352 protein-coding genes, 13 tRNA genes, 10 pseudogenes and 1 riboswitch (1 of these 376 only partly in view) are annotated in these 461,373 nt (G+C 71.2%); of the genes and pseudogenes, 208 read left to right on the forward strand and 167 right to left on the reverse strand.

Translation table 11 applies throughout. The features are described 5' to 3' along the window. Positions 1 to 832 (reverse strand): non-reducing end alpha-L-arabinofuranosidase family hydrolase (locus FM051_RS19780; protein ID WP_158845415.1); only part of this gene is annotated, 832 nt, incomplete at its 3' end. 326 nt (positions 833 to 1,158) lie between these two features. Here FM051_RS19780 and FM051_RS50570 point away from each other — a divergent pair. The 4 genes from FM051_RS50570 to FM051_RS19795 are packed head-to-tail and all read left to right on the forward strand — an operon-like array spanning position 1,159 to position 4,803. Further along, a complete protein-coding gene (locus tag FM051_RS50570; protein ID WP_202918926.1) occupies positions 1,159 to 1,971 on the forward strand; it encodes a flavin-containing monooxygenase in 813 nt (270 codons plus the stop codon). Then, complete coding sequence (locus FM051_RS50575) at positions 1,965 to 2,504, forward strand: NAD(P)/FAD-dependent oxidoreductase (protein ID WP_202918927.1); 540 nt, start codon at positions 1,965 to 1,967, stop codon at positions 2,502 to 2,504. The genes FM051_RS50570 and FM051_RS50575 overlap by 7 nt, the downstream gene beginning before the upstream one ends. Further along, complete coding sequence (locus tag FM051_RS19790; RefSeq protein ID WP_202918928.1) at positions 2,501 to 3,379, forward strand: SDR family NAD(P)-dependent oxidoreductase; 879 nt, start codon at positions 2,501 to 2,503, stop codon at positions 3,377 to 3,379. Before FM051_RS50575 ends, FM051_RS19790 begins: the two co-directional genes overlap by 4 nt. After that, on the forward strand, positions 3,376 to 4,803 hold the full coding sequence (locus FM051_RS19795; RefSeq protein WP_158845417.1) for an aldehyde dehydrogenase family protein: 1,428 nt from the start codon (positions 3,376 to 3,378) through the stop codon (positions 4,801 to 4,803). The genes FM051_RS19790 and FM051_RS19795 overlap by 4 nt, the downstream gene beginning before the upstream one ends. Before the next feature lie 8 nt (positions 4,804 to 4,811). Here FM051_RS19795 and FM051_RS19800 read toward each other — a convergent pair whose 3' ends face one another. Then, the gene (locus FM051_RS19800) at positions 4,812 to 5,888 is read right to left on the reverse strand and encodes an AraC family transcriptional regulator (protein WP_158845420.1); all 1,077 of its coding nucleotides are present in this window, start codon (positions 5,886 to 5,888) and stop codon (positions 4,812 to 4,814) included. Between the two features lie 154 nt (positions 5,889 to 6,042). Between FM051_RS19800 and FM051_RS19805 the strand changes: the two genes are divergently transcribed. Continuing rightward, positions 6,043 to 6,804, forward strand: a complete 762-nt coding sequence (locus FM051_RS19805) for an SDR family NAD(P)-dependent oxidoreductase (RefSeq protein WP_158845423.1) — start codon at positions 6,043 to 6,045, stop codon at positions 6,802 to 6,804. Positions 6,805 to 6,909: 105 nt separating this feature from the next. Here FM051_RS19805 and FM051_RS19810 read toward each other — a convergent pair whose 3' ends face one another. Genes FM051_RS19810 through FM051_RS19825 form a run of 4 tightly spaced genes read right to left on the reverse strand, consistent with a single transcriptional unit; the run spans position 6,910 to position 11,304 of the window. Next, a complete protein-coding gene (locus FM051_RS19810; protein ID WP_158845426.1) occupies positions 6,910 to 7,785 on the reverse strand; it encodes a carbohydrate ABC transporter permease in 876 nt (291 codons plus the stop codon). After that, a complete protein-coding gene (locus FM051_RS19815) occupies positions 7,782 to 8,645 on the reverse strand; it encodes a carbohydrate ABC transporter permease (protein WP_202918929.1) in 864 nt (287 codons plus the stop codon). Before FM051_RS19815 ends, FM051_RS19810 begins: the two co-directional genes overlap by 4 nt. Further along, positions 8,642 to 9,949, reverse strand: a complete 1,308-nt coding sequence (locus tag FM051_RS19820; RefSeq protein WP_158845429.1) for a sugar ABC transporter substrate-binding protein — start codon at positions 9,947 to 9,949, stop codon at positions 8,642 to 8,644. Before FM051_RS19820 ends, FM051_RS19815 begins: the two co-directional genes overlap by 4 nt. Next, complete coding sequence (locus FM051_RS19825) at positions 9,946 to 11,304, reverse strand: polysaccharide lyase 6 family protein (protein WP_158845432.1); 1,359 nt, start codon at positions 11,302 to 11,304, stop codon at positions 9,946 to 9,948. Before FM051_RS19825 ends, FM051_RS19820 begins: the two co-directional genes overlap by 4 nt. A gap of 271 nt (positions 11,305 to 11,575) precedes the next feature. On the opposite strand from FM051_RS19825, the gene FM051_RS50580 reads away from it, so the two are divergent. From FM051_RS50580 to FM051_RS19845, 4 genes are all read left to right on the forward strand, one after another. Then, entirely contained in the window at positions 11,576 to 12,028 is a 453-nt protein-coding gene (locus FM051_RS50580) for a glycoside hydrolase family 27 protein (RefSeq protein ID WP_202918930.1), read from the forward strand. Further along, the gene (locus FM051_RS19835; protein ID WP_158845435.1) at positions 12,028 to 12,870 is read left to right on the forward strand and encodes an NPCBM/NEW2 domain-containing protein; all 843 of its coding nucleotides are present in this window, start codon (positions 12,028 to 12,030) and stop codon (positions 12,868 to 12,870) included. The genes FM051_RS50580 and FM051_RS19835 overlap by 1 nt, the downstream gene beginning before the upstream one ends. Positions 12,871 to 13,369: 499 nt before the next feature. Further along, a complete protein-coding gene (locus tag FM051_RS19840) occupies positions 13,370 to 17,209 on the forward strand; it encodes a CHAT domain-containing protein (protein ID WP_158845438.1) in 3,840 nt (1,279 codons plus the stop codon). Positions 17,210 to 17,694: 485 nt separating this feature from the next. Next, a complete protein-coding gene (locus tag FM051_RS19845) occupies positions 17,695 to 19,407 on the forward strand; it encodes an HAL/PAL/TAL family ammonia-lyase (RefSeq protein WP_158845441.1) in 1,713 nt (570 codons plus the stop codon). A gap of 1,136 nt (positions 19,408 to 20,543) precedes the next feature. On the opposite strand, the gene FM051_RS19850 is transcribed toward FM051_RS19845, so the two are convergent. Then, positions 20,544 to 21,893, reverse strand: coding sequence for a caspase family protein (locus FM051_RS19850; protein ID WP_158845444.1), 1,350 nt, complete (start codon positions 21,891 to 21,893; stop codon positions 20,544 to 20,546). A gap of 3 nt (positions 21,894 to 21,896) precedes the next feature. Continuing rightward, positions 21,897 to 22,271: an effector-associated constant component EACC1 gene (locus FM051_RS19855; RefSeq protein WP_158845447.1), complete on the reverse strand. Its 375-nt coding sequence runs from the start codon at positions 22,269 to 22,271 to the stop codon at positions 21,897 to 21,899. Positions 22,272 to 22,763: 492 nt separating this feature from the next. On the opposite strand from FM051_RS19855, the gene FM051_RS19860 reads away from it, so the two are divergent. Beyond that, entirely contained in the window at positions 22,764 to 23,426 is a 663-nt protein-coding gene (locus FM051_RS19860) for a lytic polysaccharide monooxygenase auxiliary activity family 9 protein (protein ID WP_158845451.1), read from the forward strand. Between the two features lie 129 nt (positions 23,427 to 23,555). Here FM051_RS19860 and FM051_RS51840 read toward each other — a convergent pair. The 3 genes and pseudogenes from FM051_RS51840 to FM051_RS19870 form a co-directional block, all read right to left on the reverse strand. Continuing rightward, a pseudogene (locus tag FM051_RS51840) lies at positions 23,556 to 23,660 on the reverse strand (VOC family protein); the annotation flags it as partial. Positions 23,661 to 23,730: 70 nt separating this feature from the next. Beyond that, positions 23,731 to 26,331: a rifamycin-inactivating phosphotransferase gene (gene rph, locus FM051_RS19865; protein WP_158845454.1), complete on the reverse strand. Its 2,601-nt coding sequence runs from the start codon at positions 26,329 to 26,331 to the stop codon at positions 23,731 to 23,733. Between the two features lie 597 nt (positions 26,332 to 26,928). Then, positions 26,929 to 27,492 carry an HAD domain-containing protein gene (locus FM051_RS19870; RefSeq protein ID WP_158845457.1) on the reverse strand — a complete coding sequence of 188 codons (564 nt, stop codon included), beginning with the start codon at positions 27,490 to 27,492 and terminating at the stop codon, positions 26,929 to 26,931. A 225-nt stretch (positions 27,493 to 27,717) separates the two neighbouring features. Between FM051_RS19870 and FM051_RS51845 the strand changes: the two genes are divergently transcribed. Further along, a complete protein-coding gene (locus tag FM051_RS51845; RefSeq protein WP_238412505.1) occupies positions 27,718 to 27,888 on the forward strand; it encodes a dihydrofolate reductase family protein in 171 nt (56 codons plus the stop codon). 95 nt (positions 27,889 to 27,983) lie between these two features. Here FM051_RS51845 and argJ read toward each other — a convergent pair whose 3' ends face one another. The 3 genes from argJ to FM051_RS19890 form a co-directional block, all read right to left on the reverse strand. Next, positions 27,984 to 29,141: a bifunctional glutamate N-acetyltransferase/amino-acid acetyltransferase ArgJ gene (argJ, locus tag FM051_RS19880; protein ID WP_158845459.1), complete on the reverse strand. Its 1,158-nt coding sequence runs from the start codon at positions 29,139 to 29,141 to the stop codon at positions 27,984 to 27,986. A gap of 180 nt (positions 29,142 to 29,321) precedes the next feature. Then, a complete protein-coding gene (locus FM051_RS19885; RefSeq protein WP_158845462.1) occupies positions 29,322 to 29,738 on the reverse strand; it encodes a VOC family protein in 417 nt (138 codons plus the stop codon). Between the two features lie 20 nt (positions 29,739 to 29,758). Further along, positions 29,759 to 29,935: a hypothetical protein gene (locus tag FM051_RS19890; protein ID WP_158845465.1), complete on the reverse strand. Its 177-nt coding sequence runs from the start codon at positions 29,933 to 29,935 to the stop codon at positions 29,759 to 29,761. A gap of 49 nt (positions 29,936 to 29,984) precedes the next feature. Here FM051_RS19890 and FM051_RS19895 point away from each other — a divergent pair, with 49 nt between their 5' ends. From FM051_RS19895 to FM051_RS19905, 3 genes are all read left to right on the forward strand, one after another. Then, on the forward strand, positions 29,985 to 30,809 hold the full coding sequence (locus tag FM051_RS19895; protein WP_158845468.1) for an endonuclease/exonuclease/phosphatase family protein: 825 nt from the start codon (positions 29,985 to 29,987) through the stop codon (positions 30,807 to 30,809). A 79-nt stretch (positions 30,810 to 30,888) separates the two neighbouring features. After that, the gene (locus FM051_RS19900; RefSeq protein ID WP_158845471.1) at positions 30,889 to 31,746 is read left to right on the forward strand and encodes a TIGR03619 family F420-dependent LLM class oxidoreductase; all 858 of its coding nucleotides are present in this window, start codon (positions 30,889 to 30,891) and stop codon (positions 31,744 to 31,746) included. A gap of 90 nt (positions 31,747 to 31,836) precedes the next feature. After that, complete coding sequence (locus FM051_RS19905; protein ID WP_158845474.1) at positions 31,837 to 32,610, forward strand: TerC family protein; 774 nt, start codon at positions 31,837 to 31,839, stop codon at positions 32,608 to 32,610. A 67-nt stretch (positions 32,611 to 32,677) separates the two neighbouring features. Here the strand turns inward: FM051_RS19905 and FM051_RS19910 are convergent, their stop codons facing one another. From FM051_RS19910 to FM051_RS53200, 3 genes are read right to left on the reverse strand one after another with little or no spacing between them, the layout of a single operon-like run. Further along, complete coding sequence (locus tag FM051_RS19910) at positions 32,678 to 33,541, reverse strand: dioxygenase family protein (RefSeq protein ID WP_158845477.1); 864 nt, start codon at positions 33,539 to 33,541, stop codon at positions 32,678 to 32,680. A gap of 46 nt (positions 33,542 to 33,587) precedes the next feature. Beyond that, positions 33,588 to 35,063, reverse strand: a complete 1,476-nt coding sequence (locus FM051_RS19915) for an amidohydrolase family protein (RefSeq protein WP_158845480.1) — start codon at positions 35,061 to 35,063, stop codon at positions 33,588 to 33,590. Then, a complete protein-coding gene (locus FM051_RS53200; protein ID WP_274383641.1) occupies positions 35,060 to 35,191 on the reverse strand; it encodes a DoxX family membrane protein in 132 nt (43 codons plus the stop codon). The genes FM051_RS19915 and FM051_RS53200 overlap by 4 nt, the downstream gene beginning before the upstream one ends. Before the next feature lie 160 nt (positions 35,192 to 35,351). Here FM051_RS53200 and FM051_RS19925 point away from each other — a divergent pair, with 160 nt between their 5' ends. The 11 genes from FM051_RS19925 (at position 35,352) to FM051_RS20020 (ending at position 89,294) form a co-directional block, all read left to right on the forward strand. Next, complete coding sequence (locus FM051_RS19925) at positions 35,352 to 36,158, forward strand: IclR family transcriptional regulator domain-containing protein (RefSeq protein WP_158845482.1); 807 nt, start codon at positions 35,352 to 35,354, stop codon at positions 36,156 to 36,158. 108 nt (positions 36,159 to 36,266) lie between these two features. Beyond that, the gene (locus FM051_RS19930; RefSeq protein WP_158845485.1) at positions 36,267 to 37,439 is read left to right on the forward strand and encodes a CaiB/BaiF CoA transferase family protein; all 1,173 of its coding nucleotides are present in this window, start codon (positions 36,267 to 36,269) and stop codon (positions 37,437 to 37,439) included. A gap of 31 nt (positions 37,440 to 37,470) precedes the next feature. Then, positions 37,471 to 38,283 carry a citryl-CoA lyase gene (locus FM051_RS19935; RefSeq protein ID WP_158845488.1) on the forward strand — a complete coding sequence of 271 codons (813 nt, stop codon included), beginning with the start codon at positions 37,471 to 37,473 and terminating at the stop codon, positions 38,281 to 38,283. A 214-nt stretch (positions 38,284 to 38,497) separates the two neighbouring features. After that, complete coding sequence (locus FM051_RS19940) at positions 38,498 to 38,860, forward strand: hypothetical protein (protein WP_158845492.1); 363 nt, start codon at positions 38,498 to 38,500, stop codon at positions 38,858 to 38,860. A 222-nt stretch (positions 38,861 to 39,082) separates the two neighbouring features. Continuing rightward, positions 39,083 to 42,607, forward strand: a complete 3,525-nt coding sequence (locus FM051_RS19945) for a right-handed parallel beta-helix repeat-containing protein (protein ID WP_238412506.1) — start codon at positions 39,083 to 39,085, stop codon at positions 42,605 to 42,607. 180 nt (positions 42,608 to 42,787) lie between these two features. Beyond that, a complete protein-coding gene (locus FM051_RS19950) occupies positions 42,788 to 43,168 on the forward strand; it encodes a VOC family protein (RefSeq protein ID WP_158845495.1) in 381 nt (126 codons plus the stop codon). A gap of 165 nt (positions 43,169 to 43,333) precedes the next feature. Beyond that, on the forward strand, positions 43,334 to 45,661 hold the full coding sequence (locus FM051_RS19955; protein ID WP_158845498.1) for an Orn/Lys/Arg family decarboxylase: 2,328 nt from the start codon (positions 43,334 to 43,336) through the stop codon (positions 45,659 to 45,661). Positions 45,662 to 46,123: 462 nt separating this feature from the next. Next, the gene (locus FM051_RS51850; RefSeq protein WP_158845501.1) at positions 46,124 to 68,614 is read left to right on the forward strand and encodes a type I polyketide synthase; all 22,491 of its coding nucleotides are present in this window, start codon (positions 46,124 to 46,126) and stop codon (positions 68,612 to 68,614) included. 5 nt (positions 68,615 to 68,619) lie between these two features. Then, the gene (locus FM051_RS50675) at positions 68,620 to 85,884 is read left to right on the forward strand and encodes a type I polyketide synthase (protein WP_202918931.1); all 17,265 of its coding nucleotides are present in this window, start codon (positions 68,620 to 68,622) and stop codon (positions 85,882 to 85,884) included. Further along, positions 85,871 to 88,129, forward strand: coding sequence for a cytochrome P450 (locus tag FM051_RS53700; protein WP_158845505.1), 2,259 nt, complete (start codon positions 85,871 to 85,873; stop codon positions 88,127 to 88,129). The genes FM051_RS50675 and FM051_RS53700 overlap by 14 nt, the downstream gene beginning before the upstream one ends. 1 nt (position 88,130) lies before the next feature. Then, positions 88,131 to 89,294, forward strand: a complete 1,164-nt coding sequence (locus tag FM051_RS20020) for a macrolide family glycosyltransferase (RefSeq protein ID WP_158845508.1) — start codon at positions 88,131 to 88,133, stop codon at positions 89,292 to 89,294. Positions 89,295 to 89,334: 40 nt separating this feature from the next. Here the strand turns inward: FM051_RS20020 and FM051_RS20025 are convergent, their stop codons facing one another. Further along, the gene (locus FM051_RS20025; RefSeq protein WP_158845511.1) at positions 89,335 to 91,311 is read right to left on the reverse strand and encodes a carbamoyltransferase family protein; all 1,977 of its coding nucleotides are present in this window, start codon (positions 91,309 to 91,311) and stop codon (positions 89,335 to 89,337) included. Between the two features lie 375 nt (positions 91,312 to 91,686). Here FM051_RS20025 and FM051_RS20030 point away from each other — a divergent pair, with 375 nt between their 5' ends. After that, positions 91,687 to 93,009: a hypothetical protein gene (locus tag FM051_RS20030; protein ID WP_238412507.1), complete on the forward strand. Its 1,323-nt coding sequence runs from the start codon at positions 91,687 to 91,689 to the stop codon at positions 93,007 to 93,009. Between the two features lie 96 nt (positions 93,010 to 93,105). On the opposite strand, the gene FM051_RS20035 is transcribed toward FM051_RS20030, so the two are convergent. Beyond that, the gene (locus FM051_RS20035; RefSeq protein WP_202918932.1) at positions 93,106 to 94,005 is read right to left on the reverse strand and encodes a lytic polysaccharide monooxygenase auxiliary activity family 9 protein; all 900 of its coding nucleotides are present in this window, start codon (positions 94,003 to 94,005) and stop codon (positions 93,106 to 93,108) included. A gap of 259 nt (positions 94,006 to 94,264) precedes the next feature. On the opposite strand from FM051_RS20035, the gene FM051_RS20040 reads away from it, so the two are divergent. The 5 genes from FM051_RS20040 (at position 94,265) to FM051_RS20060 (ending at position 97,765) form a co-directional block, all read left to right on the forward strand. Next, on the forward strand, positions 94,265 to 94,915 hold the full coding sequence (locus FM051_RS20040) for a response regulator transcription factor (RefSeq protein ID WP_158845514.1): 651 nt from the start codon (positions 94,265 to 94,267) through the stop codon (positions 94,913 to 94,915). Positions 94,916 to 94,986: 71 nt separating this feature from the next. Next, positions 94,987 to 95,391 (forward strand): ATP-binding protein, encoded by a 405-nt coding sequence (locus FM051_RS20045; protein ID WP_158845517.1) that lies wholly within the window; start codon positions 94,987 to 94,989, stop codon positions 95,389 to 95,391. A 52-nt stretch (positions 95,392 to 95,443) separates the two neighbouring features. Then, a complete protein-coding gene (locus FM051_RS20050; protein ID WP_158845520.1) occupies positions 95,444 to 96,913 on the forward strand; it encodes a PAS domain-containing sensor histidine kinase in 1,470 nt (489 codons plus the stop codon). After that, positions 96,910 to 97,296: a response regulator gene (locus FM051_RS20055; protein ID WP_274383642.1), complete on the forward strand. Its 387-nt coding sequence runs from the start codon at positions 96,910 to 96,912 to the stop codon at positions 97,294 to 97,296. The genes FM051_RS20050 and FM051_RS20055 overlap by 4 nt, the downstream gene beginning before the upstream one ends. 85 nt (positions 97,297 to 97,381) lie before the next feature. Further along, positions 97,382 to 97,765: an anti-sigma factor antagonist gene (locus FM051_RS20060; RefSeq protein ID WP_274383643.1), complete on the forward strand. Its 384-nt coding sequence runs from the start codon at positions 97,382 to 97,384 to the stop codon at positions 97,763 to 97,765. 30 nt (positions 97,766 to 97,795) lie between these two features. Here FM051_RS20060 and FM051_RS20065 read toward each other — a convergent pair whose 3' ends face one another. Next, positions 97,796 to 98,884 (reverse strand): hypothetical protein, encoded by a 1,089-nt coding sequence (locus FM051_RS20065; protein ID WP_158845526.1) that lies wholly within the window; start codon positions 98,882 to 98,884, stop codon positions 97,796 to 97,798. 259 nt (positions 98,885 to 99,143) lie between these two features. Here FM051_RS20065 and FM051_RS20070 point away from each other — a divergent pair, with 259 nt between their 5' ends. Continuing rightward, positions 99,144 to 99,818 carry an expansin EXLX1 family cellulose-binding protein gene (locus FM051_RS20070; protein ID WP_158845528.1) on the forward strand — a complete coding sequence of 225 codons (675 nt, stop codon included), beginning with the start codon at positions 99,144 to 99,146 and terminating at the stop codon, positions 99,816 to 99,818. A gap of 22 nt (positions 99,819 to 99,840) precedes the next feature. Here the strand turns inward: FM051_RS20070 and FM051_RS20075 are convergent, their stop codons facing one another. After that, positions 99,841 to 100,872: a LacI family DNA-binding transcriptional regulator gene (locus tag FM051_RS20075; protein WP_238412508.1), complete on the reverse strand. Its 1,032-nt coding sequence runs from the start codon at positions 100,870 to 100,872 to the stop codon at positions 99,841 to 99,843. A 181-nt stretch (positions 100,873 to 101,053) separates the two neighbouring features. Between FM051_RS20075 and FM051_RS20080 the strand changes: the two genes are divergently transcribed. The 4 genes from FM051_RS20080 to FM051_RS20095 all read left to right on the forward strand — a co-directional run bounded on the left by FM051_RS20080 (position 101,054) and on the right by FM051_RS20095 (position 109,873). Next, the gene (locus FM051_RS20080; RefSeq protein WP_158845533.1) at positions 101,054 to 101,881 is read left to right on the forward strand and encodes an MBL fold metallo-hydrolase; all 828 of its coding nucleotides are present in this window, start codon (positions 101,054 to 101,056) and stop codon (positions 101,879 to 101,881) included. A gap of 426 nt (positions 101,882 to 102,307) precedes the next feature. Continuing rightward, positions 102,308 to 108,418 (forward strand): polymorphic toxin-type HINT domain-containing protein, encoded by a 6,111-nt coding sequence (locus FM051_RS20085; protein ID WP_202918933.1) that lies wholly within the window; start codon positions 102,308 to 102,310, stop codon positions 108,416 to 108,418. Positions 108,419 to 108,429: 11 nt separating this feature from the next. Then, positions 108,430 to 109,230, forward strand: a complete 801-nt coding sequence (locus FM051_RS20090; protein ID WP_158845536.1) for a hypothetical protein — start codon at positions 108,430 to 108,432, stop codon at positions 109,228 to 109,230. Between the two features lie 46 nt (positions 109,231 to 109,276). Next, a complete protein-coding gene (locus FM051_RS20095; RefSeq protein WP_158845539.1) occupies positions 109,277 to 109,873 on the forward strand; it encodes a hypothetical protein in 597 nt (198 codons plus the stop codon). Positions 109,874 to 109,927: 54 nt separating this feature from the next. Here the strand turns inward: FM051_RS20095 and FM051_RS20100 are convergent, their stop codons facing one another. Together FM051_RS20100 and FM051_RS20105 are read right to left on the reverse strand one after the other, a co-directional pair. Further along, entirely contained in the window at positions 109,928 to 110,785 is an 858-nt protein-coding gene (locus FM051_RS20100; protein ID WP_158845541.1) for an alpha/beta fold hydrolase, read from the reverse strand. A gap of 171 nt (positions 110,786 to 110,956) precedes the next feature. Beyond that, positions 110,957 to 111,370 carry a TrmH family RNA methyltransferase gene (locus FM051_RS20105; RefSeq protein WP_238412509.1) on the reverse strand — a complete coding sequence of 138 codons (414 nt, stop codon included), beginning with the start codon at positions 111,368 to 111,370 and terminating at the stop codon, positions 110,957 to 110,959. Positions 111,371 to 111,739: 369 nt separating this feature from the next. Between FM051_RS20105 and FM051_RS20110 the strand changes: the two genes are divergently transcribed. Beyond that, positions 111,740 to 112,423: a glycoside hydrolase family 11 protein gene (locus FM051_RS20110; protein WP_158845547.1), complete on the forward strand. Its 684-nt coding sequence runs from the start codon at positions 111,740 to 111,742 to the stop codon at positions 112,421 to 112,423. Between the two features lie 51 nt (positions 112,424 to 112,474). Here the strand turns inward: FM051_RS20110 and FM051_RS20115 are convergent, their stop codons facing one another. The 8 genes from FM051_RS20115 to FM051_RS20155 form a co-directional block, all read right to left on the reverse strand. Continuing rightward, on the reverse strand, positions 112,475 to 113,233 hold the full coding sequence (locus tag FM051_RS20115; protein WP_158845550.1) for a hypothetical protein: 759 nt from the start codon (positions 113,231 to 113,233) through the stop codon (positions 112,475 to 112,477). Between the two features lie 180 nt (positions 113,234 to 113,413). Continuing rightward, a complete protein-coding gene (locus FM051_RS20120) occupies positions 113,414 to 114,376 on the reverse strand; it encodes a cation diffusion facilitator family transporter (RefSeq protein WP_158845553.1) in 963 nt (320 codons plus the stop codon). Between the two features lie 55 nt (positions 114,377 to 114,431). Next, positions 114,432 to 115,142, reverse strand: a complete 711-nt coding sequence (locus FM051_RS20125; protein WP_158845556.1) for a substrate-binding periplasmic protein — start codon at positions 115,140 to 115,142, stop codon at positions 114,432 to 114,434. Positions 115,143 to 115,412: 270 nt separating this feature from the next. Beyond that, positions 115,413 to 116,057 carry an EF-hand domain-containing protein gene (locus tag FM051_RS20130; protein WP_158845560.1) on the reverse strand — a complete coding sequence of 215 codons (645 nt, stop codon included), beginning with the start codon at positions 116,055 to 116,057 and terminating at the stop codon, positions 115,413 to 115,415. Positions 116,058 to 116,161: 104 nt separating this feature from the next. Next, complete coding sequence (locus FM051_RS20140) at positions 116,162 to 117,412, reverse strand: cation:proton antiporter (protein ID WP_158845563.1); 1,251 nt, start codon at positions 117,410 to 117,412, stop codon at positions 116,162 to 116,164. Positions 117,413 to 117,426: 14 nt separating this feature from the next. Further along, positions 117,427 to 118,818 (reverse strand): cytochrome P450, encoded by a 1,392-nt coding sequence (locus FM051_RS20145; RefSeq protein ID WP_158845565.1) that lies wholly within the window; start codon positions 118,816 to 118,818, stop codon positions 117,427 to 117,429. Next, positions 118,815 to 119,891 (reverse strand): alpha-hydroxy acid oxidase, encoded by a 1,077-nt coding sequence (locus tag FM051_RS20150; RefSeq protein ID WP_158845568.1) that lies wholly within the window; start codon positions 119,889 to 119,891, stop codon positions 118,815 to 118,817. Before FM051_RS20150 ends, FM051_RS20145 begins: the two co-directional genes overlap by 4 nt. Then, positions 119,888 to 121,471 carry an NAD(P)-binding domain-containing protein gene (locus FM051_RS20155; RefSeq protein WP_158845571.1) on the reverse strand — a complete coding sequence of 528 codons (1,584 nt, stop codon included), beginning with the start codon at positions 121,469 to 121,471 and terminating at the stop codon, positions 119,888 to 119,890. The genes FM051_RS20150 and FM051_RS20155 overlap by 4 nt, the downstream gene beginning before the upstream one ends. 228 nt (positions 121,472 to 121,699) lie before the next feature. Here FM051_RS20155 and FM051_RS20160 point away from each other — a divergent pair, with 228 nt between their 5' ends. Beyond that, positions 121,700 to 123,190, forward strand: a complete 1,491-nt coding sequence (locus FM051_RS20160; protein ID WP_158845574.1) for a class I adenylate-forming enzyme family protein — start codon at positions 121,700 to 121,702, stop codon at positions 123,188 to 123,190. Between the two features lie 386 nt (positions 123,191 to 123,576). Continuing rightward, positions 123,577 to 125,187 (forward strand): FAD-binding oxidoreductase, encoded by a 1,611-nt coding sequence (locus tag FM051_RS20165; RefSeq protein ID WP_158845577.1) that lies wholly within the window; start codon positions 123,577 to 123,579, stop codon positions 125,185 to 125,187. A 50-nt stretch (positions 125,188 to 125,237) separates the two neighbouring features. Here FM051_RS20165 and FM051_RS20170 read toward each other — a convergent pair whose 3' ends face one another. Then, the gene (locus tag FM051_RS20170) at positions 125,238 to 126,617 is read right to left on the reverse strand and encodes a class-II fumarase/aspartase family protein (RefSeq protein ID WP_158845581.1); all 1,380 of its coding nucleotides are present in this window, start codon (positions 126,615 to 126,617) and stop codon (positions 125,238 to 125,240) included. Further along, complete coding sequence (locus FM051_RS20175) at positions 126,614 to 128,620, reverse strand: FAD/NAD(P)-binding protein (protein ID WP_158845584.1); 2,007 nt, start codon at positions 128,618 to 128,620, stop codon at positions 126,614 to 126,616. Before FM051_RS20175 ends, FM051_RS20170 begins: the two co-directional genes overlap by 4 nt. A gap of 244 nt (positions 128,621 to 128,864) precedes the next feature. Between FM051_RS20175 and FM051_RS20180 the strand changes: the two genes are divergently transcribed. The 3 genes from FM051_RS20180 to FM051_RS20190 are packed head-to-tail and all read left to right on the forward strand — an operon-like array spanning position 128,865 to position 132,076. Continuing rightward, entirely contained in the window at positions 128,865 to 130,109 is a 1,245-nt protein-coding gene (locus tag FM051_RS20180; protein WP_158845587.1) for an aspartate kinase, read from the forward strand. Positions 130,110 to 130,131: 22 nt separating this feature from the next. Beyond that, complete coding sequence (locus tag FM051_RS20185; protein WP_202918935.1) at positions 130,132 to 130,947, forward strand: 2-amino-3,7-dideoxy-D-threo-hept-6-ulosonate synthase; 816 nt, start codon at positions 130,132 to 130,134, stop codon at positions 130,945 to 130,947. A gap of 22 nt (positions 130,948 to 130,969) precedes the next feature. Further along, on the forward strand, positions 130,970 to 132,076 hold the full coding sequence (locus tag FM051_RS20190; protein WP_158845593.1) for a 3-dehydroquinate synthase II: 1,107 nt from the start codon (positions 130,970 to 130,972) through the stop codon (positions 132,074 to 132,076). Positions 132,077 to 132,199: 123 nt separating this feature from the next. On the opposite strand, the gene FM051_RS20195 is transcribed toward FM051_RS20190, so the two are convergent. The 6 genes from FM051_RS20195 to FM051_RS20220 form a co-directional block, all read right to left on the reverse strand. Then, entirely contained in the window at positions 132,200 to 133,264 is a 1,065-nt protein-coding gene (locus FM051_RS20195; protein WP_158845596.1) for a methyltransferase, read from the reverse strand. A gap of 47 nt (positions 133,265 to 133,311) precedes the next feature. Continuing rightward, positions 133,312 to 135,012, reverse strand: coding sequence for an AMP-binding protein (locus FM051_RS20200; protein WP_158845599.1), 1,701 nt, complete (start codon positions 135,010 to 135,012; stop codon positions 133,312 to 133,314). A gap of 102 nt (positions 135,013 to 135,114) precedes the next feature. Further along, entirely contained in the window at positions 135,115 to 135,483 is a 369-nt protein-coding gene (locus FM051_RS20205) for a VOC family protein (protein ID WP_158845602.1), read from the reverse strand. Positions 135,484 to 135,629: 146 nt separating this feature from the next. Then, positions 135,630 to 138,395, reverse strand: coding sequence for a helix-turn-helix transcriptional regulator (locus tag FM051_RS53205; protein ID WP_158845605.1), 2,766 nt, complete (start codon positions 138,393 to 138,395; stop codon positions 135,630 to 135,632). Positions 138,396 to 138,638: 243 nt separating this feature from the next. Next, complete coding sequence (locus FM051_RS20215; RefSeq protein ID WP_158845608.1) at positions 138,639 to 138,956, reverse strand: DMT family transporter; 318 nt, start codon at positions 138,954 to 138,956, stop codon at positions 138,639 to 138,641. 132 nt (positions 138,957 to 139,088) lie between these two features. Beyond that, positions 139,089 to 139,829 (reverse strand): SDR family NAD(P)-dependent oxidoreductase, encoded by a 741-nt coding sequence (locus FM051_RS20220; protein WP_158845610.1) that lies wholly within the window; start codon positions 139,827 to 139,829, stop codon positions 139,089 to 139,091. Between the two features lie 104 nt (positions 139,830 to 139,933). On the opposite strand from FM051_RS20220, the gene FM051_RS20225 reads away from it, so the two are divergent. Beyond that, positions 139,934 to 140,542, forward strand: a complete 609-nt coding sequence (locus tag FM051_RS20225; RefSeq protein WP_158845613.1) for a TetR/AcrR family transcriptional regulator — start codon at positions 139,934 to 139,936, stop codon at positions 140,540 to 140,542. A 98-nt stretch (positions 140,543 to 140,640) separates the two neighbouring features. Here FM051_RS20225 and FM051_RS20230 read toward each other — a convergent pair whose 3' ends face one another. The 5 genes from FM051_RS20230 to FM051_RS20250 all read right to left on the reverse strand — a co-directional run bounded on the left by FM051_RS20230 (position 140,641) and on the right by FM051_RS20250 (position 145,274). Continuing rightward, a complete protein-coding gene (locus FM051_RS20230; RefSeq protein WP_158845616.1) occupies positions 140,641 to 141,165 on the reverse strand; it encodes a quercetin 2,3-dioxygenase in 525 nt (174 codons plus the stop codon). A 60-nt stretch (positions 141,166 to 141,225) separates the two neighbouring features. Further along, on the reverse strand, positions 141,226 to 142,113 hold the full coding sequence (locus tag FM051_RS20235) for an NAD-dependent epimerase/dehydratase family protein (protein WP_158845618.1): 888 nt from the start codon (positions 142,111 to 142,113) through the stop codon (positions 141,226 to 141,228). A gap of 35 nt (positions 142,114 to 142,148) precedes the next feature. Next, entirely contained in the window at positions 142,149 to 142,988 is an 840-nt protein-coding gene (locus tag FM051_RS20240) for an NmrA family NAD(P)-binding protein (protein WP_158845621.1), read from the reverse strand. Between the two features lie 26 nt (positions 142,989 to 143,014). Next, entirely contained in the window at positions 143,015 to 144,133 is a 1,119-nt protein-coding gene (locus tag FM051_RS20245) for an NAD(P)/FAD-dependent oxidoreductase (RefSeq protein ID WP_158845623.1), read from the reverse strand. A gap of 187 nt (positions 144,134 to 144,320) precedes the next feature. Beyond that, positions 144,321 to 145,274: a GlxA family transcriptional regulator gene (locus FM051_RS20250; RefSeq protein ID WP_158845625.1), complete on the reverse strand. Its 954-nt coding sequence runs from the start codon at positions 145,272 to 145,274 to the stop codon at positions 144,321 to 144,323. Between the two features lie 147 nt (positions 145,275 to 145,421). Here FM051_RS20250 and FM051_RS20255 point away from each other — a divergent pair, with 147 nt between their 5' ends. Next, positions 145,422 to 145,985: a DUF305 domain-containing protein gene (locus FM051_RS20255; protein ID WP_158845627.1), complete on the forward strand. Its 564-nt coding sequence runs from the start codon at positions 145,422 to 145,424 to the stop codon at positions 145,983 to 145,985. A 51-nt stretch (positions 145,986 to 146,036) separates the two neighbouring features. Here FM051_RS20255 and FM051_RS20260 read toward each other — a convergent pair whose 3' ends face one another. Continuing rightward, positions 146,037 to 147,671: a LuxR C-terminal-related transcriptional regulator gene (locus FM051_RS20260; protein WP_158845629.1), complete on the reverse strand. Its 1,635-nt coding sequence runs from the start codon at positions 147,669 to 147,671 to the stop codon at positions 146,037 to 146,039. Between the two features lie 111 nt (positions 147,672 to 147,782). On the opposite strand from FM051_RS20260, the gene FM051_RS20265 reads away from it, so the two are divergent. Further along, positions 147,783 to 148,577, forward strand: a complete 795-nt coding sequence (locus FM051_RS20265; protein WP_158845631.1) for a class I SAM-dependent methyltransferase — start codon at positions 147,783 to 147,785, stop codon at positions 148,575 to 148,577. A 92-nt stretch (positions 148,578 to 148,669) separates the two neighbouring features. On the opposite strand, the gene FM051_RS53705 is transcribed toward FM051_RS20265, so the two are convergent. Continuing rightward, positions 148,670 to 149,026 carry a zinc-binding dehydrogenase gene (locus FM051_RS53705; protein WP_338019482.1) on the reverse strand — a complete coding sequence of 119 codons (357 nt, stop codon included), beginning with the start codon at positions 149,024 to 149,026 and terminating at the stop codon, positions 148,670 to 148,672. Beyond that, on the reverse strand, positions 149,001 to 149,702 hold the full coding sequence (locus FM051_RS20270) for an alcohol dehydrogenase catalytic domain-containing protein (RefSeq protein ID WP_338019483.1): 702 nt from the start codon (positions 149,700 to 149,702) through the stop codon (positions 149,001 to 149,003). The genes FM051_RS53705 and FM051_RS20270 overlap by 26 nt, the downstream gene beginning before the upstream one ends. Positions 149,703 to 149,763: 61 nt before the next feature. Here FM051_RS20270 and FM051_RS20275 point away from each other — a divergent pair, with 61 nt between their 5' ends. From FM051_RS20275 to FM051_RS20335, 15 genes and pseudogenes are all read left to right on the forward strand, one after another. Continuing rightward, the gene (locus tag FM051_RS20275) at positions 149,764 to 150,285 is read left to right on the forward strand and encodes an SDR family NAD(P)-dependent oxidoreductase (RefSeq protein WP_238412510.1); all 522 of its coding nucleotides are present in this window, start codon (positions 149,764 to 149,766) and stop codon (positions 150,283 to 150,285) included. Positions 150,286 to 150,335: 50 nt separating this feature from the next. Then, on the forward strand, positions 150,336 to 151,205 hold the full coding sequence (locus tag FM051_RS20280; protein WP_158845634.1) for a branched-chain amino acid ABC transporter permease: 870 nt from the start codon (positions 150,336 to 150,338) through the stop codon (positions 151,203 to 151,205). 24 nt (positions 151,206 to 151,229) lie between these two features. Further along, positions 151,230 to 152,111, forward strand: coding sequence for a branched-chain amino acid ABC transporter permease (locus FM051_RS51875; protein WP_238412511.1), 882 nt, complete (start codon positions 151,230 to 151,232; stop codon positions 152,109 to 152,111). 188 nt (positions 152,112 to 152,299) lie between these two features. After that, a pseudogene (locus FM051_RS51880) lies at positions 152,300 to 153,028 on the forward strand (ATP-binding cassette domain-containing protein); the annotation flags it as partial. Positions 153,029 to 153,033: 5 nt separating this feature from the next. After that, positions 153,034 to 153,729 carry an ABC transporter ATP-binding protein gene (locus FM051_RS51885; RefSeq protein ID WP_238412513.1) on the forward strand — a complete coding sequence of 232 codons (696 nt, stop codon included), beginning with the start codon at positions 153,034 to 153,036 and terminating at the stop codon, positions 153,727 to 153,729. Position 153,730: 1 nt separating this feature from the next. Continuing rightward, positions 153,731 to 154,783 (forward strand): acyl-CoA dehydrogenase family protein, encoded by a 1,053-nt coding sequence (locus FM051_RS20290; protein WP_238412514.1) that lies wholly within the window; start codon positions 153,731 to 153,733, stop codon positions 154,781 to 154,783. Between the two features lie 87 nt (positions 154,784 to 154,870). Beyond that, positions 154,871 to 155,659 carry an enoyl-CoA hydratase/isomerase family protein gene (locus FM051_RS20295; protein WP_158845639.1) on the forward strand — a complete coding sequence of 263 codons (789 nt, stop codon included), beginning with the start codon at positions 154,871 to 154,873 and terminating at the stop codon, positions 155,657 to 155,659. Between the two features lie 38 nt (positions 155,660 to 155,697). Continuing rightward, positions 155,698 to 156,000 carry a Zn-ribbon domain-containing OB-fold protein gene (locus tag FM051_RS20300; protein ID WP_238412515.1) on the forward strand — a complete coding sequence of 101 codons (303 nt, stop codon included), beginning with the start codon at positions 155,698 to 155,700 and terminating at the stop codon, positions 155,998 to 156,000. Then, complete coding sequence (locus FM051_RS20305) at positions 155,993 to 157,123, forward strand: thiolase family protein (RefSeq protein ID WP_158845645.1); 1,131 nt, start codon at positions 155,993 to 155,995, stop codon at positions 157,121 to 157,123. The genes FM051_RS20300 and FM051_RS20305 overlap by 8 nt, the downstream gene beginning before the upstream one ends. Positions 157,124 to 157,132: 9 nt before the next feature. Next, the gene (locus tag FM051_RS20310; RefSeq protein WP_158845648.1) at positions 157,133 to 158,326 is read left to right on the forward strand and encodes an acyl-CoA dehydrogenase family protein; all 1,194 of its coding nucleotides are present in this window, start codon (positions 157,133 to 157,135) and stop codon (positions 158,324 to 158,326) included. Further along, entirely contained in the window at positions 158,323 to 159,258 is a 936-nt protein-coding gene (locus FM051_RS20315) for a phosphotransferase family protein (RefSeq protein ID WP_158845650.1), read from the forward strand. Before FM051_RS20310 ends, FM051_RS20315 begins: the two co-directional genes overlap by 4 nt. Positions 159,259 to 159,298: 40 nt before the next feature. Further along, positions 159,299 to 160,510 (forward strand): acyl-CoA dehydrogenase family protein, encoded by a 1,212-nt coding sequence (locus FM051_RS20320; RefSeq protein ID WP_158845653.1) that lies wholly within the window; start codon positions 159,299 to 159,301, stop codon positions 160,508 to 160,510. Further along, on the forward strand, positions 160,507 to 161,265 hold the full coding sequence (locus tag FM051_RS20325; protein ID WP_158845655.1) for an SDR family NAD(P)-dependent oxidoreductase: 759 nt from the start codon (positions 160,507 to 160,509) through the stop codon (positions 161,263 to 161,265). Before FM051_RS20320 ends, FM051_RS20325 begins: the two co-directional genes overlap by 4 nt. A gap of 227 nt (positions 161,266 to 161,492) precedes the next feature. Beyond that, a pseudogene (locus FM051_RS20330) lies at positions 161,493 to 162,067 on the forward strand (thiolase family protein); the annotation flags it as partial. Positions 162,068 to 162,230: 163 nt separating this feature from the next. Continuing rightward, positions 162,231 to 162,857, forward strand: coding sequence for a TetR/AcrR family transcriptional regulator (locus FM051_RS20335; RefSeq protein ID WP_158845658.1), 627 nt, complete (start codon positions 162,231 to 162,233; stop codon positions 162,855 to 162,857). A gap of 89 nt (positions 162,858 to 162,946) precedes the next feature. Here FM051_RS20335 and FM051_RS20340 read toward each other — a convergent pair. Continuing rightward, positions 162,947 to 163,777 (reverse strand): annotated as a pseudogene (locus FM051_RS20340) (carbohydrate kinase family protein); the annotation flags it as partial. A 127-nt stretch (positions 163,778 to 163,904) separates the two neighbouring features. On the opposite strand from FM051_RS20340, the pseudogene FM051_RS51890 reads away from it, so the two are divergent. The 6 genes and pseudogenes from FM051_RS51890 to FM051_RS20370 form a co-directional block, all read left to right on the forward strand. After that, positions 163,905 to 164,196, forward strand: a pseudogene (locus FM051_RS51890) (FAD-binding protein); the annotation flags it as partial. A gap of 63 nt (positions 164,197 to 164,259) precedes the next feature. Then, positions 164,260 to 164,799 carry an FAD-binding protein gene (locus FM051_RS20350; protein WP_158845661.1) on the forward strand — a complete coding sequence of 180 codons (540 nt, stop codon included), beginning with the start codon at positions 164,260 to 164,262 and terminating at the stop codon, positions 164,797 to 164,799. Further along, complete coding sequence (locus FM051_RS20355; protein ID WP_158846151.1) at positions 164,796 to 165,209, forward strand: hypothetical protein; 414 nt, start codon at positions 164,796 to 164,798, stop codon at positions 165,207 to 165,209. Before FM051_RS20350 ends, FM051_RS20355 begins: the two co-directional genes overlap by 4 nt. Beyond that, positions 165,206 to 165,547: an EthD family reductase gene (locus FM051_RS20360; RefSeq protein WP_158845664.1), complete on the forward strand. Its 342-nt coding sequence runs from the start codon at positions 165,206 to 165,208 to the stop codon at positions 165,545 to 165,547. Before FM051_RS20355 ends, FM051_RS20360 begins: the two co-directional genes overlap by 4 nt. 14 nt (positions 165,548 to 165,561) lie before the next feature. Next, positions 165,562 to 167,043 carry a class I adenylate-forming enzyme family protein gene (locus tag FM051_RS20365; RefSeq protein WP_158845667.1) on the forward strand — a complete coding sequence of 494 codons (1,482 nt, stop codon included), beginning with the start codon at positions 165,562 to 165,564 and terminating at the stop codon, positions 167,041 to 167,043. Then, positions 167,040 to 168,083 (forward strand): MBL fold metallo-hydrolase, encoded by a 1,044-nt coding sequence (locus tag FM051_RS20370; protein WP_158845670.1) that lies wholly within the window; start codon positions 167,040 to 167,042, stop codon positions 168,081 to 168,083. The genes FM051_RS20365 and FM051_RS20370 overlap by 4 nt, the downstream gene beginning before the upstream one ends. Positions 168,084 to 168,088: 5 nt before the next feature. Here the strand turns inward: FM051_RS20370 and FM051_RS50120 are convergent. Together FM051_RS50120 and FM051_RS20380 are read right to left on the reverse strand one after the other, a co-directional pair. Further along, positions 168,089 to 168,403: pseudogene (locus FM051_RS50120) on the reverse strand (phosphotransferase); the annotation flags it as partial. Further along, a complete protein-coding gene (locus tag FM051_RS20380; protein WP_238412516.1) occupies positions 168,400 to 169,416 on the reverse strand; it encodes an acyl-CoA dehydrogenase family protein in 1,017 nt (338 codons plus the stop codon). The pseudogene FM051_RS50120 and the gene FM051_RS20380, both read right to left, overlap by 4 nt. Before the next feature lie 393 nt (positions 169,417 to 169,809). On the opposite strand from FM051_RS20380, the gene FM051_RS20385 reads away from it, so the two are divergent. Together FM051_RS20385 and FM051_RS20390 are read left to right on the forward strand one after the other, a co-directional pair. Next, complete coding sequence (locus FM051_RS20385) at positions 169,810 to 170,250, forward strand: Lrp/AsnC family transcriptional regulator (protein WP_158845677.1); 441 nt, start codon at positions 169,810 to 169,812, stop codon at positions 170,248 to 170,250. 127 nt (positions 170,251 to 170,377) lie between these two features. Continuing rightward, positions 170,378 to 170,536: a hypothetical protein gene (locus FM051_RS20390; RefSeq protein WP_158845680.1), complete on the forward strand. Its 159-nt coding sequence runs from the start codon at positions 170,378 to 170,380 to the stop codon at positions 170,534 to 170,536. 90 nt (positions 170,537 to 170,626) lie between these two features. Here the strand turns inward: FM051_RS20390 and FM051_RS20395 are convergent, their stop codons facing one another. Further along, entirely contained in the window at positions 170,627 to 170,785 is a 159-nt protein-coding gene (locus tag FM051_RS20395) for a DUF1059 domain-containing protein (RefSeq protein WP_158845683.1), read from the reverse strand. A 41-nt stretch (positions 170,786 to 170,826) separates the two neighbouring features. Between FM051_RS20395 and FM051_RS20400 the strand changes: the two genes are divergently transcribed. The 3 genes from FM051_RS20400 to FM051_RS20410 all read left to right on the forward strand — a co-directional run bounded on the left by FM051_RS20400 (position 170,827) and on the right by FM051_RS20410 (position 175,655). Further along, on the forward strand, positions 170,827 to 171,576 hold the full coding sequence (locus FM051_RS20400) for an AfsR/SARP family transcriptional regulator (protein ID WP_158845686.1): 750 nt from the start codon (positions 170,827 to 170,829) through the stop codon (positions 171,574 to 171,576). A gap of 376 nt (positions 171,577 to 171,952) precedes the next feature. Beyond that, entirely contained in the window at positions 171,953 to 174,010 is a 2,058-nt protein-coding gene (fusA, locus tag FM051_RS20405) for an elongation factor G (RefSeq protein WP_158845689.1), read from the forward strand. Positions 174,011 to 174,239: 229 nt separating this feature from the next. After that, a complete protein-coding gene (locus tag FM051_RS20410) occupies positions 174,240 to 175,655 on the forward strand; it encodes a hypothetical protein (RefSeq protein ID WP_202918936.1) in 1,416 nt (471 codons plus the stop codon). A 175-nt stretch (positions 175,656 to 175,830) separates the two neighbouring features. On the opposite strand, the gene FM051_RS20415 is transcribed toward FM051_RS20410, so the two are convergent. Together FM051_RS20415 and FM051_RS20420 are read right to left on the reverse strand one after the other, a co-directional pair. Further along, a complete protein-coding gene (locus FM051_RS20415) occupies positions 175,831 to 176,037 on the reverse strand; it encodes an NAD(P)-dependent oxidoreductase (protein ID WP_238412517.1) in 207 nt (68 codons plus the stop codon). Positions 176,038 to 176,068: 31 nt separating this feature from the next. Next, the gene (locus tag FM051_RS20420) at positions 176,069 to 176,440 is read right to left on the reverse strand and encodes a DoxX family protein (protein ID WP_158845692.1); all 372 of its coding nucleotides are present in this window, start codon (positions 176,438 to 176,440) and stop codon (positions 176,069 to 176,071) included. A gap of 621 nt (positions 176,441 to 177,061) precedes the next feature. Here FM051_RS20420 and FM051_RS20425 point away from each other — a divergent pair. The 4 genes from FM051_RS20425 (at position 177,062) to FM051_RS20440 (ending at position 178,906) form a co-directional block, all read left to right on the forward strand. Further along, a complete protein-coding gene (locus tag FM051_RS20425; RefSeq protein WP_158845696.1) occupies positions 177,062 to 177,490 on the forward strand; it encodes a DUF6292 family protein in 429 nt (142 codons plus the stop codon). 40 nt (positions 177,491 to 177,530) lie between these two features. After that, positions 177,531 to 177,713 (forward strand): helix-turn-helix domain-containing protein, encoded by a 183-nt coding sequence (locus FM051_RS54000; RefSeq protein ID WP_202918937.1) that lies wholly within the window; start codon positions 177,531 to 177,533, stop codon positions 177,711 to 177,713. Between the two features lie 116 nt (positions 177,714 to 177,829). Then, positions 177,830 to 178,120 carry a pentapeptide repeat-containing protein gene (locus tag FM051_RS53210; protein ID WP_274383656.1) on the forward strand — a complete coding sequence of 97 codons (291 nt, stop codon included), beginning with the start codon at positions 177,830 to 177,832 and terminating at the stop codon, positions 178,118 to 178,120. A gap of 198 nt (positions 178,121 to 178,318) precedes the next feature. Next, on the forward strand, positions 178,319 to 178,906 hold the full coding sequence (locus FM051_RS20440) for a TetR/AcrR family transcriptional regulator (RefSeq protein WP_158845702.1): 588 nt from the start codon (positions 178,319 to 178,321) through the stop codon (positions 178,904 to 178,906). Between the two features lie 158 nt (positions 178,907 to 179,064). Here the strand turns inward: FM051_RS20440 and FM051_RS20445 are convergent, their stop codons facing one another. From FM051_RS20445 to FM051_RS20455, 3 genes are read right to left on the reverse strand one after another with little or no spacing between them, the layout of a single operon-like run. After that, positions 179,065 to 179,439: an MmcQ/YjbR family DNA-binding protein gene (locus FM051_RS20445; protein WP_158845705.1), complete on the reverse strand. Its 375-nt coding sequence runs from the start codon at positions 179,437 to 179,439 to the stop codon at positions 179,065 to 179,067. Positions 179,440 to 179,457: 18 nt separating this feature from the next. Then, entirely contained in the window at positions 179,458 to 180,675 is a 1,218-nt protein-coding gene (locus tag FM051_RS20450) for an MFS transporter (RefSeq protein ID WP_202918938.1), read from the reverse strand. Beyond that, entirely contained in the window at positions 180,662 to 181,978 is a 1,317-nt protein-coding gene (locus FM051_RS20455) for an FAD-dependent oxidoreductase (RefSeq protein WP_158845708.1), read from the reverse strand. Before FM051_RS20455 ends, FM051_RS20450 begins: the two co-directional genes overlap by 14 nt. Positions 181,979 to 182,080: 102 nt before the next feature. Between FM051_RS20455 and FM051_RS20460 the strand changes: the two genes are divergently transcribed. After that, the gene (locus tag FM051_RS20460) at positions 182,081 to 182,932 is read left to right on the forward strand and encodes a helix-turn-helix domain-containing GNAT family N-acetyltransferase (protein ID WP_158845711.1); all 852 of its coding nucleotides are present in this window, start codon (positions 182,081 to 182,083) and stop codon (positions 182,930 to 182,932) included. A gap of 159 nt (positions 182,933 to 183,091) precedes the next feature. Here FM051_RS20460 and FM051_RS20465 read toward each other — a convergent pair whose 3' ends face one another. Beyond that, on the reverse strand, positions 183,092 to 184,327 hold the full coding sequence (locus FM051_RS20465) for a GNAT family N-acetyltransferase (RefSeq protein ID WP_158845714.1): 1,236 nt from the start codon (positions 184,325 to 184,327) through the stop codon (positions 183,092 to 183,094). 539 nt (positions 184,328 to 184,866) lie between these two features. Between FM051_RS20465 and FM051_RS20470 the strand changes: the two genes are divergently transcribed. Then, positions 184,867 to 185,349: a DinB family protein gene (locus FM051_RS20470; RefSeq protein WP_202918939.1), complete on the forward strand. Its 483-nt coding sequence runs from the start codon at positions 184,867 to 184,869 to the stop codon at positions 185,347 to 185,349. 12 nt (positions 185,350 to 185,361) lie between these two features. Here the strand turns inward: FM051_RS20470 and FM051_RS20475 are convergent, their stop codons facing one another. The 4 genes from FM051_RS20475 to FM051_RS20490 form a co-directional block, all read right to left on the reverse strand. Further along, positions 185,362 to 185,814 carry a hypothetical protein gene (locus tag FM051_RS20475; protein ID WP_158845716.1) on the reverse strand — a complete coding sequence of 151 codons (453 nt, stop codon included), beginning with the start codon at positions 185,812 to 185,814 and terminating at the stop codon, positions 185,362 to 185,364. Between the two features lie 73 nt (positions 185,815 to 185,887). Further along, entirely contained in the window at positions 185,888 to 186,631 is a 744-nt protein-coding gene (locus FM051_RS20480) for an AAA family ATPase (RefSeq protein ID WP_158845719.1), read from the reverse strand. A 158-nt stretch (positions 186,632 to 186,789) separates the two neighbouring features. Continuing rightward, on the reverse strand, positions 186,790 to 187,449 hold the full coding sequence (locus tag FM051_RS20485) for a hypothetical protein (protein WP_158845722.1): 660 nt from the start codon (positions 187,447 to 187,449) through the stop codon (positions 186,790 to 186,792). Further along, positions 187,446 to 188,300, reverse strand: coding sequence for a hypothetical protein (locus FM051_RS20490; RefSeq protein ID WP_158845725.1), 855 nt, complete (start codon positions 188,298 to 188,300; stop codon positions 187,446 to 187,448). The genes FM051_RS20485 and FM051_RS20490 overlap by 4 nt, the downstream gene beginning before the upstream one ends. A 247-nt stretch (positions 188,301 to 188,547) precedes the next feature. Then, positions 188,548 to 188,634, forward strand: a riboswitch (ZMP/ZTP riboswitch). Between the two features lie 28 nt (positions 188,635 to 188,662). On the opposite strand from FM051_RS20490, the gene FM051_RS20495 reads away from it, so the two are divergent. Beyond that, positions 188,663 to 189,919, forward strand: a complete 1,257-nt coding sequence (locus tag FM051_RS20495; RefSeq protein ID WP_158845728.1) for a serine hydroxymethyltransferase — start codon at positions 188,663 to 188,665, stop codon at positions 189,917 to 189,919. Here FM051_RS20495 and FM051_RS20500 read toward each other — a convergent pair. Genes FM051_RS20500 through FM051_RS20515 form a run of 4 tightly spaced genes read right to left on the reverse strand, consistent with a single transcriptional unit; the run spans position 189,895 to position 192,514 of the window. Further along, positions 189,895 to 190,710 carry a Clp protease N-terminal domain-containing protein gene (locus FM051_RS20500; protein ID WP_158845731.1) on the reverse strand — a complete coding sequence of 272 codons (816 nt, stop codon included), beginning with the start codon at positions 190,708 to 190,710 and terminating at the stop codon, positions 189,895 to 189,897. The two genes, FM051_RS20495 and FM051_RS20500, sit on opposite strands and share 25 nt — an antisense overlap. Beyond that, a complete protein-coding gene (locus tag FM051_RS20505) occupies positions 190,710 to 190,874 on the reverse strand; it encodes a hypothetical protein (RefSeq protein WP_158845734.1) in 165 nt (54 codons plus the stop codon). The genes FM051_RS20500 and FM051_RS20505 overlap by 1 nt, the downstream gene beginning before the upstream one ends. Positions 190,875 to 190,933: 59 nt before the next feature. Then, positions 190,934 to 191,857 (reverse strand): prolyl aminopeptidase, encoded by a 924-nt coding sequence (gene pip, locus FM051_RS20510; RefSeq protein ID WP_202918940.1) that lies wholly within the window; start codon positions 191,855 to 191,857, stop codon positions 190,934 to 190,936. A 45-nt stretch (positions 191,858 to 191,902) separates the two neighbouring features. After that, positions 191,903 to 192,514: an NADPH-dependent F420 reductase gene (locus FM051_RS20515; RefSeq protein WP_338019484.1), complete on the reverse strand. Its 612-nt coding sequence runs from the start codon at positions 192,512 to 192,514 to the stop codon at positions 191,903 to 191,905. Between the two features lie 86 nt (positions 192,515 to 192,600). Between FM051_RS20515 and FM051_RS20520 the strand changes: the two genes are divergently transcribed. Continuing rightward, on the forward strand, positions 192,601 to 192,912 hold the full coding sequence (locus FM051_RS20520; RefSeq protein ID WP_158845737.1) for a winged helix-turn-helix transcriptional regulator: 312 nt from the start codon (positions 192,601 to 192,603) through the stop codon (positions 192,910 to 192,912). A 523-nt stretch (positions 192,913 to 193,435) separates the two neighbouring features. Here the strand turns inward: FM051_RS20520 and FM051_RS20530 are convergent. Then, positions 193,436 to 193,717, reverse strand: coding sequence for an early set domain-containing protein (locus tag FM051_RS20530; RefSeq protein WP_158845740.1), 282 nt, complete (start codon positions 193,715 to 193,717; stop codon positions 193,436 to 193,438). Positions 193,718 to 193,824: 107 nt separating this feature from the next. On the opposite strand from FM051_RS20530, the gene FM051_RS20535 reads away from it, so the two are divergent. From FM051_RS20535 to FM051_RS20565, 7 genes are all read left to right on the forward strand, one after another. Then, positions 193,825 to 194,676, forward strand: coding sequence for an ankyrin repeat domain-containing protein (locus FM051_RS20535; protein WP_238412519.1), 852 nt, complete (start codon positions 193,825 to 193,827; stop codon positions 194,674 to 194,676). A 724-nt stretch (positions 194,677 to 195,400) separates the two neighbouring features. Further along, positions 195,401 to 196,204, forward strand: coding sequence for a helix-turn-helix domain-containing GNAT family N-acetyltransferase (locus FM051_RS20540; protein WP_158845747.1), 804 nt, complete (start codon positions 195,401 to 195,403; stop codon positions 196,202 to 196,204). Between the two features lie 241 nt (positions 196,205 to 196,445). After that, positions 196,446 to 197,108, forward strand: a complete 663-nt coding sequence (locus FM051_RS20545; protein WP_202918942.1) for a TetR/AcrR family transcriptional regulator — start codon at positions 196,446 to 196,448, stop codon at positions 197,106 to 197,108. Positions 197,109 to 197,134: 26 nt separating this feature from the next. Continuing rightward, positions 197,135 to 198,670, forward strand: a complete 1,536-nt coding sequence (locus tag FM051_RS20550) for an MDR family MFS transporter (RefSeq protein WP_158845753.1) — start codon at positions 197,135 to 197,137, stop codon at positions 198,668 to 198,670. 600 nt (positions 198,671 to 199,270) lie between these two features. After that, positions 199,271 to 200,161, forward strand: a complete 891-nt coding sequence (locus FM051_RS50685; RefSeq protein ID WP_202918943.1) for a hypothetical protein — start codon at positions 199,271 to 199,273, stop codon at positions 200,159 to 200,161. Between the two features lie 66 nt (positions 200,162 to 200,227). Next, positions 200,228 to 201,538, forward strand: a complete 1,311-nt coding sequence (locus FM051_RS20560; protein ID WP_158845755.1) for a caspase family protein — start codon at positions 200,228 to 200,230, stop codon at positions 201,536 to 201,538. A gap of 158 nt (positions 201,539 to 201,696) precedes the next feature. Beyond that, entirely contained in the window at positions 201,697 to 202,302 is a 606-nt protein-coding gene (locus FM051_RS20565; RefSeq protein WP_238412520.1) for a TetR/AcrR family transcriptional regulator, read from the forward strand. 16 nt (positions 202,303 to 202,318) lie between these two features. Here the strand turns inward: FM051_RS20565 and FM051_RS20570 are convergent, their stop codons facing one another. Beyond that, positions 202,319 to 203,578, reverse strand: coding sequence for a cytochrome P450 (locus FM051_RS20570; protein WP_158845761.1), 1,260 nt, complete (start codon positions 203,576 to 203,578; stop codon positions 202,319 to 202,321). 179 nt (positions 203,579 to 203,757) lie between these two features. On the opposite strand from FM051_RS20570, the gene FM051_RS20575 reads away from it, so the two are divergent. The 3 genes from FM051_RS20575 (at position 203,758) to FM051_RS20585 (ending at position 205,811) form a co-directional block, all read left to right on the forward strand. Next, positions 203,758 to 204,216, forward strand: coding sequence for a MarR family winged helix-turn-helix transcriptional regulator (locus tag FM051_RS20575; protein WP_158845764.1), 459 nt, complete (start codon positions 203,758 to 203,760; stop codon positions 204,214 to 204,216). Next, entirely contained in the window at positions 204,213 to 205,244 is a 1,032-nt protein-coding gene (locus FM051_RS20580; RefSeq protein WP_158845767.1) for an MFS transporter, read from the forward strand. The genes FM051_RS20575 and FM051_RS20580 overlap by 4 nt, the downstream gene beginning before the upstream one ends. Positions 205,245 to 205,364: 120 nt before the next feature. Then, positions 205,365 to 205,811: a DUF6010 family protein gene (locus tag FM051_RS20585; protein ID WP_158845769.1), complete on the forward strand. Its 447-nt coding sequence runs from the start codon at positions 205,365 to 205,367 to the stop codon at positions 205,809 to 205,811. Here FM051_RS20585 and FM051_RS20590 read toward each other — a convergent pair. Together FM051_RS20590 and FM051_RS20595 are read right to left on the reverse strand one after the other, a co-directional pair. Then, positions 205,731 to 206,285 (reverse strand): hypothetical protein, encoded by a 555-nt coding sequence (locus tag FM051_RS20590; RefSeq protein WP_158845772.1) that lies wholly within the window; start codon positions 206,283 to 206,285, stop codon positions 205,731 to 205,733. The two genes, FM051_RS20585 and FM051_RS20590, sit on opposite strands and share 81 nt — an antisense overlap. Beyond that, the gene (locus FM051_RS20595; protein WP_158845775.1) at positions 206,285 to 207,979 is read right to left on the reverse strand and encodes a PHP domain-containing protein; all 1,695 of its coding nucleotides are present in this window, start codon (positions 207,977 to 207,979) and stop codon (positions 206,285 to 206,287) included. Before FM051_RS20595 ends, FM051_RS20590 begins: the two co-directional genes overlap by 1 nt. A 168-nt stretch (positions 207,980 to 208,147) precedes the next feature. Here FM051_RS20595 and FM051_RS20600 point away from each other — a divergent pair, with 168 nt between their 5' ends. Then, positions 208,148 to 210,709 (forward strand): DUF4118 domain-containing protein, encoded by a 2,562-nt coding sequence (locus FM051_RS20600; protein ID WP_338019485.1) that lies wholly within the window; start codon positions 208,148 to 208,150, stop codon positions 210,707 to 210,709. Further along, positions 210,706 to 211,398 (forward strand): response regulator, encoded by a 693-nt coding sequence (locus FM051_RS20605; RefSeq protein WP_158845778.1) that lies wholly within the window; start codon positions 210,706 to 210,708, stop codon positions 211,396 to 211,398. The genes FM051_RS20600 and FM051_RS20605 overlap by 4 nt, the downstream gene beginning before the upstream one ends. Before the next feature lie 4 nt (positions 211,399 to 211,402). Here the strand turns inward: FM051_RS20605 and FM051_RS20610 are convergent, their stop codons facing one another. After that, positions 211,403 to 212,539, reverse strand: coding sequence for a hypothetical protein (locus tag FM051_RS20610; RefSeq protein WP_158845781.1), 1,137 nt, complete (start codon positions 212,537 to 212,539; stop codon positions 211,403 to 211,405). 433 nt (positions 212,540 to 212,972) lie between these two features. Here FM051_RS20610 and FM051_RS20615 point away from each other — a divergent pair, with 433 nt between their 5' ends. Continuing rightward, positions 212,973 to 216,179 (forward strand): S8 family peptidase, encoded by a 3,207-nt coding sequence (locus tag FM051_RS20615; RefSeq protein ID WP_158845784.1) that lies wholly within the window; start codon positions 212,973 to 212,975, stop codon positions 216,177 to 216,179. 21 nt (positions 216,180 to 216,200) lie between these two features. Here FM051_RS20615 and FM051_RS20620 read toward each other — a convergent pair whose 3' ends face one another. The 4 genes from FM051_RS20620 to FM051_RS20635 all read right to left on the reverse strand — a co-directional run bounded on the left by FM051_RS20620 (position 216,201) and on the right by FM051_RS20635 (position 219,913). After that, positions 216,201 to 216,488: a hypothetical protein gene (locus FM051_RS20620; RefSeq protein ID WP_158845787.1), complete on the reverse strand. Its 288-nt coding sequence runs from the start codon at positions 216,486 to 216,488 to the stop codon at positions 216,201 to 216,203. An 18-nt stretch (positions 216,489 to 216,506) separates the two neighbouring features. Then, positions 216,507 to 218,522 carry an oxidoreductase gene (locus FM051_RS20625; RefSeq protein ID WP_158845790.1) on the reverse strand — a complete coding sequence of 672 codons (2,016 nt, stop codon included), beginning with the start codon at positions 218,520 to 218,522 and terminating at the stop codon, positions 216,507 to 216,509. After that, entirely contained in the window at positions 218,519 to 219,064 is a 546-nt protein-coding gene (locus tag FM051_RS20630; RefSeq protein WP_158845792.1) for a PadR family transcriptional regulator, read from the reverse strand. Before FM051_RS20630 ends, FM051_RS20625 begins: the two co-directional genes overlap by 4 nt. A 138-nt stretch (positions 219,065 to 219,202) precedes the next feature. Then, positions 219,203 to 219,913: a TetR/AcrR family transcriptional regulator gene (locus FM051_RS20635; RefSeq protein WP_158845795.1), complete on the reverse strand. Its 711-nt coding sequence runs from the start codon at positions 219,911 to 219,913 to the stop codon at positions 219,203 to 219,205. Between the two features lie 132 nt (positions 219,914 to 220,045). On the opposite strand from FM051_RS20635, the gene FM051_RS20640 reads away from it, so the two are divergent. Both FM051_RS20640 and FM051_RS20645 read left to right on the forward strand, forming a co-directional pair. Beyond that, positions 220,046 to 220,450, forward strand: coding sequence for a VOC family protein (locus tag FM051_RS20640; protein WP_158845797.1), 405 nt, complete (start codon positions 220,046 to 220,048; stop codon positions 220,448 to 220,450). Between the two features lie 38 nt (positions 220,451 to 220,488). Continuing rightward, positions 220,489 to 221,994: a carboxylesterase/lipase family protein gene (locus FM051_RS20645; protein ID WP_238412521.1), complete on the forward strand. Its 1,506-nt coding sequence runs from the start codon at positions 220,489 to 220,491 to the stop codon at positions 221,992 to 221,994. Positions 221,995 to 222,131: 137 nt separating this feature from the next. Here the strand turns inward: FM051_RS20645 and FM051_RS53215 are convergent, their stop codons facing one another. Both FM051_RS53215 and FM051_RS20655 read right to left on the reverse strand, forming a co-directional pair. Continuing rightward, complete coding sequence (locus FM051_RS53215) at positions 222,132 to 223,169, reverse strand: M28 family peptidase (RefSeq protein WP_274383648.1); 1,038 nt, start codon at positions 223,167 to 223,169, stop codon at positions 222,132 to 222,134. A 373-nt stretch (positions 223,170 to 223,542) separates the two neighbouring features. Further along, positions 223,543 to 224,487 carry a DNA polymerase domain-containing protein gene (locus tag FM051_RS20655; RefSeq protein WP_158845800.1) on the reverse strand — a complete coding sequence of 315 codons (945 nt, stop codon included), beginning with the start codon at positions 224,485 to 224,487 and terminating at the stop codon, positions 223,543 to 223,545. Between the two features lie 664 nt (positions 224,488 to 225,151). Between FM051_RS20655 and FM051_RS20660 the strand changes: the two genes are divergently transcribed. The 4 genes from FM051_RS20660 to pgfA all read left to right on the forward strand — a co-directional run bounded on the left by FM051_RS20660 (position 225,152) and on the right by pgfA (position 229,732). Further along, on the forward strand, positions 225,152 to 226,333 hold the full coding sequence (locus tag FM051_RS20660; RefSeq protein ID WP_158845802.1) for a PucR family transcriptional regulator: 1,182 nt from the start codon (positions 225,152 to 225,154) through the stop codon (positions 226,331 to 226,333). Between the two features lie 211 nt (positions 226,334 to 226,544). Beyond that, the gene (locus tag FM051_RS20665) at positions 226,545 to 227,294 is read left to right on the forward strand and encodes a dolichyl-phosphate beta-glucosyltransferase (RefSeq protein WP_158845805.1); all 750 of its coding nucleotides are present in this window, start codon (positions 226,545 to 226,547) and stop codon (positions 227,292 to 227,294) included. Beyond that, positions 227,295 to 228,689, forward strand: coding sequence for a glycosyltransferase family 4 protein (locus FM051_RS20670; protein WP_158845807.1), 1,395 nt, complete (start codon positions 227,295 to 227,297; stop codon positions 228,687 to 228,689). It begins immediately after the preceding gene. 17 nt (positions 228,690 to 228,706) lie between these two features. Then, positions 228,707 to 229,732 (forward strand): cell envelope lipid trafficking protein PgfA, encoded by a 1,026-nt coding sequence (gene pgfA, locus FM051_RS20675; protein ID WP_158845810.1) that lies wholly within the window; start codon positions 228,707 to 228,709, stop codon positions 229,730 to 229,732. A gap of 24 nt (positions 229,733 to 229,756) precedes the next feature. Here pgfA and FM051_RS20680 read toward each other — a convergent pair whose 3' ends face one another. The 3 genes from FM051_RS20680 to FM051_RS20690 are packed head-to-tail and all read right to left on the reverse strand — an operon-like array spanning position 229,757 to position 232,318. Further along, the gene (locus FM051_RS20680) at positions 229,757 to 230,461 is read right to left on the reverse strand and encodes a class I SAM-dependent methyltransferase (protein WP_158846169.1); all 705 of its coding nucleotides are present in this window, start codon (positions 230,459 to 230,461) and stop codon (positions 229,757 to 229,759) included. 36 nt (positions 230,462 to 230,497) lie between these two features. Then, complete coding sequence (locus FM051_RS20685) at positions 230,498 to 230,671, reverse strand: DUF2613 family protein (protein ID WP_158845812.1); 174 nt, start codon at positions 230,669 to 230,671, stop codon at positions 230,498 to 230,500. Positions 230,672 to 230,674: 3 nt separating this feature from the next. After that, positions 230,675 to 232,318: an MmpA family trehalose lipid delivery protein gene (locus FM051_RS20690; protein WP_238412522.1), complete on the reverse strand. Its 1,644-nt coding sequence runs from the start codon at positions 232,316 to 232,318 to the stop codon at positions 230,675 to 230,677. 68 nt (positions 232,319 to 232,386) lie between these two features. Between FM051_RS20690 and FM051_RS20695 the strand changes: the two genes are divergently transcribed. Further along, entirely contained in the window at positions 232,387 to 233,622 is a 1,236-nt protein-coding gene (locus FM051_RS20695; protein WP_202918945.1) for a polysaccharide biosynthesis protein, read from the forward strand. Between the two features lie 4 nt (positions 233,623 to 233,626). Here the strand turns inward: FM051_RS20695 and FM051_RS20700 are convergent, their stop codons facing one another. Together FM051_RS20700 and FM051_RS20705 are read right to left on the reverse strand one after the other, a co-directional pair. Next, positions 233,627 to 237,649 (reverse strand): alpha-(1->3)-arabinofuranosyltransferase domain-containing protein, encoded by a 4,023-nt coding sequence (locus tag FM051_RS20700; protein WP_238412523.1) that lies wholly within the window; start codon positions 237,647 to 237,649, stop codon positions 233,627 to 233,629. Between the two features lie 125 nt (positions 237,650 to 237,774). Continuing rightward, the gene (locus tag FM051_RS20705) at positions 237,775 to 238,656 is read right to left on the reverse strand and encodes a class I SAM-dependent methyltransferase (RefSeq protein WP_158845817.1); all 882 of its coding nucleotides are present in this window, start codon (positions 238,654 to 238,656) and stop codon (positions 237,775 to 237,777) included. 140 nt (positions 238,657 to 238,796) lie between these two features. On the opposite strand from FM051_RS20705, the gene FM051_RS20710 reads away from it, so the two are divergent. The 3 genes from FM051_RS20710 (at position 238,797) to FM051_RS20720 (ending at position 241,804) form a co-directional block, all read left to right on the forward strand. After that, a complete protein-coding gene (locus tag FM051_RS20710; protein WP_238412524.1) occupies positions 238,797 to 240,359 on the forward strand; it encodes a substrate-binding and VWA domain-containing protein in 1,563 nt (520 codons plus the stop codon). A gap of 137 nt (positions 240,360 to 240,496) precedes the next feature. Next, the gene (locus FM051_RS20715) at positions 240,497 to 240,796 is read left to right on the forward strand and encodes a DUF1540 domain-containing protein (RefSeq protein WP_158845819.1); all 300 of its coding nucleotides are present in this window, start codon (positions 240,497 to 240,499) and stop codon (positions 240,794 to 240,796) included. Positions 240,797 to 240,835: 39 nt separating this feature from the next. Next, positions 240,836 to 241,804, forward strand: coding sequence for an aldo/keto reductase (locus tag FM051_RS20720; protein WP_158845822.1), 969 nt, complete (start codon positions 240,836 to 240,838; stop codon positions 241,802 to 241,804). A 174-nt stretch (positions 241,805 to 241,978) separates the two neighbouring features. On the opposite strand, the gene FM051_RS20725 is transcribed toward FM051_RS20720, so the two are convergent. From FM051_RS20725 to FM051_RS20740, 4 genes are read right to left on the reverse strand one after another with little or no spacing between them, the layout of a single operon-like run. Beyond that, positions 241,979 to 242,470: a DoxX family protein gene (locus FM051_RS20725; protein WP_158845824.1), complete on the reverse strand. Its 492-nt coding sequence runs from the start codon at positions 242,468 to 242,470 to the stop codon at positions 241,979 to 241,981. Between the two features lie 12 nt (positions 242,471 to 242,482). Next, positions 242,483 to 244,102, reverse strand: coding sequence for an MDR/zinc-dependent alcohol dehydrogenase-like family protein (locus FM051_RS20730; RefSeq protein WP_158845826.1), 1,620 nt, complete (start codon positions 244,100 to 244,102; stop codon positions 242,483 to 242,485). A 53-nt stretch (positions 244,103 to 244,155) separates the two neighbouring features. Next, the gene (locus FM051_RS20735) at positions 244,156 to 245,160 is read right to left on the reverse strand and encodes an FkbO/Hyg5 family chorismatase (RefSeq protein ID WP_158845828.1); all 1,005 of its coding nucleotides are present in this window, start codon (positions 245,158 to 245,160) and stop codon (positions 244,156 to 244,158) included. A 13-nt stretch (positions 245,161 to 245,173) separates the two neighbouring features. Continuing rightward, positions 245,174 to 246,352, reverse strand: a complete 1,179-nt coding sequence (locus FM051_RS20740) for a 3-deoxy-7-phosphoheptulonate synthase (RefSeq protein WP_158845830.1) — start codon at positions 246,350 to 246,352, stop codon at positions 245,174 to 245,176. 289 nt (positions 246,353 to 246,641) lie between these two features. Between FM051_RS20740 and FM051_RS20745 the strand changes: the two genes are divergently transcribed. The 9 genes from FM051_RS20745 to FM051_RS20785 all read left to right on the forward strand — a co-directional run bounded on the left by FM051_RS20745 (position 246,642) and on the right by FM051_RS20785 (position 253,773). Continuing rightward, entirely contained in the window at positions 246,642 to 247,175 is a 534-nt protein-coding gene (locus tag FM051_RS20745; protein WP_158845832.1) for a hypothetical protein, read from the forward strand. Next, on the forward strand, positions 247,154 to 248,392 hold the full coding sequence (locus tag FM051_RS20750) for a sensor histidine kinase (protein ID WP_158845834.1): 1,239 nt from the start codon (positions 247,154 to 247,156) through the stop codon (positions 248,390 to 248,392). The genes FM051_RS20745 and FM051_RS20750 overlap by 22 nt, the downstream gene beginning before the upstream one ends. Next, positions 248,389 to 249,090: a response regulator gene (locus FM051_RS20755; RefSeq protein WP_238412525.1), complete on the forward strand. Its 702-nt coding sequence runs from the start codon at positions 248,389 to 248,391 to the stop codon at positions 249,088 to 249,090. The genes FM051_RS20750 and FM051_RS20755 overlap by 4 nt, the downstream gene beginning before the upstream one ends. 113 nt (positions 249,091 to 249,203) lie before the next feature. Then, a complete protein-coding gene (locus FM051_RS20760; RefSeq protein WP_158845836.1) occupies positions 249,204 to 249,638 on the forward strand; it encodes a hypothetical protein in 435 nt (144 codons plus the stop codon). Between the two features lie 247 nt (positions 249,639 to 249,885). Next, positions 249,886 to 250,299: a hypothetical protein gene (locus FM051_RS20765; protein ID WP_158845839.1), complete on the forward strand. Its 414-nt coding sequence runs from the start codon at positions 249,886 to 249,888 to the stop codon at positions 250,297 to 250,299. Between the two features lie 68 nt (positions 250,300 to 250,367). After that, complete coding sequence (locus FM051_RS20770; RefSeq protein ID WP_158845842.1) at positions 250,368 to 251,087, forward strand: GntR family transcriptional regulator; 720 nt, start codon at positions 250,368 to 250,370, stop codon at positions 251,085 to 251,087. A gap of 91 nt (positions 251,088 to 251,178) precedes the next feature. Further along, the gene (locus tag FM051_RS20775; RefSeq protein ID WP_158845845.1) at positions 251,179 to 252,684 is read left to right on the forward strand and encodes an NCS1 family nucleobase:cation symporter-1; all 1,506 of its coding nucleotides are present in this window, start codon (positions 251,179 to 251,181) and stop codon (positions 252,682 to 252,684) included. Between the two features lie 7 nt (positions 252,685 to 252,691). Continuing rightward, the gene (locus tag FM051_RS20780) at positions 252,692 to 253,420 is read left to right on the forward strand and encodes an aspartate/glutamate racemase family protein (protein ID WP_158845848.1); all 729 of its coding nucleotides are present in this window, start codon (positions 252,692 to 252,694) and stop codon (positions 253,418 to 253,420) included. A 98-nt stretch (positions 253,421 to 253,518) separates the two neighbouring features. After that, complete coding sequence (locus FM051_RS20785) at positions 253,519 to 253,773, forward strand: hypothetical protein (protein ID WP_158845851.1); 255 nt, start codon at positions 253,519 to 253,521, stop codon at positions 253,771 to 253,773. On the opposite strand, the gene FM051_RS20790 is transcribed toward FM051_RS20785, so the two are convergent. From FM051_RS20790 to FM051_RS20810, 5 genes are all read right to left on the reverse strand, one after another. Next, positions 253,752 to 255,140: an FAD-binding oxidoreductase gene (locus FM051_RS20790; RefSeq protein ID WP_158845854.1), complete on the reverse strand. Its 1,389-nt coding sequence runs from the start codon at positions 255,138 to 255,140 to the stop codon at positions 253,752 to 253,754. The genes FM051_RS20785 and FM051_RS20790 overlap by 22 nt on opposite strands. Next, positions 255,133 to 257,007 carry an ABC transporter ATP-binding protein gene (locus tag FM051_RS20795; RefSeq protein WP_158845857.1) on the reverse strand — a complete coding sequence of 625 codons (1,875 nt, stop codon included), beginning with the start codon at positions 257,005 to 257,007 and terminating at the stop codon, positions 255,133 to 255,135. Before FM051_RS20795 ends, FM051_RS20790 begins: the two co-directional genes overlap by 8 nt. Positions 257,008 to 257,018: 11 nt before the next feature. After that, positions 257,019 to 259,841, reverse strand: coding sequence for a type 2 lanthipeptide synthetase LanM family protein (locus FM051_RS20800; RefSeq protein ID WP_158845860.1), 2,823 nt, complete (start codon positions 259,839 to 259,841; stop codon positions 257,019 to 257,021). 3 nt (positions 259,842 to 259,844) lie between these two features. Then, positions 259,845 to 260,036: a DUF6229 family protein gene (locus FM051_RS20805; RefSeq protein ID WP_158845863.1), complete on the reverse strand. Its 192-nt coding sequence runs from the start codon at positions 260,034 to 260,036 to the stop codon at positions 259,845 to 259,847. A gap of 83 nt (positions 260,037 to 260,119) precedes the next feature. Further along, the gene (locus tag FM051_RS20810) at positions 260,120 to 260,887 is read right to left on the reverse strand and encodes an AfsR/SARP family transcriptional regulator (protein WP_158845866.1); all 768 of its coding nucleotides are present in this window, start codon (positions 260,885 to 260,887) and stop codon (positions 260,120 to 260,122) included. Between the two features lie 180 nt (positions 260,888 to 261,067). On the opposite strand from FM051_RS20810, the gene FM051_RS20815 reads away from it, so the two are divergent. Further along, positions 261,068 to 262,747, forward strand: coding sequence for an NAD(P)/FAD-dependent oxidoreductase (locus FM051_RS20815; protein ID WP_158845869.1), 1,680 nt, complete (start codon positions 261,068 to 261,070; stop codon positions 262,745 to 262,747). A 5-nt stretch (positions 262,748 to 262,752) separates the two neighbouring features. Continuing rightward, a complete protein-coding gene (locus tag FM051_RS20820) occupies positions 262,753 to 264,207 on the forward strand; it encodes an ATP-binding protein (protein ID WP_420803610.1) in 1,455 nt (484 codons plus the stop codon). On the opposite strand, the gene FM051_RS20825 is transcribed toward FM051_RS20820, so the two are convergent. Together FM051_RS20825 and FM051_RS20830 are read right to left on the reverse strand one after the other, a co-directional pair. Then, complete coding sequence (locus FM051_RS20825) at positions 264,178 to 265,533, reverse strand: putative glycoside hydrolase family 15 protein (protein ID WP_158845872.1); 1,356 nt, start codon at positions 265,531 to 265,533, stop codon at positions 264,178 to 264,180. The genes FM051_RS20820 and FM051_RS20825 overlap by 30 nt on opposite strands. Positions 265,534 to 265,770: 237 nt before the next feature. Next, positions 265,771 to 265,932: a hypothetical protein gene (locus tag FM051_RS20830; protein WP_158845874.1), complete on the reverse strand. Its 162-nt coding sequence runs from the start codon at positions 265,930 to 265,932 to the stop codon at positions 265,771 to 265,773. A gap of 178 nt (positions 265,933 to 266,110) precedes the next feature. Between FM051_RS20830 and FM051_RS20835 the strand changes: the two genes are divergently transcribed. The 6 genes from FM051_RS20835 to FM051_RS20860 all read left to right on the forward strand — a co-directional run bounded on the left by FM051_RS20835 (position 266,111) and on the right by FM051_RS20860 (position 279,485). After that, complete coding sequence (locus FM051_RS20835) at positions 266,111 to 266,995, forward strand: DUF4132 domain-containing protein (RefSeq protein ID WP_158845877.1); 885 nt, start codon at positions 266,111 to 266,113, stop codon at positions 266,993 to 266,995. Further along, positions 266,992 to 271,794, forward strand: coding sequence for a hypothetical protein (locus FM051_RS20840; RefSeq protein ID WP_158845880.1), 4,803 nt, complete (start codon positions 266,992 to 266,994; stop codon positions 271,792 to 271,794). The genes FM051_RS20835 and FM051_RS20840 overlap by 4 nt, the downstream gene beginning before the upstream one ends. Continuing rightward, positions 271,791 to 272,951: an ATP-binding protein gene (locus tag FM051_RS20845; protein WP_158845883.1), complete on the forward strand. Its 1,161-nt coding sequence runs from the start codon at positions 271,791 to 271,793 to the stop codon at positions 272,949 to 272,951. The genes FM051_RS20840 and FM051_RS20845 overlap by 4 nt, the downstream gene beginning before the upstream one ends. After that, positions 272,932 to 276,348, forward strand: coding sequence for a DUF5682 family protein (locus tag FM051_RS20850; RefSeq protein ID WP_202918946.1), 3,417 nt, complete (start codon positions 272,932 to 272,934; stop codon positions 276,346 to 276,348). The genes FM051_RS20845 and FM051_RS20850 overlap by 20 nt, the downstream gene beginning before the upstream one ends. Continuing rightward, the gene (locus tag FM051_RS20855) at positions 276,345 to 278,075 is read left to right on the forward strand and encodes a hypothetical protein (protein ID WP_158845888.1); all 1,731 of its coding nucleotides are present in this window, start codon (positions 276,345 to 276,347) and stop codon (positions 278,073 to 278,075) included. The genes FM051_RS20850 and FM051_RS20855 overlap by 4 nt, the downstream gene beginning before the upstream one ends. 270 nt (positions 278,076 to 278,345) lie before the next feature. Further along, positions 278,346 to 279,485, forward strand: coding sequence for a Cmx/CmrA family chloramphenicol efflux MFS transporter (locus tag FM051_RS20860; protein ID WP_158845891.1), 1,140 nt, complete (start codon positions 278,346 to 278,348; stop codon positions 279,483 to 279,485). On the opposite strand, the gene FM051_RS20865 is transcribed toward FM051_RS20860, so the two are convergent. From FM051_RS20865 to trpB, 3 genes are read right to left on the reverse strand one after another with little or no spacing between them, the layout of a single operon-like run. Next, a complete protein-coding gene (locus FM051_RS20865; RefSeq protein ID WP_158845894.1) occupies positions 279,482 to 280,279 on the reverse strand; it encodes a GntR family transcriptional regulator in 798 nt (265 codons plus the stop codon). The genes FM051_RS20860 and FM051_RS20865 overlap by 4 nt on opposite strands. Positions 280,280 to 280,298: 19 nt before the next feature. Continuing rightward, a complete protein-coding gene (trpA, locus tag FM051_RS20870; protein ID WP_158845897.1) occupies positions 280,299 to 281,105 on the reverse strand; it encodes a tryptophan synthase subunit alpha in 807 nt (268 codons plus the stop codon). After that, positions 281,102 to 282,268 (reverse strand): tryptophan synthase subunit beta, encoded by a 1,167-nt coding sequence (gene trpB / locus FM051_RS20875; protein WP_158846191.1) that lies wholly within the window; start codon positions 282,266 to 282,268, stop codon positions 281,102 to 281,104. The genes trpA and trpB overlap by 4 nt, the downstream gene beginning before the upstream one ends. 152 nt (positions 282,269 to 282,420) lie before the next feature. Here trpB and FM051_RS20880 point away from each other — a divergent pair, with 152 nt between their 5' ends. After that, complete coding sequence (locus FM051_RS20880; protein ID WP_158845899.1) at positions 282,421 to 283,278, forward strand: NAD-dependent epimerase/dehydratase family protein; 858 nt, start codon at positions 282,421 to 282,423, stop codon at positions 283,276 to 283,278. A 7-nt stretch (positions 283,279 to 283,285) separates the two neighbouring features. On the opposite strand, the gene FM051_RS20885 is transcribed toward FM051_RS20880, so the two are convergent. Further along, positions 283,286 to 283,687: an MmcQ/YjbR family DNA-binding protein gene (locus FM051_RS20885; RefSeq protein WP_158845902.1), complete on the reverse strand. Its 402-nt coding sequence runs from the start codon at positions 283,685 to 283,687 to the stop codon at positions 283,286 to 283,288. Between the two features lie 98 nt (positions 283,688 to 283,785). Between FM051_RS20885 and FM051_RS20890 the strand changes: the two genes are divergently transcribed. After that, positions 283,786 to 284,301 (forward strand): GNAT family N-acetyltransferase, encoded by a 516-nt coding sequence (locus FM051_RS20890; RefSeq protein ID WP_238412526.1) that lies wholly within the window; start codon positions 283,786 to 283,788, stop codon positions 284,299 to 284,301. A gap of 168 nt (positions 284,302 to 284,469) precedes the next feature. Continuing rightward, the gene (locus tag FM051_RS20895; RefSeq protein WP_158845905.1) at positions 284,470 to 285,912 is read left to right on the forward strand and encodes a flavin monoamine oxidase family protein; all 1,443 of its coding nucleotides are present in this window, start codon (positions 284,470 to 284,472) and stop codon (positions 285,910 to 285,912) included. Positions 285,913 to 285,921: 9 nt separating this feature from the next. On the opposite strand, the gene FM051_RS20900 is transcribed toward FM051_RS20895, so the two are convergent. Beyond that, positions 285,922 to 286,743: a GbsR/MarR family transcriptional regulator gene (locus FM051_RS20900; RefSeq protein WP_158845908.1), complete on the reverse strand. Its 822-nt coding sequence runs from the start codon at positions 286,741 to 286,743 to the stop codon at positions 285,922 to 285,924. A gap of 225 nt (positions 286,744 to 286,968) precedes the next feature. Here FM051_RS20900 and FM051_RS20905 point away from each other — a divergent pair, with 225 nt between their 5' ends. From FM051_RS20905 to FM051_RS20915, 3 genes are all read left to right on the forward strand, one after another. Beyond that, entirely contained in the window at positions 286,969 to 287,865 is an 897-nt protein-coding gene (locus FM051_RS20905) for an ABC transporter ATP-binding protein (protein WP_158845911.1), read from the forward strand. Further along, on the forward strand, positions 287,862 to 288,710 hold the full coding sequence (locus tag FM051_RS20910) for an ABC transporter permease (RefSeq protein ID WP_158845914.1): 849 nt from the start codon (positions 287,862 to 287,864) through the stop codon (positions 288,708 to 288,710). Before FM051_RS20905 ends, FM051_RS20910 begins: the two co-directional genes overlap by 4 nt. A gap of 95 nt (positions 288,711 to 288,805) precedes the next feature. Next, positions 288,806 to 290,317, forward strand: a complete 1,512-nt coding sequence (locus tag FM051_RS20915) for a TIR domain-containing protein (RefSeq protein WP_158845918.1) — start codon at positions 288,806 to 288,808, stop codon at positions 290,315 to 290,317. On the opposite strand, the gene FM051_RS20920 is transcribed toward FM051_RS20915, so the two are convergent. From FM051_RS20920 to FM051_RS20950, 7 genes are all read right to left on the reverse strand, one after another. Continuing rightward, positions 290,314 to 291,582 carry a protein kinase family protein gene (locus FM051_RS20920; protein WP_158845921.1) on the reverse strand — a complete coding sequence of 423 codons (1,269 nt, stop codon included), beginning with the start codon at positions 291,580 to 291,582 and terminating at the stop codon, positions 290,314 to 290,316. The genes FM051_RS20915 and FM051_RS20920 overlap by 4 nt on opposite strands. Beyond that, complete coding sequence (locus FM051_RS20925) at positions 291,579 to 292,376, reverse strand: hypothetical protein (protein ID WP_158845923.1); 798 nt, start codon at positions 292,374 to 292,376, stop codon at positions 291,579 to 291,581. The genes FM051_RS20920 and FM051_RS20925 overlap by 4 nt, the downstream gene beginning before the upstream one ends. Before the next feature lie 8 nt (positions 292,377 to 292,384). Beyond that, positions 292,385 to 293,224 carry a vWA domain-containing protein gene (locus tag FM051_RS20930; RefSeq protein WP_202918947.1) on the reverse strand — a complete coding sequence of 280 codons (840 nt, stop codon included), beginning with the start codon at positions 293,222 to 293,224 and terminating at the stop codon, positions 292,385 to 292,387. A gap of 56 nt (positions 293,225 to 293,280) precedes the next feature. Continuing rightward, complete coding sequence (locus tag FM051_RS20935) at positions 293,281 to 293,895, reverse strand: hypothetical protein (RefSeq protein ID WP_158845927.1); 615 nt, start codon at positions 293,893 to 293,895, stop codon at positions 293,281 to 293,283. Further along, on the reverse strand, positions 293,892 to 294,335 hold the full coding sequence (locus tag FM051_RS20940; RefSeq protein ID WP_158845929.1) for a hypothetical protein: 444 nt from the start codon (positions 294,333 to 294,335) through the stop codon (positions 293,892 to 293,894). Before FM051_RS20940 ends, FM051_RS20935 begins: the two co-directional genes overlap by 4 nt. Before the next feature lie 152 nt (positions 294,336 to 294,487). After that, positions 294,488 to 295,282 (reverse strand): CPBP family intramembrane glutamic endopeptidase, encoded by a 795-nt coding sequence (locus FM051_RS20945; protein WP_238412527.1) that lies wholly within the window; start codon positions 295,280 to 295,282, stop codon positions 294,488 to 294,490. 198 nt (positions 295,283 to 295,480) lie between these two features. Then, complete coding sequence (locus FM051_RS20950) at positions 295,481 to 296,077, reverse strand: GNAT family N-acetyltransferase (protein WP_238412528.1); 597 nt, start codon at positions 296,075 to 296,077, stop codon at positions 295,481 to 295,483. Between the two features lie 286 nt (positions 296,078 to 296,363). Between FM051_RS20950 and FM051_RS20955 the strand changes: the two genes are divergently transcribed. The 9 genes from FM051_RS20955 (at position 296,364) to FM051_RS53220 (ending at position 304,872) form a co-directional block, all read left to right on the forward strand. Then, complete coding sequence (locus tag FM051_RS20955; RefSeq protein ID WP_238412529.1) at positions 296,364 to 297,698, forward strand: MSMEG_0569 family flavin-dependent oxidoreductase; 1,335 nt, start codon at positions 296,364 to 296,366, stop codon at positions 297,696 to 297,698. A gap of 16 nt (positions 297,699 to 297,714) precedes the next feature. Further along, a complete protein-coding gene (locus tag FM051_RS20960; protein WP_158845931.1) occupies positions 297,715 to 298,536 on the forward strand; it encodes an amidohydrolase family protein in 822 nt (273 codons plus the stop codon). Positions 298,537 to 298,569: 33 nt separating this feature from the next. Beyond that, complete coding sequence (locus FM051_RS20965) at positions 298,570 to 299,082, forward strand: MSMEG_0572/Sll0783 family nitrogen starvation response protein (protein WP_158845933.1); 513 nt, start codon at positions 298,570 to 298,572, stop codon at positions 299,080 to 299,082. 9 nt (positions 299,083 to 299,091) lie between these two features. Further along, positions 299,092 to 300,177, forward strand: a complete 1,086-nt coding sequence (locus tag FM051_RS20970; RefSeq protein WP_158845935.1) for an MSMEG_0568 family radical SAM protein — start codon at positions 299,092 to 299,094, stop codon at positions 300,175 to 300,177. Continuing rightward, on the forward strand, positions 300,129 to 301,865 hold the full coding sequence (locus FM051_RS20980; RefSeq protein ID WP_420803611.1) for an MSMEG_0567/sll0787 family protein: 1,737 nt from the start codon (positions 300,129 to 300,131) through the stop codon (positions 301,863 to 301,865). Before FM051_RS20970 ends, FM051_RS20980 begins: the two co-directional genes overlap by 49 nt. Further along, the gene (locus FM051_RS20985; RefSeq protein WP_158845937.1) at positions 301,862 to 302,707 is read left to right on the forward strand and encodes a carbon-nitrogen hydrolase family protein; all 846 of its coding nucleotides are present in this window, start codon (positions 301,862 to 301,864) and stop codon (positions 302,705 to 302,707) included. Before FM051_RS20980 ends, FM051_RS20985 begins: the two co-directional genes overlap by 4 nt. Before the next feature lie 7 nt (positions 302,708 to 302,714). Continuing rightward, positions 302,715 to 303,539, forward strand: a complete 825-nt coding sequence (locus FM051_RS20990) for a carbon-nitrogen hydrolase family protein (RefSeq protein ID WP_158845939.1) — start codon at positions 302,715 to 302,717, stop codon at positions 303,537 to 303,539. Then, positions 303,536 to 304,651 (forward strand): MSMEG_0565 family glycosyltransferase, encoded by a 1,116-nt coding sequence (locus FM051_RS20995; protein ID WP_158845941.1) that lies wholly within the window; start codon positions 303,536 to 303,538, stop codon positions 304,649 to 304,651. The genes FM051_RS20990 and FM051_RS20995 overlap by 4 nt, the downstream gene beginning before the upstream one ends. An 89-nt stretch (positions 304,652 to 304,740) precedes the next feature. Then, positions 304,741 to 304,872, forward strand: coding sequence for a hypothetical protein (locus FM051_RS53220; protein ID WP_274383651.1), 132 nt, complete (start codon positions 304,741 to 304,743; stop codon positions 304,870 to 304,872). On the opposite strand, the gene FM051_RS21000 is transcribed toward FM051_RS53220, so the two are convergent. From FM051_RS21000 to FM051_RS21020, 5 genes are all read right to left on the reverse strand, one after another. Beyond that, positions 304,854 to 305,753: an AAA family ATPase gene (locus FM051_RS21000; RefSeq protein WP_158845943.1), complete on the reverse strand. Its 900-nt coding sequence runs from the start codon at positions 305,751 to 305,753 to the stop codon at positions 304,854 to 304,856. The two genes, FM051_RS53220 and FM051_RS21000, sit on opposite strands and share 19 nt — an antisense overlap. Before the next feature lie 213 nt (positions 305,754 to 305,966). Continuing rightward, positions 305,967 to 308,414 (reverse strand): non-ribosomal peptide synthetase, encoded by a 2,448-nt coding sequence (locus FM051_RS21005; protein ID WP_158845945.1) that lies wholly within the window; start codon positions 308,412 to 308,414, stop codon positions 305,967 to 305,969. Then, positions 308,411 to 309,433, reverse strand: a complete 1,023-nt coding sequence (locus FM051_RS21010; protein WP_158845947.1) for an ABC transporter ATP-binding protein — start codon at positions 309,431 to 309,433, stop codon at positions 308,411 to 308,413. The genes FM051_RS21005 and FM051_RS21010 overlap by 4 nt, the downstream gene beginning before the upstream one ends. Beyond that, complete coding sequence (locus tag FM051_RS21015; protein ID WP_238412530.1) at positions 309,430 to 310,887, reverse strand: ABC transporter permease; 1,458 nt, start codon at positions 310,885 to 310,887, stop codon at positions 309,430 to 309,432. Before FM051_RS21015 ends, FM051_RS21010 begins: the two co-directional genes overlap by 4 nt. Positions 310,888 to 310,934: 47 nt before the next feature. Next, positions 310,935 to 311,954 (reverse strand): iron ABC transporter substrate-binding protein, encoded by a 1,020-nt coding sequence (locus FM051_RS21020; RefSeq protein WP_238412531.1) that lies wholly within the window; start codon positions 311,952 to 311,954, stop codon positions 310,935 to 310,937. Positions 311,955 to 312,208: 254 nt separating this feature from the next. On the opposite strand from FM051_RS21020, the gene FM051_RS21025 reads away from it, so the two are divergent. Beyond that, on the forward strand, positions 312,209 to 313,219 hold the full coding sequence (locus FM051_RS21025) for a hypothetical protein (RefSeq protein WP_158845949.1): 1,011 nt from the start codon (positions 312,209 to 312,211) through the stop codon (positions 313,217 to 313,219). Between the two features lie 5 nt (positions 313,220 to 313,224). Continuing rightward, the gene (locus FM051_RS21030) at positions 313,225 to 314,694 is read left to right on the forward strand and encodes a peptidase M16 family protein (protein WP_158845951.1); all 1,470 of its coding nucleotides are present in this window, start codon (positions 313,225 to 313,227) and stop codon (positions 314,692 to 314,694) included. A 70-nt stretch (positions 314,695 to 314,764) separates the two neighbouring features. Here FM051_RS21030 and FM051_RS21035 read toward each other — a convergent pair whose 3' ends face one another. From FM051_RS21035 to FM051_RS21045, 3 genes are read right to left on the reverse strand one after another with little or no spacing between them, the layout of a single operon-like run. Continuing rightward, complete coding sequence (locus FM051_RS21035; RefSeq protein WP_158845953.1) at positions 314,765 to 315,061, reverse strand: HPF/RaiA family ribosome-associated protein; 297 nt, start codon at positions 315,059 to 315,061, stop codon at positions 314,765 to 314,767. Positions 315,062 to 315,105: 44 nt separating this feature from the next. Continuing rightward, positions 315,106 to 316,401 carry a DJ-1/PfpI family protein gene (locus FM051_RS21040; RefSeq protein WP_158845955.1) on the reverse strand — a complete coding sequence of 432 codons (1,296 nt, stop codon included), beginning with the start codon at positions 316,399 to 316,401 and terminating at the stop codon, positions 315,106 to 315,108. Positions 316,402 to 316,407: 6 nt separating this feature from the next. After that, a complete protein-coding gene (locus FM051_RS21045; protein ID WP_238412532.1) occupies positions 316,408 to 316,563 on the reverse strand; it encodes a hypothetical protein in 156 nt (51 codons plus the stop codon). A gap of 262 nt (positions 316,564 to 316,825) precedes the next feature. On the opposite strand from FM051_RS21045, the gene FM051_RS21050 reads away from it, so the two are divergent. After that, the gene (locus tag FM051_RS21050; RefSeq protein ID WP_158845957.1) at positions 316,826 to 317,431 is read left to right on the forward strand and encodes an Rv1733c family protein; all 606 of its coding nucleotides are present in this window, start codon (positions 316,826 to 316,828) and stop codon (positions 317,429 to 317,431) included. Between the two features lie 132 nt (positions 317,432 to 317,563). On the opposite strand, the gene FM051_RS21055 is transcribed toward FM051_RS21050, so the two are convergent. The 6 genes from FM051_RS21055 to FM051_RS21080 all read right to left on the reverse strand — a co-directional run bounded on the left by FM051_RS21055 (position 317,564) and on the right by FM051_RS21080 (position 327,228). Further along, positions 317,564 to 320,383, reverse strand: a complete 2,820-nt coding sequence (locus FM051_RS21055; protein WP_158845959.1) for a beta-L-arabinofuranosidase domain-containing protein — start codon at positions 320,381 to 320,383, stop codon at positions 317,564 to 317,566. Positions 320,384 to 320,475: 92 nt separating this feature from the next. Continuing rightward, positions 320,476 to 322,185: a carbohydrate-binding protein gene (locus tag FM051_RS21060; RefSeq protein WP_202918948.1), complete on the reverse strand. Its 1,710-nt coding sequence runs from the start codon at positions 322,183 to 322,185 to the stop codon at positions 320,476 to 320,478. Between the two features lie 44 nt (positions 322,186 to 322,229). Next, the gene (locus FM051_RS21065; protein WP_158845961.1) at positions 322,230 to 324,137 is read right to left on the reverse strand and encodes a glycoside hydrolase family 127 protein; all 1,908 of its coding nucleotides are present in this window, start codon (positions 324,135 to 324,137) and stop codon (positions 322,230 to 322,232) included. Between the two features lie 12 nt (positions 324,138 to 324,149). Further along, complete coding sequence (locus tag FM051_RS21070) at positions 324,150 to 324,965, reverse strand: carbohydrate ABC transporter permease (RefSeq protein ID WP_158845963.1); 816 nt, start codon at positions 324,963 to 324,965, stop codon at positions 324,150 to 324,152. 29 nt (positions 324,966 to 324,994) lie between these two features. Next, on the reverse strand, positions 324,995 to 325,924 hold the full coding sequence (locus tag FM051_RS21075) for a carbohydrate ABC transporter permease (RefSeq protein WP_158845965.1): 930 nt from the start codon (positions 325,922 to 325,924) through the stop codon (positions 324,995 to 324,997). A gap of 2 nt (positions 325,925 to 325,926) precedes the next feature. Next, positions 325,927 to 327,228: an ABC transporter substrate-binding protein gene (locus FM051_RS21080; protein WP_158845967.1), complete on the reverse strand. Its 1,302-nt coding sequence runs from the start codon at positions 327,226 to 327,228 to the stop codon at positions 325,927 to 325,929. A 256-nt stretch (positions 327,229 to 327,484) separates the two neighbouring features. Here FM051_RS21080 and FM051_RS21085 point away from each other — a divergent pair, with 256 nt between their 5' ends. The 5 genes from FM051_RS21085 to FM051_RS21105 all read left to right on the forward strand — a co-directional run bounded on the left by FM051_RS21085 (position 327,485) and on the right by FM051_RS21105 (position 332,521). Beyond that, positions 327,485 to 328,492 (forward strand): LacI family DNA-binding transcriptional regulator, encoded by a 1,008-nt coding sequence (locus FM051_RS21085; protein WP_238412533.1) that lies wholly within the window; start codon positions 327,485 to 327,487, stop codon positions 328,490 to 328,492. A 126-nt stretch (positions 328,493 to 328,618) separates the two neighbouring features. Then, positions 328,619 to 329,797: an AGE family epimerase/isomerase gene (locus FM051_RS21090; RefSeq protein WP_158845971.1), complete on the forward strand. Its 1,179-nt coding sequence runs from the start codon at positions 328,619 to 328,621 to the stop codon at positions 329,795 to 329,797. A gap of 153 nt (positions 329,798 to 329,950) precedes the next feature. Next, positions 329,951 to 331,273, forward strand: coding sequence for an amidohydrolase (locus tag FM051_RS21095; protein ID WP_158845973.1), 1,323 nt, complete (start codon positions 329,951 to 329,953; stop codon positions 331,271 to 331,273). Between the two features lie 229 nt (positions 331,274 to 331,502). Next, positions 331,503 to 331,907, forward strand: a complete 405-nt coding sequence (locus tag FM051_RS21100; protein ID WP_158845975.1) for a DnaB-like helicase C-terminal domain-containing protein — start codon at positions 331,503 to 331,505, stop codon at positions 331,905 to 331,907. Continuing rightward, positions 331,826 to 332,521, forward strand: a complete 696-nt coding sequence (locus FM051_RS21105) for a hypothetical protein (protein ID WP_158845977.1) — start codon at positions 331,826 to 331,828, stop codon at positions 332,519 to 332,521. The genes FM051_RS21100 and FM051_RS21105 overlap by 82 nt, the downstream gene beginning before the upstream one ends. 142 nt (positions 332,522 to 332,663) lie before the next feature. Here the strand turns inward: FM051_RS21105 and FM051_RS21110 are convergent, their stop codons facing one another. Both FM051_RS21110 and FM051_RS21115 read right to left on the reverse strand, forming a co-directional pair. Beyond that, positions 332,664 to 333,389 carry a DUF4328 domain-containing protein gene (locus tag FM051_RS21110; RefSeq protein WP_158845979.1) on the reverse strand — a complete coding sequence of 242 codons (726 nt, stop codon included), beginning with the start codon at positions 333,387 to 333,389 and terminating at the stop codon, positions 332,664 to 332,666. Positions 333,390 to 333,456: 67 nt separating this feature from the next. Next, on the reverse strand, positions 333,457 to 333,993 hold the full coding sequence (locus FM051_RS21115) for a hypothetical protein (RefSeq protein ID WP_158845981.1): 537 nt from the start codon (positions 333,991 to 333,993) through the stop codon (positions 333,457 to 333,459). Positions 333,994 to 334,239: 246 nt separating this feature from the next. Here FM051_RS21115 and FM051_RS21120 point away from each other — a divergent pair, with 246 nt between their 5' ends. After that, on the forward strand, positions 334,240 to 335,436 hold the full coding sequence (locus FM051_RS21120; RefSeq protein WP_158845983.1) for an MFS transporter: 1,197 nt from the start codon (positions 334,240 to 334,242) through the stop codon (positions 335,434 to 335,436). 8 nt (positions 335,437 to 335,444) lie between these two features. On the opposite strand, the gene FM051_RS21125 is transcribed toward FM051_RS21120, so the two are convergent. Continuing rightward, positions 335,445 to 335,858 carry a hypothetical protein gene (locus FM051_RS21125; RefSeq protein WP_158845985.1) on the reverse strand — a complete coding sequence of 138 codons (414 nt, stop codon included), beginning with the start codon at positions 335,856 to 335,858 and terminating at the stop codon, positions 335,445 to 335,447. Positions 335,859 to 335,966: 108 nt separating this feature from the next. Next, positions 335,967 to 337,253 carry an erythromycin esterase family protein gene (locus FM051_RS21130; RefSeq protein WP_158845986.1) on the reverse strand — a complete coding sequence of 429 codons (1,287 nt, stop codon included), beginning with the start codon at positions 337,251 to 337,253 and terminating at the stop codon, positions 335,967 to 335,969. 119 nt (positions 337,254 to 337,372) lie between these two features. Between FM051_RS21130 and FM051_RS21135 the strand changes: the two genes are divergently transcribed. The 4 genes from FM051_RS21135 to FM051_RS21150 all read left to right on the forward strand — a co-directional run bounded on the left by FM051_RS21135 (position 337,373) and on the right by FM051_RS21150 (position 346,407). Next, positions 337,373 to 338,263: a hypothetical protein gene (locus FM051_RS21135; protein WP_158845988.1), complete on the forward strand. Its 891-nt coding sequence runs from the start codon at positions 337,373 to 337,375 to the stop codon at positions 338,261 to 338,263. A gap of 62 nt (positions 338,264 to 338,325) precedes the next feature. Beyond that, positions 338,326 to 342,693, forward strand: a complete 4,368-nt coding sequence (locus tag FM051_RS21140; RefSeq protein WP_158845990.1) for a cation-translocating P-type ATPase — start codon at positions 338,326 to 338,328, stop codon at positions 342,691 to 342,693. 294 nt (positions 342,694 to 342,987) lie between these two features. Beyond that, the gene (locus FM051_RS21145; RefSeq protein ID WP_158845992.1) at positions 342,988 to 344,214 is read left to right on the forward strand and encodes an SGNH/GDSL hydrolase family protein; all 1,227 of its coding nucleotides are present in this window, start codon (positions 342,988 to 342,990) and stop codon (positions 344,212 to 344,214) included. A 171-nt stretch (positions 344,215 to 344,385) separates the two neighbouring features. Beyond that, positions 344,386 to 346,407: an alpha-glucuronidase gene (locus tag FM051_RS21150; protein WP_238412534.1), complete on the forward strand. Its 2,022-nt coding sequence runs from the start codon at positions 344,386 to 344,388 to the stop codon at positions 346,405 to 346,407. Between the two features lie 47 nt (positions 346,408 to 346,454). Here the strand turns inward: FM051_RS21150 and FM051_RS21155 are convergent, their stop codons facing one another. The 7 genes from FM051_RS21155 to FM051_RS21185 all read right to left on the reverse strand — a co-directional run bounded on the left by FM051_RS21155 (position 346,455) and on the right by FM051_RS21185 (position 356,784). Next, positions 346,455 to 348,488: a beta-galactosidase gene (locus FM051_RS21155; RefSeq protein WP_158845997.1), complete on the reverse strand. Its 2,034-nt coding sequence runs from the start codon at positions 348,486 to 348,488 to the stop codon at positions 346,455 to 346,457. Next, complete coding sequence (locus FM051_RS21160) at positions 348,485 to 349,186, reverse strand: DUF624 domain-containing protein (protein WP_238412535.1); 702 nt, start codon at positions 349,184 to 349,186, stop codon at positions 348,485 to 348,487. Before FM051_RS21160 ends, FM051_RS21155 begins: the two co-directional genes overlap by 4 nt. Next, entirely contained in the window at positions 349,183 to 350,718 is a 1,536-nt protein-coding gene (locus FM051_RS21165; RefSeq protein ID WP_202918949.1) for a GH39 family glycosyl hydrolase, read from the reverse strand. Before FM051_RS21165 ends, FM051_RS21160 begins: the two co-directional genes overlap by 4 nt. Positions 350,719 to 350,795: 77 nt before the next feature. Then, positions 350,796 to 352,424: an ABC transporter substrate-binding protein gene (locus tag FM051_RS21170; RefSeq protein ID WP_158845999.1), complete on the reverse strand. Its 1,629-nt coding sequence runs from the start codon at positions 352,422 to 352,424 to the stop codon at positions 350,796 to 350,798. Positions 352,425 to 352,472: 48 nt separating this feature from the next. Further along, positions 352,473 to 353,408 carry a carbohydrate ABC transporter permease gene (locus tag FM051_RS21175; protein WP_238412536.1) on the reverse strand — a complete coding sequence of 312 codons (936 nt, stop codon included), beginning with the start codon at positions 353,406 to 353,408 and terminating at the stop codon, positions 352,473 to 352,475. Beyond that, the gene (locus FM051_RS21180; RefSeq protein WP_158846001.1) at positions 353,405 to 354,394 is read right to left on the reverse strand and encodes an ABC transporter permease; all 990 of its coding nucleotides are present in this window, start codon (positions 354,392 to 354,394) and stop codon (positions 353,405 to 353,407) included. Before FM051_RS21180 ends, FM051_RS21175 begins: the two co-directional genes overlap by 4 nt. Beyond that, complete coding sequence (locus FM051_RS21185) at positions 354,391 to 356,784, reverse strand: beta-xylosidase/alpha-l-arabinosidase (protein WP_158846003.1); 2,394 nt, start codon at positions 356,782 to 356,784, stop codon at positions 354,391 to 354,393. The genes FM051_RS21180 and FM051_RS21185 overlap by 4 nt, the downstream gene beginning before the upstream one ends. Before the next feature lie 307 nt (positions 356,785 to 357,091). On the opposite strand from FM051_RS21185, the gene FM051_RS21190 reads away from it, so the two are divergent. Next, a complete protein-coding gene (locus FM051_RS21190; protein WP_338019486.1) occupies positions 357,092 to 358,180 on the forward strand; it encodes a LacI family DNA-binding transcriptional regulator in 1,089 nt (362 codons plus the stop codon). Between the two features lie 3 nt (positions 358,181 to 358,183). Here the strand turns inward: FM051_RS21190 and FM051_RS21195 are convergent, their stop codons facing one another. Further along, complete coding sequence (locus FM051_RS21195) at positions 358,184 to 359,149, reverse strand: glutathione S-transferase family protein (protein ID WP_238412553.1); 966 nt, start codon at positions 359,147 to 359,149, stop codon at positions 358,184 to 358,186. A gap of 160 nt (positions 359,150 to 359,309) precedes the next feature. Beyond that, on the reverse strand, positions 359,310 to 359,708 hold the full coding sequence (locus FM051_RS51915) for a discoidin domain-containing protein (RefSeq protein ID WP_338019487.1): 399 nt from the start codon (positions 359,706 to 359,708) through the stop codon (positions 359,310 to 359,312). 311 nt (positions 359,709 to 360,019) lie between these two features. On the opposite strand from FM051_RS51915, the gene FM051_RS51920 reads away from it, so the two are divergent. The 3 genes from FM051_RS51920 to FM051_RS51930 all read left to right on the forward strand — a co-directional run bounded on the left by FM051_RS51920 (position 360,020) and on the right by FM051_RS51930 (position 361,324). Further along, positions 360,020 to 360,295, forward strand: coding sequence for a hypothetical protein (locus tag FM051_RS51920; protein ID WP_238412537.1), 276 nt, complete (start codon positions 360,020 to 360,022; stop codon positions 360,293 to 360,295). A gap of 264 nt (positions 360,296 to 360,559) precedes the next feature. Beyond that, positions 360,560 to 360,760 carry a hypothetical protein gene (locus FM051_RS51925; protein ID WP_238412538.1) on the forward strand — a complete coding sequence of 67 codons (201 nt, stop codon included), beginning with the start codon at positions 360,560 to 360,562 and terminating at the stop codon, positions 360,758 to 360,760. A 243-nt stretch (positions 360,761 to 361,003) separates the two neighbouring features. Next, the gene (locus tag FM051_RS51930; RefSeq protein ID WP_238412539.1) at positions 361,004 to 361,324 is read left to right on the forward strand and encodes a hypothetical protein; all 321 of its coding nucleotides are present in this window, start codon (positions 361,004 to 361,006) and stop codon (positions 361,322 to 361,324) included. A gap of 265 nt (positions 361,325 to 361,589) precedes the next feature. Here FM051_RS51930 and FM051_RS21205 read toward each other — a convergent pair whose 3' ends face one another. Next, the gene (locus tag FM051_RS21205; RefSeq protein WP_158846006.1) at positions 361,590 to 363,968 is read right to left on the reverse strand and encodes a glycoside hydrolase family 97 catalytic domain-containing protein; all 2,379 of its coding nucleotides are present in this window, start codon (positions 363,966 to 363,968) and stop codon (positions 361,590 to 361,592) included. Positions 363,969 to 364,237: 269 nt separating this feature from the next. Between FM051_RS21205 and FM051_RS21210 the strand changes: the two genes are divergently transcribed. Continuing rightward, positions 364,238 to 365,353 (forward strand): AI-2E family transporter, encoded by a 1,116-nt coding sequence (locus FM051_RS21210; protein ID WP_238412540.1) that lies wholly within the window; start codon positions 364,238 to 364,240, stop codon positions 365,351 to 365,353. 1 nt (position 365,354) lies between these two features. On the opposite strand, the gene FM051_RS21215 is transcribed toward FM051_RS21210, so the two are convergent. Next, positions 365,355 to 366,068, reverse strand: coding sequence for a hypothetical protein (locus FM051_RS21215; protein WP_158846010.1), 714 nt, complete (start codon positions 366,066 to 366,068; stop codon positions 365,355 to 365,357). A gap of 157 nt (positions 366,069 to 366,225) precedes the next feature. Here FM051_RS21215 and FM051_RS21220 point away from each other — a divergent pair, with 157 nt between their 5' ends. After that, positions 366,226 to 366,699, forward strand: coding sequence for a winged helix-turn-helix transcriptional regulator (locus FM051_RS21220; RefSeq protein WP_158846012.1), 474 nt, complete (start codon positions 366,226 to 366,228; stop codon positions 366,697 to 366,699). On the opposite strand, the gene FM051_RS21225 is transcribed toward FM051_RS21220, so the two are convergent. The 5 genes from FM051_RS21225 to FM051_RS21245 all read right to left on the reverse strand — a co-directional run bounded on the left by FM051_RS21225 (position 366,650) and on the right by FM051_RS21245 (position 370,649). Continuing rightward, complete coding sequence (locus FM051_RS21225; RefSeq protein WP_158846014.1) at positions 366,650 to 367,024, reverse strand: DUF4345 domain-containing protein; 375 nt, start codon at positions 367,022 to 367,024, stop codon at positions 366,650 to 366,652. The two genes, FM051_RS21220 and FM051_RS21225, sit on opposite strands and share 50 nt — an antisense overlap. Before the next feature lie 58 nt (positions 367,025 to 367,082). Beyond that, positions 367,083 to 367,634, reverse strand: coding sequence for a TetR/AcrR family transcriptional regulator (locus tag FM051_RS21230; protein WP_158846016.1), 552 nt, complete (start codon positions 367,632 to 367,634; stop codon positions 367,083 to 367,085). A gap of 50 nt (positions 367,635 to 367,684) precedes the next feature. Beyond that, complete coding sequence (locus tag FM051_RS21235; protein ID WP_158846018.1) at positions 367,685 to 368,338, reverse strand: response regulator transcription factor; 654 nt, start codon at positions 368,336 to 368,338, stop codon at positions 367,685 to 367,687. Between the two features lie 15 nt (positions 368,339 to 368,353). Beyond that, positions 368,354 to 369,808, reverse strand: coding sequence for a sensor histidine kinase (locus tag FM051_RS21240; protein WP_158846020.1), 1,455 nt, complete (start codon positions 369,806 to 369,808; stop codon positions 368,354 to 368,356). Between the two features lie 76 nt (positions 369,809 to 369,884). Next, on the reverse strand, positions 369,885 to 370,649 hold the full coding sequence (locus FM051_RS21245) for a phosphatase PAP2 family protein (protein ID WP_158846022.1): 765 nt from the start codon (positions 370,647 to 370,649) through the stop codon (positions 369,885 to 369,887). A 141-nt stretch (positions 370,650 to 370,790) separates the two neighbouring features. On the opposite strand from FM051_RS21245, the gene FM051_RS21250 reads away from it, so the two are divergent. Further along, complete coding sequence (locus FM051_RS21250) at positions 370,791 to 371,618, forward strand: ATP-grasp domain-containing protein (RefSeq protein WP_158846025.1); 828 nt, start codon at positions 370,791 to 370,793, stop codon at positions 371,616 to 371,618. Between the two features lie 66 nt (positions 371,619 to 371,684). Here FM051_RS21250 and FM051_RS21255 read toward each other — a convergent pair whose 3' ends face one another. The 3 genes from FM051_RS21255 to FM051_RS21265 form a co-directional block, all read right to left on the reverse strand. Further along, on the reverse strand, positions 371,685 to 373,268 hold the full coding sequence (locus FM051_RS21255) for a cellulase family glycosylhydrolase (RefSeq protein ID WP_158846027.1): 1,584 nt from the start codon (positions 373,266 to 373,268) through the stop codon (positions 371,685 to 371,687). Positions 373,269 to 373,416: 148 nt separating this feature from the next. After that, a complete protein-coding gene (locus FM051_RS21260) occupies positions 373,417 to 374,034 on the reverse strand; it encodes an alpha-ketoglutarate-dependent dioxygenase AlkB (protein ID WP_158846029.1) in 618 nt (205 codons plus the stop codon). A gap of 76 nt (positions 374,035 to 374,110) precedes the next feature. Beyond that, the gene (locus tag FM051_RS21265; RefSeq protein ID WP_158846031.1) at positions 374,111 to 374,284 is read right to left on the reverse strand and encodes a hypothetical protein; all 174 of its coding nucleotides are present in this window, start codon (positions 374,282 to 374,284) and stop codon (positions 374,111 to 374,113) included. 204 nt (positions 374,285 to 374,488) lie between these two features. Between FM051_RS21265 and icmF the strand changes: the two genes are divergently transcribed. Together icmF and FM051_RS21275 are read left to right on the forward strand one after the other, a co-directional pair. Next, positions 374,489 to 377,728: a fused isobutyryl-CoA mutase/GTPase IcmF gene (gene icmF / locus FM051_RS21270; RefSeq protein ID WP_158846033.1), complete on the forward strand. Its 3,240-nt coding sequence runs from the start codon at positions 374,489 to 374,491 to the stop codon at positions 377,726 to 377,728. Positions 377,729 to 377,823: 95 nt separating this feature from the next. Further along, positions 377,824 to 379,158: a WD40 repeat domain-containing protein gene (locus tag FM051_RS21275; RefSeq protein ID WP_158846035.1), complete on the forward strand. Its 1,335-nt coding sequence runs from the start codon at positions 377,824 to 377,826 to the stop codon at positions 379,156 to 379,158. Between the two features lie 25 nt (positions 379,159 to 379,183). Here FM051_RS21275 and FM051_RS21280 read toward each other — a convergent pair whose 3' ends face one another. Then, positions 379,184 to 380,218: a LacI family DNA-binding transcriptional regulator gene (locus FM051_RS21280; RefSeq protein ID WP_158846037.1), complete on the reverse strand. Its 1,035-nt coding sequence runs from the start codon at positions 380,216 to 380,218 to the stop codon at positions 379,184 to 379,186. A 269-nt stretch (positions 380,219 to 380,487) separates the two neighbouring features. On the opposite strand from FM051_RS21280, the gene FM051_RS21285 reads away from it, so the two are divergent. Genes FM051_RS21285 through FM051_RS21300 form a run of 4 tightly spaced genes read left to right on the forward strand, consistent with a single transcriptional unit; the run spans position 380,488 to position 384,885 of the window. Further along, a complete protein-coding gene (locus FM051_RS21285; protein WP_158846039.1) occupies positions 380,488 to 381,723 on the forward strand; it encodes an ABC transporter substrate-binding protein in 1,236 nt (411 codons plus the stop codon). After that, entirely contained in the window at positions 381,720 to 382,640 is a 921-nt protein-coding gene (locus FM051_RS21290) for a carbohydrate ABC transporter permease (protein ID WP_158846042.1), read from the forward strand. The genes FM051_RS21285 and FM051_RS21290 overlap by 4 nt, the downstream gene beginning before the upstream one ends. 14 nt (positions 382,641 to 382,654) lie before the next feature. Next, a complete protein-coding gene (locus FM051_RS21295) occupies positions 382,655 to 383,533 on the forward strand; it encodes a carbohydrate ABC transporter permease (RefSeq protein ID WP_158846044.1) in 879 nt (292 codons plus the stop codon). Further along, positions 383,530 to 384,885: a GH1 family beta-glucosidase gene (locus FM051_RS21300; protein ID WP_158846045.1), complete on the forward strand. Its 1,356-nt coding sequence runs from the start codon at positions 383,530 to 383,532 to the stop codon at positions 384,883 to 384,885. Before FM051_RS21295 ends, FM051_RS21300 begins: the two co-directional genes overlap by 4 nt. A gap of 81 nt (positions 384,886 to 384,966) precedes the next feature. Here the strand turns inward: FM051_RS21300 and FM051_RS21305 are convergent, their stop codons facing one another. Both FM051_RS21305 and FM051_RS21310 read right to left on the reverse strand, forming a co-directional pair. Next, positions 384,967 to 385,791: a DUF3152 domain-containing protein gene (locus FM051_RS21305; protein ID WP_158846046.1), complete on the reverse strand. Its 825-nt coding sequence runs from the start codon at positions 385,789 to 385,791 to the stop codon at positions 384,967 to 384,969. Then, complete coding sequence (locus FM051_RS21310; protein ID WP_158846047.1) at positions 385,788 to 387,344, reverse strand: putative glycoside hydrolase; 1,557 nt, start codon at positions 387,342 to 387,344, stop codon at positions 385,788 to 385,790. The genes FM051_RS21305 and FM051_RS21310 overlap by 4 nt, the downstream gene beginning before the upstream one ends. Before the next feature lie 187 nt (positions 387,345 to 387,531). Here FM051_RS21310 and FM051_RS21315 point away from each other — a divergent pair, with 187 nt between their 5' ends. Beyond that, complete coding sequence (locus FM051_RS21315) at positions 387,532 to 388,563, forward strand: polysaccharide deacetylase family protein (protein ID WP_158846048.1); 1,032 nt, start codon at positions 387,532 to 387,534, stop codon at positions 388,561 to 388,563. Positions 388,564 to 388,582: 19 nt separating this feature from the next. Here FM051_RS21315 and FM051_RS21320 read toward each other — a convergent pair whose 3' ends face one another. Next, a complete protein-coding gene (locus FM051_RS21320) occupies positions 388,583 to 390,595 on the reverse strand; it encodes a hypothetical protein (protein WP_238412541.1) in 2,013 nt (670 codons plus the stop codon). 844 nt (positions 390,596 to 391,439) lie between these two features. On the opposite strand from FM051_RS21320, the gene FM051_RS21325 reads away from it, so the two are divergent. From FM051_RS21325 to FM051_RS21335, 5 genes and pseudogenes are all read left to right on the forward strand, one after another. Continuing rightward, the gene (locus tag FM051_RS21325; protein WP_158846049.1) at positions 391,440 to 393,482 is read left to right on the forward strand and encodes a DNA gyrase/topoisomerase IV subunit B; all 2,043 of its coding nucleotides are present in this window, start codon (positions 391,440 to 391,442) and stop codon (positions 393,480 to 393,482) included. Positions 393,483 to 393,512: 30 nt separating this feature from the next. Further along, positions 393,513 to 395,093 (forward strand): annotated as a pseudogene (locus FM051_RS53710) (DNA gyrase subunit A); the annotation flags it as partial. A 456-nt stretch (positions 395,094 to 395,549) separates the two neighbouring features. After that, a pseudogene (locus tag FM051_RS54005) lies at positions 395,550 to 395,768 on the forward strand (LAGLIDADG family homing endonuclease); the annotation flags it as partial. A gap of 390 nt (positions 395,769 to 396,158) precedes the next feature. Beyond that, positions 396,159 to 398,234 (forward strand): annotated as a pseudogene (locus FM051_RS53720) (DNA gyrase subunit A); the annotation flags it as partial. A 26-nt stretch (positions 398,235 to 398,260) separates the two neighbouring features. After that, on the forward strand, positions 398,261 to 398,929 hold the full coding sequence (locus FM051_RS21335) for a class I SAM-dependent methyltransferase (protein WP_158846051.1): 669 nt from the start codon (positions 398,261 to 398,263) through the stop codon (positions 398,927 to 398,929). A 76-nt stretch (positions 398,930 to 399,005) separates the two neighbouring features. On the opposite strand, the gene FM051_RS21340 is transcribed toward FM051_RS21335, so the two are convergent. Then, positions 399,006 to 400,433: a glycosyltransferase family 39 protein gene (locus tag FM051_RS21340; RefSeq protein WP_158846053.1), complete on the reverse strand. Its 1,428-nt coding sequence runs from the start codon at positions 400,431 to 400,433 to the stop codon at positions 399,006 to 399,008. Next, positions 400,433 to 401,488 carry an acyl-CoA dehydrogenase family protein gene (locus FM051_RS21345; RefSeq protein WP_238412542.1) on the reverse strand — a complete coding sequence of 352 codons (1,056 nt, stop codon included), beginning with the start codon at positions 401,486 to 401,488 and terminating at the stop codon, positions 400,433 to 400,435. The genes FM051_RS21340 and FM051_RS21345 overlap by 1 nt, the downstream gene beginning before the upstream one ends. A 136-nt stretch (positions 401,489 to 401,624) precedes the next feature. On the opposite strand from FM051_RS21345, the gene FM051_RS21350 reads away from it, so the two are divergent. Then, positions 401,625 to 402,698, forward strand: coding sequence for an LLM class flavin-dependent oxidoreductase (locus FM051_RS21350; RefSeq protein WP_158846055.1), 1,074 nt, complete (start codon positions 401,625 to 401,627; stop codon positions 402,696 to 402,698). An 11-nt stretch (positions 402,699 to 402,709) separates the two neighbouring features. Then, positions 402,710 to 403,330 carry an FMN reductase gene (locus FM051_RS21355; RefSeq protein WP_158846214.1) on the forward strand — a complete coding sequence of 207 codons (621 nt, stop codon included), beginning with the start codon at positions 402,710 to 402,712 and terminating at the stop codon, positions 403,328 to 403,330. Positions 403,331 to 403,338: 8 nt separating this feature from the next. Here the strand turns inward: FM051_RS21355 and FM051_RS21360 are convergent, their stop codons facing one another. After that, on the reverse strand, positions 403,339 to 403,953 hold the full coding sequence (locus FM051_RS21360) for a dihydrofolate reductase family protein (RefSeq protein ID WP_158846057.1): 615 nt from the start codon (positions 403,951 to 403,953) through the stop codon (positions 403,339 to 403,341). A 153-nt stretch (positions 403,954 to 404,106) separates the two neighbouring features. Further along, complete coding sequence (locus FM051_RS21365; protein ID WP_158846059.1) at positions 404,107 to 404,697, reverse strand: TetR/AcrR family transcriptional regulator; 591 nt, start codon at positions 404,695 to 404,697, stop codon at positions 404,107 to 404,109. A 153-nt stretch (positions 404,698 to 404,850) separates the two neighbouring features. On the opposite strand from FM051_RS21365, the gene FM051_RS21370 reads away from it, so the two are divergent. From FM051_RS21370 to FM051_RS21395, 6 genes are all read left to right on the forward strand, one after another. After that, positions 404,851 to 405,789: an NmrA family NAD(P)-binding protein gene (locus FM051_RS21370; protein ID WP_158846061.1), complete on the forward strand. Its 939-nt coding sequence runs from the start codon at positions 404,851 to 404,853 to the stop codon at positions 405,787 to 405,789. A gap of 125 nt (positions 405,790 to 405,914) precedes the next feature. After that, on the forward strand, positions 405,915 to 407,042 hold the full coding sequence (locus FM051_RS21375; protein WP_158846063.1) for an acyltransferase family protein: 1,128 nt from the start codon (positions 405,915 to 405,917) through the stop codon (positions 407,040 to 407,042). Between the two features lie 317 nt (positions 407,043 to 407,359). After that, positions 407,360 to 408,223, forward strand: a complete 864-nt coding sequence (gene hisG, locus FM051_RS21380; protein ID WP_158846065.1) for an ATP phosphoribosyltransferase — start codon at positions 407,360 to 407,362, stop codon at positions 408,221 to 408,223. A 148-nt stretch (positions 408,224 to 408,371) separates the two neighbouring features. Continuing rightward, complete coding sequence (locus FM051_RS21385) at positions 408,372 to 408,920, forward strand: NADPH-dependent FMN reductase (RefSeq protein WP_158846067.1); 549 nt, start codon at positions 408,372 to 408,374, stop codon at positions 408,918 to 408,920. 27 nt (positions 408,921 to 408,947) lie between these two features. Continuing rightward, complete coding sequence (locus FM051_RS21390; RefSeq protein ID WP_158846068.1) at positions 408,948 to 409,922, forward strand: ATP-binding cassette domain-containing protein; 975 nt, start codon at positions 408,948 to 408,950, stop codon at positions 409,920 to 409,922. Next, positions 409,919 to 410,761 (forward strand): ABC transporter permease, encoded by an 843-nt coding sequence (locus FM051_RS21395; protein WP_158846069.1) that lies wholly within the window; start codon positions 409,919 to 409,921, stop codon positions 410,759 to 410,761. Before FM051_RS21390 ends, FM051_RS21395 begins: the two co-directional genes overlap by 4 nt. A gap of 15 nt (positions 410,762 to 410,776) precedes the next feature. On the opposite strand, the gene FM051_RS21400 is transcribed toward FM051_RS21395, so the two are convergent. Together FM051_RS21400 and FM051_RS21405 are read right to left on the reverse strand one after the other, a co-directional pair. Next, entirely contained in the window at positions 410,777 to 413,776 is a 3,000-nt protein-coding gene (locus FM051_RS21400) for an ATP-binding protein (RefSeq protein WP_158846070.1), read from the reverse strand. 44 nt (positions 413,777 to 413,820) lie between these two features. Beyond that, the gene (locus tag FM051_RS21405) at positions 413,821 to 414,417 is read right to left on the reverse strand and encodes a TetR/AcrR family transcriptional regulator (protein WP_158846071.1); all 597 of its coding nucleotides are present in this window, start codon (positions 414,415 to 414,417) and stop codon (positions 413,821 to 413,823) included. A gap of 84 nt (positions 414,418 to 414,501) precedes the next feature. On the opposite strand from FM051_RS21405, the gene FM051_RS21410 reads away from it, so the two are divergent. Next, positions 414,502 to 415,425, forward strand: a complete 924-nt coding sequence (locus FM051_RS21410) for an SDR family NAD(P)-dependent oxidoreductase (RefSeq protein ID WP_158846072.1) — start codon at positions 414,502 to 414,504, stop codon at positions 415,423 to 415,425. Here FM051_RS21410 and FM051_RS21415 read toward each other — a convergent pair. Next, positions 415,417 to 415,707 (reverse strand): hypothetical protein, encoded by a 291-nt coding sequence (locus tag FM051_RS21415; RefSeq protein WP_158846073.1) that lies wholly within the window; start codon positions 415,705 to 415,707, stop codon positions 415,417 to 415,419. The two genes, FM051_RS21410 and FM051_RS21415, sit on opposite strands and share 9 nt — an antisense overlap. Before the next feature lie 119 nt (positions 415,708 to 415,826). On the opposite strand from FM051_RS21415, the gene FM051_RS21420 reads away from it, so the two are divergent. Then, complete coding sequence (locus FM051_RS21420) at positions 415,827 to 417,527, forward strand: glycosyl hydrolase (protein ID WP_158846074.1); 1,701 nt, start codon at positions 415,827 to 415,829, stop codon at positions 417,525 to 417,527. Here the strand turns inward: FM051_RS21420 and FM051_RS21425 are convergent. Together FM051_RS21425 and FM051_RS21430 are read right to left on the reverse strand one after the other, a co-directional pair. Then, a complete protein-coding gene (locus tag FM051_RS21425) occupies positions 417,517 to 419,616 on the reverse strand; it encodes a putative bifunctional diguanylate cyclase/phosphodiesterase (protein WP_158846075.1) in 2,100 nt (699 codons plus the stop codon). The genes FM051_RS21420 and FM051_RS21425 overlap by 11 nt on opposite strands. A 1-nt stretch (position 419,617) precedes the next feature. Continuing rightward, on the reverse strand, positions 419,618 to 420,448 hold the full coding sequence (locus FM051_RS21430; protein WP_158846077.1) for an SAM-dependent methyltransferase: 831 nt from the start codon (positions 420,446 to 420,448) through the stop codon (positions 419,618 to 419,620). Positions 420,449 to 420,649: 201 nt separating this feature from the next. Between FM051_RS21430 and FM051_RS21435 the strand changes: the two genes are divergently transcribed. The 3 genes from FM051_RS21435 (at position 420,650) to FM051_RS21445 (ending at position 424,072) form a co-directional block, all read left to right on the forward strand. Next, positions 420,650 to 421,999, forward strand: coding sequence for a cytochrome P450 (locus tag FM051_RS21435; protein WP_158846078.1), 1,350 nt, complete (start codon positions 420,650 to 420,652; stop codon positions 421,997 to 421,999). A gap of 76 nt (positions 422,000 to 422,075) precedes the next feature. Then, positions 422,076 to 423,077 (forward strand): alpha/beta hydrolase, encoded by a 1,002-nt coding sequence (locus tag FM051_RS21440; RefSeq protein ID WP_158846080.1) that lies wholly within the window; start codon positions 422,076 to 422,078, stop codon positions 423,075 to 423,077. Between the two features lie 119 nt (positions 423,078 to 423,196). Further along, positions 423,197 to 424,072: a PD-(D/E)XK nuclease domain-containing protein gene (locus tag FM051_RS21445; RefSeq protein WP_158846082.1), complete on the forward strand. Its 876-nt coding sequence runs from the start codon at positions 423,197 to 423,199 to the stop codon at positions 424,070 to 424,072. A 10-nt stretch (positions 424,073 to 424,082) separates the two neighbouring features. Here FM051_RS21445 and FM051_RS21450 read toward each other — a convergent pair whose 3' ends face one another. After that, positions 424,083 to 424,475 (reverse strand): ATP-binding protein, encoded by a 393-nt coding sequence (locus FM051_RS21450; RefSeq protein WP_158846084.1) that lies wholly within the window; start codon positions 424,473 to 424,475, stop codon positions 424,083 to 424,085. Between the two features lie 184 nt (positions 424,476 to 424,659). On the opposite strand from FM051_RS21450, the gene FM051_RS21455 reads away from it, so the two are divergent. Continuing rightward, entirely contained in the window at positions 424,660 to 426,759 is a 2,100-nt protein-coding gene (locus FM051_RS21455; RefSeq protein WP_158846086.1) for an NB-ARC domain-containing protein, read from the forward strand. Here FM051_RS21455 and FM051_RS21460 read toward each other — a convergent pair. After that, on the reverse strand, positions 426,735 to 428,426 hold the full coding sequence (locus FM051_RS21460; protein ID WP_158846088.1) for a hypothetical protein: 1,692 nt from the start codon (positions 428,424 to 428,426) through the stop codon (positions 426,735 to 426,737). The genes FM051_RS21455 and FM051_RS21460 overlap by 25 nt on opposite strands. Before the next feature lie 95 nt (positions 428,427 to 428,521). Here FM051_RS21460 and FM051_RS21465 point away from each other — a divergent pair, with 95 nt between their 5' ends. From FM051_RS21465 to FM051_RS21490, 6 genes and pseudogenes are all read left to right on the forward strand, one after another. Next, positions 428,522 to 429,205, forward strand: a complete 684-nt coding sequence (locus FM051_RS21465; protein WP_158846090.1) for a hypothetical protein — start codon at positions 428,522 to 428,524, stop codon at positions 429,203 to 429,205. Between the two features lie 15 nt (positions 429,206 to 429,220). After that, positions 429,221 to 429,529 (forward strand): annotated as a pseudogene (locus tag FM051_RS21470) (NAD-dependent DNA ligase LigA); the annotation flags it as partial. A 238-nt stretch (positions 429,530 to 429,767) separates the two neighbouring features. Continuing rightward, complete coding sequence (locus tag FM051_RS21475) at positions 429,768 to 430,475, forward strand: response regulator transcription factor (RefSeq protein WP_158846092.1); 708 nt, start codon at positions 429,768 to 429,770, stop codon at positions 430,473 to 430,475. After that, a complete protein-coding gene (locus tag FM051_RS21480) occupies positions 430,468 to 431,643 on the forward strand; it encodes a sensor histidine kinase (RefSeq protein ID WP_158846216.1) in 1,176 nt (391 codons plus the stop codon). The genes FM051_RS21475 and FM051_RS21480 overlap by 8 nt, the downstream gene beginning before the upstream one ends. 168 nt (positions 431,644 to 431,811) lie before the next feature. Further along, on the forward strand, positions 431,812 to 433,803 hold the full coding sequence (gene ligA / locus FM051_RS21485; protein WP_158846094.1) for an NAD-dependent DNA ligase LigA: 1,992 nt from the start codon (positions 431,812 to 431,814) through the stop codon (positions 433,801 to 433,803). A gap of 325 nt (positions 433,804 to 434,128) precedes the next feature. After that, on the forward strand, positions 434,129 to 434,356 hold the full coding sequence (locus tag FM051_RS21490) for a hypothetical protein (protein WP_158846096.1): 228 nt from the start codon (positions 434,129 to 434,131) through the stop codon (positions 434,354 to 434,356). A gap of 665 nt (positions 434,357 to 435,021) precedes the next feature. Here FM051_RS21490 and FM051_RS21495 read toward each other — a convergent pair. The 4 genes from FM051_RS21495 to FM051_RS21510 form a co-directional block, all read right to left on the reverse strand. Further along, the gene (locus tag FM051_RS21495; RefSeq protein WP_158846098.1) at positions 435,022 to 435,867 is read right to left on the reverse strand and encodes a class I SAM-dependent methyltransferase; all 846 of its coding nucleotides are present in this window, start codon (positions 435,865 to 435,867) and stop codon (positions 435,022 to 435,024) included. 118 nt (positions 435,868 to 435,985) lie between these two features. Then, entirely contained in the window at positions 435,986 to 437,617 is a 1,632-nt protein-coding gene (locus FM051_RS21500; protein ID WP_158846100.1) for a helix-turn-helix transcriptional regulator, read from the reverse strand. Between the two features lie 55 nt (positions 437,618 to 437,672). Continuing rightward, positions 437,673 to 438,353 carry a hypothetical protein gene (locus tag FM051_RS21505; protein WP_158846102.1) on the reverse strand — a complete coding sequence of 227 codons (681 nt, stop codon included), beginning with the start codon at positions 438,351 to 438,353 and terminating at the stop codon, positions 437,673 to 437,675. Positions 438,354 to 438,434: 81 nt separating this feature from the next. Continuing rightward, the gene (locus FM051_RS21510) at positions 438,435 to 439,997 is read right to left on the reverse strand and encodes an HD domain-containing phosphohydrolase (protein WP_158846104.1); all 1,563 of its coding nucleotides are present in this window, start codon (positions 439,995 to 439,997) and stop codon (positions 438,435 to 438,437) included. Positions 439,998 to 440,430: 433 nt separating this feature from the next. Here FM051_RS21510 and FM051_RS21515 point away from each other — a divergent pair, with 433 nt between their 5' ends. Together FM051_RS21515 and FM051_RS21520 are read left to right on the forward strand one after the other, a co-directional pair. Continuing rightward, a complete protein-coding gene (locus tag FM051_RS21515) occupies positions 440,431 to 441,138 on the forward strand; it encodes a hypothetical protein (protein WP_158846106.1) in 708 nt (235 codons plus the stop codon). Then, complete coding sequence (locus FM051_RS21520) at positions 441,135 to 441,581, forward strand: helix-turn-helix domain-containing protein (protein ID WP_158846108.1); 447 nt, start codon at positions 441,135 to 441,137, stop codon at positions 441,579 to 441,581. Before FM051_RS21515 ends, FM051_RS21520 begins: the two co-directional genes overlap by 4 nt. 82 nt (positions 441,582 to 441,663) lie before the next feature. Here the strand turns inward: FM051_RS21520 and FM051_RS21525 are convergent, their stop codons facing one another. Beyond that, positions 441,664 to 442,422 (reverse strand): PucR family transcriptional regulator, encoded by a 759-nt coding sequence (locus FM051_RS21525; protein WP_158846110.1) that lies wholly within the window; start codon positions 442,420 to 442,422, stop codon positions 441,664 to 441,666. Between FM051_RS21525 and FM051_RS21530 the strand changes: the two genes are divergently transcribed. Then, on the forward strand, positions 442,354 to 442,566 hold the full coding sequence (locus FM051_RS21530; RefSeq protein WP_202918957.1) for a hypothetical protein: 213 nt from the start codon (positions 442,354 to 442,356) through the stop codon (positions 442,564 to 442,566). The genes FM051_RS21525 and FM051_RS21530 overlap by 69 nt on opposite strands. Positions 442,567 to 442,783: 217 nt before the next feature. Next, positions 442,784 to 444,172 (forward strand): protein kinase domain-containing protein, encoded by a 1,389-nt coding sequence (locus FM051_RS21535; protein WP_158846112.1) that lies wholly within the window; start codon positions 442,784 to 442,786, stop codon positions 444,170 to 444,172. Between the two features lie 60 nt (positions 444,173 to 444,232). Here FM051_RS21535 and FM051_RS21540 read toward each other — a convergent pair whose 3' ends face one another. Then, on the reverse strand, positions 444,233 to 446,101 hold the full coding sequence (locus tag FM051_RS21540) for an ABC transporter ATP-binding protein (protein WP_158846114.1): 1,869 nt from the start codon (positions 446,099 to 446,101) through the stop codon (positions 444,233 to 444,235). 129 nt (positions 446,102 to 446,230) lie between these two features. Next, positions 446,231 to 448,195 carry a hypothetical protein gene (locus FM051_RS21545; protein WP_202918950.1) on the reverse strand — a complete coding sequence of 655 codons (1,965 nt, stop codon included), beginning with the start codon at positions 448,193 to 448,195 and terminating at the stop codon, positions 446,231 to 446,233. A gap of 177 nt (positions 448,196 to 448,372) precedes the next feature. Between FM051_RS21545 and FM051_RS21550 the strand changes: the two genes are divergently transcribed. The 5 genes from FM051_RS21550 to FM051_RS21570 all read left to right on the forward strand — a co-directional run bounded on the left by FM051_RS21550 (position 448,373) and on the right by FM051_RS21570 (position 456,964). Further along, positions 448,373 to 449,488 (forward strand): ROK family transcriptional regulator, encoded by a 1,116-nt coding sequence (locus FM051_RS21550; protein WP_158846116.1) that lies wholly within the window; start codon positions 448,373 to 448,375, stop codon positions 449,486 to 449,488. A gap of 154 nt (positions 449,489 to 449,642) precedes the next feature. After that, the gene (locus FM051_RS21555) at positions 449,643 to 450,596 is read left to right on the forward strand and encodes a carbohydrate ABC transporter permease (protein ID WP_158846118.1); all 954 of its coding nucleotides are present in this window, start codon (positions 449,643 to 449,645) and stop codon (positions 450,594 to 450,596) included. A gap of 13 nt (positions 450,597 to 450,609) precedes the next feature. Continuing rightward, entirely contained in the window at positions 450,610 to 451,461 is an 852-nt protein-coding gene (locus tag FM051_RS21560) for a carbohydrate ABC transporter permease (protein ID WP_158846120.1), read from the forward strand. Positions 451,462 to 451,492: 31 nt separating this feature from the next. Beyond that, positions 451,493 to 452,803 carry an ABC transporter substrate-binding protein gene (locus FM051_RS21565; RefSeq protein ID WP_158846122.1) on the forward strand — a complete coding sequence of 437 codons (1,311 nt, stop codon included), beginning with the start codon at positions 451,493 to 451,495 and terminating at the stop codon, positions 452,801 to 452,803. Between the two features lie 3 nt (positions 452,804 to 452,806). Continuing rightward, positions 452,807 to 456,964, forward strand: a complete 4,158-nt coding sequence (locus tag FM051_RS21570; RefSeq protein ID WP_158846124.1) for a glycoside hydrolase family 38 N-terminal domain-containing protein — start codon at positions 452,807 to 452,809, stop codon at positions 456,962 to 456,964. An 80-nt stretch (positions 456,965 to 457,044) separates the two neighbouring features. Here the strand turns inward: FM051_RS21570 and FM051_RS21575 are convergent, their stop codons facing one another. Beyond that, positions 457,045 to 457,821 (reverse strand): nucleotidyltransferase domain-containing protein, encoded by a 777-nt coding sequence (locus FM051_RS21575; protein WP_158846126.1) that lies wholly within the window; start codon positions 457,819 to 457,821, stop codon positions 457,045 to 457,047. A 598-nt stretch (positions 457,822 to 458,419) separates the two neighbouring features. On the opposite strand from FM051_RS21575, the gene FM051_RS21580 reads away from it, so the two are divergent. The 13 genes from FM051_RS21580 (at position 458,420) to FM051_RS21640 (ending at position 459,954) form a co-directional block, all read left to right on the forward strand. Further along, positions 458,420 to 458,492 (forward strand) — tRNA-Gly (locus FM051_RS21580). 30 nt (positions 458,493 to 458,522) lie between these two features. After that, positions 458,523 to 458,594: transfer RNA gene (locus FM051_RS21585), tRNA-Glu, on the forward strand. A gap of 8 nt (positions 458,595 to 458,602) precedes the next feature. Next, a tRNA-Arg gene (locus FM051_RS21590) sits at positions 458,603 to 458,677 on the forward strand. Positions 458,678 to 458,714: 37 nt separating this feature from the next. Continuing rightward, positions 458,715 to 458,788, forward strand: a tRNA-Asp gene (locus tag FM051_RS21595). 168 nt (positions 458,789 to 458,956) lie between these two features. Then, a tRNA-Glu gene (locus FM051_RS21600) sits at positions 458,957 to 459,028 on the forward strand. Between the two features lie 64 nt (positions 459,029 to 459,092). Continuing rightward, positions 459,093 to 459,166, forward strand: a tRNA-Thr gene (locus FM051_RS21605). Between the two features lie 112 nt (positions 459,167 to 459,278). Beyond that, positions 459,279 to 459,368: transfer RNA gene (locus tag FM051_RS21610), tRNA-Ser, on the forward strand. A gap of 1 nt (position 459,369) precedes the next feature. Next, positions 459,370 to 459,445, forward strand: a tRNA-Lys gene (locus FM051_RS21615). A 33-nt stretch (positions 459,446 to 459,478) separates the two neighbouring features. Then, positions 459,479 to 459,553 (forward strand) — tRNA-Lys (locus tag FM051_RS21620). 6 nt (positions 459,554 to 459,559) lie between these two features. Continuing rightward, positions 459,560 to 459,632, forward strand: a tRNA-Arg gene (locus FM051_RS21625). A gap of 10 nt (positions 459,633 to 459,642) precedes the next feature. Further along, a tRNA-Asn gene (locus FM051_RS21630) sits at positions 459,643 to 459,714 on the forward strand. A 64-nt stretch (positions 459,715 to 459,778) separates the two neighbouring features. Further along, positions 459,779 to 459,851: transfer RNA gene (locus FM051_RS21635), tRNA-Val, on the forward strand. A 31-nt stretch (positions 459,852 to 459,882) separates the two neighbouring features. After that, positions 459,883 to 459,954, forward strand: a tRNA-Val gene (locus FM051_RS21640). Between the two features lie 142 nt (positions 459,955 to 460,096). On the opposite strand, the gene FM051_RS21645 is transcribed toward FM051_RS21640, so the two are convergent. The 3 genes in view from FM051_RS21645 to FM051_RS51940 are tightly spaced (at most 48 nt apart) and all read right to left on the reverse strand, a layout consistent with a single transcriptional unit that may run on beyond the window. Then, a complete protein-coding gene (locus FM051_RS21645; RefSeq protein ID WP_158846128.1) occupies positions 460,097 to 460,552 on the reverse strand; it encodes a hypothetical protein in 456 nt (151 codons plus the stop codon). 48 nt (positions 460,553 to 460,600) lie between these two features. Continuing rightward, positions 460,601 to 461,269, reverse strand: a complete 669-nt coding sequence (locus FM051_RS51935; protein ID WP_238412544.1) for a GNAT family N-acetyltransferase — start codon at positions 461,267 to 461,269, stop codon at positions 460,601 to 460,603. 25 nt (positions 461,270 to 461,294) lie between these two features. Beyond that, positions 461,295 to 461,373: the 3' end of a hypothetical protein gene (locus FM051_RS51940; protein WP_238412545.1), read on the reverse strand. The gene runs 98 nt beyond the window's last position; the window shows 79 of its 177 coding nt (coding positions 99-177); the start codon falls outside the window, past its right edge — the gene reads right to left on this strand; the stop codon is at positions 461,295 to 461,297.

Consider the following 461,373-nt stretch of genomic DNA (forward strand, 5'->3'; position numbering starts at 1 on the left):
TGTCCGACGTCGTCGAGTACGCCGCGTTGTCACCGGTCTGGAAGACCAGGTACCACAGGCGTTGCGGCGCGAAGTAGAACACGTGCGGCGCCGCCTTGTACCCGCCACCGATCGCCGTCTGGTCCAGGTAGTGGTGCTGCGCCGAGCCCGCCTGCGACCAGTCCGTGAAGTTCAGGTACACCATGCTGTAGGCGCCGTTGTTGTTGGTGGTGCTGGCGAACACGTGGTAGCGGCCGTTGTGGTGGACGACCGACGGGTCCTTCACGGCGCGGATGCTGTGCGTGGCGTCCGATTTCGGGCCGATGAGCACACCGCTGGACCGCCACTGGAAGCTGCTCGGCAGGCTCGCGCCCACCTCGACGTCGAGGTGGTCCACGTTGGGCAGACCGGCCGAGGTGGTCGGATCCAGCCGGATGGTGTTGCCGCCCGATCTCAGGGTGACGGTCACCGTCTTGGTGAGCCAGGTGCTCCACGCGCCCGTGCTCTCGAACGACGGCGACCCGACCGTGGAGCCGTTGACGACCAGGTTCGCCGGCCGTGCGGTCGTGCCACCGTTGGCGAACCGGATGCCGACGGCCGCGGTGCCCGCGCTGGGGGCGTTGACGGTGAACTGCGCGTACGCCCCGGCGGCGTTGTCGCCGTTGCAGAAGCCGGAACCGGTGTACCCGGACCAGTTGGCGTCGATGGTGCCGGTGCACGTCGCCGGCGAGGCCTCGGCTTCGTACCGGGTGGGCGCCGCGTGCACCGGACTTGCCGACAAGGCGACGAGCACGGCCGCGACCAGCACGGCGAGGACGGATTTGGGTAAATGGCCGCCACTGCGCGAACCCATGCACGCCTCCTTGCGGGCAAATAGGTCACCGACGCAACCGGTCCGCCGCTGTTCACGGCTCTGAACTGCGGAAACCCTTGCTGGGAACGCTCCCGGAGGGTCGACGCTAACGCACCTCCCCGGAGCACGCAATATGCCGTCGCAAGATTGCTGCGAGTTCACCATGGTGAACAAATGCGTTATCGAATGTTCATGGTGATGAACGCGGAAATAATCGGCCTGGCCGCTGAAGTCCGCTTCGTGGCCGGTCGGGTCAGTGTCCGGTGAACGCCGGGTGAATACCGTTCCCTCAACACCGCTGGACGGATGAGGAAGAAGGCGGGTTGGTGGACAAGACCCAGTACGACACGTGTGTGGTCGGCGCCGGACCTGCCGGGCTGGCGGTCGCGAGGGCTCTGGCGGAACGGAATCTCCCGTACACGCACATCGAGCGGCACACGGCGGCCGGCGGTATCTGGGACATCGACAACCCCGGCAGTCCGATGTACGAGTCCGCGCACTTCATCTCCAGCCGGACCCAGTCGGGTTTCGGCGGCTGGCCGATGCCCGACCACTTCCCGGACTACCCCTCGCGCCCGCAGGTCCTGTCCTACCTCAGGTCGTTCGCCGACGCCAACGGGCTGACCGACCGCATCGAGTTCGGTGTCGAGGTCCGCGACGTGAAGAAGAACGCCGACGGCTCGTGGACGGTCACCCGAGCCGACGGCCGGGAGAGCGTCCACGCGCAGGTGGTGGTGTGCACTGGTTCGCAGTGGCACCCGAACATTCCCGAACTGCCGGGGGACTTCACCGGGGAGGTCCGGCACACGGTCGACTACCGCGCCGGCGAGGAACTGCGCGGCAAGCGCGTGCTGGTCGTGGGGGCGGGCAACTCCGGTTGCGATATCGCGTGCGACGCCGCGCGCACGGCCGACCACGCGGTGATCAGCATGCGGCGCGGCTACTGGTTCGTGCCCAAGCACGTGTTCGGCCGGCCCGTGGACACGCTCTCCGGTGTCGGGCCGAAGATGCCCATGTGGCTGGAACAGAAGGTCTTCGGCACACTGCTGAAGATCCTCAGCGGCGATCCCACGCGCCTCGGTCTGCCGAAGCCCGACCACAAGCTGTTCGAGACGCACCCTCGATCAACTCGATGCTGATCCACCACTTGCAGCACGGCGACATCACGGCCAAGCCCGGCATCGCCCGCGCCGAGGGCACGACGGTGCACTTCACCGACGGTGCGAAGGACGATTTCGACCTGGTCCTGCTGGCCACCGGCTACCGGCACAAGGTGCCGGTCGCGCAGGAGTACTTCGGCGACGAGCAGCACCCCGACCTGTACCTGTCGGTGTTCTCCCGCGAGCACGAGGGACTGTTCGGCGTCGGTTACGTGGAGACCAACGCCGGCGCCTACCGCCTCTTCGACACCCAGGCGCAGATGATCGCCGGGTTCATCCACGACACCCGGCGCGGGCTGCCCACCGCGGAGCGGTTCGCGCGCATGATCCGCGACGACCGCCCGGACCTCACCTCTGGCCTGAAATTCGTCGCTTCGCCCCGCCACACCGGTTACGTCGACAGCGGCGCATACCGGAAGTACGTCACGAAGGTCGCCAAGGCGATGAACTGGCCCACCGAGGGCAGACCGCCCTCGCGGACGCCCGAGTGGCGAAGCGAGGTGGTGTCGTGAGGGGTTTCGACTTCGACGCCAAGGTGATGCTCGTGACCGGCGGCGCCGGCGGGATCGGCAGCGCCCTGTGCCACCGCTTCGCTTCGCGCGGCGCGCGTTGCGTCGTCGTCGACATCGACGCCGGCCGCGCCGAGAAGGTGGCCGACGAACTCCCCGGCACCGGCCACGCCGGCATCGGATGCGACCTGCTGGACCGCGCCGAGGTGGAGCAGCTCTTCGCCCAAATCGCTGCCGACTACGGTCGCTTGGACGTCCTGGTCAACAACGTCGGCATGACCAGCGCCGAACGCTTCGACGTGCGCAGCGTCGACAGCATCCGGCGGGAGCTCGACCTCAACCTGCTCTCCCCGTTGGTCACGACGCGTCTCGCGATACCGCTGCTGCTGGCATCCGGTGACGCCCGGGTGATCACCACCGTGTCCCTCGGCGGGATCTTCCCGCTGGGGGAGACCCCGATCTACACGGCGTCGAAGTTCGGGCTGCGCGGTGCGATGCTCGCCATCGGGCTCGACCTCGAGGCCAAGGGCATCCTCGTCGGGTCCGTGCTGCCGTCGGCGACCGACACCCGGATGCTGCGCCAAGGGGCCGTGGACGGCGGGAACGCCATGCAGTTCCAGGACAAGCCGCAGCAACCCGCCCACGTCGTCGCGGCCGTGACGAGCCTGCTCGACCGACCACGCTTGGAGGCCTACCCCCGCCCGGCGGAGTCGCGCCTGGTCCGCTTCGCGATGCTGGCGCCGAACCTGCTGCCCAAGCTCCTGCCCCTGTTCCGCAAGCGCGGTGAGCGCGGCATGGCCCGCTACCCGGAGGACCTGCGCCGCCGGAGGTTGGCCCGCCAGGTCGGCGGTCGCTGGGAGTTGGTGGAGGAGTCATGAGTCGAGCCGATGCGCCGGACGAGTCGACGTTGCGGGTGCGCAACCCCGCGACCGGCGAGCTGATCACCACCCTGTCCGCCACTACCGGACGTGAAGTCGCCGAGGCGGCCGAGCGGGCACGGCGGGTGTTCGAGCGTGGGACGTGGTCGGGGCTTCCGCCACGCGAGCGGGCCTCGGTGCTGCTGCGGCTCGCCGATCTGATGGAACGCGATGCCGAGACACTGGCCCGCCTGGACAGCGAGGACGCTGGCAAACCCATCTCGGAGTGCCGCACGGGTGACGTGCCCGGCGCGATCGAGTGCATCCGCTGGTTCGCCGAGGCCGCCGACAAGGTCTTCGGCCGCGTCGCACCGACCGGCCCGGACCACCTGGGGCTGATCAGCCGCGAGCCGGTCGGCGTGGTCGCGGCGATCCTGCCGTGGAACTACCCGCTGGCCATGACCGCGTGGAAGGTCGGACCCGCCCTCGCCGCTGGGAACTGCCTGCTGCTCAAGCCCGCGGAGGCGACACCGCGCTCGGCGCTGCACCTCGCCGGCCTCGCCGCCGAAGCGGGTCTGCCGGCCGGTGTGCTCGCCGTGCTGCCCGGTTACGGCGCCGTCGCGGGCACCGCCCTCGCCCGCGACCCCGTCGTCGGCGCGCTGTCGTTCACCGGCTCGACCGCCGTAGGACGCAGTGTCCTGACCGACGCGGCGCAGACCAACTTCAAGCGCGTCTCACTCGAAATGGGCGGCAAGAGCCCACAGGTCCTGATGGCCGACGCGCTCCGATTCGGTGCGGAGCTCATCGACAACATGATCGAGGCCGCGTTCCTCACGACCGGGCAGAACTGCACGGCAGGCTCCCGTGTACTGGTCCACCGGGACATCGCGGACGGGGTCGTCGCCCGGTTCGTCGCCGCCGCCAAGTCCCTGGTCATCGGTGACCCTGCTGACCCGGAGACCCGGATCGGGCCGTTGATCAGCCACGCGGCCAGGGACCGAGTCGCGGCGGCGGTCGACGAGGCCCGTGCGGCCGGCGCGCACGTCCACACCGCGGGCCTGCCCGACAGCCTGCACCCCGCCGGCGCCTACTACCCACCCACCGTCGTCACCGACGCACCCGACGGCAGCACGGTCCTGACCCGGGAGCTGTTCGGACCGGTCGTCACCTTCCAGACCTTCGCCACGGAGGCCGAAGCGATCAGCCTGGCCAACGCCACCGAGTACGGGCTCGCCGCCTCGGTGTGGACCAGGGACCTCGACACCGCTTGGCGCCTGGCGCGGGGCATCCAGGCCGGCGTGGTCTCCGTCAACTCCTACAGCGAAGGCGACATCACCACCCCCTTCGGCGGCTGGAAGCAGTCCGGGTTCGGCGGCGCGGAGAAGTCCACGACCGCCTTCGACCAGTGGACCAGGGAGAAAACGGTCTGGATCCGCACCCGTTGAGCCGGCACTCAGCCGACCGGCCCCTCCCGATCAAGGATGTCCCCACGCAGCTGCAAAGGCGCGACACCGTGCCACCGGCGCACGGCCCGCCGAAGGGCGCGTACGTCGGAGAAACCCACCCGGCGCGCGATGTCGCTCAGCGTCAGCTCGGGCCGGCGCAGCAACTGCTCGACCCGTTCACGCCGGACGCCGTCCACGATCGCCTCGTAGGTGGTGCCGCACTCGGCCGGCCGACGCCGCAGGGTGCGCTCGCCGGCCGCATGCCGGTGAGCCTGCTGCGCGAACGAGGGCACGGTCGGAAGGCTCTGCGCGATCGAGACCTCCACCACCTCCAGCAGGTCCTGCCGGCTGCGGCGGGACACCACTTGCGCGTCCAGCAGTTCCAGCACGGAGGCGAAGGTCACGGGGTCGCGGCCCGGCATCGCGGTGCCCGCCCACGAGTCGGGGAACACAAGGCGGTTGCCGGCGGCCCCGAACCGCACCGGACACCGGAACAGGTCGTCGAACAGGCCGGTGTCACGCGGGGTGGGAAAGGCGAATTCGACGACCTGCGGGGCGAAGGCAGGGCCCATGGTCAGGCGGGTGAGCGTGGTGACGCTGGAGAACGCCTCCTCGACCAGGAAGACCGCGACGGCGGGGTCCAGGGCGGGATCGGGCAGGTCGACCCGCAGCACGAAGCCGAGGTCCTCCTGCCGGGCCGACCACACCACCATCGCCCCCGACAGGTTCTGGAACCGCATCCCCGTCTCGACGGCGTCCCGGAGGGTGTCGGCGGCCATCAGGGCGAACCCGAGCAGTCCCCACGAGGTCAGGTGCTGCGCGGCGCCCACGCGCAGACCCAGGTGCGCGTCCGCGGTCAGTTCGATGGCGCGGCGGATGACGGCACTGCCCTGGCGGTAGGAGACGCGCAGCGCGGCGGACCGCATCACCGCCTCGTCCAGGCCGACGCGCGTCAGCGCGGGCCGGAGGTCGACACCGTCCTCGGCGGCGATCGGAGCGAGGTAGCGCAGGATGTTCGGCGGGATGGTCGCGGACGTGCTGCGGCTCGTTCCCTGCGAGGGCACCTGACCGGAGGCAGCGGGCATCGCACACCCCTTTCCTGACCGCTCCACTGTAGACAGCTTCGGCGTTCCGCCGGTTCGGCTTGACCGGGTTTGCGCGGCCATACAGGGGACGGCAGCGGCCGGCGACCGCGTCTGCCGGGGACAGGACGGGTAGCTCGGAGCTACTCTCCCACCCATGCCCACGGCCCTCGTCACCGGAGCCACCGCCGGAATCGGCGCGCGGTTCGCCCACCACCTCGCCGGCCGGGGCTACGACCTGGTCCTGGTCGCCCGTGACGAGGAACGACTCGGTCGGTCGGCCGCGATCCACCGCGCCGGGACCGGGGTGGCGGTCGAAGTGCTCCCGGCCGATCTCGCGACCGAGGACGGGATCGCCGCGGTCGAGCGGCGGGTGGCCCGGGGTGTGGACCTGGTCGTGAACAACGCCGGCTTCGGGCAACAGGGCGACTTCCTCGGTTCGGAGATCGACGAGGAGGTGGCCATGCTGAAGGTGCATTGCGAGGCGGTGCTGCGCATCACCCGCGCCGCGCTCCCTCCTATGCTCGAACGCCGCGCCGGCGGCGTCGTCAACGTCGCCTCGGTGGCCGCGTTCTTCTCCCGCGGCACCTACAGCGCGTCCAAAGCATGGGTCGTCACCTTCAGCGACAGCGTCCGGCAGCAGATCAGTGGCGGCGGAGTGCACGTGATGGCGCTGTGCCCCGGCTGGGTCCGCACCGAGTTCCACGAACGCTCGGGCATGGACACCTCGGGGATCCCCGCCTTCCTGTGGCTCGACCCGGACCGACTCGTGACGGCGGCACTGCGTGATCTCCGGCGGGGCGTCGCGGTCAGCGTGCCCGGCCTCCCGTACAAAGTCGTCATCGGACTCGCCAAGATCCTGCCCCGACGCCTCACCACCAGGCTGTCCGCCCGCACGGGCAGCCGGCACGACCACTGAACGGCACGACGACGTAACACTGCTCGGACCCAGCGGCGTCGGGCGCTGCGGCACACGGTCTACGACCTGCGCAACAGCGTGCACCTGCAGGTTGCCGATCCGGTGTCATCCCTTGATCGCTCCGGTGGTGATCCCGCGAAGGAAGGACTTCTGCAACCCCAGGTACACGAGCAGGCTCGGTACCAGCGCCAGCAGCGCTCCGGCCAGCACGATCCCCGGCCCGACCTGGTCGTCGGAACGCAACGACAGCAGGGCGACCGTCAACGTGTAGTCGGACGGGTCGTCGGCCACGATCAGCGGGAGCAGGTACTGCTCCCAGATCATGGTGAAACCGAACACGGCGACCACGCCGAGCGCGGGCTTGCACAGCGGGAGGATGATCCGGGCGAAGATCCGCAGCTCTCCCGCACCGTCAACAGTGGCCGCTTCCTCGATCTCCACCGGGATGTCCTTCATGAACTCGGTCATGACGAAGATGGAGAACCCCCAGGCACCCAGCGGGAGGATGACCCCCAGCAGCGTGCCCCTCAGGCTGACGTGCAGGACGGGAAGGTCGCCGATCACCAGTGACAGCGGGATGGCGATCACCTCCTCCGGCAGCATCATGGTGGTGAGGACGGCCAGCAGGACGACAGCCTGACCGCGGAATTTCTTGCGCGCCAACGCATAGGCGGCGAACACGCTGACGGCGAGTTGGAGCAACAAAGCGCCCCCGGCGATGACCAGGGAGTTGAGCAGGTAGTCCCAGATGTGGTTCCGGCCCGCCGCCGCGAAGTTCGCCAGCGACGGGTTGTCCGGCACGACGGACAACTTGGTGGGGTCGGGATTGTCGTCGAACGCCCCGGAGAAGATCGTCAGCAGCGGGCCGCAGAACACGAGCACGGCGCTCACGCACAACAGCACCCGCACAGCCTTCGAGAACCAGGCGGAGCGGTCGTTGGACCACCCGAGCGCGGTGTCGGACCTGCCGGAGACGCTCATACCTTCTCCTTGGCGCGCCGGTAGACCTGCACGATCACGGTCATCACAAAGGTGAGCAGGAACAGCAGCACGGAGCCCGCGGACGCGATCCCGATCTCGTTGCGCTCGAACGCCGTGGTGAACACGCGGGTCATCCACACGTCGGTCGATCCGGCGGGACCGCCGCCGGTGAGCACGTAGACCTCGGTGAACACCCGCATCCCGCGGATCGCGGCCAGCGTCAGCAGGATCGTGACCACGGGCCGCAGCGCGGGCAGCGTCACGTAGCGGACGCGTTGCCACGTCGAGGTCCCGTCGATGGCGGCGGCCTCGTACTGCTGCCGGTCGATGCCCGCGAGCCCCGCCAGGATCAGCACCATGTCGTACGGCGCGCCCTTCCACACGCCGACGGCCATCACCGACCACAGCGCGGTGTCCGGGTGGTCGAGGAAGGTCCAGGGGCCGAGGCCGAAGAAGTCCAGGGCGGTGTTGAGGAACCCCTCGGGCGCCGGGTAGTACAGCAGCCGCCAGATCTCGCCGATGACCGCCGTGGCCGCGACGACCGGCAGGAACACCGCCGACCGCACGAACCACAGCGAGCGGGCGTGGCCCTCCAGCAGCAGGGCGAGCCCGAACCCGATGATCATCGACCCGAACGTCTGCCCGGCCGCCAGCAGGACCGTGCGACCGATGGCGTCCTGGAAGCGCTCGTCGGTGACCAGGCGCGTGTAGTTGTCCAGGCCGACGAAGATGTCGCCGAGGAACGGCCGGACCTGGAACAGGCTCAGCCGGATCCCCTCGGCCATCGGCAGGTACTTGAAGACCGCGAACAACAGCAGCGCGGGGAGCAGGAACAGCCACGGGACGGCTCTCGCCCTCACCGGGCCACACCCTGCGACCGGAGCTCCTGCTCCAGGCTCTCCGCGAGCTCGCCCAGCTCGCCCTTCACGTCCGTGCCGCACGTGGCGAAGATCGAGTTCAGCGTCTCGGAGGTCTGCTGCCGGAACGGCTGGAAGTTCGGCACGTTCGGGAACGGCCGCGCGTCGTCCTGGTAGGCGTCGGCGACCGCGGTCCAACGCGGGTCGTCGTAGACCTTCTCCACGTCCACGTTCTTGTTGACGGGCAGGCGGACGACGGGTTGCGGATCGCCCTTCATACCGGCCTGCTGCGCGTCGGCACCGATCAGGAACTCCGCGAGCTTCGTCTGGTCGGCCACGCGCGGAGAGCCGGCCATCAGGTAGATGTTCTCGCCTTCACCGAGGACGGTGGCGCCCGCCGGTCCGCGCGGTGCCGCCACCACCTCGTACTTGTCCTTGCCCAGGCTCTTGTCGAAGCGGCCGAACATGTACGGGCCGGTGAGGTAGACACCGGCCTTGCCGGACTCGAAGAACGGGTGCGCGTCGTTGGTGCCGAGCGTCAGCGCGCCGGGCACGACGACCTTGCTGTCGCAGAACAGCCCACGCAGCCACTGGACGGATTCGACCGTCCGGTCGGAGTCGACCGCGACGGAGAACTTGTCGCCGTCCTGTTCGAGGATGTCGCCGCCGCCCTGCCACAGGTAGTTCGACGCCCACCACGCGAGGTAGCCGCGGTCGGTGGTGCCGGGGACGAGCATCCCGTAGGTGTCGGCCTGCCCGTTGCCGTCCGGGTCGTCGGTGGTGAACGCCGAGGCGAGGTCGGCCAGTTCCGCCCAGGTCCGCGGGACGGGTTTGCCCAGCCTCTCGCGCCAGTCCTTGCGGATGAGCGTGACCATGGCCTGGGTGGAGAACGGCACGGCGTAGTACTTGCCGTCCGCGGCCTTGGCGTTGTTCCAGGCCCGGTCGACGATGTCGGCGTTGCCCGCGACGGAGCCGCGGTCCAACTCGCCGACCAGGCCCTGCTGGGTGAACACGCCGAGCGAGCCGGTGTCGGTGATCACCACGTCCGGTAGGTCCTTCGTGGCGGCACGCTGCTGGATCTGCTTGTCGAAGTCGTTGAAGACCGGCTTGTAGTCGACCTTGACGCCCGTCTTCCGCTCGAAGTCGGCGAAGAGCTCGGTGTAGACCTCGGCTGTCGCCTCGGTGCTGCGCGTCCACACCTCGAACGGCGCGCTGGGGTCCTGTTGAACCTGCGCGGCACCCGAAGGGCCGGATCCGCACGCGGCGAGGACGAGCCCGGCGGCGGTCAGTGCCGCGAACTTCTTCATGCGCTCCCCGGCCCTACGTCAGTGCGGCTCAACGGCTTGCGCGAGCCCCCGGACACCAGTTCGTCCGCGCCCACGTCGAACGTGCCGACCCTGGTCTGGAGGTCGAAGTCCGTCCCGGCGTAGGAGTAGCCGCCGACGGCCGCGTCCACCGCCGGGCTGCCCGCCGACAGGCGCCACAGGCCGCCCCCGTCCTGGACGAGCTTCGGGTCGACGTCGCGGTAGCCGTTGGGGATCCCCGCGCTGCCACCCCGCGCGATGTTGCCCTCGTACCGCACGACCGAGCCGCTCGCCATCGAGATCAGCGGGCCGGAGGTGCCGCGCACGATGTTGTTCGCGACGACGCAGTCCTTGGGCTTGTAGGTGCCGCCATCGCTGTCGATCACCGCGGAGGACCCGATCAGCGTGTTGAACGCGACCGTCACCCGGTCCGGTCGGTCGTGCAACGTGCTGGTCGGCCCGCTGTCGGCCTCGCTGCCGGACCCGAACACGATCGCCCGCCCGCCGCTGTTGGCGACGTGGTTGTTCACCACCCGGTGGTCGTTGCCGTGGAACCTGATGCCGGAGCCGAACAGCACGTTGCCCTCGACGAGGCTGCGGTGGCCGTGCCGCAACACGATGTACCCGCGGCTGTCGCGGATCGTGTTGTACCGCACCGTGTTGTCCGACGACTTGACCGAGATCGCCTCGGAGTCGCCGTCGGCCTTCTCGAACAGGTTGTACTCCACCACCGCGTTCGCCGAGTACGACTGCTTGTGGCTGTAGCCCAGGCGGATCGACTCGCCGCCGTTCGAACCGGCGAAAGTGTGGTTGTAGAAGAAGTTGCGGTGGATGCGCGACCGCTTGGCGACGTTGTCGGACGGTCCCGAGATCTGCAGGAACACACCCTCGGAGCTGCGGTTGCGGAACGTGTTGCGGTCCACCTCGACGTCGTCGCCGTTGACCACGACCCAGTTGCCGGCGCCGGTGAGCTGCACGGTGTTGCGCGTGAGTCGGATGTGGTGCGCGGACTCCGGCACCGACAGCGAGCCGCCGTGCGCCAGGGAGAACCCCCGCAGCACCACGTCGTGCACGCCGCCCGCGAACGAGAAGCCCGTCGTGCCGCGGATCTCGGCCTTGCCGACGTTCTGCGCCGTCACGGTCACCGGCGCGCCGGACGTGCCCGAACGGCGGATGGTGATCGGGCCGCTGGTCGAGTAGGACCCGTCGGCCAGCTCGATCCGGTCACCCGGCGCGGCCGAGTCCAGCGCCTTCTGCAACGCGGCCAGCCCGGTGACCCGCGTCACCGCCGCGTGTGCGGGCACCGCGGTGCCGAGGCAGACCACAGCTGTGGCCACCAACAGGGGAACAAGCCTCATCCTCGGACTCCAGACCAACGGGAGTCCACAGTGGACGGCAAGGTCATCGCACACCGCCTCCAGGCAACACTTTCGGGGCGGCGGTGGTCTCACGCTACGAGCAGGCGGGGTGGGCGGTCAAGCACGGAACTGGTCTGGACCGATTCGACCGGCGCAAATAGTAAAGAAGTATTCCTCGGATGCTTCGACGTGCTTGACGCGGTAGTGCGCCCGTGAATACCCTCCGAGCCCAGGTAGACATCGGATCTCTTCGACGGCGAAGGGACGTGTCATGGCAGTGACCGGAAGGCTCCTGGCTGCGGCGACGTTGCTGGCCGGCTTGGTCGTGGCCGTTCCGGCGGTTCCGGTCGTCGCGGCCGAACCGGTACTCGCCCTCACGCCGCCGATGGGGTTCAACAACTGGAACGCCACCGGCTGCGACGTGGACGAGAAGCTCATCCGCGACACGGCGGACATCTTCGTGTCCTCTGGCCTGAAGGACGCGGGCTACGAGTACGTGAACGTGGACGACTGCTGGGCGGACGCCACCCGTGATCCGGAGACCGGCAGGCTGCGACACCACCCGACGAGGTTTCCCAGCGGCATCAAGGCGCTCGCGGACTACGTGCACGGCAAGGGCCTGAAGTTCGGCATCTACACCAGCGCCGGCACCCAGACCTGCGCCACAAGGACTTCCAGACCGCCGGCGCGGTCTCCGCCTCGGTGCCGCAGCACGGCTCGGTGATGTACCGGGTCCGCCCGGGTGGGCCGTGGATCGGCCGGGAGCCGTTGCTCGACCTCGGTCTGGACGTCCCGCCCGCGATCGCGGGCGTGCCGGGCACGATCGTCCCGCCCGGTGTTCCGCTCGAGGCGACGATGACGGCGGTCAACCACGCCCGCGTGCCGGTGCTCGACGCCCGGCTCCGGCTCGCCGTCCCACCGGACTGGCAGGTCCAACCCCTGGCGCCGGGGCGGAAAGCCGTTCTGGGCACCGGGGACTCGGTGACCGGGCGCTGGCGGGTCACCCCGCCCGCGTCGGCGGCTCCGGGCGGCTACCGGCTGTCCGGTGAACTCGGGGCGAGGTGGCTCAGGCCCGTGAACCGCGTCGCCCAGGCGGAGCTGTCGGCTCCGTCGGCCCCACCCGGCGGGACGGTCGACATCGGTGACGTGGCGTTCGCCCTGGAACGCGGCGGCTACGGCCCGGTCGAGCGCGACAAGTCCAACGGGAGCTGGAAACCCGGCGACGGCAAACCGTTGTCCATCAACGGGGTCAAGTACGCCAAGGGCCTGGGTGGGCACGCGCCGACCGAACTGGTCGTGTACCTGGGCGGCGCCTGCACCTCGTTCACCAGTGACGTCGGCATCGACGACGAACGCGACGAGCGGATGCAGGGCTCGGCCGGCTTCGAGGTGTGGGCGGACGGCGCCAAGGCCGCCGACAGCGGCGTCCGCACCTGGCAGGACGACCCCGTCACCATCACGGCGGCACTGCCCGGAGCCCGCTTCCTCCGCCTGGTGATCAACGACGGCGGTGACGGCAACTCCTACGACCGGGGCGACTTCGCCGGCGCGAAGCTCACCTGTTGACCGGTGCGGCGGCCCCCTCGGATGACGGGCCGCCGCACCCCCGTTACCTTCTTCGCAGCTCCTGATCAGGAAGTCGTGGTCACAGGGCCGACTCGCGACACAGAGGACCACAACGTCGCTGTCTGCGGATGAGTGTGTCCGTACTTCTGCGTATGCCGTCGGTCGTGGCTGGACGAGGATCTCTGCACGCCTCGTCCACCTGCGGTGGGTACCGCAGGGCGCGGGTTAGCCGGGAGGCCGAGCGTGGTGGTGGCCGGGCCGCGAAACGGGGACGTGGTGATGAACATGCGCGGCGACACACCCGCCGTGCGGCCAGGAGTGCCGCTCGGGCTCCAGAGCCGCCTGCAGGCGGGTGCGCGGCAAGTGCTCGCGGACTCGGTCGACGTCGGAGGTGAGCCCGCCGCCCGGAATCATCGCCGCCTCCTACGGCTGCCTGCACGACTCCGCGGGTGCCGACGCCGTTCGACTCGTGCAGGGCAGCGACAGGAGTTCGAGGACGATGCGTGACGAGTTGTCGGCCGAATTGCTCGCCCGGCTCCAGGACCCGGGCGTCGACGTCCTCGACGCCGGCGTCCTGGAGCTGGCCCGCCGGCTGGAGCGGGCCACCGCGGATGTCGACCACGACCCCGAAGTGCTCTTGCTGTTGTTGACGGTGCACTGGCAGCGCTACCGGTTGCTGCCCGTCGGCCAGGACCTGCACGACATGTCACGGCTGCTCGACCTCACCGGGCGCCTCGCCGCGCTCGACGAGCAGCTGGTGCCGCCGGTACTGCGCGACCTGGTCGGGAACCCCACCGCCGCCCACGAGGCGAACGTCCTCGACGCCCTCCAGAACAGCGGCGCCGACGAAGAAGCGTTCGCCCGGTTGATCGACACCCAGCGGCACGTCGTCGACGACCTCCCGGTGGGATCGCCAGACCGGGGACGAGCGATGTTGCTGCTGGTCGAGCTGCTCAGGAACGCGGCCGAGCGCTTCGGTGACGCGGACCGCGCACGGGACGCGGTCGCGGTCGCCAGGTCGGCGGCGCTTGAGCCCTGGGATGCCGAGTCGCTGCCGTTCATGGTGATGACGCTCATGACGGCGCTCCTCGGGCAGTACCAGCACACCGGCGAACTGCCGGTGCTGGACGAGGCGATCGAGGCGGCCAGGCAAGGCGTCGCCGTGTCCGCCGCCGAGGACGTGTGGGCGCACCAGGCGAATCTGGGGCACGCGTTGAGCCTGGCGTTCCGCGCCACCTCGGACACCTCGCTGCTCGACGAGTCCATCGCACTGTTGCGGCACGCCTGGGCGGCTCGCCCGAAGGAGAACCCGCTCGCGGCCATCGTGCCCATGTACCTCGCCATGGCGTTGCAGCTGCGGTTCGACGCGACCGATGACATGTCGGTGCTCGACGAGATCACGAGGATGATCCGCGAGGCCACGGTGGGGCTCGATCCGGGTTCACCCTTCGCGGGTGCCATCTGGGGCAGCCTGTGCACTGTCACGCGCCTGCGGTTCGAACGGGTCGACGACGCGCGGTTCCTCACCGAGTCCGTCGAGGCCGGGCGAGTGGCCGTGCGCCTGGTCCCCCCTGGGCACAACGACCGGGCGGAGGTCCTCTCCGCGTTGGGGGTGGCACTGCTCCGCCGCTACGAACTGGACCGCGATTCCGCCGCAGGGGACGAGGCGTGCGCGCTGTTGCGCGAGGCGTGCTCGACATCGAGGGCGGACCACCCGAAGCGCGTCGCGTGGCTCACGAACCTGGCGACCGCACTGCGGGCCCTTTACGACCGGACACGGGAACCCGCCGTTGTGGACGAAGCACTGGACGCGGCGAGGACCGCAGCGCGGCTGCCCGTGGCGAGCGGCCCCGAAAAGCCCGGGATCCTGCAGGCCCTGGCCGCGGTCCTGCTGAACCTGCACCGGCAGCTCGGTGATCAACCCGCCCTGGACGAAGCCGTGCGGCTGCTGCGCGAAGCCGTGCGACTGGTCGACGGCGATGCCCGCGCACCGCTGTACCTCGGCACCCTGGCCAGTGCCCTCGGCACCGCGCACACCGTCTCGGGAGATCGGCGCTTCCTGCTGGAGGCCATCGAGACCGCATACCGCGCTGTCGTCGCCAACCCCCTCGGCCACGTCGACCGACCCGCGCACCTGAGCCGCATGGGAGCGATCCTCACGTCGGGATACCACCTCACCGGCGACCTGTCCCTGCTGCGCAGGGCGGTCGCAGTCGGTAGACAGGCCGTGGCGGAGTCCGCCGAGACCCGCCTGGAGTGGCCCGTGCTGGTGTCGCGCCTGAGTTCGGCGCTGCGCGATCTCGCCGACCGCACACCGGAAACCGGACTGCTCGACGAGGCGGTCGCCATGGCGCGGAGCGCCGTGGCGGCGTTACCACCGAACGACCCGGTGCGGCCCGCCCACCTCGGTTCACTCGCCGCGACCCTGGAAGAACTCTACGACAGGACGGGGGATCCCCAGGCCGATCGCGAATCGGTCGCGCTCCTCCGCACGGCCGTCGCGGAAGCCGATCGCCTGTCGCCCGACACGCGGGCGTCACTGCGTTCCTCCCTCAGCGCCCGACTGCTCGGCAACGGAACGCGCGCCGCGGACCGCGCGGTGCTCGTCGAGGCGGAGGAACTGGCCGCGGAGGCGGTGAGCCTCACCGCCGACCGGCCGGTCAGCCACGCTTTCGCGGTCTACAGACTCGCCCGGGTACGGCTCGCGCGCTACCGGAACAGCCCCGACAGCACCGTGATCGCCTCGGCGAGCCGGTTGTTCCACCAGGTCGCCGACACGGTGGGCGTCCCGGTCGGCCTCACGCTGAGGGCGCTGCGGTGGTCCGCGTCGACCGCGCTCGTCGTCGGTGACACCGAGCGCGCGGTCGCCGATGTCGAACGGGCGGTCGCGCTGCTCCCCGAGCTGGCGCCGGAAACGCTCGACACGACCGACCGGCGGCGCCTGATCGTCTCGACCGAAGGCCTGGCCTCGACCGCGCTCGCCGCGCTCGCCCGCGCCGGTCGGCCGGAGCGGGCCGTGGAGTTGCTGGAGCAGACCCGCGGGATCCTGGTGGCCGATGCGATCACCGGTCGGACGGGTCTGGACGCACTGCGCGAAGTCCGGGCCGACCTCGCCGACGAGGTGGCCCGTCTCCGCATCGCGCGAGCGGGGCTGAACAGACCGGACGACGACGACCCGCTCGCGGCGGTCCGGCGGCGTGACAGCTGGACCGCCGCCTGGAAGGGGGTGCTCGACCGGATTCACGCCCTGACGGACTTCTCGCACTTCCTGATGCCACCCGAATACGACGACCTGCGGGCCGAGTCCGCCGAAGGTCCGATCGTCTACGTGGCGGCCGAGGAACGCGGCGGGGTCGCCGTGGTTGTCACGCCGGAGGGCCCGGTGGTGGTGGAGTTGCCCGACGCCGACGCGAACGGTGCCGCCCGCCAGGTGCGCAAGCTGCGTGAGGCACACGCCCTGGCCGACGGTCCGACATCGGGGGAGTGGCACGAGGCCCAGGTGGTCGTCGGTCAGGTCTTGGAGCGGTGTTGGAGTGCGATCGCCGAACCCGTGCTCGATCGCCTGGTGAACGTCGACCGGCTCTGGTGGTGCCCGGTGGGCGTGCTCGGTGCCCTGCCGCTGCACGCCGCCGGCCGGCACACGGCGCGTGACGGCAGCACGGTGTTCGACCGGGTGGTGTCGTCTTACACGCCGAGTGTCCGGGCACTCGCGTGGTCACGTGCCGCAGCGGCGGCCGCCACGCCGTCGTTGCTGGTCGTCGCGGCGCCTGACGTGGAAGGCGGTGCTCTTCCCTCCGTGGGGGAGGAAGTGCGCCACCTCGTGGGAGCGGTGCCGTCTGCCACCGTCCTGTCGGGTGGGACGACCCGCGACGACGTGCTGTCCGAACTGCCCCGGCACACCGCCGTCCACTTCGCCTGCCACGGGGTGGCCGACGTGGAACGCCCCGAGGAGAGCATGCTCGTGCTCCACGACCACCTGATCAGCCCGCTCACGGTGTCGGCCATCGCGCGGCTGCGGCTGGAGCGGGCGGACCTGGCCTACCTCTCCGCCTGCTCCACCGCGGAAACAGCCCGAGGTCACCACGACGAGTCCACCCACGTGGCCGGTGCGCTCCAGCTCGCCGGGTTCAGGGAGGTCGTGGGCACGCTGTGGCCGATCCGCGACCGGTTCGCGGCCCGGGTCGCCGCGAAGATCTACGATCGCATCGTGGTCGACGGCGTCGTCCGGACCGCACCCGGTGCCGCGGCGCGCGCGGTGCACGAGGTCATCCGGAACCAGCGGGACCGGAAGCCGGACCGCCCGCTGGACTGGGCTGCTCACGTCCACTTCGGACGGTGAGGGTGCGTCCCCTGCGAAGCGACACCCGTCACGGGCAGGCCCCGCCACCGGGGTAACTGCTCATCCACCAATGCGCGCACCGTCTCCAGTGACAGGAAAGTCCTGGTCACCGGCTACCGGGCACGCCTCACCGAACTCCCCGACATCATCCGCACCGTCACCACCCTCAAGTACTACCGACTCGGCTGGTGACCCTTCTGAATAGCGCTCGTAGTCTGCTCGACTTCCCACGACAAGGTGACGGGCGACCGGACCGGTGACGTGCGGTCGATGGTTCGACCCGTTCGTGGCGGCCGCGTCCGGCGGGGCTCACCCGATGGTTCGGTTCGGGCGCGCATGTTCGGCTCCGGCACGGTCGGCGGTGCCAGGATCGAGGCGGTCGCACGGTGGCATGAGCCTGGCGACGCGCGCGCCACCAGTCCCCGGATGGTGCCGAACGACTTCCCGGCCGACGGTTCGGTCCGCGGAACGAGGTAGGAGAGCGAATGGTGTTCCCGTGGCGGTTCCTGGTCGTGATCGCTGTCGGCGCCGCGACGGTGTCGAGCACTGCCGCCGCACCGGCCGCCGTCGCGGTCCGACAGCAGGCCGGGCACGCGCTCGGGGCTCCCGTGGTCGAGTTGGACGGCAACTCGTTGAACTGGGACCAGTTGGTGCGAGTGCTGGAAGCCGACACCGTGACGGTCCGGCTGGGCATGAGGTCCCGCCAGGAGATGGTCAAGACCCGGCAGGGCGCCGAGGCGGCCTTGGCGGAGGGACAGCGGGTGTACGGGTGGAACCAGGCGTTGGGTCCGTTGAAGGACGAGCCGTTGGCCGACGACGACCGGGTGGAGTTCCAGCGCCGGGTGCTGCGCTCGCACGCCGCGGGTGTCGGTCCCGCGCTGTCCGATCGGGTGGCCAGGCTGGCGTTGGTGCTGCGGGCGAACACGATGGCACGGGGTGCGATGGGTGTGCGCCCGGAGTTCGTCGACCGGATCCTGGACCTGGTCAACGCCGGGGTGACGCCGCGGATGCCGGAGATCGGGTCGTTGGGCACCGGGGACCTCCAGCCGATGGCGGCCGCGGGTCTGGTGCTCACGGGGGAACCCGCACCCGCCCGGTTCGACGGCCGGGAAGGGCCCGCGCCGGACGTCCTCGCCGCGGCTGGGCTCGCCCCGACCTTCCAGCTGGAGCAGGGCGAGGCGCTTCCGCTGATCAGCGGGAGCAGCGTGTTGACCGCGCGGTACGTCGATGCCGTGGTGCGCGCCGAACGGCTGCTCGACACGTACGACGCGGCGTTCGCGTTGTTCCTGGAGGCCACCAGGGCTGAACAGGGCGCCTTCGACGCCCGCACCCACGACGAGCGGCGCATCCCCGCCGAGGTCGAGGCGGCCCGGGTGACCAGGGCGTTGGTCTGCGGCACCGGCTGGATGACCGACGAGGGCCGCAAGGCGATCGGCGACGACGGCCCGCGCATCCAGGACGCGGTGTCGGTGCGCGCCACCCCGCACATCGTGGGAGCGCTGCGACAGCGGCTCGCGGACGCCCGCGGCCACGTCGAGCGCGAGGCGAACGCGTCGACGTCCAACCCGCTGCTGTTCCCCAAGGCGGGCGGTGGTTACGAGTTCGTCATGGGCGGCAACTGGGACGCCGCGCTGCTCGGCCACGAGATCGACTCGCTCAACGCGCAGATCGCCGATCTGGGCGTGCTGTCGCAGGAGTTGTCCGCGCGGCTGCTGGCCGACAAGTGGAGTTACCACCTGCCGGCCAACCTCGCCGGCGGGGAAGTCGGCCTGAACTCGGGCATGGTGCAGGTGCAGACCGTCGCGGTGGCGCTGGTGCCGGAGATGCAGCAACTGGCGACGCCCGCCGGGACTCTGTCCCGCCCGGCGAAGTTCGGGCAGGAGGACCACAACACGATGGCGATGGCCTCGGTGCGCGCCGTGCACGCCAACCTGGACCGCCTGGAGACCGTGCTGGCCGTGCACGTCATGATGGCTGCCCAGGGCATCGACCTGATCAAGGACAGGATGGCGGCCTTTCCGCTGGGCGCGGGTACTGAACGACTGCACAACGCGGTCCGCCGGCACATCGACCCCCTGGCCGACGACCGGTACATGACCCCCGACCTGGAGAAGGCGACCGACCTCGTCCGCAGCGGCGAACTCAGCCGGGAAGTGCGCGCGGCCCTCGCCCCGGAGCACAACAAATGCGCGGCCTGACCCTGTTGCCACAGGTCCACGGCGGCAAGCCTCCGGCCCTCGGCGTCGAAAGCCTTGGTCTCCCGCGTCCGGGTTCACCGTCGAGCACGACGCCGGCACCTGCGGAAGTGGGCGTCGTGACGGCCTACTCCGCCGACTGAGCGCTCCGTCGCAGCCACCGGCGCCCGTACGGGTTCTCGGCCCGCCGCATCGAACGGATCAACATCAGGACCGGCGTGTCGTTGGGATACGCCTGGATCAGGTGCGCTCCACGGGTAACAGTGCTGTCCGCGTGCCCGACAAGCCCGCCGACCTGCTGGCACCGGTGTGCCGGGGTCGCAGTGAACTTCGAGGTGGCGGCGACGCGGTGCCACGCCCCAGTCCAGACGAGGGTGAGGAGTTCGTCGGTGGTCGGCGGTTCGAGCGTGTGGACGAGGGCGGCCGGGAACGGTGCGCGTCAACTTCGAGTGCGGCAGCGAAGTGCGCTCAGAATTCAGACGGGCCACACGGATGTACCGCGTAGATCGGGAGGATCGATGGCGATGACCGCCTTCGCGGCGAGTGCGCGGGCGGAATCGGTTCGGCGGGCCCGGAGGTACGAACGGAGCACGTGCTGTGGGTCATCTTGTGGACCGGCATCGAGGGAGCGGCCGATCAGGTCCACCCGTCGCCCGGCGAACCCGGCATCGTCGGGATGGCGCCCGAGTTCGGACCGGCCGAAGTCCGCCGTGCACCGCCACCGTGCGGGGAAGTCACCCTCAGGGTGTCTGGCGTAGAAAGTCCAGACATCTAGATCTTTCACGCCGGTGCGTCCGTCGAGGAAGTGCAACGCGGCACCCTGACAGAGCGCGACGAGCAGTACTCGGTCCCGGTACACCGACCACCGCGGTCGCCGTGCGAACCTCTCCTCACGGTCACGACGCGCAATCTCGGCAAGCCGGGTGAGATGATCAGCGGTAAGGGGAGCGAACGATCGTCCGGTTGCCTCTGTGATTCCCATCTGCCTCCGTCGCTGTTCGTCGGTGAGCGATCTCTGCTTCGTGTGCGCCGGAGCGATCAGCGATGTTCTTGGTCGACCCGCCCACTCAGTTGGCCACCACGATCCGCGCCCCGACTGGCGCAGGTCCTGCGCGTCGTGGTGGAGGTCCCGGCCCGGCTCAGCGGCGTCGGAGCACGCGGGGGAGGCAGGCGAGGACGGCCGCTGTCATCATCCAGCCGTACACGCTCAAGGCGCTTGCGATCCATATGCTGGCCGGTTCGAAGTGCCACACGCCGACCTGGCCCAGGTCGATGATCGGCAGCAGCAGGTCGACCGTGATCAGGGAAGGGTTCCAGGCCTGGGGGTCGTCGGCGTTGATCGGGCTGGCGATGTGGGAGTCGAACCAGGTCGTTCCGGCGACCGTCGGCAGTATCAGCCAGACGAGCAGGCGGGTGGGGCGGTAGCCGTAGCCGACGGTGGTGCGCTGGATCCAGCTCCACAACCGCAGAGCGATCGCGCCCAGGGGTCGGTGTGCCGCGCGCGCCTCGTACCGCCTGCGCTCCTTCGCCATGAGCACGGTCTCCGCGTCCGCCTCGTACCCTTCGTCGGAGTACGCGGCGGCGAGACGGTCGTAGTGGCGAGGCACGAACTGGGGACTGCGGTCGCGCAGCTCGCGCAGGCTGTCCGCGGCGGGCACGTAGTCGGCGGGCGGCACGATGGTGTCGGTGCGCACGGGCTCGTGGGTGCCGGGCAGCCGCAGGTCGGGCGCCGTGCCGTGGACGAACGCGGCGTTGCGCACCAATGCCAGTTGCCCTGCCATGTCCTTGGTCTGCTGGTGCGGTTTGGGCAGACCCGCCCGCGCCAGCGCCTGCGACAGGCGGGGGAACAGGTAGCTGCTGGTGAGCAGTTCCGGGCCACCGTTGACGCCACCCCGCAGGAGCTGGACCAGCACGTCGGTGAACGCGGTGAACTCCTGGCCGTCGAGCGCGCGGGCGGCCTGACTGGGGCCGGAGGCGGTCAGCACGTAGGTGCCCTCGATGTCGACCTGGTGCAGCACCGCCGACACCCCGCCGCCCAGCCTGCCCAGGCGCACCATCGCCTGGCCGCTGTGACAGCAGTCCAGGATCAGCACCCTGGTGCGGGCCGGGCTGTCGAGGATGGCCCGCTTGATCCACGCGAACGGCACGCCCGTCCGGTGGATGTGGTCGATGTCCGAGCCGCCGACGGTGAAGTACAGCTCCTCGTCGTCGCCGATGAGGCCGTGGCCGGAGTAGTAGACGAGCAGCAGGTCGCCGCTGCTACGGGCGATGCCCTCCAACCACTCGTCCACCTCGGCGGGAACCTGCGCGTCCAGCAGCGTCGGCACGTGTTCCCCCGGCATGGCACCCAGTTCGGGGTCGGTGAAGATCTCGCGCAGCGCACGCAGGTTGTTGGCGACCGCCGGCACGTCCGGCAGTCCACCCGATCTGGCGTAGGTCGCCGTGCCGATCAGCGCGATGCGCGAAGCCGACGGATCCCCTAACCGCACGGCCTACTCCTCGTCGAGGAAGTCCTTGATCTGGTCCATGATCCTGGCCGCGTCCCGAGGGCTGCCGGCTTCGAGCTCCAGTTCCTTGCCGCGGCGCTTGACGCGCAACCGGATCGCGCGTCGGCGGGTGGTCAGCCACGTCGTCAGCGCACCCGCGAGCGCTGCCCCGACCTCGGGGTTGACGGTCATCCGGATGACCTCGTCGACGATGCCCAGGTTCTCGGGATCGAGGTCCCCGCGCTGGAGCGTCGGCGTGAGGCCACGCAGGTCGTCGTCGTGCAAAGCGGTCAGGAGCGACCTGGAGTCGAGCACGTGATCATCGCTGACGACCGCTACGTGAACCTCGTTCTGCGCCAACAGCCACACCTTTCCGATCACCGTTCCATGAACGATAACGCAAGGCATCCGTCAGACCGCGGTCGTCCTCACCACGGCCGTGCCGCGCGGTTCGGAGGCGAATCCGCGCCACGCGATCGCCAGGCCGACGACCGCACTGGTGATCTGTTCCATCCCGACACGGACGCGGACCGCCGCGCCCGGCGTCCGAAGGCCATCGCGCGCTGAGCGGACGCCGATCGACCGTTGGCAGCGAACATCCCCACCGTGGCGTGGGGTGGACCTGGCGTCGGCTGTGCTCCCGGCCAAGCCGGTCATGCCGGACGCGATTGCCGTCGTGCGCCGACGTCGCCGCGTAAGGGCAGGTCAGCGTCGGGGTGTGGGGAGATCGTTTTCTGAGGTGCGGAATAGGCCGCAAGCATTACTCAATGTTGCGTTGAAGTTTCGGAGGGTGACGTATAAGCTGATGACGCTTCTGGGAGCGCTCCCATATCGATCACTGTTGCTCGATCATCGGAGAATGGAGGCTCATCCATGCGTATGCGCAGTACCTCCGGGTCCGTCACCAGACGGCGGGGCGTCATCGCACTGATCATCAGCATGCTGGCCTGCACGTTCGTCTGGACCCCGACGGCGTCGGCGCACGGCACCATCGTCGGTCCCGCTACCCGTGCCTACCAGTGCTGGCAAACCTGGGGCAGCCAACACACGAACCCCGCCATGCAGCAGCAAGACCCCATGTGCTGGCAGGCTTTCCAGGCCAACGCCGACACCATGTGGAACTGGATGAGCGCGCTGCGGGACGGACTTGGCGGAAACTTCCAGGGGGCGACCCCCAACGGGCAGCTCTGCAGCAACGCCCTCTCACGCAACAACTCCCTGAACACCCCGGGCCGGTGGAAGACCACCAACGTCGGCAGCAGCTTCTCGATGCACCTGTACGACCAGGCCAGCCACGGTGCTGACTACTTCCGGGTCTACATCAGCAAGAACGGGTTCGACCCGACCACCCAGAGCCTCGGTTGGGGCAACCTCGACTTCATCATGCAGACCGGCAGGTACGCTCCGGCCAAGGACATCACGTTCAACGTCCAGACCTCTGGCGCCTACAGGGGACACCACGTCGTGTTCACGATCTGGCAGGCTTCGCACCTGGACCAGACCTACATGTGGTGCAGCGACGTGAACTTCGGCTAGAAATCCGGCCAACCAACCGGAATTCGGAAGTGCCCGGCCCGGCGTCGGCAGTGCTGGCGCCGGGTCGGCCTTTCGACGGGATGGACGAGAGCTGCTTGTATGAGGCCATGACGTTGGTGACGCCGGCACCAGGTCGAGCAGGCGACGGACCTCTTCGTCCTGCTCCCCGTCGGTTGGGTTGACGTCGAGGTGGAGCCTGTTCTTGACGGTCTTGCCCTCGGGCACGTGCGCGAAGTTCCAGGGCCGATCTCAGTTCGGCGACGACGGGCATCTCATCGCCCGGTGCGCGACGAGGCTCAGTTCGTCACGTCGCGGGGAGGATCTCGATGTACCCGTCGGTTCCGTTCACACGGATCCGCTGCCCGTCCTGGATCAAGTGCGTGGCGCGTTCTACCCCGACGACGGCCGGCAGGCCGTATTCCCGTGCGATCACCGCGCCATGGGTCATCAGGCCCCCGACCTCCGTCACCAGGCCCGTGATCGCGACGAACAGGGGCGACCAACTGGGGTCCGTGTGAGCCGTGACCAGGATGTCGCCCGGTTCGAGATCGGCCTCTGCCATGTCCAGGATGACTCGGGCTCGCCCTTCGACGGTCCCGGCGGAAACCGGCAGGCCGACCAGCGCACCGGTTGGCAGGTCGTCGCGTCGGTACGCTCCGGCGACGGCCTCGCCGTCCGACGTGAGCACCCGGGGTGCCGTGAGCGCTTGGTATGACCTGAACGCCTCCTTGCGCCGACGGATGAGCTCGTCATCAACCTGGTTCGTACGCACGACGTCGTGGAGTTCCTGGAACCTCAGGAAGAAGATGTCTTCCTTTTCACCAAGCACGTCGGCCCGCACGAGGCGCTCGGCCTCGTCCAGCAAGGCCTGCTTGTACACGAAGTAGCGACTGACCATGAAGTACTTCGGGTACTCCCGGTACCCGATGAACGTCCGGACGCGATCGATCATCCGTTTGGTTTCTTCGGCCTTCCGCTCCCCGTCTGGCAGGGCCCGCAAGCGCTCCAGCAGTTCCTGTTCCTTCTTCCACGCCTCCTGCCGCCCTTGCTCGAAGCGGCGCTCACCGGCGCCCGGCTCGAAGTTCTTGATGTTGGTGAGGAGCATGGGCAGGAGCGTGGTGGGCCGTTCGCTCCAACGCGGCCTCGTGATGTCGATCTCGCCGACGCAGCGCATGCCGTACCTGTCGAGGTAGGCCCGGATGGCGTCTCGTGCTTCCTGCCCGCCCGCAAGCTCGGCCGGCTCGTCCAGGAAGCCCTCGTCCCCGACATCGTGCAGAAAGGCGACGACTTCCGGATGCGGGCGGATCACGTCCGCGACGTCGAGGAGCGCCAGCCCCATCTCCGACGTGACGTTGTGGGGGACGGACTGTGTGAGCGTGTCGGCCGCGTTCTTCTCGCCCAGCCACTCCTGCAGTTGCTCGTTGAGCCACCACGTCGTTTGCATCGCCGCCATGATCACCTGATGGCTTTGCGGATCGAACAGGATCCGTTTCAGCTCCTGGATGTCCGCCAGGATGAAGTCGAACAGCTCCGATCCGGACTTCGTCCGGATGTCGCGTTTCAAGGCGGCAACGGAAGCCTCGCCGCGCCCGATCAGCTCGGTGACGAGGGCCGGATCGGTCTCGATCGTGGCCGGCGCGACACCAGGGACCGGCTCGCCGGGACCCTCGTCCGGGAGCGACGGGATGAAGCCGTCGCGTTCGACGATGGTCTGCAGCGCGTCCCCGATCAGCGGATCGGACTTCCCCGCGACCTCCAGGAGGCCGGCGCGGTTCGTGGGCGAGGCCAGCTGCCGGGTGACGTCGACGAACAGCCTCCCACCGGCCTCGGCCATGGGTCGGGGGGTCGTCAGCTGCCACAGGGAGAGCCCCAGGGGCTTCATGGGGTCGGTCATCATCTGCTGATGGCCGACGGAGACGTAGACGTGGTTCTCTCGGTCGTCGGTCTCGGGGATGGGGAACAGCGTGGTGATCGGCCGGCTCTGGACGACCTGGAAGCCGTCATCGACCAGGCACCATTCGATGTCCTGGGGGCGGCCGAAGTGCGCTTCGATCCGTCGGCCGAGCTGCGCGAGCCGCACGACCTGCGCGTCCGTCAGCGCCGGCTGCTCCTGCTGTGCCGGCTCGATCGGCTGTTCCTGTGTTCCTCCTCCCGGCGAGGCGTGGATGGCAAGCTTCTTGGTGGCGACCGCCTTGGCGACGACCTCGCCGTCTCGCACCTTGTAGGCGTCCGCGTTCACCAGGCCGGAGACCAGGGCCTCGCCGAGGCCGAAGCCGGCCTCCACGGAGGCGACCTTCCGGTTGGACGTGACGGGGTCGGCCGTGAACAGGACGCCGGCCGCGTGCGGGAAGACCATCTGCTGCACGACCACGGCCATGTGGACCTTGCGGTGGTCGAAGCCGTTCCGCAGCCGGTAGGTCACGGCCCGCTCGGTGAACAGCGAGGCCCAGCACCGGCTGACGTGCTGGAGGATCGCCGCCGGCCCCACGACGTTCAGGTACGTGTCCTGCTGGCCCGCGAAGGAGGCCGCCGGCAAGTCCTCCGCCGTCGCGCTCGACCGGACGGCGTAGGCGGCTCGCTCGCCGAGCCGGGCGAGTGCGCCGGTGATCGCCGCCGCCACATCGTCGGGGATGACGATCCCTTCGAGGGTCCGTCGGATCTCCGCGCTACGCGTGCGAATCGCCTCCCGGTCGTCCGGGTTCAGGCGCGACAGCCGATCCAGCCGATCGCCAATCGACGGCGCGTCCTCGATGATTCGCCGGAAGGCGTCCGTCGTCACGCAAAAGCCGGCCGGCACGCGGATGCCTTCGATCCGCGAAAGCTCTCCCAGGTGCGCGCCCTTGCCGCCGACGACAGCGACCTGCGTCTGGTCGATCTCCTGGAGACCGAGCACATAGCTGCCCATCCGTTCACCTTCCCCGTCCGCCCCGTCGGGCCTCTCGCTACTCGTTCGCACCGCTGACCCCTGGGCCTGGGCTCGTTTGCCTGTGGTGACAGCGTTCTTACCGACACCCCATTTCCGCAGGTTCTGGCTTCGGCTGGAGATTCTGCGGCACGACCCGGGTCTTGCCGCAAGGCCCCCCTTGTGCTATATGTTGAAAGTGGCAAGGAGTGGGTAACCTCCTTGCCTTTGTCTTTTGTCGTCCGTATTCCTCGACTCCCTTATCCGCGAGCCACACCGGCGCCGGTTCAAGGCCATCATGGTCGCCGATCACGGCCCTTTCGGCGGGGCGCCGACGCGGTGGCGGGCCAGTGCTGCGTCACGCAACCTTGGTCGGGTAATTGGGTCCAGGTGCGGACGGGTGAGTCGGTGGGGCGACGGTGCACCCCACCGCCGGACATGGCCCGAGCACGACGAACCGGGCGACTGCGTGAGCCGCTGGCGTGTCGTTGGCCCGGACATGGCGAGGTCTCCGGTAGATGGGTCAACGACCAAGAAAACCTGTCCGACCGGATCCCCGTCGAAGCGGTGCCGGGACGCTGACCCCCGGCCGCACCCCGCTCAACGTGGGATCGTGGCGGCCCACGCCCGGATGCCGTCCAGGTGCTCCGGCCACAGGCCGTGACGTGGGTCGACGTGGCACAGGTTGGTCGGGACGTCCGCCCGGTCCCGGTCGAACCACGCGCGCGCCTCGTGGTGTCCGTCGTCGTGCTCGTCGTCCAGCCACGCCAGCGGCCGTCCGGCGGCGAACGCGGCAACGGCCCGCCACTTCCAGCTTCCGTCAGGCAGCCACCCGGTGTCGCGGTCGAAGTCGGTCTCCGGGAACTCGATCACGGGCAGCTCGGGCAGGCCGATGGACGGCGCGACGAGCGTGTTGGCCAGGTGCATCCACGTCGTGGCCCACACCAGCTCCAGACCGGTGTCGTCGGCCAGTGCCCGGAGCTGGGCGCCGTGGTCGGGGTTGAGCCACACCCGCAGACCCTTGTAGCGGCGGGCGTCCCGGCCGGAGTGCCAGGTACCGCGCCGGGTGTACCTGAACGTGCGATAGCCCTCGGGGCGACGGTGCGTCTTCGCCGCGTACGGGTTCAACGGCCCGTCCACATCCAGCAGCAGCAGTCCGCGCATCGACAGGTCACCTCCGTCGCCCCATCGTCGGATGCCGACCCAGCGGCGGTCCACTCGTTTATGCCCGATTGGGCTGCTCTGGGGAGTCCGCACGGGACATGACGGCCGGCGCGTGGTCCGACCCGGATTCGTGGAAGAGTGAGAAGCGCGCCGAGCGTGGTTCTACCGGTTTTATCGGGTTGCGATTCGCAAGCAGATCGCAGGAGGCGATACACGAGGCGATATGTGAGCGACATCGAGCCGCAGACCGCGGGCGGCAAGGTGCTCTGGCACTTCACGATGTCACTGGACGGATTCGTGGCGGGGCCGAACCACGGGGTGGACTGGGAGGACGCGGCGCCCGCCGACAGGGGCACGTTCCTCAGCTGTGCCCGGCCGAGGCGGTGCCGCTCGTGACCTCGACCCGGAGCGGCTGTTCTCGGCGCGCGTGACCGTGATCCACCTGGAGTTGGAGGTCACGCGCGCCTCGGCGTTGTCGTGAACCGGCCGTGTCAGGTCGTGTAGTCGGCGTTGATCCGGACGTAGCCCTCGGTGAGGTCACAGCCGTACACGGTGAACGCGCCGTCGGCGATGCCCAGGTCGATGTTGATGACGACCTCGTCGCCGCCGAGGTACTCGGCCGCACGCTCCAGCAGGGCGTCGCTCGGCTCCTCGGGGTGCATCGGCAGGTCGTCGAAGAGGATGCGGACGTTCTCGGGGACGATGTCGGTCTCGTCCTCCAGCTTGCCGATCGCCATGGCGATGCGGCCCCAGTTCGGGTCGCAACCGTGCACGGCGGTCTTGACCAGCGGGGAGTTGACCACGCTCTTGCCGACCAGCTTGGCCTGCGCGTCGTCGCGGGCGCCGGTGACGCGCACCTCGATCAGCTTGCTCGCGCCCTCGCCGTCCGAGGCGATGTCCCGCACCAGGTGCAGCGCGCAGTCGTAGAGGGCCTGCTCGAACGCGGCCGGGTCGACGGGACCGGCCAGGCCGTTGGCGAAGATCGCCGCCGTGTCGCTGGTCGAGGTGTCGGTGTCGATGCTCAGCGCGTTGAACGTGCGGTCGACCACGCGGCGGAACGCGGCGTCCAGCTCGTCGCCGGGGATGTCGGCGTCGGTGAAGAAGAACGCCAGCATGGTGGCCATGTTCGGCTCGATCATGCCGACGCCCTTGGCGATGCCGACGAGCACGGCGTCGCCGACCCGGATGTGGCAGGACTTCGGGCGGGTGTCGGTGGTCATGATCGCCGCGGCGGCCCGTTCGTAGTCAGCCTCCGGGAACGGCCACGTCAGCACGTCGAGGTTGGCCCGGATGCTCTCCATCGGGTACGGGCGGCCGATCACGCCGGTCGAGCCGATGACGACCTCCTCCGGCGCCACACCGGCGATCTCGGCCACGCGGCGGCGCACCTCGACGGCGTGCTCGACACCCGCGCGCCCGGTGGCGACGTTGGCGTTGCGCGACAGCACCACCATGCCCCGGCAGTGGCCCGACGCCGCGGACTCGCGGCTCAGCACCACGCTGGGACCGGCGAACCGCGACTTGGTGAACACCGCGGCCGACCGTGCCGGCACCTCCGAGACCACGGCGGCGAAGTCGTCCTCGACGTCCTTCAGCCCCATGTTCTTCGTGATCCCGCGAAAGCCCCGCGGTACCGCCGTCTCCGTCATCGACACCTCGGATCTCCTCGTGTGCGGCCACCCCGGACGATGGATGGACATACCCTACCCTGCATAGTCAACATGTCCGGTGTTCGAACTTGCGCGCAGTCGAGTGGTCTGCGATGCATAACTATCCATCACTGCGACGCGGAAGGCAGCCGGTGTTGGAGCCGTTTTCGGGGTGAAGCTTCAGCAGACGTCGAACTCGTTGCCCTCGGGATCGGCCATCGTCACGTGGTGGCCGTCGTCCACCCACACCACGGTCGCACCGGCCGAGGTCAGCCGGTCGACGTGGTCGGCGATCCGGGCCCAACGCTGCTCCGGACCGCCCTGGCCGGATACCCGGATGTCGATGTGCATCCGGTTCTTGACCACCTTGGGCTCCGGCACGTCGATCAGGGACAGCCGCGGGCCCACCCCGTCCGGATCGCACAGCCAGGCCCCGTTCCCGTCGTCCTCAGGGAGGTCGAACTGCGCCAGCCACTCCTCCCTGGTCGCGTACGGGGGTGGTGGGGGCTCGTCGACGTAGCCCAGTGCCAGCTTCCAGAACTCCGCGAGCCTTGGCGCATCCGCGGTGTCCAGCGTGAGATCGAACCGGTAGGCCATGCCCAAAAATTACGCGATATCTACGTCCATGGCCGCAACGTGCGGAGCGCCGTGGATCGCAGCTGCGGATCGTCGGCGAGCCGGGTCGGCAGCGCGACCGTGCGCTCGTCGGCACCTGCTTCCTCGACCGAGCCTGCGACGTCGTCGGTCCCGGCAGTGGACCGGAACGACTCGACCAACCGCGCTGCAACATCCATGATTCCATCATCTCGCGCTGTCACTGACCGAGCGCCGGCCGGAGGATCGATGGCGACGCTGGATGTGGTGTCGTTCAACGTCTTCGTCGGTGTGCGCTCCCGCGGTGCCCCGGCCCGGGAGCGGGCGGTCGAGTTCTGCCGCCGCCTGACTGACCTGGACGTGGACGTGGTGTTGCTGCAGGAGGTGTGGTCCCGTTCGCTGCTGCGGTTCATCGGCGCCCGTCTGCCGTCGCTGCCCCACGCCGCCTGGCGGTCGGGGCCGGCAGGTCAACCCGCCGGTGGACTGGCCGTGTTCGCCCGCCGCCCGCTGTGCGCGCCCACGTTCACCGCCTTCACCACGGCACGTCCCCGCAGCGGGAACCCGCTCTTCCGTGGGACGTCCGCGCTGAGTTGCCTGCTGCAGGGCGTCCTCGCGGTGCGGACGGCCGACGGCACACTCCTGCTGGGCAACACCCAACTCACCGCCAATCGCGACGGCGACTGGTCGTCGGCCAATCGCCACCACCAGCTACACCACCAACAACTGCGAATCGTCCACCGCGCGCTGCGCACCGCCGGCGCCCACGCCGCGCCGACGTCGATCCTCGGCGGCGATTTCAACGTCGCCAGCACCAGCCCGCTCTACCCGCTCATCGTCGACCACGGCGCCTGGCACGACCCGTTCGCGCCCACCGACCACCCGACCTGCCGAGCCGAATACCTGCCCGCCGGACGTCCGGCCCACCGCATCGACTACCTGCTCGTGTCCGGCCACCCGGTGACGAGCGCCGACCTGGTACTCACCGAACCCGCACACCTGGACGGCGGCAACGGCTTCCTGTCCGACCACCTCGCGCCGAGGATCCGGCTCGGGGGCACGTCGCGGCAGGCCTGACGGAAGTCGTTTGCCTTGACGTCGACGTCAAGACCTAGTGTGACCGCGACGGTGGCCTAGTCGTTGGGAGCACATCACAGTGAAGTTCGCGGTCAGCTACAGCACGCCCCACTTCGGCGTCGACCCCGACAGGATCACGGCCTACGCGCAGGACGCCGAGGACTGTGGTTTCGAGGCGTTGTACCTGCCGGAGCACATCGCGCTGTACCCGGGCGCGAAGATCGGGTCCATGGAGTTGCCGCCATCGCTGCCGTACGGCGATCCGCTCGACTGCCTGACCTTCGTCGCCGCCGCCACGCAACGCATCCTGCTCGGAACCGCTGTGTTGCTCCTGCCCTACCACCACCCGGTGGTGCTGGCGAAGCGCCTGGCGACCATCGACGTGCTGTCCAAGGGGCGCATGCGGTTGCTGACGGTCGGAGTCGGCGCTCTGCCCGGTGAGGCTCAGGCGGTAGGGGTCGACTTCAGCACGCGCGGCCGTCGAGCGGACGAGGCGATCGACGTGATGCGGCTGCTCTGGGCCGGTGGCGAAGAAGGCGTCAGCTTCGACGGCGAGTTCTTCAAGTTCGACGGCCTGTGCAGCTTCCCGAAGCCCTCGGGGATCGCACACCTGCCGATTCACGTCGGTGGGTCGAGCCGGGCGGCCGCGCGCCGTGCCGGGCTGCGGGGCGACGGCTACTTCCCCGGCGGTGTGCTCACTCCGGACGAACGCCGCATCCAGATCGAACTCGCCCACGCGACCGCGATCGAGGCCGGCCGCAGCGCGGAAACGCTGGAGTACACCCGATGGGGATCCCTCGACATGTCCACCGACCATGTCGAGGCACTCGCCGCGCAGGGCGTGACACGCGTCGTCGTGAGCCCCACCACCACCGAACGCGACCGGCAACGCGACGAGATGTCGGCGTTCGCCGAGCGGTTCGCCCTGACTCGATGACGCCGGGATCAGTACCTCGCACCCCTGACGATTCAGCGAAATGAGACGCGCTGTAGTGCGTTCGGTCTAGCCGTGGGGTAGATCGGACGCATGGAGTGGATGCTCAGCCCCGAGTTGTGGATCGCGTTCGGCACGTTGTTGCTGCTGGAGATCGTGCTGGGGATCGACAACGTCATCTTCATCTCGATCCTCGCCGGCCGGTTGCCCGAGCACGAGCAGAAGCGCGCACGGGTGATCGGCCTGGCGCTGGCGCTGGTCACCCGGCTGCTGCTGCTCGCGTCACTCTCCTGGGTGATCGGGTTGACCGCGCCGCTGTTCACCGCGTTCGGGGAGGAGATCTCCGGGCGGGACCTGATCCTGTTGCTCGGCGGTCTCTTCCTGCTCGGCAAGGCGACGTACGAGATCCACGAGCAGCTCGAGGGCGCCGAGCACCGCACCGACCGGAAGGTGGCGTCGTTCGCGTCGGTGGTCGCCCAGATCCTCGTGCTCGACGTCGTGTTCTCGCTCGACTCGGTGATCACGGCCGTGGGCATGGTGGACGAGCTGGGCGTCATGGTCGCCGCCGTGCTCGTGGCGATGGTGATCATGCTGCTGTCGGCGGGCCCGATCAGCGAGTTCGTCAACCGGCACCCGACGGTGAAGATGCTCGCCCTGTCGTTCCTGCTGCTCATCGGCGGCAGCCTGGTCGCGGAAGGTTTCGACCACCACATCCCGAAGGGGTACGTCTACGGGCCGATCGCGTTCTCGATCTTCGTGGAGTTCCTCAACCTGCGCGTGCGCGCCAAGCGGGTCAAGGAACCGGTGCACCTGCACCCGACGTACGTCAAGAACGACGAGTCGGACGAGGAGCCGTCGCAGGCGTGAGCGCGACCGGACACCGTGCCGACGCTCGCAGCAGCATCGGCACGGTGTCCGGTCGGGTGGCGCGAACCTAGCCGTGAGGCTGCAGCACGAAGTCGTACTCCGCGTGGAAGTGAGGCGTTTCCAGGTCGGTGCCGTCCGGCCCCGGCCCGGGGTCGCGGAGTTCGAACCGCGTGATGAGGGCGTCTTTCGTGCCGAACACCACGTCGGTGTCGAGGTAGTCGCCGCCTTCCTGGAACAGGTGCGTGATGAGCCTGGCGTGTCCGGGGTGGTCGATCAGGAAGTGGATGTGGGCGGGCCGGAACGGGCTGATCCCGGTCTGGCCGATCAACTGCCCGACCGGGCCGTCCAGGGGGATCGAGTAGCCCAGCGGGGCGATGGTGCGCAGGCAGTACGTCCCGTCCGCGCGGGTCCGGTACTTCGCGCGCAGCCGTGCTTCGTCGACTTCGGCCAGTTGCGCTTCGTAGGCGCCGTCGGCGTCGGCCTGCCACACGTCGAGGATCACGTCCGGCAGCGGGTTGCCGGACGTGTCGACGACCTTGCCGGTGATGAACAGCGGCGTTCCCGCGATGCCGTCCGACATGTCGTGGCCGTACTCCGCGGGCGGGGAGCCGTCGATGTGGAACGGGCCCAGCACGGTGGCGGGCGTGGCGTTCGCGGCGAAGCGGTTGTTGAGCTGGACGAGCAGCGTGCTGAGCCCCAGCACGTCGGAGGCGAGGATGAACTCCTGCCGCTTCTCGTCGCTGATCCGGCCGGTCGCGGCGAGCCACTCCATCGCGGCCAGCCACTCCTCCTCGGTGAGCCGGACCTCGCGGGCGAACGCGTGGAGGTGGCGCACGAGGGCGGTCATGAGCTCGGCGAGGCGTGGTGGACGGGCGGTGGCCCACCGGTCGACCGCGAGGTCGGTGATGTTGTCGTCGTTGACGAATGCCATGGTGATCGTCTCGCTTCGGTGCGGTGGCCGGCGGTCGGCGGCCGGGTCAGCCCTCGTGCCGGACGGTCACGCCGTCCCCTTGGAACTCGGTGTAGGTGTACGGGTTGTGGATGGTCTTCGTCTCAGGGTGCTCCGGCGAGAGGCTCGCCGCCCAGGCGTCCTCGCCCATGGTCGAGCGGGCGTGTTCCACGGTCGCGGTCACGCCGTCGCGCGCTGCCTTGAGGTCTACACCCAGCAGGCGGTGGTCGTACTTCACGACCCGTCCGTTGACCAGCACGGTGTGCACGTCGCCGCGCTGTGCCTGGAAGACGACGTGGCCGTACGGGTTGAGGATCGGGAACATGGCCGGCGACTCGTCGTTCTTGATGAGCACGAGGTCGGCCTTCTTGCCGGCGGTGATGCTGCCGAGGGTCGAGTCGAGCCCGAGTGCGCGTGCACCTCCGATGGTGGCCCAGTGGACGACGTCCTCGGCGCGCAGGTGGTTGTGCACGACGGTTTCGTCGAAGCGGTGGGCGTCGAGGTGCTCGCGGGCGCGGTCGGCGGAGATCACCGAGCGCATGGCGGAGAAGAGGTCGCCGCTGAACCAGACGCTGGTGTCCATGGACAGCGAGACGGGGATGTCGTGCCGCCGCAGCCGCCCGGTCGGCGGGTAGCCCTGGCCCGCGTTCTGCTCGCTTTCCGATGAAACGGAGACGTGGCCGCCGGTGGCCGCGATGCGCTGGTAGGAGTCCTCGCTGAGGGTGCTCGCGTGGACGTAGGTGACCGACGGGTCCATGAACCCGTGTTCCCACATCAACCGGATGCTGTTGTCGGTGGTCGCGCCCCACACGCCGGCGTGGGTGGTGACCCGGAGACCGAGCTCGCGGGCGGCTCCGAAGGCGGTCTTCTCCGGGAAGGCGGGGTCGCCGGTGACGTCGAAGGCCAGCTGGAGGCCGAGCATGTCGTCGGTCGTGCCGAAGCGCCGCTCGACGAAATCGCGGAACTCGGGGCTGTTGGTCCACTCCCACGGCGATGCGAACAGGTTGCCGTAGGCCAGGACGAACCGGCCGGGCACGGACCGGAGGGCGTCCACGGCGGCGTCGCCGTGCTGCGTCGTGCGCAGCCCGTGCGACCAGTCGACCGTGGTGGTGACCCCGGCGTCCAGCGACTCGATGGCCGACAGCACGTTGCCCGCGTGGACGTCCTCGGGCCGGAAGATCTTGCCCCAGTTCAGGTAGTAGAAGACGAAGTACTGGGACAACGTCCAGTCGGCGCCGAAGCCGCGCAGCGCGGTCTGCCACATGTGCCGGTGGGTGTCGATCATGCCGGGCATGAGGATGCCGCCCGTGGCGTCGATCTCCACGGCCGACCCGGGTGCGGCGATCGACGTCCCCACCTCGGCGATCTCCTGGTCGACGACCAGCACGTCGCCGCCTTCGATCACTCCGGCCCGGTCCATGGTGAGCACGGTGGCGTTGCGGAAGACGACTGGCCGCCCGACGGAGAACTCGTCGGGCCGTGGCCGGTGCGCCTGAGCGGTCATGGGGGTGTCTCCCTCGCGAAGCGGGTGGGTGCGGCACCGCCGAACCAGCCGAACAGTTTCTGCGCGGCGTGCCCGAAGAGCAGCGCCGCCAGCAGCGATCGCAGCAGCAGCAGCAAGCCGAGGGCCATGCCGACTCCCTGGTTCGGACATCTGTCCGCTGAACGGACAGCGTGCTCGTGGCCGGTGTCATTGTCAATCCTGATGGGTCGCACTTCCGGAATTTGCGGACCGGAGAGCGTCCAGGGTGGACACTGTGCGGACTCCCGTCCGACCGACTAGCCTGTGGCGGTGCGGCGAGACAACAACCCCGAGTTCATCGAAGCGCTGGCGCGCGGCCTCGACGTGCTGCGGTGCTTCGAAGCCGGACGCCCCGCCATGACCCTGTCCGAGATCGCGGCGGCGACCGACCTCGCCCGGCCCACGGTCCGGCGCATCCTCATCACGCTGGAACAGCTGGGCTACGTCCGGGCCGTCGACTCGACGTTCATGCTGACGCCGCGGGTGCTCGAACTCGGGATGGCCTACATCGGCGCGACGAACCTGTGGGACCTGTGCCGGCCGCACCTCAAGTGGCTGGTCGACCAGACCAACGAGTCCTGCTCGCTGGCCCAGCTCGACGGCTCCGACATCGTCTACGTGGCCAGGGTCGCGGTGCCCAAACTGGTCACCCTCGGCGTCACCATCGGCACCCGGTTCCCGGCGCTGCAGACGTCGCTGGGCAAGGTGCTGCTGGCCGCCCTGTCACCGGCCGAGTTGGACGAGGTGCTGGCCGAGCCCAGCCGGTCCGGGATCACGCCGCGCTGGACGCCGGACCGCGAGGAGATCGACGCGACGCTGCGCGACGTGCGGGCCAAGGGCTGGGCGGCCACGGACGAGCAGCTCGCACCGGGCATCCGCTCGATCGCGGCGCCCGTCCGGGACGGTGACGGGTGCGTGGTGGCGGCGGTGAACGTGAACGCGCACGCCGCCGAGACCTCGATGGACACCCTCCTCGACGCGCACCTCCCCCTGCTGCTGCGGGCCGCCAGTGCCATCAGCGCTGACTGGAGCGCGTGGCACGCGCGTCCGATGGAGACGGCGCTCGCCCGCGACTGAACGGTCGCGACCTCGAACAGCGCACCGGTTGACAGGGGGCACCCTCCTGTTCAGACTTCAACGGACATATGTCCGTATCGCGGTCAAACTGTGGAGGGTAGGAACTCGATGGCTACCAGCGGCACCGCCGCGAGCACGGTCGGGGGCCCGCTCGCCGGTCTGCTCGTCGCCGACTTCTCCCGCATCCTCGCGGGCCCGTACGCGACCATGCTGCTGGCCGACATGGGCGCCGAGGTGATCAAGGTCGAGTCGCCGGGTGGGGACGACACCCGGACCTGGATGCCGCCGGTGCGCGACGGGGTGTCCACCTACTACCTCGGGATCAACCGCAACAAGCGGTCGATCGCTCTCGACTTCGCCGACCCCGCCGACCTCGACGCCGCGCGCGAACTCGCCGACCGCGCCGACATCGTGATCGAGAACTTCAAACCGGGCGGGCTGCGCCGGTTCGGACTCGACTACGACTCCGTCCACAGCCGCAATCCCGGCGTGGTCTACGCGTCCATCACCGGTTTCGGCACCGCGGGCGGCGCGTCCCTACCCGGTTACGACCTGCTGGTGCAGGCGGCCTCCGGGCTGATGAGCCTCACCGGTGACCCGGACGGGTCCGCCTACCGCGCGGGCATCTCCGTGTTCGACGTGATGACCGGGATGCACGCCACCATCGGCATCCTCGCCGCACTCCACGACCGGGCCGGCACCGGTGTGGGCCAGCACGTCGAGGTGAACCTGCTGTCGTCGGCGCTGTCCGGACTCGTCAACCACACGTCCGCGTTCGTGGCCGGGGGAGTGGTGCCCACCAGGATGGGCAACGCCCACCCCAGCCTGTTCCCCTACGAGCCGCTGCCGACGGCTGACAAGGAGCTGATCGTCATCGCGGGCAACGACGGTCAGTTCCGCAAGCTCTGCGTCGAACTCGGCCTGGAAGAGCTGCTCGACGACGAGCGGTTCGCGCACAACGAAGACCGCACGCGCAACCGCGAACAACTGCGGCCGTTGCTGGTGGACAAGCTCAGCCGGAAGCCGGCCGACGAGTGGTTCCGCCAGCTGTCCGCGGCGGGAATCCCGTGCGGTCCGATCAACCACGTCGACGGCGGTGTAGCGCTGGCCACCGAACTCGGCCTGGACCCCGTCGTCACGGTCGGCGAGGGCGACGCCGCGGTGCCCACCATCCGCAACCCGATCACGTTCAGCGCCACGCCGGTGCGGCACGAGCTGCCGCCCCCCGGACTGGACGCGCACGGCGCGGAGATCCGCGCCTGGCTCGCAGGTGACAGGTGACAGGCGACAGGTATTGAGGAGACCCACGACCGTGGCCACCGAACCCGACATCTACCCGACGTCCCTCGGCACGTCCGACGAGACCACGATCAGGCTCCTCGGCCAGGACCTCGCGGGCGACCTGCTCGGCCGGGTCGGCTTCGGCGAACTGGCGTTCTGGCTGGTCACCCTGCGCCGCCCGAACGCGGGCGAGGTGCGGCTGTTCGAATCCGTCCTCGTCGCCCTAGCCGACCACGGCTTCACCCCGACCGCCATCGCCGCCCGCATGACCCTGCTCTCCGCGCCCGAATCCCTCCAGGGCGCCATCGCCGCGGGCCTGCTCGGCGGCGGATCGCGATTCCTCGGCGTCACCGAGGACACCGGCCGGTTCCTCGCCGAGACGCTCGCCGCACACAGCGGCCCGCAGCCCACCACCGAACGGCAGTGGGACGACCTCGCCGCAGCGGCCATCCGGCAGCGCCGCGCGGACGGCAAACTCGTCCCCGGCCTCGGCCACCCCGTCCACAAGCAACAGGACCCGCGAACGCCGGTCATCATCGGCATCGCCAAGGAGACAGGGCTCCACGGGCCCCACCTCGCCCTGTTCGAAGCCGTCGGCCGGGTCGCGCCCGAGGTGCTCGGGCGTGCCCTGCCGCTCAACGGCGCGGGCGTGTGCGGCGCCGCGCTGGCCGACCTCGGGCTGCCCGTGGAGCTGCTGCGCGGGTTCGCCCTGCTCGCCCGTGCCGCCGGGCTGCTCGGCCACCTGGCGGAGGAGCTGCGCAACCCGATCGCGGGCGACATCTACCGGGCCGTCGACCGCAACGCCCGCTACGTCGAGCCGACCGAGGACCGCGGGAACGCCTGACGCCGCTCATACCGGGCTCATGCCGCCGGGCTCATACCGCTCATGTCGCTCATACCGGGCTCGTGCCGGGGGACCCGCGACCTCGACGGTGGTTGGTCGCGGGCCTCGTTGTTTCAACCGACGTTTGAACCGGCCGATAACACCGTTTTTCATAGGTGTCGGGTCCAAGATCACCCGATCGTGTTGCCTGTGATCAACGCAGCCGAAGCCTCCGGTGATCTTACCGCGGGCCAGGTCGGTCCAGGGCGTCTTCGGGCTTCACGCTTGTTCGAGCATCTGGAAGCCCGCGTCGAACAGCGAGTTCGCGGCCGAGTCGAGCACGGCGGAGAGCGGGCCGTCCGGCGTCGTGCGGAGCGCGCGGTCGAACTGCGCGCCGGGCCACCAGGACGTCCGTCGCGGTGAGGTCGGTCGTCTGCTTGGGCCACCAGGGCGGGGTGCGGTGGCGGCGTCGGGCACGATCCGTTACGCGCTCGACCGGCACGACCTGGCCCAGGCCGCGGAGTCCGCCCGGGGCTACGAACTGGGTCGGGACGCGATCGCCAGGGCAGCGCGCCAGGCGGAATCGGCTGGGGGTTGAGCGCCACCGCGTCGTACCCGAGGATCACCGGCCCGAAAGGACCGAACGGACCCGCGTCGTCGGGAGCGGGTCGGTTCGGCGTCCGTCGCCCCCTCGGCCGAGTGAGGGATATCCCCGGGTTGAGCCCGGCAGGCACCGCGTGTGCCCCGTGGCGACCGTTCGGACTGATACCGATGGTGCGCCGGAGTAGGACCACGCAGTCGCTGAACAGGAGTGTGCACAGTGGCAGCACCAGCGGTCGGCACGCCACAACCACCTGTTCCCGGGGGTGACGACCTCGTCGTCGACTGGTACGGCCCGCACGCCGTCATCCGGCGTCGGAGCGAGGCTGCGGTGGACGCCGGTGTGCTGGGCACGGCACCGAGGGGGAACGTCCTGGTCCTCGTGTCGAACGCCGCACAGCACCACCTCGCGCTGCTCGACGTGGTGCCGGCCTGCCTGGGTGCGATCCGCGCCCGGTCCGGCGCGGTGGTGGTCTGGGTGGCCGCGTCCGGCCTCGGCGTGACCGCCGTGGAGCGGCTGCCCGGCCTCGCCGCGCAGTTCGGCATCGAGCTCCGCGCGCCGCTGGGGGAGCTGACCGCCGGGCTGTTCACGGCACGCGGGTGGCGGCGTTTCGCGCCGGGTGTGGCCGGGGAGATCGTCTGCCGCCGGTTCCCGGCGTCGTTCTGGGAACACGACGTGCCCAACGGTCCGCTGGAGGCGGCCGGGGTGGTCACCGAGCACATCCCCGCCGGGCTCGCGGTTCGGGCGGCGGACGCGGCGCCGCACGACCTGTTTCTCGCCGTGCCGATGAGCCCGCGGATCCCCAAGCTGGTCATGGGCGCGGACCTGCCGGTCGCCGCCGTGGCCGAGATCATCCGTCAGCTGCCGTCCCGCATGCAGGCCGAGCTGCTGGTCCTGCTCGGGGGAACCGTCTCGCGGGACTGGACGCGCGAGTTCGCGCGGCTGATGGGGCGCGACGTCGTGGTGGCACCCGGCCTGCACGTCATGACCGCTGAGGGCGTGCTGCGCACGGTCGTGCTGGACGCGAATGGTGCCGAGATGTTCGCGCCGTTCGCCACACTGCTGAGGCAGGGGCCGGGTGGTGAGCCGGCCGAGGTGATCGACATCGCGCCTCCGCCACCGGACTGGGTGCAGAACACCGCCCGGTCGTACCAGTCGGTGCACGATCGCGGCGTGATCGCTGAGGTCGTGCCGGGTGGTCTGCACGTGCGGTCCGCAGCCGGTGCCGCCGTCGTCACGCCGTTCGACCCGCTCGGCTGGACGCTGGCGGTCGGCAGGCCGGGTGAAGAAGTCACTGAGGGCGAGCTGGCTGCCGTGCGGGGTCTGCTGAAGGTGCTCACGCCGGGGCGGCTGCGGACGGCACGTGTCCGGGTGCTGGGCATGGCGTCGCCTGCCGTGGTGGAACGGCTGGGTGCGGATGTTGGCGCTGCGGGTGCGGTGTTCGAAGCACCCGCGTTCGAAGCACCTGTGTTCGAAACACCCGCGCCGCCGCCCCGCCCGGTGAATCCGCCGGTCGCGGTGACGGCGACCCCGGTGGTCACGGTGTCCGGTCCGGCGGTGGTGCTCGCCGCCGACTCGGCGGCGCTCTCCGGGCTGACGGTGCAGTCGCGGGACGACGAGAGCCCCGCCGTCATCGTCACCTCGGGGCAGCTCGGCCTCACCGAGTGCCGGATCTCCGCGGCCGGGTGGACCGCCGTCTACGCCACCGAACGCGGCTCGGTGCTGACGCGCGGCTGCGAGGTCGACAACCCGTCCGGCGCCGGGGTCGTGGTCACCTCGTCCGGCAACCTGCTGGACTCCTGCCAGGTGCACGACCTGGGCACATCGGGTGTCGTGGTCGCCGAGCACGGCGAGCTGGTCATGCGCTCCAGCCGCGTGCGCGACGCGGGCGGCAACGGCATCTGCCTCAACGGCCACGGTCGCATCACGGTCACCGACACCACCGTCACCGCGACCGCCAAGCCCGCCGTCGCGATCGAACAGCACGCGGGCGCGGTGGCCACCCGCCTGGCCGTCACCGACGCCGCGGGCATCGGCTTCTACCTCGCCACATCGGGCAGCGTCCTGCTGGAGGACAGCTCCGTGACCGGGGCGGGCGCGCAAGGCGTGCTGACCGCCGAGGCGTGCGCGCCGGTGTTGCGCCGCGTGCGGGTCGACCGCGCACGCGAGTTCGGGTTCCTGTTCACCGACGGCGCGGGCGGCAGCGCGGACACGTGCACGGCCGCCGACGTCGCCGGCGCCGGGATCGGCGTGTCCGAACGCGCCACCACCGAGTTCACCGGGGCGACGGTGTCGTCCTGCACGTCGGCGGGGGTGAGGGTGGAGGGCTCCGCCGACCCGTTCTTCCGGCGGCTTCGGGTCGTCGGCTGCGACGGCGCCGCGATCGAGGTGACCGACGGCTCGCGCGGCCGGTTCGAGAACGTCGAGGTCGAGCGCTGCGGCAAGAGCGGCGTCGTCGTCACCGGGGGTGCTCGGACCTCGCTGACGGGGCTGAGCGTGCGCGGCGCGGCGGAGAGCAGCGTGCTCGTCGACCGGGCGTCGGTGACGCTCACCGACTGCGAGATCGCCGACTCGGGCGCGCACGGCGTGCACCTCGACACCGGCGCCGAGGCCGTGGTGACCCGCTGCCGCGTGCGGGACGGCAAGGCGGGCGGCGTCCACTTCGGACCCGGCTCGTCCGGCGCGGTCGAGGAGTCGGAGTTCGTGGCCAACGCGGGCAACGGCATCGGTGTGGACAGCGAGGACCAGATCCGGCTCACCGCGTGCCTGGTGCGGGACAACCGCGGCTCGGGCCTGCGCCAGACCCGGTCGAGCCCCGGCCTGACCGTGACCGACCTGCGCAGCTCCGGCAACGGTGTGCAGGACGCCTACGGGTCCGCCCAGTCGGTGGCCGCCGTCGCCGAGGCCACACCCGCGCCGGCCGCGCATCCGGCGGGCGACCCGTTGAGCGAGCTGAACTCGCTCGTCGGGCTGGAGGGCGTCAAGCGCGAGGTCAACTCGCTGGTCAACCTGAACCTGATGGCCAAGCGCAGGCAGGAGGCGGGGTTGTCGGCCCCGCCGATGGCCCGGCACCTGGTGTTCGCGGGCGCTCCCGGCACCGGCAAGACCACGGTCGCCCGGCTGTACGGCGCGATCCTGGCCGACCTCGGCGTGCTGCGTTCCGGCCACCTCGTCGAGGTGGCGCGGGCCGACCTCGTCGCGCAGATCATCGGCGGCACCGCGATCAAGACCACCGAGGCGTTCACCACCGCGATGGGCGGCGTGCTGTTCATCGACGAGGCCTACACGTTGAGCGCCGGGCAGGGCGGCAGCGGCCCCGACTTCGGCCGCGAGGCGATCGACACGCTGATGAAGCTGATGGAGGACCACCGGGAGGACGTGGTGGTGATCGCGGCGGGCTACTCCGCCGAGATGCGCAGCTTCCTGCAGGCCAACCCCGGTATGGAGTCGCGGTTCAGCCGCACCATCGAGTTCGAGAACTACTCGCCCGAAGAGCTGGTGACGATCGTCCGCCTGCACCGCCGCAAGCACGACTACCGGCTCGACGACGCGGCCGTCGACGTGCTGACCGACTACTTCGAGCGGATCCCCAAGGACGGCACGTTCGGCAACGGGCGCACCTCGCGCAAGGTGTTCGAGGTGATGGCCGACCGGCAGGCCTCCCGGCTCGCGCTCAGCGACTCGATGGCCACCGCGGAGCTGACGCTGTTGTGCGCCGAGGACTTCGACGAGTCGATGATCTAACCCGGCTGCCCTGCCTGGCCCTGGGGCCTCAGTTCGCCCAGGGCACTGGTCGCGTAGCCGACACCCGTCGCCGCGTACATCACCGAGTACGCCGCCGCGTGTGCCCTGGGCGGCAGTGCTCGTGTCCGGTGCTGTCTTCGATCTCACCGCGGATGAGCGTCCGGCGTTAGGGTCCGGGACGTGGCCCGTGTTCACGACATCGTCTTCGACAGCAGGCACCCGGCGTCGCTGGCCCGCTTCTGGGCCGCCGTCCTGGACGGGTACCGGGTGGCGCCGTACGACGAGGAGGAACTGCGCCGCCTGAAGGAGAACGGCGTCGACGATCCCGAGGACGACCCCGCGGTGCTGGTGGAGGCCGGTCCCGGCCTGCCGCGCTACTTCTTCGTCCTGGTGCCCGAGGGCAAGGTGGCCAAGAACCGCGTCCACCTGGACTTGAGCGCCGACGACCCGGCCGCCGAGGTCACCCGTCTGGTGGACCTCGGCGCGGTGGCCGTGGAGGAGTACGACGGCTGGGTGCGGATGGCCGACCCCGAGGGCAACGAGTTCTGCGTCCTGCGTTGACCGGCCGAATCTCCCCGAACGCGTCGTCGAGTCGGTCGAACGGTTGTTCTGAGTACGCGGCTTTGTGCCACACGTACCGGTGTACTTTGCCGCCGCGCATCTCCCGGACATCTACGCTAATCCTGTATTGCGGGCAAAAACCGGCCGGACGCGGGGGATGTTCCCATGACGAAATCGACCATTCTGATCGCGATGGAGAAAACGGCGGTCGACAGCACCGTGCCCGCGGCCAAGGTCGAACAGGTGTGCGCGGAACTCCTCGAGTGCGGGCACGAGGTGATGCTGGTGCACTCCGCCTCCGACGCGGCCTCGGCGATCACGTCGCAAGCCGATCTCGCCGCCGCCGTGGTCAGCTGGGAACTGGTCCGCCACACGCTCCAGCCCTCCGACGCAGGTAGGACCGTCGCCGGTGGTGTGCTGCGGATGCTGCTGGACAGGTTCTCCGCGCGGCTGCCCGTGTTCCTGCTGACCGACGGCGACTACAGCGACGAGACACCGCTGTGGGTGTCGGAGGTGATCAACGGTTGGATCTGGCTCCTGGAGGACACCCCGGACTTCATCGCGGGCCGGGTCGACTTCGCCGCGCGCCAGTACCTCGACCACATCCTGCCGCCGTTCTTCCGCGAATTGCGCCGGTTCGACGACACCCACCCGTATTCCTGGCACACCCCCGCCCACGCGGGCGGGATCGCGTTCCTCAAATCGCCGGTCGGTCGGGCGTTCTACGATTATTACGGTGAGCGCCTGTTCCGCACCGACATCTCCGTCTCCGTCGGTGAACTCGGTTCGCTGTTCGAGCACACCGGTCCCGTAGGCGACGCCGAGCGCAATGCCGCGCGGGTGTTCGGCGCCGACGAGACCTACTTCGTCCTGCACGGCACGTCGACGTCGAACCGGATGATCATCCACAGCGCGGTGGCCAAGGACGAGATCACCCTGCTCGACCGCAACTGCCACAAGGCGATCAACCACGGCGTCATCATCGCCGGGGCGCGGCCGGTCTACCTGGTGCCCAGCCGCAACGGCTACGGCATCACCGGCCCCATCCCGCCGGCGCGGCTGACGGCGGACGCGGTGCGCGCGCAGGTCGAGCGGACTCCGCTCGCCGCACGGGCGGTGAGCCCGGACCCGGCGTACGCCGTCATCACGAACTCGACCTACGACGGGCTGTGCTACGACACCGTCCGGGTCAAGGAACTGCTCGGCGGGTCGACCCGGATCCTGCACTTCGACGAGGCGTGGTTCGCCTACGGCCACTTCAACCGGCTCTACGCACGGCGTTACGGGATGGCGGCCGACGGCTCCGCGCTACCCGACGCGCAGAGCCCGACCGTGTTCTCCACCCAGTCCTCGCACAAGCTGCTGGCCGCGCTGTCCCAGGCGGCGATGATCCACGTGAAGTCGGGCGGCAAGGCGCCGTTCGACCGCGCCCGGTTCAACGAGACGTACATGATGCACGGCACCACGTCCCCGCTGTACCCGATGATCGCGTCGTGCGACGTCGCGGCGGGCATGATGGACGGACCCGCCGGGCACTGGCTGACCACCGAGGCGATCACCGAGGCGATCAGGTTCCGCCAGGCCATGATCCGGCTCGGCAGGCGACTGGCCGACGCGGGGGACCGGCCGCCGTGGTTCTTCGGTGTCTGGCAGCCGACCGAGGTGACCGACCCGGAAACCGGTCAGCAGACCGCTTTCCACGAGGCGCCGCTGGACCTGCTGCGCACCGAGCCGGGTTGCTGGACGCTGGAGCCGGACGCCGGGTGGCACGGCTTCACCGACCTGGAACCGGGCTTCTGCATGCTCGACCCGGTCAAGGTGACGATCACCTGCCCCGGCGTCGACGCGCGGGGCGACGTGTCCGGGTTCGGCATCCCGGCCCGCATCGTCACCGCGTACCTGGAGACCCGGCGGATCGTCGTCGAGAAGACCGACGTCTACACGTTCCTCGTGCTGTTCTCCATGGGCATCACCAAGGGCAAGTGGGGCACGCTGCTCGACGCCCTCACCGACTTCAAGAGCTTCTACGACAACGGTGCCGCGCTCGGCGACGTGCTCCCGGAGCTGGTGCGCGCGCACCCGGAGCGGTACGGCCGCCTGACGTTGCCCCAACTGTGCGCCGAGGTGCACGACTACCTGGCCGAGAGCAAGATCATCCAACTGCTGAACGAGGCGTTCACCAGCCCGACGCCACCGCCGGCGGTGATGACGCCCGGTGAGGCGTACCAACACTTCATCCGCGGCGAGACGGAACTCGTCGGGCTGGACAACCTGACCGATCGCGTGGTGGCCACCCAGGTCACCACCACCCCGCCCGGCATCCCCGTGTTGATGCCGGGCGAGCGCGTCGGCTCGCCGGAAAGCCCGCTGCTGCAATACCTCCGGGTGCTGGAGACGTTCGACCAGCGCTTCCCGGGATTCGCCAGCGAGACGCACGGCGTGCACCACGAGGGCGGCAAGTACTGGATCACCTGCGTCGTCGAGCAGCGCTGACGACGAGCGCGCCCCACGACGGTCGGGACCGCTGCGGCCCGACCGTCGTCCTGCGCGCCCCGGTCCTGCGCGCCCCGGTCCTGCGCGCCCCGGTCCTGCGCGCCCCGGTCCTGCGCGCCCCGGTCCTGCCCGGCAACGCCGGACCGATGTGATTCAACGCACTGCGGTGCGGTTGTCCTGCGGGCGTGCACGGCGGATCGTGCGCCCTCGTGTGCGAGCGTCGCCACATTGAAGCCGAACCACGCCCGACGTGCCAGTGGCACGATCGGAATCCCGATGCGTGATTCCGGGAAACCTGAAACGCCCGTAGCCGGCTGTGCGAACCCGAGGTACGTTCAGCTCGCCCTTTCTGTGTTCGGGGAACAACTGCTCGACGGCGCGGTGATCATGGGCCGCATTGCTTTCGTCCGGTAACGACTCGAATCCTCGTGAGCGGAAGAGGGTGGCCCGATGGGGTTGGAAATGTTTCCGGAAGATGACCGGATCGCGGTCATCGGAATGTCCTGCCGGTTGCCGCAGGCGCCGGATCCGGCCGCGTTCTGGCGGCTGTTGCGCGAAGGCCGTGACGCGATCACCGCGCCACCGGAGGGCCGTGCGGGCGATCTCCCCGCGGGCTTCCTCGACCGGGTCGACACCTTCGACGCGGCGTTCTTCGGCATCTCGCCCCGCGAGGCCGCCGCGATGGACCCGCAGCAGCGCCTGGTGCTGGAGCTGACGTGGGAGGCCTTGGAGGACGCGCGGATCGTCCCCGGCACGCTCACCGGTGGCCGCACCGGTGTGTTCATCGGCGCGACCTGGGACGACTACACGACCCTGAGCTACCCCGCGCACGTCACCCCGCACACCATGACCGGCACGAACCGGGGCGTCATCGCCAACCGCGTGTCGCACTTCCTCGGCGTTCGCGGCCCCAGCCTGACCGTCGACGCGGCGCAGTCGTCCGCGCTGGTCGCGGTGCACCTGGCGGTCGAGAGCCTGCGGCGTGGCGAGAGCGAGTTAGCCATGGCCGGCGGGGTGAACCTCAACCTCACCGCCGGCCGCGAGACCAGCACGATCGAGTTCGGCGGCCTGTCCCCGGACGGCCGCAGCCGCACGTTCGACGCCCACGCCAACGGGTTCGCGCGCGGTGAAGGCGGCGGCGTGGTCGTGCTCAAGCCGCTGGCACGGGCGCTCGCCGACGGCGACCCGGTGCACGCCGTGATCCTCGGCAGCGCGGTGAACAACGACGGCCCGACCCGCAGCCTCACCGTGCCCAGCCCCGATGCGCAGGCCCAGGTCATCCGTGATGCCCTGACCAGCGCGGACGTCCGCCCGGACCAGGTGCAGTACGTCGAGTTGCACGGCACCGGAACCCCGGTGGGCGACCCGGTCGAAGCCGCGGGCCTCGGCGCCGCGCACGCGGAACGCGCCACCGAGCTGCTGGTCGGCTCGGCGAAGACCAACGTCGGCCACCTGGAAGGCGCGGCGGGCATCGTCGGCCTGCTCAAGACCGTGCTGAGCATCCGCCACCGCGCCCTGCCGGCCAGCCTCAACCACGCCACGCCCAACCCCGACATCCCGTTCGACGCGCTGAAGCTGCGGGTGCAGACCGAGCTGACCCCCTGGCCACGCGCAGACCAGCCGTTGATCGCCGGTGTGTCGGCCTTCGGCATGGGCGGCACGAACGCCCACGTGATCGTGGCGCAGGCCCCGGAAGCGCAGGTCGCAGAGTCTCAGGTCCTGGACGCGCAGGTCGCGGACGCGCAGGTCCTGGACGTGCAGGCCGTGGATGCGCAGGCCCCGGACGTGGAGCCCGGTGCGGTCGAGTCCGGTGGTGCGGTCGAGTTGGGGGCGGTGCCGTGGGTGCTGTCGGGTAAGACCGAGCAGGCGTTGCACGCGCAGGCCGGGCGGTTGCGCGACCACCTCGTCGCCCACCCGGAGCTGACGCCCGCCGAGGTCGGCCACGCGCTGGCGACCACACGCACGCACTTCGCGCACCGCGCCGTGCTCACCGGCGACTCGCTCACCGCGCTCGCCGAGGGCCGCCCGGCGTCCGACCTGGTCACCGGACGCGCCGCTGACCTGGGGCGGACGGTGTTCGTGTTCCCCGGTCAGGGCGCGCAGTGGATCGGCATGGGCCGCGAGCTCTACGCGACCGAGCCGGTGTTCCGGGACAGCATCGACGCGTGCGCCGAGGCTCTCGCACCCCACACGGGCTGGTCGCTGGTCGACGTCCTGCACGGCGACGCGCTGGACCGGGTCGACGTGGTGCAGCCCGCGCTGTTCGCGATGATGGTGTCGCTGGCGGCATTGTGGCGGTCCTACGGCGTCGAACCGGACGCGGTGGTCGGCCATTCCCAGGGTGAAATCGCCGCCGCGCACGTGGCAGGCGCATTGTCGTTGGCCGACGCGGCCCGTGTGGTGGCATTGCGCAGCCGCGCCCTTATCTCATTGGCCGGACGCGGTGGAATGACTTCCGTCACACTGCCGATAGGTGGAGTCGAGCAACTCATAGCACCTTGGAATGACCGCTTGACGGTCGCCGTCGTTAATGCACCGGACTCCGTCGTCGTGTCCGGTTCTCCGGATGCGCTGGCCGAGTTATCGACGGCTTGCGCGGCGGCGGGCATTCGGGCGCGCGCCATTCCGGTGGATTACGCCGCCCATTCGGCGCAGGTGTCGGCCATTCGGCAACGACTGCTCGCCGACCTCGCGGACGTGCGCCCGAGAGCCGGCGACGTGCCGTTCTACTCGGCGGTGACCGGCGGGCTGCTCGACACGGCCGGCCTCGACGCCGCCTACTGGTACCGCAACCTGCGCGACCCGGTCCGCTTCGACCTGGCCACCTCCGCGCTGCTCACCGACGGCCACGACGTGCTCATCGAGGTGAGCCCGCACCCGGTGCTGGTGCCCGCGGTGGAGCGGGGGAGCGTCGTCACCGGGACGCTGCGCCGCGATCGCGGTGGCCGGGAGGAGGTCCTGGCCGCGTTGGGCCGGGTGTTCGTGGCGGGCGGGCACGTCGACTTCACCCCCGCGTTCCCGACGACGACCAGGCCGGTGGACCTGCCCACCTACGCGTTCCAACGGCAGTCGCACTGGCTGGGCGGCGTGGCGCCCGAGGCACTGCCGGTCGAGCCGACCGCCGATCCCGGCGAGCACATCACCGCCGCCATCGCGGCCGTGCTCGGGCACGCCGACGCCACCGACATCGACCCCACGCTCACCTTCAAGGACCTGGGCTTCGACTCGGTCATGGGTGTCGCGCTGCGCGACCGCATCAACAGCGCGCTCGGCCTGCGGCTGTCGTCCGGGCTCATCTACGACCACCCGACGCCGGCCGAACTGGTGGCGCACCTGCGTCACGGTGCGGTCGACCAACCGGAACGCGTCACGGCCGTGGACGACGACCCGATCGTCATCGTGGGGATGGGCTGCCGGTTCCCCGGTGGAGTGGCGTCACCGGACGACCTGTGGCGGCTGGTCGTCGGTGAGGTGGACGCGATCGGTGACTTCCCGGCCGACCGGGGCTGGGACCTGGGCCGGCTGTACGACCCTGAGTTGCGCAGTGGGGGCACCAGTGCCGTGGGTAAGGGAGGGTTCCTCAACGAGCCGGCCGGTTTCGACGCGGCGTTCTTCGGGATCTCGCCGCGCGAGGCGGTGGCGATGGATCCACAGCAACGCCTGGTGCTGGAGACGGCCTGGGAGACGTTCGAGCACGCGGGCATCGATCCGACGTCGTTGCACGGCAGTCAGACCGGGGTGTTCACCGGCATCTGGTCGTCGGGGTACGCGGTCGGCATGCCGGTGCCGCAGGACGTGGAGGGCTATCTGGTCACCGGCACGGCGACCAGCGTGACCTCCGGCCGGGTCGCCTACCACCTGGGGTTACGTGGGCCGGCGCTATCGGTCGACACGGCGTGTTCGTCGTCGTTGGTGGCGATGCACCTGGCGGCGCAGGCGTTGCGGTCGGGTGAGTGCGATCTGGCGTTGGCCGGCGGCGTCACCGTGATGGCGACGCCGGTGATCTTCACCGAGTTCTCCCGCCAGCGCGGGCTCGCGCCGGACGGCCGCAGCAAGCCGTTCTCCGCTTCCGCCGACGGCACCAGCTGGTCGGAGGGTGCGGGTCTGGTGCTGTTGGAGCGGCTGTCGGACGCTCGGCGGCGTGGGCATCGGGTGCTGGCGGTGGTGGCGGGTTCGGCGGTGAACCAGGACGGCGCGTCGAACGGGTTGTCGGCGCCGAATGGTCCGTCGCAGGAGCGGGTGATCCGGCAGGCCTTGGCGAACGCGGGTCTGTCGCCGTCCGATGTGGACGCTGTGGAGGCGCACGGTACGGGCACGACTTTGGGTGATCCGATCGAGGCGCAGGCGTTGTTGGCGACGTATGGTTCGGAGCGTTCGGAGCCGTTGTGGTTGGGTTCGGTGAAGTCGAACATCGGCCACACCCAGGCGGCGGCGGGTGTGGCGGGCGTGATCAAGGTGGTGATGGCGCTTCGGCACGGCCGGCTGCCGAAGACCTTGCACGTGGACGAGCCGACGCCGCACGTGGACTGGACGACCGGGAACATCCGGCTGCTCACCGAACCCGCCGCCTGGCCCGCCACCGACCGCCCCCGCCGGGCGGCCGTGTCCGCGTTCGGCATCAGCGGCACCAACGCACACCTCGTTCTCCAGCAGGCCCCAGACGACATCGGACCCGACGCCACCGCACCGGACGAGACCGGCCGGACCGTGCCGTGGCTGGTGACCGCGAAGACCGAGGCGGCACTGCACGCCCAGGTCGAACGGCTGCACGAGTACGCGCTCACCCACCCGGACGTGCCGGTCGCCGCGATCGCGCGTGAACTGGCCACCCGTGCCCGATTCCGCCACCGGGCGGTGCTCGTCGGCGCGGATCGGGCCGAACTGCTCGCCACTCCGCCACCAGCCGCCCCACCGACCTCGATCGGCAACCTGGTGTTCGTGTTCCCGGGTCAGGGTGCGCAGTGGGTGGGGATGGGTCGTGAGTTGTATGCGGTGGAGCCGGTGTTTCGGGATGTGATCGATGCGTGTGCCGTAGCGCTTGCCCCGTATGTGGATTGGTCGTTGGTCGAGGTTTTGAACGGTGGTGTGCTGGATCGGGTTGATGTGGTTCAGCCGGCGTTGTTCGCGATGATGGTGGGTTTGGCGGCGTTGTGGCGTTCGCGTGGTGTGGAGCCGGATGCGGTGGTGGGGCATTCGCAGGGTGAGATCGCTGCGGCGTATGTGGCGGGTGCGTTGTCGCTGGAGGACGCCGCTCGTGTGGTGGCGTTGCGCAGCAGGGCTTTGGTGGGGATTTCGGGCCGGGGTGGCATGGTGTCGGTGTCGTTGCCTGCCGACTCGGGGTTGTTGGGTCGCTGGGGTGATCGGCTTACCGTCGCGGTGGTGAATTCGGCGTCCACGGTGGTGGTGTCGGGTGAGCCGGCCGCGTTGGACGAGTTGGTGGAGGTGTGTGGGCGGGAGGGTGTGCACGCTCGGCGGATCCCGGTGGACTACGCCGCGCATTCGGCCCAGGTGGAGGCGGTTCGGGAGCGACTGCTCACCGATCTGGCGGACATCGCTCCGATGCCGGCGCGGGTTCCGTTCTACTCGACGGTGACCGGCGGGTTGGTGGAGAGCGTCGATGCCGCGTACTGGTATCGGAATCTGCGTGAGCCGGTGCGGTTCGACTGGGCGAGCGAGGCGCTGTTGGCGGCCGGGCATGACGTGTTCGTGGAGGTCAGCCCGCATCCGGTGCTCGTGCCGACGTTGGAGGGCGCGACGGTCGCCACCGGCACCCTGCGCCGCGACCAGGGCGGGACCGGCGAATTCCTCACGGCCGCCGGACGACTGTTCGTAGCCGGTGTGGACGTCGACTGGACGCCCGCCCTGGCGCCGGCCCGTCGGGTGGACCTGCCCACCTACGCCTTCCAGCACGAGCACTACTGGCTCACGCCCGCCGCACCGGCAGTGGACCCGTGGCGGTACGAGGTCGCGTGGGCGCCGGTGACGCCCACCTCCGCTCCGGCCGGTCGGTGGCTGGTGCTGCGGCCCGACGGCGAGCACCCCTGGGTGGACGCGGCGGTGGAAGCGTTGCGGGACAGCGGTGTCGAGGTGGTCGACACGGCGGAGCGGGTCGACGGCGTGCTGTCGTTCCTGGCCTTCGACGAGTCGCCGCACCCGGACCACCCGGCCGTGCCCATGGGTGTGGCCCGGACGTTGGAGGCGGTGCGGGAACCGGCCGCCCCGCTGTGGTGCGTGACCCGTGGCGCGTTCGGCGACAACCCACGGCAGGCGCTGGTGTGGGGGCTGGGTGCCTCGGCGGCCCTGGAGTTCCCCGACCGGTGGGGTGGGCTCGTCGACGTCCCGGCCACGCCGGACCCGCTGAGCGTGCGACGGCTGCTCGCCGCGATCGGCGGCCGGGAAGACCAGGTCTCGATCCGCGCCGACGGCGTCTTCGCCCGCAGGTTGCGCCGGTCTCGACCGACACCGTCGGTGCGGACCTGGCGGCCGGAGGGCACCACCCTGATCACCGGCGGCACGGGTGCGCTCGGCGCGCGGGTGGCCCGATGGCTTGCCGGGCAGGGGGCCGAGCACTTGGTGCTGGTCAGCCGTAGCGGGCCGGATGCGCCCGGCGCGGCCGAGTTGCGTGCCGAACTGGCCGCGTCCGGTGCGCGGGTCACGGTGGCCGCGTGCGATGTGGCGGACCGTGCCGGACTGGCGGCTCTGCTGGACGAGATCGGCGAAGTCAGGTCGGTGTTCCACACCGCAGGCGTGATCAGGTCGAGCCGGCTGGCCGATGACGACGTGACCGGGTTCGCCGACGTGATCACCGCCAAGGTGGCCGGTGCGACGAACGTCGCAGACTTGCTACCCGACCTCGACGCGCTGGTGCTGTTCTCGTCGACGGCCGGTGTCTGGGGCGACGGCCACGGCGCGGCCTACGCGGCGGGCAACACGTTCCTCGACGCCCTCGCCGCTCGGCACCGTGCGCAGGGCAGGGCGACCACGTCGGTGGCGTGGGGCATCTGGGCCGAAGGTGGCATGGCCGCGCTGGAGTCCGTGCAGCGGCAACGGCGGCTGCTCGGGCTGGGCGAGATGGCGTCCGGACGCGCGCTCGCCGTGCTGCGGGACGTGCTCGACCAGGACATGCCGCACGCGGTGGTCACCCCGGTGGACTGGGCGGAGTTCGCGCCCGCCTACACCCGCCTCCGGCCCGGCAGGCTGCTCGCCGAACTGCCCGAAGCACAGGTCCGCGAGGAACGGCCGGAGCCGGCTGCCGTGGCGCCCGGTACCGACGTGCTCGACGGACTCGACGTGATCGACGTGATCACCACACACACGGCGGCCGTGCTGGGGCACGCCTCGCCGGACGCCATCGACAGCCGCCAGGCGTTCAAGGACCTCGGGTTCGACTCGCTGACCTCCGTCGAACTGCGCAACCGCCTCACCACGGCGTTCGGTCGGCGGCTGCCCTCGACGCTCGTCTTCGACCACCCCACGCCCGAACGGCTCGCCGCGTACCTGCGCGGGGAGAGCACCGCGACCGTGGCCACGTCCACCGTGTCGACCGACGAACCCATCGCGATCGTCGGCATGGGGTGCCGGTTCCCCGGCGGGGTCGAGTCGCCGGACGACCTGTGGCGGTTGGTGTCCGAGGGCGTGGACGCCATCAGCGGGTTTCCCGACGACCGGGGCTGGGACCTGGACCGGCTCTACGACCCCACGTCCGCCCGCCCGCGCACCTCGTCCACCCGGCACGGCGGGTTCCTGTCCGACGCTGCCGGGTTCGACGCGGCGTTCTTCGGGATTTCGCCGCGTGAGGCGTTGGCGATGGATCCGCAGCAGCGGGTGTTGTTGGAGACGGCGTGGGAGACCTTCGAGCACGCGGGGATCGATCCGACGTCGTTGCAGGGCAGCCGGACCGGCGTGTTCACGGGTATCTGGTCCACCGGGTACGCCGCCGGTCCGGTCCCGGACGACCTGGAGGGCTACCAGGTCACCGGCACGGCCACCAGCATCGGCTCCGGCCGGCTCGCCTACCTGCTCGGCCTGGTCGGACCGGCGCTGTCGCTGGACACCGGCTGCTCGTCGTCACTGGTCGCCCTGCACCTGGCCGCGCAGGCGCTGCGGTCCGGCGAGTGCGATCTGGCGCTGGCCGGCGGCGCCACGGTCAACGCCACCCCGTCGTTGTTCACCGAGATGTCCCGGCAGGGCGCGAGCGCGCCGGACGGCCGCAGCAAGTCCTTCGCCGCTGCCGCCGACGGTGCGGGGTGGGCCGAGGGCTCGGGTCTGCTGTTGCTGGAGCGGTTGTCTGATGCGCGTCGCAATGGTCATCAGGTGTTGGCTGTGGTGCGGGGGACGGCGGTGAACCAGGATGGTGCGTCGAACGGGTTGACCGCGCCGAACGGTCCGTCGCAGGAGCGGGTGATCCGGCAGGCTCTCGTGAACGCAGGTCTGGCACCGTCCGATGTGGACGCTGTTGAGGCGCACGGTACGGGTACTACTTTGGGTGATCCGATCGAGGCGCAGGCGTTGTTGGCGACGTACGGTGCGGATCGTCCGGAGCCGTTGTGGTTGGGTTCGGTCAAGTCCAACATCGGCCACACGCAGGCCGCCGCCGGTGCCGCCGGTCTGATCAAGATGGTGATGGCGCTTCGCCATGGCCGGCTGCCCAAGACGTTGCACGTGGACGAGCCCACGCCGCACGTGGACTGGACGGCCGGGAACGTTCGGCTGCTGACCGACTCCATCCCGTGGCCGGACACCGATCGTCCACGGCGTGCCGCCGTCTCCGCGTTCGGTATCAGCGGCACCAACGCCCACACGATCATCGAGCAGGCACCCCAGGAACAACCGGAGCCGGTGGGGGAGGTCGATCAGCTCTGGCTGCTGTCGGCCAAGACTCCTGAGGCGTTGCGGGACCAGGCCCGGCGGCTGCGCGACTTCATCACCGAAAAGTCCGGCGAGCATGTCGAGATCGGCCGTGTTTTGGCTGGTCGGGCGCGTTTCGATCATCGTGCTGTGGTGTTGGGTCCGGCGGGTTTGGGTGCGTTGGTCGAGGGACGTGAGCATCCGGGTTTGGTGACGGGGACGGCTTCGGTGTTGGGGAAGTCGGTGTTCGTGTTCCCGGGTCAGGGTGCGCAGTGGGTGGGGATGGGTCGTGAGTTGTATGCGGTGGAGCCGGTGTTTCGGGATGTGATCGATGCGTGTGCCGTAGCGCTTGCCCCGTATGTGGATTGGTCGTTGGTCGAGGTTTTGAACGGTGGTGTGCTGGATCGGGTTGATGTGGTTCAGCCGGCGTTGTTCGCGATGATGGTGGGTTTGGCGGCGTTGTGGCGTTCGCGTGGTGTGGAGCCGGATGCGGTGGTGGGGCATTCGCAGGGTGAGATCGCGGCGGCGTATGTGGCGGGTGCGTTGTCGCTGGAGGACGCCGCGCGTGTGGTGGCGTTGCGCAGCAGGGCTTTGGTGGGGATTTCGGGCCGGGGTGGCATGGTGTCGGTGTCGTTGCCTGCCGACTCGGAGATGTTGTCCCGTTGGGGTGACCGGTTGACGGTGGCGGTGGTGAATTCGGCGTCCACGGTGGTGGTGTCGGGTGAGCCGGCCGCGTTGGACGAGTTGGTGGAGGTGTGTGGGCGGGAGGGTGTGCACGCTCGGCGGATCCCGGTGGACTACGCGGCCCATTCGGCCCAGGTGGAGGCGGTTCGCGGGCGTCTGATGGCCGATCTGGCCGGTATCACGCCGATGCCGGCGCGGGTTCCGTTCTACTCGACGGTGACCGGCGGGTTGGTGGAGAGCGTCGATGCCGCGTACTGGTATCGGAATCTGCGTGAGCCGGTGCGGTTCGACTGGGCGAGCGAGGCGCTGTTGGCCACCGGGCATGACGTGTTCGTGGAGGTCAGCCCACATCCGGTGCTCGTGCCGACGTTGGAGGGCGCGACCGTCGCCACCGGCACCCTGCGCCGTGACGAAAGCGACTTCCGCGTCGCCTTGGCGAAACTGGTCGTCAACGGTTACCCGCTGCCGAAGCCCGCACCGGGCCGTGTCGCCCTGCCGACCTACCCGTTTCAGCGCACGCGCTACTGGCTCACGTCGAACGCGACGGAATCCGCGCTGGGCCACCCGCTACTGGACGAGTCCGTGGAACTGCCCGACGACCAGGGCGCTGTGTTGACCGGACGGCTGTCCACCCGCACACACCCGTGGCTGGCCGACCACGCGGTCGACGGAACGGTGCTGTTGCCCGGCACGGCGTTCGTGGAGCTGGTCACCGAGGCGGGACGCCTGCTCGGCTGCCCGGTCGTGGCGGACCTCGTGCTGCACGTGCCGCTGAACGTGACCGAACGCCCCGCACACGTCCAGGTGTTCGCGGGCGCGCCGGACCACGCGGATCGCCGGCCGGTCACCGTGCACTCCCGTGTCGACGGCGAGTGGGTTCGCCACGCGTCCGGGTCGCTCGCGCCCGACCACGCCGCAACCACGTCGGCGTGGACGCCCGGAGGCGAACCCGTCGACCCGGACGGCTTCTACGACTACCTCACCGGTCTCGGCTACGAATACGGCCCGGCGTTCCGTGGTGTGCGAACGCTCCGGCGCGGCGAGGACGAGGTGTTCGCCGAGGTGCAGGTTCCCGACGGCGGCGCGTTCGGCCTGCACCCGGCGCTGTTGGACGCGGCGCTGCAACCGGTGATCCTGCTCCACCCGGACGACCGGCTCCGGCTGCCGTTCTCCTTCACCGGCATCGCCGTGCACGCCACGGGCGTCTCGACGGCCCGGGTCCACTTGTCCCGCAAGGGGCCGGACGCCTTCACCGTCACGTTGACCGACCTGGCGGGCGCGCCGGTGGCGACGATCGACACGCTCACCGTTCGGCCGGCCGTCGAGACCAGGACGACGCTGCTGCGCACGGAGTGGGTCCCGTTGGCCGAGTCCGCGCCCGTGCCGGTGCGGCTCGGGCCGGTGCTCGCCGGATCGGCGGAGGCCGAGTCCGTGCACGCCCTCACGCGGCAGGCCCTGCGCCTGGTGCAGGACTTCCTGCACTCGGACGAGCCAGGTCGCCTGGTGGTGCCGACCCGCGCGGACGACCCGGCGGGTGCGGCGGTGCGTGGCTTGGTCCGCAGTGCCGCCGCCGAGCACCCCGGCCGATTCGTGCTGGTGGAGTTGGACGGGCACGCGACGCTCGCACAGGCGCTGGACGCCGGGGCGGTCGCGGGCGACGAACCGGAGTTGGCCATCCGGGGCGACGCGGTCCTCGTGCCCCGGCAGGTCTCGTTCATCCCGGAGCCGTCGTCGCCGGACGGTCCGTGGCGGCTGGTCGAGTCGGGCACCGGCAGCCTGGACGACCTGGCGTTCGCCGAGGTCGCCGAGGCTCCGCTGGAGCCGGGTCAGGTGCGGCTCGGGGTGCGCGCGGCAGGGCTGAACTTCCGTGACGTGCTCATCGCGCTGGGGATGTACCCGGATTCGGCGCTGCTGGGCGGCGAGGCGGCCGGGACGGTTCTCGAAGTCGGTCCCGGCGTTACGCGGTGGCAGGTTGGGGACCGGGTGCTCGGTCTCGCGTCGGGTGCGTTCGGACCCCGCGCGGTCGCTGATCACCGGTTGCTCGCGCCGATGCCGGACGGCTGGTCGTTCGCGCAGGCGGCGGCGGTGCCGGTGGCGTTCCTGACCGCGTGGCACGGCCTGGTGGACTTGGGTCTTACGCGACCGGGGGACCGGGTGTTGATCCACGCGGGCACCGGTGGTGTCGGTACGGCCGCGATCCAGCTGGCCCGCCACTTGGGTGCGGAGGTGTTCGCGACGGCGAGCCCTGGCAAGTGGGACGTGTTGCGGGGCTTGGGGTTGGACGACGATCACATCGCGTCGTCGCGGACGCTGGAGTTCGAGCAGCGCTTCCCGCGCGTGGACGTGGTGCTGAACTCGCTGGCGGGCGAGTTCACCGACGCGTCGCTCGGACTGCTCGCGCCCGGTGGCCGGTTCGTGGAGATGGGCAAGACCGACGTCCGTGCACCCGAAGGGGTGAGTTACCGGGCCTTCGACCTCAACGACGCCGACCCCGCGCACTTGGGTGACGTGCTGGCCGACGTGCTGCGGCTGTTCGCCGACGGCGAGTTCCGGCTGCCGCCGATCACGACGAGTGACATCGGGCGGGCGGTGGACGCGTTCCGGCTGATGAGCCAGGCCGGGCACGTCGGCAAGCTGGTGCTCACCGTCCCCCGACTGTCCGACGGCACGGTGTTGATCACCGGCGGCACGGGGACGCTCGGTCGGGCGTTGGCCGGGCACCTGGTCGCCAGGCACGGGGTGCGGCGGCTGGTGTTGGTGAGCCGTGGTGGCGGTGAGGCTCCGGACCTGGACGCGGACGTGCGGGTCGTGGCGTGTGACGTGTCGGACCGTGAGCAGGTGGCCGAGCTGGTGGCGTCGATCCCGGACTTGACCGCCGTCGTGCACGCGGCCGGTGTGCTGGACGACGCCGTGGTGCAGGGGCTCACCACCGGGCAGTTGGACCGCGTGCTGCGGCCCAAGGTGGACGGCGCCTGGCACCTGCACGAACTGACCACCGACCTCGACGCGTTCGTGCTGTTCTCCGCTGCCGCGGGCGTGCTGGGCAACGCCGGACAGGCCAACTACGCGGCGGCCAACTCCTACCTCGACGCGCTGGCGCGTCACCGGCACGCGAACGGCCTGCCCGCCGTGTCGATGGCGTGGGGCTATTGGGTGGAGGAGAGCGGGATGACCGCGCACCTCACCGAGACCGACAAGGAGCGCTTCGCCCGCGCCGGTATCGCGCCGATGACGACCGAACGAGCGTTGGCGCTGTTCGACGCGGCCCTGGCCAGTGGACAGCCCGCCGTGACGACCGCGCACCTGACCGCTGTGCCCGTGACCGCTGTTTCCGTGACAACTGGGACACCTCGCGCGCTCCCGCCGCCCGCCGCTCCCGAAGCCGACCTGCTGTCCCTCGTCATCACGCACGCCACGGCCGTGCTCGGTCACACCGACGCGTCGGCGGTCAAGCCCCGGTTGGCCTTCCGCGACCTCGGGTTCGACTCGCTCACCGCCGTGGAGCTGCGCAACCGGCTCACCACCGCGACGGGACTCCGGCTGCCCGCGACCCTCGTCTTCGACCACCCGACGCCCGACGAGTTGGCCGAGCACCTGCGGCTGGAACTGCTGGGCACGCGGAAGGAGATCGCTGCCCCGGTGGTGGAGGTGGTGGACGACGACCCGATCGTGATCGTGGGTATGGGGTGTCGTTTGCCTGGTGGTGTGGGGTCGCCGGAGGATCTGTGGCGTTTGGTGTCGGATGGTGTGGATGCGATCACGGGGTTCCCGGCGGATCGTGGTTGGGATCTTGAGCGTCTTTATCACCCGGATCCTGATCATCCGGGGACCAGTTACACGCGTTCGGGTGGGTTTTTGTCGGATGTGGCTGGGTTCGACGCGGATTTCTTCGGGATTTCGCCGCGTGAGGCGTTGGCGATGGACCCGCAGCAACGGGTGTTGCTGGAGACTTCGTGGGAGACGTTCGAGCACGCGGGCATCGATCCGACGTCGTTGCGGGGCAGCCAGACCGGCGTGTTCACCGGCCTGTGGTCCTCGGGGTACGGGGGCATCACCGACCAGGCGCCGCGCGACGCCGAGGGCTACCTGGCGACCGGTATCTCACCGAGCGTCACGTCCGGTCGCGTCGCCTACCTGCTCGGGTTACGTGGTCCGGCACTGTCGGTGGACTCCGCCTGCTCGTCGTCGTTGGTTGCGATGCACTTGGCGGCGCAGGCGCTGAGGTCGGGTGAGTGCGACCTGGCGTTGGCCGGCGGCGTCACGGTGATCGTGAACCCGTTGGGGTTCACGGAGTTCTCCCGTCAGCGCGGCTTGGCCGCCGACGGTCGGTGCAAGCCGTTCTCCGCTGCCGCCGACGGCACCAGCTGGGGTGAAGGTGCCGGTCTGGTGCTGTTGGAGCGGCTGTCGGACGCTCGGCGGCGTGGGCATCGGGTGCTGGCGGTGTTCGCCGGTTCGGCGGTGAACCAGGACGGCGCGTCGAATGGGTTGACGGCGCCGAATGGTCCGTCGCAGGAGCGGGTGATCCGGCAGGCTCTGGCGAACGCGGGTCTGGCACCGTCCGATGTGGACGCTGTAGAGGCGCACGGTACGGGCACGACTTTGGGTGATCCGATCGAGGCGCAGGCGTTGTTGGCGACGTATGGTTCGGAGCGTTCGGAGCCGTTGTGGTTGGGGTCGGTCAAGTCGAACATCGGCCACACTCAGGCGGCGGCCGGTGTTGCTGGTGTGATCAAGATGGTGATGGCGCTGCAGCACGGCCGGCTGCCCAAGACGTTGCACGTGGACGAGCCGACGCCACACGTGGACTGGACGGCCGGGGACGTGCGGCTGCTCGCCGACACCGTGCCGTGGCCGGAGACCGGCCGTCCACGTCGTTCGGGTGTGTCGTCGTTCGGGGTCAGCGGCACGAACGCGCACGTCATCATCGAACAGGCGCCGCAGCCCCAGTTGGTGACACGACCGGAGTCCGTCGACACCCGACGCGTGCCGTGGGTGATCACCGGCAAGACCGAGCGGGCGGTCCGCGAGCAGGCCCGCAGGTTAGCCGCGTTCACCGAGTCGGCTGATGCGTCCGCCGTCGCCCGTGTTTTGGCTGGTCGGGCGCGTTTCGATCACCGTGCGGTGGTGGTGGATCCGGCGGGTTTGGGTGCGTTGGCCGAGGGGCGTGAGCATCCGGGGCTTGTGGTGGGCACGGCCTCGGCGTTGGGGAAGTCGGTGTTCGTGTTCCCGGGTCAGGGTGCGCAGTGGGTGGGGATGGGTCGTGAGTTGTATGCGGTGGAGCCGGTGTTTCGGGATGTGATCGATGCGTGTGCCGTAGCGCTTGCCCCGTATGTGGATTGGTCGTTGGTCGAGGTTTTGAACGGTGGTGTGCTGGATCGGGTTGATGTGGTTCAGCCGGCGTTGTTCGCGATGATGGTGGGTTTGGCGGCGTTGTGGCGTTCGCGTGGTGTGGAGCCGGATGCGGTGGTGGGGCATTCGCAGGGTGAGATCGCGGCGGCGTATGTGGCGGGTGCGTTGTCGCTGGAGGACGCCGCGCGTGTGGTGGCGTTGCGCAGCAGGGCTTTGGTGGGGATCTCGGGCCGGGGTGGCATGGTGTCGGTGTCGTTGCCTGCCGACTCGGAGTTGTTGGGTCGCTGGGGTGATCGGCTTACCGTCGCGGTGGTCAACTCGGCGGACGCCGTGGTGGTGTCAGGGGAACCGGCCGCGCTGGCCGAACTGGTGGCGGCATGTGACGCCGAGGGCATCAGGGCCCGTGTCCTCCCGGTGGACTACGCCGCGCATTCGGCACAGGTGGAGGCCGTTCGGGAGCGACTGCTCACCGAGTTGGCGGACATCACTCCGCTGCCCGCGCGCGTTCCGTTCTACTCGACGGTGACCGATGGGTTGGTGGAGAGCGTCGATGCCGCGTACTGGTATCGCAACCTGCGGGAGCCGGTGCGGTTCGACCGGGCTGTCGAAGCGTTGACGGCTGCCGGGCACGACGTGTTCGTGGAGGTCAGCCCGCATCCGGTGCTGGTGCCCACGTTGGAAGACGTCACCGTCGCCACCGGCACCCTGCGCCGCGACCAGAGCGACTTCACCGCCGCCGCGGCCCGGCTGTTCGTCGCCGGGGTGGACGTCGCCTGGCCGGTGCCCGCCGCCGGCCACGTGGACCTGCCCACCTACGCCTTCCAGCACGAGCGCTACTGGCTGGCCGCCGTGCCGGGCTCCGCCGACGTCACCGCGGCCGGTCTGGACTCGACCGACCACCCGCTCCTCGGCGCCGCCGTGGAACTCGCCGCGGGCCAGGGCGTGGTGCTCACCGGACGGCTGTCGACGGCCACCCACCCGTGGCTGGCCGACCACGCGATCCACGGTTCGGTGTTGCTGCCGGGCACCGGGTTCGTGGAACTGGCCCTGCGGGCAGGCGGCCAGGTCGGGCGGCGCGTGCTGGACGAGCTGCTGCTGGAAGCCCCGATGGTGCTGCCCGCGCAGGGGTCGGTGCTGGTCCAGGTCGTGGTCGACGCCGCGAACGCGGTCACCATCCACTCCCGCGTCGATGACGTCTGGGTGCGGCACGCAACCGGCACGCTCGGCGTCGAGGCACCCGTGACCGAGGTCCTGGAGTGGCCGTCGGACGCGGAACCCGTCGACCTCACCGGCTTCTACGACGACCTCGCCGATCGCGGCTACGAGTACGGTCCGGCGTTCGAGGGCGTGCGGGCCGTGTGGCGGCGCGGCGACGACCTCTACGCCGAGGTCGCCCTCGACGTCCGTGACGGGTTCGACCTGCATCCCGCGCTGCTCGACGCCGCGTTGCAACCGCTCACGCTCGTCGCGCCGGACAGGCTGCCGTTCTCGTTCGCCGGGGTCACCGTGCTGAAGGCCGGGGTGTCGGCGGCACGCGCCCGATTGACGCCGACCGGGCCCGACACCTACCGCGCGCTGCTCGCCACCGACACCGGTGAGCCGGTGGCCGTGGTGGACGCGCTGACCGTGCGGCCGATGACGGCGGACTTCCACACCCGCGACAACCGCTTGTTCCGCCTCGACTGGGTTCCCGTCACACCGACCTCACCGGTGGACGCTCTGGAGCCGATGGTCCACCACGTGGTCAGCGCGCCGGGAGCCGATCCGGTCGAGGCCGCGCACACCCTGGCCGCCGAGACCCTGGCCGTCATCCAGGACTTCCTGCGCGACTCGGATGACCGGAAGCTCGCGATCGTCACGCACGGCGCTGTGTCCGCTGGTCCGGGGTCCGGCTTGACCGACCTCGCCGCGTCCACTGCCTGGGGACTGGTTCGGGCGGCGGAGGCCGAGCACCCCGGCCGGTTCGCGTTGGTCGACGTGGACCACGACGGCGAGGTCCGGGTGCCTGCCGACGAGTTCCAGGTGGCGGTCCGCGGTGACGCGGTGCTCGCGGCCCGGCTGAACCGCGTGACGGGCGAAGCCGGTGCGCTCGACCTGGACGGCACCGTGCTCATCACCGGAGGCACCGGCACCCTGGGCGTCCTGCTGGCCCGGCACCTGGTGGCCCGGCACGGCGTCCGGCGACTCGTACTGCTCAGCCGCCGAGGCGGCGAGGTGGAGATCGAGGGCGCGGACGTGTCGGTCGTGGCGTGTGACGTCACCGACCGGGCGGTGCTCGCCGACGTGCTCGCGTCGATCCCCGACCTGTGCGCCGTCGTGCACGCGGCGGGTGTGCTGGACGACGGCGTGGTGGCGTCGCTGACCCCGGAACGCCTGCACGACGTGCTGCGGCCGAAGGTGGACGCCGCGTGGCACCTGCACGAGCTGACCCGACACCTCGACCTGAAGGCGTTCGTGCTGTTCTCGTCGGCGGCCGGGGTGCTCGGCGGTGCGGGCCAGGGCAATTACGCCGCGGCCAACGCCTTCCTGGACGCTCTGGCGGCGCATCGGCACGCCCTCGGCCTCCCCGCCGTGTCGCTGGCGTGGGGTCAGTGGGCGCAGGCCAGCGGCCTGACCGGCGGCCTGACCGAGGCCGACCAACGCCGCCTGGAGCGATCCGGGGTCGTGCCGATGTCGACCGAGCACGCGCTGGCGCTGTTCGACGCGGCCCTGGCCGACGGCGGTCCCGCGTTGGTGCCAACTCGACTCGACCTCACCGCGCCGTCGCTGCGCGGGCTGACGCGGCGGGCGCGGCGGATCGTGGAGACCGGCTTGGCGTATCGGCTCGCGTCGCTGTCCGAGGGCGAACAGCACGCCGTCCTGCTCGATCTGGTCAGCACGCACACCGCCGTGGTGCTGGGACGGTCCGACGGGGTTGCCGCGCGACGGGCGTTCAAGGATCTCGGGTTCGACTCGTTGACGGCGGTGGAGCTGCGCAACCGGCTGGCCACGGCACTCGACGTGAAGCTGCCCGCCACACTGACGTTCGACTACCCGACGCCGACCGCCCTCGCCGCCCACCTGCGGGACGTCCTGCTCGGTCGGGAACGCCGGGAACCTCGTGCTGTCGCGCCGGTCGCGGTGGCGGATGACCCGGTCGTGGTGGTCGGTATGGGGTGTCGGTTCCCCGGTGGCGTGGCGTCGGCGGCCGACCTGTGGCGGTTGGTGTCCGACGGAGTGGACGCGATCGGCGACTTCCCCGGTGACCGGGGCTGGGACCTCGACAAGCTCTACGACCCGGCGGGTGGGCCGGGCACCAGCTACACGCGTTCGGGTGGTTTCCTCCGTGAGGCGGCCGGGTTCGACGCGGCGTTCTTCGGGATCTCGCCGCGTGAGGCGTTGGCGATGGATCCGCAGCAGCGGGTGTTGTTGGAGACGGCGTGGGAGACCTTCGAGCACGCGGGGATCGATCCGACGTCGTTGGAGGGCAGCCGGACGGGGGTGTTCACCGGCATCTGGTCGTCCGGCTACGGCGGCGGCGTTCAGCCACCCGACCTGGAGGGCTACCTGGCCACCGGGGTCGCGACGAGCGTGACGTCCGGCCGGGTCTCCTACCTGCTGGGGCTGGTGGGGCCGGCGGTGTCGGTGGACACGGCGTGTTCGTCGTCGCTGGTGGCGATCCACCTGGCGGCGCAGGCGCTGCGGTCCGGTGAGTGCGATCTGGCGTTGGCCGGCGGTGTGACGATCATGGCGACGCCGTCCGGGTTCGTGGAGTTCTCCCGGCAGCGCGGCCTGGCGGCGGACGGGCGGATCAAGTCGTTCGCGGACGCCGCCGACGGCACCAGTTGGTCTGAGGGCTCGGGCCTGGTGCTGCTGGAGCGGTTGTCTGATGCGCGTCGCAATGGTCATCAGGTGTTGGCTGTGGTGCGGGGGACGGCGGTCAACCAGGATGGTGCGTCGAACGGGTTGACGGCGCCGAACGGCCCGTCGCAGGAGCGGGTGATCCGGCAGGCTTTGGCGAACGCGGGTCTGGAACCGTCCGATGTGGACGCTGTTGAGGCGCACGGTACGGGTACTACTTTGGGTGATCCGATCGAGGCGCAGGCGTTGTTGGCGACGTACGGTTCGGAGCGTTCGGAGCCGTTGTGGTTGGGTTCGGTCAAGTCCAATATCGGTCACACCCAGGCCGCTGCCGGCATCGCGGGCGTGATCAAGATGATCGAGGCGATGCGGCACGGTGCCCTTCCTCGCACCCTCCACGTCGACCAACCCACCACGCACGTGGACTGGCAGACCGGCGAAGTCCGGCTCTTGACCGAGGCCACGCCCTGGCCGGCCGTCGACCACCCGCGCCGCGCGGGCGTGTCGTCCTTCGGTATCAGCGGCACGAATGCCCACGTGATCCTCGAACAGGCGCCCGAGGCCGAACCGGTCGAGGTGGTCGGGCCGGTGCCGTGGTTGTTGTCGGCGAAGTCGGCGGAGGCGTTGCGGGCGCAGGCCCGGAGTCTGCGCGAGTTCGCGGACGACCCGGCGTCGGTCGGTGCGGCTCTGGCCCGCCGGGCGCGGTTTGCGTACCGTGCCGCGCTCACCGATCCGACCACGCTCGTGGCCGACCTCGACGCGCTGGCCCGTGGCGACGCGCCCATCGGTGAAGCCCGAACCGGCAAGACCGCGTTCGTGTTCTCCGGCCAGGGTTCGCAGTGGACCGGTATGGGCCGACGCCTCTACGACGCCCACCCGGTGTTCGCGCAGGCCTTGGACGAGGTGTGCGGGCAGCTCGGCTTGGCGTTGTGGGAGGTCGACCTCGATCAGACGCGCCATACGCAGCCGGCGTTGTTCGCGATCGAGGTGGCGCTGTACCGGTTGGTCGAGTCGTTGGGGATGAAGCCGGATTACCTGGTCGGGCATTCGATCGGGGAGATTGCCGCTGCGCACGTGGCCAGCGTGTTGAGCCTTGAGGACGCGTGCACGTTGGTGTCGGCGCGTGGCCGGTTGATGCAGGAGTTGCCGCCTGGTGGGGCGATGGTGTCGATTCGGGCTGCCGAGGAGGAGGTCGCGGAGACGTTGCCCGAGGGGGTGACCATCGCGGCGGTCAACGGGCCTGAGGCGGTGGTGATCTCCGGTGACGAGGACGCGGTGCTGGAGGTCGCGGACCTGTGGGAGACGTTGGGGCACGAGACGCGGCGGCTGACGGTGAGCCATGCGTTCCACTCGTCGCGGATGGATCCGATGTTGGGGGAGTTCGCGCGGGTCGCGGAAGGCCTGAGCTACCACCGGCCGTCGGTTCCGATCGTCTCCACGGTGACGGGTGAGCCGGCCGACTTGGACACGCCGTCCTATTGGGTGCGGCAGGCGCGGGAAGTGGTGCGGTTCGCGGACAGCATGGGGTGGTTGCGTGCCAGTGGTGTGACGGCGTTCCTGGAGATCGGGCCGCATCCGACGTTGGTCCCGACCGGTGTGATGCGCCGTGACCACGACGAACCCGAACGCCTCCTCGCCGCCCTCGGCAGGATATGGGAGCAAGGCGCGGAGTGGACCCTGCCCACCGCGCACGCGGAGCTGCCCACCTACGCGTTCCAACGCGAGCGGTTCTGGCTGATGCCCACCACTCCGACGGACGTCACGGGGGCCGGGCTCGGCACGGTCGACCACCCCCTGTTGGGCGCGGTGGTGGAGTTGCCGGACGACCAGGGCGTGGTGTTGACCGGGCAGATGTCCCCGGCCGCCCAGCCGTGGCTCGCCGAGCACACCGTCCTCGGTTCCGTGCTGCTGCCGGGCACCGCGTTCGTGGAACTGGCCCTGCGAGCGGGCGGGCAGGTGGACTGCCCGGTGGTCGAGGAGTTGGCGCTGGAAGCACCTCTGGTGCTCACCGGCGCGGTCGACGTCCGCGTCGCGGTCGGTCCGCCGGATCAGGCCGGGCGGCGCAGCGTCGCGGTGCACTCCAAGGCCGGCGGCGACTGGGTGCGGCACGCCACCGGCACGTTGGGAGCAGGCGTCGCGCCTCCGGCCCCGTGGAGCGAGCCGGCCACCGAGCCGGTCGACCTCGGCGGCTTCTACGACTCCTTGGCCGATGCCGGGTTCGAGTACGGTCCGACGTTCCAAGGCCTGCGGGCGGTCCGGCGGGCGGGCAGCGACATCTACGCCGATGTCGAACTGCCCGCCGACGGTGACCGGTTCGCGGTGCACCCGGCTCTGCTGGACGCCGCGCTCCAGGCCGTCACGATCGCGGACGACCGCGCCAAGATGCCGTTCTCGTTCGCAGGGGTCGCGGTGTGGGCGACCGGCCGCACGACGGCGCGAGTCCGGCTGTCCGCCACCGGCACCGAGACCTACCGCGTCAGCCTGATCGGCCTCGACGGTGAGCCGATCGCGGCCATCGAATCGCTGACGTTGCGCGCACCTTCGGCCACACCCCGACCACAAGCTCTCTACCGCGTCGCCTGGCCCGAGCTGGAGATGATTCCAGCCTCGACCCCGGAGTTTGACCGGATCCACCACGCCACCGACCCGGTCGAGACGCTGCGAGTGGTGCAGGACTTCCTGACCGAAACGGAGTCCGGGATCGAGTCCGGGACCGAGTCCGACGGCAGGGCGGCACGACTGGTCGTGGTGACCCGTGGCGCGGTGTCGGTGCGGGGCGAGGACGTCACGGACCTGCGGGCCGCCGCAGTCTGGGGCCTGGTCCGCTCCGCCGCCACGGAGAACCCCGGACGGTTCGTCCTGGTCGACACCGACACCGACGGCCCTCCGCCAACCGCGGGCGACGAGCCGCAACTGGCGATCCGCGCCGGACGGGTCCACGTGCCTCGCCTGGAACACGCCGAGTTCGCACCACTGCCCTCGACCCTCAGCCCCGACGGCACCGTGCTCATCACCGGCGGCACGGGCGTGCTGGGCGCCGCGATCGCCCGCCACCTGGTCGCCGACCACGGCGTCACCCGCCTGGTCCTGGTCAGCCGACGCGGCCCGGACGCGCCCGGCGCAGCCGAACTGGTGGCAGAGCTGGGTACCGCGGTCACGGTCGTCGCCTGCGACGTGGCCGACCGCGACGCCGTGGCCCGACTCCTGGCCGAGCACCCGGTCACCTCGGTCGTGCACGCGGCCGGCGTGCTGGACGACGCCGTTGTCCAGTCGTTGGACACCGAGCGGTTCGCCAAGGTCTGGCGTCCCAAGGCCGATGCCGCACGGCACCTGCACGAGCTGACCGGCGACTTGGAAGCGTTCGTGCTGTTCTCCTCCGCCGCGGGCGTGCTGGGCGGACCGGGGCAAGCCAACTACGCCGCCGCGAATGCCTTCCTCGACGCCTTGGCCGCGCACCGGCACGCCAACGGCCTGCCCGCCGTGTCGCTGGCCTGGGGACACTGGGCGCAGGCCAGCGGTATGACGAGCGGCCTCACCGATGCCGACCGGCAGCGGATGGCCAACGCGGGCGTGCTGCCGATGGACACCGAAGAGGCCTTGGCCCTGTTCGACGCCGCCCTCACCGCGGGCGAACCCGCACTGGCGCCGGTCCGGCTCGACCTGCCCGCCCTGCGCAGGGCAGGCGACCCGCCCGCGTTGCTGCGCGCCATGGTGCGCTCACGCCGCCAACGCGTCGTGGACCCGACGACCGACGTGCTGGACCTGGTCCTGCGGACGGTCGCCCACGTGCTCGGCCACGCCTCCACCACGGCCATCGGCCCGAACCAGGCGTTCAAGGACCTCGGGTTCGACTCGCTGACCGCCGTCGAGCTGCGCAACCAGCTCGACGCGGAAACCGGGCTGCGGCTGCCCGCCACGCTCACCTTCGACCACCCGACACCCGGCCGGCTCGCCGACCACCTGCACGGCAGGCTCACCGCCGGCGCGCCGGACCCCGTGCTGGCCGAGCTCGACAAGCTGAAGTCCACTCTGGACGCGACAACGGCGGACACCGACCACGGCGAGATCGCCGTCCGCCTGGAAGCGCTGCTCGCCTCGTGGACCGCCAAGCGCGGCAAGGTCGAGGACGACCTGGACGACGCCACGGACAGCGAGCTGTTCAGCATCCTCGACGACGAACACCGCAGGACCCAGGTCATCCGATCGGGCGAGTACCGCGACGCGGGGGAGTAGCTGCCATGGCTGACGAAGACAAGCTCCGCAGTTACCTCAAGCGCGCCACCGCGGACCTGCGGGTGATGGGCAAGCGCCTGGCCGAGGTGGAGGAGGCCGCCCGCGAACCGATCGCCATCGTCGGCATCGGCTGCCGCTACCCCGGCGGCGTCGAGTCGCCGGACGACCTGTGGCGGCTGGTCGTCGACGGTGTGGACGCGATCGGTGATTTCCCGACCGACCGGGGCTGGGAGATCACCTACGACCCGGACCCGGACGAGCCCGGCGCCACCTACGTCCGTTCGGGCGGTTTCCTCGCCGACGGCGCGGGTTTCGACGCCGGCTTCTTCGGGATCTCGCCGCGTGAGGCGTTGGCGATGGACCCGCAACAACGCGTCCTGCTGGAAACGGCGTGGGAGACCTTCGACCACGCGGGCATCGACCCGACCTCGTTGCGCGGCAGCCGGACCGCCGTGTTCACCGGCGTGTGGTCGTCGGGCTACGCCGCCCAGCCGCCGTCCGAGCTGGAGGGCTTCCTGGCCACCGGTATCGCCACCAGCGCCACCTCGGGCCGGGTGTCCTACCTGCTCGGCCTGGAAGGCGCGGCGGTGTCGGTCGACACGGCGTGCTCGTCGTCGTTGGTGGCGATCCACCTGGCGGCGCAGGCGCTGCGCGCGGGTGAGTGCTCGCTCGCGCTGGCCGGCGGTGTGACCGTCATGGCGACCCCGGCGGGGTTCGTGGAGTTCTCCCGGCAGCGCGGGCTGGCACCGGACGGGCGGATCAAGTCGTTCGCCGACGCGGCCGACGGCACGAGCTGGAGCGAAGGCGCGGGTCTGGTGCTGCTGGAACGCCTGTCCGACGCCCGCCGCAACGGCCACCGCGTCCTCGCCGTGGTGCGCGGCAGCGCGGTGAACCAGGACGGCGCGTCCAACGGCCTGGCCGCGCCCAACGGTCCGTCCCAGGAACGCGTCATCCGGCAGGCCCTGACGAGCGCACGCCTCGAACCCTCCGACGTGGACGTGGTCGAGGCACACGGCACCGGCACGACGCTCGGTGACCCGATCGAGGCCCAAGCCCTGCTCGCCACCTACGGCCAGGACCGGGCGGAGCCGCTGCGGCTGGGCTCGATCAAGTCGAACATCGGCCACACCCAGGCCGCCGCCGGCATCGCGGGCGTGATCAAGATGGTCATGGCGATGCGCCACGGCACCCTTCCGCGCACGCTGCACGTGGACCGGCCTACCGCTCACGTGGACTGGACCGCCGGGCAGGTCGCACTCCTGACCGAGCCGACCCCGTGGCCGGGAACGGACCGCCCTCGTCGCGCCGGCGTGTCGTCGTTCGGCATCAGCGGCACCAACGCCCACGTCATCCTCGAAGAGGTGCCCGAGGAGTTGCAGTCCACTGTGGACAGTGATGTGCCGTGGCTGGTGTCGGCTCGAACCCCACAAGCCCTCAAAGCCCAGGCTGAACGCCTCAAAACGGTCGACGCCCGCGACGTGAACGTGGGCTGCGCGCTGAGCAAACGCACCCACTTCGAGCACCGCGCGGTCATCCTGGACGACCACCGCGCCGGCCTGGACGCGCTGGCCGACGGCCGTGGTGCTCCCGGCCTGATCACCGGCGAGGTCGGCGTCCCCGGCAAGACCGTGTTCGTGTTCCCGGGCCAAGGCGCGCAGTGGCAGGGCATGGGCCGTGAGCTGTACGCCACGTCGGAGGTGTTCCGCGCCCACCTCGACGCCTGCGCCGAGGCACTGGCGCCGCACGTGGACTGGTCGCCGGTCGACGTCCTGCGGGACGGCGCGCTCGACCGCGTGGACGTGGTCCAACCGACCCTGTTCGCGATGATGGTGGCCCTGGCCGGGCTCTGGCGCTCGCACGGGGTGGTCCCGGACGCGGTCGTCGGTCACTCCCAGGGCGAGATCGCCGCCGCGCACGTCGCCGGCATCCTGTCGCTGGAGGACGCCGCGAAGATCGTCGCCCTGCGCGCCAAAGCCCTGGTGTCACTGGCCGGGCACGGCGGCATGGTGTCGGTGGCGCTGTCCCCGGAGCGCGCCGCCGCATACCTGGAACGCTGGGCCGGCCGGGTCACCGTCGCCGTGGTCAACGCGCCCGGCACGGTCGTCGTCTCCGGCAACACCGCCGACCTCACCGAACTGCTGAACGCCTGCGCGGCCGACGACATCCGCGCCCGCGCGCTCCCGGTCGACTACGCGGCCCACTCCGCCTCGGTCGAAGCCGTCCGCGACCGGCTCCAACGGGATCTGGCCGGTGTCACACCGCGACCCGCCGCCATTCCGCTGTACTCGACGGTCACCGGCGAGCCGGCCGCCGAGCTGGACGCCGCCTACTGGTACCGGAACCTGCGCGAGCCGGTGCTGTTCGACCGGGCCACGCGCACCCTGCTCGACCACGGCCACGGCGTGTTCGTCGAGGTCAGCCCGCATCCGGTGCTGGTGTCGGCGGTCGAGGAGACCGCCGACCGAGCCGACGTCCTGGTCACCGGGACGCTGCGCCGCGACCAGCCGCACGAGTTCCGGACCGCCCTCGCCCGCCTGCACGTCCGGGGCGTCGAGGTCGACTGGCGTCCGCTGTTCCCGGCCGGCGTCACGCCCGCGCCCCTGCCCGGCTACCCGTTCCAGCGGCAACCGTTCTGGCTGCGCCCGACCACCACCGCGACCGGCGACCACCCGCTGTTGACCACGGTCGTGGAACTGCCCGACGGCGGCGCGGCGCTCACCGGCACGGTGTCGTTGTCCACGCACCCGTGGCTGGCCGACCACGCCGTGCGCGGCTCCGTCCTGCTGCCTGGCACGGTGTTCCTGGAACTCGTCGGCTACGCCGCCACCACGGTCGGCGCGGCTGCTGTCCACGAACTGGTCCTGGAAACCCCGCTCACCCTCGACCAGGACGCGGTGCGGCTCCAGGTGGTGGTCGGCCCGCCGGACGACACCGGCCGCCGACCCGTCACGGTGCACTCCCACGTCGACGAGTGGGTCCGGCACGCCACCGGCACGCTGGGCGAGGCCCCCGAAGCTCCCGGTGTCAGCGCAGCCTGGGCGACCCCGTGGCCACCGCCGAACGCCGAACCGCTCGACGTGACCGACCTCTACGACACCTTCGCCGGCCTCGGCTACGACTACGGCCCCGCGTTCCAGGGCGTCACGGCGGCCTGGCGCGTGGGCGACGGCGTGCTCGCGGAGGTCGAGGTGCCCGCCGGGGAGCGCTTCACCGTGCACCCGGCGCTGCTCGACGCGGCCCTGCACCCGATGGCGTTGCTGACCCCGAACGGCCCGGCCCGGCTGCCGTTCGCCTTCTCCGGGGTGGTGCTGCGCCCCACGGACGCCACCGTGCTGCGGGTACGGCTGTCCGGCGGCCCCGACAGCTACTCGGTTGCGCTCACCGACCCCGACGGCTCGCTGGTCGCGTCGGTGGAGTCGCTGTCGGTGCGGGCGTTCACCGACACCCCGGACGACCTCTTCCAGCTCAAGTGGGTGCCGGTGACCGGGGACGCCGGCACCGAGAACACGGTCGTGCACCACGTGTCGGATCGCATCGGCGCCAACGCCGTCGACGCGGCGTTGGCGAGTGCCCAGGAAGCCTTGGCCGCGATCCAAGGGCACCAGGGCGACGCCCGACTCGTGATCGTCACCCGCAAGGCGGTCGCGGCCGTGCCCGGCGACGTGGTCGACCTCGCCCACTCCGCCGTGTGGGGCCTGGTGCGCGCGGCGCAGGCTGAGCACCCCGGCCGGTTCGTGCTGGTCGACGCCGACGAGTCGTGGGACGGCGCCCTGGCCGACGAGTCGGAGCTGGTGGTCCGCAGGGGAGTCCTGCTCGCGCCCCGCCTCGTGCGGGTGGACCGGGCACTCGCCGCGCCGGACGGCCCGTGGCGGCTGGAGGACGTCGGCACGGGCAGCATCGACGACCTGGCGCTCGTGTCGCGACCGGCGTTGGCCGGGCCGTTGGGACCGGGACAGGTCCGGATCGCCCTGCGCGCCGCCGGGCTGAACTTCCGCGACGTGCTCATCGCGCTGGACGTCTACCCCGGCGAGGCGCTGATGGGCGGCGAGGGCGCGGGCGTGGTGCTCGACGTCGGGCCGGACGTCGACCGGTTCCGGCCGGGTGATCGGGTGTTCGGCCTGGTGCCCGGCGCGTTCGGCCCGATCGCCGTCGCCGACCACAGGTTGCTGGCCCCGATCCCGGACGACTGGTCGTCCGCGCGGGCGGCCTCGGTGCCGGTGGTGTTCCTGACCGCCTGGTACGGCCTGGTGGACCTGGGGCGCACGCAACCCGGCGACCGGGTGCTCATCCACGCGGGCACCGGCGGTGTCGGCATGGCCGCGATCCAGCTGGCCCGCCACCTCGGCGCGGAGGTGTTCGCGACGGCGAGCCCCGGCAAGTGGGACGTGTTGCGGGGCTTGGGGTTGGACGATGACCACATCGCGTCGTCGCGGACCCTGGAGTTCGAACAGCACTTCCCGCGCATGGACGTGGTGCTGAACTCGCTGGCCGACGAGTTCGTGGACGCCTCGCTCGGACTGCTCGTGCCCGGTGGCCGGTTCGTGGAGATGGGCAAGACCGACATCCGCGACGCCGACGACCACCCCGGCGTCTCCTACACGGCGTTCGACATCGCCGACGCGGGTCCGAGGCGGCTCGGCGAGATCCTGACCGAGACCCTGGAAGCCGTCGCCGACGGCGTGCTGACCCCGTTGCCGATCGACGTTCGGGGTGTCCGCGACGCGGTGGACGTGTTCCGTCACATGAGCCAGGCCCAGCACATCGGCAAGATCGTCCTCACCCCGCCCGCCGCCCTGGACGGCACGGTGTTGATCACCGGCGGCACGGGGACGCTCGGTCGGTCGTTGGCCGGGCACCTCGCCACCAGGCACGGCGTGCGGCGGCTGGTGCTGGTGAGCCGTCGAGGCGGCGAGGCCCCAGAACTGGACGTCTCCGAGCTGGACGCGGACGTGCGGGTCGTCGCCTGCGACGTGTCGGACCGTGAGCAGGTGGCCGAGCTGGTGGCGTCGATCCCGGACCTGACCGCCGTCGTGCACGCGGCCGGCGTGCTGGACGACGCCGTGGTCGGCTCGCTGACACCGAGCCAGGTGGCCGAGGTGTTCGACCCCAAGGCGCGGGCGGCCTGGCACCTGCACGAGCTGACCCGACACCTCGACCTGACGGCGTTCGTGCTGTTCTCCTCCGCCGCCGGCGTGCTGGGCAGTCCCGGTCAGGCCAACTACGCCGCCGCGAACGCCTTCCTCGACGCCCTGGCCGTGCACCGGCGCGCGCTCGGCCTGCCCGCCGTCTCGCTGGCCTGGGGTTATTGGGCCGAGAGCAGCGGTATGACCGGGCACCTCTCCCACACCGACCGGGAACGCCTGACGCGTTCCGGCGTCGTGCCGTTGAGCACCGAGCACGCGCTGGAGCTGTTCGACGCGGCACTGGCCGCCGACCGGGCCGCCGTCGCGCCCGTCGCGCTCAACCTGCCCGTCCTGGCCCGCACGCCCGTGCTGCCGTCGGCCCTGCGCGGGTTGGTGGGCGGTCGCAAGCAGGCCAAGCGCCCGGTCCGCCGGGGTGCGCTGGCCGATCGGCTGCGGTCGCTGTCGGAGGCCGAGCAGTTGGCCGTGGTGCTGGACGTGGTCACGGCCAACACCACGACGGTGCTCGGCCACGCCTCACCGGACGCCATCGACACCCGGCAGCCGTTCAAGGACCTCGGGTTCGACTCGCTCACCGCCGTGGAGCTGCGCAACCGCCTCGGTTCGGCCACCGGCCTGCGCCTGCCCGCGACGGTGACGTTCGACTACCCGACCCCGGCGCGCTTGGCGGACCACCTGCGCGGCGAGATCGTCGGTGCGCGCAGGGAGATCGCTGCCCCGGTGGTGGAGGTGGTGGACGACGACCCGATCGTGATCGTGGGTATGGGGTGTCGTTTGCCCGGTGGTGTGGGGTCGCCGGAGGATCTGTGGCGTTTGGTGTCGGATGGTGTGGATGCGATCACGGGGTTCCCGGCGGATCGTGGTTGGGATCTTGAGCGTCTTTATCACCCGGATCCTGATCATCCGGGGACCAGTTACACGCGTTCGGGTGGGTTTTTGTCGGATGTGGCTGGGTTCGACGCGGATTTCTTCGGGATTTCGCCGCGTGAGGCGCTCGCCATGGACCCGCAGCAACGTGTGCTGTTGGAGACCGCGTGGGAGACCTTCGAACACGGCGGGATCGACCCGACGTCGTTGCAGGGCAGCCGGACCGGGGTGTTCACCGGCATCTGGGCGTCCGGGTACGCCGCCGGCACGCCCGCCGACGTCGAGGGGTACTTCGGCACCGGTGCGGCGACCAGCGTGGTGTCCGGCCGGATCGCCTACCTGCTCGGCCTGGAAGGCGTAGCGGTATCCATCGACACGGCGTGCTCGTCGTCGTTGGTTGCGATGCACTTGGCGGCGCAGGCGTTGAGGTCGGGTGAGTGCGACCTGGCGTTGGCCGGCGGCGTCACGGTGATCGCGACGCCGGTGGGGTTCACCGAGTTCTCCCGTCAGCGCGGCTTGGCCGCCGACGGTCGGTGCAAGCCGTTCTCCGCGTCCGCCGACGGCACCAGTTGGGGCGAGGGCGCGGGTCTGGTGCTGTTGGAGCGCCTGTCCGACGCACGACGGCGTGGGCACCAGGTGCTCGCAGTGCTGGCCGGGACGGCGGTGAACCAGGACGGCGCGTCGAACGGCCTCACCGCGCCGAACGGCCCGTCGCAGGAGCGGGTCATCCGGCAGGCCCTGGCGAACGCCGGTCTGACGCCGTCCGATGTGGACGCCGTGGAAGCGCACGGCACCGGTACATCCCTGGGCGATCCGATCGAGGCCCAGGCCTTGCTGGCCACGTACGGCTCGCAGCGTTCCGAGCCGTTGTGGTTGGGTTCGGTCAAGTCGAACATCGGTCACACCCAGGCAGCGGCGGGTGTGGCCGGTGTGATCAAGATGGTGATGGCGCTCCGGCACGGTCGACTGCCGAAAACGCTGCACGTGGACGAACCCACCCCGGACGTGGCGTGGGACAGCGGCAACGTCCGGCTGCTCACCGAGCCGGTCGCGTGGCCCGAGACCGGACGACCCCGCCGGGCCGCGGTGTCGTCGTTCGGGATCAGCGGCACCAACGCGCACGTCGTGCTGGAGCAGGCGCCGGACGCGGCCGAGGCCGCCGTGGACGTGGAGCTGCCCTGGGTGGTGTCGGCGAAGACCGAACCCGCGTTGCGGGACCAGATCCGGCGGTTACGGGAGTTCGCGGCGACCCACCCCGACGCGGCGGGCATCGGGCGGGCGCTGGCCGGTCGGGCCCGGTTCCCGCACCGCGCGGCGGTCCTCGGCGCGGACGTGGTGTCCGGGGTGGCGGGCGCACCGGACCGGACGGTGTTCGTGTTCCCCGGTCAGGGTGCGCAGTGGGTCGGCATGGGACGTGACCTCTACGTCGGGTCGCCCGTGTTCCGGGACGCGATCGACGCGTGCGCCGGGGCACTGGCCCCGCACACGGACTGGTCGTTGGTCGAGGTGCTGCACGGCGGGTCGCTGGACCGGGTCGACGTGGTGCAGCCCGCGTTGTTCGCGGTGATGGTGGCGTTGGCGCGGATGTGGCAGTCGGTCGGCGTCGAGCCGGACGTGGTCGTCGGCCACTCGCAGGGTGAGATCGCCGCCGCCCACGTCGCAGGCGCGTTGTCGCTGGACGACGCCGCACGGGTGGTCGCGTTGCGGAGCAGGGCCCTGGTCGCGATCTCGGGCCTGGGCGGGATGGTGTCGCTCGGCCTGTCCGTCGACCGGGCCGCGACCTACCTGGCCCGGTGGGGCGAGCGGCTGACCGTCGCGGTGGTCAACGCGCCCGGCTCGGTGGTCGTGTCCGGTGACACCGACGCGTTGGCGGAGCTGCTGGCCTCGGCCGAGTCCGACGGGATCCGCGCCCGCGAGCTGCCGGTGGACTACGCCGCCCACTCCGCCCAGGTCGAGGCCATCCGCGAGCGGTTGACCGCCGACCTCGCGGACATCACGCCGTCGTCGGGGCGGATCCCCTTCCACTCCACGGTGACGGGCGAGGTGATCGACACCGCCGTGCTCGACGCCGACTACTGGTACCGGAACCTGCGCGAGCCGGTGCTGTTCGAGTCGGCGGCCCGCGCGCTGCTGGCCCACGGCGCCCCGGCGTTCGTGGAGATCAGCCCGCACCCGGTGCTGGTGCCCGCTTTGGAGGAGCAGGACGCCGTCACGACCGGCACGCTGCGCCGTGACCGGGGTGGGCACGCCGATTTCCTCGCTGCCGCTGCACGGCTGTTCGTGCTCGGCGTGGACGTCGACTGGGGCGTCCCGCCGACCGGCCTGCCGATCGGCCTGCCGACGTACCCGTTCCAGCGGGAGCGCTTCTGGCTGGCGTCCGGCGGGCACGGGGACGTGTCCGGCGCGGGCCTGGACCCGGTCGACCACCCGTTGCTCGGCGCGGTCGTCGAACTGCCCGGTGATCAGGGTGTGGTGCTGACCGGTGCACTGTCCACCTCCGCGCACCCGTGGCTGGCCGACCACGCGGTGCTGGGCGCGGTGCTGCTGCCCGCGACCGGGTTCGTGGAACTGGTGGTGCACGCGGCCGGCGTGGTCGGCTGCGCGGCGGTCGAGGAACTCGTCCTCGAAGCGCCCCTGGTGCTGCCCTCCGATGGTGCCGTGCGGGTGCAGGTGGTGGTCGGCGCTCCGGACGGCACGGACCGCCGCCCGGTGGAGGTCCGTTCCCGTGCGCAGGACAGCGACGGCTGGGTGCGGCACGCCGTCGGCACGCTCGCCGCCGAGCCCGTCGCCGCGCCGGCGTTCCCCCCGGCGTGGCCGCCCGCCGGGGCGCGGCCCGTCGACGTTCGCGATCTCTACGACGCGCTGGCCGGTGCGGGCTACGAGCACGGCCCCGCGTTCCAGGGTGTGCGTGCGGTGTGGCGGTCGGGCGGTGAGGTGTTCGCCGAGGTCGCGGTGGAGGACCCCGCCAGGTTCGGTGCGCACCCCGCGCTGCTGGACGCGGCCCTGCAACCGCTGGCGCTGCTGGCCGACGGCGCCGACGAAGTGCGGTTGCCGTTCTCCCTCACCGGGATCACGGTCCACCGTTCAGGCGCGGCCACCGCCCGGGTCAGGCTGTCGGGCACGGCCGCCGACGGTTACGCCATCGCGCTCGCCGACGACTCCGGTGCGCCGATCGCCACCATCGGCGCGGTCACCACCCGCCCGATGGCGCGGCAGGCCGACGACGCCCTGTTCAAGCTCGACTGGATCCGCCGGGACAGCGGCACGACACCACTGTCGGCGGGATCCGGGCGGATCGTGTCGCCGGGTTCGGTGGAAGAGGCGTTGGAGCTGCTCCAGGCCTTCCTCGCCGACGGTGGTGTCGCCGACGACAGCCTCGCGGACGGCGGCGAGGACCGCCTGGTTGTGCGCACCCGCGACGCGGTGGCCGCCGTACCCGGTGATCACGTGGACGACCTCGAAGGCGCGGCGGTGTGGGGCCTGGTCCGCGCCGCGCAGGCCGAACACCCCGGCCGGCTCGTGCTGGTGGACACCGACGACTCCGACCCCGTGGTCCTCGACGACGAAGACCAACTCGCCGTTCGCAGTGGTGTGGTCCACGTGCCCCGGCTCGTGCGGACCGCCACGCACCCGATCACCACGGGCGCGCTGGTCGGGTCCGCCGGCGGGAACCTGGACGACCTGGTGTTCGCCGAGGCCGCCGATGTCGCGGAGGTTCCGTTGGAGCCGCACGAGGTGCGGGTCGCGGTGCGCGCGGCGGGGATCAACTTCCGCGACGTCCTGATCGCCCTCGGCATCTACCCGGTCGCGGCGCCCCTGGGCAGCGAGGGCGCAGGTGTGGTGACCGAGGTGGGCTCGGCGGTTACCGGGCTGCGTCCCGGCGACCGGGTGATGGGGTTGCTGCCCGGCGCGTTCGGGCCGGTTGCGGTGGCTGATCAGCGGGTGTTGACGGCTGTGCCTGCGGACTGGGGGTTCAGCCGGGCCGCTGCCGTCCCGGTGGCGTTCCTGACCGCCTGGTACGGCCTGTTCGACCTCGGTCGGCTTCGGGCGGGTGACCGGGTGTTGATCCACTCCGGCGCGGGCGGTGTCGGGATGGCTGCGGTCCAGCTCGCGCTGTGGGCGGGCGCGGAGGTCTTCGCCACGGCGAGTCCCGGCAAGTGGGACGCGTTGCGCGACTTGGGTTTGGCCGACGACCACATCGCCTCCTCCCGGACGGTGGAGTTCGAGGAGCGCTTCCCCAGCGTCGACGTGGTGCTGCACTCGTTGACCGGCGAGTTCACCGACGCCTCGCTGCGCCTGCTGGCCGAGGGCGGCCGGTTCGTCGACATGGGCAAGGCGGACCCCCGCGACGTGCCCGGCTACCGGGCGTTCGACCTCGCCGAGGCTGGCCCCGCGCGGCTGGGCGAGGTGCTGGCCGAGGTCGTCGAGCTGCTCGTGGCGGGTGAGCTGCGCGTGCCACCGATCACCGCCTGGGACCTCCGGCGGGCGGCGCAGGCGTTCCGGCACATGAGCCAGGCCGGGCACACCGGCAAGGTCGTGCTGACCGTCCCGGCCCCGCTCGACCCGGACGGCACGGTCCTCGTCACCGGCGGCACCGGCACGCTCGGCGGCCACGTCGCCAGGCACCTCGTCACCGCGCACGGCGTGCGGAAGCTCGTGCTGGCGAGCCGGGGTGACGCGCCCGAGCTCCAGGCCGAACTCGCGGGACTGGGCGCGCAGGTCACCGTAACCCCGTGCGACGTGGGGGACCGCGGAGCGGTGGCGGGGCTCCTGGCCGGCATCCCCGACCTCACCGCCGTGGTGCACGCGGCGGGCGTGCTGGACGACGGCGTGGTCGGGGCGTTGACCCCGGAACGGCTGGCCGGCGTGCGCGCCCCGAAGGCCGACGCCGCCCGGCACCTGCACGAGCTGACCCGACACCTCGACCTGCGGGCGTTCGTGCTGTTCTCCTCGGCAGCCGGGGTGCTCGGCGCCGCGGGCCAGGGCAACTACGCCGCCGCCAACGCCTACCTCGACGGCCTGGCCGAACACCGCCACCGGCAAGGCCTGCCCGCAGTGTCCGTGGCGTGGGGACAGTGGGCCGAGACCAGCGGCCTGACCGGTCGGCTCGCCGAGGCAGACCTGCGACGCCTCGCCCGCGCCGGGGTCGTGCCGCTGTCCACCGAGCGGGCGCTGGCGCTGTTCGACGCCGCCCTCACCTCCGCCGAACCGACGCTGGTGGCCGCCGGGCTCAGGGTGTCCGCGCTGGGCGGGCAGCCGGTGTTGCGCGCCCTGGCCCGCCGCCGGCCAACCCGCACGTCGGGCGTGGCCCGCGAACTCGGCGCACTGCCCGAGGCCGAGCAGCGCGCCGCCCTGCTGGACCTGATCACCACGCACAGCGCGGCGGTCCTCGGGCGCACCGACGCGGTCGACGCCGACCGGGCGTTCAAGGACCTCGGGTTCGACTCGTTGACGGCGGTGGAGCTGCGCAACCGGCTGTCCACGGCCGTCGGCGTCCGGCTGTCCGCGACCATGACGTTCGACCACCCCACCCCCGCCAGGCTGGCCGAGCACCTCCGCGAGGTCCTGCTCGGCGCGGCACGCCGAGCCGTCGCACCGGTCGCGGTGGCCGCCACCGACGACCCGGTCGTGGTGGTCGGCATCGGATGCCGGTTCCCCGGCGGGGTGGCGTCGGCGGCGGACCTGTGGCGGTTGGTGTCCGACGGCGTGGACGCGATCGGCGACTTCCCGTCAGACCGGGGTTGGGACGTGGCCGGGCTGTACGACCCGGACGGCGGCCCCGGCACCAGCTACACCCGCTCCGGCGGGTTCCTGTCGGACGTGGCCGGGTTCGACGCCGCGTTCTTCGGGATCTCGCCGCGCGAGGCGGTGGCGATGGACCCGCAGCAACGGCTGGTGCTGGAGGCCGCGTGGGAGACCTTCGAGCACGCCGGGATCGACCCGACCTCGTTGCGGGGCAGCCGGACCGGCGTCTACACCGGCATCTGGGCCTCCGGGTACGCGGGCGGTGTGGACCAGGTCTCCCGTGACGTCGAGGGCTACCTGGCCACCGGCACGGCCACCAGCGTCACGTCCGGCCGCGTCTCCTACCTGCTTGGACTGGAGGGACCGGCGGTATCGATTGACACGGCGTGCTCGTCGTCGCTGGTGACGATCCACCTGGCGGCCCAGGCAGTCAGGTCCGGTGAGTGCGATCTGGCGTTGGCCGGCGGTGTGACGGTCATGGCCACACCCGCGAGCTTCGTGGAGTTCTCCCGGCAGCACGGGCTGTCCGCCGACGGTCGGTCGAAGTCCTTCGCCGCCGCCGCCGACGGCACGAGCTGGGGCGAGGGCGCGGGTCTGGTGCTGCTGGAGCGGTTGTCGGACGCGCGCCGCAACGGCCACCGCGTGTTGGCGGTGGTCCGCGGCAGCGCGGTGAACCAGGACGGCGCGTCGAACGGCTTGACCGCACCGAACGGCCCGTCGCAGGAACGGGTGATCCGGCAGGCCTTGGCGAACGCGGGTCTGGAACCGTCCGATGTGGACGCTGTGGAGGCGCACGGCACGGGTACGACGCTGGGCGATCCGATCGAGGCCCAAGCGTTGTTGGCGACTTACGGTTCCGAGCGTTCCGAACCGCTCTGGTTGGGTTCGGTCAAGTCGAACATCGGCCACACCCAGGCCGCAGCCGGCATCGCGGGCGTGATCAAGATGATCGAGGCGCTGCGGCACGGCCTGCTGCCCAAGACCCTCCACGTGGACGAGCCGACGCCGCACGTCGAGTGGCAGACCGGCGACGTCCGCCTCCTCACCGAGGCCACGCCGTGGCCGACCACGAACCACCCGCGCCGCGCAGGCGTCTCCGCGTTCGGGATCAGCGGCACGAATGCCCACGTGATCCTCGAACAGGCGCCCGAGACCGAACCGGTCCACGTCAACGGGCCGGTGCCGTGGTTGTTGTCGGCGAAGTCGCCGGAGGCGTTGCGGGCGCAGGCCCGGCGTCTGCGCGAGTTCGCGGACGACCCGGCGCCGGTCGGCGCGGCTCTGGCCACCCGCGCCCGGTTCCCCTACCGCGCCGCACTCACCGACCCGAACCGGCTCCTGGCCGACCTCGACGCCCTGGCCGAAGCCCCGATCGAGAAGGCCGGCACCGGCAAGACCGCCTTCGTGTTCTCCGGCCAGGGCTCGCAGTGGCGTGGCATGGGGGAGCGGCTGGCAGCGGCGTACCCGGTGTTCGCGCAGACCCTGGACGACGTGTGCGGCCGACTCGGGATGTCCCTGCGGGAGGTCGACCTCGACCAGACCCGGTACACGCAGGCCGCGTTGTTCGCGATCGAGGTGGCGCTGTACCGGTTGGTCGAGTCGCTGGGCATGAAACCGGACTACCTCGTCGGCCACTCCGTGGGTGAGTTGGCCGCCGCGCACGTCGCCGGTGTGCTCAGCCTTGAGGACGCGTGCACGTTGGTGTCGGCGCGTGGCCGGTTGATGCAGGAGTTGCCGCCCGGTGGGGCGATGGTGTCGATCCGGGCCGGCGAAGCGGAAGTCGTCGCCACCCTCGACGGCGACGGCGACGGTGGCGTCGACATCGCGGCGGTCAACGGTCCCGACGCGGTGGTGATCTCCGGCGACGAGCACGCGGTGTCGCGGATCGCCGAACTGTGGCGGGAACGGGGCCGCGAGACGCGGCGGCTGGCGGTGAGCCATGCGTTCCACTCGTCGCGGATGGATCCGATGTTGGGGGAGTTCGCGCGGGTCGCGGAAGGCCTGAGCTACCACCGGCCGTCGGTTCCGATCGTCTCCACGGTGACGGGTGAGCCGGCCGACTTGGACACGCCGTCCTATTGGGTGCGGCAGGCGCGGGAGGCGGTGCGGTTCGCGGACAGCATGGGGTGGTTGCGTGCCAGTGGTGTGACGGCGTTCCTGGAGATCGGGCCGCATCCGACGTTGGTCCCGACCGGTGTGATGCGCCGCGATCACGACGAACCCGAACGACTCCTCGCCGCCCTCGGCAGGATGTGGGAGCAAGGCGCGGACTGGCGTCCGCCGGCTCCACGCGTCCACCTCGACCTGCCCGCCTACGCGTTCCAGCGGGAGCGGTTCTGGCTGGTCCCGAGCAGGTCGGCGGACGTGGCGGGCGCGGGCATGGACGCGGTGGACCACCCGCTGCTGCGGGCTTCGGTGAAGCTCCCCGACGGCCAGGGCGTGGTGCTGACCGGCGTGCTGTCCCGCGCCGCGCACCCGTGGTTGGCCGAGCACACCGTCCTCGACACGGCCCTGCTGCCCGCCACCGGGTTCGTGGAACTGGCACTGCAGGCCGGCGGGCACGTCGGCTGCCCCGTGCTGGCCGAACTCGTCCTCGAAGCACCGCTGCCGCTGCCCGAGCACGACACCGTGCACGTCCAGGTCACCGTCGGCGCACCGACCGAGACCGGGCAACGCCGGGTCACCCTCCACTCCCGCACCGCCGCCGAACCGGACGACTGGACCCGCCACGCCACCGGCGTCCTGCTCCCGGAACCCGCCACCCCACCGGCGGGACCCACGACCTGGCCACCCGCCGGAGCGACGCCGGTGGACATCTCGACCCTGTACGACACGCTCGCCGACGCGGGCTACGACTACGGCCCGACCTTCCAGGGCCTGCGCGCCATCTGGCGGCACGGCGACGACCTGCACGCCGAGGTCACGTTCCCCGCCGACACCGCGGGGCTGACCGGCTACGGCATCCACCCGGCCCTGCTGGACGCGGCGATCCAGCCGCTCACCCTGCTCACCGGCATCACCGCCGAGGTCGACGGCCCCGGCCAGAGCCTGGCCAGGCTGCCGTTCTCGTTCGCCGGCGTGTCGATCACCGGTGCCGCCGCCACCCTGCGGGTCGCGCTGTCGCCCACCGCGCCGGACACCTACGCGGTGCGGATCACCGACACCGGCGGCACCCCGGTGGCCACTGTCGACTCGCTCGTGCTGCGTCCCGTCGAACTGGCCGACCTCGCCGCCACCCGGCACGCCAACACCCTGTTCACCCTCGACTGGACCCCGTTGCCGATCGCCGACGCCCCGGACGTGACGGCGGTGTTCCGCGAGCTCGCGGCCGGTGGGGGAGACCCGGTCGAGGAGACGCACGCGATCACCCGGCAGGTGCTGCACGAAGTCCAGCAGTCCCTGGCCGACGACACCCGCCTGGTGCTCGTCACCCGGGGCGCGACCGGTGACGACCTGCCGCTGGCGGCGGCCTGGGGTCTGGTGCGCAGTGCGCAGACCGAGCACCCCGGACGGTTCCTGCTGGTCGACCACGACGACACCGAGGCGTCCCGACAAGCGCTCCCGGCGGCCGTGCGCACCGCGTTCGCCCAAACCGAACCACAACTGCTGCTCCGCGACGGCGAACTCCTCGTGCCGAGGCTCACCAAGTCCGCAAAGGACGCGAGACCACGTCCGCTGCGCGGCACCGCGCTGATCACCGGCGGCTTCGGGGTGCTCGGCGGCCTCACCGCCCGCCACCTCGTCACCGAGCACGGCGTGCGGCACGTGGTCCTGGCCGGCCGCCGTGGCGTCACGACCCCCGGCGCGGCGGAACTCCAGGTCGAGCTGGCCGGACTCGGTGCGACCGTCACCGTGGCCGCGTGCGATGTCGCCGATCGGGACGCCCTCGCCCGACTCCTGGGCACCATCGAGAACCTGCGCGTCGTCGTGCACACCGCCGGGATCGTGGACGACGCCGTCGTCCAGACCCTGACCCCGGCGCAACTGGACGCCGTGCTGCGCCCCAAGGTGGACGCGGCCTGGCACCTGCACGAGTTGACCGACAACCTGGACGCGTTCGTGTTGTTCTCCTCTGCCGCGGGCGTGCTGGGCAGCCCCGGCCAGGCCAACTACGCGGCGGCCAACTCGTTCCTCGACGCCCTGGCGCGTCACCGGCACGTGCTCGGCCTGCCCGCCGTGTCGCTGGCGTGGGGCTACTGGGCGCAGGAAAGCGGCATCACCGGCAACCTCACCGAGGCCGACCGCCTCCGCCTGACCCGCGCGGGCCTGACGCCGTTGCCGACCGACCGGGCGCTGGCCCTGTTCGACACCGGTCTGGCGGCGGGTGCGCCGGTGCTGGTGCCCGCCCACCTCGACCCGACCACGGCGAGGACCCCGTTGCTGCGCGACCACGGGCGGTCCCGGCGCGGGCAGGTGCCGGTGGTCGCGCCGTCCGACCTGATGGGGAGGCTCAAGCCGCTGGCCGAACCCGAGCAGCGGGCCCTGCTGCTGGAGGTGATCAACGCGCACAGCGCGGCCGTCCTCGGGCACACCACACCGATCACCGCCGACCCTCAGCAGGCGTTCCGCGACCACGGCGTCGACTCGCTGACCGCGATCGAGCTGCGCAACCGGCTCAACGCGGCCACCGGCCTCCAACTGTCCGCGACCGTCGTCTTCGACTTCCCGACGCCCGCCCAGTTGGCCAACCACCTCTACGGGCAGCTGCGCGGCACCGCCAACCGCGTCGCCGGACCCGTGGAAGCGCTGCTGCGCAAGGCGATCGACATCGGCCGCGCCCAGGACGGCGTCGACCTGCTGGCCACCGCGGCACGGCTCGGCCCGGTCACCGGCCGGCTCGACGTGACGCCGGTCAAGCTCACCACCGGGTTCGTGCCACCGGCGTTGATCTGCCTGCCGTCCGCGCTGGCGTTCACCGGCGTGGAGGAGTACGCGAGGTTCGCCGCCGCGCTGGAGGCGATGCGGGACGTGACCGCCGTGCCGTTGCCCGGCTTCACCGGCGGCCCGCTGCCCGCCACCGCCGAAGCCCTGGTCGACGCGCTGACCGACGCGGTCGCCGACGTCGCCGCCGGTGAGTTCGCGCTGGTCGGGCGGTCGGTCGGGGCGTGGCTCGCACGGGCCGTCGCCGGCCGTCTGGAGACCAGGGGCCGCACACCGGCCGCGGTCGTGCTGATCACCCCCGCCGCGGACCCGCACGCCGTGCTCACCGGCGTGCTCGACCCCGAGCACCAGCTCCACCCCGTCGACGACGACCGGCTGGTCGCGATGGGCCGCTACCTCGACCTGGCCGGGCAGCACGAGCCGGGACCCACCACCGCGCCGGTGCTGCACGTCGGCACCGCCCACGAGCGCCCGCCGTCCGGGCAGGAGTCGGCGGTGGTCGCCGGCGACCACTTCTCCGTGCTGGAACAGCACTCCGCATCCACCGCACTGGCGATCAGCAGCTGGCTCACGGACTTCCGCGGGTACGGCGCAGGGTTGTCCGAACTCAGGGAAAGGGACGTCCATGATCTGGGATGACGTGTTCATCGGCGGCACCGGTCACTACCTGCCACCGCGCACGCTCGCGACGGACGCCGTGCCGGACACCGACACCATGCGGCGGCTGCTCGCGCTGTCGGACTTCACCTCGTTCACCCACTCCGACGACGTCACCGAGCAGGCCATGGCGGTGCGTGCGGCGATCGGCGCGCTGCGGCAGTCCGGGCTCACCGGCGCCGACATCGCGATGGCCGCCTACGCCCAGATGGACTCCCAGGACCACATGGCGCCCTCGTGCCACCTCCAACGCGTGCTCGGCCTCGGCCACGCCCTCGTCTACGAGGTGGAGGCGACCAGCAACGGGGGCTCGGCCGCACTGCAGGCCGCCGCCGCCCACCTGGTGGCCGACCGGTCCGCCACCGCCACCCTGGTCACCGCGACCTCCCGGTTCCTGCCGCCGCGCTGGGAGCGCTGGCAGCCCACCATCGGCATCTTCCTGGCCGACGGCGCGGTGTCGGCGGTGCTCACCCGCGAGGGCGGCCGGGCCCGCCTGGTGGCCACAGCCAACAGCTCCGCCACCCAGATGGAAGTCCTCGCCACCCCGTCGATCCCGGACCCGCTGGGCCACCGCAACCGCACGCCCATCGAGGTCACCGGCCTCGCGCCGTACCTGACGCTGATGAGCGAGGCCCTGGTCAGCGCGGTCGAGCAGGCCGCCAAGGAGGCCAACACCGCGGTCGGCGACATCACCCGGTTCGTGATCACCGGCCTCGGGCTCGCGCAGTTGCAGGTGGTGGTGCTGGAACCGCTCGGCATCGACCTGAACCGCACCACCTGGCCGTTCCTGCGCGAACTCGGGCACGTCGGCCCGTGCGACCAGCTGCTCGGCGTGGACCACCTGCTCAACGACCCCACGATGAAGCCGGGCGACACGATCATGGTCGTCGGGCTGGGCATGGGCTCCCGGTTCACCGCCGCCCTGCTGGAAGTCACCGAGCCGCCCACGCGCGGCACCACCTTCGTGGAGGAATCCGTGGAGATCCCACCGGTCGAGCGGTACACCATCGACCCGTCCGGCAGCGACATCTTCGGCGAGGCCGCCCGACTGCGCGAACGCGGCCCCGCCACACCCGTCGAGCTGCCCGGCGGCATCGGGGCGTGGTCGGTGACCAGCCACGAGACGGTCAAGAAGGTCCTGCTCGACCCGAAGGTGTCCAAGGACGCCAACCGGCACTGGCCCGCGTGGCGCAACGGCGAGATCCCGCCCGACTGGCCGCTGATCATGTGGGTGGCGATGAAGAACATGTTCACCGCCTACGGCGAGGACCACTCCCGGCTGCGCAAGCTCGTGGCCAAGGCGTTCACCGCGCGTCGCATCGAGGCCATGCGCCCGCGCGTCGAGCGGATCACCACCGAGCTGATCGACGGCCTGACCGCCTTACCCCGCGGCCAGGCCGTCGACCTGCGCGCGGAGTTCGCGTTCCAGCTGCCGATCCGGGTGATCAGCGGCCTGTTCGGGCTGTCCGAGCAGACCGGCGCCGACCTGCGCGGGCTCGTCGAGGCGGTGTTCAGCCTGGACGCCGACCCCGAAGGGGTGCAGGCGGCGTCCGCCGAGCTGTACATGCTGCTGAAGGGCCTGGTCGCGGACAAGCGCGAACACCCGGGCGACGACATGACCACCGACCTGATCACCGCCCGCGAGGAGGACGGCAGCCGGCTCGGCGAGCAGGAGCTGCTGGACACGTTGCTGCTGACCATCAGCGCGGGCTTCGAGACCACGGTCAACCTGCTCGACAGCGCCATCCACGCGCTGGCCGCGCACCCGTCCCAGCTCGGTCTCGTCACCTCCGGGGTGAGCACCTGGGACGACGTGGTGGACGAGACGCTGCGCTGGCAGGCGCCGGTGCCGAACCTGCCGCTGCGGTACGCGGTGGACGACATCGAGGTGGACGGCGTCGCGATCGCCAAGGGAGACGCGATCCTCGTGTCCTTCGGCGCGGCCGGCCGCGACCCGGCGCGGCACGGTGCGAACGCCGAGGAGTTCGACGTCACCCGGCCGTCCCGCCGCGACCACCTCACGTTCGGCCACGGCGTGCACTTCTGCCTCGGTTCGCCGCTGGCCAGGATGGAGGCCGTGGTGGCGCTGCGCGCGCTGTTCGAACGGTTCCCGGACCTCCGCCTGGCCGTGCCGTCGTCGGAGCTGGAGCCGTTGGGGTCGTTCTTCACCAACGGCCACAAGACCCTGCCCGTCGTGCTGGAGCCCGTCGTGGCGGAGGAGGACTGAGATGGCGCACTTCGCATTCGTCAGCGCGCCCGCCGCCGGGCACGTCAACCCGACCCTGCCGCTGGTGGAGGAGTTGGTCAGGCGCGGCCACCGGGTCGACTACGCCACCGGTCCGTCCACAATGGATGGAGCGGTCACGGCGGGCGCCTCGCCGGTCGTGCTGCCGTCGGAGCTGCCGCCGGACATGGACGCGCGGGGCGAGTTCACCGCCGAGCAGCTGGCGGTGACCTTGGAGTACTTCCTGGCCGACGCCGAGGTCTCGTTCCCGGTGCTGGCCGAGCACTTCGAGGCCGACCGGCCGGACGTGGTCTGCTACGACTCGGTGACCTTCACCGGGCGGATGCTGGCCAACCTGCTGGGCGTGCACGAAGTGGCTCTGGTGCCGACGTTCGCGGAGAACGAGCGGTTCTCCGCGACGCAGGTGTACCTGCCGCCGTCGTTCGACCACCGGTACCCGAGGCTGGTCGCGGCGATCGGGCGGATGGCCGAGTTCGCCTCGGGGTTCACCTTCCTGGAGAACCCGAACCTGATGTTCGGGCACGTCGCGCCGTTGAGCGTGGTGTTCGTCCCGCGCTCGTTCCAGTTGTCCGCCGAGACGTTCGACGACCGCTTCCACTTCGTGGGGCCGTCGCTGGGCAGTTGGCAGGTGGCCGAGGAGTGGTCGCCCGCGTCCGAGGCGCCGGTGCTGTTGATCTCGTTGGGCACGGTGTTCAACTCACGGCCCGAGTTCTACCGGGCCTGCGTCGAGGCGTTCGCCGATTCGCAGTGGGAAGTCGTGATGTCCGTCGGCTCACTGGATCCCGCGGTCCTCGGTCCTTTGCCGGCGAACTTCTCGGTGCACGCCCGAGTCCCGCAGGTGGCCGTGCTCCGGCACACGTCGGTGTTCCTCACCCACGCGGGGATGAACTCCGTCATGGAATCGCTGTACCACGGCGTCCCCTTCGTGGCAGTGCCGCAGATCCCGGAACAACAGGCCATCGCCGCGCGGGCATCCGAGCTGGGCCTGGGCATCACCCTGGAAGACCAGACCCCGGAAGGTCTGCGCAAAGCCGTGTCGGCGGCGTCTGCCAACCGCCCCGCCGTCGAGGCGATGCGCGAGGCGGTCCGTTCCGGCGGCGGCGCGTCCGCCGCTGCCGACGCGCTGGAGAAGCTGCTGAACCGATGACACCGATCCGGTGGTCCCGCCGGCCGGCGGGACCACCGGATCACGCCTTGGGAGCGAGGACGAAGAACCGCCGCTGCCACAACGCCACGAGTTCGTCGCGCACCTCGTCGGTCAGCCGCCCGGCCAACGTGGCGACGGTGGCGGTGCCGTCCGCCGCCGCCAACAGGTCGAACACGGCGGGGGAGACCGTCGCGGAAGGGCCGAACGAGTAGTCCAGGTAGATCTCGCCGCTCACCTCGTCGCCGGGCCGCCAGTCCTTCCGGAGCCGGGTGACCGGGCGGAACGTCAGCACCAGGTCGTCCAGCGCCCGCGCCACCGGTTCCCGCCGCCGGACCAGGAAGTCCTCGACCACCAGCACGTCGATCTCCGTGGTCAGGTAACCGGTCAGCACGTCGTGCACGGACTGCACGATCGGCTCGGCGTTGTTGTTGAACGACGTGTTGAGCAACACGGGTGTGCCGGTGAGCTCACCGAACCGGGTGATCAACCGGTGGAAGCGCGCGTTGGCCTCCGGGGAGACCACCTGTACCCGTGCGGTGCCGTCGATGTGCGTGACGGCGCCCAACTCGGCCCGCCGGTCCTCGTGGACGCGCACCACGAACGACATGAACCCGTGGTCCGCCTTGGTGTCGGTGAGGTCGAAGTAGATGGCCGCCGCTTCCGGCGTGACGGCGGGCGCGAACGGCCGGAAACCCTCCCGCTTCTTGACCATGGCGTTGATCCGGTCCCGGTTCTCCGCCGGGCGGGCGTCGGCGAGGATGCTCCGGTTGCCCAACGCGCGGGGGCCGAACTCGGAACGCCCGTGCGCCCAGCCGACCACCGCGCCGCCGGCGAGCAGTTCCGCCGTCGCGCCGACGATGTCCGCGGGCCGCTCGACGTCCACGATGCCGCTCCACGCGCGCAACTCCCGCTCGACCTCGTCCGGCGCGCCCAGGTCGGGGCCGAGGCTCGCGCCGGCCAGTCGTGCGACGCGGGTGTGCGGCTCGCCCAGCCGTTGTGCGGCGACGATGGCCGCGCCCTCCGCCGCACCCGCGTCGTGCGACGAAGGGTGCACGAAGACCTCTTCGAACAGTCCGGACCGCAGGATCAGCCCGTTGAGGCTGCTGTTGTGCGCGACGCCGCCGGTGAAGCACAGCCTGGTCGTACCGGTCTGCCGCGCCCAGTGCGCGAGCACGTGCATGGCGAGGATTTCCAGCGTTTCCTGGAGCCCGGCCGCGAAGTCCTTGTGCTCCTGCGTCACCGGTTCGCCGGCCCGCCGCGCGGCGAACCCGTTCGCGTAGAACGGTGCCACGGTCGGGTTGATGTCCGGCAACGAGGGAATCATTTCGTAATCGCCGTCGGGGAGCAGCGTGTAGAGGCTTCGGAACTGCTCGCGGTAGGTCGCCGGATCGCCGTACGGTGCCAGTCCCATGACCTTGTACTCGTCGCCGAAACCGTAGCCGACGTGCCCGATCGCGTCCTGGTAGAGCAGGCCGAGTGATTGTGGGACCGAGTACGACTTGAGTGCGCGCATTTCGCCGGACCCGGCCAGGAAGATCGTGGTGGAGGTGTTTTCACCGCGGCCGTCCATGACGACGACCAGCGCGTCCGACATGCCAGATCGGGCGAACGACGACCAGGCGTGCGCGACGTGGTGCCGGGTGAACATCACCTGATCAGAGGCGATGTCCCAGTCGAACTCCGTGCGCAGTCGGTCCAGGAGGAGTTCGCGGCCGAAGCGCACGGGCTGGGCGGGCGTCGCGACCTGGAAGTTCCTCAGGCCGAGGTCGACGAGGTCCTGGTCGAAGTAATAGCCGACGGCGTCGATGTCCCGGGGCTCGGCGCCGGCCAGTTCGAGACAGGCGCGAATGGCGCCGGCCGGGAACTTGTTCGTCTTCTTGATCCGGTTGAACCGCTCCTCTTCGACGGCCGCGACCAGTTCACCATCGGCCACCAGGCAGGCGGCGGCGTCGTGCATGTAGGTCCGGTACAAAGCCGGCAGCAGATCGAAATGTCCGCTTATGCCCAACGTCAGCATTCCGCTCCACTCCAATCGGACTCGCGACGGGTGGTTCTGCTTTGACGAAACCACGACCGAACGCGTCGACATACCGCTGTTCGGCGGGTTTCGAGAATAGCTATTCCGGTGGTGTTGGGATGGCTATTTGTCAAGAGTGGTTACCGCACTGTGAAAGGGGTCACCTCAAAGAACGGAGTATTAAATGATCTGTCTCATCGGGATCCCCTCGGCGTTGACGTGTCTTTTGTGGACTGTCCGCGCGGTACTGGTGGGCGGCTCGCAGCGACCTTGAGTGGTTCATGGTGGTGTGCCATAGTCGCCGGGCCGTTGATGTCCACAGAGAACTCGGAAGAACGCATACGCAGCCTCTCCCGCCTCCCACCGAGGAGTTTCATGACCCGGCGCCGCAGGATCCTGAACCCGCTGACCGCACTGTCCCTCGTGGCGTTCGGGATGGTCGTCACGTCGCCGTCCGCGAACGCGGACTCGCTGGACTTCGCCAACTTCCAGTTGCGCCCCAACGCCTACGGCACCGCGCTGCGCGACCGGGCCGACAACCTGCCGCTGGTGAAGGCCACGGTCACGGACATCATGAACGACCTGAACCGGGTCGACGACGACGATCCGACCGACACCGGGGAGGCCTGTGAACCCAATTCCGTGGTGAACAACTTCGAGCCGGTGCTCTCCCAGAGCATGTGCTTCAACGACGGCGACAACGCGACCACGGAGTGGTACCCGCAGGGCGTGACCACGGCCGCCGACATGCAGAGCGACCAGATCTGGGGCGACGGCTACCAACCGGTCCTGGTGAGCTGGTACGACCACAACAACAACGCCGACGGCATGCTCAAGGGTGTCCGCATCAGCTTCATGAACCGCGACACCGGCCGCTACCGGCACGTTCTGCTGGTGTACCCCCGCGAGATCAACGGCCGCACCGACTACGACACCATCCGCGTGTCACAGGACCCGGCCAGCGGCGACTACAACAAGCCCCTGCACGCGGGCGGCCTGGTCTGGTACGGCAACTACCTGTTCGTCGCCGACACCGCGCGCGGCTTCCGCGTGTTCGACATGCGTCGCATCTACGACCTCGGCGCCTCGTCGAACGGCACGACGACCGGAGACATGGTCGGTTACCGCGGGAGCACCTACTACGGCTACGGCTACCGCTACATCATGCCCCAGGTCGGTTCCTGGACCCGCACATCGGCGACCGGCACCACCTGCACGGCGGCGGACTTGTCGCCGAACTTCTCCTACGTCTCGCTCGACCGCAGCGGCACCGACCACCTCGTGGCGGGCGAGTACTGCAACTGGGACAAGGAGACCAACGGCAGGGTGGCGGCCTGGCCCATGGCCGGTGCGTTCGTCGACAACGAACTCCGCATGGATCCGAACTACGTGTGGAACGCCGACGATGCGCACAACCTCCCGTCCAGCAACGTGCAGGGTGTGGCCCGCTTCGAGGGCAGGTGGTACCTCAGCGTGAGCGACGGGCCCAACGCCGGGAAGTTCTACACCACCGCGAAGGTGGTCACGTCGTTCAGCAACCTGGAAATCGTGGGCACCCAGTACCTGCCCGTCGGTCCCGAGGACCTCTCGCACTGGCCCGGCACAGCCGGCACGAACCCCGCGCGAGGCGTCTTCTGGACCGTGAGCGAACACCCCGGCCAGCGCATGGTGTACTCGGTCATCCCCCAAACCGGCTGACCGGCGCCACGACGTAGGACACCGAACCCGGCAGGGGCGCAGTCAGGACCGCGCCCCTGCCGGGTCGGTCTTCGGTGTCCTCGCCGGTGCCCGTGGCTAGGCCTGTCGGCGTCGGCGGAGCACGAGGACGACCACGAGTGCCGCCGCGACACCTCCTCCGATCAGGGCGGCCAAGGGGATGCCGCCCTGATCGGAGGAGGAAGCCGTCCGCGATACGGCGACCGCTTGACCGGTGGACGTCGGCACCACCGGGCTGGGCGATGGGGAAGAGGCAGTCGCACGAGTGGTCGTGGTGGTCGTGGTGGTCGTGGTGGTCGGTCGAGCAGGTGGGGCAGGTGGGGCAGCCGCCACCGCGGCGGCGCCGAAGTCCACGTCTGCGCACGAGTAGTAGGTGTCCGGCGTGTCGGTGTTCTGCCAGATCGTGTAGATCAGGTGCCGACCGCTCTTCCCGGCGGGCAGCCGTCCCTGGAACGCGTACGAGCCGTTGCCGAACGCGGGGTCGGTGGCGGTGGCGAACGGCTCGGCCTCCAGCGCCGACCACGTCAACGGCTTGGTCGGCTCGAAGCCGTCCTTCGTGACGTACAGCCGGAACGTGCCCTTGTGCGGGATGGTGCCCCGATAGGTGAACGTCATGGCGGCACCCGGCTTCAGCTGGGTGGAAGGCCAGTCGGCGCGGGGGAGGTCCAGGCCCGCGAACTTCGCCTGTCCCGCGCTGCACAGCTTCCCGTCGGGGATCACCTGACGATCCCTGCCGCGCACGTCGGCGACCCGGATGTTGTCCCACTCGGCGGAGACCGAGCGCCCCTGCCCCGACGCGAGGGCGGCCCGGCAGGCGGGTCCTGTCGCGTGCCGGCCTTCGGGTCCGCAGGCGGCGGAACGGCTCAGCGGGTTGGTCGGAGCGCCGTGGGCCTCCGCGGGCAGGGCGGGGAGCACCACGAACAGGAACAGGGCCACGGCCGCCACGGCAACCCGCGCCACCATCCGCCACACCAACATCCCGCAGCCTCCCTCGTGCTCGCACCCCACTCGGGAAGTACGTGGACGGTCGTGGATGCGTTCACCGGCGGGCCGAGCGGACCCGCGACGACGCTGACATCAGGCGCTGACATCAGGGGGGCGACGCACTCCCAGCCGTAGATCCCGCCCGGGAGTTCCCGGCGGTTGGAAACCGGAGTGTCGTCCGACCGCCCGGCGGAACGGACGGCCGGGAACCACTAGGCTGGGTGGCCGGACCAGCGACGAGGATCTGCAGAGCATGGTGCACCCACCCCACCCGTCCCGACCTGTTCGCGCGGTACTGGTGGAAGACCACCACTTGGTGGCGGAGGCGATCCGGCTGGCGTGGGCGGATTCGAGTGAGGTCGAGGTCGTGGCCACGGTCGGCTCGGTGGCCGCCGCGTTGGTGCAGGTCCGGCTGCACCGGCCCGACGTGGTGCTGCTGGACCGCCGGTTGCCCGACGGTGACGGCCTGGACGCGATCGCGGGCTTCGAGGAGTGCGGCGCACGGGTGCTGGTGCTGACCGGCGAGGCGAGCGTGTCCGTCGCCGCGCGGGCGGCCGAGTCGGGTGCGGCGGGGCTGGTGCTCAAGTCGGCCCGGCTGGAGGAGTTGACCGACGCCGTGCTGCGGGTGGCGGCGGGTGAGGTCGTGTTCGACGGCGGGCTGCTCGCGGGCGTGCTGGACAAGCTCACCGGGCGTGCCAGGGACGGCGTGGTGCCGTTGACGGTCCGGGAGCGGGAGACGTTGCTGCTCATGGCCGAGGGTGCGAGCACGGAGGAGATCGGCGAGCGCATGGGCGTGGCCCGCAACACCGTGCGCAACCACGTGCAGCGGGTGCTGGAGAAGCTGGGCGCCAGGTCGAAGCTGGAGGCGGTGGCGATCGCCCGCCGCGACGGCCTGCTCGACTAGTGCAGGTGCACTAGTCGAGTCGGTGTCGGTGCGTCTGGGCACCGGCCGTCCGATGCAGCACAGTGCGATCCGTGGACGTCTCGCTGTCTGGCCCGGTCGCTGAGTTCAGCGCGCCGGCCGTGCGGGGAGCGGCGGGCCTGGCCCGCGATTTCGCCCGCAAGACGCTGACCGATCTTGGCTACCTGGGCGACCACGGCGACGTCGTGCTCGTCGTCTCCGAACTGGTGTCCAACGCCCTGCGGCACACGTCCAGCGTTCCGGTGATCCGACTGGCGGGTGACCGGCACCGGCTCCGGATCGAGGTCGAGGACGGCAGTCCGGTGATGCCGCGCCCGCGGCTGTCGGCGACCGTCGGCGGGTGGGGGCTCCAACTCGTCCAGGGGTTGAGCGCGGCCTGGGGTGCGCGCGCCGAACGCGGCGGCAAGGTCGTGTGGTGCGAGATGGCCGCCGCCGACGCCGTCCCCGGCACGTCCTGACGTCGAGCGCCCGACCGTGGCACTGCGACAGCCCATGGTGCACAGTGACGCCATGGCCGCCGACCAATCCGCCGACCAGTCCGTCGACACCGATTTCGAACGGCCGCCCGAGGACTCGTACCGCCTGCTCGTGGACAGCGTCGTGGACTACGCCATCTTCATGTTGGACGCGACCGGTCGGGTGGTCAGCTGGAACCCCGGCGCGGAGCGGATCAAGGGTTATTCGGCCGAAGAGGTGCTGGGCAGGCACTTCTCGGTCTTCTACCCGGCCGACGACCTGGCGGCGCGCAAGCCGTGGCACGAGCTGGAGGTCGCCGCGGAGGTGGGGCGCTTCGAGGACGAGGGCTGGCGGCTGCGCAAGGACGGCACCCGGTTCTGGGCGAACGTCATCATCACCGCGTTGTTCGAGAAGTCCGGCAGCCTGCGGGGATTCGCCAAGGTCACCAGGGACATGACCGAACGCAGGCGGGCCGAGGAGGCGCTGAAGTCGAGCGAGGAGCGGTTCCGGCTGCTCGTGCAGGGCGTGCTGGACTACGCCATCTTCATGTTGGACCCGGCCGGTCGGGTGGTCAGCTGGAACGCGGGCGCGGAGCGGATCAAGGGCTATTCGGCCGAGGACATGCTGGGTGAGCACTTCTCGGTGTTCTACCCGCCCGAGGACCTGGTGGCGCGCAAGCCGTGGCGTGAGCTGGAAGTGGCCGTCGACGTGGGCCGGTTCGAGGACGAGGGTTGGCGGCTGCGCAAGGACGGCTCGCGGTTCTGGGCGAACGTGGTGATCACGGCGCTGTTCGACGAGTCGGGCCGGCTGCGGGGTTTCGCGAAGGTCACCAGGGACATGACCGACCGCCGACGGGTCGAGCTGACGTTGAGCGAACAGCGCAGGCTCGTCGGCCACCTCGTGGAAGCGCAGGAACTGGAACGGCGCCGCATCGCCTGGGACGTGCACGACGACTCGATCCAGTCCATGGTCGCCGTCGGCATGCGGCTGCAACTGCTGGCCAACCGCCTGCCCGACGAGGACGCCGCCACCGTGCGCCGGCTGGACGAGGCGGTGCGGGCGTCCATCGGACGGCTGCGCAACCTGGTGTTCCGGCTGCGCCCGCCGGAGCTCGACCGGCACAGCCTGGTGCAGGCCCTGGACCACTACCTCACCGACGTCACCGGCCCGTTGGGGATCACCTACCGGCTGCGGCACTCGCTGGACCACGAGCCGCCCGTCGAGTCCGCGATCACGATCTTCCGCATCTGCCAGGAAGCGCTCACCAACGTGCGCAAGCACGCGCAGGCGTCCGAGCTGGAGGTCTCCTTGTCCTCTGTGGACGGCGGCACGCTGGTGGAGATCACCGACGACGGTGTCGGCGTCGGCACGCCGTCCGGCGGACGGGCGTTCGAGCACTTCGGGATGATCGAGATGCGCGAGCGCGCGGAGACCGCCGGCGGCTGGTGGTCCCTCGAAGGGGGCGCCCGAGGGGGCACGGCGGTGCGGTTCTGGGTCCCGACGCCGAACGGCGGTGGTCCGTGACGACCCCCAAGCTCAGCGTGGTGATCTCGGACGACGATCCGATGGTCCGCGACGCCCTGCGCGACGTGCTCGACGCCGAGCCGGACCTCGAGGTCGTCGCGGTCGCGCGTGACGCGGACGAGGCGATCGAGTTGGCCGAACGCCACGCGCCCGCGGTCGTCGTGCTCGACATCCGCATGCCCGGTGGCGGCGGCGGTCGCGCGGCCCGCGAGATCAGGCTCCGCTCGCCGAACACCGGCATCCTGGCGCTGTCGGCCTTCTCCGACCGGGAGGCCTTCGGCGAGATCCAGGCGGCGGGTGTCACGGAGCACATCGTCAAGGGCGCGTCGAACAGCGATATCATCGCGGCCGTCCGCCGGTTGGGACGACCGGGCAGCGGCTGACCGCACTCGTGTGTCGCCGGACGCCGGACCGCGGCGTCACCTGGTAGAACTGTGGGCCGACAACGCATCGCACCGGGGAGTCGACGTGGCCGAGCCGATCAGGCAACCATCACCCGTCCTCGGTATTCGTCTCACCCGAGTGGGGGATGTTCTCGTCGTCGGCGTGTCGGGTGAGCTGGACATGGACACCGTTCCCGAAGTCCGCGCCACCGTGCTCTCCGGCCTGTCCGAGACACCGTCGGCCCTGGTCCTCGACCTGTCCGACGTGGTGTTCTTCAGCTCCTCCGGCTTGTCGCTGCTCCTGGACGCACGTGGCCGCGTCGACACCTTCGCCGTCGTGGCGACCCGCCGCGCCGTGCTGAGGCCCATCGAGTTGACCACCGTCGCGTCGCTGCTGGCCGTGTTCCCCACGGTCGACGAGGCGCTGGCGTGGGTCTCGTCGAGCGAGAGCGTTCACCAGTCCGAGTAGTTTTCCGCGCCCCGATGGCGCGGATCGGCGTCAGTGGATGCCGAGGAAGTTCTGCACGGTCCGCCGAACCATGAACGACATCACGTTGTGGCGGTCGTTGAGGTTCGGCAGGTTCTGCCAGACGACGATGAACCGCTGACTGGTGCCGTCGTGGGTGAGGATGGTCGCCTCGGAGGCCACCTCGCCGCCCGTGTTGAGGCCACCCGACCCGATCTTGCAGTGGGTGATCGTGAAACCCGGGCCGAGACCGTCGATGCCGGGGCGCGCGCCTGTCGTCATGAACGAGCTGTCGCCGACGGACTGGGCGTCGGCCAGGAGAACGCGCATGTCGGACGCGATGCCGTCGATGCCGCGCGAGTCCAGCGTGTTGCCTTCGACGAGCAGGGCGAAGAGGCGGGTCATGTCGATGGTCGTGGTGGCCTGTGCGGAGGGGCCGTCGTTGACCGACGGCACGCGCACGGCGGGGAACGCGCCCGTGAACGTGCCCGCCAGCCAGATGCCGTGGTCGGTGTTCCGGTCGAACAGGCCGGTCTTCGCGAGCAGCCCGTTGATCCAGCTGTACCCGAGTGCCTGGATGGTCGCCGACGCCCGGTCGTTGTCGCTGGGCACGATCATGCCCCGGAGGTTCGCCGCGAAGGTCGGGTCGAACGACATCAGGCACCCGCCGCTGCCGAGTTGTTGAGGCGGCCCGAAGATCGCCGGGTACTTCGGCACGCGCATCGGCTTCGTGATGCGGGGCTCGGTGAGGAACCGGGGCGCGGATGCTTCGATGTCGTTGTCGAACGCGGCCTTCAGCCGGTCGAAGACGATGTCGGGTGTGCAGTCCCCTTCCCTGACCGCGAAGTCGGATGCGCTCTGCCGCAGTTCGAACGCCGCGAACATGGCGGCCACCTTCAGGAGGCTGCCCGAGAAGTGCATCTCCCTGTCGCGGAAGCCCGCGTAGGCGAAGGACGGCGACGTGCTCGTCGGGTTGATCACCGCGGCCACCGAGATGGCGACGATCAGGTGCACGCCCGCGGCCGGAAACCTGAGCGCCGTCTCCGCCTGCGCCGCCGTCAGCGCCGCGGCCATCCTCGGATCCGGGGTGAGCAGGTCCGGGAACGGATCGGGGAAGAGCATCGGAGCCTCCTTCCCCAACGCTACGACGCCCTGACGCGGCGCGGCTCGAAAGCCCTCTCCATCTCGCCGGATCAGGTGAACCCATGTCGCCCGGAACGGTGAAGGCACCGTCTGATCACGGCGTCATGCTGCCGAGCCTGGTAGCCGCCGTCCTCTTCGCCCGGCACCTGTATGTCCAATGAGGACGGTGTCCGGGGCGGTGCGCGTTGCGCTGTTCGGTGGCTGTGTTCCGCGTCGGGCGGCTGTCACGATCGATTCCATGCGAAGACCACCGGTGGTGATGGCATTCCTGGTGATCTGCTGTCTGGTGTTCACCGCGACGCCGGCGAGTGCGGCCGTCGTTCCCGGTGTCACGTACCGCGGTGAAGGAACGTTCTACGGCGCGACCGGCGTCGGCAACTGCTCGTACGACGCGACCGGTGACACGGCCATCGCCGCGCTGAACCACACCGACTACGACAACTCCGCGATGTGCGGCGCGTACCTCCGCGCCACCGGTCCGCTCGGCGAGGTCACGGTGAAGATCGTCGACCGGTGCCCCGAGTGCGCACCGGGGGACGTCGATTTCAGCGAGGCCGCGTTCGCCCGGATCGCGAACCCGACGGCGGGGCGGGTGCCGATCTCGTGGAGGCTCGTCAGCCCGGACATCAGCGGGCCCGTGAGCTACCGCTACAAAGAGGGGTCGTCGCAGTGGTGGTGCGGGATCCAGGTGCGCAACCACCGCAACCCGGTCGCGAAGCTGGAAGTCCGCGTCGGGTCGGGCTGGGTGTCGCTGCCCAGGTACCAGTACAACTACTTCATCTCCGAATCGGGCACCGGCTGCGGCTCGGACATCCGGATCACCGACATCTACGGCCAGACCCTCACCGACACGGGCATCGCCATCAGGGAGCGAGTGGACCAGCCCGGTAGGGCGCAGTTCACCAAGCGCTGAAGCGGAACGCGCGCTCGGACGATCACCGGCTGCCGGGTGGGGCGGTGCTCTTCCGGACGGTGAGGGTGGTGGCGAGTTCGAGTCGGAGCTGTGGTGGTTTTTCGCCGCGGCCGAGGGCGAGGGCGAGTTCGGTGGCGGCCGTGGCCATCTCGGTGAGGGGTTGGTGGACGGTGGTGAGCGGGGGGTCGAGCAGGGCTGTGACGGGCAGGTCGTCGAAGCCGACGACGCTGAGGTCGGTCGGGATGCGCAGGCCGGCGTCGCGGGCGGCCTGGTAGACGCCGAGGGCCTGCAGGTCGTTGCCGGTGAAGATGGCGGTGGGGCGGTCCGGGCGGTCGAGCAGGGCGCGGGCGGCGGTGTGGCCGGCTTCCTGGGTGGGGTCGGTGCGCACCATGAGGTCGGGGTGGACGGGCAGGTTCGCGGCGTCCATGGCGGAGCGGTAGCCGTCGAGTCGGGCGCGGCTGCACAGGATGTGGTCGGGGCCGCTGATCATGGCGATGTGGCGGTGGCCCAGGTCGGTGAGGTGGCGGGTGGCGGCGCGGCCGCCGGCCCAGTTGGTGGCGCCGACGAACGGGACGTCGTCGGGCAGTTCGACGGTGGGGTCGAACACGACCAACGGGATGCCCCTGGCGCGGAGTCGGTCGCGTTGTTCCCGGGACAGTTGGGCGACGGTGACGACGCAGGCGGGTCGGCGGTCGAGTGCGTCGTCGATCCAGTAGCGGATCGCGTTGCCCTGCGGGCCGAATTCCGACAGCACGACGCCCACGCGGTGTTTGCGGGCCGCGCGCTGCACGCCGCGGATGATCTCGACGCCCCACATGTCCACGAGTTCGTCGAACACGAGGTCCATCATGTTGCTGCGGTTCGGCGTGCCGGACTTCCGGTAGCCGTACTCGGTGACGAGCGCCTCGACCCGGGCGCGGGTGTCGGCGGACACCCCGGACCGGCCGTTGATCACCTTGGACACGGTCGGGACCGAAACCCCGGCCGTCTCCGCGATGTAGGAGATGGTGACCGGCTTGGACGAACCGCCGCCGCCGGGATGATCCTGGTCCACGCCGCAAGGATAGGCCGTCTCGGCACGGACTGTGCCGTTCCCCCGACATGGGGTGTTCGCCGAGTTCCGAGCGGCGTCGGCGTGCGGTGATCCGGCGCCGGCCCACCCGCCCACCCGGCGCTGTGTGCGACCGCGACATACGCTCGACAACCCACCAAAACCCCCGGGATTGGACCACCCGATGAACATCAACAGAGTCCGACGCGATATCAGCGTCATCGCAGATCAGCTCGAGGTGCCCGGAATCGGGTTCCTCCCCGTCAACGCCTTCGTCCTGCACGCGAGCCAACCGGTCGTCGTCGACACGGGCCTGAGCCTGCCCGACCGCCGCTTCGTGGAGACGATCAGCGCCGTCATCGATCCCGCCGACGTCGAGTGGATCTGGCTCACCCACCCCGACCGCGACCACACGGGCGGCCTGTTCGACCTGCTCACCGCCGCACCCAAGGCGCGGGTGATCACGACCTTCATCGGTGCGGGCATCATGTCCACCGAACGGCCGCTGCCGCTCAACCGCGTGCACCTGCTCAACCCGGGGCAGTCCATCGACGTGGGCGACCGGCGGCTCACCGCCCTGCGCCCGCCGCTGTTCGACAACCCCGCGACCGTCGGGTTCTACGACCACAGCAACGGCGCGCTCTTCAGCTCCGACTGCTTCGGTTCCCCCATGCCCACCGCCGAGGCGGCCACTGCCGACAACGTCGGCGCCGTGCCGTCCGCCGACCTGCGCAGCGGGCAGCTGCTGTGGGCCTCGGTGGACAGCCCGTGGGTGCACGCGGTCGACCGGAACCTCTTCCACGACTCGCTCGCGCCGCTGCACGCCATGAACCCGGAGTTCATCCTCAGCAACCACCTGCCGGCGGCGGTGAACCGCACGGAGGAACTCCTGCGGACGCTCTCCGAGGCGCCCTCGGCGGACGCCTTCGTCGGCCCCGACCAGGCCGCGCTGGAGCAGATGCTCGCCTCCTTCGAACCGAGCCCGGTCTCGGTCCCCCCGACCGCGAGTTGAGGTGGACCGGCGGGAGGTGTGAGAACTCTCCGCTGATCACCGCTTCGGGCGGCGCGGCGTACTGATCGGGTCAGTCGGCCGCTGCGGCGCCTCGGTGGCGTGCGTCCCCTTCTTTATCGATCTGCCGTGCGGTGAGCGGCTATTCTTTGTCGGGGCGACGAACGCGACTTCTCGTGCTTGTCGGGTATTCCTCGCCGTTGTGAATTCCGATAGTCGGGTCACTCGTTCGGTCGCGTTTGCTTGCGGGGTTTCCGCATCACTGGCAAAGTGCTCTCACGGTAGATGACCGTGCGCGGTCGGCTTTGTGGTGTGCGAGCCGGTTTTCTTTATCGGACTCGGCGGTGCCCGGTGCTGCTTCCGATTCCGGTGATGCCGCAGCTTTGTTCTGCGTTTTTCCGGTAGATCGGAATTGTTGTGGGGGGAACGGTGGCAAGCCGAGGCGTGGACTGGATCGGCCGGGTTCGGTGGCCGGCGTCGGTGTGCGTGTTGTTGGTGGCTGCGAGCTTGTTGCAGCCCGTCACGTGGGCACGTGCGGCGGGCGAGGTGCCGGGCGTGACGGCGGGAGCGGGGCCGGTGGACAGACCGGCGCCCGCGTCGGCTCGGCCGGACGAGGCGGTGCCGCCGGAGAAGTGGCCTCCCGCCGTGCCGGCGGGTGTGCGCGCCGGCGGCGAGCCGGTGCGGCTGTCCGCCCAGGACTGGGAACGGGTGCGCAAGCCCGGCCAGGGCGCGGCGGAGGCCGAGGAGGTGTTCGCCGGCGTCCTGACCAGGCCGGGGTTCGTCGTGGGGGACACCTCGCTGGTGGCCTACTTCGACGTGCGCGAGGACGACCGGGCGTGGTCGTCGTGGCGGGCGCGGGTGTTCGAGGCGTCCACGGGCACCGAGCAGGCCTCGACGGTGTTGCCGCGTTCGGAGTTACAGGTCCCCTGTGGCGCGGTGCGGCAGTTCTGCCGTTCGTTCGGCGGCCGTGAGGGCTGGGTGCTCGACCCGGCCAAGGAGTACTTCGTCACGCTGGCGGCGATCCTCGACGAGGGCGGCGAGCTCGCGTCCGCGCCGGGGCCGAACACGCGTCCGCGCACGACGGTCGAGCCGCCGGCGATCCCGACCGAGCAGACCTCCGGCTGCGGCTGCGGGACGGCGTTGAGCACGACCGGGGCGCGGCAGGCGTTCCGCGGTGACAGGGTGAACACGGCGACCGGCGCGTTCACCCGGATCGAGCCCGATCTGACGATGGCGTCGTTCGGGATGCCGTTCACCTCGACGCGGGTGTACTCCTCGACGCTGAACCAGGGCGGGTTGTTCGGGCCTGGCTGGGCGTGGTCGTACGGGATGCGCGTGACGCCCACCGACGACGGCGCGATGGTGCTGGCCGACGACGGCGCCCAGGTGCGGTACCGCCTGGTCGACGGCTCCTACCGGCGGCCCGCCGGTGTCCGGTCCACGCTGCGCAAGACCGACGGCGGCTGGGAACTGGTCACCCTGGGCAAGGTGGTGTACGGCTTCGACGGTCAGGGTCGCCTGGTGTCGGTCCGCACCCCGCGCGGGATGGGCGTGTCGCTGGCGTACACCGATACCGGGATCACCGTCACCGACGCGTCGGGGCGGGTGGCGCGTGCGCGTGTCGTGGACGGCCTGATCCGCTCGATCACGCTGCCCGACCACCGCAAGGTGCAGTACGAGTACGACGAGGCCGGGCGGCTGGCGGTCTACAAGGACGCCCGCGGCGGCCAGTGGCGCTACGGCTACTCGGCCGAGGGCCGGTTGACCGAGGTGCAGGACCCGCAGCCGCACCGGACCACGTTGGTGCGCAACGAGTACGACGCCTCCGGGCGGATGACGCGCCAGCTCGACGCCGTCGGCAACGCCACCACGTTCGCCTGGAACGCCGACGAGCAGGAGGCGACGACGACCGACGCGGACGGCGTCGTGATCCGCGACGGCTACCGCGGCAACGTGCTGCTCCACACCAGGCGCGGCGCGGGCGACACCGACAACCACCGCTACGACGGCTCGCTCAACCGCAGCCTGCTGGTCAACGGCAACCACAACCAGCACGAGTCGCAGCACGACGCCAACGGCAACCCGATCAGACGCGCCGCGCCGCAGGGCTTCGACGAGAAGACCAAGTACGACGAGCGCGACAACCCGATCGAGTTCACCGACGCCAAGGGCAACGTCTGGAAGAACACCTACAACGAGTTCAACGAACTCGTCCGCAGCACCGACGCCGAGAACCACTCGATCAGCTACACCTACGACGAGCGCGGCCTGCGGACCACGATGACCGACCAGCGCGGCAAGGTCACCCGCTACGAGCACATCCCGGCCGGGCGGCCGAACTCCGGGCTGCTCGCGGCCGTGGCCTCACCGGAAGGGCGGCGCTCGGAGGTCGAGTACGACGCCACCGGCCGCCGCGTCGCCTCGGTCGACCCGCGCGGGACGGTGCCGGGAGCCGACCGCCGGGCGTTCACCACCGAGTACCGCTTCGACGAGCAGGACCGCGTGGTGGAGGTGTCCGAGCCGGGCAAGCGGCACTCGTGGCGCACGAACCACGACGAGGTCGGCCGGGTCACCAGCACCGTCAACCCCGAGTCGGTGAAGGTCGAGTACCACTACCTCGAGAACGGCCGGCTGGCCTCGGTCACCGATCCGCGCAAGACCACCTCGATCACCTACACCAACGCCGGTCGCCGCGCCTCGGTGCGGATCGAGATGGGCCGCGGTGAGCAGGACATCGTCACCGCCTACCGCTACAACGCCAAGGGCCTGCTGCACCAGGTGATCTCGCCGCGCGGGAACGTGCCGGGCGCGGTGGAAGCGGACTTCACGACCACCTACCGCTACGACGCCAACGACAACCTCGTGCGCATCTCGCGCCCGTACCCGGGCGGTCAGGTCGTTCACAAGGACATCAAGGTCGACGAGCTCGACCGCACGACGTCCACCGTGGACGAGTTCGACAAGCCGTCCACGTTCCAGCGGGACAACACCGGCCAGGTCACCGGGACGACCGACACCCTGGGCCGCAGCCTGTCCGTGGACTACGACCGCAACGGCCGCCAGACCTCCACCACCGACGCCGGCCGCAACACCACGAAGTCGACCTACGACGAGGCCGGCAACAAGATCCGCCAGGAGAACGCCACCGGCGGCGTCACCACGTGGGAGTACAGCGACGACGGTCTGCTGCGCAGCACCACCGAACCGCGCGGCAACGTCGAGGGCGCCGACAAGGAGCGGTTCACCACGCACTTCGAGTACGACCTGGCCGGCAACCGCACCAAGGTCATCGACCCGCTGGACCACACCACGGTCTCGGCCTACGACGCGAACAACCGGCTCACGTCGGTCACCGACGCCAACAACCACACCACCCGCTACCGGTACCGGGAGGACAACCAGATCGAGAGCGTCCACGCTCCCGACGCCCGGTTCCACCCGCTCGTGCCGCACATCGAGGCCACCGTCTACAGCTACCACGTCGACGGTCTGCTCGCGGCCATCCGCGACCCCAACCACCACGTCAGGCGCATCGACTACGACCGGGCCGGACGCCCCACCAGCACCACCGACCCGCTCGGCCGCCGCGTCGAGGCGACCTACGACGTGGAGAACAACCTCGTCGCCGCCCTCACCCGGGGCGAGCACGAGTGGATCGGCGACGCCGAACGCGCCAAGCGGACCATCGTCGACACCTACGACATCGTCGGCCGCCGCGTGACCCGCGCCCTGGGCGACAGCGGGCCGAAGTACTCGTGGGCCTACGACGCCAAGGACCGCATCACCGGCTACGGCGACCCGCTCGGCGTGCGGAAGGTCTCCTACGACGACGAGGACCAGATCACCCGCGTCACCCGCGAGGAGGCGGCGGGGCGCAGCGAGACGTTCGACTACGACTACGACGTGCGCGGCAACGTCACCGGCCGCGCCTACCCCGACGGCACCCGCGTGACCAGCGGCTACGACGCCGACAGCCGCTTGTCCGAGCTGACCGTGAGCGGCGGCGGCGCGGGCGCCGAGGCGGCCACGTGGCGGTTCGGCTACGACATCGCGGGCCGTCGCACCAGCACCGCCCTGCCGTCGGCCACGGGTCTGGTGGAGCGGCGCACCTACGACGACGCGGGCCGCCTGACCGCCATCGGCACCGACCGCACCCCGGGAGCCGGTCCGCCGCCGGACGTGCAGGACCCGATCTCGGCCTACCAGCTCGACCTGGACCCGGTCGGCAACCCGACCAAGGTCACCACGACCAGGGGCGGCGTGTCCGAGGCCGTCGTCTACGCCTACGACCCGGCGGACCGCGTCACCTCGGCCTGCTACGCCGCCACCAGCTGCGACCGGCACGCCGAGGCCGCCGGGCGCATCGACTACAGCTACGACCTGGTGGGCAACCGCCTGACCCAGAAGCGCACCGGCACCGCCGGCAGCGACACCACGACCTACAAGTACGACGCCGCCGACCAGCTCACCAAGCGCATCGTCACCCAGCACCGCGCCGGCACCGCACCCGAGGGCGAGGGCATCGGGCTGAGCAGCGTCACCGATTACGACTACGACGTCAACGACAACCAGACCAGGGCGGGCCGGGACACCTTCGCCTACAACCTCGACAACACCCTGGCCAGTGCCACCACGGGCGGGCGCACGACCGCGTTCGCCTACGACGCCACCGGCCTGCGCCTGAGCGCCACGTCCGGTGCGGGTCAGGCCGCCACCACCCAGCGCTGGACCTGGGACGTCAACGGCACCCTGCCGCAGATCGCCCTGGACACCACCGTCAACGCCGCCGGCACCACCACCGGACGCCGGGGTTTCACCCACGGCCCCGACGACGAGCCGTTGGCCCTGCTCGACCCCGCCACCGGCGCCCACCCGTACACGCACGACTGGCTGGGCGGCGTGGCGAACATGCTCAGCCCCGCAGGCGTGCCGGAGGCGGGCTACGACTACGACCCGTTCGGCAACCCGCGCCAGGGCGACACCCTCAAGCCGGGTGGTCCTTCGGGTCCCGCGAACCCGCTGAAGTACACCGGCGCGTACCAGGACTCGACGTCGGGCGAGGGCAACTACTACCTGCGCGCCCGCAACTACAACCCCGACACCGGCCGCTTCACCGGCACCGACCCCATGCCCCAACCGGGGCCCGCCATCTCCGCGTACGCCTACGCCGAGAACAACCCGCTGTCCTACACCGACCCCACGGGCGCCGTCGTCGACAACGGAGGCGGCAGCGGCTCGCCGTCCGAGACGGGTGCGACGCAGCCGACCGGCCCGAGCCCCGAGGACGTGGCCAAGGCGCAGCAGATCCAGAGCAAGAGCCTGCTCGACGTCATCCTGGAGGCGGGCGGCCAGATCCTCATGGAGTTCCTGGGGATCAACGACATCGTCAACTGCCTCAAGGGCGACATCGGCGCCTGCGTCTCCATGGTCATCGGCGCCCTGCCGTGGGGCAAGATCTTCAAGGCGAAGAAGATCGCCGAGGCCATCTTCCGCGCCGGCAAGGCCGTCGTCACGTTCTTCCAGGAACTGAAGTGGGCCCGAGCCGTCGTCCAGGGCGCGGAAAAGGCCGCCGAAGCCGCCAAGGCAGCCGCGGCCGCAGCCGCGAAGGCCGCGGCGGAGAAAGCCGCGAAGGCGCGTGCGCTGGCCGAGGAAGCCGCCAAGAAAGCGGCCGCGAAGGCGGCCGAACGTGCCAAGGCCGTCGCGGCCAAGGCGAAAGCGGCGACCAAGAAGAAGAAGGAACCCGAGTCCTGTCCGATACCGCGCAAGCACAGCTTCGCGGCCGGCACACGCGTCCTCATGGCGGACAACACGACCAAGGCCATCGAGTCGGTCAAGCCGGGTGACGCCGTCCGCGCCACTGATCCCGTCACCGGCCGCACCGAAAACCGCCAGGCGACCCACGTGATCAGGACCGACAACGACGAGAACTACGTCGACATCACCATTCGCGACGACAAGGGCGAGCGGCACACCATCACGACGACGGACAACCACCCGTTCTGGTCGGTGACCGCGAACCGGTGGGTCGATGCCGCGCACCTGCGCCCGGGTGTCCTGCTGCGCACATCGGCGGGGACCTACGTCCAGGTCGACGCGGTCCGGTCCCACCACACCCGGCAGCGCACGTTCGACTTGACTGTCGACGACATCCACACCTACTACGTCGTGGCGGGGTCGGCTACCGTCCTCGTCCACAACCAAGGTTGTCGGACATTCGGGAAGCAGTCGCCCAGTGGTCGGTTGGACATCCCGGAAACCCAGGGTGTCTACATCATCACGATGTCCGATGACATGGTCTACGTCGGGTCGGCGACCAAATCGAACACAATCCACCGCAGGATCCACCGGGCGTTCAGCGACGATGACCACGCCGTCGCGAGCGCGGGGTACAAGCGGACGGACGTTCGGCAGTTGGACTGGATCGAGTTGCCGGGTGGTTCGGACAAGGACATCCACGATCTCGAGCAGAACTTGATCGATTACTATGGCGGAATCGGTGGTGGAACGCTCCTCAACCGGATCAACGCAGTGGGACCGTAGATCATCACGATGTGAGGCGACGAATGGCACGCGGCGACTACCGGATTCTGCGTTGGTACGCCGATATGGACGGTCCCTGGTCTGCGGTGGCGTGGCAGCGGTACCGCGACCAGGGGTGCGACGGACTCGTCCTCGTGCCGGGCCCGGAGTGGTCGCCGCCCGATCTGGCGTTCATCCGGGACCTGCCCGACCTGCGCTACTTCAGCCTCGAACGCAGGTTCGACCCTGACACCGAGGCGTTCCTGGTCGACACGCTCGAGGAGTTGTCCCTGGTCACCGGGTCACGTCGGCCGGTGCCGGAGATCGTTCAGCCGAACATGGTCCGCCTGTGCCTCACCGACCGGCCGGGGATCGACTTGGCGACACGCTGGCCGGGTCTCGAGGAGTTCCGGCTGGGCGGGTGGCGCGGGTCCGACCTCCGGATGCTGGAGGGCGCTGGAAGGCTCCGACTCCTGCACGTCGAAGGGAGGAACCACCGGTCGTCCCTCGACGGGGTGGAGAACTGCGACCTGGAGGTCGTCGAGGTGCTGAGCACGAGCTTCGCCGACCTGCGGCCACTGTCGGGAATGTCCTCCCTGCGCGAGTTGAAGCTCATGGGATCGGTGAAGAACGGCCACGGCGTGCTGGACCTGTCCGCGCTCGCGTCATCGTCTTTGGAGAAGGTGTGGATATCCAACGCGGCCGAGGTCGCCGGCTTGGCCCACATCGCGGAAAGCTCGACCCTGCGCGACGTGCGGTTGATCAAGTGTGGCGTCATGGAGTCGGAGGTGCGGCAGCTCTTCCCCCGACGAGTCCGCGTGGACGTGCGCTGAGCCGTTCTCGTAGAGACAACCCAAGCCACCCGTTACGGTTCGCGGTGTGCTTGCCAGATTGCGCTCGGCGCCCCGGTGGTTGGTGATCATCCTCGTGGTTGTGGTGGTCGGCGTCGGGGCCTGGTGGTTGTTCCGCACGCCGTTGCCCACGCGCGCGGAGGCGGAGGAGCGGGTTGCCGCTCGGGTCGGCACGGCGGCCGGTAGCACGGTGACCGCGGTGTGCGAGGAACCTCGGCGTTCCGGCTTTCGCTGCCTGCTCCGCGACGACGAGGGCCGCTACGGGTACGCGCTCATCGGCTACGACGAACGGCCGGACGGGGAGATCGACGGCGGTACCGACGAGGTGGAGACGACGACCTGGGACTTCCCCATCGACAGTGACGGACGTCTGGTGGAGGAGTTCGACGCGGACTCGCAGCGCGACGTCGACCTCAAGGTGTTCGGCCTGCTCAGGCTGGCCGCCGGTGCGGTCAGCCCGGATCCCGCGACGCACTCCGGGTCCGGCGACGCTTCCTGTCCGCTGCCCCAGGTCGGCGCGACGGCCGAGTGCGCGGGCGAGGGCCTGGTCAGCGGCGCCACGTTGCGCCGCACGACCGACACCCACTACGAACTGCGGGCCTCGTTCACCCTGCCGACCACCTGAGTGCGTCACTCGACCGGGGATCCGGGCCGGAACGCGTGCGCGGAAGCCCTGCGATCAGGGGTGGCGGCTGATGTGCCGGAGGATCGCGTCGGCCACGGTCTGGTGCACGGCGGCCGGTAGGGCGTGCCCGAGGCCTGGGATCTCCAGCAGTTGCGCGTTCGGCAGCAGGCCGGCCAGGTGGCGGCCGAAGCCGGGCGGGTAGAACGGGTCCTCGGTGCCCTGGACGACGAGGGTCGGGGTGGTCGCCTCGCGCAGCTCGTCCGCGCCGTGCGGAAGCGGCACGGATGCCAGCCGCACGTGCCCGGTGGGCGGGGTGAACGTGCCGGCGTGCGCGATCACACGCTCCTCCAACCGCCGGTACTCCGCCGGGTCGAAGGGCAGCACGTCGCCGTGCAGTTCCCGCCACAGCGCGACGCGGCGGTCCAGTTCGGACTCCTCGTCGTCGCGGGGCTCGGCCAGGGCGATCGTCCTTTCCAGGCGGTCGCCGTCGGTGGGCCGCGCCTGGTCGGTCGTGCCCATGTCGAGCGCGCCGGTCAGGGCGAGGGTGAGGGAGCGGAGGCGGTCGGCGTGGTCGATCGCCAGCAGTTGGCCGATGAGGCCGCCCATCGACAGGCCGACCACGTGCGCCCGGTCGACGCCGTGGGCGTCCAGCACCGCCACCGCGTCGCGGGCGAGGTCGCCCATGTCGTAGTCGGCTTCCACCGCGGGTACCGCCGTGGACCTGCCGGTGTCGCGGTGGTCGTACCAGATGACCCGGTACCCGCCGCGCGCCAGCAGTGCGACGAACTCGTCGGGCCACCCCATCGCCGAGGCGTTGGCGCCCATGACCAGCAGCACGGGCGGGGCCGCCGGATCGCCCAGCTCCTCGCTCCAGAGCCGGATGTCGGCCACCTGGACGACGCGTTCCGCCACCGCACCTCCCCGTTCTTGATCAACGACAGGGGAACCTACCCGACACCGCCGGCGGTGCCCAACCCGTTTGCGCCGGGGGTCGGTCCAGCTCAGCCCGAGGCACCCTGAGCGCACGTGACAATTTCGTCTGCAGGCACGAGGAGGCGGGCGATGTCGTTGGCGCGGCCGTTGTCACAGCAGGCCGGCGAGCTTGTACAGCACCAAGGAACCGGCGACGGCGACGTTGAGCGTGGTGCCGTGGCCGACCATCGGGATCTCCACCACCTGGTGCAACAGGTCCACGGCTTCAGACGGAATCCTGTGCCTCTCATGCCCGAGCACGGCCACGGTGGGGACGCGCGCTGTCGGCAGGTCGGCGAGGCGGATCGACTCCTCGGCCAGTTCGACACCGACGATCCGCGCGCCCTGTTCGCGTTGGCGGGTCAGCCAGCGGGTCGGCTCACCGGTGAAGTGCACGCAGGTGCGGTGGCGCAAGGTGTTGCCCCGGGCGAGAGCTTCCGGGACCCACGGCAGCCGCGGCACCGCGAGGCACGCGCCGACGGCGTCGCAGGTGCGCAGCAACGTGCCCAGGTTCTCGCCGTGCATCGGCCACAGCGGCGCGGCGACGAGATGGCCCCAGCAGGAATGGGATCGACGGCGACGGGTGGCCCGCAAGTCAGCGCGCGTGCGCACGCGGACCGCGGTCATGACGTGCGGGAGCAACCCTCCCGCGGGGCAACAGACTGGGGCATCGGTAGCGGATGCTTCGCGGCGCATCCGAAGCCATCGAAGGCAGAGCGGTCGACCACAGCATAGCCGTTCTCAATGGCCCGCTCACTGTTTCTGAAAGCGCTTACCGACAGACTTTCGCAACGTTACGAGAATCGTTGACAACTCGCCGGAGTCGGTCGAACACTGTCTGCACCGAAAGGTCTCGACCCTATCCGCCCCCGCTGCCCTCAACGAGGAGGAAGCATGGACAAGGACGACGTCCCCGCCCACCGGATCAGCCGCAGAACGTTCATCGGTGGCGCCGGCACCTTGGCGCTGGCCACGTCCGGGCTGCTGCTGCCCGGCACCGCCCACGCCCAGACCATCACCCAGAACCAGACCGGCACCCACAACGGCTACTACTTCTCGTTCTGGACCGATGCCGCCGGGACGGTCTCCATGACCCTGGGTTCCGGTGGCAACTACAGCACCTCGTGGCGCAACACCGGGAATTTCGTCTGCGGCAAGGGCTGGAGCACCGGCGGACGCAGGACCGTGAGGTACTCGGGCAGCTTCAACCCGTCCGGCAACGGGTATTTGTGCCTCTACGGGTGGACGTCAAACCCGCTCGTGGAGTACTACATCGTCGACAACTGGGGCACGTACAGGCCGACGGGAACTCACAGGGGCACGGTCACCAGCGACGGCGGCACGTACGACATCTACCAGACGATGCGGTACAACGCCCCCTCCGTCGAAGGCAACAAGACTTTCCCCCAGTTCTGGAGCGTCCGGCAGCAGAAGAAGACCGGGGGAACCGTGACCACCGGCAACCACTTCGACGCGTGGGCCCGTGCCGGGATGAACCTGGGCAGCTTCCGCTACTACATGATCATGGCGACAGAGGGCTACCAGAGCAGCGGGAACTCCAACATCACGGTGAGCTGATCGGGTGCGCGCGTGCGGCGCGGCGGCCAGTGGCCGCCGCGCCGGTCAACGTCAGCGGGAGCGTTCTTGCTGGTATTGGCCCTTGGGGTAGTACTCGATGGTGAGGCGCGGCTCGTCCATGCCGTTGGTGTCGGTGGCGTAGCGCCACTTCGCGTCGATGGCGCCGTCGAACTCCTGCTGACGCCGCAGGATCCCGGTCACGACGTCATCGCCGGCGACGGCGATCCAGGTACCGCCCCCGGAGACGTGGATGGCGGCACGGTCGACACCGAACCGGCTGGTGAGGGTTTCCACAACCGCAAGGGTTTCCGCCGCGGTCACCTGCGGGAGAACCTCTTTGTAAGCACCGTGGTCAGGGCCTTCGTACGGGTCGTCTTCGTCTTCTTCGTCGCGTTGTTCTTCCCACACGTGCTTGTCGAGGCTGTAGAGGCCGCTCGTCAGGTCGGAGGCCTGGCGGTCCACGATGGTCACGCCGATCTCGCGACCGTCGTCGAGGGTGAAGTCGAGTTCTGCTTCCAGGAAGTCACCGGGGTCGACCTTGATGCCGCCGATCACGTTTCCGCTCACGGGAAGTGGGGCCGCGACGGTGTCGGCGACCAGGTTCGCGGCGATCCAGAACGAGGACGCGTCGCGGAAGGCGTCGATGCCGGCGGCGCAACGGGTGCGGAAGTCGTCCACGGCGATCGTCCCGAGCGAGGCGATCGGGTCCCATTCGGCGACGACTTTCACCAGCCCGAACTCCTTGGTGTAGGTCTCCTTGCCGTCCTTGTCGGTGGTGGCGGTCCAGCCCGCGGGTTCGAAGGTGCTCATCGGTTGTTCTCCCGGTCGATGACGCGCCGTTTCCCGTGCGGTCATCACAAATAGCGGCCCCGACCACGCGGGGCTGAAGTTGACCTTGCCAGGCTAGAGCAGCCCACCGACGAAAACCGGCCTTTCGGAGGCATCCGAGGGGCCGACAGGCCGATTGCGCGACATCGACGAGCGCTCGTGTCAGCGATCCGCCGGGGCCGGGTCGATGTGGCTCACCGGGGCCACCACGAGGTCGTGGATGCGCCAGTCGAAATCGCGCGCCCACACGCCCAGCGCCTCCAAGCGCTCCACCAGGCCGTCATCACGGCTGGGCACGACGAGCAGCTCGCCGACGAAGACGTGGCCCTCCTCGCGCACGCGCAGCCACGCGTCGGCGACCCAGTCCTGGTCCAGGACGGCGGCGAGCAGCCGGGCGGGCAGGGGGTGCTCGGCAGTGCCGTCCACCACCTGCGGTCGGCTGTCCATCAGGTTCGCCACCGCCGCACGGGTGGTGCGGACACCGTCACGCACGATGTCCGCGCCGATGACCAGGGCGGCGACGGCGTCCGCCCACCACAGGCCAAGGCCGATGCCGAGCACGCCCGCGACCGCCGCCCCGGCGGTGAGCCAGTCGGCGCGGTTCATCTCGGCGTCGGCGTAGAGGACCTTGTCGTGCAGCTCGCGGGCAATCTTGATCTTCGCGCGGCCGAGGAGGATCGCGGGCACCATCGTGGCCACCAGGACTGCGATCATCAACCACCCGAGCCAGAGTTGGACACCGAGCAGTTCGACCAGGCCGATCGGCGCCCGCTCACCGGAGAGCAGGCGGACCAGCGAGTCGTAGACGACGTACGCGCCGAGCCCCAGCAGGGCGATCGAGCCCGCGAGGAACGCCACGTTGACCGTGCGGTGGTAGCCGTAGGGGAGGCGCCGGTCCGGTGCGCGGTTGCGGTACCGGTCCGCGATGAGGAACGCGATGGGCGGCACCAACCCGAGCATGTCCTCGATCCACGCGGCCTTCATGGCCTGGGACTGGCCCAGGGTGACGGCCAGCAGCGCCACCGCGCACACGAAGAACACGATCGTCCACCACTCCAGGCGCACGGCGCGGCGGTGCAGATCGGCCTTGTCGGGTGGCAGTTCGTAGCGGTCGTAGACGTTCACGCCCCACCTCGTCCCGGCGCCGTTCGGTGGTTCCGGGTTGTCGACGGGGTCCTGTTCACCGGCTGCTCCTCTGCGCCTCGTCCAGCAACCGGACGACCTCGTCCGCCGACAGGTCCGCCAGGAACCTCTCGACCTCGACCTGCCACGCGTTCTCCCCGAGCGGCACCGCCCAGACGTGCTTCTCCTCGTGCAGGACGTGCCGTGTGCTGCGCAGTCCGAGCGGTACGACCCGCCAGTCGTCCACGGCGACCGGCATGTCGTGCACGTCCGCCACGTCGTCGACGCGGACGACCGCCGCGTCCTTGTCGGCCAGTTCGGCGGATTCGGTGCTGCCGGCGGGCGCGGCCACGCGCACACCGGCGAGGTCATCCGGCGCCGCGACGTCTTCAGGGGTCGCGACCACGACTCTTGTGGTGGTGTACGGGCGGGTCAGCGATGCCTGTTCGGTCCACGGCGCGTCGTCGAGCAGACCTCCGACGACCAGGTCGAGTTCCCCTTCGGTCAAGGCCGCCATGAGCGTCGACTCGGAGCCCCGACGCCACTCCACCCGTGCGTCCAGCCGCACGGCGAGGTCCCGCACCAGAGCGGCCTCCGCTCCGGACACCTCGGCTCCGGGCACGTCGGCGCCGACCACCGTCCAGGGCGCGTTCTCCGCCACACCGACCCGGACCGCGTCACCGCGCACCCGATCCAGCGTCCCGTCGACATCGCGCGGCAACCCGCACCCGGCAGCCACGACCACGACGAGCACCAGTGCGTGCCACATACGACCTCCTCGCCGCACCCACGCAGGTCTGCCCGCCTGGTACCCGGTCCACCCCCAAGATCAACCGACGATTGGCGCGTGGCGGCCCGGAATCGTCCGGTGAACCCGCGGAGCCGAACCTGGCTCAACGCCGATGAGCAGCGCGGATGGCGTACGACAGCGCCGGCCGCCAGGGACATGGCACCTGTCGAGGCGGCCGGCGCTGCCGGGTGTGGGTTTGGCGGATCAACGTGAGTCGTTCGAGGAGCTGTCAGGGACGGCTTGGCGCGTTCAGTTGCCGCTGAGCATGCGGGCGCCCTTGGTCGACTCGTCCGTCGCGGTGAACAGGCCCCGTACGTTGGCGAGGAATTCGTCCCGGTCGAGGTGGCCGTCGCTGTCCACGTCCATGGCCCCGAAAGCGATGGCGGCCACCTGCGGATCGGTGACTCCCGCTCCCCGGTAGATGCCGGCGAACTCGTCTTCGTCGAGGTAACCGTCACCGTCCTGATCGGCCAGGTCGAAAGCGCAACGCGAGACGACCTGCCACTTTTCCAGCAGTTCCGACGTCGACAGCCGTCCCGTCTCATGGGCCTGTCGGAATTCGGCTTTGGTCACCACGTCGTCCACGTCGACATCCGCACCGCGGATGTAGTCCCACACGTCCTGGTACGCCTCCAGCAGGCGTTGGACCTCGGGTGATCCGGCTTCGAGCTCGAATTCCCGGCCCACCCCGCGGGCCATCGCCCCGAAGTCGTCCAAGCTGATTTCGCCGTTGCCGTCGAGGTCGATAACCGTGAAAATCCGGTCGATGTTGTCGACCTGCATGTGCTCCGACATGACGAGTGCCTTTCTTCCGTGAATGTCCCGTTGTACTTCAGGGAATCGTACTGAGGGGACACTCCGGCCGGCAGCGGGAATTCGGGGTTCGCCGCTCACTCGAAGTGGTTGCGGTCGAGGTCGTGATGACGACTGTGAGTGTCCATTGCCGCCGAAATCGGACCCGGAAGTGTAAACCTGTGCTCCATGCCGGTGGACCTACGTCAAGGGGTGGTGGCCACCGGTTCGGATGTGGTCACGCGATCGCGGCGGTCGAAAGCGGAAAGCAGTGGCGTGGCCATCGCGGTGGTCACGAGTGCCACCACGACCAACGCGCTGAACAACGCCGGGGTGACGATGCCCGCCGCCAGTCCCACGTTGATCGCGATGAGCTGCATGAGGCCGCGGGCGTTCATCAGCGCACCGACGCGCAGTGCCACCGGCTGCGGCTCGCCCACGGCCCGTGCGGTCAGCCAGCAGGCGCCGAACTTGCCCGCGATCGCCACCACGACGCATGCCACGGTGAACAGCAACAGCGTCCCGCTGCCCAACAGGGCGAAATCGGTGTTGAGGCCGGAATAGGTGAAGAACAAGGGCAGGAACAGCGCGCCCACCGGGTGCAACGCGGCCACCGCGCGGTCCAGCCGTTCGGAACGCGGGAACACCATGCCGAGGCTGAACGCCCCGAACACCGCGTACAGGCCGATGGTGTCGGTGTACCAGGCGGCGAGGAACAGCACCGCCACCACGGCCAGCAGCACGTTCTCCGGTGCGATCCGGTCGGCCAGCACGGCGGCCCGCCCGCGCGAGCGCATCAGCACCGCGAGCAGCCCGACCAGCAGCACCGAACCGCCAACGGCGATGGCGACCGGTCCGGCGTTGCCGCTGGCCATGCCGAGCACCCCGGCCAGCAGCACCCACGCGACCGCGTCGTCCAACGCGCCCGCGCCCAGCGCGATCGAGCCGAAGCGGCTGCCCGCGAGACCGCGCTCGGTGATGATGCGGGCGAGCATCGGGAACGCGGTGATGGCCAAGGCGACCCCGACGAACAGCGCGGACACCGCCAGCGGGACGTCGTGCGGGAACACGTCGACCCGGCCCGCGGCGAACCAGGTCAGCGCACCGCCGAGCAGCAGCGGCACCACGATGCCCGCCGCGGAGATCAGCACGGCCGAGCGCGCCACGCCGCGCATCCGGTCGACGCGGAACTCCCAGCCCGCGCGGAACATGAACGCCACGAGACCGATCTGGCCCACGACGTAGAGCACCGGGCGCAGCTCGGTGGGGAACAGTCCGGCTTCGACACCGGGCAGCAGCGCGCCGAGCACCGACGGTCCGAGCACGACACCGGCGACCATCTCGCCGACGACGGGCGGCTGGCCGAGGGCGCGCAGCAGTCGCCCGACGAGACGACAGGCGAGCAGGACGACCACGACCGCGAGGAAGAACGCCGGGGCCAGTTCGGTGGGGGTCAACGCGCCCTCCTGGATCAGCGGTGGGCCACCGGGCAGCGCCCGGCGGGTGGAGCGGCGGAGTCCGAGGTCTCGAAGTAGCGCGTGGCGAGCCGCAGGCGACGGGCGTCGAGCACCATCACCGTGCCGAGGACGAGCTGCACCACGCTGCGCGCCACGTCCTCCCACCGGTCGCGCAGCCGCACGAACAGCCGCAGCGCCCGCAGTGATCCCGGTCGCGGCGTCGCCCGGGACGGCACGAGCAGACAAGGTGCGCGGTGCGGGATGGACCGGGTGTGCGACGCCGTCGACTCCAGTCGGAAGCGGCGCAGCACCTCGCGGGTCGAGGCGCGCATCACCAGCGGCGCCAGCCGCCACGCCGGGCACGGCCGGTTGGCGGCCACCCCGAACGGGATGTGGTGCGCCCGGCGGACCGAGGTGCGCTCCCAGCGGTCCGGGTCGAACTCGTGGGGCCGGTCGTAGCCGGTGACGTGGTAGTCGGGGTAGCTGAAGCACACCACCGATCCCGGCGGCAGCACGGTGTCGTCGTCGACGCGCACCGCGTCGGTGGTGATGCGGTGGGCGATGCCGAACAGCGGGTACAGGCGCGTCGTCTCGTCCATGACGTGGTCGAGGTAGCGGTCGTCGTCGGGCTCGGCGACCAGCCGCCGCTGCACGTCCGGGTGCTGGGCGATGGCCAGCAGCAGGTGGGCGGTCGCCTCGGACATCTGCACCACGGCCGTGTTGAAGAACGTGCCCTGCAGGTAGTGGACCTGTTCCGACACGGTCAGCGACGCGGGCAGCTCGTGCGGCACCTCGCCTGCCTCGACGCGGGCGCGCAGGTAGCGGGTGAGGCGGGCGCGGCGGCGTGGATGGCGCAGGCCGGTGCACTTCAGCGAGGTGACCACGTCGTCGGCGTGGCCCACGATCAGGTCGCGGGCGTGGGGCGGGCACGGTGCGCGGAAAACCAGTTCGTAGAAGAACTCGGCCCACACCGGCATCATCAGGTCCCGCAGGCGCACCAGGCTGACGCGGTCGGCGGGTAACGCGTCCAGCGCGGCGGCCGTGGCGCGGGTGGCGGCCTCGGCCAACGGTCCGGATCCGCCCGCGATGATCCGGCGGGTGGTGCGGGCGACGTCGTCGTAACGGGGGCCGGGCTCCAGGTGCTCCTGGTGCACCTCGGGACCGGGGGACAGCCAGTACCAGAACAGGTCGGACAGGCCCGCGCCCCGGCTGCGGCCGTTCGCGGCGGGATCGGCGTAGACGCGCTCGAACACCTCGGGCCCGTGCCGGTCGTTGGGCAGGACCACCGCGCGGTCGCCGTTGACCAGTTCGAACACCCGGCCGCGCAGCGCCACGACCCGGTCCGGCAGCCAACGCGGCGCGGTGAGCACCGCGGCGGCGGCAGCCAGCAGCGGCAGGGCCTTCACGGCGCACCTCCTCGCCTGACGACGAGGTCCGCCGTGAGGTCGGCGTTGCCGCGTGCGCCGCACAGCGCGAGTGCGTGGTCGTACTCGTCGAGCAACGTTTCCAGCACCCGCCGCACGCCCGCTTCACCGTCGGCGGCGAGCCCCCACAGGACGGGGCGGCCGATGCCGACGGCGGTCGCGCCCGAGGCCAGCGCGATGGCCACGTCGGTGCCGCGCCGCACCCCGCCGTCGAGCAGCACGGGAACCCGCCCCGCGACGGCCGCGGCGACACCGGGCAGGGCGTCCACGGCGGCGGGCACGGCGTCGCACTGCCGCCCGCCGTGGTTGGACACCACCACGCCGTCCACACCGAGTTCCACGGCCAAGCGCGCGTCCGCGGGGTGCAGCACGCCCTTGAGCAGCACCGGCAACGTCGTCATCTCCCGCAGCCGCGCGAGGTCTTCCCACGACAGCTCCGGCGACATGGCGATGTCGCGGGTGCCGCCGGGTGGTCCGCCGGGCAGGTCGCGCATGTTCTCCGCGGCGTAGCCGGGCGGCAGGTCGGTGAAGCCGTTGCGCAGGTCCCGTTCACGCCGCCCGAACACCGGCGAGTCGACGGTGACCACCAGCGCGGTGCACCCGGCGTACTCGGCCCGGCGCACCAGGCACTCGGTGACCTCCGGCTCGGGATGCAGGTAGAGCTGGAACCACACGGCGGCATCCGGGTCCTCGGCGCGGGCGGCGGCGGTCACCTCGGCGACGGCCGTGGTGGCGGCCATGCCGGTGACCAGCACGACACCCGCCGCCGCGGCGGCACGTGCGGTGGCCGTCTCGCCTTCGGGGTGGGCGAGGCGGTGGAACGCGGTCGGCGCGACCACCACCGGGGCCGTGGCGCGGGCGCCGGGCAGGTCCACCGCGGTGTCGCGGACGCTGCTGCCGCGCAGCACCCGCGGCAGCAGCGCGAGCCGGTCGAAGGCGCGCTCGTTCTCGGCCACCACCCGTTCCCGCCCGGCGCCGCCCGCCACGTAGTCGTAGAACGCCGGGTCGAGCACCTCGCGCGCCCGGTCGTGCAGAGCGGCGAGCACGCCGGTCATGCCCGGACCGTGAGCGGAGTGGCGAGATGGGCGCGCAGGAACGCGTGCAGCGGGGCGCGGTGCACGGCCTCGCTGTCCCACTCGTTCTCCAGGTTCTCGGTCATGTGGTGCTCGGCGACGAACTCCTCGCCCCGGTACAGCCGCACGACGGGGTGCAGGTAGCGACCGTCGAGGCCCTGCACGTCGTCCTGGGACTTGCGCCCGGCCGTGACGTCGAACGGGTCCACCGCGTCGTGGTCGGCGCCGTACTCCAGGGTGATCACCGCGTGGGTGGCGGCCTCGCCGAAGTCGCCGCGCGGCACGGCGACCCGCGCGTGGTCGACCGGCACCTCTTCCGCGTAGCGCATCCGCCCGTCGGGCCCGACCAGCAGCAGGTCACCGAGGAAGGCGAACTGCTGCCACAGCGCCGAACTGGTGTTGACCCGCCGGATCACTTCCTCCACGGCCGCCTCGACCTCTTCGCCGAGGTCGGCTACGGGCCAGTCGACGCCGTGGTGGCGCTGCTCCAGGATGCGGTGCAGGGCGCGCACGCCGTAGCGGAAACCGTGGATGAAACCGCTGGTCGACTTCTTGAAGTCACGGACCTGGGTGATGGTGCCGGCGAAGTGGACATCGGGGACGTTAACCGACTCCCAGGTCTCGGTCTGCGCCGGGAACCGGTCGTTGATGGTGAGCTGTGGTCGGCATTCCGGGGCGAAAACGGAGGCGTCGAAGCGGAATCCGGTGGCGAGCACGACCCGGTCGTAGCGGATTTCCTTGACCACCTCGTTCACACGTTCGAATGCGACCTTCACGTAGTAGCCGTCGGCGTCCCGGCGAATGCCCACCACCCGGCCGTCGAGCACCGCGTTCTGTGATTTCAGCTGGTAGGTGTCGAGGAAGTTGTTGTTCACCGCGCGCAGGTGGCCGACGAAGTGGGTGCGCCACGCCATGCGCAGCGAGCCCGCGCCGAGGACGTGGATGACGGCGGCGGTCTCGATGAGGTTGTCGGCGGTCTCGAAGGCGGAGTTGCCGCGGCCGACGATGAGCACCCGCTGACCGGTGAAATCGGCCGGGTCGGTGGTGACGGTGCCGTAGCGCTCGGCCAGCTCCGCGCCCTCGAAGTCGGGCAGGTTGGGCAGCGACACACCGGTGGCGACGATCAGCCGCTTCGCCCGGAAGGTGTTCCCATGCTGGTCAAGGGCCACGAAGTCGTCCGGGCGGGTGATCTTGACCAGACGCGTGCCGTACCGGACGGCGATGCCGTGGGCGGCGGCGAAGTCGGACAGGTAGCCCACCATCTCGTCGGCGTCCGGGAAGTAGCGCGGGGTGCGGGCGGTGAACAGCGGGGCCCGCTCGTCGGACAGCAGTGAGTTCCAGTCGGTGCGCAACCGCAGCTCCGGGTCGTCCCACCCGGTGTGCACCTTGTTGATCGAGATGAGCTTGCGGTGCCGGGGGAAGCGGGTGAAGAACGTTCCGGGCGATTCGCCCGATTCCACCACCAGGTAGCTGCGTCCGGCTCGGGCGAGGAAATACCCCGCCTGCAGGCCCGCCGGGCCGGCGCCGATCACCAGGTAGTCGACCGCTTCGTCGCTGGACACCTGAATGCTCCCCTCGTCTGACGGATCTTTTCGAAGCTAGTTGAGGCTTAAACAACACCGCTAGCAATGTTCAATGTGATCTACATCACATGCAATTGGGTGTAGTGGATACGATTATTCCGACATGTCCGGTGCTCCGAATGGTCGCAATTTCTGTCGGTGCGCTGTCGATGTTTGATCGGGCAGCCGGGTGGTGGTAGGGAATCTTGACGAGAGATCGGAGACGTCGTGTCGCACGAGCCCGTTTTCCCCCAGGCGCTGCTCGACGAACTGGCCCGTGACCCGGCCGCTCCCGCGTTCGAGCGCGGCGCTCGCGTCACCACCCGAGGCGAGGTGCTCGACCTCGTCCGCCGCACCATCCGTGCGCTGCGCGAGGCGGGTGCCGGGCCGGGGCGTGGCGTGGCGGTCGCCACCGGCGTGACCGCGGACGGTTTCGCCGCCCTGATCGCCGCGCAGGTGCTGGGCTGTCGTGTCGTGGGGGTGCGGCCGGGGCTGCCCGCCGCGCACCTGCCGCACGTGGTGGGCGACGTGGACGTGCTGGTGGTGGACGCCACGACCGACGCGCCGTCGCTGCGCGAGGCGGCGTCGGCGGCGCGGGTCGTCGTGTTGGAGCACGACCTGCCGGCCGAGGGGGAGGAACCGGCACCGGCGGGCAGGTCGGACGACGTGGCCGTGGTGACGTTCACCAGCGGCAGCACCGGCGTGCCGAAGGGTGCCGCCTTCACCTACGCCGCGATGACCGCGAACTGGGCGTGGCAGCCCGCGCGGTGGACCGGGCGGACGAGGGCGCTGGCCGCGGGCTACGGCCGGTTCCTGCTGTTCGGCACCCTCGCCAGCGCCGTGATGTTCGAACACCTGGCGCTGTGCCTGCTCACCGGCGGCACGGCCGTGATCCCGGAAGGTGCGCCGGACCTGCCGCGGGATTTCGGGCGGCTGCGCGCCACCGCGTGCCTGCTGACCGTGCCTCGGCTGCACCACGTCCTCGACGTGCTGCGCACCGAAGAGGTGGACGTCTCCACGCTTCGGGTGCTGCTCGTGGCCGGCTCGCCGCTGGCGCCGCACCGGTTCGCCGAGGCGGTCGGGGTGTTGGGCGACGTGGTGCACCAGGCCTACGGCCAGACCGAGGCGGGGATGCTGTCGCTGCTGACCGCCGAGGACGTGAGGAAGCACCCCGGCGCCGTGGAGTCGGTGGGCAGGCCGTGGGTCGGTGTGGAAGTGCGGGTGGTCGACGAGGACGGCGCCGAGTTGCCCGTGGGCGTGACCGGGGAGGTCGTGGTGCGCACCGCCAACGCCCTGCTGGGCTACTGGCACGAGCCGGAGCGCACGGCGGAGATCATGCGGGACGGGTGGATCCGCACGCGCGACCTGGGCCACCTCGACGAGGACGGCTTCCTGCACCTGACCGGACGGGCGCGCGACGTGGTGATCGTGAACGCGGTCGTGCACTACGTGGGGCCGATCGAGAAGGCCCTCGCCTCGCACCCCGACGTCGACCAGGCCTACGTCGTGGGGGCGCCCGACGAACGCACCGGTGAGGCCGCGCACGCGTTCGTCGTCGCCCGCGCCGGGGCGTCGCCCGATGAGGAGGAGCTGCGTGCCTTGGTCGCCGCCGAACTCGGCCCCGACGCCGTGCCCGCGACGGTGACGACCGTGGCCGCGGTGCCGATCGCGCCCAGCGGCAAGCCGGACAAGAAGGCGCTGCTGGCCCTGCGCCCGTAGCGACTCCAGGGGTGCCGGCGGCTCGGCTGCGCCCGCGTGCCCATCGTCATTGTCCGGTCAGGCACAGGAGCAGATCGCGGCTCGTCGTCGCGATCGCGGGTTCGATGCCGAGTTCGGTGAGCATCTCGACCGCGGCGGACAAGCCGCATGACCGGAAGGGACACGGCGGGTCTCACTGTCCGTGATAGGTCGATCGCCGCTGGTCACAGTGCTGGACGGCGGATCGAACATCACGTGAATACGGGATGCCCGCCCGACGAGTAATCAAGATCCTTGACGCGTTCTCGGAGGGGGGCGCGCCAGGCGCACGGCCACACGGCCGGAGGATCCCGGGAACGCGGGTGCCGCACTGGGGTCGGCGTCCGCCTACTTCGTGGAGGAACTTGATGGGGAAGCTGTCCCGACGCTCGCTGTTAGCCGGCACCTCGGCGCTCGGCGGCGCCGCGCTCGTGCTGCCGGGGTTCTCGGGGGCGGTCGCCGTGGCCCAGCCGGGGGTGGCCGAGGAGCCGCTCACGGTGTTGCGCGACGACCCGCGGCACCCGGCGCTGTCCCGCGGCCAGAACCAGCGGTTCGTGAGCAACCCGGAGTGCGTGTACCTGCCGACCACGACCGAGCAGGTCGTGCGGGCGGTGCAGGACGCGGTGTCCAGTGGCCGCCGGATCGCCGTGCGGTCCGGCGGCCACTGCTACGAGGATTTCGTCGACAGCGCGGACACCCAGGTCATCGTGGACATGTCCCGGATGTCCGGTGTGGACTTCGACGGCAAGCGCAACGCCGTGGTGGTCGAAGCAGGCGGGACGCTGGGCAGCGTGTACGCCACGCTGTTCAAGCGCTGGGGCGTGACCCTGCCCGGCGGCTCCTGCTACTCGGTCGGCGTCGGCGGGCACGTGCCCGGCGGCGGGTACGGCCAGCTCAGCCGGGCGCACGGGCTGATCGTGGACCACCTCCACGCGGTCGAGGTGGTGGTGGTCGACGCCGGCGGCACCGCCCGCGCGGTCGTGGCCACCAACGCGCCCGACGACCCCAACCGCGACCTGTGGTGGGCGCACACCGGCGGGGGCGGCGGCAGCTTCGGCATCGCCACCCGGTTCTGGTTCCGCACCCCTGGCGCCACCGGCTCCGACCCGTCCAGGCTGCTGCCCGCGCCGCCGTCGGAGGTGTGGATCCACCGCGTGGAGTGGAACTGGGACGAGATGACCAAGGCGCGGTTCACCCGGCTGCTGCGCAACTACGGCACCTGGCACGAGCGCAACAGCGCCGCCGACTCGCCGTACGCGGGTCTGTTCGCGCGGCTGGAGCTGAGCACCAAGGTCAGCGCGCCGGTGCACATGATCGTGCAGGTGGACGCCACCCGTCCCGACGCCCGCGCGCTGCTGGACTCCTTCCTCGCCGAGGTCGACGCGGGGGTGGGCGTGCGGAAGCTGGTCACCGACGACCGCAAGCTGCCGTGGCTGCACTCGACCGGCTGGCAGGGCCTGTGGGTGAGCAGCCCGACGGACCGGTACAAGTACAAGTCCAGCTACCACCGCCGCGGGTTCACCACCGCGCAGATCGACGCCTTCTACCGCGCGTTGACCGAGACCGACTACGCGCACCTCGGCTTCGCGGTGTCGATCGCCTCCTACGGCGGCCGGGTCAACTCGACCGCGCCGGACGCCACCGCCGAGCCGCACCGCGACTCGGTGCTCAAGCTGCTGTGGGGCACGGCCTGGTCGGAGGCCGCCGAGGACGGCGTGCACCTGGGTTGGCACCAGCGGTTCTACCGCTCGGTGTACGCCGACACCGGCGGCGTCCCGGTGGTCAACGCCGACACCGACGGCTGCTTCATCAACTACGCCGACGTCGACCTCGGCGACCCGCGCCTCAACACCTCCGGCGTGCCGTGGCACCAGCTGTACTTCAAGGGTGGCTACGCCCGTCTTCAACGGACCAAGGCCCGCTTCGACCCCAGGGACGTCTTCCACCACGCCCAGTCGATCCGGCTGCCCGGACGCTGACCGGAGGACCCGGCCCCACCTGCCCCCGAGGTGGGTGGGGCGCGAGGGGTTCAACTCTGCTTGCGGTAGCGGTCGAGGGCCCGGTCCACCAGCAGCCTCGCCGCGCCCAGGTACTCGGCGGGGTCGAGGAGCGCGGCGGCGTTCACGGGCAGGTCCGCGAGTTCGGGCGCTTCCCGCAGCAGGACCTCGAAGCGGCCCTTGCCCGCGGCGGCGGCCAGCGAGATCCGGGCCAGCACGCGCTTCGCGGTGGCCTTGCCGAGCTGCGGGGCCAGCACCGCGTTGAGCCGTTCGGCGACGATCGCCCCGCCGGTCAGGTCGAGGTTGGCGCGCATCCGGGCGGGGAAGACCTCCAGGCCGCGCACCAGCTCCGCGGCCGTGTGCGCCGCGCCCGCGGTCAGCCGCAGGCACTCGCGCAGCGGCTGCCACTCGGCGTGCCACGCGCCGGCGGCGCGTTCGTCCTCGGACACCAGCGCCTGGGTCAGCGCCAAGGCGTGCGTCGGCACCTGCCGGGCGGCGGAGACCAGCAGGGTGGACAGCACCGGGTTGCGCTTCTGCGGCATCGCCGAGGACGCGCCGCGGCCGTCGGCGGCGGGCTCGGCCACCTCGCCGACCTCGGTCCGCGACATCACCTGGACGTCCACCGCGATCTTCCCCAGCGCGCCCGTCACGAACGACGACACCGCCGCGATGTCGGCCAACGGGGTGCGCAGCGAGTGCCACGGCACGGCCGGTTCGACCAGGCCCAACTGCGCCGCGAAGACCGGCAGCACCGCCATCGCACGCCCGGGATCGCGACCGGCGTACTCGGTGTAGGCCGACAGCGTCCCGGCCGCGCCTCCGAGCTGGGCGGGCAACCCGGTCTCCGTGAGCACCCGCACCCGGGCGACCGAGTCCACCAGCAGCGTCAGCCAGCCCGCCGCCTTGAGCCCGAACGTGGTGGGCACGGCGTGCTGGGTCAGCGTGCGGCCCGCCATCGGGGTGTCGCGGTGCTCCTCGGCCAGCGTCTCCGCCGCGGCGGCGGCGCGGCGGAGGTCCGCCAGCACGCGGTCGGCCATCCGCGCGGTCAGCACCATCGCGGCCGAGTCCAGGATGTCCTGACTGGTGCCGCCGCGGTGGACGTACTCGGCGGCGGACGGGGCGCGCGCGGCCACCGCCGCGGTGAGCAGCCCCACCAGGGCGACGACCGGGTTGGCCGCCTCGCGCGCCGCCACGGCCAGCGCGGCGATGTCGAAGCAGTCGGCGCGGGCGGCCTCCGCGATCGCGGTGGCCGCCTCGGCCGGGATGATCCCCAATCGGGCCTGGGCCCTGGCCAGGGCCACCTCCACGTCCAGCATCGCCTGCACCCAGGCGCGGTCACCCACCTCTCGGTCGGCTCCGGTGCCCGCCCAGACGGGCGAGAGCAGACCGGTGTCGGTGTCCGGGAACGTCATCGTGTCCTCCGCGCGGTCGGGACGGGGGCGCAGCTGGTCGGCAGCCAGGCCAACGGGATGTGCCGGGTGAGGTAGAGCCGCCGGTAGGGCACGGCGGGCCGGCCCAGCGCCAGGCAGGCGCGGGCGATGGCATCGGCGTCGGCGAGGATCACCGAGTTCACCCCCGGTCGCACGCCGGCCGCGGTCACCCAGTGCACCGCCTCGGTGGGCACGCCGAAGGCGAACCGGCGCGGGTGCGGCCTGCGGTCGGCGTCGAGCACGTGGTACGGCCGACGGGTCACCGCCAGACCGCCGGTCTCGTAGTCGCCGTCCATCCGGTCCGGGATGCGGTAGGGGGCGCACCGGCCACCCCGGCGCAGGCCGCGGATCACCGGGTCGGTCGTGCGCCGCACGTCCACCTCGGGCAGCCGGGCCTCGATCAGCGTGCCCACGCGCACCACCGACCCCGGCACACCGGTGGCCAGCGCGACGAACCCCGTGCCCAGCGGGTCCGGCTCGATCCGGGTACCGGGGCCGAGCACGGTCAGCACACCGTGCCTGATCAGCGCGATCATTTCCCGGGCGCGGCTCACCGGCGGCCCGATCGACAGGAAGGCGTTGAGCGGGGTGTACCACTCCTGCAGCTCCGCCCGGTACGAGCGACCGCTGATCCCGCTGTGGTCGACGACCAGCCGCACCTCGTTGCGCAGGTCCCGCAGCACGTCCAGCGCCGCCTTGAGCGGTCCGCGCACGTTGCCGAGCACGGCCTGGGCGACGTCGTCGCGCAGGTGCTCCACCAGCCAGTCGCGGAAGTCGTCCGGCCCGGTGAACACCCGGGAGCCGTACGGGCGGGCGATGGTCTCCCAGTCCCAGCGCAGCGCCGGCGGGATGCCGAAGCGGTCGAGCAGGTCGTCCTCGGCGGCCGGGGACAGGTCGGCGGTGAACTTCCGCAGGAACCGGGCCGCCGAGGCGGTGCGGCCCCGTTCGGCGAGCAGCGTGCAGTAGTAGACCGCGCGCACTTCGCGGGAGACCAGTGGCCAGACGTCGCGGCGGAACTCCGGAGCGCGGCCGTCGTCGGCGTGGGCGCGCAGCTCGGCGATCACGGCCGGGGTGAGGAACAGCGGCTCGTGCCTGCCCGACGCGCCCTTCTGGTTCTCCCCGCGGGAGTGGTAGGGCACGCCTCGCCGCGACCCGGCGTACAGGCGCGGCTCACGACCGGACGGGTGGTAGACGAGCTCCCCGTCGGGCCCCTCGGTGAACCGGCCGTCCCGTCCTCTGGTCAGCAGGGCCATGTAGTCGAAGAAGTTCAGGCCCATTCCGCGCAACGCCACCGCCTCGCCGGGCGGGATGGTGTCGAGGTCGGCGTCGGCGGGGTTGCCGGGCGCGAAGTAGCGCAGGCCGTGCGTGGCGGCGAATTCCCGCAACCGGTGCACGCCGGACTCGGCCGGCATGTCGACGTGTCCCTGGGCCAGCACCACCGACACCAGTCCGGAGAGCACTTGGCCGTTGTCCAGGACGACGACCTGGGTGCCGTCCTCGTCGTCCTCCACCGAGATCGCGGTGGCCCGGTGGCGCACGATGCCCACGCCGATCGGGGCGTTGACCTCCAGGTGGCGCAGCACCCACTTCAGGTAGTGGCCGTAGAAGGCGCGCGAGGGATAGGAGTCCGGGGTGAGTTCGCGGGCCTCACGGCGCACGTTCTCCGGGTAGTCGTCGAATTCCCCGACCAGCCGCAGGCCCGTCGCCCAGTCGTACAGGCTCGGGCCGGGCACGATCGGCCCGACGCACTCCACGCTGTCGTCGGTGAACAGGGTGACCTGCGAGGCGATGGTGTTCATCAGCAGTTCACCGGGTTGGTCGGTGCGCCAGACGCGACCTCCGGAATCGACGTAGGGGTCGATCAGGTGCACCACAACCCGGCCGCGTGTGACGTCGGCGTTGGCGCACAGGCGCTCGACAACCGAGAGTCCGCGCGGTCCGGCGCCGATCACGCAGATCGCCGATCTCACGTCAATGGAAGACATTCCGCCCCCGTACCGGCCTGGTCCGCTGACTGGGTCTTGACGCACGTCCGCACGTCGAGCTTCACCGGCCGCGGACGGACCGGGCATCACGTCTTCGCGTGATTCAGCGCGCACAACGGTTTCGCGGCACGCATTCCGGTGATGGCGGGCCAACATCCCGCGTTCCCGTGATCCTCACGAGGAAAGCCCTGTGTAGAACAGGTTTTGACCGCCTGCCCGATTCCGGTGCGAGGGTGCGATGAGCATGATCATCCAGAAGTACGGCGGCAGTTCGGTCGCCACGGTGGACAAGATCCGCGCGGTGGCGACCGCCGTGGGCGCCGTGCACACCGCCAGAACACCGGTCGTCGTGATCGTCTCGGCGCGCGGGGACACCACCGACCGACTGCTGGACGCCGCGGCGGAGGTGGCCACCGCGCCGTCCCCGCGCGAGACCGACCAACTGCTGGCCGTGGGCGAGAACGCCTCGGCCGCGCAGCTGGCCATGGCGCTGCACGAGCTGGGCGTGCCCGCCGTGTCCCTCACCGGGGCGCAGGCGGGCATCACCGCCGTGGGGCGGCACGGCGCCGGCGTGATCGAGGCCATCGACACCACGCGCATCCGCGCCCACGCCGCGAACGGGGACGTCGTGGTGGTCGCGGGCTTCCAGGGCGTCAACGGGCGCGGTGACGTCGTGACGCTGGGGCGCGGCGGGTCGGACACCACCGCCGTGGCCGTGGCCGCCGCGCTGGGCGCCTCCTCGTGCGAGATCTGCACCGACGTGGACGGCGTGTTCACCGCCGACCCGCGCATCGTCGCGGGGGCACGGGTGCTGCCCACCATCGACGCGGACGTGATGGCCGAGATGGCGTTCGCCGGCGCGCAGGTGCTGCACTCGCGCGCGGTGGAACTGGCCGCGGTCGGTGGGGTCCGCATCGTGGTCCGAAGTTCGTTCGGCCGATCACCCGGCACCACCATCCTGGGACGGAGCAGCCAGCAGATGATCGAGACCACCGGGTTCGTCACCGCCATCGCACACGACCACGAGGTGGCCCTGGTCCGGGTCAGGCAGACCAGCCGCCCGCAGCCCGACCTGGCCGTGGCACTGCTCGCCGAGCTGGCCGGGCGCCGCGTGTCGGTGGACATGGTGGCCTGGACCGGCCACGCCGACCCGGGCCTGGTGATGGGCGTGGCCGTGCACCGCGGGCAGTTGCGCGCCGCCCAGGAGGCGCTGGCCGAGCTGGTCGGCCGGTTCGACTGCGAGATCCGCCTCGACGAACCGGTCGGCAAGCTGTCGGTCGTCGGGACCGGGCTGCTCAACCGGCCCGAGCACACCGCGCGCATGCTCTCCGCGCTCGGCTCGATCGGGGTGGCGCCGATCTGGGTGTCCACCACCCAGCAGCGCACTTCGGTGCTGATCGCGGCGGACCGGCTGGTCGAGGCGGTCGGTGTGCTGCACCGGGCGTTCGACCTCGATCGCGACGGCTTCGAATCCATGACCCCGGCGTGACGACGGAAAGGACACGGTGGTGATGACCAACAGATCGTTCGGCAGCCACGTCCGGCTGCGGAGGCTGTTCCGGCACGTCCAGGACCGGCTCCTGGTGGTCCCCCTGGACCACTCGGTGACCGACGGGCCGATCGCCTCCAGGCACGGCCTGTCCGAACTGGTCTCGCAGCTGGCCGCCAGCCGGGTGGACGCGGTGGTGCTGCACAAGGGCAGCCTGCGGCACCTGGACGCCCGGTCGTTCACCGACACCGCGCTGATCGTGCACCTCAGCGCCAGCACCATGCACGCGCCCGACCCGGACGCCAAGTACCTGGTGTCCACTGTGGAGGAAGCACTGCGGATGGGTGCGGACGCGGTGAGCGTGCACGTCAACATCGGCTCCGACAGCGAGCGGCGGCAGATCGCCGACCTCGCCGCGGTGGCCGACGCGTGCGACCGCTGGAACGTGCCGCTGCTGGCGATGATGTACCCGAGGGGGCCGCGGATCACCGACCCCAGGGATCCGGCGCTCATCGCGCACGCCGCGGTGCTGGCCGCCGACCTCGGCGCCGACATCGTCAAGTCGGTGTACGCGGGTTCACCGCTCGCGATGGCCGACGTGGTGGCGGCCTGCCCCGTGCCGCTGATCGTGGCGGGCGGCCCGCAGCGCGGCGACACGCCCAGCGTCATGTCCTATGTGGAGGACGTCCTGTCGTCCGGCGCGATCGGCGTGGCGATGGGCCGCAACATCTTCCAGGCGCCGGACCCCGGTTCACGGGCCCGAGCCGTGGCGGGCGTCGTGCACCGGTCCAAGGCCACCGCGCCCGAGCCCCGGCTCGCCGCGGGCATCCCCGAATAACCCACCTGTCGAGGAGACCACGATGAAGCTGTGCTGGCTGGATGTCCGCGCCGTACCGGAGCAGACCCGGGCGGCGGTCCTGGAGGAGGCGGTGCACCAGCGGATCGACGGCGTGGTGGCCGCCGACCCGGCCGACCTGGTCGGGCTGCCGCCGACCGTGCGCAAGGTCCTCTTCCCGCACGACCTCCCGCTGCCGGAGGACTTCGGCCCGGCGGACGTGGTGATCGTGGACCCGGATCGGCACGGGCACCCCGCGGAGCTGCGGACCCGGTTCCCGGGGGTGGAGTTCGGGCGGTTCGTGGAGATCGTCGACGCGCCCACGCTGGAACTGGCCTGCCAGTCCGCGCGCACCGAGCCGTGGAGCCTGCTGCTGTTCCGCGACCCCACGAAGATCCCGCTGGAGATCGTCATCGCGGCGGCGGCCGGCGCCACCGGCAACATCGTCACGGTGGCGGCGGACGTCGAGGAGGCCGGGATCATCTTCGGCGTGCTCGAACTCGGCTCCGACGGGGTGATGATGGCGCCGGCCGAGGTCGGCGACGCCACCGCGCTCAAGGCTTCGGCCAACACGACGACCCCGGACCTGGAGCTGGTGGAGCTGAGGGTGACGGCCACCGAGCACATCGGCATGGGGGAGCGGGCGTGCGTGGACACCTGCACGTACTTCCGCGAGGACGAGGGCATCCTGGTCGGCTCGCACTCCAAGGGCATGATCCTGTGCGTCAGCGAGACCCACCCGCTGCCGTACATGCCGACCCGGCCGTTCCGGGTCAACGCCGGTGCGATCCACTCCTACACCCTGTCCAAGGACTCGCGGACGAACTACCTCAGCGAGCTGAGGGCGGGCAGCAAGGTGCTCGCGGTGGACATCAAGGGGCAGACCAGGTTGGTCACCGTGGGCCGGGTGAAGATCGAGACGCGCCCGCTGATCTCGGTGGACGCGGTGTCCTCCGACGGCCGCGCGGTGAACCTGATCCTCCAGGACGACTGGCACGTGCGCGTCCTCGGTCCGGGCGGGGTGGTCCTCAACAGCACGGAGCTGCGGCCGGGCGACGTCGTGCTGGGCTACCTGCCCGCCGAGGACCGGCACGTCGGCTACCCGATCGACGAGTTCTGCCTGGAGCAGTGACGGAATGAGGGAACGGCCCGTGCCTCCCCACAGGGCACGGGCCGTTCCGCTGTCCGGCCGACCGCGCGCCGGAACGCCGAAGCCCCGGGCCGGCCGACCGGACCCGGGGCTCGGGAGGGACTGTCAGTCGCGGACCGCGACGATGACGCTGGTCGGCGACGAGGTGGGCCGGGTCTCCACGTGGCGCAGGCCGGCCCGTTCGAACAGGGTGATGAACTCCGCCTCGGTGCGCACCTGGCCGGTCAGCAGGGTGAGCATCACGATGTCCTCGAACTTGCCGAAGTGCGGCACGTCGCCCTCCGGCAGGACCTCGTCGATGATGATCAGGCGGCCGTCCGGGGGCAGGACGTCGCGGATGTTGCGCAGGATCGTGACGGAGTCCTCGTCGTCCCAGTCGTGGATGGTCCAGGACAGCACGTAGGTGTCGCCACCGGCGGGCACCGATTCCAGGAAGTTGCCGCCCACGCACCGGACCCGGCCGCTCACGCCGGCGGCGTCCAGGTGCGCGGCCGCCTCGGGCACCACGCGCGGCAGGTCGAACACCACCGCGTGCATCTCCTGGTAGCGCTCCAGCAGGGTCGCGACCAGGGTGCCCTTGCCGCCGCCCACGTCCACCAGGGTCCGCACGTCGGACAGGTCGTAGGACTCCAGGGTGGCGCCGTTGACCATCCTGGCCATGCTGGACATCGCGCTGTTGAACATGCTCGCCAGCTCCGGGTGCGCGGCGAAGTAGCTCCACCAGTCCTGGCCGTGCACGTGGTCGAACGAGGGCTTGCCGGTGCGCAGGCTGTGCGCCAGCGCGCCGAAGGACCGCTGCCGCTCGGGCAGGCCGACGTAGCGGGCCAGGCTCCGCATCGAGCCGGGCACGTCCGAGCGCAGCGTCCGCGCCAGCGGGGTCAGCGCGAAGTGCCGGGGGACGACCTCGGTGAACACCCCCACGCTGGCCAGCGCGCGCAGCGCCCGGTACAGCGCGTGCGGGTCGCTGTCGGTGGCCTTGGCGAGGTCGTCGACGTGCGTGGGCGCCTCGCCGACCGCGTCGGCCACGCCGAGCTCGGCCACCGCGATGAGCAGCTGGCTCACCAGGGAGCTGTAGAGCATCTCGTACATGCGGACCGCGGGCGGCACGTCGCCGCGGCCTCCCGCGCCGGTCACGCCGGAGACGTCGAGGGGCTGGATGGTGTCGGTCATGGTTCTCCTATGGCAGTGCGTCCGGCAGTGCGTCTCGCAGTGCGCCGTCAGACGGCAGCGCGGTCCCGGTCCTGGCGGTCGAGCACGTCGGCGAACCGCTCCCGCAGCTGCCGCTTGAGCACCTTGCCGGTGGCGCCGGTGGGGAAGTCGGCGGGTTCGGCGGCGACGACGGCGCCCCTCAACCGGGCCAGGCCCTTGCGGTCGAGCGCGGCGTTGAGCACGCCCAGCAGGTCGTCGGGCGCGGGCTCGTCCGGGCGCAGCTTGACCGTGGCGAACGGGACGTGCCCGGTCTCCGGCGCGGGCGCCCGCACCGCGACCACCGCGCAGTCGGTGACCTGGGGGCAGCTCGCCAGGATCGCCTCCTCCAGGGGCAGGCTGTGCACCGGCCCGTCCGCGCCGTGGATCACGTCGGGCACCCGGTCGAGGTGGAAGAAGCGGCCCTTGCGGTCGCGGTAGACCACGTCGCCGGTCAGCCAGTAGCCCGACGTGGAGGACTTGGTGGTCAGCTCGGAGTTGTTCCAGTAGCCCGGTGTGCGGGTCGGCGTGCGGACGCCGAGCCTGCCCACCTGGCCGGGGCCCAGCTCGCGGCCGTCGTCGTCGAGGACGGTTGCTCGCCGGACCACGCCGACCGGGGTGCCGACGCAGCGGTCGTAGTCGTCCCGCTCGGGCTCGCTGACCTTGCGGAACAGCGCCATCCCCATCTCCGAGGACCCCAGGCCGTCGATGAAGCGGGAACCGGCCCTGCCACCGCCGCGGCCGGGCCGGTGGCCGTGCCTGATGAGGGCCTTGATGTGCGCCTCGTGAGCCGAGTCGCCGGTGTTGATCCAGCTGTGCACGGCCGCGGTGCCCGCGCGGTCGAGGTCCATCGCGGCCAGCTCGGCGTAGGTCTGCGGGAAGGCCACCACGATCATCGGCCGGAACCAGCGCATCGCGGCGTGCACGGCCTTCCCGGACGAGTCGGCCATCACCAGCGTGGGCAACCCGAGCAGGGTGGCCGTCATCAGGTAGCTGATCCCCGCCGAGTGCGACTGGGGCAGCGCGGAGAGCATCCGGTTGCCGCGTGCGGACGGGAACGTCCACAACCGGTGCCGCTTGCCGAGGAAGAACTGGCGGTGCGCGAAGATCGCCGACTTCGGCGGGCCGGTGGTGCCGGAGGTGTGGCAGAGCATGACGGGGTCCTCGTCGCCCGGCGGGTACGGGTAGAGCGCGGGCAGGTCGCGCGGGTCGGCGTCCCGGTCGGGCATCCGCTCGGCCACGCTCCGGAAGCGCACCGACTCCGGCAGCGCGCCGCTGTCCTGCAACGCGCCGAGCCTGCGCGCGTCGGCGACCACGCCCACCGCGCCGACGCGGGTCAGGTACGCCGCCGCGATGTCCGGGTCCATCCGGCCGTTGACCAGGGTGGCGATCGCGCCCAGCGAGCTGAGCGCGAGGAAGTGGAGGAAGGACTCGACGCCCTCGCCGAGGTACACGCCGACGGGATCGCCCTTGCGCACCCCCGCCGCGTGGTAGTGGGCGGCGTAGGCGGTGCGGATCTCGACGAGCCGGTCGAGGCTCAGCGGCTCGACCGTCCCGTCGGGCCGTTGGGCGAACAGGAACGGTTCGTCCCGGGTGGGGCTGACCCGGTGGGCGCGGTCGAGGAAGTTGCCCACGCCGAGGTCCCGGTCGCCCAGCAGGCGGAGCCGGGCGACCAGCGGCATGGCCGCGGTGGGTCGGATGCGGAGAGGGGACGGGTGGGTGCTCTGGCTCATGTGCCTGCCTCCGAGGAACGCGGTGTGGCGACGAAGGGGGTGAGACACCGCCCCGTTCCGCCCGGCACCCGGTCGAGGGCCGGGCGGAACGGTGGCGCCAGGTCAGCCGGTGTAGATGGTCAGCTCGTAGCCGTCGGGGTCCTTGAACTGGAACTCGCGGCCGCAGAACCCGTCGCACGGCGGCTTGGTGATGGTCACGTCGTGCTCGGCCAGGTGCGCGGCGAGCTTGTCCGGGTCCTCGGCGTGGATCCAGATCACCACTCCGTGGCCCAGCTGGGACACCGCGTCCAGGTCGATGACCGACTTGCGCAGGGCCAGCTTGATCGGCTTGGTGTCGAGCACGGCGGCGTTGGGGTTCTTCGAGGACTCCGTGGGCTCGAAGCCCATCAGCTCGGTGTAGAACCGCAGCGACCGCTCGACGTCGCGGACCTGGAGGGTGAGGAAGTTGGGCCCGATCGCGTTAGTGGGCATGGAATCTCCCTGCTCGCCCCGGTGTGCCCACCGGGTAGGGTGGCTGTCCTCCCAGCCTGCCGCCGCGGCGCCGTCCGCCCATCCCGTGTTCGCGCGATAGTCGCGGGATCACGTCCCCCCGAGCCCTTCGAGTCCTTTGTGGATCGTTACGAGACGGCGCTCTCCGGGCCGATGTCGTGCACCAGGACGAGCCGGGTCAGCTCCACGCGGCTGGTGATGCCGAGCTTGACGAAGCTGTGCCGCAGGTGGCTGTCCACGGTGTGCGGCGACAGGAAGAGCTTCAGGGCCACCTCGCGGTTGGTCAGCCCTTGCGCCACCAGCCGCACCACCCGCAGCTCGGACTGGGTGAGGCTGGACCAGCCCGCGCCGTTGTCCTGGCGGATGCGCTTGCGCACGCCCAGTTCGCGCAGCAGCTGCTGGGCCCGGTTCGCGCTGCGCTTGGCGCCGCACTCGCCGAAGAGGCCGACGGCCTCGTCCAGGGCCTCCACCGCGGCGACCCGCCTGCCCGCGAACTCCTCGGCCACCCCCAGGTCGGTCAGGGCGTCGGCCAGGTCCAGCGGGCGCGGACCGGTCCGGTACCGGGCGACCGCCTCGCGCAGCACGCCGGCGTCCCGCCGCAGGAGTCCCTTGGCGTGCAGGGACGCCGCGCCCAGCGAGACCGCGCCCCGGTTGCGCTCACCGAACGCGCGGATCGACTCGACCACCAGCTCCGCGGTCTCCGACGCGCCGGTGATCAACGCCAGGCGCACCAGCCGCGGCGCGGCGGCGGGCTCGCGGCTGAACAGCATGACCCGGTCGGGCAGCCGGTCGAGCAGCGGTTCCAGCCGGGACAGGGCGACGGCGTGCTGGCCGGTGGCCTCGTCCAGCGCCGCCCACGCCCACGGCAGGTACTCCGGCGTGGGCGAGCTGTCGGCGCACACCTCCTCGGCGCGGCGCAGGTAGTTGCGGGTCAGCACCAGGTCGTCGCGGCGGATGGCGATCCGTGCCAGCAGGGCCAGCAGGGGCAGGCCGAGCGGGTGGGCGTTGAGCTGCTCGGAGACCAGCACACCGGTCTCCGCCTCGGCCGCGGCGGCGTCCAGCCTGCCCTCGGCGAAGCGCAGTTCGGCGCGCTCGCGGTGCCACAGCGGACGCGCCCACCAGGCGCCGTGGCCGTCCACGGAGATCTGCGCGTGCGCCAGTTCGGCCTCGGTGGCGGCGAAATCGTCGAGGGCGGCGTGCGCGGCGGCCAGCCACAGCCGGGGGAGGTGCACGCGCGGACCGTCGGCGCGCGCGGCGACCGCGACCGCCTCGGTGGCGTGCGCCAGCGCCCCGGTGAGGTCGCCACGCATCCGGGCGGCACCGCTGCGGGCCGCGGCGGCACCCGCGACCGCGGCGTGGTCGCTCTCCCTGCTGCCGATCAGCACGGCGTCCGCGGCGGCCGCGTCGGCGCTCACCGCGTCGCCGACACCCAGCAGGGCGTGCGCGTGGGTGGCGAGCAGTTCGGCACGGGCGGGGCTGTTGCCGCTGACGCGGGCCAGCGCCTGGGCGGTGTAGCCACCGGTGCGCCCGGTGCGGCCGGTGATCTCCAACGCCATCGCCAACCGCAGCAGCACGTCCACTTCGGACTCCGGGTCCAGCCCCGTGGCCAGCGCGCGTTCACCGAGTTCGATGGCCTCGGTCGCGCGCCCGGCCAACGTGAGCAGCCAGACCCCGTCGGCGATCAACCGGGGCCTGCCGGGGTCGCCGCTGTCGAGCAGGTCGAGCATCCGCAGCACCAGGTCGGCCTCGGTGTTGGGCGCCATCTCGTGCACCGACTGGCGCACCAGGGTGATGGTCTCCAGGTCGGTGCGGCAGCCGCTCCGCATCACGTGCTCCAGGACCTCGCCGGACGAGCCGCCCTCCGTCCGCACGACCTGCACCGCCTCGCGGTGCAGGGCCAGCCGGACCGGCCCGGAAAGCCTGCCGTACAGGGCTTCCCGGATCAGGTCGTGCCGGAAGGACAGGGTGCGCCCGCCGTCGACCAGGATCGCCGCGTCGATCGCCTCGCCGATGGCGGGTAACAGCTCCACCGGCGCACGGCCGACCAGTCCGGCGACCTCGTGCACGGTGAACGGCCTGCCCAGCACCGCGCCCGCGTCGAGCACCCGCTTCGTCGTGTCGGACAGGTCGCGCAGCCGGTGCGCCACCGCGCTGAGGAAGCCGCCGTTGAGCTGCTTGCCCAGCAGGCGGACCCCGCCGTGGTCGACGACCAGTTGCCCGGAGTCGCGCAGGGTGGTGAGCAGGTGGTCGAGCAGGAACGGGTTGCCGTTGCAGCGCTCGGCGAGTTCGAGCACGGTCTGGTCCGGTGGCACGCCCAGCACCTGCTCGCACAGGGTGCGGACCGCGTCGAGGTCCAACGGCCCCAGCGGCAGCCGGTGCGCGCCCTCGTCGAGCAACCACTCGACGGTGTCCTGCGCGTAACCGCGCGCCGGGGCCGGTCGTCTGGCCAGTAACCACATCACCGGTGCGGAGGCCATGGCGGGGATCAACATGCGCAGCGCGAGCGCGGACAGCTCGTCGGACCACTGGGCGTCGTCCAGCACGATCAGCAGCGGCCGTTGCGCGGCGCTCGCCTCGATCAGGTCGCCGACCCGGTCGACCAGCCGCAGCGCGTTGCGCTCGCTCTCCACGTCCGCGAAAGCCTGTGACAGCAAGGGGCGCAGCACGCTGCGCAAGCTCGCCAGCGGCACCCGGTGGTCCAGTTCGGTGGCTCGGCCCGCCAGCACGCCGATCCCGGTGGCGCGGGCCTGGGCGGTCGTCGCCTCCAGTACTCCCGACTTGCCGATGCCCGCCGGTCCTTCCGCGACGAAGCAGGATCCCTTGCCCACCGCCGTCATCCGCAGTCCGGTGTCCAGTCGGGCGAGCACGGGCTCCCGTCCAATGAGCGGACGCATCAGCTTCTCCATGAGAATTCGTCCTCTCATCCAGCCACGATTACAGAGGGAGTGCGATCTGCGACGCACGGTCACGATCATCCAAGGTAGGCGGTGGCCCCGGAAAACCGCTGATCGAGTGACATACCGGACAATCATCCTGTTTTTTCCGCACCATTGTCCTGTGTGGACATAGGGGGACGGGCGCACGTCAGCCTTCGTCCGCGTCGGGCGCGTGCGGACGAAGGCTGTGGACCGATTCGGCTAGCCCTCGACCAGACGCAGCCCCACGATGCCCAGGACGATCATCGACATGAAGACGACCCGTCCCGCGGAGAACGTCTCGCCGAAGGCGATGATGCCCGCGATGGCCACGCCCACGGCGCCGATGCCGACCCAGACGGCGTACCCGGTGCCCGCGGGGAGGTGCTTCATGGCGAGGGAGAGCAGGACGAAGCTCACCAGGGCGCCGGTGATGCCGACGACGCTGGGCCAGAACCTGCTGAACCCCTCGGACTGCTTGAGCGCGGTGGCCCAGACGATCTCCAGGAGACCCGCGAAGACGAGAATGGTCCAGGCCATCGTTGTGCCCTTCACTGTTGCCTTGGTCGTGAGCCGCTCGGTCGTCACGCCCCGCCTGCCTTTCCGATTCCGCCGTGCGCACGGTGGGGCGGGCCGCGCCGGTGTGGAGTCCGCCGCGGCCCGCTACCGTGCTCAGGCGTTCGAGCCGCCGTCGACGGTGATGGACGTGCCGGTGATGTGCCGGCCACCCGGTCCGGCGAGGAAGGCCACCGTGTTGGCGATGTCGGCGGTCTGGCCGTAGCGGCCCAACGGGATCAGGCTGACCTCGTCCTCGGCGGTCTCGCCGTCGGCCGGGTTCATCTCGGTGTCCGTGGAGCCGGGGTGCACGAGGTTGGCCGTGATGCCGCGCTCGCCCAGGTCGCGCGCCAGGCCCTTGGTGAAGCCGATGAGCGCCGACTTGCTCATCGAGTACAGCGCCACGCCGGGGTAGGGCACCCGCTCGGCCAGGCTGCTGCCGATCGAGACGATCCGGCCGCCCTCGGTCATGTGCCGCACGGCCGCCTGGCTGGCCAGGTAGACCGCGCGGGTGTGGATGGCCAGGGTGCGGTCGACCTCTTCGAGCGACACGTCGTCGATGAGGCCGTAGGGGAAGATCCCGGCGTTGTTGACCAGGACGTCCAGCCGTCCGAACTCGGCGGCCGTCTGGTCGACCGCGGCGACGACCGCGGCGGCGTCGGTGTTGTCCGCCGCGATGGCGATCCCGCGTCCGCCCAGGGCCTTGATCTGCTCGACCACCTCGTCGGCGCGTTCCTTCGCGCTGGTGTAGGTGATCGCCACGTCAGCTCCGGACTCGCCGAGGCGCAGGGCGATGGCGGCCCCGATCCCCCGGCTCCCGCCGGTCACGAGCGCCGCCTTGCCAGCCAGTTCGGACATGCGTCCTCTTTTCTGTGTCGAGTGATACATAAATACTATGGCCGGCGTGTCGTACCCTTGTCAAGGAATTACGTGTTGGTCGGTACAGATATGGGGTGGTGACCGTGCCCGGACGCGGTAGGCCGCGCGCCTTCGACCGGACGACGGCGCTGAGTCGCGCCATGATGGTGTTCTGGCAGAACGGTTACGAGTCCACCTCGATGACCGACCTCACCGGTGCGATGGGCATCAACTCCCCGAGCCTGTACGCCGCGTTCGGTTCCAAGGAGCGGCTCTTCCGCGAGGCCGTGTCCCACTACGACGAGACCGAGGGCGCCGCGGCGGCCAGGGCGCTGCGCGAGCAGCCCACCGCACGTGACGCCATAGCCGAGGTGCTGCGGATCAACGCCGTGGCGTACACCGACCAGGAGAAGCCGCGCGGCTGCATGATCGTGCTCTCCGCCACCCTGCACGCCGACTGCGGGGAGGATCTGCACGACCACCTCGCCGAGCTGCGCAGGAGCACCGAACGGGCGTTCCGCGAACGGGTCGAGCGCGGCATCGCCGACGGGGACGTGCCCGCGGGCGTCGACGCCGCGACCATCGCGGGCTTCTACAACGCCCTCCTGGAGGGCATGTCGGTGCAGGCGCGGGACGGGGCCTCGCGCGCCGCCCTCAGCGCCATCGCCGAGAGCGCCATCGCCGCGTGGGACGTGCTCACCGGCGTGCGCTGACCAGGGTGCCGACCCGGGGGCGCCGACCCGCGGCGGGCGGGCGTCCACGACGGGACCCGCCGACCGCGCGCGGGCGGCGGACCACCCGTGCCGGGTGGCTAGTGGCTCACGATCCCGTACTTGCTCTCGGCGATCGCCATCGCCTCGCCAACCCGTGCCTCGAAGGTGTCCGCGGTCGGCGCCTGCTGCCCCTCGACGACCGGGGTTCCGACCTCCAGGAAGAACTCCTCGAACCCGCTGGGCAGGAACAGCAGCAGCATCCTGGCCGCGTCGTCGCCGACGTTCTTGAACCGGTGCGGCGCCCCACGCGGGATGTAGATGAACGAGCCGGGCTCGGCGACCACGGCGCGGTCGTCGGCGACGACCTCGATCCGCCCGCCGAGGATGTAGAACGCCTCGTCCTCGTTGTCGTGGGAGTGCATCGGCGGACCGCTCAGCGGCGGGATCTCGGCCTCCATCAGGCCCAGCGCGCCACCGGTGGAGGCCACCCCGGCCTTGACGGTGTACTTGTCGCCGCTGAAGGCCCACACACTGCGGCCCGCGCCCGGCGGCAGGTAGATCGCCTGCGGGCGCTCCCCGTCGCCGACCGGGGTGATCTCGAACTGCTCCACGTCGAAGCTCATCGGTCCTCGCTCTCTCGCGCCGTTCCCACCGACACTGCTGTGCGCCGCGTGCCGCGCGCATCACGTCTTCTCGGGATCGAGGTCGCGCAACGGCCAGATCCCGTGCGCGGGCCACCACCCCAGTTCCACCCGCGCCGCGGTGCTGCTCACCCGGTGCGACACGACGTCCAGCGGTGCCTCGGCGGTCGCGGGCGGAGGCGGGCAGCCGTCGAAGGCGGCCAGGCCGGACAGGTAGTGCGCGATCCGCAGCGGCTCGTCGGCGATGTTGAACACCGCGCCCGGCCGGGGGTTCTCCACCACGGCGACGACCGCCGCGGCGAAATCGGCCACGTGCACCATGGACACGAACTCCCGCCCGCCGCACGGCCCGCGCAGCGTGCCCTCGCGCAGTTGGCGGCGCAGTTGGTCCTGGCCGGTGCCCGGCCCGACGAACCGCGCGCCGCGCAGGATCGTCCAGGCCACCCGGTCGGTGGGCAGCGCCCGCACGGTGGCCTCCATCGCCGCGACCGGTGCGGCCACCACCGCCCGCGTCGGGCAGGTGTCCAGCTCCTCGTCCTCGTCCAGCCACCGGTCGCCGCCGTCCGGGTAGGCCATCGTGACGCTCATCTGCACCAGCGCGGGCGTGCCCGCGGCCAGCACCGCCTCGGCGACCACCAGCGTGCCCTCGCGGCGCAGCCGGGTGTTCTCCTGCCACGCGCCGCGGGCGGCGAAGTCCCGGGGGATCGCGGTGGCGGTGTTGACCACCACGTCCGCGTCGTCCAGCAGCGCGCGCAGCCGTTCGGGGGTGTCCGGGTCGAGCAGGCCGGCCCGGACCCGGCGGACGCCGTCGGGCAGGGTGTCCAGCCGCCCTCCCGGCGACATGACGGTGACCTCGTGGCCGCCGCGAAGCAGCAGGGGTATGAGGTACCGGCCGAGCACCCCGGTGGCCCCGATGGCGAAGACACGCATCTGTTGGTTCCCTTTTCGCTGTGCGGAATCGGCGGTCAGACCAGCCGCAGGTCGCCCACGTAGTCGGCGAAGCGACGCGCGGGCCGCCCCGTCCACCGCTCGACCGTGTCGGTCACCGTCGCGGCCAGCCCCGCCCGGTAGGTCGCGTACAGCTCCAGGCGCGCTTCCACCGCCCACGGCGGCATACCCGCGGCGGTGAGCGCGGCCTTGGCGGTGTCCGGGTCGACGTCGACGTGCCGGACGTCGAGCCCCAGCGCTTTGCCGACCAGGTCGGCGGCGGTGGGGTAGTCCAGCGCCTGCGGGCCGGTCAGCTCCAGCACGGCGTCGGTCCGCGGTGGTGTGGTGAGCGCGACGGCGGCGACCGCGGCCACGTCCCGGGCGTCGACCATGCTGACCTTCGCGTCACCCACCGGCAGCACGAGTTCGCCGCGGGCGGCGATGCTGGGCAGCCACTGCCGGGCGTTCTGCATGAACGCGTTGGGCCGCAGCATGGTGTAGCGGATGCCGGACTCGGCGACGGCCTGCTCGGCGATGCCGTGCTGGCGGTGGACCCGGCACGCGGAGGTCGGGTCGGCGCCCAGCGCGGACACCTTGACCACGTGCCGCACACCCGCCCGCCGGGCGGCGTCGACGATGCCCTGCTGGAGCATGTCCTGGGCGGGGTGCAGCGGGGTGAGCAGGAACAGCGACCCGGTGCCCGCCAGCGCCGTCGTCAGCGTGCCCGGTCGGGTCAGGTCGCCCTCCACCGGTTCGGCGACGCCCGCGGGCAGCACCGACCCGGGCCGCACCAGGGCACGGACCCGCACGCCGCGCCCGACCAGTTCGGTCAGCAGCGCGCGGCCGATCGTGCCGGTGCTGCCCAGCAGCGTGATCACGTCCCCTCCGGACCGGGGCGGCACGGTCACGCCGCCCGCAGCGCGGTGGCGCCCGCCAGCCGCAGCCGCGCGGGCAGCACGTCGTCCACAGCGGACTCGGCCAGCAGTTCGCCGAGCACCGGGGCCAGCTTGAACAGGTTGTGCCCGGCGATGGCGGTCACGCCGCCGGTGTGCCAGACCCGGAACGCGTCGCTGCCCGCCGGGAGCTTGGTCATCACGCACACCCGGATGCCCACCGGCTCGGAGTCGAGGCCGGGCAGGGCGCGCCGCACGTAGGACTGGAGTCGGCGCACGTGCTCGTCCATCGTGGAGCCCGGAGGCAGGGCGCCCGCGGCGTCGAACGGCACGTCCACGTCGGGACCGATCAGGCCCAACACGTACCGGCCGGTGCTGCCGATCGGCGAGCCGTAGACCTTCTCGCCGAACTCGCCGGTGATGTCCACCCAGCAGGGCAGCGGTTCGCCGCGGTACCCGTCGCGGAGCCGGAAGTGCGGGCGCGCGTGCAGCGCCGACCGCACCGGCATGTCGAAACCGACCCCGGCGCCCAGCCGGGGCGCGGCGGTGCCGGCGCAGATCACGACGTGCCGGGCCCGGTAGATGGACTCGGTGGTCTGGATCTCCACGCCGTCGCCGTCCGGCGGAACCGTGACACTGTGGATGTCGGCCTGCACGATCCGGTCGCCCACCCAGCCCGCCAGCGCGTCGATGGTGCGCTTGGCCCGGATGGCGCCCCCGTCGGGATCGACCAACAGCGGCCCGGACACCGGGGCCAGCGGCCCGAACAGCGACCGGTGTTCCGCGGGATCGGCGAAGCGGTGCTCGACGCCGTGTGCGCGCATGCCCGCCGCGTGGTCGGGGGTCATGCCCGCGTAGACGACGCCCTCGTCACCGATCAGCCTGCGGCCCAACCGCTTGGCCCACCGGTCGAAGCCCTCCTTGCCCGCCACCGCGAGCCCCACCACCTGCTCGCTGTCGTGGCGGTGCCGGAACGTCCGGGTGAGACCGCCGGAGAGCCCGCGTCCGGGTGGACGTCCGTCGAAGCACGTCACGTCCACTCCCAGGCGCACCAGCGCCTCGGTGGTGGCCAGACCGAGGATCCCGGCGCCGATCACCGCGATGTCGAGCTGCCGCCGGTGCTCAGCCATGGGCCCGGCCTTGTCGGATCAGACCGCGAATCATGAACGCCTCCTGCTCCGTGGGGTGGTAGCCAGCCACGGCGATCTTGCTGCCGAGCCGCCGGACCGGTCATCCCGCGTCCTCGTGATAGGCGTGCGCCATCCCGGTGGAACCGGACGGTTCGGGACTGTTCGGGACGGTTCGGGGACCACCGGGTCAGTTGGTGCCGGTTCCCCGGAAGGCGGTGCGGTAGGCGTTGGGGCTGGTGCCGACGACGCGTTTGAAGCGGTCGCGGAAGGCGGTGGGTGAGCCGAACCCGACCTGGCCGGCGATCCGGTCGATCGGGTGGTCGGTGGCTTCCAACAGGTGCTGCGCCTGGCGGATTCGGGCGCGGTGCAGCCATTGCAGGGGAGTGGTGCCGGTTTGTTCGCGGAAGCGCCGGTTGAGGGTGCGGGTGCTCATCCCGGCGTGGGCGGCGATGTCGTCAAGGGCCAGGTCGTGCGCGGTGTTGTCCTCCAGCCAGCGCAACAGGGGCTCCAGGACCGAACCCCGCGGCAGGGGTGGCTGGTCGTGGACGATGAACTGCGCCTGCCCGCCTTCGCGTTCCAGGGGCATGACCGACAGGCGGGCGGCGTCGGCGGCGACCGCGGAGCCGTGGTCGCGGCGGATCAGGTGCAGGCACAGGTCGAGTCCGGCGGCGGCGCCGGCGGAGGTCAGGAACTGGCCGTTGTCGACGTAGAGCACGTCCGGGTCCACCTTGATCTCCGGGTGGAGTCGGGCCAGCGCGGGTGCGGCGAGCCAGTGGGTCGTCGCGGGCAGGCCGTCGAGCAGTCCGGCGGCGGCGAGGATGAACGCGCCGGCGCAGATCGAGGCGATCCGGGTGCCGTTGTCGGCGGCCTGCCGCAGCGCGTCGAGAACCTCGGCCGGGATCGGGGCGGTCGGGTCGGCGCAGCCGGGCAGGATGATCGTGTCCGCCTCGGTCAGGGCCTCCAGCCCGTACGGCGGCTGGAGGGTGAACGCTCCGGTGTCGACGGTCGGGGTGGCGCCGCAGACGCGGAGGCGATAGGCGGGGCGGCCGTCGGGCAGTCGGGTGCGGGTGAACACCTCGATGGGGGTGGACAGGTCGAACGGGATGACCTTGTCCAAGGCGAGCACGGCCACGGTGTGCATGGCGACACGATAGGGACCAGTCGCCGACACCCTGGGCACCACGCGGACCGCCGCGATGTCCGCGGAACTCGGCGCGACCGGCTTGAACCGTCTGCGGTGCGCGGCCGTAACCCCCTATGTCAGGACGACATCTACAGCGGAGGACTCATGCGCCGACAGGCGGCGGCGGCACTGATGGGGTTGCTGGTCTGGACACTGACCGCGTGTTCCATGGCGAGCGGGGGGACTGCTCCCGCGGCGCCGAACGCGGCCGGGGCCAACGAGACCGACATACGCTTCTCCCAGCTGATGATCCCGCACCACCAGCAGTCGATCCAGCTCGCCACGCTGGCCGCGCAGCGCAGCACCTCGGAGTTCGTGAAGAACACGGCGACGGAGATCACCACCGCGGAGACCGAGGAGATCGAGCTGATGTCCGGCTGGCTCCGGTCGTGGAACGTCGAGGTTCCCGCGGGCGGGCAGGCCGCGCACAGCATGCCGGGAATGCTCTCGGCTGCGGAGATCTCCGTGCTGGAGAACTCTTCCGGGCAGGACTTCGATCGACAGTGGCTGGTCACGTTGGCCAAGCACCTGCGCAGCGGCGTCCAGATGGCGAAGACAGCGCTGGCGACCGGGCAGGACGCGGCGACCAAGACCCTCGCCCAGGAGATCATCACCGGACAGGAGGCTCGGATCTCCGCGCTCGACAGCCGGATTTCCCAATTGAAGTAGCGCTGCCGGCCTGTGCGGAGCGGGCGGCCCGACCTGGAAGACGCGCGTCGGTCAGGGATGGGGCAGTTCGGCGGTGCGGGCGAGGGCCGCCGCTTGGGCGCGGTTGCGCAGGCCGAGCTTGGTCAGGACGTTGCTGACGTGGTGGGCCGCGGTCTTGCGGCTGATGAACAGTCGGGTGGCGATCTCCGGGTTGGACAGGCCAAGTCCGAGCAGGTGCAGCACCTCGCGTTCGCGGGTGGAGAGCAGGCCGACGTTCTTGGCGCCGGTGCGGCCGTGGACGCCGAGGGAGCGCAGCAGCGCCGCGGCGGCATCGGCCTCGCGGGCAGCACCCAGCCGGTCGAAGACGGCCAGCGCCGCTCGTGCCTCGGCGACGCCGACCTCAGGGGAGGTGGCCGCGAGCAGGCGGGCCAGCTCCAGCCGGGTGCGGGCCTCCTCCAACGGGAGGGCGGCGGTCTGGAACCCGGCGAGCGCCCGTTCGAGGTGGCCGATGGCGGTGTGGTCGTCGGTGGCGGAGATGCCCGCGGCGTAGGCCGCGAAGGCGGCGAGCAGGGGTGTCGGGGTGCGTTGAGCGAGGGCGGCCAGCCGGGCTGCGATATCGGCAGCCTCCGTCCCGTGCCCGGCGGCGACCTCCACTTCGGTGAGCAGCGCCAGCACCGGGACGGCGTGCACGTCCTCGCCGGAGTTGCCCAGGTGGCGGCGCAGGACCGTGGCGGCCAGCTCCAGTTCGCCGCGGGCCAGGTGCAGCCGCGCCAGCGGACGGACGGCGTAGGCGTCGTGCTCGTGCCCGGCCAGGAGCTGCTCGGCCTCCTCCAGCCGGCCCTGGCGGACGCGCAGGTCGGTGAGGCGGACGATCGCCGCCGAGCGCAGGGCCCGGTAGCTGCGGCCGTACAACCGCAGTGAGCCGGTCAGCTCCGCATCGGCGTCGGCCCAGCGGCCGGCCGCGGTGAGGATGCCCCCGTAGTGGGTGCGGCAGATGGCCGACGCCCAGGCCAGGTTGGCGCGGTGGGACAGCGTGTCGGCCGCCTCCGTCCACTGCTGCGCGCGCCGCACGTCGAGCGTCATCTCGCAGGCGACGAGCATCTTGCACAGGATCTCCCCGGCGGCGACGGGGCTGCGCACCTCGCCGCCCTGGGTCGCGGCGGCCGCCTCGTCCAGGTGTCGCATGCCCTCGGCGATGTGCCCGCGTTCGACGAGTGCCGCGCCGGCGTAGGCGAGCGCGTCGAACTCCAGGTCGGAGTCCCCGAACCGGCGCGCGATGTCCAGGGCGGCGGCCACGTGCCGGTCCTTCTCGTCGAGGTCGTCGGTGGCCGGGACGCACGCCAGCTCGACCCAGCCGTGTTCGGGGCAGTCGCCGCTCGCCCGCGCCAGCCGTCGTCCGCGCTCCAGCCACCCGTTCGCGGCGGCGAAGTTGCCGTGCACGGCGGCGTAGTCGAAGGCCAGGTGGTAGGCGGCCAGCCGGGCGGGACGGCGGGTCTCACCCCGAGCCCGGTACCCGGCGTAGGCACGTTCCCGGAGGTCGATGGCGGCGGCGTAGTCGCCCTGCCAGTAGCGGACCTCCCCGAGCCCGTCGAGTGCCTCCGGGGAGGCGTCGCGTGCCACCGCCGCCTCCAACGCCACCCGGGCGTCGGCCCAGCGGCCGTCCTGGAGCGCGGTGGTCCCGGTCGCCACGAGCTCGTCGGCGTCCACCTGGCCATTATGGGCGCCGAACGCGTCGCCGGATGGGTCGGCTGACCCATCCTCGCCAGTACCGCAGGAGCCACGCTCGTCCTGGTCACAACCAGGAAGGGTTGGTCGGAGATGACTACCGAGACGTTCCGGATCTCCGCTGAGCAGGCCGAGGTCTACGAGGAGAAGTTCGTGCCCGCGCTGTTCACGCAGTGGACGGAGCCGCTGCTGGACCTGGCCGGGGTCCGGCCCGGCGAGCGGGTGCTCGACGTCGCCTGCGGCACCGGCGTCCTCACCCGGCGTGCCGCCGACCGCGTCGGCCCGACCGGGCGGGTGGTCGGGCTCGACCTCGGCGACGGCATGCTCACCGTCGCCCGGCGGCTGCGGCCGGACCTCGACTGGCGTCAGGGGGACGCCGCCGCGATGCCGTTCGCCGACGGCGCCTTCGACCGCGTGCTCTGCCAGTCCGGGCTGATGTTCTTCCCGGACACCACCCGAGCCCTGCACGAGATGGGTCGGGTGTGCGCGGCGGACGGCGTGGTCGGGCTGCAGGTCTACAGCAGCCTGGACCGGCAGCCCGCCTACGGGCCGTGGGTGGAGACGGTCGCGCGGCACACCGGACCGGAGGCGGTCAGCCTGTTGAGCACCTACTGGTCGCAGGGTGACCTGGACGAACTGGCCGCGCACTGCGCACGTGCCGGCTTGGAGGTCGCCGACAGCCACTCGCTGCTGGGAACGGCCCGGTGGGACTCGATCGACCAGATGGTGCGGACCGAGGTGAACGGCACCCCGCTGGCCGACCGGATCGACAGCGGGGTGTTCGAACGGGTCCTGGCCGAGTCCCGTGAGCTGCTGGCCCCCTACGCCACGCGTGCCGGCGCAGCGGTGCCCATCCGCGCCGAGTTCGTCGTCGCGCGGAAACGCTGACCGTGATGACCGTTCAGCACAGCGGCGGCGCCGATGCCACGCGCGGCGCCGGTCACGATCGCGGTACGGGACGGGGACACGCGAACCTCCGGTCAGTCGGGGATCAGTACGGCGCGTCCGCGCACTTCGCCGAAACGCAGTGCGGCCAGCGCCTCGTGCGCGCGGGACAGCGGGAACGACTCCGTGGCGACCGGCAGCTCTCCCGCGCGGGCCAGGTCGACCACGTCGTCGAGTTCGATCCGGGAGCCCCAGAACGGCAGCGACACGCGGCATCCCGGTGGCAGCGCGCCGGGCTTGCGCACCTCCAGCACGCCGCCCCCGCTGCCGACGACGACCAGTTCACCGTGCGCGCGGACGGAACCTGCGGCGAGCGCCAGCGTGGTGTCCGATCCGACGAAGTCGAGCACGACGTCCGCCCGCACGTCACCCCGGCAACCGAGCCGCGCCATCCGGTGTGGACAGCACGGTCACGTGCGCGCCGCACGACCGGGCGAGAGCGAGCGCTTCCGGCCGCACGTCCACCGCGACCACGCGGCTCGGTGTCAGGGCGCGCAGCAGGCGCACCGCGAGATGACCGAGCCCGCCACCCGCGCCGATCACGACGACGGTGGACTCCGCGTCGAGCACCGGGATGTGCGGGGCGAGCGCGTGGTAGGGCGTCAGCCCGGCGTCCGACAGCGGCGCGGCGCTCTCGGCCGCGAGATCCCCGATGGGCACGAGGTGGCGACCCGACGGCACCAGGACGTAGTCGGCCATCCCGCCGTCACGACCCAGTCCCATCCCAGCCCAGCCCAGGTCGGCGCGGCGGTCGCAGTAGTTCTCCAGGCCGGCCGCACAGCGCCCGCACCGCCCGCAGCCCCACGGTCCGTACACCAGCACGCGTTCACCGACGGCCACATCGGCGAGCGGACCCGCCTGTTCGACGCGCCCCGCCACCTCGTGCCCCAGCGTGAACGGCAGCCGGAACGGCAGGTCGCCCGGCCCGGCGTCGAGCACGTGCAGGTCCGAGTGGCACAGGCCGGCGGCCTCCACCGCCACCAGCACCTGCCCGTCGCGCGGCACCGGCCGGTCGACCTCGCGCAGTTCCGGCGCCTGCCCCCACCCGGACAGGCGCAACGCCCTCATGGTTGACACCACCGGGTCAACATAGCAAACTGAATTCAGTTCAGGAAGCCGGGGGTGTCGCGTGGGGCGGTTCGACGGCAAGGTCGCGCTGGTGACCGGCGCGGGTTCGGGCATCGGTGCGGCGGTCGCGCGCGGTCTCGCCACCGAGGGTGCGACAGCGGTGGTTCCGGCGGACGTCAGCGGCGAGCCCCCCGTCGACGTCTCGGACCCCGCGCAGGTGGACGAGCTCGTGGACCGGATCGTGCGCGACCACGGCCGGCTCGACGTGGTCGTGCACGCCGCCGGTGTGGACGACCCGTGGGCCAAGGGGCTCATCGCGGACTCGGTGGTCGACGGCGTGCCGCTCGACGTCGCGTCGCGGCTCGGCGACGAGTCGTGGCGGCGGGTCATGGCGGTCAACCTCGTCGCGCCGGGACCGACCGAGACGGGCATGGCCGACCGCACCCCGCGGGCCCTGCGACAGCGCGCCCGCTACGCGACGGCCGACCAGATCGCCGACGTCGTGCTGTACCTGGCGGGGGAGGAGTCGGCGAACCTCGTCGGCGCGGTCCTGCTCGCGAACGGTGGACGTTTCACCGCGTGACACCTGCAGTCCTTTGAACTGAGTTCAATTAGTGCCTGGAGGTGATCATCGTGGATCAGTTCCTGCTCGTGCTGGTGAGCGGTGTGGCCAGTGGTGCGATCTACGGGCTCATGGGGTTGGGCCTGGTGATCATCTACCGGGCGACCGACGTGGTGAACTTCGCGATCGCGAGCCTGGCCACCCTGGGGCTGTACCTCGCGATCACGTTCCACGACATGGGCGTGGCCCTCGTCGTCGGCGTCCTGCTGGCGATCCTGGCGACGGCCGTGTCCGGGGTCGTGGTGCGCGAGGTCGTGATCAGGCCGCTCGGCCAGGGGCAGCTGTTCTCCGCACTGGTGATCACCATGGGCGTGACGCTCATCGTCGAGAGCGTGATCAGCTCGGTGTGGGGCACCCAGTCCAGGTCGTTCCCCAACCTCGTGGAAGGCACGGTCCGCTGGGGCGACGCGGCCATTCCCGCGCAGAGCCTGCTCACCATCGCCGTGGCGGGTGTCGCGATGGCCGCGGTCGCCTTCCTGTTCGGCCGGACGACCCTCGGCTCCGCCATGCGCGCGGTCGCGGAGTCCGCGGACACGGCCAAGGTGATCGGCATCAGCGCCCACCGGATCGCGCGCATCGCGTGGGCGCTGGGGCTCGGCCTGGCCGCCCTCGCGGCCTGCCTGTACGCGCCGCGTGGCGGCATCGGCCCGGTCGTGCTGGCCGCGCCGCTGTTCCGCGCTTTCGCCGGGATCTTCCTCGGCGGGCTCACCAGCATGTACGGCGCCGTGATCGGCGGCCTGGCAGTGGGCGTGCTGGAGAACCTCGCCGCCGCATACGTGTTCGCGAGCTTCCGCGACACGTTCGTCTTCTCGTTCACGGTCCTCGTGTTGCTGATCAGGCCCCAGGGCCTGTTCGGCACCCGCACGTTCCAACGGGTCTAGTTCCCACGGGTCTAGGAGCAGCACATGGCGCTCGGCCGTTCCACCCTCGTGAAAGCCGCGCTGGGACCGCTGTCCGCCCTCGCCGTCATCGGCGTGGTGGCCAGCGGCGCGGTCCCGGCCTACCAGGCGTACTCGGTCGCCCTGGCCGCGGTCTACACCGTGCTCGCGATCTCGGTCGGCCTGCTCGCCGGGTGGTCGGGCGTGTGGTCCGTCGGGCACCCCGCGTTCTTCGCCACGGGCGCCTACTTCGCGGCCTACGGCAGCGCGCACGGCTGGGCGTTCGAGGTCATCGTGGTCGCCGCCGTCGCCTGCTGCGCGGCGATGGGCGCGTTCCTCGGGTACGCGGGCGCGCGCTTCTCGGTGCTCTACATCGCGCTGCTCACGCTGGCGTTCGGCCTGGTGTCGCTGGAGGTGATCAACCGGTGGACCGATGTCACCGGTGGCGACCAGGGCGTTCCGGTCGGCGCGATGGACAGCGTGCTGGGGCTGGGCACGTTCGCCGGCGGCAGTGAGACCCAGTACCTGGCGATCGGGGTGGCCGGCGTGGTGCTCGCTGCTGCGGTGCTGGCCAGGACGACGGCGTTGCGGATGCGCCTGGTCGCCGCCAAGTCCCACCCGCTGGTCGCGCGCTCGGTCGGGATCGCGCCCGAAGCGCAGACGGCGCTGTCGTTCGCGGTCAGCGCCGGTGTCGCGGGTCTGTCCGGCGTGCTGCCGGCGGGCATCACCGGGTTCGTCAGCCCGGACCCCTTCTCGCTGAACCTCGGTGTCGCGGTGATCGCGGCGTGCGTGTTGGGCGGTGTCGGCTCGGTCGCGGGCGCCGTGGTCGGCGGCGTCTACCTCGCGTGGGCGCCCGCGCTCGCCGGGGCCGTCTCGCTGCCGCAGCCGGTCCTCCAGGCGTGCTGCTGATCGTGGCGCTGATCTTCCTGCCCGGCGGCGCGGTGCCGTTCCTGGGCACAGTGCTGCGCCGGCTCACCCGCCGGTCGGCGCCGACAACGGTCGCTCACCACGTCGGCGACGAGCCACACGCTGTTGAGGCACCGGCACGGCGAACCGTGCCGGACGGGCCTGTTGTTTTGAGGTTGGACGGCGTCACTGTCCGGTTCGGCGGCCTCAAGGCGTTGGAACAGGCGTCGCTCACCGTGCGGCAGGGCGAGGTCGTCGCGATCATCGGGCCCAACGGCGCCGGGAAGACCACTCTGCTGAACGTCCTTTCCGGACTGATCGGCGGCGGCCGGGTCGACGGCGAGGTCGACTACGGGGGCAAGGCGCTGCTCGGCGCGCGGGCGACCACCCGCCGCCGCTACGGCATCGGCCGGACGTTCCAGCACGCCGAGGCGTTCCCCGAACTCACCGTCGCGGAGAACGTGCTGTGCACCAACCGCCGGATCACCGCGGAGCACCGCCGCCGTGCCGCCGAACTGATCACGGGCATGGGTCTCGGCGACGTCGCCGACCGGCGTCCGACGGAACTGCCGTTCGGTCTCCAGAAGCGGCTGGACCTGGCGCGTGCGGTCGCGGAACGGCCCGCGCTGCTCCTGCTCGACGAGCCCTTCGGCGGACTGGACGCGGGCGAGCGGCGACTCGCCGCGAACCAGATCCGCAAGCTCCGCGACGAGGGCAGCGCCGTCGTGATCATCGACCACGTGCTGGACGACCTGTTCGCGGTGGCCGACCGCGTCGTGGCGTTCGACTTCGGCGTGCGATCGCGGAAGGCGAGCCCGACACGATCCTGCTGGACGCCCGCGTCCGCGCCTCCTACCTCGGCACCACGAGCACCCGCGCCGAGCTGCCCGAACCGAGCGACCGGCCGGCGATCAGGCTGAGCGGGGTGAGCCACCACTACGGCGGTGTCGCGGCGCTGCACGACGTGGACCTGACCGTGCCGAGGGGTGCCGTGCTCGGCGTGGTCGGGGCCAACGGCGCGGGCAAGAGCACGCTCGGACGCGTGCTGCACGGCTCACTCGTCCCGTCGGCGGGCGTGCGAGAGGCGCCGGCGGACATCCGCGGCAGTCTGGTCCCGGAAGGCCGTGCGTTGTTCAAGACGTTGTCGCTGCGGGAGAACCTGGAGGTCGCCGGGTACGCGGTCGGGCTGAAGGGCGCGGCCCTCCGGTCGCGGCTGGACGAGACGGCCGAATGGCTGCCGCCGCGGCTGCGCGAGCGGCTCGGGGTGCCGGCGGCGGGACTGAGTGGCGGCGAGCAGCAGATCCTCGCGGTCGCCAGGGCGCTGATGGCCAAGCCCGACGTGCTGATCGTCGACGAACCCGCGCTCGGGCTGGCGCCTTCGCTGGTGGACGAGGTGTACTCGCGCATCAACCGGCTGGCGCACGACGGGGTGACGGTCGTGCTGCTCGAACAGTCGCTGAGTCGGGCGCTCACGTGCTGCCACCAGGTCGTGGTGCTGCACGAGGGCCGGATCGCCGCGTACGGCGAGTCCGCGGACCCTGGGTTCGCGGAACGCGCCGAGGCGGCCTACTTCGGCGGTGGCACACCCGTGCTCCCCGATGCCGAACTGTCGGAGGCGTGACGTGCTGACGATCGATCCCGCGCTGCTCGCCGAGACCGACGAACAGGCGCAACTGCGGTCGGTGCTGCGAGAGTTCTTCGCCGACCCGGGCGCGGACTGGCACACGCTGGCCGGACAGATCGGCGTGCCGGGACTCGCCGTGCCGGAGCGGTACGGCGGCGCGGGGTACGGGTTCCGCGAGTTGGCCGTGGCGCTGGGTGAGGCGGGCCGGGCGCTGTCACCACTGCCGCTGCTGTCGTCGGCCGTGCTCGCGACGAGCGCGCTCCTGGCCTCCAACGACGACGAGGCCTGTGCCCGCCACCTCCCCGCGCTCGCCGCCGGAACGTCCACCGCGACCCTCGGCTTCGGCACGGTGGACGCCGAAGCCGGGCGGCTGCGCGGAGCGGTCGACATGGTGCTCGACGGAGCGGACGCGTCCCTGGTGCTGATCCCCGGCCGCACCCCGGCCGGACTCACCCTGTTCGCCTGCGCCGACGGTTTCACGCGCCGGCCCCGGCGCGTGCTCGACCCGAGCCGACCACAGGCGCTGCTGGAGTTCCACGACGCCCCGGCCACACCGGTCGGACCGCCGGGCGGTGCGGAGGCGATCCTCGCCGCCGCCCGCGACGCCGGGTTGGCCGGACTCGCGGCCGAGCAGGTGGGCGGTTGCGAGCACGCGCTGGAGGCCACCGTGGCGCACGTGCGGCAGCGCAACCAGTTCGGCCGTCCGATCGGGTCCTTCCAGGCGGTCAAACACCGGCTCGCGGACCTGCTCGTGGAGATCGAGGCGGCGAAGTCGGCGGCCGGTTACGCCGCCGCCTGCGTCGACGCCGCGCCGGATGAGCTCCCGGTCGCGGCGAGCGCGGCGAAAGTCGTCTGCTCGGCGGCTTCCGTCCGGGCCGCGGCCGAGTACGTGCAGCTGCACGGCGGGATCGGCTTCACCTGGGAGCACCCCGCGCACCGCTACGTGCGGCGGGCCCGCACGTCGGAGGTGTTCCTGGGGTTGCCGCACGAGCACCGCGCCCGGATCGCCGCACTGCTCGGCCTCGACGATGGCGGCGCGAACGTGGCGTAGCACGCGTCCGACCAGTCTTGACACGGCGTCGTGCGACCTCTACACATGGATTGAATTCAGTTCAGTTTCGAACCCTGGGAGACCACCGTGAGCGTCAACGACGAGATCCAGTTCGAGCGGGACGGCAACGTGGCCAGGGTCTGGCTCAACCGCCCGTGGAAGAAGAACTGCGTCACGCTGCCCATCCTCAAGCGGCTCGACGAGATCATCACCGAGGTCGACGCCGACCCGGAGCTGCGGGTGCTGGTGCTGCGCGGGCGCGGCGGCACGTTCTGCTCGGGCTTCGACCTCGACGAGCTGCAGTCCGACTACATCGGCAGCAGCACCGCGATGGACGTCGCCGTCGTCTCGGCGAAGGTCTGCGACCGGCTGTACTCGATGGCGACGCCGTCCGTGGCGGTGCTGGAGGGTCACGTCACGGCGGGCGGCTTCGAGCTGATGATCTCCTGCGACTTCGCGATCGCCGCCGACGACGCCAAGATCGGCGACTTCCACATCCGCCGCGCGCTGTTCGGCGGCGCGGGCCCGATCTACCGGGTGCCCAGGATGATCGGCATCCGCAAGACCAAGGAGCTGATGCTCACCGGGAAGCTGCTGTCCGGCACCGAGGCCGTCGCCTTCGGCCTGATCAACTCTTCCGCGCCCGCCGAGGAGCTGGACGACACGGTGGCCGAGTTCATCAGCCACCTCACCGACAAGAGCCCGTTCCAGATGCGCATCACCAAGATGACCATCGACCGCAGCCTCGAAGCGGACATCCAGTCGTTGATGGTGATGGAACACCTCGCTGTCGGCGTCACGCTCAACTCCCAGGACGCCGCCGAGGGCGTGGCCGCGTTCCTGGAGAAGCGCGAGCCCAAGTGGACGGGGCGCTGATGCCCTCGCTTCGAGGGGCGCGGTGCGGCGCCTGCGCGGTGACACTGTACCCGGCTGGTGACGCCTGCCCGCGTTGTGGGCAGGCCACCGGGCCGGTGACGCTGTCCGCCGTCGGCGAGCTGTGGACGTGGACCGTGCAGCGGTTCGAGCCCAAGTCGCCGCCGTACGTGCCGCCGCCGGGTGGGTTCGCCCCGTCCGCGGTCGGCTACGTCGAACTGCCGGAGGGCGTGCGGGTCGCCGCCGTCCTCGACACCGACGACCTGGCCTCGATCCGGATCGGCATGCCGGTGCGGATCGAGGCGGGCGTCGGGGTTCCCAGAGCCAGGAGTGCCGATGACTGAAGTGCTGATCGCGGGAGCGGGCATCACGCGGTTCGGCCGCACCGAAGACGTCAGCGGGCGGCAGCACGCCGTCCGGGCGGTCACCGCGGCGCTGGCGGACGCCGGGATCGAGTGGTCGCGGGTCGGGGCGGCCTTCGGTGGCAGTGACGCCGCCGGGAACGCGGACACCCTGGTCGCCGAACTCGGGCTCACCGGTGTGCCGTTCGTCAACGTGAAGAACGGCTGCGCGACCGGCGGGAGCGCGCTGGTGTCCGCGGCGAACGCGATCCGGTCGGGCATGGCGGACGTCGTGGTCGCGGTGGGCTTCGACAAGCACCCGCGCGGTGCGTTCGACCCCCGGCCCGCGGACTGGGGGCTCGACGAGGCGTACGGGCGCGACGGCCTGATGGTCACCACCCAGTTCTTCGGCATGAAGATCCAGCGGTACATGCACGACCACGGCATCTCGGCCAGGACGCTCGGACTCGTCGCGGAGAAGGCCTACCGCAACGGGGCGCTCAACCCGAACGCCTGGCGGCGCAAGGCGATCAGCGCGGACGAGGTGCTCGCCTCCGGCATGGTGAACGACCCGTTGACCCGCTTCATGTTCTGCTCGCCCGGTGAGGGTGCGGCGGCGCTGGTGCTGTGCGCGCCGCACGAGGGCGTGCCGGTGACGCTGCGCGCCGCCGAGGTGCGGACCCGGACGTTCGGCACCTTCGAGGTGTTCAGCCCGTGGGTGCCGGGCGGGGAGCTGACCAGCGTGAGCCGGGCCGCGGCGACGGCGGTGTTCGAACGGGCCGGACTCGGTCCCGGTGACGTGGACGTGGTGCAGGTGCAGGACACCGAGAGCGGCGCGGAGGTCATGCACCTGGCCGAGTGCGGCTTCTGCGCGGACGGCGAGCAGGAGAAGCTGATCGCCGAGGGCGCCACGGAGATCTCCGGGACGCTTCCGGTCAACACCGACGGCGGCTGCATCGCCAACGGTGAACCGATCGGCGCGTCCGGGTTGCGCCAGGTCTACGAGGTGGTGCTCCAGCTGCGCGGGCGTGCGGGCGTGCGTCAGGTGCCCGGTGGTCCCAGGGTCGGTTTCACCCACGTGTACGGCGCGCCGGGCGTGAGCGCGTGCACCGTCCTGTCCGGGTGAGGTGAGGTCATGACCGGAATTCCGGACCCCGCGTCGTTCCGGGCGCAGGCCCGTGCGTGGTTGGGTACCGCTGCCGCACGGCGCGGGGAAACGCGGGCGTGGGGCAGTGGTGACGACTCCGTCGCGGTCTTCGAGAACTGGACCGAGGACGAGGAGCGTGCGCACACCGAGCGCATCAGGGACTGGGAGCGGACCCGGTACGACCAGGGCTGGGGCGCGCTGAGCTGGCCCGTCGAGCTGGGCGGCCAAGGGTTGCCCCCGCACTACGAAGGTCTCTACCGGGCCGAGGAAGCCGCGTTCGACGTCCCACAGCGGACCGAGATCTTCCCGGTGACCAGGCACCTGGTCGCGCCTGCGATCGGGATCTGGGGCACCGAGGAGCAGAAACAGCGGTGGCTGCGGCCCATGTTGCGCGCCGACGAACTCGCCTGCCAGCTGTTCTCCGAGACCGAGGCGGGGGCGGACCTGGCCGCCGTGCGAACCCGAGCGGTACGCCACGACGACGGCTGGGTCCTCGACGGGCACAAGGTGTGGACATCGGGCGCGCGCGTGGCGACGTGGGGGGTTGCGGTCTGCCGCACCGATCCAGAGGTGCCCAAGCACGCGGGCATCACCGTGTTCCTGGTCCGGATGGACGCCCCCGGCGTCACGATCCGCCCGATCCGGCAGATGACCGGCGGGGAGAGCTTCAACGAGGTGTACCTGGACGGGGTCGTCGTGCCGGACGCCGATCGCCTCGGGCCGGTCGGCCAGGGGTGGAAGGTCACCCTGTCCGTCCTCGCCGCCGAACGGCTCGACTCCGGGACGCTCGGCCTGGACAACGCCGACCGCGCGATCGAGCTGGCCCGGCGGTGCCCGGCGGGCGAGGTGCAGCGCGACCTGGCCGCGGACCTCTACATCCGCACCCTCGTGCAGCGGGTCATCGGCCTGCGGATCACCGCGGCACTCGAAGCGGGCACCGCACCGGGCGCGGAAGCCTCGGTGGGCAAGCTGTACGCCACCGAGACGATGCGCCGCACCACCGACCTCGTGCTGCGACTGCTGGGGCCGCGGCTGGTGGCCGACACGGGTGAGTGGGGCACGTTCGCGTGGACCGAGCACCTGCTCGGCGCGCCGGGGTACGCCATCGCCGGCGGCACCGACGAGATCCAGCGCAACATCCTGTCCGAGCGCGTGCTCGGCCTGCCCCGGGAGCCCCGATGACCACCGCACTGTCCACGTTGGCCGGTCGGGTGCGGGACCGACTGGGCGGCGAACCGGTCCCGCTGCCGGGTGGCCACTCCGGGCTCACCTACTCGGTCACGTCGTCGACCGGCCGTTACGTCGTCAAGGCGGTACCGCCGGGCCGGCGGCCGATCGGGCGCGACGACGTGCTGCGCCAAGCGCGCGTTCTCACCGCCCTGCGCGGCGAGAACGTCCCGGTGCCGGAGGTGGTGGCCGTGGACAAGCGGAAACCAGCCTGGTTCGCCATGGAGTTCGCCACCGGTGACGCGGTCGAGCCGGTGACAGACGAGCACGACCTCGACCCGGCAACGGCCCGAGCGCGGATGCTGGCGCTGGTCGCCGTGCTGCGCCGGTTGCACGAGGTCGACCTGTCGGGTCTGCCGACCGACCTGCCCGCACCGACCGACGCGCGCGCCGAACTGGACCGCTGGAGCCGCACGTTGCACGCGGTCCCGGCCGAGTTGCGCCCCGGCTCGGACGAACTGCTGCGGCGGCTCGCCGCGACCGTGCCCGGTGACCTGCCGCCGGTGTTGCTGCACGGCGATTTCCGACTCGGCAACGCGCTCTGCGTCGGTGACCGGGTGACGGCGGTGATCGACTGGGAGATCTGGAGCGTCGGGGACCCGCGCACCGATCTGGCCTGGTTGCTGCTGTTCCGCGACGACACCAACTTCCCCGGTGTGGGGCGCCCAGTCGAGGACCTGCCCACCGAGGCCGAACTGCTGGCCGGCTACGGCCCGGCACTGCCCGACATGGACTGGTTCCGCGCGCTGGGGCGGATGAAGATGGCCGCGATCATGGGCCACAACCTGCGCAGGCACCGCGAGGGCCGGCACCACGACCCGCACCAGGAACTACTGCCGCCGACGATCGCGGCGATGATCCGCACGGCCACCGAGATCCTCGGCTGAGGCCGCGAACCTACTCGCGAACCAACTACGGAGGACAGTCGTGGACTTCGGCTTCTCCCCGCGTGTGCAGGAGCTGCGCGAGCGGATGCGGTCCTTCATGGATCAGCACGTGTACCCCAACGAGGCGGTGTACGACCGGCAGCTCGCGGAGTCCGGCAAACCGCACGACCTGCCGCCGATCATGGTGGAGCTGAAGGAGAAGGCCCGCGCCGAAGGGCTGTGGAACCTCTTCCTCGCGCACGGCGACAGGGGTGCCGGGCTGACCAACCTGGAGTACGCGCCCCTGGCCGAGATCGCCGGGCGGTCGATCATCGGCCCCGAGGTGTTCAACTGCTCCGCTCCGGACACCGGCAACATGGAGCTGCTGTCGCTGTTCGGCACGCCAGAGCAGCAGGAGCGGTGGCTGACGCCGTTGCTGGACGCGCGCATCCGGTCCTGCTTCGCGATGACCGAGCCCGACGTGGCGGGCTCCGACCCGCGCAACATCCGGACGACGATCGTCCGGGACGGCGACAGCTACGTCGTCAACGGCCGCAAGTGGTACACCTCGGGCATCCTCGACCCGGACTGCGCACTCGTCATCGTCATGGGCGTCACGAACCCGGACGCGCCCGCGTACCGCCGGCAGAGCATGCTGCTCGTGCCCAGGGACACGCCCGGCATCACCGTGCTGCGGGACCTGCCCATGTTCGGCTACACCGACCGGCTCGGCCACGGCGACGTGCTCTTCGAGGACGTCCGGGTGCCGGCGGAGAACCTGCTCGGCGGCGAGGGCGACGGGTTCGCCCTGGCCCAGGGGCGGCTGGGCCCCGGCCGGATGCACTACGCCATGCGCGCGGTCGGGTTCGCCGAACGCGCGCTCGACCTGATGTGCCGGAGGGTGTTGCGCCGCACCGCTTTTGGCGGCCCGCTCGCCGACCAGGGCGTGGTGCGCGAGTGGATCGCGCGCAGCCGCATCGAGATCGACCAGGTGCGCCTGCTCGTGCTCAAGTCGGCCTGGCTCATGGACACCGTGGGCAACCGGGCCGCGCGCACCGAGGTCGCCGCGATCAAGGTGGCGGCGTTGGAGGTGGCGCACCGCGTGGTGAGCCGGGCCGTGCAGGCGCACGGCGCCGCCGGGGTCAGCGACGACACGGTGCTCGCGCGGCTGTTCGCCATCACCAGGGCGTTGCAGATCGCGGACGGCCCCGACGAAGTCCACCTGCGCACCATCGCGAAGCTCGAACTGGCGCGGCACGAGGAGAGCGAGTGACCACTTTGGAGGGCAGGGTCGCCGTCGTCACCGGCGGTTCGCGCGGCATCGGGCTGGCGATCGCCAAGGCGTTCCGGGCCGCGGGCGCGCACGTCGTCATCGCGGCCCGCAAGCCGGAAGGGCTCGCGGCGGCCCGCACCGAACTATTGGCGGACGACGGCGGGGGAGAGGTGCTCGACGTCGTGGCCAACGCCGGCGAGCCCGACCAGGCGCGGGCGTGCGTCGATGCCACCATGGCGCGCTTCGGCCGCGTCGACGTGCTGGTGAACAACGCCGCGTTGTCCGGCTCTCCAGACGCGTCGGAGGAGAGCGCGGAAGACATGGCCGACGTGTTGTCGGTCAACCTGGTCGCCCCGTTCCACCTGGCGAAACTCGTCGCCGAGACCGGCGGGGCGGGTACGAGCATCGTCAACGTGGCGTCGATCCTCGGCCTCGTGTCCGGCGCGCCGCTGGGTGGCGCGGGCTACAGCGCGTCCAAAGCGGGCCTGATCGGGCTGACCAGGGAACTCGCCGGCCAGTGGGGACCGAGTGGAGTGCGGGTCAACGCGCTGGCGCCCGGCTGGTTCCGCACCGAGATGACCGCCGGGCTGTTCGCCGACGAGCGGTCGGCGCGGTGGGTGGACCGCAACACGATGCTGCGCCGGCCGGGCGGGGAACGGGAGCTGGACGGCGCCCTGGTGTTCCTCGCCTCCGGCGCCTCGTCCTACTGCACCGGTCAGGTCCTGGTCGTCGACGGCGGCTGGACGGCACGATGAGCCCGGTCACCGTCGTTGTCCACGACGGCGTCGCACACGTGGTGCTGAACCGCCCAGAGGCGGCCAACGCCATCGACCTCGCCATGGCGCAAGGACTGCTGGATGCGGCACGCGCCTGCCGGTGTTCGGCGACAAGGGCCCACCCGCGTTCGGCGATGAACGCCCGCCCGCGTTTCGCGATGAGGGCCCGCCGCTCACGTTCGGCGGCATCACCCCAGGAGGAGATCATGGCTGAGGCTTTCATCGTCGCGGCGGTCCGCACGCCGGTCGGACGCCGCAACGGCGCGTTGAGCGGCGTGCACCCCGCCGATCTCGGGGCGCACGTGCTGCGCGCGCTCATCGAACGCTCGGCCGTCGATCCGGCCAGATCGGCGCGCAGACGGGCAACATCGCCCGCACCGCGTGGCTGTCCGCCGGCCTGCCGCAGCACGTGCCGGGCACCACCCTCGACCGGCAGTGCGGCTCCTCGCAGCAGGCCGTGCACTTCGCCGCGCAGGCGGTGCTCTCCGGCACGGCGGACCTCGTCGTGGCCGGCGGGGTCGAGGTGATGAGCCTGGTGCCGATCGCCAGTCCCATGATCGTCGGTGAGCGCGAGGGGATGGGCGCACCCTTCGACGGTGAAGGCTGGCGGCAGGTGTTCGGCGATCAGGAGGTGTCCCAGTTCCGGGGCGCGGAGCTGATCGCGGAGAAGTGGGACGTGTCCAGGGAAGACATGGAGCGGTTCGCGCTGCGCAGCCACCAACGGGCGGTGGCCGCGACCGCGTCGGGCGTGTTCGACGACGAGATCGTGCCGTCGTTCGGCGGCCGGTACGGGCTGCAGACCATGTGCGAGGGCGGTGGGATGGCGAACGCGACGGTCCTGGAGCGGGTGTAGCCGCGCTCCGGCTCCCCGAAGTGGAACTGAGTTCAAATCAGGTCTAGACTGGCCCGTCGTTCACCGGACGGACCACAAGCGGGGGTATGTCGTGACTGCGGCCAAGATTGTCGAGCCGGACGAGGGACCGCGGTCGAAGCGTGCGGCCATCCTGTCGATCGCCATCAAGTACTTCGGCCGGGAAGGGTACGACGCGACCAAGTGGTCGAAGGTGGCGGAGAAGGTCGGCATCGGGCAGACCGCGCTCTACCACTACTTCGAGTCGAAGGCGCACTGCCTGCTCACCATCATGCGGCTGGAGTTGCAGCGGTCGCACGAGATGTTCCTCCAGGCGACCGCGGACCAGCCGGACGCGGCCGAGGCCCTGCGCGCGGCGATCCGCGCGGCCTACGCCGTGTCGGCGCACGAGGTGCTGCAGATGCGCATCCTGCAGAACAACCTCGACCTGCTCGCCGTGCCACGTCGGTCCAAACGGGAGGAAGCCGAACGGCTGGCCGCGCGCGACCTCGTGCACCAGATCGAGACCAGTTGGACCGAACTGCTCGAACGCGGCATGGCCGAGGGGCTGTTCATCGAACGGGACGCGCAGCTGCTGGCGCAGAACCTGCTGGGCATGATCGTGAGCGTCTGGCGCTGGTACCGGCCGACCGGGACGAAGAAGCTCGCCGACGTCGGCGCACTGGTCGAGGAAACCGGCCTCCGGATGCTCGCCCGGTAACCCGCCGAACACGTCGGTGGCGGCCTCGTCCCGATCCGGCGGCCGATCGGCCGCTCACGCTCGCAGGAGTGCCGCGCCGGCGTGGCGGATCAGTCCACCTCCAGGGTCGGGGTGCCGGCGGCGAGCGAGTCGGCGGTGGCCAGGTCGAACTCGCCGTGGTCACCGCCGAGCCCTTGAGCCACCAGTGCCGCGGCCGCGCAGCCCAGCACGGCGGCATCCCGCAGCGGACGACCGAGGCCGACGCCGCGGAGGAACCCGGCGGAGAACGCGTCGCCGCAGCCCGTGCTGTCGACCACCTCGACGGCGAACGCGGGCACCGTGATCACCTCGTCCGCCGTCATCACGAGCGCACCCCGCGCCCCGCGGGTGACCGCGACACACCCGACGCCCCGCTCGAGCAACGCGCGAGCCCCTTCCTCCAGCGTGGCGGCACCGGTGAGTCCGAGGACCTGCTCGTCGTTGGGCAGCAGGTAGTCGAGAGAGGGCAGAGCGGGTGCGATCCAGGGCAGCACGCCGGGATCGCCGGGGGCGAGCAGGTCGGCCGAGGTCACCACGCCGGCTGCCCGCGCCGGGGCGAGGATCTTCGCCGCGTTCTCGCCGCCCATCAGCTCGGGCGCGCCCAGGTGGAGGTGGGTCGCCCGCGCGATGTCGGTGTATGGGGCGTCGTCGGGCCCGTAGGCGAGGTTCGCGCCGGGAACGTGGAACGCCGGCCTGCTGCCGTCCCGGCGGATCGGTAGCACCGACGCCGAGGTCTGCACGCCGTCGCGGCGCACCACCAGCGAGGTGTCGACCCCGTACCCGGCCAGCATCGACAGCAGCAGATCGCCGATCGGGTCCGCACCGACGGCACCCGCGGTGCGGACCGTCGCGCCGAGTTTGGCCAGCGTGACCGCGGTGCCCGCCGCCGTTCCCGCGGGGCCGAACCGTGTCGCCGAACGGGAAGCTCGCCGCGTACCAGGTCTACTTCACCACGACGTTCCAGGTGGTCGGGTCGTGAGCGCCCCGGCCTCGGTAGACGTCGTCGTGTTCGGGGCCGGGCTGGCCGGGATGTCCGCGGCGGTCACGGCGGCGTCGGCGGGCGCGAAAGTGGTCGTGGTCGAGTCCGCGCCGACGATCGGCGGCTCGGCCGCCATCTCGGGCGGCTACGTCTGGGCCATCGAGGACGAGGAGCGGATGCGCGCCGAGGACCCCGGCGAGTTCCAGCGCCACGGGAACCTCGTCGTGCGCGGCTACCAGGACGCGATCGACTGGCTGCGGTCCTACGTGCCCCCGCTGACCGGCGAGCAGGCGGCGCTCGCCGGTCGGGGCTTCAAGTTCGACATGCCGTCTCTACGCCGCCGGCGTCGAGGCGGTCAGCCCGCTCGACTTCATCACCTTCGCGCTCTACCACAGCAGCCTCGGTGTGCTGCTCGATCCCGCGGGCAGGCGGTTCGCCGACGAGACCCGCCGGGACCACAACAACGCGATGGCGTTGGCCGCGCACGGCGGACGCGGCCTGCTGCTGTGGTCGGAGGAAGTCCAGCGGGGTGCCGCGCAGGCCCCGTTCGTGCCCGGCAGTCCCCGGCTCGACCGCTGGGCGTTCACCAGGGACCGGGGCGGGCGCGCCACCGTCGCCGACGACCTGGCCGCGCTCGCCCCCGTGCTCGACCGGTGGGGCTACCGCCTGCCGCTGGAACTGGACGACGAGGCACGTGCCCGGCTCGGGGCCGGTCCGGTCTACGCGGCCGACGTGGTGCCCGCGATCACCTTCACCTTCGGTGGCGTGGTCGTGGACGACGACGGCGTCGCGGTGGACGAGGCGGGCCGCGCCATCCCCGGCCTGTACGCGGCGGGCGCGGACATGTCGGACGTGTACCACCAGGGCTACGGCGGCGGGTTGTGCCTCGCCGTGGTCTCCGGCCGCCGCGCGGGCGTGGCCGCGGCTCGAGAGGACTCCAAATGACCGGCGAGACCGACGACACCGCACCGGCGCCGTTCCTGACGGCGTGGTTCGAACTCATGGACAGCGACCACCCGGAACGCGTGCTCGACCTGATCAGCGCGGACTTCGCCTTCTCCGTGCTGTTCTCGACGGGGGCGGAGGCGGCCACCGATTTCGCCGGCGGACGTGCGGCGATGGAGCACTACCTGGCACAGCGGGAGAAGGGTGCGTTCACCCATCACCTGATCACGGCCTCCACCAACGGCCCGGACGAGCTGTTCCTCGGCGAGACGCGGCGCGACGGGCAAGTGGTCTCGACGTTCGTCGCGGCGGCGCGGATCAACGCCGACGGCCTCGCCGAGCGCATGCTCATGGCCCGTTCGCCCGCCGTGCGGTTCGGGGAGCAGCGGTCCGGGGAGCAGCCGTCATGAGCGGGACGCCGGACGGCCTCTACAACCTCGTGCTGCTGGCCGCCCGGCCGCCGGACTGGACGCACGAGCGGTTCATCGCGTGGTGGCGCGGCGAGCACGCCGAGCTGACCCTCCGCTTGCCGGGACTGCGGGCGTGGCGGCACACCGAGATCGAGGCCGCGTTCGAGCCGCGTTCGGAGGGCTGGGACGGCTTGTCGGTGCTGAGCTTCGACAGCGCCGAAGACCTGCGCAAGGCACTGGCGAGCCCCGAGTGGGCGGCCGCGGTCGCCCAGGTCGGTGACATGCGTGGCCGCCGGATCGCGGTGATGGGAACCGAGCGGGAGATGTTCCGCGGCTGAGGGTGGAGGAACCGGTGCGACAGGTGGTGCGGGATTTCGTGCGGCGGGCCGAGGAGGGCGACTTCCTGGCCGTGGTGGACGACGAGGGCGAGCACACCGCACGCGAGTTGCTGCGGCGGGCCCACGAGCTGGCGGCCGTGCTCGACGAGAACGCGACCGTGCTGGCGCAGGCCGACAACTCGTGGCGCACGGTCGCCGCGACGCTCGCCGTCGGCCTGCGCGGCTGCGTGCTCGCCCTGGTCAACCGCCACACCACGGCGGCGGAGTTCGCGTCGGCGTTCGACGACATCCGGCCGGACGCGGTGCCGGCCGAGCCGTCCGCGCTGGACGAGTGGTCTGTCGCGCCCCTGGTCGACGGGACGTCCCACGCGGTGTTCGACGGCTGGGTCGTGTGCACCTCGACGGCGGTCCGGGACGCCTCCCGGTGGGCGGGTGGCACCCTGATCGGCCTCACCTCAGGGGCGACGGGCCGGGCCAAGGGCGTCGTGCAGACCGAAGACGCGCTGCGTTACGCCTGCACGAGCACTGCCGAGATCAACGGACTGCGCGAGGGGGACGCGATCGCCGCGATCGTGCCGCTCTCCTCGGCCGCCGCCTACACCTTCGGCGTCTACCTGGGACTGCTGCTGCGTGGTGCCCTCGTGCTGCGCGGGAAGTGGGAACCGCCGGCCGTGCTCGACCGGCTGGCGCGCAACCACGTGCGCTGGACCATGTGCGTCCCCACGATGGCGCTGCAACTCGCCGCCGCGGCCGGCGGATCGCGTCCGCTCTCGGGTGTCCGCTCGATCACCGTGGGCGGCGGCCCGATGGACGCGGCGGCACTCGCCCGCGCGGAGAACGCGCTCGGCACGCGCGTCCTGCGGGTGTTCGGCATGTCCGAATGCCTGGGGCACACCTCCCCGAGGCCCGACGAGCCGGCGGAGATCCGCCTGGGGTGCGACGGCAGGCCGTTCGCCGACACCGTGGTCCGGGCGGTCGACGCCGACGGCGCCGTGCTGGCCACGGGCGAGGTGGGCCGCGCCCAGGTGCGCGGACCGTCCCTGTTCCTCGGCTACGCCCGGTCCGGGGCGGTCGAACCCGCCGAGGTCACCCCAGACGGGTTCTTCCCCACCGGAGACCTGGTGGTCGTGCACGGGAACGGCACGATCACGATCATGGGCCGGGAGAAGGACGTGATCATCAGGGGTGGCCGCAACATCGACATCACCGAGGTCGAGCGGGCGGTCGCGAGCTGCCCTCGGGTCGACCTCGCCTGCGTGGTCCCGGTGCCCGACGAACTGCTCGGTGAACGGGTGGCCGCCCTGGTGGTGACGGCCGACGACCGGCCGATGGCGCTCGACGAGCTCGTCGGGCACCTGCGGTCCGCCGGCCTGGCCAAGACGAAGTGGCCCGAGTTCGTCTTCGCCGTGCCGGACGTGCCGAAGACGAAGGTCGGCAAGGTGTCCCGAGCCGCCGCCCGTGACATGGCCCGCGAGCTGCACGCGGGCATGGAGTGAGCGACTGGGCCGAGCCCGGCGCCCATCCCGTGGCGCCCGGGGTCCACCGCGTCCCGTTGCCCCTGCCCGGTGACGGGCTGCGTGCGGTCAACGTCTACCTGCTCGACACCGCCGACGGGATCGTCATGGTGGACGGCGGTTGGGCGTTGCCCGCCGCACGCCTGCGGCTGGAGCGCGCGATGGCCTCGATCAGGCACGACCTCGGGGAGATCCGGCGGATCCTGGTGACCCACGTGCACCGCGACCACTACACCCAGGCCGTCGAGCTGCGCAGGCTGTTCGGCGCGCGGGTGGCGCTCGGGGCGGGGGAGCGGCACGGCCTGGAGATGCTGAACCGCATCCGCAGCAACATCCCGGTCAGCTCGCTGGATGCGTTGCGCCGCAACGGGGCGGACGACCTGGCCGAGCGGGTGGCCCGCACGCTGGACGACTTCGACGCCACGATCTGGGGAGCGCCGGACGAGTGGCTGTCCGCGGGCGAACTGGCCGTCGGTGACCGCACCCTGCGGGTGATCCCCACCCCCGGACACACCGAGGGACACGTCGTCTTCCTGGACGAGAGCGAGAGGTTGCTGTTCGCCGGCGATCACGTGCTGCCCCACATCACGCCGTCGATCGGGTTCGAACTCGGGGAGCCGGGCTCGCCCCTCGCGGACTACCTGCGGTCGCTGCGGCTCATGACGACCTTCGCCGACGCACGCCTGCTCCCCGCGCACGGGCCGGTCGCCGACAGCACCCACGCACGGGTCGCGGACCTGCTGGCACACCACGACACCCGGCTCGCGGAGGCAGCCGAGGCGCTGGGTGAACAGGTGCTGGACGCGCACGCCGTGGCGCGCAGGCTCACCTGGACCCGCAGGCGGATCGGGTTCGCGGACCTCGACGACTTCAACCGGATGCTCGCGGTCAACGAGACCGCGGCCCACCTCCGGGTGCTCGTCGGCACCGGGCGGGCCACGGTCGTCACGGCGGACGGCGCGTCCACGTGCGTGAGGAGGGCCGCGTCGTCCCCGTCCCGCAGCACCGTGCCGTCCACGTAGGACGTGATGGTGAAGGGCACGCCGAGCACACCGGCGTCCGAACACGACACGACGGCCTGTGGCACGGGCACGCCCGCCCGTCCGAGGGCCTCCACCACCCGGTACTCGCGGACGACGTCGTGTGCCGATGGTGTGAGCGTGCCGAGCGGAGGCCGCCGCAGCACCCACCTGTGCACGCCGTCGCTGACCGCGTAGGTGAGGTTCGACCGACCGCCGTGCAGCACGCGTGCCTCGACCGTGCCGGCGTACTGCGGCACCGTGCGTTCCAGGAACCGGTGCAGTGCGTCGACGTCCAGGCCCACCGCCGTGCCCCGGCTCATCGGCGCGCCTTCACCGCGCGCTTCGCGATCGCCCACCGGTGGGTCTCGGACGGGCCGTCGTAGATGCGGAACGGCCGGACCTCCCGGTACAGGCGGGACAGCGCGACGTCACCGGAGACGCCGAGCGCCCCGCACACCTGCACCGACCGGTCGACCACGCGGTTCACCGCCTCGGACACGAACGTCTTGGCGATCGACGTGTGCTGCGCGCCCGGCCTGCCCTGGTCGAGTTCCCAGCAGGCACGCCACAGCAGCGCGCGGCTCGCCTCGATGTCGATCTCCGAGTCGGCCAGGAGTTGTTGCACCATGCCGAGTTCGGCGAGCGGCCGGCCGAAGGCGGACCGGGAGGCCGCGCGGTCGAGTGCGATGTCCCGCGCCCGCCGGGCCACGCCCAGCCACCGCATGCAGTGCGTCAGGCGGGCGGGCCCGAGGCGGACCTGGGCGTAGGCGAAACCCTGGTCGACCTCGCCGAGCACCTGGTCGTCGGACACCTCGCAGCCGTCGAACAACACCTCGCTGTGGCCCGCGAACAGCCCTTCGTCGAGCGTGTCGATGTTCCGCACGATCTTCATGCCGGGGTTGTCCGCGTCGACCAGGAACATGGTCGCCCCACCGGCTGAACCCGGCTCGCCGCTCGTGCGCGCCATGCAGATCGCGAACGCCGCGCCGTCGGCCCCGCTGATGAACCACTTCCGGCCGTCGATGCGCCAACCGCCGGCGACGCGGGTCGCGGTGGTGGCGAGAGCGCGCGGATCGGACCCGGCGCCGGGCGAGGGTTCCGTCATCGCGAAGCACGAGCGGACGGCACCGGCCGCGAGCGGCCCGAGATACCGCTCCCGCTGCCGGTCGTCCGCGACCACGTGCAGCAGGTGCGTGTTGCCCTCGTCGGGCGCCGCGCAGTTGAGCGCGAGCGGCCCGAACAGCGAGTACCCCGCTTCCTCGAACACGACCGCCTGACCGCGCAGATCGAGCCCGAGACCACCCCACTGCCGGGCCACGTGCGGCGCGAACACCCCGGCCTCCCCTCGCCGCCTCCTGGAGCCGTGTGCGCAGTGCCTCGGGACCGTCGTGCAGCACACCGCCGTGCGCTCGTTCCTCGGGGATGACCACGTCGCGGACGAACCGCGCCGTGCGGTCGGCCAACTCCGCGACCTCGTCGTCGATCTCGAACCCGATGGCCACTACCGCTCCCTCGATACCCGCTCGCGAGTGTGCCGCGACCCTAACTGAATTCAACTTAGTCGTCCACCGGCGTGGTCACGTCGACGGCGACCCTTCGCCGGTGCTCCAGGGGCCGAGCCGAGCGTGGCGAGAGCGCGCTTCCAATCCGAAGCGGTCTCGCGGAAGCCGCGACATGTGGTTGCGAAGATTGCTCGGCAGACGACCGTGTGTGCAACTATCTGGTCGTGGATGCCACCGACTGGGCAATCATCGCCGAGTTGGAGCGTGATGGGCGGCTGACGAACGTCGAGTTGGCCCATCGGGTCGGGCTCACCACCGGGCCGTGCCTGCGGCGCGTTCAGCGGCTGGAAGCCGACGGCGTCATCCGCGGCTACCGGGCCGTCATCGACCCCGCCGCCGTGGGGCGGTCGTTCGAGGTGCTGCTCGACCTCACCCTCGAAGCCCAGGACGCGGACACGGTCGGGCACTTCGAGCAGACCATGGCGCAGGCGTCGGAGGTCGTCGAGTTGCGCAGGCTGTTCGGCAGCCCGGACTACTTCGTGCGCGTGGCCGTCGCCGATCTGGCCGCCTACGAGACGTTCCTCAGCCGGCACGTGATGACCATTCCCCGCGTCGAGCGCGTCATCTCCCGTTTCACGATGAAGACCATCAAGCCCGCCCGGTAGCGGCCTCGACCGGGTCGTGGTCGGGCGCCAAGGGTTCGCCAAGGTTCGGGCAACGTGCCGCCAAAGGGTGCGAGCAACCCTCTGCCGCACAGGCGCGAGAAGCGCCCGGAGCCCAGGAGGGATACCGATGGCGAAGATCATCCGCTGCGACGACGGCGTCGTCCTTCGCGGCGAGACCGACGAGGAACTGCTGGCCGCCGCGTTCGCGCACATCCGCGACGCGCACCCGGAGCTGGACGGGTCCCTGACCCGCGAACAGCTGCTCGCGATGGCCGTCCAGGAGTGAACCACCACGGCGCGGGCCGGGCCGCGCTGAAGCACGCGATGACCGTGGCCGCCCCCCTGATGCGGGGGTGGCCAGGGCGCGTGCGCGTCGTCAGTCGACGGTCTCCGCCATCGAGAGCAGCTGTTCGCCCGAGATGGTGCCGACGAGCTGTGGGTGTGCGGTGCGGATGTGGTCGTTGGCGGCGGCGAGCAGTTCCTCGTCCGTCCCGCCCCGGACCACGTACCCGCACTCGCAGGTGATGATCTTCATCGAACGGGCCTCCGCCTCCCATAATGGACGCGGAGGCTGCCATGGACCAGAGCCCTTCGCCCCGGATCCAGCTGTGCGGACGGTTCGCCGTCGAGGTGGGCGGCAGGCCGGTCGAGGGCCTGCGCGGGAGGCAGTGCAGGCCGCTGCTGGGCTACCTGGTGCTGCACCGGCCCCGGCCGGTGCAGCGGTCCGAGCTGGTCGACGCCCTGTGGGGCGAGCAGCCGCCGCCGGCGGCGGACTCGGCGCTCTCGGCCCTGCTGTCCAACCTGCGGCACGTCCTGGGGTGGGAGCTGAGCGCGCGGAGCGAGGTCCGGCTCCGCGTTCCGGACGGCACGTTCGTCGACGCGGAGGCGGCCGTCGAGAACGTGCACTCGGCCGAGGCCGCACTGCACACGGGCGACATGACCACCGCCTACGCGACGGCTCTCATCGCGAACTACATCACCCGCCGGACGTTCCTCCCGGGTTTCGACGCACCGTGGATCGAGCGGTGGCGCAGACTGCTCGCCGACGTCCGGCTGCGCGCGGTGGAGGCCTTCGCGACCGCCGCGCTGGCCATCGGCGGCTCGGAGCTCGCCGGCGCCGACCGGGCCACCCGTGAGCTGGTCGAGCTGGCCCCCTACCGGGAAAGCGCGCAGGAGCTGCGGATGCGCGTGCTGTCCGCGCTCGGCAACACGGCCGAGGCCCTGCTGGGCTACGAGGCGTTCCGGCACCGGTTGCGCGACGACCTGGGGGTGGACCCCGGCACGCGGCTGCAGGCGGCGCACCGGGAGCTGCTGACCGGCTCCTGAGCACGCACCCTTGATCGCGTCCATCGGAAAATCGGTTCCAAGTCCACATCGGAGCCCCTACACTTCGGCCGGACAACGCGCGCTGACTCGATTTGCGCAGCGCGCCCGTGACGGATGAGGGGAGCCGGCCGTGCGCTACCGCACCGCTGTCGTCGTTCCCCCGTCGCGTTACGAGGTGATCCTGGTGTCTCCCGGAGTCCGGTGCCGGCCGCGCGGCCCGCTCCGGAGCGTCGTGACGAACGCCTGACCTTCCCCCTGCACGGCCGTGATTCGGCCGGTCGGTCCCCCTTGCGCCGCAACGGGTTCCGCAGGGCACGGGTGTGTTCGTCCGGAATCGCGCCGACCTGATCCGGATCACCTCGAAAGGCGCTGTGCCGTGCGCACCGACCTGCACCTCCACCACACGCTCCCGCTGACCGGCGTCCGCAACCTCGGCATCCTGGCCCACGTCGACGCCGGCAAGACCACCCTCACCGAACGAGTCCTGTACGTCACCGGCACGACCTACAAACGCGGCGAGGTCCACGACGGCACCACCGTCACCGACTTCGACTCCCAGGAACGCGACCGCGGCATCACCATCTTCGCCGCGGCCGTGAGCTGCACGTGGGACGACCACCGGATCAACCTGATCGACACACCCGGCCACGTCGACTTCTCCGGCGAGGTCGAACGCTCGCTCCGGGTGCTCGACGGCGCGGTCGTGGTGTTCGACGGTGTCGCGGGCGTCGAGCCGCAGAGCGAGTCGGTCTGGCGACAGGCCGACCTGCGAGGCGTGCCGCGGATCGCGTTCGTCAACAAGCTGGACCGGGCCGGCGCCGACCTCGACACGGTCGTGGCGTCGATCCGCGAGCGGCTGCACCCGGTTCCGCTGGTGGTCCAACTCCCGATCGGCAAGGAGGACGGGTTCGTCGGCGTCGTCGATCTCGTGCAGATGCGGTCGTTGGTGTGGACCGAGGGTGGCGACGAGTTCGGGGAAGGGCCTGTGCCGGAGGCGTTGCGGGACGAGGCGCACCGACGGCGACGACTGCTGGAGGAAGCGGTGGCGGAACTCCACCCGGCCGCGCTGGAGGAGTTCTGCGCGGAGTCCGCGGTCTCGGCGCGGACGTTGACGTCCGCGTTGCGCGACCTGACCCGCACCGGCGACGGCGTGGTCGTGCTGTGCGGATCGGCTTACCGCAACCGCGGGGTCGAACCGCTGCTGGACGCGGTCGTGGCCTACCTGCCTTCACCCTTGGACGTGCCGCCGGTGCGCGGTGTCCGGGGCGACGCTACGCACGAGCGGGCCGCGGACCCGACCGGGCCGTTCGCGGCGCTGGTGTTCAAGGTGAACTCGACCACGACGGGCCGGTTGACGTACCTCCGCGTGTACTCGGGGACGCTCCACAAAGGAGAGGCGGTGTTGGACGCCGGAGCCGGGCGCGTCGAGCGGATCGGCAGGATCCTGCGGGTCCAGGCGGATCGGCACGCGTCGGTGCCCCTGGCGGTGGCCGGGGACATCGTCGCGGTGGTCGGGCTGAAGTCGGCGCGCGCCGGGGCGACCCTCTGCGCGCCCACGGCTCCTCTGGTGCTGGAACCACTGACGGCGGCGGCTCCGGTCGTCTCCGTCGCGGTCGAGCCGCGCACGGGTGCGGAGACCGACCGGTTGATGTCGGCCCTGGCGCAGTTGGTGGAGGAAGACCCGACGCTGGCGGTCAGGACGGACGGCGAGACCGGTCAGACCGTGCTGTCCGGAATGGGTGAGCTGCACCTGGAGGTGGCGGTGGAGAAGGTGCGCCTCGACCACCGGCTCGACCTCGCCGTCGGGCGGACGAGGGTGGCCTACCGCGAGACGGTTGCCCGCGGTGTCTCCGGATTCGTCTACCGGCACGTCAAACAGGAAGGAGGTGCGGGACAGTTCGCCCACGTCGTCCTCGACACGGAGCCGATGGAGATCGCCCCTGGTGCGGTCGAGTTCGATTTCCGGTCGACCGTCACCGGTGGTCGGGTTCCGCGGGAGTACGTGCGAGCGGTGGAGGCGGGCTGTCGGGACGCGCTGGCCGAAGGACCTCTCGGCGGCCATCCCGTGACCGGACTGCGGGTCACGCTGACCGATGGGGCGACCCACCCCAAGGACTCCTCGGAGATGGCGTTCCGCACCGCGGGCAGGCTCGCGCTCCGGGACGCCCTGCGCGCCGGCACGATGGCGCTGCTGGAGCCGGTCGCCGAAGTCACGGTCACCGTGCCCGACGGCAACGTGGGCAGCGTGCTCGGTGACCTCGCGGCTCGACGCGGCCGGATCCTCGGGTCCGCCGCACGTGCCGGCACGACGGTGATCACGGCGAGCGTGCCGCTGGCCGAACTGTTCGGCTACGCGACCCGACTGCGCAGCCGGACCCAGGGCCGGGGAACGTTCACCACCCGCCTGACCGGCTACGCCCCGGCGCCGATGTAACCGGCGACGACGGCCCGCCCATCCACCGATGGGCGGGCCTCGCCGTTCAGCGATGCCCGCTTTTCGTCGGTCTCCCGCCAAGGAAATCGCCAAACCCGCGAGGACAACCCCTTATGGACACGCGGGTCTGTGCATGCCACTCTTCTCGCTGCCCGACGGGACACCGCCCGTGACCGGCCGACAGGTCGTCGCGAACCCCGCCCCTGTGACCTTCGTGGAGAGACTCGCCGTGTCGAGACGCTGGCTCTTCCTGTCCGTCGTCGCCGTGGTCATCGCCTCCGCTGTGGGGGTCGCAGTGTGGACAGCGTCCGCCGACGAGACCGCCGCACCGGTTCCCGACAACACGGCGGTCGCGCACAGCGGCGAGTGCCCCACCGGCCCCGAGTCGGCCAAGTGTGCGTCGACCACCAGCGCGCCGGCCTCGCCATCGCCGACGACCACCACCGCGCCCCCGACCACCACGGTGACCTCGGTCCCGCCGGCGGCGGCGGACTGCGGGAGGCCGGCCGGCGCATCGCCGGTGGTGAACGTGACCGACGTGAACGTGGGGGTTCCCGTTACCGGCTACGGGCGGGAAGGGGACACCGAACCGCTGCCCATGGCGATCGCGGCCACGCCTCTCGGTGATTCCTGGGTCGCGTGGTTGGGCACCGACAGCCGGGTCTACCTGGGCAAGCTCGACTGCGCCGACCGGCTGGTCGGGACGCCCACCAGTTTCGAGGGCATCGACCTCCAGGACGTCCAAGCCGACCGCGACGGCGGTGTCGTGCTGCTCACCCGCCGGGGCGAGTGCCACGACGGACCGTTGTGCGGCGGCGCGTCCAGCCCGTGCAACACCATGTGGATGATCCGCTTCGACAACTCGGGTCAGCAGGTCTGGGCACGCCAGGTCACGAACCTCGACGAGCGCCGCGGCGGCTACGACGACGGCGCCCGGTTCATCTGGTGGTACCAGCACCACGGCCGCCTGGCCTTCGACGGCACGAACTACGCGGCGTACTTCGGCGTCGCCATCACCGTCCGGAACGGCAACTGCGTCGACATCCACGAGGGCGACCGGATGCAGGTGGTCGACGCGAACGGGTCCCTGGTCCCCGGACACCCCGACGGCTTCGAAGTGGGTTGCAGCCACAGCTGGACGGCACGCGTGGTGTGGGACCCGCGCACCGGTCACTACGTGAGGGTCTGTGCCACGGACAACGGGTGCCGCATCGCGCAGCCGAACCCCTACCGCACGGTGGCCGCCGGCACCTGCGACGGCACCTTGTTCGGTGGTGACCTCGTCCTGGCGAGCACCCCCGGCTACTGGACCGCGTGGAGCCAGGGCGGCCAGGCGCGTCTCTCGCACTTCACCAACGGCCAAGCCGACAACACCATCACCACCGCCGCCCGATCGAGTCACCCGCACCTGGTGGGCTACGGGACCGGTCGGATGCTGCTGGCCTGGGAAACGGGCACCTCGATGGCCGCGCAGGTGTACGACGCGGGCAGCGGCAAGACCGTGGGCAGTCAGTTCACCATCAACGCGCGGGACCACGACTACCAGGCGTTCAAGGCCTACGCCGACGGCAGCGTCGCCTACCCGGCCGCCGGCGGCAACACCACGTCGATCCGGATCGCGCGCGTGATGCCGCTCGGCAGCTGATCCGGCTCGGCAACTGATCCGGCACGGCACCGAACCGGCACGGCACCGAACGCGTCGGACCGCGACGGATCCGCCGCACCGTCCCGGACAAGGCCGACCACGTCCGCAACCGTGAGAAGGCGGCTTCGGTGGCGGTCGGCCGCCGAAGTCCGCCCCCCGGGTGACTACCGGTGGTTCAGTTGCTGATGGCGGGCATGGTTCGGCGGTAACGGGTGTCGGTGAGTTGGGGGACGAGGAAGGCGGCGATGTCCGGGCGGGTCATCGCGGAGCCGATCTTGTCGTGGCCCAGGAAGCCGGACTTGATCCGACCGGTGGCGGGTTTGGTGACCGGGTTCGTGATCCGGCCGATGGCACCGGTCGCACCGAAGACGGTGACGCGCATGAGGGTCCTTGTGTGGGTCAGAGGTCGGGGGCTAGATGGCGTAGGGGCCGAAGCGACCCCAGGCGACCACGGCCGCCAGGACCAGCAGGACGGCGTTGAAGGCGATCGCGGAGAGTTCCTCGCGGCGGACGTGGATAAGCGCGGCGAGGATCATCGTGATCACCAGCCCGGAGGCGGCCAGCGGGGTGAGGACGGGGGCGATACCGGTGGCCGCGGGCAGGATCAGCCCCAGAGCGGCGGCGAACTCCACGATGCCGATGAGGCGGACGGTGGTGGGGGAGAAGTCGGCGACCCACGGCATCTTTTCGACGAGCTTGTCCTTGGGCTGGGTGGACTTCATGACACCGGCCATCGCGAACATGGCGGCGAGCACGGCCTGGACGATCCACAGGAAGACGTTCACGGGGAGCGGGGATCCTTCGGGTCGGAACGGGGAGGGGAGTGCTCGGGGTCAGCCGCGGCTGCCGAAGACCTTGGCGGTGGACAGCCCCATGCCGGGGCCGGCCCCGACGATGGCGAGCGTGGGCACGATCGGTTCTTTCTTCCGGTAGTGCGGGTGTTCCGGGAGCGGGTCGGTAAATGGAACGCCCCTTCCCGTTTCCGCGTCAGCCTAACAACAGAAGTGGTCCCGTTGTTCCACTTAGCTGCAGTGGGGGCATGACACAGTCCGTCACTTCACCTGAAAGCCCAGGTCAACAGGCCGTTGGTCGAGGCCCCGACCCCCGCCGCGCTCTACCGCGCCATGACCCGGCTGGCGCGCGCCGCGTCGCAGACCTCCTGAAGCCCTGGATTCGGGGGCGACCCGCGCGGACCGCATCCGTGGATGCAGCTCGTCTGCGTCGTCCGAGTCCGCCGTGCTGTGACTCGGATGCACGTCGGGGGCGTTGATCGGGCGGCGCGTTGCGGCAACGCGACTCACCTGAATGGCCTAATGCGGTGTGGGTCGAGCGGATGCAGACTGACCAATTGAGATGGGCGGTTGGGTGGGGGCGGGCGTTCGGCCGGTGCGCAGGTGGAGGTCGTCATGGTCGAGATCGAGGTGGAAGGCCCGGAGGATCGGGGCCTGCGGCAGTACCTGCGGCTGATCGCCAGGCGGCTGGGGATCGATCTGGAGTCGTGCTGGTACGAGTGCGCGCCGGCCGCCACCGCCTACATCGCGTTGGACGAGCGGCTGCCGCTGCATCCGGACAACGACCTGGCGTTGGTCTGGGACGAGTACACCGGGTGGTGCGCCGGGATCGAGGTCGGCAGGGGAGCGGAACTCGTGGCGCTGACGTACCTGGGGCCGCCGGTGCTGCCATCTCCGGAAGCGGTGACGGTGTTCGTCTCCGACCTGATCGCCGGCAGGCGCCCCGACCACCCCGAACCGCCCGACATGCCGACGCAGGGCGGAGACGACCTCGCCGACCTGCTCGCGCACTACGCCGTCGGAGAGCTCGCCGGTATCCTTTGACGCGGATCGCAGGGTTCGGGTGAGAGCTGCTCCGCATGTCGTGGAAGTCGGTCCGTCGTGTTCAGCCGGGGACCTCGCCCGCCACTTTCCTGCGATGAGTCGCCCGGCGGTGTCCCGGCACCTGCGGGTTCTTGTCGGAGCCGGTCTCATCGCTGCTCGCCGTGACGGCAATCGCCGGCTCTACCGACCAGTGAGACCACCGACGGTTGGGTTCACTTCCTGAAGCGCCTTGCCGACGAACTCCACGGTCACCGGGCTGACGATGAGATCATCGAGACCGACCGCTCCCGGGTGTCCGCGCACCCACCGAAGACATGCCCTGCTTGAAGGCGCGATCTGATCCGGCCCGTAACGTTCGCGGGCACCGCGCGGTTCACCGGGGCGAGGTTCGCGGGCGAAGCCCGGTTCGCCGGCGCCGATTTCCGCAGCACGGCCCGGTTCACCGACGCGACCTTCGAGGGCGACGTGCTGTTCGCCGACGCCGGTCGCAGCGAGGCCTGGTGGTTTCTCGGCGCGAAGGTGACGAACCTCAACGCCGTGCTGGAGGTGCCGGGTTTCCACGTGGCCGCGGACGGCTCCATCGTCGCCGACTCCCGGATCGGGCCCGACGAACTACGGTCGGACCGGTGAGACGCGTCCGACGAGGTGGTCGACGTGCGCGACCAGTCGGTCCGCATCAGCTCGCGCAGCTCCGCCACCTGTCGGTGTCCGTGAGGCTCGTTCTCGGCGGGACGCGCTCGTTCCGGCGGTAAAGTGGGCATGTGCCCACCATAGTGGGCAAGCGCCCACTCATCAACGGTGGAGCCGACGAGGGAAAGAGGTGTGCACGTGCCGACAGGTGTGGCCATCCGTGACGCGCGCCGGCAGTTGTTCGACGCCGCCGAGCGCGTCCTGCTCCGGGACGGGCCGAACGCGCTGACCAGCCGTGCGGTCACCACGGAGGCAGGCTGCGCCAAGGGCGTGCTGCACCGGCACTTCACCGACTTCGACGGCTTCCTCGCCGAACTCGTGCACGATCGCATCGGCCGGATCGAGCACCGGGCCGCCGCCCTGCGCGAGTCCGCCGGGACGGGCACCGTCGCCGACAACCTCACCGGCGCGCTGACGGACCTGTTCGAGTCGATCGCGGTGGCGATCGTCGGTCTCGTCATCTCCCGCGACGAACTGCGCGCCCGACTGCGCCAGGCCTCACCGACCGGCGTCCCGCTCCTGGCGGAAGCCGCGGCCATGATCGCGTCCTACCTCACCGCCGAGCGCGAACTGGGCCGCATCGCCGCGGATGCCGACGTCGACACCCTCGCGCCCACGCTGATCGGGACCGGGCACATGCTGTTCGCCGACCGGACCGGCGCCCCGCCGGAGCCCGGAGCCCTCCACAAGGTCGTGACCGCGGTGATCGCCGGCGTCGTGCGATGACCGCAGTCGTCCATCGCGGAAGACGGAGACGTGGGTCATGAGGTGGCCGGCGACGGCAACATCGACGTCTGCACCACCCTCACCGCGGAACGCGGCTGGGCGCCCGATCGGATCGAACAGTGGTGGACCGAGGTGCCGGCACGAGAACTGCTGAGTGCTCAACCACCGCGAGTGGTGGCCGAAGAGCTGTCGGCGGGGTCGGGCACTTGGGCGACCAGGTCCTCGGGAGCGGACAGCCGCCAGGCCTCGAAGACCAGCTCGGACAACTCGTCGGCCTCGATGCCCGCCAGGTAGACCACGACCCAGCCGAAGCCGCCGGCCGTGAACTGCTCCTCGAAGACGTCCGGCCGCTCGGCGACCAGCGCCAGCTGCTCGGACAGCGTCTGTTTCAAGCCGACCGTCTGCGTGCGCGGCCAGTAGTAGCCGAACCGCTTGCCGCGCACGCTGAACGAGCTGTACTGCCCGCCTTCCGAGCGTTCGACGTCGACGAGCGCGTTCACCATCCGGAAGAACTCGTCACTACCCACAACCACCGCAGCCCCCAAGAAGTCCTACTTCGAAGTGTAGGTCTCACCTCCTCGTGGCACGGACTTGAGGGAGATGCCCGCCGCGACGACACCCAAAGCGGCCAGGACGGTGAACACCGCCGGGTATCCGCCGAGAGTCCCGGCGAGCGCGGTCGCCGCCCACGGGGCCACCGCGGCGGTGACGGTCAGCGGGAAGTGGAGGAGGCCGCTGAGTCGCCCGTAGTGGGCGTTGCCCCAGCGGTCGGAGACGGCGGTCGCGTGGACGAGGGTGAAGATGCCCCGAACGGCGCCCGACAGGACGGCGACGGCGATCAACACGACCGCGGGGCCGGGGATCAGTCCTAAGAGGAGGGTGCTGGCGGAGGCGGTCAGCAGAATGCCCGCTGTCCTGGCCCGCACGCCGGTTCTGGCCACCAACCGGCCGTAACCGATGCGTCCGACGACTTGGCCGACGCCTCCCAGGCCCAGCGCCCAAGCGGCGGTGGTCGTGGACAAGCCGCGCTCGGCGAACAGCGGCACGAGGGCGACGACGATCGCGTAGATGGCCAGTGCGCCGAGGCTCATCGAGACGGTCAGCAGCACGAACGGTCGGCTGCGGGCGATCGTGGTCGGATGGCGGGCGTCCGTCGCGGCCGGGTGGGCGGGCCACGGCAGCCGCAGGCCGAACAGGTGCGCGGGCACCGTGAGCACGGCCAGCATCGCGGCGAGCACCAGGTACGTCTCCCGCCAGCTGAGGTGGGCGGCCAACGCGGCGGTGAGCGGGGCGAACACCGTGCTCGCCAACCCGCCCGCCAGCGTCACGGCGGTCATCGCCGCGACCCGGCGTTCCTCGCCGTGCCAGCGGGTGAGGGCGGCGAACGCCGGCTGGTACAGCACCCCGGCCATGGCCACGCCGACCAGCACCCACCCCGCGTAGAACAACGGCAACGACCGCGCCGCCGCGACCACCGCCAACGCCGCCACCGCGAGCAGCGACCCGACCGTCATCACCACCCGCGGCCCGTGCCGGTCGAGCAGCCTGCCGACCGGCACCCCGACCACCGCGCTGACCAGCTGCGCGACCGAGAACGCGCCGATCACCGCCGTGCCGGACCAGCCCGTGTCGGCCACGATGGTCGGCGCGAGCACCGGGAAGCCGTAGAACAGCACGCCCCAGCCGGTGATCTGGGTGAGGCACAAGACGGCGAGGACCCGGCGTCCCCCGATGACGCCGGGCTCCCGCGCGAGCTCAGACCCGCGCACTCGGCGCGGACAGCGTCAGGTCCGCCACCGCCAGGCCACCGCAGCACCCGCCCGAAGCCGCCGGCTCGGCGACGTCGAACACCCCGGACCCGCCGCACACGCCGGTCTCCGGCAACGTCAGCTCGACCTTCGCCGCCGCGTCGTGGTCGCCCGCGATCTCGGCGACGACACTGCGCGCCTGCTCATAGCCGGTCAAGGCGAGGAACGTCGGCGCGCGCCCGTAGCTCTTCATACCCACCAGGTACACGCCGGACTCCGGGTGCCGCAACTCGTTTGCGCCGTGCGGGTAGACGGTGCCGCACGAGTGCGCGTTCGGGTCGATGAGCGGGGCGAGCCTGGTCGGTGCCTGGAGCACCGGGTCCAAGTCCAGCCGCACCTCGGACAGCCAGGAGTGGTCCGGCCGGAACCCGGTCAGCGACACGACCTCGTCCACCGGGTCGAGCCGGTGCCCGTCCTGCGAGACCAGCACCAGCCGGTCGCCGTCGCGTTCGACGGACGCGGTGCGGAAGCCGGTGACCACCTCGACGTGCCCGGCCTTCGCCGCCGCCTGCGCCCTGAGGCCCAACGCGCCGCGCGCCGGCAACTGGTCGGCCTCGCCCCCACCGAACACGGCTCCGACCGTGCCGCGGCGCAGCAGCCACGTCACGTGCGTGCCGGGGTGCCGTTCGGCCAGGTCCGCCAGCGCGACCAGGGCGGTGAGCGCGGAGTGCCCGCTGCCCGCCACCGCGATCCGCTTGCCCGCGTACCGCGCGATTTCGCTCTCCAGGTCGGGCACGCGGTAGCCGATCCGGTCCGCCGCCTCCCGCTCACCGGCCGCCGGCAGCCCGTCGCCGCCCAGCGGGTTCGGTGAACCCCACGTTCCCGACGCGTCGACCACGGCCCGTGCGGTGATCCGCTCGCCGCCCTCGACGTGCACGGTCAGCGGCTCGCTGTCCCGGCCCGCGTCCACGACCCGGTCCCGTCCCCGGCGGGCGACCCCGACCACGCGGGCGTTCACCCGGACGTGGTCGCCGAGCGCCTGTGCCAGCGGCACCAGGTACTGCGCGGCCCACTCCTCACCGGTGGGGTAGCCGTCGGGGGTGGGTGCGCGCCACCCGGTGCCCTCCAGCAGTCGGCGTGCGGCCGGGTCGATCAGCTCCGACCACTGCGAGAACAGCCGGACGTGCCGCCACTGCGCCACCGCCGCACCCGCTTGCGGGCCCGCTTCCAGCACCAACGGCCGCAGTCCGCGCTCCAGCAGGCGAGCCGCCGCCGCCAACCCGACCGGCCCCGCCCCGACCACGACCACGGAGAGCTCGTCCACCAGGCACCTCTTTCATCGGTGTTTCTCGATCGAACGAGGAGCAATGTATCGAGGAACATAGATTGATGCAACCATCGGTGTTCGTCGATTAGTCTGGGGGTCATGACAACGACGCTGCCCGCGCCGGGCCTCGCGGCCGAGGACGCCACCACGTACGCCGAGTGGTTCGCCTGCCTGGCCGACCCGACCCGGGTGCGCCTGCTGCACACCGTCGCCACCCACCCCGGCGAGATCACCGTCGGCGCGCTCACCGAGGCCGTCGGCGTCAGCCAGTCCACCTGCTCGCACCACCTGCGCAAGCTCGCCGACGTGGGTTTCGTCCGGCTGCGCAAGGAGGGCACCGCCACGCTGGTGTCGGTGAACCCGGCGTGCTGCACCGGCCTGCCGCACGCCGCGGACGCCGTCATGGGCACCATCGTCACCCGGCCGTGCTGCCCGGCTGACCTGCCCACCGACGTCACCGTCAGGGCCCTGACCGACGACGACTGGCCCGACGTCCGCCGCATCTACGGCGAGGGCATCGCCACCCGCAACGCCACGTTCGAGACCGAGACCCCCAGCCGCCGCACGCTGGAGTCGAAGTGGCTGCCCGAGCACCGCTGGGTCGCGGTCGTCGACGGCCAGGTCGCCGGCTGGGCCGCCGCCACCCCCGTCTCGGCCCGCGAGTGCTACTCCGGCGTCGCCGAGACCTCGGTGTACGTGGGCGAAGGCTTCCGCGGTCGCGGCGTCGGCAAGTCGTTGCTGCACAAGCAGGTCACGGCGGCCGACGAAGCCGGCCTGTGGACCCTCCAGACCGCGATCTTCCCGGAGAACCGCGCCAGCATCGCCCTGCACCACTCGGCCGGCTTCCGCACCGTCGGCGTCCGCGAACGCATCGCCCAGCACCACGGCGTGTGGCGCGACACCGTCATGCTCGAACGCCGAGCCGACTCACCCTCCACCCCGACCTGCTGACCACCACCCGAGCGCAGAACTCGGCCGTCCCGAACGTTCGACTCGCGCGAGAGTCGAACACTCAACCCGCGAGAGTCCTACATTCAGACCACGTGTGTCCTACGTTCAGACCGCGAGAGTCCTACTGACGAGACTCGTGCGGGGTCGGCGAGCGCGCGGTCAGAACCAGTGCAGGCAGTGCGGGGAGCGCTCGGCGCGGAAGAGGGCGTCAGCGAGGGTGGCCGCGCCCGGGCGGTGGGCCCGGATGTGTCCGGCACGCACGAGCGTGCTCGGGGCGGTGCCGCCGAGGTAGACCGAGCCCAGGTCGCTCACGTCCAGGGACAGGTCGGCCTCCCGGTCCGTCGGGACGCAGTCGGCCTTGCCGTCCCGGACGGTCAGCAGGTAGCGGCCGTGCTCGCCGAGGAACGGGTCGTCGACGTCGAGGACGAGCTCGCCGTCCGTGAACCAGCCGCGCGCGGTCAGCGCACGCGGAACGTCCAGCAGCCGCACCCAGAGCCAGTCGGTGTCGTCGCTCACCTGGCCGGCGCGGAAGTCCGCGAGCTGCCAGCGCAGCGGGTGCTCGGGCGGGCAGTGCTTGAACACGACCCGAGTGACCAGGTCGTGTCCGAGCACGAACCGGGCCAGGGCCGTGGAGACGGCGTCGTCGGTGGCGATGGTCTCGTCGACCGTCAAGGTGCCGGACTCGCCGACCGAGTAGCTGGCGTACCCGTCCGGGACGCCGTCGGCGTCACGGTGGACGGCGACGTAGCGCGGCGCCGGAGAGACCGGGGGCTGCCCCGCGCCCAAGGCCCACCAGCGGCGCGGCCGGGACAGCGCGCCGGGCTGTGCGCGGCGGTACCGGTCGTAGACCTCTTCCAGGATCTCACCGCACTCGGCACGACGCAGCAGCTCGACCGAGCCGGTCGTCGGGGCGTCGGCCGTTCCGCGCGCCCTGGGGAGGGCGAGGGCGGCCTGGTGGCGCTGCACCGTCAGCCGAGAAGTGTAGGTCGCCGGTCCGTAGCCGAACCTGCCGTAGATCGGGGCCTCGGTGGCCAGCAGTGCGGAGAGGAACTCCCCTCGGGCCCGCAGCTCGGTGAGCTGATGCCGCATCATCGCGCTGAGCACGCCCTGGCGTCGGTGCGAGGGCAGGACGCCGACGGCGGTCACCCCGGCGGCCGGGACGAGGATCTCACCGGGCAGGGTGAGCTCGAAGGAGTACGCGGCGGCGGTGCCGACGGGCCGCCCGTCCGCCGTCATGGCGAGCAGGTTGCGGTCCATTTCGAGCGCCGACCACCAGACCCCGCCGCCCTCGGTCGGGCCCAGCGGTTCAGGTACTGGCGGGAAGCGCCCGAACGCGGCATGGAGTGTGTCGACGAAGACGTCGAGGTCCTGGTCGGTCGTGGAACGGATCTCCATTGCTGCCGCTGCCTCTCCGGGATACCGGCACCACGACTCGTGGTGTCCGGCCGCAGTCCAGCGTTGACCCGTGGCCAGATCAAGCGAATTACGGCCGGGCCCGCGGCAGGTCATCGCACAGCCCGGTCACAGCCCCGCGCCGGGGTGAGTTGCGGTGGTCGGGCTCGGCGGCGGTGATCCCCGCCGCCGGCACGGGAGGCTCAGCCCTCGGCACCACCGCGGGTGTCCGCCGGGGCGCTGTCGGAGGTCGTGGAACTGTCGAAGAGAGAGCGGTCGATGGCGCTTGAGGATCTTTCCGGTCGCGCCCTTGGGAGTGTGTCGACGAAGGCGAGCAGGTGCGGGACCTTGTAGGCGGACAAACACTCCTTGGCCCAGGCGCGCAGCGCCGCCGCGTCCGGGGACGCGTCCGGGCGCAGGCCCCGTGAGTGGACCATCACGGTCGGAAGTCCGCGACGGTCTCGGTGTCCGGGGATTGTCGGTGCCGGCTGTTAGCTTCCCGGCGGCTGTTCAGCAGCCGACCGACAGGGGGTGGGGAGCCGGTGGACGACAGCGAGAAGAACGCCTTGACGATGTTCCTGGACGCGCAGCGCGGCGCCGTGCTCGCGATCCTCGAAGGCCTCGACGGCGAAGCGTTGGCGAAGGCGGTCCTGCCCTCGGGGTGGACGCCGCTGGGCATGGTCGAACACCTCGGCTACGCCGAGCGGCACTGGTTCCAGGAAATCCTCACCGGCCGCGCCGACCCGTTGCCCTGGCCCGACGACCCCGAGCCGCTCACCACGCCGCGACCGCCGTCCGAGGTTTTCGCCTTCTACCAAGACCAATGCGAGCGGTCGAACGCCATCCTCGCCTCCACACCGCTGTCGACGCCCCCACTGGGACGCCACCCCGGAGATCTGGGGGACGAGATCACCGACCTGCGCCGGATCGTCCTGCACATGATCGAGGAGACCGCGCGCCACGCCGGCCACCTCGACGCCGTGCGGGAACTGATCGACGGGAAGACGGGACTCGGGCCCCGGTAGCTCACCGCGTCGTCACCGCGTGGCGCGCCGGATCATCAACGTCGGCGTGACCGGCCCCAGCAGCCGCAGCACGGTGGTCAACCGGGGGAGGAAGTCGCCGGGCTCGTGGATCCACCGCACCGGGCCGTCCGCGGTGACGCTCGGCGGCAGCGGCAGGTACTGGCCGCCGTTGACCAGCCGCACCTGCGGTGGCAACACCGGTCTGGCGGCACCGGCCGGGTCGAAGTCGACGGTGTCCACCAGGAACGCCCACAGGTCGGCCGACAGCGCCACCGCCGGCAGCACCGCGTCGATCTGCCGGCCGATCCGGGCGCTCACCACCAGACCGGCGATACCGCGCCCGGTGGGCAGGTGCACGTTGCCGTCCGACAGGACCAGCGGCCAACGCCTGCCGATGGCCAGGCGTTCCACGGTCGCGTGCAGCTGGTTGGCGTAACTGGCGGCGCACGCCGCTGAGTCGTCCACGGATTCCCCCATCCCTCGGCGGAAGCAGTCGACAGAGGTTCGGAGGTGGGGGCCGTGTCGGTTCGACCAGGGCTCAAGCGCCGGTGAGGTGACGCAGGTACGCCTCGGGGTTGTTCAGGTACCGACGCCAGTGGTCGACCAGTTCCAGGTCCGCCCACGTGGTTCGGCGCAGACCGTGCTCACCGACCTCGATGATGTCGGCTCCCGGCGTGGAGGCCAGGATCGGCGAGTGGGTCGCGCACACGACCTGCGCCCCCGATTCGCCGAGTTCGTGCATCAGAGCCACGAGCTGGAGACAAGCGGTGAACGACAGCGCCGACTCGGGTTCGTCCATCACGTAGAAGCCGGGGTCGCGGAACATCGCCCGGAACACGGCCAGGAAACCTTCACCGTGGCTGAGCCGGGAAGTGTCCTCCTCCCAGTAGCCGGGCACACCGCCGAACGCCTCGGTCATCCCGAACGCGGTCTCGGCACGCAGGAAGAACCCCTTCTTCCTCAACCGGGGCCCGGCCAGCATCGCCGCGCCCCGCGAGGTCGTCTCCAGCCGCAGCACCTCGCCGAGCGGCGTCTTGGTCGGATCGGCGTTGCCGAACACCCGAGCCGCCCGGCCGCCCCGCGCGTCGAGCTTGAACCCCTCGGCGATGGCCTCGACCAACGTCGACTTGCCGGAGCCGTTGTCACCGACCAGGAAAGTCACCGGACGGGTGAACTCCACCCCGTGCTCGACCACCTCCGCCACGGCCGGAACCGTGTACGGCCAGTGGCGGCGGTCGGCGGGACGCAGGGATTCCGGCACGTAGGCCCGGCTGACGAACACGAACACACTCCTAGCCGTAGCGGGACCGGCACGACGGCCGGACATCGGGCGGTCGCCCACGACGTAGCGTGCCGGATCGGACGGTGGGCATTCGGCACACGGGCCCGTGAGTCGCCGACTCACGGGCCCGTCACCGCGCAACCACCGTCGTGGTCAGGTCAGAACGCCTGGTTCGCGAAACCCTTCCGCGCCGCCGCCGACAGGAACGACTGCCACGCCGCACTGCTGGTGTGCGGGTCGCCCGTCGTGCCCAGGCGGGACTTGGCCGTGTTGAACGCGCTCTGCGTCAACGAGCCCCAGTCGCCGTCCACCGCCAGGCCCGAGTTCAGGAAGTTGTTGCACAGGGCCTGGACGAACTTCGTGTCGCTCTCCGAACTCGTCACGCAGCGGACCGGCAGGCCGCCGAAGTCCGAGTGGATGTGGTCGGCGTGGTCGGCGTTGTACCAGCCGTCCAACGCGTACCGGAACCGCCGCCGGCACACCGCGTCGACCGCCAGGTACCGGCGCCGGGTGGCGAGCGTGCCGGACGCGTGGTCGCGGTCCAGCGGCGACGAGATCTGCCCGCCGCTCCACCGGACGTGGTCGAGGTCCATCGCGGTGCCCGCGCCGTGCTGGCCGGGCTTGTTCACGTAGAAGCCCGCCGAGACCAGGTACGTGATGCTGCCGTACGCCGACGACAACGACCGCAGGTCGCGGATCCACAGCACCAGGCTGTCGTAGAACGCCTGGGTGGCCTGCCAGTTGCGCAACGTCGTGTTGCCACGACTGGACCGCCAGTAGTACACGGGGGTGCCGTCGATCCGGCTGAACGTGATCATCGGGCCGCCTCCACGGTGATCAGCCGGCCGCCGGTGAGCCAGCCGGACCGGGTGCCCGCGACACCCAGCGCCTTCGCGTCCTGCGGCACGGCCGGGCGGGTCCGGTCCGCGTCCAGCACGCCGGTGAGCGGGGTGGCGTCCACCATCTCGTTGCCGACCCAGTGCACCCGGCCGTCCACCAGCGTCAGACCGCGCACCGCGACACCGTCCAGGCGGGGGCGGACGGTCCACGTGACGCCGTCGCGCGACGTGTGCAGGACGGTGCCGGAGATGTCCACGGCCGCCGCGATCCAGCCGTCGCCCGTGGCGGCGACGGCGGTGGCCGACAGGCCGTCGGTCCATTCGAGGCCGCGGACGGGGACGGTGTTCCAGCCCGACCCGGTGCGGCGGGCGGCGATGCGGACCACCGGAGCGCGCTCGTGCTTCACCACGGAGCCGAGCGCCAGGCCGTCGCCGACCGCGGTGAACTCCGAGCGCACGCCGTGGAGCCGCCGGGCTTCGCGCCACGTGACGCCGTCGGTGGACTCCCAGATCGTGGCGATCGGGTCGCCGTTCAACGCGCCGACGGCGGTGAGGGTGGTGCCGTTGCCGGTGACGTCCACCAGGTCCGCGCCGGCGAGGCCTTCGGTGATGCGCACCGAACCGTCTTCGGCGATGAGCACCCACTGGCCGTCTTGGTGCGCTAGAAGAAGAGGGGTGCCGCCGGGGGCGAGGAACACACCCGCGTTCTTGCCGAAGATGTCCGATGTGTCGGCCGACGCGGGTGCCGCGCCGGCCGCGTGGGTCGGTAATGCGCTGGTGAGGGCCGCGGTGGCGGCGGCTCCCAGCACGAACGTTCTCCGATCGAGCACGTCAGTCCTTTCGAGGCAGGGGGAAGTGCTGACGTGTAGCAGGGGCAGTTGGAAGTTTTCCAACCCGAGTATTGGGCCGGCCTACCGTCGCGGCAATGGTCCGTTCCGCCCAAACCGCTCATCGCCCGCACCGGCGCGTGGACGGAGGGCTGCGGGAGGGCTGCGGGAGGACGAAGGTCGCGAAGCCCGGCGATGAACGGGCCCCGCCGTGCGCGGGTTCACGGCGGGGCGGGGTGGCGGTAGGATCCGAGGTGTTCGCGACTGGCGTGCCGAGGGTGGGAACGACCACCGGGGAGCGTTGAGCCGAATCGCACCGCGCGCCTGGGTGCTACGGCAGCGCCCCCGCGCGCGTGGAGGTCGTCGTGCACGAACCCGCAATCCCGTCGTTGACCGGTGCGGACCCCGAGGTCGCCCGGCTGGTCCAGGCCGAGGCCCGTCGCCAGTTCGAGAAGGTCCGCCTGATCGCCTCGGAGAACTACGTCTCGACCGCCGTCCTCGAAGCCACCGGCTCGGTCCTGACCAACAAGTACTCCGAGGGCTACGCCGGCCGCCGCTACTACGAGGGCCAGCAGGTCATCGACCCGGTCGAGGAGCTCGCGGTCGCGCGGGCGAAGACCCTGTTCGGCGCCGACCACGCCAACGTGCAGCCCTACTCCGGCTCCCCGGCCAACCTGGCCGTCTACATGGCCTTCCTCGACCCCGGCGACACGGTCATGGGCATGGCGCTGCCCGCCGGCGGCCACCTCACCCACGGCTGGGGCGTCTCGGCCACCGGCAAGTGGTTCCGCAGCGTCCAGTACGGCGTCCGCAAGGAGACCGGCGTGGTGGACCTCGACCAGGTCCGCGACCTGGCCCGCGCCGAACGCCCGAAGGTGATCTTCTGCGGCGGCACGGCCATCCCTCGGACCATCGACTTCCCCGCCTTCGCCGAGATCGCCAACGAGGTCGGCGCGGTCCTCGCGGCCGACATCGCGCACATCGCGGGCCTCGTCGCGGGCGGTGCCCACCCGTCACCGGTCGGCCACGCCCAGGTGATCACGACGACCACCCACAAGACCCTGCGCGGCCCGCGCGGCGCGATGATCCTCACCGACGCCGCCCACGCGAAGGCCATCGACAAGGCGGTGTTCCCCGGCCTCCAGGGCGGTCCGCACAACCACACCACCGCCGCCATCGCGGTCGCGCTGGGCGAGGCGTTGGAGCCGTCCTTCGGCCTCTACGCGCACGCCATCGTGCAGAACGCCCGCGCCCTGGCCGCCGCCCTGATCGAACGGGGCTTCGACCTGATCTCCGGCGGCACCGACAACCACCTCATCCTCGTCGACCTGACCACCAAGGCCATCGGCGGCAAGCCCGCCGCCAAGGCACTCGACCGGGCGGGCATCGAGGCGAACTACAACACCGTCCCGTTCGACCCGCGCAAGCCGTTCGACCCGTCCGGCGTGCGCTTGGGCACGGCCGCGATCACCACCCGCGGCCTCACGACGGACCACATGCCGCAGATCGCGGAGTGGATCGACCGCGCCATCCGGGCGGCGGAGGACGAGCAGGAGCTGGACCGCATCGCCGCCGAGGTGGCCGACCTGATGGCGGGCTACCCGATGCCCGGCTGGGCGTAGCGGACCACGTCGGCCAACCGCGCCACGTCCACCCGGAACGTCTCGTGCCGCACGGTGACGTGATCGGTGACGCGACCGGTCCCCGGCAGCTGGTCGACGGGCAGCACGGCCCCGTCGACCAGCACCGGGATCACCGGCACCGAACGCTCGGCCGCCCGCTCCACCTCCGTGCGCATCAGGTCGGTCGGCGCCCACTCCGGCCCGACGACGGCGAGCAGCACGTCGCACTCGCCGACGTCACCCACCACGGACCGGCCGATGTCGTCGAGCCGGTCCGCGATGCGCCCCGCGAGGTGCAGGTCCTGCGGACGCCGGTAGCTGAGGAACAGCCGCGCGGGCCGTTGCGCGGGCGGCAGCTCGATCCCGGCCAGCACCGCGAACGCCCGGTCCCGCACGTCGGCAGCCTCCAGCCCGCACCGGGCGAGCACGTCGAGCGCCACCCCGTCGCCTTCGGCGAGCACGCCGAGCAGCAGGTGTTCGGTGCCGACGTGCCGGTGCTCCAACGCCAGCGCCTCACGCACCGCCAACGCCAACGCCCGCTTCGCGCCCGGCGTGAACGGCAGGTGTCCGGGCACCGGCAGGCTGCCGCGCCCGTCGATCTCCTGCACGTGCGCCCGGCTCCGCTGCAGCGACAGCCCGAACGACACCAGCACCGACGACGCCGCCCCGCCCTCGCCGATCAGCCCCAGTAACAGGTGCTCGGTGCCGATGGCGGTGTGGTTGAGCCTCCGGGCCTCTTGGAGGGCGAGCACGGAAACCCGGCGCGCACCCTCGGTGAATCGTTCCAACATCAGTCCTTCGCCACCGCATCGACCAGCCGCGTCAGCCTTCGTGCGTCGGTGACGGTAGCGCTCCCGGTCGGGGCGACGTGCACCTCGTCGTCGCCGAGGTGCCGGGCCTCCTCCCGCGCGTGGCTGAGCAGTGGTCTCAGGTCTGCGCTGAACCTGTCGGACACCCGGCACCCCTCCGTGCGTTTCAGGCTGTAGTCACAGCATCGCACTGAGTTTCCGCGTGTTACCGGAATTTGTCAGTAGCCGCGACCCTAGCTTCCGCCAACGCGTCGCTGCCGCCGTGCGCGGTCTCGGGGATGAGGATCAACTCGGCGTCCGGCCAGGCGTGAGCCAGGTCGAACGGCGTGCCAAGCAGATTGCCCAGGTCGAGCACTCCTTGAACGATCACACCCGGGATGCCCGAGAGCTTCCACGCCTCCTCCAGCACGATCCCCTCCGGCAGCCACGACCCGTGCGCCCAGTAGTGCGTGACGAGCCGCGCGAACGCCAGCCCGAACGTCGGGGATTCGAAGCGCAGGCCGCCCGACGACAGGGGCTGCAACGCGTCCTCCCACGCGCACCACTCGGCGGCCGCCCGGTTGTGCACCGCCGGGTCGGGGGAGAGGAGCAGCTCCAGGTACCCCGCCGCCGGATCGCCGGACGGCGCCAGTTCGCGGAACCGGGCGTGCGCCTCCGGGAACATCGGGCCCAGACCGGTCGTCAACAGATCGGTCTCCGCCCGCCGCCCGGTCGCTACGCCCGCGTGCACCATCTCCGACACCCGGTGCGGGAACCGCTCCGCGTACACGAGGCCGAGCACCGAGCCCCACGACGCGGCGAACACCAGCCACCGGTCGACGCCCAGGAACTCGCGCAACCGCTCCATGTCGCCGATCAGGTGATCGGTGGTGTTCGTGGACAGGTCCACCACGGGTTCGCTCGCGTGCGGCGTGCTCCGCCCGCACCCGCGCTGGTCGAACAGCACGACCCGGTACACCTCCGGGTCGAAGTACCGGCGGGCACGGGCCGTGCACCCGGACCCCGGCCCGCCGTGCAGCACCACGGCCGGTTTGCCGTCCGGATTGCCGCACACCTCCCAGTACACGTGGTGCCCGTCGCCGACGTCGAGCATCCCGTGGTCGTACGGCTCGATCTCCGGATACAGCACGATCTACCCCCTCAGAGAGATACGACAGTGCTGTTACATTAGCGCTTACGTAATCGTCGGGAACATCGACCGCACGTCCGCGCCCCCGACCCACAAGCCGATGGCGAACGCCGTCGCCGCCTCCAGCAACTCGGCCCGCTCCAACGGCCCGCCGTCCACCGACACACACCCGATCGACCGCACCAACTCCCGCACGACCTCCAGCGCCGACGCCGAATCACCGCACAACGGCACCCCGAGCGGCCGTCCCTCGAACGTCAACGACGGCCGCCGCCACACGTCCACGTGGCACAGGTTGAACGCCTTCACCACGTGCGCGCCCGACGCCGAGGCGAGCCGTGCGGCGACCCGCGGCTCGTCCAGCACGAACCGGCCCGGCACCACCGAGTTCGTGCAGTCGATCACCACCCGCCCCGGCGCCGCACCCAACACGTCGACCGCCACCGCCGCCGGCACGGCCAGCAGCACCGCGTCCCCGAACGCCACGGCGTCCGCAGGTGATCCGGCGACCGCCCCGATCCGCGACGCCAACTCGCGGGACCGTTCCGGCGACCGCCCGCCGATCAGCACCTCGTGCCCCGCCGCGACCCACCGACCGCCCAACGCCTCGGCCATCCCGCCCGACCCCAGCACGCCGATCCGCATCCCCGTTCGCACCTCTCCTTCACCCGAAGTGGTTGTCTGGGACCGACGCTAAAGAGCCCGACGGGCACCAAACGGTGTCCACGACAGGGGAACCGCCCATGACCTTCCTCGCCGACTGCCGCGCACGGCAGGCGTTCGACCTGCTGGCCAACACCTGGAACCCGGTGGTCCTGCACGCGCTGCGGCACGGCCCGCGCCGGCCCGCCGACCTGCGCCGCGCCATCGGCGGCATCCGGCCCAAGGTGCTCACCGAGACCGTGCGCCGACTGGAGGCCGCCGGGCTGGTGGCCAGGAACGCCTTCCGCGACCGGGTGGAGTACGAGCTGACCGACCTGGGGCGCAGCCTGCTCGGGCCGATCGACGCACTGGGCCGCTGGGCGCACGACCGCGGCGACGAAATCCGGCTTTGACGACGTCCGGCTTGACGGGTGATTCGAAACGCTGGTTTATAACGGTTTTTCAAGAGGTGGTGCGCCATGGAGGCAGGGTTCCGGACCCTCGACCGCGAGATCGTCGCGGACAACCTGGAGGTCCGCGGCGAACTGCCGCGATGGCTCTCCGGCACGCTCGTGCGCAACGGCCCGGCCAGGTTCGAGACCGACGATCCGGTCACGGCGGCTCGCAGACGACACGCTGGAACTGCCCCGCACCTCCTACCGCTCGCACAACGGCCGCGACTACCGGTACGCCGACGGCGTCGGCCCGCACGACAACGGCCGACACGACTTCTTCAACCAGCTCGTCAAGGTGGACGTCCGCAGTGGAGGGACCAGTCGGTGGCGCGAGCCCGGCAGCTACCCCGGGCGAGCCGGTGTTCGTCGCGGCTCCGGACGCACGGGCCGATGAGCCGCACGTGATCCCGTTCGGGTCCACGGCCGGTTCACCTCCCGGCCTCACCAGCTCTCGTCAGCCGTCGCAGCCGTCTCGGCAGTCTCAGCCGTCGATCGTGATCACACAACCTTCGTGGTCGACCTGGGGGACGTCGGCGTCGTCGAACCAATGGCCGTCGGCGCCGAGGTAGCGGAACCGGTGCGTGCCCGGTGGGAGGATCACCGTCACCGTGCGCGTGCCGTCGCGGCGCGGTACCAGTTCGTGCACGCCAGGGGTCCAGTCGTTGAACGTGCCGACCACGCTCACCGGGCCGCGCGGCTGGTCGAGCGGCAGTGAGAAGGTCACTCGGCGCTTCGGGCCGAAGAGGCGAGTGCTGCGGAGCATCGTTCTCCCTCGCGGGTCGATCTTGCCTTCCAGGGACCCTACCGCTCCAGACCGCTCCGGTGTTCCAAGTGGACAGTCACGCGTCGGGGTGACGTATGCTCCGGGACGTGCCGCCGACTTCCGACGAGGACGCCTTCTACCACGCGTGCGAGCAGTCGGACACCACGCTGCTGGACGAGCTCTACCAGCCGGGTTTCGAACGCGTGGTCAACCACAAGCTGGACTTCGAGGACATCGCCGGCCTGCGCTGGTTCCTGGACCACGGCGTGGACGTGAATGCCGAGTTCTGTCTGCACCACGCCATCGGCCGCGCCCGGAGCACCGAGGTCCTCAGTGCCTTGATCGCAGCCGGCGCAGACGTGAACCTCCCGTGGGGCCGCTGGGACGTCGGCCGCCGACCGCTGGCACTGGCCGCTCGGTGCGGACACCTGGCCGCGTACTCACTCCTGCTGTCGCACGGCGCCGAAGCGTCCCTGGACCCGGTGGACGAGGCAGTGCTGGCCGTGGCCCGAGGAGAATCGGTCTCCCTACCGCGCTCCGCAGCCCCAGTCCTGGGTACACCCGCCGGCGACGACTACGGCTGGATCCTGGGCCAGTTCGCGGCTCTGGGCAGGACGGACGTAGTAGCCGCCCTCCTCGACGCCGGCATGGCCGTGGACACCCGAGGCTGGAGCAACTTCACCCCGCTGGACCAGGCCGCGATGAACGGCCGAGTAGAGGTGGTGCGCCTCCTCGTGGCACGCGGCGCGGACCTCACGGACAAGGCCTTCGACAAGGACGGCCCAACCCCGCTCGACTGCGCACTGTGGGGCGTGCGGAACAACCGGACGCCGGACGGCGACTACCCGGGAACAGTCGCGGCTCTAGTCGCGGCAGACGCGCCGACCAGGCACAATGGACCGACAGGCGACGCGGGAGTGGACGCGGCGATGGCCGAAAAGATCACTCCAACGAGCTAACGAAGCGTCAATGGGAAACTTTCAGCGCACCATTGACGTTGCCGGGAAAGAAGGAGGCAGCGGCGCGGCAGGCGAACCAGGCGGTCGCTTCGTCGCAGTAGGTGCGGATTTTGAGGCAGCCGTGGAGGATGCCGACGAGCCGTTGGCCGCGACCAGCGCGGCGGCGAAGCAGCCCCTGCGGCGGGGAAGCAGCCCCGCAGCGCGTCCCGCAGCCGCCGGGTGTGCCAGGTCCGTCCCCAGATCAGGGGCTTGTGGGTGCGGCCACGACCTCAACCGCCTCGGCCTCCGGGCTATCACCGGCGACCGGCCGCAGCTCGTGGGCGTGGGTGCGGATCATGTCGGCCAATACGTGCGCGTCGCCGGCCCTCGCTCTTGGCCCCCCGACACCCCCAACCCGTCGCGGAACCTGGCCGCCTGCAACGGGTCGACCGCCAACACCGTGTAGCCGGCCATCACCAGCGCCGCTGCCCGGGTCCCGATCGGTCGCGATCGGTCGCGGTCCCGACCGGCACCTCGACCTCATCGGGCTCGTCGGCGTCGTCACCGATCAGCCCGCCCGCGATCGCGTGCAGGGCAAGCGAGCCGGATGCACGGGCAGGCCGACCGAACCGCGAACCCGCAGCGGACGGAGACGGAAGCATAGACGAGCGTCTATGAAGTGAGTCCCATTGCATCGACCAGATTCGATTGACCACGCGGCACCGCGAGGCCAAGAATCCGCGTCATGACATCCCCAGCGCTCCTCGCGGTCGACCAGGCCACCGCCTACGCCGAACGGTTCGGCTGCCTGGCCGACCCGACCAGGGTCCGGCTGCTGCACGCCGTCGCCGCCGGCGAGACCACCGTCGGCGTGCTGGCCGACGTGCTCGGTGTCACCCAGCCCACCTGCTCCCACCACCTGCGCAAACTGGCCGCCGCCGGCTTCGTCCAACTCCGCCGCGACGGCACGGCGACCCTCGCCTCGGTCGACCCGTCCGGCCGCGTCGTGCTGCCGCACGCCATCGACGCGGTGCTGGGTGCCATCCCCACCGCGCCGCTCGACCCGCCGGCGGACGTCGTCGTGCGCGCGATGGTCGACGACGACTGGGTCGACGTGCGGCGCATCTACGGTGAGGGCATCGCGACGGGTGACGCCACGTTCGAGACCGAGACGCCGACCCGTCGCACGCTGGACGTGAAGTGGCTGCTCGACCACCGATGGGTCGCGGTGGTCGACGGGTGGGTTGCGGGGTGGGCGGCGGCTACGCCTGTGTCGCCGCGCGAGTGTTATGCGGGGGTTGCGGAGACGTCGCTGTACGTGGACGCGCGCTTTCGGGGGAGGGGTGTGGGGAAGGCGTTGCTGCACCGGCAGGTTGTGGCGGCGGATGCCGCTGGGCTGTGGACGTTGCAGGCCGTCGTGTTCCCGGAGAACCGGGCCAGCATCGCGTTGCACCGGTCGGCTGGGTTCCGGACGGTCGGGATTCGGGAGCGGATCGCGGTGCACCACGGGGTTTGGCGGGACACGATCATGTTGGAGCGTCGCGCCTGAGGGTCGGGGCCGGTGAGGGCGAGGGTGGTTGGGGGAGGTGGCGGGGAAAGATAAAGCGGTCGCCTGGGGTGGCGGGTTCGTGCGACCGTCGGTGTTGCCTGTTCGCGGCTCGGGGCGATTGTGCGGCTGGGCTGGAGGGGCGGGGGCCGCGCGGGGGGAGTAGGGCGCGGGAGAGGGGGATCACAATTGTGCAGTCCCTGCAAAGTTGCAGTACGTGCATGTTTGTCCTTACGCTGATCAAGTGACCACTCAGGCGGCCGAGGGGCTTCGCGACCGCAAGAAGCGGCAGACCCGCGCGGCTTTGAGCCACGCCGCCGTCCGCCTGGTCGCCGAGCACGGCCTCGACCACGTGACCGTCGAGGACATCAGCGCCGCCGCCGACGTCTCGCCGCGCACCTTCTTCAACTACTTCGCCACCAAGGAAGACGCCGTCCTCGGCCCCGACCCGGACACCGGCCCCCGCGTCCGCGCCCGCGTGCTCGCCCAACCGGCGGAGCTGTCCGCCGCGGCGGCCGTGCGCGAGGCGTTGTCGGCGGAGGTCGCCGCGGTGGTGGCGGAGGACCGCGAGTTGTGGTTGCGGCGGATGTGCGTGGTGCAGCAGCACCCCGTGCTGTTGGCGAAGGTGTTCTCCGGCGGTGAAGCGGTGGAACGCGAACTGGTCGCCGGCATCGCCGAACGCGTCGGCCTGCCCGCCGACGACACCTACCCGTTGCTGCTCGGCGCGGCGGCGGGTGCGGCGTTCCGGGTGGCCGTCGTCCGCTGGTCGAGCGTTCGGTGGTCGAGCACCGCCGCATCGCTGCAGGACCTGCTCGCCGAGGCCGTCGACATGCTCGCCGGAGGGCTGGCCGACCCGCCGTCGGCCCAGAGCCAGAGCCAGAGCCGGGCCACGAGTCCGCAGTCTTGAAACATCGTCACTACCTGGGGGATCCGATGTCCACCGAAACCGGCACGACCTCGCGCCGGGACGTCATGCAAGCCATGTCCGGCCTCATGCTGGGCATGTTCATGGCCATCCTGGCCTCGACCATCGTGTCGAACGCACTGCCGCGCATCATCGCTGACCTGCACGGCTCGCAGTCCGTCTACACCTGGGTCGTCACCACCGAACTGCTGGCCATGACGGCGACCGTGCCGCTGTGGGGCAAGCTCGCCGACCTCTACAGCCGCAAACTGCTCATCCAGCTCTCCCTCGGCCTGTTCGTGGTGGGCTCGCTCATCGCGGGCTTCTCCCCGAACGTCGAGGTCCTGATCGCCAGCCGCGTCGTGCAGGGCCTCGGCGCGGGCGGCATGACCGCGTTGGCCACGATCGTGATGGCGGCGATGATCCCGCCGCGCGAGATGGGCCGTTACGCGGGCATCTTCGGCGCGGTGTTCGGCGTCGGCACGGTCGCCGGCCCGCTCATCGGTGGCGTCATGGTGGACACCTCGTGGCTGGGCTGGCGCTGGTGCTTCTTCATCGGCGTGCCGTTCACCCTCGCCTCGATCCTCCTGCTCCAGCGCACGCTGAACCTGCCGGTGGTGCGCAAGGAAGTCACGATCGACTACCTGGGCGCGGCGCTGATCGTCGGCGGCGTGTCCACGCTGCTGGTGTGGTCGACGCTGGCCGGTCAGCAGTTCGAGTGGGCCTCGGCGTGGACCGCGCTGCTGGTGACGGTCGGCGTCGTGCTGCTGGGCCTGGCCGTGTGGGTGGAGTCGCGGGCGGCCGACCCGATCGTGCCGCTGACGATCTTCGCCAACCGCACGGTCGCGTTGACGACGCTGGCCAGCGCGCTGGTGGGTGTGGCGATGTTCGGCGGCACGGTGTTCCTGTCCCAGTACTTCCAGATCGGCCTGGGCAAGACGCCGACGCAGGCGGGCCTGATGAGCCTGCCGCTGATCTTCGGACTGCTGGTGTCGTCCACCGTGGCCGGTCAGCTGATCACCAAGTGGGGCAAGTGGAAGGTGTTCCTGGTCGCCGGCGGCGTGGTCATGGTCGGCGGGATGCTGCTGCTGGCCACGATCGACGCGAACACGAGCGTGTTCATGGTGAGCGTGCACATGGCCGTGCTGGGTGTCGGCGTCGGTCTGCTCATGCAGAACCTGGTGCTCGCCGCGCAGAACGACGTGCCCGCCCGCGACCTCGGCGCCACCACGTCGACCCTCACGTTCTTCCGCAGCCTCGGCGGCGCGATCGGCGTGAGCGCGTTGGGCGCGGTGCTCGCGAACCGGGTGACCGCGCTGAGCGAGGAGAAGCTCGGCCCGGCGCCCGGTGGCGACTCGGGCACGGTGCCCGACCTGGCGCTGCTGCCCGAGTCGGTGCGGGTGATCGTGCGCGACATCTACGCCACGGCGACGGCCGAGCTGTTCCTGATCGGCGCGCCGATCGCGGTGCTGGCGCTGCTGGCGGTGCTGTTCATCAAGGAGAAGCCGCTCAAGACGCTCAGCGGTGACGAGCGGCTGGCCGCGGAGATGGCGGAGAGCCACTAGCTCCCCGAGTCGACAGTCCGTCGCCCGACTGCGACGGAGGACGACCGCGCAGGCGTTGCGGCGCTTGCGCGGTTCGTCCGTACCGGTTTGACGGCTGACCGTGGCCGGTCGGCTGCGGCAGCCACTGCATGCGCACCCGTCCGCGTAACGCGGTCGCGGCTCGGCACCCCCTGTGGTGACGCTGTGTTTCTACTTCGACACCCACCACACTTCAGTCAATTGACGGCTGCCGAGCAATTCAACATCAAATTGTCGCCATTGACCTGACGGTGCGGCGCAACGTGAGAACGATTCAACGGCGCGAGTGGTCGCCCATTCAACTTTCTGTCGCTAGGTCGCGTGGAATTTTCCGTCGTCTGGGTGAACCCTCGTCCGCAGTTGGCGTGGCAGACTCACAGGCGGCTCGCGAAGCCATTGCAGAAGTTGGCCATGTTGTCCCTGGCCGACTTCCCGCTGGTACCAGGCGGGCGAATGTGCAGTCGACGCTACCCAATTTATCGAGTGGTGGCTCCTGCTTGGCCGACCGCCCATCATCGTCAAACGAAAGGCACGATCATGACCACCGCAACGTCCTATGCGTCGCCCGGGCAGACACAGCAGATGCGTGAGCTCGCAGACATGATGGCGCAGGGTTTCAAGGACGCGTTGCAGCAGGCCGGTGGCCCGCGCTCTCGCGACATGGGGCCGGACCAGCTCGGACAGCAGCAGCCCGGTCAGTTCGGACAGCAGCCAAGCCAGTTCGGGCAGCAGCAGCAGCAGCCCGGCCAGTTCGGGCAGCAACAGCAGCAGCCCGGCCAGTTCGGGCAGCAACAGCAGCAGCCCGGCCAGTTCGGGCAGCAGCAGCCCGGTCAGTTCGGGCAGCAACAGGGTCAGTTCGGGCAGCAGCCCGGCATGGGCTTGACCGGGCCTGACGTGCAGGAACGCTTCCTGCCGGTGCTGGCCGCGATCCTGCCGGCCGTGGTGTCCGCGGTGCCCCAGATCATCAACGGCCTCCAGACCCAGAACCGGGACATCATCACGGCGTCGCAGGACCCGCAACAGGTCCAGCGGGACTTCCTGTCGGTGCTGAGCGCGGTGGTGCCGCAGGTCCTCCAGGCGGTTCCGTCGATCATCTCGTCGCTCCAGGGCAGCCGTGACTACCCGCAGAGCGACGAGGAGGTGTCGACCCGATTCTTCGGTCCGCTGATCGCTTCCATCGTGCCGCAACTCGTCCAGGCGGCTCCGGTCATCCTCAACGCGTTCGCACCCGGTCGGCGGGAGCTGGTCGGTGCGAGGCCGCACGACCCCCAGATCGCCCAGCGCATCCTCGGCCCGGTGCTCAGCGCGGTGGTGCCCGCGCTCACGCAGTGCGTGCCGCCGCTGATCGGGCTGTTCACCGGCCAGCGTTACGTGGAGCAGGGTCAGCAGCAGTACGGCCAGCAGCAGTACGGCCAGCAGGCCCAGCAGCAGTACGGCCAGCCGGCCCAGCAGTTCGCGCAGCAGTCAGTCTGACCGGAACGGGGTAGGGCGGCCTCGCCCGGCCGCCCTACCCCGACTTTGTGCCTCTAGGGAGGAAAGATGGCGCAGCGCACGCTGACGCGCGGATCGCAAGGCGAGGACGTACGCCGGCTCCAGCTGGTGCTCAAGCAGGCGAACTACGATCCCGGCCAGGCCGACGGGATCTTCGGGGAACGCACCGAGAACGCGGTCACGGACTTCCAGCGCGACCACGGTCTCGAGGCGGACGGCAAGGTCGGGCCGAAGACCTGGGGCGCGTTGACCGCACTCCACCCGACCCCGGGCGCGGCACGTGGGCGCTCCCTCCACATCGGGCTGAACTTCGTGGACGACGCGGCGTACGGGATGACGGTGCCACCGCTGCGCGGGTGCGAGAACGACGCCAGGGACATGACGGCGCTCGCCCAGGCCCAGCGCTTCGAGAGCAGGATCATGTTGAACGGGCAGGCGACCGCGTCCAATGTCATCGAGGCGATTCGGGACGTGGCCCGGGAACTGGAATCCGGAGACTTCTTCTTCCTCACCTATTCCGGGCACGGCAGTCAGATGCGTGATGCCACCGGCGAGGAACCGGATCAGCTGGACGAAACCTGGGTGCTGTACGACCGGCAATTGCTCGACGACGAACTCTCCGCGTTGTGGGGGGAATTCAGGCCCGGTGTGCGCATCATGATGCTATCGGATTCCTGCCACAGCGGCACCGTCAGCCGGGATGTCGTATTCGCTTACAAGGCGTTCGCGGCCTCGTTCCAGGAAGCCCGCGATGTCGGGTTCTTCCTCGACACGCCGATACCGATGCTCACCACGAGAAGCGCGCCGGGGTGGGACGAGGTGGAGCAGTCGCTGCGCGAAGTGATGCCCACGGTGGTGGCCCAACTGCAGGGCGACCGAGCCGCGGAGGAGGTCCAAGCCCCCGAGGTGGACCACTACGTCGATCTGGTGCTCACCCAACTCGAGGACGACACGCGGATGATGGCCGTCAGCGAGTTCAGCGACACGGGTGCGGTCGTCCTCGACCAGTCGCCCATCACCCGCAACCTCCCGCCGGAGATCGCCCACGCCGACCAGGTCGCCCGCTGGCGCGAATACAGCGAGGTCAAGAAGGAGGTCCGGAACGCGAAACCACCGCAGGCGTCCGTGCTCCTCATCTCGGGCTGCCAGGACAACCAGCTCTCGCTCGACGGCGTGAAGAACGGGCTGTTCACCCAGCGCCTGCTGGAGACCTGGAGCAACGGCCGGTTCAGCGGCAACTACCGGGAGCTGCACCGGCAAATAGTGGCCTCCATGCCGCCCCAGCAGACGCCGAACTACTTCTGGGACACCAACCCGCCCAGCGTCGCGTTCGAACTCCAACGTCCGTTCACGATCTAGCGCTGTGTCTCGGAACGGCGAGTCCGTGGAGCGGGGCCGGAAGCTTCAGCGGATCGGCAGGACCGCGAAGGGGCCGTTGCGTGACGCAGCACCGGCTCCGGAGACACGGGTGTCGCACTTGTCCTGCATATCGCCGGACAAGTGCGACACTTTCGCGCGTGTCGGGACTGCGTGAACGCAAGAAGCTGGCCACCCGGACGGCGTTGGCCGATGCCGCGTTGCGACTGTGCGTAGAGCACGGCCTCGATGGAGTGACCGTCGAACAGGTGGCCAACGACGCCGGCGTGTCCCTCCGCACGTTCTTCAACTACTTCTCCTCCAAAGAGGAAGCCGTGGTCGCGGGTGACGTCGCCACGGCCGCCGCGTTCGTCCAGGCCTTCGCCGGACGGCCCGAGTCGGAGCCGGTGCTGCAGGCCCTGCACCGCGCCCTGGTCGAGACCGTGCCCGACCGGATCGACCTCGAACGGGTGGCGCAGCTGCGCGTCCTGCGCCGGACCCCGGCGCTGCTGCCGCACCAGATCGCCGCCTTCGCCGCGCAGGAACGCGAACTGGCCGCCGCGGTGGCCGCGCGGGTCGGCGTCGACCCGGCCGCCGACCTCTACCCGATGATGTTCGCGGCCACCGTGATGGCGACCTTGCGGGTGGTCGTCGGCTGGTGGCTGGACGCCACCGAGCGACCCGAGCTGTCCGACCTGATCGGGGTCATGATCGACCGGCTGGACACGGGTTTCGCCGCCGTCCGGCCGAGCCGGGCCCGGTCTTAGGAGTCTCGCTCAGGCCTCAGGCTTCGTCCCAGGTGACCGGGAGCGCGTGCACGCCGTAGATCAGCATGTCGCCGCGCATCGGCACGTCGGCCGCGGGCACGTCCAGGCGCAGACCGGGCAGCCGGCGCAGCAGCTCGGTGAAGCCGACGGTCATCTCCACCCGCGCCAGCTGTTGGCCGAGGCACTGGTGCACGCCGTGTCCGAACGCCAGGTGCGCGCCGCGCGGCCGGGTCACGTCGAGCGCGTCCGGCTTGTCGTACTGGCGCGGGTCGCGGTTGGCGGCGGGCACGGAGAGCAGCACGGTCGAGTCGGCCGGGACCACCTCGCCCGCGATCTCCACCTCCTCCCGCGTGGTGCGGACGACCCCCAGGTGGACGATCGACAGGTAGCGCAGCAGCTCCTCGACCGCACCGCCGATCAGCGTCGGGTCGTTCCTCAGCGCGGCGAGCTGGTCGGGGTGCTCCAGCAGCGCGAACGTGCCCAGCGCCAGCATGTTGGCGGTCGTCTCGTGGCCCGCGACGAGCAGCAGGTTCGCGATGCCGATCAGTTCGTCGTCGGTGAGCGTCGGGTCGGCCTCGATCAGGCCGGACAGCATGTCGTCCGTGGGCTCGGCGCGCTTGCTCAGCACCAGACCGCGCATGAACGCCCGCAGTTCGTCGGCCAGCCGCATGACCTCCTCCACGGGGACGTCGAGCCGCAGCAGCATCGCGGTGCGTTCCTGGAACTCGCCGCGGTCGCCGTACTCGACGCCCAGCAGCTCGCAGATCACCAGTGACGGCACCGGCAGCGCGAACGCCCGCACCAGGTCGGCGCCCGGCCCGGCGGCGATCATCGCGTCCAGGTGTTCGGTGACGATCCGCTCGATGCGCGGCGTGAGCTGCTTCATCCGACGGACGGTGAACTGGCCGGTGAGGAGCCTGCGGTAACGGGTGTGCCGGGGCGGGTCCATGGTGATGAAGCTGCCCGCGCGGGCCCGCGCGTCGGTCATCCGGGCGCGGACCTGCTCGGGCAGCTTGTCCAGCACGCGCTTGCTGCCGAACCGGTCGGAGCCCAGCCGCGGGTCGGCGAAGAGGGTGCGGGCCAGTTCGTGGTCGGTGACCAGCCACATCGGGTCGCCGTCGAGCATGGTGACCCGGTGGACCGGGCCCTGGCTGCCGAGCCGGCCGAGGACGCTCGGCGGGTCGAAGGGGCCGGTGTCGCGTTCGGTGAACTCGGGTGGCAGGGGGACGGTCATCCGGCCGGTGCTGGGGCGTTTGTGCTGGGAAGCGGTGGTCATCGACGATCCGTTCCCGACCCGGCGCGCAACCGGGCCGCTGCTCAGCGTAGTGGTAACTCACCGTACCAAAACGTGCACAGCGTGCAGCTTTATTTAGATGCACGCGGAGCAAATTTGCACAACGCGCAAGATAGAGGGGGAGTTGTATGCGGCAAGCAATGCGGGGGAAGGGGCACGGCATGGACGCCGTCGCGCGGCAACTGGAGGACCGGGTGCGTGACCTGCTGAAGGTCGTGCGGATGGTCAAACAGCACCGACAGCCCCTGTCCGACGGACTGGTCGGCATCCTCTCGCTCATCGACCGCGCCGGCGCGGACGCGACCGGCTGCCACGCCAAGGAACTGGCCGCCCGCGCCGGGCTCGACCCGTCCACGGTCAGCCGGGCGGTGGCCGCGCTGGTCGCCAACGGCCTGGTCGAACGGCGTGCCGGTCCCGAAGACGGCCGCGCCGGCATCCTCGTGGTGACCGAACGCGGGCGCGCCGAGCTGGCCGACGCCCGCGACTGGTCCGACCGGCTCCTGCGCCGTGCCCTTGCCGACTGGAGCCCCGCCGAGGTCGAGGCGCCGACCTCGGCGCTGGGGCGCCTGACCACCGACGTCGAAGGAGCCCTCGGTTCCACCTTGGAGGCCGCGCGATGAGCGCACCCGCCACCACCACCGCCACGGTGAGCCACCGGCAGGTCCTGGAGGCCCTGAGCGGCCTGCTGCTGGCGCTGTTCGTAGCGATGCTCAGCAGCACCGTCGTCTCCACGGCCCTGCCGCCGATCATCGGCGCGCTCAACGGCTCGCAGACCCAGTACACCTGGGTGGTCACCGCGACCCTGCTCACCGCGACCGCCACCACGCCCGTCTGGGGCAAGCTCGCGGACCTGTTCGACAAGAAGACCCTGGTCCAGATCGCCATCGTGATCTTCGTGGTCGGCTCGGTGGTCAGCGGTTTCGCGCAGAGCGCGGGCCAGCTCATCGCCGCACGCGCGTTCCAGGGCATCGGCGTCGGCGGCGCGGTGTTCCTGGGCCAGTACTTCCAGATCGGCCGCGGCTACAGCCCGACCGAAGCCGGTCTGCTGACCATCCCGTTGATGGCCGGCGTGCTGGGCGCGTCCATCGTGTCCGGACGGCTGATCACGAAGACCGGCCGGATCAAGCCGTACATCGTGGCGGGCGCGGCCACGCTGGTCCTCGGGTTCCTCGCGCTGGGGCGGATCGACCACGAGACGTCGCTGGTGCTGGTCGGCGGGTCGATGCTGCTCGTCGGCGTGGGTGTCGGCATGAGCATGCAGAACCTGGTGCTCGCGGTGCAGAACACGGTGCCGTTGAAGGACATCGGCGCGGCCAGCTCCACCATCGCGTTCTTCCGGTCGCTCGGCGGCACGATCGGCGTGTCGGTGCTCGGCGCGGTGCTGGCCCGCCGGGTCGAGGACGCGATCACCCGCGATCTGGCGGCGGCGGGCATCCCGGCCGGCGGCGCGGGCGGCGGCAACCTCAACCTGAACGTGCTGCCGGACGCCGTGCAGCACATCGTCCGGGCCGCGTACGGCGACGCCACCGGCCACATCTTCGTGATCTCGGCGGCCATCGCGGTGGTCGGCGTGGTCGCGGCCCTGCTGCTCAAGCCGATCACGTTGCGCACCAGCCTGGACCTCGTCGAGACCCCGACCGCAGTCTGACGCGGGGGTGTTGGCGAGAACCCGTTGGAGTGTGGCAGTCAGGCCACTGCCGCGGCGGCCGTCGCGCTCCTACCGTCACACGTGACTTGATCACCTGCGACGACAAGGACCGCCTCCATCATGATCGTGGTCACGGCACTGCTCATCGGCGTGCTGTACGTGTGCCTGAACTCCTTCATCCGCGAACCGCACCGGCGCCGGTTCAACGCGATCATGGTCGCCGGCGCCGGCGCGGCCTACCTCAGCGGTGGCGGGTTGGGCGTCTGGGAGTTCGTGATCACCGCCGTGATCACGTATTGCGCCTACCGCGGCCTGGAGTCGTGGACGTTCATCGGCATCGCGTGGCTCGTGCACACGGCCTCGGACGTGGTGCACCACCTGCAGGGCACCCCGATCATCCCGTTCGCCGAGCACTCGTCGCTCGGCTGCGCGATCTGCGACCCGGTGATCGCGCTGTGGGCGTTCGCGGGCGGTCTCGACGTCCGGTCAATGACCCCCGCAGCACTCGTGCGGGCTCTCCGCCTCCGTCGGGCGCAGCACGCCGCCGACGGCGGGCTCCACGAGTAGCACCAGCTCGCCGTCCTGGCAGAGCGGGCGGAGGAACCCGAGCGTTTCCACCCGATCGGTCGGTGAGACCGGGACACCGATGCCGACCACCCGGTCGATCGCGGACCCGGCCACCACCTCGGCCGCCGGATGGGTGCCGGTGAGCGTGGACTGGCCGGGGAAGCGGATGCACCGGCCGTCGGTGCGGTCGCGGCCCGCGCGCGCGGCCCGTGCGGCAGGGGAGTCGGGGATGCCGGGGGAGTCGGGGGAGTCGAGCACGACCACCGGGCCACCCAGGGCCTCCGACAGCCGGTCGACGTCCACCTCGCCCGTCACGTGGGCGGACAGCGCGGTGACCGCGACCGGGCCGAGGCGGTCGATGTGCGTGCACACGAAATCCGCCTCGACACCGTCGAACGCGGTCAGCAGCAGTGCGTCCACGTGCGCCGCGCCGTGCCCGCCGGGCAGGGCGGGCACGGCGCCGAGCCAGGTCATCAGATGACGTCCACGAACACCGGGTTCGCGTAGAACCACAGGTCCGACCACGGGTCGGCGTCGCCGATCACGTCCATCACCGGGTGGCCGTCCGACGTCAGCTTGTTGCCGTCCGAACCGCGCAGCCGCAGGTAGAACGCCCCCTCCACACCGCGGAACGCGTGCGTGAACTTCACCGTGCCGCGCGCGGTGCGGGCCACCTCGAACGACTTCACCACCTTCGTCGCCGGCGCGGAGAACGCGTCGCGGTCGACCACCGGGCCGGTGATCGGGCCGGCGATCAGGTCCACCTTCGCCAACCTCGGCACCATCCCGGCGAAGTTCGCGCCACGCGCCAGGTCCACCTCGATCACCACCTCGACGTCGTCACCGCGCCGCACGAACGTCCGACCGCCGATCGTGACGCCCCGGTTGTCGCCCTCGCCCAGCGACCGCACCCGCAGGTTCAGCCCGTCGATGATCCGCCCGTGCACCGCGACGACCTTGCCGCTCTGCATGCCGCGCATGACGTCCACGTAGGACTTCGAGTTCGCGCCGACCAGCGTTGAGCTGTAGAAACCCGGCCAGTAGTCGCTTTGGACCTGCGGGGTGCCGGTGTCGATCGGCGCGCCGCGGCTGCCGGTCTTGCCGTGGTCGCCGGTGCCCGGCGTGAACGTGTCCTGGTGCACCCGGTGCGCGTCGGAGGTGGCCGTGACCCACCACGGCCTGCCCTCGGCCAGCAGCGAGTCCCACAGGCCGCCGACCTTGGCGGTCATCCAGTCGAACCCGCCGTAGGTGCGGTACGGGTTCTCCGTGGCCGTCGGGGCGTAGCCGGGGAAGCTGTCCTGGTTCGGCGAGGCGTCGTAGCCCCCTCGCCCGGTGCCGTTGCCGCCGTCGGCCTTCCGGATGCCCGCCGCCTGGTGACCGGGGGCGCCCTCCATGCCCACCGCCACGTCCGGCGCGGCGTCACGCCAGCCGCGGAACTCGTGCGGGCTGTCCACGCCGCGCCGGGCCGGGTGGTTGGCGAACATCAGCGCGATCTCGGTGCGGCCGGACAGCACCTGGGCCTCCAGGTACCGCAGCGCGGCCAGCGCGTACGGCTCACCGTCGGCCGAGGTCGAGCGGGTGATCAGGCCCTTGCCGCCGTTCGCGACCGGCGTGGACAGCAGGGCGCCGTCGTAGGCCGCCTCGAACGCCTGGAGGATGTCCACGGTGGACCGGCCGGGCGGCAGGAACACCGTGGCGTGCTCGGCGCCGGGGATGTTCCACTCCAGCCCCTGGTAGACCAGCACATCGCGGTGCGACCGGCGGGCCTGCTCGATGTCGGGCGTGATCTGGCCGATGGAGAACTTCTCGTGCGCGACACTGCCGTGGTCGGTGATGACCAGCCAGTCCATCCCGTACTCGCGGGCCTTGGCGACCTGCTGGGCGACCTCGTACTGGCCGTCCTGGGAGTACTTGGTGTGGATGTGGTGGTCGCCCGCGTACCAACGCCCGCGCCCGCTCCACGGGTTCACCGGCGTGGCCGGGCGGTCGTCGTGCGCGTGGGCCGGGGTCGCGCCCAGCGTCGTGGCGACACCCGCCGCGCCCAGACCGGCCAGGAACCGGCGTCGCGCCACCGACAGCGGCCGGTCGTCCTGGCCGTCGCGCCAGCTCCCCTCCACCTCCTCGTGGTGGTGCTCGTGGGTGTGGTCGTGGGGATGGTGGTGCGACATTCTTCAAGCTCCGATCTGACCCGGACGGGCGGCGGTCGGAGCGAAGTATCGTGAGTCGGCCATGTGTCGCGGCGGTGGTCGTGCGCGAACACCGGGTGAACAATTCGGCACGGCGTCGACGTGACGGCCCTCAACCGCGTTGGAACGGGTGCGAGCACACTGAGTCCCGTGGACGGCAAACGCAAGCGCGGAGAGCTGAGGATCTACCTCGGCGCGGCGCCCGGCGTCGGCAAGACGTTCGCCATGCTCGGCGAGGCGCACCGGCGTCGTGAGCGGGGCGCCGACGTCGTAATCGGCCTGGTCGAGACGTACGGCCGGGCGAAGACCGCGGAGTTGCTCGGCGGCCTGGAGGTCCTCCCGTGCAGGCGGATCGTGCACCGGGATGTCGAGTTCACCGAGATGGATGTCGACGCCCTGCTGGCGCGCAGGCCCGAGGTGGCCGTTGTCGACGAGCTGGCGCACACCAACGTGCCCGGTTCGCGCAACGCCAAGCGGTGGCAGGACGTCGAGGAGCTGCTGGACGCGGGTATCGACGTGCTGTCCACGGTCAACGTCCAGCACCTCGAATCGCTCAACGACGTGGTCGAGCGGATCACCGGCGTGGCGCAGCGCGAGACCGTGCCGGACGAGGTGGTGCGGCGCGCCGAGCAGGTCGAACTGGTCGACATCACCCCGGAGGCGCTGCGCCGCAGGCTCGCGCACGGCAACGTGTACGCCGCGCACAAGATCGACGCGGCACTGGGCAACTACTTCCGGGTCGGTAACCTCACCGCGTTGCGCGAACTCGCCCTGCTCTGGGTGGCCGACCAGGTCGACGTCGCGTTGCAGCGGTACCGCTCCGAACGGGCCATCACCGACACGTGGGAGACCCGTGAACGGGTGGTCGCGGCGATCACCGGTGGGCCGGAGAGCGAGACGTTGATCCGCCGCGCACGGCGTATCGCGCTGCGTGCGGGCGCGGACCTGATGGTCGTGCACATCATGCGCGGCGACGGGCTGGCGGGCGCGTCACCGCAGCTGGTGGCCGGGCTCCGGCGGGTCACCGAGGACGTCGGCGCGACGTTCCACACCGTGGTCGGCGACGACGTGCCGACCGCGTTGCTGGACTTCGCCCGCGGTGTCAACGCCACCCAGCTGGTGCTGGGCACGTCCCGGCGCTCGCGGCTGGCCCGGGTGTTCGACGAGGGCATCGGCGCGGCGGTCATCCAGGCGTCCGGGGCGATCGACGTGCACATGGTCACGCACGACGAGGCACGTCGCGCCCCTCGGTGGGGGTGGGGCGGCGGCACGCGTTCCAGGTCCCGGAAGCTGCTCGGGTGGGTGCTGGCGGTGGCGCTGCCGGCCGGCGTGACCGGGGTGGGGCTGCTGCTGGGCGACAGCCTGGCCTTCTCCACCGACCTGGTCGGGTTCTTCCTGGCCACGGTCGTGACCGCGCTGGTGGGCGGGCACGGTCCGGCGCTCGCCGCGGCGTTCCTCGGCGCCGGGCTGCTGAACTTCTTCTTCACCCCGCCCTTCCACAGCCTGGCCGTGGCGACCCCGGAGAACCTGGTCACGCTGATCGCCATGCTGCTGGTCGCGGTGTTGGTCGCGTTGGTGGTGGACCGGGCGGCGCGGCTGGCCGAGCAAGGCGCGCGGGCCCGCACCGAGGCCGCGTTGCTCGCCTCCTACGCGCGGACCGTGCTGACCAGCCCGTTCCCGCTGGCGCGGCTGTTGGAGAAGGTGCGGGAGAACTTCGGGCTGGAGTCGGTGGCGTTGCTGGAGCGGCGCGACGGGGAGTGGGAGCGGGTGGCGTGCGCCGGACCGCGGCCGTGCGCGGAACCGGACGAGGCCGATGTCGACGTGCCGGTGACCGCGGACGTGCACCTGGCGTTGCGCGGCCGGACCCTGCCGGCGGGCGACCAGCGGGCGTTGGAGGCGGCGGCCGGTCAGGCGTTGATGGCGTTGCGGCAGCAGCGGATGGCCGCCGAGACCGCCGAGGCGCAACGGCGCGCGGAGACGACCGAGCTGCGCACCGCGTTGCTGTCCGCCGTGGGGCACGACCTGCGCACGCCGTTGACCTCCATCAAGGCCGCGATCGGCAGCCTGCGCGACACCGACCTGCGACTGTCCGATGAGGACACATCGGAGCTGCTGGAGACCGTCGAGGTGTCCGCCGACCGGTTGACGGGCCTGATCGACAACCTGCTCGACTCGTCCCGGCTGGCCACCGGCGCCGTCGTGCCGCAGCTGCGTGCGGTGACGTACGACGAGGTGGTGGCGCGCGCCCTGGCCGGCATCGACGAACACCGCTCGGTGTCCGTGGACGTGGCCGAACAGCTGCCGCCCGTGCTCGCCGACATCGGGCTGCTGGAACGCGTGGTGGCGAACGTGATCGACAACGCCCTGCGGTACGGCAGGCTCGCCCCGCGCCGGGCGGTCGACGTGGACGCCGACGGCCGGATCGCGGTGGACGAGCCGGAGATCGCGGTGCGTGCCAGCGCCTACGGCGACCGGGTGGAACTGCGCGTGGTCGACCACGGGCAGGGGCTGCCGAAGAACACGGCCGACGCGGTGTTCGCGCCGTTCCAACGCCTGGGTGACCGTGATGCCACACCGGGCATCGGCCTCGGGCTGAGCGTGGCGAAGGGGTTCGTGGACGCCATGGGCGGCACCATCACGGCGGAGGACACACCGGGCGGTGGCCTGACGATCGTCATCTCGTTGCCGATCGCCGAGGTGACGTCCGCATGACCACCGTCTTAGTCGTGGACGACGACCCGCAGATCGTGCACGCGCTCCGCATCAGCCTGACCGCGCATGGCTACGACGTGCTGACCGCGTCGGACGGCACGTCGGCGTTACGCGTGGCCGAGCAGCTGTCCGCTGCCCAGGACAGGCCGGACGTGGTGGTGCTGGACCTCGGCCTGCCCGACCTGGACGGCATCGACGTGATCACCGGCCTGCGCCGGTCCACCACCGCGCCGATCGTCGTGCTGTCCGCCCGGCTCGACTCGGCGGACAAGGTGCGCGCGTTGGACGCCGGCGCGGACGACTACGTCACCAAGCCGTTCGGCATGGACGAGTTCCTGGCCAGGCTGCGGGCCGCCGTGCGCCGGTCGACCAGGCGGCAGGTCGACGAGCCGCCCGTGCGCACGGCGTCGTTCACCATCGACCTGACCGCGAAGAAGATCCACCGCGACGGCGGCGAAGTGCACCTCACGCCGACCGAGTGGGGCTTGTTGGAGACCCTGGTCCGGGCACGCGGCGAGGTGATCAGCGCGCAGCGGCTGCTGACCGAGGTGTGGGGGCCGAACTACACGTCGGCCACCCACTACCTGCGCGTGTACCTGGTCCAGTTGCGCCGCAAGCTCGAACCCGACCCCGCCCACCCCCGGCACCTGCTGACCGAACCCGGCCAGGGCTACCGCTTCCGGACGTGACGGGTCAGCGGACCGGGGTGGTGCTCAGCAGGGTCCACTTCACGGCCTTGAGCGTGCCGTCGGCGGTGGTGCTCTCGCCGACGATCGTGCCCTTCTCGTTCAACGCCACCGGCAGGCTGTGCGCGCCGCCGAGCGAGCCGAGGTAGCTGACCTTCCCGTCCCGCCACAGGAACGCGCGGGGCGCGTCGGGGTTGCCCGCCGACGTCCAGCCGATCACGTCACCGCGGTCGTTGACCGCGACCGCCTCGGCCGGGCCGGGCACGTCCAGGATCACCGGCTTGCCGCCGCCCGGCCACAGCGTGGCCCGCCGGGTGCCGCTGAACTCCGTGGTCCAGCCGACGACGTCACCGCGCTCGTTGATCGCCTGCGGCCCGTTCGCCACCCCGCCGGACGTGGACAGCACCGTCACGCGGTCGCCTTCCCAGCGCAGCACCTGCGTCCCCCGGTCGCCGACGACCACCCCGGCCTCGTTGATCGCCTTCACCGAGTAGGTGCCCGAGCCGGGCACGGTGGACAGCGGCTTGCACGTCGTGGTGTCGGCGCAGCGGAACGCGTGGACGTCGGTGCCGAACATGGGCGCCTTCGACCCCGCGATCACCCCGGCGTCGTTGATCGCGTTGAGCCACAGGTGCGGTCCGGACACCGGCAACGCCGTGTGCTTGCCGTCGCGCCACACCGCCGCGCGTTCCTGGTGGTACCCGGACGGCGAGGTGGAGTATGTCATCGGCACCGCGCCCTTGTTGTTGATCGCGGAGGCGATGACCCAGCCGGAGCCGGAGGGCGTGAGGTCGACGACCTTGCCCTCGTGCCAGATCCGGGGTCTTTGCACGTAGGGTCCGGCGCCGTTGACGCCCTCCTGGATGAGCACCTGACCGATCTGGTTGAGACCGCTGGGGATGCCGGGACCGAGATCGGTGGCCGCGTTGCCGCGCGCCCACTGGACGGTGCGCGGTGCGCCGTTGCCGGAGGCGACGCCGACGACCTGGCCGAGGTCGTTGACCGCGATGGTGCGGTGGGTGGGGTAGCCGGGCAGGCCGGGTAACTCGGTGACGATGGCGCTTGCCTGGGCGGAGGGCGCGGTCACCAGCGACAGGGCCACGGCCAGGGCGAGGACGCCGATGGGCGTGCGTGACTTGGGCATGATCGCTCCATTGCGAGATGTCCGCTGAATCGATCCGAACGGTAGTCCCGCCCGGACGGCGCCGGCGTCGGCCGGACAGCGGAATCGAGGGGGAACCGTTGGCTGCCCAAGAGCTTCCGGCGCACGAGGTCCTGGCCGGGCTGGGCGCCGGGGCCGAGGTGGTCCGGCTGACCGGCGGCGTGGTTCTGCGGCACGGACTCGCCCGCCCGGTTCTTCGACGCCTACCACGAGGTCCGGCCGCGGATTGACCTGCTTGTCGGGGGCGTGGGACATCCCGGTTTCCTGCGTTGAGTCGTTCGAGGAGGAGCCGGAAGGCGTCGACTCGGCCCGGTTTCTGGTGCCCGTAGCAACGTGGCGGCTCTCCGAGGTGTCTTAGTCACCGAGGGGAGTGGCGGTCGGTGAGGTACCGCCACGGTGACTGGGGAGTCCGCACATGTCTCGCAGAACCACGGCACTGTTCGCCGTAGGGCTGGTGACGGCGGCCGCGATGACCGCCGTGACCGGCTCGGGCACTGCGGCGCCGCCCACCGGTCAGGGCGCGGAAGGTCCGGACGGCACGGTCACCCTGCTGACCGGTGATCGGGTCACGCTCCGCGCCGGGCGGGCGGAGGTGCGGCCGGGGAGCGGGCGCGGGTCGGTGCGGTTCTTCCAGCACCGCGACGAGCAGGGCGACCTGCACGTGGTGCCCGCCGACGCCGCGCCCGCGGTCCGGTCAGGGCAGTTGGACGAGCGGTTGTTCGACGTCACCGGCCTGATCCGGGCCGGCTACGACGACCGGTCCAGCGCGGTCACGCCGCTGATCGTCACGTCGACCGGCCCGGCGATCGCCGGCGGTCAGGCGTTGCCGAGCATCGGCGGGTTCGCCGTGGAAGCGGCCAAGGACACCGCGTTCTGGTCCGGCGCGCGGGCGGCGGGTTCAGACCGGGTGTGGCTGGACGGTCCGGTCAGCGCCACGCTCGACCGCAGCGTTCCGCAGGTCGGGGCGCCGGAGGCGTGGCAGGCCGGCCACACGGGTTCAGGCACCAAGGTCGCCGTGCTGGACACCGGCATCGACGACACGCACCCGGACCTCGCGGGGTCTGTGGTGGAGGCGCGGAACTTCAGCGACAGCGACACCACCGACGACCGGCTGGGCCACGGCACGCACGTCGCCGCGACCATCACCGGCTCCGGCAGGTACCAGGGTGTCGCGCCGGACAGCGCGCTGCTGGTCGGCAAAGTGCTCGGCGACCACGGCGGCGGCCGTGAGTCGGACATCATCGCCGGCATGGAGTGGGCCGTGTACGCCGGTGCCGACGTGGTCAACCTGAGTCTGGGCAGCCCGCGGACCAGCGACGGCTCCGACCCGATGTCGCAGGCGGTCAACCGGCTCACCGAGCAGAGCGGCGCGCTGTTCGTCGTCGCGGCGGGCAACAGCGGGCCGGACGACCAGACCATCGGCAGCCCGGCCGCGGCGGACGCGGCGCTGACCGTCGGCGCGGTCGACCGCTCCGACAACCTCGCCGGGTTCTCCTCGCGCGGCCCCCGTCGGCAGGACAACGCCATCAAGCCCGACATCACCGCGCCGGGCGTCGACATCGTCGCGGCCCGCGCCAAGAACGGCACGATGGGCACCCCTGCCGGTGACGGCCACGTCGCCCTGTCCGGCACGTCCATGGCCACCCCGCACGTCGCGGGCGCGGCGGCGATCCTCGCCGGGCAGCACCCGGACTGGACCGCCGCGCAGCTCAAGAGCGCGTTGATGGGCAGCGCCAAGCCGAACCCGGCGTTGTCGGTGTACGAGCAGGGCGCGGGTCGCGTGGACGTGGCGCGCGCGGCCGGGCAGTCGGTGTCGGCGTCGCCCGCGTCGCTGAACCTGGGTATCGCGTTGTGGCCGCACCACGACGACGCGCCGATCGTGAAGGAGGTGACCTACCGGAACTCCGGCACGACGCCGTTGACCCTGGAGATCACCGACGACCTGCGCGACCCGGCCGGCAACCCGGCGCCTTCGGACATGGTCGCCGTCTCGCCGTCGTCGGTGACTATCGCGCCGGGCGGTTCGACGTCGGTCACCGTCACCACGAAGACCTCGGTGGAAGCGCCCGACGGCCCCTACGGCGGCGCGCTCGTCGCCACCGGCGGCACCACGGCGATGCGCACGCCGATCGGCGTGACCAAGGAGGTCGAGAGCTACGACGTGAAGCTGACCTTCCTCGACCACGACGGCAAGCCAACCCCGAATTACTCCTACCGGTTGGACGAGATCGTGCAGCCGAAGTCGCACGCCCGGTACGACTCGTCCGGCACGGTGGTCACCCGGCTGCCCAAGGGCGTGTTCTACCTGGGCGCGTTGGTCGAAACCCGCGGTCAGGGGTCGGTGACCCATTTCCTGGAGCCGAGCCTCACCGTCACCGGCGCTGCCGAGCTGGTGTTCGACGCCCGCCAGGGCAGGCCGCTGACCGTGCGCGTGGACCAACCGGACGCCAAGGCGGGTTACGCGGACCTGTTCTTCACCCGCAAGACCACGTGGGGCGACACCGGCAACGGCATCATCTCGACCAGCCTCGACGGTCTCCTGTTCGTGCCGTCGAAGACGTCCGCGCCCGGCGCGGCGAGCTTCACGGCGGCCGCACGGCTCGCCAAGCCGGACACCGACGGCACGTTCGTCGGCAGCCCCTATCAGTACAACGTCTCGTGGACGCACGACGGCGCGGTGCCGGAACAGCTGGACCGGTCGTTCGCCGACCGCGACCTGGTGAAGGTGAACTCGGTGTCCGCCGCGGCGGCGCCCGGCAAGACCGGGTTCCGCGACAACATGGCGGGCGGCCCGCTGCCGCTGCGCATCACCGAGTTCTACACGCCGGACACCGAGTGGTACGGCGGGTTCACGCAGATGACGGCTCCTTACGCGTACCCGCAGGAGACCTTCCAGTACTCGGTCAAGCCGCGCCGGTTCCAGCCGGGACGGCCGGCCACCGAGAAGTGGAACGCCGCCGTGTTCGGCCCGGCGTTCCCGCTGACCGAGCGGCCCTACGAGTGGGCGGCACGGCGCGGTGACACCGTCGGGGTCTCTGTGCCGATGTTCACCGACCAGGACTCGAACCACTACGGCTACTCGGCGACGGTGAAGGCGCAGACCACGCTGCACCGCGACGGGAAGATGCTGGCCGGGACCTGGGAGGAGGCGGGCTACCTGGATTCCCCCGTGCCCGCCGACAAGGGCACGTACACGCTGAACGCGAAGGCCACCCGGACCGGCGTGGCCGACCTGTCCAGCTTCGTGATGGCGGAGTGGACGTTCACCTCGGAGCACGTGGCGGGGGACGAGCCCGCGCCGCTGCCGCTGCTGGCCGTGCGGTTCGCGCCGTCGTTGGACGACGAGAACCGGGCGGAAGCGGGGCGGCCGTTCGCGTTCCCGGTGTACGTGCAGCGCAACGGCGTGGCGGGTGCCCAGGGCGTTGCCACGCCCGCCGTGCAGGTCTCCTACGACGAGGGCGCGACGTGGAAGCCGGTGCCGCTGGTCAAGGTCGGTGAGCGGTGGATCGCGGCGGTCGCGCACCCGGCCGACGCGAAGTTCGTCTCGCTCAAGGCCCAGGCGCGTGACGCCGAGGGCAACTCGGTGGACCAGACGATCCTGAAGGCCTACGCGTTGAAGTGATCCGTCCCCGGACCCGCCCGGTCACCGGCCGGGCGGGTCCAACGGGTTGTTCGACACCCGCTGCGCCCAGCCGTCGCGCATCAGCTCGGCGGCGGCGCAGTGCGGTTTGCGCTCGACCTGGTCCGCGGCCTTGACCAGGAACGCCTCGGCGAACCCGAGTCGCGGGAACCGTTCCACGATGTCCGCTCCCACCTGGTCGGAGAACCGCTCCAGCCCGCGTCCCGACACGTCGGCGCCGACCGCGACCTGGAGCAGGTGGCTTTCCGGGTCGTCCTCGGCGGCCACCTTGAACTCCAGTGCCGCGTTCACCCTGATGCCTCCTGGTCGTCAGATCGTGGCCGCGAGTCGCGTGCCCTGGTCGATCGCGCGTTTGGCGTCCAGCTCGGCGGCGACGTCCGCGCCGCCGATGACGTGCGTGACGACACCGCGTTCGGTGAGCACGTCGGCGAGGTCGCGCACGGATTCCTGGCCCGCGCACACCACGACCGTGTCCACTTCCAGCACCTGCGGCCGTTCGCGCTTCGGGCCGAACGTGATGTGCAGGCCCGCGTCGTCGATCCGCTCGTAGTTCACGCCGGTCAGCTGCTCGACGCCCTTGGCCGCCAGCGCCGCCCGGTGCACCCAGCCGGTGGTCTTGCCCAGGCCCTTGCCGATCCGGGACGTCTTGCGCTGCAACAGGTACACCTGCCGCGCGGGCTTGGCCGGCACCGGGGTGGTGATGCCGCCGCGTGCCTGCCCGGGATCGGTGACACCCCACTCGGCGCGCCACTCGTCCACGTCGAGAGCGGGGGAGGAGGCGTGGGTCAGGAACTCGCTCACGTCCACCCCGATGCCACCCGCGCCGATCACCGCGACCCGGTCCCCGACCGGCGCACCGTGGCGGACGACGTCCACATAGGACAGCGCGCGCTCCACTCCGGGGATGGCCGGCACCCGTGGCGCCACACCGGTGGCGATCACGACCTCCTCGAAATCGGCCACGTCATCGGGGGTGACCCGGGTGCCGAGGTGCAGTTTCACGCCGGTCAGCTCGATCCGCCGCCGGTAGTAGCGGATCGTCTCGGCGAACTCCTCCTTGCCCGGAATCCGGCGGGCGATGGCGAACTGGCCGCCGATGTCGTCGTCCGCCTCGAACAGCTCCACCGCGTGCCCGCGTTCGGCCAGCGCGGTCGCCGCCGCGAGGCCCGCCGGACCCGCGCCGACCACGGCCACCCGCTTGGAGCGGCGCGTCGGGAGCAGGGTCAACGTGGTCTCGTTGCCCGCACGCGGGTTGACCATGCAGGACGCCTTCTTCAGCGCGAACGTGTGGTCCAGGCACGCCTGGTTGCACGCGATGCACGTGTTGATCTCGTCGGCACGGCCCGTCTCGGCCTTGCGCACCCACTCCGGGTCGGCCAGGAACGGGCGGGCCATGGACACCATGTCAGCGTCACCGCGTGCCAGCACCTCCTCGGCCACCTGCGGCATGTTGATCCGGTTCGAGGTGACCACCGGGATGCCGACGTGCGGGCGGAGCTTCGCGGTGACGTTCGTGAACGCCGCGCGCGGCACGGACGTGACGATCGTCGGCACGCGTGCCTCGTGCCAGCCGATGCCGGTGTTGATGATCGTCGCCCCGGCGGCTTCGACCTCCCGGCCGAGCGCCACCACCTCGTCCCAGGTCTGGCCGTCCTCGACCAGGTCGATCATCGACAGCCGGTAGACCAGGATGAAATCGGGACCCGCCGCCTCACGGCAGCGCCGCACGATCTCGACCGCGATGCGCCTCCGGTTCTCCGGGCTGCCGCCCCAGCGGTCGGTGCGCTTGTTGGTGCGCGGCGCGAGGAACTGGTTGATGAAGTAGCCCTCCGAGCCCATGATCTCGATGCCGTCGTAACCCGCCTCGCGGGCGAGGGCGGTGGCGCGGGCGAACGCGTCGATCTGCGCCCGCACACCCCGGTCTGACAGCGCTCGTGGCCGGAACTTGCTGATCGGCGCCTTGAGGGCGGACGCGGACACGCTCAACGGGTGGTAGGAGTACCGGCCGGCGTGGAGGAGCTGGAGGGCGATCTTGCCGCCGTTGTCGTGCACCGCCTGGGTGATGGTGCGGTGGTTGCGCGCTTCACCGTGCGTGGAGAGCTTGGACGAGAACGGGTAGAGCCAGCCCGCCCGGTTGGGCGAGAAGCCGCCGGTGACGATGAGGCCGACGCCGCCGCGCGCCCGTTCGGCGAAGTAGGCGGCGAGCTTGTCGAAGTCCTTGGCGCGGTCCTCGTTGCCGGTGTGCATGGAGCCCATGAGGACGCGGTTGCGCAGGGTCGTGAAGCCCAAGTCCAGGGGCTTGAGCAGGTTCGGGTACTCGGTCATCGCCGGTCGTCCTCTCGCATGGCCGCCAACACCTCGTCGCACCACTCGATCAGCGCCTGCTCGCCCCGGATCCCGCCGCGCAGCACCAGGTACTGGTGCAGCCGCCGGCCGGACAGGGCCGACGGTGCGGGGAAGTCCTTCTTCTCGATGGCGAGGTAGACGTCGAGGCGTTCGGCGTGCAGGGCGCGGTGCCGGGCGATCTCGTCCATCAGGGCTTCCGGGTCGCCCAACGACGCGCCGCGCACCTTCACCGACAGGTCGTGCCGGATGGTCTCCGGTTCGCCGGGGGAGGCGAGCCAGCGGGCGAGTTCGCCGTGGCCCGCTTCGGTGACCTCGTAGACCTTCTTGTCCGGGCGGCCGTCCTGGGCGACCTCGTGGCACGACACCCAGCCGAGGTCCACCATGCGCTTGAGCGTCCGGTAGATCTGCTGGTGGGTGGCGGCCCAGAAGAAGCCGATGGACTTCTCGAACCGCTGGGCCAGTTCGTAGCCCGAGCCCGAGCGCTCGTCCAGCGACACGAGGATCGCGTGCTCCAACGCCATGGCGGTGACGGTAGCTGTGCAACGGGGTGCAGTGCAACTAGTTGCATAGGTTCCCGGCCGTCGACTCGCCCCACTGACGGGCGACGCGGTTTGACCTGCGTGGCGGCTCGTGCGCGATCTGGTGTGTGACGTCGCGGGTCAGCGCGCCCGGTTCGGCCTCCGTCCCTTGATCAGCACTTCGAGCCCGTCCAGGATCCGGTTCAGGCCGAACTCCCACCCGTTGTCCCGAGGTGCGCCGTTGGTCGACTGCGCCGCCTCGTGCAGCGCCGGGAAGCGCTCGCGGTGTTCCTGCAGGATCTCCCGCAGGTGCTTCTCCGCCGTCCACGGCTGCGTGCCCGCCGTCTCCGCCGACTGCGTGTTCCGGATGTGCCCGCTGAGCAGGAACACCGCGTCCATCCGCTCACCGCCGTCGAGCCCGGTGTCGGTGAGCGCCGCCACCGCCGACTCCGTCCAGCCGACCTCGCGCGGTCCGGTCATGCGCTCGCCCGTGGTCGCGGCGGGCAGCCACGGGTGGCGCTGCCAGGTCTCCCGCATCAGGTCCGCCCACGTGACCAGCCTCGGCCGCCACCCGCCCGGCACCGTGCGCAGGTTCGGCGGCTCGCCGACGGCCGACTCGATCATCACCGCGACCAGTTCGGCCTTGCTCGCCACGTGCCGGTAGAGCGCCATCTTCGTGACGTCCAACCTGGCCGCGACCTGCTGCATCGACACCGACGCCATGCCCTCCGCGTCGGCCACCTCGATCGCGGCGCCGGCGATGCGGTCGACCGTGAGCGCGAGCCTGGGTGGCCGTGCGGGCTTGTTTCGCGACCCCCACAGCAAATCCGCGCGCTGGTCCTCGTTCGCCATCCGCTCACCACTTCCGAAATCGGGACTTGTCGCCGTTGTCGATCTGTGTCTATCGTACACCTTGTGTCCGCCGGACACTCAGGTATCCCGAGGACACGACGGTGTCCGACCGCAGCTATGGGGGCTTCGACCATGTCCGTGAAGATCTTCGTCAACCTGCCGGTGGCCGATCTGCAGAAGTCGATCGAGTTCTTCGCCGCGCTGGGCTTCGCGCACAACCCGCAGTTCACCAACGAGAACGCGGTCAGCATCGTGTTCGGCGACAGCGTCTACGCGATGCTCCTCACCGAGCCGTACTTCAAGACGCACACCACCAAGGAGATCGCCGACTCCGGCAAGACCGCCGAGGTGATCCTGGCGCTGGGCGTGGAGAGCCGTGAGCGCGTGGACGAACTGGCCGACAAGGCCTTGGCCGCGGGCGGCGAGTTCGTGAAGGAGCCGCAGGACCACGGCTTCATGTACGGCCGCAGCTTCGCCGACCTCGACGGCCACCTGTGGGAGCTGTTCTGGATGGACGAGGCGGCTGCGCAGGGATGAGTCGCCTCCGGGGGGTTGGACGCGGCGGCGGATTGATCGTGCTCGCCGCCGCCTGTCTGGGCGTCGCCACGGCCACGGTCCCCGTGGTCGCGGCGCCCTCGTCCGCCGAGGTGGTCTTCACCGACAGCGGGCCGGTGCGCGGGGTCGTAGGGGTCGACCACCGCGTGTTCCAAGGCGTTCCGTACGCGGCGCCGCCCACGCGCTGGGCCGCACCTCGGCCCGCCGCGCCGTGGCGCGAGCCGCGTGACGCGACGAGACCGGGTAACGCCTGCGCCCAGTCGGCGGCGTTCGGTCCGGGCAGCGAGCACGAGGACTGCCTGTACCTGAACGTCACCACACCGCGCTCGGGCCGCAAGCTGCCCGTGGTGGTGTGGCTGCACGGCGGCGCGTTCCAGTTCGGCTCGGGGGCCGAGTACGGCGCGGAACGCATGGCCGCCCTGGGTGACGTGGTCGTGGTGACGGTCGACTACCGGCTGGGCGTGTTCGGTTTCCTGGCGCACCCGCAGCTGGCCGGGTCCGGCAACTACGGCCTGGCCGACCAGCAGGCGGCGCTGCGGTGGGTGCGCCGGAACGCGGCGGCGTTCGGCGGCGATCCGGGCAACGTCACGATCGCGGGCGAGTCCTCGGGCTCCCGCAGCGTGTGCGGCCACCTGGTCTCGCCCGCGTCACGAGGCTTGTTCCACCGGGCGATCCTGCAAAGCGAACCGTGCACGATGACCGACTGGCCGGCGGCCGACGGCACAGCGGAGGAGGAGCCACCGGGCTTCCCCCGGTCACGGCAGGTCGCGGAACGGCAGGGCGAGGCCGTCGCGCGGGCGCTCGGGTGCGCCGACGTGGCGTGCCTGCGCACCAAGACGCCGGCGGAACTGCTCGCCACCACCGAGTGGTTCGCCCCGACCTACGGCACCGCGCTGCTGCCGGTCGACCCCGCCGTGGCGGGCGAGGTGGCCAGGGTGCCGGTGCTGCACGGCATCACGCGTGACGAGTACCGGATCGCCGACGGCCTCAACGAAGCCTTCGGCCTCCCACCGCTCACGGCGGAGGAGTACGCGGTGAGGGTCGCGAACTTCGTCGGCCCGGATCGGGCCGCCGAGGTGCTGGCCGCATACCCGGTCACCGCGAGCCCGAGCGAGGCGTGGTCGGCGGTCGTCACGGACGCGGTCTTCGCCGAGCCGATGGTCGACTTCCACCGCCGGCTCAACGATCGCGTGAGCACGTACGCGTACGAGTTCGCCGATCCGGCGGCACCGTGGATGAGCAACGTCGGCAAGCCCGGTTTCCCGACGGGCGCGTACCACACGTCGGAGTTGCAGTACCTGTTCCGGACGGCGAACTTCGACGAGCCGTTGACGGCGGGGCAGCGGGCCTTGGGCGACGAGATGATCGGCTACTGGACGAGGTTCGCGAGAACCGGCGACCCGAACGGCCACGGCGCACCGCATTGGCCGAAGGGCGTGTTGGCCCACCAGTTGGCGCCCGGTGACGTGGAGCCGATCGACTTCGCCGAACGCCACCGGTACGACATGTGGAAGTCGCTGCCGTGACCTCGCGGCATTCGGTGGGGGGCAGCGGAGTCGCAGGGTGCCCCGCCGCCGCCCACCGAGGACCGGAACCGGGCCGGTCGGAACCGGGCCGGTCGGAACCGGGCCGGTCGGAACCGGGCCGGCCAGAACTGCGCCGGTCAGAACTGCAAGGACCAGCCGTTGATCCGGCCGACGTCATTGGACGCGACGTCCTGCACGCGCAGCTTCCACGTGCCGTTCGCCACCTCGCCCGAGGCGTTGACGGCGTACGTCGTGACGAGGTTGTCCGCGCTGTCGTTGCTCGAGGTCTTCACCCGGAACGCCGTGCCGTCCGGCGCGACCAGGTCGATCACCAGGTCGCCCCGGTAGGTGTGGGTGATGTCCACTCCCACGGCCAGCGCGGACGGCGCGTTGCCGGACACGCCGGACACCGTGATCGGGCTCTCGACCGTGCTCAGGTCGGGGATGGTCACGTCCGTCAGGTTCTCGAACCGGGGCCCGGGAGGGGTGCCGCCGGAGTCGGCCAGGGTCCACAGGGCGTAGGCGATGGCATCGCTGTCGCGGTCCAACGCGGTGGCGTCGATGTTGCTCGCCGTGTCGCACGACCGGTGGTAGCAGCGGTCGAAGGCCACGCCCGACGTGCCGCCCCACTTCTGCGCCTGGGCCGCCGTCTTGGTGACCTCGGCGCCGGTGAACGTGCCGCCGATCGGGATACCGGCCCGCGCGAACGCGGCGTGGTCGGAGCGCCCGCCGACGGACGTCAACTCGGTCGGCACGCTGAACGCGGCCTGCAGCGTCTGCTGCAACTGCAACGACCCGGTCGGCTGACCGGAGGCGCTGTAGACGAAGTACCCGGCGTTCGGCGAACCGATCATGTCGAAGTTCAGGTACGCCTCGATCCTCGACCGCTCGGCCGTCGGCAGGTTGTTCACGTAGTACGTCGACCCGACCAGGCCCAGCTCCTCCGCGCCCCACCAACCGAACCGGATGTGCTTCCGCGGCGCGAAGCTCTGCCGGGCCACGGTCAGCGCGACCTCCAGCAGACCCGCCGAGCCGGAGCCGTTGTCGTTGATGCCCGGTCCCGCGCTCACGCTGTCCAGGTGGCCGCCGAGCATCAGCACGTCGTTCGGGTCGCCGCCCGGCCAGTCCGCGATCAGGTTGTACCCGGTCGCACCGCTGGTGGTGAACTGCTGCACGGACGTCTGCTACCCGGCCGCGTCCAACTTCGCCTTGACGTGGTTGACCGACGCCAGGTAACCGGGGCCGGCCGTGCGCCCGGTTGCCGCCGTTGTTGGTGGCGATCGGTGGGCTTAACAGGGCCGCAGCGAGCAACAGGGCGCTCGCGACCGGGGTCGTCCTTCTCACGGACATGGCTGCCTCCGCAGGGTGCAGGGAAAGCCATGTCGGGCGTGGGCGGTGGACCACCACGGCGGTAGCGGCTTTCGTCGTGGCACATTCGGAGGCAAACCCGACAACTCGGCTCACTCAATAACTTCAGTGTTGACCAAAAAAACACTCGACCAGCCGGGCGCGCACCAAGGCGCACGCAAAGAACCGCCAGGAGTTGAGCTACTGCTGGGCGCGCTGAGCACGAGCCCGGCGCTTGCCCTCGTGCATCGCCTGCACGCGCGCGACGGGGATCGTGTGCCCCTCGGCCACCAGGTCGTCCGGCAGCTTCTGCGGCGCGGGCATCCGCGAGTTCCACGGGTCGTCGTCACCGAGCAACGCCACGGCGGTCCGCACGGTGAAGTCGGCCGGCGTCACGGAATCCAAGTCGTCCCAGTCCACCGGGAACGACACGGTCGCACCCGGCCGGATCCGAGGGCTGTACGCGGCGGCCACGGTCGACCCGTACGCACGCGTCGAATCGAGGAACACCCGCCCACCCCGGTCGTCCTTGATGAAGGCCGTAGTCGCCAACGCCGGGTCCAACCGCTCGGCCCGCGCCGCCAACGCCCGCGTCGCGGCGGCCACATCGTGATCGACGCCGTCCACTGGCACGAACACGTGCACTCCCTTGGACCCGCTGGTCTTCACCACACCCGACAGCCCGTCGTCGGCCAACGCCCGTCGCACGAGTTTCGCCGCCGCCACGACCACGTCGAACCCGGCGCCCTCCGGCGGATCGAGGTCGAGCACCAGGTACGTGGGCCGGTCGAACGCCCCCGCGAGCCCCAACGTGACGTGGTACTCCACCGCCCGCTGGTTGGCGAACCACAGCAACGTGCGCCGGTCCTCGCACACCGCGTACCGGATCTCGCGCTTGGACGTCTCGGCCCACAGCGTCACGGTCGGCACCCACGCCGGCGTGTACTTCGGCAGGTTCTTCTGGGTGAACGGCTCCTGTCCCGGCCGCACCCGCACCACCGACAGCGGCCGTCCGGCCAGCCCCGGGATGATCCGGTCCCGCACCGCGTCGAGGTAGTCGACCAGGTCGCCCTTGGTCGCGTCCGCCCCGTCGAACAGCGGCTGGTCGAGGTTGGTCAACGCCACGCCGTCCCGCTCTTCACCCATCGCACCACCCTTCCCGGTCGCCTTGCCGTCGGCAAGCCGGACACGGCCCCACCAACCCCGGTGTGTCCTACGTTCAGAACAGGTGTGTCCTACGTTCGCGATACCCGAGTTGAACGCTCAGGTGCCCCGTGCGACGACGCGAATGTAGAACTCAGGGGTCCTGAACGTAGGACACACGCGTTCTGGAGGTAGGACACACGCGTTCTGAACGTAGGACACACGCGTTCTGGAGGTAGGACACACGCGTTCTGAACGTAGGACACACGTGGGCTGGAGGTAGGACACTCGCGGTGCCTGGGGTTAGGGGTGGCGTGGGCTACCGGTCGGTAGGTCGATCGGTTAGGTTGCCGGCGTGGCTGAACCGAACGCGCGGGCGCACGTCGAGGTCGCCGCTTCCACCGAACTCGTGTACGCGTTGGTGTGCGACCGGAGCGCGGTGAACCAGCGGACCTGCGTGAGCTGTTCCCGGACGGTTGGCGGGCGTCTCGGAAGCGTTGGCCGACGCGTTCGACGACGCCGTGCGGACCATCGCGGGGTGGTTCGGGATCCGGCCTGATCCCGGCCATTGGCGCGCGAGGGCAGGGCTTCCGTCTTCATCGGTGCAGTGACATCCGTGAAATATGAAGGAATTCCGCGTTAGCGAAATTCACGTTACGTTGACCCCATGGTCGCCCCGACGATGATGGCGCCGCTCCCGGCCGAGCTGATCGAGATCGTCCGCGGCCAGCTGCGGAGGTTGCCCGAACTCGCGGATGAACTCGCCCGACTGCTCGGTGAGAAGGAGGAGTTCTACCGGCGGCTGGAGATCAGCGCGCCCACCGAGGTGCGGAAGGTGTGCGAGGTCAACCTCGGGCACGCCTTCAACGCGTTCATCGAGGCGCGCGAGGTCGATCTGGACGCCGCGCGCAAGACCGGCCGGGCGCAGGCACGGCTGGGCATCCCGCTGTCGGCGGTGCTGCGGGCGTTCCGGATCGCGGGCACGTTCGCCTACGAGGGGATGCTCGAGCAGGCCGCGTCGTCGCGCACGCTCACGCCCGAGCAACTGTTGCCCGCCAACGCCACCGTCTGGCACATCATCGACTCGTTCTCCGATGTCATCGCGGACGCCTACACCGAGGTGGCCACGGACTCGGCCCGCTACGACGAGAAGGCCAGGCTCGCCGTCATCGACGGTCTGCTCGACGGCCGCTACACCAAGCCGGACGAGTTCGACGACGCCGCCCGCGTGCTGCGGCTGCCGCCGTCCGGGCCGTTCGTGGTCGTCTACGGCGAACCGACCGACGACCGCGGCCTGTCCGGGCTGGTCGAGCACAGCCGGATGCGCGCGGTGTGGCGGCGGATGCCGGACGGCGAGGTCGGTGTGGTGGCCGTCGAACGCACGGCCGACCTGCGCGCGTTGCGGCAGGCGCTGGACGCGGCGACGTTCCCGGTCGGGGTGAGCCCAGCGGTGTCCGGCCTGCCGCTGCTGCCCGCCGCGCTGCGCCGGGCCCGGATCGCCCGTGCCTGCCTGGCGCCGGGGGAGACCGGTCTGATCGGGTTCGGCGACCGGCCGGTGACCACGCTGGTGGCCGGCGCGCCGAAGCTGGCCAAGGAGTTGGCCAAGGACGTGCTGGCCGACCTGCTCACGCTGCCGGCCGCCGAACGGGACGTGCTGCTGCGCACCCTGCACGCGTGGTTCGCCGAACACGGCTCCGCGCGTGATGCGGCCGAACGGCTGTTCGTGCACCCCAACACGGTCCGCTACCGGATGCGCCGGGTGCAGGAGCTGACCGGTCGGAACCTGACCGACCCGCGTGGCATATCCGAGCTCTACCTGGCCGTGGAGAGCGTCCGGCTGGAAGGCTGAAGCCGGGTTTTGTGCGCGGGGACAATGTTCGTTGTCTCGTTACGTCCTCCGCGCGTACGACAGCAGGGCCGGAAGGGCGTTCCGGTTGGGCCGGACGGTCGTACGACAGGCCCTGTGGCTCCGGTCACACCTTGAGTCTTGATCCGCCGGATCTACCGTTGAGTAACTTTCGGCCGATGTGACCTGCGTCTCAATGTTGAGGAGCCTGTCGATGCGCTTCGCGGGTGTCGAGCTGTCCGTCGTGGTGCCTGTCTACAACGAAGAACGGCGGCTGCCCGCGAGCCTGGTGGGACTCCACATGGCGTTGCGCGGCATCGCCGCCGAGATCGTCGTGGTCGACAACGCCAGCACCGACGGCACCGTCGACGTGGTCCGCGCGCACGACGGCCCGGTGCGGCTGCTGCACTGCGCGGAACGGGGCAAGGGCGCGGCGGTGCGGGCCGGTGTCCTCGCCGCACGCGGCCGGTTCATCGGCTTCTGCGACGCGGACCTGGCCGCCAGCGTGGACGCGGTGCCGTCCGTCCTGACCCGGCTGCGCCGCGGGGTGGACGTGGTGGTCGGCTCACGGGCGCACCCCCGGTCGGACGTGCGGGCCCGCAGCAGCCCCCTGCGGCACGTCGGCGCGTGGGCGTTCCGCCGGGCCGTCCAGCCGATCGTGCCCGGTATCGGTGACACCCAGTGCGGCTTCAAGTTCTTCGCCGCCGACATCGCGCGGGCCGCGTTCGGGCCGTTGCGCACCACCGGGTTCACCTTCGACGTCGAGGTGCTGGCACGGGCGCAGCGGCTCGGCGCGGTGATCGAGGAGGTGCCGGTGCGGTGGATCGACGTGGCCGGGTCGACGTTCGACACCGTGCGCGACGGCTACCGCAGCTTCGCCGCCCTGCACCGCATCCGCGCCCTGCTCGCCGCCGAGGAGCCGCGCCCCGTCGCACGGCCGGTGCTCGTCCCGGAGGCCGCGTAGATGCGGATCGTCGTGGTGAACTGGCGCGATCTCGGGCACCGGTTCGCGGGTGGCGCCGAGCAGTACGCCACCCGGATCGCCCTGTCACTCGCGGGCACCGGCGCGGAGGTCACCTTCCTGACCGCGCGGGACGCCGGGCAGGCCGCTGCCGATCGCGTCGGGCCGGTCGAGATCGTGCGCCGGGGCGGCCGGTGGACCGTGTACCTGTGGGCGCTGCTGTGGCTGGCCCGGAAGCGGCGCGCGATCGACGTGGTGGTGGACTGCCAGAACGGCATCCCGTTCTTCAGCCCGCTCGCGGTGGGACGTGCGCGGGTCGTCCAGGTCGTGCACCACGTCCACCACGACCAGTTCCGGGTGCACTTCCCGCCGTGGCTCGCCGCCATCGGCCGGTGGCTGGAGGGACCGGCCGCGCGCCGGGTCTACCGGAACGCGGTCACCGTCGCCGTGTCGCCGTCCACGGTGGACGCGATGCGGTGGAGGCTCGGCTGGCGCGGCCCCGTGCACGTGGTGCCCAACGGCGCGGACCCGGCGCCTGCCGACCTGCCGCCGCGCGCGTCGGAGCCGACGTTGGTGTGCCTGGGACGGTTGGTGCCGCAGAAGCGGGTGGACCGGCTCATCGACGCGGTGGACGAGCTGCGGCACCGGATGCCGGGGCTCACGCTGCACGTCGTGGGTGGTGGGCCCGAAGAGGCCGCGCTACGGGAACGGGCGGCGCGCTGCGGTGGTGCGGTGGTCGTGCACGGGCACGTGCCGGAGGTGGTGAAGTCCGACCTGCTGGCCCGGTCCTGGCTCAACGTCACGTTGTCCGACGGCGAGGGCTGGGGCTTGGCCGTGGTCGAGGCGGCGGCGCACGGCGTGCCCACGGTGTGCCGGGACGTGGACGGGCTGCGCGACTCCGTGCGCCACGGCGAAACCGGCTGGCTCATGGCGCACGGTGCGGAAGTCGCCGATGTCCTGGACCGGGCGCTCACCGGACTGGCGGACCCGGCCGTCGCGTCCGGGGTGGCCGCGCACTGCCGTGACTGGGCGGGCAGGTTCGACTGGGACGACTCCGGGGCGCGGTTCGCCTCCCTGATCGCGAGCGGCGCGGGCGGGGGTGGCGGGGGTGGCGGGGGATGGCTGCCCGGTATGCCGGAGGCGACCGTCGCCGAGTTCACGCCGCGCGAGGTGCCGCGCCGGCCGGGGACGCGTGCGGGACCGGGCTGGGTGCTGGTGGAGCAGTGCCGCCCCGGCGACCTGCTCGTGGCCCTGCGCGCGGCCGGCGCCGACGACGTGGTGGTGCGCGCGGCGAGCGCCACCGAACGGCTGCTCGGCCGGGTCGGCGCGGGCGAAGAGAACCGGGTCGGCGCGGTGCCGCCGCCGGGCGAAGACCACCGATCGCGACCGCGATCGTGACCGTTGGAGGAGGACCCTTGCGTCGCTACGTCACCTTCGTCCTGCTGGGCCTGGGGGTGTTCGCGGTGGCCGCCGGCCTGTTGTTGCGCCTGTACGCCTACCCGAGACTCGCCAAGGTCCCGCACGACATCGACACCGAGTCGGTGGCCCAGGGCACCGGCATCACCGCCCTGGTCTACGTGCCGGAAGGGGATCGGGCCAGGCCGGAGATCCGCGAGAACCTGAGCCTGACCTCCACCAGGACGGTCACCGGGAACCTCCGCGCCGAGGAGGTCACCAAGGACGGCGACGTCACGGTGTGGGTCGAAACCTCCATGGTCACCTCCGACGCCGACGACCTGGTCGTCACCGCCGGTGTCCGCTCGCTGTGCCTGGACCGCTACACCGGCGAGGGCGTCACACCGTGCGAGAACCAGTACTACGAGGACGTCTCCGGCCAACGCGTCGTCGCCGACCGCGGTGAGGCGCAGCAGCCCGGCCTGAGCTTCAAGTTCCCCTTCGACACCCAACGCCGCGACTACCGCTGGTACGACGACAACGTCAAGGAGGCCCCCGAGATCCGGTACGTCGGCGAGGAGACCGTGCAGGACCTGGCGACGTACCAGTTCGTGCAGCAGATCCCGCCGACCCGCATCGCCGAGCGCGACGTGCCGGGCGCGCTGGTGGGCGAGCCGGGAGTACCGACCGTGCGCGCCGATTTGTACTACCAGGTGACGCGCACCCTGTTCGTGGAACCCGTGACCGGCAAGGTGATCGCCGGCGGTGAGGACGTGCGGCAGGAGCTGCGCACCGCCGGTCAGGGTGTCGGTCAGGGCACTGTGGTGTTCGACGGCGAGCTGAAGCTCAACGACAAGACCGTGGCCGCGAACGTCGCGGAGAGCAAGGAGAACGTCTCCAGCCTGTCGCTCATCGCCAACCTGCAGCCGATCCTGTGGACCACGGGCGGTGTGCTGATCGCGGTGTCACTGCTGCTGATGTTCACCGGGCGACGGGGGCGGCACAGCCGACCGGGAACGCCGACCCGGGTGGCCGCACCGGTGTAGGCCCTGCGGAACGGGGACGCCAGGTCAGGCGTCCCCGTCCTTGCGCAGCACGAGCACCGCGTTCCAACTCGCCACCTCACGCAGACCCGGCACGTGCACGACCCACGTCGCCCACGACGGGTGGTAACGGGGCAGCGCGCGCACCAGCGCGGCGTCCTCGCACTGCCGGGCCCAGCGCAGCGCCGCGCCGACGGAGAACGCGAACAGGCTGGTGCCGAAGCGGTTCTTCGGTTCGCGGCCGTGCTTCCCGGTGAACCGGCGCGCGGCGTAGTGCCCGCCGAGGTAGTGCCACGGCGACGTCTCGTGCCCGCCCCACGGCGACAACCACGGCGTGAACGACACGAACACCGTGCCGCCCGGCCTGGTCACCCGCACCATCTCGGCCAGCATCGCGTGCGGCGTCGACACGTGCTCCAGCACGTTCGACGAGTAGCAGACGTCCACCGAACCCGTGCGCACCGGCAGGTTCGTCCCGCTCGCGCGCACCATGTCCCGCTCCGGCGCGCCACGCGCGGACAGCTCGCCCACGTCCGGGTCGAGGCCGACGTACCGGGCGCCCTTGGCGCGGAACGCCTCGGCGAAGTAGCCGGGACCACCGCCGACGTCCAGCAGCACCCGCCCGTCCAGCGGCGCGAACGCCTCCACCTGGTCCGCCGAGTCACGCGCCAGCACGCGGTAGAAGGTGTCCCGGTCCGTCTGCTCGTTGCGGAAAGCGCGGAACAGCCTCACCGACCGGGACAACGTCGGCGTGTGTGCGGTGGACACTCAGTTGCCGGACGTGCCGTAGTCGACCACGCCGGCCGACCCGTTCGCGGCGGGCGCGTTCTCGAAGTCGACCGAACGGTCCGGACCCGCCACGGTCACGAGGGTGACGGTGCCACCGGCGGCCAGCGCCAGACCCGCCAGGATCGCGACCACTGCTGCGACGATCTTGCCCACGTGTCACTCCTCGTGCCGTCGGTGTCCGATCAATCTACCGGCCGGTAACGCTTGCCACAACAGGCATCCGGCCACGAACAGCAGTGCCGCCACGTCCGCCGCGACCACCGGAGCCCGAGGCGGGCCGAGGTGGTTCGCGGAGACGGGACCGGGCACGCGATAAAGGCTCAACCAAGTGCCGCGGTGGACCTCGGTGAGCGAATCCGTTGTCCCGGCGTCGATCCGACCGGGCGTGCCGTGCTCGACGAGCACCCAACCGATGCCCAATGCGCCCAGGTCGCCGTTGCGGCGCAGGGCTTCGCGGATCGCCGGGAGACGGGTGTCCTCACCAGGGACGGCGTTCCCGTCGACGTACACGGTGTCGTCGATGACGGTCGTGCGAGGCAGGAAACGTGGCGCCGGATCGAGTTGCGTGCGGTCGTCGTTCCAGCCGAACCGCCGGAACGCGCCCAACGGCAGGGCGAGAACATCGCCCGGACGGTCGTCGTTGGCGAGGATTTCGCGCACCGTCGACCAGTCCGCCGGGTACTGGACGGCCGCCAACCTGCCCCAGCCGCCCCAGGCCAGATCGGGCATCGCCAACACCGGCAACAAGACCGCGACGGCAAGGGCAGGCCGTGCGCGTTCCACCGCCAGCGCGAAACCCAGGGCGAGGGGTAGTGCCCACCACGCCACCCACTTCTGGGCGTCACGCAGGAGAGCCGTGCCGGGGACCGTGCTGACCAGCCACTGCAACGCCGTCGCGCCGAACGGCAGGTGCGCGGCCAACGCGAACACCAGCCCCACGCCGCCGAGTGCGAGCAGGCCCTGTGCCCGGGGAATCCGGCGGACCAACGTCGGCCAGCCGACCGCCGCCACCGCGACGACGGCGAGCGTGAGCACGGGTGTCAGAGGGAGTCCACGGCTGGCGGGCGTGACGTCGGCGTTCCAGAAACCGCCCGTGCCCAGCACGGACACCACGACACCGCCCCAGTTCTCGGCCCGAGCGTCGAACCACCCGACCGCGTCCGGAGTGGACAACGCGGGACGCAACACCGAGGGCACCCACCACGGCGCGTTGAGCAGCACCAAGGCGGGCAGCACGCGCAGTCGTCCGGATGTCGCCAGCGCGGTGCCGGCGGCGAGCAGCCCGCCGGTCGGGGTGAGCACGGCGGGCACCGACCAGAGCACCAGCCGTGCCAGGGATTTCGGCTCACCGCGACGGTGGGCGAACCCGGCCGCCGCCACCCACGGCAGGCACGCGTACGCCAGCAGGTACGGCCAGTGGCCCATGAACAGCCGTTCCGCGACGAACGGCGTCCACCCGTACGCGGTGGCCGCGACCAGCCGGGTGCCCGTCGACGTCGTCGGCACCAGCCGTCCCGCACCCAGCGGTCCGAGCACCAACGCCGCCGCCAGCAGGAGTTTCTGGACCAGGTCACCGGGCGCGAGCAGGGTCGCGGCGGCGATGACGGCGTCGGCAGGCACCGAACGGGCCGGGGTGGTGCCCAGGCCCAGACCGTCGGGGAGCAGGCTGTGCCGTGGCGCGAAAACCATGTCGTAGGCCAGCACGAAACCAGGCCCCAGCACCGGCGCCAGCACCACCAGAGCCATCACCGCGCAGACCGCCGGAAGGGCGGCCCGATCGAGGAATTGCCTGGTGGTCAAGGGTTTCCACCGCCTGGTGGCCCGGTTACAGTGCAGACCTTACCGTCCGGTAACCGAAGAGGAGCGCCGTGGCCGTCAGCACGCGTCACGCCAGGGGGCAGGCGCTCGCGGTCACCGCCGGGGTGATGGCGTCCAACGCCTCCGGCTACCTGCTCACCGTCGTGGCGGCCCGCGCGCTGGCGCCCGCCGCGTTCGGGGAGTTGGGCGCGTTGTTGGCTGTCTTGCTGGTCGGCGCGGTGCCCGCCATGGGTGTGCAGACGGTGGTGGCGTTGCGGGTCGCGGGTAATCCCGGTGAATCCCGTGCGCCGCTGATCGGTCTCGGGTTGGCTGTCGCTGCGGTGGTCACGGCGCTCGCCGGTGGCGTGGTGCCGGTGATCGCCGGTGTGCTGCGCGTGGACGACGTGTTCGCGGTGGTGTGGCTGGCCTTGGCTGTAGGACCGCTCACCGTCAACGGTCTGTGGCACGGGCTCCTGCAAGGGCGTCAGCGGTTCGCGCTGTTCGGTGCGTTCGTCGCGGGAGAGGCGGCGTTGCGGGTCGGCGGCGCGTTGGCGGGTCTCGTGATCGCCCGCTCCACCGCCGGGACGCTGGCCGGTGTCGCCGCGGGGACGGCGGTGTCGGCGCTCTTGGGCTGGGTCGTGTGTGGACGGCCGCTGCCCGCCGGGTTCCCGCTCGCCCGCGTGCGGGAGACCGTGCACGCCGTCCAGGCGTTGCTGGCCATGGTGGTGCTGGTGAACCTCGACCTGGTGCTGGCCCGGCACGTGCTGCCGGTCGCGTCGGGCGAGTACGCGGTCGGCGCGGTGCTGACCAAGATTGCATACTGGCTGCCACATGCAGTCGCCGTCATGGTCCTGCCGCGCTTGGCCGGTGCGGGCCGCGGTCGTGCGGTCACAGGTGCGTTGGCGGTGTGCGCGGCGTTGGACGGTGTGGTGGTCGCCGGTGCCGTCCTGTTCGGACCGCAGGCATTGAGGCTGATCGGTGGATTGTCTTATGTAGACAGTGTGCTGGCGTTGTGGCCGTTCGCTGTCGCCGGGTCGTTGTTGTCGCTGGCCCAGATCCTGCTGTTCGCGAGGATCGCCGGGCACGACCGGTGGTCGACCCTGCTGACCTGGGGCGCGGTGGCGGTCGAGACCGCGTTGGTGCTGCTGTGGCTGAACGACTCGCCGCTCCAGGTGGTGAGCGCGGCGGTGGTGGCGACCGGGCTGCTGGTGGTGGCCGGCGCGGCGGTCGAGCTCCGAGCCGGCCACGATCGAAGGGCCGGGCACGATCAAAGGGCCGTCGACGGTCGAAGGGCTGGGCACGGCTGAAGGGTTAGGCACGGTCGAACCACCTGATCCGGGCGGACACGACGGCGGCCAACGCCACCAGCACCGCCGCCTGCGCCGCCGTGCCGTAGGCCCAGTCCTGACCGTGACCCAGCACGCGGCCCGTCACGCTCACCCCCGTCGCCACCGCCATACCGCCGAACGCGAGCACCATCGACACCGCCCGCCTCCGCCGCGGCACCAGGCTGCGCAGGAACAGGCACGCCAGCAACGCCACCAATCCCGCCATGCCGCCCAGCACGACGAGCAGCGCGGCCAACACCCACGGCACCCACCGACCGTCAGCCGGTCTGGTGCTGAGCACGGGCCGTCGCACCGCCCCGGCCGAGTGCCGCCGTGAGGGCAGCAGAGCCGCACCCAACAGCAGCACCACGGCCAGCGCGCCGATCAACAGCCTGGTCCGGTACGACTGGTCCGGGTGGAACTCCAACACCACCGTCACCGGCCCGGACGGCAGCCGCCACGCCTGCTGCCACCCGTCGACCCGCGTCCGCGGCAACGGCTGACCAGACACGGTCGCCACCCAGCCGTCGTTGGCGTTCTCCGGCACCGCGAGCACCGCGGCCGGCCCGTCCGCCACCCGCACCTCCCGGTGCGCCGCCGTCCACGACACCACGTCGACCACCCGCGACCGGGGCTGGACCTCGGGCGCGCCGACCTGCCGCAACCACACGTCCTGCACCAGGAAGTCCGCCGTCCGACCGGTCCGCAACTCGTGCTCGCCCGCCGGCAACTCCAGACCCTCGGCCAAGTCGGGGCACGTCGTCAGCCGCAACGGCCGGTGCTCGACCACGTCACCGACCGTGCCGGACACCGACGTCTCGTAGGAGATCCCGTCCACCCGCACCGCCGGACCCCGGCCGCACGGCACGACCACCGCCGTGTTCCGGTCGACGGCGGGGAACGGCACGCCGTCCAGCACCAGGTCGCTGATCCCCGGTGGCCCGTCCGAGCCGGGCACGACCTTCGTCACCGTGATCTCCAGCCGGTCGGTCGTCCCGGCGAACGGCACCACTCCGTCCGGCCCCACCGCCCGCCGCACCGTGCCCGCCGCCGTCGTGATGTCCACTTCGGACGGTGTGCTCGCACCCGAACCGGCCGCGGTGGCGAGCCGGAGCCCGCCGATGTCGCGCGGCCGGTCCCACGCCAACCGCAGCACCGGCCGCTGATCGGTGTGATCGGCGATCCACGTGGTGGCAGGGTCGCCATCGATCGCACCCAACGCCGCCGCGCCCGGATCGCCCGCCAACTGCGTGGACGCCGACACGGTGAGCCCCGGCAACACCAGCGGGGGAGACGCGCCACCGGCCGGCAGCACCGTGCCCGTCATGCCGTACGTCGCGGGTGTGGTCGTGCGGAACAGCCGGTGCAGGCCCTGCGGCTCCTCACCGAACCGGGCCAGTGAGGCGTCGCACCGCACCGCCTCGCCCACTCGCAGGCACGCGTACCGGGGCTGCGGTCCCCTGGTGAACGCGAATGCCGTCCGCTGCCCCGGCGCGGGCTCCACGTCGAGAGGCACGCGGAGCGCGCGCTCCGGCTCGACACCGGGCACGGACAGCTCCGCGATGCCCACGTTGCCCGTCACCCGACCGGCCGCCACCGCCAGCACCGTCACCCTGACCCGCCCGGTCAACCCCGCGACCACCGGGAACCGCTGCTCACCCGCCCCGCGGGCCACCTCGTGCTCGACCTCGCCCGCGTCGGTGGTGATCCGCACCCGGCTCACCGGCCACCCCACCCGCCGGTCGTCCACCACCCGCAACCCGACCTCGGTCACCACGCGTGGGGTGTCCAGCGCGAGTTCCAGCCACTGCCCGACCGGCCCCTCGACGGTGGACGACTGCCACGCCGTGTACGGGTCGCCGTCCAGCGCGGCGAACGGCATCGACGCCAGGTCCGAACCGCGCACCGAGTCGGCGAACGCGGCCGACGACGACGCCGTGATCCCGCGGATACCCCGGTGCACCGCGACCGTCCGGTGCTCGACACCGTCGAACGGCAGCACGTCCAGCGCGGGCCGCACCTGCCGGGGCGGTTCGTCGGCGGTCAACGTCTGCCCGAGGTTGTCCCGCATCCGGCCCACGTTGCGCTCCCGGTTGCGCAGACCGTCGGTGACCAGCCAGTCCGCGCCCTCCGGCGCGCCGCCGTCACCCGCGAGCACGGTCGGGCGGCGTGGGTCGAGCAGACCGGAGTCCAACAGCGGCAGCAACGACTCCGGCCCGCCGCTCACCGTGGCGACGTCCTCCAACGCCACCGCCGTGGCCTGCGGCACCTCCCGGTCCACGCGGTAGACCTCGATCGCGGGGACGTCGCTCAACCCGGCGTCCACCTGCGCCGACGACGACACACCCGGCCCGAACTCCGCGACCCTGGTCAAGCCGGGGGAGCGGGCCAACGCCTCCCGCAGCACCGCCACCGGCGGCACGTCCGAGCGCTCGACGTCGTTGCGCAGCAGCAGGAACCGGTGCCCCGAACGGGCCAGGAAATCGGCCAGACCGGGCGCGCCCCGACCGTCGGCCAAGGCGTCCTCCACGGCGTCCATCAGCCGCGTGTTGCCCTCCGAACCGAGCGGGATCTGGCTGCGCAACGCCCACGGCGACCGGGCCAACGACTGCACCGGCTCGTCGATCGGCCGACCCCACGTGTACTCGGCGAACCCGGTGCCCGGCACGAGCAGCGTCCGACCGTGCGCGTCGGCGTCGGCGTCGGTGCTCGCGTCGGCATCGGCAAGCCACGCGGTGGCCTCCCGCCAGTGCTCCGGGATCTCGTCCCACCCCGGTCCGGGCCGCAACGTCAGCAGCCACGCGGGCGCGGCGGCCACCAGCACCAACAACGCCCCGACCGCCCACCGCAGCCGCGTCGCGCGCACCGGCGAGCTTGTTGGATTGCCGCTCCTACGCAGCCTGCCGGTGATGGCGTGGCTGAGCGCCAAAGCCAACGGCAGCCGCAAGCCCGGTTCGAACTTGTGCACGTTGCGCAGTGGCGCCAGCGGGCCGTCGAGCAGACCGCGCACCACCTCCGACAGCGGGCTGTCCAACACGCCGACGTACCCGATGGTCAACAGCACCGCGCCGGTGACCACGCCCAACGTCAGGAACAGCCGTTCAGGCAGACCCGCGCGGGCCAGGCCCGCCAACGCGACCGCCGCCAGCAGACCGGTGGCGGCCATCAGCACCGGGTTGTCCACCAGCAGGAACCCGGCGGGCCACCACGGCGTGCCCTGCACGACGTAGGCGACCCACTGGTTCGTGCCGCGCAGCACCTGGAACAGCGAGGTCGGCGAGGTGGTGTTGGTGGCCGACTCGACGTAGTCCACGAACGGCAGGCTGTACTGGCCGAGCAGCACCAGCGGCAGCACCCACCACAGCACCGCGGCCGTCACCGCCGCGCACCACCACGCCACCAGCCGCGCGTGCGCCCACGTCCACCGCCGGGTCAGCAGCCACAGCCCCGGCAGCACCAGGGCCATCACCACCACGGCCCCGTTCACCCCGCCCATGCCCAGCACCGCGACCGCGGACAGGCAGGCCGCCTTGCGCGGTCCGAGCTTCTGCGCCCTGATCAGCGGCAGCAGCACCCACGGCAGCATCACCGCGGCCAGGGTCTCGGCGGTCAACGGGCCGATCTCGGTCAGCATCCGGGGCGCGAGGGCGTAGGCCAGCGCGCCGACGTGCCGGGTCGGGTCCGTGCCGACGCGCAGCGCCCGTGCCACCATCAGCGCACCGCCGTAGGCCAGGCACAACAGCAGCGCGCACCACAGCCGTTGCGTCACCCACGGCGGCAGGCCGGCCAGGTCGCCGAGGACGAAGAACGGGCCCATCGGGAACAGGTAGCCGTACGCCTGGTTCTGCAGCTCACCGCCGCTGGCCGCCGGGTTCCACAGGTGCAGCGCGCGGCCCAGGAACGCCAGCGGGTCGACGACCAGGTCCAGCTTCGTGTCGAACGTGGTGCGGCCGGGCAGTTGCAGGAACGACAGGACGACCAGCGCGGCGACGACCCACGGGGTCACGCGGACTTGTCCACAGGGGCGGCCCGAAGGCCTGTCGCCGTCGGTGCGTCGTGGCATGATCAAAAACAGGGATCCCCTGGGCGGGGACCCCTGCGGAGCCGTGGACGACTTGCCGGTCCCGATGGTCAACGCTCCCCGGCGAGCTTGCGGATCACGTACCGCGAGTACACCCAGTGCGTCGCCGGCTCACGCGTGGTCGAGGTGTCCACCACCTCACCGCCGTGCGCCCGCACCACTTCGCGCAACCGCGCCGCCGGTACCGCGGTCATCAGCATCGGTGCGGGGTAGCCGAGCAGCACGCGCTGCGCCAACCGCACGACCGGACGCGGCGCGACCCGCCACACCACGCCCTTCACCGTCCACATCGGACGAGTCGTGCACTGCACCAGGGCGACCGCGCCGGGCCGCAGCACGCGGACGAACTCCGCCAGGTAGCCGGCGGTCACCCGCCACGGCAGGTGTTGCAGCACCAGTTCGGAGTACACCAGGTCGAAGCTGCCGCTGGGGAACACGTGCAGGTCGGGCGCCTCGTTCAGGACGAACCGGCACGTCCCACCGCCGTTGTCCGACCGCCGAGCCCCGCCACCGTTGTCTGACCGCCAGGCCCCGCCGCCGTTGTCCGACCGCCAGGCCCCGCCACCGTTGTCCGACCGCCAGGCCCCGCCACCGTTGTCCGATTGTCGGCTCCGCCGACGGTGGTCCAGCGCACGCGCGGTCTCCAGCATCGGCACCGACACGTCCACACCGACGACCTCGTCGGAGAACTCCGCCAACGCCTGCGACAACCGGCCCGCGCCGCACCCGAAGTCCAGCACCCGCTCCCACTCGGTCGGCAGACCCAGCGCGGCCAGCCACTCCCGGGCCCGCGCCACGTCCCGCCGCCCCTGCGCCAGGAACTCGTCGACGTCCCACCGCCCGCCGCGCTTGTCGGGCGCCACGCTCACCGCCCACAGCGGGTCCCGCGCGCCGAGCGTGGTCCAGTCCCGGCGAACCTGGTCGAAGTCCACTCGCGCCTCTCCCGTGACAGCCTTGGTCGGCAAACCTAATCGCGTCGGCGTTGGCACTGGTCACAGAAGGTTTTGTGCGCGCGGACAAAAGGCGTGCGGCTACCGTGCCCCTCGGCCCTTCACGCACTCGGGAGGCACGCTTGCGCCGACGCAGGCCGGCGATCGTGTTCGGTGTGCTGCTGGTGCTCGCCGTCGCGGTGTGGGTCGGCTACCCGCACCTGCGGTTCTCCTCCGCCGACTGCACCCGCACGCTCGACGTCACCGCCGCACCCGAGATCGCGCCGGTCGTCGACGAGGCGGCCCGACGGCTGGCCGACCCGTGCCTGCGCGTCGTGGTGACCAGCGCGGAGTCCGCCCGGACCGGCGACGCCTTGGCGGACCCGGGCGCCGATCATCCGGACGTGTGGATTCCCGAGTCCACCGTGTGGTTGCAGCGCACCCAGGCCAGGCGGGCGTGGGAACTGCCGGTGGGCGGCACGTCCATCGCCTCGTCACCGGTCGTGCTGGGTGTGACCGAGCAGGCCGCCCGCACGCTCGGCTGGCCCGGTGAACCCCTGACCTGGGCGAAGGTGCTCGACCTGCGAGTCGGACTGCCCGACCCGGCACGTGATCCGGTGGGGCTGTCCGCCGTGCTCGGCGTGCGTCGACTGCCCACCGCGACCGCCGCCCTGCGCCGGTTGTCCGCCGACACCGAGGAACGGGTGGCCGACCTGATGGCCAGGGTCGACGGCCCCGAACCGCTGGCCGCGTTCCCCGTGTCCGAGCAGGCCCTGTTGCGGCACAACGGGTTGGTGGCCGCCTACGCCGACCCTCCCGTGCCGCCGCTCGACTACCCGTTCACCGTGATGCCCCGATCGGGGGAGCGCGACGCCGCCCAACGGCTGCTCGCCGAACTCCTCGACCCCCGCACCGCGCCCGCGTTGACCGAACACGGCCTCCGTCGGCCGGACGGCAGCGCCGGTCCCGACTCGGAGCGGACCACCTCGGAGCGGACCACCGCCGCCACCGTGCCGCCGGTCGCCGTGCCCGACACCGACGTGGCCGACGAGATGCTGAACCAGTGGGCGACGATCAACCTCAGCGGCCGCCTCCAGATCCTGCTCGACGTGTCAGGATCGATGGGCCAACCGGTGCCCGGCACCGGCCTCAACCGGATGGCGGTCACGCTCAAGGCCACCGAAGCGGGCTTCGACCTGGTCAAACCCACCACCAAAGTGGGCATCTCGCTGTTCTCCACGAAGTTGGACGGCGACCGCGACCACCGCGAGCTGCTGCCCGCCCGGACCGTGGCCGAGCACCTGTCGGGTGATTCGCTGACCAAGCTGCGCGCGGTGCGGGCCATCGAGGGCGGCGCGACCGGCCTGTACGACAGCGTGCTGGCCACCTACCGGGCGGCCAGGCAGAACTGGGAGCCGGGCCGGTTGAACGTGGTCGTGGTGATGACCGACGGCCGCAACGAGGACGCCGACAGCATCACGTCGGACGCCCTGCTGGCCGAACTGCGCACCCTCCAGGACCCGCGCCGCCCCCTGCCGCTCGTGGGTCTGGGCATCGGGCCCGACGCCGACCTGGACGAGTTGACCGCGATCGCCACCGCCACCGGCGGCCGCGCGTTCACCACGCCCGACCCGGCCGCGATCGACGGCATCTTCTACACCGCGTTGAGCGGGATGCTCTGCCAACCACCGCTGTGCAAACCGTGAATCGCATTTCCGTCCGCGCTGATGCGAATACCTTTCCGCGCCTTTAGGTTAGGCTCGCCTCAATGGTTTCGTGTTGCGGCCCACGGTGGTCGGTGGCAACGTCCCAGGCACCGAAGCTGATGCCGGAGGAGAAGGTCATGACCACCGTGGAAATGCCGCACGTCGCCTCGTGCACCGTCACGGGTTGTTCGTACAACCACGACGGTTGTCACGCTTTCGCGATCACCGTGAGCGGGCACGACGGCGCCGCCGACTGCGGAACGTTCATCCCCCTGGCCCGCAAGGGTGGTCTGGAGAAGGTCATCGCACAGGTCGGCGCGTGCTCGCGCACGGACTGCATCTACAACTCCGACCTGGAGTGCACCGCCGCGGACGTGCGCGTCGGCCCCGGCGAGGGCGGCCACGCCGCCAACTGCCTCACCTACACCAGGGCCTAGGCGGGAACACCGCGCGGTCGAACTGAATAGGCTGGCCGGGTGGAGTACGTCAAGCTCGGATCGAGCGGCCTGGAAGTCTCGCGCTTGTGCCTCGGCTGCATGAGCTACGGAGTTCCCGACCGCGGCCCCCACCCGTGGACCCTGGACGAGGACGCCGCCCGGCCGATGCTCCGGCAGGCCGTGGAAGCGGGCGTCACCTTCTTCGACACCGCCAACGTCTACTCCGACGGCACCAGCGAGGAGATCGTCGGACGCGCACTGGCCGATTTCGCCCGGCGCGACGAGATCGTGCTGGCCACCAAGGTCAGCGGCCGGATGCGGTCGGGCCCCAACGGCGCGGGCCTGTCCCGCCGGGCGATCATGACCGAGATCGACAACAGCCTGCGCCGCCTCGGCGTCGACCACGTGGACCTCTACCAGATCCACCGCTGGGACGCGTCGACCCCGATCGAGGAGACGATGGAGGCGCTGCACGACGTGGTGAAGGCGGGCAAGGCGCGCTACCTCGGCGCCTCGTCCATGTACGCGTGGCAGTTCGCCAAGGCCCAGCACGCCGCCGAGCGCAACGGCTGGACGCGGTTCACCAGCATGCAGAACCACTACAACCTCCTCTACCGCGAGGAGGAGCGGGAAATGCTGCCGCTGTGCGCCGACCAGGGCGTCGGCGTCATCCCGTGGAGCCCCCTCGCCCGCGGCAAGCTGACCCGCGACTGGGACGAGAGCACCGCCCGCCAGGAGACCGACTCGTTCGGCCGCACCCTCTACCAGCCGGACGACAAGCGGATCGTGGACGCGGTGGCGACCGTCGCCGGGGAACGCGGCGTGCCACGGGCGCAGGTGGCGCTGGCCTGGGTGGCGTCCCGGCCCGGCGTCACCGCCCCGATCGTCGGCACCACCAAGCCCCACCACCTGGACGACGCCGTGGCCGCCCTGGAACTGGAGCTGACCGCGGACGAGGTCCGGCGGCTGGAGGAGCCCTACACCGCGCGCCCGATCAGCGGCCACTGAGGCCCTGAACCGCTGAACGCCGACGGGGGCCGTCCGGGAACGAGCCCGGACGGCCCCCGCTGTTCTACAAGCCGGTCAGACGCCCGGCCCGGTGTCGTGGCGGCCTCGGAACGGCTGCCGCCGGCCGGTCAGCACCCCTCACCCTGACCGACCGGCGGCGCGCCGGACGGCGTCTCAGCGCCGCCGGGGGTGGTGCCGTGCCACCACGAGCGCGGCGGCGACCAGCACCAGGTTCTTCAGCACGAACTCACCGGTGACGCTGAGCAGCAGCGGGTTGCCGTCCTGGAACGCCACCCCCGGCTGCACCACCAGCACGAGGAAAGTGCCGAGCAGGTGCGCCACCGTCACCGCCGCCACCAGCCTCACCCGGATCGCCACGATCAGCGCCATGCCCGCCAGCACCTCGAACACGCCGATCACCGGCACGAACCAGGACGCGGGCAGGAACGGCACGGTGTCCGCGACGAGTTCGCGCACCGGCGACGTGCCGGCGACCTTCAACACGCCGAACCACACGAACACCACGCCCAGGGCGATCCGCAGCAGCGGCACGCTCCGGTCGAGCACGCCGTCCACCGCGCGTGACAGCCGTACCCGAAACGACCCGGCACGCGGTAACGACGCCGCGCGGTCCACGTCCGGTGGTCTGGTCAGCTCCTGGCTCATCCCTCATCCCCCTCATCGGTCACCGGACCGGCGGGCGGCCGTGAGCGTGTCGCCCAACGTCCGCAACTGCTCGTCGGTCCGCAGCACCTGCTCGGCGACCACGTCGAGCGCCCGGTCGAGGTGCGGGCGCACCGCCGTGGTCCAGTCGAGGTCCCCGGCCCGCTCGCGGGCCTCCTCGGTCGGCTCCGGGAACGCCGTGGCGACCGCGTACACCGCCGCGCCGAGCACCGCGTCCAGCACCAGCTCCGGCAGCAGGGACATCACCAGGTTCGGCAGGTGCCCCGCCTGCTCGTCACCGGACCGCGGCTGCCACGGGTCGAGGTGCGGTCGCACCGTCTCCCACAGGCCCGGGTCGACCGCGCCCACGCCGTACCGCCCGGCCCACTGCAGCGTGTCCGCCCTGGTCACGGTGGCCGCCAGCACCTCACGGGCCTCCGCGCCGATCCGCAGCAGCTCCGCCAGGTCCAGGTCCTCCGGGCCACCCATCAGCGCCGGCCGCAGGTCCATCGACACCCGGTGGTGCCAGCGCGTCGCCCACACCGCACGCCACCACATGGCCTCCTGCGCGGTCGGCCGGGACAGCCACACCGCGATGTTGCGGTAGTAGGCCTTGATCTCCTCGTACGCGGCCCGGCCCGCCTCCGACGCGGCGAACCCCACGCTCTTCACCGGGTCCTGCGGCACCGTGGGGTCGCCCACCAGGTTGACGTTGAAGAAGTGGTGCCACGTGGCGTCGACCGACACCCGGCCCACGCCCACCTGGTGCCCGTCGTACGCGCCGATCGCGCCGAACGTCGCCGCGCTCAGCCGGCCCTTTCGCGGGTCGCGGTCCGCGGGCCGGGCGTTGATCGTGGACCACGCCACGACCTCCGGCGCGAGACCCGCCGGGTACTCGGTGATCTCGTAGCCGTCGAAGGGGAACGACGCGGTCAGGTCGTCCGGGACGTAGCACTCGCCCTCGTGCGGGTGGTCGGGCAGCACGCGGATCGTGCCGCGCGGCCCGCACAGCAGCGGGTGCGGGTAGGCCTGGTGCGCCCACCTCGGCGAGTCCGACGTGGCGTACATCCGGGGCGTGACGACCTGCGGGATGTCGTCGGACTGGTCGTTGAGCTGGAACAGCGGGTCGTGGCCTTCGGACAGCGTGTCGTTGCGGTCCGGCCCGTCGATGGACGGCGCGACCGGCTCGCCGTTCGGGCCGGGGTCGGGCCAGTGCCACTTGCGCATGTTCCGCACCCGCGGCACCGCACCGGCCATCGACACGCCCAGGTCCTCGTGGTCGCCGGTGGCGAACACGCCGCCACCGCCGTCCATGAACTCCGCGATCGCTCGGAGCTCGGTCTCCTCCAACGGCGGCCGGGAGCTGCGGGCCACCGCGAACAGCCAGATCTGGTCGTACTGCGCCAGGTCGTGCCGGTCGAAGCGGAACGCCGGGATCTCGGCCGACAACGCGGGCAGGTTGCTCTCGCGGTGCGCCTTGGTCACCTCGAACCGGACCCACGGGCCGGGCGGTGTCTCCAGCACGTCCACGAGCGTGGCCAGGCCGAAATCCGCCCGGTCGAAGCTCGCCTCGCCGTCGGTGACCATCAGGATGCGGACCAGTCGCGGCTCGGGCAGGACCGATGTGTTCGGCACGGGTGCTCCCTCTCGGTTCACGGTTCGGTTCTCGGTTTCGTTCACGGCTTCGCTCACGGGACGATCCCTTCGATCTCGACCAGCAGGTCCGGACGGCAGACGTCGACGGTGAACACGGCGACGTCCACACGCCGGGAGAACTCGTCGCGGCACAGCCGCGTCACGGTCGGCACGTCCTCGGGGCGCTTGACGTAGACCTTGATCGCGCGGAGGTCGTCCAGCGCGTAGCCGCCGTCGATGCCGTGCCGGGCAAGGTTGTCCGCGCCGATGAGGGCGGCGATGTTGGCCAGCGTCACCTGGCACTGGCGGACCACGTCGCCGGGGCTGACGGTGGCGTGGTCGAGGATGCTCGCGGTGCCCGACACGTAGAGCGTGCCGCGGTCCCGGCCCGGTTCCGGCGCCAGGTACGTGCCCCGCGCGAAGCTCGGCGGCCTCGGCCCGTACTGCCGCGGGTACTCGTGCGCGGGCACCTGCAACGGGTTCTCCAGGTGCACGGCCGCACGCGACCGGTGCGCCAGGAAGTAGAACGAGACGCCACCGCCCAGCGCGCCGATGCCGGTGGACGCGGGCATGTCGTGGCCGCGCTCGTCGAACGCCCGCCCGCGGCCGACGCAGAAGTCCGCGTACACCTCGGTGCCGTACGCGCTGCGGTCGGTGATGCCGTCGATCATGTTCCACATCCGGAACACGTTCCGGTACCCCAGGCGCTCGACCAGGTCGAACGCCGCCAGGTACGCCTCGCGTGTGGCGTCACCGCAGTCGGCCGACGGGCTTATATGGCCCGCGCAGAACAACACCTCGCCGTCGTGCGCGTAGTGCAGCCCCCGGTATTCGCCGGTCTCCACCGGCCGGTCCTCCGTGGACCAGACCTCCACCATCTCCGGCTCACCCGGCCGCACCATGTGCAGCGGGAGGACCGGGCGGCCGTGCTCCCACCGCGGCGGACCGGCCCTGGTCGTGTAGCGGACGGCGCCCAGCACGGTGTGCCCGGTCAGCTCCGCGAAGTCCTCCGCCGTCCGGAACGAACACGGCGGTTTCGCGATCACTTTGGTGCGCATGGTTTTCTCCCCCTCAGGATTGGACGGAACGCCACGCCGCGACCACGGCGAGCGCCTGTCCGGGATTGAGCCGCGGGTCGCAGAGGCTCGTGTAGGAGCCGGTCGGGAAGTCGTCCCAGCCGCACTCGCCGACCTCGTCCGGCGTGGTCTCCAGGTGCAGGCCGCCCGCCACGCCACCGGCCGCGGGCACGGTGGCCAGGAAGTCCGCCACCTCGCGGACGACCGTGTCGACCAGCCGGGTCTTGCGGCCGTCGGCGGCGGTGACCGTGTTGCCGTGCAGCGGATCGCACAGCCACACCACCGGGTGGCCGGCCTTGCGGACCGCGTCGACCAGCGTCGGCAGCAGTTCGGACACCCGGTCCGCGCCGAGCCGGGCGATCAGCGTCAGCCGACCCGGTTCGCGTTCCGGGTCGAGCCGGTCGCACAACGCCGGCAGCTCGTCGGGCCCGATACCGGGGCCGACCTTGCACGCCACCGGGTTCGCCACCGACGCGAGCAACCGGACGTGCGCGCCGTCGACGTCCCGGGTGCGGTCACCGATCCACGGCCAGTGCGTCGAGGTGAGCAGCGGGACACCCCGGCAGTCGAGGCGCACCAGCGGCAGCTCGTAGTCCAGGACCAGCGCCTCATGGCTCGTCCACACGCCGGGCCGGTGGTGGCGCAGGAACTCCGTCGCCGCCTGCGCCGCGTGGTAACCCGCGATCAACCGCGCCGGATCGGCCTCGCGCGCCCGGAAGTCCGGCTGAGGCGCGTTGACCAGGTCGCCCCGGTACACCGGCAGCTCCACCCCGTCGACCACCTCGGTCGGCCGCGACCGCGGCTTGGCGAACTGCCCGGCCAGCCGGCCGACCCGCACCACCGGCAGGTCGCGGTTCAGCGCCGCGGCGAGCCGGTCGAGCAGGGCCGCCTTGCGGGACAGGTGGCGCGGCCCGCACTCGGCGAACGGCTCGGCGCAGTCACCGGCCTGCACGACCAGCCGCCGACCGGCCGCCACCTCGGCCAGCACCGACCGCAACGCCGCCACCTCGGCCGGCGTCACCAGGCCGTCCAGCCGCGCCAGCCGGGCCCGGAACGCCCGCGCCCGGCGGTCCGGCCACGGCGGCTGTTGAGCGGCGGGCAACGATTTCCAGGACGCCGTCTCCCATTCGGACAACGCCCGTGCGTGGCTTCGCGGAACGGGTTCCGTGGACACTTGGGCCTCCGTCGATCCGGTTTCGCCTTGCTGCTTTCGACGACAATGTTTCCGAATCGCACGGTGTCTTTCGTCGGTCCCCGGGTGGATTGGCCGGGTCCGCTTCCCCGTGCTGCGTCGCCCGATCGAGGTAAAACGCGAGGGGGACCGTCAAGCTCCGACGCGGGGTGGACGATAAGTCCGGAAGGGGGTGGTCCCATTGTTCCGGCGTGCGGGGAAAAGCGCGCCGAACGCGTGGATCGCGCGACAACGGGGAGGAAAAGTGTCCAGTTCCGACGAGCGTCTAGTGGTGTCCGTCCAGCAATACGGTTTCGAGGACAAACCCTGGGAAGGCCACCTGGCCACCGGGTTGCTGGTGGAGCCAGGCAGCGTGCTCGTGCCGGACGCGTCCAACGGCATCGCCGAGGCGACCGAGGGGATCGACCTCCTCGTGCTGCCGCTGCCGCTCGGGGAGAGCGGTCGCGTCGAACGGCTCGTCGCCGAGCAGGTGGTGTTCTCGTCCACGCTGCCCGACGGGCAGGGCACCCGGTTCGCACTGATCCGGATGGCGAACGACTCGCGGCACACGCCCACCGTCGAGGAGTTCACCGAGTGCCGGTTGACCGAGGCGCTCGAGCAGCACGGCGGCGACCTGTGGGCCGCGCTGGAGGCCCTGGGCGCCATTCCGGCCGGCACGCGTGACGCCATCACCCCGGAACTCCTGCGCCAGGTCCCGGCGGTCGAGGCCGAGCAGCGCAGGCCGGAGTTCGAGCAGCCCGGCGACGACCCGGGCGACGGTGGCCCGTGCGACATCCTCCCGCCGTGCAAGAAAGAGCCGGCCTGATGCTCAAGAGGGGACGGCCCCGGTGGTTGTCCCGCGCCACGGCGGTCGACGTCGCCCTGGCGGCGTCGGCCTCCGTGGTGGACGTGTTCCTGTTCTCCGCGGTGAGCAGCCGCCAGCCCACCGGCGCGGGGCTGTGGTTGTTCGCGGCCCTCGTCGCGGTCGGGTTCGCGGCCCTGCTCGTGCGGCGGGCGCATCCGGCGGCGGTGTTCGGGGTCGTCTGGGTGTGGGCGGTGCTCGTCACGCCGACGAGCGAGCTCGGGTTCCAGCCGACCGCCATCCCGTGCGTCGCGCTGTTCACCGTCGCGCTGCACAGCCGGGCGAAAGTGTCGGCCGGCGCGTTGCTCGCCTGCATCGTGCTCTCGGTGCTGGCCGGGTTGCGGGAGGCGGCGTCCCGGCCGCCCGAGGCGCGGGTGGTGGCCACTTACGTGGCCCTGGCGTTCTACCTGCTGCTGTACGGGTGCGTGTGGGCCGGCGGGCGGTGGGCCCGGTTGAGCCGGCAGCACGCCGAGGACCTGGAGTTCCGCCGCCGGGTCGAGGCGCAGGAGGCGGTGTTGTGCGAACGCGCGCGCATCGCGCGGGAACTGCACGACATCGTGGCGCACTCGGTGACGGTGATGGTGCTGCAGGCGGCGGGGGCGCGTCGGATGCTCGACAGCGACGCGGCGCGGGTGCGGCAGGCGTTGGGGCACATCGAGGGGGCCGGTGAACAGGCGATGGGTGAGCTGCGCAGGATGCTGACCGCGTTGCGGCTGAGCTACCCCGAGGACGCCGCGCCGGACGGTGCCACCGGTCGTCCGCAGCCCGGTCTGGGCGACGTCGACCACCTGGTCGGCACGATCGCGGCGGCGGGCGTGCGGGTGCACACGCGGGTCGAGGGCGAGCCGCGTCGGCTGGCGGCCAGTGTCGACCTCGCCGCGTACCGGGTGGTGCAGGAGGCGTTGACGAACGTGACCAAGCACGTCGGGCCGGGCGCGGAGGTGGACGTCCGGCTGGCGTGGGCGGATTTCGAGTTGACCGTCCAGGTCACCGACGACGGGCGCGGGCGGCGGGCGGAACGCGCGCTGTCCACCAACCACGGTCTGCTGGGGCTGCGTGAACGGCTGGCGATCGTGGGCGGGCGGTTGGAGGCGGATCCGTTGCCGGCCGGTGGTTTCCGGGTGACGGCCGTGCTGCCGGTCGCCGCTCCGGTGGGCGAGGTTGTCGGGGAGCGTCTGTGATCCGGGTGATGCTGGTGGACGACCAGCCGTTGGTGCGGGCGGGTCTCGCCATGCTGCTGGACGCCGAGCCGGACATCGAGGTGGTGGCGGAGGCGGACGAGGGCGCCGGTGCGGTGGCGCGTGCCGGCGAGCTGCACCCCGACGTGGTGCTGATGGACGTGCGGATGCCGGGCGTGGACGGGGTGGAGGCCACCCGGCGGATCATCGACGCCGACCCGGCGGGCGAGGACCACGCCACCAAGATCATCATCCTGACGACGTACAACGTGGACGAGGCCGTGTACGCGGCGCTGCGGGCCGGTGCGTCGGGATTCCTGCTGAAGGACGCGGTGCCGCGTGAGCTGGTCGACGCGGTGCGCACGGTCGCGTCCGGCGAGGCGTGGCTGGATCCGACCGTCGCGAAAGGACTGATCCGGGAGTTCGCCGCCCGGCCGCGCAACCAGATGCCGACGTCGGCGGAGCTGCGTGAGCTGACCGCGCGGGAACGTGAGGTGCTGGTGCTCGTGGCGCACGGGTTGTCGAACTCGGAGATCGCCGCGCACCTCGTGGTCGGCGAGGCGACGGTGAAGACGCACCTGGGGCGGATCCTGATGAAGCTCGGGCTGCGCGACCGTTCCCAGGCCATCGCCGCCGCGTACCACAGCGGTCTGGTCGCGCCGGGCAGTTGCCCGCCGCCGCCGGCCGGGCGAACCTCGTGAATCGCTCTCGTGAACGGCGGGTCGACGCGCTACCGTGAGTCGTGCGCATTCGTCCGCGCATTCGTCCGCGCATTCGTCCGCGCAGTGGACAGCGCCGTGCCGCAGCGACGAGCGTGAGGCTCGACCCGGCCACGGCGGAACTCATGCGGCTGGGTGCGTTGCTGGAGGTCGTGGTCCAGGCCGTGGCGTTGCAGGAGCGGGCCGAGGCGATCATCGTCGGCTGCGCGCAACCGGGCGACACGTCGTGGGAGATCGCCCGTAGCGGCCGTGTCGTCGCGGGCCAGTACAGCACGCTGTGCGGCTGGGCGGCGGACCTCGTGTGGCCGACCGACCGTCCCCCGCCGCCACAGCGGATCGTCGAACTCCTCCGCTACCACCTCGGCATGCTCGACACGGCCCTGAAACTGGCGTTCCCCCAATACCGCTCGGACCGCCTGGAACGCCGCCGCCTCTCAATGACCGGCCTGGGCGCCCCGGCCAATGAACTCCGCGAACTCGAAACCACCCTCCGCACCCGCATAACCGCCCTAGGCGGCACCCCCACCTAACCACCAGCCCCGTGTGTCCTACATCCAGAACGCGTGTGTCCTACGTTGGGAACGCGTGTGTCCTACGTTCGGAACGCGAGAGTCCTACGTTCGCGACCCCTGAATTCAACGCTCAGGTCCCGGCGCCCGGACGCGAACGTTGAACTCAGGGGTTCTGAACGTAGGACACACCTGTTCTGGAGGTAGGACACACGGGGTCTGGAGGTAGGACACTCGCGGGAGGTGGGGGGATGGGTAGGATCTGGTGGTGACGATCATCATTCCCGGCTTTGGCGAGCTGACGCCGGTGGACCACACGCCCGAGGGCGTGGCCTGCTGGAACACGACCGCCGCCGGGACGTCGGTCAGCGTGCTGGTGGAGGATCCCGCCACGCGCGACGACCTCGACCTCCTGTTCATCGGCTCCGTCCTCGAAGACCGCGAACGGCTGCTGACCAGCGCCCACCAGGCCGTGGCCGACCATCTGCGCGAGCACCCCGGTTACGGTCCGGACGCGGTTGGCGACCCCGAGTTCACCTTCCACCCGGGCCGCGACTGGCTGGTCCGGTTCGCCGACTGCCGCGTCCCCGGCCTCACCGAGTTGGGGATCGTGGTCGTGTTCAACGGCGCCGACGTGGTCGGGGTGGACGACCTGGCGGACGTCGACCTCGCGGACGACTGAGACCGGACCGTCGACACCGGGCCATCGTCGACGGGTGCCCCTTGCGGCGTGCCCGTAGCCTCTGCGGCATGCCGGGACCGAGAAGGCGATCCGCGCTGATCGCGAGGCTGGTCAGCGACCACCCGGGCAGCTCTCAGGGTGCGATCCTGGCCGAGTTGCGGCGGTGCCTGCTGGACGGTGGGGTGCCGCCGGGGTCGCCCATCCCGTTGGACGAGGTCGCGGCCGCGTTCGGGGTGAGCGTGATCCCGGTGCGGGAGGCGTTGAAGACGCTCATCGGTGAAGGACTGGTGGAGCACCGGCCGAACGCCGGCTACCGGGTCGCCATGCTGACCGCCCACGAGCTGCGCGAGATGTACCTCGTGCGCGGTGTGCTGGAGACGGCGGCGCTGAACGCCGCGGTGGCGTCCGCGACCCCTGAAGACGACGACAACGCGCGTGCGGCACACCGTGCGCTCGAAGACGCCGTGACGGCCGGTGACGCGCGGGCGTACCACCGCGAGAGCAGGCGGTTCCACATGGCGCTGGTGCGGCCGTGCGGGATGCGCCGGCTGCTCGGTATGTTCGAGTCCGCCTGGAACATCACCGAGCCGTTGCAGCCGATGGCGCACGTCGCCGCGACCGACCGCGCCCGGCTGCACCTGGACCACGGCGTGATGCTGGCGGCGTTCCTGGCCAGGGACGCGGACGCCCTGGTCGCCGCCGCACGCGCGCACCACGGCGTGCTGCAATCCTCACTGGAGGCGTTGCCGCTGGACACCGGTCTTTTCGCGGATCCCGGAAATATATGATCGGCGTGACTGCGGCGTAACAGCCCCCTCCTACTTTTGCCTGAACAGCCAGACGGGCCGGATAGCCCGACCAGGCCAAGTCAGGAGCACCATGACCGAAACGCTGCCGGTCGCGGCCACAACCGAGCCGACGACGACCAAGCCGGGGTACGACCCGCGCCTCACCAACGACGACCTCGCTCCGCTCACCGAGCAGAAGTGGGGCGCGTACAACATCTTCGCGTTCTGGATGTCCGATGTGCACAGCGTCGGCGGGTACGTCACGGCGGGCAGCCTGTTCATGCTGGGGATGAGCAGCTGGCAGGTCCTGGTGGCGTTGCTCGTCGGCATCGGGATCGTCCAGCTGTTCTGCAACCTCGTCGCCAAGCCCAGCCAGGTCACCGGCGTGCCCTACCCGGTCATCTGCCGCAGCGTGTTCGGCGTGAAGGGCGCGAACGTCCCGGCGGTCATCCGCGGGCTGATCGCGGTCGCCTGGTACGGCATCCAGACCTACCTGGCGTCGGCCGCGTTGAACATCGTGCTGCTCAAGCTGTTCTCCGGCCTGACGCCGTACGCGGACGTGCAGCAGTACGGCTTCCTCGGGCTGTCCGCGCTCGGCTGGTTCTCCTTCGCCGTGCTGTGGGTCGTGCAGGCCGCCGTGTTCTGGACCGGCATGGAGAGCATCCGGCGGTTCATCGACTTCTGCGGGCCCGCCGTGTACGTGGTGATGTTCGTGCTCGCCGGCTACCTGATCTACCGGGCGGGCTGGGGCGCGATCGACCTGACGCTCGGTGACGTGAAGTACACCGGGTTCGCGTCCGTGCCGGTGATGCTCGGCGCGATCGCGCTGGTCGTGTCGTACTTCTCCGGGCCGATGCTCAACTTCGGCGACTTCTCCCGCTACGGCAAGTCGTTCGCCGCGGTCAAGCGGGGCAACCTGCTCGGGCTGCCGGTGAACTTCCTGGTGTTCTCGCTGCTGGTGGTGATCACCGCGTCGCTGACCGTGCCGGTATTCGGCGAGCTGATCACGGACCCGGTCTCGACGGTCGCCCGGATCGACACGACGTTCGCCATCGTGCTCGGCGCGTTGACCTTCACCATCGCCACCATCGGCATCAACATCGTGGCGAACTTCATCTCGCCCGCGTTCGACTTCTCCAACGTGAGCCCGCAGCGGATCAGCTGGCGCGCGGGCGGCATGATCGCGGCGGTCGGCTCGGTGCTGATCACCCCGTGGAACCTCTACAACAGCCCGGAGATCATCCACTACACGCTGGAGGTGCTGGGCGCGTTCATCGGGCCGCTGTTCGGCGTGCTCATCGCCGGGCACTACCTGGTGGCGAAGCAGAAGGTGACGGTGGACGACCTGTTCACCATGTCCACCAGCGGCCGGTACTGGTTCCGCAACGGCTACAACCCGGCCGCGATCGTGGCCACGGCGGCCGGCGCGGTCGTCGCGGTGATCCCGGTGCTGTGGAGCGATGGACCGGGGATGAAGGCCACGGCCCAGTACAGCTGGTTCATCGGCATGGCGGTCGGCCTCGTGCTCTACACCGTCCTCGCGCCGAGGGCCGCCCGCACGTCCGAGGACGCCGAGACGTCGGCCGAGACGTCGTGAGGATGCCGTGAAGATCAAGCTCGTCAACCCCAACACCAGTGCGGAGATGACTGCGGCGATCGGCCTGGCCGCACGGGAGGTCGCCGCGCCGACCACGGTGGTCGACGCGGTGAACCCCGCCATGGGGCCCGCGTCGGTGGAGAGCCACTACGACGAGGCGTTGAGCGTGCCGGGCCTGCTCGCCGAGATCGCCGCCGGCGAGCGGGCCGGGTTCGACGGGTACGTCATCGCCTGCTTCGGCGACCCGGGCCTGGACGCCGCGCGCGAACTGGCCCGGGGACCGGTGGTCGGTATCGCGGAGGCCGCCATGCGCACGGCCACCCACCTCGGGCGGGGCTTCAGCGTCGTCACCACGCTCGCCCGCACCCGCGGGCGGGCGTGGGACCTGGTGGAGCGCTACGGCGTCACCCGGTTCTGCCGGAGCGTGCACGCGTGCGACATCCCGCCGCTCGACCTCCACGGCGACGCCGCGACCAAGACGATCATCGAGGCCTGTCACGCCGCCGCGGCGGAGGACGGGGTCGACGCGATCGTGCTGGGCTGTGCCGGGATGGCGGACCTGCGTGCCGCCGTCTTGGCGGAGGTCGGGTTGCCGGTGGTCGACGGCGTGCAGGCGGCGACCCTGCTGGTGGAGTCGTTGGTGACGATGGGGCTGCGCACCGGGGACCGGTCGGAGTTCGCGCCGCCGCCACCGAAACCGTTCACCGGGATGCTCCGGGACTTCGGCACGGGGTGAGCGCGGCTGCGTGCGCCGCATTGCCAGGCGGGCGGTGGCTGTGCTGTCATCGGGGTCACCGCCGCGTGGAAAGCGTTTTCCGCGAAAGGGAGAACCCGATGCGCGCACTGGTCCTGGCGACCCTGCTGCTCCTGGCCGCCGCACCCGCACAAGCAGCACGAGCCGCCCAAGCCGCTCCCGCACAGGCCGCATCCACTCAGGCAGCGGCGATGGACTACTGGCAGTACATGGCCACCTACGCGACCGAGGAGGAGTGCGAGGCGGAGGGCGCGAAGATCCCGGAGGGCGTCGACTACTACGTCTGCTGGCCGAACGACGGCGCCTGGGACTTCTACTGGGTCTTCCTGACCTGAGCGCTCTCGAGCCCGGGGATGGATTGGGCGAACCGGAACACGTCGTCCGGGTCGTAGCGCGACTTGACGGCGCGTAAGCGGTCCGCGTTGGACCCGTAGTAAGCGGTCAGCCAGTCGGCCTGGGCCGGGTCGGGGAAGTTCGGGTACCCCCGACCCGTGCCCCAGGGGTGCGGGATGGCCCACGCCGCCGCGAGCCGGGCCAGCACCTCCGGGCCGCGTCGGGCCGCGCCGTTCGGGCCGACCAGGACCGTGTGCTTGACCAGGAACGCCTGGTCACGGTGGGCGAACGCGGTGGCGTCCGACGGCACCCGCCCGTACGCGCCGCGCCACGGCGTGAACGCGATCTCCCGCAGCTCGCCGTGCTCCCGGCCCGCCACGAAGTGCGCCAGCAGCGCCGACACCACGTCGTCCGGCAGCGGCTGGTCGAAGAACTCGGTCTTCGCGGTGGACATCCCGGGCCGTTCGTGGACGAGCGGGATGCTCACCGGATCGCGTGCGACGGCCGAGTGCGGGGTGGCGTGCAGCAGTGCGGCGTCGGCGGCGGACACGTCGACCACCTCGGCGGACGCCGGCGGGACGGGTGCGGAGGCGATCATCGAGTCCACCGCGTCACGGTCGGGGACGGCGCCTACCAGCATCGCCACCGGCTCCTCGTCCGGGAACTCCGGGCAGAGCAGGATCAACTCGACGGACACCGCGTCCGGCGCGTCGGGCGCCCACCTCTGCCACCACCCGACCAGTGCGGCGGCGTGGCTGAAGTCCCAGGTCAACCGCAGGTGGGTGCGGGGCCGGGCGGGCACCGTGCGGAACGTCGCGCGGGTCACCACCCCGAAGTTGCCGCCGCCCGCGCCGCGCAGCGCCCAGAACAGGTCGGCCTCCCGGTCCTCGGACGCCTCCACGACGTCCCCGGACGCCAGCACGACCTCGGCCGTGGTCAGGGAGTCGCACGTCAGGCCGTGCAGGCGGCCGTGACTGCCGAACCCGCCGCCGAGCGCCGCGCCGACGACCCCGACGGACGGGCACGAACCGACCGGGACCAGGCGGTCCTGTGCCGCCAAGATCTCCGACAGCCGTCCGATCCGGACACCGCCACCCACCGTGACCAGGTCGCCGTCGACGGAGATCTCGTCCGACGGCGTCAGGTCCAGCAGGAGGCCGGTGGTGCTGGAGTGGCCGGCATTGCTGTGCCCGCCACCCCGGACGGCGAACGGCCACTCGCGCTCGCGGGCACGCCCGAGAGCCGCGATCACGTCGGCGGCGGAGGAGCAGCGGGCGACCTCGCGCGGCAGCACCTCGTGGGGCCGTCCGATGAACTGGCTGCGGGACAGTGCGTACCGGGGATCTTCGCGGCCCACCAGCTCAAGCATCGGCGTACATCCGGCTCTGCAACTCGTACAGGTCCGCGTACCGGCCACCGAGGGCCAGCAGTTCGGCGTGCGTGCCCTGTTCGGTCAGTTGTCCTTCGTGCAGCAGGAGGATCCGGTCGGCGTGCCGGACGCTGGCCAGCCGGTGCGTGATGAGCACGACCGTCCGGTCCTCGGCCAGCGCGCGCAGCGACTCGTACACCGCGAACTCGGCTTTGGCGTCCAACGGCGCGGTCGGCTCGTCCCAGATGAGGAGGGGCGCGTCCCGGTAGAGCCCGCGGGCCACGGCGAGCCGCTGCCACTGGCCGCCGGACAGCTCAACCCCGCCCCGGAACTGCTTGGACAGCAACGTGTGCCAGCCGTCCGGGAGCTGGTCGACCACCTCGTCCGCGCCCGCCTGGGTCGCCGCGTCCAGCATCGCCAGCCCTTCCGGGTCCGGGCGGTCGTACCTGCCGACGCGGACGTTCACCCGTGCCGTGTGCGGCCACCGGACCGGGTCCTGGAGGACCATCATCACCCGGTCGGCCACCCGGCCGCGGTCCACGAGCGCGATGTCGTGCCCGCCCCAGCCGACCACGCCGGACGTCGGCGTGTAGAGACCGGCGATGAGCTTCGCCAACGTGGTCTTGCCCGAGCCGTTCTCACCGACCAGCGCGATCGTCTCGCCGGGTTCGATGGTCAGCGAGACGTCCCGGATCGCGGGCCGGGTGCTGCCGGGGTAGTGGAACGTGACGCGGTCCAGGGTCACCCGGCTGGGGTCGATCGGGGCGTCGACGCCGTCGCGTTGCGCCGACCGTGCGGCGGAGGCCAGGAACTCCTGGTAGTCGGCCACGTACATGCCCTGTTCCACGAGCTGGTTGGCGGCCAGCACCAGCCGGTTCAACGCGGTCGTGGCGACCCGGATCGCGATCGCGGCGGTACCGGCGACGGCCAGCGGCACCCAGCCGTAGCGCACCAGCCCGCCGAGGACGACGTAGGTGACGGCGAGGCCGAGCCCGGCGAGCGCCCGGCCGATGCCCCGAACCCGCGCCTGGGCGGTGGCGAGCCGGACGTCCTCGTCCCGCAACGGGTCCGCGGCCACCCGGTACTCGTGCAGGACGAACGGTTCCGCCTGGTAGGCGCGGATCTCGGCGGCGGGCTCGCGTTCGGTGGCGAGGTCGGACACCATCTGCACGCGCCGGTCCAGCGCCACGGTCCGGCCGACGCTGGCGTAGGCGAGCTTCGCGGCCCGCTGCACCGCCCACCCGTCCGGGAGCACGGCCAGCAGCAGCACCGGCACCAGGATCGGGTGGAGCACGGCGAGGCTGCCGGTGGCGGCGACGATGCCGAGCACGGCCCCGATCAGTTCGACCAGGTTGTCCGCCGCCCGTTCGAGGAAGAAGAGGCCCCGGTCGCGGGCCCGGTGCATCCGGTCGTGGAACCGTGCGTCGTCGAACGCGGCCAGGTCCGCGGCGAGGCCGGCCGCGTAGAGCCGTTCCTCGGCCAGCCGCCGCACGGCCGGCGTGATCCGGGCGTGCGCGAGGGAGACGCCGACGTCCATCGCACCGCGCAACCCGAACGCCGCGCCGACGAGCAGCAGGTCCGGCAGCGCGGCCAGCACCCGTTCGGTGCTCGGACCGCTCGCCAGCAGTTCGGTCAACACCCCGGTCGTGGCGAACAGCCCGAACGCCGCCGCGAGCCCGGACACCACCTGCATCACGACGACCGCCGCCGCGGGCACGGGTGCCGCTTGGCGGATCATCTTGAGGACGGGCCACGTGGCCGAAGGCAGGCCGCGCAGCACACGGCGGGGTGCGGTCGCGGCGGTGTCGTCCAGTTGCCAGTGCGGGGTGACCAGGGCTCCGTCGCGCGGGTCCGGTTCGGTGGTCACGGCTGGGCCGGTCACGACGGGCCGTCGCCGAGGAGGAGCACCGACGGCAGGTCGCAGTCCGGGTGCATCCGGAGCAGTTGGTAGGCGATGCCGCCCGACCCGGACATGATGCTCGGCGAGTACACCTCGCGGGCCAGGCCGGTGGTCGGGCCGTTGGCTTCCAGGCTGCCGATCGTCATCGCGTCCAACGTCGGCCGGTCGAGCCCTTCGGGGGCCACGCCGGCGTCCAGTGCGGTCGTCAGCAGCTCCCACGTGCCCATGTCGCCGTGGCACAGGGTGTGGGTCCAGCCGATGCCGTCGCGCAGCGCCGAAGCCGCCGCCCGGCGCAGCACGTCCGGGTCTTCCGCGGCCAAGCCGACACCGATCGCGCCATGACACCAGGCGGCGGCGATCGTGTCCGGTTCACGTGGGTCCATCCACGCTTCCCGCACCGGGTTGTACCAAGTCTCCTCGAACGCCGCCGCGCCCTCGGCCAGCGCGGAGAACCGGCGGTCGTCGGTGACCGCCGCCAGCTTGGCCAACGCCCAGCCGATACCGGTGGCACCGTGGGCGAAGCCGCCGATGCCGTCCGGCCAGTTCGGCGCGGCCCACCGGACCAGGCCGCCGTCGGCGCGCGCGTCGTCGGCCAGCCGCCGGCCCGCGTCCACCGCCAGATCCACCCACCGCGCCCGACCGGTCCGCTCGGCCAGCATCAGCAGCGGCACGATGGCGCCCGCCGTGCCGACGACCAGGTCCGGTCCCTCACTGGCCGCGAGCGCGGCGGGCATCTGCTCGGCCAGGAACTCCGCGTCGTCCAGGCATTCGAGGCCCAGCCGGTGCAGGGTCAGCCAGGACCAGATCTGCGAGCCCAGGCCGATGTACCCGCCGACGGGATCCGGCCTGCGACGGGTGTGCTCGGCCTGCGCGGCCCACCACCGCTGGGTCAGCGCGGCCGTCCGCACGGTCGCGTCCAGCAGCTCCGACACACCGTCGACGGCGTCGGCGCGCCCCGCCGCCACCTCCCGGCGGTAGGCCGCGAGCAGCACGGCGACCCCCAGCGTCCCGCCGTACAGGTCGGGTGTCAGGGGAGTGGTCTGCCACCCGGACCGGTCCAGGATCGGCGCGAACCACGTGGCCGTGCCGTCACTGCCGCGTACCGCCTCGGCGGCGAGTTCACGCATCAGCTTCGCGGCCAGTGCTCGTCGGCGTTCGTCCAAGGAGGACAAATCGGGTGGCGGTGCGTCCATCCGGCGGAGATCGGGTTCCGCGCCCTGGTTCAGGTAGGCGCTGACGAGGGCGGCTTGCGTGACGCGGCGTTCCAGCGCGAGGTCGGCGGTGCGCCAGTTGTGCAGCGCCAACTCCACCTGGTCGACCCGAGGCCCGCAGACCAGGCCACCGGGTGTGTGCAGCCAGCCTTCGGCGGGGGTCGTGGTGAACACCGGGATGTCGCCGTCGAGCAGCTCGGCCACCTCGGCGGCGTGCACGTCCGGGTCACCCGGTCCGCGCGTGTTCATCGAGTGCCGGGCGAGCAACGCCCTGGCCTTGCGTTCCGCCGCGTCCTGGTCGTGCAGGCCCGCCGGGTGCCACAGCATCCGGGCCAGTTCGGTGTACGACTCGGTGTCGCGCACGATCACCCGCACCACGCAGTCGGCGAACGTCGCGAGCAACGGCGCCAACTCGCCCGCCCGGTCCAGCCGCGTGATCCGCGAGGCCATCTCGTCGAACCCGGCGACCACCCGGGGCCAGTGGTGCGCCAGCCGGGGCTGCGGGCTCGGCAGGTTCCGGGTCGGCGGCAGTTGCTGCGGCACGATGGCGACCCGTGCGGTGTCCGTGCCCGCGCCCACCAGGTCCGGCAACCCGATGTCGGGCTGTTCGCCGGGCAGCCCGCCCATCGCCGAACCGTCCACGCCGCGCCACCCCAGGCCGGCCCCGCGTCCGGGCAGGAGACCGGTCCGCAGCACGGTCCCGTTCAGCTGTTCGGCGATCCGGTCGGTCGCCTCGCCCGCGCCCGTCGGCGGGTGCGGCGGACGTGGCGTGAACACGCTTTCGCAGTCCACCACCACCGGCACCGGTCCGCAGGCGATGATGTTCTCCGCGTGCAGGTCCGTCCCGGCCACCAGCCGCATCACCGCGAGCCAGTGACCCAGGTTGCGGTAGAAGACGTCCAGTTCCGCGTCGGTCTCGCAGTACCGGTGGGCCACGTGTTCGGCCCAGCCGTAGTCGTCGGCGACGATCGCGCGCGGCACCCGGATGCCCGAGGCGTCACCGGCGGTCAGCACGGCCAGGAAGTCCGCCAGCCGCTGGTCCACCCGCATGGGACGCGGTTTGTAGACCACCGTGCCGCCGGTGCAGTGCAGCAGCGTGACGGTGTGGCCGCCGCGGTGGCTGTCGCCCGCGCCGAACTCGACTTTGCGCAGCTCACCGGCGTCGGCGCCGAGCAGGTCGCGTAGCCGGGGCCGGTCGGCGGCGAAGCGCGACGCCATCGTGTGCACCGCGTCGACCCGGTTGGCCACGACCGTGCGCAGCCGGGTCACGAGGTGCGGGTAGTGCCGGGTCAGGTCCTCCCAGAACGCGGGCTCGGCGGCCCGCGCCAGGAACTCCGCCCAACGGCCCGCCGGGTCGTCGGCGACGAGCCTGCCGGTCACGCGCGCCGCGTTCAGCTCCAGCACGATGACGCGGATGACCTTCCGCCGCACGGTGTCCAGCAACGCGTCGCGGGCGGCGTCGAGCACGGCGTCCGCCTCGGCGGCGCCGAGGTCGGCGACCTCGGCCAAACAGCGGGCCGACCGGTCGAGTGCCGGACCGATCAGCCAATCCAGGGTTCGGTCGAGTTCGCCGACCTCGTCGGGTGCCATCGGTCAGCAGCAGTACACCGGTCGGGACGCGGTGCACGACGAACAACGGCTGCCCGGCGGGTTGCACGCCACGATGTCGCCCTCGGCGAACTCGCCGTTGGCGAACAGCGGGCCGGCCGGGTTGTCCCACTCGTCGAGACCGGCGCGCCAGCGCGCCACCAGTTCCTCGGCGTCGAGCAGCATTGCGGTGGTCATTCTTGCTCCCTTCCTGGGCGGGAGCGAGGAGTGTAAAAATGCCGTGCACACGGGCGCGCACACAAAAAGTGGCGTTCCGCCGTTCAGTTGTGCCCACCCAATTCCGGGGTGGCGGTGTCATTGCGCCGAACGGCCTCGTACAACTCGTTGGTCGCCGCACTCGGCGCCACGCCCAGCTCCGCGTCCAGCACCCTGACCAGCCGTTGGTAGACCGCGACGGCTTCGGTGCGGCGTCCCGCAGCGGCCAGCGCGGCGACGAGGTGCCGCCAGAGCCGTTCCCGCAGCGGGTATTCGACCACCAGCCCGGCCAACGCGGGCACCAACTCGTCGTGGAAACCGAGCGCGAGGCGCACACCGACGAGATCTTCGATGGCGCTGATCCGCTGCTCGTCCAACACCGTCACGTCCGGACGGACCGCCTCGGGCACCGGCACACCGGCCATCACCGGCCCCCGCCACAGGCCCACCGCGCGGGCCAGGGAACGCGCCGCCGCGACGTGCGCGCCGTGGCCGCGCGACTCGTGCCCCTCGGCCACGAGCCGTTGGAACAGCGTCACGTCCACCCCGTCAGGCGGCGCGACCAACACGTACCCGTCCCGTGAGGCCACGATGCCGGGCTGACCGGCTGCGTGTAACAGCTTCCGCAATTCGGCCACATGCGTGCGCACGTTCGCGGCGGCCGACGGCGGCGGTTTACCCGACCACAGCGCCTCGATGATCCACTCCAGCGGCAACGCCCGGTTGGCGCGCAACGCCAACACACCGAGCAGCACCCGCGCCATCCGCCGCGCCGGGTGGCGCAGCACCCCACCGGTCCGCACCACGGGCCGTCCCAGCACCAAGACCGCCATCCGGCACCACCCCTTCACGGGCGAGACCTCCCGATATACAGGCAGTACCGACCGCGGGGCACCGGCGTCGCGGCACGTTCGCACGTCCGGCGCTGCGGTCCGGCGAAGGCCGCCCATCGACAACGCGAATGCCCGAACTGGCGAACGCGGTCCTCAGGGGCCGTGTAGTTGACTGTGGACATGACGACACCTCAGGTCGCGAGGCCCTCGATCCTGACCGTGGACGACGACCCGGGTGTGTCCCGGTCCGTGGCGCGCGACCTGCGCCGCAAGTACGGCGAGCGCTACCGGATCGTGCGGGCCGAGTCGGGGGCGCAGGCGCTCGACGCGTTGCGCGAGATCAAGCTGCGCGGCGAGGAGGTGGCGGTGCTGCTGGCCGACTACCGGATGCCGGGCATGAGCGGCATCGAGTTCCTGGAAGCCGCGATGGACCTGTTCCCGGCGGCACGGCGGGTGCTGCTGACCGCCTACGCCGACACCGACGCGGCGATCCGCGCGATCAACGTCGTGGACCTCGACCACTACCTGCTCAAACCGTGGGACCCGCCGGAGGAGAAGCTGTACCCGGTGCTGGACGACCTGCTGAGCGCCTGGTCGGCGGCCGACCGGAGCCCGGTGCGGCAGGTCCGCGTCATCGGCCACCGCTGGTCGTCGCGGTCCTTCGAGGTGCGCGACTTCCTGGCGCGCAACTCCGTCCCGTTCCGCTGGCACGCGCTGGACGACGGCGACACCGAGGCCGACCGGCTGCTCGCAGCGTCCGGCCAGGACGGCGACCGGCTGCCCGTGGTCATCACCGCGGACGGCGAGCCGCTGGTCCAGCCCTCGGACGCGGAACTGGCCGCGCGGGTCGGGCTGACCACGCGGCCGTCCACCGACTTCTACGACCTGATCGTGGTCGGCGGCGGTCCCGCCGGTCTGGGCGCGGCCGTCTACGGCGGTTCCGAGGGACTGCGGACGGTGCTGGTGGAACGCCGTGCGACGGGCGGCCAGGCGGGCACGAGCAGCCGGATCGAGAACTACCTGGGCTTCCCCGACGGCGTGTCCGGCGAGCAGCTGACCGACCGCGCCCGCAGACAGGCGCTGAAGTTCGACGTCGAAGTGCTGACCGCGTGCGACGTGGTCGGGTTGGAGGCACGCGGCGCGGCACGCGTGGTGCGGCTCGGCGACGGCACCGAGCTGGCCGCGCACACCGTCATCCTCGCCACCGGCGTGTCCTACCGGATGCTGGACGCGCCCGGCCTCGGCGGGCTGACCGGCCAGGGCGTGTTCTACGGCGCGGCGACCACCGAGGGCCCCAGCTGCGCGGACCAGGACGTCTACCTGGTCGGCGGCGCGAACTCGGCGGGCCAGGCGGCGCTGTACTTCGCCGCGCACGCCCGCCGCGTCGTGCTGGTGGTGCGCGGCGACTCGCTGGAGCGGTCGATGTCGCACTACCTGATCGAACAGCTCGCCCGCGTCGACAACATCGAGGTGCGCACGTGCACCGAGGTCGTCGGCGGGGTGGGGGAGCAGCACCTGGAGGCGTTGACGTTGCGGCACAACAAGACCGGCGAGACGACGACCGTGCCCACGTCGTGGCTGTTCGCGTTCATCGGCGCCGCACCGCACACCGACTGGCTCGCCGGCACGCTCGCCCGCGACGAGCGCGGTTTCGTGCTCGCCGGACCGGACCTGGTCGGCGACGGCCGCCTGCCCGAGGGCTGGGACCTCGACCGGCCGCCGTACCACCTGGAGACCAGCCTGCCCGGCGTGTTCGTGGCCGGTGACGTGCGCGCGGAGTCGGTGAAGCGGGTCGCGTCGGCCGTCGGTGACGGCGCGATGGCCGTGTCACTGGTCCACCGCTACCTGGAAAGGTCTTGATCGGCGTGGAGAAGTTGACGGTCGACGACCTGCGCGGGCTGTTCCTGTTCGAGCACCTGTCCGAGGAGCAGTTGGCGTGGCTCCTCGCGCACGGCGAGGTGGAGAGGCACCGGGCGGGCACGCAGGTGTTGCGCGAGGGGCAGCCCGCGACCTGCTTCTTCGTGCTGCTGGACGGCACGGTCGCGCTCAGCCGGGTGATCGGCGGCCAGCGCGTGGAGACCAACCGCACCGACCACCGCGGCGCGTACTTCGGGGCCGGCCAGGCGTACCTGAGCCCGGACGCGGAGACCGCGGCCGTCTACCAGATGACCGCGGACGCGGTGACCGACGTGCGGCTGTACCAGTTGCCCGCGACCGACTTCGGCGCGGTGTTCCGCGAGTGGTTCCCGATGGCCGTGCACCTGCTGGAAGGGCTGTTCTTCGGGTTGCGGAACACCCAGCGGATCGTGGGCCAGCGGGAACGGCTGCTCGCGCTGGGCTCGCTGTCGGCCGGGCTGACCCACGAGCTGAACAACCCGGCCGCCGCCGCGGTGCGGGCGACGGGGGCGTTGCGCGGGCGGATCGCCGGGATGCGGCACAAGCTGGCCCTGCTGGCGAGCGGTTCGCTCGACCCGGCCACCCTGCCGGTGCTGGTGAAGTTGCAGGAGAGCGCGGTCGAGCGGGTCGCGAAGGCGCCCAAGCTGGGCCCGATGGAGACCGCCGACCTGGAGGACGAGGTCGCCGACTGGCTGGACGCGCACGGCGTGTCGGGCGGCTGGGAGCTGGCCCCGGTGCTCGTCGCGGGCGGGCTGGACATCGACTGGCTCGACCGGGCGGCGGCCGTGTGCCCGGTGACGGCGACCGAGGCCGCCGTGCGCTGGCTGGCCTACACGGTCGAGACCGAGACCCTGATGAACGAGATCGAGGACGCCACCACCAGGGTGTCCACGCTGGTGGGCGCGGCCAAGCAGTACTCGCAGGTCGACCGCGCGCCGTTCCAGGTGGTCGACGTGCACGAACTGCTCGACTCGACGTTGGTCATGCTCGGCGGCAAGATCGGCGACGGCGTGCGCGTGGTCAAGGAGTACGACCGGTCGCTGCCGCCACTGCCCGCCTACGCCGCCGACCTCAACCAGGTGTGGACGAACCTGATCGACAACGCCGTGGCAGCGATGAACCGGCGCGGGACGTTGACAGTGCGAACGTCCCGCGCCGGTGATGACCTGGTGGTGGAGATCGCCGACACCGGTGCCGGCATCCCGGCCGAGGTGAAGGGCCGGATCTTCGAGCCCTTCTTCACGACCAAGGCTGTCGGCGAGGGCACCGGGCTCGGCCTGGACATCTCCTGGCGGATCGTGGTCGACCGCCACAACGGAGACATCCGGGTCGAGTCCGCGCCCGGCGACACCCGCTTCCAGGTCCTTCTGCCGCTGACCGCGTCTGCGCAGCCGTCAGCAGGTCCTGCGGAGGATGGATCCTGAGGTGCCCGGCAGCGAGACGGAGGTGACCGTCGCGCCGCGCTCGTCCGTGTGCCCGCCGTCCACCCGCACGGTGACCGCACCGGTGTCGGTCGGGTTCGCGTTGACCACCACCGTGCCGCACGCGAAGTCGCGCTGGAACACGTTCTTCGCCACCGAGCGGTACGGGCCGGCGGGCGTGCCGAGGTCCCAGTCGTACTCGGCGCGCCACGGCGACGCGTCGTCGTACCGGTCCCTCTGCTCGATGTCCGAGATCGCGGCCCGCTCGCCCGCCGCCATGAGGTAGCTGGCCAGCGCGTACCGGAACGGCCGGTCCTGGCCGGCGCTGTAGTGCGGCTGGACCCAGGTGATCTTGCCACGGGCCTCGTTCGCGGCGATCTCGGCGACCTGCCTGCTCCAGCCCTCGGCGTACTCGGGCAGCAGGTTGGTGTCGTCGAACGTCAGCCACCACTCGTCGAAGCCGCCGTCGAGGTGCTCGGTGTAGGCGTCCCACGCGCCGGCGTGCAGGCGTGCGTTGGACAGGTTCGCGACCGTCTTCAACCCGGCCGCGACGAATTCGTCCCGGGTGTTGGCCAACATCGACTTGTACGCGTCCTGCAGCGCCGCGTCGGTGGGGTACTTCGCCGGGCAGACGCCGTCGTGATACGCGTCGCACGGGAAGAGGGCGTTGTCCATGAACACGCCGTCGAATCCGGACGCCTTGCCGCTGGAGATCACATTGGCCGCCCACGCGTCCTGATAAGCGGTGTTGCCGACATCCATCTGCCAATGGCCCGAATATCCGCTGTACTCGAAGCGTCGCCCATTCGGGTCGAGGAGGAACCAGTCCGGGTGATCGCGTTCCGCCTGGCAGTACCCGATCCCGGTGGGCAGCTCCTTGTCGTCCACGCCGTCGCGGCACGCGTAGGAGCGGGTCGACGACAGGTCCTTGTAGACGAACACCTGGACCGCCGGGTTCGCCGCCTTGAGCTTGGGGATCAACGCGCCTTCCCAGGCGTTGAGCACGATGTACGCACGGCGTTTCGCCTCGGTGGCCAGCTGGGCGTCCGTGACCGGCGTGGAGTTCATGTGCAGCCAGAACGATCTCACGCGTCCACTCCCCGCGGTCGCCGGCGCGGTCGGCTCGGAGGTCGGTTCCGCGGTCGGCTCGGCGGCCACCGGCTCCGACGTCGCCGGAGCGGGGGCGCTCGGCTCCGCGGCTCCCGGCTCCGAGGGGGTGGTCAAGGCGGCCATGCCCGTGACACCGGCCATGAGGGTCATCAATACCCGACCGCGTACGCGGCGGGCAAGCCCGTTGATGGCGCGTTCGAGCCACGTGTGCAGGGACATGCGGAAACTCCCAGCGGCAGGCGGCACCCACCGTCGGACCTGTCGGATAGCCCGTGGCGGCAGGGGAACAATGGGCGCGCCGTGCCCTCGTGATTGTGTCGTGATCGCGCTGTGATCACCCTGGCGGGTGGCCCGCTGAACGCGTCACCGCAGTTAAACCGCTACTCGCGGGCAGGTCAAGTAGTGCGCGTCACACCACGTGTGGATTTCTGGTCGGGTATTGATCGTCTATTCCGGTCAGCGGATGAAAAGATCACGGCCGGATGGCGCGCACGTCTTCCCGCGACGCAGGCGCTCGTCGGCGCAGCCGACGAGCGCGATGCCGGCCAGCAGTGGCAGGACCATCCCCCCGGCGACCGCGAGGGCGCACGTGAGTGCGGTCCACAGCAGCAGTCTCATGGCCCTGAGGTTAGAGAGATCCCGGTCACAATCGCACCTGATTTGGGCAAGACTTGAGGTAAAGGCCACCGCTCTCATGGTCACGGCGTGGCGACGAACCCGTCGAGCTGATCGTTTTGTCGGACCCCGTCGCTAGCCTCCTGCCCCACACCGTCGTGAACGACTCGCAGGAGGAACCGTGGGCTGGCTCGATGCCCAACATCTCTCGGGGCGCGCTTCCGGGTACCAGGTGCGGCTCGGGGAGAACGGGCGCGTCCAGTGCCGCAACGGCAAGGGCAAGCTCCTCTCCTCGGTGCCCGCGTCGATCAAGGACGACCCCCAGGTCGTCCAGTTACGGCAGCTCGCCGAGTGGCTGTCGCGCCACGAGGCGGAGTGCCTGTCCACCGTGGACGGCTGGATGGTGCGCTCCCTGCCCGTGCCGACGGCGCTGATCTGCGAGGTCTGGGCGGACGCCGCCTGGGCCGACGCGCTGCGCGACCTCGTCGTCACGGCCGACGACGGTGGCGGCGCCGCGGTCGGGTTCCTGCGCGACGCCGACCCCCGGATCGGTCTGGGCGTGGTCACCCTCGACGGCGACAGCCTCCGGGCGAGACCCGAGTCGGTGCGCATCCCGCACCCCGTGCTGCTGGACGACTTGGACGAACTGCGCGAGTTCGGCGCCGAACTGGGGATCGAGCAGAAGGTGCAGCAGCTGTTCCGGCAGACGTTCGTCCGCCCCGCCGCGTTCCCCGCCGGCAAGACGGCCGTGGACGACTACTCCGGCGGCAAGTTCGAGCAGCTGAACCACGCGCTGGGCCGGTGCCGCACGCTCGGCTACCCGGTGCGCGGCGGCGACGCGGTCTACTCCGCGTTCGAGGACGGCCGGGTCGTGGAGGCCCGCTACTGGCTCGGCTCGGACTACCCCGAGGGCGAGACCTGGACCGGCGAACTGCGGTGGGCGCTGGAGGACGGAACCGCGTTGGCGCCGGCCGACGTCGGACCGGTCGCGTGGTCGGAGGGGATGCGCATGGCGGCGGCGATCCACGCCGGTCGCGTCGTGGAGGAAGCGGTGGTGGCCCCGTGAACGCCCTGATCTCGGCTGGGGCCGTGCTGCCCGGCACCGACGACGTCGGCGAGGACCGCGACACCATCACCGCCCGCCACTACACCCACCCCGCGCTGGACGACCGCGTGGTGGTGCGGCTGGTGCCCGCCGTGCTCGGCCGCGCCGAAGACCTGACCTGCGAGTACCTCGGTTTCGACGCGCCCGCCCGCATCACCGACGTCGGCACCGGCAGGCGCAGCGCGCTCGGCTTCCCCGCGTGGGCGCTGGTGCACGACCCGGCGAACGCCCACCACGCGCTCAACCTGGTCAAGGACGTCGAACGGCTGGCCCGCACCGCCAAGTCGCGGGCGGGCGCGGCGAAGGACGGGTTCACCGCGCTGGGCGACATGCTCGGCCGGTCCGCGCCGCACTTCCTGCCCACGTTCTACGAACAGGCCGGGCGGATCTTCCTCCAGCACGGCAACACCGCGTACGCGGCGAGCATGTTCGGCAAGGCGCGTGAGGCGGAGGAGGTGCACGACCTGGCGGTGGACCCGGAACGCACGCGTGAGGTGTTCCTGGAGTTCGCGTTCGCCGGCGCGTTGACCGCCAAGGCACTGTCCGCGCACGCCAAGGGCTTGGCGCGCAAGCACGATCCGGACGCGGCCTACGAGCTGTTCTTGACCTTGTGCGTCGAACGCACGCGTGGCGGCCTGCCCCCGTACACCGGGATGCCGGAGGACCTGCGGCGGTTGGCCAAGGCCGCGAAGCGCGATCTGGCCGTCGAGGACGGTCGGTTGCTGCGCGCGATCCTGGACAGCTCGGCGATCAGCCGGGCGAGCGGCGCGTTCTGGAAGGCCTACCGCGCTCCGCTGGTGGCGTTGGCGAAGGACGACGTGGAGGTGCGCGGTCGGCTGCTGGCGTTCGTGCCCGATTCGTCGGCGGCGCTCGACACGTGGCTGGACATCCTGACGGCGTGCGGCGCGACCCGTGCCCTCGTCGGGCCCGACGAGGTGGAGGCGAACCCGGCCGAGTGGCTGTCGTCGGTGCTGGCGGTGCGCTTGTCGGGCTGGCGGCGCACCGGGCGGTCGCTCAAGCTGCTGGAGCTGGTCGAGGCGATGGCCGATCGGCTGGCCGCCGACGGTGTGCCGGTCCGGGCGTTGCGGTACTGGCGTCAGGGTGAGCTGGACGTGCTGGACCTGTTGGTGTCGCGCGGGGTGCCGATCGCGCCCGCCGACCAGGACCAGCAGCTCGACGTGGCCGAGTGGCTGGGCGACGGGGAGCCGGGGCGTCGTGACCTGGCCGCGTTGGCCGCGTCCGAACGGTTCGCCGGCGCGCTGGGCAACGGGTTCGTCGCGCACGCCCACGCCACTGCCCGTACGGCGACGGTCGGCCTGGACGTGCTGTCGTCGGCGATGGCGGTGCCGGGTCTGCGCAGTGCGCTGCGCTCGTGGATCACTTCCCGTGCCGCGCGCATCGCCGCCACCGGGCTGCCCGACCTCGCCGAGCACCTGGACAAACTGGCCGTGGTGCGGGTCCCCGAGGCGTTCGTGGACGTCCCGGAGGCGGCCGAGTCGATCGCCGGCACCGATGTCGCCGCCGCCCTGCACCGGACGTTGCGCGCCGGCCTGCTGGACGAGTTGGGGTGGCCCGCGCTGGAGGAGGCGGTCGGCCGACTGCTGTCGGGCGGTGCTCCCCGGGCCGAGAGCGTGGTGGTGTGCGGCGAAGGGTGGCCCGCGCTCGTGCTGCGCCGCGGTGAGACGTTCGTCGTGGTCGGGCCGGACGGTGTGCTCGCCGAACACGTTTCCCGCATTCCGGCCGACGCCCGGGCCCGCTGGGGGTTCGTGCCGGCCGCGTCCTGGTTCGACGGGGTGCTGCTGGTGCGCTGGTACGGGCCGGACGGCGAGTCGGCGTACTGGAGTGACGCGCCCGACCGCATCTTCCCGATCGGTGCCGGCCGGTACTACTACCGGAACGACCTGCCGACGGCGTCGATCGCGCTGCCCGGTGGCGGTCGCTTCGCCGGCGGGCGGGCCGTGCACCCCGGCGACACAGTGGTGCCGCTGCCGCAGCAGGCGCACGGTGACGGCACCACCGTGTGGACCGGGGCGTACCAGGAGCAGGCTTGGCGCTGGTACGAGGTCGACCCGGCCACCGGCGGGCGTGGTCGGGCGAGTCTGCCGCGGTTCGTGGAGGATTTCGCCGCCGACGGCGCCGCACTGGTCCTCGGCGACTGCGACCTGAGGCCCGCGCTGCCGGAGACCGAGGGCAGCCCGCTCGGCGCGTCCGACGGCCTGCACGGGTGGCGGGTGCGTCGTGAGGCCGACGGCTCGTGGGTCGGTGAGGGCGTCGACGGCCGACGGGTCCGGCTTTCCAGTGATCTTCAGCGTCCGGTGGGTGTGTTGCGGCTGCCCGGCGCGACCGAGGTGACGTTGGCGGGTGGGCGCGAGACGATGGTGCTGCTCGACACCGACGGCGTCACGGTGGCCACGGTGTCCGCGAACGCGCAGCACCCGCTGTACGCGACGGGAACACCGTTCGTGCCGCCGCTGGACTGGTGGCACCTCCTCAGGCCGCGTGACGAGGCCGGTTCCGCCGCGCTGCGCGGCGTGACGAGGGAGGCCGTGGACAGGATGCTCGCCGCCGCACTGGCGGAACCGCGGGAGAAGCGCACGATCCGGGAGCGGCTGGCGGCGTTGGCGCGCGGTGAGCGCGGCGGGCTCGACGGCGCCGTCACCGCCGCCCTGCCCGGCCTCACCCATCCCGCGTTGATCGTCGGCGTGGTCGGCGTGGTGAGCCGCGCCGCCGACCTGCTGCGTTCCTACCGGGAGTACGCCACGATCGCGGCGGCGGCCCGCGAAGTCGACCCCGTCCTCGCGCCCACCGGCCCGGAGGCCACCGAGGAAGAGATCAACGCCGCACTCGGCTGGTTCGGCGCGTACCGCTCCCACAACTCGCGTGGCACCGTGCCGACCGGCCTGCCCGCGTTGATCGCGGCCCTCGGTGAGAGCACCGCGCGGCCGGAGGGGCGTTCGCTGCCCGAGTCGGGCAGCCCAGGCTGGTTCTGGGCGCTGCCCCACCTGGCCGCGCTGGCCCACCGCGCCGCGTCACCGCTCACCCCGGACGAGCAGCGCGACGCGTTGGTGTTGGTGCTGCGGTCCGTCGCGGACAGCGGCCTGGCGGACGGCGCGGGGCACTGGCGCACCGTCGGCGTGGTCGTGCACGCGGGACAGGCGAGCCCGAAGGACCGGGTCGTGCCGGTGGGCGACGGGTTCATCGCCCTGTTCGAAACCCAATGGCGCAACGAGCCGGGCAGCCGGTTCGACGGCGTGCAGTACACCCGTACGCCCGGCGTGTTCGACCTGCCGAAGGACTGGCGGATCGAGACGGCCGAGGAGGTGCGAGCGCCGTTCGGGCGTGAGCGAATCGCCCGGTTCCTCGACGTGCTCGCCTCGCGTGGTCCCGCGCCGTGGTTCCCGGAGGCCGTGCCCGCGCTCGTGGAGCGGACCGGTCTGGGCAGCGCCGAGGCGACCTTGCTGCTGGCCGGGATGCCGGGCATCGACCGGTGGGACGCGAACTTCCTCGGCACCGCCGAACGGCACCTGCTCGGGTTGTCCGCGGGCGGGGCGAAGGCCGCCAGGCAACGGCTCCGGCGGCTGAGCGCCGCTTACCGCCGTCGGCTGATCGCCGCCGCCGTGCCCGCCGATCCGGCCGACCTGTGGACGCGCGGGCCCGATGTGGACGCCGTCGCCGAGGTGTGGATCGCCGAGCACGGGCAGCTCTCGCCGGTGCCGGACGACGTGCTGGTGGACGCCGCGAAGCTGCTCTACCTCCCCCGTGACGGCGAGTACGTGACGGGCGTGGTCAACCCGGACCGCACGTCGTGGCTCACCACGGACGCCGATTTCCGGTTCAACGGCTCGTCGTTGGAGGCTCGTCACGGCGACGGGTTCGACCGGTCGGCGCTGCGGGCGGTGCCGCAGGTGTTGGCGTGGCTGGCGCAGCGGCTCCCGGTCGGCTCGCCGCTGCGGGCGCGGTTGCCGGAGGCATTGGCGCTGGCCAGGCAAAGGGTTGAGCACCCGGGCTTCGCCGTCGAACTCAGCGGGTGGACCTCGTCGGAGAACCTGCGCGCCCTGCTGGGCATCGACCTGCCTGCCGAGGGTGCCGTCCACCGGCACCGCGACTGGCTGGAGGTGGCGGGCGTCAACCAGCACTCCTGCCGCTTGGTGGCGCGGCCGGGTCTGATCGGACCGCAGGACCGTGACCTGTTGGTGGCGCTCGTGGAGGCCACCGGTGCGCACGACGTGCTGTGGTCGTTGACCCGGCTCGCGGACGACGGTCTCACCGCCGCGTGCGCGGTCACGGCGCCCGAGGGCGTCGATCCGGCCGCCTACCACCAGGACCCGACGGTGTCGGTGCCGCACCTGGTGGCCGAGGTGTCCGGGAAGTTCGACCTGACCGAGGACGCGGCGGTGCTGTACCTGCAACTGCTGGCCCTGCCCGATCCCACGGACGCCAACGTGGCCCGGTGGACCGGGTGGAAGCCCGCCAGGCTGCGCAAGGCCCGCACCGCCCTCGCCGAGACCGACCTGGTGCTCACCGCGAAACGGGCGCGGGCCGGGCGGTCGCTGTTCCTGCCCGGTGGCTGGCTGGCCCTGGCCGCACCCCACCTGCCGCTGGAGTCGTGGAAGGCGCCGATGTTCGGCTCCACCCCGGGCGGCCACGAGGTGATCGTGCCGTTCGAGCCGATCGCCGTCCTGTTCGAGCGCGCGTGGCGCCGCGTTCTCGACGGTGACGCGCCCGCCTATGAAGAGCTGAAGACCGGAGGACGCAGGTGACCGCTCCCAGGCAGGTCGAACCGGCCGAGGACGCCTACCGCGAAGAATTGGCGTTCCTCGCGGCGTACGACAGTGGTCCTCGGCCGCCGGGGTGGCGGCTCACACCGCGTGCCGTGGTCACGTTCGTGATGGGCAGCGGCGACGTCCTGGTGCTGCCCAAGGGTGTCTCGGTGGACGGTGTGCCGTCCCGGCTCGTGATCAGCACCAAGTTCGTCGGTGAACGCGCCCTGGTCGAGCGGGCCGTGGTGACGCTCGCGGGTGAGCGGGGGCTGTTGTTGGTCGGCGAACCCGGCACGGCCAAGTCGATGCTGTCCGAACTGCTGGCCGCCGCCGTTTCCGGCAGCAGCCAGCTCGTCGTCCAAGGCACGGCGGGCACGACCGAAGACCAGCTGCGCTACGGCTGGAACTACGCGCTCCTGCTCGCCGAAGGGCCGAGTCCGCGTGCGCTGGTGCCGTCACCGGTTCTCACCGCGATGCGCGGCGGCGGTGTGGTGCGGGTCGAGGAGGTCACCCGGTGCCTGCCCGAGGTGCAGGACGCGTTGGTGTCCATCCTGTCGGACCGGCGCATCGCGGTGCCCGAGTTGTCCGCGCCCGAATTGTCCGGCCCCGACGGTGCGACCGTGCACGCCGCGCCCGGCTTCACCGTGATCGCCACCGCGAACCTGCGTGACCGGGGCGTCTCGGAGATGTCGGCGGCGTTGAAGCGGCGGTTCAACTTCGAGGCCGTCGGGCCCATCGGCGACCTGGCCGCCGAGACGGCGTTGGTGCGACGGCAGGCGAGCGCCGCGCTGGAACGGGTGAGCGCGCCGTTCGCGGTGGACGACGTGGTGCTGGAAGTGCTGGTCACCGCGTTCCGCGACCTGCGCAACGGCATCTCGGAGGAGGGCTGGGCGGTCGAGCGGCCGTCTACGGTGATGAGCACGGCGGAGGCGGTGTCGGTCGCCACCTCGCTCGGGCTGGCCGACGCCTACTTCCCCGGCGACCGCGACCCGCTGTCGTTGCTGCCCGGACACCTGCTCGGCGTGGTCCGCAAGGACGACCCCGGCGACGCGGCCCGGCTGCTCGGCTACTGGGACGGCGCGGTGCGGCGGCGGGCGGAGTCCGGTGCGCGCACCTGGCGACGGCTGTGGGAACTCCGTGACGTCCTCGACGCGTGACCTCGTCGACCGGCTGGCCGAGCACGACACCCCGCACCTGATCGGGGTGCGGCACCACTCGCCCGCGCTGGCGGCGGTGGTGCCCACCCTGCTGGAGGCGTTCGCGCCGGAGGTCCTGCTGGTCGAGCTGCCCGAGGAGTCGGGGCGGTGGCTGCCGTTCCTGGCCGATCCGGACCTGGTCGCGCCGGTCGCCCTGTCCGGCGCCTCCCCCGACGGTGACCTGGCGTTCTACCCGTTCGCGGACTTCTCGCCCGAGTTGGCCGCGATCCGCTGGGCGCACCGCAACGGCGTGGAGGTCCGCCCGTGCGACCTGCCGCTCGCCGTGCGCGGTGACGGGCGCCGGGGCGAACGGCAGGGTGCGTCACCGCTGACGGACGCGTTGCGCCGCGCCACCACCGGCCGTGACGGTGACGACCTGTGGGACCGGTTGGTGGAGGCCGCCGCGCCCGGCCAGACCGCCGAGGCGGTGCGGCGGGCGGCGTTGCTGGTCGGCTGGGCGTTGCGGCAGGACGCCGAGGGCGCCGGGGTGGACCCGTTCGACCTGCGCCGGGAGGCGTGGATGCGGCGCGCGGTGCGGCGGACGGACGGGCGGAGAACGGCGGCGGTGATCGGGTCGTTCCACGCGGCGGCGTTGCTGGACGGGCCGGTGGACGATTCATCGCCCGGTGACACGGACGTCGTGACGTCGTTGGTGCCGTACGGGTTCGCGTTGCTGGACGAGCGTTCCGGCTACCCGGCGGGCATCCGCGATCCGGAGTGGCAGCAGGCGGTGCTGGAGGCGGCGGGCGATCCGGGCGCGGTGGAGGCCGCCGCCGCGTCGGTGATCGTGCGGATCTGCGCGCGGGTCCGGGAACTCGGCCACCCGGCCGGTCCGGGTGAGGCGCGGGAGGCGTTGCGGCTGGCCGTCGACCTGGCCCGGTTGCGCGGCCTGCCCGCGCCCGGACGGGGCGAGGTGGTGGAGGCGGTGCAGACCGTGCTGACGCACGCCGAGCCGTTGGGCCGCGGGCGGGTCGTGGCACGGGCCGCCGGCGACGTGTTGGTGGGCCACCGAACCGGGGTGCTCGCACCCGGCACGCCACGGTCGGGTCTGGCTCCGGCGGTGGAGGCGTTGCTCGCCTCGCTGCGGCTGCCCGGTCCCGACTCGCGGGAGCGGGAGCCGGTGTCGTTGCGGCTGGACCCGTTGCGGTCGGAGTTGGACACGTGGCGTGAGGTCGCGTTGCGGCGGTTGGCCGTGCTCGGGGTGACGTACGCCGAGGAGACGGCGACCACCGGTGTCGGCGGTGGCGACGCGCTCACCACCCGGTGGACGGTGGCGTGGACCCCGGCGACGGCGGCCACGTTGCCGGTGGCCGGGTTGTGGGGCGCGACGCTGGAGCTGGCCGCGTCCGGACGGTTGCGCGCACGGCGTGCCGAACGCGAACAGAAGGGCGGGCACACGCCCACGGCGGTGTTGGCGGACCTCGTCGACGCGGCGCTGTGCGGGTTGCCCGAGTCGGTCGACACGTTGTTGGCCGACGCGGCGACCGTGCTGCCGTCGGCCGGGACGTTGCGGGAGTTGTTGTCCGCGTTGGACCTGCTCGACCGGTTGCGCGCCGGCCACCTGCCCGGGACACCCGGTGACGTCCTCGACGGGCACCCGACGCTCGCGCGGGAACTGGAGACTGCGGCGGTGGCCCAGTTGGACGGGCTCGCCGGGTCGGAGGACGTCGCGGACGCGCGGGCGTTGGTGGAGCTGGTCCAGCGGCACGAGGTGCACGGGCTGCGACTTGAGGCTTGTCTGCGACGGTTGGCCGACGAGGGTGCGCCGCTGATCGCCGGAGCCGCCGGTGCGGCGCGCGTCCTCCTCGGGTCGGTGCCGCCTTCGGCGTTGGGGGAGCGGGTGGCGTCGTGGGTGGACGGCGCCGGCACCCCCGAGCGGAGGGACGTGCTGCGGCGCGGGCTGACCGGTGTGCTCGCGGCGGCGGGGCCGTTGCTGGAGACGCCGGAAGCGCTGTCGCCGTTGCTGGACCGGGTGGAGGGGTTGGCGGACCGGGATTTCCTCGACCGGCTGCCCGCGTTGCGCGGGGCGTTCACGTCGGTCGGCCCGGCGGCTCGGGCACGGGTGCTGGCGGTGGTGGAGCAGCGCACGGGCGAACGGGTGGACGGTCACGGCACCCCTGATCCCGAACTGCTGGCGGTGTGGTTGGACGCCGAACGAGCGGGTGTGGATGCCTTGCGCGCCCACGGGTTGCTGACCGAGCGTCCTGCTCGGTCAGTCGGGAAAATGCCGGAGTCTCCGGTGGCTGCGGTGTCCGTGTCGGGCGCGTTGCCGGTCGGGGTCCGGTGGCGGCTGGTGCTCGGCTTGTACGGCGAACGTCCGGCCGGTGCGGCACGCTATGCCGCTGCGTTGGACGAGCTGTACGGGCGTGATCGCGGTGAAGGGGCGTTGCGCGGTGATCTCGGGGCCGACCGCTCCAGCCCGTTCCCGGACGTGCGCGAGTGGTCGGAGGAGCTGCGGGACCTGTTCGGCGACCACGTCCGGGAGGAGGTCCTGGCCGCCGCGGCGGAAGGGGGACGGCTGGAGGCGGCGCTGGAGATCGACCCCGGTTCGGTGCGGCCGTCGGTGGAGTTGCTGCGGAACGTCCTGTCGTTGGCGGGCGGGTTGTCGGAGTCGGCGTTGGCCCGGCTGCGGCCACTGGTGGCACGGCTGGTGCGGGAGCTGACCGCACAGCTGGCCAACCGCGTTCGGCCCGCGTTGACGGGGATGCAGCTGCCGATGCCGACCCGCCGACCGGGTGGTCGGCTTGACCTGCCGCGCACCTTGCGCGCCAACCTGGCGACCGCGCGCCGTGACGCAGACGGCCGGGTGGTGGTCGTGCCGGAACGTCCGGTGTTCCGGACGCGGGGGCGGCGTGCGAGCGACTGGCGGTTGGTGTTGGTGGTGGACGTGTCCGGGTCGATGGAGGCGTCCACGGTGTGGTCGGCGCTGACCGCGTCCGTGTTCGCCGGGGTGCCCGCGCTGTCGACGCACTTCCTGGCGTTCTCGACCGAGGTCGTCGACCTGACCGAGCGGGTGGCGGACCCGTTGTCGCTGCTGCTGGAGGTGCGGGTCGGCGGCGGCACGCACATCGCGGGGGCGTTGCGACACGCCCGTTCCCTGGTGGCCGTGCCGGAGAGGACGATGGTGGTGTTGGTCAGCGATTTCGAGGAGGGCGGTCCGGTCGGGCCGCTCGTCGGGCAGGTCCGGGAACTGGTCGCCTCCGGCGTGACGGTGCTCGGCTGCGCGAGCCTCGACGACCGCGGCGTCGCCCGCTACTCCACGTCGGTAGCGGGCGCGCTGGTCGCGGCCGGGATGCCGGTCGCCGCCCTGAGCCCGCAGGCGTTGGCCCGCTGGGTGGGGGAGAAGGTGCGCGGATGAGCGTGCCCCCGGTGTCCCCGGCGGTGGTGGCCGATGTGCTCGACGGGTTGCCGCCCCGGCTGCGGAAGCGGGTCGACGCGGCTCTGGTGCGTGTTGCCGAGTGGACGGTGACGGCTGACGCCGACACGGCGCACGCCACGCTCGACTCCGAGACGGCGCTGACGTGGACGTTGCGCCAAGGCGTGCTCACTGCGGCCGACGATCTGGTGTGCAGCTGTCTGCTCGCGCCGAAGTGCCTGCACCGGGGTATCGCGGTCGCGGCGGCCGACACCGCCGCCGACACCGCCGCTCCGGCCACCGTTCCCGAGGTCGTACCGGACGACGTGGACGCAGAGACCGCGTCGGACAGCGAACGTGCCGCCGCGAGCGCCCTCTGGGAGGCGTGCGCGACGGTGCTGCGGGCTGGTGCGACGGGCAGTGGTGCGGTGGTCCGGGCCGAACTGCTGCGTGCCGTGCACACCGCACGCGTCGCGGGCCTGCACCGGGCTGCCGCGAACGGCCTGCGCATTGCCGCCGCCCTGGCCGCCGCACGTGCCGGTGACTCGTCGTTCGACCGCGAACTGCTCACCGCCGAACTGGTCGAGCTGATGCTCCTGTGCCACGACCTGCGCACCGACATCGGCCCGACCACCGAACTGCGCGGCACGGCCAGGCGCGAGTACCGCCCCATCGGCGCTCTGCGCCTGTACGGCCTGTGCACTGAGGCGATCATCAGCACCTCCGGCTACGCCGGCGTCGTCACGCACCTCGTGGACGACGCCGGCGTGCTGTGGACGGTCCCCGCGATCATGCCGGGTGGCGCGGAACGCGTCGCTGCCGCCGCGAGCGGGCCGGTGGCGGTCGGCGAGTCCGGGCTCAGCCAGCACGAATTGGGGCGTGGCGGCGTGCTGCTGTCCGGCGGCACGGCGTCGCCCGACCACCGCCTGGGTGCGGGCAAGAGCGTTCGTGCGGTGGCCGCGTCCGCCGCGTCCTGGAACGAGCCGCCGCTCACCGACCTGTGGGCACAACCGTTGCCGGATCAGGTGTTGCGCGCCTTCCAGGCCGAAACCCGTCCCGAGGCCTACCGCCCGGCTGGCGCGAACCTGCTGTTCCTGGACGGCACCGTGCTCGGCGCGGCCGGCGGCGCGTTGCGACTGGCGACCTCCGCGGCTCACCTGGACCTCGTCGGCGAGGGCGAGTGGGCGCGGGAGAACCTGCGCGTGCTCGCGGGCGCCGCAGGCCTCCGGCTGCGCGTCGTCGCCCGCCCGCTGCCCGACCGACCCGGCACGGCCGTCGCGCTGGCGGTCTCCGGCGAACTGGACCTGCCCGCCGACCTCCGGCACCACGTCGACCTGGGCCTGGACCGAATCCAACGCTCCCACGTCGCCGGGGACGGCACCCGTGAGCTCCCACCCCGCCCGGAACCGTCCGAACGCGTGCCCCGGCCGGTGCGTCCGCTGGAGAACGTGCTGCACCGGGTGGCATCGGGCGGACGTGCCGTGGCGGCCGTCGCATCGGCCGACCGTGACGTGGCCGCCCTGACCCGAACCGGTCTCGCCACCACCGCCGACCTGCTGGCCGACCTCGCCGCCGCGTCACGCGACCGTGGCCGCGATGCGTTCGGCCGGGTGGTGCGTGACGTCGGGGACGATTTCCCGTTCGCGTGGCTGCGCGCCGGGCTGCACGTCCGCGAGTTCACCCGTGCCGCCGCTCGGCGCGCGTGGCTGGCGGCGGTGGGCCACGGCTGAGGGCGCGTAACCCGGTTGATGGCTCGTGGGGCCGTGACTAAGGTCCGTCGGGTGATGAGCCCCGAGTCGGACAGAGCGGAGCCGCCGGTCGTCGGCGGCGGGTTGTCCGACCGGTAGTCGACCGGTCTTGATCGATCTCCCTTCCGGCGGCCGGACACGTGCTCCGCGTGTCTGTCCGTTTTCGGCTCTCGCCCCAATCCTGGGTGACGCGGCTCTACGGCCTGGCACGCGGATTTCCTGACCGCGTATGCCAACGCTGGAGTCGATCCCTTGCCTGTGTTCGTCTACGTCCTCGGCCTTGCCGTCTTCGCGCAAGGAACCTCCGAGTTCATGTTGTCCGGTCTCGTACCCGGCATCGCCCGTGACCTGTCCGTGTCGGTGGGCGCGGCGGCGAGCCTGACGTCCGCGTACGCCATCGGGATGATCGTCGGTGCGCCGGTGATGGCCGTGCTGAGCGCGCGCTGGCCACGCCGTCGCGCACTGGCGAGTTTCCTGACCGCGTTCGTCGCCGTCCACGTCATCGGTGCGGTCACGACGAATTTCCTCGTGTTGTTCGGAACCCGGATCGTCGCCGCGATCGTCAACGCCGGTTTCCTCGCGGTCGCGATGTCCGTCGCGACGGCCCTGGTGGTCCCGGCGAAGCAGGCCAGGGCCACTGCCGTCTTGTTGTCGGGGGTGACGCTGTCGTGCGTCGCGGGCGTGCCGGCGGGCGCCCTGCTGGGGGACTGGTCCGGTTGGCGATCGGCCTTCTGGGCGATCGCCGCCCTGTGCGTGCCCGCACTGGCGCTCGTGTTCCGGTCCGCGCCGGCCGACCCGTCCGCTAGGCGAGAGGTGTCGATCAGGCGGGAAGCACGGGCGTTGAGGTCACGGCCGGTGCGGTTGGCGCTGGTGCTCGCGGCTCTGGTCAACGGGGCCACCTTCGCGACCTTCGCCTACCTCGCCGTCATCGCCACGGACGTCACCCACCTGCCCGACGGTGCGGTTCCCGGGCTGCTCGCCGCGTTCGGCGTGGGCGCGTTCATCGGAGTGACCTTGGCCGGACGCCTGGGCGGCGGCCGGTTCGGGCCGGGCCTGATCCTCGCGATGTGCGCTCTGCCCGCCGGGTGGGCGGCACTGGCCGTGGCCGGCGCTCACCCGGCACCGCTGTTCACCCTGGCGGTCGTCCAGGGCGGGCTGTCGTTCGGTGTCGGATCGGCACTCGTCAGCCGCGTCATGCACCTCGCGTCCGACGCCCCCTCACTCAGCGGGGCGTTCGCCACCGTCGCGTTGAACGTCGGCGCGTTCCTGGGTCCGCTGTTCGCCGGCATCACAACCGAGACCACGAACGATTACCTGGGCGCCACGTGGGTCAGCGTCGCTCTGGCCACAACGGCGATCGCCGTCATCGCCGTGGACGACTCGCGGAGCTAGTGCGGGGTGGTGAGGTGCTCGTAGGCGAGGTTCGTTCCGGTCACGGCACGTTCCGCCGTGATCACGGTGTTGTCGCCGACGAGCAGCGCGCGGTCGTCCACGAGAGGGGTGCCGTCCTCACCTCGGCTCAGGCGGCAGCTGAGCAGGGCGGGCGAACCGGGATCGCGCTGGAGCACCCCGGCCTGCTCGGCGGTCAGCGCGACCGCCTGGATGGTCTCGCTCGCCTGCCGCACCGGCGTTCCCAGGTCCTCCAGGAGGCGGTAGAGGGACTGGTGGCGCAGGGGCTCCGCACCGATCCGCGACCCGATCCCCTCCGGCAGGTACGACGTCTGCAACAACAACGGGACCGGCCCACCGGTGGTGCGGGTGCTGCGCAGCCGTTCGACTGCCAGCACCCGACCACCCGCCGGGACGCCCAGCCGTGCGCTCACATCGGCCGGCGGCACGACCAGCCCGGCGTCCAGCACCTCGGTCTCCAGCTCGATGCCCTGCTCGACCAAGTCCTGCGACAGGCTGCGCAACCCGGTGAGGCCGTACGAGAACGCGGGCCGGCGCACGAACGTGCCGACCCCGTGCCGGGTCTCCAGCAGCCCGTCCGCCTCCAGCGCCTGGATCGCCTGCCGCACGGTCATCAGCGAGACGTCGAACTCCTCGACCAACTCCCGTTGGGCGGGCAGCGGCGCGTCGGCCGGGTAGCGCCCGTCGGCGATCCGGTCGGCCAGCACCCGGTAGATCGCGAGGTACTTGGGCACGCGCGTCTCGTACTCGCGGCCAGTGCGCCGCCCGTCGTCCACCTGTGGAAACTCCCCGCTCTCAACCTCCGACCGAGGATAGCGCCCGGCGGAACGCGGCCACCGCGTCCACGACCTCGGCGACCGGCGCGCCGTCGACCAGCATCCGCATGAGCGCCGAGCCGACCACGACGCCGTCGGCGTCCACACAGGCCTCCACCGCGTGCTCCACAGTGGAGATGCCGAAACCGGTCACCACGGGCAGGTCCGTCATCCCCTTGAGCCGCCGAGCGGTCTCACGGGCGGTTGTGGCGAGGGCGTCCCGTTCACCGGTCGTGCGCATCGAACTCATGCAGTACACGAACCCGGACGACGCCCGCGCGATCTCACGGCACCGGTCGTCACCGCACGAGGGCGCGGCCAGCAGCACCGCCGCGACCTCGGCCTCCGCCGCACGCGCCAGGTACTCCGCCGACTCGTCCAACGGCAGGTCCGGCACGATGACCCCGCGCACGCCCACCGCCGCGAGGTGGTCGAGGAACCCGCCCACGCCACGCTCGGGCGTCAAGGTCATCGCCACGTTCGCATAGGTCATCACGACCAGCGGCACGTCGACGTCCAGCCCGGCCAGTTCGTCCAGCAGCGACCGAGGACGTCCGCCACGACCGGTCGCGAGGGCGGCGGCCTGCTGCACGGTGGGTCCGTCCAGCATCGGGTCGGAGAACGGCAACCCGATCTCGACCGCGTCAGCACCGGCCTCCGCCGCGCCCCGGACCAGGTCCAACCAGTCCGGCACGACACCCGCCATGACGTACGGGATCAGCAGCCGGCGCCCGTCGGCGCGGGCGGCCCGCAAGTGGTGTTCCAACGTGGCGACCGCGACGCTCATCGGAGGTGCTCCCTGACCTGTTGGATATCCTTGTCACCGCGTCCGGACAGCGTGACCAGCACCGTCGACCCGGCCGCCAGCTCACCGGTCGCGGCGGCGTCGACCACCCACGCCAGGGCGTGCGCGGATTCGAGCGCGGGGAGGATGCCCTCGGTCCTGGTCACCAGCTTCAACGCCCGCACGGCCTGGTCGTCGGTGACGCTCGTGTAGTGCACGCGCCCGGTTTCGGCGAGGTGCACGTGTTCCGGGCCGACGCCCGGGTAGTCCAGCCCCGCCGAGATCGAGTGCGCTTCGAGGACCTGGCTGTCGTCGTCCTGCAGGAAGTGCGACATGAACCCGTGCAGCACGCCGAGCTTGCCCTTCTCCACCGCGCTGCCGCCGGCCGCTTCGACGCCGACCAGCCGGGCCGGGGTGTCCACGAACCCGGCGAACGTGCCCGCCGCGTTCGACCCGCCGCCGACGCAGGCCACCACGACGTCCGGCACGGCGGTCGGCAGCCGGTCGGCGCACTGGGCGCGGGCTTCCTCGCCGATGACTCGCTGGAACTCGCGCACCATCCACGGGTACGGGTGCGGGCCCATGGTGGAGCCGACGCAGTAGTGCGCGTCCTCGGTCTCGTTCACCCACGCGCGCAGCGCGCCGTTGGTGGCCTCCTTCAGCGTGCCGACGCCGTTCGCCGACGTGACCGGCACGACCTCGGCGCCGAGCAGTTCCATCCGGAAGACGTTCATCTCCTGCCGCCGGACATCGGTCTGTCCCATATAGACGGTGCAGGTCAGGCCGAGGAGGGCGGCGGCGGTCGCGGTGGCCACGCCGTGCTGCCCGGCGCCGGTCTCGGCGATCAGCTTTCGCTTGCCCATGCGCCGCGCGAGCAGCGCCTGGCCGAGCACGTTGTTGATCTTGTGTGACCCGGTGTGCGCCAGGTCTTCCCGTTTGAGCAGCACCCGCACGCCCAACGCCTCGGACAGCCGCGCGCACTCCGTCAACGGCGTCGGCCTGCCCACGTAGGTGGCGAGCAGCCGCCGGTACTCCGTCGTGAACGCGGCGTCGGCCCACGCCTCGCGGAACGCCGTCTCCACTGCCTGGGCTGCGGGTATGAGTGCTTCCGGCAGGTAGCGCCCGCCGAACCTTCCGAACCGACCGGCGGCGTCGGGTGCGCGCATCGCGCCGGTGCTGACGACCTCTTCGACTGACACATCTAGAACTCTAGAACTCTTTGACCGTGCTCGGCAAGTCTCGGGCTGTCGACCGTCCACATGTGCCGGCAGTCTGTGCGGGCACACCGTCGAACGCCTTTGTGATCCCGAGGAGTCGTATGCCATCGCGTGTCGTCGTCACCGGCGGGAGCGGCAAGCTCGGCCGCGCGGTCGTGGCCGATCTCGTCGCCACCGGCTGGGACGTGGTCGTGGTCGACCGCGTCCTCCCGGCCACGCAACTCGCCCCGACGACCCTGCTCGACCTCACCGACTACGGGCAGGTGGTCGAGGCGTTCACCGCGATCGACGACCGCTATGCTGGCGTCGACGCGGTCGTGCACCTGGCCGCGATCCCCGGACCGGGCGTCGCCACCAACGCCACGATCTTCCACAACAACGTCACCAGCACGTACAACGTCTTCGCCGCCGCCAGGCAGGCCGGCATCCGCAACGTGGTGTGGGCGTCCAGCGAGACCCTGCTGGGCCTCCCGTTCGACACGCCGCCGCCGTACCTGCCGGTCGACGAGGACTACCCGGCCCGGCCGGAGACCTCCTACGCCCTGGCGAAGCACCTGGAGGAGACCATGGCGGCCGAGTTCTGCCGCTGGGTGCCGGACCTCAAGGCGACCGGCCTGCGCTTCTCCAACGTGATGGAACCCGGCGACTACGCGGCCTTCCCGTCGTTCGACGCCGACCCCGGCCTGCGGTCGTGGAACCTGTGGGGCTACATCGACGCCCGTGACGGCGCCCAGGCCGTTCGCCGGGCCCTGGAGCGCGAGGGCGTCGGCCTGGAGGTGTTCATCATCGCCAACGCCGACACGGTCATGTCCAAGCCCACCGCCGACCTGGTCGCCGAGCGGCTTCCCGACGTCCCGCTGCGACGGCCGGTGGAGGGCAACGAGACGCTGCTGTCGATCGACAAAGCCCGCAGGCTGCTCGGCTACGAACCCCGCTACAGCTGGCGCGACCAGGTGTGACCCGTGCTCAGACCGGCGGCATCCGCTCGACCGGCTTCCTCGGCGCGGACACCCGGTAGCTCTCGGTCAGCAGCTCGGCGACCTCGTCCCAGTCCGTGTCGTCGTCCAGGACCAGGCCCACGACGTTGGCCGCCCACACCGGCTTGAAGAACGGGTGGGCGGCGTGGCTCAGCGCGGCCAGCTCCGGGCCCGCCGAGCGGAACGTCAGCACCGGCCCGTCGGTGCCCGCCGCCTGGGCGTACGACGGCGGGTTGCCGTCCTCGACCTCCAGCACGTGCGCGAACGCCCGCTGCCGGATCCGCCACCGCGTGCCCCGCCAGGCCCGTTCCTCCACGACCTCCGGGAACGCCAGGCACACCGCCCGCAGCCGTTCGACGATCTCGTCCGGTACCTCCGCCGGTTCACCCATCCGTGAATTATCGGATGAACGCGGGAGGGGGTTGACCCCGGCCGCGGGCTCGGAACCCCCGGATCGGGGCCGCCCGGGTCCGGGGTTACCTTGCACTGGTGGAGATCCGTCGTGGCGACCTGGCCGACCTGCCCGCGATCATGGAGATGCTGGACAGCGCCGTGTCGTGGCTGGACGCCGTCGGCCGGACCGGGCAGTGGGGGAGCGAGCCGTTCACCGAGCACCCCGAGCGGATCGAGGGCATCGTGGAGAAGATCCGCGAAGGCACGGCGTGGATCGCCGAGGTCGACGGTGTGCCGGCGGGCGCCATGACCCTCGCGCCCAGACCGCCCGGTTACGTCGCTCCGGCCGACGAGCCGGAGATCTACGTGACGTTGTTGGTGACGTCCCGGTCGTTCGCCGGGCTCGGCGTCGGCAGCGCGTTGCTGGCGCACGCCCGCGAGGAGACGCGGCGCGCGGGCGTGGAGTTGCTGCGGGTGGACTGCTACGCGGGCTCGGACGGCCGGTTGGTCGACTACTACCGCAGCAACGGCTTCGAACCGGTCGAGCGGTTCACCGTCGGCTCGTGGCCGGGACAGGTGCTCGCCCAGCGGGTGGAGCGCTCCGACACCTGACGCTCCGCCACCCGACCGGGGGACGCGCGACCCCGTTCGGCCGCGGCGCGGCGATCCGCGGAACCGCACTTCTGCGTTGTGGCCGGGCATTTTGAGTCGTGCGGATGAAAATGAACCCGACCCTTCGGGTAGTTGGCCGCCTGTTTTCGGACCAGTACGGTCGGATTCATGTCGCTGGACGTTCTCGATCTGCTCAGAGCAGGATTGCCGGAGAGTGCCGCGCCACGGCGGCGGATCGTCGTGGTCGGCGCCGGAATGGCCGGGTTGACCGCGGCCATGCTGTTGAAGGAAGCCGGCCACGAGGTGACGATCCTCGAAGGCCAGAACCGGCTGGGCGGGCGCATCCTCACCTATCGGGGATTCGCCGGCGATATGTACGGCGAGTTCGGCGCGATGCGGTTCCCGCTCCAGCACCCGTTGGTGCAGTGGCTGATCGAGGACAAGTTCAAGCTCGCCACGAAACCGTTTCCCATGTACGACGAGGACACGTTCGTGTACCTCCAGGGAAAGGGTGTGCGGCGGCGGGATTTCAGCGCCGACCAGTTCACCTTCGACCTGTCGCGCGGTGAGGCCGACAAAGCGCCGCACGACCTGCTGCGGCACACCGTGCAGCCGCTCGTGGACATCATGGAGCAGGAGGACGACGCGAAGGCGTGGCACCGGCTGCTGACCGACTACGACGGGTACACGCTGCTCGGGTACCTCAAGGAGCGCGGTCTCAGCGACGGCGCCCTGTCGATGCTCGGGCCGTTGTTCAACCTGGAGGGCCGGTACCACTTCTCGCTGGTCGAGTGGTTCTCGCACTACTACGAGGACGTGTTCGGCCGGCTGGTCTACATCGTGGACGGCGCGGATTCGTTGCCCAGGGCGTTCGAGCCGTTCCTGATGGACGACATCAGGCTCGGCGCGCAGGTCCACGCCGTCGACCAGACGGACGGTGAAGTGCGAGTCCACTTCCGGGCCGGGCGCAAGACACACACGATCACGGCGGACGAGTGCATCGTGACGGTGCCGTTCGCGAGCCTGCGGCACATGGAGATCCAGGGGCTCGACCCGGACAAGTGGTACGCGATCCGCAATACCTACTACGGGCGGGCGCACAAGCTGTTCATGCAGTTCAGCGAACGGTGGTGGGAAAGCTCGTACGGCATCACGCACGGGCTCACCGTGACCGACCTGGCGATCCGCAACATCGTGTACCCGCCGGCGGGGCAGGACACCCGCTTCCGCAAGGGCGTGATGATCGCGTCGTATTGCTGGGAGCAGGACAGCATGCCCTACACGCCGTTGGCGGGGGAGGAGAGCGTGGCCCAGGCGTTGGAGGACCTGGTGAAGATCCACCCGGAGGCGCGGGACACGTTCGAGTTCGGCGTGTACAAGGACTGGGCGCTCGACTGGTTCGCGTGCGGTATCGGCCCCCTGTTCCGGGCGTTCGAGATGAGCGAGGCGTTCTACGAGGACGTGATCCGACCGGTGAACCGGGTCTGGTTCGCGAACGACGCGTGCGACCGCCGTCACCGGCGGTGGGTGGAGGGCGCGCTCAAGGCGGCGGTGAAGAACGCCTACGCGATCCACGAGGGGCTGCGCGACGAGATGCCCTGGAAGGACTGAGCGCGCCGGCTACCGGGTGAGTAGCTCGGCGTCGTGGAGGGCGGCGGCGACCCGGTCCGGTGGCCAGCCCAGCTCGGTGGCGAGCCGGTCCGCGCTGTCCGGGGTGACGGCGCGGACCAGTGCCGCGAGCATGGTGACGACGTCGCCGGTGGCCGTGCCGGGACCACCGGACATGTCGTCGCTGAGCTGCGCGAAGAACCGGCGCATGTGGTCCAGGCGGGCACCGGCCGGTGTGGTGGGGTCGAAGACGTCGACGCCGCGCTGGGCGGTGGCCGCCAGCATCGCGTTCGTCCGGGCACTCGTCAGCCACGTCCGGAGCCACACGTCGTCGTCGATGAAGTACCGCTCCCGCCGGGAGTCGCGTTCGCGGCGGACCAGTTCCAGGCCTTCCAGGTAGCCGACGGCCTTCGACACCGACGCGGGGCTGACCCGCAGCCTGCCGACCAGTTCCGCGGCCGTCAGGGCGCCCGCGTCCGTCGTGACCAGGCTCGCCAGCACGCGGGCCGCCATGCGCGGCAGTCCCGTCTGGACCATCAGCGCGGCGAACTCCTCCGCGAACGCGAGCACCGCCGCCGGATCGCGGCCGGGTGCGCCGACGTCGGCCGGTGGTTCGTGGGGCGTGGCGGTCCTGCGTCGGCGGGCGCGTCGGCGGGTGGCCAGGTGGGCGCGGTCGGCGCGGTAGTCGCGCGGGCCGCCGTTGCGGCTCACCTCGCGGGTGATGGTGGACGTCGGCCTGTCCAGCCGCCGCGCGATCTCGGCGTACCCGAGGCCCTCGGTCAGACCGGACGCGATGTCGCGGCGGTCCTCGTCGGTCAGCCTGCCTCCCGGCATCGCCGGCCCACCTCCTGCTCGTCGGTCCGCCCAGTGTGCATTCACGACCAGCACATTGCAACGGACTGGTCTTGGGAATTGCATTCGTCGGCAACGTCATTGCAATGATTTGCACGGCATCTACCAGGGTAAATGCGGATACAGGGCACGGCTTCGCGTTGTAGCTCTGTGAAACGCAACGTAGCGTTCGCTCCCTTCTGAAGATCAGTTGACGAAGGGGGAGGTATGGCGAGCGAGCAAGTCGTGCTCGACGTCGAAGGCCTGCGCATGCGCTACGGCACGACCGACGTCCTGCACGACGTCACGTTCCAGGCCCGGCACGGCGAGGTGCTGGCCCTGCTCGGCCCGAACGGCGCGGGCAAGACGACGACCATCGAGATCCTGGAAGGTTTCCGGATGCGCTCGGCCGGCCGGGTCTCGGTGCTCGGCGTCGACCCGGCGCACGCCGACGAACGGTGGCGCGCCCGCGTCGGCGTCGTCCTGCAGTCCTGGCGCGACCACGGCAAGTGGCGGGTCCGCGAACTCCTCGCGCACCTCGGCACCTACTACACCTGCTACGCCACCGAGCAGATCACGCGACCGTGGGACGCGGACGACCTGGTAGCGGCCGTCGGCCTCACCGCCCAGGCGCACAAGAAGGTCAGGACGCTGTCCGGCGGGCAGCGGCGCAGGCTGGACGTCGCCGTGGGCATCGTCGGCCGACCCGAGCTGCTGTTCCTCGACGAGCCGACCACCGGCTTCGACCCGGTGGCCCGGCGCGAGTTCCACGAACTCGTGCACCGGCTCGCGAGCCAGGACGAGACCACCATCCTGCTCACCACGCACGACCTGGACGAGGCTGAGAAGCTCGCCGACCGCATCGTCGTCCTCGACGGCGGCCGGATCGTCGCGGACGGCACGGCGGAGGAGCTGTCGCAGCGGATCGCGGGCGAGGACGAGGTCCGCTGGACCCACGCCGGGCAGCGGCACGTGCGGTCGACCAAGGAGTCCACCAGGTTCGTCCACGACCTGTTCCGCCGGTACGGCGACGAGATCACCGACCTCGAGGTCCGCCGGGCCTCACTGGAGGACACCTACCTGTCGCTGGTGCGCCGGGTCGAGGCGGAAGGAGCGGCCCGGTGAACCCGACCGCGACCGCGTTGCGCGCCGGCTGGAGGCGCGGCCTGATCGAGCTGCGGCAGTCGCTCACCAACGGCGCGGACCTGTGGAACCACGCGTTCTGGCCCGTGCTGATGCTGGTCGTCACGTACTTCCTGCGTGACGTGTCGTTCGGGCAGAGCGGGTTCTCCGTCGGCGCCCTCGCGTTGCCGGGCATCCTCGGCATGAACGCCGCGATGGCCATGGTCACCATGAGCCAACTGCTCACCGCCGAACGCGAGGACGGCACCCTGCTGCGCGCGAAGGCGACACCGAACGGGATGCTCGGCTACCTGGTCGGCAAGATCGTGTCCGTGGCCGGCGGCCTCATCGTGGACCTGGCCATCTTCCTGGTCCCCGGCGTGCTCCTCGTCTCCGGCCTGGTGACCGGGAGCCCGGACTCCTGGCTGACCCTGGCGTGGGTGCTGGCGCTCGGCATGGTCGCCGCCCTGCCCATCGGCGCGGTGCTGGGCTCGGTGTTCTCCAGCGCACGCGGCCAGGGCCTGCTCATCCTGCCGATCCTCGGCATGATCGCGATCTCCGGCATCTTCTACCCGATCACGTCACTGCCCGTCTGGCTGCAGTGGGTCGCCCAGGTCTTCCCGGTCTACTGGCTCGGCCTCGGCATGCGTTCGGCGCTGCTGCCGGACGCGGCGGTCGCCGTGGAGATCGGCGAGTCGTGGCGGCACCTGGAAATCGTCGGCGTGCTCACCGCGTGGGCCGTCCTGGGCCTGGTCCTGGCGCCGATCGTGCTGCGCCGGATGGCCCGCCGGGAATCCGGGTCGAGTGTCGCCCAACGGCGGGAGAAGTCCCTCCAACGAGTCGGATAGGTGACGGACCCTCGACCGACCGCAACGAAAGAGGGCTTCCGCACGACCAATCAGGTGAGTGCCGAAGTGACGTGCCCGTACCGGAGGGCGTGACCATGACCATCTTCGTCAGCTACACCCGGGCCGACGAGACCCTGGTGCGCGCCCTTCGGGACGACCTCGGCCGGATGGGGCAGCAGGTCTGGCTGGACCACGAGATCCGCGGCGGCGAGCTGTGGTGGCGGGAGATCCTCGAGACCATCCGGTCCGCGCGGGTCTTCGTGTTCGCGCTGTCCAAGGCGTCCTGGAAGTCGCTGCCCTGCCACGCGGAGTTCGACTACGCGCAGCAGTTGGGTCTGCCCGTGCTCCCCGTGCAGGTCGGCCCGCTGGACAACCTCCGCATCCCGATCATGGAACGGCAGATCGTCGACTACCGGGAACGCAGCGCCGACGCGATCGTGTCGTTGGCCGGCGCGCTCGCCGAGCTGACCGCCCGTCCGCTGGTGCTGCCGAACCCACTGCCCCCGCCGCCGAAGGTGCCGTTCGAATACCTCTACCGCATCGCCGAACTCCTCGGTCCGCGGCCCATCACGCCGGAGCGGCAGGAGATCATCATCGGGCAGTTGCGGCGGCACCTGAGGACGGAACAGGACGAGGTGGCCCGCGCGGACATCATCAAGCTGCTGCGCGAGTTCCGGGAACGCGGCGAGATCACCAACATGAACTCGCGCGAGATAGACGAGATCCTGTCGAAGGTAGAGCAGGGAGAGGTCGAGGTCGCCGCCGGCGCCACCTGGCTCCCGGCGGCCGACTACTGGCGCCAGGCCCAAGCCGCAGCCGGTCCGCAATCCGCTCCGGAGCAGGCCGACTCGGAGCAGGCCGAGTCGGAGTGGGGGCAGCCGCAGCAGGTCGAGCGTGAACAGGCCGAGCCGCAGCAGGTCGCGCCGAAAGAGCCGGAAGAGCCGGGAGAGGCCGAACGAGCGTTGGGCCAGCCTGAACGGGCCGAACCGACGCCGGTCGCCAAGACAGTCCAGCCGGGCCGGGAGACGCCGCCGCGTGCCCGGGGGGCGATGCCTCCGCCCGCACGCTCCACCAACACGGGCCCCGGCCCCGGCCCCGGAACGGCACCGCTCTGGCTGCGGCGCGTGATGGCGGACGCAGGTCAGCCGACCGTCGAAAAGCCGAATGTGGTCCCGCCCACCACGCGGCTACCCGCCACGCCGTCAGCCGGCTCGCGACCGTCCACCGGGCCGTCGTCGAGTTCGGGGCCACCACCCACCTCGCCGTCGACCTCGCCGTGGTGGCAGGGCAGCAAGCCCGAGCCGGAAAAGCCCGAGCCGGAAAGGCCCGTGCCGCACCCTCCGCCATCCGACAAGCGCCCGTTGGCGTTCGTGGCCGCGGTCCTCGGTGCGACCGGCATCCCGTTCCTGCTGCTGTCGATGATCGACATCCCCGACACCCCCGAGGTCGTCGGGATCACCGCCACGACGGGGTTGGCGGCCCTTGTCGGCCTGGTCCTCGGCGTCGTGGCCGCCAGGAGGGACGAGCCCCGATCCCGTCACGCCGTGGTGATCGCGTCGATCGGTCTGCTCGGTGTGATCATCTGCGTGGCGGCCTTGAGCGGCTAGTCCGGCCGATTGCGCCGCATCAGCCCGATCACGAACGTGAACAGGGCCGCCACAACACCCAGCAGTACCGCCGGGACAGGTTCCGCCTCGGACGCGGCGAGAAGGCCGAGAAACAGGCCGATGACAGCGGCGACCACGAACACGCTCGTGAGCGTCGGCCGCTTGGCCTCAGGCTCCTCCGCCGGAACGGGCAGGTTCCGCATCGCCGGATCGACCGCGGTCCACCAGTCGCCGCGTCGCGGCTGCGGTGCGACGAACGGTGGAGGTGGAGGCGGAGGCCGGAGCGGCGGGCGAGGCGCCTGAACGGGCGCGGGCACCCGCATCCGTTCCGGCACGACCGCCGTCGGCGTGCGCTCCCACCAGGGTTGGACCTGGGGCGCGAGCATGTCGTCCAACCCCGCGTCGGCGATCCACCCCGGCGCGCAGCACTGCTTGAGCCGCCGGGCCAGCTCGTCCAACCGCGCGTCGCCGATCCCCGCCAGGTGCGCCCACACGGGCGTGTCGAACGGCGACCGGAAGTCCTCCCGCCGGAACAGCAGGTTCTCGCCGTTGTACAACGTGCGCCAGCCGGCCGGGCTCTTCGCCAACGCCAGCAACGACAGGTAGATGACCAGCGCCGAGAACGTGTCCATCCACCGACCCCACGGCCGGTTCTCCGGCTGGTAGTTGCGGTGCCCGGTCTCGCTCGGCGCGAGCGACCCGGAGAACCGGGCGATCCACGAGCAGTCGAAGTCGACCAGCCGCAGGTCACCGCGCTGGTCCACCAGGACGTTGCCGTGTTGCAGGTCGCCGTGCGCGAACTCGGCCCGCTGCATCCGGCTCACCAGGTCACGCCACGACTGCGCCAACGCGGACAACGACGTGGTGTCCGCGCGCTCCACCAGCCCGTCCACGTGCCGGTTCAGCGTGTGGCCCTCCACCCACTGCATCCGCACCACGGGCCACGTGGCGCCGTTGACCCGGATCCCGTCGTCGATCCACCGGGGCAGGGCGACCGCGCTCACCAGGCCGCTCGACGTGAAGTGCTCGTGCAGCGCGCCGTAACGCGCACTGCTGGACACGTCGTGCCTGGTGAAGAACCGCAGCGCCTGCGCCTCGCCGCCGGCCATCGCCTTGAACACCACGGCGCTCGTGCCCGCCGCCGGCATGGGTATCCCGTACAGCGGGTGCACGACGAGTTCCAGTCCGCGCAGTTCGTCCACGAGGAAGGACTCGGGGTGCTGCACCGCCTTCATGTACTCGTCGGGAGTCGGGTACCGGTTCACAGGCACACCACCAGGTACGCGGCCTGCGCGCGGTCGATCCAGACCCGCATCAGGGTGACGTCGTCGTTGGTCATCTCCCGTGCCGCGCGCTGGTCGGCGACGAGCCTGCGGAACGTGTCGGGGTGGTCCAGGCCCGCCAACGTCGTCCACAACGCGTGCCGGTCGCGCAGGTCGGTCGCCGCGATCCACTGGGCGAACGCGTCCGTGGCGAAGTAGAGCTGGTCGCCGGCCACGAGGTCGCCCCGGGCGAACGACGCCCGGCCGATCATGTCGGCCAGCGTGGCGGACCCGGTGGGCAGACCGTCCGGGTTGGACCCGAACCCGTCGGCCGGTATCGGCGGGAACTGGGTGACCACGGTGCGGTCGCGCACGTGGAACAGCACCGCGTCGCCCAACGCGACCGCCGCCCAGTGCGGTCGCGGTCCGGCGAGGTCGCGGAGTTCGCAGCCGAGGAACGTGGCGAACGAACCGACGTTGGCCTGCTTGATCCGCTGCAGGTCCGTCGCACCGGCCAGGCGCGGGTCGTCGCGCCAGCGGTCCTGCATGTCCAGCACCCAGTGGTACAGCGCGTTCGCGGTCAGGTCCGGCGCCGCGCCCTGGTCCCCGACGAAGCCCGCGACCAGCTGCTGGGCCCAGCGGGCGGAGCCGAAGCCCTGCGTGGCGCCGTCCGCGACCGCGAACCGCGGGCCGTGACCGTTCGCGTCGGCCGGCGCCGCCGCCGCGCCGTCTTCCCACTCGGCCTCGGTGTTGCCGTGCTTGGACGCGTAGAAGACGACCTGTCGGCTGTGGATCACGACACCTCCTACCGCGGCCGATCCGGGACTCTCGTGCCGATCTGCAACACCCGGAGCAGGGTCGAGCGGCCGACGTTGAGCGCCAGGCCACGCGCGCCCGGCTGGACGTCGTAGCCGTCGACCCTGGCGTTGTCGATCATCGGCTGGGGCAGCGGGCTGCTCAGCTCGAACAGGTCCGGTCCGGGCGCCGGCAGGCCGGTCGGATCGGACGGGAAGACGATCTCGGCGACCTCGAAGGGGGACAGGAAGATGTTGAAGAACAGCGTCGCCCCGTCGTTGGTCTCGATCGACGTCAGCCGCTTCACCCAGTCGTGGAGGGAGGCGCCGTCGTGCGGGCTGTCGGTCACCATGCCGTCGGTGATGTTGATGACGATCGGCGGGAACGAGTTGGGGTGCCCGGCGGCCCAGTCGAACACGTGCGCGCCGGCGACCTCGATCGCCTGGCACATGGGCGTGCGGTAGCCGTGCACCGGGTCGACCCACACCGGCATCCGCGCGCTCACCGGCATCAGGTCGATGGACGGCTCCTCGCGCACCGCCATCGGGTGCTCGGCCAACTCGGGCAGCGGCACCAGACCGCGCCCGGCCAGCACACCGCCGAACGCCGACTCGACACCCTCGCCGGGTGTGTTGACGCGGGCGCCGTAGCTGAAGATGCCGACGTCGAAGTAGTGCCGCACGGGTGCGTTGACCTCGGTGGTCGCCTTGATGCACATGTCCAGCAGGATGTTGTTGACCGCCAACGCCGCGCCGACCGCGAGCGAGGCGCCGGTGCGGCCCCAGGCGAGCTTCATCGAGTCCGAGCGGTCCAGCAGGATCACCACGCACCCCGGCTCGGACCGCGACACGGACTGTCGATACCTGTCCACGCTGCACCGCCTCTTCGTCGTTCTCGGCCGTCACGTCATCCGGTGAGGTTGCGGCGGACCACCGTCGTCGGCCACGGCGCGCCCGCGCTCCACTCCCACCGGTGGCCGCAGTTGGGGTTGCGGCAGTGGAAGGCGTACGCGTCGCCGTGCTGCTCCACGTCCAGTCGGAAATCGCCGCAGTGCGGGCACTGCGCCACCACCGCGCGGTTGGCGTCGTAGCTCGTCAGCGGTGTCGCGGCGGCCGGCTGTTCGGTTCGGACGGCCGCCGGTCGACCGGGCGTCTCGGTCCACCACGGGCGGTTGTTGCCGGATCGGGCCGGTTCGGGCGACGGGGTCGGGTGGACGAACACCGGTGACAGGGACGTGTCGTCCGTCGGGTGCTCGAAAACGGGCGGCGACACGGGTGCGGCTCCGGTTCCGGTCTCGGGTTCGCGTTCGGTTTCGGGTTCGGTTTCGGGTTCGGCCTTGGGGACCGAGCGCCTCTCGGTGGTCAACAGCCCGATGGCCACGGCGAAACCGAGGAGCGCGCTGACCGCCACCAGGACCACCGACTGCGACGTGTCCAGGTACCGGAGCCGACTGCCGAGCAGCCCGCCCGCCGTGGCACACACGACGGTCAGGGACACGACCACCACACTCTTCGTGGTCATGACGTCGGCCTGTTCACGAGGAGTTCGATCCGCCTGTCGCCGCCGACGACCTTCGGGACGCGCTCCGCCCAACAGGTGAACTCGCCGCGTTTCGTCGTGCCCGGAGCCGACCACTCGCGGGGGAGCTCGGCGCAGACCGTCAGCGACTCGCCCGACATGACGTCCTCGACCTTGCCGTCCGCACCGACCTCGAAGCCCGATCCGCGTCCGACGAGAACCGTCACCTCGGCGATGTCCGGTCCGGTGACGGGCACCGGCGTCGTGCCGCCTTGCTCGTCCTTCGTCGTCACGAACTGGAGGTCCACCGTGGGCTCCTCGCCGGCCGGTGGGGTCGTCGCGGGCTCGCTCACCACCGCCCCGAGCAGCAGGACCGAGAGGAACGAGATCACCAGCGCGTACACCGGCGCCAGCCAGCGGCTGCGCAGGCCGTCGGGTGTCACGGCCCGGTTCGGGGTATCGGCAGACCCGCCCGACAGGTGCACCTGGACCTCCGCGCGGAGTGTTTCGGCGTGTACTCCTGGTATCGCGGAGGATCTCGCAGTCGTGTCGCCGTGTCCCCCGGATGGGCGAACGGCCGCTGGTCAGAAAGGGGTCACGGCAGCGCACCCGTGGTGGCCAGGAGCAGGGCCACGGCGGGCAGGAAGTTGTTCACCTGGTGGGCGACGACACTGGCCAGCAGGTTGCCGGTGAACAGCCGGGCCAGGCCGATCGGGATCGACAGCACCAGCAGCAGCGGTGTGCGCAGCAGTTCGAGGTGCGCGAAGGAGAACGCCAGGCTGGTCACCGCGAACACGACCCAGCGGTTCCAGCGCCAGTGCTCCAGCGCCCGCCACAACACGCCCCGGAACAGCACCTCCTCGCCGAGCGGGGCGACCAGCCACACCACGAGGAACGTGACCGCGGCCGCCACCGGCCCCAACTCGCGCCCGGCGAACACGTCACCGACCGCCGACGTGGCCTGCTCGTCACCCACCCAGGCGGCCCACAACGCCGCCGCGGGCAGCGTGAGCACCAACCCGCCCAGCCCGAACGCCACACCGATGCCGATGTCCCGGCCGTTCCAGCGGACCGCCAGCTCACGCCGCGCCCGCCCGGCCTTCGGTCCGCTGCCCAGCCGGGCCACGCCCAGCACCGCCACGACCGCGCCCACCGAGGTCGGCACGACCAGCAACGCGAGCAGCAGACCGTCCTCCAGCAACGCCGGATCCCCGGTGCCGAACGCGAGCAGCACCACCACCGACGCGGCCACCATCACCAGCTGCGCGGCGAGGAACACCGCCACCAACGTCAGCCCGGCCCGCCGTTCCCTCGCCGGGGCGTCGACGGACGGCCACGGCGCGGGTGCGCGGTCGTCCAGGGGGACCGGCTCGTTCTGCTCATCGCTCACAATCGTGAATAACCCGCGCAGACGGCCAGGTCAACTGTGTTGGTGGCCGCCGCTCCGCAGACGGCGGCGCGGTCGCCTGGGAGGGTCGCGCGGAGCAACAGCCTGAACACCCCCGGTACACCCGCCGGGCTGTAGACCGGGAAGAACACCTCGACCGCACCACCCGGGAACAGGTTCACCGAGAGTGCGGAATTCGCGCTATATCGAATTTCCGGGAATCTTCTTGTTCGCCGGGTGGAACCGCCACCGTTGTTCGCCGTCGTCGCGGAACTCCCCGGTGGCACGCATGCCGATGCGGCGCGCGACCGCCTCACTGGCCGCGTGTTCGGGCGCGATGTGGGCGTGCACGTCACGTGCGCCGCGTTCGACCAGCCAACCGACTACCGCCGCGGCGGCCTCGGTGGCGTACCCGTGGCCCTGGAACGGCACCCCGATCACCCATGCCAATTCCGCGACCAGCCCATTCACCGTGACCGTCGTGGTCGCCTGCACGGTGCCGACGGCGACATCGTCCGCGTCCCGCACGGCGATCCAGTTCAACCAGCCTGCACTCCCGTCATCGGACGTCGGCCGTTCCCAACGCCTGTAGCGCAGCGCGAGTTCGGCGACGCTCGGCGGGGCGCCACCGATGATCGAGTACAGCGCGGGATCGCCCAGTACCTTCGCCATCTCCTCCGCGTGCGCGACCCGCACCGGCACGACCCGCAACCGCGCCGTCCGCACCACGGCGTCCTGCGGCCACCGCGCGGGCACCACCATCGCGTCACCCAGGGCTGGTTCGGTGCGTGGGTTCATGTCGGCGGTCCCCCTGGACGATCGCGGCTGCGGCGGGTCGGCAGCCGGGTAGGCCCGGTCGCCACGGTCACTCTCCTGTATCGGCACCTCCGAGAGGAAGCCGGTTTCCCAACCTGTGAACACGCTCAGTGAGCACAAGGTAACTGTGCGGCGTTCCGGATGAAACACGTTCGACATCACCCGTCGCTGTACTTCAACCGTCGAATCGCATCCCGCCGACGCGGTGCGGACTCTTCGAAAACCCTGGCCCGACGCGGAATCCCGCGCTGTCCGAAGGGATCGAACCGTGGTCGAGCACGACGAGTTGGACGGCGCGCACCTGCCCGTGGTGGTCGTGGGCGGTGGGCAGGCCGGGCTGTCGATGAGCCACCGGCTGGGCGAACGCGGCGTCGAGCACGTGGTGCTGGAGAAGGACCAGGCGGGCGGCGAGTGGGCCGCCCGGCGGTGGGACTCGTTCTGCCTCGTCACGCCCAACTGGCAGTGCCGGCTGCCAGGCTTCCCGTACTCCGGCGACGACCCGGACGGGTTCATGGGGCGCGACGAGATCGTCGCCTACATCCGTGACTACATCCGCTCGTTCGGACCACCGCTGCGCGAAGGCGTCGCTGTCACCCGCCTGAGGCGCACCGACAAAGGATTCCGGCTCACCACGACGAACGGCGTGCTCACGGCCGACCAGGTCGTCCTCGCCACCGGCCCGTACCAGGTGCCACGCATCCCACGCCCGGCCGAACGGCTGCCCGAAGCCATCACGCAAGTGCACTCCTCGACCTACCGCAACCCGGAACAGCTGCCCGACGGCGAGGTGCTGGTCGTGGGCAGCGGGCAGTCCGGCAGCCAGATCGCCGAGGACCTGCACCTCGCCGGTCGCCGGGTGCACCTCGCGGTCGGCACGGCGCCGCGCGTCGCCCGCTCCTACCGGGGCCGGGACGTGGTCGCGTGGTTGGACGGGATGGGCTACTACCGGCGCGGCATCGAGGAGTTCGACGACGCCGACGCGGTGCGGTTCCGGGTCAACCACTACGTCACCGGACGGGACGGCGGGCGCGACATCGACCTGCGGGCGTTCGCGCGGGACGGGATGCGGCTGCACGGCAGGCTCACCGGGATCAGCGAAGGCGTGCTGCGGTTCGCCGACGACCTGAAGGCCAACCTCGACCACGCCGACGCGGTGTCCGAGGGCATCAAGGACTCCATCGACGCCCACATAGCCCGACAGGGCATCGACGCTCCACAAGAGACTCGTTACACACCGGTGTGGACGCCACCCGATGGCCCCGGAGAAGTGGACGCGGCAACGCTTTCCGCCGTCGTGTGGGCCACCGGGTTCGGCACCGATCGGCGGTGGATCGAGGTCCCGGTGTTCGACGGCCGGGGCTACCCGACGCACGTGCGCGGTGTGACCAGCTGCCCCGGCCTGTACTTCCTCGGCCTGCCCTGGCAGCACACGTGGGGCTCGGGCCGGTTCTGCGGTGTCGCCGACGACGCCGAACACCTGGCCCGCGAGATCACCCGGCCACGCGCGGCGCCGTCACCCGCCGAGGTCCGCTGGATCGCGGGCACCCGCACCGACACCTGGCCCCGTGACGACGACTGGACCGCGCCGCGCACCGTGGCCTGACCACCCGGAGGTGACCATGGGCACCGTCTACGACGCGCACCGACACCTCGGCGTGCTGCCCGCCCACCCGTTCTACGGCGGCCCCGCCGTGAACCCCGACCGAAACGCCCGCGCCACCATCCGTGAACTGATCGCCGACCTCGACGCCGAGGGCACCGAACGCGCGCTCGTGATACCCAACTACGGCGTGCCCGACCCGGCGCTCGCGTTCTCCTTCAACGAGTTGTGCGTGGAGGCGGCGAGCACCGACGACCGGATCCGGGCCGGGCTGTGGGTGTCACCGCTGGCCCGTGACGCGGACCGCACCGAGGCGGCGCTGCGCCTGGCGGGCGAGCCGGGTGTGCGGGCGCTGAAGCTCAGCTTCCTGCTCGGCGGCAGACCGACCGACCCGGCGTGCCGCCCCGGCCTCGACCGGATCTTCGCGGTGGCGGCCGAACACCACCTGGTGGTGCACGTGCACACCTCGCCCGGAGCCGCGTCCGACATCGACGAGGTCGGTCACCTCGTCGACTGGTACGGCGACCACGTCGCGGTGCACCTCGTGCACTTCGGCGGCGGTATGAGCGGGCACATCAAGCTGGTCGGCTCGCGCTTCTTCGACTGGATCGACCGGGGCAAGCGCGTCTACACCGACCTGTCGTGGGCGATCGGCTTCGCGCCGCGCTGGCTCGCCGACGAGATCGACAAGCGCGGCACGGGGCACGACCGCGTGCTGTTCGCCAGCGACGAGCCGTGGGGCGACCACCCCGGCGAGTGCGCCCGCCTGCGTGCGGCGGTCGGGGACGGCGAGCTCGCCGACCTCGTCTTCCGCGCCACGTTCGAAGAACTCTACGGCTGACCCCAAGTGCTCAAGAGATGACAAGGAGTCGAGATGGCCGACCTGACCGAACTCGAGAAGCAGAGCCTGGACGAGATCCCGCACCCGTCGCTGCCCGAGGGCTCGTCCCTCTACGGCGGGACCAAGGTGTTCCCCGACTACCAGGCCGAGGCGGGCGAAACGTACTTCACCCTGGTCCACGGCATCGCGCACGAGTCGTCGGTGAGCTTCGTGGCGATCCTCCAGGCGACCCGCGCGCTGCGGAAGGGCTTCGAGTCGGCGATCTACTTCTACGGTCCCGGTTCGCTGAACTGCCTGGCCACCAGGGGGTTCCCGACGACGGGCAACGCCGCGTTCCCCGGTGAGATGAACATCAACGACCAGCTCAAGACGTTCATCGCCGAGGGCGGCAAGGTGTTCTGCTGCCGGTTCGGCCTGTCGCTGCACGGCGCGCGGGAGGAAGACCTCATCGAGGGCGTCATCCCCACGCACCCGTTGGACGTGCAGGACGCGTTGATCCACTACGCGCGCAAGGGCGCGATCATCAACTCCACCTACATGTTCTAGGGGGTCGTCGTGCGCGTTGGCACCGAGAACGACGTGATCGCGGCGAGAGTCGGCATCGCCGTGCAAGGGGTGCGCGTGGACGCGCCCGTGCGACGGCCGCAGGGCGCGGGGCCCAGCGACGACGGGCACGTCCTGGTCGACGGTGCCAACGCGGCACTACCCCGCAACCCCGACAGTCCCTACGAGGTGCGGGACGGGAGGATCTTCCACGGCGCGGTGGACACCGGGCTGTCGTTGACGGTCGTGCGGCGACCCAGGTTCTACGACCTGGTGACCGCGGACGGCGTGCCGTACGAGCAGATCGCCCGGTTGCACGGCAAGGACGTGCTGGCGACGACGGTCGTGCAGACGTGCATACGGTATGGAGAAGACCAGCGGTGCCGGTTCTGCACGATCGAGGAGTCGTTGCGGGCCGGGGCCACGGTCGCGGCCAAGACGCCCGCGCAGTTGGCCGAGGTCGCGTCGGCGGCCGTTCGGCTGGACGGCGTCCGGCAGATGGTGATGACGACCGGGACGACCGCCGGTCCCGATCGCGGTGCGCGGAACCTGGTGCGGAGCGTGCGGGCGGTGCTGGAGGCCGTGCCGGGGTTGCCGATCCAGGTGCAGATCGAGCCGCCGGGTGATCCGGGTGTGCTCGCCGAGCTGCGTGCGGCGGGTGCGACGGCGATCGGCATCCACGTCGAGTCGTTGGACGACGAGGTGCGGCGGAGGTGGATGCCGGGGAAGTCGACCGTGCCGTTGGCCGAGTACTGGGCGGCGTGGGACGAGGCGGTGCGGGTGTTCGGGTGGAACAAGGTGTCCACCTACCTGTTGATCGGCCTCGGTGAGGACGCCGAGTCGGAGGCGGATTCGATCGTGGCGGGTGCGGCTTCGCTGATCGAGCGCGGCGTGTACCCGTTCGCGGTGCCGTTCCGGCCGATGGCGGGCACGTTGGCGCGGCGGGACGGGGTGGCGGGGCCGTCGGTGGAACTGGTGGCCTCGGTGACGTCGCGGATCGCCGAGCTGCTGCGTGCGGCCGGGATGACCGGTGCGGGGCAGGAGGCCGGGTGCGCGGCTTGCGGTGCGTGCGGCGCGTTGCAGGCGGCGGGCGGATGATCGCCTTCGACGGCCCGCTCCGGGCGACGGCGTCGGAGGTCGTGGCGCTGCTGGGTGAACGGCCGGTGCGACCGGGGTTCCGGATCGAGCCGGCGGACGACGTCGCGGCGTACCGGGAGCTGCGGCGGCGCGTGTTCGTGGAGGAGCAGGGGCTGTTCTCCGGGACCGACTTGGACGAGCACGACGACGATCCGCGCACGGTCGTGCTGGTGGCGCGGGACGAGCACGGGCAGCTGCTGGGCGGGGTTCGCCTGCACCCGGCGCGGGTCGACGGCCCGGACATCGGCTGGTGGCAGGGCGGGCGGCTGGTGGTCGACCCGGCCAGTCGCGGCACGCGCGGCGGCGGCGGCAGGCGCGGCGGCGGCGGCAGGCGCGGCGGCGGCGGCGGCAGGCGCGGCAGCGGCACGGATAGTGCCGGTGGTGCCGGCGGCTCTCATGGTGCGGGTGGAGTCGCTGATTCGGACCGAGTCCGTGGCGGTGGCGGCTCCGGTGGTGACGACGGCGGTGGTTGGTCGCGGTCCTCGTTGTTTCAACCGACGTTTCAACCTGGCGATAACGCTGTTTTCTTTAGGTCCTCAGGCCATGATCACTCGATCGGGTTTGGTTCGGGTGGTGTCGGTGGGGTCGGGCCGGCTCTGGTGCGGGCGGCGTGCGCTTACGTCGAGGGTGCCGGGGCGTTGCGGTTCGACGCAACCGTGCAGGCGCGTAACGAGGTGCTGTTCACCCGGTTGGGGTGGACACGGGTCCGGGACGTCGTCGTGGCCGGGCAGCCGCACGTGTTGATGCGGTGGCCGATCGGTCGCATCGCGGCTTTGGTCGCCGCCACCAAGCGCGACCTCGGGCGTCTGCTGCACGGGCTGAACCCCGGCGGCGCCGGCTTCGTCGGTGACGACGGCGCGCCCGTGCCCGGCAGCGATCTCGTGGCGGCGTGTGACGCGATCGTGCCCTCGATGGTGGAGCGCTCACCAGAGTGGGCCGGGTGGTGTTCGGTCCTGGTCAACCTGAACGACCTGGCCGCGATGGGCGCGGAACCGGTCGGGCTATTGGATGCAATAGGCGCGCGGGACGTGTCGTTCGCGTCCAGAGTCCTCAGTGGACTTCGTATGGCGTGTACTGCATACGATGTGCCGGTTCTTGGTGGGCACACGCAGCTCGGTGTGCCGGCCGCGCTGTCGGTCACGGCGCTGGGGCGGACCGCGCATCCCGTGCCGGCCGGTGGTGGGAAGCCGGGACATCACGTCAGGCTCACCGCCGATCTGGGCGGTGGGTGGCGGACGGGCTACCAGGGACGTCAGTGGGACTCGACGTCCACCCGCCGCACGCCCGAACTGCGCGCGATGCTCGGCTCGGTGGCCGTCGCGCGACCGAAAGCCGCCAAGGACGTGTCCATGGCCGGTGTCGTCGGCACGCTCGGGATGCTCGCCGAGGCCAGTGGCTGCGCCGCCGTGCTCGACGTGGCCGCGGCGCCACGGCCACGTGAGGCGAGCGCGGGCGACTGGCTCACCTGCTTCCCCGGCTTCGCCATGCTCACCGCCGACGAACCGGGCACCCCGGCCCCGCCCGCCGGCCCGGCCGAGAGCGCGGTGTGCGGTGAGCTGGTCGCCGGGCGCGGTGTAGTGCTGCGCTGGCCGGACGGAGACGTCACCGAAGCTGTCACGGGCGCCGTGACGGGAATGGGGATCGCATGAGCGTCCTGCGCGTGGCCGCCGCGGCGGCGCCGTTCGACCGCGACCTGGAAGCCGATTTCGCCCGGGTGGCCGACCTGATCGAGGGCGCGAAGGCGGCCGGGGTCGGTCTGCTCGCGCTGCCCGAGGCCTGTCTCGGCGGCTATCTGTCCACTCTGGACGGCAGTGCGGACGGTCCGCCCGCGCTGGCGCTGGACGGTCCCGAGATCGGCAGGCTGGCGGCACTCGCGGGCGACCTGGTCGTCACCGCCGGGTACTGCGAGCTGGCCGACGGCGTGCGCTACAACAGCGTCGTCTGCGTGACCGGTGACGGCGTGCTCGGCAACCACCGCAAGGTGCACCAGCCGTTGAACGAGAACGCCAGCTACGGCGCGGGCGACGGTTTCGCCGCGTTCGACACGCCGGTCGGCCGGCTCGGCATGATGATCTGCTACGACAAGGCGTTCCCCGAATCGGCCCGCGCGCTGGCACTGGACGGCGCCGAGATCGTGGTGTGCGCGTCGGCGTGGCCGGGCAGCCGCACGAACGCCGCCGCCGACCTGGCCGAGGACCGGTGGACCCGCCGGTTCGACCTGTTCGACCGGGCGCGGGCGTTGGAGAACCAGGTCGTGTGGGTGTCGGCGAACCAGTCCGGCGAGTTCGGCTCGCTGCGGTTCGTGGCCAGCGCCAAGGTGGTCGACCCCGGCGGTGACGTGCTCGCCACCACCGGTGTCGCGGCGGGCGTGGCGGTGGCGGAGATCGACGTGACGGCGGCGTTGGAGGCGGCCCGCCGGTCGATGGGCCACCTGCGGGACCGCCGACCGGAGGCCTACCAGCCGGTGGACGGCGACCTCGCACGGGCATGATGCACTCGTGAGCACCCTTCGCATCGGGGCCGCGGCGGCGGCGTTCGGCCGCGACCTCGACTTCGACCTGCGCCGCATCGGCACCCTCGTCGACCACGCCCGGCGGTCCGGTGTCGGACTGCTGGTGCTGCCCGACGCCGCGCTCGGCGGCTACCTCGCCGACCTGCGGCACCCCGACCCCGACGCGTTGCCGCCCGCGTTGGAACCGGACGGTCCGCTCATCAGGGAGGTCGCGCGGATGGCGGCGGAGATGGTGGTGTGCGTGGGGTACTGCGAGGCCGACGGCGACGACCGGTACAACAGCGCGGTGTGCGTCAACGGCGACGGCGTGCTCGGCAGGCACCGCAAGGTGCACCAGCCCGCGGGCGAGTCCATCGCCTACCGGGCGGGCGACGAGTTCACCGCGTTCGACACGCCCGTGGGTCGGCTGGGCATGCTCATCGACTACGACAAGACGTTCCCGGAGGCCGCCCGGTCGTTGGCACTGGACGGGGCGGAGATCCTGGCGTGCCTGTCCGCGTGGCCGACCAGCATCACCAACCGCGCGCCGCGGATGGCGCAGGACCGGCAGTCCCGGCTGTTCGACCTGTACGACTGCGCGCGGGCGGCCGAGAACCAGGTCGTGCTGGCGTCGTCCAACCAGACCGGCGCGTTGGGCGGGATGAAGTTCCTCGGGCAGGCCAAGGTGGTCGGTCCGGGTGGCGAGGTGCTGGCGCGCACGTGGTCCAAGGCCGGGATCGCGGTGGCGGAGGTCGATCCGCCGGTCGAGATCGCCAAGGCGCGCCGGGTGCTCAGCCACCTGGCCGAGCGGAAACCGGCGGCGTACGCGTGAGGGTCGCGCTGCTGACGTACTCGTCCAAGCCGCGTGGCGGGGTGGTGCACACGTTGGCGTTGGCGGAGGCGTTGGCTGCTGCGGGTGCTTCCGTGACGGTGTGGACGTTGGGGCGGGGTGGGGACACCGGGTTCTTCCGGCCGGTGGACCGGCGGGTGGCGTTGCGGGTGGTGCCGTTCCCGGAGGTGGAGGGCGAGGAGGTCGGGGCGCGGATCCTGCGGTCGATCGCCGTGCTGCGGGAGGCGTTCGACCCGTCCGGGTTCGACGTCGTGCACGCGCAGGACTGCATCAGCGCCAACGCGGTGGACGTGTGCGTGCGGACGGTGCACCACATCGACCACTTCACCACGCCGGAGTTGGCGGCTTGTCATGAGCGCGCGCTGACGTCGCCGGTCGCGCACGTGTGCGTGTCTTCGGCGGTGGCGGGGGAGTTGCGGGACGGGTGGGGGATCGCGGCCGAGGTGATACCCAACGGGGTGGATGCGGCGCGGTTCGCTCGTGCTGGGCGGCGCGGGTGGGAGCACTTGGGGCGGTACGTGCTCGCGGTGGGTGGGATCGAGCCGCGTAAGGGGTCTCTCGAGCTGCTGGAGGCGTATGCCTTGTTGCGGGCTCGGCATCCTGATGTGCGGTTGGTGATGGCGGGCGGGGAGACGTTGTTCGACTACCGGGACTACCGGGCTCGGTGGGAGGAGCGGGCTCGGGAGTCGGGGGTGGAGCCGGTCGTGCTCGGGCCGGTGGACCACGACGCGTTGCCGTCGTTGGTGGCGTCGGCGGCGGTGTTCGCGTTCCCGTCCACGAAGGAGGGGTTCGGGCTGGCGGCCATGGAGGCGTTGGCGGCCGGTGTGCCGTTGGTGGCGCGTGACCTGCCGGTGTTGCGGGAGGTGTTCGACGGTGCTGCGCGTTTTGCCGTCACTCCGTCGGAGTTCGCGGAGGCGTTGGCCGATGCCTTGGCCGACGGTGGGGCGTTCGCCGAGGTGGGTAGGGCGTTGGCGGACCGTCACACGTGGGCGGAGGCGGCCCAACGCCACCTCACGTTCTACCGCTCTCTGCTCGACCGGGGTGTTCTGAGTGTTGAACTCGGGGGTCCTGAAGGTAGGACACGCGCGTTCTGAAGGTAGGACACACCTGTTCTGAAGGTAGGACACACGGGGGCTGGGGGTAGGACACACGCGGTGGTTAGGGGTGTTCGGAGTGGACGTGGGTGCGGGAGACGTCGATCGCCCTGGGCGGTGACGGCGGCACGCCGGCGCGGGACGTGGCGCGGGCCTACGTCGAGTGCGTGGAAGGCGACATCACCGGGCGGAACTGCGAGTGCTACCACAAAGATCGGTAGTGGTCCAGCACCCTCTGCACCCCGACCTCCGGCGGCTCGACCGCGGAATCAACCACGAGGTCCGGGTCGTCCCAGTTCTCCCACCGCTCCTTCATCCGCAGCACGTGTTCCCACGACACCGTCTGGTGCCAGCCGGGGATCCCGCGCGCCCGGCCCTCGACGCGGCTGCGCTGCAACACCTCGTCCGAGCACACGCACTCCACGCCCACGAACACGCCACCCAGGCGCTCGGTCACCGATCGCCACCGCCGCCGGGTCTCCCGGCGGTGCCCGGTCGCGTCCACGATCACGTCGAGACCGAGTTGCAGTTGCCGCGCCACCGACGCGGTCAGGTTCACCTCCGCCAAGTGCGCGGTGTTGTCCGACCGCAGGGCGCCGAACGGCACCAGCGCGCCCAGTTGCCAGTCCATGGAGAACACCGGCGCGGTGAGCCGCCAGGCGAGGGCTTCCGCCAACGTGCTCTTACCCGTCCCCGGCACACCCGCGAGCAGGATCGTCCGAGGCCGCCGCACGGCGTCCGGGCGTGGAATCGGCCGCAGCTTCTCGTACTCCGCGTGCGCCCGGTCCGCCATCAGTGCCTGCAACTCCTCGCGCACGACGTCCAGCCCCGGAACACCCGGCGGCCGGACACCGCCCTCCTCGACCGCGCGCACCCAACCCAGCACCAGGTGCTCGGGACGCACGAACACGTCACCCAGCCGTTCGGCCTCCAACGACGCCGCGCTCACCAGCACCGCGCGTTCGACCGTGCCGACGCCGAAACCAGGCACGTCGAGCCGGGCCACCAGTTCCGCCGCGATCCCACCCGCGCCGGGGTCGGAGAGCCGGGAGAGGTCGGCGAGCAGGTCACCGGCTGACGGGTGCACCGGAAGATCGACCACGAGGCTCCAATCGGCAATTCCCTTGGTGCTGACCAGGCTGGCCGGCAGTACGTGTCGTGATCGTGAACCGTACTGAACCCGTCGACCGGAGCGCCGGCCGTTGCTTGCCGGAGAACCGGTACGACTGCGTCCCCCGGACGTGTCCGACGCCGAGGCCCGCTGGCGCTGGCGCTGGAACAGCGATCCCGGGGTCACGCGGTGGATGTCGACCGGCTATCCGAATGGGCCTGCTGGAGGGCGAGCTCCGGAGCTGAGCTGGAACGCCCGGCGGGACCAGCGGATCACGGTGCGCTCGTACCGGCCGACCACCCGCCACGCGACGATGCCCGCCGCCAGGCTCGACACCACGACGAGCGAGCGCGGCAGGTGGTCGAGCAGCGCCGGGAACACCGCGTAGTGCGTCAGGTAGATGTAGAGCGACGCGCTGGCCACGAGTGTCACCGCCGCCACCGCCGCCCTGGGCAGCCACACCCGCGCCACCACGACCAGCAGCACCAAGCCCACCACCACGACCGCTTCCCGTGCCCGGTCGTCGAACGTGCCTGGGATCAACGCGAACGCCAGGACCAGCACGACCACCTTCTGCCACCGCGTCTCCGCCCGCTGCACGAGCCAGCCGAGCACGAAGAACCACACCGCGCCCAACGTGGTCATGTTGCGTTCGGCGAAGGAGCTCGACGCGTCGAAACCGACGCGCAGCAGCAGAGCCAGACCGAGGAACAGCAGCGCGGTGACGAACCCGTGCGCGCGTTCGACCCGCCGCACCACGGGCACCGCGAACAGCACCGCGAACGCCACCAGCACGTGCACCACGACTTCCACGAACCAGTAACCGACCGCGCCCGTGCCGACGAAGTTGTTCACCAGCAACACGTTCACGACCGTCACGTCGTCCGTGGCCGCCACCCGGTACGCGAGCCACAGCACGGCCGGTGCCGCGATCAACGCCGCACTGCGCAGCATCCGAGCGGGCTCGGGCAGCACGAACCGGGCGAAGTTCCACCCCGCGATGACGAGCAGCAGGTGCGCCCCGCCCGTGATGTCGAAGAACTCGATGTGCGACCCGACCACCAGCACGATCGCGAACGCCCGCAACACGATGTTCGTCTCGACCGAAGGCGTCCGCGACACCGGCGCACGCCGCCGTTCGAGCTCCGCCACCGGTGTGGTCGGCCAGTCCTCCGGCAACGGGCCGAGCACCCGTTCCAGCGCGACCGACGTCCGGACGTAGCTCAACGAGTCACCGCCGAGGTCGACGAACGTCGCGTCGTCCGGCACGTCCGAAACCCCGAGCGCGGAAGCGAACACCTGCCTGACCGAACCGCCACCGGCACCCGCCGCCCGGCCCAGCCCGGCCACCGCCGCGTAGTCGACCTTCCCGTTCGCCAGCCGGGGGACGACGCGGGCACGGACAACGCGCACGCTCGCACCGGGCAGGCCGAACCTCGCCCGCACGAGCTGGTCCACCCGCCGGACCGAACCCCGCACCGCGACCACGAGCACGTCATCGGTCCCCGCGCACGCCGCCTCGAAGCCCTCCTCGGCCAGCACCCGTTCGACCCGGTCGAGGTCGATCCGCAACCCGAACAGCTTGAGGAACCGGTTCTTCCGCCCGATCACCTCGTACAGGCCCTCGGGCGTGCGCCGCCCCAGGTCACCGGTCCGCAGCTCACCGGTCGTGCGGCCGAGCGCGAGGTCGGCGCTGCTGGACGCGTAACCGAGCATCACGTTCGGACCGCGGTACACCAACTCACCGTCCGACGCGATGTCGAACTCACCGCCGGGGACGGGCACGCCGATCGCCGACGGGTGGGTGCGCGCCAGTTCGGGTGGCAGGTACGCCATCCGGGCCGTCGCCTCGGTCTGCCCGTACATGACGAACAGCCGCCAGCCGCGCTCCTCGCCGAGCCGCGCGAACCGGCTGACCGACTCGGGTGCGAGCCGCCCGCCCGCCTGCGTCACGTACCGCAGGCTCGGCAGGTCCATCCGCTCGAACCCGACGGTGTCGAGCAGGTCGAACGTGTGCGGCACGCCGTGCAGGCTGGTCACGCCGTGCTCCCGGACCGAGGCCCAGAACGCCGGGTCGACCACCGACCGGTCCGTCAGCACGAGCCCCGCCCCGCGCAGCAGGTTGCTGTTCACCACGGACAGCCCGTAGCAGTAGTGCATCGGCAACGATGTGATCGCGCGGTCCGTGGCGCGGATGTCCAGGTACTCGGCGATCGCCTCGGCGTTGGCCGCCAGGTTGTCCGCCGACAACCGCACCAACTTGGGCGATCCGGTCGAGCCCGACGTGGACAGCAGCAACGCGAGGTCGGGGTGCAACTCGTGCGCGGTGCCCGTCCGGTGCTCGGTCCACCGGCCGTCGACGACCACGTCCGGGTCGTAGGCGGACGACAGCGCGGACACCTGCGCGGGCGCGGCGAGCAGCACCGGGTGCCCGCCGCGCAACGCGGCCAGGTAGGTGACGAGCGAGTCGACGTCGTTGCGCACGGCCAGCAGCACCAGCCGGCGCACCGGGCCCAGCCGGTCCACGGCGGTGGAGACCCGGTCGTCCAGTTCCCGGTAGCTGATCGCGGCGCCGTCCGGTGTCACGAGGGCGATCCGGTCACCGTGCGCGGCGAGCCCCGCCGCGAACCCGAGGTCGGCGGTGGCGGTCATGACGGGTGGCCGTCGAAGAACAGCGCCGAACCGGACACGCGCACCGCCGTGGCGTCACCGGGCCGCACCGGCGGCGGTCCCTGGACGCGCGACCGCACCCGCGTGCCGTCGCCCAGCCGCAGCAGCACGGTCGCGTCGTGGCCGTGGAACAGCACGTCGTCCACGGTGGCCGCGACGCCGTCCGTGCCGACGTGCAGCTGCTCGGGCCGCACCAACACCGTGCCGGCACCGAGAGCCGTGTCGCGGACCGGCAGCCGGCCCAACGGCGTCTCGGCCACCCCGTCACGCGCCGAACCGTCGAACGTCACCGCCTCGCCCACGAACAACGCCACCCCGAGATCGGCCGGTGACGTGTAGATCTGTTGCGGCGCACCGAGTTGCGCCACCACGCCGTCACGCAGCACCGCGACCAGGTCGGCGACGCCCAGCGCTTCCTCCTGGTCGTGCGTCACCAACAAAGCGGTCGCGCCGAACGCGTGCAACGCCGCCCGCACGTCGACACGCAGTTCATCGCGCAGGCTGGCGTCCAGCGACGAGAACGGCTCGTCCATGAGCACCACACCCGGCCTCGGCGCCAACGCCCGCGCCAGCGCGACCCGCTGCTGCTGCCCGCCGGACAGCTGCGCGGGCATCCGCTTGCCGTACCCGGACAGCCCGACCAGCTCCAGCAACTCCTCGACCCGGCCGTCCCGCCGCTGCGCCCGCGTCAGCCCGAACCCGACGTTGCCCGCCACGGTCAGGTGCGGGAACAACGCGCCTTCCTGCGGCACGATCCCGATACCGCGCCGTTCCGGCGGCACGTGCGTGGACCGGTCCGCCAGCACCCGGTGACCGAGCCGGACCTCGCCCGACCGCACCGGGTGGAAGCCCGCGAGCACCCGCAGCAACGTCGTCTTGCCGCACCCGGACGGCCCGAGCACGGCGAGCAGGCCGCCCTCGGGCACGGCGAGGTCCAGGCCGCGCAGCACCGGTTCGGGCCCGTAGCCCGCGACGAGTCCGCTGACGCGCAAGTCGCTCATCGATCACCTCCACGCAGGAACCGGTCCAGCACCACGGCGGGTATCGCCGCGACCACCAACAACACCGCCGCGTACGGGGCCGCGGCGGCGTACGCGGCGACCTCCGTCTTGGTCCACAGCTCGGTCGCCAGCGTGTCGACGCCGGTCGGCCGCAGCAGCAGGGTCGCGGGCAACTCCTTGGCGCAGGTCAGGAAGACCAGCGCGGCGCCGGCGAGGATGCCCGGCGCGGCCAGCGGCACCGTCACCCGCAACCGCGTCGCGGTCCGGCCCTTGCCCAACGACCGCGACACGTCTTCGAGGACCGGCGGCGCGTGCGCGACGGCCGTGCGCACCGCGCCCACGGCGAGCGGCAGGAACAGCACCGCGTAGGCGAACGCCAGCATCGGCGTGGTCTGGTAGAGACCGGGCGCGAACCGGATGCCGAAGAACACCAGCGCCAGCCCGATCGTGATGCCCGGCAACGCGTGACCGGCGAACCCGGCGAGCTCCACGCCCCGCACCAACGCACCGCGATGACGTGCCGCGAGCACCCCGACCGGCAGCGCCATCACGATCGTCAGCGCCGCGCCCAGAGCCGACACCGTCACCGTGTTCAAGGTCGTGGTCAGCAGGTCGTCGCCCATGGTGGACCGACCCGCGGCCAGCCACCAGCCGAGGCTGAACACCGGCACGCCCAGCGACACCACGACCAACGCGGCGGTGCCCACCAGCGCCGGGACACGGGCCCGACCCAACGGCACGGTGACCGCCCGGCGAGGGCCGCGGGTCGCGGCGGCGGCACCGCGCGCCCGGCGTTCACCGACCGTCAACGCGATCGCCAGCACCACCAGGACGCACCCCAGGATCGCGGCGGGCGTGCGGTCGAACGTGGCCCGGTAGCTCGTGTAGATGCCGAGCGTGAACGCCTCGTAGCGCATCAACGACACCGCGCCGAAATCGCTCAACGCGTACAGCGCCACCAACAACCCGCCCGCCGTCGCCGCCGGCCGGATCTGGCGCAGCGTCACCGAGAAGAACGTCTGCGCGCTCGTCCGCCCGAGCGACCGCGCGACCTCCTCCACCGCCGGGTCGGCCGTGCGCAGGGCGGCGGCGACCGGCAGCAGCACGTACGGGAACGACACCAGCGTGAGCACCAGGAACGCGCCCGCGAACCCGGTCAGGTCCGGCAGCAGCGCCACCCAGGTGAACCCGGCCACGTAGGACGGCACGGCCAGCGGCAGCACCAGCAGCACGCCGGCGACGTGTCGGCCGACCAGGTCGCTGCGCACCACCAGCCACGCGCCGAGCACGCCGATCACCACGCAGGCCACCGTCACCGCGCCCGCCAACGCGAGGCTGCGCACGGCCAGGTCGAGGGTGCGGGCACGCAGGAGCACCCGCCCGACCTCGCCCACACCGCGGTCGAAGGAGCGGACCGCGAGGTAGGCGAGGGGTGTCAGGGCGACCCCGGCCACGACCAGGGCGAGTGCTGTGTTCGTCGGTGCGGCCCGCAGCGGACCGCTCAGGACAGCCCCGCTTCCTGCAACAGGGCCAGCGTCTGCTGGAGCGAGGACAGCTTGGACAGGTCGATGTCCGGCCCGTTCAGCTCGGTCAACGCCGGCAGCTGGTGCTTGCTCGACTTGACCGACGGGTTGGCCGGGTACTCGGCGGTCTCGTCGGCGAAGTACCGCTGCGCCTGCTCGGACAGCAGGAACCGGACCGCCTTGACGGCGGCGTCGTTGCGGTCGTTGCCCGCGATCACGCCCGCGCCCGCCACGTTCACCAGACCCAGCGGGTCGCCACCGCTCACGTGGTGCAGCTTCACCTTGACCGCGTCGGCGCCGTTCTCGGCGACCTTGGCGTACCAGTAGTAGTGGTTGATCAGCCCGGCGGGCAGCTGACCGTCGTCGACCGCGTTGAGGATCGCGATGTTGTTGTCGTAGCGCTTCGGCTCGTTCGCGGCGAACCGGCGCAGCCAGTCCTTGGCGAACTCCTCGCCCTTGAGCACGCGCACCGACGTGACGAACGCCTGCCACGACCCGTTGGTGGGCGCGTACCCGATCCGGCCCTTCCACTTCGGGTCGACCACGTCGTCCAGGCTCTGCGGCAACTCGGCCTCGGTGACGACCCGCGGGTCGTAGGCGACCACCCGGGCACGGGCCGAGGTCGCCACCCACCGGCCGTCGTCCGCGCGGTACTCGGCGGGCACCAGGTCGAGCACGTCGGAGGGCAGCTCGGCGAGCCTGCCCTGTTCGGCGACCGCGCCCAGCGCGCCCGCGTCCTGCGAGAAGAACACGTCGGCCCGGGTGCCGTCGCCCTCCTCCAACAGCTGCGCCGCCATCTCGCCGCTGCTGCCGTAGCGGACCTCGACGTCGACGCCGGTGGCCTGCTCGAGTTGGTCGAGCACACCGCCCACGAGTCCCTCGTTGCGGCCGGAGTAGATCACCAGCGCGTCACCGCCGCCGGCACCGCTGCCGCACGCGACGACCGGAACGGTCAGCAAAGCCATGATCAACGCGACAGCGCGTGCGCGACGGCTCACTGCGGGTCCTCCTAGAACTCACCCCCCAGGCGGCTCAGGCGGAGACAAGGTAAAGCTAACCTAAATGCCGCACAAGACCGCGACGATAACGGCTGGTGCGACCCCGGACACATCACTCGTTCGGGTACACAGGGGTCCGTTCCGGTGGGCGGACCGACGCCATTTCGTGCTGGACGAGTTCCGTGTTCCGCGTGCTAGCGTCCGCGCGATCAGCGCGCCCTGGGACAACGCGCTTTTTCTCGGAATGGATCATCATGGTGCGTGCTGACCTGCCATCGCATGTGGACCCCGCGTGGAACGACCCGGAGTTGGAGCGCGCAGTCAGGGCGCTGTGCGACGGCGACCCGACCCCGGCGTTCGACCTCCTCGCCGCCACCCGCGAGCAGCCGGATCGACGTGAACTGTGCGTCACGATCCTCGGCCAGGCGGGCTCTGCGGTGCTGCCGCTCCTGCGTGCCGCTGCGGAGGAACAGCGTGACGACGTCGAGCGGTTGTTGCTGTGGGGCAGCGCGCTGGACGCGGCGGCGTGGCAGGCCAGGGGCGCCGCCTTCGCCGAGCACACCACCGACGAGCAGTTCGGCCAGTTGGTCGACCTGACGAAGCAGGCCAGGGCGGTGCTGCGGCGGGCGGCGAAGCTCGCGCCCGACGACGCCGTGCCGTGGAGCGAGTTGATGCACGGCGCCCTGGGCGCGCCCGAGCACGACGACGAGGGCGACGAGGTGTTCGCGCAAGTCGGCCGGCGTTCGCCGGACCTCTACGGGGCCAACTACACGCGTCTGCAGTCGCTCGCGGCCAAGTGGTACGGCAGTCACGAAACGATGCTGGAGTTCGCCAGGTCCCGCACCGCCGACCTCCCGCCCGGCCACCCGCTGCTGGCCTTGATCGCCGTCGCGCACGTCGAGGTCCACATCCACAACCTGGACAACGGCAACTTCTTCAAGCGGCTCTGGAAGGGCATGACGTACCTGGGCAAGGCCCCCGTGCGCGCGGAGGTGGACGCGGCGTCGGACCGCCTGCTGGCCGGTGTCGACGTTTTCGGCGGGCACCCGAGGTGGTTGGCGGCCAACCAGGTCTTCGCGACTTTCTACCACCAGTTGGGCGACGACATGGCGAGCAAGCCTTCCGACACCATGCGCCTCGCTCGACACCTTGCGTATTCGGGCGAACGCCCTGCGTTGTGGCCGTGGGGCTATTTCGGCGACCACGAAGAACAGTTCGCGAAGGCTCGCAACGCCGTCGCCGGAACCGGCATGGGGATCGGGTAGTGACGATGGAACAGACGGTGATCGACGGGGTTCCCGTCTTCTGGGCGCAGGGCCCGGCGCCCATGACGGCCACGCTCACGTTCGGCTGCGGGACGCGGGACGAGACGTTCCGCACGATCGGCATCACGCACCTCATCGAGCACCTGGCGATGAGCACGCTGCCGCGCGTGCACCACGAGCACAACGCCTCGGTCGGCCTGGAGATCACCCAGTTCTTCGCGACCGGCAAGCCCGCGCAGCTGGTCGAGTTCCTGGACGTGGTCTGCCGGGCACTGGCCGACCTGCCGCTGGACCGGATCGACAAGGAGGCGGGCGTCCTCGCCGCCGAGGGCGGCCAGGTCACGCACCCGACCGCCGCCACCCTGCTGGCACGTCGTTTCGGCACCTCCGGGTACGGCCTGGCGCCGTGGATCGGGCCCGGCTACGACCGCATCCCGGCTTCGGCCGTCGCGGCGCACGCGGCACGGTTCTTCACCAAGGGCAACGCGGTCCTGACGCTCACGGGCCCGCCGCCGGAGGGACTTCGGCTGCCTCTCCCGGACGGACCGAGGCCCTTCCACGAGCCGCAGGCGCCGTTGCCGGTCGCCGGTCCGCGCTGGTCGGCCGAGAGCGTGCCGTGCCCGGGGCTGGGCATGCGCGGACCGGCGGTGTCGGCGGCGTGGAGCCTCGGGATGCAGGTGCTGCAGGAGCGGCTGACCACGGTCGCGCGGCGGGAGAAGGGCCTCAGCTACGACGTGGGCGCCGAGCGTGCCGATGTCGACCCCGTCACGGCCGAACGCATGATCTGGGTCGACGCCCGGGAGGGCCGGGAGACCGAGGTCGCGGAGATCCTGTGGGACACCGCGCGCCAACTGGCCGCGTTCGGGCCGGATCAGGACGAGATCGACCACGAGGTGACCGCGTTCGCCGAGGCGATCGAGGACCCGAGGCTGGTCGACGCCGAACTGGACCTGCGGGCGCGCGCCGAACTGCTCGGCGAGTCGTTCCACACCAGCCAGGAGTGGCTGGCGGAGCTGAAGGCGGTCACGCCGGAGCAGGTCGCGGCGGTGATCTCGGAAGGGCTGCGGACGGCGCTGCTCGTCGTGCCGGAGGGCGGCGTGCTCGAGTTGTCCGACCGGGATGGCAAGCGGGTCGCCGTCGGCGGCTGTGCGCGTGCGGGCGCCGTGCCGGACGGCCGGGTGTTCCGCCCGCCGCTGTTCGCCCGCATGGTGAACGGCTCCGCCCGCCGGGCATCGCTGGTGCTCACCGCCGACAGCGTCACGCTGCGGGACGACGACGGTGACGTGCACATGGTCCGGTTCGCGGACGTCGTCGGGGTCGAGGTCCACGACGGTGCACGCACGGTGTTCGGCAGGTACGGGTGCCTGGTGCCGATCGACCCCGACCTGTTCCGCGGTGCGGGGGAGGCGGTCGTCGCGCTCGAAGCCGCCGTGGACCCGGCGCTGTTCTACCCGAGGACGGATCTGATCGGCTGAGGACGAGCCCGTGAACGGAGAACGGCGCCGACCCCGGCTCGGGGATCGGCGCCGTTGTTCCTCGATGTCCTCAGTGACCCAGGTCCACGAGCTGGTGCCGGAGCCGTTCGTGCAACAGGTCCACGGCCTCGTGGTAGGTCTCCCCGCCCGCCTCGGCGTTGATCGGAGTGCCGTTCACGTCCAGCGAGGCGTGCGCGACGATCCGCCGCGGACCGTCCGTGGTGAGGCGGACCTTCGCGTACTGGATGTCGGCGGGGGCGTACTTGGCGACGGAGGCGACCTTCACCCGCGCGTAGTCCCCGGCCGCGCCGGGGATACCGGTCGCCAGATCGGTCTGGATGTTCACGATCTCGTGCACGCGGCTCATGTCTGAAAGCCTCCTCGTTCACCAGAACAGTACGCCCGATCCCCTCAGACACCGTGGTGGACGACCGCGCGCCTGGAGTCGTTACGCAGGGACGAGTTCACGGCCCACCGGACCGGTCCGGTGAGGGCGAGGTGGTCCGTCGGGTACTCCAGCACCTTCGCCGTCCACTCCGCAGTGGCGACGTCGGTCGTACGGGCGAGGTCCAGCAGGACGCCGTCGAACGGGAAGCCGGGCTCCTGGTGCGGGTAGACCGGTGCCAGGTCGGCGTATCGGTCTGCCGCGCGCCGGTCCGCGGCCTCGGCTCCCGGCACGACCAGCCGGTCGAGGTCGCCGGCCGCCGTCGGGTCCGCCCGCGGCACGAACGTCAGGCCGTGCCGGGACCGCACCGGCTCGGTGTCGGGAGCGACCGCCGACGTGCGGGCCGCCAGCGACTGCCCGTAGGTGTCGAAGACGGAAGCCAGCTCGATCTCCCCGACCCCGTCGGTGAGCAGCACCCCGATCGTGGGGCGGTCCCAGCCGAAGCCGGTGTTGAGACCGACCACGGTGTCGGCCGGCCCGAACCGCGCCTGCGCCATCGAGGCCGCCGTGCCCCGGCGGTAGTGCCGCCAGCCGGTGGCGTCCGCGGCCCGGACCGCCGCCTCCGGGCTGACCAGCCGCTCGACCACGCGCAGCGTGCCGTCGATACCGGACAGGATGCCGGCCGCGCTGATGATGTCGCCGTCGTCGACGTACCGCGTTCCACGCACCCACTCGACGGCCGGGTAGCGGTCTTCGGAACCATCGACGCGGAACCAGTGCGTGGCCGCCTCACGCCCGTCGAGCAGGCCGGCCGAGGCGAGCACGGCGGATCCGTTGCAGACGCCGAGCAGCAGCGATCCGCCCGCCGCCTGCCGGACGAGCCAGTCGGTGACCGGCTTCGACGTGCTCTCGCCGACGTCGGGCATGGCCGGCACGACGACCACGTCCGCGGCCTCACCGAGCAGGCGGTCGAGTTCGGTGAACGTCAGGTCCGGGACCAGGTCCAGGCCACCGGTCAGCGGAACCGGGCGCCCGGTGGGCGCGACCGTGTAGACGTTGAACGCGCCCGTCGTGGCCAGGACCTCGTAGGGGGCGAGCGCGTCGGACACGACGGCGCCCTTGTCACCCACCACGACGACGGCGGTCGGCTTGGCCGGGTCGTGCGCCACCGGTGCGGGTAAGGGCGCCGCGCCGTCGGTTCGCGGAGCGTGCAGGTCGTCGAACGCGGCCACGACGGTCGGGGCGCCGAAGCCGGCGGGCAGGGCGAGGACGGCGAGCAGGAACACCAGGGCGGTCCCCGTGATCCGAAGGGCGGTGCGCATGGCCGTTCAGCACCCGTACTCGTGGCGGCGGCGCAGCATCGCGGCGATCATGGCCGGGACCATCAGCACGTGCCCGGCGGTCATCAGCGCCGTCCCGGACAGCAGACCGGTCCAGTGGAACGGCAGCAGGACGAGGAACGGCAGGTACATCGCGGCGGACATCTCGGCGATGCCGGCCCAGCCGTGGCGGCGTACCCGCGCAACTGCTGTGCTGGAGCCCGAACACCGTGGTCAACCGCGTCGGAGAGCCGGTGGGGAGATCAGGACGCGCACCCGGCCGGTGATCGTGCCCCGGTCGGTCGCACATGCGTTCGCAGGGCCGGAAGTCCCTACCTGTCAGGGACCGTTGCGGTGACCAACGGCCCTGTGTGCGGTGCTCCGTTCGGACGAACCTGGACGTCAGCTCACAGGAGGAGGTCGGGACATGGACCCGCGATCGGGTGCGCCCGTCCCACGGCTGGTGCGTCAGGTCTTCGCCTGGCGCAACCCGATGGCCGATCTCGGTGACCGGCTGGAGGGCGCCGTGGCGGTCGCGTCGGTGACGGTGACGTTGTTGGGCCTGCCGATCGCGGCGGCGGTCGGGTCGGAGGTCTACGCGGCGCAGGCCGAGGCCTCGGAGGAGCAGTTGCGCGACCGCCGCGAGGTCGACGCCGTGCTGCTGGGGGACACGCCCGACTCCGCGGGCGGCAACGTGCACGACGGGTCGGCGCCGAGGTCCGACGTCCCCGCGACGTGGACGCTGCCCGACGGGACGACGCGGCGGGGTGACGTCGAGGCGCCCGGTGAGGTGCCCGCCGGCGGCAAGGTCCGGATCTGGGTCGACGGCACCGGTTCGCCGGTGGCGCCGCCGTCGACGGCCGAGGGCGCGGTGGTCACGGCGGCGGCCGTCGCCACCGGTTCGTGGATCGCGTTGGGCGGGGCGGCGGCGCTGTTCTACGTGGTCGTCCGGTCGGCGCACGCCAGGATCCGCCGGCGCCGCTTGGAGTCGGAGTGGGCGGCGGTCGAGCCCGGTTGGCGGAAGCTCGGATGACGACCCACCTCGACGAACCGGGGCAGAACCCCCTCACCTGCCGCAGACGTCCGAACAGGCGGACCGGTGGAGGTCCGCCTGTTCGGGTGGGCCGTCAATCGCAGCCAGGCGTTGCCGCGGACTTGGGCCGACTCACGCCGCGTAGGTGGCGTCCTGGGCCGTGCTCACCACCTTCCGCGCATCGGCGGCGGTGAGCAGACCGGCGTCCGCCCACGCCTGCGCGGTGGCCTTCACGTGCTGGATCAGGTGACCCTTGCCCCGGAACGGCGCGGCGGCCCACACCTCGTCGAGGAACGTCGTGCCGTCGCTCCGGCTCGGGTTCGCCACTCCGGAGTCCCGCCCGCCGAACGCGATGGCCGGCTCACGGCGGTGGAAGTAGACGTGCGTCGGGTCCTCCGTGCCCTCGAAGAACGGCGCGAACTCGACCCCGTCCAGCACGTGGTGCAGCGGCTTGCCCGACACGGGCGTCAGGCTGGGCAGCAGGTCACCGGACAGGCCGGCGTTGCGGTACAGCCCGAGCTCCAGGAACGTCCGGCGGGCGTCACGCGCGACCAGGTTCACCGGACCGTAGAACAACGTCTGCGTCGCCGGATCGTCCAACGCCCGCTCCACCCGCAGCTTGAACGGGATCGAGACGCTCACGGTGTCGCCGCTGCGCCACGTCCGGGACAGGGTGAAGTACGAGCCCGCGACGGCGTCACGCGGCACCCTCTCACCGTTGACCTCGACCCGGAACCCGGACCGCGCCCACCCCGGCACGCGCAGGTGCAGGTCGAACCGGCCGCCGCCGCGCACGGTGATCGTGGTGCCCTGCTCGATCGGGTAGTTCGTGGTCTGCGTGACCGTGACGCCCTTCTCCTCCCACTTCAACGTGGACGCGCTGTAGAGGTTGACGTACAGCGCGCTGCCGTCGGCCTTGGCGAAGTACACCGAGTCCTGGTACTTGGTCGCGCTCTCCATGCCGGTGCCCTCGCAGCACGTGGTGCCGGCCTTCGGCGTGTAGTCCCGCACGTGACCCGGCAGCAGCCCGATGAAGTACGTGACCAGTGGCTTCTCCGCGTCGGCCCGGTCCTGTTTGGACCCCAGCACCTGGTTGTAGAGCGCGCGCTCGCAGTAGTCCATGTACTTCGGGTCCTGCTCGTGGAAGAACAGCACCCGGCTCAGCTTGAGCATGTTGTAGGCGCAGCACGTCTCGGCGTTGGTGTCGCTCAACGTGCCGACGATGCTGCCGCGCGCCTTCCAGAACTCCGCCGTGCTCGTGCCGCCGATGCTGTACATGCGGGTGGGCACGACCATGTCCCAGAAGTTCCGCGCCGCCGTCAGATAACGCTGCTCGCCGGTCTCGTCGTGCAGCCGCACCATGCCGGTGAGGATCGGGATGTGCTGGTTGGCGTGCAGGCCGTCGAGGATGTCGGTGCCCGCGGCGCACGAGTCGATGAGCCGGTCCAGGTCGAACAGCTTGGCCAACGCCAGGTGCTCGGCCTTGCCGCTGATGGCGTGCAGGTCGCAGATCGCCTCCACGAGGCCGCCGAACTCGCCGCTGGAGAAGATGCCCCACATCCGCTGGAGCGTGGCCTTGGGCAGCTTGGACAGCCGCGAGTGCATCCAGTCGCACATGCCCTCGGCGAGGTCGAGCGCCCGCTCGTCGCCGGTGTTGAGGTAGGCGTCGAGCAGGCCGCGCAGGATCTTGTGCGCGGTGTAGTACGGCGCCCACACGACGGTGTAGTTGCCGCTGGTCATCGATTCCAGCGTGATGAACTGCGTCTCCGGGTAGGCGGCCAGGAAACCGGGGTGGCTCGGCAGGCCCCACGTGCGCCGCAACGTCGCGTGCTGACCGCGCCCGGACGCGTCGGCGAACGTCGCGCCCTGCGTCTCGTCGAAGCCGTACGACGCCAGGTCGCCCTTGGCCGGGGTGTCGCGCAGCTGCCGGATCTCGTCCGCGCTCAACGCCCGCGACCACACGTTGACCTCGTCCAACGCACCGGCGAACACCGGGTCGGGGTAGTTGGACCGGCCGAGCCAGTTGTTGCGCAGCTGCCCGAGCACCGCCGGGTTGAGCGTCATGGCGGTGTTCAGGCCGACCTGCTCGCCGTTGACGTACAGCGTGCCCGTGGTGCCCGCGATGGTCACCGCCACGTGGCTCCACTCGTTGAGCGGCAACGGCGCGGTGCCGTTGATGCCCTGCTCGCGGCCCGGACCGCCGGTGGTGATGGCGAACCGCGGCACGCCGGTCTGGTTCCGTGCGGCCAGGTACAGGTACCGGGTGGTGTCGTTGCCGAAGTCGAACACCCGCGCCCAGTTGGCGTCGTGCGTCGGCTTGACCCACGCCGAGATGGTGATGGTGGCGGCGTTGCCGAGCACGGTCGGCGGCAGGTCGACGTACTGGTACGAGCCGCGCAGGTGCTCGGTGGCCGACCCGAACCGACCCGGCGTGGCGAGCACCACCGGGTCACGCCGCAGCGCGTCGCGGACCTCGACCAACGCGCCGATCATGTACCGGATCTTGTCGGCGTAGCTCTCGTCCCCGGTGCCCGCGTACGCCTGGGACAGCATGGTGAGGAAATGCCCGGTGTAGTGGCCCCGCAGGTTGCCGTTGGCCTCGCCGTCCAGGCCCTCCCAGCCGCCGGGCGCCACCGCGCCACGCGTGGACAGCCCGGCGTTCGCGCGGAAGACCTGCAACAACCGGTCCACGTCGTACCCGCGGCCGTAGTCGAGCATCAGATCGCGCTTGGCGGCGAAGACGCTGTTGCCGAGTGACACGTCGTCCAACGCGAACGGCCGCACCCGCCACGCCGCCGGCGGAGGCAGTGCGGACCCGGACCCGGACCCCGCCACCGACGCGGCGGCGGGCTGGGCGCTCGCCTGCCCGGCGATGCCGGACGCGACCAGGGGAGTGGCCGCCGCCAACGCCGTGGCGCGGAGGAAAGCTCGCCGGTCTACGGGCTGTGCCATGTGGGACCTCTCTGGAAAGGGACGGCAGGGGACGGCTGTCGGCGGTGCACAGGGCACCGCCGACAGCCGGGATGACGGACTGGCGGCGCGGATCAGGTCAGCTGGATGTAGTCCAGTTCCGCGTACCCGGTGGCGCCGGCGAAGTAGGGGGAGCCCTTCGCCAGCCGGATCACGTTGTAGCCGGCCCGCAGGCTGACCGTGGTGCTCACGGTGGAGCCGAACTGACCCCACCCGGTCGTCGGCGGGTAGCTGATCGTCGACCACGCGCCGCCGTTGTAGGCCAGGCCGTGTGTCGAAGTCGCCCCGGTGCCGTTGGCGTACCCGATGGTCATCGTGTAGTTGCGCGCCGTCGGCACGTTGACGATGAAGTCGACGTAGCTCGCGGTGCGCGAGTCGCCGGTGTTGTCGATCCGGCCGACGTACCCGCCGTTGGACGCGCCGCTCGCGGAGAGCCGTTCGGCGCGGAACACCGACGCGTTCTCGGCCTCGTACCGCTGCTGGTAGGCCGGCACGCCGCTGGTCGGCTCGATCACCAGGTGGTACGCGGCAGTCGCCGACATGTTCTGCACCGGCACCGTGATCTGCCCGTTGGTGACGGTGTAGGTGGTGTTGGAGATCGTGGTCGGGGCGGACACGGCGGTGAACCGCCCGGAGCCCGGCGTGGACTCCAACCTGACCCGGACGGTGCCGCCCAGCGCGCCGAGGCCCGTGATCCGCACCGAGTTCGTGCCCGACTCGTCGCCGAACGCGACCTCGACCCTCCGCCGCGTGCTGTCGTAGGCGGCGAACCCGTCGATACCGGTCTGCGCGGGCGGGGTGGTGCGCACCATCTGCCCGGCCATGTCGCCGTACCACTTGTAGAGCCACCACGACGCGGTCGGCTGGTTGTTGTTCACCACCAGGCCGTTGACCGTGCCGTACTCGTACCAGAACGTCCGGTCGGCGGCCCACACCCCGGCGCGTTCCAGCTTGGCGATGTAGTTGGCGACGCGGCCGGGCACGTCGACCTCGTCCGGCGCGGCGTACTCGTTGATGAAGATGCGGCGCGGGCTGATGCCCAGCGACGACTCGATCGACCGGTAGGCCGCGACGTTCGCCGCGATCCTCGATGACGAGGTGTTGTTCAGCTCGTGCCACACCACGATGTCGGGCAGGGCGTTGTTGTCGCGGGCGACGGTGAGGAACGTCCGCATCCGGTCGGCGTTCCAGGACGCGTGGCTGGGACCGGCGAGCGGGGTGACCGTGTCGCGGGTGCGGATCCGCTGCACGGTGCGCACCCAGCCGGCGTTGAAGTCACCGGCCGCGGAGGTGTTCCAGGTGTAGTCCGGCTCGTTCCACACCTCGTACGCCGTGATGTTGCTGACGCTGGTCGCGGCCAGCCGGTCGTTGACGATCTGGTCGACCTTGGCCAGCCAGTCGTCCCAGCTCACCCACTTGTACGGGAAGTCCGGGTAGATGTCCGGCAGCCGCACGACCTGCGCGGCGCCCACCCGGTCGGCCTGCGGTGCGACGAGGATCGCGTCACCGCCGGGCGGCTGGCCGTTGGGGCGCTGCCCGACCCTGGGCGGCGGCTGGGTCAGGGTGTGCATCTTGATGGGCAGCAGGGTCGAGTCGGCCGGCCTGCTGTTCTCCGCGAGCGCGTACAGGCCGCCGGACGCGGCGTGCGTGACCGGCCGGAACGGGACGCCGGCGTCGACCACCAGCGTGTGACCGGCGGCCTGTGCTTGCGGGGGTGGGGCCACCAGGGTGGTGGCGGCGAGGGCGGAGACCGCTAATGCGGTCCGCAGTGTCGGCTTTGGCACCGTGCACCTCGTTCAGGGGATGGGGTGGGGAGGGTGGCGGCGTGTCATCCGGTGGTGGCGGTCGGGATCCAGACCCGCATCGGACCGGGGGCCCGGTTGCCCCACAGGAAGTACGGGATCGCGGTGAGGCTGAGCGGTGTGGCGTCGTGCTCGGGCATGTCGGTCCGGTACAGGTCGTCACCGCCGGGCGGCACGACCGTGCCGTGAGCGGTCAACGTCACCGGGACGGCGGGCAGGTCGGTCTCGACGACGGCGGCGGCCGGGTCGATCCGCACGTCCTCCAGCACCACGTCGGCGGGCAGATCGGCCTGCTCCACGCAGTAGACGAGCGGGCCGCGGGCCAGCGCGACGCAGCCGCGGACGGCGTCGACGCGCGGGTGGGCGGTGACCACGCGGACCGGCATCGCCAGGTCGAGCGTGACGGTGACACCGGCCGACCAGTCCCGGTGCAGCCGCACGTACCCGCCGTCCGGTGTCACGTCGACCGGCACGCCGTCGACCAGCACGGACGGTTCGGCGCACCAGCCGGGCACGCGCAGGGCGAGCGTGAACGGCGCCGAACCCGTCACCGTCAACTCCACCCGCCCGTCCCACGGGTACTCGGTGCGCGTGACGACCTCGACGGCGGCGCCGTCCACCTCGGCGCGCACGGTGCCCGCCGAGTACAGGTGGACCTGGAGCCCGCTGTCGTCCGTGGTGGCGGTGTAGCCGTGCAGGGAGGCGACGAGGCGGGCCAGGTTCGGCGGGCAGCACGCGCACCTGTACCAGGGCAGGCGTTGCGACGGCGCGTCCTCGTCGGAGCCGTCGTGGCCGGTGCGCAGGTGCAGGGGGTTGGAGTAGAAGAAGTGCTTCCCGTCCAACGATGTCGAGCCCGCCACCGCGTTGTAGAGCGCGCGCTCCATCTCGTCGGCGTAGCGGGCTTCACCGGTAGCCAGCAGCATCCGCCAGTTCCACTGGACACTGGCGATCGCTGCGCACGTCTCGCCGTACGCCCGGTCCGCCGGCAGCTCGTACGGGTCGCCGAACGCCTCGTCGCGGTGACGTGACCCCTGCGCGCCGGTGATGTAGGTCTTGCTGCCGAACGCGTCCTCCCACAACCGGCGGGCGGCGTCGAACAGCTCGTCGTCGCCGGTCTCCACGGCGACGTCGACGACCCCGGCCAGCAGGTACAGCTGCCGCACGACGTGGCCTGCCACCGCGTCGGCGTCGCGCACCGGCACGTGGTCCTGGAGGTAGGCGTGGCCGAAGTGCGCGCCGTCGAGCAGACCGTTGCCGCGCACGTCGACCATGCGTCGGGCCAGGTCGAGGTAGGGCCGGTGCCCGGTCACCCGGTACAGCTCCACCAGGGCGGTCTCCACGCCGGGGTGCCCGTCGAGCGGGGTGGGGCCGTCGGGCGCGCCGAAGTGGTCGACCAGCAGGTCGGCCACGCGGCGGGCGACCGCGACCAACTCCGCGCCGACCCCGGCGCGTGCGGCGGCGACGGCCGCCTGGATGAGGTGGCCAGCGCAGTACATCTCGTGGCTGTAGTGCAGTTCCTGCCAGCGGAGTTCGGGCTTCACCACGGTGTAGTACGAGTTGAGGTAGCCGTCGTCGCCCTGCGCCTTCGCCAGCAGCGCGGCGGTCGTGTCGACGAACGCGAGCAGCCGTTCGTCGTTCGGGTCGGAGGTGAGCTGCCAGGCGGCGGCTTCGAGCGTCTTGTGGACGTCGGAGTCGGCGAACCAGAAGTTGCGGAATTCGCCGGTCTTCTCGCCGGTGACCAGCCGCAGGTTGTCCAGCGCGCCGTGGGTGCCCAGTTGGTCGATGCAGTGCGGCAGGGTGCCGGTGGCGTTGCGCCGCTGCCACCCGCCGAAGAAGCCGTCCGGCGCGAAGGCCACGCCGTCGAGCGGGACCGGGAGCAGGGTGGTTTTCGCGGTCGGGGTCGGCTGGACGGGGCCTTGGTGCAGGTCAGTCATGGAGATTCCTTCTCAGCCCTTGAGGGCGCCCGAGGTGAAACCGCGTACGTAATGCCGTTGCAGCAGGAGGAACACGACGACGCACGGCAGCGCCGACGTGACCACACCCGCTTGCAGCGCCTCGAAGTCGACCGACCCGAGGCTGCCGGACTGGAGGTTGAACAACGCGACCGGAAGCGTGAACTTCGAGCCGTCGGTCAGGAAGATCAGCGGCGCGACGAACTCGTTCCACGCCGCGAGGAAGGAGAACAGGCCGACCGTGACGATGCCGGGGAGCACACCGCGCAGCAGGACCCGCCACAACGCGCTGCCCGGCGTGCAGCCGTCGATGAGCGCCGCCTCCTCCAACTCGCGCGGCAGCGCCTCGAACGAACTGCGCATCATGAACAGCCCGAACGGCAGCTGGAACATCGCCAGCACCAGCCCCAGGCCGATCAGCGAGTTCTGCAGGCCGATCCAGCCGAGCAGGATGTAGAGCGGGACCAGGATCGTGGTGTACGGCACCATCAGGATCGCCAGCGTGACCAGGAACAGCAGGTTGTGGCCGGGGAACCTCAGCCGCGCCAGCGCGTACCCTCCCAGGGTGGTCGTGACGACGGTGACCACGACCGCGACCACCGCGACCACGACCGTGTTGAGCAGGTACGTGCCCACCCCGCTGCCGTAGTCGGCCAGCCGCTCGTAGTTGTCCACACCCCAGCCCGGCTCGCCGCCGGCGGCCCGCCTGCTGTTGACCGACGAGTAGAGGGTCCACAGCATCGGCAGCAGGAAGAGCACGGCCAGAGCGGAGCCCGTGACGTGGAAACCGGCGGTGCGCGCGCGGGACATGGCGCCCAATCTCCTTGCGGTGGAAGCGATCAGCGGCCGCCACGGCGCAGCAACCGCAGCTGCGCGCCGTTGACCAGGATGAGGACGGCGAGGATCGCGACGGACACGGCGGCGGCCCGGCCGAGGTCCTGGGACAGGAACGCCTCGCGGTAGACGCTGATGACCACGGTGGCGGTCTCGTGCCTGCCGCCGGTGAGGATGAAGAACTGGTCGAAGGCCAGCAGCGAGCCGGTCAACGACAGCACCATGGTCAGCGCGAGCGTCGGCCGCAGCAGCGGCAGCGTCACCCGCCACAGGATCTGCCACCGGTTCGCACCGTCGGCGCGGGCCGCCTCGTAGAGCATCGGGTCGATGCTCTGCAGTCCGGTCATCAGGATGAGCATGTAGAAACCGGCGAACCGCCAGGTGATCATCCCGACCGTCGACGCGAGCGCGTTGTCCGTCGAGCCGAGCCAGTCGACCGAGCCGAGCCCGAGGAACCGGACCAGCTCGTTCAACGGTGACGCCTCGGTGTTGAACAGCCCGTAGAACAGCAGGCTGGTGGACGCGAGCCCGACCACGCTCGGCAGGAACAACGCGGTCCGGTACACACCCACGCCCGGCCGGCTCTCCTGCACCAGCAGGGCGAGTCCGAACGCGACGAGACCGAGCACCACCGTCGTGACGGCCGTGTACTTCAGGGTGAACACGATCGCCCGCAGGAACAACGGGTCCTGCAGGGCGCTGTAGTTCTCCACCCCGTTCGGGGCCGACGCGCCCAGCAGCGGCCAGTGGTTGAACGACATCCACACCATCAGCACCAGCGGGATGACGAACAGGACCACCACCAGCAGTGCCATCGGGCTCGCGTAGAGGATGCCCAGCCTGCGCCGCGCACCGGCGATGGTGGCGCGGCGTCGGCGGTCCGGCGGTGTCGGTCGGGTCGACGTCGGCGGTCGGGTGCGGGTGACGGTCGCCATCGTCAGCCGCCGCTCGCCAGGGACTCGGTGATGGTGCCGTTGTGCTGCTTCAACGTCTCGCCGACGTCCCGCGAGCCGAACAGCGCGTCGGTGACCGCGGCCGTCCACGGGCCGTTGGTGTCGTTGAACGTCTTGCCGAAGTTCACCGAGATCGGCGTCTGGCCCTCACCCGCGAGCAGGTTGAAGACCCGCAACCGGTTGTCCTGCTTGGCGTAGGTGTTCTCGGCGAGGTCGCTGCGCACGGTGATGTTCTTGTTCTTCGCCAGGACCTCGACCTGGGCCGACTCGGAGAGCGTCCAGGAGATGAAGTCCCACGCCGCCGCGGCCTTCGTCGAGTTGGAGCTGATGCCGAGCACGTCACCGCCGACGAACGACGACCGGCCGCCCTTCGGGCCGGGGATCGGCGCGACACCGATCTGGAGGCCCGCGCCTTCCTTCATGCCCTGCAACGCGGTGGCGCCCATCGGCTGGATGCCGATCTTGCCCTCGCTGAACAGCTGGGTCCACGTCGGACCGGACTCGTTCTTCGCCGACGTCGGCACGATGCCCTCGGCGTACATCCGGCGCATCGTCGCGTAGACGTCGGTGGCGGAGCCGTTGTCGAGGGTCGAGGCGGTGCCCTCTTGGTCGAGGACGGTGTCACCGGAGGCCCAGATCATCGGCCAGGTGGTGAACAACATGCAGCCGGGGCACGCGCCGCCGTAGAAGTAGCCGTCGACGTCACCGAGCGCGTCGATCTTCTTCGCCGCCTCGTACAGCCCTTCCAGCGTGGTCGGCGGGTTCTCCGGGTCGAGCCCGGCCCGGCTGAAGAGGACCTTGTTGTAGAACACCGCGGACAGGTCGATGTCGTGCGGCACCCCGTAGACCTTGCCGTCGTGCGTCGCGGCCTCCACGTGCGCCGGCGCGAGCTTGTCCTTGAACGGCAGCGTGTCGACCCTCGCCGACAGGTCGAGGTACACGCCCTTGGAGGCGTAGTTCGGCGCGTACACCACGTCGGCGGCGAGGATGTCCGGCAGCTGCTTCGCACCGGCCGCCGTGCCGACCTTCTGCTGGTAGGAGTCGGCCGGGAAGACGGTCAGCTCCACCTTGTTCTTGTGGCTCGCGTTGTAGGCGTCGACCAGGGTCTGGCTGAACGTGGCCGTCGGCGACCGGGTCCACATGGTGAGCGTGGTGCCGTCGTCCACGGAGGTGGTGTCGTTCGCCGACGAGGCCGGCGGGGCGCTCTGGCACGCGGAGAGGAGCAGCAGCGCCGCCGCGGCGGTGGCGAGCCTCCGGCGTGCCCGGGTCGGGGGGAGTGGACTCATCTGGCTGTCTCCTCGTGCGTGGTCGGCGCCGGCTTCATCGCACGGAAAATTAGGAAACCGGTTGCCTTGAGAACCTAGGTACGTGTTCACCCTGTGTCAAGACTAGGTTTCGAGCCTGTGACGTGCTATTTCGTCGTTCGACTCAGCTGTCTGGGTAGGCCGGGGTAACCTTCGTCCCATGCCGCCGAGGAAAACGTCGGAAAACGCCGGATCGTCGGGTCGTGGAACGCTGGGCCGTCCGGCCACCATCAGCGACGTGGCCCGGTTGGCGGGCGTCTCGGTCGGCACGGCGTCCAAGGCGCTCAACGGCCGCGGCTCGCTGCGCGAGGAGACCCGGCGGCGGGTCCGGTCCGCCGCCGACGAGCTCGGTTTCCAGCCGAACACCGCCGCCCTCACGCTCAACTCGGGCCGTACCTACACCGTCGGCATGATCACCACCGACACCATCGGCCGGTTCAGCATCCCGCTGATGACCGGCGCGGAGGACTCCCTCGGCGCCGGTCGCATGTCGGTCTTCCTCTGCGACGCGCGCGACGACCCGATCCGCGAGCAGTACTACCTGCGCACCCTGCTCAGCCGCCGGGTCGACGGCATCATCGTCACCGGGCGCCGCACCCAGGCCCGCGCGCCCATCGGCGTCGACCTGCCCGTGCCGGTGGTCTACGCGTTCATCAGCTCCACCGACCCGAACGACTGCTCGGTGGTGCCGGACGAGGCGGGCGGCGCGCGCAAGGCCGTCGACCACCTGCTGGCACTGGGACGGCGGCGGATCGCCCACGTCACCGGCCCCGAGCACCACCATTCGGCGGCCGTGCGCGCGTCGGCCGCCGTCGAGCGGCTGGCCGAGTCCGGGCTGGACCTGGTCGGCGCTCCGCTGTTCGGCGAGTGGAGCGAGGCCTGGGGCAGGCAGGCGACCGGCATCCTGCTCGGCGCGGGCGAGGAGTTCGACGCGGTGTTCTGCGGCAGCGACCAGATAGCGCGTGGTGTGGCGGACGCGTTGCGGGCGGCGGGCCGGCGGGTGCCCGACGACGTCGCCCTGGTCGGCTTCGACAACTGGGACGTCATGGCGCTGGCCTGCCAGCCGCCGTTGACCAGCATCGACATGGAGCTGGAAGGGCTCGGGCGGACGGCGGCGGACCTGTTGTTGGCGGCCATCAACGGCGAACCCGCGCCCGGCAGGCACGTCAGCCCGTGCCGGCTCGTGCTCCGCGAGTCCACCGCCGTGTCGGTCCTGCCCGGGTCCACCCGGGTCGAGCAGGTCTAGGGCCACGCGAGCGAGCGGGCGTCCTTGCCCCGACCTTCGGATTCCCCTCGAACGCGCTGGCCGGCGCCCACTGCCGCGGATAACCTCCGACGTCATGACCGACAGCGCTGAACCGGTTGAGCGGCGATGATCGACGACGAGCTGCGCCGGGCGGCGGAAACCGAGCTGCGCCACCGCGTCCTGCCGTTCTGGCTGGGCCTGGCGGACCGCGAGCACGGCGGCATCCACGGGCACGTCGACGCGGACCTCGTGGTCGACCGCAAGGCGGACAAGGGCGCGGTGCAGGCGTGCCGGTTCCTGTGGACCTTCTCCGCCGCCTACCGGCACTTCGGCGACCTCTCGTACCTGGCCGCCGCGCGGGACATGTACCGGTTCGTGACCGGGCGCCTCGTGGACGACGAGCACGGCGGGGTGTTCTGGTCGGTCGACCACACCGGAGCCCCGGCGGACACCGACAAGCACGTCTACGCCCAGGCGTTCGCGCTCTACGCGTTCAGCGAGTACCACCGCGCCACCGGCGACGACGGGGCGTTGGCCAGGGCGACCGAGGTGTACGACGTCGTGACCGGCATCGGCTTCGACCCGGCGACGGGCGCGTACCGCGAGCAGTTCGACCGCGCCTGGGTGGTGAAGCCGAACGTCCTGCTCGGCGAGGCCTACCTCGCCGACATCACCATGAACACCCACCTGCACGTCCTGGAGGCGTTGACCGCCTACCACGCCGTCGCGCCCTCACCGGCCGTCGCGGGTCGCATCACGGCACTGCTCGACACCTTCCGCGAACGGCTCTACGACCCACACCGCCGTTCGCTGCGCGTCTTCCTCGACCCGGACTGGCGCGAGCTGGGCGACGTGATGTCCTTCGGTCACGACATCGAGGCGAGCTGGCTGATCGACGAGGCGTGCCGGGAGATCGGCGCGGACCTGCCGGACATGGTCGTCGGCCTGGCCGCGAACACGGCCGAACGGGCGGTGCTCGCCGACGGCGCGGTGGCCAACGAGACGGTGTCGGGGCGGCTCGACGCGACACGCGTCTGGTGGGTCCAGGCGGAGGCGGTCGTGGGGTTCCTCAACGCGCACGAGCGCACCGGCGACCGGGCGTTCCACACGCTGGCGCGCGGCACCTGGGACTACATCACCACCAGCGTGATCGACCCGCGCCCGACCGGGGAATGGCTCTACGCCAGGGATCCGGACAACACACCGCTCCCGAAGGAGGTGGCCGGGATGTGGAAATGCTGCTACCACAACGGACGCCTCTGCCTCCAGATGGTCGAGCGCCTCGCCGCGACTTCCCGCGCGTAGGCGCCTCGTGATCGGTGCCGGCCCGCGCCACCCGAACGGGCGGAAGCTCCTCTCCCCGTTGGATCTTCGACCTGTGGTGGGCAAGGATGTGCCTCGGCACGCGTGTGTCGCACCCGAGGTGGGCTGACGCCCTGGCACGAACGGCAAGCCACGATGAACTCTGTTGCGAGCGAGGTGTTGCCGCCCTCGGCGGACACCGATGTCCCGCTCGGCTCGGCAGCCGAGGACATGGTGCCGGTCGCCGATACCGGCGCCGGTCGCGGACCGCGGTGGCTGGACGACTGGCTCGACGCCAACCTCACCCGCGTCATGTCGTGGCGGCGGACCCTGCACGCGTACCCCGAGCTGATGCGCGAGGAATTCCGCACCACGGAGACGGTCGTCGGCATCCTGCGCTCGCTCGGCCTCGAACCACGCGTGCTGCCGATCGGGACCGGTGTCATCTGCGACGTCGGCAGCGGGCCGCGGTGTGTCGCCCTGCGCGCCGACATCGACGCGCTGGCCGTCACCGAGAACACCGGCCTGTCGTTCTCGTCGCGGGTCCCCGGTGTCTCGCACGCGTGCGGCCACGACGTGCACACCGCGATCCTGCTCGGCGCGGCGGCGGCGTTGGCCTCGGCGCCCGAACTGCCGGGCCGGGTGCGTTTGCTGTTCCAGCCCGCCGAGGAGGAGCCGGGCGGCGCGCACGACGTGATCGCGGCCGGTGGGCTGGACGGTGTGGAGCGGATCTTCGGGCTGCACTGCGACCCGAAGATCGAAGTGGGCCGGATCGGCACGAAGGTCGGGCCCGTCACGTCGGCGTGCGACCTGCTCGAGCTGCGGGTGGCGGCGTCCGGGGCCGGCGGGCGCGACGAACTCAGCTCCGACGTGGTGCACGCGCTCGGTGTGGTGGCGACCGGGCTGCCCGCGATGCTGGCCCGCCGCGTCGACGCCCGTGCGGGCACGGTGCTGGCGTGGGGGCTGATGGACGCGCCGGAGACGCCCTGCGGCACGCTGCGCGAGGGCGTGCTCCGCGGCACCCTGCGCACCGGTGATCCGCTGGTGAACGCCCAGTTGACCGACCTGGTGGAGGAGATCGTCGGCTGGTTGCTGCGGCCGACCGGGGTGCGGTTCGAACTGGAGCACGTCCGCGCTGTTCCGGTTGTGGACAACGACCTCGACAGCACGGTCGTGCTCCAGACCGCGGTCGCCGCCGCGCTCGGGCCGCAGGCGGTCGTGCCGACCACGCAGTCCTGCGGCGGTGAGGACTTCGGCTGGTACCTGGAGCACGTGCCCGGTTCGTACGCGCGGTTGGGCACCTGGTCGGGTGAAGGGCCGCAGGGGGATCTGCACCAGGCGACACTCCACGTGGACGAACGGGCGCTGCCGATCGGCGTGCGCACCATGGTCCACACGGCGCTCACCGCGTTGACTGCGTCCGGTGGACCCGAGGCTGAGCCGCCTGCCTGTTCAGCGGCCGTTCAGCGGGTTGTCTGAACCGGGTCTTCTCCTGTGTCGCGTCGGTCGAGGTCCCGCCGGGGACGGCGGGGTGGCGTGAACTGGGGGGAAGGTCGTGACGGCAGTCGATCCGATCAGTGCCCGGAGCAGCACCGATTACGTGCAGTTGTTGAGACGCCGCAGGGAAGTCGCCGGGCTGTCCTTCAGACAGCTGGACCGGCGGGCGCGTAGGTGCGGAGAGTCGTTGCCGCCCAGCACGGTGGCCACGATGTTGCGTCGCGCCACTCTTCCGGGGGTCGGTCTGGTGTCCACCTACGTCCGGGCGTGCGGCGGTGACGACGCGGAGGTGGCCGTGTGGTTGGCGGCACGGGCGCGGATCGCCGCGCCTGGCGCGTCGGTGCCGGTCGCGAGCACGGCCGCCACCGGGTTGTGCCTGCCGGTCCCGCCGCGTCAGCTCCCGCCGGGTGTCGCGGGCATGGTCGGGCGGTGCCGTGAACTGGCCGAGTTGGACGCGGCGACCAGCGGTTCGGAGTGCGGGCTGGTCGTGGTCACCGGCGGGCCGGGGGTGGGTAAGACCGCGTTGGCGGTCCAGTGGGCGCATCGGGCCACGACCCGGTTCCCGACGGCCAGCTGTACGTCGACCTGCGCGGGCACGGTCCGGGGGAGCCGTTGAGCGCGGGTGCCGCGTTGGCACACCTGCTGGTCGGGCTGGGCGTGCCGGCGGACGCGGTGCCGTCACTCGACCGCGGGCATGCGTTGCGGGTGCTCGCGCAGTCGGCGGGGGAGCGGGCGGTGGCCGACGAGCTGACGGCGGCCGGTGTGTTGGCCGATCTGTGCGACGGGCTGCCGTTGGCGTTGCGGATCGCGGCCGGCGCGCTCGATCAGGGAGCGCGGACACCGACCGCGGATCTGGTCGCCGAGATGTGTGCCGACGGGCTGCTGGCGGCGCTGGGTGTGCACGGCGATCCGCGGGCTCGGTTGGACATCTCGTTCGGGTACTCGTACGACGTTCTCGGTGACGTCGAGCGGCGGTTGTTCCGGCTGCTCGGGACGTTGCCGGCGCGGGACCTGGCCGCGCCGGTCGTGGCGGCGGCCGCGGAGATGACGATCGGCGCCGTGCGGGTGGCGTTGCGCCGTTTGGCGGACGGGCACCTGGTGGTGCGGCTCGGCGGTGACCGGTACGAGGTGCGGGGTCTGCTCCGGGAGTACGCGCGGGTGCTCGCGGTGGAAGAGCAGCAGCACCTGCCCGCCCGACGGGTGCGCCAGGCCGGAACCGACGCCGCCTAGGGCTCGCCTGGGCGGACACCCGACTCGGTTCGGGTGCGGAGTAGGCACGAACCGCCGCCGAGCCCGCACACCACCGCCTGGCGGCGGTTTGGCGGGGTCGGCGGCGGTTCGCGCGGGAAGTCCTGAGTGGACCGCCCAGGCACTACTCCGGGCGCTGCCACCGAGGATCGTCACCAGGCGGAGCGATCTGCGGAGCGGGCTGCCCCGGCAGGTCGACGGGAGCCAACCCGGCGGACGTCGGCGACAAGACCTCCGCCGGCGTGACGAAGCCCGGCACGGACTGCCACGCGCCGATCCGCTGCACGACCATCACCGCGAACACCGCGGCGGGCACCGAGAGCACGGCCGCCACGACCACCATCGCCGCGCCGTTGCCCAGTTCCTCCACGGTCTCGCTGCGCGTCATCATCCGGTCCGCGATCCGGTCGACCACCAGGTAGGCGAGGAACAGTCCCCACCACCAGTTGACCTCCGACGGCGACCGTCCCAAGTCGTGCCGGGGCCGGCTGATCCGCCACACATCGATCGTCAACCGGCGTGGAACCCACAGGCTGACGATCGGCAGCCAACCCCAGATCGCCCACCCCTTGCGGTAGTGGTGTTCGTGGGGTGCCACCAGGTCGGCGTTCGAGCGGACCCGCCACAACCACACGATGAACACCACACCGGCACCCACGTACAGCGCGCTGTTGCCCAACTCCAGCAGCTCGGTCGTCGCGATCGTGCCGTCGAACTCGACCTGACCGACCCGGTCGTCGACGTAGTCGCGCAACACGTCCCGCAGGTGCCACACCCACCCGGCCATGATCACGTCGGACAACGCCGTCAGCGACACCAGCACGACAAACGCGATCCCAAGCCCGCGCACCGAACGGAACACGTGTCCCCCCACATAGACGGTCCCCCGACCGGCGCGGAGCGTAACCGACGCGGCCTCACCACCGGACCGCGAATTCGTACCAGGGGCCCTCGATGTGTTCGTAGATCACGCCGTCCCCGTTCGCGTCCACCGGCACCCGGTCGGGGCAGTAGGCGTACCCGGTCGGATCGAGGAACCCGGCGTCGCTCACGGTGAGCAACGTGCAGCCGCCGGCGTCGACTTTCGCCGTCCTGATCGTGTGCAACCCGACCTGGCGGTCCAGGAGCCGGTGGTCCGGCTCCGCCGCCACGTCCGCGACCACGGCCTCCAACCCGGACCGGTGCGCCTCGAACACCGCGCTTTGGACCACCTCCGTGCGGACCGCCGCCCACGTCACCACCACCAGCGCCGGGACCAGCAGGAACGGCCACAGCCTGCCCACGTGCGGTTTCCGCGGCCGGGGCAGCGCGAGCACCGCGAGAACGCCCACCACCAGCCACGCGACACCGACCACCAGCCAGCACCCGTACACGGACAACGCCACCCCGAAGTACCCGCCGGGCGCGCTGACCGCCCACAGCGTGAGCAACACCGGAACCGCCGCTGCGATCACGGGCCACCACGGAGACCGCCACCGCGACACACGTCCGACCATCGAACCCCCTCTCCGTTCAGGGGGACGTGCCGCAGGACCCTCCGGTTCCGCTGTCCGCGCAGTTCTTGCACCGCACGGTGACCGCGTGTCCACCCGACGGCCACTCCGGCGCCGTGCGCGTCCGTTTTGGACGGCCGGTGTGCCCGCTTTCCTGTGTTCCACGTCACTTCCGTCGGCGGCATCCGGGCTCGATGCTTGGCTCTCATGACTCGCCCTCCGCCGCCCGCTCGCACCAGCCGGCGGGCGCGTGGCGCGGTGGCCGTCCTGTTCTTCGTCAACGGCGGGGTGTTCGCCAACGCGGTGCCGCGTTACCCCGAGCTGAAGGCCGGGCTCGCGTTGTCGAACGCGGGGTTCGGGTCCGTGGTGGCCGCGTTCCCGCTGGGCGCACTGCTGGTCGGGACGATCGCCGGTGTGTTGGTCGGCCGGTGGGGATCGGCGCGCACGGCGGTCGCCGCGTCCGTCGTGCTGGCGGCCAACCTGGTGTTCATCGGTGTCGCGCCGTCGTGGTGGGCGCTGGCGTGCGCCTTGTTCGTCGCGGGCTCGTTCGACGCGATCGCGGACGTGGCCGCCAACGCCCAAGGGCTGCGGGTGGAACGGCTGTACGGGCGGTCGATCCTCAACTCCCTGCACGGCGTGTGGAGCATCGGCGCGGTCGTCGGCGGCCTCACGGGTGCCGCCGCCGCGGGCCTCCACGTACCGGTGTCGTGGCACTTGGCGACGGCGGCCGTGCTGTTCGCGGGCCTCGCCCTGGCCGCGTCCCGTTTCCTGCTCCGAGGCCCGGACACCACAGCCGTGGCCGGCGTGGGACGGGTGCGGCTGCGGCTGATCGCGAGCGTCGGGCTGCTCGGCGTGGTCGCCGCGATGGCCAACGTGATCGAGGACGTCGGCGCGACGTGGGGCGCGGTGTACCTGCGCGGCGATCTGGGCGCCGGTCCGGCGATGGCGGGCACGGCGTTCATCGCGCTCCAGGCGACGCAGACCATCGGCCGGCTACTCGGCGACCGCGCCGTGACGCGCTTCGGTGACCGCGCCGTGGCGCGGACCGGTGCCACCACGGCGGGTCTCGCCATGGCGGTGGCCCTGATCTTCCCCGCACCCGTCACGACCGTGATCGCGTTCGGGATCGTGGGCCTGGGCATCGCCACGCTCGTGCCGGCGAGCGCACGTGCCGCCGACACCGCACCCGGCCTGCCACCCGGCCTGGGGCTGACCCTGATCGGCACGGTGGACCGCCTGGCCCTGATCGCCGCCGCACCGTTGATCGGCGCGGTCGGCGACGCCTACGGCCTGCGGACCGGACTGGCGCTGATCCCGGTCGGGGCGGCGGTCGTCGTGATCCTCGCCGTCACCCTCCACGACGGCGGGCCGGCACGCGGGCGCGCCGGCGGCCACCAGGCGTGACGGCGGTGCTACTTCGAGGACGAGAGCGGTTCCTGGAAGAGGACGGGCGGGGCGTCGCTGGGCGGACGCGGTGCCGCCGGTTCCTGGCGGGGCGCCCACTGCTCGGCGACCGGCTCGGGCGTGACGTCCTCGACCGGGGCTTCCACGACGGGCGCGGGTGCGGCGGCGGGCACGGCCAACTGCTGCTGCACGTGCGCGATCCACACCAGCCACATGGCCTCGTCGCGGTGACCGCGGTACTCGGCCTTCAAGCCCGCCAACGCCCCGCGGACGCGTGCGGCGATCACGGGGTCTTCACGCACGGCCGACCAGACGCCGCGCGACGCGGCGTCCCGGGCCTTGACCAGGAGGCGGACCTGGTCGGCCAACTCCGGTGCGGGCAGGTTCGCCCACGCCGCTGCGATTCTCTGTGCCTTGGTCACGGGTGCCATCCTCGTCGAGCGGACGGCACTCGGTTGCCGTGACACGATGTTATCAACCTCTCGTTTTTTCGAGGTCAGCCACCGGGTGCGGCGGGCGGGCGATGACGCTCAGACACCACTCGGATACGTCTCGGGTTCGAGGACGTCGACCTCGCGGGTGTGCAGCGGGCGCAGAGCCGTGGTCTGGTCCACCCAGATGAACGCGTCGTAGCGCTCGCCCAGGACGGTCTCCACGTAGTTGCCCCACCGCTCGTGCTCCGGGTGGTACACGACGCCGATCGCGCGGTGGGGGAGGGTGTCGGTGAGCAGGTCCGGTTGGTCGCCGCGGGGGAAGACGAACAGGGCTTCGCCGGGCGCGGCGTGGTGCAACGCGTCCTCCAGCGATCCCGACCGGGCCGGGGGCACCGGCATCGCGCGCATCCCGGCGCCCCACGCCTCGGCGGCCACCACCGTGCCGCGATGGGTGCCGAAGCCCACCAGCACGACCTGGTCGGGGCCGTACCGCTCGCGGGCGAGCTGACCGGTGTTGACCAGTCCGGAAGCGGCCATGTCGGTGGCACGCGCGTCGCCGATGTGGGTGTTGTGCGCCCACACGACCGCCTTCGACCCCGGCCCGTGGTGGTCGAGCAGCCGGTCGAGGGTGTCGTCCATGTGCCGGTCGCGGACGTTCCACGACGGCTGCCCGCCGCCGAGCAGGGACCGGTAGTAGCGCTCGGCCCCGGCCACGACCTCGGCGTTCTGCCAGGCCCCGAACCGGCCGGCGCCGTCCGAGGCCGCGTGCCGCCGCAGCCGCACCAGCAGGCCGACCACCTCGTTCTCGCAGCCTTGGGGCACGAACCGGGTGGAGAGCGCGTAGTCCTGCGGGTCGGTGCCGTGCGGCTCGAAGCACCGGTAGGCGGCCACCGCCGCGGGCACCTCCTGCGGGTCGTGCTCACGAAGGTGGATCAGGATCTCCCGCAGCGATTCCCACAGCGAGTAGACGTCCAGGCCGTGGAACGCCACCCGCTCCTGCTCGGGCAACCCGGCGTTGTGCCGGCGCAGCCACCGGCAGAAGTCCACGACCTCCTCGTTCGCCCACATCCACGTCGGCCACCGGTCGAACGCGGCCAGCGCGGCACGCGGGTCCTCGGGCGCGCCCGCCCGGCGGCGCACGGTGGCGTCGACCCGGTCGCAGGCGGGCCAGTCGCCCTCCACCGCGACGAACGAGAAGCCCTTCTCCGCGATCAGCCTCCTGGTCAGCTGCGCCCGGCGGCCGTAGAACTCGTGCGTCCCGTGACTGGCCTCGCCCAGCATCACCACCCGCGCGTCGCCGACGCGGTCCAGCAGCATGTCGAAGTCGCCGGCGTCGTGCAGCGGCACGGCCATCGCCGCGACCTCGTCCCCATAACGGCTCATGGGTCCCTCCGATGGGTGCTCGGTGTCGGCCTACCCGACGTGCGGTCGGGCAAAACAGGTAGGCGCGCCCCGCCCGCCGGTGCGCCACGGAAGACTTCGCGCCATGTCACGGCCGAGGCGTGCGGCGGAGCTGGACGTGGTGGACCTCGGGCTGCGGGCGAGCCGGGGACGCGCGGGGCGTGCCCGCCGAACTGCTCGACGGCTACCTGGAGGACCTGGCCGCGGTCAGCACGACCGGCGCGCAACTGGGTGTGGAACGGTTGCGGGCACGGCACCACGTCGGCGCGCGTGCGGCGGCGGACGGCGTGGCGTTGCGCGGGCTGATCGACTTCATGCGCCAGGTGGCCGCGGCGATGGGAGCCGAGGCGGACTGGCGGGTCGGGCTCGGGCGTCCGCAGTCGGGGCCGGGAGGTGCGGTGCGGTCGTTCGAGCAGGCCCGGTACGCGTTGGACATCGCCGAGCGGCTCGGGTTGCCGGGTCGGCTGCACAAGGCGGCCGACCTGCTCGTCCACAACGGACAGTTCATCGCCGCCGCCGTGCTGCACGCGTTCAGCCCGGCCGTGATCCCGCGCCCGGCCGGCGATCGCAAGGTGTTCGTCAGGTGCGGCGGGGCGTCGCGGTGGGACGCTCGTACGGTGACGGCCGGCCCTGACACGGTTGTCCTGGTCGTCCAGGACGGGGACTCGACATCGCCCGAGGAGGTCGCCGACTGGGTGCGCGAGTGCCTGGACGGCTGGCTCGAGCTGGACGTGGTGCTGGTCCGCCTCGTGGTGGGCGAGCTGTTCGACAACGCCCGGCGGCACGGTTCGCCGCCCTACGTGCTCGAACTCGTGCTCGACCGGTGGCGGGAGGCCCTGGTGGTCAGCGTGCGCGACCGCGCGGTCCGCCGGTCGACGCCGTGGCGGTCGTCGGCGGGGCTGGTGTTGGTCGACGGGCTGTCCTCGCGCTGGGGCGTGCTGACCAAGGCGGCCTTCACCACCGTGTGGGCCGAATTGGTCTTCGAGGACTGAGCCGCGCCGGTCTATCCACGATCCTGAGGCATAGGACGCCACCCGATCGGGAAAACAAGCACGTGGAACTCCTCGGTATCGATCCCCTGCGCACGGCCGGCGGTATCGCCAAGGGACTGGTCGGCCTGGCCCTCGCCCCGCTGGAGCAGACCCCCGTGCTGCGCCGCGACCGGCGGAAGGTGTGGTCGTGCCCGGGACGCCTGCACATAGAGGCGCACGGCGTGCACGGCCCGCGTGGCAAGCAGGTCGCCGGCCGGATCGAGCGCACGCTCGAAAACCACCCCGGAGTGCTCTGGGCCCGCGTGAACGCCCCCTCCGCACGGGTGATCGTGGCCGTCGAAGACCCCGCGCCACCCACCTCCGACCTGCTCGCCCTCGTGCGCCGGGCCGAAGCCGAGCCCGCCACCGAGGACGAGCGCCTGGTCGAGGACGAGCTGCACCACCCGGCGGACGGCCTCAAAGGCACCCGCCTGCTGTCCACGCTCGCCGCCGACGCGGCGGGCCTGGCGTTGGCCGCCGTCACGAAGATCGCCCCGTGGGCGCCGCTGCCCGGTGAACTGGTCGCCCTCATCGGCGCCGTCGACCTGCACCCCAGGCTGCGCGAGCTGGCCGCCGGACGGTTGCAGGGCCGGGAACGCGCCGATACGGCCACCTCGATGCTCGCCGCGCTCATCCGCGGCCTGGCCTCCCGCAGCGAGGGCACGGTGCTGGACATCGCCCAACGCGTGCAGCAGTGGCGCGAGGCGAAGGCGTACGAACAGGCGTGGTGCGCCGCCGAGGCAGGGTTGATCGGCGGCCCGGACGACGCCGAGGCCGAGCCGATCGTGGTCGAACGACCGCGCCCGTTCCCCGAGGGCCCGGTCGACCGCTACGCGCGGCGGGCGTTGGCGGCGGGTGCGGCGGCGGGCGTCGCGGCGGCCCCGTTCACCGGTCCCCGCCGGGCCGCGGCACTGGGCGTGGCGAGCCTGCCGAAGGCGCCGTCGGTCGGCCAGGCCGCGTTCGCCGCGCAACTGGGCCGTGTGCTGGCCACCAGGGGCGCGTTGGTGATGGACCGCGCCGTGATCCGCCGACTGGACGCGATCGACGTGCTGGTGCTCGACGAGACCGCGCTCGGCTCGGGCCGTTCGGTGCTCAGCGACCTGGTGCCGCTGCCGGACACCGAGCCCGCCGAAGCGGCCGAACGCGCGTTCGCCCTGTTCGACCCCGACGACCCGACCGCCGTGCGACACGACGGCGACTGGACCATCGGCCCGGTCGACCGCCTCGACCTGCAAGGGCGCAAGGGCACGCGCGAGCAACGCCGGTTGGCCGACCACGCGGCGGTGCTCGGCCTGACCAAGGGCCGTCGCCTCCAAGCCGTGGTGGCGGTCGACGTCGAGACCCCACCGGCCGTGGACGCGATCGCGGCCGCGGCACGGGAGGCCGGGCTCCGCGTGATCGTGGCCACGGACCGCGAACATGCGCCGGTCCGGTTCGCCGACCGTCTCATCCCGTCGGGAAAAGGCCTGGTCGGCGCGGTGCGAGCGCTCCAGGGCGACGGGCACGTGGTGCTGCTCGTGTCCGACAACCGCCGGGCGCTCGGCTCGGCGGACTGCGGCGTCGGCGTGCACCAGGACGGTGATCCGCCGCCGTGGGGCGCGCACGTCGTGGTCCGCGATCTCGAACCGGCCGTGCTGCTGGTGGAGGCGGTCCCGGCGGCCCGGCTGGTCAACCGGGACGGGATCATGCTTGCCCAGGCGGCGAGCGGCATCGGCGCGGTGAGTGTGCTCAGCACCCGTGGTCCCACGCCCGCCCAAGGTGCGGCCCGTGCGGTCGACGGTGCGTCGGCCATCGCGTTCGTGGACGGTGTGTGGCGGGCGAAGCGGCTGAGCGGCGCCACGCCGGCATCGGATTCCTTGGCCGCACCCGCCACCGCGCAGCCGTGGCACCTGATGCCGGCGGCCACCGTGCTCGACCGGCTGGGTTCGGGCCGCGACGGGCTGGCCGACGGCGAGGCGCAACGCAGGCTGCGCACGTCCGCCGGGCGGCAGGCCGTCGGCACGAGCCTGGGCAGCGCGTTCCTGGCCGAGTTGTCGAACCCGCTGACGCCGGTGCTGGCCGGTGGCGCGGCGGTGTCGGCGGCGGTGGGTTCCCCCGTCGACGCGGCGCTGGTCGTGGGCATCGTGGGTCTGTCGGCGCTGATCGGCAGCGTGCAGCAGGTCGTCACGGACCGGGCGCTGGCCAACCTGCTCGGCCGCTCGGCGGTGCGCGCCACCGTGGTCCGCGACGGGCGCGACCGCGAGGTGACGGCCGACGAGTTGGTGCCGGGAGACGTGGTGCGGCTGGCGGCAGGCGACGTGGTGCCCGCCGACTGCCGCCTGCTCGACGGTGAAGGGCTCGAAGTCGACGAGTCGTCGGTCACCGGCGAATCCCTCCCGGTGACCAAGGACCCGGCCCCGGTGGTGGCCGCCGAACTGGCCGACCGGTCGTCCATGCTCTACGAGGGCACCACGATCGCCGCCGGTGAGGCGCTGGCCGTGGTCGTCGCCACCGGGGACGCCACGGAGGTCGGCCGCAGCATGGCGGCAGCCAGGCGCAACACGCCCACCACCGGCGTGGAGGCACGGCTGGCCGAGTTGACCCGCAAGGCGCTGCCCGTCGCACTGGGGTCGGCCGCGGCCGTCACCGGCGCGGGACTGCTGCGCGGCGTGCCGCTGCGGCAGAGCATGGGCGCGGCGGTGAACCTCGCCGTCGCTTCGGTGCCCGAAGGGCTCCCGTTCCTGGTCAACGCCGCCCAATTGGCCGCCGCACGACGGCTCGCCGAGCACGGCGCGCTGGTCCGCAACCCGCGCACGATCGAGGCGCTGGGCCGGGTCGACGTGCTGTGCTTCGACAAGACCGGCACGCTGACCGAGGGCAAGCTGAGCGTCGGCCGCGTCGACAACGGCCGCCGTGGCGCGGCGCTCGGTGAGCTGAACGACGAACTGCGCCGGGTCATGGCCGCCGCCGTCCGGGCCACACCGGCCGCCGACGACCCCGGTGAACTGGCGCACCAGACCGACCGTGCCGTGCTGGAAGGCGCACGACGGGCGCGCGTCGGCCCGACGACCGGTGCCCGCGGCTGGACCCTGGTCGAGGCGCTGCCGTTCGAACCGTCCCGCGGCTACCACGCGACCGCCGGCAAGGTCGGGAAGCGGATGGTGCTGAGCGTGAAGGGCGCGCCCGAAGTGGTGCTGCCGCGCTGCGACGCCGACCCGCGCGAACTGCGCCGGCTGGAAGAGCGGGTCCGCCGGCTCGCCGGTCGCGGCCACCGGGTGCTGGCGGTCGCCGAGCGCACCGGGTTCGAAGGCGACACGGTGACCGACGACGACGTGAAGGGCCTGTCCCTGCTGGGTTTCGTCGCGCTGGCCGACCCGGTGCGCGACAGCGCGCCACCGGCCGCGGCGAAGCTGCGCGAGGCCGGGGTGCGGATCGTGATGATCACCGGCGACCACCCGGCCACCGGCGAGGCGATCGCCACCGAGGTCCGGGGCGACGCGGACATGACCGTGGTGACGGGATCGCGGATCGACGAGCTGGACGACGACGGGCTGGACGCGCTGCTGCCGACCGTGGACGTGATCGCCCGCTGCAGCCCGGCGCAGAAGGTGCGGATCATCGAGGCCTACCAGCGGCTGGGCCGGGTGGTCGCGATGACCGGTGACGGCGCGAACGACGCGCCCGCGATCCGGCTCGCCGACGTCGGCATCGCGTTGGGCAGGCGCGGCACGCCGGCCGCCCGTGCCGCCGCCGACCTGGTGGTCACCGACGACCGGCTGGAGACGATCATCGCGGCGCTGGTCGAGGGCCGGGCCATGTGGGCGTCCGTGCGCGAGGCGCTGGCGATCCTGCTCGGCGGCAACTTCGGCGAGATCGCGTTCAGCGTGCTCGGTTCGGCGTTGACCGGGCGGTCGCCGTTGACCGCACGGCAGCTCCTGCTGGTGAACCTGCTGACCGACCTGGCGCCCGCGTTGGCCATCGCGCTGAGCAGGCCCGCCGGCGAGTCCGTGCCCGACCTGCTCCGTGAAGGACCGACGTCGTCCCTGGGCAGCGCGCTGAACAAGGACATCACCGCCCGTGCCATCACCACGACCCTCGGCGCGACGGCGGCGTGGACGGCGGCCCGTCTCACCGGCCGCTCCCGCCGGGCGAGCACCGTGGCGTTGGCCGCGCTGGTCGGCACCCAGCTCGGCCAGACCCTCGTCACCGGCGGGCTGGACCGGTCCGTGCTGGCTGCGGGCCTCGGTTCGGTGGCCGCGCTCGGCGCGGTGATCCAGACGCCGGGCGTCAGCCAGTTCTTCGGCTGCACGCCGCTGGGCCCGATCGGCTGGGGCATCGCGCTGTCCAGCGCCACCGCCGCGAACGTCCTCGGCCTGGTGCTGAACCCACTGGTCACTCGACGTGCCGACTGACGGCACCGGGTACTTAACCGGTTTATCAAGGGCCCACCCGTTGGAAAATAGTTCGTCTCATTAGGCGGATCTTGACACTTAAACGGTTCACTGATTGCCTGGAGCGGCTGGGTTGGATGCGAACACGTACGGCCCGCCGCCGAACTGGACAGCAGCCCGTGCGAGTCAACGTCGCCTCGCACGGGCTGTGTTGTGCGTTGCGCGTCCCCAGCGGCAACCCTGGGCTGACCGGGCCGGCGTGCTGCACCAGAATCGGTCGGTCACACCACCGAGCCGCGGAGGTCGGTCCACCCGATGAGTCTCGTCCCCGGAGCCCGTCCGTCCGGCCGTTGGGTGCACACGTGGGTGTCCTCACCGCAGCCGACCAACCCGGCCGACATGCCGCCCGCGCCGTTCACCCAGGACAGCCTGGTGCTCGCCGACGCCACGCTGCGGCAGACCGTGCACACGTCCGTCGGCGGCGATCGGCTGCGGCTGTGGTTCTCGAACGCGTTCGGCAGGGCCGCGCTGCCGATCACCGCCGTGTCCGTGGCGCTCCCGGCTCACGGGCAGGCCGGGGTGAGCGCGGTCGAGCCGGGCTCGGTCCGCCGGGTCACCTTCCACAGCCGGTCCACTGTGGTCGTGCCGGTCGGCGCGCAGGTGGTGTCGGACCCGCTGGACTTCCCGGTCGCACCGGACGCGAACCTCACCGTGACGGTGTTCCTGGCCGACGGCCAGGCATCCGACCTCATCACCTCGCACCCCGGCTCGCGGACCACCTCCCACCTGCTGGCCGGTGACCACGTCGAGGCCGTCGACCTGCCGGGCGCGTCGACCACCGACCACTGGTACTTCCTCAGCGGCGTCGAGGTGTGGTCGGAGCGTTCCGCCGCGGCCGTGGTCGTGCTGGGCGATTCCCTGAGCGACGGGAGGGGCTCCACCACCAACGGCAACGACCGCTGGCCGGACCGGCTGCTCGCCCGGCTCCGGTCACGCCCGACCACCGCCGACGTCGCCGTGCTCAACCAGGGCACGGGAGGGAACCGCGTGCTCACAGACGGGGTCGGCCCGAGCGCGCTGGCCCGGCTGGACCGGGACGTGCTGGCGCAGAGCGGTGTGGCGTGGCTGGTGCTGTTCGAGGGCATCAACGACATCTGCACCGCCGACGCGACACCGGTGGCGCAGAAGCAGGTCGTGGACGACCTCTGCGCGGCCTACGAGCAGATCGTGGTGCGCGCCCACGCCCACGGCATCGGCGTGTACGGGGCGACGTTGGCGCCCTTGGGCGGCAACGAGGCCTACGACGATCTGGACGGCTGCCGTGAGGCGACCCGGCAGACGGTCAACGAGTGGATCCGCACCAGCGGCACGTTCGACGCGGTGCTCGATTTCGACGCGGCGGTGCGCGACCCGCAGGAGCCCCGACGCCTGCTCGCGGCCTGCGACGAAGGCGACCACCTGCACCTGAACCCGGCCGGCTACCAGGCGCTCGCCGACGCCGTCCCGGCGGACCTGTTCGAACGGCGCCCGCAGGGGCGCTGACCGGCTCGACGCGGGAGGCGTTGCCACGCAAAAGTTTCGTAACCCGGCTGTTCACGTATGTCGAAAGTGGACGTACCTCGGTCGGGCCGTTTTCCTTGCCGTGAAAGTGAAATCGACATAGGTTGGTGTGACCGAGCCCGAACCGGAAAGGGACCGAGCATGGTCGGCGCGATGTCACCGGAAGTCCTCGAAGACCGGACACCGGTCGCACCGTCGCCCGAGGGCGTGCACCCGGCGTGGCTGCCGTCCTCCGCATTGCGTCCGGTCGGTTCACGGCGGGTCCGGGTCGTGGGTGACGGGCCGGTGGTCGCCACCGTGCGTGGCGAGGTCGAGGCGGCGGTGGCCGAGCACGGCGGCGCGCTGGTCGACCACGGCCCGGCGCAGCTGGAGTTGGTGTGCGCGCCGGACGACGGGGAGGAGAACCCCGAGGCGTTCGTGGTGGCGCGCACCGAGACAACAACCACGGTCCGCGCGGTCGACGGTGTCGGCCTGCTCTACGGCTTCCACCACGTGGTGCGGCAAGGCGAGTCGGTCTTCACGGGCGTCCAGGAGCCGCGGCGCCACGCGCCCCGGCAGCCGGTCCGGATGCTCGACCACTGGGACAACGTGGCCGTGGACCCGGTGATGGGCCAGGTCGAACGCGGGTACGCGGGCGGCTCGATCTTCTACGCCGACGGCGCGGTGCGCACCGACCTGTCCCGGGCCCGCGCCTACGCGCGGCTGCTCGGCTCGATCGGCGTCAACCGGGTCGGCCTCAACAACGTCAACGTGCACCGCACCGAAGCCCGGCTGCTGACCGACCTGCTGCCGGACGTCGTGCGGCTCGCCGAGGTGTTCCGCCCGCACGGGATCAGGGTGCACCTGTCGGTGAGCTTCGCCGCGCCGATCACCCTCGGCGGCCTGCCCACCTCCGACCCGCTCGACCCGGCGGTGCGGGACTGGTGGGCGCGCACCACGGCCGGGGTGTACGCGGCGATCCCGGACTTCGGCGGGTACGTCGTGAAGGCCGATTCCGAGGGCCAACCGGGACCGTTCGCCTACGGTCGCGACCACGCCGACGGGGCGAACGTGCTGGCCCGCGCGCTGGCGCCGTTCGGCGGCACGGTGTTCTGGCGCGCGTTCGTCTACAACCACCGCCAGGACTGGCGCGACCGCACCACCGACCGCGCCCGTGCCGCCTACGACAACTTCGCCCCGCTCGACGGCGCGTTCGACCCGAACGTCGTGGTGCAGGTGAAGGCCGGTCCGATCGACTTCCAGGTGCGCGAGCCGGTCTCCCCGGTGATCGCGGCGATGCCCCGCACCCGGCTCGCGGTCGAGGTGCAGGTGACGCAGGAGTACACCGGGCAGCAGAAGCACGTGTGCCACCTTGTGCCGCAGTGGCGCGAGGTGCTCGGCTTCCGGCCGTGGGGCGAGGGCGAGCCGACGGTGGCGGACATCGCCGGCGGCCGTGCCACCGCGCCCGCCGGGGGTGTGGTGGCGGTGTCGAACGTCGGGGACGACGCGTTCTGGACCGGGCACCCGTTGGCGCAGGCCAACCTGTTCGGCTTCGGCCGGCTCGCGTGGGACGACCGGCTGGAGCCGGAGGCGCTGCTGGACGAGTGGATCGGCCTGACCTTCACCGAGCCGTCGACCGTGCGGGAGGCGTTGCACGAGTTGATGGACGGCTCCTGGCTCACCTACGAGCGCTACACGGCCCCGTTGGGCGTCGGCTTCATGGTGCGTCCGGGCCACCACTACGGGCCGGACGTCGACGGCTACGAGTACTCGCCGTGGGGCACCTACCACTTCGCCGACCGCGACGGTGTGGGCGTGGACCGCACGCGGGCGACGGGCACCGGTTTCACCGGCCAGTACCCGGCGCCGTGGCGGGACCTGTACGAGTCGACCGGGACGTGCCCGGACGAGCTGCTGCTGTTCTTCCACCACGTGCCGTACGACCACGTCCTGCACTCGGGCACCACGGTGATCCAGCACATCTACGACACCCACTTCGCCGGCCCGGAGGAGGTGTCCCGGATGGTCGACACGTGGGCAAAGCTGGAGGGCAGCGTGCCGCCGGAGGTGTTCGGCCGGGTCACCGAGCTGCTGGAGGAGCAGCTGCGGTGCGCGACGGAGTGGCGTGACCAGGTCAACACCTACTTCTGGCGCAAGTCCGGAGTGCCGGACGCCCACGGTCGCCTGATCCACTGACCGCTAGAAGTGGCGGCCGGCACCCCGCTGCCGGCCGCCACCCGCGCCTACCGGCAGCGGATCACCAGCACCGCCGTCGGCGCGAGTTCCAACTCGTCACCGACGCTCAGCTCCCGGCCAGTCAACAGATCGGTACCGTCCACCGGCGCGGCCACGGTCCGGGCCTCGCCGTGGTTCAGCACGAACAGGTGCCGCACCCCGTCCGGCGTGACGCGCTCCGCGACCTCGACATCGGGTACGTCGGCGAGCGGCCCGAGAAGACCGTGCTCGTCCAACGCCTCACGCACGACCGAAGCGACACCGGCGTCGTCGAGCAGAGTGCCCACGTACCAGGCACTCCCGCTCCCGCGCACCGACCTGGTGACGGCAGGCGTCCCGGCGTAGAAGTCGGCGCCGTAAGTGCCGCGCACCTCCGCCGCAGGTCCGGTCGGCCCCGCCTCGGGGATGATCACCTCGAACACGTGCCGCGCCTCGTGCACGTCGGAGCCGAGCGTCACCGGGTTCACCACGTCGGGCTGCTGTGCGTCGGTCTCCTCCACCCGCAACCCGAGCAACGACGCGAACGGCCCCGGCACGTCGGTCAGGAACGCGTTGTCGTCCTCGTCCACCCGACCCGACAGCGCGGTGGTCACGAACGTGCCGCCACGCTCGACCAACGCCGTCACCCGCTCCGCGAGATCGCCCTTCACCATGTGCAGCAACGGCGCCACGACCACGTCGTAACCGGAGAGGTCCGCCGTCACCGGCACGACGTCCAGCGCCGCGTTCGCCTGCCACAGAGCCCGGTGGTACGCCGTCAGCACCGCCACGTACCCGACGTTGCGGTTGGGCCCGTCGGACATCTCGACCGCCCACCAGCTGTCCCAGTCGATGAGCAGCGCGACCCGCGCGGGCGTCCGACCGCCGAGCACCGCGTCACCGACCCGGGCGAACTCGCCACCCAACTCGGCCACCTCGCGGAACAACCGCGTGTCCGTGCGGCCCGCGTGGTCGAGCACCGCGCCGTGGTACTTCTCGCACGCACCGCGCGACTGACGCATCTGGAAGTACAGGACGGCGTCCGCGCCGTGCGCCACGGACTGCCACGACCACAGCCGCAACACCCCCGGCCGCTTGACCGGGTTGACGTCCCGGCTCGCGGTGACCGACGGCGTCTGCTCCATGACCCAGAACGGCTCGCCGTCGCGCAACCCGCGCATCAACCCGTGCGCCAACGCCATCCGCGCGGCCGTGCGGGACGCCGACGGGTCCTCCGGCGGGTAGTTGTCCCACGACGCGAAGTCGAGGTGCTGCGCCCACCGGTGGTAGTCGATCGGCTGGTACAGGCCCATCATGTTGGTCGTCACCGGCGTGTGCGGCGAGTGCTCGCGGATCGCCGCCTTCTCCGCCACGAACCCGCCCAGCAGCGCGTCCGACATGAACCGCTTGTAGTCCAGCGTGATGCCCTGGAACGCGGTGTGGTTCGGCCCGCGCCAGTGCTCGGACAGGATGTTCGGCGGCTGGATCTCCGCCCAGTCGGTGAACGTGTGCGACCAGAACGTCGTGTTCCACGCGTCGTTGAGCCGGTCGAGGTCGCCGTAGCGCTTGCCCAGCCAATCGCGGAACGCCTCACCGCACCGCGGGCACCAGCACGCGCCGCCGTACTCGTTGCCGACGTGCCACGCCACGATCGCCGGGTTGTCCCCGTACCGCTCGGCGAGCCGCCCCGCCATGTCCACGGAGAGGCGGCGGAAGTCGGGCGACGACGGGCACGCGTTGTGCCGCTGCCCGTAGACGTGCCGACGTCCCTCGAAGTCCACCCGGCACGCCTCCGGGTACTTGTGCGCCAACCAAGGCGGCATCGCGCCGCTCGGCGTGGCGAGCACGATCCGCATGCCCTCGGCCGTCGCCCGCTCCACGATCGCGTCCAACCGCGAGAAGTCGTACCGGTCCTCCGCGGGCTGGAGGTGCGCCCACGCGAACACCCCCAGCGTCACCGTGTCTACGCCGGCCAACGAGAACGCGGCGCAGTCCTGGTCCCAGACCTCGGGGGGCCACTGCTCGGGGTTGTAGTCGCCCCCGTAGCCGATCTGTCGGGTCATCCGGTTGTGAACCTCTCGGTCGCGTCGCGCAGCACCGGGTCGGCGTTGCGCAGGAGGGCGAGCGTGAACGGGGAGGCGAGCAGTGCGAGCACCCAGTCCGAGGTGAGCACGACGAGCCCGCCGGCCGCCACCAGCAGCGACAACGCGCCGAGCGCGCTCGCCGGCCGGGCGGCCAGGTAGTAGGACGCCAGCCGCGCGGTGTCCCGCGTGCGCAACGCCAGCGTGGAGGACAGCACCAGCGCCTGCGACGACCACAGCAGCACCGCCACCGCGATCACGACCAGCACGAGCCCGTACCCGGCGGGCACACCCGCCAGACCCAGGTTCGCCAGGGAGAAGCCGATGACGGTGAGCACCGCCAGCGCGGGCAGCCACCAGCGCAGCACGTCGAGCCAGTTGAGCCGGTAGCCGCGCCAGAAGTGCCGGGCGGGCGAGAGGTCGCGGTCGTTCAGGAACACCCGCCAGGCGAACACCGCGGCGGACAGCGCCGGACCCACCGGGGCGAAGCACAGCCCGATCAACGGCGCGTTGCCCGCGTCCCGCGCCAGGAACAGCAGCGCGACGAACCCCGGCGCCGTGGTCAGCACCAGCAGCGCCTCGATGACCACGAACCAGTACACGACGGACGCGACGCGCGACAGGATGCCCGCGCCGATCTCGGCCGCGGGATCGCCGCGGCGTTCGCCCGCCACCGTCACGCCCGCTCGTGCGGTGCGACGAGGCGGTCGTCGGACACGCCGAGCAGCCGCCGGTCGTCCAGCCCGACGTGTTCCTCCTCGTGCACGGGGGTGATCTCGACGAACGTGACCTCGTGCCGCGACAACGCCAGGTCGAGCACGAGACGCCCGTCCACGACCGCCTCCGACCGGTGTTCCACGGCCGGGCGCGCGCAGTCGCGCAGCACCTCGATGGTGCGAGGGGACGGCGAACGCGGCCGGCCCAGCTCACGCCACGCCGCGAACGCGTTGCCGTCGTGCTCGTTGACCCGCTCCCGCCGGACGAACGCACGCGGACCGGTCATCGGGACCGACAGCCGCACCTCGTGCCGCTCGGAGACGGCAGGCCCGTCGGTGCCGCCGACCGGCTGCCACGCCAACACCGTCACCCGGCCGTCGTCGGAAGCGCACACCAGGTGGTCGTCCCCACGCGCCAGCACGTGCGAGCCCATCCGCGCCATGAACGTGTAGAGGTGGTAGGTCGGCTTCGGCACCTGCCGGTGCGTGAGCAGGCCGAAACCGCCGTGGAACAACGACGTCGGCACGTTGTCCTCCTCGAAGACGTCGCAGAACGTCCAGTAGGAGTACGAGTCGACCAGCTCGGTGCCGCCGGTGAGCACGGGCGCCAGGTAGGCGGCGTGGTAGGCCGTGTCGTGGATCGGGTTGTCCGGTCGGTAGGAGCTGTTGTACTCGGTGATGTGCACCGGCAGCCCGGCCAGCGCGGTGCCCGCGAGGTGCTTGCGCGGCGCGTCGAACTGGTCCAGCAGCGTCTCCGGCGCGGCGAGCGTCTGGTACGTGCCGAACGGCACGTGCTGCGCCGGACCGGACGAGTAGGCGTGCCTGCTGACGAAGTCGATCGGCACGTCGCGGCGGGTGACGAACTCGGCGAACGGCTCCCACCACCGGTCCGCGCCGGGCGAGATCGCGGGTCCGCCCACCTGGAGCCCCGCGTCCACGTCCTTGACGGTCCGCGCGGTGATCTCGTACAGGCGGAAGTACGCCTCCTGGTCGGCGTCCTTCCAGAAGTTGACGAGGTTCGGCTCGTTCCACACCTCGATCGGCCAGGTGCGCACCTCGTCCAGGCCGTAGCGGTCCACGAGGTGCCGGACGACGGCGCGGACCAGCGCGGCCCACTCGTCCCAGTCCTTCGGCGGGGTGATGTTGCCCTTCCACCAGAACACGGTGTCGTCGCCCGAGGCGAGCGCGGTCGGCATGAACCCCAGTTCCACGAACGGCCGGATGCCCAGCTCCAGGAACCGGTCGAAGACCTGGTCCACGTACGTGAACGAGTACCGGGTGACGCCGTCCGCGAGCCGGTGCACGCCCATGTCGTCGGACAACAGGCCGTGACCGCGGATGTAGCGGAAACCGATGTCGCGCTGCACGCGGGCCAGGGACTCCTGGTAGTCGGCGCGCAGCGCGAGGTTGAGCCGCCCGGTGCCCACGCAGTGGCGCCACGACTCGGACAGGCGGCCGATCGGCGCGCCGGGTACGACGATGGGTGCGTGACTCACGAACGACACTCCTGAACGTGGTGCAGGACAATGGATACGGGCCCGGCCGCAACGATCGCGACCGGGCCCGGGACAACTCAGCCGTTTTTCTCCTTGTACCGCTTGTACGCGCTGTTCACCAGCTCCATGTACTCGGTCATGCCCTTGGCGTCCAACTCCTTGACGTAGGCGTCCCAAGTGGACATGTCACGGCTGCCGAGGATGAACTGGAGCGTCGACTGCAGGACGAAGTCCTTCAGCGGGGTCTCCCAGAGCGTGGCCCGCTCGCGCTCCAGCTCGTCGAACGGCGCCGGCGGGGCCAGCGGGAGCACCTTCTTGTCGGCCATCGTCTTCTGGAAGGCGACTTCTTCCTCGGTGAACGTCGACTGGAGCAGTTCGGTCGGGCCGCCGTAGGCGAAGACGCCACCGGAGAAGCCGAAGTCACGCTGGAGGTTCTTGGGAGCGCCGACGTTCATCCCGCCGAACGCCACCTCCGGCTTGAGCTTCCGCTTGCCGGAGGCGTCCTTCTCGAACGTCGTCCCCTCCACGCCCCACTTGACGAACTCCTGGCCCTTGTCGGAGTACCAGAGCCAGTCGATGAACTGCATCGTCGCCACGAACTTGTCGCTCTCGACCGCCTTCGACGAGATCATGATGCCGTTCTCGGTGCGCAGGCCGCGGATCACGTCACCCTTGGGCCCGGCCGGCAGGGGGATCTTGGCGACGGTCGCGCCCGGGATGTTGCCGAGGTTGGGGCGGTAGTCGTTGACGATGTTCTGCGCGTTGCTGCTGATCGCGAACGACTTGCCGCTGGCGAACTTCTGGATCGCCGCGTCGTCCTTCTGGGTGAAGCTCTCCGGGTCCATCAGCCCTTCGTCGACCAGCTTGCGGAAGTACTCGATGAGCTGCTTGTACTCGGGCGTCACACCGGTGAAGTCGAACTTCTGCTCGGACTCGTTCCAGGTCGTGTTCTTGACGTAGCCCCAGCCGGCCTGGGTGCCGAAGGTCTGGCCGGCGTAGTTCAGGATGGCCTTGCCCTCGAAGCGGTCGGAGAGCGGGTAGCTGTCCGGGTGCGCGGCCTTGATCGCCTTGAGGACGGTGTAGACCTCGTCCCAGGTCTTCGGCGCGGACAGGCCCAGGCGGGTCAGCTCATCGGTGCGGAACGCCAGCGTGTAGTCCTGCCACACGGCCTCGTGCACGCCGGGCAGCAGGTAGAACTTGCCGTCCGCCTGACGCAGCGTGTTCAGCTCCGGCTGGAGCTTCCACTTCTCGATCTTCTCCTTGAAGTGCGGCATCAGGTCGAGGTAGTCGCTCACCGGGAGGATCGCGCCGGACGAGACGAACGGCTCCTCCTGACCCGGGTAGGTCTTGGAGATGATCGTCGGCGCGTTGCCCGAGCTGATCACCAGGCCGCGCTTCTGGTCGTAGTCGCTGTAGGGCACGACCGTCGGCTGGAGCTTGACGTTGGTCCGGCTGGTGATCTCCGACCACAGCAGCCAGTCGTTCTTCAACGGGTAGTGGGCCTGGTCGAGGTAGAGCAGGCTGACGTCCAGCGGCTCGGTGGCCTTGAACTGGTCACCCGCCTTGTACTCGGCCATCGCGGCGACCTTCTTGCCTTCGAGGTCGACGCCGCCCGCGCCGGTGCTGTCGTCGCTGCACGCCGCCGTGCCGACCACGAGGCTGCCGGCCACGAGAGTCAGAAGCGTGCGCTTCCATTTCGTTCGCATCGTGCTCTCCTCAGGTGTGTGACACCGTCGTCAACTCGGAGGGGCGCGCTACTGCTTGACCGCGCCGAGCATCACGCCCGACACGAAATAGCGCTGGATGAACGGGTAGACCACGACGATGGGCAGGACTGTGAGCACCATCGTCACGGCCTTGATGTTGGCGGAGATCGCCAGCGCGTTGGACTCCACCGCGCCGACCGCCGTCGCCGACGAGGCGCCCGCGATCATGTTGCGCAGGTACACGGTGACCGGGAACAGCTCGGAGCGGTCGAAGTAGATGAACGCCTGGAACCACGAGTTCCAGTTCGCGACCGCGTAGAACAGGATCATCGTCGCGAGCACGGCCTTCGACAGTGGCAGCACGATCTTGAGCAGGATGCCGTAGGTGTTCAGGCCGTCGATCGCGGCGGCCTCCTCCAGCTCCGCCGGCAGGCTCTCGAAGAACGCCTTCATCACCAGCAGGTTGAACACGCTGATCGCGTTGGGCAGCACGACCGCCCAGATCGTGTTGGTCATGCCGAGACCGGACACCAGCACGTAGTTCGGGATCAGGCCGCCGTTGAAGAACATCGTGAACACCGCGATGCCGATGAGCAGGTTGCGGCCCTTGAGCCGGTGCTTCGACAGCACGTACGCGTAGATCGTGGTGAGCACGATCGAGATCGCGGTGGCGGTCACCGTGTAGATGACGGTGTTGAGGTAGCTGTTCCAGAACACCGGGTCGGCCGCGACGAGCTTGTAGGTGTCCAGGTTGAACCCGCGCGGGAACAGGTTCACCTGCCCGGTGCGGATGTACAGCTCGCTGCTGAACGACTGCGCGACGATGTTGACGAACGGGTACAGCGTCACCGCGACCACGCCGAGCAGCACCACCACGTTGACGACCCGGAAGATCCGGTAGCCGCGCGAGTCGTCGAGCGACGTGCGGCGGGGCGCGGCGGGCTTGTCCAGCCGCTCCATGAGCTGCGTCGGGTCGGTGGTCACCACAGGCTCGTCCCCACTGTTCGGCGCGAGATCGCGTTGGCGGACAGGACCAGCGTCAGGCCGATGATCGACTCGAACAGGCCGATCGCCGCGGCGTAGCTGAAGTTGTTGGACACCAGGCCGACCCGGTAGAGGTAGGTCGAGACGACGTCCGCGGTCGGGTAGGTCAGCGGGTTGTACAGCAGCAGGACCTTCTCGAAGCCCACCGCCATGAACGTGCCGACGTTGAGGATCAGCAGCGTGATCATGGTCGGGCGGATCCCCGGCAGCGTGACGTGCCAGGTCTGCTGCCAGCGGTTGGCGCCGTCGATCCGGGCTGCCTCGTAGAGCTGAGAGTCGATCGTGGTCAACGCCGCGAGGTAGAGGATCGTGCCCCAGCCGACCGTCTGCCAGACCTCGGAGGAGACGTAGATCGTGCGGAACCAGCTCGGCTCCTGGATGAACGAGATCGCGTTGCCGTCGAAGGCCTTGATGATCTGGTTGACCGTGCCGTCCAGCGACGTCAGCTGCATGACCATGCCGGCGACGATCACGATCGACAGGAAGTGCGGCAGGTAGGACACCGTCTGCACGAACCGCTTGAAGTAGCGCGAGCGGACCTCGTTGAGCAGCAGCGCGAGGATGATCGGCAGCGGGAAGCAGAACAGCAGGGTCAGCGCGCCGAGGACGAGCGTGTTGCCGAACACCTCCCAGAAGTTCGGGTCGCTGATGAACAGCTTCACGTAGCGCAGGCCGACCCACGACTCGCCGTAGATGCTGCCGCCCGGCACGAAGCGGCGGAACGCGATGACGTTGCCGAGCATCGGCAGGTAGCGGAAGACGAGGAAGAACAGCAGCGGGACGATGACCAGGGTGTAGAGCTGCCAGTCGCGCTTCCACGCCTTGCGCCAGGTGTTCTTGTACCGGGGCGGCTTCGGGTCCTTCGGGACCTTCTTCGACTTGTTCGGGGCGGCTTCGGTCGCCGGTTCGCCGATCTGGGTGGTCATGCTCGTTCCACCTCCTCGTGGGTGACCGACACGGCGGTGAGCCAGCGCCGCGTGTGGTCGACTTCGCGCAGCGGGCCCACGAGCGTCAGGTCCACCGCTTCGTGCACGTCCGCGCTGGACCGGGACACGCGCAGCTGCAGCGCCCCCGGTTCCACCACGCGCCGTCCCTCACGGCCGGTGAACGACGTGACGTCGGCCGGGACGCGGAACGCCACGCGTGCCGACTCGCCTCCGTCCAACGCGACCCGCGCGTAGCCGACGAGCCGCACCACCGGGCGGGTGACCTGCGCGACCGGGTCGTGCAGGTAGAGCTGCACCACGTCGGCGCCGGGCCGGGTGCCGGGGTTGCGCACGTCGAGTTCGACCTCGACCTCGCCGTCCGTGGTCCACGGTTCGGTCGACACCACGCGCACGGACGACCAGGTGAACGTGTCGTAGCCCAGGCCGTGGCCGAACGGGAACACGGGCGTGGGGTCGACGTTGGACACGCCGCTGCGCCGTCCGAGCGGAGCCGACAGGTACGTGCCGGGCTGGCCGGACGGGTCGCCCGGGATGCCGACCGGCAGCCGGCCCGACGGCGCGACCACGCCGGTCAGCACGTCGGCGATGGCCCGGCCGCCCAGCTGACCGGGGAAGAACGTCTGCACGACCGCCGCCGCGCCGTCGGCCAGGTCGCCGATCGCGTACGGCCGTCCGGTGATCAGCAGCAGCACGACCGGCGTGCCGGTGGCGAGGACCGCGCGGACCAGCTCCTCCTGCGCGCCGGGAAGCACGAGTTCGGTAGCGTCGCACCCCTCGCCCGACGTACCGCGCCCGAACAAGCCCGCCAGGTCGCCGACGGCGACGACGCAGACGTCCGCTTCCGCCGCGGCGGCCACCGCGGCGGCGATGTCCTCCGGGTCGGTCTCGGTCCTGATCTCGCAGCCGCGGGCGTAGCCGACGTCACCGCCCACGGCGTCGCGCAGCGCGGAGAGCACGGTCGGGATCTCCAGGCCCAGCGGGACGTCCGGGTGGTGCACGCCGATGTGCGCGGGGAACGAGTAGCAGCCGAGCATCGCCATCGGGTCGTCCGCGAGCGGGCCGACCACGGCGAGCCGCAGGTCGGGCCGCAGCGGCAGCACGCCGTCGTTGGCCAGCAGCACCACGGACTCCCGCGCGAGGCGCAGCGCGACGTCCCGGGCGTGCGGCGAGTCCAGCTTCAGGCCGTCGAGGTTCTCCGGCAGGGCCGACCAGTCGGGGTCGAGCAGGCCGAGTTCGACCTTCTGCCGGAGCACGCGGCGCAGCGCGCGGTCGACCAGGGCCTCGTCCACGTCGCCGCGCTCGACCGCCTCCAGCAGCGGCCCGCCGTAGCAGCGCACGGTCGGCAGCTCGACGTCCACGCCCGCGGCCAGGGCGAGCGCGGCGGCGTGCCCCTCGTCCTCGGCCACCCCGTGCAGGGTCTCCAGGAACTTGACCGCGAAGTAGTCGGCGACCACCGTGCCGTCGAAGCCCCAGGTGTCGCGCAGCAACGTGGTGAGCAGCCCGGCGTCGGCCGCGGACGGCAGGCCGTCGACATCGGTGTAGGACTGCATGACCGACCGGACGCCGCCGTCGCGCAGCGCCATCTCGAACGGCGGCAGCACCACGTCGGCGAACTCGCGCGGGCCGATGGCCACCGGGGCGAGGTTGCGCCCGGCGCGTGAGGCCGAGTAGCCGGCGAAGTGCTTGAGCGTGGCGACGACGCCGGACTCTTCGAGACCCCGCACGTAGGCCGTGCCCACGGTGCCGACCAGGTACGGGTCCTCACCGATCGTTTCTTCGGTACGGCCCCAGCGGTAGTCGCGCGTGACGTCCAGGACGGGCGCCAATCCCTGGTGCACGCCTGCCGCGCGCATCGAGCCGCCGATCAGGCCCGACATCTCGGCCACCAGCGCGGGGTCGAACGACGCGCCCCAGGCGAGCGGCGCGGGGTAGGCGGTGGCCTGCCAGGCGGCGAAACCGGTGAGGCACTCCTCGTGCACGAGCGCCGGTATGCCGAACCGGTTGGCGGCGGCCACCTGTGCCTGCGACACGGCGAGCGAACGGGCGCCGGTCACCGGGTCGACCGGCCTGGTGCCGAACGGGCGGGTGAGCTGGCCGAGGCCGGACGAGATGACGTCTTCCCAGATCACCGGGTCGCTGGTCATGTCGTGCTGGTGGGGCGCGACGCCCGCGCCGGAGGGGTCCGCGCCGACCCACACGCCGACGAGCTGGCCCAGCTTCTCCTCGAGCGTCATCGCGCCGACGAGTGCTTCGACCCGATCGGCGACCGGCAGGGTGACGTCCTGCCAGACGGCGCTGCTCTGGCCGGCGGCGGTCCGATCGGCGTCGCCTGCCGGCGTCGCCACGGCGTCCGTCGTCCTGTTCGTCATCGACCAGGTACCCCCGCTCACGTCCTCGTGAAGACCGAAACTATCGAAGTAACTTCCGACATGCCGATCCGGTGGGGAGACCGTAGGGGGATCTCTGCACTACGTCAACAGTTCGTTGTGCTTCGGGGTCTTCGCAGTTCATCGGTGCCCGCTAGATCCGAACTCCGCTGTGTTACTGGACCGATCAGGAGGAAGAGCCGCCTCGCGGACTGGCATGCTGGTGGTCGGAAGGTCGAACGTTTACGCTCGGCCGTCGAAACTTTAGGCGGTATGCGGCGTGCGGGCAGCGGCGCGAACAGGGGGCAGCATGAGTTCGTCGACGGAGCCGAACGCCGATGCCGTTCCGGAGAAAACCGCGCCGGAGAAAACCATGCCGGAGAAGACCGTGAAGGGCGCGGCGTCCATCTCGTCCATCGCGGCCGAGGCGGGCGTGTCCATCCCGACCGTCTCGAAGGTCCTCAACGGACGGCCGGACGTCGCCGCGGACACCCGCGCACGGGTCGAGAGCATCATCGAGCAGCACCGGTACCGACGACGCCGGGCGCGTCAGTCGTCCCGGCCCGCGCTCATCGACCTGGTCTTCCACGAGATGCACTCGGCGTGGTCGACCGAGATCATCCGCGGGGTCGAAATGGCCGCCGCCAACGAACGGGCCGCCGTCGTGCTGTCCGAACTGGGCGGTGAGCACCGGCCGCGCCGGGAGTGGTTCGACGACCTGCTGGCCCGCCGACCGCTCGGCGTCATCCTCGTGCTGGCCGGGTTGGACACCGAGCAACGCCGTCAGCTCACCACGCGCAACATCCCGTTCGTGTTCGTGGACACCGCCGGCGAGCCGCCGCCCGGCGTGCCGACGGTGGGCTCGGCGAACTGGGCCGGCGGCCTGGCCGCCACCCGGCACCTGCTAGCGCTCGGACACCGCCGGATCGCGGTCATCTCAGGGCCCACGACCATGCTGTGCAGCCGAGCCAGGGTGGACGGCTACCGCAGCGCGCTGGAGGACGCGGACATCGTCGTGGACCCGGATCTGGTGCGGTACGGCGATTTCTACGTCAAGGGCGGGTACGGGCACGGCCTGGACCTGCTCGACCGGCCCGACCGGCCCACCGCCATCTTCGCCGGCTCCGACTTCCAGGCTCTGGGCGTCATGCGGGCGGCCCGCGAGCTGGGACTGTCCATTCCGGACGACCTGTCCATCGTCGGCTACGACGACCTGTCGGTCACCGAGTGGATAGGGCCGCCACTGACCACCGTGCGCCAGCCGCTGCGCGAGATGGCGACCACGGCGGCGCAGATGGTGTTCAGCCTGGCCCGCGGCGACCGCCCGCCGAACGAGCGCATAGACCTCGCCACCGAGCTGGTCGTGCGGGAGAGCACCTGCCCGCCACGCGAGCTCTAGCTCTTACGGCCGGCGCAGCGGTGTGTGCGCCGGGTCCACCCGTTCGTCCTCGAGGACGGGACCGGGCGGCGTGCCGTCACCGAACGGCCGCCCGCCCAGCGCTTCCCGCCCGTGCGGCGTGACCCACCCGGACAGATCCGGACCGACAGGCACGATCCCGGTCGGGTTGATGTCCTTGTGGACGATGTAGTAGTGCTGCTTGATCTGCTCGAAGTCGACCGTGTCACCGAATCCGGGCGTCTGGAACAGGTCGCGGGCGTAGGCCCACAGGACAGGCATCTCGGACAGCTTGCTCCGGTTGCACTTGAAGTGGCCGTGGTAGACGGGGTCGAAGCGCACGAGGGTGGTGAACAGGCGGACGTCGGCCTCGGTGATCGTGTCGCCGACGAGGTAGCGCCGGTCGCGCAGCCGGTCCTCCAGCCAGTCGAGCGCCGTCCACAGACGCGCGTACGCGTCTTCGTACGCCTCCTGCGTCCCCGCGAAACCGCACCGGTACACGCCGTTGTTGACCTCGGTGAACACACGCCGGTTGACCGCGTCGATCTCGTCGCGGTGGGCTTCGGGCAACAGGTCCGGCGCGCCGTCCCGGTGGTGGTCCCGCCACTCCGTGGAGAGGTCCAACGTGATCTGCGCGAAGTCGTTCGTCACCACCGCGCCGGTGGTGGTGTCCACGATCGCGGGCACCGTGATCCCGCGCGGGTAGTCCGGGTCGCGCTTGAAGTACGCCTCCTGCAGGCGTTCGATCCCGAGCACCGGATCCCGCCCGCCGGGATCGAGGTCGAACGTCCACGACCGCGCGTCGTGCGTAGGTCCGGGCAGCCCCAGCGAGAGCACGTCCTCCAGGCCCAACAGCCGCCGCACGATGATCGCCCGATTGGCCCAAGGGCAAGCCCGAGCCGCGACCAACCGGTACCGACCGGCCTCGACCGGAAACCCGTCCCGCCCGTCGGCGGTCACCCGCGTGGTGATGTACCGCGTGTCGCGGGTGAACTCCTTGCCCTTGACCGAATAAGTCCCACCCCGCCCGTGCTCGGGATTCCCGCCGTTCGCGACAGATGTTGAATTCTCACTCACCTTCGCGAGCCTACGTGCTCCAACCACCCCCAGCTTGTCGTGCGGAGCACCGCTGTCAGGTGGGTTGGATCGCGATGGTGGTCAACGCGGCTTGGCCTGGGCGCCAGGTGGGGGTCGTCACGGCGATGTACCTGGTGGTGGAGTCGAGGGCCACGCGGGCGCGGTGGTGCTGAGGGGCGGTTACCGGCGGTCCGTAGGTGCGGCCGTCGGTGCTTGTCGTGATCGTGCAGCGGGGGACCGGGGCTGCTGTCCACGTCAGCTCGACGTGACCGACTCGGTGCGTCGAGCCGAGGTCCACGACCATTCGGCCCGCCGGCCCCGGTGTCCACGCGGTGCGCGGGTTGTCGTCCACGGCGGCGGACGGGGCGGACATGCCGGGCGGTAGGGGAGAGGTGGGGAACGTCGTCCGGCCCAGTGCCAGGTCGTTGAGCGGGTATGGGCGGGTGTTCGGCATGGTGATGTCCCGGCGTACGCGGGCGGGCAGGGTGATCGGCACCCGGCCGCCGTCGGCACCTACGAGCACCAGCCGTGCGACCGGGCCGGACGGCGCGCCGGTGAGGGTCACGTGCGCGCCGTCGTGCACCAGTGCGGTCAGGCCGACCGGCACGTTGCCTTCCAAGGTGAACCGGGGTGGCTCGATCCGGGCGGTCGCGCCGTCGATGCGCAGGTCGTAGTCGGTGCCGGTGCGCGTCACGACCTGGCGGCCCCGGTAGAGGCGTACGCGGTCCTGTCGCAGGGACACCGTCCCGGTGGCCGGCGGTCCCGGTGGGCAAGGTTGCGGTGCCGACGTGCCCACCCGCGAACGTCAGCAAGCTCGCCGTGCCGTCGAACCCGTCGCGAACCCGCTGGTACACCGCGACAGAGCGGCCAACGACGGTCAACGACGTCGAGGGCAACAGCATGGGCGTGGTCCCGCTGACCACGAACAGCCAGTCGTCGTGCGACGGCTGCCAGGCGAACTTCGTGAACCCCGCCTTGGTCACCGTGCCCGACCGGGCGTGGGCCGACTGGTGCGCCAGCAGACCGGGTTCGACGCCGTAGTCCGTGGTCGCCGCCGCCCGCGAGAAGAACTCCTCCTCCGACACCGGCGTGATGGCCGGACCGGTGCGGGTGCGCCACTCGTGCAGCAGGTAGCTGATCGCCAACTCCGCCCGTGCCTCCGGCTCGTACTTCGCCTCACCGGAGAACTTCGCCAGCCGGTACACCGGGGGATAGGCCTGGTACGCGGCCAGGCGTTCGGCCAACGCCGCCTCCGCCCGAGCGGCCAGCCGGTCACCCAGCACCTGCGAGCGGAACGCCAGCGGGATGACGTCACGGCCGTACAGGTGCTCCCGGTCGTCCACCATCGGCATCAGCGGCTCGCCCGCGTCGCTCATCGTGGCCAGGATGGTGCGCCACAGCCGCTCACCGTTGGGCTGCGCGGTCAACACCCGCGGCAACGGCGTGCCGGCGAGCAGGAAGTGGACCGCGTTGCGGCCGGACGTGCGCCACAGCTCCTCCTGGTAGTGCGGGCCGTAGGAGCCGTGGTTCTCCACGATGAACGTGTCGTAGAGGTTCGCGGCGGTGTTCGCCGACACCGCGGCGCCGTCGACCACCGACGGGTTGGCCAGGTCGGCGGCGGGCAGCCCGGCTTCGTTGCGGCTCCACCGACCGAACGCCTCCCGCCACGCGCCGGCGTCGGGGTCGTCGGCCGCCCACGCCGGCCCGGGAGCGAGTGCCTGCGCGTAGACGCCCATTTCCTCCAGCTTGGTGTCGCCCCGGAAACCACCGCTCAGCCCGTTCGGCGTCCAGTCGCCGGAACGCGGGTCGTCGCCCGTGCCGAGCGCGGCGGTGTACGCGGCCTGGGCACGGGCGATCGTGTCGACGGCGGTCCGCGTCGCCGGGTCGAGGTCCGCCCACAGCAGGCGCGCGGCTAGCACGAAGTACGACTGGAACGTGGTGTCCCAGAACAGGGTCTTGCCCCATTCCGATCCGCCCGCCAGGATGTTGCTCGCGGCGAAGTGCCGGATCGTGTCGACGGTGTGCGCGTGCAGCACCGACTTCTCCACGCCGGTGCTGTCCGCGTCATAGGCGCCCCTGGTCAGCAGGACCGCGTTGCCCAGCACGACGGCGAAGCCGAAATCCGTCCGCCGGTACCGGCCCGCCGCCGGGTCGTACTGCTGCTCGGCCCACCGGGTGTGGCGCGACAACACGTCGTAGTAGATGCGCGCCACCGGGTCCGTCTCGGCTGACGTCGGCGCGGCGAGGGCGAGCCTGGGTGACAGGGTGAGCGCGCCGCCGACACCCACCGCTCGCAGCAACTGACGACGGTTGATCCGCATGTCCGACGCGCTTCTCACGCGCAGGCCAGCCGGGCGTCGGCCCAGTCGGCGTGGTCGAAGTTGCGGCCGTCACCGCCGGAGGTCTCGCCGTTCGACTGGTCCCGTTCGACCGGACCCCACCCGTTGCTTTCACTCATGAACGGCAGGTCGCTCACGTACTGGGCGCCGGTGGGCACCGGAGGTGGCACGAACGCGCGAACCGCCTTCTCCACGTGCACCCGGGGGTGTCCCGGCGCGCGGAACTCGGCGAAGACCGGCACGTCGACCGTTCCCACCGGGCTGTCGTCGCCGACCCGCACGGTCCACCGACCGTTGACGGTCTCGCCCGCCCTCAACGTCCGCCGTTCGACGGCGGCACCGGTCACCGTCCAGCCGACAGGCGCGGCCGCGGTGAGCACGACGTCCTCGACGGTGGTGTCGGCCGTGAAACTCCCGGTGACCTCGAACGTCGACCCCTTCGCCGCGTCCACGGGATCCGCCGGCGTGACGGTGAGCGTGGTCGTCGGCACCGGGACGACCGGCCGGTCGCACGTCAGCAGACCGGGCAGGTACGGGCAGATCACCGCCGCGAACCCGCCGTTGCGCGGCACCTCGACCTCCAGCGCCGCCGACGACCGCACGATCCGGCTCTCCCGCCGCACGTCACTGCGGCCCTCGCCGTCACGCACCACCTCGACCAGCCACCGGCCGGCGCCCAGGAAACCCAACGACGCCCGCAGCGTGCGCGGATCACCGGCCGCCACCGCGCCGACGAACCAGCGGTTGCCGGAACGGCGCGCGACCACCGCGTGATCAGACGGGGCGCCGTCCAGCAGCCGGGTCTCGTCCCACACCGTCGGCACCTGGTTCAGGTAGCGCAATGCCTCCGGGAACCGCTCGTACGCCTCCGGCTTGTCGGCGAAGTGCGTCCACCCCGACTCGTAGAGCACCGGCAACGCGACCTCGTGCGCGACCGACGCCTCCTTCGTGCCGACCTCCAGGGACACCGGCGTGTAGTCCATCGACCCGACCACGTTGCGGGTGAAGAACTGCACCGGGTTGTTCGCCGCGGGCGGGAAGTTCTCCGCGCCGCGCACCGCCTCCATCGTCATGACGTGCGGCCACGTCCGGGCCAGGCCGTGCGGGATGGTCGAACCGTGGAAGTTCACCATCAGGCGCAGCTCGGCGGTCTTCGCGAGCACCGCGTCGTACCACTGGTAGCGGGCCTGGGAGTCGGACTCCATGAAGTCCAGCTTCACGCCGCGAGCACCCCAACGCGCGACCTCGGGCAGGACGGAGTCGCGCTCGGCCGGCGTGTCCAGGTCGGACCAGCGGAACCACAGCAGCACCTCGACGCCCTTGGCGCGGGCGTACCGGATCAGCTCCGGCACCCACGCGTCCTGCCACCCCTCGTCCACCAGCACGTACTGCCAGCCGTTGCGGGCGGCGAAGTCCACGTACTGCTTCTGCCGCTCGAAGTTCCCGGGGCTGGAGTGCTCGCTCAACCACGACCACGCGACCTTGCCGGGACGCACCCACGACGTGTCGGTGAACCGGGCGGGTGACGCGAGGTCGTCCACCAGGGTGGACTGGCTCACCGTCGCGAGGTCGCCCACGATCGCGGTGCGCCACGGCGTGCGCAGGCCGTCCGCCGAGGTGATCCGCTCGTCCGCGAGCACCACCCGGTAGTCGGTCGACCCGGCGGCGTGCCGCAGCCTGCTGCCCGGATACCGGCCGTCCACATCGGACTCCGTGAGCAGCGCGTAGTCGTCGCCGACCTGGAACAACGACGGGTGGCCGAAGTCGCCGTCCGCCGTGCCGTCCGCCGTGGTGCGCACGCGGTTCGCCTCGTACCAGGCGTTGTAGGGCAGCAACCAGGCCGGGACGTCCGGTGCCGACTCGATCCCGGCCGGCAGCTTGAACGACGACGCCTCGCCGGTCACCGTCACCGGGCCGGGCACGACGTACCGGTAGGCCACGCCGTCGGGCGCGACCCGGACCACCAGGTCCAGCCGTGCGCCGCCGGTGCCTTGGAAGCCGAGCGTGGTCTCGGTCATGCGGGCGTGCCGGTTGAGCCGCTTGCCGGTCGTCATCGAGTACCGCTCGGTGACGAGCCGGTCCGTGCGGCCGACCGCCCGGAGGTCCTCGGTCAGGTCGGCGTCCGTCGTGTGCAACCCGATCGGCGACGGCGCGAGCACCACGCGACCGTGCCGCGAGACGCCGAACGTGAGGCCGCCGGTGGCGGGGTCGAGGGTCACCTGGGCGGCCACCGACGTGGTGCCGGGAGCGGTGATCACCCACTGCCCGGGTGCGGCGGCCACCGCGGGCGTGGGTAACAGGCCGGCCAGGACCGAGCACAAGACCACGGACAGGACGAAGATCCGCCGTCTGATCACGCCGCGAAGCGGTGACATCGTTGTCAACTCCCAGTGCCGGTCGCGCCGAGTGGTTTGGACCACCATCGTCAGTGTCGGTCGAGCGGCGGGTCAAGGTCATCGACCGGACAGGTTTTGTCCTGGTGCGGACCTTGACACGGCGTGGGTGACACGATCGGCGCAACCGCCTCTGGCAGGCTGCCGCACAGGCGCCGCAGGGCGCCGCCGTGGAGGGATGGGACGACGTGAGCGCTCGAGACCGCCGCTGGACAGATCGCGGTGAGGCCATCGGACACGCAGTGACCTGGATGGCGCGCTGGAGCACCCGCATGGCGCTGGTCGCGATCGGCTTCGTGCTGGTGTGGGTGCTCATCGGCAAGCTCTGGGTGGTGGTGATGCCGGTCTTCATCGGCCTGCTGATCACGACCGTGCTGTGGCCGCCCGCGAGGTGGCTGCGCTCGCGCGGCGTGCCGCCCGCCTTGGCCGCGACGATCGTGCTGCTCGCCGGACTGGCCGTGCTCGGCGGCGTGCTGGTGTTGATCACGACGTCGATCGTCTCCGGTGTCCCCGATATCGCGGAGAGCGCCAGCAGCGCTCTCCAGCAGGCCGGCGCCTGGCTGGCCGGTCCGCCGCTGAACCTCGCCGACAGCCAGCTGGACCAGTTGCTCCAGCAGGGGACCGAGCAGTTGCAGTCCAGCATCGGCTCCATCGCGGACAGGCTGCTCGCCGGTGTCGGCACGGTGACCTCCGGCGTCATCACCGGCATCCTCGCGCTGCTGCTGGCGTTCCTGTTCGTCAAGGACGGACCCCGGTTCACGCCGTGGCTGCGCGGCGTGATCGGCGAGCGCGCGGGCGGGCACGTGACGATCGTGCTGGACCGGGTGTGGACCATGCTGGGCGGCTACATCCGCACGCAGGCGGTCGTGAGCCTGGTCGACGCGGTGTTGATCGGCCTCGCTCTGGTGGTGCTGGGCGTGCCGCTGGCCGTTCCGCTGGCGGCGTTGACGTTCCTCGGTGGCTTCGTGCCGATCGTCGGCGCGTTCATCGCGGGCGCCCTGGCCGTTCTCGTGGCGCTGGTCAGCAACGGCCTGACGGCCGCGGTGATCATGCTGGTGGTCGTGTTGGTGGTGCAGCAGGTGGAGGGGAACGTGCTCCAGCCGGTCCTCCAGGCGCGGAGCCTGCGCCTGCACGCCGCGGTCGTGCTGCTCGCCGTGACGGCGGGCGGCAGCCTTTACGGCATCGCCGGCGCGTTCCTCGCGGTGCCGGTGGTCGCCACCGCCGCGGTCGTGCTGCGGTACCTGGGTGAGGTCATCGACCGGCACTCCGCGCCCGAACCCGTCGTACCGGACCGTCCGGACGAGCGTGACCCCGAACCCGTGCCCAGGGTCGAGCCCGACGTGCCGGGGATGTCCGGCGGCGCGTGAGTCAGCGCATGGCGTCGGCCCGCCGACCACCGGTGGGCCGGCGGACGCCGCCCGGTTCGCTGGGAGCGCGGTGTGCGATCAGGACGGGACATCGGGAGTGGTGGAGCGCGGTGCGGGCGGTCAGGCCGCGGTCGCTCAGCACGAGCAGGTCGGTGTCGGCGTAGCGGGCCAGTGCCTCGTTCGGGTGCATCGGCGCCAGCACGGACGTGTGCCGGACACCGCGCAACGCCTGGTCGGCGTGCGCCACCGGGCGGTCCGGCGCGTCGGCCCGCACCGGCAGCGGCGGAGCGGCGTGCAGCACGCGGAGTGCGGCGCGTCGGCGCCCGGCGAGGTCGGCCGCGCGAGCCAGCGCCAGGTCGTCGCGTTCGTCGCCGGTGACCAGCGCCGTGATGCGGTGGTGCTCACCGTCCAACGCCTCGGGCGTGCCGCGCACCACGACGATGTCGCACGCGGCGTGCCAGACCAGCGGCAGGACGAGCGGGCTCAAGCCGAACGGCGTGCGGTTGCCGCCCCGGTGCGCCACCACGACCAGTTCGGCGCGGGCACTGGCCAACAGCAGGTCGTGCACCTGGTCGGACGTCGGCGGGTGCACCTCCAGCGGCGCGCCGATCAGGGAAGCGTGCGCCGTCGCCCAGCGGAGCGCGGCGTCGCCCCACGCGGAGCCGTCGCCCGCCACGACCACCGGCGGGGGAGTGGGAGTCGCCTGGTTGCTCATACCTCCACGATCCGCCGACAGCCGGTGCTGCGACAGTGTTCGACGCCATCTCCGGGCCGGTGGCGGCATCGGTTGCCTCGTTTGACCCGAACGGGTGAAAGCGCTCCCAGTGTGGGCGAGTAAGTTTCTTGATGAAACTCATGCTTATCATGCGCGGATGCTCCGACGCACATACGACGACCAGCTCTGCTCGATCGCACGCACACTCGAGGTCGTCGGTGAGCGGTGGACGCTGTTGATCGTGCGGGACGCCCTGTCGGGTGTCACCCGATTCGACGGTTTCCTCACCTGTCTGCCGATCGCGCGCAACGTGCTCAGCGACCGCCTCAACGGCCTGGTGCAGCACGGCGTCCTGGAGCGGGTGCAGTACCAGGACCGGCCGCCGCGCCACGAGTACCGGTTGACCGCCAGGGGGCGTGAGCTGACTTCGGTGCTCCTGGCACTCATGGAGTGGGGCGACCGCCACGTGCCGAACCCGACCGGCCCGCCGAGCGTGGCGGAGCACGTGGGCTGCGTCGGCACCGTTCACACGCGGGTGGTCTGCGACTGCTGCGACGAACGGCCGCCCGCGGCCGAAGTGGTCACGCGGCCAGCCGGCGCTGCCACAACACCAAGACCGGCGGGAGGATGAGTTCGACGCCGAGCAAGACCACCATCAGCCCGTGCGGCTGTCCGGTGTCCAGCCACGACACGATCCGCGCCAGGCCGCCGACGAACACGGCGGCGCTCACGAAGCGCAGCACCGTCGTGGCTTCACGGACGCGTGGCACCACCGACAGCATCGCCACCCCGATCGCCAGCCACATCACCGCGAAGAACCGGTAGTTGCTGTCCAGCGTGGGCACCGCTTCCGGGCTGCCTGGCAGCAGTACGGCGGGGCCGAACACGACTTCCAGCAAGCCGGTGCCCGCGACGAAGAGCCCGAGCACCACCAAGACCGCCTGAAACGCCTTCACCTCGACACCACTTGTTCCTCTCCGGGTCGGTCGGTTGAGGCATGTCGTCTTGAACCGGTCACGTCTCCCGCGGGTGGTCTGGTGCGAGCCGCATGGTGAGCGCGTAGACCTCGCGCAGGTCGTCCGAGCCGACCGGTGGCAGCACGTGCCCCGCCCCGACCAGCACGAGGTACAGCAGGTTGGCCATCGCGGCGGCTTCGGTCGCCGGCCCGCCGAACTCGGCCCACACCGTGCGCACGTAGGAGATCCGCACCTGGTCCACCCGTTCCTGGACCGCGCGCACCTCCGCGTCCTGCATCGCCCACGCGCGTATCGCGGGTTCGAGCGTCGGCCTGATGTCGTCGTCCAGCACCATGCCGATCAACCGCTCGACCTTCTCCCGCGCCCCACCACCGCCTCGCTCGACCTGGTCGATGTAGCCGGTGGCGCAGACCGCCTCGAAGTGCGCGAGCAGGTCGCTCTTGAACCCGGACATGCCTTTGAAGTGGTGGTAGAACGAGCCCTTCGTGACGCCGAGCCGTCCGCTCAACCGCTCGATGGTCAGGGCGGGCGCCCCGTCCTCGGCCAGCACCACCAACCCGACGTCCAGCCAGTCCCGCTTGCTCACCACGACTCGACCGTACCATACGGTATGGTATGTCGCCGGTCGGCAGGCGTGTGTCAGACGTCCCTCGGGATCAACCCGGCTTCGTAGGCGACGATGGCGGCCTGCACGCGATTGCGCAGGTCCAGGCGCTTGAGGATCGCGCTGACGTACACCTTCACCGTCCCCTCCACGACATGGATGCGCTTCGCGATCTCCCCGTTGGACAGACCGGCTCCGACCAGTCCCAACACCTCCCGTTCCCGCTCCGTCAACACCGCCACCCGCTCGGCGGCCCGCAGTCGCGGCCCACCGCCGGACAGGTGGTCGACCACCCGCCGCGCCACCAGGGGGGAGAGGTAGGCGGCCCCGGCCGCCACCGCCCGCACCCCCGCGATCAACTCGTGCGGATCACCGGTCTTCAGCACGAACCCGCTCGCACCCTCGCCCAGCGCGCGGGTGATGTACGAGTCCTCGGCGAACGTGGTGAGGATCAGCGTCGCCGTCCCGCCGCCGGCCCGCTTGATCTCCGCCGCCGCGTCGAGCCCGGTCAGCCCCGGCATCCGGATGTCGAGCACCGCGACATCCGGTCGGTGCCGCAGCACCAGGTCCACCGCCGACCGGCCGTTGTCCGCCTCGGCCACGATCTCCACGTCCTCGGCCGCCGCCAACACCGCCCGCACCCCGACCCGCACGATCGCCTCGTCATCGGCGAGCACCACCTTGATCATGTCGGGCATCCTGCCTCACGGGTCGCGGACGATCAGGTCCTTGGCCACCAGCACGCCGTCGCGGAAGCACACCCGGTACCGGTCGTGCCGGCGCTCGTCGAACGGGTTCGGGTGCGTGCTGTAGAGCCGGCACGTCGACCGCTCCGGCCCGCCGCCGGTGTCGTCCGTCCGCGTCTGGGGCGGCAGCACGTCGGCGACCTCCGCCTCCGACTGCCCCACCCGCAGCTCGGCGAACCGGGCGGGGGTGAGCGTCGAAGCGGCGGCGTCGTACACCAGGTACCCGACCACGCCGACCACGATCACCGCCGACACCCCGACCGCGAGCCGCATCGCACGCCGCGAGTTCCGCTGGACCCGCGCCTGCGCCCGCAGCCGCAGGAGCGGCGTCATCGCGTCTGCCGGCCGTTCCGACGCGGGCCGGTCCGGGAGCTGGGCGACCACCTCGAACCCGCCGTCCTCGACCCAGCGCACGGTCAGCTGCCCGCCCACCAGCGCCACCCGCTCGGCCAACCCGAGCAGCCCGCGCCCGCCGCCCGCCGTTCGCGGCACGGCCGCTCTGCCCGGCCCGTTGGACACCCGCACCTCGGTGCCTCCGTCGGACCGGTCGAGCGACACGGACACCGACGCGCCCGACGCGTGCTTCATCGCGTTGGTGATCGCCTCGGTGACGACCCGGTGGATCGTCCGGGCGATGACCGGATCACGCGCCACCGCACCCCGCACCTCCAGCTCGACCCGCAACCCGGACCGCCTGGCCCGTTCCACCACCTCCTCCACCGATTCGATCGCCGTGCCCCAGTCGGAGCGCAGCAGCCGCACCACGTCCGCCAGCCGCTCGGCCGCCGCCGTCACCCCGGCCCGTGCCTCGCGCACCGCGTCCCGGTGCTCCGGCGGGAGCGTCGGGCTGACCTCCAACGCCCCGACCTGCAACGCGGCGTGCGCCAACTCGTGCCCCACCAGGTCGTGCATCTCAGCGGCAAGCCGCGCCCGCTCGTGCGCCCGCGCCTCCGCCGCGTCCCGCTCCAGCAACGCGGCCCGGTCCCACCCCGCGCCGATGAACTCCGTGTACCCGCGCCGATACCGCCCGAGCGCCCACGGCACGACGGCCAGCGCACCGAGCGCCGCCACCGCCGCGATGGCGGTGTCCGGCCCGGCACCTGCGGCAACCGTCGCCACCACGGCCCCGACCGCGCCGACGGCCAACGTCACCACGCCCCGCTGCTCGTGGTCGGCGTTCCGACCGGCCACCAGACTCAGCGTGGCCATCCCGCCGCCCGTCGCCAGCAGGGCGATCGTCGTGTCCGCCCTGACGTGCAGGAAGAAGCTCACCTCCCACGTCGCGACCGCGAGCACGAGGGCGGTGACCGGCCGGTGGCGGACCAGCACGAGCAGCCAGAAGAACACCACCAGGTACGCCGCCGTCTCCCACCGGCCGAGACGTTCCGGCTGCGACGTGCCTGACGCCCACATCAGCGGGAAGGACGTGGCGGACCAGAGGAGCAGTGCGCGCAGTCTCGGCTTGGGTTCGATCGTCCGGTTCCTTCCACTAGCGGGTCGGTGGGTCGGCCGCCGTGGCGCGTGTCCGAACAGGACGGTCGACCCCGCCTGCTTCGACCCCGCCTGCTTCGACCCCGCCTGCTTCGACCCCGCCTGCTTCGACCCCGCCCGCTTCGACCGTAACGGGCTGCAACGGTTGTCCACGCCGGCGGGTCAGGGAAGTGGTGAGGCGCGTCAGCAGCGGGAGGAGAGCGGCCACCGCGGCGCCCAGCAGGAGGCCCGCGACGACGTCGTGCGGGTAGTGGACGCCCACGAAGACCCTTGATGCCGCAGCCATGAGCGCAACGGTCAAGGCGAGAGCGCCCAGGGCCCGGCTCGACCACAGGACCGCGACGGCCGCGGCGCCGGCTACGGTCGAGTGGTTGCTGGGGAACGACCAGTCGCCGACCTCCGGACACGACACGACGGTCGCCACCTCGCCTAACACGCGGCACGGTCGGTCCTCCCGCCACGCGACCTTCACCGTCTCGCTGACCGAATACGCCAGTACTGTCATGACAGGCGCTAAGAAGGCCCGGTGTCGGGGCTCGGGCGGACCGTGGCGCGCCCGCCACCACACCACGGCGAACAGCACGGCGAACACGCCCAGCACCGCCTCGGTCGCGAACGCGGCGAACGACCGCACGAACTCCGGGCTCGCCGCCGCCAGGTCGACCACGTCCAGGTACCACCACGCGCTCACATCGGGGACGTCCGGCACCGAGACGACGTCCGACAGCTCCGACAGTTCTTGTGCCACAACGATTTCGTTCATGGCACCGACCGTACGGAGATCGCGCTGGGTGATCTGCTGCCGATAGCTACGAGTCACCCTTGTCGAAAGACAAGGGTGCGACCTTGCCGATCGGGTAAATCCGCTGGCCATGGCACCGCCAAGCCGATCACCATGACGGCCATGATGCTGTTGGTGCCGGCGGACCCGCTCCGCCCCACCCGACCGGACGTGCACTTCGCACCGGAGGCCGCCGCCGCCCGCGACGCGGGACACCGGGTCGCCGTGGTCGACCACGACGCCCTCGCCCGCGGAGAAGCGGACCGCGCGGTCGCGAAGGTGCCCGCCGCCGAGGACGTCGTCTACCGGGGCTGGATGCTGCGGTCGGAGCACTACGCCGCCTTCGCCGACGCCCTAGGACAACGCGGCGCCGTGCTCCGCACCACCCCCGACCAGTACCGGAGCGCACACGAGCTCCCCGGCTGGTACGACGACTTCAAGGACCTCACACCCGAGTCCGCCTGGACCGACGGCTTCGACCGGGCCGGGTTCGAGCAGGCCGGACAACGCCTCCACGAAGGCCCGGCCGTCCTCCGCGACTACACGAAGTCGATGAAGCACCACTGGCACGAGGCCGCCTACATCCCCGACCTCGCCGACGCCGAAGCCGCCTGGACCGTCGCCCGGCGCTTCACCGAACTGCGCGACGACGACGCGACCGGCGGTTTCGTGCTCCGCCGCTTCGAACCGTTCACCTCGACCGAGGTCCGCACCTGGTGGGTGGACGGCTCCTGCGCGCTCATCGGCCCCCACCCGGACACCCCCAACGAGGTGCCCGACGCGCCGGACCTGGCCGCGATCGGACCGCTGGTGCGTCACCTGCGGTTCGTCACCGTCGACCTGGCCCGGCGCGAGGACGGCGCATGGCGGGTGGTGGAACTCGGCGACGGCCAGGTGAGCGACCGGCCGAGCACCACCGCCGCCGACACGATGATCGCGATCCTGCGTTAGAGGGGGCCGTGGCGGCGAAGGCCACGGCCCCTACCAGGTCACGCCGTGCAGGCGGCCCCTACCAGGTCACGCCGTGCAGGCGGCCCCGCCCAGCGTCACGCCGGAAGGCGTGCTCGCCGTGCCGTTCGCGGTGAACCCGAGCGCCACCGACGCACCAGCACCCAAGGAGGGCGAGTACGACGGCGCGGTCACCGTCACCGTCGTCCCGCTCTGGCTGAACGTGCCGTTCCACCCGCTGGCGACGGTCACGCCCGCGGGCAGCGTGAACACGACCTTCCACGGGTTGACCGCGCCGGTGGCGCTGTTGGTCACCGTCAGCGAGCCCTGGAAACCGCCCTGCCAGGCGTTGTCCTGCCGCCACACGGCCTTGCACGCACCCGACCCGTTGCCACCGGACGTGGTGGTCGTAGTCGTGGGAGTCGTCCCACCACCCGTCGGCGGGATCAGATACGGCTGGAGGATCGACTGCTTGGCCTGGTTCACCGTGGTCCAGTCGTCGCCCACGATGCCGCCCGTGTCACCGGAGTTGGGGTTCCACGACCAGTAGGTGAACGACATGCCGTCGACCCCGGTGCCGGTGTAGGCCATCAGGTTCTCCAGCCAGATCTTGTCCTTCGGGTTGGCCAACGTGGAGCCGAACTCGCCCATCATCAACGGCGCGGTGCCGCTCTTGTACAGGTAGCCCCAGTACTTGTCCCAGATCGCGGGCAGGTTCGCCGGGTAGTCCGGCGCGTTGAACCACTTCTGCTCGAACACCGACGTCGCGTACTCGTGCGGCGAGTAGACCAGCCGGTTCGCCACGTTCAGCCGCACCGGGAACTCGCCCGCCTTGGACAGGTTGCCGCCCCACCAGCCGCAGTCCTCGTCGTTGGACGGGTCGTTGTCCCAAACGTTGGACAGGCCGCCGCTCGGGCAGCTCACGCCCTCGACGAAGATCAGCCAGTTCGGCTGCACGGACAGGATCGCGTTGCCCGCCCGCTCGGCGGCCAGCCGCCAGTCGCGCTCCACCACGCCGCAGCCCCAGCACGCGCCGGTGGCGTTGGGGTTGGTGCCCTCGGCGTGCGGCTCGTTGTGCAGGTCGGCGCCGATCACCGTGGTGTTGCCCGCGTACCGCCGGGCGAGCATCTTCCAGTCGTCGATCCAGGTGCTCTCCGGGACGGTCGAGGTGTACCAGAGCGCGGACTGCCCGGCGCTGGTCGGGCGGTGCCGGTCGAGGATGATGCGCATCCCCTTCTGGCCCGCGTAGTCGACGACCTTGTCCAGGATCTGCAACGGCGACAGCCCGACCAGGTCTGGGTTGACGAAGTCGTTGACGCCGGACGCCGTCGCGCCCGGCTTGAGCGCATCGTTGGAGAAGGGCACGCGCAGGGTGTTGTAGCCGAGCGAGGTCATCTGGTCGAGCTGCTGCTTCCACGTGCGGTTGGACCACAGCCCGTGGAAGGTCTTGTTGTCGGTCTCCATGCCGAACCAGTTGATGCCGGTCAGCCGGACCGTCGCGCCGGTGCTGTCCACGATCCTGTTGCCCGCGGTGTGCAGGTAACCGCCCGCCGGGGCCGCCGTGACCTGTCCCGCCGTGGCGATCGCGACGACTCCGCCGACGGCCACCGCGGCCGCGAGCAGGGCGCCGAAGATCGATCTCCGTTGCCGCATACCGCTCTCCTTTGAGGATGTTCGCAACGCGTTCTGGGAGCGCTCCCAGGCCGGAGGGTAGTGACGGCGGTCGTGGTCTTCAAGAGCGGGAATGCGGCCCGCTACCAGCGAGGACGCCAGGACCTCGTGGATCGCTGCGCCGAACGGGTCAGCGCACGTCCCGCGGTCGGAACTGGATGCTGATGCGCGGCCCGACCGACTTGGCGGCCTTCGGCACCGCGTGCTCCCACGTCCGCTGGCACGAGCCGCCCATCACGATCAGGTCGCCGTGGCCCAGCGCGTAGCGGACCGTCGCGCCGCCTCCGCGCGGGCGCAACGCCAGCGCGCGCGGCGTGCCGACGGACACGATCGCCACCATCGTGTCCTCGGTGGAACCTCGCCCGATCGTGTCACCGTGCCAGGCCACGGAGTCCCGACCGTCGCGGTAGTAGCAGAGCCCGGCGGTGCGGAACGGCTCGCCCAACTCCTCGGCGTACCAGGCACTGAGTTCCGAACGCGCCCGCGTCAGCACGGGGTCCGGCAGGGGAGCGTCCTCGTCGTAGAAGCAGAGCAGGCGCGGGACGTCGACCACGCGCTCGTACATCTGCCTGCGCTCGGCACGCCAGGGCACCTCGGCGGTCAGGCGCTGGAACACCGCGTCCGCACCGGTCAGCCAGCCGGGGAGCACGTCGACCCACGCGCCGTCGCCGAGGACCGTCCGCCGGACACCGCTCAGCGGGCGCAGTGCGGGCGCCTCCGCGCCGTCGTCGAACAGCGACACCTGCATGACGACAGCATATCCCGTGGGTCGAACACCCGTTCGACCCATAGCGGGCTCTATAGCTTCAGTGTTGACTTAAAAGTCATGCATCCGGTTCGGGCTTGCGCCTTCTGCCGCCGCTGCGGACCTGCTTGGAGGCCTCGTCAGTCGGTTCGGCCTGCGCGGGCTGCTTCCCGGGGGCGGCCACGTCCGCCGCGCCAGGGTGGTCGGCGAGCAGGATGGCGGCCAGCTCGTCGTAGATAGGTGTGCTGCTCATGGAAGATCCTCTACCCCGTTTGGACGGAAGTTACACGCGCGTTCAGGGAGAGGTACGGCCAGGGTTCCGAAAAAGATCGACGCCGATCGAGTGGTGCCCGGCCGCGGGCACGTAGGTGACCTGGCGCACAACTCGCTAGTACCTCCGATAGACGGATGTCCTAGTAATCTGGAGGGCAGTTCCGCGCTGCCGAAGGAGCCAGTCGTGACCGCCACCCCGCTGCACGCCCCGCTGCACCCGGTCCGCTTCGTGACCGCGGCCAGCCTGTTCGACGGGCACGACGCCGCGATCAACATCATGCGCCGCATCCTCCAGTCGCAAGGCGCGGAGGTCGTGCACCTCGGCCACAACCGGTCGGTGCGCGAGGTCGTCGCCGCGGCCGTGCAGGAGGACGTGCAGGGCATCGCGATCAGCGCCTACCAGGGCGGGCACGTCGAGTACTTCAGCTACCTGGTCGAGCTGCTGGCCGAGCGCGGCGCGGAGCACATCAAGGTCTTCGGCGGCGGTGGCGGCGTCATCGTGCCGGAGGAGATCGAGCTGCTGCACGCGCGTGGCGTGGCGCGCATCTTCTCCCCGGCCGACGGCCAGGAGCTGGGCCTCGCCCGCATGATCAACACGATGGTGGAGGCGTGCGACCACTCGCTGGCCGAACGCCCGCCGTCGTCGTGGGACGGCCTGTTCACCGGCAGCGAGGACGTGCTGGCCCGCGCCATCACGCTCATCGAGGCCGGCGCGCTGCCCGCGGACGTGCGCGATCGGATGGTGCGGGCGGCGGCCGAGCGGTCCGTCCCCGTGCTCGGTATCACCGGAACGGGTGGTTCGGGCAAGTCCTCGCTGACCGACGAGCTGGTCCGCCGGTTCCGGCTGGACCAACAGGACAAGCTGCGGGTCGCGGTGCTGGCCGTCGACCCGACCCGCCGTCGTGGCGGTGGCGCGCTGCTCGGCGACCGGATCCGGATGAACTGCCTGGACGGCGACCGCGTCTTCTTCCGCTCGATGGCCACCCGCCGGGCGGGTTCGGAGGTGCCGGACGGCCTGGGCGACGCGATCCTGGCGTGCCGGGCGGCCGGGTTCGACCTGGTCATCGTGGAGACGCCCGGCATCGGCCAGGGCGACGCGGCGATCGTGCCGTTCGTGGACCTCTCGCTGTACGTGATGACGCCGGAGTTCGGCGCCGCGTCGCAGCTGGAGAAGATCGACATGCTGGACTACGCGGACGCGGTGGCGATCAACAAGTTCGAGCGCCGGGGCGCGGAGGACGCCCGCCGTGACGTGGCCCGTCAGCTGGTGCGCAACCGGGAGGCGTTCGGCGCGTCGTGGGAGGACATGCCGGTCTTCGGCACGTCGGCGGCGACGTTCAACGACGACGGCGTGACCGCCCTCTACCAGCACCTGCGTGGCGAGTTGGCGCAGCGCGGGCTGGACGTGACCGACGGCGTGCTGCCCGTCGTGCCGGGCAAGGTCTCCACCTCGGCGGCGACCGTGGTGCCCGCGACGCGGGTCCGGTACCTGGCCGAGATCGCCGAGACCGTGCGCGGCTACCACCGCGCCACCGAGACGCACGTGGACGCGGTGCGCCGGGTCGCGCACCTGCGGGCGGCGCGCGCGGAGCTGGAGGCGGTCGGGCACGACACGTCGGCGATCTCGTCGCTGCTGGACTCGGCGGAGAAGCAGGTCGACGCGGTGGCGGCCGAGTTGCTGGCCCGGTGGCCGAAGGTGGTGGAGGGCTACAGCGGTGACGAGATGGTGGTCCGGGTGCGGGACAAGGAGATCCACACCAAGCTGACCCGCGAGACGTTGTCCGGCAACAAGGTCCGCCGGGTGTCGCTGCCGCGCTACGACGACGAGGGCACGTTGCTGCGGTTCCTGCGCAAGGAGAACCTGCCCGGCCACTTCCCCTACACGGCGGGGGTCTTCCCGTTCAAGCGGGACGGTGAGGACCCGGCGCGGATGTTCGCCGGTGAGGGCGACGCGTTCCGCACCAACCGCCGGTTCAAGTACCTGTCGAGGGGGTCGGAGGCGACCCGGCTGTCGACCGCGTTCGACTCGGTGACGCTCTACGGCCGTGACCCCGACACCCCGCCGGACGTCTACGGCAAGGTCGGCACGTCCGGTGTGTCCATCGCGACGCTGGACGACATGAAGGCGCTCTACGACGGTTTCGACCTGACCTCGCCCACCACGTCGGTGTCGATGACCATCAACGGTCCCGCGCCGACCATCCTGGCGTTCTTCCTCAACACGGTGGTCGACCAGCAGGTCGACAAGTTCCGCGCCGAGCACGGTCGCGAGCCGTCCGAGGCCGAGGCGGCGGAGCTGAAGGCGTGGGCGCTGGCGACCGTGCGCGGCACCGTGCAGGCGGACATCCTCAAGGAGGACCAGGGGCAGAACACCTGCATCTTCTCCACCGAGTTCTCGCTGCGGATGATGGCCGACATCCAGGAGTGGTTCATCCAGCAGAAGGTGCGCAACTTCTACTCGGTGTCCATCTCCGGTTACCACATCGCCGAGGCCGGGGCGAACCCCATCAGCCAGCTCGCCTTCACGCTGGCCAACGGGTTCACCTACGTCGAGTCGTACCTGGCGCGCGGTATGAAGATCGACGATTTCGCGCCGAACCTGTCGTTCTTCTTCTCCAACGGCATGGACGCCGAGTACAGCGTGATCGGCCGGGTGGCGCGGCGGATCTGGGCGGTGGCCATGCGGGACCGCTACGGCGCCAACGACCGGTCGCAGAAGTTCAAGTACCACGTGCAGACGTCCGGGCGGTCGCTGCACGCGCAGGAGATGGACTTCAACGACATCCGCACCACGTTGCAGGCGTTGTGCGCGCTCTACGACAACACGAACTCCCTTCACACCAACGCGTACGACGAGGCGATCACCACGCCGACGGAGTCCTCGGTACGGCGGGCGATGGCCATCCAGTTGATCATCAACAAGGAGTGGGGCCTGTCGGCGAACGAGAACCCGTTGCAGGGCTCGTTCGTCATCGAGGAGCTGACCGACCTGGTCGAGGAGGCGGTGCTGGCCGAGTTCGACCGGCTCTCCGAGCGCGGCGGCGTGCTGGGCGCGATGGAGACCGGCTACCAGCGCGGCCGGATCCAGGACGAGTCGATGCTGTACGAGCAGCGCAAGCACGACGGCTCGCTGCCGTTGATCGGTGTGAACACGTTCCTGCCGGAGGACGGGTCGCGTGAGCCGGTGACCATCGAGCTGGCGCGGGCGACGGAGGACGAGAAGCGTTCGCAGGTCGAGCGGACGCGTGCCTTCGCCGCCGCCCACGCGGCCGAGGCGGAGCCCGCGTTGCGGCGGCTGAAGGAGGCCGCGGCGTCGGGGGAGAACGTGTTCGCGGTGCTCATGGACGCGGCCCGGGTGTGCACCCTGGGACAGATCACCGACGCGTTCTTCGAGGTGGGCGGCCAGTACCGGCGCAACGTGTGACGGCCGTCCGGTAGGTCTACGGCGTTTCGCCTGGTGCGCTGTCGGTGCGTTCGGTCAGACTTCGCATCGCCCGGTGGGCGGATTCGAGGTGGGCTGTGAACCGGAACGCGGTGCCGGTGGGCGCGGTGGTGATCGCGGCGGCGCTCGGGGTGGTGGGCAGCCTGGCGGCCAACACGGTGGACGTGAAGGCCGGTTGGTGGAAGCCGGTGCTCTGGTCGGCGGTCGGGTTGCTGGTGGCCGGCGCGGTCGCGCTGGAGGTGGTGCGGCTGCGGGCGCAGGACCCTCCGCCGGACGACCCTCCGCCGGATCAGCCGCCACCCGGGAGACGGTGGGTGAAGTGGTCCGCCGTGCTCACGTGGCGGCGACCACGGCCGCGGCTGGTGGCGGTGCTCGGGACCGCCGTCGTCGTCGTGCTCGCGGTGGCGCTGTGGCCGTGGGGCGGGGGAGGAGAAGGCGCGGCGCCGGCCACGGTCCCTATGGGACCGGTCGATCCCGCCACGGTCCCGGCGGGACCGGTCGATCCCGCCGCGGTGCGGTCGGTGGCGAAGCTGCACGCCGACAGCAGTGGAGTGCGGTCGGTGGCGTTCAGCCCGGACGGGAAGCGGATGGCCGCAGCCACCGTCGAGGGGCGCGTGGTGGTGTGGGACACCGAGACCCGGGTGCCGACAAGCACGATCACGACCGGTCTCGACGCCGTCGTGACGGCTGAGTTCAGCGCCGACGGCGCCACCATCGCCACCGCGGGCAAAGACGGCGCTCAGGCCGTGGTGCGGTTCTGGGACGCGCAGTCCGGCGGGGACCGCGGCCGGATCACCACCGCGGGCGAGGGGGCCACCCTGGACGTGGACTACTCACCCGACGGCAGGCTGCTCGCCACCGGGGACAGCACCGGGGCCGTCCGGTTCTGGGAGACCGGCGACCTCTCCGCCACCGGGGCGCCGATCGAGCTGGCCGCCGACGTCTTCGCGGTGGCGTTCAGCCGCGACAGCGGACTGCTGGCCGCGGGCGGGGGCGACGAGACGGGCGAGCTGGCGGTGTTCGACACGGGCACCCACCAACCGGTCGGCCCGACGAAGGACTTCCCCAGCCGCGTCACGTCCGTGTCGTTCAGCCCTGACGGCACCAGGATCGCGTTGGGCTGCCTCGACGGGGTCGTCCGCATGTTGCACGTTCCGGAGTGGACGGAGACGGCGTCGCTGACCACCGGCGGCCCTCGGCAGGTCCAGGCCGTGATCAACGCGGACGGTCGGACCGTGGCCGGCCACGTCGGTGCCGACATCCAGCTCTGGGACCTGACCTCCACCGACACCCTGGGCGCCCCGCTCGTGGGCCACGCCGCCGGCATCGGCGCCCTGGCGTTCAGCCCGGACGGTCGCCTGCTGATCACGGGTGACGAGGAGGGCTGGGTGCGGCTCTGGCAGCTCCGCTGACCGGTCGCGACGGCGACGAGCGGCATCAGCGGCTGGAGGCGCGGACCACCAGCTTGGTCGGCAGGAACGCGGGCTCCGGTTTCTCGCCGCCGTGCACCATGGTCAGCACGGCCCGCGCCGCGGCCACCCCGATGCCCGCCTTGTCCTGCGCCAGCGTGGTCAACGGCGGGTCGACCAGGGCGGCCAGCTCGATGTCGTCGAACCCCACCACGGCCAGTTCGTCCGGCACCCGCAGCCCGGCGTGGCGCGCGGCCAGCAGGGCACCCACGGCCATCTCGTCGCTCGCGCAGAACACCGCCGTCGGCGGCTCGGGCAGGGCGATCAGCGCCCGCATCGCCGCCTGGCCGCTCGGCCGGTAGAAATCGCCCTCCACGACGTACTCCGGCGGCACGCCCAGCCCCGCCTCCGCCATCGCGGTGCGGAAGCCCTCCAGCCGGTCCACGGCCGGGCGGTTGGCCCGCGGCCCGGTGATCGTGGCGATCCGGCGATGGCCCGCCGCGACGAGGTGCCGCACGGCCAGCGCCGCGCCGCCGACGTTGTCCGACGTCACGTACGTCGCCTGCGGCCCGTCGACGTCCACGTCCACCGCCACGCACGGCAGCCCCGACTGGGCGAACGCGGCGAACGCCGGGGCGTCCGACCCGCTGTCGATGAGCACCAGCCCGCCCAGGTGGTGCCGCCGGGTCATGTTCACGTACGCCACCGGGTCGGCCAACGACGCGCCGACCGCCCGCAGCGCCGCCGAACCGCTCGTGGCGAGCATCAGCAGGTGGTACCCGTGCGCGCTCAACGCCGACTTCAACCCGATCAGCAGCTCCTGCAGGTACGGGTGCCGCCAGCCCGGCCTGCGGTGGTCGGTGTCCCACACCAGGCCGATCAGCCCGGACCGCTTGGTGGCCAACGCGCGTGCCGACTCGTTGGGCCGGTAGTCCAGCTCGCGGGCCACCCGTTCCACCACTTCGCGCTTTTCCTTGCTGACTGTCAGCGGCTGGTTGAAAACGCGTGAAACGGTCGCCACGGACACGCCGCACAGCTGGGCGATCTCACGGATCGTGGTCATCTCCCGCCCTTTCTTTGTAACCGCTTACAGGCTCCCACGGAGTGTGCCCTGACCAGGGTTGACACGCTACCACCTGCGGAAACGTCGAACCCTTGGAACGGACAGGTTATCGCTTCGTTACTTGACGGTATCGCGGCCCACGGCTGTCATGTAAACCACACCGGCCGGGTGCCAGTCCCGGTCGAATTCGCCGGAAACCCCCGGATCGACCCCACGTGTATCCGGCGTGCCCGAAACAGCCGGCGTTGATGGAGAGGGAGAACCGCGAAATGAGACGAACCGGGACCGTGGTCGGCGTCGGCCTGCTGGCCGCGAGCCTGCTCGCCGGCTGCGGCAGCGGTGCGAGCGACGGCAAGACCAGGATCACGATCGGTCTGTTCGGCAACTTCGGCTACCAGCAGCTGTTCGAGGAGTACGAGAAGGCGCACCCGGACGTCGACATCACCGACCGCACCGCCTCCTACTCCGACCACCACAAGAACCTCGCCGCGCACCTGGCCACCAACAACGGCGCGGCCGACATCGAGGCCGTCGACGTCGGCTACATCAACCAGTTCAAGGCCAACCCCAACCAGTTCACCGAGCTCAAGTCCGATATCAAGGACCGCTGGCTGGACTGGAAGTGGGAAGCCTCGCTGTCCAAGGACGGCAAGCAGATCGGCTACGGCACCGACATCGGCGGCCTGGCCATCTGCTACCGGCGCGACCTGTTCGAGGCCGCCGGCCTGCCGAGCGACCGCGACCAGGTCTCCGCGCTGTGGCCGACGTGGGAGCAGTTCATGGCCACCGGCAAGCAGTTCGCGGCCAAGGCGCCCGCCGGCGCGAAGTTCTTCGACGGCGGCCCGACCGTGCTCAACGCGATCGTCGGCCAGGCGCCCACCGGCTACTACGACAAGTCCGACAAGATCGTCGTCGGCGACAACGCCGACATCAGGAAAGGCTGGGACCTCGTCGCGCAGGGCGTGGCCGATGGTCTGTCCGCCGGTCTGCTGCACAGCACCCCGCAGTGGAACACCGGCTTCAAGCAGGGCCAGTTCGCCACCCTCGCCTGCCCCGCCTGGATGATGGCCAAGATCAAGGACCAGGCGCCGGAAACCGCCGGCAAGTGGGACCTCGCGGCCGTGCCCGGCGGCGGCGGCAACTGGGGCGGCTCCTACCTGACCGTGCCCAAGCAGGGCAAGAACGTGGACAAGGCCGTCGAACTGGCCACCTGGCTCACCGCGCCCGAGCAGCAGGGCAAGGTCTTCGCCAACGCCGGCCTGCTGCCGTCCACGCCCTCGCTCTACAGCGAGCAGTCCGTGGCCACCAAGCAGGACGCGTTCTTCAACAACGCCCCCGTCGGCCGGGTGTTCACCGACGCCGCCCGCGCCCTCAAGCCGCAGTACCAGGGGCCGAAAGCCGGTGACGTGCAGACCGAGATGGGCAACGCCATGCAGCGCGTCGAACAGGGCAAGCAGGGCCCGGACGAGTCGTGGACGCAGTTCGTCCGCGACGTGACGAGATGAAGACGGACTGGCGCGAACGCCGCCACCGGTGGGACATCCGGTACGCGCCGTACGCCTACATCGCGCCGTACTTCCTGCTGTTCGCGGTGTTCGGCCTGTTCCCCCTGCTCTACACCGCGTGGGTGTCGATGCAGGAGCGCAACCTGATCGACGGCGACGCGGCCACGTTCGTCGGGCTCGACAACTACGTCGAACTGCTCACCGCGGACCCGTACTTCTGGAACGCGATGGGCAACACGCTGAGCCTGTGGCTGCTCACCACCGTCCCGCAGATCCTGTTCGCGCTCGGCATCGCGCAGCTGCTCAACCGGCGGCTGCGCGGCCGGACGTTCTTCCGGATGGGCGTGCTGCTGCCGAACATCACGTCGGTGGCGGCCGTGACGATCATCTTCGCGCAGCTGTTCGGCCGGGACTTCGGCCTGATCAACTGGGCGCTGGAGCTGTTCGGCGCGGGCCGGATCGACTGGCAGGCGGGCACCGCCAGCTCGCACACCGCCATCGCCGCGATGGTGGTGTGGCGCTGGACCGGCTACCACGCGTTGATCTTCCTGGCGTCCATGCAGGCCATCCCGACCAGCGTGTACGAGGCGGCCCGGCTGGACGGCGCGAACGGCTGGCAGCAGTTCTGGCGGATCACCGTCCCCATGCTGCGCCCGCAGATCATCTTCTCCACCGTGATCGCCACCGCGGGCAACATGCGGCTGCTGGCCGAGCCGCTGCTGTTCAACCCGGGCGCGGGCGCCGAGACCGGCGGCTCGGACCGGCAGTTCCAGACCGCCGCGCTCTACCTCTACGAGCACGGCTTCAAGAAGTTCGACTTCGGCTACGCGTCGGCCATCGCCTGGCTGCTGGTCATCGCGACGGTCCTCATCACCGGGCTGAGCTACCTGGCCGCCCGCCGCATCCGGACCGACTGAAAGGGCTGGACAAGATGACCAGCGTGCTCGAACGGCCGGCTCCGGTCGCCTCACCACCCCCCAAGCGGCGGCGGGCGTTGCGGCTGCCCGGACCGTGGACCTACGCGGCGCTGATCGCGGTGCTCGCCGGGTCCGCGTTCCCGGTGTACTGGTCGCTCGTCGTGTCCTCGCAGACACCGGACAAGGTGACCAGCGTGCCACCCGTGCTGGTGCCGGGTGGCAACCTGTTCGCCAACATCTCACGGGTGTTCGACCAGACGGACTTCGCGCTGGCGATGATGAACTCGCTGATCGTGTCGGGGACCATCACCGTCTCGGTGGTGTTCTTCTCCACCCTGGCGGGCTTCGCCTTCGCCAAGCTGAGGTTCCGCGGCCGGTCGGCGCTCATGCTGCTCGTCGTCGCCACCCAGGCCGTGCCCACCGAGCTCGGCGTCATCCCGCTGTACATGATGATGAGCGACCTCGGCTGGGCGAGCGAGATCCACGCGGTGATCGTGCCCGGCCTGGTCACCGCGTTCGGCGTGTTCTTCATGCGCCAGTACTTCGAACGCGCCGTGCCCGACGAGCTGCTGGAAGCCGGCCGGATGGACGGGTGCAGCTCCCTGCGCCTGTACTGGCACGTGGTCCTGCCCGCCGCCCGCCCGGCCGCCGCCGTGCTCGGCCTGTTCACGTTCATGCAGGCGTGGAACGACTTCTTCTGGCCGCTGGTCGTGCTGACCCCCGAGAACCCCACCGTGCAGTACGCGCTGAACACCTTGGCCAGCGGCTACACCACCGACTACACCCTCGTGCTCACCGCGGCGACGATCGGCACCGTGCCGGTGCTCGCGGTCTTCCTCCTGTTCGGCCGCCAGATCGTCGGCGGGATAATGCAAGGAGCGCTCAAAGGATGATCTTCCCCCAAGGATTCCGCTGGGGCGTCGCCACTTCGGCCTACCAGATCGAAGGGGCCGTGGACGCCGACGGGAGAGGCCCGTCGATCTGGGACGCGTTCGGCGCGGTGCCGGGTGCGATCGCGGGCGGCGACACCGGGGCCGTGGCGTGCGACCACTACCACCGGATGCCGGAGGACGTGGCGCTGCTCGGCGAGCTCGGCGTGGACGCGTACCGGTTCTCGGTGTCCTGGTCGCGTGTCCTGCCGACGGGCGCGGGCCGGGTCGAACAGCGCGGCCTCGACTTCTACCGCAGGCTGGTGGACGGGTTGCTGGAACGGGGTATCGAGCCGTTCCTGACCTTGTACCACTGGGACCTGCCGCAGGCGTTGGAGGAACTGGGCGGCTGGCGGTCGCGTGACACCGCTGCGCGGTTCGCCGAGTACGCCGTGGTCGTGCACGACGCGTTGGGCGATCGGGTGTCGAAGTGGACGACGTTCAACGAGCCGTACGTGTCCTCGATCGTCGGCTACGGCGAGGGCAGGCACGCACCCGGAGCGCGGGAGGGCCACGGCTCGCTCGCCGCCGCGCATCACCTGATGGTGGCGCACGGGCTCGCGGTGCAGGCCATGCGCGGCACGTCCGGTCACGAGTTCGGGATCGTGCTCAACCAGTCGCCGTCCACGCCGGTCACCTCGTCGGAAGCTGATGTCGCAGCGGCCCGCAGGCACGACCTGCTGCTGCGCCGCCAGTTCACCGACCCGCTGTTCGCCGGGCGCTACCCGGAGGACTACGAGGAGACGTTCGCGGGCGTCACCGACCTGTCGTTCCGGCAGGACGGCGACCTGGAGCTGATCTCCACGCCGCTGGACTACGTGGGCATCAACTACTACTACCGCCAGCACGTCGCCGACGCACCGCACCGCGACCCGGACCCGGCCACCCGCACGTCGATCGACATCGGCATCGACACCACCCGGTTGCCGGACGTGCCGCGCACCGCGATGAACTGGCCGGTCGAGCCGGCCGGGCTGACCGAGACGCTGGTGGGGCTGAAGGAGCGGTACCCGGACCTGCCGCCGGTGTACGTCACCGAGAACGGGTGCGTGTACCCGGACAACCCCGGGTTCGTAGACCAGGAGCGCATCGACTACCTGCGCAGTCACCTCGCGGCGGCGCGTGACGCGATCACCGCCGGCGTGGACCTGCGCGGCTACTTCGTCTGGTCGTTCCTGGACAACTTCGAGTGGGCGCACGGCTACAAGCACCGGTTCGGCCTGGTCCACGTGGACTACGACACGTTGGTCCGCACACCGCGGGCGAGCTTCCACTGGTACCGCGACCTGGTCGCCGAGCAGCGAGGCTCTATCTGATTGCCCCTGCTCCGCAGATGGCAGGCGAGGTCGCGGGCCACCGTCGTACGGAGGTGTGTCCGTGCGACGGTGGCGACCGGCTCACCAGGACGGCCACGGGTTCGGCGTGCACGACTTGCCGTCCGGCGTGACCACGACACCCTGGTCGCTGCCCGTGGTGATCGACGCGAGCCCGTCGTTGTCGACGCTCAGCGTCTGCTGCATCATCACCGGCGCCGGGGCGCCGTCCTGCGGGCACACCTCGTGGCCGAGGCCGAGGAAGTGCCCGACCTCGTGGTTGACCGCGTAGATCCGGTAACCCCGCAGGTCGTCGCCGTACGTGTGCGCGCCACGGAACCAGCGCGCCGTGCTCAGGTAGACGATCGGCCCCACCCGGCACGACGTGTCGTAGGGCAGTTCGAAGCCGCACAACGCCCGCGCGGTCTGCTGGGACGTCAACCTGATCCGCAGTTCCGGTTCCACGCCGCCACCGACCCGGCGGAACGCGTACCGGCCGGCCCACCCGCGCGGGTGCCTCAACGCGTGGTCGACCACGGCGGCGAACGAGTTGTCGCCGTGCGGCAGCACCACCCCGTCCTCGACCTCGACCGTGTAGGTGATGCCGGTCGTGGCACCGGCCGATGCCGGAACGACCCGCCACGTGCCCGTGCCGTGCTGCGGGAACGCCGGGCCGGGCGGCAGGTCCGCGCCGGACCGGAAGGTGTCGAGCGGCGGCGCGCCCGCCTTCGAAGTCGGTGTCGGCGTCGAAGTCGGTGTGGTCGAAGTCGGGATCGGTGCGGCGGGCACCGCACCGGCGGCCGGCCACGTCACGGTGGTGGGCGACGCCATCCCGAAGTCCAACGCCACCACCGTCGTCGCGGCCAGGCACACCCCCGCCAGGTAGAGCGCCAGTGGAACCGACCTCATGCGGGCTCCAGGCCGGCCGAGCCGTAGGTGCAGGCCGCGTTCCACAGCAGGAACGACGGGGCTCCCGCGTCCGCCGAAGCCACCACCTGCGCCTTCACCTCACCCGGACCGTAGGCGTGGCCCAACGAGAACGCCTGGAGCCACGGGATGACCGTCGCGCCGGTGCCCTGGGTCAGCCGGACGAAGTCCGCGACCGACGCCTTCACGATCTCGTACGGCCGGGCGTTCGGGTTGTCCACGCCGTACTCGCCGGAACCCCAGTGCGACGGGTAGACCATCGGCGCGACGTAGTCGACGTGGGCGGAGATGGCCGGGATGTCCTGCGCTACGTCGTGCCCGCTGTGCGCGGCGATGCCGAACACCGACGCGCCCAGGTACGCGCCGAGCGGGCGGACGGCGGCCCGGTTGTCCCTGAGGAAGTCCACTATGGACTGCTCGGGGGTCGTGGTCAGGCCGGGGAACACCATCTGCCCGATCGGGCCGTCCGGCCGGCGCACGTAGTCGTAGAGGATGTCGTCGAAGCCGAGGGCCGCGGCCTCCTTGGCGATCGCGATGTTGTACTCGCGGACCTCGGGGTTGGCGAAGTTGGTGAACGCGTACTGGCCGTAGTGCGCCGACCAGGGCGCGCCCCACGCGTTCTGCGACACCCGGTCGCGCGCGCCCGACTCCCACGACGCCTTGCCCAGCACCGGGTCGCGGAACGCCACCAGCCTGCCGACCACCCGCAACCCGAGCCCGTGCAGCTCGTCGAGCACCGCGCGGGCGTCGTAGTAGTTGCGGTTCGCGCCGATCTGCCTGGCCAACGGCACCTGCGAGTCGTAGCCGATCTCGCCGCTCTCGTCCTTGATGTCGAGTTGCACGGTGTCGATCCGGCCCTCGCGCGCCAACGCCAGCACGGGATCGCGCAGCGACGCGGTCGCCCACGCGGCGGCGCTCATGTGCACCCCGCGCATCCCGGGGTGGGTGATCTTGACCGGGAGGTCGTGGTGCCGCGCGTTGCCCGCGGCGTCGTTCGCCTGGACCCTGACCATCGTGGGCACCGACGCCAGCGAAGCCTCGAACCGGCCGTCCCGGACCGGCACCCGCTGATCGCCGATCAGCACCGAGTCCGCGCCGTCCGCGCTGCCCCGCACGGTCACCGGGCCGCGCGGCGATTTCGCCTCGACCACGTCCACGTCCAGCGCGGGCGGTGTGGCGTCGACGGTGAACTCGCGTCGCACCTCCGCGTCGGGCAGCCACGGCAGCGGGTTGTCCGCGCGCACGGAAAGAGTGTGCTTGCCCTCGGCGAGCTTCACCCCGGTCAACGTCATGCGACCGTCGGCGCGTCGCGCCTTCACCGGCTGTCCGTCCACGTGCACGGTGACACGATCGAGCTCACGCGGGTCCGCGGTGGTGATGGACACGCGTTCGACACCCGAAGGTGTGACAAAGGTTCCATCGGTCAGGTCAGTGACGGCGAGACCGATGGCACGGCTGTGCACGATCGTCGTGACGACCCCCGCGATCAGCAGCAGTACGACCACACCGACCACCGGTATCAGCACGCGCTTCATCTTCCGCGGCGAAAACTTCGCGGTCGAACCCCGTGGGGCCGAATGCGACATCGGGCGACTCCGATCTGGCTCGGCATCAGCTACCAGCGACTAACCCTGCTGACGGCCGCCAAACCAAAGGTCATCCGATGGGGTGTACCCCGGTTGTTCCCGGGCGATCAAGCGCAACCATCCACAGGTGAACACCATGTCGCCGAGACCGGTCCCGGTCGTCGTGGCGCTCGTCGCCGCCCTGTGCTGCGCGTGTGCCGTCGAACCCGTCGTGGACTCGCCCGAACAGGCCGCGGCCATGCCGCCGGCGCCGCAATCCCCTTCCGCCGCTTCGTCCTCCGCGCCACCCGATCCGGCGGCGGTCCGGGCCAACGAACTGGGGCAGGTCCCGATCCTGATGTACCACCGGCTGGTCGATCAGCCCACGTCGGTCTACGACCGGACACCGGCGGCGTTCCGGGCCGAACTGGAACGGCTGGCCGGCGAGGGGTACGTGCCGGTGACGACCACCGAGTACGCGACCGGCCGCATCGACATCCCGGCGGGCGCGCACCCCGTGGTGCTCACCTTCGACGACGGCGACGCGACGCAGTTCGCGCTCGGTCCCGACGGGCAGCCCGTGCCCGGCACCGCGATCGCGATCCTGCTCGACGTCGCCGCGCGGCACCCCGGTTTCCGGCCGGTGGCGAGCCTGTACGTCAACGCGGCGCCGTTCGGGTCGACGGACGGTGCGGCGTTGCGGTGGCTGCGCGATCACGGCTTCGAGATCGGCAACCACACGTTGGACCACACCAACCTCGGCACGGCGACCGACGGGCAGGTGCAGGAGGCGATCGCGTCGGGTCAGCGGGAGATCCAGCGGGCCGTGCCGGACTACCGGGTGTCGAGCCTCGCGCTGCCGTTCGGCGCGGTGCCGGGGAACGCCACGCTCGCGCAGCGCGGAGCCTTCGACGGCGTGTCGTACGACTACGTGTGCGTGCTGATGGTCGGCGCGGGACCGGCGCCGTCACCGTACGCGGCGGAGTTCGACCCGCTGAGCACGCCGCGCATCCGGTCGCAGGACGCGACCGGTGAGGACGCGCGTTACGGCTCGACGGTGTGGCTCGACCAGCTGGCCGCCGCGCCGGACCGGCGCTACACGTCCGACGGCGTGGTCGAGCGGATCTCGTACCCGACGTCGGCGGGCGCGCCGGCCCGGCACTTCGCGGACCGGGCCTTCGGCTACTGATCGGCTATTGATCGGCGTTTCAGGCGGTGGCGCGGGCTTGGTTGCGCAGGGCGACCGCGGCCCGTTCCAGGCTGCCCAGCACGCCCGACGGCAGCTCGTGGTGACGTCCCACGACCTCCTGCACCATGACCTGCATCGGCGCGGACTCCTCGGCCTCGACCACCGCGAGCACCTTGAACGCCGTGCCCGGCGGGAACACCACCCGCTCCTGGATCACGCTGCCGAACGAGTCGACCACCGACACCCGTCGTCCGGTCACCGACCACATCAGGAACTCGACCCGACCGTCGATCGGCATGGTCGGCCCGGCCACCGTGTTGAGCAGGCCGTGTTCCACCAGCACGTCGCCTGTGCGGTACCGGCGCGCCTCGCCCCAGCACACCGTCACGCCCTGGTGCGCCGGCAGCCGGCGCAGCCCCGACACGACCGACGCCGCGTACGGCCACAGCCGGCCCAGCTTCCCGGTGCGCAGGGCCTCGACCAGGATCTCCTCGTCGTGCTGGAGACACGCCGACACCGCCGCGAGGTCCGTCACCACCGCTTCGAACGCCTCCGGGTCGTCCGGGCGTTCCACGATGTGCCGGCACGCCACCGCGGCGTGCTCGCCGTAGCGCTCGCCGAGCATCCGGCGCAGCGCGTCGCGCTCCTGCTCGGTGCTGCGGTGGTCCACCGGCACGATCTCCTCGCCGACCTGCTCACCCCACGCGGGCGCGGGGGAGTCGGGCAGCGGACCGTCCACGCTCAGCGGCACCGGTTCGTTCGCCACCACGGGCGGCGGCTCCTCCTCGGCCACCGGCGGCCGCGGCATCGGCGCCGGGTCGCAGAACACGACCTTCAGCAGCCGGCGGACCTCCGGCTCCAGCCGTTCGACCAGGGACGCGCCCGCCACCGCGACCGCGCCCGCCGTCGTGCGGCCGGGCGTGCCGACGGTCAGGCGGGCCCACTCCGGGTCGACCGGCAGGGACCGCACCTCGGGGCCGTTGTCCTCCGCGTCACGCACCCACAGCCCGGACGGCACGACCTCCAGCACCACGCCGCCGCCCAGGTCGAAGATGCCGGGACCGCGTTCCACCAGGCCCGGCACCGGCACCCGGTAGCCCGAGACGACCGGAACGCCTGCCGGCGCGTACCGCACCTCGGTGACGTACGGCCGCCACGTCTGCTGCCCGCGCGGGTTGACCGCCACCACGGCAGCGCCGTTGCGCAGTGATCCCACCGGCAGGCCGGTGTAGAGCGAGATCGGCTCGCCGAGCTGGTCGGCCACCGCCTGCGCCTGGTGCTCGCCGCCGTACCAGACCAGCCGCACGCGCGACCGTGCCGCCGACGGCAGGCCGCCGAGCAGTCGGCACACCTCTTCGGTCGGGATCGCCTGCTGACCGGGTCCGCCGATCACGACGGTCAGCACGTTGTCGCGGCACGGCAGCCCCACGACCGCCCGCGCGTCCGGCGCCTGGGGGTCGAACCGGTCGCGCTGCGCCCGCAGCCACAGACCGGCCGGGATGGGCTCCGAGATGCCGACCTCGCCGGTCGGCCACGGGGTGTTCGGGTCGACGGCCTCCCAGTTCGGCACCGGGAACCGCCTGCCCATGGGCGACGGCGAGGCGCCCGGCAGGAACCGCAGCCAGCACCCGTACCCGCCGTTGCCGACGACGAACGCCGCGCCCGGCACCGTGGTCACCGCACCGTCCGGCGCCACCACCTCGGCCTGCAACTGCTCGGTGAGCCACTGCGCGGGGGCGGTGGGGCGCATCGTGCCGGAGTGCGAGGTCATCAGCCGGACCGGCCCTCTGCCCTGCAACGCGGCGGCCACGACCGGCCAGAACGACGTCTCGTCGCCGTTGGGCGGGTCGATCACCACCACCGTGCGGCCGCGGTCGACCGGCAGGCTCCGTCCCAGCGCGACCGCCGCCGGGGTGGCCCCTCCGGGCGGCCCGATCACCAGTGTCGCGCCCGCGAACGAGGCCGAGAACTGGGTGGGCGCGGGTGCGGGTGCGGGCGGTGGGGGTGAGGGCATGGGCTCTCGCTCGGCCACGGGCTCCACCAGCGGGGCACGCTCCTTCGGTGCGGCACGTCGGAACATCAAGGCGCCCGATCACCTCCAGCCACGACAGTGCGGGAATGCCAGCACCCTACCCGGACGGCGTCCGGGTAGGGGTGGCCGCATCGCACCACCCTCGTCCACTGTGGACCGGACGACCGCACCCACCAGCGCGCCGAACGCCACGTGGTCGGCCCACTGGGCCGCCCGGTCCAGCTCCCGGACCGCCGGGAACCCCGGCCCACCACCTCCAGGTCGATGACCGCGATCACCAGCCCCGCGACCGCGCCCCCGCGTGCGTCCAGCGGCCACCGCCGACTGACCAGGGTCAACACGGCGGTCCAGAAGGCCGAGACCAAGAGGTGGGCCACAGCGCCCCTGACCACTCCGGTCCCACCCGACAACGACGCCGCCGCCCGGGGCGAGCGCAGAACGTCGCGACCCGTAAACACTGCGTGAAGAGTCGACGGCAACCCGCTCAGGACTGCGGCGACCATCCAAGCTCGCACCCACCGTGCCGCCGTCTGCTGCTCAGGGTGACAACGGGGCCTGCTCTTCCGCATACCCGCATGATGCGCCGATCCGGTGCGGCCGGTAACGACAGGCGTGGACCGGGCGAGCGGAGGGTATGGACAGCACGAGGCGGGGGTCCGGGCGGGGAACGGCAGCGAGATACCGGTTCCGCGTTCGAACTTGTGTTCGAGTATGGCAAGATCGCCGGTGAACCACCGAACCACGTGGTCGACGGTCCCCGGACACCGGGCTGCGCAAGATCGCAGGCCCGCCTCGGTTACCGTGAACCGCTCGACGCACGCCACGACCTGGGGAGAACGACCCGGTGACCGCTGAGATCCTGTACGGGGCCGACGACCTGACCCACCTCGAGGGTCTCGAGGCGGTTCGCAAGCGCCCCGGCATGTACATCGGGTCCACCGACAGCAGGGGCATCAACCACCTGTTCTCCGAGGTGGTCGACAACTCCACCGACGAGGGCGTGGCCGGTCACGCCACCAAGATCGTCGTCACCCTGCACGCGGACGGCAGCGTCCAGGTGGACGACGACGGCCGCGGCATCCCCACCGGCACCCACGCCAAGTCCGGCCTGTCCGGCGTCGAACTGGTGCTCACCCGGTTGCACGCCGGCGGCAAGTTCGGCGGCTCCGGCTACAAGACCTCCGGCGGCCTGCACGGCGTCGGCGCATCCGCGGTCAACGCGCTGTCCCACCGCTTCGACGTCGTCGTCCGCCGCGAGGGCAAGACGCACGAGATGTCGTTCGCGCACGGCGTCCCCGGCGTGTTCGACGGCCCCGGTCCCAAGGCCGCCTTCACCCGCCAGTCCGGCCTGCGCGTCACCGGCCGCACCAAGCGCACCGGCACGTCCATCCGCTACTGGTACGACGCCCGCTACTTCGAGAACGGCGCCGCGCTCGACGTCGAGGCGGTCCGCACGAAGCTGCGCAACACCGCGTTCCTCGTCCCCGGCGTGACCTACGTCCTGCGCGTCGCCACCGACAGCGCGATCGGCGAGGAGACGTTCCACTACCCGGGCGGCCTGGTCGACATGGTCGACTACCTCGCGCCCGCGAGCGACAAGCCGGTCTCCGGCACGCTGCTCATCACCGGCACCGGCATCTACCACGAGAACGCGGCCGACGAGAACGGCGTCATGCGGTCCAAGGTCGAACGCCAGGCCGAGGTCGAGATCGCGTTGCGCTGGGGCACCGGCTACGAGCGCACCGTGGAGTGCTTCACCAACACCATCCGCAACGTGCACGGCGGCACCCACCGCAAGGGCTTCGAACGCGCCGTCCTCAAGGCCGTCCAGGACGCGATCGGCAAGACCAGGGGCCTGCTCAAGCCCAAGGAAGACCCGCCGACACTCGACGACGTGCTCGAAGGCATGACCGCCGTCGTCCACGTCCGCATCCCCGAACCGCAGTTCACCTCGCAGACCAAGGACGAGCTGTCCACCGCGGGCATCACCAAGGTCGCGTCCGCGATCGTCGACAAGCACATCAAGACCTGGACCGAGGACCGCCGCACCAAGTCCGAGGCCAAGGTCGTCCTGCAGAAGGTCGTCGACGCCGCCCGCGTCCGCCTGACCCAGAAGCAGCAGAAGGACGCCGCGCGCCGCAAGACGGCCCTCGAAGGCGCCGCGATGCCCGCGAAACTGGTCGACTGCCGCACCACCGGCGTCGCCCGCAGCGAGCTCTTCCTCGTGGAAGGCGACAGCGCCCTCGGCTCGGCGCGCATGGCCCGCGTGTCCGAGTACCAGGCGCTGCTCCCGTTGCGCGGCAAGATCCTCAACGTGCAGAAGGCCAGCCTGGCCGACACCCTCCGCAACGCCGAGATCGCCAGCATCGTGCAGGTCCTCGGCGCGGGCACCGGGCGGACGTTCGACCTCACCACCATGCGCTACGGCCGGGTCATCCTGATGGCCGACGCGGACGTGGACGGGTCGCACATCCGGACCCTGCTGATCACCCTGTTCGCCAAGTACATGCGGCCGGTGATCGAGGACGGCCGGCTGTACGCCGCCATGCCGCCGTTGCACAAGGTCGTGACCAAAGGCCGCAACGCGGAGACCCACTTCACCTTCAGCCAGCGCGAGATGGAGCAGAAGGTCGCCAAGCTGGAGAAAGCGGGCAAGACGGTGATCAAGCCGGTGCCCCGGTTCAAGGGCCTCGGCGAGATGGACGCGGACGAGTTGTGGGAGACCACGATGAACCCCGCCACCCGCTCGGTGCGCCGCATCACCATGCACGACGCGGAAGCCGCGGAAGCCGCGCTGGAACTGCTGATGGGCGAGAAGGTCGAGCCGCGCCGGGCGTGGCTCGTCGAGTCGGCCGCCCGGGTCGACCAGTCCGCGATCGACGTCTGACACGCCTGACACGAGGGAACACGACCGACCATGGCACGCCGCAAGACCCCCACGACCAGGGTCGACCCATCCGCCTTCGACCGCGCGGGCGCCCAGGTCTTCGACAACTCGCTGACCACCGAGATCGAGGACTCCTACCTGGAGTACGCCTACTCGGTGATCCACTCCCGCGCCCTGCCCGACGCGCGGGACGGCCTCAAGCCGGTGCACCGCCGCATCCTGTTCTCGATGAACGAACAGGGCTACCGCCCGACCAGCGCGTACGTGAAGTCGTCCCGCGTGGTCGGCGACTGCTTCGTGCGCGGCGCGCTCGTGTCCACGCCCGAGGGTTTGCGGCCGATCGAGGAGATCGAGATCGGCGACCACGTCCTGGACGGGCGGGGCGAGCCTGTCGCGGTCAACGCCGTCTACGAGAACCCGGTGTCGGAGCTGGTCCGCGTCACCTGGTCGGACGGCCACTCGATGCTGGTCACGCCCGGCCAGCGGTTCCGCACCCGGGACGACTCCGCCGACTCGACCGGGTCCAGCGACGACTGGACCGACGCACGCGACCTGGTCGGCGCGCGCACGGTCGGTTTCGGCGCCGAACGACACGCGAACCTGCTCGCCGACGGCGACGCGACCGGCTTCGTGCTCGGCCTGGTGGCCGCCTGCGGTGACGTGCTCGCCGACGGGCGGGTGCGGCTGGAACTGGCCGACGTCGACCCGATCGACATCGCGCACGGCTGGGCCATCACGCACGACGTGACCGTGTCGCGCGACAAGATCCAGACGAACGAGCGCGAGCGGCACACCCTCACCTTCGCCCGCCACCCGCAGCTGGAGGCGGCGACGTCCGGCCGGCTGCACGCGGTGCTGCGCGACCGCTCCGCGTGGACGCCGTTCCTCGCGGGCCTGTTCATCGCCTCCGGTTTCGTCCGCCACGGCCGCGAGATCGTCATCCCCGGCGGCGAACCCGAGTACGCGCTGCTCGCCGACGCGGGCATCCGCGCCCGACGCGACGCGACCAGCCTCACGATCACCGGCCGCGACGCCGCCGCGCTCGCCGTGGCACTGCTGCGCTGGACCGGCGTCGGCCCCCGCCAGGACGGCCTGGTCCAGGCGATCCGCAACGCCAGGCACGCCGTCGACAAGCCGTTCCCGCACGTCGTGTCGGTGGAGCCGGCCGCGCCGGACACGACGTACGACATCCAGGTCGCCACCGAAGAGCACGCGTTCGTGGTGAGCGGCTTCGTCGTGCACAACTGCATGGGCAAGTACCACCCGCACGGCGACACCGCGATCTACGACGCGATGGTCCGCCTGGCCCAGGACTTCTCCCTCAACACCCCGCTGGTCGACGGGCACGGCAACTTCGGAAGCCCAGACGACGGACCGGCAGCGTCCCGCTACTGTGTCGTCGGCGATACTCGAATTCGGCTCGCAGACGGCACCAGTCCGCGTATCGCCGATTTGGTGAACCTCTCGGCCGATTCTGAAGCTGACGCGGATTTCGAAGTTCTGGACAAGGACGGCAAGGCTGTCCGGATCAACAAGGTATTCAACTCCGGTATTCATCCCACAATCCGCATGACGACGAAGTCGGGCTTCTCGTTGCGCGGCAGCGAGAACCACCTCGTGCTTTGCTTGGAAGCCCCGATGGGGGTGCCGTTGTTCCAGTGGCGGCGACTGGATGAACTCCAGCCCGGCGCGGTCGTGGCGGTCGCACGGAACGCCTGGTCGCAGGTCGTGCCCACGGCACAGGAGTACATGCTCGGAGTCCTGGGCGGCGCATGGGTGTCCGAAGGATTCGCCAGCGAGAACCGAGCGGGCTTCAACAACACCGACGAGCACTTCTTTACCGAAGTGCTGCACGCTTACGACCAGGTGGTCGGAGGCAAGCGCTATGTGTCGGAGCGGCATACCCGTCGAGACCGCAAGCTGATCCGCGAAATCGACATCCAGGACTACGCCGGTGGCATGGAGGCCTTCCGGAACAGTCCGCTCGCGGAGTTCATCGGTCACCAGGCGCGTGACAAATTCGTTCCTGAGTTCGTCTGGAACGGCGGCTGGGGTGTCAAGCGCGCGTTCCTGATGGCGGCGTTCGAGGGTGACGGCGGTTGCCGCGAGGCCTACAACAGCTTCACGATCCAGTACACGACCTACAGTTCCCGGCTGGCCTCGCAGATGCAGGAGTTGCTGGCTGAATTCGGCGTGATCGCTGTTCAACGCCAGTACCGGCGTCCGAACGGATCGTTGGAATACCGCTTGGTCGTGTCCGGCCTCCGGAATGTCCGGGCCTTCGCGGAACGAGTCGGATTCCTGAGGACCAAGCAGGCGACGCTGAGCACCTTGCTCCGCCGTTCCCCGCTGCGGGCGCACCGTCTGAGCTCGGACAGCGTGCCGTTCGTCGCGGACTACGTGCGCGGGGCGTTGGACTTCGATCGGCGTGGCAGTGGCCGCAAGTGGCTGACGCAACACAACTTCGATCGCGTCGAACGGTGGGAGACCGAGCGCCTGCGGATCATCGACCGGATCAAGGACACCGAGATCCTGGCGACGATCCTGCCGATCATGGACTCGGGTTACCGCTTCGAGGCGGTGACCGAGGTCGAGGCGTGCGAGCCGGCTGAGGTCTACTCGGTGCGAGTCGAGTCCGAGGACCACTCGTTCCTGGCCGGTGGGTTCGTCAACCACAACACCGAGGCTCGGATGTCGCCCGCCGCGATGTTGCTGGTCGGTGAGTTGGACGAGGAGACCGTCGACTTCCGGCCCAACTACGACGGGTCGTTGCAAGAGCCGACGGTGCTGCCCGCCGCGTTCCCGAACCTGCTGGTCAACGGCACGTCGGGGATCGCGGTCGGGATGGCGACGAACATGATCCCGCACAACCTGGGTGAGGTCGTGGCGGCGGCGCGGTATCTGGTGACGCATCCGGACGCGACGTTGGACAAGTTGATGGAGTTCATCCCGGGGCCGGACCTGCCGACCGGTGGGGTGCTGCTCGGGTTGGACGAGGTGCGCAAGGCGTACGAGACCGGGCGCGGTGTGGTGCGGATGCGGGCCAAGGTGGAGACCGGGTTGCTGGAGGGCAGTCGGGGTCGGCAGGCGATCACGGTCACCGAGCTGCCGTACGGGGTCGGCCCGGAGAAGATCATCGAGAAGATCACCGACGAGGTGACCAAGTCGAAGCGGCTGACCGGCATCTCGGACGTGAAGGACCTGACCGACCGCGAGAACGGCACCCGCGTGGTGATCGAGTGCAAGGTCGGCGTGAACCCGCAGGCGTTGCTGGCCGATCTCTACCGGCTCACGCCGATGGAGCAGTCGTTCGGCATCAACAACCTGGTGCTGGTGGAGGGCCAGCCCCGCACGCTGGGGTTGAAGGCGCTGCTGGAGGTGTTCCTCAAACACCGGTACGAGGTCGTCACCCGGCGCACCCGGTACCGGCGGCGCAAGCGGGAGGACCGGCTGCACCTGGTCGAGGGCCTGCTCAAGGCTTTGCTCGACATCGACAAGGTGATCAAGCTGATCCGCGGCAGCGAGAACGCCGCCGCCGCGAAGGAGGGCCTGGTCAAGACGTTCAAGCTCTCCGAGATCCAGGCGACCTACATCCTCGACACGCCGTTGCGCCGGCTGACCCGCTACGACTCGTTGGAGTTGGAGGCGGAGCAGGAGAAGCTGCGCGGTGAGATCGCCGAGCTGAGCAAGATCCTGGACGACCCGCAGGTGTTGAAGAAGGTGGTGTCGACGGAGTTGGCGAAGGTGGCCAAGGACCTCCAGCAGGACCGCCGCACGACGCTGCTCGACGGTGACCTGAAGGAGGTGCTGGCGGCGTCGAAGCCGGCCGGGCCGCTGGAGGTCGCCGACGACCCGTGCCAGGTGGTGTTGTCCGCGACGGGGCTGGTGGCGCGGACGGCCGCCGAGTCGGAGGAGGCTTCGGAGGCGCGTCGGCGCAACGGTCGGACGAAGCACGACGCGGTGGCGGCCACCGTGCACACGACGGCGCGCGGTCAGGTGCTGTTGGTGACGAACCGCGGTCGGGCGTTCAAGACGGACGTGTTGCCGTTGCCGGTGTTGCCGGAGCAGAGCGGCACGGTGTCGTTGAGCGGTGGCATGGCGGCCAGTGAGCTGGTCGGCCTGGAGGCCGGTGAGAAGGTCGTGGGCATCGCGCCGTTGACCGACACGGATTCGCCGGGTCTGGCGTTGGGCACGAGGTCGGGCACGGTGAAGGTGTGCTCGCCGGAGTGGCCGGTGCGGTCGGACGAGTTCGAGGTGATCACCCTCAAGGAGGGTGACGAGGTCGTCGGTGCGACCTGGTTGACCAGTGCCGACGAGACGTTGGTGTTCGTGACGTCGGAGGCGTCGCTGTTGCGGTACTCCGCGTTGTTGGTCCGCCCGCAGGGCCTCAGGGGCGGTGGTATGGCGGGCATCAACGTCGGGTCGGACGCGTGGGTGGTGTTCTTCGGGGCGGTGCGCACGGACGACGACGAGCACGGTGAGCCGATGGTGGTCACGTCGACCGGGCAGAGCGTGAAGGTGACGCCGTTCTCCACGTACCCGGCGAAGGGGCGCGCGACGGGTGGTGTGCGGGCGCACCGGTTCCTCAAGGGTGAGACGGCGTTGGCGTTGGCCTGGGTGGGGCCGCGGCCGGCGGGTGCGGCGGCCAACGGGTCGCCGGTCGAGTTGCCCGCGCCGGACGAGCGGCGGGACGGTTCCGGTCACGCCCATCCCGGTCCGGACGTGGTGGGTCACGTGATCGAGCGCGACTGACAATCGTTTTCGATAAGCTTGGCGGTATGACACAGCTGAGCCGTGCGGACGCCGAGGAACTGCGGCGGAGTTGGGATGTGCGGCAGGAGCCGTTCCTGCCGCACCGGGACGAGGCGTTCGCCGTGCTGGCGGACGCCGCCACCGGACGTCGGGCGCTCGACCTCGCGGGCGGCACCGGGACGATCGCGTCGCGGCTGGTGAACGCCGAGGTCACGCTGCTCGACGTCGACCCGGTGCTGCTGGCGGTCGCCCGTGTCGCGTTGGGTGACCGGGTCGAGGTGGTGGCGGCCGACCTCGGTGCGCCGGGGTGGGGTGTCGGGCTGGAGTTCGACGCCGTGGTGGCCGGCACCGCGTTGCACTGCTTCGGGCCGGGCCGGCTGCGGGCGCTGTACGCGGAGATCCACGCCGTGCTCGCGCCCGGTGGTGTGTTCGCCAACGCCGACCGGATGCCCGAGGGCGGGCCCGTGGCGTCGGGTGACGACGGCCTGGCCGGTTGGCACGAGTGGTGGGCGAAGGCGCTCGCGCACCCGGCGTTGGCCGAAGCCGCGCGGGGCCGGGTGGACGGCGGGTCGGCCGACTTCTACCCGCCCGCGTCCTGGCACCTGGAAGCCCTGCGCGCGGCGGGTTTCGACGAGGTCGAGGTCCGGTGGAGGCGGGAAGGCACGGCCGTGGTCGTCGCCCGTCGGACCCGCTGACGAACGACCGCTGTCCGTGGCGGGGTCGGGGCGTGATCAACCCGGAGCGAAGAGCGCGCGGACGGGCCGGTCGCGGCTAGCTGTAGAACCGGCGCAACTCCGGCCACACCCGCGACCACACGACCGGATCGCACACGGCGATCTCCGTGCCGTCCTCCTCGTTCTCCACGGCCGCCTCGTGCGCCATGGCCACCCGGCAGCCGGTGAACACGGGACTCCGCCCGCCCACCACGACGACGGGCCCGGTCGCGGTGTCCGGTGGCGGGCCCCAGTCGGCATAGGACATGTGGCCGGAGAACGGCCGGGGCAGCCCGAATTCCGGTCCGTACCGCTCGATCGCGCCCGCCTGCCCGTAGTTGCGGGTGAAGATCACCGCGTCCGGGCCTGCCTGCGACCAGACCCGCGCCACCGACCCGGTGAACTCACGCCACCCGACCTGCTCGCCCTGTTCCGGGTTCACCGCCAGCATCGGCCCGAGCGCGCTCGTCGGCAGCGCAGGCAGTCCGATGACCACGGACATCACCGCACCCACCACCACACCGGTCGACGCCCACGCCCGGTGCCGCAGGGCCCACCGCCACGCCGGCCCCGCACCCGCCGCGACCAGCAGCACGAGCAGCGGCATCGTGTAGTACGGCTTGCCGCCCAACGCCACCGTCACCACGCACAGCACCGGGTACGCCAACGCGATCGACCGGAACCGCCCGTCCCGCCACAGCGCCAGGAACCCGGCGACCCACACCGGCACGAGCACGGGGGAGAGGTACACCAACTGCATCGGCACGAACAGCGCCCGGTTCTCGCCGCCGTCCACGTCGCTGATCCCGCGGGCCACCGTCACCAGCGGGAAACCGTGCGCGGCCTGCCACACCAGGACCGGCGCGGCGACCACCACCGCGACCGCGACACCCGCCGGCAGCCACCAACTCCGCAGCACCGCACGGGGACCGACCGCCACCAGGCTCGCACCCAGGGCCAGCACCAGCAGCGGAACCAGCCACTTGTTCGTCAACGCGACCCCGACCGCCGCGCCGATCGCGACCCACCACCGGCCGTCACCGGTGCGCAGCAACCGGATCGCGAACAACCCGATCACCGTCCACAGCAGCAGGTCCACCGTCGCCGTGGACAGCATGTGCGTCACGCCCAGCACGAACCCGGACAACGCCGTCGCCACCGCGGCCGGCACCTGCGCGCCACGTCCGCCGCCGAACTCCCGCGCGGCCAACGCGACCACCACCACGGTCGCCGCACCGAGCAGCGTCGCGGCGATCCGCAGGGTGAACGGCGAGTCGCCGAACGAGAACAGCCGCGCCAGCAGCGGCGTCAACGGCGGCTGGTCGACGTAACCCCAGTCGAGCCGCTGCCCGGCGGCCCGGAAGTACAGCTCGTCCCGGTGGAACCCGTACCGGCCGGACAACGCGGTGAGCACCACCACCTGCACCGCGACGACGATCCCGACTTCACGCACGGCGAACCGGGGCGGCACGGCGAGCCGGGACATCAGACCTCCCGCTGCCGGCCGAGGAACACCGGACCGTAGCGCTCCACGTTCGCGTTGGGGTGCAGGATCGCGTGCAGGTTCAGCGCGTGCACGTCCCGTTGGATGCGGTGCAGCGCCGGGCCGTCCGCGCCGAGGACGTCGACCGCGTCCCTGGCCCGCAGGCACGCCTCGCCGAGGTCCCGGCGCACCCGGGCGCGGTCCTCGGTCGTCCACTCCTCGCCGCCGGACGCCTTGTGGTCGACCGCGGTCGCGGTGCGGCGGGCGTGGAACTCGGCCTCGTCGGCGAGCACCGTCGCCTCCCTGATCCGCAACGGGAACGCGGACGTGCGCGCCCCGAACGCCTCCACCGCCGCACGCGCCAGGCCGGCGGCGGGAGCGCTGACCGTGGCGCAGGCCGCGGGCATGAACGGCGCGCGGAACATCGGCGCGGTGGCGTCCGGGTGGGCCCGGAGCACCGGCGCCAGGCGCAGCACCCGTTCCGCCGGCACGAAGACGTCCTTCGCCACCGTGGTCACGCTGCCCGTCGCACGCAGACCGGTGGTGTGCCAGTCGTCCACGACCTCCAGGTCCACCAACGGCATCGCCAACGCCACCGGCACCCGGTCCGGCGCCAGGAGGGCGGCGTTGGTGGTCCAGTGGCTCTGCGGCGCGCCCGTGGTGAACGCCCACCGCCCGTTGACCAGCACCCCGCCGGCGACCGGCTCGGCCGTCGCGGTGGGACTGAGGATGCCGGTGACCCGCACGTCCGGTTTGGCGAAGACCTCGCGCCGCACGGCGTCCGGGAACTGGCCGACCACCCACGTGGAGATCGCCCAGACCGCCGCCGTCCACGCCGCCGACCCGTCGCCGCGGGCCAGTTCGGCGATCACCTCGACCACCGTGGTCAGATCGGCCTCGTGTCCGCCGTGCTCGGCGGGGACGCGTAAGCGCAGCACACCCGCTTCAGCCATCGCCTCCAACGCGCTCTCGTGCAGTCTGCGGTTCTCGTCTCCCCAGGCGGCGTGGGCGCGCAGGACCGGGACGATCTCCGCGGCGCGCCGGACCAGCTCGTGCACCGTGCCTCCCCCGTAGGCGACCCGTGACACACACCTTGGCGTGGTCCGCGCCACCAGACAACAGCGGAATAGCCGAAGACGCGGTACCGTTGGGCAAGATAGTTGAAAGTGCAACTACCTGGATTGAGGAGTGGCCATGCAGTTCGGTGTGTTCACCGTCGGCGACGTGACGCCCGACCCCACCACGGGCCGGACGCCGACCGAGGCCGAGCGCATCAAGGCCATGGTCGCGATCGCGCTGAAGGCCGAAGAGGTCGGCCTGGACGTGTTCGCGACCGGCGAGCACCACAACCCGCCGTTCGTGCCGTCGTCGCCGACCACCATGCTCGGCTACATCGCGGCGCGCACGGAGCGGCTGATCCTCTCCACCGCGACCACGCTGATCACCACCAACGACCCGGTGAAGATCGCCGAAGACTACGCGATGCTCCAGCACCTGGCCGACGGCCGGGTCGACCTGATCATGGGTCGGGGCAACACCGGCCCGGTGTACCCGTGGTTCGGCAAGGACATCCGCGACGGCATCGACCTGGCGATCGAGAACTACGCGCTGCTGCACAAGCTGTGGCGTGAGGACGTCGTGGACTGGCAGGGCAAGCACCGCACGCCGCTGCAGTCGTTCACCTCGACGCCGCGCCCGCTCGACGACGTGCCGCCGTTCGTCTGGCACGGCTCGATCCGCAGCCCGCAGATCGCCGAGCAGGCCGCCTACTACGGCGACGGTTTCTTCGCCAACCACATCTTCTGGCCCAAGGAGCACTTCCAGCGGCTGATCACCTTCTACCGCGAGCGCTACGAGCACTACGGGCACGGTGCCGCGCACCAGGCGATCGTCGGACTCGGCGGTCAGGTCTTCATGCGCCGCAACTCGCAGGACGCGGTCCGCGAGTTCCGGCCGTACTTCGACAACGCCCCGGTGTACGGGCACGGCCCGTCGCTGGAGGAGTTCACCTCGCAGACCCCGCTGACCGTCGGCAGCCCGCAGGAGGTCGTCGACAAGACGCTCACCTTCCGCGAGCACTTCGGCGACTACCAGCGGCAGCTGTTCCTGATGGACCACGCCGGCCTGCCGTTGAAGACGGTGCTGGAGCAGTTGGACTTCCTCGGCGAGATCGTGCCGACGCTGCGCCGCGAGTTCGCGGTCGGCCGACCGGCGGACGTGCCGGACGCGCCCACCCACGCGTCGCTGCTGAAGGCGGACGTCCGATGACCGCCGGCCCGATGACGACCCTGGCGGTTGTGCACGCGGGGCTCGGCTCGCCGTCGTCGACCCAGCTGTTGGCGACCCGGCTGGCGGAGGCCACCCGGCAGGAGGTGGCACGGCGGGGCGGGCCCGACCTGGAGGTGCGCTCGGTGCACCTCCGGGACGTCGCGCGGGACGTCGCGGACAACCTCGTCACCGGGTTCCCGAGCGCACGGCTGCGCGAGGTGGTGGAGTCGGTGGTCGGCGCGGACGCGCTGATCGCGGTGACGCCCACGTTCAACGCGTCCTACAGCGGCCTGTTCAAGTCGTTCGTGGACGTGCTGGAGCCGGAGTCGTTGGCGGGCAAGCCGGTGCTGATCGGCGCGACCGGCGGCACCGAGCGCCACTCGCTGGTGCTCGACCACGCGTTGCGCCCGCTGTTCGCCTACATGCGGTCGATCGTCGTGCCGACCGGTGTGTACGCCGCGTCGTCCGACTGGGGCGCGGAAGGACTGCCCGGCCGCATCGACCGGGCCGCCGGCGAGCTGACCGACCTGCTCGTCGGCCGGTCGCCCGCACGTCCGGCCTCCGCACCTGCCTCCCTCTCCGTTTCCGTCGACGGGTTCGTGCCGTTCGACCAGTTGCTCGCCGGTCGGTGAACGGCTAGTTAGTCGTCGAGACCGATGTAGCCGTATTCGGGCTTCCCGGTCGGCTCGCAGGTGAGGAGCGTCGCGCCGCTGCCGGTCGTGCGGCTGTCCACCAGCCGCATGCCGGTGGGCGGCGTGCCCTCCCGGAACAGGCGCTTGCCCGCGCCCAGCACCACCGGGACCACCCACAGCCGGTACTCGTCGACCAGGCCGTGCGCGATCAACGTCTGGAGCAGCTCGCCGCTGCCGTGCACCTGCAGCTCACGGCCCGGCCGCGCCTTCAGCTCCTGAACCTGCCCGACCACGTCGGTGAGCACGGTCGTGCCCGCCCACTCCGGATCGGTCAACGTGGTCGAGGCGACGTACTTCGGCAGGGCGTTGAGGTTGGTCGCGACCGGGTCGTCCGGGGCGTCCACGCGCGGCCAGTACCCGGCGAAGATGTCGTACGTGCGGCGGCCCAGGAGGAACGCGTCGGCCCGGCCGAACCGTTCGCCGACGATCGCGTTCAGGTCGTCGTCCACGAACGGCGCCATCCAGCCGCCCGATTCGAACCCGCCGTCGCGGTCCTCGTCGGGACCGCCGGGACCCTGCACCACGCCGTCCAGGGTGAGGAACGTCGTCACGGTGAGTCGCATCTCGTGCTCCTTCGTCTCGTGCCTTCACCAGTGAGACGAACAGGAAACCGCCGGATCGACAGGTCCGCAGGAAAAGGTCGATCGCGGCGCCGAGTCCGGGTGCACGCCGCGTCGTCCGACCGCGTTGCGCCAACGGCACTGCTCTCGGTGCTGTCAGCGACCTCGTGACCCGGAGCCGCCGTCGTCGTGCCCGGTCAGCCTCGCGACGAGGTCGACGGCCACCTCGCCGGCCCGTTCACCACCGGGGTGCGCCGCGCTCGCGTACATGCCCTCGATGACGAGCCAGATCTGGTCGGCCAGCACGTCCGGTCGCGGGCTGCCGGTCTGCCGGGTCAGGGCGGCGACCTGCGCGCGCACGTCCGCCAGGTGGTCGGCGGCGAACCGGCCCACCTGGTGGTCGGGGAACTCCGTGAAGCAGTTGCGGAAGGCGCAGCCCCGGTAGCCGACCTCGTTCACCTGGGCGGCGGCCACCTCGGTGATCGCCACCAGCTGTGCCGCCGGGTTGCCCGCGTGCGGCGCGATCGCCTGCTCGACCTGCTCGGCCCAGGCCGCGCGGAACCGGGCGAGGTAGGCGACGACCAACGCGTCCTTGCCGGGGAACTCCCGGTAGAGCAGGTTCTTCCCGCAGCCGCACTCGTCGACGATCCGCTGCATGCCGACCGCGCGGACCCCGTGCTCGGTGAAGAGCCGCGCCGCTGTGTCCAGAATCCGGTCCCTGGTGCCCGGCGCCGGCTGACGTGCCATCCCTGCCTCCCGCCGCGAGTTTAACGGACCATTCGGTCCGTTCGGCCTTGACGCGGCCTCCGTCATGCCCGCAAGATTGGCGGACCGATCGGTCCCGGACCGATCGGTCCCCTTCTTTGAGGGGATCGGAAGACGTTTCGAGGGGATCAGAAGATGTCAGCACCCAGCGTGCTCGTGCTCGGCGCCACCGGTCTGACCGGTGGGGCGGTGGTGAACCGGCTGCTCGACGCGCACCGCGGCGGCGAACTGCGGCTGATCGCGGCGGTCCGCCGCCCGGAGGCCGCGGCGGCGTTCGCGGAGCAGGGGATCGAGGTGCGGCACATCGACCTCGACGCGGCCGAGCGGCACGGGTCGGACCCGGTCGTCGCGGAGCTGCGGGGCGTGCGGCGGGTGTTCCTGGCATCCGGCTACGACGTGCGGATGCTCGCACAGGCGAAGGTCGCGATCGACGCGGCCCGGCTCGCCGGCGTCGACCACGTCGTCCGCCTCGGGGTGCACGCCGCACCGGAGACCACGGTCGTCCACTTCGGCTGGCACCAGCTGGTCGACGCCTACCTGGAGCGGTCCGGGCTCGGCTACACCCACCTCCGGCCGACCGCGTTCATGCAGAACCTCCTGATGCCGGCGATGAGCGACGTGGCGTCGGCCGTGCTCACCCACTACATCGGCGACGCCGCGACCAGCTGGGTGGACACCGAGGACATCGCCGAGGTCGCGTCGGTCGTGCTGCGCTCGCCCGCGGACCACCACGGGCGGAGCTACGAGTTGGGCACCGAGGTCGCCACGATCGGCGAGATCGGTGCGTTGCTCTCGGAGCTGACCGGACGGGACTGGCGGTACGAGCCGAAGGGACCGGCGGAGTTCTTCACGGCGATGACGGCGGCCGGCGCGGACCCGGTGTACATGGACTGCGTGCGCAACGTCTTCGAGCGAACGGGAGAGGGCTCCCTGTCGGAGGTGGCGGACACGTTCGACACCGTCGAGCGGGTCGCCGGGCGGGCGGCCACCTCACTGAGGAGCTTCCTCTCGCGCCACCGCCGGCACTTCCAGCCGGCGCCGCACGCGAACCCACGTCGATTCCCGGCAGCGTGAGCCCGAGCCGACCGGTGTCCGCCCCGAAAACCCCAACCGGGCGAACGTCACCAGACCGATGACGACATCCCCCGGCACGGGCGATCTCGCAGGTCATTTCGGTCTTCCGGCGTTACCTTGGGAGGATGGCCGCAGAGGTGGGGCAGCGGTCCCGGCTGGCCGCGGTGGACAACCTGAAGGTGCTGCTCGTCGCCTGGGTGATCGGCGGGCACGCGCTCCTCGGGTACTCGGCGGTGGGCGGGTGGCCGTACGACGAGGTCAACGAAGTCACCTTCGAGCCGCGCGTCGAGGCCGTGCTCGCCGCGGTCCTCGGCCCGTCCGGTCTGTTCCTGATGGGCACCTTCTACCTCCTGTCCGGCCTGTTCACGCCGGGTTCGCTGGCGCGCAAGGGAACCGGCCGGTTCATCGGCGAACGACTGGTGCGGCTGGGCACCCCGTTCGCGCTGTCGGCACTGCTGGTGTGGCCGCTGACGCTCTGGGTGGCCTACCAGGCCGCCGGGCACGACGTCACACCGTGGTGGGTGTTCACGCACCGTGACCCGCTGCTCGACTCCGGCTCGCTGTGGTTCGTGGAGATCCTGCTGCTGTTCTCCATCGCCTACGCGCTGTTCGGCCGGCCGAAGCCGACCGCGCTCGTGCTGACCGGCGGCCACCTCGCGGCGATCACGGTCGGTGTCGTGGTGAGCACGTTCGTGGTGCGGCTGTGGGTGCCGGCGCGCAGCGGGCAGATCGGCGACCTGCACATCTGGTGGTGGCCCCAGCTGATCGCGATGTTCGGCCTCGGCATCGCGGGCGCCAGGTCGGGCCTCGCGCAGCGGGTGCCGGAACGGATGTGGCGGGGCAGCCGGATGGCCGCGGTGCTGACCATCCTGGCCGTGCCGGTGGTCGCGGTCGTCCTGGGCGCGTCGGACCTGGCGGGCCAGGCGGACCGGTTCCTCGGCGGCTGGCGGTGGGAGGCGCTGCTGCTCGCCGTGGTGGAGGCGGTGCTCGTGGTCGGCGGGTCGGTGTGGCTGCTCGGCTGGGCGCAGCGACGGCTGACCGGGCACGGTCCGCTCGCCGCGGCGCTGTCCAGGGGCGCGTTCGCCGCGTTCTGCATCCAGGGGCCGGTGTTGATCGTGCTCGCGGTGGCGGCCCGGCCGTTGCCGTTCCCGGCCGAGGTGAAGGCGTTCCTGGTGGCCGGGGCGGCGATCGTGGCGTCGTTCGCGGCGGGCTGGGCGTTGACCAGCCGAACCCGCGTCGGCCGTATTTTCTAGATCGCGGCTGTCGACCCGCCACGACGACGTAGAGGCCGCAGCCGACGAGGGCGGCGCAGGGCGGTGGCGATGGACGTCGGCATGACCGACGTTCTCGTCGGGTTGAAACGAATGGCAGGCCGCTCTTGGAGGGCATTAAATGTCCACTCGAATTCGGTACAAATAGACGTGCCGTTCGATGTCGGACGTCACCTGTTCAGGTAGTGGGAAGCCCGGATGGGTGATGTGAGCGGCGACACCGCGTGGTTTCCACACCGTGGGACACCAGGGCATACCCGAGACGGGGAGGGGCCGTGGCGTGTGGGAGACTGCCCGTCATGGCTCCTCTTCGCTTCGCCCTGCCCAACAAGGGCTCGTTGAGTGCTCCCGCGGCGCAAATGCTGGCCGAAGCGGGTTACCGGGTGAACAGGTCCGGCCGTGAGCTGATCGTGGCGGACCCCGCAAATGATGTGCAGTTCTTTTTCCTGCGGCCCCGCGACATCGCGGTGTACGTGGGCGAGGGGTCGTTGGACGTCGGCATCACCGGTCGTGATCTGCTGCTCGATTCCACCGTGTCCGCGAAGGAAATCCTGCCCCTCGGCTTCGGCCGGGCGTCGTTCTACTTCGCGTCGAAGCCCGGCGGCATCAGCGACGCCCCCGGCCTGGAGGGCAAGCGGATCGCGACCAGCTACCCGAACCTGGTCGAGCACCACCTGGCCGACCTCGGCATCAAGGCGCACCTCGTGCGGCTCGACGGCGCGGTGGAGACCGCCGTGGAACTCGGCGTGGCCGACGCGATCGCCGACGTGGTGGAAACCGGCATCACGCTGAAGACCTCGGGCCTGGAGACGTTCGGCTCGCCGATCCTCAAGTCCGAGGCCGTGCTGATCCAGGGCGACACCGTGGCCGACAACGGCGACTCGGTGCGCGCGGTCGAGATCCTGCACCGCCGGCTCCAGGGCGTGCTGATCGCCCGCCGCTACGTGATCCTCGACTTCGACTGCCCGGTGGAGGCGCAGGAGGAGGCCTTCAAGCTGGTGCCGGGCATCGAGTCGCCCACCGTCTCGCCGCTGGCCCGCGAAGGCTGGGTGGCCGTCCGCTCGCTCGTGCCGCGCGACGACGCCCCGTTCATCATGGACGAGCTGTGGCGCGTCGGCGCCCGCGCCATCCTGGTCAGCTCCCTGGACACCTGCCGCATCTAGCAACGACCGCCGCATCCGGCGCAGCACACCCCGGACTCCACGTTCCGGCACGTCACGGCGTGCGGGACCGTGGAGTCCGTCGTCTGTCGGGTCGCTAGATCCGGTCTAGCGGGCCATCTCGCGCCTTCTCCGTGAGAGGAGGTGGCAGATGCAGCCGCTGCACATCGCCGTGATCATCGGCAGCACCCGCCAGGGACGCGTCGGCGACGACATCGGCCGGTGGATCACCGGGGTCGCGGCACAGCGCGTCGACGTCGAGCCGGTCGTGGTCGACCTGGCCGACTACGACTTCCCGCCGTGCTACCCGGAGCGTGCGACGCCGGAGATGAGGCGGTTCACCGGCCAGGTGGCGGACGCGGACGGGTTCGTCGTCGTCACGCCCGAGTACAACCGCAGCTTCCCCGCCTCCCTCAAGCAGGCCATCGACTACGCCTACGACGAGTGGCACGCCAAGCCCGCGGGGTTCGTCTCCTACGGCTACCGCTCCGAGGGCTTCCACGCGGTGGAACAGCTCCGAACAGTTTTCACCGAGCTGCACGTCATGACTATGCGCACCGGTGTCGGCGTGAACCTGCTCGCCGACGAACCGCTCGACTCCGAGCACCGCGTGCGCGCCGCGGAGGCGATGTTCGACCAGCTCACCTGGTGGGCGTCGGCACTGAGGGAAGCCCGCACCCGACGCCCCTACGTCTCCTGACCTGTATCCATTCCACGAGGGGAAACCATGAACGCCATCGAAACGTCGGGCCTGGTCAAGGTCTTCGGCGACACCCGCGCGGTGGACGGCGTCGACCTGACCGTGCCCGCCGGGACGGTGTACGGCCTGCTCGGCCCGAACGGCGCGGGCAAGACCACGACGGTCCGCATGCTCGCCACCCTGCTACGACCCGACGACGGGGAGGCGCGGGTGTTCGGTCACGACGTGCGCGCCGATCCGAACGCGGTGCGCCGACTCGTCAGCCTGACCGGCCAGTACGCCTCGGTGGACGAGGACCTGACCGGCACCGAGAACCTGGTCCTGCTGGGCAGGCTCCTCGGCCACACCCGCGCACACGCCCGCGACCGGGCCGCGCAGCTGCTGGAGGCGTTCGGGCTGACCGACGCGGCGGCCAAGCAGGTCAAGCACTACTCGGGCGGTATGCGCCGCCGGTTGGACATCGCGGCCAGCATCCTCAACACGCCGAAGCTGCTGTTCCTGGACGAGCCGACCACCGGCCTGGACCCGCGCAGCCGCAACCAGGTGTGGGACATCGTCCGCGCGGTCGTCGCGCACGGCACCACCGTGCTGCTGACCACGCAGTACCTGGACGAGGCCGACCAGCTCGCGTCCCGCATCGCGGTGATCGACCACGGCAAGGTCATCGCCGAGGGCACCAAGGGCGAGCTGAAGGCGTCCGTCGGTGTCGGCGCGGTGCACCTGCGGCTGCGTGACGCCGACCAGCGGTCGCGGGCGCAGCAGGTGCTGACCCGCGCGCTGGAGTGCGACGTGCTGCTCGACTCCGACCCGGTCGCGCTGACCGCGCGGCTGACCGGCCGGGCCACCGAGCAGGCCGCCGAGGCGCTGGCCCAACTCGCCCGCGAGGGCATCACCGTCGACACGTTCTCCCTCGGCCAGCCCAGCCTGGACGAGGTCTTCCTGGCCCTCACCGACAAGTCCGGCAAGTCCGACACGTCCGACAAGAAGGAGGCGGCGGCGTGACCGTCACCAAGGAACCCGAACTCCTGCCCGCGCCCAAGGCGGAGGACTTGGCGGCGGTGCTGCTGGAGACCGTGCAGCCGACCCGCCCGAGCGCGTTGTCCGCGTCGATGACGTTCGGCTGGCGCGCGGTGCTCAAGATCAAGCACGTGCCGGAGCAGCTGTTCGACGTCACCGCGTTCCCGATCATGATGATCCTGATGTTCACCTACCTGTTCGGTGGTGCGCTCGCGGGCTCGCCGGGGGAGTACATCCAGTACCTGGTGCCCGGCATCACGGTGACCAGCGTCGTGATGATCACCATGTACACGGGTGTCGCGGTGAACACCGACATCGAGAAGGGCGTGTTCGACCGGTTCCGCACGCTGCCGATCTGGCGGCCCGCGCCGATGGTCGGGTACATCCTGGGCGACCTGCTGCGGTACGTGCTGGCGTCGCTCACCATCATGATCGTCGGCCTGATCCTCGGGTTCCGGCCCGAGGGCGGGTTCGTCGGGGTCGTGCTCGGCGTGGCGGTGCTGGTGGCGTTCTCGTTCGCGTTCTCCTGGATCTGGACGATGTTCGGCCTGCTGATGCGCAGCGAGAAGTCCGTGATGGGCGTGAGCATGCTGGTGCTGTTCCCGCTGACGTTCCTGTCCAACGTCTACGTCGACCCGGCCACCATGCCCGGTTGGCTCCAGGCGTTCGTCAACGTCAACCCGATCAGCACGCTGGTGGCGGCGGTGCGGTCGCTGATGGCGGGCGGCTTCGACGGCAACGCGATGCTGTGGACGCTCGGCTACGGCCTGGTGTTCACCGCCGTGTTCGGCGCCCTGACCATGCGCCTGTACAACCGGAAGTGATGCTCCGGGAACGAACTAGAGCCTGAAGCGCTCGTGTCCTGAGTAGACGCACGTCGCCCCGGTCGACACGGTCTCCCGCAGGTGGGCCGCGAGATCGGGGTGGCGTTCGTCCAGTTTCCGCAGGGTGTCGCGGATCCGGGCGGTGACGGCCTTGCGGGCGCGTTCGGCTTCGTCGCCCAGCCTCCGCGTGCGGCCGGCCAGGCCGGCTGCCGCGCGCAGTTCCTCCAGCAACGCCGCCCGTTCGCGGTCGAGCTCGGCGGCCCGGTCGTCGTCGAACGCCCGGTCGATCTCCTCGTCCAGCCGCGCCAGCCGCCGCCGGTACCGGGCCTTGGCCTCGTCGTCCAGCACCGGGTCGCCGCCCAACCGCGCGGACGCCACCGCCTCCGGCGCGAGCAACGACACCGCGGCGACCGGCTCGCCCGGAGCGCTCAGCAGCACGTGCAGGTCGCGCAGCCCTTTCGAGTCCGGCATCCGCACGGTGACCCCGCGGTACGACAGCGCCCACACGTCATCGTCGCGGCGGAACTCGTCGGCGGGCCGTTCGTCGGCCGACGGTCGCAGGCCCGACGTGGCCGCGTCCCGCGCGACGGACGCCACCAGGTCCGCCGCCGGAGACCCCTGCGCGTGCAACGCCTCCGCGAGGTGACGGCGCGCCCGCACGGCCCACGGCCGGGCCCGCATCAGCTCCGCCGACCGCTGCGCCGCGGTCAACTCCTCGACCGCCTCGGCGCACCGGCCCAACGCCAGGTCGACCACGCCGAGCCACAGGTCGACCGGCCCGCTGATATCGCAGCCGTACAGCGACACCAGCCACTTGCCCCGGTGCGGCGCCAACCGCTCGCGCACCCGTGCGGCCAGTTCACGATCACCCGCGGCGAGCGCGAACTGGGCGTGGAACCGCAGCCACAACGGCTCGAACACCGGCAAGACCCGGTCGTCCTGGACGGGCTGCTCCAGGTAACGCCGCGCGGTGGCCACGTCACCGCGTTCGAGCGCGGTGAGGCCGGCCGGCAGACCGGCGCACGGGTGGGTGCTCGCGGCGATCTCGGTCGCCAACTGGTCCAGCCCGTCGAACAGCCCCTGCGGCAACATCAGCGCCCACCGCAGGTGCAGGTACATCATCCGGAACGCGGTGTGCGTGCCCGCGCCCATCTCGGTCGCCTCGGCCAGGAACGCGTCGGCCTCCGCGTACCGGCCCTGCATGGTGGCGATGATGGCCTGGTCGATGGCCGCCGAGAAGTTGAACCTGCTCATGCCCAGCCGCTCGGACAACGCCACGAACGTGTGCAGCTGGTCGAGGTAGCGCGGATCGCCCAGCTCCACCAACGCCACCCACCGGAACGAGGTGGCGAAGTGCTCGGCGGTGTGGTCGCCGCTGCGCCGTGACACGGTGATCAGCTCGTCGGTCAACGCCAGCCGCTGCTCGGCGTTGCCGATGCCGGCCGCGGTGTCGTGCATCGACCACAGGCCCGAAGCCAACGCGTCGTCGTCGCCACCACCCCGCGCCGCCTCGGTGGCGTGCAGGCTCATCTCCCGCGCGAGCACTTCCGGCGGCAGGTCCGAAGGCGGCCCGATCAGCCGGGCGTACGCCTCGCGCAGCACGTCGGCGGCCGCGCTCTCGACATCGGCGAACCGGTAGACCGCCAAGGCGACCCGGGCGAACGGTCCGGGGTCCTCCAGCTCACGCGCCAGCGCCGCCGCCTCCGCGAAAGTCCGCTGCGCCTCGGCGGGCCCGCCGCAGTGGACCAACTCGTGGCCCAGCTCCAACGCGACCGCGATCCGCCGCCTGTCGCCCTGCGCGCGCTCCAACGCCCGGCGGTAGTGCCCGACGGCCTCCTCGACCGCCATCCGACGGCTCGCGTCCCGTGCCGCCGCCACGATCAGGTCCACCGCGCGGTCGGCGGGCAGGAGGTCGCCCGCCAGGTGCGCGTGCCGGGCCAGGTCGGCGGGGAACACCTCGTCGGCCAGGTCGCCGTCCAGCGCGCGCACCACGGCCGCGTGCCGTGCGTCCACATCGGACAGCGACGCGTACAGCGTCTCGCGCACCAGATCGTGCGCGAAGGAGAACCGGCCACCGCCCAAGCCCAGCACCAGCCTGGCCTGCGCGGCCTGGTCGAGCAGCCGGTCCACCGCCGGTACCGGCAGCGCCGCCGTGGCGGCCAGCACCTTCCGCTGGAACTCGCGCCCGAGCACGGCGGCCGTGGTCAGCAGGTCGCCGACCGGCCTCGGCAGCAGCGACAACCGCCGGTGCAACGCGTCGCGCACGCCGGGGGCGATCGCGGTCACCGGGCCGCCGCCGTGCCACAGCCGTGCGGTCTGCTCGACGAAGAACGGGTTGCCGCCGGTGCGCAGGTGCACCTCGGCGACCAGGTCCGACGCCGGCTTGCGTCCGGCCGTGCGTGACATCAACTCGCCGACCTCGGCCGGCGCCAGACCCGTCAACGCGACCGTGACAGCCCGGCTGAGCAACGGAGTCATCAACGGCCGCAGCGGGTGGTCCTCGGCATCGCGGTAGGTGCCGACCAGCAGCACCCGTTCGAACCACGTGTGCTGCGCGGCGAACTCCAGCAGCTTCAACGACGCCGGGTCGGCCCAGTGCAGGTCCTCCAGCACGACCACCACCGGCCGGTCGTGCGACACGGCGACCAGCGCCGTCGTCACCGCGTCGTACAGCGGGAAGCTCTCCGGCGTGTGCTCCGACGGCGCCTCGCCGAGCAGCACCGCCAACGGCCCCCGGTCGACCTCCGCCCACTCCTCGGGCGTGACGGCCCGGCGCAACGCCCGGATCACCTGCACCCACGGCCAGTAGCCGGGCGCGCTGTCGGAATCCCAGCACGACCCGCCGAGCACCAGCGCGCCCTGCCGACGCGCGTCCTCGGCCGCGCCGGTCACCAACGTGGTCTTGCCGATCCCGGCCTCGCCGGCGACCAGCACGAGCCCGCCGTGGCTCCGGGTGGCGCGGTCGATCTCGGCGCGCAGCACCCCGGCTGGATGATCCCGTCCGATGAGTCGCATGGCAGGGTGAAACCTAACCCACCCGTCCGACACCCGACCGGCGATCAGGCGATGTGGGGCGAGGCCAATTCGCTCAGCTGTGCGAACGCGGCGTCCACCGCGCCGGGCAGCGCGGCCGGGTCGCCGCCCGCGATGTCCTGCCCCGCGTGGAAGCACGCCAACGCGATCTGCGGCGCGAGCGCGGCCACCACAGGAGGCGCCCCGCGTTCGCGCAGCGTGGTGCGGAAGACCTCGGCGAGCCGGGCGAACTTCCGGGCCGCCCGGTCGCGCAGCTCCGGGTTGTCGTCCAGCAGCTTCGCGTGCGCCCGGTAGTGCTCCTCGTTCGCGGTGAACTCGTGGCACAGCTCCAGCACCACCGTGCGGATCTGCGCCACGGCCTCCGCCAGCTCCGTGACCGGCGGTTGGGCCTGGTGCCGCTCGGCCAGCTCCTCCAGCAGCAGCTGCTCGTCGGAGAAGACGACCTCCTGCTTGTCGCCGAAGTAGCGGAAGAACGTGGTGCGGCCGACCTCGGCCCGCTTGGCGATGTCGGCGACCGTCACGTCGGCGAACCCGCGTTCGGCGAACAGCGCGAACGCCGCCTCCACGATCTGCTCCCGCGCGCGCTGCTGCTTGCGCTCGCGCAGCGGCATCCGTCCCGACATGGGCTCAGCATAGCCGTCCGGTACTAAGTCCGGTACGGTACTGAGTACCAGTTAGTACGACGTACCACTCGAATCGGGGAGACCATGGGCACGACACTGATGACCGGCGCGAGTCGAGGGCTCGGCCGCGAGGCCGCCGAACACCTCCTGCGCCACCACCCGGACCGCCACCTGCTCGTGTTCAACCGCAGGCCGGGACTGGCGGCCGAACTGGCCGACCGGACGGGCAACCGCAACGTCTCGGAGGTGGTGTGCGACCTGGCGTCGTTCGCCGACATCCGCCGGGCGGTGTCCGAAGTGGACGGACCGCTCGACGGGTTCCTGGGCAACGCGGGCCTGCAGATGGCGTCGACGCGCAAGGTCACCGCCGACGGCGTGGAGATGACCTTCGGGGTCAACGTGCTGGCCTACCACCTGCTGCTGAACCTGCTCATGCCGCGCTTCACGAATCCCGCCCGGATCATCGTGGTCGGCAGCGACGTGCACGACAGCTCCCACAACAGCATGGGCCTCATCCCGGCGCCGCGGTGGGACGACCCCCGCAAGCTGGCCGAGCCGGGGGAGGACACCGGCGTCGCGGGCAGGCGCGCGTACGCCACCAGCAAGCTCGGCGTGGTCTACCTCGTCCACGCCCTCCAGCGCCGCCTGCCCGAAGGCGTGGACGTCTACTCCTACAACCCCGGTTTCGTGCCCGGCACGGGCCTGGCGCGTGACGCCGACCGGTTCAGCCGGGCCGTGTTCCGCGTCGTCGGCTCCGCCCTGCTCGCCCTGCCGTTCGCCACCAGTCCGGCCAAGGCCGGTCGGCTGCTCGCGGAGGCGATGACGGGGCCTCGTCCCGGTGACGGCGGTTCCTACATCAGCCGGGGCAAGGTGATCCCGTCATCGCCCGAGTCCTACGACGAGCGACGCGAGGAGGAACTGTGGGCCGCCGCCGACGACCTGTGTGGCATCTCGTCGGACAGCATCCCGTCGGACGGCATCACGCGCACGCCACACCGTTCAGCGTGAACCCGCTGGGCGCGGTGGACGACTCGGCTGCGGCGGGCCTTGGTGGTTGCCCGCGGTGATGGTGAAGTCGGTGTCCGAGGCGCTGATGCGCTGACCGTCGTTCGCGCCCCACTCGTTGTTCTGGACGACGTGCCGGCCGCCCTGGATCTTCGTGGTGCCGTACCTCTCGCAGATGGTGGTCGCCGCGGCGGCCTGGGGCGGGCTGAGGGCCATGGCCAATCCGGCCACCAATCCGGCGACCGCCAACGCCGTGGCGGCCAGTCGGGGAACTCGGGGATGCATCGACGAACAACTCCTTTGTTGTGCGTGTCGTGCGGCCTATGCTCTCTGGGAGCGCTCCCAGAACGTACTGGGAGCGAGGCCGGCGCCCCTACCAACGACGGTGAAGGGACAAAGACGACGTGAGGTTGTTGCTGCTCGTCTCGCTGATAGCCCTGACTCTCGCCCCACCAGCGGCAGCCGCCGCGCCCGGTGACTGGATCGAGGCCGAGGACGGCGCGCTGTCCGGCGTCGTGGTCGAGACGACCGTCGAGGGCTTCTCCGGAACCGGTTACGTCAGCGGGTTCGACGAGGCCGCGGACAACGTCACCATCACCATCCCGGACAGCCCCGGCGGCCTGCACGACCTCACGATCTTCTACGCCACCCCGTACGGCGCGAAGACGGCGTCACTGTCGCTCAACGGCAGCGGACTCGGCGACATCTCGTTCCCCGAGCACCCGACGTTCACGTCCATCCCCGCCGGCAAGGTGCTGCTGCGCGAGGGCGACAACACCATCACCATCACCAACAACTGGGGCTGGTACCTGATCGACGCGATCAAGGTGACGCCCAGCGCGCCCCGACCGCCGCACCAGGTCACCGGCGCGCTCACCGACCCGGCCGCGACCTCCGCGGCCAAGGGCCTCATGCGCTACCTGGCCGCGAACTACGGCGAGAACACCCTGTCCGGCCAGCAGGACCAGCCGAGCATCGACTGGGTCGAGCAGAACATCGGCAAGGCGCCCGCGATCGGCGGCTACGACCTGATGGACTACTCGCCGAGCCGGGTCGAGCGCGGCACCGTCGGCCGGGACGTCGACCACGCCGTCGCCTACGACCGGCGCGGCGGCATCGTCACCCTGGCCTGGCACTGGAACGCGCCGAGCGGTCTGATCGACCAGCCGGGCAAGGAGTGGTGGCGCGGCTTCTACACCGACGCGACCACGTTCGACGTGGCCGCCGCGCTGGCCGACCCGACGTCCGAGGACTACCGGCTGCTGATCCGGGACGTGGACGCGATCGCGGTGCAGCTCAAGCGGCTCGCGGACGCCAAGGTGCCGGTGCTGTGGCGACCGCTGCACGAGGCCGAGGGGGGCTGGTTCTGGTGGGGCGCCAAGGGACCCGGCCCGGCCAAGGAGCTGTACCGGCTGATGCACCAGCGCCTGGTCGGCCACCACGGTCTGCACAACTTGATCTGGGTGTGGAACTCCGTCGCGCCCGAGTGGTACCCCGGTGACGACGTCGTCGACGTGGTCAGCATGGACTCCTACCCGCCGACCGGCGACCACGGTCCGGTGATCGGTCCGTACGAGCGGCTGGTCGAGCTGGGCGGCGACCGCAAGCTGGTGGCGCTGGGCGAGGTCGGCTCCATCCCGGACCCGGAGCTGGTGCGCGCCTACGAGGCCCGCTGGAGCTGGTTCGTCACCTGGTCGGGCTCGTTCATCCAGGACGGCGTGGTCAACCCGCGCGACTTCGTGCAACGCGTCTACAACGACCCGCACGTGATCACCCTCGACGAACTGCCCGACTTCAAGACGACCCGAGGCGACTGCACGGCCACGATGCGGGTCGTCGCGCAGTGGGGCAGCGGGTTCCACGCCGAGGTCACCGTGCGCCACCAGGAGAACTCGCCGTCCAACGGCTGGCAGGTGTTCTGGCCGATGGGCCCCGGTCAGCACATCCGGCACGTCTGGGGCGCGACCGTCTTCAGCGACGGCAAGACCGCGACCGCGAGGAACCTGTCGTGGAACGCGGGGATCAAGCCTGGGGAGAGCACCACGTTCGGGTTCCTGGCCGACGGCCTCCCGAACGCGTCCGTCTTCACCTGCACTATCGGGTGATCGCGTCCGGTGGGCCGGCGGGAGCGAACAGGGGACCGGACGCGGTGTCCGCACCCACTTCCCGCCACCACCGGGCCTGTTCGGGTGTCGTGACGCCGGCGGCGGTCAAGCCGACGCCGGCGTCACGCACCACCTCCAGCACCCCGGCCAACGCCCGCGCCACCGCCGAGTCCGGCTCCGCGGCGGCGGACTGCGTCATCCGCACCGCCCGCACCGGCAGGCCGTCCAGCAGGCGCACCAGGTCGCCGGGCGCGGCGGTGAACTCCTCCAGTTCGACGCCGACCTCGTCCTCGGCCAGGTACTGCAGGTTGTCGGCCACCTCACCGCGATCGCCGAACAGCGCCTGAGCCGGCGCGCCCAACCGCAGCGACGACGGCGGCAGCCCGGTGTCGGACAGCACCTCGCGCACCACGCCGAGCAGGTCCGGGTCCGCCGCCTGGCTCGGTGTCAACGCCCACCGCACCGGCAGGTCGCGGCGCAGCTCCCGCCGCCACGCCCGCGCCTGCTCGCACGCGACCCGCAGCGCCCACGTGCCCAGCGGCACGATCAGCCCGGTGTCCTCGGCCAACGCCAGGCACTGCTCGTGCGGCAACGCGCCCAACTTCGGGTGGTCCCACCGCAACAACACCTCGGCCGACTCGACCTGCCGGTCCGACAGCCGCACCACCGGCCGGTACAGCACCTGGATCTCGCCGTTCTCCCACGCGCCGGGCATGGTCGCGGCCAGGCTGAACGTGCGCCGGTCGCGGCCGTCCTGCGCCCGGTCGGCCAGCTCCCACTGCCTGCGCCCGTTGCCCTTGGCGCGCCGCAACGTCAGGTCGGCCGAGTCGAGCAGGGCCGCCGGCGTCGAATCGCGCGGCGGCCGGTGCACCACGCCGATCGTCGCCGACACCGCCACCCGGTTGCCGTCGGAGTGGAACGGCGCGGACAGCACGTCGTTGATCCGCCGGATCATCGTCACCACGTCCGGCGTGGTCTGCTTGTTCTCCACCAGGATCGCGAACTCGTCGTGGCCGAACCGGGCCACCATCGCGTTCTCCTCGGCCACCACCGCCTGCAGCCGACCGGCGACGATCTTGAGCACGTGGTCGCCGACCGCGCGGCCGAGGCCGCCGGTGAAGCGGGAGAAGCCGTCCAGGTCGAGGTGGAACACGCTGACGCCGGTGCCCGGGTCCGCGGTGCGCAGCGCCTGCTCCAGCCTGCTGGTGAAGTACTGCCGGTTCGGCAGCCTGGTCAGCACGTCGTGCAGCGCCTGGTGGTTGAGCTGGCCCTGCAGCAGGTTGACGTCCGTCGCGTCCTCGGCGAGCACCATCACCTGCGCCGGGCCCTCGATGCGGCGCAGCGGCGACAGCGTGAGCGTCACCCAGGCCCGCTCGCCGTCGGCGCGCAGCAGCCGGCGCGGCTGGGTGATCGACGCCGTGCCGCCTTCGGTCAGCTGCGCGAAATCGGTCCGCAACGCGGTCCGGTCCTCCGGGTGCACCAGGTCGAACAGCGACATCCCGGTCACCTCGGCCGGCTGCCGGTCCACGATCCGGGCCAGCGCGCCGTTGGACCGCACCAGCCTGCCGTCCAGGCCGGCGGTCGCGATACCGGTGGACAGGTGCTCCTCCAGCAGTTCGAACCTGAGCTCGCTGGCCTGGAGTTCCGCCTGGGCCTGGCGCATCGCCTTGTACAGCGAGCGGCCCAGCTGTTCCTGCTGGGCCAGCGTGGACGCCCTGATCCGGTCCACGAACCCGGCCGCGAGCGAGGCGATCACGTCGACCACGCGTTCGCGCAGCTTGTCCGGCGGCGCGAGCGAGGACATGCCGAGCAGGCCCTTGCTCACGATCTCCACCGACACCTGGAGGCTCTCGGCCGACGTGCAGTTCAGCGCGACCAGCGCGTCGCCGACCTCCCGGCCCGCGCGCTGCGCCAGCGCCTCGGACACCACCCCGGCGCACAGCCGTTCCACGAATCCGAGCAGCTGCCGCTCCAACTCGGCGCCGGCCATCGGGATGAACGTCTTCGAGCTGAGCAGGTAGGCCCACTTCTTCGCGAGCTTGGTGCGGGCGCGCAGCCCGTCCGCGTCCTGGGGGAGCGGGGCGGTCATCTCAGCGGCCTCCGATCACCGGCTTGCGCCCCACACCCGCCCAGACCTGTGTGTTGTCCTCGGCCGTGTCCGCGATGTCGCCGACGCCGCCCGGCCGCCACAGCGCGTGGCCCACCACGCCGGGCTCGACCAGCTCGTAGCCGTCGAACAGCTCCGTCACCTCGGCGTGCGTGCGGTACACCAGGTTGTCCTTCGACTTGCTCTCCCGGACGGTGTCCGCGGCCCGGCGCATGGTCTCCGCCCGGTCGTCCGCCGTGGCGTGCGAGATCACCATGAAGCTGCCCGGCGCCAGCCGGTCGCCGTAGCGGGCCAACAGCTTGCCCGGCTCCTCCTCCGGTCTGACGAAGTGCACGACCAGCAGCAGGAGCAGCGCGATCGGCTCGTCGAAGTCCAGCAGCCCGGTCACCTCGGGCCGGCTCAGCACGTCCTCCGGCTCCCGCAGGTCCGCCTGCACGGCCGTGGTGTTCTCGTCGTCGGCCAGGATCAGCCGGCTGTGCGCGATGGCCACCGGGTCCTTGTCGACGTAGACCACCCGGCAGCCCGGGGCGACCTCCTGCGCGATCTCGTGCACGTTGCCCACGGTGGGGATGCCCGACCCGATGTCGAGGAACTGCCGGACACCGCGCTCGGCGAGGTAGGTGACCGCGCGGCGCAGGAACGACCGGTTCAACCGGACCAGGTCCCGCGCACCGGGCAGGACCTGGAGCATCTGGTCGCCCATCGCCCGGTCGACGGCGAGGTTGTGCGCACCGCCGAGCAGGTAATCGTAGGTCCTGGCCACGCTAGGCACGGTGATGTCGATGCCTTCGGGTACCCAGTCAAGGTCGCTCATGGCGTACTCCGTGGGCTTTCGAGCTTCGGGGTCGGGGAGTGAACTATGACATCCAACAGTCCGGGTGCCACCGGCACCAGCGGATCCAACAACTTAACTCTAATGCGCGATCCCGCAGAGGTCCGAACGGCGCATAGAGTGCACGCCGTCAATCACTTGCCCACTTGCCCGAGCACTGCTGGAGCCTAGGAGCGGCACTCGATGACCGCCAGTCAGAATACCAGCGACACGGGAAGACATGAGGTTCCCACGGTTCCCGGCCGATTACCCGTCCTCGGCCACACCGCCGCCTTGCTGCGGCAACGTCTCAGGTTCACCGCCGATCTGCGGTTGCACGGCCCGGTCGTCCGCGTCTTCCTGGGCAGCCTCCCGCTGCACTTCGTCACCACGGCCGAATTGGCCCACCAGGTGCTGACCGGTGAGACCGAGAAGTTCGACAAGGGCATCTTTGTCGACAAACTGCGGCGCGCGTTCGGGAACGGGCTGGTCAGCACCAATGGCGATTTGTACCGCAGGCAACGTCGGATGATCCAGCCCGCGTTCCACCGCCGCCCGCTCACCCGGTATTCGGAGACGATGACCGCACTGGCCGCCGACCTGGCGGATTCCTGGTGGAATGGACAAACCGTCCGGTTGGACCGGGTGATGCAGGACCTGGCCATCTCCGTGGTCGGCCGCACGCTGTTCTCCGCCGATTTCGGGCCCGAGGTGAGCGCGGAGATCCGGGCGCACACCCCGACGTTGATCCGGCTGGGCGTGGTGCGCGCGCTGTCGCCGCCCGGCCTGGAGAAGCTGCCGATCCCGGCGAACCGCCGCTTCGACGAGGCCATCGCGCACGTGCACCGGGTCGTGGACGACGTGGTCGACTCCTCCCGCGGCGACCGGGACGACCTGCTGTCCGTGCTGCTGAACGCGCGCGACGAGGACACCGGCGAGCCGATGGGCAGGCGGCAGATCCGCGACGAGGTCGTCACCCTGCTCACCGCGGGCACCGAGACCACCGGGATCGCCCTGGCCTGGCTGTTCCACGAACTGGCCCGCAACCCCGCGGTGGAGCGGAAGGTGCACGCCGAGGTGGACGACGTGCTCGCCGGCCGTGCCGCGACGGTCGACGACGTCCGCCGGCTGCCGTACCTCCAGCGCGTGATCACGGAGGTGCTGCGGGTGTACCCGCTGTGGCTCACGCTCCGGCGCACCAACACCGACGTGGCGCTGGGCGACGTGCGGGTGCCCGCGGGCACCGAGGTCGGCTTCAGCCCGCACGCCCTGCACCACGACCCGCGCTACCACGACGAACCGGCGCGCTTCGACCCCGACCGGTGGCTGCCCGAACGTGCCGCCGCCGTGCCCAAGGGCGCCTACGTGCCGTTCGCGGGCGGCCTGCACCACTGCCCCGGCCACGCGTTCGCGCACATGGAGATCGCGATCGTCGCGGCCACCCTCGCGGCCCGCTGGCGGCTCGTGCCCGTGCCGGGGAAACCCGTGCGCCCCAAGGTGATCGGCCTGCTGTACCCGAACCGGCTGCCGATGACCGCCCACTCGCGTCCCTGAACGACCGGTTGCCCGATGGCCGGTTCCGATGATCCGTTCGATCCGTTCCCCTCGATGATGATGGAGGTCGTCCTTCTTGCGGTACTCACTCGCCGTCGGCCTGGTGGCGCTCGTGGTGGCGTCGTCGCTGACGTCCGCGTCCGCCTCGGCAGGTGCCACGTGTCGTGACGTCGACGCGCCGGTGACCGTCCTCGGTCACCGCGAAGTCGTGCACGGCACGCTGTGCACGCCGGCCGCCGGCGCCGCCACTGTCCAGGTGCTCGTCCCGGGCGCCACCTACAACAGCTCCTACTGGGACTTCCCCGACGGGAAGCACTCCTTCCGCGCCGCGCAGAACGCGGCCGGGTTCGCCACGTTCGTCGTCGACCGGCTCGGCACCGGTCGCAGCTCGCGGCCGTTGGCCGTGACGCTGACCGCGTTCGTCCAGGCCGACGCCATGCACCAGGTCGTGCAGGGCCTGCGGTCCGGCGCGTACGGGCCCAGGTTCAGCCGGGTCGTCATCGGCGGCCACTCGCTCGGCGCGGCGATCAGCGCCGTGGAGGCCGGCACCTACCAGGACGTCGACGGCGTGCTGCTGACCGGCATGACGCACCGGGTCAACCCGTCGGGCGTGGCGGCGGCGTTCGCGAACTTCCGCCCGGCCAACCTCGACCGCAAGTTCGGCCCGCTCTACCCGCTGGGCTACCTGACCACCGCGCCCGGCACCCGGTACGACAGCTTCCACGCGCCCGGCCCGTCGGCACCGGACGTGCTGGAGCTCGAGGAGTCCACAAAGGACGTCTTCTCCCCGACCGAGGCCGCCGACGGGCTCGGCGTGGCCGTGCTGCTGCCGTACAGCCTGCTGATCAACGTGCCGGTCATGGCCGCCGTGGGCAGCCAGGACGCGGCGGTGTGCGGCCCGCTCGCCACGGACTGCTCGACGTCCGCGACGCTCCAGGCGGCCGAGGCGCCGTACTTCCGCGCGCCGCTGCGGACGTACGCGCTCCCCGGCTACGGTCACTCGATCAACCTCGCGCCCAACGCGCGGGACTACTACTCGGCGGTCTCCTCCTGGGTCTTGGAGGAGGTGGGCCGCTGACCGGTGGTGCGGGGTCCGCTCGCGCCGCGGACCCCGCACCACCGCTTCCGCCGACCACCGGCCGAACCACGCGGAACAGGGGTGATCGAAGCGGTGGTGCGCGGCGGTAGAGTTCGCCGGTGCGGACCCGTTCGGCGAAATTGGATGAGCTGATCTCCGGCGTGTCGTCGCTGGACGAGTTGGCGCGGCGGGTCCAGGTCGACGACCTCGACGCGGGCGCGGCGGCGGCGAAGGCGCTGGTGGAGGCCTACGACGCGTGGTTCGCCGAGTGCCTGGCGGTGCTGCCGGAGGACCTGCGGGAGAAGTTCCGCTTCGAGTACGAGGGCCACGTGCCCGGCCTCAAGTACCGGATCAAGCACTTCCTCCACGAGCCGCTGCGGCCCCGGCCCAGATTTTTCGGCGGTGGCGGCAAACCCAGTTCCTACAAGGGCATCCTGGGCTATTGGCAGCACCCCTACAAAGACCGCTTCCGCGGCCCGATCGACACCCAGAAGCAGCTGCTGCTGGAAGCGCGGGCCAGGGCGAACACCGAGGTCACGCCGCCGGTCGACGCGCTCGACCTGCTGGAACGCCTGGCGCGACGCCTGCCGCACGCCTACACGGTGCTGGCGTCCCCCGGCAGGCGGCCGGTGGAGATCCACGACGAGTACGACGTCCAGCGGATCCTGCACGCGGTCGCCGTGCTGCACTTCGACGACGTCCGCGCGGAGGAGGCCACGCCGTCGATGGCCGGCGCGTCGTCCCGGCTCGACTTCCTGCTCCGGGAGGAGCGGATCGCGATCGAGACGAAGTTCATGCGGCCGAGCCTGAGCGAGAAGAAGGTCCGGGAGGAACTGGCCAACGACATCGTCTACTTCCGCGCCCACCCGGCCGTCGGCTCGCTCTTCGTCTACGTCTACGACCCCCAACGCACGATCCGCAACCCCCGCGGTTTCGAACGCGACCTCGCGTCCGCCGGTGGTGACCTGCCGGTCCGGGCCGTGATCGCGACCTGACCGGCCCGCGTCACCTCGTCGGAACCTCCGCCCACACGACCTTGCGGTCGACGTGGTGGTCGAACCCCCAGCGCACCGACAACCGGTTGACCAGCAACAACCCGTTGCCCAACGACGGGTCGTCGGCTCTGCCGAGCACGGGCAGCAGGCTGGGACTGCGGTCCTCGACCTCGACCCGCACGACCCGCCGGTCGTCCACCCGGTACAGCCGCACCCGCCACGGCCCCTCGGCGTGCCGACGCGCGTTGCCCACCAGTTCGGCGGCGATCAACACGAGGTCGGCGACGCGCTGCTCGTCCACTTCGTAGGCAACCTGCCTCACCCAAACGCTGATGCCGTCCAGCGAAGGGATGCCCCCCAGCTCCAGGTCGAGCCCGTCATCAGGCAGCTCCACCATGTTCATGGCACGCTCCTCCAGCACCCTGTCCGCTCAAGGCGCAAGCAGGAGATAACCGTTCGGCGGACGGCCCAAACCACATCTTCCGACACATCCTCGGGCCGACACGTGCTGACGGTGTGTAGCGAACTCGCCACCTCCGGCCGGCGCACTCGGTAGGCTGGCACGACGATCTTGCTCTCGAGGAGAGTTGCGGAGGTCACGGGTGGTGGGCGAGGAGTTGTCGACGCGCAACGAGTTCGACGGTTCGGCGCACGCCGTGGTGCAGGCCGGTGAGGTCCACGGCGGCGTGCACTTCCACCGCTGGCCCGCGACGAGGGTGCCCCGCCAGCTCCCGCCGCGCATCGAACTGCTGAACCAGGTTCGCGTGCTGGCCGAGTTGGAGAAAGGCGTCGCGGACCGGCCGCCGATGGACGACCCGATCATCAAGGTCGTGCTCGGACCGAGGGGGAGTGGGAAGTCGACCGTCGCGACGTCCTGGCTGCACGGCGTCCACGAGAGGTTCCCCGACGGACAGCTGTACGCGACGCTCGGCGCGTGGAGCGATCAGCAGGCCGCGCCGCGCGAGGTGTTGGGCGAGTTCCTGGTGTCGCTCGGCGTGGAGCGCGGGAGCCTGCCCGCGGACGTGGAGTCGCGGGCGTCGATGTTCCGGTCGGTCACGCACGGTCTGTCGGTGGCCGTGTTCCTCGACGACGTGGTCTCGCCCGCGCAGGTCCGGTCGCTGCTGCCGGGGCCGGGTGGTTCGGTCGTGGTCGTCACCGGTCACGGCGCGTTCGGCGTGTTGGCGCGGCAGCGGGCGACGTTGATCGACATCGATCCGCTGGAACCGGACATGGCGGTCGAGTTGTTGCGCCAGTTCGTCGGTGACCGGGTTCGTGGCGACGAAGACGCGTTGCAGGCGGTCCTGGAGCTGTGCGCGGGACTGCCCGTCGCCTTGTGCCTGGTGGGAGGCATGCTCGCGGAGCAGCCGACGCTGTCGGTGGCCGAGTTGCTGGAGGAGTTGGCCGATCCGGAGGCCGGGATCACGTCCGTGGCGGTCGGTGACGAACCCACGTTGGGTTCGCTGTTCGACGCCACCTACGCCCGCCTGAGCCCGCAGGCGCAGGCCGTGTACCGGGCGTTGGGCGCGCACCCGGGTAACGCTGACGTGTCGGTCGCCGCTTTGGCCGCGGGTATGGGCGTCGGTGAGGCGAAGATCCGCGGCGCGGTGCGTGAGTTGGTGTCGATGAGGGTGGTCGAGGACCCCGTCGCCGGTCGGCTGGTCGTGCACAACCTCGTGCGCGGACACGCGGCACGGGTCGGTGACGTGGTCGACCGGGCCGAGCGGAACGCCGTCCGGGTGCGGTTGATCGACTGGTACGTGAGGGGTGCGGTCACCGCCGAGGCCGCGGTCATGGGGCAACGGGTGTGGCGGCGCAGGCTGTTCCCCGACGTCCGACCGCGGTCCGGACACACGGCGGAGGCCGATCCGCGCGGCTGGTTGGAGCGCGAGCGGGCCAATCTGCGTGCCGTGGTCACCGCGTCCTATGAGGATGGTGCGCTCGAAGCGGTCGTCGTGCTGTGCCTGGTGTTGTGGGCGTTGTACGAGCCGGGCAAGTACTACGACGACCTGCTGGCCACGAACGAGCTCGGTGTCCGCGCGGCGGAGCACTTAGGAGCCGACGTCGTGCGAGCGGTGTTGATGACGCAGATGGGCTTCGCCCACCTCCACCTCGGCGACGCCGACGCGGCGGTCGCCGGGTGTGTCGCGGCGATCGAGATCGCCCGGCGGGCGGGGGACGTCGAAGCCGAGGCGACTGCGCTGGAATGCGCCGGACTGGCGCGGTTGGCCCGTGACGACGTGGACGAGGCGCGTGGCGTGCTGCGGCGGAACCTGGAACTGGCCGAGTCGGTCGGTGACCCGCGCCGGATCGCGTTGGCCCGCTTCCACCTGGCCAAGGCCGAACCCCCGGAGGAGGCCGTCGTCCTGCTCGACCGGGCGTTGGCCGGGTTCCGCGGGCTCGCGGCGCCGGAGCCGCGCAACTTCGCCAAGATCATGACCTGGCAGGGGCGCAAGCTCGGGGAGTCCGGATTGACCGCGCAGGCCCGCGAACGCCTGGAGCAGGCCAGGGCGATCACGGGAGAGCAGAACTGGCCGTTCGACCACGCCCAGGTCCTCGACGCGTTCGGTGACCTGGAGACCGGTGACGCCGCGAAGGAGTTCTACGAGCAGGCGATCGCGCTCTACACCGAACACGGGTTCGTCAACGCCATGACCCGCACCGCTCAGCGGCTGGCCGCCCTGAGCTGACGCACCTCGGAGGTGAACCCGTCCTCGCCCAGCACCACCGTGACCTGCGCGGGAAACGGGAGGGCGAGGAGTTCCCAGGCGTGCACGACGGACGCCCACACCCGTCCTGGCTGTGCCGGGCCGGTGAACGCCAGCAGCGTGCCGTCGCGTGTTCCGACCAGCCACCGTCCGGAGTGGTCGGGCATGGACGCCAACCCGAGACCGGGCAACGCGTCGAACATCGCGGCGATCCACCGTTCGGCGTCACCGGCGTCGTCCTGGACGACGATCTCCGCACTCTCCAGCAGCGTGGCGTTCGGCGTGTCCACGCCGACCACCAGGTGACTGTCCGGCGGTGAGGCGCGGCGCAGGTCGACGGGAAAGCGGATCACCGTTGCCCGGTCGGGCGTGTCGAACTCGAACTCGACCCGGACCCATTGGTGCACCACCGGTGGCATCGGCACCCGCGCGACGGGCACCGTGCGGACCTCCGGATCGTCCGGCGGTTCCGTCAGCCGCAGTCGGCGGTAGAACTCGGCGCGCAACAACGTCGCGGCCTGTCCCGGCACCGAGCTGACCAGCGCGGCGATCGCCGCGACCTCGTCGCTCAACTCGGCGGTGTCCACCTGCTCGCGCAGCGGACGGCCGGGGACGAGCCGGTCCGCTCTGTCGATGAAGCGACCCACGGCTGACGCGGGGTCCACGGCGTCCTGCCCGGCGGCGGCCAGCAACACCGGTCTGCCGAGTGCGGCTGCGTAGAACGTCACCGATCCGTGGTCACCGATCACCACGTCGGCCGCGACCAGTGCGGCACGCCAGCCTTCTTCCGGCGGCAGAACCACCACACCGGCGCGTTCGCACTCCGCGAGCCACATCCGCACCTGCCACGGTGAGTGGCCGAACCAGGTGTTCGGGTGCAGCGCCAACGCGATCCGGTACTCGTCCAACGGCAGTTCCGCGCGCAGTCGGCGCACCACGTCCGCCGCCTTGTCGTACAGACTGCCGGGACCCCACGTCGAGGACACGACCACCAACCGTTGACCGCGCCCGACGCCCAGGGCCTCGCGGTACGTGGCGCGCAACGGGCCGCTGGCCAGCATCCGGTCGAAACACGGATCACCGGCCACCACCGCCGCCGGAACCGCCTCCGGGCAGCTCAGCCGCAGCCGGTCCAACTGCTCGGTGTGCGAGAGGACCACGCTCGACGGGATCAACCGGCCGTCGCGGGTCAACCACTCAGCCGAAAGCCCGAATACCGGTTTCCGGTTTCCGGTTTCCGGTTTCCGGTTTCCGGTTTCCGGTTTCCGGTTTCCGGTTTCCAAATATTTATTGTATCCCATTCCGTGTGGCAATACGGCGAGCGGAGCGCGCAACCGCTCCAGCGGCCCGCCGTAGCTGGACGCGATGGCCAGGTCGAACGACGTCCGCTCGGCCTGTGCCCAGTCGATCGACATCACGCCGAGGTCCGCCAGGTGCTCGACGGTGCCGGGCGTGAACGCCGACGACCCGGTGCACGTGAACAGCACCTGGATCCGGGGGTCGGTGGCGACGAGCGGCAGGACGTCGAACAGGCGCGTCGCCGAGGTGACGTTGTGCACGACGGCGAGCACGAGCTTTTCGGCCCGACGGGTGGCCCAACTTGTGGCAACCGGTCGAGCCGGGACCACCGCCCACCGCTCATCGAACACGATGGGCGATCTTAATCAGCCGAACGGTGACGATCTTCCGGCCCGCCGACTCCACCGAGCCGGCGGACGGTGCAAGATCGCCTACGCTCGCGTTCGTGGACGTTTCGCCGTGGGGTGGGCTCACGCCGGAGGACATTCGACGGCAGGTCGGACGTGGCAGTTCGTTGGTGCTCCCGGTCGATTCCGCCTCGGACATGCCCGGGGTGTCCGCGATCGCACAGGCGCTGCGGGCGGTGTTGCCCGAAGACCTGCTGGTCATCGCGTCTCCGGGGAGTGCCGGCGGCGGGCCACGGCTCGTGGTGTTGCGACTCGTCGCCGAAGAGGAAGCGGTGGAGCTCCGGCCGGAACTGGGCCACCGCACCGCCGTGCTGCGCACTCGGGACGGCAAGCCGGTGTCGGAGTCCTCGCGCTTGTTCACCCCGTCCGACGCGGGTCCGATCGCGCTGTCGTGGGAGGAGACGGCAGAGGACCGGTGGAGGTTGGTCGGCGTCGACCCGGAGGACGGCCTGGTGCACCCGGTGGTTGACGTGCCGTGCGGGGGACGGTTGCCCGCGGCCACCACGAAGACCACGCTCGTGTGGATCTGCACGACCATGACGGGCGCGGAGCTGATGTGGCAGGAGTGGGGCGCCGCGACCGCGGACCGGTTGCCGCTGACCGGGTGGCCGCCGCTTTGGGACCAGTCGGCCGACTACTACCAGGTCGACGTGCTCCCGGCGCCGGGCTTTCTCGCCCTCGTCCGGTACGGCGACGAAGTGGTGACCGGCTACCCCGGCTAGGAAGCGTCGTGCGCCGTGAACGTTCGGGAACGGATCCGGGAACTCGCGGACCAGGTCGTGGTGCTGCGTGACGCGTACTACCGGGGCTCGCCGCTGGTGGCGGACGCCGAGTACGACGCCATCGAGGACGAGTTGCAAGGGCTGGTCGAGGCCAACCCGGAGTTGGCGCCCGACCCGAATCCCCTGGAGCAGGTGGGCGCGCCGGGGGTGCTGCACGCGCCGGTCCGGCACTCGCGGCCGATGCTGTCGCTGGAGAAGGCGACCAAGCCCGAGCAGGTCGCCGCGTTCTTCGACCGCTTCCCCGGCCAGCCGGTAGTCGTCATGCAGCCCACGGGATCCACCTCAACGGGATCTACGATGGCGCAGGCGGCCACTACACGATCTTGATAGGTCCCGCCCCACCGGCGCCGGGCTGGCCGCGCCGGCCTCGCGCCGCTGGTGGCGCGCTACGGCCCGCGCGTCGTCAGATCAACCTCGACCGGCCCCGGTACCGGGACGCCGAGCCGCCCGCGTGTCCGGTTCGCATATGTCGGCGATATGCCGTGCCGCCTAGGCTCCGGGTATGCGCGTGCTGATCGTGGAGGACGAGCCCCACCTGGCCGAAGCCGTCCGGGACGGTCTCCGGCTGGAAGCGATCGCCGCCGACATCGCAGGCGACGGCGACACCGCCCTGGAACTGCTCAGCGTCAACTCCTACGACCTCGCGGTCCTCGACCGCGACATCCCCGGACCCTCCGGCGACGAGATCGCCCGGCGCATCGTCGCCTCCGGCAGCGGCACCCCGATCCTCATGCTCACCGCCGCCGACCGGATCGACGACAAGGCTTCCGGGTTCGGGCTCGGCGCCGACGACTACCTCACCAAACCGTTCGACCTCCGGGAGCTCGTCCTGCGGCTGCGGGCACTCGACCGCAGGCGCGCGCACGTCCGGCCGCCGGTCCGCGAGATCGCGGGCCTGCGGCTGGACCCCTTCCGCCGGGAGGTCTTCCGCGACGGGCGCTATGTCGCGCTCACCCGCAAGCAGTTCGCCGTGCTCGAAGTCCTCGTCGCCGCCGAAGGCGGTGTCATCACCGCCGAAGAGCTGCTGGAGCGGGCCTGGGACGAGCACGCCGACCCCTTCACCAACGCCGTCCGCATCACCGTGTCCGCGCTGCGCAAGCGACTCGGCGAACCATGGCTCATCGCCACGGTGCCCGGTGTCGGCTACCGAATCGACACCGGCATGGACACCGGCATGGACACCACCCACCCTGGCAGTACTCATGAATAGACGCCCAGGGCTCAGCGCCCGCCTGAAACTCACCCTCAGCTATGCCGGATTCACCTTCCTCACCGGCGCCGTCCTGCTGGCCGTGGTGTGGGTGTTCCTGCTGCGCTACGTACCCGACAGCGAAATGGGCCTTCTCGGGATCGCACCCAACCGGCGCGTCCTCCTGATCGTCTTCGCCCCCGCCGCGGCCACAGCACTGGCCGTCCTGTTCGTGTTCGGCCTCCTGGGAGGATGGATCCTCGCCGGCCGGATGCTCGCACCACTCACGCGGATCGCGGACGCGGCACGGATGGCCTCGAACGGATCACTGTCCCACCGGATCCGGATGGAAGGCCGCAAAGACGAGTTCCGCGAACTCGCCGACGTGTTCGACACCATGCTCGAACAACTCGAATCCCACGTCACCGAACAGCAAAGGTTCGCCGCGAACGCCTCCCACGAACTGCGCACCCCGCTGGCGATCTCGCAGACACTCCTCGACGTCGCCCGCAAGGACCCTGCGCGGGACCAGGGTGAACTCATCGAACGCCTCCACACCGCCAACAGGCGGGCGATCGACCTCACCGAGGCCCTCCTGCTGCTCAGCCGGGGCAACCGCAGGAGCTTCACCCGCGAGCCCGTCGACCTCTCCCTCATCGCCGAAGAAGCCACCGAAACGCTGCTCCCCCTCGCCGAACAGCGCCAGATCACGCTCGACGTCACCGGCGGGACAACGCAGACCGTCGGCTCCGCGGCGCTCATCCTGCGGATGGTGACGAACCTCGTCCAGAACGCCATCGTCCACAACCTCCCCGCCGGCGGCACCGTCACGCTCCACACCGAATCGCAGCACGACGCGAGCGTGCTGCGGGTCGAGAACACGGGCCACCCGCTCCCGCCGGAACTGGTACCGACCCTCACCGAACCCTTCCAGCGCGGAACAGAACGCATACGCACCGACGAACACGCCGGCGTCGGCCTCGGGCTGGCCATCGTGCACAGCATCGTCCGAGCACACGACGGGACCCTCGACCTCACACCCCGCCCCACCGGCGGTCTCCTCGTCATGATCCGACTCCCCGGCACGCCGCAGGCATCGTCCCGGACCCATGAACGTTGCGATCTCCGGCAGGAGTACCAGCCGCCAAACGGCTCGAGTCACCGACGTTCATCGTGCCGCAAGAGGTAGGCGATGGCCCGAGTTCTGGCCAGGATCATCGAACATCGCCGCTGCGATCGCGCTCACGAACGACTACGCCATCAACACGAGCTTGCGGTCCACTGGGTGATGATCCAATGAACCGGAACCATCCTCGGATGCAGTGCAGTGTCGGTGGTCGCCGGTAGCTTGTGCGACGTGAACGCTGAGGAACGGATCCGGGAACTCGCGGACCAGGTCGTGGTGCTGCGTGACGCGTACTACCGGGGCTCGCCGCTGGTGGCGGACGCCGAGTACGACGCCATCGAGGACGAGCTGCGCGGGTTGATCGAGGCGAACCCGGAGCTGGTGCCCGACCCGAACCCGCTGGAGCAGGTGGGCGCGCCAGTCGTGTTGCACGCCCCGGTCCGGCACTCGCGTCCGATGCTCTCCCTGGAGAAGGCGACCAAGCCCGAGCAAGTCGCCGCGTTCTTCGACCGCTTTCCCGGCCAGCCGGTGGTCGTCATGCCGAAGCTCGACGGGCTGTCGCTGGCACTGGTCTACGAGGACGGCCGGCTGGCCCGCGCGGTCACCCGCGGCGACGGCACCACCGGCGACGACGTGACCGTGCTGGTCCGGGCGCTGACCGACGGGGTGCCGGATCGGGTCGACGCGCCGGGCCGGGTGGAGGTCCGTGGCGAGGCGGTGATGCTGCGCTCGACGTTCGCCGCCTACAACGCGGCGCACCCGGACAAGCCGCTGATCAACCCGCGCAACGCCGCCGCCGGCACCCTGCGGGCGAAGGACCCTGCCGTGGTCGCCGAGCGGCGCCTGCAGTTCTTCGCCTTCGACCTGGACACCTCTGCGGACACGACAGCGGCCGACCTGGAGCAGGGCCTGCGAACGCTCGGGTTCGACGTCGCCGACATGCGGCACTGCGACGACGCGGATGCGGCGCAGGCGGTGATCGGGGAGATCGAGCAGCGGCGCAACGACCTGGACTACGACCTGGACGGCGCCGTGCTGCGACTGGCGAACCGGGACGCATTTTCTGCTGCCGGCACACGGTCGAGTTCGCCTCGCGGTGCATTGGCCTACAAGTTCGCCGCCGAAGAGAAGACCACGGTGCTGTCCGATGTGGTCTGGGACGTCGGCAAGACGGGCAAGATCGCCCCGGTCGCCCAGCTGGAGCCGGTGTTCGTGGGCGGCACGACGGTCACCCGCGCGACGCTGGCCAACCAGGAGGTCATCCGCGCCCGCGGCATCAGGATCGGGGACACGGTGCTGGTCCGCCGCGCGGGTGACGTGATCCCGTTCGTCGCAGGCGTGCTCGACGAGTCCAAGCGCACGGGCGCGGAGCGGGAGATCGTGCCGCCCACCGCGTGCCCGTCGTGCGGGCACGGGCTGACCGAGCAGGGCAACAGCCGGGAGTTGTTCTGCACCAACGTCGCCTGCCCCGCGCAGACCGTGCGGCGGCTGATCCACTGGGCGTCACGAGCGGCGGCCGACATCGAGGCGGTCGGTCCGGTGTGGATCGAACGGCTTGCCGAAGCCGGGATCATCGAGCACCCGTCGGACTTCTACCAGTTGACCAAGGAGAAGCTGCTGGAGTTCGACCGCATCGGCGAGGTCTCGGCCGCGCGCATGATCGAGTCGATCGCGGCCAGCCGTCAGGTGGGGCTGCGCCGCGCGCTGATCGGGCTCGCGATCCCGATGGCCTCGGAGGGCACCGCGACACGGCTGTGCCGCGCGGGGTTCGGCTCGCTGGAGGAGGTCGCCGACGCCGGCGAGGAACGGCTCGTGGCCGTCGAGGACATCGGGCCGAAGGTCGCCGCCTCGCTGATCGAACACCTCACCCGGCTGCGGCCCGAGCTGATGCGGCTGCGGCAGCGCGGCGTCTCCCTGGACGTGCGCGAGGAGGACCTCCCGCCTGTGGTCGCGTCCGACGCGCCACTGGCCGGCAAGACGGTGGTGATCACCGGCGCGATCAGCGACCCGCGCTCCGGCGAGAAGGTCCCCCGCCCCACCTTCCAGCGGCTGTGCGAGAAGGCAGGCGCGACCACCGCGTCCTCGGTCTCGGCGAGCACCGACCTGCTCATCACCGGCGGCGACGTCGGCGCGAGCAAACTCGCCAAAGCCGAGAAGCTCGGCGTCGAGGTCGTCGACCAGAGCGGGATCTGGCAGCAGCTGATCGCAGCCGGCATCGCCTGAACTCGTCCTGCCGGGGATCGGCGAGACGCTCCGCCTCAACGTTGTAGCCGCGGAGAGGGCGACCGTGTGACCGTCAACGTCCGAAATCGGGGCTGCCGCAGGCTTGTCAGGCTCACGAGGTGATCATGCGCGGGGAGCCGTCGCACGTTGTGGTCGACTGGTCGCGGCTGTCGCACGCCTATGGCTCGGCCGAAGAGACTCCGGTGCTGCTGGAGCAGCTCCGGGGCGAGGGCTGGGAGGAAGCGCTGGGCGAGCTGTTCGGCTCGCTGCTCCACCAGGGAAGCGTGTACCCCGCCACGGTGGCCGCCCTGCCGTTCCTCACCTGTTGCCGCTGCTGGAAGACGCGGATCCGCACGTGCGCGAAGGGGCCTACGGCTGCACTGCGCACCTCACCTCCACCGCCGTGGTGGCCGAGGTCGCGGCCCGCCTGGCGGGGGCGCTCGCGCGGGTTCTTCCCGGCGCACCGGAACGGACACCGGAGACGTGCGACGCCATCGCCCGGATCGCCGACGACGCCTCACTCCGGATGGACGGACGGGCACAGCAGGGATGACGGTGCTCGCGAGCGCGGCCGTCGCCCCCTTCGCCGCTCACGACCAGCGATGGGCCGCACTCCCGGCCAGTGAGGCCGTGGTCCGCACCGCGCTGACCGCCGTGCCGCACGCGTCGGCTTGCGAGCTGCTCGCCCGGATCGGGGTCGAACACCCCGAGGTGCTCACCCCGGAGCTGCGCGCGCTGGTCGTGGCGGCGCTGCGAACGGAACCGTCCGGTGACGATGCGGCGGCCTGGCTCACGACCGCGCGGGAGGTCCTGGACCCGACCGACGGGCGTGACGCGGCGTTCGAACGCGCGTGGCAGCTGGGCGGCGGCGACGAGAACGCCGGAGCGAGCCTCCTGGCGGTCTGGGCCGAGCACCCCTCGCCGGCGTTCCACGCCACGTGCCTCCGGCTGCTCGACGGGGTGGCGTGGATATCCTTCCCGGCTCAGCGGCGCCAGTTCGTGGCGGCACGAGCGGTGGTCGACGCCGGGGACGCGGCCCGTGCGTGGCCCACGGTTCGCGCCATCGTGGACGAAGCCGGCGACCCGCTCTCACTGGAAGACCCGCTCGCACTGGAACCGGACCGCCCGGTCGACGTGGACCTGGGCGGAACCCGCCAACTCGGTCCCGCCGGCTCGGCTGGACGGGACGTTTCGCGTTGCCACCCGTCGCCCGCCGCCCTATTTCGTGCCCACCCCGATGTTCAAGGGCGCGGTGAGCACGGCCGGGCCGTTGTGGGCCGCCCGCTCGCGGACCATGCCGTCGAGCACCCGGATGATGTCGTCGCGCTGCTCGTCCGTGAAGTCGGCGACGAGCGCGCTGGGAATCGGGTTCCCGCCGAGGAGCCAGTCCCAGAGCTGCTGTCCGGTCCGCACCTCGATCCGCTCCTGGTGGCTCGTGTCGACGATGACGTCCTTCAAGCCCGCGTCGGTCATCCGCTGACGCAGGACCTCCGGGTCCGAGACTTGGAACTCGAGCGGCGGCTCGTCCTCCGGGATGCCCTCGAATTCGGGGACGACCGCCTGCACCGCGCTGATGAAGAAGTGCAGTGCCTCGAATTCGCCCGGGTTCCCGTACGCGGTGAGGAGCACGCGTCCACCGGGCTTCGTCACCCGGACCATCTCCCGCAGCGCCCGCGCCTGATCCGGGACGAGCATGACGCCGAACTGCGAGCCCGTGACGTCGTAGGTGTCGTCGGCGATGTCGAGCCGGTGGCAATCCATCACCCGACCCTCGGCGTCCAGCCCTTCGGCTGCCACCCGCGCGTTGAAGTGCTCGATCATCCCGGGCGCCCAATCGGTGGCCAGCACCTTGGCGCCGAGCCGCGCCGCCGGGAGGCTCAGCCCGCCGGTGCCGGCGGCGACGTCGAGGAACGTCTCGCCCGCCCGCAGACCCGCGAGCCGCAGTCCGGCCAGGGCCAGATCGGACTCACCCGGTGCGACGTGCTCGTCGTACAGCGGTGCGATCGCTTCCCACGCCTCGACGGGAAAGCCTCGCCGTGTCGTCTCGTGCTGAAGGTTCGTCATGACTTGCTCCCTTCCAATGCCCCTGTGAACCGGACGTTAGGCGCGGGAAAGCCGGACGGCTTCGGGCGAACGACCCAGACCTCCTCTCGAGGGCGTGGGTAGTTCTGTCCATACGTCCCTAGATCAGGGCGTTCTCGTACGCGTAGGCGGTGGCCGCGGCACGGGACGGCACTCGGATCTTGGTGAAGCAGTTGCTCACGTGGCGGGCGACGGTCTTCTCGGAGAGGCCGAGCTCCTTCGCGATCGCGCGGTTCGTCCTACCGGACGCGACCAGCCTCAGCACCTCCACCTCACGCGCGGTCAGACCGCCAGGGGTCTTCCCGTGCGGCGGTCTCATGAGTGCGTCGAGCCGCTCGATGTCGGGTTTGGCCCCGAGCTGCTCGAAGACAGCCCGCGCGCCGCGGAACTCCATGTCGGACGTCTCGGGATCGTCGAGCGCGCGGCAGGCCAGCCCGGTCAGCACCCGGACGCGTGCGGTCTCGTGCGGAGCGTCCAACTCGCGCCACAACGATCCGGCGCTGCGGAGCCTCCGCAACGCCGATCGCGCGTCACCCTCGGCGAGCAGGACCGCTCCGGCGGCTGAAGCGGCCACCGCGTCCAGGTACGGAGCGTCGAGGGCACCCGCGATTCGCGCGAGCTCGTCGGCTCCCGTGCGGGCCGACGGCACATCACCGGCGGCGATCATGACCTCGACGTGCGCGGGCAGCACTCGTGACCGTGAGGACGGGTCTTCGGTTTCGTCGACCACGCGGCGCATCACGGCGGCCGCCGCGTCGATCCGTCCCTGCGCCAGCCTGAGCAGCGCGAGACCCGGCTCGGGCCGGCGGCCGGCTTCACCGGCCTTGCGGTAGCTCTCCTCGGCCCTCGTGAACTCGCCACGCAACCGCTGCAGCTCACCGAGCTGGTAGTACGCCGCACCGAGCGTGTCCCACTTGACCGGACCGGACAGGAGGCCGCACGCCTGCTCGGCGGCCTTCAGCGCGTCGTTCCACGCGCCTTGCAGCTGCATCAGCTCGCACCGGTGGACCAGGCAGTTCCCCCGATACGGGACGAGGTCGGGCTGGAAGTCACACCAGCGGGTGAGCGCAGCGGTCCATTCGCGGGCACGACGCAGGTCGAACAGGTCGGAGCAGGCCGCGATCACGGTGCAGTACGCGATCCCGGCGTACATCGGCGAGACCTCTCCGGACGTCACCCCGACCATGACCTCGTCCAGCAGGCTGATGCCCGCCGGGCCTTGCCCCCGCAGGACCAGGCACATGCCCTGGCCGAGGCGCGACATCGTCACCAGGTCGAGGTCGCCGAAGCGCCGGCCGGCCTGGACGCTCTCGCCGAACACCGGCTCGGCCCCCACCGGGTCTCCGCCCCACATCTGCGCGAACGCGCTCCAGATGTGCAGCCACGCCCGTTCGGCGCACTCATCGCAGCCTTCGAGCACACGGCCGCCGCGGGCGAACCACCCCATCGCCGGCGCGACCTCGCCCCGGAACATCAGACCGGAACCGATCAGGACGGCGTTCCGCGCGGCGCGCTGCGGATCGTCGCGGAGGAGGGCCTCGTGGTGGGCACGCGTCCACGCGCGCGTGGACACCTCGTCGTTGCCCGTCAGGTACGCGGCGAGCCCGAACCGCTCGAGGTCGTCGACGTCGAGGGGCGTGTCGCCATCCGCGGCCGCGAGCTGGGTGTACGCGCCGCCCCATGAGCGCTGCGCGAAGGACGTGCGTCCCTGCTCAAGCTCATCGGTCGTCATCGTTCCATTGTGGGTCTGACGCCCCACTCCGGCACCGCGAGCCGCCCAAGGGACCTCATGAGCTGACGTGGTGGTTCCGCTCCCGTGACACCGGTTCGCCGGCGTGATGGGGCTGCTTCGCCATCGCGTACGCCAGCGGGAGGAGAGCCGCGAGCCCCGCGACGCCTTGCACGTAGAGCTGGGCGGCGGCCAGCGGGACGAAGCGCGACAGGGCCATGACGACGAACGCCACCACGACGAGCCTGGTGAGCCCTGGGCTGAGAACCCGGCTTCGCGACACGCCCCTCGCCATGCCGAGCACACCGACGCCGAAGGTGAGCGCCCCGGCCGCCAACAGCGGGACGAACCAGGGGAGCAGCGCTTCTTGCGCCGCCCGTGCGCTCCCACCCGTCTCGACCGCCGCGAACGGAGCGAACTCCATCCCGGGCAGCATCGCGTACAGAGTGTTCCCGATGATGACGAACGGCAGTGCGGCGGCGCTCCAGCGATCTTCGCCCGCCTCGTGGAGGTAACTGCGGATCGCGAGGAACGCCAGGCTCAGCAGCCCGAATGCCACACCGGCCCCGAGGTGCACGACCGCCCAGCGCGACGGGTCGAGTTCCACGGCCGAGGCCACTGCGTCGAGGTTCGGCTGGCGTCCCGGGAGGTGCGGGTGGTAGCTGAGCGCGGCGAGCAGGACCACGGGTGCGATCGCCACGATGCCCACGCGAGCCGGACGTCTGGTCGAGGCGGACATGAGTGCCTCCTGTGTTCGAAGCCGTTTCCGATGGCCCTGACGCTAGGACCGAACGCGGGCTGACCCCATCGGGAGTTCTCCCTATGCGGTGACGCCCTGCCGCATGGCGAACAGCGCGGCCCCCGCACGCGTGGAGACCCCCATCTTGCGGTAGGCGTTCTGGATGTGGTGGTCGGCGGTCTTGACCGAGATCCCGAGGGTCCGGGCAACCTGCTTGGTCTGCAGGCCGCGGACGAGCAGGACGACGACCTCGCGCTCACGGTCGGTCAAGCCGGCGGTGTGACGGATCCGCGGGACGCGTTGACCGGCCGCCACGAGCACGGCGCCGACCGCGTCGGGATCCAGTCGGCCGACCTGTGCCTCGGCGCCGACGGTCTCGGCGGCCTGTTCCGGTGACAACGGCGCGCGGTGCGGCCGTGGCTCCGTCATGGCGTGGTACGCGTCGGCAGCGGCGAGCAGGCGTGCGGGCACGCTCAGCACCGAGGCGGTGGCCTCGCGGTGGTAGCCGGTGCCGTCGAGGCGTTCGTGGTGGAAGGCTGCGATCGGGGTGAGCGCGGAGAGGAACGGCGAGCGGTTGAGGACGCGCTCGGTGTGGTAGGCGTGCAGCCTGACCCGCTCCCAGTCGTCCGGTGACAGCGGCCCCGCGTGCAGCCAGATGCGCGTGGGCACGGCGACCCGCCCCAGGTCGTGCACGAGCGCCGCACGCCGCAGCGCCCGAATCTCCTCAGCGCGGAGTCCGCACCGCCCACCGGCGGCTGCGGCCAGTTCCGCGACACCCGCCGAGTGACCGACCAGGTGTGGCGAGAGGAGGTCGGCGAAGTCGCCGATGGAGCTCAGCGCGCGGTCGATGGCCTCCTCTTCCAGCACGAGGTTCGGTCGGGGTTCGCAGGAGAGCGTGTCCGCCCAGACCGAGGTGTGCGGGTCGATGGCCAGGATCTCGGCGGCCCGGTCCGCGAAGGGCCTCGCGATGTCCGGGTCGAACGCGCCGCCGGCACGGCTGCGCACCACCCTGGCCGCGTGGTCGTCGCCTCCCAGCATGCGTTGGAAGGCGGCGTCGCGGGCGACGTGGACGATCCGCATCGGCAGGGGGATCGCGTCGCCCTCAGCGCCCCGGCGGCCACCCCGACCGTCCCAACGGTCGTTCGCGTGCACGAACAAGGCCGACGTCGCGGACGGGAGGCTGAGTCTGCGCGTGAGCATCTGCGCGACGTCGCACTCGGCGGCCACGACAGCGGGAAACTCGCGCACCAGCCTCGGCAGTCCTCGAGCAATCCGCATCGCGCGCACGACAGGGGGGCGATCCGGTGACGCGACGGCGCGGGCCATCCCGGCCAACGTCTGCCTCGGCGACCCGAACCGGACCGGGACGCCGTACGTCGTCAGCGCGTTGTCCCCGTCGAATATCTCCGCCGCCATCCCCGCGTTGGCGGTACAACCGACGTAGTACAGCAACGAGACGTAGTAGGCCTGCGCCGTTGTCTCCGCGTCGGTACCGAGGCTGTCGCAGAGCCGCGCCGCGATGAGTGCGCTGTGCAGACCGTGTTCGAGGGGCACCCCGAGACCGAGGTCCGTCGCGAGGGAAAGGGCCGCGACGACCTCGGCCGTGCGGACCCGCTCCCTGCCCCGCGACGTTCCGTTGGGCACCCGACCACGCTACCGCGCGGCCACATCGACGTCCGTTTGCGCACGTCCGCGCTGAACGCCACCGCGAGCCGTCGTTCCTCACGGTGGCGTGGCCCCAAGCCACCGCGGCGCGTCGGACCCGGCGTCGGTCAGTCGGCGTGGGTGCGCCGCGACGTGCTGACCGGCGGTTTGGTCGAACTTCCGGTGCGGTGGTGACCGGCATGCGGGAAAGATGTGATGGAGGTAACTGCAAAAGTGCAATGTGAAATATGTTCATACACGGGCCGTTCGCGCTTGGGAACGACCCGAACCGAATAGCTTCCGCGTTCTCCGGAATTCTGTCCCACCTCGCGGCGTGGTGTGCGCTCTCCGGGCTACCTTTTGCCAGGCCGAACAGCGCCGCCGGCCGAGTGACTTCCTGGCTCGGTAGGCGGACTTCGCAGAGGGGGCCCCGATGACATCGGCATCCCAGTTGCCCGACGGCGTGCACGCGTCGGTCGGACGGTCGGCGTTCATCGCCAGGCTGACGAAAGCCTTGCGGCCGCTGCTGCTCGCCGCGCCATCGGGGTGCCGTGATGACCTGCAGGCCGCCATCGCAGCCGCCATCTCCGTGCACGTCGACGCGCCGGCCGGCGACGGCTTCCGGCTTGAGGACCGCGCGTCCCGGCTGCGGCGGGTCGGCGCGGACTGGGCCATCGCCCGGCACCCCGTCGACCCGTTGCTCGACGTGCTGAACACCCTGACCGAGAAGGCCGCCGACATCGCGGTCTCCGCGCTCCCGGCCGACCGGCCGGACCTGCGCGATGCCGTGGAAGCCGAGGTCGTCGAGAGGGGCAACGCCACCATCGCCGCGGTGCTCGCGGGCTACCAGGAGTTGCGGCAGTGGAAGCCCAGGAAGGTGCTGTCCCCGGAGGGAAGCCGGGTGTTGGCCACGGCCCTGCTCTGGGGTCTGCAGGTCGATCCAGGCCACGAGCGTGCACTCGCCGATGGCTACGCGGTGATCGCCGTGGGCAGACGGGGCGAGGACGCGCCGAGCCCGCTGCCCGCCAACGTCAACGCGTGCGGGTCGGTCGTGCCCGCCGGCCGGCTGGACTACCTCGTGGCTCCCGCTCCGACCGCGACTCCGCGCGTGACCTCGCCGAGGAGCTGCACCGGCAGTTGATCAGCCCCGGCTGGATGGCCGTGGCGTGGCGCCCGCGTCCGGATGTCCCGTCCGGACGGCGGGAGGTCCACGACATCGCGACCATCGCCGTCACCTCGAACTGGCCACCGGAGGTCTACGTGGTCGACGACGTTCTGGTCGAGTACGCGGTGCTCCAGGAGGAGTCGGTGGTGGACAACCTCATCGACGGCATCGCTCGCGTGGTGGACCAGCCGCCGCTGCTGCGGGCGCTCGAAGCGCTGGTGGCGGCGAACGGCAACCGGAGCAAGGCCGCGCTGAGCCTGGAGATCCACCGCAGCACGCTCGACTACCGGCTCTCCCGCGTCGAGGACCTCACCGGCTGGCGGCCGACCAGCCTGCAGGGGCTGGAGAACCTGGCCATCGCACTGACGACCTACGCCGTCATCAGCAGCCGGGAAACCCAGACGCCACCCACCGAGTAGCGCTCGCGTGACACCCGCCGCGTGACATCCGGTTCAACCATGCGGGCCGCCGTGCCCCCGTACGTCGGCCCGCCCGTGTTCATCAGGGCTCGCGGGCCAGGGTGTGTGCGACCAGCGCTGCCCTGAGCACTTGCGCTCCGCGCCTGCTCATCGGGTCTTGACCGGTCATCTGCGCGATCCGGGCGATCCGGTAGTCGAGCGTGCTGCGGTGCACGAACAGGTTCTGGGCCGTGTCGTTGCGGTTGAAATCCGCTCGCACCAACGCTTCGAGCGTCTCGTAGAGCACCGGTTGGGTCGTCATCAGCCGCGCCACGATGGACGCGAGGCTGCCGCTCACGAACGCGTGGCGGATGACGGCGTACTCCACCAGGAAGTTCTCCAACCGGTACACGCCCGGTGGACGCCGGGTCGCGTGCGCCAGGTCGAGGATCTGCGACGCTTCGCGGTACCCGCTGGGGATGCCCGCCCGTGTGCGCGTAGCGACACCCGCGATCAGGGACCCGCCGAGCCGCTGCTGGAAGTGCTCCACGGTGCGCTGCTGGGCGCGTCGGGGAATCAGGGCGACGATCCCGGTCTTCGTGACCGATGCGAAAGTGCCGCTGCCGCTGTACTCGCGCGACAACTCGGCCGCCTGTGAGGCGGACGCGCCAGGGGAGTGTCGCGCTACGAGGACGCAGTACGACTCGGCCAGGTGGACGTGCTTTTCAGGCGATGGCTCGTCACCCGCGAGTAAAACCGCGATGACGTCGTCGGAATCGTTCCAGGTCCGCTTTTGGACAAAGTCGGAAATCCGCCGAGCGAGATCACCTGCCTCAAGGGTCTGAAGTGGGGCGCTCGACAACGGCTGCAGAACGTGACGTGCGAGTGGTACTCCCAGGACCTGCTGAGCGCCAAGTACGGCGACGACGTGTGCCTCAGCATGCAGCGGGCAGACAACGTGTGGCAGGTCAACGGGCGCACGATCAGCCAGTTCTGGACCTGGTGATCCCTCCGCACCTCGCAGCCGGGGATCGAAGAGCCCTCGCGAGGTTCAGTCGCCGGCTGCGGCATCCGACTGCCCAGCTCCCCGTCCGGGAGCTGGGCGGTCGGCCTTTGGTTCGTGATCACCTCGGCATCGGGTGCCACCGACGCGAAGCCGACGCTCGGATGCCCACGACCAGCGGAGGTGGCCGGTTGGGCGGGTGGGGAAGTAGCGTCTGGCTGTGTCGGAACGTGACGAGGTCATTGCCGGGCGGTATCGGCTTGTGGCGTTGGTCGGGCGTGGGGCCGCCGGTCTCGTGTGGCGGGCGCGGGACGAGCGGCTGGGACGGACCGTCGCGATCAAGTTACTCAGGGCAGGCGACTCGCCTGACGCTGTGGAGCGGATCGTGCGGGAGGGGCGGGTCGCCGCGCGGTTGCGGCATCCGCACGCGGTCACCTTGCACGACGTCGTCGAACACGGCGGGAAGCCGTGTCTGGTGATGGAGTACCTGCCGTCGCGGACGTTGGCCGAGTTGGTCGACGAGCGCGGGCCGTTGCCGGAGGAGTTGGTGGCGGGCGTCGGGTGGCAGGTGGCGTCGGCGTTGGCGGCGGCGCACGCGGCAGGGATCGTGCACCGGGACGTCACGACGTTCAACGTGCTGTTGGCCGACGACGGCACCGCGAAGATCGCCGACTTCGGCATCGCGCGGGCGATCGGCGAGGGCACGGTGACGGACGCGCGAGCCGTCGTCGGCACACCCGCGTTCCTCGCGCCGGAGGTGGCGGCGGGGGAGGAGGCGATGTTCGCGTCCGACGTGTACTCCCTCGGCGCGACGCTGTACGCGGCGCTCGAAGGCCACCCGCCGTTCGGGGCGACCGACAACCCGTACGCGCTCCTGCGGCGCGTGTCCGAAGGGCAGGTGGCGCCGCTCCGATTCCCCGGCCCGTTGGGCGAGGTGCTGCTGCGCGTCCTGCGGCGCGACCCGGCGGAACGGCCGACGATGGCCGAGATGCACGCTCTGCTGGACGCGGTCGTGCAGGGACGGCCGTTGCCGGGCACGCAGGGTGATCCACTTCCTCTCCCGGCGTCGCGTCAGGTGCCGTGGCAGAGGATCGCGCTGGTGGCCGGTGCCGTGGTGCTGGTCGCGGGCGGCGCGGTGATCGCCGACTCTCTGGGGGGCGACGAACCGTCCGGCAGAGCCCAGCCTGCCCCGACCACCACCACGACGACCCCGGCCTCCACGATCACGACGCCCACCGCGATCACGACCACCAGCACGACCACCAGCACGACCACCGACACCGACACCGACACCGCGACGTCGACGCCCGACTGCAGCGCCCGCTTCGAGGTCACCAACTCCTGGCCGGGCGGCTACCAGGTCCAGGTGACCGTGCGCAACGCAGGCGAACGCGCGCTCACCGAGTGGACCGTGACCTGGCCCCAACCGGCCGATCACGCGATCAGCAACCTGTGGAACGGCACCCTCACCGTGGACACCGGCTCGGTGACGGTCACCAACGCCGACTACAACGGCCCACTCCCCGCGAACGGCTCCACCACCTTCGGCTTCACCGCCAACGGCCCCGCAACCCCTCGGCCGGACGTCACCTGCACGTCCAGCAGTTGATCAGCCGGCCGAGCCTGCCGTGAGTGTCGGGCGGCAGCAGGGTTGGCACGGCGCGGTGCTTCAGGCTCGGAACGACTTCGCGCCCACCGCGCCTCTTTCACCGGACACAGGCTCATCGGACACAGGCTCGTCGGCTGCCACCTCGTCGAGGAAACCGCCGGACTGGTGGCGCCACAGCTTCGCGTACGCCCCGTCGGCGTCGAGCAGCTCGGCGTGCGTGCCCTGTTCGACGATCCGGCCCCGGTCGAGCACGATCAGTCGATCCATCCGCACGACCGTGCTCAGCCGGTGCGCCACGACGAGCGCGGTGCGGTCCTCCATGAGCTGCCACAGCGCCTCCTGGACCAGCACCTCGCTCTCCGAGTCCAACGCGCTGGTCGCCTCGTCCAGCAGCAGGACCGGCGCGTCGCGCAGGATCGCGCGGGCCAGCGCGACCCGCTGCCGCTGCCCGCCGGACAGCTTGATCCCGCGTTCGCCGACCACCGTGTCGAACCCCTCGGGCAGCGCGTCCGCGAACTCCGTCACGTGGGCGGCGTGCGCGGCGCGGCGGATCTCGGCGTCGGTCGCTCCCGGCCGCGCGAACGCGATGTTCTCGCGCAACGTCCGGTGGAACATGGCCGGGTCCTGAGGCACGTACGCGATCAGGCTGCGCAGGTCGGCCTGGCGCATGCGTGCGATGTCCTGGCCGCCGATGAGGATGCGGCCTTCGTCGATGTCCATCAGCCGCAGCAGCAACCGGGTGAGCGTGGTCTTGCCGCCGCCGGAGCGGCCGACGAGCCCGACCCGCGTGCCCGCCGGGATGTCCAGGTCCAGCCCGGTGAACAGCGGCTTGCTCCCGCCGTGCGCGAACCCCACGCGCTCGAACCGCACCCCGGAGTCCTTGACCCGCAACGGTTCCGGGTGCTCCGGGTCGAGCACGGTCGGCGGGTCGAGCAGCAGTTCGGTGAACTGGGCGGCCTCGGTGAGCGTGCTCTCGACCCGGCGGTAGATCTGGTTGAACTCGAACATGATCCGCGTCGCGTTGCCGAAGTACGCGAACGTCACCACGATCGCCTCGACGCTGAGCCCGCCGCTGACCCCGACGGCGACCGCGAGACCGAGCGCGTTGGTGAGCACGGACAGCGGCGCGACCACGGTGTCGATGCGCAGGTTGCCGTAGTCCCACGACCGCAGCGCCAGCATGCGGCTCTCGGCGGTGCGGGTGCGGTGCTCTTCGCCCTCGCGCTGCTCGGCGGCGAACGCCCGCACCGTCTCCATGTTCATGAGCGTGTCGGCGACGTGGCCGGACACCCGCGCGTAGGCGGCCTCGCGCTCGTCGACCATCTGCTGGCGGCGGCGGATGAGCGGCAAGACCACGGATCCCGTGACGAGGATCAGGCCGAGCAGCACCACGACGAGCAGCGGGTCGTAACCCCACAGGACGACACACGCGAAGCCCAGCGGGACGAGGTTGGCGACGATCTTGAACGCCACCGTGTCCACGAACTCCTCGAAGCGGGACGCGAAGCTCAGCACCCGCTTGGTGAGCGACCCGGCGAAGTTGTCGTGGAAGAACGCCGCGTCCTTGCCGAGCAGCGCGTCCATGCCGAAGATGGACAGGTGCTCGATCCCGCGCGCGTCCGTGCGGTTGATGCAGTGCATGCCGATGCGCCACAGCAGTTCCGCGAACAGGATCAGGCCACCGAAGGCCAGCACGTACGGCAGCACGGTGGCGAGACTGGTGTCACCACCGTCCGCGAGCCGACCCACGAGGGCGCCCACCGCCAGGGGCGCGAGGTAGAGCTGGCACGTGACGCCCAGCGCGGGCATCATGAGCGCGCCCACGGCGACGTACCGGAGGCGCCACAACTCCCTGCCGTACAGGCGCAGGGCGAGTAACACCGCCTTTTTGCGGGCGTGGACAGGTTTTTCGAACCCTGGCGCGACCATCCGACTCCCTTCGGAGGCACCGTGGCCATGCTCATGCTGCCGCAGTGGACCGGGAGAGAGCGATCGAATATCGGCCGGCGGTGATGGGAGTGGGCGTTGGTCGTCAGGTATGCGCGAGGTGTGACGTGATCAACGAGCCGTCACCCGCAACACCGGTTCGCCGTGCGCGTCACCGGCTGGATGACCGACGAGCGCGGTGAATGCCGGTGTCCGCACCAGCACGCCCTCCTCGGCTGCCTCCGCGGACACCGGCATCGGGACCGCCTCCGGCCCGTAGCACAGCGCGAAGACGACGCGGCCGTGCGGCATGTCGGAGACCGGTTCGGCCAGGACGTGGTTGGTCGCGACGACCCGCTGCCAGCCCGCGTCCGGATTGCCGTACCCCCTCGGGTCGTCGCCCAGCGCGAACGCCACCTGTTCCTGGGTCAGATCGACGGTCTGCGTGCTGTTGACGTACGCCGGGCCGTCCGGCGGGTTCACCACGCGCAGGGCCGCACCCGCGCTGATCGCGAACCCATCGGCCAGCAGAACACCTTTCGTCGTCAGCACTTCGCCCGGCCCGCCCAGGTCGAACGGCGCGCCACCGGGTTCGGCGACCGTCCGGATCCTGCGCTGCCGTTCCCCGTCCGCGGTCGCGTACGGCAGGCCGGCCAGGAACGTCACCTCCACGTCGGCGGGCAGCGCGGCGCGGTCGAGCACCGCCACCACGTGCATCCGCTCGCCGTCGGACACGTACAGCTGTTGCACGGCGAGCATGACCTGGTCCCTGGTGACCACGGCCTTGGTCACCAGCTTCGCGCCGAGCCCGTCGCCGGTCGCGTCGCGCACGCGTGCGGGTCCGAGCGGGCGGGTGAGCAGCAGCGTCTTCCCGTCCGGGTACCGGACGAGCGGCCCGATCCCGTGCTGGTGGTCGACCACGGACTCGATCACCGCGGTCGAGCCCGCGTCGATCAGGTACGGGGTGAGCTGCCCGGTCAGCGACACCGACACCTGCCCGTGCCGCAGCGAGTAGGGCGTGTGCACCGGCCCACCGGAGGTGTCGCGGTACCACTTGTGGTCGTCCTGCCAGAACCACACGGTCGTGAACGCGAAGTGGCCGCTCGCAACGCCGGGTGTGGCGGCACAGTAGTAGGCCACGCGCCGGTCGCCGAGGTAGCGGCCGAGGTCTGCCCGGATGCGGCCGCTGAAGAACCGCAGTCCCAGCATGCCCTCGCACCCGCTGTGCTGCTCGCTGTACCTGGGGCCGCCGAAGTCGAAGCCACGGGCGGACAGCCTGCACTCCAGGTGCCGGGCGATCTCGTCGCCGTCGTCGAGGAAGCACTGCTCCCCGCTGACCTGGTGGGCACGGGCCAGGAAGGTCAGCGAGATGGGCAGGTAGTTCTGGTCGTGGCCCGCGCCGTGCTCCACCGGCAGCCGCAAGCCCCGGTCGGTGATCCGCTTCGACCTGACCTCGCTGTGGTACAACGCCATCGACTCGTCCACTATGGACTTGTCGGGGAGCAGTCGCCCCAGGGTCAGACCCGCCACCACGGCGCCGATCGCCTGGTTCGCCGTCTGCTGCGGGTTGAACACGCTGGCCTCGGTCAACCACCGCCAGAACCCGGTTGCCACGTCGGCCAGCTCGGCGTACCGCGCGTCGGTGAACAGGCCTTGGCCGAGTTCCAGCACGTTGACCGCGTGCAGCATGGCCCACACGGTGCTCGGCCAGTCCCCGAAGGGGTGTTCCCCGTCGCCCAGCACGTACCGCGCGTACGGCAGTCCGCTGTGCCGGACCCGGTAGAACAGCTCGCCGGGGTTGTCGGTCCGGAAGACCCGTTCGGACAGCACGAAGTCCAGGCCGCGCCGAGCCGCTTCGACCAGTTCGGCGTCCCGTCGATCACCGCGGTGCCAGGCCAGGCACAGCAACGAGAGCACGCCGAGCGACATGTCACCGACGTCGTCATCGGCGGCCGGGTCCTCGAAGTTGCCGTCCGGGCGCTGGCGTGCGATCGCCGCGGCCACCGCCTCGGCGAGCACCGCCCGCAGCTGTTCGTCGTCGTCGGGCAGGTTGTGCACGCTGGCGTGCTGGCTCGGCAGGTACACCGCGGAGGTCATCGCAACTCCAGGCCGGTGGTCCGGGAACGGACCACTGTGGAACCGACACCGGTGGTGTGCGTGGGTTGGGACGCTCCTTCCCGCTGTTCTCCTGGGCGAAGCGGCTGGGACCCGCCGTGTTCGTTAAGCAGTAAACTTACGAGCACGCTCCGCTGTCAAGGTATACGGTTCCCCACCATGGTGGCGTTAGCGCTGTCCGACAGCGCTCGCGAGGTGTTCACCGGCCTGGCGACGCTGCGGCGCGCCACCCGACCGGAGCTGGCCGCCGCGTGCGGGCTGTCCAAGCCGACCATCTCCGCGGCCGTCGCCGAACTCGAAGCGCTCGGACTCGTCGAGCGCAACGGCACCGCGCACGGCGCGACCGGCCGTTCGGCGGCGGTCTACCGACTCGGCCCCGCCGCCGGGTACGTGCTGGCCGTGGACCGCGGCTCCACCCAGGTCGCCTACCGCGCGGTCGGCCTGGACGGGCGCCTGCTGGACCAGGACCACACCGACGAGCCGGACGCCGCGCGCACCATGGTCCGCACCGCGCTGCGCAGACGTACCCGGAGCGGCCCGCTGAGGGCTGTGGTGGTCGCGGTCTCCGACGTGGTCACGCCGGAAGGCCGCCGCGGCGACCCCGCGGTCGACCAGCGGATTCGCGCCGCCGTCGACGGTCTCGGCCTGCCGCGCGGCGCAAGCGTCAGGGCTGAGAACAACGTCAACTGCGCCGCTGTCGCCGAACTGCACGCGGGCACGAGCGGGTCCAGGGACACGTTCGTCTACCTCCAGGTCGGCGTGGGTATCGGCGCAGGCCTGGTGGTCAACGGCCGGCTGGTGCGCGGTGTGAACGGGGCCGCGGGCGAGGTCGCACGGCTGGCCTACCCGTGGGTGGACGACCAGGCCGCCCGCCCCGATGCGCTGGAGGCGCGTCTCGGTTCGCCCGGTCTGCTGCGCCGGGCACGGGCCAGGTGGTCGGCCGGGCACGGCCCGGTACCCGACAGCGCGGCGACCCTGTTCGAGCTGGCCGACCGGGGGCACCCGTTGGCGGGCGAGCTGGTGGCCGAGCACTCCGGTGAGGTGGGCAAGCTGGCCGCGTCGATCAGCGCCGTGCTCGACCCCGGCCTGATCGTGCTGGGCGGCGGTGTCGGCGGCAACCCGTTGCTCACCGAGGGCGTCGCGGCCACGCTCACGACGTTGAGTTGGCCGACCGAGGTGGCCGTCAGCAGGCTGGGTGAGCAGGCCACCGTGCTGGGTGCGACCCACCTGGCCAGGGAGCAAGGCGTTCTGGCGGCGACCTTGACAGCCGTGTGACCGCTTCCTACAGTCTCGGCAAGCGCTTTCCGGTTCCCTGGGACGGACCACTGGAACGGCGCCGTGCGTGGGGTCGGACGACGTCGAACACCAACTCGCGTTCACCCGTGTCAACGGCAGTCCAGCAGCGATGACGTCCCAGGAGTGAAGCCCAATGTCGGAGAACGCCGGCGTCGCCGTGCTCGAACCGCCTGCCACCGCGCCCGGCGCCCCGGCACCCGCGCGCAAGCGGAAGCGGCACAAGCACAACAGAGCGGGCTACGCCTTCCTGGCCCCGTGGCTGATCGGCATCTTCGGTCTCACCCTGATCCCGATGCTGTACTCGCTGTACCTGTCGCTGACCAAGTTCAACCTGCTGACCGATCCGCAGTGGACCGGGTTGGACAACTACGCCCGGCTGCTGTCCGACGAGCGCTACCTGCAGTCGATCAAGGTCACCTTGCTGTACGTGGTGACGTCGGTGCCGCTGAAGCTGGCCGCGGCGCTGCTGGTCGCCGTGGCGCTCAACCGCGGCCTGAAGGCGCTGGGGTTCTACCGCGCGACGTTCTACCTGCCGTCGCTGCTCGGCGCGAGCGTCGCGGTATCGGTGATGTGGCGGCAGATCTTCTCCCGCGACGGACTGCTCAACGACTTCCTCGCCCTGTTCGGCATCCGGGGCGCGGACTGGATCGGCGATCCCCGGTACGCGCTGTGGACGCTGGTGCTGCTGTCCGCCTGGCAGTTCGGCACCCCGATGCTGATCTTCCTGGCCGGGCTCAAGCAGCTGCCGCAGGACCTGTACGAGGCCGCCGAACTGGACGGCGCGGGCCGGTTCCGGGTGTTCTTCTCCATCACCCTGCCGCTGCTGTCCCCGATGGTCTTCTTCAACCTCGTGTTGGAGACGATCAACGCGTTCCAGACGTTCACGCCGGCCTACGTGGTCTCGGGCGGCCTGGGCGGTCCGATCGACTCGACCCTGCTGTACACGCTCTACCTGTACTTCAGGGGCTTCGGCAGCATGCAGATGGGCTACGCGTCGGCGATGGCCTGGGTGCTGTTCGCGGTGATCGGAGCGTTCACCGCGCTGTACTTCTGGTCCGCCCGCCGCTGGGTCAACTACACGGATTGAGAGGGGATTCGCGATGACCACGACCGCCAAGCCCCGCAGGCGCGTGAAGTACCACTGGCGCGCGCACACCCTGCTGCTCGTCATCCTGGTGGTGATGATCTACCCGATCGTGTGGCTGGTCGGCGCGTCGTTCAAGCCGGAGAACCAGATCTTCACCACGGTCAACCCGCTCCCGTTCGGCTTCACCATCGCCAACTACGTCAACGGCTGGACCGCGACCGGCACCTCGTTCACCGTCTACCTGTCCAACTCGCTGACCATCTCGGCCTGCGTGGTGGTCGGCAACCTGGTGTCCTGCTCGCTGGCGGCGTACGCGTTCGCCCGGCTGGACTTCGCGTTCCGCCGGACGTGGTTCGCCCTGATGCTGGGCACGATGATGCTGCCGTTCCAGGCCACCCTGATCCCGCAGTACTCCATCTTCTACGAGCTGAACTGGATCAACACGTTCCTGCCGCTGGTGGTGCCGCACCTGTTGGCCTACGACGCCTTCTTCATCTTCCTGATGGTCCAGTTCATCCGCGGCATCCCGAGGGAGCTGGACGAGGCCGCGGCACTGGACGGCGCCGGTCACGTGCGGGTGTTCGTCAGCGTGATCCTGCCGCTGATGAAGCCCGCGCTGATCACCACCACGATCCTGACGTTCATCTGGACGTTCAACGACTTCCTGCGCCAGCTGGTGTACCTGTCGGACAACACCCGCTACACGGCGCCGCTGGGCCTGAACTCGTTCGTGGACAGGGCGAGCGGGTCCAGCTACGGCGGGATGCTGGCGATGTCGGTGGTCACCCTGGTGCCCACGGTCGCCGTGTTCCTGATCTCGCAGAAGCGCCTCGTCGAAGGCATGGCGACCACCGGTCTCAAGTAGTCCTTCCACCGCCAGAGAAGGGGAGCGGCACATGTCCGAAAACCTGTCCAGGAGGGGGTTCCTCGGCCTGACGGCCGGTGGACTCGCCGCGACCGCCCTCGCGGGCTGCGGCTTCGCCCCACCCGACAACGCCGGCTCGTCCGGCAACTCGCTGGTGTTCCGCTGGTGGGGCGGTGAGGCCCGCAACAAGGCGTACCAGGAAGCGCTCAAGGTGTTCACCGAGAAGACCGGCGTCGCGGTGGAGACCCAGTACTCCGGCTACGACGGCTACTTCAACAAGCTGAACACCGAGTTCGCGGGCGGCAACCCGCCGGACATCTTCCAGATGGACACCGCCCTGGTGAGCACCTACGCGGCCAAGGGCGTGCTGACCGATTTGTCCGGCTACGTCCCGGACACCATCCACCTGGACACGCTGTACTCCGCGGTGCGCACGGCCGGCACGGTGAACGGCGTGCCCTACGGCGTGCCGTCGGGCTCGGGTTTCGCCCCGATCCTCTTCGACAAGACCCTCTTCGAACAGGCCAAGATCGCTCCGCCGACGGACAACTGGACGTGGGACGACTTCGGTGCGATCGCGGGCGAGATGTCCAAGGCGCTGGGGGAGGGCAAGTACGGCGCGCTGGACGCCTCCAAGGACGACTCCGGGGCACTGCAGCCGTGGCTGCGCCAGCGAGGCAAGGACCTGTACACCACCGACGGCAAGCTCGGCTTCACCGCGGCCGACCTTACGGAGTGGTTCACCTTCTGGGCCGGGCTGCGGGCGTCCGGCGCGATCTGCCCGCCGGAGATGCTGTCCAGCACGGACTCCGCGACCGGCAACCACCCGCTGATCGCCGGGCAGATCGCGATGACCACCGGGTGGGGGTTGGCGCAGATGCAGCCGTTGACCCAGCACACCCTGGACGCCGTGATCGTCCCGCGCGGCAGCAACGGCAAGACCGGCCAGGCGCCCAGCGGTGGCGTGCTGCTGTGCATCCCGGTCAAGAGCAAGAACCCCGACGCGGCGGCCAAGCTGATCGACTTCTTCGTCAGCGACACCGATGCCATCAAGACCATGGGCATGACGCGCGGTATCCCGCCGTCGGACAAGGCGTTGGACATCCTGCTCCCGTCGCTGAGCGGGTGGGACAAGAAGGACGTCACCCACGGCCAGTACGTGGCCCAGGAGGTCGCCAAGGACGGCCTGCCCAGCGCACCCACCGCCCCGCCGGGCTACAACGACGTGAAGACCGCGCTGGACGCCACGGCCAAGCAGATCGCGTTCGGCAGGATGTCCATCGCGGACGGCGTGAGCCAGTTCTTCCGCGACGCCGAGGCCGCGCTGGCCGGCGCCAAGTAGCACATGCGGATCACCAGCGTCCAGGACACCGACCTGTTCGTCGGGTCGACCTCGGCACCCCGCCAACTGGTCCGGGTGGGTATCGCCGGGCCGAGGTCGGGACCGGCACGGGTCCGCGTCGTCGGCCCGATGGTGCGCACGCCCGAGCCCGCCGCCGTGGCGGCCGGTGCGGACGACGTCGTCGTCGAGGTCGGCGTGACGTTCGCCGCGCCGACCAGCGAAGGCGTCTCGTACCCGGCGACCGTGCTCGTCGAGCCGGTCGCCGGTGGCGCGGCGGCGAGTCACGACACGGCGGTCACCGTCGCGGAGACGGGCTGGACCATGTGGATGATCTCGCACTTCCACTACGACCCCGTGTGGTGGAACACCCAGGCCGGTTTCACCGAGACGTGGTTGGACCTGCCCGGCGCGCAGGAGAAGCGGATGCCGTTCCAGCTCTCCGCGTTCGACCTGGTGCGCGCCCACCTGGACGCCGCACGACGTGATCCGGACTACCGGTTCGTGCTCGCCGAGGTGGACTACCTCAAACCCCACTGGGACGCCTTCCCGGAGGACCGGCACGACCTGCGCCGGTTCCTCCGGGACGGGCAGGTCGAGATCGTGGGCGGCAACTACAACGAGGCCAACACCAACCTCACCCACCCCGAGTCGACCATCCGCAACGCCGTCTACGGCATCGGCTACCAGCGGGACGTGCTGGGCGCCGAGCCGCGCACCGCCTGGATGCTCGACGTGTTCGGGCACGACCCGTCGTATCCCGGCCTGATGGCCGACGCCGGCCTCGATTCCAGCGCGTGGGCACGTGGGCCGTGGCACCACGTCGGAGCGAAGCGGCACACCGGGGACATCACCCGGATGCAGTTCCCGTCGGAGTTCGAGTGGATCTCGCCGAGCGGACGCGGGGTGCTCACCGCCTACATGGCCGACCACTACGTGGCGGGCTGGGACATCGAGCGGAAGGCCACGCTGGACGAGGCGATGGCCGAGGCCTACCGGCAGTTCAGCTCGTTGCGCCGGGTCGCGGCCACGCGGAACGTGATGCTGCCGGTGGGGCACGACCACAACGTCCCGTCCCGGTTCTGCACCGAGATCCACCGGGAGTGGAACGCGCGTTACGTGTGGCCGCGGTTCGTGGTCGGCCTGCCCCGCGACTTCTTCGCCGCGGTGCGCGCGGACGCCGCCGACCGCTCGGTGGTGTTCAGCCCGCAGACCAGGGACATGAACCCCGTCTACACCGGCAAGGACGTCTCCTACATCGATACCAAGCAGGCCCAGCGCGCCGCCGAGGTGTCCGTGCTGGACGGTGAGCGGATGTCCGTGCTGGCCGCGTTGCTGGGCGCGCGCTACCCGGCGGAGGCGCTGGACAAGGCGTGGCGCCAACTGGTCTACGGCGCTCATCACGACGCGATCACCGGCACCGAGTCCGACCAGGTGTACCTGGACCTGGTCAACGGGTGGCGGGAAGCGGACGAGCTGGGCCGCGAGGTACTGGACGGTGCGGTGGACCACCTGGCCCAACACGTCGACACGACGGGTGTCGGCGAGGCCGTGATCGCCGTCAACACCCTGGCGTTCGTGCGGGACGCGGTCACTTCGGTGACCGTTCGCCACCCCGTTCCGGGTCGCCGTGGTGCCCGCGTCGAAGACCCGGACGGACTGCCGGTCCCGGCCGTGACCGAGGCCGTGGTCCGGCATCCGGACGGCACCTTGGCTTCGCTCACGCTGAGCTTCCTGGCCCGTCAGGTACCCGCGACCGGTTACCGGGTGTACCGCGTGGTGGACGCCGACACGATCCCGCCCTCGTGGACCGTGCGACCCGGCCGTCCGGCGATCTCGAACGAGTCGTTCACGGTCGAGGCCGATCCCGCTCGGGGTGGGGCGTTGACCAGCGTGCACGACCGGCGGGCCGGGCGTGAGCTGGTGCGGCCCGGCGGCCTGGCAGGCGAACTGGTGGTGCAGGACGAACACCCCGGGCACCCGGTGTGGGGTGAAGGCCCGTGGCACCTGCTGCCCACCGGGCCCGGTCAGGGCGTCGACTCGGCCCAAGTGCACGTCGAGACCAGTCCGGTCGGTGAACGCATCGTCAGCCGAACGGCGCTCGGTGGCCTGCGGATCACCCAACACACCACGCTGTGGCACGGGTTGCCCAGAGTGGACGTCCGCGCTTTCGTGGACGGTTCCGTCGGCCAGGACCGGCTGCTGCGCGCGAGGTTCGCGTTCGACGTCCCCGGCGCGCTGCCCGTGGCCGAGGTCGGTTTCGCCGCCGTGGGCCGGTCGTTCGGCTTCCCGGACGTCGACGCCGCCGAACACCTGTGGACGCTGGACAGCCCGGCGCACACGTGGGCCGGCTTGTCGAGCATGGTCCGGTTGCGGTTGCGGCACTCCGACGGCCAGGTTGAGCAGCACGCCATCGGCGTGGCCGAGCTGGTCACGGCGGAGGACGGGCGTGCTGTGATGGCGGCGCTGGCTGCCAAGGGGGTCACCGCCACGTGCACGGGTCCGCGGGGACCGAGGTACGGCGCTCTCGACGCCGATTCGAACCTGCCCGATGTGCGCATCGTCCTGGGTGACGACCAGTTCGCCGCCGAGGTGCTGGACAGTGCCGGCGCCGGTTACCGGGAGGCGTTGGCCGCCAACGGTCGGGTGTTCGTGCCCGCTTCGCGCACGCGACTCGAACAGTGGGTGCCGGACGCGGATCTCCGCGGGCCGCGCGATCTGCCGGTGCTGATCGTCACCGATGCCGACGACCTGATCTCCGACTTGGGCGACGGGTGCGTCGAAGTGGACGTGCCGGCCGGGCTGGCGGGCACGTCGGAACCCCTGGTGGACTACTCGGTGGCCGTGGTCAACCGGGGCACACCTGGGTTCGTCGTGGCGCCGGACGGCACACTGCACGTGTCCCTGATGCGGTCGTGCAGCGGCTGGCCGTCGGGTGTGTGGATCGACGGTGAACGCCGTACCGCGCCGGACGGGTCCAGTTTCGCCTGGCAGCACTGGTCGCACACGTTCGAGCTGAGCCTGGTCGCCGGGAACGGGGACTGGCGGCGGGCCGGGTTCGCCCGGTCCGGGCAGGACGTCAACCACCCGGTCCGGACCCGCCAGGTCAGCTCCGGTCCCGGACCTCTGCCGCGCGAACTCGGTCTGATGTCGGTATCACCTCCTGACGTGCTGCTCACCGCCGCCAAGGCCGCCGGTAACCCCCTCGCGTCCTGCGTTCCGGCGGACACCGGCTCGGACATCACCGTCCGGTTGTACGAGACCACCGGAACGCCGGTGACCGCGGTGGTTTCCCTGTACGGGGGATTGGTGGCGGCTCATCGGGCGGACCTGTTGGAGGAACGCACCCTCTTGCCGTTGACCGTCGAGTCCGGACAGGCCAGTGTGGACTTGACGGCTGCCGACGTCGCCACGCTCAACCTCGTGCCCGCTCTTGCGCGACCTCGCACCGGAGTCGAACTGGCCCGGTCCACCGAGCCGGTGCAACCGGTTTACACACGTTACTGGCGGCACAACGCGGGTCCCGCGCCGATCGGCAACCTGCCGCTCAGCGTGCACGTCAACCCTTCCCGCCTCCGGCTCGACCCCGGTGCCACCGGTCAGGTTCGGATCACCGTCAGTTGCACCGGTTTCCCGGCTTCGGGGCTCGTCGAGTTCGCTGACCGGGAGCCGTTGTCCTACGACCTCGTGGCCGGTGAGTTCGCCGAGTTCACGGTGCCGATTGTTGCTCCGGAGACGGCGGGTCGTCACCTGCTCGCCGCACGAGTCCGGGATCACCTCGGCCAGGTTCTGGAGGACACGACCGAGGTCGTCGTCGGTCCTCCGTCCGATGTGGACTTGGTGGACGTGCGACTAGAGGGTGACGTGCTCGAACTCGTCCCCGGCGGCCGGAGCTCGTTGGCCGTGTCGTTGGCGAATCGGGCGCAGAGCGAGGTTCGCGGCGAGGTCACCCTGATCAGCCCTTACGGGACATGGGGTGACGAGGTGACCATCGGCCCGAGGACACAGGCGTTCACGGTTCCGCCCGACGGCGAGATCACGGTGCCGGTCGTGGCCACGGCCGCGGGCACGGCTCGTCCTGGTTCCCATTGGTGGGCGCTGGTCAGGGTCGCCGCCCACGGTCGTCTGCACTACACGCCTGCGGTTCGTGTCACCGTGCGGTGACGTCGACGGTCGATCGCGCGCTTCCGCTCGTGGGACGTCTAACGCTGCCTGTGCCTCGGCCGTCAGGACCGCCGGCCGGATCAGGTGGGTTCGACCGCCTTCGAGCCGGTCGCGCTGGTGCTGACCAGCTCCCGCACCGTCGCGGCGACGCGGGAGGCCAGTTCGGCGTCCACCAAGTCGACCTCGGCCAGGAACGCTTCGACGGTCGCCCCGAAGGCGCGGACCAGCTCCGCCGGGTCCGTCGCGCGGACGAGGGTCGTGCCCAGCGGCGCGGTCACCTCGGCCGGCAGGTCGTCCACGCCCCGCCCCTGCACCGCCGACACACCGTGCCGCAGACACGCGAGGGCGATCACCTGGTCCCGCACGCCGCTCACCATGTACTCCGCCTGCCACACCCGGCCGCGCGCGATGGCGGACCTCGCGTGCAAGGCGTAGAGCCAGCCCATCCCGACGAGGTCGAGCGCCTCGGGCGGCCCGGCCTTCGGCACGTCGGCGGCCGTGCCGAACAGCAGCCGGAACGCCGGGCCGGTCGCGCCGAACTCCGCGGGAGCCCAGAACGAGAGGTCGACCTGGAGGGTGTTGTGCAGCAGGAACACCCGGAAGAGCGTGGCACCGCGCCGGACGTCGAGGTGGTGCACGACGTCGTGGTCGCGGTACATGCGATCGCTCCAGTCCCGCACCACCTCGTCCACGTCGGCGTCCGCGTCCAGGCACAGCGCGAGGTCGACGTCCGACCACCGGTCCTCGCGGTCGACCGCGGCGGACCCCACCACTGCGGCGCCGGTGATCCGAGGGTCGGCCTCCGCCGCCGACACCAGCCCGGCCCGCAACCGCTCCCGCTCATCCCGAGTGAACATGGGGACACACGCTAGGGAGTCCCGGAACTCGGCGACCGACCGGCTGTGTGATCGCAGGTGCCGGGTTCCCGGCTTCCGAGCCGCAAACCGCCGGCCCGTGCAGATCGACAGTGCGGGAAATGGGCGATAAAAAGGCGTTGCGACAACTCATGTCGGCGGTGCATGCTTGTAGCACATCACGAGACGAGGGGTCGAAGTCATGACGAGCATGTGGAAGCGAGGTTCGCGGCGCTTGTCCCACAATACCGCGATCATCGTCGTGTGCCCGTCAGTCGACCGGCGCGAGCCCGTCCCGTTCGGGCACGAAACGATGCCGAGCTGCGCGGACTCCCCCTCCATGACCTAGGTCTGGTCATGTCGACAGGGAGCCGCCCATCGGGGAACCGATCCGGGCGGCTTCTCTATTTCGCACACCCTGAAATCGGTTTTTCCATCACGGCCGAATGCCGCCCATTTCGGATGGGGTCGGCGTGTTCGTTGACAATTCCACATCGGAGCAGACGCGGTGGAGACGGGCTGTGGAGCCCGCCCCACTGCAAAATTTGGTGCCCTCCTGGGGCACGTGACCTTCCCGTCGCAGAGCGGTGGGGAGGGTTGTGCGGTCGTGGTGAACTCGGCGGACACGTCGGTCTTCCAAACCGAAGAAGCGGGTTCGATGCCCGCCGACCGCTCGGGCGAACCCCCTGGTCGGGGTTCGTCGAGGCCGATGGGACTGCCAGCTAGGTCGCCGCACTTTCACTGCGGAGGACCGGGTTCGATTCCCGGATCGGCTACGCACCTTGCCCCTGTAGCTCAGGTGGAACAGAGCGCGACGCTACGAACGTCGAGGTCCCAGGTTCGAGTCCTGGCAGGGGTGCCGGCCGGTGTCCACCCGAGGACACCGGTCTCGGGATGCTCACGTGGCCCAGTGGCTAGGGCACCGCATTGTCGATGCGGCGATTCGCGGGTTCGAGTCCCGTCGTGAGCGCGACCCATCGGCGGTGGCGTCGGTGGGCGCCGGATGCGAGGGGTACGGCGACCCCACCTGATTTGGGATCAGGACGCACCGCGTTCGACTCGCGGGCATCCGACCAGGCCGGAAACGACACCACGTCGCTCTGGTCTCGCGGGAACGTCGGACAGGACGCTTCCCCGCAGCGCGTTGGTCCAGTGGAACGGATACCGGACTCTCACTCCGGTGACGCGGGTTCGACTCCCGTACGCGCTACGCGGCCGGTGCTTGGGCACTGGCACGACCCGCCATCGCGCCCGCAGTTCAGCGCGGGCGACAGGCCTCTTCAGCTCAACAGGTCAAGAGCACCCGCCTCGTAAGCGGGAGGACCGGGTTCGAGTCCCGGGAGAGGCTCGCACGACGAGGTGAACGGCGGTCCGTGCGGCACTCCGATGAAGTGTCCGACCCAGGTTCGACACCTGGCGCCTCGACCACCACGGCAGCGGCCGGAACCGTTGCCGTGCAAGGAGGATTGGCCGAGTCGGGTAAGGCAGCCGTCTCGAAAACGGTGGTCGGCGTGACGAGCGTCGCGCGGGTTCGAATCCTGCATCCTCCGCAGGTCGCTAGCTCAACGGGTAGAGCAGTCGCCTCTTAAGCGACGGGTACGGGGTTCGAGCCCCCGGCGACCTACCAACCAACCCGCGGCGAGTACCACCTTGCCGCACGGGGCTGCTAGCTCAATCGCGCCAGAGCAGCCGGCTTTTACCCGGCGGGTTCGGGGTTCGAGTCCCCGGCAGCCCACCGCGAGCCCTCGTGGTCCAACGGAACACGACACCGCCCTGCGACGGCGGAGATGCAGGTTCGAGTCCTGCCGAGGGCACGTACACCATTCCCCTGAGGTGCAACAGGTTGCACGCCCGACTGTTAATCGGGAGGACCAGGTTCGAGTCCTGGTAGGGGAGCGGACGTCGAGGACACACCCTCGTCTTCCACCACCACCACCGCACCGAGGGGCCGGTGGTGCCCGCGCGTGTGGCTCAGTGGCGAGAGCACCCCGGTCACATCGGGGAGGGCCCAGGTTCGAGTCCTGGCACGCGCACCCGGTCGTCGCCGTTGACAGGCGCCGACAACGTCCCGTAGCTCAGCGGTGGAGCGTCCGCACGACAAGCGGAAGGTCCCAGGTTCGACTCCTGGTGGGACGACTGTGACCGAGGCCGAAGAAGACGAGGCGCCAGATTGTGATTCTGGTCCAAGCCGGTGCGAGTCCGGTCGGTCACCCCAATCTCGTTCCGCACCCGGCATGGGTGCGGTGACAACGCGCGTGGCCCGGCGGCCACCTGGAGCTCATATCTCCGGGGCGCCTGGTTCGACACCAGGACGCGCGACCAACCGACTACCCGGCGGACGACAGCCACCCCGACCAGTCGACCAGCCCGGCGAGCCGCGCGTGCCCCGCCCGCCGGGCGGCTGCCAGACGCTCCGGCACACGGCACACGGCACACGGCACACGGCGCGGAGCCGGGCCCACTGGTCGGCGTCGAGGACCAGCGCCCGCACGTCCAGGTCCGCCGGCGCCGCCACGTCGACCAGTGGTTCCCACCGGTTGCGGCGGCCCGGTGGGAACCTCCGCCGCGCCTTGGCCGGCCGCCGTGAGCCCGGTCGGTACCAGCGGCGGGCCCACGGTGATCCCGGGCGGGCGACGCGGCACGTGGCGAACAGCGCCGGCAGCGGCACGAACAGTCCGCAGATGCCCAGCAGCGTCCGTCCTTTCAGGATCGCGATCACGTCGAACATCAGCATGGCGGCTGCTCGGTTCCTCAGCGGTCGTCGCCCTTCAGCGTGTGCGCGTCAGACCTCGAGCGCCCAGCGCACGTACCGCATCTTCGGCGTGAAGCCGGCCTTGTCGAAGATCCCGAACGCCCCGAAGGGGTTCGCCGAGTCCACGCTCAAGCTGGCGCGGTCGTAGTCCTGGTCGGCGGCGGCCCGCAGCGCGTGCGCGATCAGCGCGCCGGCGACGCCCCGCTTCCGGTAGTCCCGGAGCGTTCCGATGAGCATGAAGTGCGCGTCGCGGACGCCGGTGGCCACCGTGTCGGCCTCCCAGTACATGGTCACCAGCATGCCCGCCGGAGCCCCGTTCGCCACATCCCGGAGCAGGAAGCTGACCTCGGGCCTGAACGTCTGGTTGGTGATCTTGTTCTGCCAGGAGTCCACGGGCATCGGCGCCGAACCCCAGTGGTCCTTGAACGACTCGTTCCGGATCAACCGGAAATCCTCGTCGTTCTGCTTCGACCACGGCTCGACCCGCAGCCCGTCGGGGATCGCCGCGTCGGGGATCGCGTCGCCGAGCGGGTGCTCCATGCGCTGGTAGTAGCGGACCGGCGCGAAGCCCTGGGAGCGGACGAGTTCGGCCACGCCGGCGATGTGCTCGCACTTGTGGACGTCGACCACGAGCTTCAGTGTCGGGTGATGCAGCGCGTGCACTACCTTCGCCGCCGCCACCCCGGCTTCCGCGAGCACGGTGCCGACACCCCGGCGGCGGTAGTCAGGGTGACAGGATGCCTGCGGCGGCCTTCACCGCGACCTCACTGCCGCCCGACGGCGCCGCCGGTAACTGGTGGAAG

Source organism: Saccharothrix deserti, from assembly GCF_009769385.1.
GTDB classification, from domain to species: Bacteria; Actinomycetota; Actinomycetes; order Mycobacteriales; family Pseudonocardiaceae; genus Actinosynnema; species Actinosynnema deserti.

Bases quoted from the DNA above. Each gene is read 5' to 3' on its own strand.
- FM051_RS20830 (WP_158845874.1), bottom strand. From the start codon at position 265,932: ATGAGACTGCTGCTGTGGACCGCACTCACGTGCGCCCTCGCGGTCGCC.
- FM051_RS20665 (WP_158845805.1), top strand. From the start codon at position 226,545: ATGCGCTTCGCGGGTGTCGAGCTGTCCGTCGTGGTGCCTGTCTACAAC.
- FM051_RS20960 (WP_158845931.1), top strand. From the start codon at position 297,715: ATGGGCACCGTCTACGACGCGCACCGACACCTCGGCGTGCTGCCCGCC.
- FM051_RS21340 (WP_158846053.1), bottom strand. From the start codon at position 400,433: ATGTCCCGGCTCGCCGTGCCGCCCCGGTTCGCCGTGCGTGAAGTCGGG.
- FM051_RS21260 (WP_158846029.1), bottom strand. From the start codon at position 374,034: ATGCAGGTGTCGCTGTTCGACGACGGCGCGGAGGCGCCCGCACTGCGC.
- FM051_RS21500 (WP_158846100.1), bottom strand. From the start codon at position 437,617: ATGACGACCGATGAGCTTGAGCAGGGACGCACGTCCTTCGCGCAGCGC.
- FM051_RS21155 (WP_158845997.1), bottom strand. From the start codon at position 348,488: ATGACCCGACAGATCGGCTACGGGGGCGACTACAACCCCGAGCAGTGG.
- FM051_RS20520 (WP_158845737.1), top strand. From the start codon at position 192,601: ATGACCTTCCTCGCCGACTGCCGCGCACGGCAGGCGTTCGACCTGCTG.
- FM051_RS21005 (WP_158845945.1), bottom strand. From the start codon at position 308,414: ATGACCGCCACCGCCGACCTCGGGTTCGCGGCGGGGCTCGCCGCGCAC.
- FM051_RS21550 (WP_158846116.1), top strand. From the start codon at position 448,373: ATGGTGGCGTTAGCGCTGTCCGACAGCGCTCGCGAGGTGTTCACCGGC.
- FM051_RS19910 (WP_158845477.1), bottom strand. From the start codon at position 33,541: ATGGCATTCGTCAACGACGACAACATCACCGACCTCGCGGTCGACCGG.
- FM051_RS20110 (WP_158845547.1), top strand. From the start codon at position 111,740: ATGGACAAGGACGACGTCCCCGCCCACCGGATCAGCCGCAGAACGTTC.
- FM051_RS19930 (WP_158845485.1), top strand. From the start codon at position 36,267: ATGGCTACCAGCGGCACCGCCGCGAGCACGGTCGGGGGCCCGCTCGCC.
- FM051_RS21045 (WP_238412532.1), bottom strand. From the start codon at position 316,563: ATGTCCGCCGCGATGTACCTGCCGTTCCTCGTCCTGCTGCCGTTCCAC.
- FM051_RS21185 (WP_158846003.1), bottom strand. From the start codon at position 356,784: ATGACGAACAGGACGACGGACGCCGTGGCGACGCCGGCAGGCGACGCC.
- FM051_RS21450 (WP_158846084.1), bottom strand. From the start codon at position 424,475: ATGAACATGGTGGAGCTGCCTGATGACGGGCTCGACCTGGAGCTGGGG.
- FM051_RS20395 (WP_158845683.1), bottom strand. From the start codon at position 170,785: ATGAAGATCATCACCTGCGAGTGCGGGTACGTGGTCCGGGGCGGGACG.
- FM051_RS20655 (WP_158845800.1), bottom strand. From the start codon at position 224,487: ATGGGTGAAGAGCGGGACGGCGTGGCGTTGACCAACCTCGACCAGCCG.
- FM051_RS20415 (WP_238412517.1), bottom strand. From the start codon at position 176,037: ATGCGCGTCACCGTCTTCGGTGCGACCGGTGCCATCGGCCGGATCACG.
- FM051_RS21205 (WP_158846006.1), bottom strand. From the start codon at position 363,968: ATGTCACCGCTTCGCGGCGTGATCAGACGGCGGATCTTCGTCCTGTCC.
- FM051_RS51915 (WP_338019487.1), bottom strand. From the start codon at position 359,708: ATGCCGAACACCCGCCCATACCCGCTCAACGACCTGGCACTGGGCCGG.
- FM051_RS21545 (WP_202918950.1), bottom strand. From the start codon at position 448,195: ATGACCTCCGCGGTGTACCTGCCGAGCCAGCACGCCAGCGTGCACAAC.
- trpA (WP_158845897.1), bottom strand. From the start codon at position 281,105: ATGAGCGTCGCGGTCGCCACGTTGGAACACCACTTGCGGGCCGCCCGC.
- FM051_RS20400 (WP_158845686.1), top strand. From the start codon at position 170,827: ATGGACCAGAGCCCTTCGCCCCGGATCCAGCTGTGCGGACGGTTCGCC.
- FM051_RS21180 (WP_158846001.1), bottom strand. From the start codon at position 354,394: ATGACCACCCAGATCGGCGAACCGGCGACCGAAGCCGCCCCGAACAAG.
- FM051_RS21335 (WP_158846051.1), top strand. From the start codon at position 398,261: ATGACACAGCTGAGCCGTGCGGACGCCGAGGAACTGCGGCGGAGTTGG.
- FM051_RS21295 (WP_158846044.1), top strand. From the start codon at position 382,655: ATGACCAGCGTGCTCGAACGGCCGGCTCCGGTCGCCTCACCACCCCCC.
- FM051_RS20030 (WP_238412507.1), top strand. From the start codon at position 91,687: ATGACCCGGCGCCGCAGGATCCTGAACCCGCTGACCGCACTGTCCCTC.
- FM051_RS21265 (WP_158846031.1), bottom strand. From the start codon at position 374,284: ATGAGCAGCACACCTATCTACGACGAGCTGGCCGCCATCCTGCTCGCC.
- FM051_RS21430 (WP_158846077.1), bottom strand. From the start codon at position 420,448: ATGAGCGACCTTGACTGGGTACCCGAAGGCATCGACATCACCGTGCCT.
- FM051_RS51925 (WP_238412538.1), top strand. From the start codon at position 360,560: ATGACGTCACGGCCGTACAGGTGCTCCCGGTCGTCCACCATCGGCATC.
- FM051_RS21250 (WP_158846025.1), top strand. From the start codon at position 370,791: ATGATGCTGTTGGTGCCGGCGGACCCGCTCCGCCCCACCCGACCGGAC.
- FM051_RS20250 (WP_158845625.1), bottom strand. From the start codon at position 145,274: ATGCACACCGTGGCCGTGCTCGCCTTGGACAAGGTCATCCCGTTCGAC.
- FM051_RS21360 (WP_158846057.1), bottom strand. From the start codon at position 403,953: ATGCGACTCACCGTGACGACGTTCCTCACCCTGGACGGCGTGGTGCAG.
- FM051_RS20105 (WP_238412509.1), bottom strand. From the start codon at position 111,370: ATGCACGGCGAGAACCTGGGCACGTTGCTGCGCACCTGCGACGCCGTC.
- FM051_RS19810 (WP_158845426.1), bottom strand. From the start codon at position 7,785: ATGAGCGTCTCCGGCAGGTCCGACACCGCGCTCGGGTGGTCCAACGAC.
- FM051_RS19905 (WP_158845474.1), top strand. From the start codon at position 31,837: ATGGAGTGGATGCTCAGCCCCGAGTTGTGGATCGCGTTCGGCACGTTG.
- FM051_RS21035 (WP_158845953.1), bottom strand. From the start codon at position 315,061: ATGAGCCGCGTGCACGAGATCGTGAACATCCAGACCGATCTGGCGACC.
- FM051_RS50580 (WP_202918930.1), top strand. From the start codon at position 11,576: ATGGCAGTGACCGGAAGGCTCCTGGCTGCGGCGACGTTGCTGGCCGGC.
- FM051_RS20590 (WP_158845772.1), bottom strand. From the start codon at position 206,285: ATGACCTGGCTCGGCGCCGTGCCCGCCCTGCCCGGCGGGCACGGCGCG.
- FM051_RS20270 (WP_338019483.1), bottom strand. From the start codon at position 149,702: ATGAGGGCGTTGCGCCTGTCCGGGTGGGGGCAGGCGCCGGAACTGCGC.
- FM051_RS21355 (WP_158846214.1), top strand. From the start codon at position 402,710: ATGACGACCCTGGCGGTTGTGCACGCGGGGCTCGGCTCGCCGTCGTCG.
- FM051_RS21235 (WP_158846018.1), bottom strand. From the start codon at position 368,338: ATGATCAAGGTGGTGCTCGCCGATGACGAGGCGATCGTGCGGGTCGGG.
- FM051_RS21070 (WP_158845963.1), bottom strand. From the start codon at position 324,965: ATGTCCCGCGCGCGCACCGCCGGTTTCCACGTCACGGGCTCCGCTCTG.
- FM051_RS21370 (WP_158846061.1), top strand. From the start codon at position 404,851: ATGTCAGCACCCAGCGTGCTCGTGCTCGGCGCCACCGGTCTGACCGGT.
- FM051_RS20770 (WP_158845842.1), top strand. From the start codon at position 250,368: ATGCCGGGACCGAGAAGGCGATCCGCGCTGATCGCGAGGCTGGTCAGC.
- FM051_RS20025 (WP_158845511.1), bottom strand. From the start codon at position 91,311: ATGCTGACGTTGGGCATAAGCGGACATTTCGATCTGCTGCCGGCTTTG.
- FM051_RS20190 (WP_158845593.1), top strand. From the start codon at position 130,970: ATGAAGCTGTGCTGGCTGGATGTCCGCGCCGTACCGGAGCAGACCCGG.
- FM051_RS20035 (WP_202918932.1), bottom strand. From the start codon at position 94,005: ATGTTGGTGTGGCGGATGGTGGCGCGGGTTGCCGTGGCGGCCGTGGCC.
- FM051_RS20115 (WP_158845550.1), bottom strand. From the start codon at position 113,233: ATGAGCACCTTCGAACCCGCGGGCTGGACCGCCACCACCGACAAGGAC.
- FM051_RS20215 (WP_158845608.1), bottom strand. From the start codon at position 138,956: ATGGCCTGGACCATTCTCGTCTTCGCGGGTCTCCTGGAGATCGTCTGG.
- FM051_RS21385 (WP_158846067.1), top strand. From the start codon at position 408,372: ATGCAGCCGCTGCACATCGCCGTGATCATCGGCAGCACCCGCCAGGGA.
- FM051_RS21300 (WP_158846045.1), top strand. From the start codon at position 383,530: ATGATCTTCCCCCAAGGATTCCGCTGGGGCGTCGCCACTTCGGCCTAC.
- FM051_RS20125 (WP_158845556.1), bottom strand. From the start codon at position 115,142: ATGTGGCACGCACTGGTGCTCGTCGTGGTCGTGGCTGCCGGGTGCGGG.
- FM051_RS20825 (WP_158845872.1), bottom strand. From the start codon at position 265,533: ATGTCCCTGCACACGTGGCTCGAACGCGCCATCAACGGGCTTGCCCGC.
- FM051_RS19820 (WP_158845429.1), bottom strand. From the start codon at position 9,949: ATGAAGAAGTTCGCGGCACTGACCGCCGCCGGGCTCGTCCTCGCCGCG.
- FM051_RS21095 (WP_158845973.1), top strand. From the start codon at position 329,951: ATGAACTCTGTTGCGAGCGAGGTGTTGCCGCCCTCGGCGGACACCGAT.
- FM051_RS20200 (WP_158845599.1), bottom strand. From the start codon at position 135,012: ATGAGCCAGAGCACCCACCCGTCCCCTCTCCGCATCCGACCCACCGCG.
- FM051_RS20070 (WP_158845528.1), top strand. From the start codon at position 99,144: ATGCGAAGACCACCGGTGGTGATGGCATTCCTGGTGATCTGCTGTCTG.
- rph (WP_158845454.1), bottom strand. From the start codon at position 26,331: ATGGGCAGCTATGTGCTCGGTCTCCAGGAGATCGACCAGACGCAGGTC.
- FM051_RS21025 (WP_158845949.1), top strand. From the start codon at position 312,209: ATGGTGCGTGCTGACCTGCCATCGCATGTGGACCCCGCGTGGAACGAC.
- FM051_RS21190 (WP_338019486.1), top strand. From the start codon at position 357,092: ATGAGTTCGTCGACGGAGCCGAACGCCGATGCCGTTCCGGAGAAAACC.
- FM051_RS20245 (WP_158845623.1), bottom strand. From the start codon at position 144,133: ATGGCTGAGCACCGGCGGCAGCTCGACATCGCGGTGATCGGCGCCGGG.
- FM051_RS21350 (WP_158846055.1), top strand. From the start codon at position 401,625: ATGCAGTTCGGTGTGTTCACCGTCGGCGACGTGACGCCCGACCCCACC.
- FM051_RS20560 (WP_158845755.1), top strand. From the start codon at position 200,228: ATGGCGCAGCGCACGCTGACGCGCGGATCGCAAGGCGAGGACGTACGC.
- FM051_RS51850 (WP_158845501.1), top strand. From the start codon at position 46,124: ATGTTTCCGGAAGATGACCGGATCGCGGTCATCGGAATGTCCTGCCGG.
- FM051_RS20150 (WP_158845568.1), bottom strand. From the start codon at position 119,891: ATGACCGGCGTGCTCGCCGCTCTGCACGACCGGGCGCGCGAGGTGCTC.
- FM051_RS20900 (WP_158845908.1), bottom strand. From the start codon at position 286,743: ATGCCGGGAGGCAGGCTGACCGACGAGGACCGCCGCGACATCGCGTCC.
- FM051_RS21400 (WP_158846070.1), bottom strand. From the start codon at position 413,776: ATGCGACTCATCGGACGGGATCATCCAGCCGGGGTGCTGCGCGCCGAG.
- FM051_RS20935 (WP_158845927.1), bottom strand. From the start codon at position 293,895: ATGACCACGAAGAGTGTGGTGGTCGTGTCCCTGACCGTCGTGTGTGCC.
- FM051_RS21080 (WP_158845967.1), bottom strand. From the start codon at position 327,228: ATGAGTCCACTCCCCCCGACCCGGGCACGCCGGAGGCTCGCCACCGCC.
- FM051_RS21555 (WP_158846118.1), top strand. From the start codon at position 449,643: ATGTCGGAGAACGCCGGCGTCGCCGTGCTCGAACCGCCTGCCACCGCG.
- FM051_RS21040 (WP_158845955.1), bottom strand. From the start codon at position 316,401: ATGCGCACCGCCCTTCGGATCACGGGGACCGCCCTGGTGTTCCTGCTC.
- FM051_RS21405 (WP_158846071.1), bottom strand. From the start codon at position 414,417: ATGTCGGGACGGATGCCGCTGCGCGAGCGCAAGCAGCAGCGCGCGCGG.
- FM051_RS20175 (WP_158845584.1), bottom strand. From the start codon at position 128,620: ATGTCTTCCATTGACGTGAGATCGGCGATCTGCGTGATCGGCGCCGGA.
- FM051_RS21120 (WP_158845983.1), top strand. From the start codon at position 334,240: ATGACTCGCCCTCCGCCGCCCGCTCGCACCAGCCGGCGGGCGCGTGGC.
- FM051_RS21170 (WP_158845999.1), bottom strand. From the start codon at position 352,424: ATGCGAACGAAATGGAAGCGCACGCTTCTGACTCTCGTGGCCGGCAGC.
- FM051_RS20715 (WP_158845819.1), top strand. From the start codon at position 240,497: ATGACCACCGTGGAAATGCCGCACGTCGCCTCGTGCACCGTCACGGGT.
- FM051_RS21575 (WP_158846126.1), bottom strand. From the start codon at position 457,821: ATGTTCACTCGGGATGAGCGGGAGCGGTTGCGGGCCGGGCTGGTGTCG.
- FM051_RS50575 (WP_202918927.1), top strand. From the start codon at position 1,965: ATGCTGATCCACCACTTGCAGCACGGCGACATCACGGCCAAGCCCGGC.
- FM051_RS20670 (WP_158845807.1), top strand. From the start codon at position 227,295: ATGCGGATCGTCGTGGTGAACTGGCGCGATCTCGGGCACCGGTTCGCG.
- FM051_RS20255 (WP_158845627.1), top strand. From the start codon at position 145,422: ATGCGCCGACAGGCGGCGGCGGCACTGATGGGGTTGCTGGTCTGGACA.
- FM051_RS20050 (WP_158845520.1), top strand. From the start codon at position 95,444: ATGGCCGCCGACCAATCCGCCGACCAGTCCGTCGACACCGATTTCGAA.
- FM051_RS21480 (WP_158846216.1), top strand. From the start codon at position 430,468: ATGAATAGACGCCCAGGGCTCAGCGCCCGCCTGAAACTCACCCTCAGC.
- FM051_RS50685 (WP_202918943.1), top strand. From the start codon at position 199,271: ATGCGTGAGCTCGCAGACATGATGGCGCAGGGTTTCAAGGACGCGTTG.
- FM051_RS20235 (WP_158845618.1), bottom strand. From the start codon at position 142,113: ATGCGTGTCTTCGCCATCGGGGCCACCGGGGTGCTCGGCCGGTACCTC.
- FM051_RS20265 (WP_158845631.1), top strand. From the start codon at position 147,783: ATGACTACCGAGACGTTCCGGATCTCCGCTGAGCAGGCCGAGGTCTAC.
- FM051_RS20390 (WP_158845680.1), top strand. From the start codon at position 170,378: ATGGCGAAGATCATCCGCTGCGACGACGGCGTCGTCCTTCGCGGCGAG.
- FM051_RS21150 (WP_238412534.1), top strand. From the start codon at position 344,386: ATGTCACCGGAAGTCCTCGAAGACCGGACACCGGTCGCACCGTCGCCC.
- FM051_RS20775 (WP_158845845.1), top strand. From the start codon at position 251,179: ATGACCGAAACGCTGCCGGTCGCGGCCACAACCGAGCCGACGACGACC.
- FM051_RS21280 (WP_158846037.1), bottom strand. From the start codon at position 380,218: ATGACCACGATCCGTGAGATCGCCCAGCTGTGCGGCGTGTCCGTGGCG.
- FM051_RS19795 (WP_158845417.1), top strand. From the start codon at position 3,376: ATGAGTCGAGCCGATGCGCCGGACGAGTCGACGTTGCGGGTGCGCAAC.
- FM051_RS21565 (WP_158846122.1), top strand. From the start codon at position 451,493: ATGTCCGAAAACCTGTCCAGGAGGGGGTTCCTCGGCCTGACGGCCGGT.
- FM051_RS20885 (WP_158845902.1), bottom strand. From the start codon at position 283,687: ATGGGTGAACCGGCGGAGGTACCGGACGAGATCGTCGAACGGCTGCGG.
- FM051_RS20595 (WP_158845775.1), bottom strand. From the start codon at position 207,979: ATGTCGCACCACCATCCCCACGACCACACCCACGAGCACCACCACGAG.
- FM051_RS21245 (WP_158846022.1), bottom strand. From the start codon at position 370,649: ATGAACGAAATCGTTGTGGCACAAGAACTGTCGGAGCTGTCGGACGTC.
- FM051_RS21010 (WP_158845947.1), bottom strand. From the start codon at position 309,433: ATGAGCGACTTGCGCGTCAGCGGACTCGTCGCGGGCTACGGGCCCGAA.
- FM051_RS20310 (WP_158845648.1), top strand. From the start codon at position 157,133: ATGACCGGAATTCCGGACCCCGCGTCGTTCCGGGCGCAGGCCCGTGCG.
- FM051_RS53705 (WP_338019482.1), bottom strand. From the start codon at position 149,026: ATGGCGCGGCTCGGTTGCCGGGGTGACGTGCGGGCGGACGTCGTGCTC.
- FM051_RS21415 (WP_158846073.1), bottom strand. From the start codon at position 415,707: ATGCATCCCCGAGTTCCCCGACTGGCCGCCACGGCGTTGGCGGTCGCC.
- FM051_RS20810 (WP_158845866.1), bottom strand. From the start codon at position 260,887: ATGGCGGTCTTGGTGCTGGGACGGCCCGTGGTGCGGACCGGTGGGGTG.
- FM051_RS21130 (WP_158845986.1), bottom strand. From the start codon at position 337,253: ATGAGCCGTTATGGGGACGAGGTCGCGGCGATGGCCGTGCCGCTGCAC.
- FM051_RS19800 (WP_158845420.1), bottom strand. From the start codon at position 5,888: ATGCCCGCTGCCTCCGGTCAGGTGCCCTCGCAGGGAACGAGCCGCAGC.
- FM051_RS53200 (WP_274383641.1), bottom strand. From the start codon at position 35,191: ATGGCCCTCGGCTTGCTGCTGCTGCTGCGATCGCTGCTGGCGGCGCTG.
- FM051_RS20855 (WP_158845888.1), top strand. From the start codon at position 276,345: ATGAGCGTGCCCCCGGTGTCCCCGGCGGTGGTGGCCGATGTGCTCGAC.
- FM051_RS19805 (WP_158845423.1), top strand. From the start codon at position 6,043: ATGCCCACGGCCCTCGTCACCGGAGCCACCGCCGGAATCGGCGCGCGG.
- FM051_RS21220 (WP_158846012.1), top strand. From the start codon at position 366,226: ATGCTCCGACGCACATACGACGACCAGCTCTGCTCGATCGCACGCACA.
- FM051_RS20570 (WP_158845761.1), bottom strand. From the start codon at position 203,578: ATGACCACCGCTTCCCAGCACAAACGCCCCAGCACCGGCCGGATGACC.
- FM051_RS20915 (WP_158845918.1), top strand. From the start codon at position 288,806: ATGACCATCTTCGTCAGCTACACCCGGGCCGACGAGACCCTGGTGCGC.
- FM051_RS20895 (WP_158845905.1), top strand. From the start codon at position 284,470: ATGTCGCTGGACGTTCTCGATCTGCTCAGAGCAGGATTGCCGGAGAGT.
- FM051_RS20580 (WP_158845767.1), top strand. From the start codon at position 204,213: ATGAGCGCACCCGCCACCACCACCGCCACGGTGAGCCACCGGCAGGTC.
- FM051_RS20550 (WP_158845753.1), top strand. From the start codon at position 197,135: ATGTCCACCGAAACCGGCACGACCTCGCGCCGGGACGTCATGCAAGCC.
- FM051_RS21210 (WP_238412540.1), top strand. From the start codon at position 364,238: ATGGCGCGCTGGAGCACCCGCATGGCGCTGGTCGCGATCGGCTTCGTG.
- FM051_RS21075 (WP_158845965.1), bottom strand. From the start codon at position 325,924: ATGGCGACCGTCACCCGCACCCGACCGCCGACGTCGACCCGACCGACA.
- FM051_RS20165 (WP_158845577.1), top strand. From the start codon at position 123,577: ATGGGGAAGCTGTCCCGACGCTCGCTGTTAGCCGGCACCTCGGCGCTC.
- FM051_RS20195 (WP_158845596.1), bottom strand. From the start codon at position 133,264: ATGACCGACACCATCCAGCCCCTCGACGTCTCCGGCGTGACCGGCGCG.
- FM051_RS21065 (WP_158845961.1), bottom strand. From the start codon at position 324,137: ATGACTGACCTGCACCAAGGCCCCGTCCAGCCGACCCCGACCGCGAAA.
- FM051_RS20965 (WP_158845933.1), top strand. From the start codon at position 298,570: ATGGCCGACCTGACCGAACTCGAGAAGCAGAGCCTGGACGAGATCCCG.
- FM051_RS21475 (WP_158846092.1), top strand. From the start codon at position 429,768: ATGCGCGTGCTGATCGTGGAGGACGAGCCCCACCTGGCCGAAGCCGTC.
- FM051_RS21055 (WP_158845959.1), bottom strand. From the start codon at position 320,383: ATGGCACAGCCCGTAGACCGGCGAGCTTTCCTCCGCGCCACGGCGTTG.
- FM051_RS20630 (WP_158845792.1), bottom strand. From the start codon at position 219,064: ATGGCGTTGGAGCACGCGATCCTCGTGTCGCTGGACGAGCGCTCGGGC.
- FM051_RS21495 (WP_158846098.1), bottom strand. From the start codon at position 435,867: ATGACGAACCTTCAGCACGAGACGACACGGCGAGGCTTTCCCGTCGAG.
- FM051_RS20725 (WP_158845824.1), bottom strand. From the start codon at position 242,470: ATGAGCCAGGAGCTGACCAGACCACCGGACGTGGACCGCGCGGCGTCG.
- FM051_RS21365 (WP_158846059.1), bottom strand. From the start codon at position 404,697: ATGGCACGTCAGCCGGCGCCGGGCACCAGGGACCGGATTCTGGACACA.
- FM051_RS51875 (WP_238412511.1), top strand. From the start codon at position 151,230: ATGGCGCTCGGCCGTTCCACCCTCGTGAAAGCCGCGCTGGGACCGCTG.
- FM051_RS21540 (WP_158846114.1), bottom strand. From the start codon at position 446,101: ATGGTCGCGCCAGGGTTCGAAAAACCTGTCCACGCCCGCAAAAAGGCG.
- FM051_RS21215 (WP_158846010.1), bottom strand. From the start codon at position 366,068: ATGAGCAACCAGGCGACTCCCACTCCCCCGCCGGTGGTCGTGGCGGGC.
- FM051_RS20950 (WP_238412528.1), bottom strand. From the start codon at position 296,077: ATGAACCCACGCACCGAACCAGCCCTGGGTGACGCGATGGTGGTGCCC.
- FM051_RS21050 (WP_158845957.1), top strand. From the start codon at position 316,826: ATGGACCCGCGATCGGGTGCGCCCGTCCCACGGCTGGTGCGTCAGGTC.
- FM051_RS21515 (WP_158846106.1), top strand. From the start codon at position 440,431: ATGACATCGGCATCCCAGTTGCCCGACGGCGTGCACGCGTCGGTCGGA.
- FM051_RS21255 (WP_158846027.1), bottom strand. From the start codon at position 373,268: ATGCGGCAACGGAGATCGATCTTCGGCGCCCTGCTCGCGGCCGCGGTG.
- FM051_RS19890 (WP_158845465.1), bottom strand. From the start codon at position 29,935: ATGGATGTTGCAGCGCGGTTGGTCGAGTCGTTCCGGTCCACTGCCGGG.
- trpB (WP_158846191.1), bottom strand. From the start codon at position 282,268: ATGCGCGCACCCGACGCCGCCGGTCGGTTCGGAAGGTTCGGCGGGCGC.
- FM051_RS20185 (WP_202918935.1), top strand. From the start codon at position 130,132: ATGACCAACAGATCGTTCGGCAGCCACGTCCGGCTGCGGAGGCTGTTC.
- FM051_RS21100 (WP_158845975.1), top strand. From the start codon at position 331,503: ATGTTGCGTCGCGCCACTCTTCCGGGGGTCGGTCTGGTGTCCACCTAC.
- FM051_RS21390 (WP_158846068.1), top strand. From the start codon at position 408,948: ATGAACGCCATCGAAACGTCGGGCCTGGTCAAGGTCTTCGGCGACACC.
- FM051_RS19915 (WP_158845480.1), bottom strand. From the start codon at position 35,063: ATGACCGCTCAGGCGCACCGGCCACGGCCCGACGAGTTCTCCGTCGGG.
- FM051_RS20640 (WP_158845797.1), top strand. From the start codon at position 220,046: ATGTCCGTGAAGATCTTCGTCAACCTGCCGGTGGCCGATCTGCAGAAG.
- FM051_RS20500 (WP_158845731.1), bottom strand. From the start codon at position 190,710: ATGTTGGAACGATTCACCGAGGGTGCGCGCCGGGTTTCCGTGCTCGCC.
- FM051_RS20540 (WP_158845747.1), top strand. From the start codon at position 195,401: ATGACATCCCCAGCGCTCCTCGCGGTCGACCAGGCCACCGCCTACGCC.
- FM051_RS19955 (WP_158845498.1), top strand. From the start codon at position 43,334: ATGACGAAATCGACCATTCTGATCGCGATGGAGAAAACGGCGGTCGAC.
- FM051_RS20460 (WP_158845711.1), top strand. From the start codon at position 182,081: ATGACAACGACGCTGCCCGCGCCGGGCCTCGCGGCCGAGGACGCCACC.
- FM051_RS21310 (WP_158846047.1), bottom strand. From the start codon at position 387,344: ATGAAGCGCGTGCTGATACCGGTGGTCGGTGTGGTCGTACTGCTGCTG.
- FM051_RS20315 (WP_158845650.1), top strand. From the start codon at position 158,323: ATGACCACCGCACTGTCCACGTTGGCCGGTCGGGTGCGGGACCGACTG.
- FM051_RS21645 (WP_158846128.1), bottom strand. From the start codon at position 460,552: ATGCTGATGTTCGACGTGATCGCGATCCTGAAAGGACGGACGCTGCTG.
- FM051_RS20610 (WP_158845781.1), bottom strand. From the start codon at position 212,539: ATGCCCAAGTCACGCACGCCCATCGGCGTCCTCGCCCTGGCCGTGGCC.
- FM051_RS20660 (WP_158845802.1), top strand. From the start codon at position 225,152: ATGGTCGCCCCGACGATGATGGCGCCGCTCCCGGCCGAGCTGATCGAG.
- FM051_RS21410 (WP_158846072.1), top strand. From the start codon at position 414,502: ATGGGCACGACACTGATGACCGGCGCGAGTCGAGGGCTCGGCCGCGAG.
- FM051_RS20815 (WP_158845869.1), top strand. From the start codon at position 261,068: ATGACGACACCTCAGGTCGCGAGGCCCTCGATCCTGACCGTGGACGAC.
- FM051_RS19825 (WP_158845432.1), bottom strand. From the start codon at position 11,304: ATGAGGCTTGTTCCCCTGTTGGTGGCCACAGCTGTGGTCTGCCTCGGC.
- FM051_RS21315 (WP_158846048.1), top strand. From the start codon at position 387,532: ATGTCGCCGAGACCGGTCCCGGTCGTCGTGGCGCTCGTCGCCGCCCTG.
- FM051_RS20615 (WP_158845784.1), top strand. From the start codon at position 212,973: ATGTCTCGCAGAACCACGGCACTGTTCGCCGTAGGGCTGGTGACGGCG.
- FM051_RS20735 (WP_158845828.1), bottom strand. From the start codon at position 245,160: ATGCGCACCAAAGTGATCGCGAAACCGCCGTGTTCGTTCCGGACGGCG.
- FM051_RS20230 (WP_158845616.1), bottom strand. From the start codon at position 141,165: ATGAGCTTCGACGTGGAGCAGTTCGAGATCACCCCGGTCGGCGACGGG.
- FM051_RS19845 (WP_158845441.1), top strand. From the start codon at position 17,695: ATGGTGTTCCCGTGGCGGTTCCTGGTCGTGATCGCTGTCGGCGCCGCG.
- FM051_RS19860 (WP_158845451.1), top strand. From the start codon at position 22,764: ATGCGTATGCGCAGTACCTCCGGGTCCGTCACCAGACGGCGGGGCGTC.
- FM051_RS21240 (WP_158846020.1), bottom strand. From the start codon at position 369,808: ATGTGGGCGTCAGGCACGTCGCAGCCGGAACGTCTCGGCCGGTGGGAG.
- FM051_RS19885 (WP_158845462.1), bottom strand. From the start codon at position 29,738: ATGGCCTACCGGTTCGATCTCACGCTGGACACCGCGGATGCGCCAAGG.
- FM051_RS20040 (WP_158845514.1), top strand. From the start codon at position 94,265: ATGGTGCACCCACCCCACCCGTCCCGACCTGTTCGCGCGGTACTGGTG.
- FM051_RS20220 (WP_158845610.1), bottom strand. From the start codon at position 139,829: ATGTCCGAACTGGCTGGCAAGGCGGCGCTCGTGACCGGCGGGAGCCGG.
- hisG (WP_158846065.1), top strand. From the start codon at position 407,360: ATGGCTCCTCTTCGCTTCGCCCTGCCCAACAAGGGCTCGTTGAGTGCT.
- FM051_RS20905 (WP_158845911.1), top strand. From the start codon at position 286,969: ATGGCGAGCGAGCAAGTCGTGCTCGACGTCGAAGGCCTGCGCATGCGC.
- FM051_RS20790 (WP_158845854.1), bottom strand. From the start codon at position 255,140: ATGCTTGAGCTGGTGGGCCGCGAAGATCCCCGGTACGCACTGTCCCGC.
- FM051_RS21435 (WP_158846078.1), top strand. From the start codon at position 420,650: ATGACCGCCAGTCAGAATACCAGCGACACGGGAAGACATGAGGTTCCC.
- FM051_RS20800 (WP_158845860.1), bottom strand. From the start codon at position 259,841: ATGGCACCCGACGAGGTCGGCGAACTCGACCGAACCCTGGATTGGCTG.
- FM051_RS20065 (WP_158845526.1), bottom strand. From the start codon at position 98,884: ATGCTCTTCCCCGATCCGTTCCCGGACCTGCTCACCCCGGATCCGAGG.
- FM051_RS20360 (WP_158845664.1), top strand. From the start codon at position 165,206: ATGAGCGGGACGCCGGACGGCCTCTACAACCTCGTGCTGCTGGCCGCC.
- FM051_RS20575 (WP_158845764.1), top strand. From the start codon at position 203,758: ATGGACGCCGTCGCGCGGCAACTGGAGGACCGGGTGCGTGACCTGCTG.
- FM051_RS20585 (WP_158845769.1), top strand. From the start codon at position 205,365: ATGATCGTGGTCACGGCACTGCTCATCGGCGTGCTGTACGTGTGCCTG.
- FM051_RS19840 (WP_158845438.1), top strand. From the start codon at position 13,370: ATGCGTGACGAGTTGTCGGCCGAATTGCTCGCCCGGCTCCAGGACCCG.
- FM051_RS20425 (WP_158845696.1), top strand. From the start codon at position 177,062: ATGGTCGAGATCGAGGTGGAAGGCCCGGAGGATCGGGGCCTGCGGCAG.
- FM051_RS20880 (WP_158845899.1), top strand. From the start codon at position 282,421: ATGCCATCGCGTGTCGTCGTCACCGGCGGGAGCGGCAAGCTCGGCCGC.
- FM051_RS21505 (WP_158846102.1), bottom strand. From the start codon at position 438,353: ATGTCCGCCTCGACCAGACGTCCGGCTCGCGTGGGCATCGTGGCGATC.
- FM051_RS53205 (WP_158845605.1), bottom strand. From the start codon at position 138,395: ATGCGTCCGCTCATTGGACGGGAGCCCGTGCTCGCCCGACTGGACACC.
- FM051_RS53700 (WP_158845505.1), top strand. From the start codon at position 85,871: ATGATCTGGGATGACGTGTTCATCGGCGGCACCGGTCACTACCTGCCA.
- FM051_RS20530 (WP_158845740.1), bottom strand. From the start codon at position 193,717: ATGCTCCGCAGCACTCGCCTCTTCGGCCCGAAGCGCCGAGTGACCTTC.
- FM051_RS21145 (WP_158845992.1), top strand. From the start codon at position 342,988: ATGAGTCTCGTCCCCGGAGCCCGTCCGTCCGGCCGTTGGGTGCACACG.
- FM051_RS20635 (WP_158845795.1), bottom strand. From the start codon at position 219,913: ATGGCGAACGAGGACCAGCGCGCGGATTTGCTGTGGGGGTCGCGAAAC.
- FM051_RS21285 (WP_158846039.1), top strand. From the start codon at position 380,488: ATGAGACGAACCGGGACCGTGGTCGGCGTCGGCCTGCTGGCCGCGAGC.
- FM051_RS20180 (WP_158845587.1), top strand. From the start codon at position 128,865: ATGATCATCCAGAAGTACGGCGGCAGTTCGGTCGCCACGGTGGACAAG.
- argJ (WP_158845459.1), bottom strand. From the start codon at position 29,141: ATGACGGAGACGGCGGTACCGCGGGGCTTTCGCGGGATCACGAAGAAC.
- FM051_RS21305 (WP_158846046.1), bottom strand. From the start codon at position 385,791: ATGAGGTCGGTTCCACTGGCGCTCTACCTGGCGGGGGTGTGCCTGGCC.
- FM051_RS20625 (WP_158845790.1), bottom strand. From the start codon at position 218,522: ATGACCGAGTACCCGAACCTGCTCAAGCCCCTGGACTTGGGCTTCACG.
- FM051_RS21290 (WP_158846042.1), top strand. From the start codon at position 381,720: ATGAAGACGGACTGGCGCGAACGCCGCCACCGGTGGGACATCCGGTAC.
- FM051_RS20465 (WP_158845714.1), bottom strand. From the start codon at position 184,327: ATGGAGATCCGTTCCACGACCGACCAGGACCTCGACGTCTTCGTCGAC.
- FM051_RS21090 (WP_158845971.1), top strand. From the start codon at position 328,619: ATGATCGACGACGAGCTGCGCCGGGCGGCGGAAACCGAGCTGCGCCAC.
- FM051_RS21425 (WP_158846075.1), bottom strand. From the start codon at position 419,616: ATGACCGCCCCGCTCCCCCAGGACGCGGACGGGCTGCGCGCCCGCACC.
- FM051_RS20985 (WP_158845937.1), top strand. From the start codon at position 301,862: ATGAGCGTCCTGCGCGTGGCCGCCGCGGCGGCGCCGTTCGACCGCGAC.
- FM051_RS19895 (WP_158845468.1), top strand. From the start codon at position 29,985: ATGGCGACGCTGGATGTGGTGTCGTTCAACGTCTTCGTCGGTGTGCGC.
- FM051_RS20355 (WP_158846151.1), top strand. From the start codon at position 164,796: ATGACCGGCGAGACCGACGACACCGCACCGGCGCCGTTCCTGACGGCG.
- FM051_RS50675 (WP_202918931.1), top strand. From the start codon at position 68,620: ATGGCTGACGAAGACAAGCTCCGCAGTTACCTCAAGCGCGCCACCGCG.
- FM051_RS20020 (WP_158845508.1), top strand. From the start codon at position 88,131: ATGGCGCACTTCGCATTCGTCAGCGCGCCCGCCGCCGGGCACGTCAAC.
- FM051_RS20785 (WP_158845851.1), top strand. From the start codon at position 253,519: ATGCGCGCACTGGTCCTGGCGACCCTGCTGCTCCTGGCCGCCGCACCC.
- FM051_RS20170 (WP_158845581.1), bottom strand. From the start codon at position 126,617: ATGACGTTCCCGGACACCGACACCGGTCTGCTCTCGCCCGTCTGGGCG.
- FM051_RS20805 (WP_158845863.1), bottom strand. From the start codon at position 260,036: ATGACCACCGCAATGCTGCTCGACGCCGAGGAACTGGTGGCGCGCTGG.
- FM051_RS20305 (WP_158845645.1), top strand. From the start codon at position 155,993: ATGACTGAAGTGCTGATCGCGGGAGCGGGCATCACGCGGTTCGGCCGC.
- FM051_RS21560 (WP_158846120.1), top strand. From the start codon at position 450,610: ATGACCACGACCGCCAAGCCCCGCAGGCGCGTGAAGTACCACTGGCGC.
- FM051_RS21570 (WP_158846124.1), top strand. From the start codon at position 452,807: ATGCGGATCACCAGCGTCCAGGACACCGACCTGTTCGTCGGGTCGACC.
- FM051_RS19870 (WP_158845457.1), bottom strand. From the start codon at position 27,492: ATGCGCGGACTGCTGCTGCTGGATGTGGACGGGCCGTTGAACCCGTAC.
- FM051_RS21375 (WP_158846063.1), top strand. From the start codon at position 405,915: ATGGCCGCAGAGGTGGGGCAGCGGTCCCGGCTGGCCGCGGTGGACAAC.
- FM051_RS21030 (WP_158845951.1), top strand. From the start codon at position 313,225: ATGGAACAGACGGTGATCGACGGGGTTCCCGTCTTCTGGGCGCAGGGC.
- FM051_RS20485 (WP_158845722.1), bottom strand. From the start codon at position 187,449: ATGATCACGTTCAGCCGGATCGACGGCACCCCCGTGTACTACTGGCGG.
- FM051_RS20080 (WP_158845533.1), top strand. From the start codon at position 101,054: ATGAACATCAACAGAGTCCGACGCGATATCAGCGTCATCGCAGATCAG.
- FM051_RS20605 (WP_158845778.1), top strand. From the start codon at position 210,706: ATGACCACCGTCTTAGTCGTGGACGACGACCCGCAGATCGTGCACGCG.
- FM051_RS20205 (WP_158845602.1), bottom strand. From the start codon at position 135,483: ATGCCCACTAACGCGATCGGGCCCAACTTCCTCACCCTCCAGGTCCGC.
- FM051_RS19835 (WP_158845435.1), top strand. From the start codon at position 12,028: ATGTACCGGGTCCGCCCGGGTGGGCCGTGGATCGGCCGGGAGCCGTTG.